The organism is Paenibacillus sp. RC67 (genome assembly GCF_030020805.1).
Taxonomy (GTDB): Bacteria; Bacillota; Bacilli; order Paenibacillales; family NBRC-103111; genus Paenibacillus_S.
In genome coordinates this window covers 1,868,304-2,329,676 of the sequence record NZ_CP125098.1, presented here as the reverse complement: position 1 = coordinate 2,329,676, position 461,373 = coordinate 1,868,304, and the positions used below count along the sequence as shown (strand labels likewise).

Annotated in this window: 392 protein-coding genes, 7 pseudogenes, 2 riboswitches and 4 other annotated features (2 of these 405 running past the window's edge); of the genes and pseudogenes, 83 read left to right on the top strand and 316 right to left on the bottom strand. The window is 46.4% G+C overall.

Features of this window, described 5'->3' with window-relative positions:
* The 6 genes from QMA13_RS10460 to QMA13_RS36390 all read right to left on the bottom strand — a co-directional run.
* On the bottom strand, window positions 1-296 hold the 5' portion of the coding sequence (locus QMA13_RS10460) for an adenine phosphoribosyltransferase (protein WP_282941309.1). It extends 217 nt beyond the left edge of the window; only the first 296 of its 513 coding nucleotides appear in the window; it begins with the start codon at window positions 294-296; its stop codon lies beyond the left edge, outside the window.
* Window positions 293-2,737, bottom strand: a complete 2,445-nt coding sequence (recJ, locus tag QMA13_RS10455; protein WP_282941308.1) for a single-stranded-DNA-specific exonuclease RecJ — start codon at window positions 2,735-2,737, stop codon at window positions 293-295. Before recJ ends, QMA13_RS10460 begins: the two co-directional genes overlap by 4 nt.
* Before the next feature lie 91 nt (window positions 2,738-2,828).
* Complete coding sequence (locus QMA13_RS10450; protein WP_282941307.1) at window positions 2,829-3,779, bottom strand: cation diffusion facilitator family transporter; 951 nt, start codon at window positions 3,777-3,779, stop codon at window positions 2,829-2,831.
* A gap of 66 nt (window positions 3,780-3,845) precedes the next feature.
* On the bottom strand, window positions 3,846-4,760 hold the full coding sequence (gene secF, locus QMA13_RS10445; RefSeq protein ID WP_282941306.1) for a protein translocase subunit SecF: 915 nt from the start codon (window positions 4,758-4,760) through the stop codon (window positions 3,846-3,848).
* Complete coding sequence (gene secD, locus QMA13_RS10440; protein ID WP_481858157.1) at window positions 4,750-5,976, bottom strand: protein translocase subunit SecD; 1,227 nt, start codon at window positions 5,974-5,976, stop codon at window positions 4,750-4,752. Before secD ends, secF begins: the two co-directional genes overlap by 11 nt.
* Window positions 5,977-6,091: 115 nt before the next feature.
* A complete protein-coding gene (locus tag QMA13_RS36390; protein WP_349254208.1) occupies window positions 6,092-6,526 on the bottom strand; it encodes a post-transcriptional regulator in 435 nt (144 codons plus the stop codon).
* A 201-nt stretch (window positions 6,527-6,727) separates the two neighbouring features.
* Between QMA13_RS36390 and spoVB the strand changes: the two genes are divergently transcribed.
* Window positions 6,728-8,296, top strand: coding sequence for a stage V sporulation protein B (gene spoVB, locus QMA13_RS10430; protein ID WP_282941305.1), 1,569 nt, complete (start codon window positions 6,728-6,730; stop codon window positions 8,294-8,296).
* Window position 8,297: 1 nt separating this feature from the next.
* Here the strand turns inward: spoVB and QMA13_RS10425 are convergent, their stop codons facing one another.
* Together QMA13_RS10425 and QMA13_RS10420 are read right to left on the bottom strand one after the other, a co-directional pair.
* Window positions 8,298-8,975 carry a DUF421 domain-containing protein gene (locus QMA13_RS10425; protein ID WP_282941304.1) on the bottom strand — a complete coding sequence of 226 codons (678 nt, stop codon included), beginning with the start codon at window positions 8,973-8,975 and terminating at the stop codon, window positions 8,298-8,300.
* Window positions 8,976-9,108: 133 nt separating this feature from the next.
* The gene (locus tag QMA13_RS10420) at window positions 9,109-10,431 is read right to left on the bottom strand and encodes an ArsB/NhaD family transporter (RefSeq protein WP_282941303.1); all 1,323 of its coding nucleotides are present in this window, start codon (window positions 10,429-10,431) and stop codon (window positions 9,109-9,111) included.
* Between the two features lie 180 nt (window positions 10,432-10,611).
* Here QMA13_RS10420 and QMA13_RS10415 point away from each other — a divergent pair, with 180 nt between their 5' ends.
* Complete coding sequence (locus QMA13_RS10415) at window positions 10,612-10,971, top strand: TIGR04086 family membrane protein (protein WP_282941302.1); 360 nt, start codon at window positions 10,612-10,614, stop codon at window positions 10,969-10,971.
* A gap of 100 nt (window positions 10,972-11,071) precedes the next feature.
* Here QMA13_RS10415 and yajC read toward each other — a convergent pair whose 3' ends face one another.
* From yajC to QMA13_RS10350, 13 genes are all read right to left on the bottom strand, one after another.
* Entirely contained in the window at window positions 11,072-11,392 is a 321-nt protein-coding gene (gene yajC / locus QMA13_RS10410; protein WP_282941301.1) for a preprotein translocase subunit YajC, read from the bottom strand.
* A gap of 31 nt (window positions 11,393-11,423) precedes the next feature.
* Window positions 11,424-12,566 carry a tRNA guanosine(34) transglycosylase Tgt gene (gene tgt, locus QMA13_RS10405; protein WP_282941300.1) on the bottom strand — a complete coding sequence of 381 codons (1,143 nt, stop codon included), beginning with the start codon at window positions 12,564-12,566 and terminating at the stop codon, window positions 11,424-11,426.
* Window positions 12,567-12,589: 23 nt separating this feature from the next.
* Window positions 12,590-13,657, bottom strand: coding sequence for a tRNA preQ1(34) S-adenosylmethionine ribosyltransferase-isomerase QueA (gene queA, locus QMA13_RS10400; protein WP_282943364.1), 1,068 nt, complete (start codon window positions 13,655-13,657; stop codon window positions 12,590-12,592).
* 5 nt (window positions 13,658-13,662) lie between these two features.
* Window positions 13,663-15,822, bottom strand: a complete 2,160-nt coding sequence (locus QMA13_RS10395) for a SpoIID/LytB domain-containing protein (RefSeq protein ID WP_282941299.1) — start codon at window positions 15,820-15,822, stop codon at window positions 13,663-13,665.
* A gap of 60 nt (window positions 15,823-15,882) precedes the next feature.
* Complete coding sequence (gene ruvB, locus QMA13_RS10390) at window positions 15,883-16,887, bottom strand: Holliday junction branch migration DNA helicase RuvB (protein WP_282941298.1); 1,005 nt, start codon at window positions 16,885-16,887, stop codon at window positions 15,883-15,885.
* Between the two features lie 187 nt (window positions 16,888-17,074).
* Window positions 17,075-17,707, bottom strand: coding sequence for a Holliday junction branch migration protein RuvA (ruvA, locus tag QMA13_RS10385; protein ID WP_282941297.1), 633 nt, complete (start codon window positions 17,705-17,707; stop codon window positions 17,075-17,077).
* Window positions 17,704-18,207, bottom strand: a complete 504-nt coding sequence (ruvC, locus tag QMA13_RS10380; RefSeq protein WP_282941296.1) for a crossover junction endodeoxyribonuclease RuvC — start codon at window positions 18,205-18,207, stop codon at window positions 17,704-17,706. The genes ruvA and ruvC overlap by 4 nt, the downstream gene beginning before the upstream one ends.
* Before the next feature lie 233 nt (window positions 18,208-18,440).
* Complete coding sequence (locus tag QMA13_RS10375) at window positions 18,441-19,049, bottom strand: BofC C-terminal domain-containing protein (protein ID WP_282941295.1); 609 nt, start codon at window positions 19,047-19,049, stop codon at window positions 18,441-18,443.
* Between the two features lie 202 nt (window positions 19,050-19,251).
* A complete protein-coding gene (locus tag QMA13_RS10370; RefSeq protein ID WP_282941294.1) occupies window positions 19,252-21,150 on the bottom strand; it encodes a LysM peptidoglycan-binding domain-containing protein in 1,899 nt (632 codons plus the stop codon).
* Window positions 21,151-21,506: 356 nt separating this feature from the next.
* Window positions 21,507-22,376 carry a prephenate dehydratase gene (gene pheA / locus QMA13_RS10365; RefSeq protein WP_282941293.1) on the bottom strand — a complete coding sequence of 290 codons (870 nt, stop codon included), beginning with the start codon at window positions 22,374-22,376 and terminating at the stop codon, window positions 21,507-21,509.
* Complete coding sequence (gene thrB, locus QMA13_RS10360; protein WP_282941292.1) at window positions 22,373-23,347, bottom strand: homoserine kinase; 975 nt, start codon at window positions 23,345-23,347, stop codon at window positions 22,373-22,375. Before thrB ends, pheA begins: the two co-directional genes overlap by 4 nt.
* 61 nt (window positions 23,348-23,408) lie before the next feature.
* Window positions 23,409-24,695 (bottom strand): homoserine dehydrogenase, encoded by a 1,287-nt coding sequence (locus tag QMA13_RS10355; protein ID WP_282941291.1) that lies wholly within the window; start codon window positions 24,693-24,695, stop codon window positions 23,409-23,411.
* 68 nt (window positions 24,696-24,763) lie between these two features.
* Window positions 24,764-25,234, bottom strand: coding sequence for an ACT domain-containing protein (locus QMA13_RS10350; protein WP_282943363.1), 471 nt, complete (start codon window positions 25,232-25,234; stop codon window positions 24,764-24,766).
* A 220-nt stretch (window positions 25,235-25,454) separates the two neighbouring features.
* Here QMA13_RS10350 and QMA13_RS10345 point away from each other — a divergent pair, with 220 nt between their 5' ends.
* Entirely contained in the window at window positions 25,455-25,958 is a 504-nt protein-coding gene (locus QMA13_RS10345) for an NUDIX domain-containing protein (RefSeq protein ID WP_282941290.1), read from the top strand.
* Between the two features lie 122 nt (window positions 25,959-26,080).
* Here QMA13_RS10345 and QMA13_RS10340 read toward each other — a convergent pair whose 3' ends face one another.
* The 20 genes from QMA13_RS10340 to QMA13_RS10245 form a co-directional block, all read right to left on the bottom strand.
* Window positions 26,081-27,130 carry an anthranilate phosphoribosyltransferase gene (locus QMA13_RS10340; RefSeq protein WP_282941289.1) on the bottom strand — a complete coding sequence of 350 codons (1,050 nt, stop codon included), beginning with the start codon at window positions 27,128-27,130 and terminating at the stop codon, window positions 26,081-26,083.
* Window positions 27,131-27,244: 114 nt separating this feature from the next.
* Entirely contained in the window at window positions 27,245-29,380 is a 2,136-nt protein-coding gene (gene nasC, locus QMA13_RS10335) for an assimilatory nitrate reductase catalytic subunit NasC (RefSeq protein WP_282941288.1), read from the bottom strand.
* A 16-nt stretch (window positions 29,381-29,396) separates the two neighbouring features.
* Window positions 29,397-30,629, bottom strand: a complete 1,233-nt coding sequence (locus QMA13_RS10330) for an MFS transporter (RefSeq protein WP_282941287.1) — start codon at window positions 30,627-30,629, stop codon at window positions 29,397-29,399.
* Window positions 30,630-30,937: 308 nt separating this feature from the next.
* Entirely contained in the window at window positions 30,938-32,239 is a 1,302-nt protein-coding gene (gene obgE, locus QMA13_RS10325) for a GTPase ObgE (RefSeq protein ID WP_282941286.1), read from the bottom strand.
* Window positions 32,240-32,251: 12 nt separating this feature from the next.
* Complete coding sequence (locus QMA13_RS10320; RefSeq protein WP_282941285.1) at window positions 32,252-32,896, bottom strand: Spo0B domain-containing protein; 645 nt, start codon at window positions 32,894-32,896, stop codon at window positions 32,252-32,254.
* Window positions 32,897-33,034: 138 nt separating this feature from the next.
* Window positions 33,035-33,346, bottom strand: coding sequence for a 50S ribosomal protein L27 (gene rpmA / locus QMA13_RS10315; protein ID WP_282941284.1), 312 nt, complete (start codon window positions 33,344-33,346; stop codon window positions 33,035-33,037).
* A gap of 22 nt (window positions 33,347-33,368) precedes the next feature.
* Window positions 33,369-33,698: a ribosomal-processing cysteine protease Prp gene (locus tag QMA13_RS10310; RefSeq protein ID WP_282941283.1), complete on the bottom strand. Its 330-nt coding sequence runs from the start codon at window positions 33,696-33,698 to the stop codon at window positions 33,369-33,371.
* 14 nt (window positions 33,699-33,712) lie between these two features.
* Window positions 33,713-34,024: a 50S ribosomal protein L21 gene (gene rplU, locus QMA13_RS10305; protein WP_282941282.1), complete on the bottom strand. Its 312-nt coding sequence runs from the start codon at window positions 34,022-34,024 to the stop codon at window positions 33,713-33,715.
* Between the two features lie 14 nt (window positions 34,025-34,038).
* Window positions 34,039-34,124 (bottom strand) — a sequence feature (ribosomal protein L21 leader region).
* 86 nt (window positions 34,125-34,210) lie between these two features.
* Window positions 34,211-35,452 (bottom strand): Rne/Rng family ribonuclease, encoded by a 1,242-nt coding sequence (locus QMA13_RS10300; protein WP_282941281.1) that lies wholly within the window; start codon window positions 35,450-35,452, stop codon window positions 34,211-34,213.
* Window positions 35,453-35,475: 23 nt separating this feature from the next.
* On the bottom strand, window positions 35,476-36,360 hold the full coding sequence (locus QMA13_RS10295) for a M50 family metallopeptidase (protein ID WP_282941280.1): 885 nt from the start codon (window positions 36,358-36,360) through the stop codon (window positions 35,476-35,478).
* Window positions 36,353-37,249, bottom strand: a complete 897-nt coding sequence (locus tag QMA13_RS10290; RefSeq protein WP_282941279.1) for a M23 family metallopeptidase — start codon at window positions 37,247-37,249, stop codon at window positions 36,353-36,355. Before QMA13_RS10290 ends, QMA13_RS10295 begins: the two co-directional genes overlap by 8 nt.
* Before the next feature lie 245 nt (window positions 37,250-37,494).
* A complete protein-coding gene (locus QMA13_RS10285) occupies window positions 37,495-38,640 on the bottom strand; it encodes an FtsW/RodA/SpoVE family cell cycle protein (protein ID WP_282941278.1) in 1,146 nt (381 codons plus the stop codon).
* Window positions 38,641-38,646: 6 nt separating this feature from the next.
* Complete coding sequence (gene minD / locus QMA13_RS10280) at window positions 38,647-39,441, bottom strand: septum site-determining protein MinD (protein WP_282941277.1); 795 nt, start codon at window positions 39,439-39,441, stop codon at window positions 38,647-38,649.
* Window positions 39,442-39,459: 18 nt separating this feature from the next.
* A complete protein-coding gene (locus QMA13_RS10275; protein WP_282941276.1) occupies window positions 39,460-40,113 on the bottom strand; it encodes a septum site-determining protein MinC in 654 nt (217 codons plus the stop codon).
* 70 nt (window positions 40,114-40,183) lie between these two features.
* Complete coding sequence (mreD, locus tag QMA13_RS10270) at window positions 40,184-40,711, bottom strand: rod shape-determining protein MreD (protein WP_282941275.1); 528 nt, start codon at window positions 40,709-40,711, stop codon at window positions 40,184-40,186.
* Between the two features lie 5 nt (window positions 40,712-40,716).
* Window positions 40,717-41,577 (bottom strand): rod shape-determining protein MreC, encoded by an 861-nt coding sequence (gene mreC, locus QMA13_RS10265; RefSeq protein ID WP_282941274.1) that lies wholly within the window; start codon window positions 41,575-41,577, stop codon window positions 40,717-40,719.
* Window positions 41,578-41,610: 33 nt separating this feature from the next.
* The gene (locus QMA13_RS10260; RefSeq protein WP_282941273.1) at window positions 41,611-42,645 is read right to left on the bottom strand and encodes a rod shape-determining protein; all 1,035 of its coding nucleotides are present in this window, start codon (window positions 42,643-42,645) and stop codon (window positions 41,611-41,613) included.
* A gap of 101 nt (window positions 42,646-42,746) precedes the next feature.
* Window positions 42,747-43,436: a RadC family protein gene (gene radC / locus QMA13_RS10255; RefSeq protein WP_282941272.1), complete on the bottom strand. Its 690-nt coding sequence runs from the start codon at window positions 43,434-43,436 to the stop codon at window positions 42,747-42,749.
* A gap of 57 nt (window positions 43,437-43,493) precedes the next feature.
* Window positions 43,494-44,099, bottom strand: a complete 606-nt coding sequence (locus QMA13_RS10250; RefSeq protein WP_282941271.1) for a Maf family protein — start codon at window positions 44,097-44,099, stop codon at window positions 43,494-43,496.
* 66 nt (window positions 44,100-44,165) lie between these two features.
* Window positions 44,166-44,408: a DUF4321 domain-containing protein gene (locus QMA13_RS10245; RefSeq protein ID WP_282941270.1), complete on the bottom strand. Its 243-nt coding sequence runs from the start codon at window positions 44,406-44,408 to the stop codon at window positions 44,166-44,168.
* Between the two features lie 122 nt (window positions 44,409-44,530).
* On the opposite strand from QMA13_RS10245, the gene QMA13_RS10240 reads away from it, so the two are divergent.
* Window positions 44,531-45,835, top strand: coding sequence for an N-acetylmuramoyl-L-alanine amidase (locus tag QMA13_RS10240; protein WP_282941269.1), 1,305 nt, complete (start codon window positions 44,531-44,533; stop codon window positions 45,833-45,835).
* An 82-nt stretch (window positions 45,836-45,917) separates the two neighbouring features.
* Here the strand turns inward: QMA13_RS10240 and QMA13_RS10235 are convergent, their stop codons facing one another.
* From QMA13_RS10235 to QMA13_RS10200, 8 genes are all read right to left on the bottom strand, one after another.
* Window positions 45,918-47,291 (bottom strand): SPOR domain-containing protein, encoded by a 1,374-nt coding sequence (locus QMA13_RS10235; RefSeq protein WP_282941268.1) that lies wholly within the window; start codon window positions 47,289-47,291, stop codon window positions 45,918-45,920.
* Between the two features lie 144 nt (window positions 47,292-47,435).
* Window positions 47,436-47,978, bottom strand: coding sequence for a ferritin (locus tag QMA13_RS10230; protein ID WP_481858156.1), 543 nt, complete (start codon window positions 47,976-47,978; stop codon window positions 47,436-47,438).
* A gap of 8 nt (window positions 47,979-47,986) precedes the next feature.
* The gene (locus tag QMA13_RS10225; protein WP_282941267.1) at window positions 47,987-48,148 is read right to left on the bottom strand and encodes a hypothetical protein; all 162 of its coding nucleotides are present in this window, start codon (window positions 48,146-48,148) and stop codon (window positions 47,987-47,989) included.
* Between the two features lie 200 nt (window positions 48,149-48,348).
* Entirely contained in the window at window positions 48,349-49,734 is a 1,386-nt protein-coding gene (murC, locus tag QMA13_RS10220; protein WP_282943361.1) for a UDP-N-acetylmuramate--L-alanine ligase, read from the bottom strand.
* Window positions 49,735-49,741: 7 nt separating this feature from the next.
* Window positions 49,742-51,127, bottom strand: coding sequence for a bifunctional folylpolyglutamate synthase/dihydrofolate synthase (locus QMA13_RS10215; protein ID WP_282941266.1), 1,386 nt, complete (start codon window positions 51,125-51,127; stop codon window positions 49,742-49,744).
* Window positions 51,128-51,132: 5 nt separating this feature from the next.
* A complete protein-coding gene (locus QMA13_RS10210; protein WP_282941265.1) occupies window positions 51,133-53,808 on the bottom strand; it encodes a valine--tRNA ligase in 2,676 nt (891 codons plus the stop codon).
* A 101-nt stretch (window positions 53,809-53,909) separates the two neighbouring features.
* Window positions 53,910-54,253, bottom strand: a binding site (T-box leader).
* Between the two features lie 154 nt (window positions 54,254-54,407).
* Entirely contained in the window at window positions 54,408-55,526 is a 1,119-nt protein-coding gene (locus QMA13_RS10205) for a LysM peptidoglycan-binding domain-containing protein (RefSeq protein WP_282941264.1), read from the bottom strand.
* Between the two features lie 59 nt (window positions 55,527-55,585).
* On the bottom strand, window positions 55,586-56,509 hold the full coding sequence (locus tag QMA13_RS10200) for an RluA family pseudouridine synthase (protein ID WP_282941263.1): 924 nt from the start codon (window positions 56,507-56,509) through the stop codon (window positions 55,586-55,588).
* 178 nt (window positions 56,510-56,687) lie between these two features.
* On the opposite strand from QMA13_RS10200, the gene QMA13_RS10195 reads away from it, so the two are divergent.
* Complete coding sequence (locus QMA13_RS10195; RefSeq protein WP_282941262.1) at window positions 56,688-58,445, top strand: phosphodiester glycosidase family protein; 1,758 nt, start codon at window positions 56,688-56,690, stop codon at window positions 58,443-58,445.
* 136 nt (window positions 58,446-58,581) lie between these two features.
* Here the strand turns inward: QMA13_RS10195 and hemL are convergent, their stop codons facing one another.
* From hemL to lonB, 15 genes are all read right to left on the bottom strand, one after another.
* A complete protein-coding gene (hemL, locus tag QMA13_RS10190; RefSeq protein WP_282941261.1) occupies window positions 58,582-59,880 on the bottom strand; it encodes a glutamate-1-semialdehyde 2,1-aminomutase in 1,299 nt (432 codons plus the stop codon).
* Between the two features lie 84 nt (window positions 59,881-59,964).
* A complete protein-coding gene (hemH, locus tag QMA13_RS10185) occupies window positions 59,965-60,903 on the bottom strand; it encodes a ferrochelatase (protein WP_282941260.1) in 939 nt (312 codons plus the stop codon).
* Complete coding sequence (hemE, locus tag QMA13_RS10180; protein WP_282941259.1) at window positions 60,903-61,973, bottom strand: uroporphyrinogen decarboxylase; 1,071 nt, start codon at window positions 61,971-61,973, stop codon at window positions 60,903-60,905. The genes hemH and hemE overlap by 1 nt, the downstream gene beginning before the upstream one ends.
* A 195-nt stretch (window positions 61,974-62,168) precedes the next feature.
* Window positions 62,169-63,164, bottom strand: a complete 996-nt coding sequence (gene hemB / locus QMA13_RS10175) for a porphobilinogen synthase (protein ID WP_282941258.1) — start codon at window positions 63,162-63,164, stop codon at window positions 62,169-62,171.
* Window positions 63,165-63,205: 41 nt separating this feature from the next.
* Entirely contained in the window at window positions 63,206-64,735 is a 1,530-nt protein-coding gene (cobA, locus tag QMA13_RS10170) for a uroporphyrinogen-III C-methyltransferase (RefSeq protein ID WP_282941257.1), read from the bottom strand.
* Window positions 64,736-64,741: 6 nt separating this feature from the next.
* Window positions 64,742-65,680 carry a hydroxymethylbilane synthase gene (gene hemC / locus QMA13_RS10165; RefSeq protein WP_282941256.1) on the bottom strand — a complete coding sequence of 313 codons (939 nt, stop codon included), beginning with the start codon at window positions 65,678-65,680 and terminating at the stop codon, window positions 64,742-64,744.
* Window positions 65,681-65,763: 83 nt separating this feature from the next.
* The gene (locus tag QMA13_RS10160; RefSeq protein WP_282941255.1) at window positions 65,764-66,477 is read right to left on the bottom strand and encodes a precorrin-2 dehydrogenase/sirohydrochlorin ferrochelatase family protein; all 714 of its coding nucleotides are present in this window, start codon (window positions 66,475-66,477) and stop codon (window positions 65,764-65,766) included.
* A 38-nt stretch (window positions 66,478-66,515) separates the two neighbouring features.
* Window positions 66,516-67,340: a cytochrome C assembly family protein gene (locus QMA13_RS10155; RefSeq protein ID WP_282941254.1), complete on the bottom strand. Its 825-nt coding sequence runs from the start codon at window positions 67,338-67,340 to the stop codon at window positions 66,516-66,518.
* Between the two features lie 14 nt (window positions 67,341-67,354).
* The gene (gene hemA, locus QMA13_RS10150; RefSeq protein ID WP_282943360.1) at window positions 67,355-68,749 is read right to left on the bottom strand and encodes a glutamyl-tRNA reductase; all 1,395 of its coding nucleotides are present in this window, start codon (window positions 68,747-68,749) and stop codon (window positions 67,355-67,357) included.
* Between the two features lie 169 nt (window positions 68,750-68,918).
* Entirely contained in the window at window positions 68,919-69,446 is a 528-nt protein-coding gene (locus tag QMA13_RS10145) for an S-adenosylmethionine decarboxylase (protein WP_282941253.1), read from the bottom strand.
* Between the two features lie 137 nt (window positions 69,447-69,583).
* Window positions 69,584-69,985 carry an adenosylmethionine decarboxylase gene (gene speD, locus QMA13_RS10140; protein ID WP_282941252.1) on the bottom strand — a complete coding sequence of 134 codons (402 nt, stop codon included), beginning with the start codon at window positions 69,983-69,985 and terminating at the stop codon, window positions 69,584-69,586.
* Between the two features lie 331 nt (window positions 69,986-70,316).
* Window positions 70,317-70,907, bottom strand: a complete 591-nt coding sequence (locus tag QMA13_RS10135) for a non-ribosomal peptide synthetase module (protein ID WP_282941251.1) — start codon at window positions 70,905-70,907, stop codon at window positions 70,317-70,319.
* 354 nt (window positions 70,908-71,261) lie between these two features.
* Window positions 71,262-71,912 (bottom strand): ribosome biogenesis GTP-binding protein YihA/YsxC, encoded by a 651-nt coding sequence (gene yihA / locus QMA13_RS10130; RefSeq protein ID WP_282941250.1) that lies wholly within the window; start codon window positions 71,910-71,912, stop codon window positions 71,262-71,264.
* A 40-nt stretch (window positions 71,913-71,952) separates the two neighbouring features.
* Complete coding sequence (gene lon, locus QMA13_RS10125) at window positions 71,953-74,286, bottom strand: endopeptidase La (RefSeq protein ID WP_282941249.1); 2,334 nt, start codon at window positions 74,284-74,286, stop codon at window positions 71,953-71,955.
* Between the two features lie 191 nt (window positions 74,287-74,477).
* On the bottom strand, window positions 74,478-76,181 hold the full coding sequence (gene lonB / locus QMA13_RS10120) for an ATP-dependent protease LonB (RefSeq protein WP_282941248.1): 1,704 nt from the start codon (window positions 76,179-76,181) through the stop codon (window positions 74,478-74,480).
* Window positions 76,182-76,387: 206 nt separating this feature from the next.
* On the opposite strand from lonB, the gene QMA13_RS10115 reads away from it, so the two are divergent.
* Window positions 76,388-77,092 (top strand): N-acetylmuramoyl-L-alanine amidase family protein, encoded by a 705-nt coding sequence (locus QMA13_RS10115; RefSeq protein WP_282941247.1) that lies wholly within the window; start codon window positions 76,388-76,390, stop codon window positions 77,090-77,092.
* An 18-nt stretch (window positions 77,093-77,110) separates the two neighbouring features.
* Here QMA13_RS10115 and QMA13_RS10110 read toward each other — a convergent pair whose 3' ends face one another.
* The 6 genes from QMA13_RS10110 to QMA13_RS10085 all read right to left on the bottom strand — a co-directional run bounded on the left by QMA13_RS10110 (window position 77,111) and on the right by QMA13_RS10085 (window position 83,508).
* Complete coding sequence (locus tag QMA13_RS10110; RefSeq protein ID WP_282941246.1) at window positions 77,111-77,878, bottom strand: divergent polysaccharide deacetylase family protein; 768 nt, start codon at window positions 77,876-77,878, stop codon at window positions 77,111-77,113.
* 124 nt (window positions 77,879-78,002) lie between these two features.
* Window positions 78,003-79,115 (bottom strand): flavodoxin-dependent (E)-4-hydroxy-3-methylbut-2-enyl-diphosphate synthase, encoded by a 1,113-nt coding sequence (gene ispG / locus QMA13_RS10105; RefSeq protein WP_282943359.1) that lies wholly within the window; start codon window positions 79,113-79,115, stop codon window positions 78,003-78,005.
* Window positions 79,116-79,211: 96 nt separating this feature from the next.
* Window positions 79,212-80,477 (bottom strand): ATP-dependent protease ATP-binding subunit ClpX, encoded by a 1,266-nt coding sequence (gene clpX / locus QMA13_RS10100; RefSeq protein ID WP_282941245.1) that lies wholly within the window; start codon window positions 80,475-80,477, stop codon window positions 79,212-79,214.
* Window positions 80,478-80,488: 11 nt separating this feature from the next.
* Window positions 80,489-81,082 (bottom strand): ATP-dependent Clp endopeptidase proteolytic subunit ClpP, encoded by a 594-nt coding sequence (gene clpP / locus QMA13_RS10095; protein ID WP_282941244.1) that lies wholly within the window; start codon window positions 81,080-81,082, stop codon window positions 80,489-80,491.
* 321 nt (window positions 81,083-81,403) lie between these two features.
* Entirely contained in the window at window positions 81,404-82,687 is a 1,284-nt protein-coding gene (gene tig / locus QMA13_RS10090) for a trigger factor (RefSeq protein ID WP_282941243.1), read from the bottom strand.
* Between the two features lie 149 nt (window positions 82,688-82,836).
* Window positions 82,837-83,508, bottom strand: a complete 672-nt coding sequence (locus tag QMA13_RS10085; RefSeq protein ID WP_282941242.1) for a hypothetical protein — start codon at window positions 83,506-83,508, stop codon at window positions 82,837-82,839.
* Between the two features lie 62 nt (window positions 83,509-83,570).
* On the opposite strand from QMA13_RS10085, the gene QMA13_RS10080 reads away from it, so the two are divergent.
* Complete coding sequence (locus QMA13_RS10080; protein WP_282941241.1) at window positions 83,571-83,723, top strand: hypothetical protein; 153 nt, start codon at window positions 83,571-83,573, stop codon at window positions 83,721-83,723.
* A gap of 133 nt (window positions 83,724-83,856) precedes the next feature.
* On the opposite strand, the gene QMA13_RS10075 is transcribed toward QMA13_RS10080, so the two are convergent.
* The 4 genes from QMA13_RS10075 to QMA13_RS10060 all read right to left on the bottom strand — a co-directional run bounded on the left by QMA13_RS10075 (window position 83,857) and on the right by QMA13_RS10060 (window position 88,079).
* Entirely contained in the window at window positions 83,857-85,026 is a 1,170-nt protein-coding gene (locus tag QMA13_RS10075) for a Ger(x)C family spore germination protein (RefSeq protein ID WP_282941240.1), read from the bottom strand.
* Window positions 85,023-86,465, bottom strand: a complete 1,443-nt coding sequence (locus tag QMA13_RS10070) for a spore germination protein (RefSeq protein ID WP_282941239.1) — start codon at window positions 86,463-86,465, stop codon at window positions 85,023-85,025. Before QMA13_RS10070 ends, QMA13_RS10075 begins: the two co-directional genes overlap by 4 nt.
* A complete protein-coding gene (locus QMA13_RS10065) occupies window positions 86,465-87,529 on the bottom strand; it encodes a GerAB/ArcD/ProY family transporter (protein ID WP_282943358.1) in 1,065 nt (354 codons plus the stop codon). Before QMA13_RS10065 ends, QMA13_RS10070 begins: the two co-directional genes overlap by 1 nt.
* 205 nt (window positions 87,530-87,734) lie before the next feature.
* Entirely contained in the window at window positions 87,735-88,079 is a 345-nt protein-coding gene (locus QMA13_RS10060; protein ID WP_282941238.1) for a hypothetical protein, read from the bottom strand.
* A 398-nt stretch (window positions 88,080-88,477) separates the two neighbouring features.
* On the opposite strand from QMA13_RS10060, the gene asnB reads away from it, so the two are divergent.
* Window positions 88,478-90,322 carry an asparagine synthase (glutamine-hydrolyzing) gene (gene asnB / locus QMA13_RS10055; protein WP_282941237.1) on the top strand — a complete coding sequence of 615 codons (1,845 nt, stop codon included), beginning with the start codon at window positions 88,478-88,480 and terminating at the stop codon, window positions 90,320-90,322.
* A 102-nt stretch (window positions 90,323-90,424) separates the two neighbouring features.
* Here the strand turns inward: asnB and QMA13_RS10050 are convergent, their stop codons facing one another.
* The 3 genes from QMA13_RS10050 to QMA13_RS10040 form a co-directional block, all read right to left on the bottom strand.
* The gene (locus QMA13_RS10050) at window positions 90,425-91,042 is read right to left on the bottom strand and encodes an XTP/dITP diphosphatase (protein ID WP_282941236.1); all 618 of its coding nucleotides are present in this window, start codon (window positions 91,040-91,042) and stop codon (window positions 90,425-90,427) included.
* Window positions 91,023-91,787, bottom strand: a complete 765-nt coding sequence (rph, locus tag QMA13_RS10045) for a ribonuclease PH (RefSeq protein ID WP_282941235.1) — start codon at window positions 91,785-91,787, stop codon at window positions 91,023-91,025. Before rph ends, QMA13_RS10050 begins: the two co-directional genes overlap by 20 nt.
* A 213-nt stretch (window positions 91,788-92,000) precedes the next feature.
* Complete coding sequence (locus QMA13_RS10040; protein ID WP_282941234.1) at window positions 92,001-93,047, bottom strand: GerMN domain-containing protein; 1,047 nt, start codon at window positions 93,045-93,047, stop codon at window positions 92,001-92,003.
* Window positions 93,048-93,264: 217 nt separating this feature from the next.
* On the opposite strand from QMA13_RS10040, the gene QMA13_RS10035 reads away from it, so the two are divergent.
* Window positions 93,265-94,146, top strand: a complete 882-nt coding sequence (locus QMA13_RS10035; protein ID WP_282941233.1) for a sensor domain-containing diguanylate cyclase — start codon at window positions 93,265-93,267, stop codon at window positions 94,144-94,146.
* A gap of 36 nt (window positions 94,147-94,182) precedes the next feature.
* Window positions 94,183-94,722, top strand: coding sequence for a phosphatidylglycerophosphatase A family protein (locus QMA13_RS10030; RefSeq protein ID WP_282941232.1), 540 nt, complete (start codon window positions 94,183-94,185; stop codon window positions 94,720-94,722).
* A gap of 64 nt (window positions 94,723-94,786) precedes the next feature.
* Here the strand turns inward: QMA13_RS10030 and QMA13_RS10025 are convergent, their stop codons facing one another.
* The 7 genes from QMA13_RS10025 to QMA13_RS09995 all read right to left on the bottom strand — a co-directional run bounded on the left by QMA13_RS10025 (window position 94,787) and on the right by QMA13_RS09995 (window position 101,970).
* Window positions 94,787-95,731 (bottom strand): Ger(x)C family spore germination C-terminal domain-containing protein, encoded by a 945-nt coding sequence (locus QMA13_RS10025; RefSeq protein WP_282941231.1) that lies wholly within the window; start codon window positions 95,729-95,731, stop codon window positions 94,787-94,789.
* A 75-nt stretch (window positions 95,732-95,806) separates the two neighbouring features.
* Window positions 95,807-96,004, bottom strand: coding sequence for a CLC_0170 family protein (locus QMA13_RS10020; RefSeq protein ID WP_282941230.1), 198 nt, complete (start codon window positions 96,002-96,004; stop codon window positions 95,807-95,809).
* A gap of 45 nt (window positions 96,005-96,049) precedes the next feature.
* Window positions 96,050-97,288 carry a Ger(x)C family spore germination protein gene (locus QMA13_RS10015; RefSeq protein WP_282941229.1) on the bottom strand — a complete coding sequence of 413 codons (1,239 nt, stop codon included), beginning with the start codon at window positions 97,286-97,288 and terminating at the stop codon, window positions 96,050-96,052.
* Window positions 97,257-98,375, bottom strand: a complete 1,119-nt coding sequence (locus QMA13_RS10010; protein WP_282941228.1) for a GerAB/ArcD/ProY family transporter — start codon at window positions 98,373-98,375, stop codon at window positions 97,257-97,259. The genes QMA13_RS10015 and QMA13_RS10010 overlap by 32 nt, the downstream gene beginning before the upstream one ends.
* Before the next feature lie 3 nt (window positions 98,376-98,378).
* Entirely contained in the window at window positions 98,379-100,022 is a 1,644-nt protein-coding gene (locus QMA13_RS10005) for a spore germination protein (protein ID WP_282941227.1), read from the bottom strand.
* Window positions 100,023-100,247: 225 nt separating this feature from the next.
* Window positions 100,248-101,219, bottom strand: coding sequence for an MBL fold metallo-hydrolase (locus tag QMA13_RS10000; RefSeq protein ID WP_282941226.1), 972 nt, complete (start codon window positions 101,217-101,219; stop codon window positions 100,248-100,250).
* Between the two features lie 10 nt (window positions 101,220-101,229).
* The gene (locus QMA13_RS09995) at window positions 101,230-101,970 is read right to left on the bottom strand and encodes a class I SAM-dependent methyltransferase (RefSeq protein WP_282941225.1); all 741 of its coding nucleotides are present in this window, start codon (window positions 101,968-101,970) and stop codon (window positions 101,230-101,232) included.
* 239 nt (window positions 101,971-102,209) lie between these two features.
* On the opposite strand from QMA13_RS09995, the gene QMA13_RS09990 reads away from it, so the two are divergent.
* Window positions 102,210-103,421: an ROK family transcriptional regulator gene (locus tag QMA13_RS09990; protein WP_282941224.1), complete on the top strand. Its 1,212-nt coding sequence runs from the start codon at window positions 102,210-102,212 to the stop codon at window positions 103,419-103,421.
* A gap of 153 nt (window positions 103,422-103,574) precedes the next feature.
* On the top strand, window positions 103,575-104,567 hold the full coding sequence (locus tag QMA13_RS09985; RefSeq protein ID WP_282941223.1) for a formylglycine-generating enzyme family protein: 993 nt from the start codon (window positions 103,575-103,577) through the stop codon (window positions 104,565-104,567).
* A 135-nt stretch (window positions 104,568-104,702) separates the two neighbouring features.
* Here the strand turns inward: QMA13_RS09985 and QMA13_RS09980 are convergent, their stop codons facing one another.
* The 4 genes from QMA13_RS09980 to QMA13_RS09965 form a co-directional block, all read right to left on the bottom strand.
* Window positions 104,703-105,881, bottom strand: coding sequence for a DNA sulfur modification protein DndB (locus QMA13_RS09980; RefSeq protein ID WP_282941222.1), 1,179 nt, complete (start codon window positions 105,879-105,881; stop codon window positions 104,703-104,705).
* Window positions 105,881-107,017 (bottom strand): DGQHR domain-containing protein, encoded by a 1,137-nt coding sequence (locus tag QMA13_RS09975; protein ID WP_282941221.1) that lies wholly within the window; start codon window positions 107,015-107,017, stop codon window positions 105,881-105,883. Before QMA13_RS09975 ends, QMA13_RS09980 begins: the two co-directional genes overlap by 1 nt.
* Window positions 107,018-107,259: 242 nt before the next feature.
* Window positions 107,260-108,672: a (Fe-S)-binding protein gene (locus QMA13_RS09970; RefSeq protein WP_282941220.1), complete on the bottom strand. Its 1,413-nt coding sequence runs from the start codon at window positions 108,670-108,672 to the stop codon at window positions 107,260-107,262.
* On the bottom strand, window positions 108,673-110,196 hold the full coding sequence (locus QMA13_RS09965) for an FAD-binding oxidoreductase (RefSeq protein ID WP_282941219.1): 1,524 nt from the start codon (window positions 110,194-110,196) through the stop codon (window positions 108,673-108,675). It abuts the gene before it with no gap.
* 223 nt (window positions 110,197-110,419) lie between these two features.
* Between QMA13_RS09965 and QMA13_RS09960 the strand changes: the two genes are divergently transcribed.
* Both QMA13_RS09960 and QMA13_RS09955 read left to right on the top strand, forming a co-directional pair.
* Window positions 110,420-111,115, top strand: a complete 696-nt coding sequence (locus tag QMA13_RS09960) for a FadR/GntR family transcriptional regulator (protein WP_282941218.1) — start codon at window positions 110,420-110,422, stop codon at window positions 111,113-111,115.
* 152 nt (window positions 111,116-111,267) lie between these two features.
* Complete coding sequence (locus QMA13_RS09955; protein ID WP_282941217.1) at window positions 111,268-111,828, top strand: NADPH-dependent FMN reductase; 561 nt, start codon at window positions 111,268-111,270, stop codon at window positions 111,826-111,828.
* Between the two features lie 102 nt (window positions 111,829-111,930).
* Here the strand turns inward: QMA13_RS09955 and QMA13_RS09950 are convergent, their stop codons facing one another.
* The 3 genes from QMA13_RS09950 to QMA13_RS09940 form a co-directional block, all read right to left on the bottom strand.
* Complete coding sequence (locus tag QMA13_RS09950; RefSeq protein ID WP_282941216.1) at window positions 111,931-112,674, bottom strand: SDR family NAD(P)-dependent oxidoreductase; 744 nt, start codon at window positions 112,672-112,674, stop codon at window positions 111,931-111,933.
* Window positions 112,675-112,700: 26 nt separating this feature from the next.
* Window positions 112,701-113,453 (bottom strand): SDR family NAD(P)-dependent oxidoreductase, encoded by a 753-nt coding sequence (locus tag QMA13_RS09945; protein ID WP_282941215.1) that lies wholly within the window; start codon window positions 113,451-113,453, stop codon window positions 112,701-112,703.
* A gap of 105 nt (window positions 113,454-113,558) precedes the next feature.
* Window positions 113,559-113,786 (bottom strand): hypothetical protein, encoded by a 228-nt coding sequence (locus QMA13_RS09940; RefSeq protein ID WP_282941214.1) that lies wholly within the window; start codon window positions 113,784-113,786, stop codon window positions 113,559-113,561.
* Window positions 113,787-114,096: 310 nt separating this feature from the next.
* On the opposite strand from QMA13_RS09940, the gene QMA13_RS09935 reads away from it, so the two are divergent.
* A complete protein-coding gene (locus tag QMA13_RS09935) occupies window positions 114,097-115,071 on the top strand; it encodes an HD domain-containing phosphohydrolase (protein ID WP_282941213.1) in 975 nt (324 codons plus the stop codon).
* A gap of 79 nt (window positions 115,072-115,150) precedes the next feature.
* On the opposite strand, the gene QMA13_RS09930 is transcribed toward QMA13_RS09935, so the two are convergent.
* Window positions 115,151-116,650 (bottom strand): extracellular solute-binding protein, encoded by a 1,500-nt coding sequence (locus QMA13_RS09930; protein ID WP_282941212.1) that lies wholly within the window; start codon window positions 116,648-116,650, stop codon window positions 115,151-115,153.
* Between the two features lie 268 nt (window positions 116,651-116,918).
* Here QMA13_RS09930 and QMA13_RS09925 point away from each other — a divergent pair, with 268 nt between their 5' ends.
* Together QMA13_RS09925 and QMA13_RS09920 are read left to right on the top strand one after the other, a co-directional pair.
* Window positions 116,919-117,341, top strand: coding sequence for a methyltransferase domain-containing protein (locus QMA13_RS09925; protein WP_282941211.1), 423 nt, complete (start codon window positions 116,919-116,921; stop codon window positions 117,339-117,341).
* The gene (locus QMA13_RS09920) at window positions 117,263-117,715 is read left to right on the top strand and encodes a class I SAM-dependent methyltransferase (RefSeq protein ID WP_282941210.1); all 453 of its coding nucleotides are present in this window, start codon (window positions 117,263-117,265) and stop codon (window positions 117,713-117,715) included. Before QMA13_RS09925 ends, QMA13_RS09920 begins: the two co-directional genes overlap by 79 nt.
* A gap of 82 nt (window positions 117,716-117,797) precedes the next feature.
* On the opposite strand, the gene yhfH is transcribed toward QMA13_RS09920, so the two are convergent.
* The 4 genes from yhfH to QMA13_RS09900 form a co-directional block, all read right to left on the bottom strand.
* Window positions 117,798-118,010: a protein YhfH gene (gene yhfH / locus QMA13_RS36385; protein ID WP_036745315.1), complete on the bottom strand. Its 213-nt coding sequence runs from the start codon at window positions 118,008-118,010 to the stop codon at window positions 117,798-117,800.
* Window positions 118,011-118,179: 169 nt separating this feature from the next.
* A complete protein-coding gene (locus tag QMA13_RS09910; RefSeq protein WP_282941209.1) occupies window positions 118,180-119,151 on the bottom strand; it encodes a phosphotransferase in 972 nt (323 codons plus the stop codon).
* Window positions 119,152-119,311: 160 nt separating this feature from the next.
* Window positions 119,312-120,661, bottom strand: coding sequence for a beta/alpha barrel domain-containing protein (locus QMA13_RS09905; protein ID WP_282941208.1), 1,350 nt, complete (start codon window positions 120,659-120,661; stop codon window positions 119,312-119,314).
* Between the two features lie 171 nt (window positions 120,662-120,832).
* Window positions 120,833-121,306: an SRPBCC family protein gene (locus QMA13_RS09900; RefSeq protein ID WP_282941207.1), complete on the bottom strand. Its 474-nt coding sequence runs from the start codon at window positions 121,304-121,306 to the stop codon at window positions 120,833-120,835.
* A gap of 335 nt (window positions 121,307-121,641) precedes the next feature.
* On the opposite strand from QMA13_RS09900, the gene QMA13_RS09895 reads away from it, so the two are divergent.
* From QMA13_RS09895 to QMA13_RS09885, 3 genes are all read left to right on the top strand, one after another.
* On the top strand, window positions 121,642-122,235 hold the full coding sequence (locus QMA13_RS09895) for a YdeI/OmpD-associated family protein (RefSeq protein ID WP_282941206.1): 594 nt from the start codon (window positions 121,642-121,644) through the stop codon (window positions 122,233-122,235).
* Window positions 122,236-122,425: 190 nt separating this feature from the next.
* Window positions 122,426-122,572: a hypothetical protein gene (locus tag QMA13_RS09890; protein WP_282941205.1), complete on the top strand. Its 147-nt coding sequence runs from the start codon at window positions 122,426-122,428 to the stop codon at window positions 122,570-122,572.
* Between the two features lie 130 nt (window positions 122,573-122,702).
* Complete coding sequence (locus tag QMA13_RS09885) at window positions 122,703-122,909, top strand: hypothetical protein (protein ID WP_282941204.1); 207 nt, start codon at window positions 122,703-122,705, stop codon at window positions 122,907-122,909.
* 164 nt (window positions 122,910-123,073) lie between these two features.
* On the opposite strand, the gene QMA13_RS09880 is transcribed toward QMA13_RS09885, so the two are convergent.
* The 4 genes from QMA13_RS09880 to QMA13_RS09865 all read right to left on the bottom strand — a co-directional run bounded on the left by QMA13_RS09880 (window position 123,074) and on the right by QMA13_RS09865 (window position 126,683).
* Window positions 123,074-123,298, bottom strand: coding sequence for a helix-turn-helix domain-containing protein (locus QMA13_RS09880; RefSeq protein ID WP_028547616.1), 225 nt, complete (start codon window positions 123,296-123,298; stop codon window positions 123,074-123,076).
* Window positions 123,299-123,517: 219 nt separating this feature from the next.
* Complete coding sequence (locus QMA13_RS09875) at window positions 123,518-124,642, bottom strand: alginate lyase family protein (protein ID WP_282941203.1); 1,125 nt, start codon at window positions 124,640-124,642, stop codon at window positions 123,518-123,520.
* 28 nt (window positions 124,643-124,670) lie between these two features.
* Window positions 124,671-125,705, bottom strand: coding sequence for a zinc-dependent alcohol dehydrogenase (locus QMA13_RS09870; RefSeq protein WP_282941202.1), 1,035 nt, complete (start codon window positions 125,703-125,705; stop codon window positions 124,671-124,673).
* A gap of 114 nt (window positions 125,706-125,819) precedes the next feature.
* Window positions 125,820-126,683, bottom strand: a complete 864-nt coding sequence (locus QMA13_RS09865; RefSeq protein WP_282941201.1) for an AraC family transcriptional regulator — start codon at window positions 126,681-126,683, stop codon at window positions 125,820-125,822.
* 165 nt (window positions 126,684-126,848) lie between these two features.
* Between QMA13_RS09865 and QMA13_RS09860 the strand changes: the two genes are divergently transcribed.
* Entirely contained in the window at window positions 126,849-128,708 is a 1,860-nt protein-coding gene (locus QMA13_RS09860; RefSeq protein WP_282941200.1) for a terpene cyclase/mutase family protein, read from the top strand.
* A 50-nt stretch (window positions 128,709-128,758) separates the two neighbouring features.
* Here the strand turns inward: QMA13_RS09860 and mscL are convergent, their stop codons facing one another.
* The 10 genes from mscL to QMA13_RS09810 all read right to left on the bottom strand — a co-directional run bounded on the left by mscL (window position 128,759) and on the right by QMA13_RS09810 (window position 143,199).
* Window positions 128,759-129,235, bottom strand: coding sequence for a large conductance mechanosensitive channel protein MscL (gene mscL, locus QMA13_RS09855; protein WP_282943357.1), 477 nt, complete (start codon window positions 129,233-129,235; stop codon window positions 128,759-128,761).
* Window positions 129,236-129,362: 127 nt separating this feature from the next.
* Window positions 129,363-130,145 (bottom strand): peptidoglycan-binding protein, encoded by a 783-nt coding sequence (locus QMA13_RS09850; RefSeq protein ID WP_282941199.1) that lies wholly within the window; start codon window positions 130,143-130,145, stop codon window positions 129,363-129,365.
* Between the two features lie 78 nt (window positions 130,146-130,223).
* The gene (locus tag QMA13_RS09845; protein ID WP_282941198.1) at window positions 130,224-130,874 is read right to left on the bottom strand and encodes a YcnI family copper-binding membrane protein; all 651 of its coding nucleotides are present in this window, start codon (window positions 130,872-130,874) and stop codon (window positions 130,224-130,226) included.
* A 133-nt stretch (window positions 130,875-131,007) separates the two neighbouring features.
* The gene (locus tag QMA13_RS09840; protein WP_282941197.1) at window positions 131,008-131,679 is read right to left on the bottom strand and encodes a response regulator; all 672 of its coding nucleotides are present in this window, start codon (window positions 131,677-131,679) and stop codon (window positions 131,008-131,010) included.
* Window positions 131,679-132,497 carry a sensor histidine kinase gene (locus tag QMA13_RS09835; RefSeq protein ID WP_282941196.1) on the bottom strand — a complete coding sequence of 273 codons (819 nt, stop codon included), beginning with the start codon at window positions 132,495-132,497 and terminating at the stop codon, window positions 131,679-131,681. Before QMA13_RS09835 ends, QMA13_RS09840 begins: the two co-directional genes overlap by 1 nt.
* A 19-nt stretch (window positions 132,498-132,516) precedes the next feature.
* The gene (locus tag QMA13_RS09830; protein ID WP_282941195.1) at window positions 132,517-134,439 is read right to left on the bottom strand and encodes an adenylate/guanylate cyclase domain-containing protein; all 1,923 of its coding nucleotides are present in this window, start codon (window positions 134,437-134,439) and stop codon (window positions 132,517-132,519) included.
* Between the two features lie 128 nt (window positions 134,440-134,567).
* Complete coding sequence (locus tag QMA13_RS09825; protein WP_282941194.1) at window positions 134,568-138,581, bottom strand: glycoside hydrolase family 78 protein; 4,014 nt, start codon at window positions 138,579-138,581, stop codon at window positions 134,568-134,570.
* A gap of 68 nt (window positions 138,582-138,649) precedes the next feature.
* A complete protein-coding gene (locus tag QMA13_RS09820; protein WP_282941193.1) occupies window positions 138,650-141,316 on the bottom strand; it encodes a CARDB domain-containing protein in 2,667 nt (888 codons plus the stop codon).
* The gene (locus QMA13_RS09815) at window positions 141,317-142,534 is read right to left on the bottom strand and encodes an S-layer homology domain-containing protein (RefSeq protein WP_282941192.1); all 1,218 of its coding nucleotides are present in this window, start codon (window positions 142,532-142,534) and stop codon (window positions 141,317-141,319) included. It abuts the gene before it with no gap.
* A 212-nt stretch (window positions 142,535-142,746) separates the two neighbouring features.
* The gene (locus QMA13_RS09810) at window positions 142,747-143,199 is read right to left on the bottom strand and encodes a ferritin-like domain-containing protein (protein WP_282941191.1); all 453 of its coding nucleotides are present in this window, start codon (window positions 143,197-143,199) and stop codon (window positions 142,747-142,749) included.
* A 221-nt stretch (window positions 143,200-143,420) separates the two neighbouring features.
* Here QMA13_RS09810 and QMA13_RS09805 point away from each other — a divergent pair, with 221 nt between their 5' ends.
* Window positions 143,421-144,578 carry a glycosyltransferase family 4 protein gene (locus QMA13_RS09805; RefSeq protein ID WP_282941190.1) on the top strand — a complete coding sequence of 386 codons (1,158 nt, stop codon included), beginning with the start codon at window positions 143,421-143,423 and terminating at the stop codon, window positions 144,576-144,578.
* 73 nt (window positions 144,579-144,651) lie between these two features.
* Here the strand turns inward: QMA13_RS09805 and QMA13_RS09800 are convergent, their stop codons facing one another.
* From QMA13_RS09800 to QMA13_RS09760, 9 genes are all read right to left on the bottom strand, one after another.
* On the bottom strand, window positions 144,652-145,779 hold the full coding sequence (locus QMA13_RS09800; protein ID WP_282941189.1) for a CgeB family protein: 1,128 nt from the start codon (window positions 145,777-145,779) through the stop codon (window positions 144,652-144,654).
* A 40-nt stretch (window positions 145,780-145,819) separates the two neighbouring features.
* The gene (locus tag QMA13_RS09795) at window positions 145,820-146,977 is read right to left on the bottom strand and encodes a CgeB family protein (protein ID WP_282941188.1); all 1,158 of its coding nucleotides are present in this window, start codon (window positions 146,975-146,977) and stop codon (window positions 145,820-145,822) included.
* Window positions 146,974-148,107, bottom strand: a complete 1,134-nt coding sequence (locus tag QMA13_RS09790) for a CgeB family protein (protein WP_282941187.1) — start codon at window positions 148,105-148,107, stop codon at window positions 146,974-146,976. Before QMA13_RS09790 ends, QMA13_RS09795 begins: the two co-directional genes overlap by 4 nt.
* 77 nt (window positions 148,108-148,184) lie before the next feature.
* Entirely contained in the window at window positions 148,185-148,640 is a 456-nt protein-coding gene (locus QMA13_RS09785; protein ID WP_282941186.1) for a dTDP-4-dehydrorhamnose 3,5-epimerase family protein, read from the bottom strand.
* The gene (gene rfbD / locus QMA13_RS09780) at window positions 148,633-149,499 is read right to left on the bottom strand and encodes a dTDP-4-dehydrorhamnose reductase (protein WP_282941185.1); all 867 of its coding nucleotides are present in this window, start codon (window positions 149,497-149,499) and stop codon (window positions 148,633-148,635) included. The genes QMA13_RS09785 and rfbD overlap by 8 nt, the downstream gene beginning before the upstream one ends.
* Entirely contained in the window at window positions 149,496-150,518 is a 1,023-nt protein-coding gene (gene rfbB / locus QMA13_RS09775; protein WP_282941184.1) for a dTDP-glucose 4,6-dehydratase, read from the bottom strand. The genes rfbD and rfbB overlap by 4 nt, the downstream gene beginning before the upstream one ends.
* Window positions 150,515-151,237: a sugar phosphate nucleotidyltransferase gene (locus QMA13_RS09770; RefSeq protein ID WP_282941183.1), complete on the bottom strand. Its 723-nt coding sequence runs from the start codon at window positions 151,235-151,237 to the stop codon at window positions 150,515-150,517. Before QMA13_RS09770 ends, rfbB begins: the two co-directional genes overlap by 4 nt.
* Window positions 151,238-151,514: 277 nt before the next feature.
* Window positions 151,515-152,099: a hypothetical protein gene (locus tag QMA13_RS09765; RefSeq protein WP_282941182.1), complete on the bottom strand. Its 585-nt coding sequence runs from the start codon at window positions 152,097-152,099 to the stop codon at window positions 151,515-151,517.
* Between the two features lie 215 nt (window positions 152,100-152,314).
* Window positions 152,315-153,490 carry an OsmC family protein gene (locus tag QMA13_RS09760; RefSeq protein WP_282941181.1) on the bottom strand — a complete coding sequence of 392 codons (1,176 nt, stop codon included), beginning with the start codon at window positions 153,488-153,490 and terminating at the stop codon, window positions 152,315-152,317.
* A gap of 290 nt (window positions 153,491-153,780) precedes the next feature.
* Here QMA13_RS09760 and QMA13_RS09755 point away from each other — a divergent pair, with 290 nt between their 5' ends.
* On the top strand, window positions 153,781-154,908 hold the full coding sequence (locus QMA13_RS09755) for a DegT/DnrJ/EryC1/StrS family aminotransferase (RefSeq protein ID WP_282941180.1): 1,128 nt from the start codon (window positions 153,781-153,783) through the stop codon (window positions 154,906-154,908).
* 62 nt (window positions 154,909-154,970) lie between these two features.
* Here the strand turns inward: QMA13_RS09755 and QMA13_RS09750 are convergent, their stop codons facing one another.
* Entirely contained in the window at window positions 154,971-155,603 is a 633-nt protein-coding gene (locus QMA13_RS09750; protein WP_282941179.1) for an acetyltransferase, read from the bottom strand.
* Window positions 155,604-155,802: 199 nt separating this feature from the next.
* Between QMA13_RS09750 and QMA13_RS09745 the strand changes: the two genes are divergently transcribed.
* From QMA13_RS09745 to QMA13_RS09720, 6 genes are all read left to right on the top strand, one after another.
* Window positions 155,803-156,573: a glycosyltransferase family 2 protein gene (locus QMA13_RS09745; RefSeq protein ID WP_282941178.1), complete on the top strand. Its 771-nt coding sequence runs from the start codon at window positions 155,803-155,805 to the stop codon at window positions 156,571-156,573.
* Between the two features lie 16 nt (window positions 156,574-156,589).
* On the top strand, window positions 156,590-157,768 hold the full coding sequence (locus QMA13_RS09740; RefSeq protein ID WP_282941177.1) for a glycosyltransferase family 2 protein: 1,179 nt from the start codon (window positions 156,590-156,592) through the stop codon (window positions 157,766-157,768).
* Complete coding sequence (locus tag QMA13_RS09735) at window positions 157,740-158,468, top strand: glycosyltransferase family 2 protein (RefSeq protein WP_282941176.1); 729 nt, start codon at window positions 157,740-157,742, stop codon at window positions 158,466-158,468. Before QMA13_RS09740 ends, QMA13_RS09735 begins: the two co-directional genes overlap by 29 nt.
* 127 nt (window positions 158,469-158,595) lie before the next feature.
* On the top strand, window positions 158,596-158,883 hold the full coding sequence (locus tag QMA13_RS09730) for a nucleoside-diphosphate sugar epimerase (protein WP_282941175.1): 288 nt from the start codon (window positions 158,596-158,598) through the stop codon (window positions 158,881-158,883).
* A gap of 23 nt (window positions 158,884-158,906) precedes the next feature.
* Window positions 158,907-159,245: an alpha-helical endospore appendage domain-containing protein gene (locus QMA13_RS09725; protein ID WP_282941174.1), complete on the top strand. Its 339-nt coding sequence runs from the start codon at window positions 158,907-158,909 to the stop codon at window positions 159,243-159,245.
* On the top strand, window positions 159,242-159,538 hold the full coding sequence (locus tag QMA13_RS09720) for a hypothetical protein (protein WP_282941173.1): 297 nt from the start codon (window positions 159,242-159,244) through the stop codon (window positions 159,536-159,538). Before QMA13_RS09725 ends, QMA13_RS09720 begins: the two co-directional genes overlap by 4 nt.
* A 94-nt stretch (window positions 159,539-159,632) precedes the next feature.
* Here QMA13_RS09720 and QMA13_RS09715 read toward each other — a convergent pair whose 3' ends face one another.
* From QMA13_RS09715 to QMA13_RS09580, 28 genes are all read right to left on the bottom strand, one after another.
* Window positions 159,633-161,393, bottom strand: coding sequence for a DUF4214 domain-containing protein (locus tag QMA13_RS09715; protein WP_282941172.1), 1,761 nt, complete (start codon window positions 161,391-161,393; stop codon window positions 159,633-159,635).
* A gap of 25 nt (window positions 161,394-161,418) precedes the next feature.
* On the bottom strand, window positions 161,419-162,702 hold the full coding sequence (locus tag QMA13_RS09710; RefSeq protein ID WP_282941171.1) for a glycosyltransferase family 4 protein: 1,284 nt from the start codon (window positions 162,700-162,702) through the stop codon (window positions 161,419-161,421).
* A gap of 132 nt (window positions 162,703-162,834) precedes the next feature.
* Window positions 162,835-163,782: a GDP-mannose 4,6-dehydratase gene (locus tag QMA13_RS09705; protein ID WP_282941170.1), complete on the bottom strand. Its 948-nt coding sequence runs from the start codon at window positions 163,780-163,782 to the stop codon at window positions 162,835-162,837.
* Between the two features lie 17 nt (window positions 163,783-163,799).
* Window positions 163,800-164,810 carry a mannose-1-phosphate guanylyltransferase gene (locus QMA13_RS09700; protein WP_282941169.1) on the bottom strand — a complete coding sequence of 337 codons (1,011 nt, stop codon included), beginning with the start codon at window positions 164,808-164,810 and terminating at the stop codon, window positions 163,800-163,802.
* Between the two features lie 100 nt (window positions 164,811-164,910).
* The gene (locus QMA13_RS09695; protein WP_282941168.1) at window positions 164,911-165,744 is read right to left on the bottom strand and encodes a sugar nucleotide-binding protein; all 834 of its coding nucleotides are present in this window, start codon (window positions 165,742-165,744) and stop codon (window positions 164,911-164,913) included.
* Between the two features lie 192 nt (window positions 165,745-165,936).
* Window positions 165,937-167,037, bottom strand: coding sequence for a glycosyltransferase family 61 protein (locus tag QMA13_RS09690; protein ID WP_282941167.1), 1,101 nt, complete (start codon window positions 167,035-167,037; stop codon window positions 165,937-165,939).
* 26 nt (window positions 167,038-167,063) lie between these two features.
* Window positions 167,064-167,315 carry a FliH/SctL family protein gene (locus QMA13_RS09685; protein ID WP_282941166.1) on the bottom strand — a complete coding sequence of 84 codons (252 nt, stop codon included), beginning with the start codon at window positions 167,313-167,315 and terminating at the stop codon, window positions 167,064-167,066.
* 31 nt (window positions 167,316-167,346) lie between these two features.
* Window positions 167,347-168,513, bottom strand: a complete 1,167-nt coding sequence (locus QMA13_RS09680; RefSeq protein WP_282941165.1) for a glycosyltransferase — start codon at window positions 168,511-168,513, stop codon at window positions 167,347-167,349.
* Window positions 168,514-168,758: 245 nt separating this feature from the next.
* Window positions 168,759-172,220, bottom strand: coding sequence for a response regulator (locus QMA13_RS09675; RefSeq protein ID WP_282941164.1), 3,462 nt, complete (start codon window positions 172,218-172,220; stop codon window positions 168,759-168,761).
* 56 nt (window positions 172,221-172,276) lie between these two features.
* Window positions 172,277-172,996: a response regulator transcription factor gene (locus QMA13_RS09670; protein ID WP_282941163.1), complete on the bottom strand. Its 720-nt coding sequence runs from the start codon at window positions 172,994-172,996 to the stop codon at window positions 172,277-172,279.
* 243 nt (window positions 172,997-173,239) lie between these two features.
* On the bottom strand, window positions 173,240-174,220 hold the full coding sequence (locus tag QMA13_RS09665; RefSeq protein WP_282941162.1) for an ROK family protein: 981 nt from the start codon (window positions 174,218-174,220) through the stop codon (window positions 173,240-173,242).
* 27 nt (window positions 174,221-174,247) lie between these two features.
* Entirely contained in the window at window positions 174,248-175,042 is a 795-nt protein-coding gene (locus tag QMA13_RS09660; RefSeq protein ID WP_282941161.1) for a DeoR/GlpR family DNA-binding transcription regulator, read from the bottom strand.
* 202 nt (window positions 175,043-175,244) lie between these two features.
* Complete coding sequence (locus tag QMA13_RS09655) at window positions 175,245-176,591, bottom strand: hypothetical protein (protein ID WP_282941160.1); 1,347 nt, start codon at window positions 176,589-176,591, stop codon at window positions 175,245-175,247.
* Between the two features lie 129 nt (window positions 176,592-176,720).
* Complete coding sequence (locus tag QMA13_RS09650; protein ID WP_282941159.1) at window positions 176,721-177,152, bottom strand: MarR family winged helix-turn-helix transcriptional regulator; 432 nt, start codon at window positions 177,150-177,152, stop codon at window positions 176,721-176,723.
* A 74-nt stretch (window positions 177,153-177,226) separates the two neighbouring features.
* Window positions 177,227-178,987 (bottom strand): hypothetical protein, encoded by a 1,761-nt coding sequence (locus QMA13_RS09645; protein WP_282941158.1) that lies wholly within the window; start codon window positions 178,985-178,987, stop codon window positions 177,227-177,229.
* 39 nt (window positions 178,988-179,026) lie between these two features.
* Window positions 179,027-180,676 (bottom strand): DHA2 family efflux MFS transporter permease subunit, encoded by a 1,650-nt coding sequence (locus tag QMA13_RS09640; protein WP_481858154.1) that lies wholly within the window; start codon window positions 180,674-180,676, stop codon window positions 179,027-179,029.
* Between the two features lie 11 nt (window positions 180,677-180,687).
* Window positions 180,688-182,007: an efflux RND transporter periplasmic adaptor subunit gene (locus tag QMA13_RS09635; RefSeq protein WP_282941157.1), complete on the bottom strand. Its 1,320-nt coding sequence runs from the start codon at window positions 182,005-182,007 to the stop codon at window positions 180,688-180,690.
* Between the two features lie 12 nt (window positions 182,008-182,019).
* Window positions 182,020-182,676 carry an HlyD family secretion protein gene (locus tag QMA13_RS09630; RefSeq protein WP_282941156.1) on the bottom strand — a complete coding sequence of 219 codons (657 nt, stop codon included), beginning with the start codon at window positions 182,674-182,676 and terminating at the stop codon, window positions 182,020-182,022.
* Complete coding sequence (locus QMA13_RS09625) at window positions 182,673-183,110, bottom strand: MarR family winged helix-turn-helix transcriptional regulator (RefSeq protein ID WP_282941155.1); 438 nt, start codon at window positions 183,108-183,110, stop codon at window positions 182,673-182,675. The genes QMA13_RS09630 and QMA13_RS09625 overlap by 4 nt, the downstream gene beginning before the upstream one ends.
* Before the next feature lie 404 nt (window positions 183,111-183,514).
* The gene (locus tag QMA13_RS09620; RefSeq protein ID WP_282941154.1) at window positions 183,515-186,976 is read right to left on the bottom strand and encodes a WIAG-tail domain; all 3,462 of its coding nucleotides are present in this window, start codon (window positions 186,974-186,976) and stop codon (window positions 183,515-183,517) included.
* Window positions 186,973-188,361, bottom strand: a complete 1,389-nt coding sequence (locus tag QMA13_RS09615) for a hypothetical protein (RefSeq protein ID WP_282941153.1) — start codon at window positions 188,359-188,361, stop codon at window positions 186,973-186,975. Before QMA13_RS09615 ends, QMA13_RS09620 begins: the two co-directional genes overlap by 4 nt.
* 173 nt (window positions 188,362-188,534) lie before the next feature.
* Window positions 188,535-189,917, bottom strand: a complete 1,383-nt coding sequence (locus tag QMA13_RS09610) for a UDP-N-acetylmuramoyl-tripeptide--D-alanyl-D-alanine ligase (RefSeq protein ID WP_282941152.1) — start codon at window positions 189,915-189,917, stop codon at window positions 188,535-188,537.
* Between the two features lie 26 nt (window positions 189,918-189,943).
* Window positions 189,944-191,440 carry a UDP-N-acetylmuramoyl-L-alanyl-D-glutamate--2,6-diaminopimelate ligase gene (locus QMA13_RS09605; RefSeq protein ID WP_282941151.1) on the bottom strand — a complete coding sequence of 499 codons (1,497 nt, stop codon included), beginning with the start codon at window positions 191,438-191,440 and terminating at the stop codon, window positions 189,944-189,946.
* A gap of 150 nt (window positions 191,441-191,590) precedes the next feature.
* The gene (locus QMA13_RS09600; RefSeq protein WP_282941150.1) at window positions 191,591-192,493 is read right to left on the bottom strand and encodes an aminoglycoside phosphotransferase family protein; all 903 of its coding nucleotides are present in this window, start codon (window positions 192,491-192,493) and stop codon (window positions 191,591-191,593) included.
* 15 nt (window positions 192,494-192,508) lie between these two features.
* Window positions 192,509-193,510 (bottom strand): phosphotransferase, encoded by a 1,002-nt coding sequence (locus QMA13_RS09595; RefSeq protein WP_282941149.1) that lies wholly within the window; start codon window positions 193,508-193,510, stop codon window positions 192,509-192,511.
* Window positions 193,511-193,681: 171 nt separating this feature from the next.
* Complete coding sequence (locus tag QMA13_RS09590; protein ID WP_282941148.1) at window positions 193,682-194,224, bottom strand: chromate transporter; 543 nt, start codon at window positions 194,222-194,224, stop codon at window positions 193,682-193,684.
* A 32-nt stretch (window positions 194,225-194,256) separates the two neighbouring features.
* Window positions 194,257-194,907: a chromate transporter gene (locus QMA13_RS09585; RefSeq protein ID WP_282941147.1), complete on the bottom strand. Its 651-nt coding sequence runs from the start codon at window positions 194,905-194,907 to the stop codon at window positions 194,257-194,259.
* Between the two features lie 179 nt (window positions 194,908-195,086).
* Window positions 195,087-196,250: a glycosyltransferase family 4 protein gene (locus QMA13_RS09580; RefSeq protein WP_282941146.1), complete on the bottom strand. Its 1,164-nt coding sequence runs from the start codon at window positions 196,248-196,250 to the stop codon at window positions 195,087-195,089.
* Window positions 196,251-196,492: 242 nt separating this feature from the next.
* Here QMA13_RS09580 and QMA13_RS09575 point away from each other — a divergent pair, with 242 nt between their 5' ends.
* The gene (locus tag QMA13_RS09575) at window positions 196,493-197,608 is read left to right on the top strand and encodes a YheC/YheD family endospore coat-associated protein (protein ID WP_282941145.1); all 1,116 of its coding nucleotides are present in this window, start codon (window positions 196,493-196,495) and stop codon (window positions 197,606-197,608) included.
* Between the two features lie 75 nt (window positions 197,609-197,683).
* On the opposite strand, the gene QMA13_RS09570 is transcribed toward QMA13_RS09575, so the two are convergent.
* The 3 genes from QMA13_RS09570 to QMA13_RS09560 all read right to left on the bottom strand — a co-directional run bounded on the left by QMA13_RS09570 (window position 197,684) and on the right by QMA13_RS09560 (window position 203,756).
* Entirely contained in the window at window positions 197,684-198,250 is a 567-nt protein-coding gene (locus tag QMA13_RS09570; RefSeq protein ID WP_282941144.1) for a DNA-3-methyladenine glycosylase I, read from the bottom strand.
* Window positions 198,251-198,445: 195 nt separating this feature from the next.
* Window positions 198,446-202,738, bottom strand: a complete 4,293-nt coding sequence (locus QMA13_RS09565) for an Ig-like domain-containing protein (RefSeq protein WP_282941143.1) — start codon at window positions 202,736-202,738, stop codon at window positions 198,446-198,448.
* A gap of 232 nt (window positions 202,739-202,970) precedes the next feature.
* Complete coding sequence (locus QMA13_RS09560) at window positions 202,971-203,756, bottom strand: helix-turn-helix domain-containing protein (RefSeq protein ID WP_282941142.1); 786 nt, start codon at window positions 203,754-203,756, stop codon at window positions 202,971-202,973.
* A gap of 180 nt (window positions 203,757-203,936) precedes the next feature.
* Between QMA13_RS09560 and pyk the strand changes: the two genes are divergently transcribed.
* Window positions 203,937-205,352 carry a pyruvate kinase gene (gene pyk / locus QMA13_RS09555; protein WP_282941141.1) on the top strand — a complete coding sequence of 472 codons (1,416 nt, stop codon included), beginning with the start codon at window positions 203,937-203,939 and terminating at the stop codon, window positions 205,350-205,352.
* 60 nt (window positions 205,353-205,412) lie between these two features.
* Here pyk and QMA13_RS09550 read toward each other — a convergent pair whose 3' ends face one another.
* The 5 genes from QMA13_RS09550 to QMA13_RS09530 all read right to left on the bottom strand — a co-directional run bounded on the left by QMA13_RS09550 (window position 205,413) and on the right by QMA13_RS09530 (window position 217,170).
* Window positions 205,413-212,156, bottom strand: a complete 6,744-nt coding sequence (locus QMA13_RS09550; protein WP_282941140.1) for a polysaccharide lyase family 8 super-sandwich domain-containing protein — start codon at window positions 212,154-212,156, stop codon at window positions 205,413-205,415.
* 165 nt (window positions 212,157-212,321) lie between these two features.
* A complete protein-coding gene (locus QMA13_RS09545; RefSeq protein ID WP_282941139.1) occupies window positions 212,322-213,755 on the bottom strand; it encodes a sulfatase family protein in 1,434 nt (477 codons plus the stop codon).
* A gap of 6 nt (window positions 213,756-213,761) precedes the next feature.
* Window positions 213,762-214,640 (bottom strand): carbohydrate ABC transporter permease, encoded by an 879-nt coding sequence (locus QMA13_RS09540; protein ID WP_282941138.1) that lies wholly within the window; start codon window positions 214,638-214,640, stop codon window positions 213,762-213,764.
* Window positions 214,641-214,664: 24 nt separating this feature from the next.
* Window positions 214,665-215,552, bottom strand: coding sequence for a carbohydrate ABC transporter permease (locus QMA13_RS09535; RefSeq protein WP_028547567.1), 888 nt, complete (start codon window positions 215,550-215,552; stop codon window positions 214,665-214,667).
* 301 nt (window positions 215,553-215,853) lie between these two features.
* Window positions 215,854-217,170 (bottom strand): ABC transporter substrate-binding protein, encoded by a 1,317-nt coding sequence (locus QMA13_RS09530; protein WP_282941137.1) that lies wholly within the window; start codon window positions 217,168-217,170, stop codon window positions 215,854-215,856.
* 147 nt (window positions 217,171-217,317) lie between these two features.
* Between QMA13_RS09530 and QMA13_RS09525 the strand changes: the two genes are divergently transcribed.
* Both QMA13_RS09525 and QMA13_RS09520 read left to right on the top strand, forming a co-directional pair.
* The gene (locus tag QMA13_RS09525; RefSeq protein WP_282941136.1) at window positions 217,318-218,820 is read left to right on the top strand and encodes an ATP-binding protein; all 1,503 of its coding nucleotides are present in this window, start codon (window positions 217,318-217,320) and stop codon (window positions 218,818-218,820) included.
* Between the two features lie 114 nt (window positions 218,821-218,934).
* A complete protein-coding gene (locus QMA13_RS09520) occupies window positions 218,935-219,621 on the top strand; it encodes a response regulator transcription factor (RefSeq protein WP_282941135.1) in 687 nt (228 codons plus the stop codon).
* A gap of 97 nt (window positions 219,622-219,718) precedes the next feature.
* Here QMA13_RS09520 and QMA13_RS09515 read toward each other — a convergent pair whose 3' ends face one another.
* From QMA13_RS09515 to QMA13_RS09495, 5 genes are all read right to left on the bottom strand, one after another.
* A complete protein-coding gene (locus QMA13_RS09515; protein WP_282941134.1) occupies window positions 219,719-221,029 on the bottom strand; it encodes an ABC transporter substrate-binding protein in 1,311 nt (436 codons plus the stop codon).
* A gap of 214 nt (window positions 221,030-221,243) precedes the next feature.
* Window positions 221,244-222,101, bottom strand: a complete 858-nt coding sequence (locus tag QMA13_RS09510; RefSeq protein ID WP_282941133.1) for an SMR family transporter — start codon at window positions 222,099-222,101, stop codon at window positions 221,244-221,246.
* A 186-nt stretch (window positions 222,102-222,287) separates the two neighbouring features.
* A complete protein-coding gene (locus tag QMA13_RS09505; RefSeq protein WP_481858212.1) occupies window positions 222,288-223,034 on the bottom strand; it encodes a VanZ family protein in 747 nt (248 codons plus the stop codon).
* A 305-nt stretch (window positions 223,035-223,339) separates the two neighbouring features.
* Entirely contained in the window at window positions 223,340-224,101 is a 762-nt protein-coding gene (locus QMA13_RS09500) for a DeoR/GlpR family DNA-binding transcription regulator (RefSeq protein ID WP_349254223.1), read from the bottom strand.
* A 126-nt stretch (window positions 224,102-224,227) separates the two neighbouring features.
* The gene (locus QMA13_RS09495; protein WP_282941131.1) at window positions 224,228-226,216 is read right to left on the bottom strand and encodes a Na+/H+ antiporter; all 1,989 of its coding nucleotides are present in this window, start codon (window positions 226,214-226,216) and stop codon (window positions 224,228-224,230) included.
* A 188-nt stretch (window positions 226,217-226,404) separates the two neighbouring features.
* On the opposite strand from QMA13_RS09495, the gene QMA13_RS09490 reads away from it, so the two are divergent.
* Genes QMA13_RS09490 through QMA13_RS09480 form a run of 3 tightly spaced genes read left to right on the top strand, consistent with a single transcriptional unit; the run spans window position 226,405 to window position 228,038 of the window.
* Window positions 226,405-227,205, top strand: coding sequence for an EcsC family protein (locus tag QMA13_RS09490; protein ID WP_282941130.1), 801 nt, complete (start codon window positions 226,405-226,407; stop codon window positions 227,203-227,205).
* Window positions 227,195-227,536 carry a cupin domain-containing protein gene (locus tag QMA13_RS09485; RefSeq protein WP_282941129.1) on the top strand — a complete coding sequence of 114 codons (342 nt, stop codon included), beginning with the start codon at window positions 227,195-227,197 and terminating at the stop codon, window positions 227,534-227,536. The genes QMA13_RS09490 and QMA13_RS09485 overlap by 11 nt, the downstream gene beginning before the upstream one ends.
* 19 nt (window positions 227,537-227,555) lie before the next feature.
* Window positions 227,556-228,038, top strand: a complete 483-nt coding sequence (locus QMA13_RS09480) for a peptide ABC transporter substrate-binding protein (RefSeq protein WP_282941128.1) — start codon at window positions 227,556-227,558, stop codon at window positions 228,036-228,038.
* 282 nt (window positions 228,039-228,320) lie between these two features.
* Here QMA13_RS09480 and QMA13_RS09475 read toward each other — a convergent pair whose 3' ends face one another.
* From QMA13_RS09475 to QMA13_RS09385, 19 genes are all read right to left on the bottom strand, one after another.
* Window positions 228,321-229,970: a b(o/a)3-type cytochrome-c oxidase subunit 1 gene (locus QMA13_RS09475; protein ID WP_282941127.1), complete on the bottom strand. Its 1,650-nt coding sequence runs from the start codon at window positions 229,968-229,970 to the stop codon at window positions 228,321-228,323.
* Window positions 229,971-230,061: 91 nt separating this feature from the next.
* Complete coding sequence (locus QMA13_RS09470) at window positions 230,062-230,547, bottom strand: cytochrome c oxidase subunit II (protein ID WP_282941126.1); 486 nt, start codon at window positions 230,545-230,547, stop codon at window positions 230,062-230,064.
* 28 nt (window positions 230,548-230,575) lie between these two features.
* The gene (locus QMA13_RS09465; protein WP_282941125.1) at window positions 230,576-230,707 is read right to left on the bottom strand and encodes a cytochrome c oxidase subunit 2A; all 132 of its coding nucleotides are present in this window, start codon (window positions 230,705-230,707) and stop codon (window positions 230,576-230,578) included.
* Window positions 230,708-230,918: 211 nt separating this feature from the next.
* Window positions 230,919-231,806, bottom strand: coding sequence for an oligopeptide ABC transporter permease (gene opp4C, locus QMA13_RS09460; RefSeq protein WP_282941124.1), 888 nt, complete (start codon window positions 231,804-231,806; stop codon window positions 230,919-230,921).
* A gap of 4 nt (window positions 231,807-231,810) precedes the next feature.
* The gene (locus tag QMA13_RS09455) at window positions 231,811-232,782 is read right to left on the bottom strand and encodes an ABC transporter permease (RefSeq protein ID WP_282941123.1); all 972 of its coding nucleotides are present in this window, start codon (window positions 232,780-232,782) and stop codon (window positions 231,811-231,813) included.
* Between the two features lie 43 nt (window positions 232,783-232,825).
* Window positions 232,826-234,484 carry a peptide-binding protein gene (locus QMA13_RS09450; RefSeq protein ID WP_282941122.1) on the bottom strand — a complete coding sequence of 553 codons (1,659 nt, stop codon included), beginning with the start codon at window positions 234,482-234,484 and terminating at the stop codon, window positions 232,826-232,828.
* A gap of 39 nt (window positions 234,485-234,523) precedes the next feature.
* A complete protein-coding gene (locus QMA13_RS09445; protein ID WP_282941121.1) occupies window positions 234,524-235,480 on the bottom strand; it encodes an ABC transporter ATP-binding protein in 957 nt (318 codons plus the stop codon).
* Window positions 235,481-235,507: 27 nt separating this feature from the next.
* Window positions 235,508-236,509, bottom strand: coding sequence for an ABC transporter ATP-binding protein (locus tag QMA13_RS09440; protein WP_282941120.1), 1,002 nt, complete (start codon window positions 236,507-236,509; stop codon window positions 235,508-235,510).
* A gap of 176 nt (window positions 236,510-236,685) precedes the next feature.
* Window positions 236,686-238,386: a M3 family oligoendopeptidase gene (locus QMA13_RS09435; protein WP_282941119.1), complete on the bottom strand. Its 1,701-nt coding sequence runs from the start codon at window positions 238,384-238,386 to the stop codon at window positions 236,686-236,688.
* A gap of 600 nt (window positions 238,387-238,986) precedes the next feature.
* Entirely contained in the window at window positions 238,987-239,955 is a 969-nt protein-coding gene (locus QMA13_RS09430) for an ABC transporter ATP-binding protein (RefSeq protein ID WP_282941118.1), read from the bottom strand.
* Between the two features lie 2 nt (window positions 239,956-239,957).
* On the bottom strand, window positions 239,958-240,917 hold the full coding sequence (locus tag QMA13_RS09425) for an ABC transporter ATP-binding protein (protein ID WP_282941117.1): 960 nt from the start codon (window positions 240,915-240,917) through the stop codon (window positions 239,958-239,960).
* Window positions 240,918-240,966: 49 nt separating this feature from the next.
* Entirely contained in the window at window positions 240,967-241,800 is an 834-nt protein-coding gene (locus QMA13_RS09420) for an ABC transporter permease (protein WP_282941115.1), read from the bottom strand.
* 15 nt (window positions 241,801-241,815) lie between these two features.
* On the bottom strand, window positions 241,816-242,757 hold the full coding sequence (locus QMA13_RS09415; protein ID WP_282941113.1) for an ABC transporter permease: 942 nt from the start codon (window positions 242,755-242,757) through the stop codon (window positions 241,816-241,818).
* A 64-nt stretch (window positions 242,758-242,821) separates the two neighbouring features.
* The gene (locus QMA13_RS09410; RefSeq protein WP_282941111.1) at window positions 242,822-244,378 is read right to left on the bottom strand and encodes an ABC transporter substrate-binding protein; all 1,557 of its coding nucleotides are present in this window, start codon (window positions 244,376-244,378) and stop codon (window positions 242,822-242,824) included.
* An 18-nt stretch (window positions 244,379-244,396) separates the two neighbouring features.
* Window positions 244,397-245,620, bottom strand: coding sequence for an anhydro-N-acetylmuramic acid kinase (locus QMA13_RS09405; RefSeq protein ID WP_282941109.1), 1,224 nt, complete (start codon window positions 245,618-245,620; stop codon window positions 244,397-244,399).
* A gap of 326 nt (window positions 245,621-245,946) precedes the next feature.
* The gene (locus QMA13_RS09400; RefSeq protein WP_282941108.1) at window positions 245,947-247,194 is read right to left on the bottom strand and encodes a serine hydrolase domain-containing protein; all 1,248 of its coding nucleotides are present in this window, start codon (window positions 247,192-247,194) and stop codon (window positions 245,947-245,949) included.
* Complete coding sequence (murQ, locus tag QMA13_RS09395) at window positions 247,124-248,053, bottom strand: N-acetylmuramic acid 6-phosphate etherase (protein ID WP_282941107.1); 930 nt, start codon at window positions 248,051-248,053, stop codon at window positions 247,124-247,126. Before murQ ends, QMA13_RS09400 begins: the two co-directional genes overlap by 71 nt.
* 55 nt (window positions 248,054-248,108) lie before the next feature.
* The gene (locus QMA13_RS09390; RefSeq protein ID WP_282941106.1) at window positions 248,109-248,960 is read right to left on the bottom strand and encodes a MurR/RpiR family transcriptional regulator; all 852 of its coding nucleotides are present in this window, start codon (window positions 248,958-248,960) and stop codon (window positions 248,109-248,111) included.
* 473 nt (window positions 248,961-249,433) lie between these two features.
* Window positions 249,434-250,873 (bottom strand): serine hydrolase domain-containing protein, encoded by a 1,440-nt coding sequence (locus QMA13_RS09385; protein ID WP_282941105.1) that lies wholly within the window; start codon window positions 250,871-250,873, stop codon window positions 249,434-249,436.
* A gap of 205 nt (window positions 250,874-251,078) precedes the next feature.
* Between QMA13_RS09385 and QMA13_RS09380 the strand changes: the two genes are divergently transcribed.
* Complete coding sequence (locus QMA13_RS09380) at window positions 251,079-251,675, top strand: P-loop nucleotide/nucleoside kinase family protein (protein ID WP_282941103.1); 597 nt, start codon at window positions 251,079-251,081, stop codon at window positions 251,673-251,675.
* A gap of 108 nt (window positions 251,676-251,783) precedes the next feature.
* Here the strand turns inward: QMA13_RS09380 and desA are convergent, their stop codons facing one another.
* From desA to QMA13_RS09360, 4 genes are all read right to left on the bottom strand, one after another.
* Window positions 251,784-252,809 carry a Delta(5) desaturase DesA gene (gene desA / locus QMA13_RS09375; RefSeq protein WP_282941102.1) on the bottom strand — a complete coding sequence of 342 codons (1,026 nt, stop codon included), beginning with the start codon at window positions 252,807-252,809 and terminating at the stop codon, window positions 251,784-251,786.
* A 175-nt stretch (window positions 252,810-252,984) separates the two neighbouring features.
* Window positions 252,985-254,289 carry a stage II sporulation protein P gene (spoIIP, locus tag QMA13_RS09370; RefSeq protein WP_282941100.1) on the bottom strand — a complete coding sequence of 435 codons (1,305 nt, stop codon included), beginning with the start codon at window positions 254,287-254,289 and terminating at the stop codon, window positions 252,985-252,987.
* Window positions 254,290-254,480: 191 nt separating this feature from the next.
* Window positions 254,481-255,014 (bottom strand): MFS transporter, encoded by a 534-nt coding sequence (locus tag QMA13_RS09365; RefSeq protein ID WP_282941098.1) that lies wholly within the window; start codon window positions 255,012-255,014, stop codon window positions 254,481-254,483.
* A 6-nt stretch (window positions 255,015-255,020) separates the two neighbouring features.
* Window positions 255,021-256,454, bottom strand: coding sequence for an FAD-binding oxidoreductase (locus tag QMA13_RS09360; RefSeq protein WP_282941097.1), 1,434 nt, complete (start codon window positions 256,452-256,454; stop codon window positions 255,021-255,023).
* Between the two features lie 165 nt (window positions 256,455-256,619).
* On the opposite strand from QMA13_RS09360, the gene QMA13_RS09355 reads away from it, so the two are divergent.
* Window positions 256,620-256,835, top strand: coding sequence for a hypothetical protein (locus QMA13_RS09355; protein WP_282941096.1), 216 nt, complete (start codon window positions 256,620-256,622; stop codon window positions 256,833-256,835).
* 100 nt (window positions 256,836-256,935) lie between these two features.
* Here QMA13_RS09355 and QMA13_RS09350 read toward each other — a convergent pair whose 3' ends face one another.
* From QMA13_RS09350 to QMA13_RS09325, 6 genes are all read right to left on the bottom strand, one after another.
* A complete protein-coding gene (locus QMA13_RS09350) occupies window positions 256,936-258,465 on the bottom strand; it encodes a solute symporter family protein (protein ID WP_282941094.1) in 1,530 nt (509 codons plus the stop codon).
* 44 nt (window positions 258,466-258,509) lie between these two features.
* The gene (locus tag QMA13_RS09345; protein ID WP_282943353.1) at window positions 258,510-258,812 is read right to left on the bottom strand and encodes a DUF485 domain-containing protein; all 303 of its coding nucleotides are present in this window, start codon (window positions 258,810-258,812) and stop codon (window positions 258,510-258,512) included.
* 212 nt (window positions 258,813-259,024) lie between these two features.
* A complete protein-coding gene (gene tenA, locus QMA13_RS09340) occupies window positions 259,025-259,693 on the bottom strand; it encodes a thiaminase II (RefSeq protein WP_282941093.1) in 669 nt (222 codons plus the stop codon).
* A gap of 42 nt (window positions 259,694-259,735) precedes the next feature.
* A complete protein-coding gene (locus QMA13_RS09335; RefSeq protein WP_282941092.1) occupies window positions 259,736-260,542 on the bottom strand; it encodes an energy-coupling factor transporter transmembrane component T family protein in 807 nt (268 codons plus the stop codon).
* Window positions 260,517-262,007, bottom strand: a complete 1,491-nt coding sequence (locus QMA13_RS09330) for an ABC transporter ATP-binding protein (protein ID WP_282943352.1) — start codon at window positions 262,005-262,007, stop codon at window positions 260,517-260,519. Before QMA13_RS09330 ends, QMA13_RS09335 begins: the two co-directional genes overlap by 26 nt.
* A complete protein-coding gene (locus tag QMA13_RS09325) occupies window positions 262,007-262,594 on the bottom strand; it encodes an ECF transporter S component (protein ID WP_282941090.1) in 588 nt (195 codons plus the stop codon). Before QMA13_RS09325 ends, QMA13_RS09330 begins: the two co-directional genes overlap by 1 nt.
* Before the next feature lie 130 nt (window positions 262,595-262,724).
* Window positions 262,725-262,829, bottom strand: a riboswitch (TPP riboswitch).
* Between the two features lie 258 nt (window positions 262,830-263,087).
* Here QMA13_RS09325 and asd point away from each other — a divergent pair.
* Window positions 263,088-263,876, top strand: coding sequence for an archaetidylserine decarboxylase (gene asd / locus QMA13_RS09320; protein ID WP_282941088.1), 789 nt, complete (start codon window positions 263,088-263,090; stop codon window positions 263,874-263,876).
* Window positions 263,877-263,907: 31 nt separating this feature from the next.
* Window positions 263,908-265,173 carry an MFS transporter gene (locus QMA13_RS09315; protein ID WP_282941087.1) on the top strand — a complete coding sequence of 422 codons (1,266 nt, stop codon included), beginning with the start codon at window positions 263,908-263,910 and terminating at the stop codon, window positions 265,171-265,173.
* A 77-nt stretch (window positions 265,174-265,250) separates the two neighbouring features.
* Here the strand turns inward: QMA13_RS09315 and QMA13_RS09310 are convergent, their stop codons facing one another.
* The 3 genes from QMA13_RS09310 to pdxR form a co-directional block, all read right to left on the bottom strand.
* Complete coding sequence (locus tag QMA13_RS09310) at window positions 265,251-265,985, bottom strand: WecB/TagA/CpsF family glycosyltransferase (RefSeq protein WP_282941086.1); 735 nt, start codon at window positions 265,983-265,985, stop codon at window positions 265,251-265,253.
* A gap of 66 nt (window positions 265,986-266,051) precedes the next feature.
* Window positions 266,052-267,446, bottom strand: coding sequence for a stalk domain-containing protein (locus tag QMA13_RS09305; RefSeq protein ID WP_282941085.1), 1,395 nt, complete (start codon window positions 267,444-267,446; stop codon window positions 266,052-266,054).
* 108 nt (window positions 267,447-267,554) lie between these two features.
* Window positions 267,555-268,985: a MocR-like pyridoxine biosynthesis transcription factor PdxR gene (pdxR, locus tag QMA13_RS09300; protein ID WP_282941084.1), complete on the bottom strand. Its 1,431-nt coding sequence runs from the start codon at window positions 268,983-268,985 to the stop codon at window positions 267,555-267,557.
* 117 nt (window positions 268,986-269,102) lie between these two features.
* On the opposite strand from pdxR, the gene QMA13_RS09295 reads away from it, so the two are divergent.
* Window positions 269,103-269,729 carry a pyridoxamine 5'-phosphate oxidase family protein gene (locus QMA13_RS09295; RefSeq protein WP_282941083.1) on the top strand — a complete coding sequence of 209 codons (627 nt, stop codon included), beginning with the start codon at window positions 269,103-269,105 and terminating at the stop codon, window positions 269,727-269,729.
* A gap of 53 nt (window positions 269,730-269,782) precedes the next feature.
* Here the strand turns inward: QMA13_RS09295 and QMA13_RS09290 are convergent, their stop codons facing one another.
* From QMA13_RS09290 to QMA13_RS09275, 4 genes are all read right to left on the bottom strand, one after another.
* Window positions 269,783-270,073 carry a DUF6509 family protein gene (locus QMA13_RS09290; RefSeq protein ID WP_282941082.1) on the bottom strand — a complete coding sequence of 97 codons (291 nt, stop codon included), beginning with the start codon at window positions 270,071-270,073 and terminating at the stop codon, window positions 269,783-269,785.
* Window positions 270,074-270,236: 163 nt separating this feature from the next.
* Complete coding sequence (locus tag QMA13_RS09285; RefSeq protein WP_282941081.1) at window positions 270,237-270,476, bottom strand: hypothetical protein; 240 nt, start codon at window positions 270,474-270,476, stop codon at window positions 270,237-270,239.
* Between the two features lie 67 nt (window positions 270,477-270,543).
* Window positions 270,544-271,095, bottom strand: coding sequence for an SLOG family protein (locus tag QMA13_RS09280; RefSeq protein WP_282941080.1), 552 nt, complete (start codon window positions 271,093-271,095; stop codon window positions 270,544-270,546).
* Window positions 271,092-272,261: an MFS transporter gene (locus QMA13_RS09275; RefSeq protein ID WP_282941079.1), complete on the bottom strand. Its 1,170-nt coding sequence runs from the start codon at window positions 272,259-272,261 to the stop codon at window positions 271,092-271,094. The genes QMA13_RS09280 and QMA13_RS09275 overlap by 4 nt, the downstream gene beginning before the upstream one ends.
* A gap of 178 nt (window positions 272,262-272,439) precedes the next feature.
* Here QMA13_RS09275 and QMA13_RS09270 point away from each other — a divergent pair, with 178 nt between their 5' ends.
* A complete protein-coding gene (locus tag QMA13_RS09270; RefSeq protein ID WP_282941078.1) occupies window positions 272,440-272,652 on the top strand; it encodes a YrzA family protein in 213 nt (70 codons plus the stop codon).
* Between the two features lie 70 nt (window positions 272,653-272,722).
* Here QMA13_RS09270 and QMA13_RS09265 read toward each other — a convergent pair whose 3' ends face one another.
* Together QMA13_RS09265 and kduI are read right to left on the bottom strand one after the other, a co-directional pair.
* Window positions 272,723-273,310 carry a DUF3238 domain-containing protein gene (locus tag QMA13_RS09265; protein ID WP_282941077.1) on the bottom strand — a complete coding sequence of 196 codons (588 nt, stop codon included), beginning with the start codon at window positions 273,308-273,310 and terminating at the stop codon, window positions 272,723-272,725.
* A 254-nt stretch (window positions 273,311-273,564) separates the two neighbouring features.
* The gene (gene kduI, locus QMA13_RS09260; protein WP_028547535.1) at window positions 273,565-274,398 is read right to left on the bottom strand and encodes a 5-dehydro-4-deoxy-D-glucuronate isomerase; all 834 of its coding nucleotides are present in this window, start codon (window positions 274,396-274,398) and stop codon (window positions 273,565-273,567) included.
* 356 nt (window positions 274,399-274,754) lie between these two features.
* On the opposite strand from kduI, the pseudogene QMA13_RS09255 reads away from it, so the two are divergent.
* Window positions 274,755-276,063 (top strand): annotated as a pseudogene (locus QMA13_RS09255) (aminotransferase class I/II-fold pyridoxal phosphate-dependent enzyme).
* 64 nt (window positions 276,064-276,127) lie between these two features.
* On the opposite strand, the gene QMA13_RS09250 reads toward QMA13_RS09255, so the two are convergent.
* The 3 genes from QMA13_RS09250 to QMA13_RS09240 all read right to left on the bottom strand — a co-directional run bounded on the left by QMA13_RS09250 (window position 276,128) and on the right by QMA13_RS09240 (window position 279,953).
* Window positions 276,128-276,610 carry a GyrI-like domain-containing protein gene (locus QMA13_RS09250; protein WP_282941076.1) on the bottom strand — a complete coding sequence of 161 codons (483 nt, stop codon included), beginning with the start codon at window positions 276,608-276,610 and terminating at the stop codon, window positions 276,128-276,130.
* Between the two features lie 165 nt (window positions 276,611-276,775).
* Window positions 276,776-278,029, bottom strand: a complete 1,254-nt coding sequence (ilvA, locus tag QMA13_RS09245) for a threonine ammonia-lyase IlvA (RefSeq protein WP_282941075.1) — start codon at window positions 278,027-278,029, stop codon at window positions 276,776-276,778.
* 169 nt (window positions 278,030-278,198) lie between these two features.
* On the bottom strand, window positions 278,199-279,953 hold the full coding sequence (locus tag QMA13_RS09240) for an S-layer homology domain-containing protein (RefSeq protein WP_282941074.1): 1,755 nt from the start codon (window positions 279,951-279,953) through the stop codon (window positions 278,199-278,201).
* Between the two features lie 262 nt (window positions 279,954-280,215).
* On the opposite strand from QMA13_RS09240, the gene QMA13_RS09235 reads away from it, so the two are divergent.
* Complete coding sequence (locus tag QMA13_RS09235) at window positions 280,216-281,829, top strand: FAD-dependent oxidoreductase (protein ID WP_282941073.1); 1,614 nt, start codon at window positions 280,216-280,218, stop codon at window positions 281,827-281,829.
* A 50-nt stretch (window positions 281,830-281,879) separates the two neighbouring features.
* Here QMA13_RS09235 and QMA13_RS09230 read toward each other — a convergent pair whose 3' ends face one another.
* The gene (locus QMA13_RS09230) at window positions 281,880-283,640 is read right to left on the bottom strand and encodes an ABC transporter ATP-binding protein (protein WP_282941071.1); all 1,761 of its coding nucleotides are present in this window, start codon (window positions 283,638-283,640) and stop codon (window positions 281,880-281,882) included.
* A 228-nt stretch (window positions 283,641-283,868) separates the two neighbouring features.
* On the opposite strand from QMA13_RS09230, the gene rsgA reads away from it, so the two are divergent.
* A complete protein-coding gene (gene rsgA / locus QMA13_RS09225; RefSeq protein WP_282941069.1) occupies window positions 283,869-285,035 on the top strand; it encodes a ribosome small subunit-dependent GTPase A in 1,167 nt (388 codons plus the stop codon).
* A gap of 231 nt (window positions 285,036-285,266) precedes the next feature.
* Here the strand turns inward: rsgA and QMA13_RS09220 are convergent, their stop codons facing one another.
* The 4 genes from QMA13_RS09220 to QMA13_RS09205 all read right to left on the bottom strand — a co-directional run bounded on the left by QMA13_RS09220 (window position 285,267) and on the right by QMA13_RS09205 (window position 288,874).
* Complete coding sequence (locus tag QMA13_RS09220; protein WP_282941067.1) at window positions 285,267-285,662, bottom strand: group-specific protein; 396 nt, start codon at window positions 285,660-285,662, stop codon at window positions 285,267-285,269.
* Between the two features lie 168 nt (window positions 285,663-285,830).
* Window positions 285,831-286,370, bottom strand: coding sequence for a hypothetical protein (locus tag QMA13_RS09215; RefSeq protein ID WP_282941065.1), 540 nt, complete (start codon window positions 286,368-286,370; stop codon window positions 285,831-285,833).
* 51 nt (window positions 286,371-286,421) lie between these two features.
* Window positions 286,422-287,855 (bottom strand): DEAD/DEAH box helicase, encoded by a 1,434-nt coding sequence (locus QMA13_RS09210; RefSeq protein WP_282941063.1) that lies wholly within the window; start codon window positions 287,853-287,855, stop codon window positions 286,422-286,424.
* A gap of 47 nt (window positions 287,856-287,902) precedes the next feature.
* Window positions 287,903-288,874, bottom strand: coding sequence for an alpha/beta hydrolase family protein (locus QMA13_RS09205; protein WP_282941062.1), 972 nt, complete (start codon window positions 288,872-288,874; stop codon window positions 287,903-287,905).
* Between the two features lie 135 nt (window positions 288,875-289,009).
* Between QMA13_RS09205 and QMA13_RS09200 the strand changes: the two genes are divergently transcribed.
* Window positions 289,010-289,273, top strand: coding sequence for a DUF2573 family protein (locus QMA13_RS09200; protein WP_282941061.1), 264 nt, complete (start codon window positions 289,010-289,012; stop codon window positions 289,271-289,273).
* Window positions 289,274-289,448: 175 nt separating this feature from the next.
* A complete protein-coding gene (locus tag QMA13_RS09195) occupies window positions 289,449-289,967 on the top strand; it encodes a pentapeptide repeat-containing protein (protein ID WP_282941058.1) in 519 nt (172 codons plus the stop codon).
* 76 nt (window positions 289,968-290,043) lie between these two features.
* On the opposite strand, the gene QMA13_RS09190 is transcribed toward QMA13_RS09195, so the two are convergent.
* The 6 genes and pseudogenes from QMA13_RS09190 to QMA13_RS09165 all read right to left on the bottom strand — a co-directional run bounded on the left by QMA13_RS09190 (window position 290,044) and on the right by QMA13_RS09165 (window position 295,098).
* The gene (locus QMA13_RS09190) at window positions 290,044-290,817 is read right to left on the bottom strand and encodes an SDR family NAD(P)-dependent oxidoreductase (protein WP_282941057.1); all 774 of its coding nucleotides are present in this window, start codon (window positions 290,815-290,817) and stop codon (window positions 290,044-290,046) included.
* Window positions 290,818-290,954: 137 nt separating this feature from the next.
* A pseudogene (locus QMA13_RS09185) lies at window positions 290,955-291,414 on the bottom strand (chemotaxis protein CheX).
* Between the two features lie 129 nt (window positions 291,415-291,543).
* A complete protein-coding gene (locus QMA13_RS09180; protein WP_481858151.1) occupies window positions 291,544-292,368 on the bottom strand; it encodes a VanW family protein in 825 nt (274 codons plus the stop codon).
* 20 nt (window positions 292,369-292,388) lie between these two features.
* Window positions 292,389-293,186 (bottom strand): ABC transporter permease, encoded by a 798-nt coding sequence (locus tag QMA13_RS09175; protein ID WP_282941053.1) that lies wholly within the window; start codon window positions 293,184-293,186, stop codon window positions 292,389-292,391.
* A 20-nt stretch (window positions 293,187-293,206) separates the two neighbouring features.
* On the bottom strand, window positions 293,207-294,085 hold the full coding sequence (locus QMA13_RS09170) for an ABC transporter permease (RefSeq protein WP_282941052.1): 879 nt from the start codon (window positions 294,083-294,085) through the stop codon (window positions 293,207-293,209).
* Complete coding sequence (locus tag QMA13_RS09165; protein ID WP_282941051.1) at window positions 294,082-295,098, bottom strand: ABC transporter ATP-binding protein; 1,017 nt, start codon at window positions 295,096-295,098, stop codon at window positions 294,082-294,084. Before QMA13_RS09165 ends, QMA13_RS09170 begins: the two co-directional genes overlap by 4 nt.
* Before the next feature lie 371 nt (window positions 295,099-295,469).
* On the opposite strand from QMA13_RS09165, the gene QMA13_RS09160 reads away from it, so the two are divergent.
* The 5 genes from QMA13_RS09160 to QMA13_RS09140 all read left to right on the top strand — a co-directional run bounded on the left by QMA13_RS09160 (window position 295,470) and on the right by QMA13_RS09140 (window position 299,418).
* Window positions 295,470-296,240 (top strand): gluconate 2-dehydrogenase subunit 3 family protein, encoded by a 771-nt coding sequence (locus QMA13_RS09160; protein ID WP_282941050.1) that lies wholly within the window; start codon window positions 295,470-295,472, stop codon window positions 296,238-296,240.
* Between the two features lie 17 nt (window positions 296,241-296,257).
* A complete protein-coding gene (locus QMA13_RS09155) occupies window positions 296,258-297,979 on the top strand; it encodes a GMC family oxidoreductase (RefSeq protein ID WP_282941048.1) in 1,722 nt (573 codons plus the stop codon).
* Between the two features lie 13 nt (window positions 297,980-297,992).
* A complete protein-coding gene (tatC, locus tag QMA13_RS09150; protein WP_282943351.1) occupies window positions 297,993-298,727 on the top strand; it encodes a twin-arginine translocase subunit TatC in 735 nt (244 codons plus the stop codon).
* 89 nt (window positions 298,728-298,816) lie between these two features.
* Window positions 298,817-299,020, top strand: coding sequence for a twin-arginine translocase TatA/TatE family subunit (tatA, locus tag QMA13_RS09145; protein WP_282941047.1), 204 nt, complete (start codon window positions 298,817-298,819; stop codon window positions 299,018-299,020).
* Complete coding sequence (locus QMA13_RS09140; RefSeq protein WP_282941045.1) at window positions 299,017-299,418, top strand: c-type cytochrome; 402 nt, start codon at window positions 299,017-299,019, stop codon at window positions 299,416-299,418. Before tatA ends, QMA13_RS09140 begins: the two co-directional genes overlap by 4 nt.
* A gap of 43 nt (window positions 299,419-299,461) precedes the next feature.
* Here QMA13_RS09140 and QMA13_RS09135 read toward each other — a convergent pair whose 3' ends face one another.
* Together QMA13_RS09135 and QMA13_RS09130 are read right to left on the bottom strand one after the other, a co-directional pair.
* Complete coding sequence (locus QMA13_RS09135; protein ID WP_282941043.1) at window positions 299,462-299,923, bottom strand: FYVE zinc finger domain-containing protein; 462 nt, start codon at window positions 299,921-299,923, stop codon at window positions 299,462-299,464.
* Between the two features lie 129 nt (window positions 299,924-300,052).
* Window positions 300,053-300,538: a CcdC family protein gene (locus tag QMA13_RS09130; protein WP_282941042.1), complete on the bottom strand. Its 486-nt coding sequence runs from the start codon at window positions 300,536-300,538 to the stop codon at window positions 300,053-300,055.
* A gap of 301 nt (window positions 300,539-300,839) precedes the next feature.
* Between QMA13_RS09130 and QMA13_RS09125 the strand changes: the two are divergent.
* Window positions 300,840-302,101, top strand: a pseudogene (locus QMA13_RS09125) (MFS transporter).
* 290 nt (window positions 302,102-302,391) lie between these two features.
* On the opposite strand, the gene hisG reads toward QMA13_RS09125, so the two are convergent.
* From hisG to QMA13_RS09050, 15 genes are all read right to left on the bottom strand, one after another.
* Window positions 302,392-302,982 carry an ATP phosphoribosyltransferase gene (gene hisG / locus QMA13_RS09120; protein WP_282941041.1) on the bottom strand — a complete coding sequence of 197 codons (591 nt, stop codon included), beginning with the start codon at window positions 302,980-302,982 and terminating at the stop codon, window positions 302,392-302,394.
* Window positions 302,983-303,155: 173 nt separating this feature from the next.
* Window positions 303,156-307,145 carry a X2-like carbohydrate binding domain-containing protein gene (locus QMA13_RS09115; protein WP_282941040.1) on the bottom strand — a complete coding sequence of 1,330 codons (3,990 nt, stop codon included), beginning with the start codon at window positions 307,143-307,145 and terminating at the stop codon, window positions 303,156-303,158.
* Between the two features lie 202 nt (window positions 307,146-307,347).
* Complete coding sequence (locus QMA13_RS09110) at window positions 307,348-308,193, bottom strand: AraC family transcriptional regulator (RefSeq protein ID WP_282941039.1); 846 nt, start codon at window positions 308,191-308,193, stop codon at window positions 307,348-307,350.
* Between the two features lie 170 nt (window positions 308,194-308,363).
* On the bottom strand, window positions 308,364-308,855 hold the full coding sequence (locus tag QMA13_RS09105; protein WP_282941038.1) for a cysteine dioxygenase: 492 nt from the start codon (window positions 308,853-308,855) through the stop codon (window positions 308,364-308,366).
* Between the two features lie 183 nt (window positions 308,856-309,038).
* On the bottom strand, window positions 309,039-310,505 hold the full coding sequence (locus tag QMA13_RS09100) for an arylsulfatase (protein ID WP_282941036.1): 1,467 nt from the start codon (window positions 310,503-310,505) through the stop codon (window positions 309,039-309,041).
* Window positions 310,506-310,518: 13 nt separating this feature from the next.
* A complete protein-coding gene (locus tag QMA13_RS09095; protein WP_282941035.1) occupies window positions 310,519-312,522 on the bottom strand; it encodes a heparinase II/III domain-containing protein in 2,004 nt (667 codons plus the stop codon).
* Window positions 312,452-312,706 (bottom strand): hypothetical protein, encoded by a 255-nt coding sequence (locus tag QMA13_RS09090; RefSeq protein WP_282941033.1) that lies wholly within the window; start codon window positions 312,704-312,706, stop codon window positions 312,452-312,454. Before QMA13_RS09090 ends, QMA13_RS09095 begins: the two co-directional genes overlap by 71 nt.
* A 43-nt stretch (window positions 312,707-312,749) precedes the next feature.
* Entirely contained in the window at window positions 312,750-313,628 is an 879-nt protein-coding gene (locus tag QMA13_RS09085; RefSeq protein WP_282941032.1) for a carbohydrate ABC transporter permease, read from the bottom strand.
* Window positions 313,629-313,675: 47 nt separating this feature from the next.
* Window positions 313,676-314,575, bottom strand: coding sequence for a carbohydrate ABC transporter permease (locus QMA13_RS09080; RefSeq protein ID WP_282941031.1), 900 nt, complete (start codon window positions 314,573-314,575; stop codon window positions 313,676-313,678).
* Between the two features lie 86 nt (window positions 314,576-314,661).
* Complete coding sequence (locus QMA13_RS09075; protein WP_282941029.1) at window positions 314,662-316,035, bottom strand: ABC transporter substrate-binding protein; 1,374 nt, start codon at window positions 316,033-316,035, stop codon at window positions 314,662-314,664.
* Window positions 316,036-316,152: 117 nt separating this feature from the next.
* On the bottom strand, window positions 316,153-317,775 hold the full coding sequence (locus tag QMA13_RS09070) for a response regulator (protein ID WP_282941028.1): 1,623 nt from the start codon (window positions 317,773-317,775) through the stop codon (window positions 316,153-316,155).
* Entirely contained in the window at window positions 317,750-319,534 is a 1,785-nt protein-coding gene (locus QMA13_RS09065; protein ID WP_282941026.1) for a sensor histidine kinase, read from the bottom strand. Before QMA13_RS09065 ends, QMA13_RS09070 begins: the two co-directional genes overlap by 26 nt.
* Window positions 319,535-319,682: 148 nt before the next feature.
* Window positions 319,683-320,165 (bottom strand): SRPBCC family protein, encoded by a 483-nt coding sequence (locus QMA13_RS09060; RefSeq protein ID WP_282941024.1) that lies wholly within the window; start codon window positions 320,163-320,165, stop codon window positions 319,683-319,685.
* A 29-nt stretch (window positions 320,166-320,194) separates the two neighbouring features.
* The gene (locus tag QMA13_RS09055) at window positions 320,195-320,872 is read right to left on the bottom strand and encodes a DNA alkylation repair protein (protein WP_282941022.1); all 678 of its coding nucleotides are present in this window, start codon (window positions 320,870-320,872) and stop codon (window positions 320,195-320,197) included.
* Window positions 320,829-321,023, bottom strand: coding sequence for a hypothetical protein (locus tag QMA13_RS09050; RefSeq protein ID WP_282941020.1), 195 nt, complete (start codon window positions 321,021-321,023; stop codon window positions 320,829-320,831). The genes QMA13_RS09055 and QMA13_RS09050 overlap by 44 nt, the downstream gene beginning before the upstream one ends.
* A gap of 42 nt (window positions 321,024-321,065) precedes the next feature.
* On the opposite strand from QMA13_RS09050, the gene QMA13_RS09045 reads away from it, so the two are divergent.
* Window positions 321,066-321,851 carry a TIGR01457 family HAD-type hydrolase gene (locus QMA13_RS09045; protein WP_282941019.1) on the top strand — a complete coding sequence of 262 codons (786 nt, stop codon included), beginning with the start codon at window positions 321,066-321,068 and terminating at the stop codon, window positions 321,849-321,851.
* Window positions 321,852-322,135: 284 nt separating this feature from the next.
* On the opposite strand, the gene QMA13_RS09040 is transcribed toward QMA13_RS09045, so the two are convergent.
* Complete coding sequence (locus tag QMA13_RS09040; protein ID WP_282941017.1) at window positions 322,136-322,693, bottom strand: PadR family transcriptional regulator; 558 nt, start codon at window positions 322,691-322,693, stop codon at window positions 322,136-322,138.
* A gap of 40 nt (window positions 322,694-322,733) precedes the next feature.
* On the bottom strand, window positions 322,734-324,266 hold the full coding sequence (locus QMA13_RS09035) for an MDR family MFS transporter (protein WP_282941016.1): 1,533 nt from the start codon (window positions 324,264-324,266) through the stop codon (window positions 322,734-322,736).
* A 262-nt stretch (window positions 324,267-324,528) separates the two neighbouring features.
* Between QMA13_RS09035 and QMA13_RS09030 the strand changes: the two genes are divergently transcribed.
* The 3 genes from QMA13_RS09030 (at window position 324,529) to QMA13_RS09020 (ending at window position 326,879) form a co-directional block, all read left to right on the top strand.
* Complete coding sequence (locus QMA13_RS09030) at window positions 324,529-325,431, top strand: LysR family transcriptional regulator (RefSeq protein ID WP_282941015.1); 903 nt, start codon at window positions 324,529-324,531, stop codon at window positions 325,429-325,431.
* A gap of 6 nt (window positions 325,432-325,437) precedes the next feature.
* Window positions 325,438-326,244, top strand: a complete 807-nt coding sequence (locus QMA13_RS09025) for a histidinol-phosphatase (protein ID WP_282941013.1) — start codon at window positions 325,438-325,440, stop codon at window positions 326,242-326,244.
* Window positions 326,245-326,375: 131 nt separating this feature from the next.
* Window positions 326,376-326,879 (top strand): immunoglobulin-like domain-containing protein, encoded by a 504-nt coding sequence (locus QMA13_RS09020; RefSeq protein WP_282941012.1) that lies wholly within the window; start codon window positions 326,376-326,378, stop codon window positions 326,877-326,879.
* Window positions 326,880-326,911: 32 nt separating this feature from the next.
* Here QMA13_RS09020 and glpK read toward each other — a convergent pair whose 3' ends face one another.
* Window positions 326,912-328,396: a glycerol kinase GlpK gene (gene glpK / locus QMA13_RS09015; protein ID WP_282941010.1), complete on the bottom strand. Its 1,485-nt coding sequence runs from the start codon at window positions 328,394-328,396 to the stop codon at window positions 326,912-326,914.
* A 282-nt stretch (window positions 328,397-328,678) separates the two neighbouring features.
* Here glpK and QMA13_RS09010 point away from each other — a divergent pair, with 282 nt between their 5' ends.
* Window positions 328,679-330,352: a glycerol-3-phosphate dehydrogenase/oxidase gene (locus QMA13_RS09010; RefSeq protein ID WP_282941009.1), complete on the top strand. Its 1,674-nt coding sequence runs from the start codon at window positions 328,679-328,681 to the stop codon at window positions 330,350-330,352.
* Between the two features lie 15 nt (window positions 330,353-330,367).
* On the opposite strand, the gene QMA13_RS09005 is transcribed toward QMA13_RS09010, so the two are convergent.
* The 11 genes from QMA13_RS09005 to QMA13_RS08955 form a co-directional block, all read right to left on the bottom strand.
* On the bottom strand, window positions 330,368-330,931 hold the full coding sequence (locus QMA13_RS09005) for a glycerol-3-phosphate responsive antiterminator (RefSeq protein ID WP_282941008.1): 564 nt from the start codon (window positions 330,929-330,931) through the stop codon (window positions 330,368-330,370).
* A 33-nt stretch (window positions 330,932-330,964) separates the two neighbouring features.
* Window positions 330,965-332,338 carry a sensor histidine kinase gene (locus QMA13_RS09000; RefSeq protein WP_282941007.1) on the bottom strand — a complete coding sequence of 458 codons (1,374 nt, stop codon included), beginning with the start codon at window positions 332,336-332,338 and terminating at the stop codon, window positions 330,965-330,967.
* Window positions 332,338-333,051, bottom strand: coding sequence for a response regulator transcription factor (locus QMA13_RS08995; protein WP_282941006.1), 714 nt, complete (start codon window positions 333,049-333,051; stop codon window positions 332,338-332,340). The genes QMA13_RS09000 and QMA13_RS08995 overlap by 1 nt, the downstream gene beginning before the upstream one ends.
* A gap of 259 nt (window positions 333,052-333,310) precedes the next feature.
* On the bottom strand, window positions 333,311-334,279 hold the full coding sequence (locus QMA13_RS08990) for a carbohydrate ABC transporter permease (protein WP_282941005.1): 969 nt from the start codon (window positions 334,277-334,279) through the stop codon (window positions 333,311-333,313).
* A gap of 17 nt (window positions 334,280-334,296) precedes the next feature.
* Window positions 334,297-335,163, bottom strand: a complete 867-nt coding sequence (locus tag QMA13_RS08985) for a carbohydrate ABC transporter permease (RefSeq protein ID WP_282941004.1) — start codon at window positions 335,161-335,163, stop codon at window positions 334,297-334,299.
* Window positions 335,160-337,496, bottom strand: coding sequence for a DUF5696 domain-containing protein (locus QMA13_RS08980; protein WP_282941002.1), 2,337 nt, complete (start codon window positions 337,494-337,496; stop codon window positions 335,160-335,162). Before QMA13_RS08980 ends, QMA13_RS08985 begins: the two co-directional genes overlap by 4 nt.
* On the bottom strand, window positions 337,493-339,640 hold the full coding sequence (locus tag QMA13_RS08975; RefSeq protein ID WP_282941001.1) for an SMP-30/gluconolactonase/LRE family protein: 2,148 nt from the start codon (window positions 339,638-339,640) through the stop codon (window positions 337,493-337,495). The genes QMA13_RS08980 and QMA13_RS08975 overlap by 4 nt, the downstream gene beginning before the upstream one ends.
* A 20-nt stretch (window positions 339,641-339,660) precedes the next feature.
* On the bottom strand, window positions 339,661-340,563 hold the full coding sequence (locus tag QMA13_RS08970) for a carbohydrate ABC transporter permease (RefSeq protein WP_282941000.1): 903 nt from the start codon (window positions 340,561-340,563) through the stop codon (window positions 339,661-339,663).
* Entirely contained in the window at window positions 340,563-341,540 is a 978-nt protein-coding gene (locus tag QMA13_RS08965; protein WP_282940999.1) for a carbohydrate ABC transporter permease, read from the bottom strand. Before QMA13_RS08965 ends, QMA13_RS08970 begins: the two co-directional genes overlap by 1 nt.
* Complete coding sequence (locus QMA13_RS08960) at window positions 341,530-344,532, bottom strand: extracellular solute-binding protein (protein WP_481858149.1); 3,003 nt, start codon at window positions 344,530-344,532, stop codon at window positions 341,530-341,532. Before QMA13_RS08960 ends, QMA13_RS08965 begins: the two co-directional genes overlap by 11 nt.
* Before the next feature lie 21 nt (window positions 344,533-344,553).
* A complete protein-coding gene (locus tag QMA13_RS08955) occupies window positions 344,554-345,675 on the bottom strand; it encodes an ABC transporter ATP-binding protein (protein WP_282940997.1) in 1,122 nt (373 codons plus the stop codon).
* Between the two features lie 254 nt (window positions 345,676-345,929).
* Here QMA13_RS08955 and QMA13_RS08950 point away from each other — a divergent pair, with 254 nt between their 5' ends.
* Window positions 345,930-347,867 (top strand): ABC transporter ATP-binding protein, encoded by a 1,938-nt coding sequence (locus QMA13_RS08950; RefSeq protein ID WP_282940996.1) that lies wholly within the window; start codon window positions 345,930-345,932, stop codon window positions 347,865-347,867.
* Window positions 347,868-347,923: 56 nt separating this feature from the next.
* On the opposite strand, the gene QMA13_RS08945 is transcribed toward QMA13_RS08950, so the two are convergent.
* From QMA13_RS08945 to QMA13_RS08850, 20 genes are all read right to left on the bottom strand, one after another.
* Window positions 347,924-348,151: a DUF5367 family protein gene (locus QMA13_RS08945; RefSeq protein WP_282940994.1), complete on the bottom strand. Its 228-nt coding sequence runs from the start codon at window positions 348,149-348,151 to the stop codon at window positions 347,924-347,926.
* Window positions 348,148-349,338: a Ger(x)C family spore germination protein gene (locus QMA13_RS08940; protein ID WP_282940992.1), complete on the bottom strand. Its 1,191-nt coding sequence runs from the start codon at window positions 349,336-349,338 to the stop codon at window positions 348,148-348,150. Before QMA13_RS08940 ends, QMA13_RS08945 begins: the two co-directional genes overlap by 4 nt.
* Before the next feature lie 65 nt (window positions 349,339-349,403).
* Entirely contained in the window at window positions 349,404-350,933 is a 1,530-nt protein-coding gene (locus tag QMA13_RS08935) for a spore germination protein (protein ID WP_282943348.1), read from the bottom strand.
* A 150-nt stretch (window positions 350,934-351,083) separates the two neighbouring features.
* Window positions 351,084-352,907 carry a hypothetical protein gene (locus QMA13_RS08930; RefSeq protein ID WP_282940990.1) on the bottom strand — a complete coding sequence of 608 codons (1,824 nt, stop codon included), beginning with the start codon at window positions 352,905-352,907 and terminating at the stop codon, window positions 351,084-351,086.
* A gap of 27 nt (window positions 352,908-352,934) precedes the next feature.
* Window positions 352,935-354,251, bottom strand: a complete 1,317-nt coding sequence (locus tag QMA13_RS08925) for an efflux RND transporter periplasmic adaptor subunit (RefSeq protein WP_282940988.1) — start codon at window positions 354,249-354,251, stop codon at window positions 352,935-352,937.
* Between the two features lie 14 nt (window positions 354,252-354,265).
* Window positions 354,266-357,361 (bottom strand): efflux RND transporter permease subunit, encoded by a 3,096-nt coding sequence (locus tag QMA13_RS08920; protein WP_282940986.1) that lies wholly within the window; start codon window positions 357,359-357,361, stop codon window positions 354,266-354,268.
* Between the two features lie 397 nt (window positions 357,362-357,758).
* Window positions 357,759-358,868: a sensor histidine kinase gene (locus QMA13_RS08915; RefSeq protein ID WP_282940984.1), complete on the bottom strand. Its 1,110-nt coding sequence runs from the start codon at window positions 358,866-358,868 to the stop codon at window positions 357,759-357,761.
* Between the two features lie 122 nt (window positions 358,869-358,990).
* A complete protein-coding gene (locus QMA13_RS08910; protein WP_282940983.1) occupies window positions 358,991-359,440 on the bottom strand; it encodes a chemotaxis protein CheX in 450 nt (149 codons plus the stop codon).
* A 101-nt stretch (window positions 359,441-359,541) separates the two neighbouring features.
* Window positions 359,542-359,626: riboswitch (cyclic di-GMP riboswitch) on the bottom strand.
* 160 nt (window positions 359,627-359,786) lie between these two features.
* Window positions 359,787-360,641: a carbohydrate ABC transporter permease gene (locus QMA13_RS08905; RefSeq protein WP_282940981.1), complete on the bottom strand. Its 855-nt coding sequence runs from the start codon at window positions 360,639-360,641 to the stop codon at window positions 359,787-359,789.
* Window positions 360,642-360,660: 19 nt separating this feature from the next.
* Window positions 360,661-361,590 carry a carbohydrate ABC transporter permease gene (locus QMA13_RS08900; RefSeq protein WP_282940980.1) on the bottom strand — a complete coding sequence of 310 codons (930 nt, stop codon included), beginning with the start codon at window positions 361,588-361,590 and terminating at the stop codon, window positions 360,661-360,663.
* 23 nt (window positions 361,591-361,613) lie between these two features.
* Window positions 361,614-362,999 (bottom strand): sugar ABC transporter substrate-binding protein, encoded by a 1,386-nt coding sequence (locus tag QMA13_RS08895; RefSeq protein ID WP_282940979.1) that lies wholly within the window; start codon window positions 362,997-362,999, stop codon window positions 361,614-361,616.
* A gap of 29 nt (window positions 363,000-363,028) precedes the next feature.
* On the bottom strand, window positions 363,029-363,940 hold the full coding sequence (locus tag QMA13_RS08890) for an amidohydrolase family protein (RefSeq protein ID WP_282940978.1): 912 nt from the start codon (window positions 363,938-363,940) through the stop codon (window positions 363,029-363,031).
* A gap of 260 nt (window positions 363,941-364,200) precedes the next feature.
* Window positions 364,201-364,815: a DedA family protein gene (locus QMA13_RS08885; RefSeq protein WP_282940976.1), complete on the bottom strand. Its 615-nt coding sequence runs from the start codon at window positions 364,813-364,815 to the stop codon at window positions 364,201-364,203.
* Window positions 364,805-365,398 (bottom strand): class I SAM-dependent methyltransferase, encoded by a 594-nt coding sequence (locus QMA13_RS08880; RefSeq protein ID WP_282940975.1) that lies wholly within the window; start codon window positions 365,396-365,398, stop codon window positions 364,805-364,807. Before QMA13_RS08880 ends, QMA13_RS08885 begins: the two co-directional genes overlap by 11 nt.
* 333 nt (window positions 365,399-365,731) lie before the next feature.
* Window positions 365,732-367,324: a hypothetical protein gene (locus tag QMA13_RS08875; protein ID WP_282940973.1), complete on the bottom strand. Its 1,593-nt coding sequence runs from the start codon at window positions 367,322-367,324 to the stop codon at window positions 365,732-365,734.
* On the bottom strand, window positions 367,321-367,998 hold the full coding sequence (locus QMA13_RS08870; protein ID WP_282940972.1) for an ABC transporter ATP-binding protein: 678 nt from the start codon (window positions 367,996-367,998) through the stop codon (window positions 367,321-367,323). The genes QMA13_RS08875 and QMA13_RS08870 overlap by 4 nt, the downstream gene beginning before the upstream one ends.
* A 34-nt stretch (window positions 367,999-368,032) precedes the next feature.
* Window positions 368,033-368,425: a GntR family transcriptional regulator gene (locus tag QMA13_RS08865; RefSeq protein WP_282940970.1), complete on the bottom strand. Its 393-nt coding sequence runs from the start codon at window positions 368,423-368,425 to the stop codon at window positions 368,033-368,035.
* Window positions 368,426-368,601: 176 nt separating this feature from the next.
* Window positions 368,602-369,480 (bottom strand): alpha/beta hydrolase family protein, encoded by an 879-nt coding sequence (locus QMA13_RS08860; protein ID WP_282940968.1) that lies wholly within the window; start codon window positions 369,478-369,480, stop codon window positions 368,602-368,604.
* 241 nt (window positions 369,481-369,721) lie between these two features.
* Complete coding sequence (locus tag QMA13_RS08855) at window positions 369,722-370,186, bottom strand: hypothetical protein (RefSeq protein WP_282940966.1); 465 nt, start codon at window positions 370,184-370,186, stop codon at window positions 369,722-369,724.
* 185 nt (window positions 370,187-370,371) lie between these two features.
* Window positions 370,372-372,603: a rhamnogalacturonan lyase gene (locus QMA13_RS08850; RefSeq protein ID WP_349254207.1), complete on the bottom strand. Its 2,232-nt coding sequence runs from the start codon at window positions 372,601-372,603 to the stop codon at window positions 370,372-370,374.
* A 337-nt stretch (window positions 372,604-372,940) separates the two neighbouring features.
* Here QMA13_RS08850 and QMA13_RS08845 point away from each other — a divergent pair, with 337 nt between their 5' ends.
* The 3 genes from QMA13_RS08845 to QMA13_RS08835 all read left to right on the top strand — a co-directional run bounded on the left by QMA13_RS08845 (window position 372,941) and on the right by QMA13_RS08835 (window position 376,732).
* A complete protein-coding gene (locus QMA13_RS08845) occupies window positions 372,941-373,798 on the top strand; it encodes a helix-turn-helix domain-containing protein (RefSeq protein WP_282940964.1) in 858 nt (285 codons plus the stop codon).
* A gap of 88 nt (window positions 373,799-373,886) precedes the next feature.
* Window positions 373,887-375,206, top strand: coding sequence for an ABC transporter substrate-binding protein (locus tag QMA13_RS08840; protein WP_282940962.1), 1,320 nt, complete (start codon window positions 373,887-373,889; stop codon window positions 375,204-375,206).
* Window positions 375,207-375,253: 47 nt separating this feature from the next.
* Window positions 375,254-376,732: a family 43 glycosylhydrolase gene (locus QMA13_RS08835; protein WP_282940960.1), complete on the top strand. Its 1,479-nt coding sequence runs from the start codon at window positions 375,254-375,256 to the stop codon at window positions 376,730-376,732.
* Window positions 376,733-377,016: 284 nt separating this feature from the next.
* Here the strand turns inward: QMA13_RS08835 and QMA13_RS08830 are convergent, their stop codons facing one another.
* Window positions 377,017-378,030: a zinc-binding alcohol dehydrogenase family protein gene (locus tag QMA13_RS08830; RefSeq protein ID WP_282940959.1), complete on the bottom strand. Its 1,014-nt coding sequence runs from the start codon at window positions 378,028-378,030 to the stop codon at window positions 377,017-377,019.
* Window positions 378,031-378,379: 349 nt separating this feature from the next.
* Here QMA13_RS08830 and QMA13_RS08825 point away from each other — a divergent pair, with 349 nt between their 5' ends.
* Complete coding sequence (locus QMA13_RS08825) at window positions 378,380-379,390, top strand: LacI family DNA-binding transcriptional regulator (RefSeq protein ID WP_282940958.1); 1,011 nt, start codon at window positions 378,380-378,382, stop codon at window positions 379,388-379,390.
* Window positions 379,391-379,435: 45 nt separating this feature from the next.
* Here QMA13_RS08825 and QMA13_RS08820 read toward each other — a convergent pair whose 3' ends face one another.
* The 4 genes from QMA13_RS08820 to QMA13_RS08805 all read right to left on the bottom strand — a co-directional run bounded on the left by QMA13_RS08820 (window position 379,436) and on the right by QMA13_RS08805 (window position 383,457).
* The gene (locus tag QMA13_RS08820) at window positions 379,436-380,392 is read right to left on the bottom strand and encodes a 1-phosphofructokinase family hexose kinase (RefSeq protein ID WP_282940957.1); all 957 of its coding nucleotides are present in this window, start codon (window positions 380,390-380,392) and stop codon (window positions 379,436-379,438) included.
* A 99-nt stretch (window positions 380,393-380,491) separates the two neighbouring features.
* The gene (fba, locus tag QMA13_RS08815) at window positions 380,492-381,358 is read right to left on the bottom strand and encodes a class II fructose-1,6-bisphosphate aldolase (RefSeq protein WP_282940956.1); all 867 of its coding nucleotides are present in this window, start codon (window positions 381,356-381,358) and stop codon (window positions 380,492-380,494) included.
* 15 nt (window positions 381,359-381,373) lie between these two features.
* Window positions 381,374-382,429, bottom strand: coding sequence for an SIS domain-containing protein (locus QMA13_RS08810; RefSeq protein ID WP_282940955.1), 1,056 nt, complete (start codon window positions 382,427-382,429; stop codon window positions 381,374-381,376).
* A gap of 149 nt (window positions 382,430-382,578) precedes the next feature.
* Window positions 382,579-383,457 carry a DMT family transporter gene (locus QMA13_RS08805; RefSeq protein WP_282940954.1) on the bottom strand — a complete coding sequence of 293 codons (879 nt, stop codon included), beginning with the start codon at window positions 383,455-383,457 and terminating at the stop codon, window positions 382,579-382,581.
* Window positions 383,458-383,615: 158 nt separating this feature from the next.
* Between QMA13_RS08805 and QMA13_RS08800 the strand changes: the two genes are divergently transcribed.
* The 4 genes from QMA13_RS08800 to QMA13_RS08785 all read left to right on the top strand — a co-directional run bounded on the left by QMA13_RS08800 (window position 383,616) and on the right by QMA13_RS08785 (window position 386,275).
* Entirely contained in the window at window positions 383,616-384,269 is a 654-nt protein-coding gene (locus QMA13_RS08800) for a phosphatase PAP2 family protein (protein WP_282940953.1), read from the top strand.
* Window positions 384,270-384,315: 46 nt separating this feature from the next.
* A complete protein-coding gene (locus QMA13_RS08795; RefSeq protein WP_282940952.1) occupies window positions 384,316-384,615 on the top strand; it encodes a hypothetical protein in 300 nt (99 codons plus the stop codon).
* A gap of 102 nt (window positions 384,616-384,717) precedes the next feature.
* On the top strand, window positions 384,718-385,014 hold the full coding sequence (locus tag QMA13_RS08790) for a polysaccharide lyase family 7 protein (protein WP_282940951.1): 297 nt from the start codon (window positions 384,718-384,720) through the stop codon (window positions 385,012-385,014).
* Window positions 385,015-385,309: 295 nt separating this feature from the next.
* Window positions 385,310-386,275 (top strand): hypothetical protein, encoded by a 966-nt coding sequence (locus tag QMA13_RS08785; RefSeq protein ID WP_282940949.1) that lies wholly within the window; start codon window positions 385,310-385,312, stop codon window positions 386,273-386,275.
* A 119-nt stretch (window positions 386,276-386,394) separates the two neighbouring features.
* Here QMA13_RS08785 and QMA13_RS08780 read toward each other — a convergent pair whose 3' ends face one another.
* The gene (locus QMA13_RS08780; RefSeq protein ID WP_282940947.1) at window positions 386,395-387,600 is read right to left on the bottom strand and encodes an MFS transporter; all 1,206 of its coding nucleotides are present in this window, start codon (window positions 387,598-387,600) and stop codon (window positions 386,395-386,397) included.
* A 217-nt stretch (window positions 387,601-387,817) separates the two neighbouring features.
* Here QMA13_RS08780 and QMA13_RS08775 point away from each other — a divergent pair, with 217 nt between their 5' ends.
* Window positions 387,818-388,138 carry a DUF2087 domain-containing protein gene (locus QMA13_RS08775; RefSeq protein WP_282940945.1) on the top strand — a complete coding sequence of 107 codons (321 nt, stop codon included), beginning with the start codon at window positions 387,818-387,820 and terminating at the stop codon, window positions 388,136-388,138.
* A 164-nt stretch (window positions 388,139-388,302) separates the two neighbouring features.
* On the opposite strand, the gene QMA13_RS08770 is transcribed toward QMA13_RS08775, so the two are convergent.
* The gene (locus tag QMA13_RS08770) at window positions 388,303-388,986 is read right to left on the bottom strand and encodes a hypothetical protein (protein ID WP_282940943.1); all 684 of its coding nucleotides are present in this window, start codon (window positions 388,984-388,986) and stop codon (window positions 388,303-388,305) included.
* A 431-nt stretch (window positions 388,987-389,417) separates the two neighbouring features.
* Here QMA13_RS08770 and QMA13_RS08765 point away from each other — a divergent pair, with 431 nt between their 5' ends.
* The gene (locus QMA13_RS08765) at window positions 389,418-390,269 is read left to right on the top strand and encodes an aldo/keto reductase (protein ID WP_282940941.1); all 852 of its coding nucleotides are present in this window, start codon (window positions 389,418-389,420) and stop codon (window positions 390,267-390,269) included.
* 83 nt (window positions 390,270-390,352) lie between these two features.
* On the opposite strand, the gene QMA13_RS08760 is transcribed toward QMA13_RS08765, so the two are convergent.
* From QMA13_RS08760 to QMA13_RS08750, 3 genes are all read right to left on the bottom strand, one after another.
* Entirely contained in the window at window positions 390,353-391,024 is a 672-nt protein-coding gene (locus QMA13_RS08760) for a CatB-related O-acetyltransferase (protein ID WP_282940939.1), read from the bottom strand.
* Between the two features lie 206 nt (window positions 391,025-391,230).
* Window positions 391,231-392,709, bottom strand: coding sequence for an Lsa family ABC-F type ribosomal protection protein (locus QMA13_RS08755; RefSeq protein WP_282940938.1), 1,479 nt, complete (start codon window positions 392,707-392,709; stop codon window positions 391,231-391,233).
* Window positions 392,710-393,004: 295 nt separating this feature from the next.
* Window positions 393,005-394,378, bottom strand: a complete 1,374-nt coding sequence (locus QMA13_RS08750) for an aminotransferase-like domain-containing protein (RefSeq protein WP_282940937.1) — start codon at window positions 394,376-394,378, stop codon at window positions 393,005-393,007.
* Between the two features lie 196 nt (window positions 394,379-394,574).
* On the opposite strand from QMA13_RS08750, the gene QMA13_RS08745 reads away from it, so the two are divergent.
* From QMA13_RS08745 to QMA13_RS08730, 4 genes and pseudogenes are all read left to right on the top strand, one after another.
* Window positions 394,575-395,453 (top strand): DMT family transporter, encoded by an 879-nt coding sequence (locus QMA13_RS08745; protein ID WP_282940935.1) that lies wholly within the window; start codon window positions 394,575-394,577, stop codon window positions 395,451-395,453.
* A 121-nt stretch (window positions 395,454-395,574) separates the two neighbouring features.
* A pseudogene (locus tag QMA13_RS36565) lies at window positions 395,575-395,726 on the top strand (MerR family DNA-binding transcriptional regulator); the annotation flags it as partial.
* A gap of 54 nt (window positions 395,727-395,780) precedes the next feature.
* On the top strand, window positions 395,781-395,987 hold the full coding sequence (locus QMA13_RS08735; protein ID WP_282940931.1) for a hypothetical protein: 207 nt from the start codon (window positions 395,781-395,783) through the stop codon (window positions 395,985-395,987).
* Window positions 395,987-396,748, top strand: a complete 762-nt coding sequence (locus QMA13_RS08730) for an SDR family oxidoreductase (RefSeq protein WP_282940929.1) — start codon at window positions 395,987-395,989, stop codon at window positions 396,746-396,748. The genes QMA13_RS08735 and QMA13_RS08730 overlap by 1 nt, the downstream gene beginning before the upstream one ends.
* A gap of 237 nt (window positions 396,749-396,985) precedes the next feature.
* On the opposite strand, the gene QMA13_RS08725 is transcribed toward QMA13_RS08730, so the two are convergent.
* The 13 genes from QMA13_RS08725 to gltX form a co-directional block, all read right to left on the bottom strand.
* Complete coding sequence (locus QMA13_RS08725; RefSeq protein WP_282940928.1) at window positions 396,986-398,557, bottom strand: copper amine oxidase N-terminal domain-containing protein; 1,572 nt, start codon at window positions 398,555-398,557, stop codon at window positions 396,986-396,988.
* A gap of 253 nt (window positions 398,558-398,810) precedes the next feature.
* Entirely contained in the window at window positions 398,811-398,966 is a 156-nt protein-coding gene (locus QMA13_RS08720; RefSeq protein ID WP_282943346.1) for a tyrosine-type recombinase/integrase, read from the bottom strand.
* 31 nt (window positions 398,967-398,997) lie between these two features.
* Window positions 398,998-400,584 carry a multicopper oxidase family protein gene (locus QMA13_RS08715; RefSeq protein ID WP_282940927.1) on the bottom strand — a complete coding sequence of 529 codons (1,587 nt, stop codon included), beginning with the start codon at window positions 400,582-400,584 and terminating at the stop codon, window positions 398,998-399,000.
* A gap of 494 nt (window positions 400,585-401,078) precedes the next feature.
* Entirely contained in the window at window positions 401,079-402,386 is a 1,308-nt protein-coding gene (locus QMA13_RS08710) for an ABC transporter substrate-binding protein (protein WP_282940926.1), read from the bottom strand.
* A gap of 115 nt (window positions 402,387-402,501) precedes the next feature.
* The gene (locus QMA13_RS08705; protein ID WP_282940924.1) at window positions 402,502-404,103 is read right to left on the bottom strand and encodes a response regulator transcription factor; all 1,602 of its coding nucleotides are present in this window, start codon (window positions 404,101-404,103) and stop codon (window positions 402,502-402,504) included.
* The gene (locus QMA13_RS08700; RefSeq protein WP_282940922.1) at window positions 404,081-405,880 is read right to left on the bottom strand and encodes a cache domain-containing sensor histidine kinase; all 1,800 of its coding nucleotides are present in this window, start codon (window positions 405,878-405,880) and stop codon (window positions 404,081-404,083) included. The genes QMA13_RS08705 and QMA13_RS08700 overlap by 23 nt, the downstream gene beginning before the upstream one ends.
* A gap of 67 nt (window positions 405,881-405,947) precedes the next feature.
* Entirely contained in the window at window positions 405,948-406,790 is an 843-nt protein-coding gene (locus QMA13_RS08695) for a carbohydrate ABC transporter permease (protein ID WP_282940920.1), read from the bottom strand.
* Window positions 406,790-407,752, bottom strand: coding sequence for a carbohydrate ABC transporter permease (locus QMA13_RS08690; protein ID WP_282940919.1), 963 nt, complete (start codon window positions 407,750-407,752; stop codon window positions 406,790-406,792). Before QMA13_RS08690 ends, QMA13_RS08695 begins: the two co-directional genes overlap by 1 nt.
* 159 nt (window positions 407,753-407,911) lie before the next feature.
* Entirely contained in the window at window positions 407,912-410,110 is a 2,199-nt protein-coding gene (locus QMA13_RS08685) for a sensor histidine kinase (protein ID WP_282940918.1), read from the bottom strand.
* A gap of 165 nt (window positions 410,111-410,275) precedes the next feature.
* Window positions 410,276-410,524 carry a cold-inducible protein YdjO-related protein gene (locus QMA13_RS08680; RefSeq protein WP_282940916.1) on the bottom strand — a complete coding sequence of 83 codons (249 nt, stop codon included), beginning with the start codon at window positions 410,522-410,524 and terminating at the stop codon, window positions 410,276-410,278.
* Window positions 410,525-410,612: 88 nt separating this feature from the next.
* On the bottom strand, window positions 410,613-411,116 hold the full coding sequence (locus QMA13_RS08675) for a CYTH domain-containing protein (RefSeq protein WP_282940914.1): 504 nt from the start codon (window positions 411,114-411,116) through the stop codon (window positions 410,613-410,615).
* Window positions 411,117-411,259: 143 nt separating this feature from the next.
* Window positions 411,260-411,772 carry a hypothetical protein gene (locus tag QMA13_RS08670; RefSeq protein WP_282940912.1) on the bottom strand — a complete coding sequence of 171 codons (513 nt, stop codon included), beginning with the start codon at window positions 411,770-411,772 and terminating at the stop codon, window positions 411,260-411,262.
* 7 nt (window positions 411,773-411,779) lie between these two features.
* On the bottom strand, window positions 411,780-413,453 hold the full coding sequence (gltX, locus tag QMA13_RS08665) for a glutamate--tRNA ligase (protein ID WP_282940910.1): 1,674 nt from the start codon (window positions 413,451-413,453) through the stop codon (window positions 411,780-411,782).
* A 51-nt stretch (window positions 413,454-413,504) separates the two neighbouring features.
* Window positions 413,505-413,739 (bottom strand) — a binding site (T-box leader).
* A gap of 232 nt (window positions 413,740-413,971) precedes the next feature.
* Here gltX and QMA13_RS08660 point away from each other — a divergent pair.
* Window positions 413,972-414,730, top strand: coding sequence for an MBL fold metallo-hydrolase (locus QMA13_RS08660; protein ID WP_282940908.1), 759 nt, complete (start codon window positions 413,972-413,974; stop codon window positions 414,728-414,730).
* A 68-nt stretch (window positions 414,731-414,798) separates the two neighbouring features.
* Window positions 414,799-414,972, top strand: coding sequence for a hypothetical protein (locus tag QMA13_RS08655; RefSeq protein ID WP_282940906.1), 174 nt, complete (start codon window positions 414,799-414,801; stop codon window positions 414,970-414,972).
* Between the two features lie 494 nt (window positions 414,973-415,466).
* On the opposite strand, the gene QMA13_RS08650 is transcribed toward QMA13_RS08655, so the two are convergent.
* On the bottom strand, window positions 415,467-417,326 hold the full coding sequence (locus tag QMA13_RS08650; protein WP_282940905.1) for an arginine--tRNA ligase: 1,860 nt from the start codon (window positions 417,324-417,326) through the stop codon (window positions 415,467-415,469).
* A 70-nt stretch (window positions 417,327-417,396) separates the two neighbouring features.
* Window positions 417,397-417,612 (bottom strand) — a binding site (T-box leader).
* A gap of 69 nt (window positions 417,613-417,681) precedes the next feature.
* On the bottom strand, window positions 417,682-418,230 hold the full coding sequence (locus QMA13_RS08645; RefSeq protein ID WP_282940904.1) for a bifunctional transcriptional activator/DNA repair enzyme AdaA: 549 nt from the start codon (window positions 418,228-418,230) through the stop codon (window positions 417,682-417,684).
* Window positions 418,231-418,373: 143 nt separating this feature from the next.
* Here QMA13_RS08645 and QMA13_RS08640 point away from each other — a divergent pair, with 143 nt between their 5' ends.
* On the top strand, window positions 418,374-419,315 hold the full coding sequence (locus tag QMA13_RS08640) for a DNA-3-methyladenine glycosylase family protein (protein ID WP_282940903.1): 942 nt from the start codon (window positions 418,374-418,376) through the stop codon (window positions 419,313-419,315).
* Window positions 419,316-419,656: 341 nt separating this feature from the next.
* Entirely contained in the window at window positions 419,657-420,598 is a 942-nt protein-coding gene (locus tag QMA13_RS08635) for an aldo/keto reductase family protein (protein ID WP_282940901.1), read from the top strand.
* A 59-nt stretch (window positions 420,599-420,657) separates the two neighbouring features.
* Here the strand turns inward: QMA13_RS08635 and murC (QMA13_RS08630) are convergent, their stop codons facing one another.
* The 6 genes and pseudogenes from murC (QMA13_RS08630) to QMA13_RS36560 form a co-directional block, all read right to left on the bottom strand.
* Window positions 420,658-421,965 carry a UDP-N-acetylmuramate--L-alanine ligase gene (gene murC / locus QMA13_RS08630; protein WP_282940899.1) on the bottom strand — a complete coding sequence of 436 codons (1,308 nt, stop codon included), beginning with the start codon at window positions 421,963-421,965 and terminating at the stop codon, window positions 420,658-420,660.
* A 221-nt stretch (window positions 421,966-422,186) separates the two neighbouring features.
* Window positions 422,187-422,339 carry a hypothetical protein gene (locus QMA13_RS08625; RefSeq protein WP_282940898.1) on the bottom strand — a complete coding sequence of 51 codons (153 nt, stop codon included), beginning with the start codon at window positions 422,337-422,339 and terminating at the stop codon, window positions 422,187-422,189.
* A 396-nt stretch (window positions 422,340-422,735) separates the two neighbouring features.
* Entirely contained in the window at window positions 422,736-424,079 is a 1,344-nt protein-coding gene (locus QMA13_RS08620) for an ArsB/NhaD family transporter (RefSeq protein ID WP_282940897.1), read from the bottom strand.
* Between the two features lie 53 nt (window positions 424,080-424,132).
* On the bottom strand, window positions 424,133-424,339 hold the full coding sequence (locus QMA13_RS08615; RefSeq protein ID WP_282940895.1) for a hypothetical protein: 207 nt from the start codon (window positions 424,337-424,339) through the stop codon (window positions 424,133-424,135).
* 142 nt (window positions 424,340-424,481) lie between these two features.
* Complete coding sequence (locus QMA13_RS36375) at window positions 424,482-424,772, bottom strand: glycoside hydrolase family 95-like protein (RefSeq protein WP_349254206.1); 291 nt, start codon at window positions 424,770-424,772, stop codon at window positions 424,482-424,484.
* A gap of 70 nt (window positions 424,773-424,842) precedes the next feature.
* Window positions 424,843-426,810 (bottom strand): annotated as a pseudogene (locus tag QMA13_RS36560) (glycoside hydrolase family 95 protein); the annotation flags it as partial.
* A 479-nt stretch (window positions 426,811-427,289) separates the two neighbouring features.
* Between QMA13_RS36560 and serS the strand changes: the two are divergent.
* The gene (gene serS / locus QMA13_RS08605) at window positions 427,290-428,600 is read left to right on the top strand and encodes a serine--tRNA ligase (RefSeq protein WP_282940891.1); all 1,311 of its coding nucleotides are present in this window, start codon (window positions 427,290-427,292) and stop codon (window positions 428,598-428,600) included.
* 116 nt (window positions 428,601-428,716) lie between these two features.
* Here the strand turns inward: serS and QMA13_RS08600 are convergent, their stop codons facing one another.
* From QMA13_RS08600 to QMA13_RS08590, 3 genes are all read right to left on the bottom strand, one after another.
* A complete protein-coding gene (locus QMA13_RS08600) occupies window positions 428,717-429,760 on the bottom strand; it encodes a metal ABC transporter substrate-binding protein (protein ID WP_282940889.1) in 1,044 nt (347 codons plus the stop codon).
* An 89-nt stretch (window positions 429,761-429,849) separates the two neighbouring features.
* Entirely contained in the window at window positions 429,850-430,740 is an 891-nt protein-coding gene (locus QMA13_RS08595) for a metal ABC transporter permease (RefSeq protein WP_282940888.1), read from the bottom strand.
* Window positions 430,686-431,393, bottom strand: a complete 708-nt coding sequence (locus tag QMA13_RS08590; protein ID WP_282940887.1) for a metal ABC transporter ATP-binding protein — start codon at window positions 431,391-431,393, stop codon at window positions 430,686-430,688. Before QMA13_RS08590 ends, QMA13_RS08595 begins: the two co-directional genes overlap by 55 nt.
* 302 nt (window positions 431,394-431,695) lie before the next feature.
* Between QMA13_RS08590 and QMA13_RS08585 the strand changes: the two genes are divergently transcribed.
* Both QMA13_RS08585 and QMA13_RS08580 read left to right on the top strand, forming a co-directional pair.
* Window positions 431,696-431,989, top strand: a complete 294-nt coding sequence (locus tag QMA13_RS08585) for a hypothetical protein (RefSeq protein ID WP_282940886.1) — start codon at window positions 431,696-431,698, stop codon at window positions 431,987-431,989.
* Window positions 431,990-432,212: 223 nt separating this feature from the next.
* On the top strand, window positions 432,213-433,466 hold the full coding sequence (locus QMA13_RS08580) for a serine hydrolase domain-containing protein (protein ID WP_282940885.1): 1,254 nt from the start codon (window positions 432,213-432,215) through the stop codon (window positions 433,464-433,466).
* Between the two features lie 48 nt (window positions 433,467-433,514).
* Here the strand turns inward: QMA13_RS08580 and QMA13_RS08575 are convergent, their stop codons facing one another.
* From QMA13_RS08575 to QMA13_RS08565, 3 genes are all read right to left on the bottom strand, one after another.
* A complete protein-coding gene (locus QMA13_RS08575; RefSeq protein ID WP_282940884.1) occupies window positions 433,515-433,718 on the bottom strand; it encodes a hypothetical protein in 204 nt (67 codons plus the stop codon).
* Window positions 433,719-433,822: 104 nt separating this feature from the next.
* Window positions 433,823-435,409 (bottom strand): DUF4179 domain-containing protein, encoded by a 1,587-nt coding sequence (locus QMA13_RS08570; protein ID WP_282940882.1) that lies wholly within the window; start codon window positions 435,407-435,409, stop codon window positions 433,823-433,825.
* Window positions 435,390-435,965 (bottom strand): RNA polymerase sigma factor, encoded by a 576-nt coding sequence (locus QMA13_RS08565; protein ID WP_282940880.1) that lies wholly within the window; start codon window positions 435,963-435,965, stop codon window positions 435,390-435,392. The genes QMA13_RS08570 and QMA13_RS08565 overlap by 20 nt, the downstream gene beginning before the upstream one ends.
* Window positions 435,966-436,550: 585 nt before the next feature.
* Here QMA13_RS08565 and QMA13_RS08555 point away from each other — a divergent pair.
* Window positions 436,551-437,740 (top strand): annotated as a pseudogene (locus tag QMA13_RS08555) (IS3 family transposase).
* Between the two features lie 193 nt (window positions 437,741-437,933).
* Here the strand turns inward: QMA13_RS08555 and QMA13_RS08550 are convergent.
* The 5 genes from QMA13_RS08550 to QMA13_RS08530 form a co-directional block, all read right to left on the bottom strand.
* Window positions 437,934-440,183: a heavy metal translocating P-type ATPase gene (locus QMA13_RS08550; protein ID WP_282940877.1), complete on the bottom strand. Its 2,250-nt coding sequence runs from the start codon at window positions 440,181-440,183 to the stop codon at window positions 437,934-437,936.
* Between the two features lie 246 nt (window positions 440,184-440,429).
* Entirely contained in the window at window positions 440,430-440,870 is a 441-nt protein-coding gene (locus tag QMA13_RS08545; RefSeq protein WP_282940875.1) for a disulfide oxidoreductase, read from the bottom strand.
* 8 nt (window positions 440,871-440,878) lie between these two features.
* Window positions 440,879-441,589, bottom strand: a complete 711-nt coding sequence (locus QMA13_RS08540) for a DsbA family protein (protein WP_282940874.1) — start codon at window positions 441,587-441,589, stop codon at window positions 440,879-440,881.
* 132 nt (window positions 441,590-441,721) lie between these two features.
* Window positions 441,722-442,591 carry a M56 family metallopeptidase gene (locus QMA13_RS08535; protein ID WP_282940872.1) on the bottom strand — a complete coding sequence of 290 codons (870 nt, stop codon included), beginning with the start codon at window positions 442,589-442,591 and terminating at the stop codon, window positions 441,722-441,724.
* 3 nt (window positions 442,592-442,594) lie between these two features.
* The gene (locus QMA13_RS08530; protein ID WP_282940871.1) at window positions 442,595-443,008 is read right to left on the bottom strand and encodes a BlaI/MecI/CopY family transcriptional regulator; all 414 of its coding nucleotides are present in this window, start codon (window positions 443,006-443,008) and stop codon (window positions 442,595-442,597) included.
* A 320-nt stretch (window positions 443,009-443,328) separates the two neighbouring features.
* On the opposite strand from QMA13_RS08530, the gene QMA13_RS08525 reads away from it, so the two are divergent.
* Entirely contained in the window at window positions 443,329-446,352 is a 3,024-nt protein-coding gene (locus QMA13_RS08525) for a fibronectin type III domain-containing protein (protein WP_282940869.1), read from the top strand.
* A 92-nt stretch (window positions 446,353-446,444) separates the two neighbouring features.
* Here QMA13_RS08525 and QMA13_RS08520 read toward each other — a convergent pair whose 3' ends face one another.
* The 9 genes and pseudogenes from QMA13_RS08520 to QMA13_RS08480 all read right to left on the bottom strand — a co-directional run bounded on the left by QMA13_RS08520 (window position 446,445) and on the right by QMA13_RS08480 (window position 458,926).
* Window positions 446,445-447,203: a PIG-L deacetylase family protein gene (locus QMA13_RS08520; protein WP_282940868.1), complete on the bottom strand. Its 759-nt coding sequence runs from the start codon at window positions 447,201-447,203 to the stop codon at window positions 446,445-446,447.
* 30 nt (window positions 447,204-447,233) lie between these two features.
* Window positions 447,234-448,232 (bottom strand): BadF/BadG/BcrA/BcrD ATPase family protein, encoded by a 999-nt coding sequence (locus QMA13_RS08515; RefSeq protein WP_282943342.1) that lies wholly within the window; start codon window positions 448,230-448,232, stop codon window positions 447,234-447,236.
* Window positions 448,232-449,758, bottom strand: coding sequence for an argininosuccinate lyase (gene argH, locus QMA13_RS08510; protein WP_481858147.1), 1,527 nt, complete (start codon window positions 449,756-449,758; stop codon window positions 448,232-448,234). The genes QMA13_RS08515 and argH overlap by 1 nt, the downstream gene beginning before the upstream one ends.
* Complete coding sequence (locus QMA13_RS08505; protein ID WP_282940866.1) at window positions 449,727-450,503, bottom strand: creatininase family protein; 777 nt, start codon at window positions 450,501-450,503, stop codon at window positions 449,727-449,729. Before QMA13_RS08505 ends, argH begins: the two co-directional genes overlap by 32 nt.
* 78 nt (window positions 450,504-450,581) lie before the next feature.
* Window positions 450,582-453,127 (bottom strand): annotated as a pseudogene (locus tag QMA13_RS08500) (NEW3 domain-containing protein).
* Between the two features lie 173 nt (window positions 453,128-453,300).
* A complete protein-coding gene (locus tag QMA13_RS08495) occupies window positions 453,301-455,034 on the bottom strand; it encodes an ABC transporter permease (RefSeq protein ID WP_282940864.1) in 1,734 nt (577 codons plus the stop codon).
* Between the two features lie 12 nt (window positions 455,035-455,046).
* Window positions 455,047-456,129 (bottom strand): ABC transporter ATP-binding protein, encoded by a 1,083-nt coding sequence (locus QMA13_RS08490; protein WP_282940862.1) that lies wholly within the window; start codon window positions 456,127-456,129, stop codon window positions 455,047-455,049.
* Window positions 456,130-456,294: 165 nt separating this feature from the next.
* Window positions 456,295-457,446, bottom strand: a complete 1,152-nt coding sequence (locus QMA13_RS08485; protein ID WP_282940860.1) for an extracellular solute-binding protein — start codon at window positions 457,444-457,446, stop codon at window positions 456,295-456,297.
* Between the two features lie 301 nt (window positions 457,447-457,747).
* Entirely contained in the window at window positions 457,748-458,926 is a 1,179-nt protein-coding gene (locus QMA13_RS08480) for an ROK family transcriptional regulator (protein ID WP_282940858.1), read from the bottom strand.
* Window positions 458,927-459,127: 201 nt separating this feature from the next.
* Here QMA13_RS08480 and QMA13_RS08475 point away from each other — a divergent pair, with 201 nt between their 5' ends.
* The gene (locus QMA13_RS08475) at window positions 459,128-459,991 is read left to right on the top strand and encodes an AraC family transcriptional regulator (RefSeq protein WP_282940857.1); all 864 of its coding nucleotides are present in this window, start codon (window positions 459,128-459,130) and stop codon (window positions 459,989-459,991) included.
* Here QMA13_RS08475 and QMA13_RS08470 read toward each other — a convergent pair.
* A protein-coding gene (locus QMA13_RS08470; protein WP_282940855.1) for a sulfatase family protein crosses the window boundary here: on the bottom strand, window positions 459,988-461,373 show its 3' portion. It continues 126 nt past the right edge of the window; only the last 1,386 of its 1,512 coding nucleotides appear in the window; its start codon lies off the right edge, out of view; it ends in the stop codon at window positions 459,988-459,990. The two genes, QMA13_RS08475 and QMA13_RS08470, sit on opposite strands and share 4 nt — an antisense overlap.

The window sequence follows — 461,373 nt, the reverse complement described above, 5'->3', positions numbered from 1 at the left end:
TCCTTGCCGTACTCTAACGCATAGTCTGCTTCAATGGTTTTACCAGGAAGCTTACCGCTTTTACGAATCGGTACAAAGCCGATTCCTAATTCCACTGCCAAAGGTGCCCCGATGACGAAGCCTCTTGCTTCCGGTCCGGCAATAAGATCGATTTCTTTGCCTTTCAATTGTCTAGCCAGCTCTTGAATGACTTCTTTGTATACAGGGCCGTTGTTCAGTAAAGTAGTAATATCTTTAAAGCTGATGCCCGGCTGAGGGAAATCCTCGATTACGCGAATGTGCTCTTTGAAATTCATATAATTTCCTCCAATGATGGTTTCGTTTGATATTGAACATTGAGCAGCCACTCAACCAATTGCTGAGCAGTTGAATATAGCAAAGTCTCTTCAACTTCCAAGCTTTGCTGCCTCAATTGATACAATTTGGATGTAGTCAATTCTTTTTTGACCGGATTAGGAACCGGCGTGTAGCCTTCAGTAGAGCGTCTAATAAATCCTAATTCAATAAAAACATCCAGCATGAACAGGATAGCATCCTTCGAATGCCCAGATCGTTTAGACAGCACGTCAACAAAGTAATTCCCCTTTACTATGGAATCCCCTTGTTTTTGAACTGCGCCATAAACCGTTTTGAACATATCCCTGTTGGGCAATGCTCCTTGCTGCTGTAGCGAGCCTGAGAACACGGCATACCAGCGCTGTACATGGGACGCAGTTGATACAAGCTGCTCAATAGTTTCAACGGAATCAGGCATATCGTAAAGAATAATATCCGTTATACTTGAGAACTTTTGCTGGCGTGCAAGTTCATTGCAAGGTATGCACGACTCCGAACCAGAGCCATCTAACCCCCATATGGGGTATTGCTTGGAATATTTCATCCTCAGCTGCTTATCTTCAGGACGAAACGTCATAATCGCAGGAAGTGCGCTTCCCTCCTGGACATCATGCAGTTGAGCCAATCGCTCAGCCAAATCGCTAAGATTCCTATCCAGCTTCGAGCCTCCGCGCCAATCGAACAACTGTATGTATGGAATGCATACATCCTGAATCATTAGCTGCGGCTTGCGCACGCCGTTCCATTCATTAATGGATAGTTCCCCTAGCACATCTAGAGAGGCCGTAGAAGAAATCCAGGGAAGCACTGAGGACTTGTTAAAACCAACTGCATCTATGGCTACAGAAGCCTCGTCCTTGCTCTTCAACAGCGTCATTTTTATATGCTGTTGCTCTTTGCCAATGGTCCGCATCTCCTGGCAGATTACATTCGAAAACACGAATTTAGGCATAGGATTTCCCATCCCAAACGGGCCAAGCTGCTCTAGCTGCTGGATCGTTTCTACACCCACTTCATCCAGCGATCCGGTCATATCCGCTTGAATAATCGGAATGAAGTCATCTGAACTTAACCATTCATCGGCTAGCACATTGAGACGACGCTCCAGCTCAGGCAGATTCTCTCTAGAAAGTGTCATACCTGCGGCTGCTTGGTGACCTCCAAAATGCTCCATCAAATCATGGCAGTGCGTCAGAGCTTGATGCAAGTCATATCCAGCAATTGAGCGGGCAGAGCCTTTGGCCATCCCAGTCTCCTTGTCAATCCCAAGAATAATCGTAGGGCGGTAAAACTTGTCCATCAATTTGGACGCGACTATTCCTATGACACCTACGTTCCACTGCTCATGTGCCAGAACGATAACATTTTTTATCCCCGCAGACTTCTGTTCTTCCACCATACTCATTGCCTGCTTGGTCATTTCATCTACGATTCGCTGCCGCTCTTTATTGAGAGAATCGAGTTCATAAGCCAACGTCTCCGCTTCTTGCCGATTATCAGTGGTAAGCAGCTTCACAGCATCATCCGCATTGTTAAGCCTTCCGCTTGCGTTAATTCTCGGAGCAAGGGTAAACCCTATATGAGTGGAGTTAACATCCTTCATTTGGACTCCTGCAACATCGAGAAGGGCTCTTATCCCCCAGTTAGAGGAGCTCCGCATACGCTTGATACCCTGCCTAACAATGACACGGTTCTCACCCAGCAGCTGCATTAAATCGGCAACAGTACCGATAGCTGCAAATTCCAGCAGCTCTTCGGGCCACCGATCCAGCAGTGCTTGAGCCAGCTTAAGCGCAACGCCTACTCCGGCAAGCTGTTTAAACGGATAAGGACAACCCGGCTTCTTCGGATTGATAATAGCGTAAGCTTCGGGTAGTACTTCCGGAGGCTCGTGATGATCCGTAACAATGACATCAATTCCCAGTTCAGCCGCATAAGCAATCTCTGACACCGCACTAATCCCAGTATCCACTGTAACGATAAGCTGAACGCCCTGCTGCTGCGCTAAATCTATAGCCGTTTTATTTAGCCCGTATCCTTCAAGGACGCGGTGAGGAATATAATAATCAAATGAAGCATTGAGCTGCCGCAGCAAATGGACCATTAGCGTCGTGCTGCTCACTCCGTCCGCATCATAGTCTCCATAAACCCGTATTTTTTCTCCGCGCTCCAGAGCCTGCCGAATTCGAAGCACTGCACTCTCCATACCATCTAAAAGGAACGGATCGTGGATATGATCCGTTCCTCCATATAAAAAAGCAGCAGCATGTTCTTTGTCGGTCATCCCACGGCCTACAAGCAGACGGGCTACCAACGGTGAGATCTCCAGTTCTTTTGCAAGAACCTCGGCCTGCCGTTCGTCCGTCTCGCTTATGTTCCATCTTGCTCGTGCTTGAAGCATGCTGTCCCTCCTTAGAGCTTTCCGTAGGAAAGCTTTCCTCGCAAACATTACTGAGCTCTCCAAAGGTAGAAAGCTCATCTAGAAATTATTATTAATGCACTACACTCGGAAATTGCTCCTGGTCTGCATCGATATTCTTATACGGGTATCCCGGATCATACGGATTCACATGAATGTTAACCTCGGATATATGTATAAACCGTTTCATCAACAAGTACTTTACCCTTTTAGCGATATCATGTCCTTCAAATACGGTAATTCTAGGATTTACACAGATTTTCACATCTACGATCACGTAATGTCCATGCTCTTTGGCGCGTAAATCATCGACTGCGATAACACCCTTTACAGTCTGTACAGTTCCGATCAGCTCTGCTGCGTCTTCTTCATGAAGTACCCTTTCAGACGTACTGTCCATAATATCCAGTACTAAACGATAACCCGTCTTAAATACCATACCAGCTATAATCAAGCTTGCAATAGGATCCAAATAATACAAATATTTATTTCCCAGGTAATGACCTAAAATCGCCCCTCCTGCTCCTGCAAATGCTACCAAAGACGAGTATACATCCGGGCGCAGACCCGATACATGGGAAGCTTTACTTCCAGTGGGACGAAGCCTTCCAAAACGATTATTATACTGAATCATTGCTTCTTTGACAACTATGGATGCTGCAATAACAATTAATGCCATTGTCCCAGGCGATGACTCGACACCATAGTATAAGACTTTAGCTGAAGATAAGGCAAGCTCCAGCCCCACTAGAAGCAGCATAACCGAAACAATAATAGCTGTTACCTTCTCGGGTTTGCCTTGTTTATTAGCGGACTCCTTCTCAACAGCAGCGTTTCCTGAATGCAATCCTCTTGATAAGGAAAAGGAACCTGCGGCTTCAGAAGCAGTGTGCACTGCATCTGCAATAAGTGCTTTACTTCCCGAGATGTAGCCTAACACGCCTGTTATAAGTGCCAATGCTATATGACTGACAAAGCTAGGCCATTCGCCATAATGTGCTTTTTGCAACCGCTCATTAGACATGGAGCCACTCCTCAAGTGAATTGTATAGAAAGGCCGCGGAAACATTTCATTTCGCGCGGCCAGCTATTATTCTTTTACTGCGGCAGCCCGCGTTTTAGAACCAAGTGACTTGTTCTTCAACAAATACCACAATGGAGTAGCGATACAAATCGAAGAGTACGCACCAGAGGCTAGTCCAACGATTTTTGCCAAAGCAAATAATTTGATCGATTCACTACCGAAAATAAACAAACAAAGAGCGGCAATCAGCACTGTAATAACGGTGTTGATGTTCCGTGTCATTGTCTGCCAAATACTCGCATTCAGCATGTTAGACAAGTCTTCGCTTGTTTTAATTCGAGAGAAGCGTAAATTTTCTCTCACCCGGTCGAAAATAACGATTTTGTCGTTAATCGAATACCCGATGGTCGTCAAGATGGCAGCCAAGAAAGGCAAATTAACCTCAAGACGGAAAATAGCAAATACCGAGATAACGATAAAAGCATCGTGAAGGATTGCGATAATGGCGGCTACTGCAAACCGCCATTCGAAACGAATGCTAACATAGATGCAAATGGCTAAGCTCGCAATACCGACAGCGATCATCGCTTTAAAGCCTAATTCTCTTGCAATATCTGGCGAGACGGTGTTTACCTCTTGGGAAACCTTGTCTCCGAACGTAGCAACCATCGTCGAATTTACTTTTTTGATCTCATCTTCTGTAAGAATCGTATCAAAACGAGCAGAAACATGGTCATTGTTGCTACCGCTAAGGGTTGTTATAGCAGGCTTAAACCCGGAAGTTTCAAAGGCTTGGTCTACCTTTTCCTTAGTAACGGATTGGCCCATGTTAATGTCAAGTGATGTCCCTGCTTTAAAGTCGACGCCGTAGTTCAGATTCATAGTAACTAACACGATTAAACCAATCAACAGGATCGCAATAGAAGTCATAAAAAACTTATTGCGGTTTTTCATGAAGTCAAAGTGATTTTTATAGTCCACGAATTTCCGACTCCTTTACACCGTAATAAGCAGGTTTATTGAACAGCTTGCTCTTGATGACTAGGTGAATGTACCAGCGAGACAAGAACACGTTGGTTAGAATACTAAGGATAATACTCATAATCGTTGTTAAGGCAAAGCCACGAATAGCACCATTACCAACGTAGTACAGCACGATCGCAGAGATCAGGTTCGTAATATTAGCGTCCATGATCGTACGGAACGAATGCTTGGAACCGGATTTAAGGGAGGAAAGCAAGCTTTTGCCGCTGCGGATCTCTTCTTTAATCCGCTCATACGTAATGATATTCGCATCGACCGCCATCCCGATACCGAGCACAAATGCCGCAATACCCGGAAGGGTTAAGGTCGCTTTCATCAAGTAGAAGGCCCCTAACAGCAGGAACGTATACGTGATTAACGTAATGGCCGCAATAACGCCCGGCAAGCGATAAAACACAAGCATGAAAACAAGAATCAGGATCGCACCGATCAAGCCTGCTTCCACCGTTTGGTGCAAAGACAATTGACCTAGAGATGCTCCTACAACCTGAGTATATTTCTCGGTCAGCTTCAATGGAAGTGCGCCTAAGTTAATTGTGTTGGCTAACTCAGTTGCTTGTTCAAACGTGTAATTACCTGAAATCGTTGCATTGCCGTCTGTAATAACTGCACTAACAATCGGCGCAGACAGCGGGTTCTCATCCAAATAAATCGCTAACGGCTGGTTAAGCAATTTTTCGGTAACCGCCTTGAACTTATCCGGTTCCTTAACTTTAATGCTGATCATCGGACGATTGGATTGGTCAAAGCCCACCTTAGCAGCGCCCTCTACGAAATCACTGCCCAGCATTTCCTTCGTACCATCCGGTGCGCGGAAAGTCAGATCTGCCGGCTTTTTAATAACCTGCCGTACCTCTTCCTCATTCTTCACATCGGCAAGACGCACGCGGATACGATCTTTGCCCTCCGTCGTTACTTCCGGTTCGGCGATACCAAGGCTGTCTGCCCTCTTTGCCAAACTGTTCGCCGTTTGCTTCAAAGACTCCATAGTGACTGGCTTGCCAGCCTCTATTGGTTCTGCTACATACAGTATTTCAAAACCACCCTTTAAGTCTAAGCCGAGCTTAATGTTCTTTACTAGTCCCGGAGTTAGCCAGGCAAACAAGCCAAACGAAAGGACTACCACTAGCAAAAAAGCAACGATCCGTTTCATGTGTATAACGATCTCCTTCCATACTCAATATGCCTATTATACCCACCTGCGAAAAACGAGTCAATTTGACGATTGATGGCAGCTGGAATCAGGTTAAAAACAAACAACCCTTCCGCTATTTGAAAGGGTTGGTTTTATAAATGCTCATTGTCATCCAGTTCATAAACTGTGTCACTTTTAACGATAAAATATCATTGACCACTTTATGCAGAGGAGGGGTGCCCGTCTTTTTATACTTGTCGCTGACACACTCCCATATTTCCATCCCGGTAACATGCTCATACCCAATCATTCTGAACTCTTCGGCTTTACTGTTGCAGATGCTCTCGATTACTTCATTTAATTCCACGTCCGATAAAACTTCCCATTCCGGTTCAGACTCCAACTCAACCTTACACTCCAGAGTATCCCCTTCCTCTTCGGGTTCAGGCTCTAAAGGCGGTTCTCCCGGCTCGGGCATTTCATCCTGCATTGTCGATCCTATGGCTCCCTCCGAATCGTTGGCTGATGCCTCCAACTGTTGCTGTGTATTACGTTCCTCTTGATCCACGACCATCAACCTCCTGCATTACAGCGTCGCTGTTACACATATTCGCTGCTCCCGGGCCATTTCCTTCCTTCTTGTCCAAGAAGTTGCACAAAAAATGTCATGCAGTGGGACAGGTTCAGCATATTCATTAAGTATATCTTATGGTCCATACTGCGAAGTCATTTTTCTAATGAAATCTTAAGGGAGGAAGAAGGCGTTCACGTGACCAAACAATCGTTTATGAAGGGCACGCTCATTTTGCTTGCCGCAGGTATCATTAACCGCATCCTTGGCTTCATCCCTAGAATTACATTACCACGAGTCATCGGCGCTGAAGGAATCGGATTATATCAAATGGGCTATCCATTCCTTATCGTTATTTTAACATTAATTACCGGAGGCATTCCTATCGCGATTGCGAAACTGGTTGCAGAGGCGGAAGCGGAAGGAAATGAACACCGGATAAGTAGAATATTTCGAATCTCATTTCTTTTTACTCTTTCAATCAGCTTTTTATTTGCGATCGCCAGCTTTTTTGCCGCCAAATGGATTTCAACACATCTACTGACCGATTCACGCGTTTACTACACCTTTCTGACCATGACACCCATCATATTGATAGTGGGCATCGGTTCGGTGTACCGCGGCTATTTCCAGGGAAGGCAAAATATGATTCCTACAGCCCTCTCTCAAGTCGTTGAGACGTTAGTGCGAATATTCACTGTACTAGCCTTTGCTTATACCATGCTACCCTACGGGATTGAATTCGCTGCAGCAGGCGCAATGGCAGGCGTTTTGGCAGGTGAAATCGCAGCACTTCTTGTATTGTACTATCAGTATCGGAACAACCGCAGGAGGTCAGCCAGGTCCATCCCTGAAACAGGAATCGGCTCTAGTCCCTTATCAAGTCGCTGGGCTAACCTGCAGCTGCTGTTAAAGCTCGCTGTACCGATTACCGGCAGCAAGCTTGTAGGCTCCTGCTCCTATTTCTTCGAATCCATCATCATTGTCCGCAGCTTGGCAATAGCCGGAGTAGCTACCAAAATAGCCACTGCACAGTACGGGGCGCTGCAAGGAATGGTTATGCCGATACTCATGCTTCCCAGCGCCTTGACTTATTCCTTATCGGTTTCCTTAGTTCCTTCCCTTTCCGAAGCCGCGGCGCAAAATGATTTGAAAACGATCCATTCCAGACTTCATCAGTCCTTGAAGCTAGCACTGGTGACGGGAGCCCCTTTCGCGATGATCATGTTCGTGTTGGCTGAACCGCTCTGTCTCTACTTATACGGTCAAAGCCAAGTAGCCTCAATGCTGAAAATGATGGCACCTGTCGCTTTGTTCATTTACTTTCAAGCGCCACTTCAAGCGACTTTGCAAGCTTTGGAGAAGCCAGGCAGTGCATTAATCAACACATTAGTCGGATCCATTATCAAGCTGACCTTAATTTATGTGCTGGCGAGCAAGCCTGAATTCGGTATCCTGGGGGCACTCATGGCTATTAACGTGAACATCATGCTCGTTACCCTTCTACATTGGCGCAGTGTGGTCAAGCTGTTGAATTTCCGGATGGAAATGACCGATTTTGCCAAGGTCGGTGTGGCGATGGCAATATCCGGATGGGCCAGTCATGTCATTATGTACACAGGCTGGCTGGATAACGAGCTGATTCGTTTTATTGTCTCCTCCATTGCAGGTATTACTCTGTACCTAATCTGCTCTGTGTTCTTAAAGCTCATTAATCGAAACGATCTTCTGAGATTATTGTGGCTGGGACGCAAATTTGTTAAATAGATTATCTTTTCTTATCAATAAACCATTTGCCCTTGTGATCGATCGTACAGAAGAACACGTCTTTAAAATCTTGTACTCCCTTGGATTGCAGCTCGCTTTTTAACCAAAAACGCGTTTTCCCAAGTTTCTCCAGACTGTCATCTTGAACCTTCCCATCCATAATGAGAGGCAAGGGAAGCCCCTCATATCTGATTTTGACCTGCTGCTTGGCGGCAGGCTGACCATCCGCAGGATCCTTTTCAACAACGGTCAGCTTGCCCGATGGCTCCAGTATGGCAAACTCAACATCCGCTACGTCTACGACCTTATTTTGTCGAAGCTGCAGCAGCAAATCATCCAGGTTATACCGATGCCTTCTCATCACATCACGATTCAGCTTGCCATTCTGAATAACTATGGCCGGTCTCCCCTCAAAAATCCGGCGAAGCTTTTCATTCTTCAACGACACGTAAGCTATGAACATTTGAATCACGACCAGGGTGACCATCGGGACGATACCCTCTATAAGCGGTTTTCCCATATCTTCCAGTACGAACACGGCAATTTCCGCAATCATAATGGATATCACCAAATCGAAAAGCGAAAGCTTTCCAATCTCCCTCTTCCCCATAATCCTCAAAGTCAATAACACGATAAAATACACAAGTACGGTTCGCAAAAAAAGAGCCAAAATCTCCATGGTTCCCACTATCCTCCTACAAGCATGGCGTAGCAAAGACAGGACTGTTTCCATGGGTATTTTGACCTTTAACGGATGGTGTCATACGGTTTGGACATATAAGAATTGTTGGCAAATGTGCTCCAAGCGTGAACTAATAATAAATCCACACCACATAAGCCGTCGAAATAAGCAGCAGCAGTAGCGTTAAAGGCAGCGCCGTTTTTAAATATTTTGTAAAAGAAATTTCATGGCCTTCCTTCATCGCCAGCCCTGCAGCAATCAGATTCGCGTGCGATCCGATTAACGTTGCTCCTCCACCTATACTGGCACCGATGGCAAGCGACCACCAGACAGGATTCAGCTCCCATCCATACGCTAAGTCCATATGCACACCGATATTTTTGATCAAAGGAAGCATCGCCGCTACCAGCGGAGCTTGATCTACACCTGCCGATACGAGTCCTGCAACCCATAGAACCAGAATCGAGACGAACACCCCGCTTCCAGAAGTAAGCTCCATCCCTTTTAATGCAACAGCTTCTATAATCCCGCTATTTACCAAGCCGCCTACAATAAAGAACAAGCCAATCAGAAATGCCAGAGTCCCCCATTCCACAGAATGAACAGCTTCCTCCAGTTCGTCTTTTTTTCTAATGGTGAGCAGCAGAAGGACGAATGCACCCGCCAATGCTATTATGGCAACCGAAGTATGCAGCTGCTTGTGGAAAATAAATCCAACCAAAGTCAATCCCCACACTATCAATGCTTTTATCAATAGAGGACGATTCTTAATGTAATCAGAAGCATCCAGGGACTTCCAGTCCTGCGTCTTCGTTTGGAGCTGCTTCCACTCCTTCGCATACATCCTATGAAGCACGAATAGTGTCACCGCAAAAAGAAGAATAGATAAGGGAGCTACATGCAGCAAAAAGCCGTTAAATGTTACACTTGTCAGCTTGGATGAGCCTATCATCATATTCGGAAGTGACCCTATCAGGGTGGCGCTCCCGCCAATATTGCCGCAAAGCATTTCAGTCACAATAAAAGGAACCGGACTCACTTCCATTACTTTAGCGATGCGAATCGTTATGGGTACGAGCAGAAGGATTGTTGTAATCGGATCCAAGAGAGCAGACCCCAATGCCGCAATAACCGCTACAAGTAATAATAGCTTCGTTAGTTGACCTTGCGCCTTCTGTATCGATTTAACGGCGATGTAATGAAACCCTCCCGTCTTTCCTATGACTCCCGACATTAGCATCATACCCAGCAATAGAAAAATGGTTTCCCAAGCGATATGAGTCCGATAAGCTGTCGTAACATCAACCAGTCCCAAAATAAGCGCTAGAATCGCTCCACCCCAAGCGGCGTATGCACGATGAATAATACCGGTTTGAATGCATCCGTAAGCGATAAAGAAAATAAGTGCAGCTGCAACCATCTGCCATAACGAAGTTGATTGAATCGTTTCCAAAAGATATCCCCACCTTTCATATATTCGTTCGTACGGATTGCTCTATTTAATGACATATAAAGGCATGGCGGTTCCCATATTTTACATAACTTCACCTTGATACGTCTAGAACAACCTGTACTATTTTTATGTACGTGCCCATACAATGATGATAAATGGTTTGATTGGGGGGAGTCGGCGATGAAGCAATCACCTTTATTTTCCGGGTTGATCTACTCCATGATTTTTATGCTCTTAGGTACGCTAATGATCTCTTTGCTAATGCTTGCAACAAATTTACAGGAAACGTCCCTATTTGGCTACACGATGTCCATACACGGCGTTTCCATGTTCATAGGGGGCATCGTATCCGGCAAACGCGGCGGAACTAGAGGCTGGTATCACGGTGGCTTGCTAGGCATCTTTTATTGTCTCATTGTAGCTATCATTGGGTTCTTGGCTTATGATACCGGGTTAACGCAGCAAACTTTGTTTCTGCTCGGCTTAACCTTCGGATGTGGTGCTTTAGGTGGTATGCTAGGCGTTAATATGAAGAAATAGCAATTACCAGTTGTCCTCTCTCGAGGTCGTTCAAAGGTGAACATAAAAAAATGCGAGTCCTTCCTTCGCAGGAGGCTCGCATTTATTCATTTTGATGCGCTTACTTCTTGTCCTCGCTTGGACTACTTTGAACCGCATTCACTGCAGAACGTTCGAATGTAAGCTTTGTTACATCGTTGACACGGATAACGACCGTATCATCTCCAATCTCCAGAATTGTTCCGTGAAGACCGCCGATGGTAACAACCTTATCGCCTTTTTTCAAATTGCCCAGCATCATATTACGCGTCTTTTGACGTTTCTGCTGGGGACGAATCAATAAGAAATACAAGACTACAAACATTAATACCAGTGGACCGTATGTATACAAATACCCTTGAAGCCCGCCTTGCGCTGCTGTATCAGCTGCTGCTAACAACATTTGCTTTCCCCCCTTTCCCTATACTATACGTTTAAAATCCTTTTCCGTTTTCACTCATTCCGTATTTTTCGAAAAAATGATCCCGGAAATCAAGCAGCCGATCCTCTTGAATTGCTTGTCTCACTTGACGCATCAGCTCCAGCAAAAAATGCAGGTTATGGTACGTTGTAAGACGAATTCCGAACGTCTCATCCGCTTTGAGCAAGTGTCGAATATACGCACGTGAATAATTCTTGCACGTATAGCAAGAGCATTCCGGATCGAGCGGCCCGAAATCTTCTGCAAACTTGGCATTACGGACAACAAGTCTTCCCTCGCTGGTCATTGTGGTACCATTTCTTGCAATACGCGTCGGAAGGACGCAATCAAACATGTCGACGCCACGGATCGATCCCTCGACCAAAGCATCCGGTGACCCCACTCCCATTAAATAACGGGGTTTGTTGGCCGGCAAAATAGGCACTGTGTAATCCAAAACTTCATACATCAGATGCTTAGGCTCGCCGACGCTTAATCCACCAATAGCATACCCCGGGAAATCCATGGAAGTCAACTCAGCCGCGCTTTGTTTACGCAAATCTTCGTACATACCTCCTTGGACAATAGCGAACAACGCTTGGTCATGTGGACGAGCATGCGCCTGTAGACAGCGTTCCGCCCAACGGGTCGTACGTTCAAGCGATTGCTTAGCATAGCTGTGTTCGGCAGGATAAGGAGGACACTCATCGAAGGCCATCATGATATCGGAGCCGAGCGCATTCTGAATCTCGATCGATTTCTCTGGTGAAATGAACAGCTTGTCCCCGTTCAGATGGGATCTGAATGCGACTCCCTCTTCCGTAATTTTTCTCATTTCGCTTAGGCTGAAAACTTGAAAACCGCCGCTGTCTGTCAAAATCGGACGGTCCCAGTTCATAAATTGATGAAGACCGCCGGCTTTCTTTACTATGTCGTGCCCTGGACGCAAGAACAAATGATACGTATTGCTTAAAATAATATGAGCGTCCATCTGCTTCAATTCTTCCGGACTCATGGTTTTCACCGTTGCTTGTGTACCAACTGGCATAAAAGCCGGCGTTTCGATCACTCCATGTGGAGTATGTACCCGGCCTAGTCTTGCACCGGATTGCTTGCATGTTTTAATATGTTCATACCATACTGCTGCCAATGACATTCACTTCTTTCTTTTCCTGCTGATTAATAAATTAACATGGCATCGCCAAAGCTAAAAAACCGGTATTCCCGTTCAACCGCTTGACGATAAGCTTCCATAACCTTCTCACGATCGGCCAAAGCACTGATTAACATGAGCAGCGTCGACTTGGGTAAATGAAAGTTCGTCACAAGCGCGTCAACGATCTGGAACTCAAAGCCCGGGAAAATAAAAATATCGGTCCAGCCGCTGCAAGCTTGAAGTCTTCCACCCTCAGAGCTTACCTTGGCTGCCGTTTCTAGAGTCCTTGATGATGTCGTTCCGATTGCAATGACCCGCTTTCCCAAAGCTTTAGCTGTATTGATCTTATCGGCCGCTTCGCTGCTTACCTCATAATACTCCTCATGCATCCGATGCGACTCCACATCATCGACCGATACCGGCCGAAACGTGCCAAGTCCTACATGAAGCGTAATATAAGCTAATTGTATACCTTTTTGTTCCAGCCTATTCAAGTATTCCCTTGTAAAATGAAGCCCTGCCGTCGGTGCTGCAGCGGACCCCTCATGCTTCGCATATACCGTCTGGTACCGCTCACGTTCGGGCAGCTGCTCCTTAATATAAGGAGGCAGAGGCATTTGACCAAGTCGGTCCAATAGCTCCGGGAAAATCCCTTCATAGCTAAACCGCAGCACGCGGCCGCCCATATCGCTTTCTTCTTCAATAGTGGCAGTAAGAAGAGCGGTTTTGCTGCCTTCCGAAGCACGAGTATCGTCCTCGCCAAATAGAATAACAGCACCTTTCTTCAATCGCTTGCCAGGCTTAACCAGTGCCTCCCAGCGGTCCCCCTCCAGCTGTTTGAGCAGGAGCACTTCCGCTTTGGCTCCGGTATCCGCCTTGACACCAAAAAGCCGGGCTGGTATTACCCGTGTATCATTCAACACGAGCACATCCCCGGCTTCCACATAATCGATTAAAGCTTCAAACGTTTGATGCTGTATCGCTCCGGTTGTTTTGTTCAGCGTTAATAATCTTGAGGATGTTCGATCCTTCAATGGAGTTTGTGCAATAAGCGACTCCGGTAAATCATAATCAAACCATTCTACCTGCATGTTCGTCATTCCTTGGTTATCGAGACTCCTACATAGTAGGTCTGCAATATTTTTTTATAATCATAGCCAAGCTCGGCATAGCCTCGGGCACCCCATTGGGACATGCCTAGTCCATGACCATACCCTGTACCTCTAAAAACATATTGGGACTGCTTATCGGCAAGCTTCGCTTTATTATCTCCGTTCAATACAAAAATCTGTGGTGCCGTCGCAGCTTGAGGAGCTGCACCGCCTGTAGCGACATAAATAGCTGGGGAAGAGGCGGTTTGATCGCGTACCGTATTGTTTGCTCCCAGTATAGTATACCTTCCCGTTTCTTCAATATCAAACCGGGTGCTCGGCAAACTATTAAATAGGGTGCGAAGCGCATCGGGATAATCAGGCTTCATCACTTGACCGTTGGCTTTCATCTCAACGACCCTGCCCGACTCTCCTCTTTTGGATATTTCAAGTTTCTCCAACGAGCCACTGATAGGCTGACCTAGTACCGTATTTACCTTCTCTTTCAGTTTATCCGCATCATAAGGACCTCGTATCCAAGAGAACGCATTGGATTCCATCGCCTGGTCAAATACGACGAACCTATCTCCGATATCCACCTTAAAGCTGGCGGGATTTGCTGTATTGTCGACGAACGGAGCAGGCCGAACACTGACTCCCGTCCCTGTTGAAACGAAGTAAGGCAGACCGGCAGCATTCTTCTCCCCCGTATCGCGAGCGTAAGAGGAATGAATATATCCTGTTTTTCCATTAGGCAGCACGATACGATACCAGACGACCTTTCCTTTCTCTGCTCCATCATCGGGACTCGGAACGCTTTGCAAATAAGCGACTTTATTTCCCCACACTTCGGTTGATTCTGCAGTCATTCCTCCTGCATTAGAATAAAACAAAGGGGAAATCAAGCCAGCTTTATCTTTAAGCACCTCGCCTTGCGTTGCTTGGACAGCAGTTAAAGCGGTTGGAAATTCGGCGCCCGCTCCCTGATACGCCTGATCCACAGTGGAATCAGACACATGGGCTATCTGATATTTGACACCCTGCTTCTTAACATAGGTTCGTGCGGCAACCGCTTGCGCCTTCAATGCCTCCACCGGCCAATCCTTATTGAGCTCCGAGCTGACCACAGATGCCAGATACTGATCCATAGGCAGTTCGTTGATAACAGCAAGCTTGGAATTGAACCGGGATATCTCGAGGATACCTCTATACGAACGTTCGAATCGCTCCTTAACAGCTACCGTATCGGATAGATTGGGAGATACCGTAAGCTTGGTGGTTGAATTGGCGCCCGTGCCGCCCCCCAGAGTGAAGTAGGGTATCACAGGAAGACCATCGGTTTCCAAATCCGCTTGCGTCCGTTTTACTATGTAGGAAATAGCCGGATCGACTGGCTGCAGCACAAGCGCAGGCATTACGCCATTGATTTGCAATTTGACTGCATTCAGCTCTGCCGATGTCGTTTCTGCACCCACGAAAACCGCATAAGCGGGCGTTCCTGCCGCCGTATCCATAAAAGCGACTCCTGCATCAAATCCAGCTGCACCGATTGCGGCCGCTTGGGCAGCCGCTTCCGCCTCGGTAGCGTAGCTGCCCGCATTCCAATGCAGAGGCCCCCCTACACTCGGCGTATAGCCTTTAATCAATCCGCTGACTGCTGACAAGCCCGAGGCTTTAGTCATTGCTGCTTGCGCCACATCCTTCGTGGCATAGGGTCCCAGTTCAATTTGATAGGATACCGTGCCTCGCTTGGTGCTTGCGACCAGTACAGCATCCTGATTGGCAGCTGTAAGCTTGTCCATGATCGATTTGGCCTGGGTCTTGTCGGTGCCTTCCCACAACACTGCATGAAAGCCATCCAAAGAGGCGGCTGCAGATGTCTTATCTACGATAGCAAATGCCGGCTTATCCGCACCTGCTGAATTGCGGAGTGTAATATCCATCCCCTTGGCCGAAGATAAGGTTACCGAAGATGTATTAACACTGTACTTCCCTGTATCAATAAACAAAGCAACCCTAACCGAATCCAGCTTTTCCGTTTCTGCTGCATAGGCACTAGGCACGGGCGAGTCAAATCCTGTGGAAATCCCGGCACCCGCTGTAACGATACATATACTTATAACCCATTTTTGTATAGAACCAAGTGAAGGCTTAAGCTTCCTCATGTTCAGCGTTCCCCTCTCTGACGTTGATGAGTGCACTCTTTCCTTCCACCTGCTTAATAGCTAGTGGTTGTCCGGCATGGGCAACCCCAAATGGCTGTAAGCCATATGAGTCGCCATCCGACCTCGAGGCGTGCGTTGCAAAAATCCGATTTGAAGCAAATACGGCTCGTACACATCTTCTATCGTTTGACTTTCTTCTCCGATCGTAGCTGCAATCGTATCCAACCCAACAGGGCCGCCTTGGAAGCTCAAAATAATAGCGCGCAGCATTTTATGGTCGATCTCATCAAGTCCTAGATGATCGATTTGGATACCTAGCAGCGCTTTTTGCGCAATATCCAATGTGATGATGCCGTCACCCTTTACTTGAGCATAATCACGTACACGCTTCAATAGACGGTTTGCAATACGCGGTGTTCCGCGCGACCGTTTGCCGATCTCATCCGAAGCTTCACCAACGATTTGCACCTGCAAAATATCCGCTGTCCGGCTCACGATATACGCAAGCTCGTCAACGGTATAGTATTCCAGACGGCTGACCACACCGAAGCGATCGCGCAGCGGAGCGGACAACAAGCCGACACGGGTCGTAGCCCCAACCAGCGTGAAGGCCGGAAGATCAAGCCGGACCGATCGGGCACTAGGACCTTTACCGATAATTATGTCCAGCGCAAAATCCTCCATCGCCGGATACAGCACTTCTTCTACTGTCCGATGAAGACGATGAATCTCGTCGATGAACAGAACGTCGCCTTCCTGCAAATTGGTCAAAATAGCTGCCAAATCACCGGGACGTTCAATCGCAGGTCCGGAAGTAGTACGTACGTTAACGCCCAGCTCATTTGCGATAATATTGGACAGCGTCGTCTTCCCAAGTCCCGGCGGACCGTATAAAAGGACGTGATCCAGTGCTTCTTTGCGCATTTTGGCCGCTTCTATATAGATTTTTAAATTTTCCTTTGCTTGAGCCTGCCCTATATATTCAGCCAAATATCTTGGACGCAGGCTTAATTCCATTCCTGTGTCTTCCATCATCAGGTTAGCTGAAATGATCCTGTCTTCCACGTTTGGTGTTCCTCCTTAGAGTTTCGCGAAGCGAAACTGACTTCGTAAGCATCCGCTGAGTTTCGCGAAGCGAAACTGGCTTCGTAAGCATCTGCTGAGTTTCGCGAAGCGAAACTAACTTCGTACGCGCCCACTTAAGTTTCGCTAAGCGAAACTGACTTCATATGCATCCGTTTCGCACAGCAGCTTATCTCATGGACTGCTGGTACAACGCTTGCAGCGCAAGCTTCATGACCACATCAACCGTTTCGCCGCCCTGCAGCTTGGACTTGATCGCTTGGCCGGCCCTATCGGCCTCTGCCTCTGTGTACCCAAGAGAAATCAACGCAGCTTTGGCCTCACCCCAGGCTCCACTGCCTTGGGATGCGTCCGACACATCCGCTCCGCCGGCAAACACGAGCGAATTACCAACCGAATGCATCCCGCCAAGCTTATCCTTCAAGTCCAATATCATCCGCTGCGCCGTCTTACGGCCGATACCAGGCAGCTTCGTCAGGAAGCTGATATTCTCCTGTTGGATGGCCGCTGCAATGACTTCCGGGCGCCCCCCGGCAAGCACGCCGATAGCAACCTTAGGCCCAATCCCGTTTACATCCAAAAGCGTACGGAACAAAGACTGCTCTTCCCGGCTTGTAAAGCCAAACAACAGATGTGCGTCTTCCCGTACATGATAGTGAATGTACATGGTGATTTCTTCATGCTGGCTCAGTTGAACTGCGAAAGGATTGGAACAAAATACACGATACCCTACACCGCGTACATCCAAGACTACATATTCAGTTTCTCTATGTACAACGTTTCCCCTTAAAAAATCGATCATCGTTTATGTACCTCGTTTATTTTTTGTTGTAGCGTCGAGGAATGGGCATGACAAATCGCCACTGCCAGCGCATCGGCCACATCGTCAGGCTTCGGAACGGCAGACAAGTTCAAAAACATGCGGACCATTTCCTGCACCTGCTTCTTCTCAGCTTTCCCGTAGCCTACAACGGCTTGCTTCACCTGCAGAGGGGTATATTCTCCAATAGGAATTCCCTGTTGCGCTGCCGCAAGCATCATGACTCCCCTTGCTTGAGCAACAGTAAATGCCGTGGTAACGTTTCGGTTAAAAAACAGTTTCTCAATTGCCACCGAATCCGGTTTATACTTTTCTATCAGCTGCACTGTAGCATCATATACCATCTTCAGCCTCAATACCCCGTCCGTATGTGCTTCCGTCTGGATACATCCATATTGTACCGGCACTAGCCGGGAGCCTTGTTTATCAATAAACCCGAAGCCTACAATGGCAATCCCCGGATCAATCCCCATAATGCGCAAAGGCTGCACTCTCCCATTCTCAAAACCGAACATATGTGTTCACATGCCATTATAGCAGATATTATCGAGCATGAATACGCCCTAAAAGGCATAAAATAACCCCACAAAGTGGTGCCTTGGCTTCGAAGCTGATTCAGGTACTTTGCGGTGAGCCCCGAGAATTATAAATTCTAATGTCAAAAAAAAAGACGACCCCGTTGTTCATCCAACGAGATCGTCTTCCATTACTCTTCTCAGTGCAGAGCTCTCTCTGGTTCCTCTACAGCAAAATCAGCAAAGGTTGAGAGTACGCTATTGTACTCCTCTAGATTACTGACAGGAATACCTCGATACAACTGCTTAACCGTCTCTCGAGGTAGGCTGCTCTCCAAAAACTCAATATTTAACTGGAAAAAGGTACGCAGAACCTGATTACTCCCTGGCACTCCCTCAAATAACGAAAGGTTCCCTTTGGTATCCAGACCAAAATACGCATTGGTCTTACACTGTGGCGACAAATCGTCGATTTGTTCGGTAAAATATACGTCCCCGCCTTCTCCAATCTGCACAATCAGCGCTGGATGCTCTTTGTGATATTGCAATATTTGCGCTGCATTCATTCTTCCCAGCATTTGCAGCTCTTCACCGCAAACATATGATTTTTTAGCATAAGCTCCACGCTGTCCTTCTATATGGTTCACCATGGCCTGTACTTCATCCTCCAATTGTTGCGTTGGACGTATCTGTGCTCCAAAAACGGGCTGATCACCAGTTGACCACCCCAAACCATTGGTGTCCGAATTCCCTTTCAGCAAAATTAAGGTAAGCGAGGACATTCCGGCAATGAATAAAACTACCGCCAAAGTCAACCATCGACGCTTCCAACGCAGCTTTTTTTATTTTGTTCAGCAAGCTTAGAAGAATCATCCGAATCCCCTTCTAACATCAAGTATGTTTTACCATTTTTCCCAGTCTTCAGGGCGATTATACGGATGCTTACTATAATAATAGGACAGCAAAAAACCGGAGGCAGTTTGTGCTTCCGGTTTTTCATTCCCATGAGGATTATACGTTAATCCATGGAGTTTTATCGGCTTTGGGTTTCAACAAACTTGTGCGGCTTCTCCGAGGGCTTGAGGAAAGGCGACTGATTGCCGCTTGAGTTGAGCTGCGCTTCTTTTTATTTGCACCTTTTGTTTCTGATTTTTGATTGTTTTTGGAAATAGTAAGCGTTTCGTCCGCCTCTATCTCTTCCGTCTGTTCTCTTCCCACCGATGTATCATTACATCCGCAGTCATTATATCCACCGCTATAGGGAGAGAAGGAAGTCATTGGATTACCATACATTGGGAACATAGGCCCAGTAAAGGCACCAGCTACCTGTGGATAGAATTCTCCAGTCGGATATCCCATGCCCGGAAAAGACGACGTGTTTGCAAAAGGCTGGGCATTAGGTTGAAACATGTATGGACTTTCCATTTGTGGTGCGTTAGGAAATGGCTTTCCTTGCTCGAATGCCGGGGATACTTGCTCTCCTCCACAACCGCAGCCACCGCCTGCTTGAGGCATAAAACCGTACATTTGATAATCAGGCAGCGGAGCAGCAAATGATTGAAATGGCATTTGTTCGGCAGATGGCATTTGCTGCTGTGGCCACATATTTGGCATTTCTTGCTGCGCCCACATATTCGGCATTTCCGGCTGCGCCCACATATTTGGCATTTCCTGCTGCGGCCACATATTCGGCTGTTCCTGTTGCGGCCACATATTTGGCTGTTCCTGCTGCGGCCACATATTTGGCTGTTCCTGCTGCGGCCACATATTCGGCTGTTCCTGCTGCGGCCACATATTTGGCTGTTCCTGCTGCGGCCACATATTTGGCTGTTCCTGCTGCGGCCACATATTTGGCTGTTCCTGCTGCGGCCACATGTTCGCGTTCATCACTTCTGTCGCAGGCATTTGGAACTGTTCGAATAAATTCGAAGAAGGCTGTTGAAATGGCATATTAGGAGTTGCTTCAGTACCCATGACATGAGAATTATCGGAATAAGGAGATATGGCGTTATTTACATTTGGTTCATGATAAGATGGCATTACCGAGGGATACGGTTGGGGAGCATTAGGCTTGAATGAGGTATTGGGTTGTTGAGTAGCGCTCGGTAAAATCGGCATTTCCGGAACAAACGGCTGCTGGTTCACATTAGGCTGAACGAAATTCGGCTGGAAGCTAGGCTGGTTTACGCTCGGTGAAACCATAGGTTGTTGATTCGCATTTGGCATCATCGGCATGATTGATTCAGGTGAGATTTGTTGGTTGACATTTGGCATCATCGGCATGATCGATTCAGGTGAGATATGCTGATTTACATTCGGCATCACCGGCATGATTGATTCAGGCGAAATTTGCTGGTTTGCATTTGGCATGATCGATTCAGGCGAGATATGTTGGTTTACATTCGGCATGATTGGCATTATCGGCATTTCAACATTTGGTTGTACGTTGATGGGCGGCTTAGCTGGAGCAGGCGCCACCTGAATTGGAGAAACCGGAGTCGGTACTGGCTGAATGGGTGCCGTATTTTTTTTGTGATGATGGTGAGGGTAATGCTGCCCTGTTTGTTGATTATGACCATGCGCTTTAGGGATGTACACCACGTCCCCTGTCATTAAAACATTCGGATTCTTTAGCTGCGGATTAGCCTCAATCATTTGATTCAGAGGGATATTCCAGGCCTTGGATAGTTTCCACAGCGTATCCCCTTGAACTACTGTGTGCTTGTAGAGATAATCATTTCCTGGCGCAACGGGCGTCGGACCGTTCGGAATTTTTACCTTCATCCCAACTTCAATAACATTGGGGTCGGTAATTTGCGGGTTCATTTCAATTAACTTATCCAGATCAACGTGATATTTTTGAGCGATTAGGTAGAGGGACTCGCCTTTCTTAACCATATGGATTTTCAATGCATAAACCTCCTTAACATTTTCTTTGAGAAACTCCCTATTACTCTGTGTTCAAATAATTAATGTAGGGCTCCGTTTCTCGCTTTCGCATAGCACGTTAATTTCCTTAGATACTCTCCAGCCGCCTCACAAGGGGTAAAAGCCTAATCATTACGCGTGCCAAAACAAAATGACAATACAGTTTATGCAGGTTGGTAGGCATTTGACCATGGACATTGGAAAAAAATCACACAAAACTATTTACAATTAAAAAAGCAGGATAAAGCCTCCCGTCCCGATCAGTGGAAACGATGGCTTTTTCCTGCTCATTGTATGAAGAAACTGTATATGTTATTCGTTCTGAATGACTTTTCCTGCTAAGCTTGTTGATAAGTAAAAGTAGGATAACAGCCCAAGACGCGCACTTGGCACCCTATCGCTTCAATTTCTTGAAGAGCTGCCGGAAGCAACACCGATTCCATAGAAGCTTCAATATCAATATAAAAGTAATAAGTGCCAAGCTTCTTCTTCGTAGGTCTTGACTCAATCTTGGACAGGTTGATGCGGCGCCATGCAAAAGCTGACAGCAGCTGATGCAAGCCTCCTGGATAGTCGTCTGGCAGCGTCACGGTAATCGTCGTTTTAGTCATTGCGACCGGTTGGTCAGGCAAACTCACAGGCTCTGTTCCTACCAATACAAAACGCGTAAAGTTGTTCTGATGATCCTGAACGCCCTGTGCCCAAGTATGCAGCCCGTAAAGAGAGCCCGCTCCAGAAGGAGCTAGCGCAGCCACATCGGATCGACCAAGCTCTTTGACGAGCCTTGCTGCTTCTCCGTTGCTGCCTACCTGCTCAAGTTCCACATGAGGCAAGTAGGTCTTCAAAAATTCCCGGCATTGAGATAAGGTAACCCCGTGGGAAACTACTTTCTTCAAACCGCTGCAACCCGCCGCAAGCGACTCACCAAATGCTTCGTTGCATAAAAGATTAATAGATATTGGATACACGTATTCCGCTTGGATCGGCAAATCCACCTCATGGACTAACCAGTCCAAGTGAAGGCTCACAGAGCCTTCAAACGTATTCTCGATTGGAATGACGCTATAATCCGATTGTCCGTTGACCGTAGATCTGAATACATCGTCAATTAGCTTGCAATTTACGTAATCGAAAGCCTCTTTACCCAAATAATGAATAGCGGATTCTTCAGTGAAAGTACCCGGACCCAATAGCGCTACACGCTTCATACACGGACATCTCCTTTGATGTTTTCGAATAATGTACAATTTTCATCAAAGTGTGTCAACAATTGAACACCGCCGCGGTCCGGCTTAAGCCACATCAGCGTAGCTTCAATCTGCTCTTCCTTCAACGTTCCGAGCAAGAATTGCTCCAACTCCGCCTTGCGGGAGCTGTCCCGGTCTACGAGCGCGAGCATCGTCGGTCCCGCGCCGCTCAATGCTACACCGAGGGCACCGTGATCCGTTGCCTCGGCCAGAATTTTGGCCAGCCCTGGCACAAGGGCTGCCCGGTAAGGCTGATGCAGCGCGTCCTTCATGGCGCGCGCAATCATATCTAGCCGCCCAGTGCAGAAGGCGGCTACGAGCACGGACGAATGCCCAACGTTGAAAACGGCATTCGACAAGCTCTGTTCGCGCGGGAGTACATGCCGCGCCTTCTCGGTCGACAGCTGGAAGTGGGGAATAGCTACCAGCGCCTCCAGCCTGTCATCAGGCTCGATGCGGATATATTCCGCACGATCGCCATCCCAGAAAGCGGCGACGAGCCCGCCAAAGAGCGCCGCGCCTACATTATCGGGGTGATGCTCCAACCCCGTCGCCATTTGAAAGAGCGTATCGTCGGTCAGCGGACTGCCGATGAGCGCATTAGCTGCCGCCAAACCGCCCACAATTGCCGACGCGCTGCTGCCGAGTCCGCGTGTCAGCGGAATGTCGCTGTACATAGAGATTTCCAGCTCAGGATGCTCTACACCCGCTTTGGCAAAAACCATCTGTGCTACTCCATATATAAGATTCGTCTTGTCCGTTGGAATCCCGTCCATTTGATCGCCGATCAAATGGACCTTCGTTTCTTCCGCAATGCTCATTTCTATCCATGCATAGAGATCCAGCGCCATACCCAGCGAATCGAAGCCGGGTCCAAGGTTAGCCGTGCTTGCCGGCACCTTGACGCGTACTTTATTATGACTTGTGTCCATGAAATCCGTCCCTTACCCTTCGAACTTTTTTATCTCGTTGATTGATCCGTGCTTTGAATTACTATCCTTCTACACGATAGACGCTTTTGATCGAATGAACAACCTTCATCGATTCAAACTGGTGCAGCACTTTTTTCATTGCCGCTTGATTCGCATCGTGAGTAATGATAATGATCTCTGCATTCGGGTTTTGCTTGTTCGGATGCTGGAGAACAGATTCCAGGCTCACTTCATGCTCTGCAAATACTTGAGTAATTTGTGCAAGGACGCCCGCTTTATCTGCAACGTGAAGCAAGATGAAGTTTTTGGATGCGATTTGTTCATCCGTCTTCAGCTTCTTCTCTTTGTAAGGAGCAAATCCACGTTGCCCGTTAATGCCAAGCTTCAGATTGCGCACGACCGCAACCAAATCCGCTACAACTGAAGTTGCTGTCGGCATTTCGCCCGCTCCCGGACCATAGAACATCGTTTCGCCTACTGCTTCACCATATACGTAGACAGCATTGAATACCCCGTTCACAGATGACAACGGATGAGATTGCTTCACCATTGTCGGTTGTACGCTGATGCTGATATAGTCATCTTGACGCTCAGCGATACCGAGCAGCTTCACTTCGTACCCGAGGCGTTTGCCGTATGCGATATCCTCTTTAGTTACCTGACTGATACCACGGACTTGAACATCGCTCAATGCCACATTTACATGGAAGCCCAGCGTTCCGAGAATCGTCATCTTACGGGCCGCGTCAAAGCCTTCTACATCGGATGTTGGGTCCGCTTCAGCGTATCCGAGTTCCTGAGCCTCTTTCAACACGTCGTTGTATGCAGCGCCTTCTTGGCTCATTTTAGTTAAAATATAGTTCGTCGTTCCATTTACTATCCCCATAATTTTCGTAATCCGGTCCGAAGAGAATCCCTCGATCAGTGTACGGATAATCGGAATGCCGCCGGCAACACTCGCTTCGTAAAATACGTCGCAGCCCTTTTCAGAAGCCTTAGCCAAAATTTCCGGTCCGTGCAGCGCCATCAAGTCTTTGTTAGCTGTTACGATATGCTTACCGTTGTCCAGCGCCTGCAGCATATATTTCTTCGCCAGATCTATGCCACCCATCACTTCGACGACAATATCAATTTCCGGATTATCGATGACATCCCATGCATTTTCCGTCAATACATCTGAATTAACCGCAATATTGCGGGATTTACTTTTATCTTGAACGAGAATTTTGGATATTTGAATCGAGGCTCCGGTTTGGCTTAATAAATCCTGTTGATGCCCCTCCACAATACGTACTACACCCGTTCCTACTGTTCCAAGCCCTAATAACCCAACCTTTATCGGTTTCATATCCTAATTCCTCCTCTTCGTCATGTTGCCATTAAATTGTAATTTATTGTAAAATCCGTATTCTCTAATTAACCTTGCCCTACCAGGGTAGCCCTGCTGACGCCTTCCTGTTCGCGAAGCTTTTCCAACAGAACAGCAACCGTCTCTCCCATCACCGACGTCTCAACGGAAATAACGACGTTTGCAACCCCTTGAAGAGGAATCGTCTGGTGGATCGTAAGGACATTACCTTCGAGCCCTGCAATCATAGCAAGAACTCTGGATAAAATACCTGAACGATGCTCCAGATCCATCGAGATCGTTACGATGCGCTCCCTTTCCAGCTTACTAAGCGGAAAGATACCATCCTTGTACTTATAAAATGCGCTGCGACTCAGCTCAACCTGTTCCACTGCATCATGAATCGTCTTCACTTCGCCCCGTGCAAGCAGTTCCTTGGCATGTACCGTTTTCACCAGTGCTTCAGGCAAAATATCTTCCCTAACTAAATAGTAACGTTCGTTACCGCTAGATTTGGTCTCCGTGTCTTGTTTATCCAGCTCAGCCACAGTCCTCTCTAAAAAGACGAATGTTTCTCCTTAGTGGACATTATAACGAAATTGCCGGAATACGGCAATAGGCTATTTTGTTATTCATCCTACTTTCATAAAGTTTCCACATCTGTACGCTATGAAGCGATTCTGATTCATGTTAAGGTGTGAATTGAGCTTGTCTGTTATTCTAAAAGTGGATTAATTTAATAGAAAAAGGGGTGTTTATGTGATTCGCACACGAATGATGGCAACAGCGATGTTGTTTAATAATAACGATCTATTAATGATGAAGCGTTCTCCCACCCGCACCTTGAACCCAGGCATGTGGGCAGCGGTAGGCGGACACATGGAACCGGAAGAAATCAATGACCCGTTGACTACATGCTTACGGGAAATTCAAGAAGAAACTGGTCTTCAACATACCGAGCTTCTAAATATGCAGCTCCAATATATATTGATTCGTTTAAACCAACAGGAAGTTCGTCAGCAATTCATTTATACTGCCGAGGCTACACGTAGAAATGTTGTTCAAACGGATGAAGGAATTCTCCATTGGATTCCTCGTGAACAGGTACTTAACCGGGAAATTCCGTTCATTTTCCACTCATTGCTTGCTCATTATTTTGAAAACGGACCGTCAACTCATGTTTGGGTAGGTACGGCGGGTCACAACGACGATTCCACTCCCACAGTGCGTTGGACAGCTCTGGTCGATCCGATGATGAATTAATTGCTGTGATGTATAAATTAATGAATGATAATAAATGAAAGAGACTGCCCCCCAACAGATAATTTCATCCTGTTAGTCGGACAGCCTCTCTTTGGCTGCTTTCTCCATGCGGTCAAATCCCATCATTTTACCTGCCTTGACTTAAAATAACTTTTATTGCTCGAAGCTCGCCACTTCTCCAACATTTTAAGTGCCTCCTTACGTAATAGCAGCGATCGCGCCAGCTGAAACCCTTCTTCATAGCTGCCTACCTTATCAAACCAATACAGCCGCAGTCCCGCATTGAATATGACATGCTCTCTCTCATTGCGAATATCCTCCGAATCTTCCCCCTGAATGACCTTGGTCAGCAGCTTTAGCTGCTCATCCTTCGTGCATTTTTCCAATGGCTCTCCCCTAAAACCAAACGTTGCAGGGTCAACGCTGTTTGACTCATCCCCCCAAGGTGTTACTTTGCGAATCGAGCTCGTTTTATAGATTGGAAGATCCTCAGAGCCTTCCATTCCTTGGACAATATAGGCCGTCTCGAAGCCGGATTTAGGCAGCAGATGGATTAGATGAGACATCGCCGTTTTGTGATTCACACCAATAATCATATTTTGCGAATGAATCGGATTGATAACTTTCTCCACCGTGTTCAAGAATGTTCTTAAACCCAGCTGCTCACGAACATGCCTTATACAGCCAAAAGGTGGACAGATGAGATCCGTCCATATAAATCCGATATTCAAAGCCATAAAAATGGTCTCCCATTCCTTGGCTTCAAGCTCCACTTGAACACCCAAACCTTCCAACAGCTCCTTTAAGGATACTCCTTCCGTAGAAGGCAGAGAATCGCTGCCATGCATGACCTGAGGGAAACCGACGGAGGCTAGCAAAAGACTGACGGGAATCGTAATGGGAAAGTACAGCCTTCCATCGTAAGATCCCCCACAGTTCAACGAATCTGAGAAGGATCGGAATGGAAGTGAATATTTACGGAAAACATCGATAAAGCCCATCACTTCTTCATCCGCTTCCCCCTTCATTCTCATCCCCATTAGAAAAGCAGCCGTCTGAGCATCTGTAGACTCTCCTCTGGCAATGGAATGCGCGGCCGCAACTGCTTCATCATAAGTGAGATGGCGGGACCCGGTCTTATCGGTTCCAACCGTTTTTATCCATTCCTTCATGATGTCACCTCATTTCTTATCAATGAAACTACATATATCCATGCGTTTTCAAAATTGGTTTCTTCTTTTATCCATGGTCTGAAGGTAACAGCTGTTACAAATTTAAGCTTTCTCTTAAGGCTTTAGGGGTTCAACACGTACAGCACATACTTTAAATTCCGGCATTTTGCATGTAGGATCGAGAGCGGGATTAGTCAATCGATTGATGCTTTGATCATCTCCCCAATGAAATGGAACAAAGACCGTATCTTTTCTAATTTTATTGGAGAGCTTTACTTTGATCCGGATTGAGCCGCGTTTGGACGATATTTGAGCATAACTCCCATTCACAAGCCCGTTTTCAGCTGCAGCTTCAGGATGGATCTCAAGCAGCGGCTCCGGATATTTCAAGTTTAGCTCTGGGGTATTACGTGTCTGCACACCGGATAAATAATGTTGAAGCACGCGGCCTGTCGTTAATAGAAGCGGATACTTTTGCGTTGGAATTTCTCTTGGATTCTGGTGTTCTATCGGAATAAGACGTGCCCGTCCGTCATCATGGGCAAAGCGCTCCTCAAACATGCGAGGTGTTCCGGGATGTCCTTCTTCCGGACAAGGCCAAAACATCCCTTTCAGATGTTCGATATCGGAATACGTCATTCCGTAGTAATCAGCCAACCCGCCTCGGGAAGCAAGCCGCAGCTCATTGAAAATATCTTCCGCGGATTCATATTGGAAGAGACGTCCTTTTCCCAATACAGCGGCAATATCACACAGGATTCTCCAATCCAAGCGCGCTTTGCCAGGCAGCGGCTTCAGGGCTCTTCTCACCATCACGCGACCTTCAAGCTGTGTCATGGTTCCTTCATCTTCTAAATAAGCCGAACCCGGGAGCACCATATGAGCGAGCCGCGAAGTCTCCGTATGAAACAAATCAATAACAACGAGAAATTCGAGCTTCTTTAACGCTCTCTCCACCAAATGACTGTTAGGATTAGATACAACTGGATTGGAAGAGAGTATAATTAAACCTTTGATTTCTCCACGATCAATGGCTTCCATCATTTCATAAGCAGATAGCCCTTTTCTTGGAAGCTCCTCTTCGGGAACTCCCCACACCTCAGCAATATAAGCTCTGTGTTCAGGATTCTCAATTAAGCGATAGCCCGGAAGCTGATCCGCCTTCTGCCCATGCTCCCGGCCGCCTTGCCCATTCGCTTGCCCTGTAATGGCTCCATAGCCGCATCCAGGACGTCCGATTTTACCTGTGAGCAGCACCAGGTTGAGAAAGTTACGTACATTAGCCACTCCGCTTGCGTGCTGCTCCACACCGCGCGCCGTGAACACCATCCCCGTCTCCGCCTGACCGTACATTCTAGCAGCCTCCATAATGAGCTGAGAAGAAACTCCGCTCAATGCGGCTGCCTCAGATAAAGAGACTTGGTTCAGATGCTCCTTCAACTCGGCGTATCCATTGGTCTTTTGTTCTACAAATGCTTGATCCACATAGCCTTCTTCGACTATGACTTTCAGCATGCCGTTTACTAGAGCCGCATCATACCCCGGTTTCACCTTCAGATGAATATCCGCAATCGCGCAAGTAGCCGTTTCACGGGGGTCTATCACGATGATTTTGCAGCCTTCTTGTCTCGCTTTACGAAAATAATGCATAATGGTCGGCTGACATTCAGCAATATTGGTACCAGCTAATATTATGCACTTAGCCAACGGCACATCGGAAAGCGGGTTGGTTAACCCGCGATCGACGCCGAAGGTAAGGTTCGATGCGCCAGCAGCCGCCGACATGCAGAACCTTCCATTATAATCTATATATTTGGTCTGCAAAGCAATCCGAGCAAATTTGCCCAGCAAATAGCTCTCCTCATTCGTCAGTGATCCCCCACCGTATACGCCTATCGAGTCTTTACCGTATGTATGCTGCAAATGCTGTATTTGAAACCTCATCCTCTCCAGTGCATGGTCCCAGGACACATTGAACAGTGTGCCATTCTCCCGTACCATTGGACTTATCAGCCTGCGTTCGTCCACAGCATGAACATGGGCGTTCAACCCTTTGACGCATAATTTCCCCTCGGTAACCGGATCTTCATGGTTCGGTAGTACAGAGTAAAGACTTCCGTTAATTGACTTTTCTTCATACAGATTCATGGTGCACTGTACACTGCAGTAGGGACATTCAGTGACTGTTGTTTGTTCTCTTGACGGAACAGATGACTGCTCCTTCTGAAAATGCTTTAGAGTATCGTTCATCTCTGCTCACCTGCTTCTAGTAATTAACTCCTGAGCCTGACGCCGCCCATGCCTTTCTCCAGCTCCGAGTGACAGCATAAAATATTAACGTCACCACCAGCACGATAGAGGCAACAACAACAAAGCCAGTTACATGCGATCCTGTTGCTTGTTTTAATGGCCCTAAAATATTATTAGGCAGCAGGAATCCCCCTAATCCTCCGAATGCACCGACAATGCCTGTTACAACGCCGATTTCTTTAGGAAAGCGCTGCGGCACTAACTGAAAAATAGACCCGTTGCCCATTCCAAGGCACGCCATCATCACGCTAGTTATTGCCAGCATGACCATAAACGATGTCGGCATTGTCGATACGGCTAAAGCGCATAAAGTAATAATGGAGAATAACAGTGTCATGAAGCGCATACCTCCGATTTTATCGGCAATATACCCTCCAACTGGCCTAAAGAAGCTCCCTGCAATGACCGTAATCGTAACCAGATAACCGATTTGAATCTTGCTTAATCCGCCGTCAACCGCCTTTTCTCCATAAACATCATAGAAAAAGATGCTGAAGTAGTTGGAGAAACCGACGAAGCCACCGAACGTTATCGCATAGAATAAGCTGAACCACCATGTATCGATATTTTTGAAAGCCGTAAAGTAATCCGCCCATTTTTTCGGCTTCGGTTGATTTGGACTATCTTTGGCCATCAGAGTATACGCCAGCAGTACAAGGAGTAGAGGAAGGATAGCTAGACCGAATACCTTATGCCAACCAAGGGTAGTCGCCAGTTGCGGCCCGAAGAAGGTGGCCAGTGCCGTTCCGCTGTTGCCTGCACCCGCAATACCCATAGCCAGACCTTGATATTGAGGCGGGTACCAGCGGCTCGCCAGGGATAAGGATACCGCGAAGCTAGCGCCGGCTATCCCTAGCAGAAATCCTAATGCTTGCACCTGACTCAGACTAGTGCCTCCAAGCCAACCCCACAACAGCGGAATCAATGTCAAGCCCATCCCGATAATACCGGTTTTTCTGGAACCGATACGATCAGCCAAAATTCCCATTGGAATTCGAAATATAGATCCGCCTAGTGTCGGAATCGCCACCATTGTCGCTTTTTGTGCGTCGGTCAAGCCAAAATCTTTAGTAATATACAATGATAAAGCTCCGCAAAGAACCCATATCATAAAACTAACGTCAAAATAGAGAAATGATGACACCAAACTCGGAATATGCCCTGATTTCCGGAAGTTTTTAACATCCACTCCTTATTACCTCCTGATATTTTCTATAATACGTAGATCACAGTTCAATCAATGTCATATTTGATTACATATACTATACATTCGAAAGGCGTATAGTTCAACGCTTTTTTTATCAAAAGTTCACGTTTTACTTTACTATTATTGTCATACTTTCGATTCGTTCTCGTTCATTCATAGTTTCGCGAATATTAAAGGGGAACATAATAGAGAATATTCGTTTTTGTAACGTTTACAGAACATATAAAAAAACACCAACCTCATCAGACAAACATGAGCCTTGGTGTTTTATCACTCGACTTTGCCGCAAGCTATTCCTTCTCGACAAATTCAAATTCAAAATCTCCGATACGAACCGTCTGTCCATCTTTCGCTCCGCGGCTACGCAATGCTTCGTCGATCCCTTTTTTACGCAAAATCCGCGCAAACCTCATAACCGCTTCTTCAGTACTGAAGTTCGTCCGCTTAATCAGCTTCTCAATGCTTGGACTCTCGACTACGAAAGTATCATTTTCCCGAGTGATGGTGAAATCATCAGCTTCTTTGGCTTCGAGACGATACACTTTACGCTCGGCCAAATCAACGAGATCCTCAACAAGAGGCATTTCCGGAATGGTTTCCAACAGATCCGCTATTTTATACAGCAGCTCTTGAACCCCGTTTTTCGTCACTGCAGATATCGGAATAATTTGCGTAGACGGACTGACTTCTGACAACTGTCGCGTGAATTCACTCAACAGCTCCTCAGCATCCGGCATGTCCATTTTATTGGCAACCACAATTTGTGGACGCTCTTCGAGCTTGGAATTGTACAAGTTTAACTCTTCATTGATCTTTTGCCAGTCTTCAAAAGGATCCCGACCTTCAGTCGCAGCCATATCAATAATGTGTACAATAACTCTAGTCCGTTCAATGTGACGCAAAAACTCATGTCCAAGACCAACGCCTTGATGCGCCCCTTCAATCAATCCTGGCAAGTCCGCCATAACGAAGCTGCGTCCGTCGCCTACATCCACCACTCCGAGATTAGGTGTCAGTGTTGTAAAATGATATGCGCCGATCTTAGGCTGAGCCGCGGATACAACCGACAGCAAGGTCGATTTGCCTACGCTTGGGAAACCTACCAAACCAACATCGGCCATCACCTTAAGCTCAAGCACAACCCAACGCTCTTGGCCTTCTTCACCATTCTCTGCTATTTCCGGTGCTGGATTGTTGGGAGTAGCAAAACGAATATTACCCCGACCTCCACGGCCCCCTCTGGCAATAACAACCTGCTGCCCATGACGGGTCAAATCCGCAACAATTTCCTGCGAGTCATCATCAATGACAACCGTGCCTGGAGGTACTTTTACGATCATATCGTCCGCGTTAGCTCCATGCTGGCTTTTGTTCCGGCCTTTTTCACCACGCTCCGCTTTAAAATGCTTCTGATAACGGAAGTCCATCAGTGTACGCAGCCCTTCGTCTACACGAAAAATGACATCGCCGCCATCGCCACCGTCGCCGCCACCTGGTCCTCCCTCAGGAACATACTTCTCTCTTCGGAACGCTACCAGGCCGTCTCCACCGTCACCGCCCTTAACATAAATCTTCGCTTTATCTACAAACATGAATCCACCTCATTATGTATTCAATGACAGCCCAATAGCTACAACTGCCTGATTTTCTTTCACTTGGACAACATCCCAGGTCTCTAACGGCCCCGATACTTGCCGTATCTTCTGCAATGACTGCATCAGCAGCGATTCCTTTACTGACCCTGCATAATGAAACTCCATAACCAGCCGTTCTTCCTCTTGAATGAAATGAAGCTTCAGGACATGCTCCCCGTCCATACCTTGACGCGCATTTTCCTTGAAAGTCTCCATAACAGACCGAACGATTGCATAAATCCGATTCGAGTCTGCTGGCAATTCATTCAGATGAATTTCTTGCTCCATGACGATGGAGAGCGCAATTTCTTTTACTTCGGTTTGATAAGCAAGCAGATATACGATTAGATTCGGTGCCCCCAGCTTGGAGATATAGCTTTCCAATTGGACCTTATGTCTTATTTTCTCCATAAGGCTCTCTAATTTATCATACTTTTTTAATTTCACATAACCAAACAGTACTTGGATCTCATTCATCCAATCATGGCGGTAATGATTTAATAGTCGGATGAACTGAAGATTTTGCTCCGTATCCATACCCTCAACAGAAGGTTCCGTTTGGGAATGTTTACAATCTACAACGACTTGCTCGTTATCAGGCCTCTTCGACATCATTGCGTACCCTCTCCGATCCGCACTTGATCCTAACTCTAACAGTATAGCATGTTGTACTCAAAAGATCACATCATGCTTCCCTAACTACGCAAAAAACCCCAGCGACTCTGGATCGCCGGGGTTATCGTCGATGACGTATTATACTTCCAAAGCCGCAGCCACAGGAGCAGCGTCCACAGGGTAGACGCTAACTTTCTTGCGATCACGACCCAGACGCTCGAATTTCACAACGCCTTCAACCTTTGCAAACAACGTGTCATCGGAACCGATGCCTACGTTATTGCCCGGATGAATTTTCGTTCCGCGTTGGCGAACCAAAATGCTGCCTGCAGTTACTGTCTGACCGTCTGCACGTTTAACGCCAAGACGTTTAGCAATACTGTCACGACCGTTTTTGGTGGAACCTACACCTTTTTTGGAAGCGAACAACTGAAGATTTAATTGTAGCATGGATGTCTACCTCCTTCTTCATTTATTTTGTGTCTTGCAATGCTATATATGCACCATAAGATTGTTCGATCGATTTCAGCATGACGACCATCGATTCCAAGAGCAATTGCACTTTCTCCAAATCAGCCTCATCCAGATGCCCTGGAACCCGCACATCCAGCAAACCATGTTTCACGTTCGCCTTCAATTCGATTCCCAACACGGCTTCAACAGAATTGACAGTGCCTACAGTCACAGCCGATACACCGGCACAAACAATATCTTTGCCCGGATCACCGTACAGCGCATGTCCTTTTACTCGGAACGACTCGATCTGATCGTCTGGTCTCCGCTTGATCGTTACCCGAATCATAGCCTTGTCCCTTATTAAGCTTGGATTTTTTCAATCACAACTTTAGTGTAAGGCTGACGGTGACCTTGCTTACGACGGTAGTTCTTTTTGGCTTTGTATTTGTAAACGATGATTTTCTCACCTTTACCATGCTTCTCCACTTTTGCGGATACAGAAGCGCCGGCTACCACTGGAGCTCCAAGCACCAAACCGCCTTCTTTGGATACTGCCAATACTTTGTCAAAAGTAACAGCGTCACCTTGACCTACGTTCAATTTCTCGATGAAAAGAACATCGCCTTCTTGAACTTTGTATTGTTTACCACCTGTTTCGATAATTGCGTACATTTCGTTGCACCTCCCTCATGTCTCAGACTCGCCTAAGCTAGGTGACTCGTTCCGAAATAGAACGTGTTCTTCAACCCGCTTCGCGCGGTTACAGCATGTTTTGCAACATACCTGAATATATTACCATAGCCCATGCATGATTGCAATGCCTAATTTGTAATTGCGAATTATCGGCTCACACAACAATTATTTGGTCCATAACCATCCGGTGCCCTCACATTCTGTACAACGCCGGATGGTGACCTTGTCCTTACCGTCCCTGACCTTCTTGCGTGTCATTTCTACTAGCCCAAGCCGAGTCCATCCTTCAATGACCGTCTTCGTACGATCTCGCTTTACCTCTGCTTCGAGTGTATCCAGAACAAGCTGCCGATGAGCCATTAAATCCATATCGATAAAGTCGATAATGATTAGTCCACCTATATCTCGCAGCCTCAACAGACGCGATATTTCTTTGGCTGCCAGCAGATTTGTGTCCTTCACCGTCTGCTCCAAATCAACGCTTCCCGTATATCGCCCTGTATTCACGTCAAAAACGGTTAAAGCCTCGGTATGATCAACAACGACATAGCCTCCATTATCCAGCCATATCTTCCGTTTAAAGCCGTTCTCAAGCTGTTCATCCGCCTGATAATTCGCAAATAATGTGCTCCTGCCGCTCTCAAACCGCCGCACTCGCTCACAAAGGCCTGGTGATGCCGCACGAACGAGTGTCAAAATCGTCTCGTAGGCTTCCTTATCATTGACCCACAGCTCCTGTACATCCTCGCGAAATACATCCCGGATCCAGCGCGGCAGCAGTCCAAAATCGGTATACACCTTACGAGGCACGTTACCCTGAAGCATAGAGAGGTCCTCAACAGCCTGCCACCGCTTGCGAAGATCTACAAGGTCTGTGGTGATCAGCTCCTCAGCAACACCCTCAGCAGCCGTTCTCACAATAAAACCCTCGCCTTGCTGCAGCTGCCGTTCTGCGGCATGCTTCAATCGTTCGCGCTCACTCTCATTTTCAATTTTGCGTGAAACGCCAACGTAATCGGCACGCGGCATATAAACGCCCCATCTACCTGGAATCGAATAGTGTGTCGTTACCCTTGCCCCTTTATTGCCAACTGGCTCTTTAACAACCTGCACAAGCAACGATTGCCCTACTTGAACAAGCTCAGTAATTAACGGTTTTTGTTTGGGATGTTTCTCCAAATGTGCCGGTAAAATGTCATCAATATATAAAAAAGCGTTTTTTTCTAAACCGATATCCAAAAACGCCGCCTGCATCCCCTGCAAAACGTTAACAACTCGACCTATGTACATATTGCCAGCCAAGTGCTCCGCTCCGCGAAATTCGTTGTCGTACTCTACCAATCTGTCGTTTTCCATTACCGCTACTTCGATTTGGTCCTGCCCACATTGAACGAGAATACGCTTCATGATTTTCCACCTCGGACTTCATTTTACATGAAAAGCTCGGAAATCGCACTTCCCCGCTTCGATTCATTGAAATACGTCTGTAGAAGCGGCTGCTCGGGAAGAACAACACGTATGGCACCGCGCTCATCCATTACATACACGAGATGGTATTTCTCCCGCATAAACAAGCGAACAATCTCTGTCACTTTACGCCTTCCGTCCACGACAATCGGCTGGGCCAGTGTTCCATGTCGCATGAGTCGATTGAGCGTGTCTCCTCTATGTATGAGAAAACGCATAAAATGATAGGACATGCCTTTGTAAGCATACCAGTTGGAGTAAAACAAGAACAAGCCGATAATAAATAAATTAAGTTGAAAGCCCCCATACAATATATGAAGAACCGCAGCAGCAAGTATAAGTATACTAAAAATGAGGCTTGTCACACAGCTTATCACAATCACCCTCTGGTAGGGCAGCCAAAAGCTCAGTAAAGACTGCATGATCTTGCCTCCATCCAACGGAAGTACGGGAAGCAAGTTGAATAAAGCGACTAATAAATTCGCTTGAATGAAATACACGCTCCACTCTCCGGAGATAATGCCTGTCGCCTGAAGAGCCATAGCCGCTAAGACCATAATACCATTTTGCAGCGGTCCTGACAGCGTTACAATGATTTCCTGCCACGCTGGAACGCTGGCCAGCTCCTCAACTACGACTACACCGCCAAATGGAAGAAGCTGAATTTCCTTGACTCGCCAGCCAAAATTTTTAGCCGCCATAACATGGCCCAGCTCATGGATCAAAACAATACCGAACAAGGTTGCGGTCTCAATGAAATAGCCAGCCAAAATCGAAAGCAGTATAACAATGGAGAATAGAGGATGAAATCGGATTGAAACCCCGAACACGCGATTCCACTTATTCAAATTGTACCACATCCGCCGGATTGACGAATTTATTGTCCTTGGAGACAGCGAAATATAAATAGCCCGCTTGTTTGCTGCTGTTTTTGGATACGGTACCTATCGTCTCACCGCCCTTGATCCAGTCATTCAGCTCCACCTTGCCCTGTTCTATCCATCCATAAACCGATTGCAAACCGTTCGTATGACGAATGATGATCGTATAGCCTGTATCCTCTTTATTACCCACATACACGACCAACCCGGTATCCATGGCTGCTACCGGAGTGTCCGATTTTGTCTCAACCGTGACCCCAAGACGGCTCGTTTCAAAAGGGGCAATAATTTTCCCTTTAACAGGCGTAAAATAATGTTTGGAGACGAGATCCACTTTTTGAGCTTCTTCCTGATAAAGTGTATTTAAGGCCGGAAGCAGTGATGGCGTTCCTCCAAACTGTCGCTCATACCACAGAGCTACAGACTGGAACTGGAACGACTCATTCAGCGCCGAGCTAATGTAGGCTTTTCCCTTGTTGGCCAGCGGGTCATTCCACTGAAACATCCCCCATATAAGTGCAAAGATAAAGCAGCTCACGATAAGCTTAAGCCGCAAACCTCCTTTGCTAGGCATAAAGGGGCTTCTTTCCGAGCCCTCATCATATGCATATTCCCGCTGAGACATATCCTGATTCCATTTTTGTTTCCAAACGTATTCCGGATCATTCCAGCGGCCTGCATCTTGAAGAGGCCCCTCTGTTACTTCTTCCTGTCTACGGTCCGGAAGCCGGTAAGTCTCCAACAGCTCATGCTGCCTCACAGGCTGGTGACTCGGCAGGGGTCGACGCTCTGCGGACGACTGCAGCTCTCTTATTCGCTCCATTCTTCTTTGGCGTATGCTGTTCTTTGTATTCATCTGAGGACTCCTCCCAAGAGCTTTTCACTATGGAAAGCTGCGTATTCCGATAGAATGCCAGGTTCACCGAATCCATACGCTTGTCTTACACAAGCGCAGTCAGCGGGAGCTTGTTTACTTAAATCCTATGAGCCTGTACATCCAAATATGAGAAGTAATTCTACCTGCTTGCGTAAGCAATATCACTAATAAATACAAAAAAAGCATCCTGATAACAGGATGCTTACATTAATCGTTCGATTGTATTAATAAGTGAGTTCCTTTTCCTGATGAACTCGAATACTCATCACTAGTGCGATACTCATCATATTGATCAAAAGAGATGTGCCTCCATAACTAATAAAAGGCAGCGTTATACCAGTAAGCGGCATAATACCTATCAACATCCCGACATTCTCAAAGATTTGGAACACGAACATGGAAACAACACCTACAATGATGTAGGAGCCTCCCTTATCACTGCATTGGATGGATATCAGTATCATCCTGTATATCAGGACAAAATAGAGCAGCAGCAGCACAGAAGAGCCCACAAAACCGAATTCCTCTGCCAGCACCACGAAGATGGAGTCGGAGTAAGCATAGGGTATGAAATGCCTGTGAACGGATGTCCCCTGTAAATACTTCTCACCCGTCAAGCCTCCTGAACCAATCGCTTTGATGGAGTTATCCACCTGAAACTTCTGATCCTTCGTTGCGTTCTCAGGGTCGATAAAGGTATCCATCCGAGCCACCCAGTGGCCTTTACCCCTCTCTGAGAAATACGTCTTGATTGGATCATGATAGTGTGTAAATAAGTACATAAACAGCACCAAGGCTCCGATAGCAATAAGTGCGCCTATTAGGAAATGGAAATACTTCACGTTACCGATCCACAGCATACCGATGAAGACGACTACGAAAATAATCGCATTCCCCAGATCCGGTTGGATAAGAACTAAAATAAACGGAACTAACACAATGACCCCTACAGGAATCACGTCCGTGAAAAACTTCAATGGCTCCCCTTGCTTACGAGCAAGAAACGCTGCCACTCCCATAATCAGCATCAGCTTCATTAGCTCGGCAGGTTGAAACAGAAGTCCTCCAGGCAGTTGAAACCAGCTTTTGGCCCCGTTGATTTCCATCCCGAACTTATATACGGCTGCGAGCAGTCCCAAGCCCACAATATACAAGTACGGCGATATTTTAATAATTGCGCGATAATCGACAAAAGTAAAGCCGATAAACGCCAAGATAGAGATGATGTAAATGATGATCATTTTTTTGAGATCGAAAACAATATTCGGGTCATCAAGCGTCGCGCTATAGACCAGCAGCGTACTGATAACCATGAATGCTAGTAGAATGACAACGATGGGAATATCGATCTTCTTTAATTTATGCAGCAAATCCGATCATCCTATTCCGATAAACTTCTTCAATTTAGAAATGACCCCTGCCTTTTCATCCATTGGCATCAAAGGCACCGTATCGCCCAATATTCGGCGTGCAATATTTCGGTAAGCTATAGCCGCGCGCGAGCTTGGATTCATCACAGTAGGCTCGCCCATATTTGCAGCTTTGATAACATATTCATCGTCAGGAACAATTCCAAGCAGATCAATGGCCAATACAGAGCAAATCTCATCGATGTCGAGCATTTCGCCTTTCTTCACCATATTGGCGCGAATACGGTTAATGACAAGCTTCGGCGATTCGATGCGTTCATTTTCCAATAAGCCGATGATACGGTCCGCATCTCGTACGGCTGCATTTTCCGGCGTCGTGACTACGATAGCTTTGTCGGCTCCAGCAACCGCATTTTTGAATCCTTGCTCAATCCCAGCTGGACAGTCAATGATCACAAATTCAAAGTCGCGCTTTAATTCCAGTACGATATCTCGAACGGCTTCCGGAGAAACCGAGTGCTTGTCCTTCGTTTGAGCAGCAGGAAGCATGTAGAGCTCGTCAAAGCGCTTGTCCTTCACCAATGCTTGAGCCAACCGGCAGCGCCCTTCCGCTACGTCTACCAAATCATAAATGATCCGGTTTTCCAGTCCCATGACGACATCAAGATTGCGCAGGCCGATATCCGTGTCGACCATACACACCTTTTTCCCTTGAAGCGCCAGTGCCGTTCCGATATTAGCCGATGTAGTCGTCTTCCCTACACCGCCTTTTCCCGAAGTAATGACAATTGCTTCTCCCATACGCTCCACTCCTTCTCATTACTGCTTAGCCGCTAATTTATGCATATGATGGATTTTATCTATTTCCATTTTGCCTTCCTTTATGTAGGCAAACTCCATAAAAGCTTCGTTGATTCCCCACTCATCCGGAGGCCTGCTAATTATGCCTGCGATCCTAAGTTGAGTAGGTCTCAGATGGGAAGCAGCTATGACGACCGATTCATCGCCATCCACCCCTGCATGGGCCATGCCTTTTAAGGAACCCATGATGTAGATGCTTCCCGTGCTGACGATAGTGCCTCCCGGATTAATATCTCCCAGGAATAATATATTTCCTTCTTCTGTTAATGTTTGTCCGGAGCGGACGATCCCTTTAAGCAGTCTTACATCCGGCATATTATGAAAAACGGACGCCGAGGGGTCCGCCGTTTGCGATTCTATCGATTGGATCAGCAGGTTTCCCTTTTGTCCTATTATGGAACGGATTTGCTCCTTCTCTTCGTCGGAAGCATTCCTTGTTCCTAGTTTGACATGTACATGAATGATAGGGCCGGTCAATATTTGCTGATGTGTCTTTTCAAGCTTATGCTTAAGCTCCTTGACGACTTCTTCAAATTCGCATGTATCATTAAGCAAAAATACGAGCCCGTCTTTAACTCCTTTAATCGTAACATGATGTTTTACTGCCGTCATACACTCCTCCAACCCCCTAACCTATAACATTCGGTTTTTTTCAGCATATCTCCTTCTTTTTCGCTGAAAATTATTCCTCAGGGGCGGACGACGCGTTGTGCATGCTTTCAAACAGCTTCCTTACAGGTACATAAACGATCAGGGCAAAGAGCAGGTTAATCAAAGTGCTTGGCAGCATCTGATGGAAGAAAGCCCAATGCAAATCCAGATGCGTAGTTTGGAACAATCGATAAAGTCCATAAACAATAGCTTCATAGAACAAATTGCCAAACGCCATGACGAGCATACTGACGACAATATTGGAATAAAGTCTGCGGTGCGTTAATCCGGCCAAGTAGCCGGCAAGCCCCATGGCAAAGGAGATCGGTCCCAGCATGGGAGAATAATAAAGCAAATCCTGCAGGAATCCAAAGATAAGTCCAAACCACAATGCCGTATGCCGATTCACGTAAAGCCCGATATACAGCACGATAACGAGCATGAAGTGAGGGGCTACAAATACCTTGGATTGCCACACGCTTGGTATCATCCACTGCAGCAAAGTCCCTTCCAGTATTAACAGAACGGTAAGGATGATCCACAGCCATTTACGTGCCATTAACATCACCCCTGCTCCGGAACAAATACGACGAACACTTCACGTAAATGAGTAAAGGAGGCGAAAGGCTGCACAACCGCTTCATGAGATATCCCGAAGTTGCCCGGCTTTCTCGAAACTACTTTGCCGACCGGAATCCCTCTCGGGAATACTTGACCTAATCCTGATGTGATAACCTCATCGCCTATTTCGAGCTTGTCGTTCGGATCGATCTTGGTCATAATCAGCTTTTGTTGGGTCGGATCGTAGCTTTCGATAATGCCAAACGATTCATTCTCACGATTTTTGATCGTTACGGCGATCGCCTTGGAATCGTTGGCAGTATCATCCACTCCATTAAGCAATTGAACGTTAGAGTAGAATGAAAAGGTCTGAAGAACACGCCCTACCAAGCCATCAACGGAAACAACGGCCATATTCGGCTTAACCCCATCTTTTTCACCCAAATTAATTCGTACCGTATTGTTCAAGGAATCCGGACTGACAGCAACGACTTCTGCGATTCGGAACGTGTAGTTGTTAGCCTGCTTCTGACGTTCGGTAAAACCAAGGGCATCCTGAAGCCGCTTGTTTTGCTGCTCCAAGTCATTCAGACGTGTCGTATCCCTTGCGTATTTGGTCAAAGTCTGCTTCAATACTTTGTTTTCGATAAAAATCGTACGCATTTGTTTCATATCCTCAAAGAAACCCGCTATATAGCCAGCGGGCTTATAAAACAATCCTTGTGTCCACGATATTGTATCGCCTACAAACTTTTCCGGCCAGGTCGTCTGCCCTCGTTTGCCAAGCGTCAAGCCCATCAGGGCGATGAAACAAATAAGGCCGAGCAGTAATATCAACAGCCTCTTATTCCCCAACAATTTCAAAGCATACACCTTCTAACCTTTACAGCGTAATAATCAGCGTCTCGTTCTGCTTGTAGGACCTGATCTCATTTTGAAAAGATGAATGTTTTCAAGCGCTCTTCCCGTTCCTATTGCGACGCAATCCAAAGGATTCTCAGCAACGAGAACCGGCATTCCGGTTTCACGGGACAACAGCTTGTCCAGATTGCGGAGCAATCCGCCACCGCCTGTAAGTACAATACCACGGTCCATTATGTCGGCAGCTAGTTCAGGCGGGCATTTCTCCAATGTCACTTTTACAGCATCCACAATGCTGTTCACCGTATCTCCCAGCGCATCCGTAATTTCTTCAGACGTTATAGTCATCGTCTTAGGTAAACCACTTACTAGATCGCGTCCGCGAATCTCAAAGTTCACAGGAGCTTCCATTGGCAAAGCCGATCCAATCTCCATCTTAATCGATTCCGCTGTGCGCTCCCCGATCATCAGATTATAAGTCCGCTTAATATATTGAGTGATCGCTTCATCCATTTCGTCTCCAGCTACACGAATGGATCGGCTGGTGACGATGCCCCCCAATGAAATGACCGCTACCTCAGTCGTACCTCCACCGATATCGACAACCATACTGCCTGTCGGCTCCCAAACGGGTAAGTCAGCGCCGATTGCCGCAGCAAACGGTTCTTCGATAGTGAAGGCATCACGAGCTCCCGCTTGGCGAGTTGCATCCTCCACCGCTCTTTTCTCTACTGCAGTAATCCCTGAAGGGACGCAGACCATTACACTCGGGTGACGCTGGAATAGCCAACGGTCCTTCTGAGCTTGACGGATAAAATATTTAATCATGGTCGATGTCGTATCAAAATCGGCAATGACCCCGTCCTTCATAGGACGGACTGCACGAATATTTCCGGGAGTACGGCCAATCATTTTTTTTGCGTCATTTCCTACGGCCTCTATAGATTTGGTATCGGTACGCAGTGCAACAACCGACGGTTCTCTCACTACAATCCCTTTACCTTTTACATAGACCAATGTATTTGCTGTCCCGAGATCGATCCCCAGGTCCTTTGTAAAACCACCAAACATGCTCGGTACTCCCTTCCTAATGGCTAAATGCCCGAAAAAACTGCTACACAATCCAGCTTTTTACACGCTTAACATTTACTTTATTGTATTCCACTATTATATTACATCAAGCCTTGCTCCTTCAAACTTACATACCTCCGGTCACCAATCACGATGTGATCGAGCACGTCGATACCAATGATTTCGCCTGCTTCCGTTAAACGTTCGGTCAGTTGAATATCTTCGGAGCTAGGGGTCGGGTCGCCACTTGGGTGATTATGTACACAAATGATCGAAGCGCTGCTTCGCTTGATCGCAGCCCGAAAAACTTCCCGGGGATGTACGATTGCTGCATTCAAACTACCCATAGATAACGTTTCCTGACCAATGATGTGATTTTTTGTATTTAAAAACAAACAAACAAAATGCTCCTTCTGTAAATAACGCATCTCCTCCATCAATAAACCTGACACATCCTCAGGAGAACGAACCGTCACGGTTTCTTTCATCCCACTTCGTGCCAGTCTTCGACCCAGCTCAATGCCGGCCTGGATTTGCAAGCCTTTGGCCGAGCCAATCCCTTTGATTTCGGTTAACTGCTGCAAGCTCATATCGACAAGGCTCCGCAAACCTCCCGCTTGACTCAACAGTCTTTGTGCCAAGTGTACGGCAGATTCCTGAACCGTCCCGGTACGAATTAGAATAGCTAACAGTTCCGCGTTACTTAATGCTTGAGCCCCATACTCCATCATGCGTTCTCTAGGTCGTTCTTCGTTTGGGACATCGCGCAATGTTAAATTGGGCGATTCCATTCATTCCCCTCTTTCGTCAAAAAGTCGTTGGAACCACCATTATATCATGATGCAGACTCAAAGAACAGCAATGCCCAAACGCTCCAGCAGATCGCTGAGCAGTGAGACAGGAAGCCCAACAACATTGAAATAATCGCCATCAATTCGCTCGATAATCGTAGCGCCCAGGCCTTGAATGCCATAGGAGCCCGCTTTATCCATCGGTTCGCCCGTATCAATATAACGCTCGATCTGGGTCGGCGTCAACGTCTTCATGTAAACAGATGTAACATGATGAGAAACCAATTGCTGACCTGTGCTCAAATCTATGCATGCTACGCCAGTGAACACCTCATGTTTTCGCCCTTGGAGCGAATTCAGCATACGAAACGCATCCTGCTTGTCCTTTGGCTTGCCTAGTACTTCACCATCCACTACGACAATCGTATCCGATCCGATTACAATTCCGTCCGTACGGTGCTCCTTCTTATACATTTCGCAGACAGCTAGCGCTTTGCGACTGGATAATTGTTCCACGATCTCATCTGGTCTTAGCCCAGGCTCTGTATCTTCATTCACGTCACTAACTCTAATTTCATATGGAAGTTGAAGCGATCTGATCAATTCTTGACGCCGAGGGGAAGAAGAAGCCAAGATCAGCTTTTTTTGCACAGTAATCGACATATAGAGACTCCTTAGCTCGAATAGTATGTATGCCTTCAATTCAAAAGTTCCTGAGGGATCTTTGTTTTACAATTTACGGTAAAGCCAAAACGAAGCCGCAAGCCCCGCAATACTGATTAAATTCAACTTAAGCTGGATATGAAGATCGTACTTGAGTACCAACAGATCCGCTTTGGGCTCCCAGGACAGCTCGACTGATTTCGTCAAAAACGACAGGGCTGACACCGGACTCAATAATTGCCCGACAAGAGCCCCCGCCACTAGTCCTATGATAAGCAATAAGATAAAAGTAAATGTATTTTTTTTCACTTCAGTTCCCATTCCTCTATCAGATGATATACACACCACGTATTATAGCATAATTTTGGAGAATGTTACCTGCTTACAACTAGCATGAACAGCTTGTAAAATATAACGAGGAGGGATTCGAATTGAAACGCCGGCCTTATTCTATCATGATCTTACTTATAGCACTTCTGATAGCATTCCCCTCTTCGACGTTTGCTGCAAAAATTGTCGTAGATGCGGGACATGGCGGTTCGGACCCCGGAGCTATCGGAGTTAACGGCTTGTATGAAAAAACAGTAAATTTAGACATCGCACAAAAGTTAAGAGGATTTCTAATTCAACAAGGATATGAAGTCAGCATGACGCGTACAGACGATACGTACATATCCTTAAATGATCGCGTCGATTTCACCAACGCTCAGAAAGCGGATCTGTTCGTTTCGGTTCATGCGAACTCTTATTCCAATCCGGATTCTCGCGGAGCCATGGTACTGTATTATGATAAAAACTTTCCGCAGGTGGATTATCCCGCCAGTTCACAAATGACGGCTCTTACACCGGAAAGCAAGGAATTGGCTCAAAAAGTGTTGGAAAAATTCGTAACGACCGTAGGCGTAAACAACCTCGGTTTGGTGGAGAGCTCCGTCTATGTAGTTCGAATGGGAACGATTCCGAGCATTCTGGTTGAAACGTCGTTCTTATCGAACGCCAAGGATGCAGCCATGCTTAATAATGATGGTGTAAGAACACAAATGGCCAAGGCGATTGCCCTTGGCATCGAAGATTATTTGCCTCTTAATGGACAAGGGAAGAGCAGCGTATTTAACGATATTAGTGGTCATTGGGCACAGGAATCGATTACGCACTTGAACTCGCAGGGGATTATTGAAGGTGTCGGCAAACAGTTTTTGCCGAACAATGAGATGACTCGTGCAGAATGGATCACGCTGCTGGACCGAGTCTTCGACTTGTCGAAGGTCCAGCCAGTTACATCGACGGGAGTCTGTGCGGATACTACCGTCACAGGCGTTGTGTACGGCGCAGGGGTATGCACTCCCCTAGCCGATAAAGCCAAGGACGTGAAGGCCAGTCACTGGGCCTACGCGTCCTTGAGCAAGGCAGTGGCCGCCGGGGTGCTTGACGGGTACGAGGACGGGACGCTTCGTCCCGACCAGCCCGTCACGCGAGCCGAGGTGGCCGCGATGTTCCAGCGGCTGGCACTGCCGCTGGCAAGTTCGACGGCGGCGGTGACGCAGCCGCCGTTCAAGGACGTGCCGACCGATGCATGGTCGGCCAATGCCATCGCCAGCCTGAAGCAAGCAGGCTGGATCGACGGCATTACGGCGGACAGGTTCATGCCTGACCGCCGTATGACCTGGGCGGAAGCGGCCTCGCTGCTCGACCGCTACAAGCAAAGCACACAAAAAACGACGAACCGACAGCCTTAAGGCTGTCTGCGGTTCGTCGTTTTTTGATAGTCATACCCGCAATACTGTCATTACGTGGAATAGTTAAACCAGCTTACGGACTCTACTCCATCGCTACCATTTTGCGCAAATCCTTTTCGGCTACGACATATTGCATCAGAGCCGCTTGGGTTTGCCACATATAAGAGGTTCCTGGATTTTTCTTATACTCGTCCAGGGAAACGATCGCTGTATTCATAGCCGTATTCATTTTTTGCAGTGCTGCTTTAGCATCGTCAGCAAGGCCTTCAGTAGCTGCAGCAGATAGCCCTGTCCAAGCTTGGTGAGATGTTTTTACCGATTGCAGCGCTGTCGCATCCAGCGCAGTTGCCTTTGATTCCGACAAATGAGCCAATGCCAATGGAACGATCGATTGCACCAGCTTAGCACCCTGATTCATGTAATTAGGAATCGAATCGGATTGCTTTCCGTTCCATTTGATTTTATTTAAAGCAGGCAGCTCCACATTTTTCACAATTACATCGATATTTTTTTGCTTGAACTGTTGGGAGAGACCCATGGCTTCGTCACGTGTCATTGACATACCAACGTATACCGGATATTTATCACCTGTATCATGGACAGCGAAAAAGCCTTTTTTCTTCAGATCTGCTTGAGCCGCATCAGCACTCTGGGGAGTACTGAATACGCCGCTTTGCAGAAAGCTGTACGATTTGGCAGGAATGCTGACAGCAATTCCAGTTGCAGCAGATGCAGATGCAGGGACTGCTGGATTCGCCGTACCCGTTTTATCTGCAGTAGTCTTGCTTGTAGCGTTGACCGCTGCAGTACCTTTATCCGCAACCCCTGGATTCGTCGCGTTAACGGAGCTGCTCTGTCCAGTTGGGGGAGTTGCTTTCCCTTGGGTATCCCCCGAAAACATCGATAAGACGAAGAAACCGAAAGCAATCCCTGTCACAATAGCACCCGCAACCGAAGTCGCCACTTTGATCCAGGATGTATTCGGTTTTCTCGGACCGGAAACGTATACCGGCTCCTCTGGAACGTACCACCTGTGATCCTTTAAAGGCTCCACAGGCTCTACATACGGTTCCTGACGCTCCTGGGACCCACGCAGAGGCTCAAGCCTGTCACCTGCTTTGTTCTGCGGTCCATGATTCGATTCACGAATCAGTTGTTCGACTCGATTCGTCTCCGCATCAAAGGAGCTTTGCCAACCGCCATAATCCGTCGTATATAAATTTAAAGGCTGTGCGTCGATAAGAGGTTGCTTTACCTGCGTTGACGGTGGTGTTGACGACTGCTTTCCTTCCTCTTTTGCCTGGAAGAAGCTATCTTCAATCAGAGGCGTCTCTTTCACGTGATACTCTTCCACATGAAGCGGTATCACTTTAGACTCTTCCTTTACTATGCGATGAGTTCCGTTATTCCGCCCCGGGCTATGGTCAAAACGAAAGGTCATTTTATTCTTGTTCATTCTACTTCTCTCCCTTGTCCATTTTCGTATTACTAGACTATGAGAGAGAAAAGTGGATTAGAACAAGCAAGTCCTTATTTATCCTAGGTAATTAACCCCTAAGACGGCCTATTCTTTCCACAGCGTCCTGTTTATGAAGCCTTATTAATTTGCAGGAGGCGTAAATACCCGTTGAGCGAATTCAGCATCAAGCATGTAGAATGCGTTGCTATCCTTATCAATTCGTTTGAGCTTCTGGATGATGCTGTCAAACATCGCTTCCTCTTCCACTTGCTCATCAATAAACCATTTCAAGAAATGGATCGTTGCATGTTCTCTTTCGTTCAACGCCATATCGGACAGATGGTAGATCCGCTTCGTCACGATTTGCTCATGCTCATAGGCGTGCTGAAACACTTGTAAAATGGAGCTGTATTCATTATTCGGATTCTCCATACCATCCAGCGTAGCTCTTCTTCCACGGTCATTTAAAAATTTATAAATTTTCATAGCATGGAATCGTTCCTCTTCCGCCTGCACAATAAAGAAATTGGCGAAGCCATCCAAGCTTTCGCCCGAACAGTAGGCCGCCATTGCCAAATAGACATGGGAGGAAAAAAATTCAAAATTCATTTGCTCATTGAGCGCTTGGCTTAATTCATCGTTTAACAAAATAACACTACCTTCCGTTTTTATAATCTTCTTCAAAAGGGGCCTTATCCAATCAAACCGAGCAGTTCTTCATAAAGCTTATCCGCCGAAACTGCGCATACAACGTTGGTTTTTCCAACCTTAACCACGCATTGCTTGGAGCAAAGCTTGCATTCACCCAAACAGTCCTTCTTCTTCTGCTTAATATCGGGAAATTGCTTTTTCATAGTCTTGTATACGCTCTTGAACCGTGCTTAAAGTTTCTGCAGCAGTATTTGATCTTCATCTTAAGGCTTCCCTTCTTATGTATCATTTCATTCAAATGATAATAGTTATCATTTACACTGTCAATCCATAGATACAATCTAGCAGAACAAAAAAGACCTACACAGGCAAAATCCCCTGCATAGGTCCAATCCAAGAAATGCTATAATATGCTGCCTTTGACTTCCAGCGCTTTAGCCAAACCATCAGCTGCTTTCCAAATGTCTCCCGCTCCCATGGTTAACACCAGATCTCCGCTTTGGACATGGGAGAACAAATATTCCTGCACTTCCTCTTTCGTAGGAATGTACCTCACATTTGCATTGCTGTTATGGCGAATCAGTTCCACCAGCTTGGCCGAAGTGATCCCTTCAATTTGTTTTTCACCGGCTGGAGAGTAAATATCAGTAATAATAACTTCATCTGCTTCCGGAAAAGCTCGGCTAAACTGCTCGAACAAAAAGTAGGTTCGGGTATAGCGCTGTGGCTGAAATACGGCAATGATCCTTTTTCCCGTCGCCTTGGCGGCACTGATAGTTGCTTCTATTTCAGTAGGATGGTGGGCGTAATCATCGATAACTAAGATGTCATCCACTTCGCCCAGTACTTGAAAACGGCGTTTGGCTCCGCGGAAGTCTGTAATTGCTTCTGCCACCTGTTCAAAAGACAAACCTGCTTCCAAGCAAGTAATCAACGTCGCAAGTGCGTTGTACACATTATGCTTGCCAGGGACCGATAGCTTAATCGTTCCAAGCGTTTGACCTTGATGAACGACTTCGAAATGCACTTTCCGATCACCCAATACAATGCTATGCGCTATATAATCGGCCTCATTTTCAATACCGTAAGTTATGACCTCGCTTTGGATCAACGGAATCATGTCACACAAATAACTATCATCCTTGCAAACAACCGCTTTGCCATCCGTCTTAACTTGACTTAAAAATTGAGCGTAAGCCTTCTTCAAATTTTCAAAGTCTCCATTATAGTTTTCCAGATGGTCCGCTTCAATGTTGTTAACCAGAGCAATATAAGGATGGTATTGAAGGAAAGAGCCGTCGCTCTCATCGGCTTCCGCAACAACCCAGTCGCCTTGTCCAGCCTTAGCATTGCTGCCCATATTCATGATCTCTCCGCCAATGATATAAGTCGGATCCTGCTGACAATGCTCAAGAACAAGAGCAATCATCGATGACGTTGTCGTCTTCCCGTGAGCTCCGGCTACAGCTATCCCTTTCTTGGCGTTCATGAGACGCCCAAGCATTTGCGAACGGTGCAGGATCGGTATTTTCAAATGCTCTGCCGCCGCCATTTCTACGTTGTCTTTGGATAAAGCCGTCGAATATACAACGACATCGGCCCCTTTGACATGCTCGGCTTCATGACCGATAAATACTTGGGCTCCTTTTGCAGCCAGCTTCTCCGTAAGCTCCTGCCGCGCCAAATCTGACCCCGAAACTTGGTATCCCATTTCCAGCATGACTTTGGCAATAGCACTCATGCCGTAACCGCCAATGCCGATAAAATGGATATGCTCAGATGGTTTCACGCCGCTCTCACCAGCCTTTTTCAGAATCGGATTGATGTAAGACCCAGGAACGAACATCTCCAATTAAATACAACGTGCCGGAAACAACGGCCAAATCGTCCTGTGCCGTTCTTGCTTTTACCTGCTCCAGCGCCGTTTTCCAATCCGGTTCTACGATCACTTCCACATCCTTACGATCGATCTCCTGTAAAAGGGTTCTGGCCAGCTCGGCTAACTTAACAGCGTTTTCCTTTTTATGCCAATCAGGCTCAGTAAGGATAAGTGTATCCACCAGTGGTAGTATATGCCGTAAATATTCGGAATGATTCTTGGTAGAGAGCATTCCCATTACAAAGTGTAATCTATTGTATGTGTACGTCTCCCGCAGTGCCTGTGCTAATACAGCACCTCCTTCGGGATTATGCGCGCCGTCAATCAGAATTCGCGGAGATTGAGAAATCATCTCCAATCTTCCAGCCCACTTGGTTGCCCGCATGGCCTTCTGCAGCACATCGTCCTCTACGATCAAAGCATAATATTGGCGCATCACCTCAATGGCCATTAAGGCGACAGCTGCATTCTGCAATTGATGCTGACCGTTCAATGTAATTCCTACATTGGGAATATGGCGGAACGGGCTCTGGAACGCTAACATCTGCTCATTTTCCTTGGAAGACATCACCTCGTAGCTGAACTGTTTGTTCAACAAATAGAGCGTGCTGTTCTTCTCTTTAGCCGTTTGTTCCAACACCTGAATCGCTTCCGGCTGGCTTACAGCACTGACGACAGGCATACCTGCCTTGATAATACCCGCTTTTTCCGCAGCTACTTTCTCAATGGAGTCGCCCAATATTTCCATGTGATCATGCCCGATATTCGTAATGACAGAAAGGATGGGGGAGACGACGTTCGTCGAATCCAAGCGTCCTCCAAGCCCTGTTTCCCACACGACAAAATCAGGGTAAGACACATGAGCAAAATATTCTATTGCTACAGCCGTCGACACTTCAAACATGGTTGGCTGCCCCAGCTCGGAGGCAGCAATTTCTTCAACCAGTGGTTTGATTTTATTTACGACGCGCAGCAGATCTTCATCGGCAATGTTCTCACCATTCAAGCGAATTCGATCCGTATACTTTTCAATATACGGGGATGTAAAGGTTCCTACATCATATCCGCTCTGCTTTAAAATTTCGGTTAAATAAGCGCAGACAGAGCCTTTGCCGTTCGTTCCCGCAACATGGATGAACTTCAAACGGCGTTCTGGATTATCCAGTAACTCCATCAACTTTTCCATTCGGTTAAGTCCGGGCTTAATTCCGAAAGGAATCAGATGCACGATCCAATTGATTGCTTCCGAAGCATTTTGAAACACGCTGCTGCTTTGTTCTGTTGGAACGTTTATCTCAGTCATCTAACTCACCCTCTCAGTTCAGCAAGGCGAGCAATCACTTTATCGCGTTTGTCCGCGTAATCAGCCAGCTTCGTTTTTTCTTCTTCGATGACTTTAGCTGGAGCTTTAGCCACGAACCCTTCATTACCCAGCTTTTTCTCGATACGCTCCACTTCACCGTGCAGTGTTTGAAGCTCCTTCTCCAGCCGAGCCAGCTCTTGGGAAATATCAATTAGTCCTGCCAATGGCAGAAATAGCTCAGCACCTGTTACAATTCCTGTCATCGCTTTATCCGGCGTCGTAATATCTTGATGAATTTCAAGCTGCGATGTGTTACAGAAGCGTTGAATATATCCTTCATTCCGCTTTAGATTAACAAGAATTTCATCCGACGCTGGCTTCAACATCAGCTCGATTTTTTTGCTCATTGGAACATTGACCTCGGCACGAATATTACGAACCGAGCGAATGATATCCATCAAAAGTTCCATCTCACGGACAGCTTCTGCTGCCTCGAAACGGGTCTCATATACCGGCCATGAAGCCAATGTGATCGTCTCGCCTTGATGCGGAAGATGCTGCCATATTTCCTCGGAAATAAACGGCATGATTGGATGAATCAGACGCTGTGTTTGATCCAGCACGTAGGCAAGCACGGATTTCGTCGTTTTCTTCGCTTGCTCATCGGTGCCGTACAACGAGATTTTACTGAACTCAATATACCAGTCGCATAGATCATCCCAGATGAAGTTATAAAGAACACGGCCAGTTTCGCCAAATTCGTAGGAATCGATGAGACGAGTCACTTCACGTACGGTTTCATTCAGACGGTGAAGAATCCAGCGATCAGCCGTACTAAGTGAACCGGAAAGATCGATTTCCTCTGCCTTGAAGTCTCCTAGGTTCATCAACGCAAAGCGGGAAGCATTCCAAATCTTGTTGGCAAAATTACGAGCTTGCTCGACCTTTTCCCAACGGAAACGAAGATCCTGTCCTGGAGTAGAGCTTGTGGAAAGCATCCAGCGCATCGCATCGGCGCCATACTTCTCAATAACTTCAATCGGATCAACGCCATTGCCCAGCGATTTGGACATTTTCTGCCCTTCGGAATCCCGCACAAGCCCGTGAATCAGCACATCCTTAAACGGCATTTGATTCGTAAATTCCAGCCCTGTAAAGATCATCCGGGATACCCAGAACGGGATAATATCATAGCCTGTTACAAGCAAGCTTGTAGGGTAGTAACGTTCCATATCTTCCGTTTTTTCCGGCCATCCGAGTGTAGAGAAAGGCCATAATGCAGAACTGAACCAAGTATCCAGTACATCGTTGTCCTGCTTCAAATTCGTGCTGCCGCAGGAGCATTGCGTAATGTCTTCACGGGATACATGTGTTTGTTGGCAATCTTCGCAGTACCAAGCCGGAATCCGGTGACCCCACCACAGCTGGCGGGAAATACACCAATCGCGTACATTCTCAATCCAATGCAAGTATGTTTTTTCAAAACGATCTGGGACAAAGTTAGCTCCTTTGCCGGATTTTTGTGCCTCAATCGCCCGTTCAGCCAAAGGCTTCATTTTTACAAACCATTGAGTGGACAAATACGGCTCGATAACTGCACCGCTGCGCTCGCTATGTCCAACTTGATGTACGTGGTCTTCGATTTTAACCAATACACCTTGCTCTTTCATGTCGGCAACGATTTGCTTACGGCAGTCAAAACGGTCCATGCCGTTATATTTACCGGCGTTTTCGTTCATTTTGCCGCTTTCGTTCATAACGAGAATTTGAGGCAGGTCATGGCGTTTGCCGACCTCGAAGTCGTTAGGATCGTGAGCAGGCGTAATTTTAACAGCGCCGCTTCCGAATTCTTTTTCAACGTACTCATCCGCAACAATCGGAATCTCACGCCCAATAATAGGCAGTACTAACATTTTTCCGATCAAGTGCTGATAACGCTCATCTTCAGGGTGTACCGCAACCGCTGTATCTCCAAGCATCGTCTCTGGACGTGTCGTTGCAACAACAATCGACTCGGTGCTGTCTTTTACAGGATAACGAAGGTGATACAGATGTCCTTGAACCTCTTTATACTCGACCTCAATATCGGACAAAGCTGTACGTGCAGCTGGGTCCCAGTTAATGATGTAATTGCCGCGATAAATTAAGCCTTTCTCGTACAGCTTCACGAACACTTCGCGAACTGCCTTGGATAAGCCTTCGTCCAACGTAAACCGCTCACGAGAATAGTCCAATGAAAAGCCCATTTTCGCCCATTGCTGATGAATGGAATCTGCGTAAATCTCTTTCCACTCCCATACTTTCTCTAGGAATTTCTCGCGTCCCAGGTCGTAACGGGTAACTCCTTGCTCACGCAGCTTTTGTTCAACCTTCGTCTGAGTGGCAATACCTGCATGGTCCGATCCCGGAAGCCATAGCGCATCATAGCCTTGCATTCTTTTCGTACGAGTCATAATATCTTGAAGCGTACAATCCAGAGCATGACCGATATGCAGCATCCCCGTAACATTCGGAGGTGGAATAACAATCGTATACGTTTCAGCGTCCTTGCGCTGACCCGCTTTAAAAAATTGGCCGTTTAGCCAATAATCATACCATTTTTTCTCTGATTCCTTGGGATCATAAGTGGTTGGCATCGACGTCGTCGAAGCTTGGGTTTGAGTAGTTTTGGTTTCTTCCATCGCTATGGACCTCCATTTTTCAAAAAAATCATAAAATAGTCCCGGCATCCCAGGAAATTGCTGCGTATCGTCGCCTAATACAACAAAAAAATCCTTCCGCCGCAAAGGACGAAAGGATCTGCTTCCGTGGTACCACCTTTATTCCGCAACGGCGCTCTTCGAACATATTCCAGCAGCCCATTTAAAGGCGGAAGGATAGTCGCGAAAATCTCGCTATGCGGCACTTAACAGATAACGGCTGTGACCGGCAGTGTCTACTCTCATCAGTTCATTGGCCAGCGTCTTAGTCTGCTACAAAGACCGCTTACCGTATTTCAGTCTGAATTCGTTTGAACACTGCAACTCCAGGGCGACTTCGGCCAGTTACATCCTGCGGAATCTTACAGCGTAGCAATTCCGCTCTCTGAAGGGTTGGCTGCCTACTATTCCCTTTCCACGTTGTTAACATGTATAATCAATCCTATGATAAACAACATTGCACATAGAGTCAATACGATAAGTGTCATAAGTCATCGTTACTATACAATATATCCAAAAAACGCCTCGAGCAAACCCGTATTGGGGAGACTCGAAGCGTTTTTCGTTCATCTTATATGTAATTACTTTGGAATGTAGACGATTTGACCTTCCGTAAGATCGGTATCCCCTAGACGATTGAATAATGCAATCTCTCTGGGATTCAGTTCATATCGTTTGGCTATGCTTTCCAACGTCTCTTCCCTCTGTACTATGCAAAGACGAAGCCGCTTGAACTCTTTCTGATCTCCCTTAGGACTGACCAGCAATCTTTTCCATTCCAGCTTCTCACCCAAAGTCGGGGCAACGGGAACTTCTGGTTCCTCCTGACGCGAATCTGCTTTCACCGCAGCCGCGCTTTGAAGTAAGGTTGTAAATCCTATAGGCTTCACGGCTCCAGCTTCGTCTGCATTTTTACCTGAAAATGCGATCTTCATTTCCTTAGTCTTATCCTCGCTACTGAGAGCTTCAGAGGCTTTAATCAATGAGTCTGACTCAACGACCTCGGGTTGTTCTTCCTGCGGCTCCGAATCGACCAAGGCTGCAAGCGAACCGCTCTCTGCTGCTGACCATTCCTGCCTTGCTTGCTGCTCCTGCTCTGTCTCCTCCTGAACCCGTTCTTCAATAGGATTCGCTGCGGCAAAGGCCAAAGACGGAGATGACCACTGCTCCCCTCCCTTTGGCTCAATCTGTGCGGTAAACGCAGCTTGCTCCTCGCTCTGCCGTTCTTCCTGAACAGGAACAATTACTTCCTCTTCTTCTCGCTGCTGCCCTTGAGCTTCGTGAACGAAGACGACCTCCTCTTCCACCTCACCCCAAATATCTCCGACGGATGGAGACACGACCTCAAGACCATTTAACGACAATACGCCGGTAATGTTTAAGCTCCGCGTGGACAACAGCTCAACATCGAAATTTTCAATTTCAACCGCAATGTCCTCCATCCGCTGTACACGGTTCATAGGAAGCGTAATTTCGACCGGTATAAGATGCTCCAACGTCCGGTTCACCGCATCCTGTTCGTCCAAATAAGTCCCGGATAAGAGCAAATTGCCGCGAAGCAGCGCTTGTTCTCCCTGTGGGAGCACTTGAATATGCGGTACAAGTTCGATGTCCTCCAACTCTTTGATTCCTGCCACGCCTTCCGACAAATGCACTCGCTCGTAAATATCAAATCGCAATCCGCTTTGCTGATCAGCCAATGTTTTGTCCTCCCTCATATAGAACTAGTCTCGCAAACCGCATCGTGAGATAGTCATTTTTACTTATCTATAGATTTATATGGTTTGCGGGGGAAGAGCATGACTATATTTTTTGCAGTATGTTGTAAAAGGTTTTTCATATCCTCAGGCCATGGACATTCAATAAGAAGTTCTTCACCTGTCAATGGATGATGCAGCTCAAGCCTCTCTCCATGCAGCGCCTGTCGGTCCATATTGTGCTTCTTGCCCCCATAAAGCTCATCGCCCCAAATGGGGTGTCCTAGATAGTTCATATGGACCCGAATTTGGTGGGTACGTCCCGTTTCCAATCGGAGCTTCACCAAAGCGGCTTCCGTCCATTGCTTATCCACTTCATAGTGCGTAACGGCGCGTTCACCAGTAGGCGAAACCCTCCTTCGAGCCGGGTGGTGCCTATCTCTTCCTATTGCTGCGTCGATCGTACCCGCTTTTTCCTTTAGCCGTCCTTGCACAATAGCAACGTATTGTCGGCCAATTTGCTTCTCCCGCATGGCTTCATCCAATATCAGATGCGACCATTCATGCTTCGCATACAACACAGGCCCTGTCGTATCTTCATCAAGCCGATGAATATGACGAACCTTGCACTGCTGCCCTGTCGCTTCATAGTAGCTTGCTACCGCATCTGACAATGTAGGAACCTGCTCTGTTTTCGCGGTGTTATCACCATGCACCTTCATTCCTGCCGGCTTTTGGACGACCAGGCAAAAATCATCTTCATACAACACTTCTACCGGAGCCCAGCGATGCATATTCTTAATCGGTTCATTCGGAAAAAGCCGAAGACGAACACGAGGACCTTTTATCGATATCCCTCCGCTCTTGACTAGTTGATTCCAATATTTATCAGGAAGGCGTATATATTCCTTAATACCTTCCTCAGAGTCCAAGAGCTGGGGAAGCCTTAGTTCAAGCCATTCACCTTTTTTCTGCCATGGGATCATTGATTCGTGCTCCTTTCATTGCCTTATTGTAACAAATTACGACTAAATGTTCATGGCATCTCTTTGCAACTTCTCAGCTTATGAATCGTCTATCATATTAGTAAGGGTTATGGTAGAATAATAGAGTTAAAAATCCGTTTTTTGTTCTTCGTTTATTATTAAAACAGGAGTGGACAAAGTGAGCACTGCCATACATTTCTTGGAATCAACCAAGCAGCAGCTTCGCGACTGGAGTTGGCTGAAAAAAACCTTGATGCTTATCGCCATTATTACGTTTATGACGTCGAGCTTTTTGTTTCTAACCAAGCCGGGTACGGATATTCGGATTTGGATGGCTCAAACCGTCATCATTACACAGCATCGCGACTGGGCTTGGATGTTCGTCGGCACCAAAATGCGGGACGATCTGGTTACGCAGCTTCATACCTTTGTTGAAGAAAATGCGGTCGAAAAGCAGCTGCCAGGAATGATTACTACGACTCAAAAAAGAATTCGCTCCATCGACGAGCTGGTTAAAGTCGAAGATATTTCCGGCAAGTTCTGGAAAGGCAAGCGAATGTATGTGTATGACCCCAAATCGATCAAGATCATGACACCTGCAAAAGCTGGTGAAGGTGAGAAGATCAGCTCCATGGTGAAACGTACCGGAGCAGTTGCCGGTGTCAATGCCGGCGGATTTAACGATCCAGAGGGGCTTGGTAATGGGTTTGCAGCACTAGGCGCCATAATTTCCGGTGGCGAGGTCATCTATACGGACCAGGACGGCAGCGTTCCGCAGCATATCGTCGGGTTCACGAAGGACGGAACTCTAGTCATCGGCAAATACAACATTTTCGAGCTTCGAGAGATGGGGGTATCTGAAGCAGCATCCTTCTATCCCCGCGTTATTGCCAACGGCAAACCGCTTCCTATTAATGATGGAAGCCGCGCGCCTCGTACTGCAGTCGGTCAAAAAGCCGATGGTACCGTTATTTTTATCGTTATTGACGGACGCCAAACGCACAGCGTCGGCGCTACATTGAAAGAAGTTCAAGATATGTTCATGGATGACGATGTCATCAATGCAGGCTTTCTGGATGGCGGCGCATCTTCCGAATTGGTCTACAACGGAGAGCTGGTTACCAGTCCTTCCAGCCGCTACGGCGAACGCAGGCTTCCTTCCGCATTTTTGGTCTACGACCATCCGGAGAATGTAGTAGCCAACCGGGTCTGGGACGGAATAGACAAAATCGATCCAGGCGGTTCATACGATCACCCGGACTTTTTGAAAGAACAAGCCGAGCTTAAGGCTAAACAAAAAAATAATCCGACTCCTGCACCAACTCCGACACCAACAACTTCTCCGACGCCTACTCCTTCATCAAGCACAAATAAGGGAGATACGGATAAGACGAAGCCAGGAGAAGCAGGCAATAATTCTGGTAACACTAACAAGAATGGCAGCAGCACCCCAGGTACAACGAAGCCACCTGCGGGGAAAGATACAGATGCTTCTAAGGATGCCAACGGGGGTATTACGACGACACCAGGCAATCCAACCGGGGATAAAGAAACAACCCCACCAAAATCAACACCAACACCGGGTACTTCAAATAATGGTGGTGCGGAACCAACGAATCCGCCAGCCGGCAGTAACAATAACGCTGGAAACGGAGGAGCAGCTACGACTCCGCACCCACAGGTGACACCAACGCCAAGCTCGTCTCCTACGCCTCCAGCAGCAGGCGGGAATACTCCTGCTAATGGTAATCCGGCGCCTGAGCAAAGCGCAAAGCCAAATAACGGCGGAGCTATTTCCAATGGCGGAACAAACGGGAATACCTCCGACTCCGCCGGAAAAGCTGGTTCTAACGTTTCTGCAAATGGCAGTTCCACACCGACACCGTCGGCAACGTCAACCGCATCAGCAACACCTACTCCACTCAAAGCAGAATAGATAGATAAGTCCAAAGACGCCACTTAGCTTTATAGGAGGGGCGTCTTTTTTATGATCGAACTTCCTTTCACTGCTTCTATGAAAAAAAGCCTGTCTGTTGTGTAATAAACAACGGACAAGCTTTAAATAGGTGATTCTACAGCTGCTTAAGCGCTTCGTAATGAGCTGCGATCGTCGCTTCGATATCCTCATCCGAATGTGCTGTGGACACGAACATCCCCTCGAATTGAGAAGGCGCAACGCTAACTCCCAAATCAAGCAGTGCAGCAAAATAACGGTTAAAGCGATCCAGGTCAGAAGTCTTAGCTGTTTCGTAGTTAATAACCTTTTGATCGGTAAAGAATGGACAAATCATCGAGCCCACACGATTGATCGTACTGGCAATGCCAAACTCCTTCGCATTGCTGAGGAAGCCTTCTTCAAGCCTTGCTGCTTTACGCTCCAGCTCCTCGTACACTCCTGGTTGACCCAACAGCTTCAACGTTGTGTAGCCTGCCGCCATGGCAAGCGGGTTACCTGATAGCGTACCGGCTTGATAGATTGGACCGCTTGGAGCAATCTGCTCCATAATGGCGCGTTTACCGCCGTAAGCTCCGACCGGTAATCCTCCACCAATAATTTTACCAAGACAGGTTAGGTCTGGATCAATGCCATACAATCCTTGAGCGCTATGAAGACCCACCCGGAACCCTGTCATCACCTCGTCAAAGATAAGAACGCTGCCGTAACGACGAGTTATTTCGCGCAAGCCTTGCAGAAAGCCCGGAAGCGGTGGAACAACGCCCATATTACCGCCAATCGGCTCTACAATTACTGCAGCGATCTCTTCGCCGAACTTTTCAAAGGCAAGCTGAACCGATTCCAAATCATTATAAGGTACCGTTATCGTGTTAACGGCAACGCCCTCTGGTACACCTGGACTATCAGGCAGCCCTAACGTCGCTACACCAGAGCCTGCTTTGATAAGCAAGGAATCCGCATGACCATGGTAACAACCTTCGAATTTGACAATTTTGGATCTCTTCGTATAGCCTCTAGCAAGTCTCAGCGCACTCATTGTCGCTTCCGTACCGGAGTTCACCATACGCACCATTTCCAATGAAGGAACGCGCTCAATAACAAGCTTGGCCATGACTGTCTCTAATTCGGTAGGAGCACCGAAGCTGGAGCCTTTTTCAGCTGTTTTTTTAATCGCCTCAACGACTTCAGGATGAGAATGACCTACAATTAAAGGCCCCCAGGAGCCGATATAATCGATAAATTCGTTTCCATCAATATCGTAGACGCGAGACCCTTCTCCTCGTTCCACAAACAATGGAGTCAGTCCGACTGATTTGAACGCGCGAACCGGACTGTTCACCCCACCAGGTATGACTTCCTTCGCTTCCGCAAAAGCCTTTGCAGATTTCTCATCCGTACGTTTACGCATGCTCATTTCTTTACCCCATTTCACCGATCTATTGACATCACATGAAAGACGGATGGGAACACAAGCTGTTCAACCATCCGCTTTTAACTGTTAATTCCCTTTGCAATGCTCGTACACAACATCACTGAGCGTCTCCATGTACAATGGATCGGTATTCAGAGACGGTGTGCGCTCCAGATGAATGCCCAGCTCTTTAGCTACCTTCTGAGCTTCGATATCCAGATCGTATAGTACTTCCAAATGATCAGATACAAAGCCAATCGGGCAGACTAGCACGTTCTTTACTTGTTCTTCTTGAGTGACAGTATGCAGCACGTCCAAAATATCTGGACCGAGCCAAGGCATCGCCGTTTGACCCGCACTTTGCCATCCGAACTGCCAATTGCTCACTCCCGTTTGCTCGGCAATCACTTTAGAAGTAGCAAGCAGCTGATCCGGATACGGATCTCTCATCTCCAGTATTTTTTCAGGCAAGCTATGCGCTGTAAAAATAACTCGAACTTCTTCTTTTGGTGTGTCACCAAAGCGTTCCAATGTTGCTGTTACGCGGTTGGACAATGCTTCGATCAGCTTCGGATGAAGATGATAACTCTTAACGAATTCAATGGAGATACCGCCCAGCTCTTCGGCCTTCTCCTGAGCACGTTTGATGTACCCGCCGACGCTCATAATGGAGTAATGCGGGGCTAGCACAACACCAACCGCATGTTGGATGCCGTCTTTAACCATTTTCTCTACGCCGTCCTCAATGAACGGAGCCGCATGCTTAAGACCTTGGTAGCACACAAACGATTTATCAGGATGACGCTCATTCAGCATTTGCTCCAATGCTTGCACTTGCTTGTTCGTATTTTCTCTTAGCGGGAAAAAGCCGCCAACAATAGCGTCATACCGATCCGTGAGTTCCTTAAGCTGCTCGGGACTTGGGGGATTCCCTCTGCGGATATGGGTATAATAAGCCTCGACCTGATCCAAGCTCTCAGGAGTCCCGTACGACATCACAAGTACACCAATTTTTTGTTTGGTCATTAGACACCACTTCCTTGTTTCGATTGAGCGATAGCTTCACGAGAATAAGTATGAACAAACTCTGTTAATTCTCTCAGCTTATCGATAGATGCTTCAGGAAACACACCATGGCCCAGGTTGAAAATGTACCCTGGCTGTTGAATTCCTTGATCAATGATCGCTTTTGCTTGCTCTTGAATCAGTGACATCGGCCCAGTAAGCACAGTAGGATCCAAGTTCCCTTGAATGGCGAATTTAGCTCCGACTCTTTTACGTGCTTCCGAAATAGGCACACGCCAATCAAGCCCAATCACATCAGCTTCAATGTTTACGAGGCTGGAATGCAGCTCACCTGAGCTAACCCCAGGGAAATAGATTTTGGGCTGATCCAAATGCTTGAGCTCGTCAAAAATCCGCGTAATGGTCGGCAGCACATAAGTTTGGAAATCTCTTGGCGACAACGCGCCCACCCAACTATCGAACAATTGAACCGCTTTGGCTCCTGCAGCAATCTGTGCTTTTAAATACGTGATAATCATATCTCCAAGCTTATCCATCAGTTTAAACCAAACCTCAGGCGCCCCATACATAAGAGCCTTCGTATGAAGATAATCTTTGGATTTGGAAGGCCTGCCTTCAATCAAATAACTGGCAATCGTAAATGGTGCACCAGCAAACGTAATGAGAGGTACTTGAAGCTCAGCAACAAGTATTTCAATGGTTTTAATAATATGAGATAAATCCTGTTCAACTTGAATCGGGCGAAGCTTGGCTACGTCCTCCGCGGTACGAATCGGGTTATGTATGACAGGTCCTACATCTTTTACGATGTCAAAATCAATCCCGATCGAAGCAACCGGATTCATAATATCCGAATATAAAATAGCAGCATCGACTCCGAGCTTTTTCACCGGCATCATCGTAACTTCTGCTGCAAGCTCAGGCTGCTTGCAAATTTCAAGAAGGCTGTACTTTTCTTTTATTTTACGGTAATCCGGGTCCGAGCGTCCTGCTTGACGCATATACCAAACAGGAAGCGTATCCACATGTTGTTTTTTGCAGGCTTTAATAAAATTATTGTTATAGCTCATTCTCTTTACCTCTTTCCGCTTACTCCTATAATCTAATAATATTATGCCCTATTTGGCAACCTCTAACAACCGATTGCCCTTCATAGAATCCGACAAAAGTATGACAAGAACCCTGCCAGTACGGAGAAAAAAAGAGCTTTTCCACTAACCGCAGTCAGTATGAAAAGCTCTTCTTTATTCCCTAAGTGCTTATTATTAATCTTCTTTCAACCATTTGGCTACATCTTTAGCAAAATACGTAATGATTAAATCAGCACCTGCGCGTTTGAAGCCAATCATCGTCTCGAGCACGATTGAACGCTCGTCCACCCAGCCTTGGAGGGCTGCTGCTTTAATAAGCGAATATTCTCCACTAACATTGTAGGCCACCAACGGAAGATCGAATTGGTCACGCAAAGTGCGAATAATATCCATGTACGCCATAGCAGGCTTAACCATCAGGAAATCAGCGCCTTCCAAAACATCGGACTCTGCTTCCCGCAGTGCTTCCCGAGCGTTGCCCGGATCCATTTGATACGTTTTGCGGTCGCCGAACTGCGGTGCGGAGTGAGCCGCTTCCCGGAATGGTCCGTAGTAAGCAGAAGCATATTTAACGGAATAGGACATAATCGGTACATTCTCGAAGCCTGCTTCATCCAGCCCTTGGCGAATAGCCGCTACGAAGCCGTCCATCATATTGGAAGGTGCGATAACATCAGCTCCCGCTTTAGCTTGCGAAACAGCTGTACGAACCAGAAGCTCGAGAGACTCATCGTTATCAATGTCCGCACATTGCGTTTTCTCATCAATATGAACAACACCGCAATGGCCATGGTCGGTAAACTGGCAAAGACAATTATCCGCCATTACCAGTAAGTCTGGGTGCAGCTCTTTAATCCGGCGCGTCGCCTGCTGCACAATACCATTCTCATCATAAGCCGAGCTGCCAACAGCGTCTTTATGGTCAGGGACACCGAACAGCATGATCGCTTGTATTCCAAGACCTGTGATCTCTTTCAATTCTTCTTCAAGCACATCAAGTGAAAAGTGATACACGCCTGGCATTGAACTGATTTCTTCTTTGATTTGAGAGCCATGCATAACAAAAATAGGATAGATCAAATCATGAACCGATAGGCTTGTTTCTCTTACCAAATTACGTAATGCTTTAGAACCACGTAGTCTTCTGTTGCGTACAATTGGAAATGCCATGTTGTTTCCTCCTTAGCCTTTTATCCTCTTGGGTCTTTTCTTTATTCGCAATATAAGCTTTGAACAAGGGAAGATACGGTAGCTTCCTTGGCTAAGTAATCGACCTTGAGACCTGATTCCTCGACCGTCTTGGCTGTCATCGGCCCAATACAGGCGATCTTGCATTGTTGGATAAGCTCAAGCGGCTTATCTGCGCCCAATTGCTCCAAAGCGGTAATTAAATTTGTGACTGTCGATGAGCTTGTAAAGGTAATAGTGTGAATCGTATTCTCCTGAAGCAGCTCAATGATTTCAGAGCCTCCGCTCGTGTCCAGAACCGTTTCGTACACATCGACTTCCGTTACATTCAGTCCCATCTGCCTCAGCTCGGCAGGGATGTATTCCTTGGCGATATCAGCCGTAGGCAGCAGCACTTGTTGACCCGGCTTAAGCTCCTCCGCAAATGCCGCGAGCAGCACGTCTCCCTGGAACTGGGAGGGCAGCTCCTCGGCAATAAGTCCGCGCTGCGCTAATGCTTCCGAAGTCTTTGGCCCGACCGCCGCAATCCTTGCTTTGCTCATCGTTCTAACATCAATACGATTGCTTTGCAGTCGCTGAAAGAAATATTCCACACCGTTTACACTCGTAAACAAGATCCAATCAAACACGGACAACCGGCTAAGCGCCTCATCAAGCTTTTGCTGAGCTTCTGGCTTAGTTGGAGCTTGAGTCCGGATAACAGGGAATTCCACCGCTTCGCCGCCCAGCTCCTCGATCTGCTGTACCAATTCACTAGCCTGGCTACGGGCACGTGTGACCAGAATGCGACGACCGAACAAAGGCTTTTTCTCAAACCAAGCGAGCTTGTCACGAAGCTTTACTACTTCCCCGACAATAATAACAGCCGGCGATTGAAAGTTGGCGGAACGAACTTTTTCGACTATATCGGTCAAAGTCCCTGTTATTGTCTTTTGGTCCATCCATGTTCCCCAGCGTATTAGCGCGACTGGAGTGGCAGGCGACTTTCCGCCTTGAACCAGTTGGCTACAGATAAATTCCAGATTGGCTACGCCCATAAGAAAAATAAGCGTACCTGATGCTTGGGATAAGTTCTCCCAATTCAAACTGCTGTATGTTTTGTTCGGATATTCGTGTCCTGTAACAATCGAAAAAGATGAAGTGAAATCTCGATGAGTAACTGGTATACCTGCATACGTTGGTACTGCTATAGCGGAAGTAATGCCCGGTACAATCTCGAACATTATACCGTTATCGGCTAATAGCTCTGCCTCTTCTCCCACACGCCCAAAGACGCTGGGATCTCCGCCTTTTAAGCGAGTTACCGTTTTTCCTTGCATCGCCAGATCAACAAGCAGCTGATTAATTTCCCCTTGCTTCATCATGTGCTTGTCTGGCAGCTTGCCGACAAAAATTTTCTCAGCACCGGGTTTCATATGCTTCAGCAGTCTAGGACTTGCTAACCGGTCGTATACGACGACGTCAGCACGTTGAATCGCCTCTAGTCCCCGTATCGTAATGAGCTTTGGATCTCCAGGACCTGCTCCTACGAGATATACGACACCTTTACTCAACTCGACTCAACTCCTCACCGTCGCCAAAATATCTTCAGCACCTTGGCTGATCAAGGCTTCCGCCACTTTGCGGCCCAGCTTGTCCGGGTCTGTTCCTGTCATTGTTTCTTTCAGAAGCTGCTTGCCATCCGGCGAACCTACCATCCCCGTTAAAGTAATGACAGGATTGCCGCCTTCATCTCCAAGGCTTGCATACGCCCCGATAGGCACCTGACATCCTCCGTTTAGCTTGGCAAGGAAGCTTCTTTCTGCCGCTACCGCCAGAGCTGTCGGCTCATGATTATAATGCTTGAGCAGCCCCAGAACGAACTCATCGTCGCTACGGCACTCAATGCACAGCGCTCCCTGACCGACAGCCGGTAAGCTAAGCTCAGCAGGGATATAAGCACTGATGCGATCCTGCCAGCCGATCCGATGCAATCCAGCAGCAGCTAAGAGGATAGCGTCAAAGCCCTCCGTCTCAAGCTTTTTCAATCTTGAATCGATATTGCCCCGAAGGGACTCAATCTTCAGGTCTGGGCGATAGTTCTGCAGCTGGCACGAACGGCGCAAACTGCTTGTACCCACCTTAGCCCCTTGAGGAAGCTCGTCCAATCCACGGCCATCACTGGAAATCAAGCAATCCCTTGCGTCCTCACGGCGAGGCACTCCCCCGATAATTAATCCTTCTGGCAGCTCCGCCGGCATATCCTTCATGCTATGTACAGCCAGATCAATTTCTCCGTCAAACATGGCCTGCTCAATTTCCTTTACAAAGAGCCCTTTGCCTCCAACTTTGGATAATGTAACATCCAGGATGCGGTCTCCTTTGGTCACGATTTTTTTCACTTCGAATTCGCAATCGATTCCTAACTGTTTGCACAGCTCGCGTAATTGCTCTACGACCTGGCCTGTCTGTGTCAAAGCTAAAGCGCTTTGTCGGGTTCCTACTACGATTTTGCGCATGTATGTCAGCCCTCTCCATAAAGATTATGTAATATTTATTTGATGACTCGCAGCAGCGCTCTATCCAGCGGGCGCCTATGCCGTCATGTAGAGGCCAAGCGATTTTGAATCCATGTCTGTACACGTTCCAGCCCAACGGAAGTCGGTTCTCGCTTAATGATCTCCATCAATTCCTTCTTACCACTCGCTGGAAAACGTCCTGATCGGATTAAAGGCAGCAAATCCCACCCCAGCATACTCCGGAACCAGCGTTGGCGCTCTCCAGTGTCGGTTAGGATCGATTGAATCAAAAAACGCAGGTCATGGAGCAGATCCAGATACACTTCATACTCTTCTCCGAATGTTTGTTCCAGCTCCTGCTTTACTTTTCTCGCAACAGCCGGACTTGCACCCGCAGTCGAGACAGAAATAAGAAGCTTGCCGCGGCGCACTGTCGCAGGGACTATAAAACCGCTTCGTTCCGAGTCGTCTGCCACATTGACCAGCTTGCCTAGCGATTCCGCTTCCCTACGCACAGCCGCGTTTACTTCAGGCTTATCGGTAGCAGCGAATACAAGCAGCGCTCTTATCAGCTGCGGCAGTTCCGCATGATACGACTCATGCACTAACGTGATGATTCCCTCCTGGCCCCACCGCTCCAGCTGAGGTGTACAAGACGGACTTATGACCGTCACTTGAGCTCCCGCTTCAATTAATGCTTCTGCCTTCCGCTCGGCAACCGCCCCTCCGCCGATAATGACGCATGGCTTGTCCTTCGCATTGAGCATCAGCGGATAGAATGCTTGTTTATCCACCATTGAACCTGTTCCGCCCCTCTCATATGGCCCTTTTTCAATCAAGACCATTGATGAAACGAAGAATAAAAGTTAGCGAACACAAAATTTAACGCCATAATAAAAAATGCAGCCAAATTCCATAATGCCAGCTTGTATCCCGGAGTTTTAAGCAGAATCCGTTGGAACAAATAAAAAATATAAGCAAGCAGAACAAACCAGGAGTTAATCACTTTAGGATCAAAAAACAAGGACAAGTCATGCTGTAGCGAAATCCAAACAACCCCGAGTGACATCCCTAACAGTAAAAGCGGAGTCCCGATAACAACGGAAACAAACGAGTAATAGTCCGTCTTATCCAGACTGGGCAATCTTTGCATGAGCTTCGACCATTTTTTCTCTTTCAATTGACGATGCAGGAATAAATACATTCCGGAGAATACGCCGGATACAACAAATGCGACATAGCTTCCTAAAGAGAAGCTGATGTGGATGAACAGCACCTCGTCGCTGACATTCCAATAAGCTAGCGTCGGCGATACTTTAGGATTGCTAAAAAAATTCAAGGCCAACACAGTGAAGCCTATAAGATTAACAATAAATACAAACAGCTCGATACGAAAAAAACGGTTCACTACAAGCGAAACCGTTACAAGCAGCCAGGAAAGCATGAACAGCGTCTCAAACATGGAAAATGCCGTCGAACGATCATGCCATACCAGGTTAAAGACCAGATAGATCGTTTGCAGAACCCAAACAAAAGAAAGCAACCCTGTCCCCATCCGTTTTGCGCTTCGATTCGGACCGACAAAGTCCGAGAAGTAAAACAGCAGGCTCAGGGCGTATATATAAATAATAGCATCGTACAACCAGCTTTTCGCGACCATGGCACCTCTCCAAACTACGTTTTAGCCAAGGCATCGGCAGGCTTCAACGAAACCTTTGTCAAAATCTCTTCCTTCCAGCGATCACGAGACTCGCTCACTTCCTGTTGACGACTAGCGTTCTCCGCATGTTCTTGCTCTGCCAGCTGCTCTTCAAGAGCAAATATTTTGGTGAAGTAGTCCAAGGCCTCTTCTCCATCAGGCTCAGCAGCCATTTCTTTAAGCCGAATGACAGGATCTCTTAGCATTTGATTAACGATACTCTTGGTTAGCTTACGAATAACCTTGAGTTCCCGCTCATCAAGATCAGGAAGCTTCTTCATCAAACTATCCATCGTTTCCTCATGGATAGTGCTGGCTTTTGTTTGCAGTGCCTGAATTAACGGTGTGACACCCAACGTGCGTGTCCATTGCTCAAACACGGCCATCTCCTCCACGATCATATCTTCAATAACAAGTGCCGCTTTGCGACGTTCCTGCAAGTGATTATTCACGATAGACTGCAGATTATCGATATCGTATAAAAATACATTTGGAAGCTCTCCAATGGACGAATCCAAATCCCGCGGAACCGCGATATCGATCATGAACAACGGACGCGAACGACGCTTCTGAAGTACAGCGGCAACCTGATCACGGGTTAGTACCATTTCGGAGGAGCCAGTCGAGCTGATAACAATATCAACTTCCTCCAAATAATAAAGCAGCTTATCCATAGAGCTTGCTACGCCCTGGAATTTCCCCGCCAGCTCTTGAGCACGGCTCAAGGTGCGGTTGACGACAATAACCTTATCGGCACCATTAGCGTAAAGATGCTTAACGGTAAGCTCACTCATCTTGCCCGCACCGATAATCATGACTTTCTTATGATCATAGCTGCCGAAGATTCGTTTGCCGAGCTCAACAGCAGCATAGCTAACGGAAACAGGATTTTCGCCAATTCCAGTCTCTGTATGCGCACGTTTGGCCAGAGTAACAGCCTGTTTAAACAAAGTATTAAACAGGGTACCTGTTGTTTTCAACTGCTGCGACAGCAGAAATGCATTCCGGATTTGTCCCAGAATTTGAGTCTCTCCGATAACCATAGAATCCAGCCCGCTCGTTACACGGAACAAATGATCTATTGCTTTTTCATTTTCATAAACGTACAAATGTTTATTGAATTGCTCACGCGGAACGCCAAACCATTTCTCTATAAATCCGCGAAGGTAATGATCGCACAAGTTTTCCCGATCGACAACTACATACAGCTCCGTACGGTTACAGGTGCCCACAATGACACATTCCATTACGCTTTTCGTTTCTTTGAGCTCCTTCAGTGCCAGTTCCAGATCTGCATCAGAAAATGTAAATTTCTCGCGGATCGATACTGGTGCTGTTCGATAATTCAAGCCCGCCACAACGATATGCATATGTGTCACCTGCCTTCCTCTTCATAATCTAGAACTCATTATAGCACAGTTTGACAAGCCTCTCCGACAAATTTTTTGTATAATATGTGAAAGCAAGATTTATCATCCGGTACTATTTTCTATATTTTCAGCTATTTTGATTCCGTTTATACAAGGAATCCTATTTCACTTACTGAATAAGCTTTTTGCGCAGCAAATCCGTCATCGATTTGTCGTCTTTTTGCAGCCTTTGATTTTGTGACGCAACGATATCGCTCTTGCTGGACAGCAGCTTCCCGTAGGCATCGTACAAGTCATCGAACTGCTTGCGCACCTCCATTAAAGCTTGAATCTCGTCTCCCTTAAGCGGACGCTGGCCCCCTATTTGCAGGCGAAGCACAAACTGCATCAATTGTGACAGGCCTTCGAGCGGTGTCAGCACATCTTCGCCATAAGCTAGCACTAGATGCTGATGCGTGAAGTTGGCCGTATAAACGGCCTGACGAAGCGGATTTAAAGCCTCGGTGTCCTTCACCTTTTCAATGTCATGCAGATAACTGCTCAACAGCTCCATTTGAAACAAAGAAACCTGGTACAGCAGCTTTCCGGCGTCCTGTTTTTCCGAATGCGCACTCACCATGCCTATGATTTGGTATACCGGCCATACAATTAGAAACACGAAGATAACATACATTACCCATTTACGTTTCCGTTTCATACCGAAATCCTCCCTAGCCAAATGAACTCTCCCGAGCTTCGGTTAAAACGCTATACAAGCTCTACTTGTTCATTGTATGGAGCGATATGCAAACAAATAACCACGGATTTCTCCGTGGTTACCATTTAAACGAATTATTATTTTGTCAATTGAACTTGCTTTAATTCCGGTGTTTCCACTTTCAACTCACCCATACCGCGAACAAGCTTTTTCGCATGTGCCGTTTCCGGTTTGAGTACCGAAATCATGTAATCGATAGCCAGTTGAGGATCTACTGTTTCGCCACAGGTATAACAATCTAATGCAGCAAAACCCTTCTCAGGATAAGTATGAATGGAGAGATGACTTTCCGACAATAATACTAGCACTGTTGCACCTTGTGGTTCGAATTGCTTGGATTGAACAGACATTACTGTCGCTCCACATGCCTCCGCAGCCTCCACCATTTGTGCTTGTAACCATTCTGCATTGTTGAGAAGTTCAAAGTCCACTCCCCAAGTATCAACAGCAACGTGTCTTCCGAAAGTTGAGTATTCCATCTTTCGGTCCCCCTTCCTAGGAATAAAATGTTTGAAAAATTTCATCCGCTAGGACCTACGTCATTCACTTCTCGAGGGAATAATCTCTCGCAACATTCAATGTCCTGAGTGAATCCTGGTTCCTATTTTGTTTTCAACGAAAATAAAAATAACATCTATTGCGAATAAAAGCAATACTTTTTTTTACCAATGCCTATTTTTCTTTGCTGCAAGTCTGCACATTGACTAAGATATGTTATAGTCTCGTCTCAGGTGTATGGAAAACATTAGATTTTTAGGAGACAAAAAAAACTTTCCCGGGGCTGCCGGAAAAGTTTTTTACTATTTATAGTTATGCTTCGAGTGCGAATAAACGACGCGTCATTAGTTGAAGACGACCATCAATTTGTTCGCGTACGGCAACGTCTTGAATATCGTTTCTCAGGTCGAGCAAATCGTTAATCTGAGATTTAATGCTCAGGATTTCTTGCTCTACCTCTACTTTGCGGAACATTTGCTCCAGCATGCCGACCGTATCCTTGAATTCATAAATGAGTCGTTCGGAGTCGCCTTTACGTTCCACGATTTTGATTACTGTGCCTTGTTCATATTCGTAGATCATCGTATAGGTTTCATAAATACGGTGAACAACAGCACTTCCTTTAAATGTTGCAACAGCTTTTCGCATCAATTGAACCAAATTTTTGTCCGTTATGCAGCAACTACCACTGCAAACATATGTGTTAAATTTTCTTTCGAACGAAAGGACGATTTCTTGTCCCGCTTCGTTGTCTAGCAGAACCACCTCTTGATTTCCGTTTTCAAGCACTTTGACCTGTAAGGAGGCTTGATGATCGACAAACATCTGAATAAACATGGCCATCTCGGCTTCCGTTAATTGTAGGCAGGTTTTGACGTATTGGGTCGCTAACCTCATTGCCATAAAAATCCCTCGATTCTTTGTTTTCGAAACATGAAGCCAAATTTGTATTCTATTGTTCTATATACATTATACTACATAAATATTTAATATTCCTGCTTTCCGTTCACTGAATTCCGTTGAAATTCTGAAAAATCTGCTTTAATCACGGAATGTTTCTGCTTTTTTATATAAATCCCTCTGTTTCCCTTATTTTGTTACGCAATTCCCTCCGTCCTTTATGATTACGGGCAGCCAGATTAGAGTAAGCTTAACAGACTCCAGGACATGTTTTTCTATAAAAAAAACTATTCCTCTCAAGCGGCTACAGTATGCAAGCCATTGCTCTTGAGGGATAGTTTAGCGTTTGGTATAACTTTATTCCGGTTGGATTTCCACTGATTCTTCATCCAAAGGCATTTCTTCTTTTTCTTCTTCTTCCTCGCGCTGGATCACACCCTGTATGATGCCCCAAAGCTCGTCCTTACCCAAACCAATCTCGGATGAGAATAAAACGAACGGATCGTTTTTATCCATTTGCAGTGTTTCCTTAACGATCTTTACATGCTTCTGCCATTGACCCTTGGAGATTTTATCCGCCTTGGTTGTTACAACGCATAACGGTACTCCATTGTGCTTAAGCCAAGAGTACATCGCTTGATCATCCTTGGATGGCGGATGTCTTAAATCAATAATGAGCAGCACCAGCTTCAAATATTCGCGGTGAAGCAAATATTCTTCAATAAACTTGCCCCATATTTCTCGCTTGGATTTGGACACTTGCGCATAGCCGTAACCTGGTAAATCAACGAAAAATAAGTCCTGATTAATTTTATAATAGTTTAATTGTTGAGTTTTCCCTGGCTTGGAACTCGTTCTAGCCAGATTTTTGCGCTGGATCATCCGATTGATCAGTGATGACTTTCCCACGTTAGAACGCCCTGCCAGAGCAATCTCAGGCAAGGCGTCGGGAGGATACTGACTCGGACCAACCGCGCTGATTATGAACTCAGCTTGATTGACCTTCATGTTCCTTCACTCATTCCTTCATTGAGGCTACAGCCTCATGTTATACCCCTACGGGTTTGACCAAAGCATGCTCAAGCACTCCATCCATATGCGAAACAGGAATAAAAGTCAGCTCTTTGCGCACGCTTTCTGGGATTTCTTCGATGTCTTTTTCGTTATCCTTAGGGATAATAATTTTACGAATTCCGGCACGGTGAGCCGCGAGGCTCTTCTCCTTCAGTCCGCCAATTGGCAGCACGCGACCGCGAAGCGTAATCTCTCCAGTCATCGCTACTTCTCGGGATACTGGGATATTCGTCAGTGCAGAAATAAGTGCTGTCGCCATGGTGATCCCTGCCGAAGGTCCATCCTTTGGTATGGCTCCTTCAGGAATGTGGATATGAATATCCATTTTTTCATGAAAATCTTTGGCAATATCCAGCTGGCCTATACGGGAACGGGTATAGCTGAATGCAGCCTGCGCCGACTCCTTCATGACATCGCCTAATTTGCCTGTTAGGGTCAGTTTGCCGCTGCCTGGCATGACCGTAACCTCGATGACCATCGTCTCTCCGCCCACTTCCGTCCAGGCAAGACCTGTAACGGCACCGATCTGATCAAATTCCTCGGCGACTCCGAAGCGGAATTTCGGTGGTCCGAGATATTCTTTGACATCCTCATAGCCAATGTTGACTTTGATGTCTTGCCCTGAGACGACCTTCTTGGCTGCTTTACGGCAAACTGCGGAAATTTGCTGCTCCAAATTACGCACACCGGCTTCACGGGTATATTCACGGACAATGCGCATCAGTGCCTGCTCTTCGATGACCAGCTGGTCATCCTGCAATCCGTGGTCCTTCAGCTGCTTAGGAAGCAAATAGTTGCGTCCAATATGCAGCTTCTCGATCTCGGTATAGCCCGGGATATAGAGCACTTCCATCCGGTCAAGCAGAGGTCTAGGGATATTGTGTACCGCATTAGCCGTCGTTACGAACATCACATTAGACAGATCGAATGGTACCTCGATGTAATGATCGCTAAACGTGCTGTTCTGCTCCGGATCGAGTACCTCCAACAATGCAGCTGCCGGGTCTCCACGGAAATCCATTGCCATCTTATCAATTTCGTCAAGCAGAAATACAGGGTTGGAGGAACCCGCATTTTTCATACCTTGAATAATACGTCCCGGCATGGCCCCGACATACGTACGACGGTGTCCTCGAATCTCCGCTTCATCCCGAACTCCGCCAAGCGAAATACGGATGAACTGCCGACCCAAAGATCGTGCTATCGAACGGGCAATAGAGGTTTTACCTACACCCGGAGGACCTACAAGGCATAAAATCGGCCCTTTCAGCTTCTTAACGAGCTTCTGTACCGCCAAATACTCCAGTACCCGTTCCTTAGGCTTTTCAAGACCGTAGTGATCTTCATTTAAGATTTCTTCCGCCCGGTTGATATCTAGATCATCTTCTGTCAGCTGAGACCAAGGTAAACCTAACAGCCAATCAATATAGTTACGAATGACTCCACCTTCAGCCGAAGTAGAGGGCATTTTTTCCAGGCGATCGATTTCCTTCTCGATTTTTTCTTTCACTTTCTCCGGAACATCGGTTTCAGCAAGTTGGTTGCGTAGTTCTTCAACTTCTCCCGCTCTGCCTTCTTTATCTCCTAGCTCCTTCTGAATCGCCTTCATCTGCTCGCGGAGGTAGTACTCCTTCTGGGTTTTCTCCATCTGCTTTTTGACACGCTGACTAATTTTGCGCTCAAGCTCCAAAACTTCACGTTCATTGTTAAGTATGCTGAGCAGCTTCTCCAGACGGTCCTTCACGTCGATGGTTTCCAGAATTTCTTGTTTATCCTTGATTTTTAAAGATAAATGACTGCAAATGACATCGGCTAAACGCCCCGGTTCATCAATGTCCGATACGGCAGCTAACGTCTCTGGGGTTACTTTTTTGGACAAATTAATATAATGCTCGAATTGGGTTAGCACCGTGCGCATCAACGCATCGATCTCAGGATCTGATGATTCCTGCTCTGGCAGCTCTTTAACTTGAACCTCATAGTACTCATCATTCGTTAAAAATTCGTTAATCTCCGCACGAACGATCCCTTCGACTAATACCCGAATCGTTCCGTTGGGCAGCTTCAGCATTTGCCGCACTTTAGCAATCGTTCCGATGCGATATATATCTTCCGTAGTAGGTTCTTCAATGTTAACTTCCGATTGCGAGCAAAGAAGAATCATGCTGTCATCCACCATGGATTTCTCCAGTGCTTTTACTGATTTTTCTCTGCCTACGTCCAAATGCAGCACCATGCTAGGATAAACAAGCAACCCCCGCAAAGGAAGCAACGGCAAGCGCCGCACCTTTAATTTGTTTGGTCCCATCCTGGAGCACCTCCTGTGAACTTTGCTTTCAGCAAAGTTGACTTCGCAACAATCAGCCTTCTCAAGCGACCTTGCTTCGCCAGCATTACCATTTGCTGTAGTTAACATTTTAGCAAAATTGATATAAAAACACCAATCGGCCTGTCAACTTATCTCGCACCGGCAAAAAAAGAAACGCTGAAGGCAGAAAATCACTCAAGCCCGTCAGCGTGCAGAACCGTTACCGATGCAGACGGCATCACATCCGGCTGTATGCCGGAAGCCTCTGACAACACGGAAATTTCAATACCTAATGCATGATGCAGCACTTCCTCCACCGATTCCACGGGAATAACCTCAAGTCCGTTCAACCCTCCGAAAATTTCCTGCCAATTCTCCTTTGGAATAATGACTTTGGTTGCTCCCGCCTGGAATGCCGCTTCGACTTTAGCGACGACGCCCCCTACTGGCTTCACTTTACCATGAATCCCGACTTCACCTGTCATGGCGATGTGGTTATCCACCGGAATTTGCTTAACCGCAGACGCTATTGCTGTTGCCATAGACACGCCTGCTGAGGGACCGTCAATTGGAGTACCACCTGGAAAATTAATATGCAGATCGTAATTGTATGGGTTTATGCCCAGTCTGCGAAGTACGGTTAGTACATTTTCAACAGAGCCCCGTGCCATACTCTTTCTGCGGATCGTCCGTGCGCCTCCGCCCATTTCCTCTTCATCCACAACACCTGTAATCGTAAATTTGCCGTTGCCAGCCTGAATGACTGGAATTGCGGTTACTTCGATCTCTAGAAGGGTCCCCAGATTAGGTCCGTACACGGCAAGTCCGTTGACAAAGCCTATTTCCGGCTTCGAACCGATTTTACGCTCCGGCCTAGGAGGAATTTGCGAGCTGTTAATAACCCATTCCACATCCGAAGCCGATACTTCCTTACGTCCATCAGTGAGCGCCATTCCTGCGGCCAACTGAATAATGTTCACCGCTTCTCTACCGTTAGTCGCATGCTTCTTGACAACTTCCATTGCCGCCGGATTTTCTGGCATGCCAATTTTCTTTAACGCATTCAAGGCGATTTTCCCTATCTCATCGGGCGTTAGTGGTCTGAAGTAAATCTCCATGCAGCGCGAGCGAATAGCAGGAGGCAGCTCCTGTGGATTGCGCGTTGTCGCACCTACCAAACGAAAATCGGCCGGCAAGCCATGCTGAAAAATATCATGGATATACCCCGGGATGTTCATATCCTCTGAGTTGTAATATGCACTTTCCAAAAACACTTTACGATCCTCAAGCACCTTTAATAATTTATTCATTTGGTGCGGATGTAATTCGCCAATTTCATCAATAAACAAAATTCCACCGTGCGCCTTGGTAACAGCACCTGCTTTGGGTTGGGGAATACCTGCAACCCCCATAGCGCCTGCTCCCTGATAGATTGGATCATGGACGGAACCAATCAATGGATCGGCAATTCCTCTTTCATCGAAACGTGCCGTTGTAGCATCCACTTCCGTGAATTTGGCTTCCTGTCGAAATGGAGAGTCCGCATTCTTCTTGGCCTCCTCCAGGACAACACGAGCCGCTGCGGTCTTCCCAACACCCGGAGGACCATAAATGATAACGTGCTGTGGGTTAGCCCCGCACAGCGCCGCTTTAAGCGCCCTCAGCCCTTCCTTTTGACCGACGATATCGGCCATTGCGCTGGGTCTAGTTTTCTCCGCCAAAGGCTTATTTAACGAGATTGAACGAAGCTTTCTCAGCTTCTCAAGCTCTTTCTTAGACTCTTTATCCACTGCGGTTCGGTTGGACTGCTGATTCCGTAACAAATTCCAGAAGTACATACCGATGACAACGGCAAAAAATAGTTGGATAATCATCAAAATTACACTGATGTTCATTAAAATACCCCTCCTACGAGATAAAGTTTCGAAGATAATCAACGCTTTTGTTCCCACTATGCAAACTACGTGCAAGTACCATATACCTGGTAGTATTCCCCTCTTAAGGGCGGATTCATACGGTAATGAGAAAGTTTTCTGGTCTGTATGAGAATGAAACAGAAGAGAACCATAAGAGGGAAGTTTTTTCGTAAAGGAGTGTACTTATGCGACGCTTAGGCGCGATCCTTCTTTTATTTTCCGTGACCTTCTTATCTTCTAACCAACCCTTAAACGCCAAATCCGATCTTCACCCGGCTTCCAAAAACCCGATTATCTCTAATGTGGACGTGCTGATCGACGTTGGTCACGGCGGGATCGACAGCGGTACGCTATATGGGGAAATATACGAAAAAGATATTAACCTGGAAATGGCCAGACTTACCTATGATCTTTTGCGGCAAAAGGGCAAGGTTGTTCTTATGAATCGCATGGAGGATTATGCTTTAAGCGGTGAGAACCGGTGGTTTCGCACACGTTCCCGACATCTGAAGGATCTTGCTCAACGGAGCCACCTGGCCAATGAAATTCGTCCTAAGACCGTCGTGAGCCTTCATGTGAACTGGGCCGCAAAGAGCGGCAAGCGTGGTCCTGTCGTGCTGCACCAGAAGTCTGAGTCAAGCAAACGGCTGGCAACCAGCCTTCAAAGCTCTTTAAATCAGCTGTACGACACGTCGGGGGAGATTGTATACGGCAAACCCTTTTACTTACTAAGACATATTCAAGTGCCTACCGTTATCGTAGAAATGGGTTTTATCTCTAACGCACAGGACCGCGCTCAGATGACACAGCCTCAAAAACAGCAAAAATTAGCCGAAGCTATCGCTAATGGCATCCTTAGCTACTTAAATTCACCTCAAAGCGACAGATAACAAAACAAAAGCCGGCCCCTAGAGGGCCAGCTTCGAAATGGTAACAAATTGCGCTTTTTTCTGAATCGACGGAATCGATTGCTTCAAGACGGCTGCGGTATGCTTTCCTGGTGGCCCTACATGGCCTATAACAACGGTTGTATCGTGGTCGTCTACATACTTAAGAACCTTCAATGCCTGCTTCACAATATGATCCCGCGTATAAACGTCATCCATAAAAATGTTGTTTTCCAAAGTTCTTAAGCCTACCTCATTCGCTACGGCTTGGACGACACTCTTATGGGTCGTTTTGCTATCGAGATACAATAAATGCTTTTCTTTACACACTTCCAAAACAATCCTCATGACTCTTTTGTCCGCTGTTACTTTGGAGCCCATGTGATTGTTGATTCCGACAGCAAAAGGAACCTCGTCGATAGCGGCTATTACACGCTGCCTTATTTCTTCATCCGACAAGTCCGTTGTAATCGCCCCAGGTCCAAGCCAGCTCTTCTTCCCCTTGACGGGCTCCATCGGCATATGGACCAGCACATCATGTCCAAGTGAGTGGGCCCATTCGGCATCCCGTTTGGTCGTAGGCAGAAAGGGCATGACAGCTACGGTGAAAGGAATCGTCAGCTCCATCATTTCCCTCGTTCCTTGCATGTCGTTCCCAAGGTCATCGATGACAATCGCTATTTTCTTAGAGTTGGCAGCCTCTCCCTCCGATCGAATTACACCTGTCGGCCCTAACAACAGGCAAATCACGATAAAATACATCAAGACCCATTTAACGGTTTGATTCATAGCGTACCCTCCTGAATAGTTCTAAGCACTCTCCTTGTTATTTGTAACCAGGAGAAAACCTATTCATGGATACAAAAAAAGCAATGCTTCCCATTAGAGAAACACTGCTTCTTATAACCTTTAATTACGCGTGTAGCGAATGGTTCTGTCTGCCCGGAATTTCTCCGGTTCTTTCAAAATGCTCTACAATAATATCGATTTCTTTCTTAAGCTCTCCAAGCAATTCAGCTTCAGGCACTTTACGAATCATTTCCCCGTAACGGAATAACATCCCTTCGCCTCTTGCTCCCGCAATCCCGATATCAGCCTCTCTTGCCTCTCCAGGGCCGTTAACAGCACATCCAAGAACGGATACCTTGATCGGAACTTTAATTCTCGAAATATATTCCTCAACTTCGTTGGCAATCGAGAATAAATCAATGTCCAGACGTCCGCAAGTCGGGCAGGATACCAAAGTCGCTGCGTTCGTGATGAGACCAAAGGTTTTCAATAGATCACGTGCTACCTTGATTTCTTCTACCGGATCCGCACTAAGCGAGATGCGGAGCGTAGAACCAAGTCCCATATTGAGGAGCGCGCCTATACCAGCAGAGCTTTTCACTGTACCTGAGAACAATGTTCCCGCTTCGGTAATCCCCAAATGCAGAGGATATCTGAACGCAGAAGCAGCTTTCGTATAAGCAGCAATAGCCATGGGAACATCGGATGCTTTCAAAGAAACGATAATATCACGGAAATCCAACTCTTCCAGGATACCGATATGGTACAAAGCGCTCTCAACCATCGCTTCCGGAGTAGGATAACCGTACTTCTCCAGAAGATGGTTCTCAAGCGATCCTGCATTTACGCCGATTCGGATAGGAATGCCGCGCTCCTTGCATGCTTTAACAACCGCTTCCACCTTCTCGCGGCGTCCGATATTCCCCGGATTGATCCGAACCTTATCAATACCGTTCTCAATAGCCATTAGAGCAAGACGATGGTCAAAATGAATGTCTGCCACTAACGGAATTTGAATTTGGCGTTTGATGTCTTTTATCGCTTCAGCGGCTTCCTTGTTGTTAACCGTTACACGGACCAACTGGCAGCCTGCATCTTGCAGACGATGAATCTCGGCAACGGTAGCTTTTACATCGGCGGTTTTCGTTGTACACATGCTTTGCATAATGACCTCGTTGCTTCCGCCGATCGTCAAATCCCCTACACGAACTGGGATGGTCTCCGTTCTGTGAAACATGTATTCGATCTCTCCCATGATACCAAACATCCTCCGCTCTGAGACAAAGCCATTAAATGGCTATTGAACAGATTGGAGGCTGTTGTGGTTTAGTTATTAAGCACTTTCTTCTTTTTTCTTAACGGATTTATCGTCTTTATCCGTAATTTCCGGGGTGATTTTGGCCTGGATCGACTCTTTGGTTACAACGCAAGTTGAAACCTCGGTACGAGAAGGTGCTTCATACATGACATCCAGCATGATGCTCTCGATAATAGCTCTTAAGCCGCGGGCGCCTGTATTGCGTTTAATGGCTTCACGAGCAATTTCTTCGAGTGCTTCTTCGTTGAATTCAAGTGAAACATTATCCATCTCCAGCATTTTTTGATACTGCTTGACAAGAGCGTTTTTCGGCTCAGTCAAGATACGTACCAAAGCAGCTTCATCAAGTGGCTCCAATGTCGAGATGACTGGCAAACGGCCGACAAATTCAGGAATCAAACCGAACTTGAGCAAATCTTCCGGTAATACCATGGAGAGGTACTCGCCCGGTTTCAAGTCTGCTCTGTGACCATCGGTACCGAATCCGATCACTTTTTTGCCGATTCTGCGTTTAATGATCTGTTCCAGACCATCGAACGCACCGCCGCAGATGAACAAAATGTTCGTTGTATCGATTTGGATGAACTCTTGATGAGGATGTTTACGTCCGCCTTGTGGAGGAACGGAAGCAACTGTACCCTCCAAAATTTTCAATAGGGCTTGCTGTACACCTTCGCCTGAAACATCACGCGTGATGGAAGGGTTCTCTGATTTACGTGCCACTTTATCGATTTCATCGATATAAATAATTCCGCGTTCAGCCTTCTCAACATCGTAATCTGCAGCCTGGATCAGCTTCAGCAAAATATTTTCAACATCTTCCCCTACATAACCAGCTTCCGTCAAAGACGTAGCATCGGCAATAGCGAAAGGCACATTCAAAATTTTGGCCAGCGTTTGAGCCAGTAACGTTTTACCGCTTCCTGTAGGACCTAACAGAACGATGTTACTTTTTTGGAGCTCTACATCTTCCAATTTGCTTTGCTGCGAGTTAATCCGTTTATAGTGATTGTATACGGCTACGGAGAGCGATTTTTTCGCTTGATCCTGACCGATTACGTATTGATCCAGAATAGCACGGATTTCTTTTGGTTTCGGTACATCCTTAAGATCCAGCTCTTCCTCGTGGCCGAGCTCTTCCTCAACGATTTCCGTACACAGCTCAATGCATTCATCGCATATATAGACGCCTGGTCCAGCAACTAATTTACGGACTTGTTCTTGAGATTTTCCGCAAAACGAGCATTTGAGCTGGCCTTTTTCATCATTAAATTTAAACATGCAATCACTCCTTATCCATTCAGTTCGCTACGAGTGATAACCGCATCGATAAGCCCATATTCCTTGGCTTCTTCAGCGCTCATGAAATTGTCACGGTCCGTGTCCCGCTCAATCTTCTCAAGCGGCTGCCCCGTACGATCCACATAAATTTGATTCAGCTTTTGCTTGGTTTTAATGATCCAGTCTGCATGAATTTTAATATCCGATGCCTGACCTCTCACGCCTCCCAGAGGCTGATGGATCATAACCTCACTGTTCGGCAGCGCAAAACGCTTACCTTTAGCTCCTGCCGTTAACAACAAGGAGCCCATGCTCGCCGCCATACCTACACAAATGGTAGAGACGTCCGGCTTTATGAACTGCATTGTATCATATATACCCATTCCGGCAGTTACTGAACCGCCCGGTGAATTGATGTACAGAGAAATGTCTTTCTCGGCATCCTGCGCGGACAAAAACAGCAACTGCGCAATAACGAGGTTGGCAACATCATCGTCAATGGCACTGCCGATAAAGATAATGCGGTCTTTCAATAGGCGGGAATAAATGTCATACGATCGCTCCCCGCGTCCTTCTTGCTCAACAACCATAGGTATCAGACCCATTGTTCCAACCCCTTTGCTCAAAAATTGACTTGCAAAATACATTGTAGCACGTTTAAAAACATTTCGCGAATTCTCCATGCTCCCTGAGTAAAAACTCGGTTCTGCTTAAGCAAAACCCTCAACAAAAACATGGGTCAACGCATTGCTATGTAATTCGAAACTCTCTTATGTACTTCCGATAAAACGTTGGACGTATGTTGATGATTGAAGCTTAAACATGCATTACACTATGTATTAAACAAAAGGGCCAGGTGGCGAAACCTTGCCTATAGAGAAAGGCACGCATATGGACACGTGCCTTAACCTCCTATGTGAACCTTATTATTTGCTGTTAGCAACCAAGAAACCAACGGTTTTGGTAACTACCAAGTCATGTTTCAGGTCGTTCAAGTTGCCGTTTGCTTCCAAAATAGCGCGAAGCTCTTCAGTCGAGCGTTGGTACATTTGGGACATTTGTTGCAATTGTTCATTAAGTTCTTCCTCAGTAGCTTCCAAGTTCTCAGCCTTAGCAATAGCTTCCAGAACAAGGTTGTTCAGCACACGCTTCTCAGCGTCACCGCGCATTTGCTCTTTCAACACATCGTCGTTTTGGCCTGTGAATTGGTAGTACAGTTCAAGGTTCATACCTTGGCTGGACAAGCGATTCTCGAATTCTTTGAGCATTTGCTCAGTTTCATTCTCGATCATTACTGGCGGAATCTCCACTTTTGCGTTTGCTGCCGCTTTTTCAACTACATCTGCTTCTTTTTTACGAAGAGCTTCTGTTTCTTTACGTTGTTTCAGCTTGCCTTCCAGATCTTGCTTGAATTCTTCCAACGTTTCAAATTCGCTAACGTCTTTAGCAAATTCATCGTCCAAAGCTGGCAAGTTTTTGCGTTTGATGTCATGCAGCTGAATTTTAAATACAGCTTCTTTGCCCTTCAGATCTTCGGAGTGGTAGTCTTCAGGGAAGGATACCGTAATATCTTTTTCTTCGCCTTTTTTCAAGCCAACCACTTGCTCTTCGAACCCAGGGATAAAACTGCCAGTACCAAGCTCAAGAGAATACTTCTCTGCTTTGCCGCCTTCGAAAGCAACGCCGTCAACGAATCCTTCGAAATCGATGGATACTACATCGCCGTTTTCTGCAGCGCCATCTTCTACAGGAACCAGTTCTGCATGGCGTTGTTGCAATTTAACCAACTCTTCGTTTACTTCTTCAGCTGTTACCGCTGCATCTTGAGCTTCAATCTCAAGGCCTTTGTATTCGCCCAGTTCTACTTCAGGCTTAACTACAACTTTAGCTTTGAATTTCAAAACTTGGCCTTTACCGAATTGCTCTACGTCTACTTCAGGACGATCAACAGGAGTAATTCCTGTTTCATTAACTGCTTCAACGTAAGCTTCTGGTACAACGATGTCCAAAGCTTCTTGATACAAGCTTTCGACGCCGAATTTAGATTCAAAGATCGCACGAGGTACTTTACCTTTACGGAAGCCTGGTACGTTTACTTTGGTTACTACTTTTTTAAATGCTTTGTCCAGTGCAACGGCTACTTGGTCCGCTTCCACTTCAATATCAAGAACTCCAACGTTCTTCTCTATTTTTTCCCAGCTTGCTTTCATTTTATGCTTTCCCCTCCAAAAATTATCCATCACAATTTTTCACGTTCTGACGAATAAGGGTGCAGTGCTTGTCCCAGTCGTCAATATAACCATTCTATTATAACATATACCTTCGTCTTTTCAAGTTGCAGTTCGTTGAAAATAATTATTCAATCCCGAAGCCTGCCTGTGAACGTCGCAGAAGCGAACTGCTGCATGATACGATAAGCCTGTTCCCACTGGAAAACCAGCTCGTTCGTAACACCATATAATTCGAATACTTCCTCCCGATCACCACTCTCAAAAACCCGCTCAAGCAGCACGAGATGAAGCGCCGCGGCCCAAGCGTCTATACTTTCACTATCCATCAAAAGCATTTGACGATACATCGAGGTACCGTACACAAAAGCCAGAAACTCATTCCAAGTCTCCTCCGCAAAATAAGCGAGAGCCGGATTATTCGTTTGGCTATTTTCTTGAATGCGTTCCAAAATGTCGTTAATATGCGTCGGAAACTGATCGAAATCGGACGGCGTGTCCTCTACCTCAACCAGAATAGTCTCACCGTTTTTTTTGAACTGAAGCATCCCTGAAACTCCACGAAGCTTAAGCGTTTGCAGAGCCTTGTACTGGATCATGGGATGCTGCTCTCCTGATGTCAACCATTCAGCCAGCTTCCCGTTAATCCTGGAGTCATCCATAAAAGCTAGCTGCCCCAAAGCAAGCAATTGATTCTCCATGGATTGTGAATCTTGCAGCATCTCCAGCAGCTTGTCCGCATAACCGCTGTCCTCACGCGCTTTGACCGCCAGATGCTCCTCAATATATCCTGCTCGGTCCAATCGTCCTGATCCTGCTCTCCGGACTTTGGACCATACTCTTCAGGAAACATAGTCTGAAGCCATTGCAGCAAGGCATGCCATTCTTCTTGTACCCTATCATCCGGACTTTGACAGGCAAGCAGAAACCGAAGCAGCTCTATAGCCTCTCCGTATCGTTCCGTCTCCAGCATCCGGGTGAGTTCAAACTGATAAAAATCAACGGTTTTGGGGAATAATATTACGTTATCATTCGGTTTTTCGGACAATAGCACACCACCTAACTGACTTCTAAGCAAAAGCCTCTATAAAAGGTTTCTTTATGAAGGTCAGTGTACCCGATTCGGAACCGGAAAGCAAAAGCAACTTGATTTAATCCTTATATGTACGGTAGGTATACTTCCCTGCTGTCGTTAACTCCACATCTACTTTCACGTTACGAAGCGATTCCGGCGTGAGCAGGAACATATCCCCCTTCTCTGTATACAGCTTGTATTTTGATGTACTTCGGTCATATAAATGTTTGCCGAGCCCGAGTAAATCTGTTTTTTGTTTAATCCCTGCCGTATAGGTCTCACGAATTTCCTGCTCAATCATGGTCTGCAGCTGCTTGATTAAGAGAGAAGCTGGAACTTGCTCGTTCAGCTCCGATATAGCTCCCTTCACAATAACGTGGATATCAAAGTTCGGTTTCCCGCCTTGCTCACTGATGTCGACTGCGAACCTGGGTTTCGTTAACCTGGCACCTGCGACATTCTTACCGCCTTCTTTGACAATCACAGGCGCACGATTGGTATGCCGGTCCATCCAGCGCAGCCCCTTCACCTTCTCAACTGGAAAGAAGCCTACCTTCTTCTGCTGCCAAAAAGAGTATACGCCGTCATAACGCAAGGAATCGACAGGATCATCATTCTTTCTCCATACTTCGTTGCCCACGGTAATCGAAGGCAGGAGCAGTGATTGAACTGGTTCGTAATATGCCGCCAAAAAATCATTAAGCCGAATAGGTGTTATATAAGAACGCTGCTTATAGTTATCTATTGGAGTGTGCATTAAAAGGCGCAGCCTGGAACGCTCGAAATTCGGCGTTGATTGGAAAATATCCGTGATGGAATCTTTGGTACCAAATACCCACATCGTGTATCTGAGCTCGTAAAATCGGAATAGCGACTGCAATATATTCGTTATCTCCCCCTTTTCGAGCAGTGAGTCACCAATAACAAGCGATGTTACATGACCCCAGAACAGCCTTCTTTGCGATTCGATCGTAATTTTCTCAATGGCCTCGGCGTAGCTTTTTCCTTTACCGGTCGCGATCCATGCTGGAGTCGGATTCAGATCCAGTCCCTTCTCTGACTTGGCCACCTTATCGAAGCTCAGTAACTGTAAATAAACCACAAACTGCTTGTCATCTTTGGAGTAATCAATACCAATAGCATTGATATAATCGACATTGTCAATATCGACAGAATTCCAACAACCACTTAGCAAGAAAACCAATAACATTAAAAGAACACAAACATGTACCCGCTTCGTTCTCATGTCCCTTCTCCTCCGGACCGATCGGGTGAATTCCCCTGTGTGTGCAGCATCTGAGGCGGCTTCTGCCTTTTTCCTCGCGGAAATTGAAACCATACATAACGTAAGTCCTTCCAGTTAAAAGGCGAATACGGTGCCAAATAAGGGACGCCGAACGATTTTAGATTGGACATATAAATCAGCACAGAAAAGGCTGCGGTAAAAAAGCCGAACAATCCGAAAAAAGAGGCGAGAAAAAAGATATACAACCTTAACATGCCTACCGACATACCAAATAGGCCGTTAACGATTGTAAATTGTGCTGTTGCCGAAACGGCGGCTACCACTAGAGTCGCAGGCGAAGTCAAGCCTGCCTTAATAATAGCATCTCCAATAATTAGACCGCCGACGACGGAAACGGAAGGCCCTAATGCGGAGGGAAGCCGACTTCCAGCCTCCAGAAAGAATTGGAAAAGCAGCAGCATCAGCAGGATCTCCATTGGTCCAGAAAGCGGAGTTCCTGCAGTGGAGACCGCGACCGTGGCAAGTAAAGGAAATGGAATTTGATCCTGATGATATGCTGTAAGTGCCACCCAGAACCCGGGAAGCAAAACCGTTAAGGCTAGCCCCACCCCCCGCATCAATCTTTCGATGTATACCAGAAGAAGAGGCGTGTGTGCATCTTCTGCCACTGACATCATATAAGAAATGTTCACTGGCGCTATCATAGCTGTAGGAATGCCGTCCATCAGGATGACGAAACGTCCTCGCATAAGACTGTTGACCACCAGATCCGTCCTAGTTGTTATATTGACAAGCGGAAAGAAACCTAGTCCGGGTTTGATCAGCATATTTTTCAGCTCTTCCATATTGAAGACGGTATCCACGTTCAACCCTTTTAGCTTGCCTCGAATATCCTCTGCAATGGATTCATTAAGAACATCGTTTAAATAAAGAAGGGATATTTCCGTCCTACTGCGGCTGCCTATAGTAAAGTTCTCACAGCTTAACGTGTTGGATCGGATTCGTTTTCGGATTAATGCAACGTTGGTCGTTACTTGCTCGACGAAGCTATCCCTAGGCCCGTAGACTGTAAGTTCTGTTGTCGATTCTTCAGGGCTTCGTTCAGGTCGGTTAGACGTTTCCACATGATACATGCTGCCTTTCTCCGGCTTAAATACGACCAAATTCCCTCTGAACACTTGATCCATAATATCCTGTTCGGATGGATTTTGCGGAAATGGCTGTAACAGCAGTCCTTCAGCCATTTGTTCCTTACTTTGATGATGTTCCGTTGTATGCTCTCCGCCTTCTTCCCCATGAAGCACCAGCTCCTTGAGCATGACATTGCTGCATAGCCCTTCACAAAAGATGAGCAGAAGCTGCTGCTCTTGCGACGCATGAAATTTAACATCATCACAACGATGAAACAGATTGCGAAGCCTCTCCTCGTTCCAGTTCATTATGCAGATGTCCTCCTCTTCTTGGTCATGAAAGCGACGACGCACAATATACAGGTCAACAATAAGTAGCCGATCAAGGAATATGGCAAGTAAATATATTTCAACCAGTCATAGAAAACAATGTCCCCAATAGGCAAGCACGTTATGAACAAGATAAAAACGGACAAGAGCATAAGAAAGATCGATTTATTCGTCTTCCCCTTGAATGGACTGAGTTCTCCCAAGATATACATGGACAACGACACCCGGACAAAAGCTCCGGAGAACCATTGATAAATGGAGAAGAAATCTACCCGCTCTATGTACTGATGAATAACGACCAGTCTCCACTGCTCAAATGCCGGGTACCGGTGCTTGGCCGATTCTACAGGACCAAATTCGGCTATAGAGCCGGTTATAGGGCCTAATGTTAATATGGTGATGATAAGCCCCAATATGACGAGCTGCCACCACTTCATCTTATGTGAAATATGATGTTGAAACATCAGAATGACGAACAGCTCCGAGAAACCGGAGCCTGCATAAATCATTCCTCGAAGAAGAGGATCCAGCCCGTATTCCAAAATAGGTAGAAGCCTTGAATAATCCTTATTTTGAATATTGGCACTCATCACGAAAAACCCCAGAATGACAACAAACGGGAGTAAAATCCCGGCAGTTATCGCAATGGAATTGATTCCGGAGCGCGCGGAGAAGTAACAAAGACATATGAGCAGAAGTCCTAGAAATATTATTGGTGTTTCCGGTAAATAGGATGATGCCGCCCATGTCACCGTATCCTTTACCGTAATTAATACAACAAACATATAACAGATGAACAATGCCAGCCTTAGAATCCATGCAACGGAACGTCCTGCAACTTCCCTCACCCATTCCAACAAGGGCTGCTGGCTGCTCCTCTTCATAATCCAGTATATAATTCCAATCCAAGCCATAAAGGGAATTACGGTTAAGCATGTTGACACCCATGCGTCTCTTCCGGATATGTCCAATATAACCGGGATGAGGATCACATGGTTGAAAAGTCCCACCGATGTCATGATTATCATAATGACTTGTATCATATTGATAGACTTGGTCAAGCTTCTCACCTCTACCTTAATATGGTGACATTGACGCCTGACAAGTATATTGCCCCAAAACTCTTTTCTAAATCCAACCATGGATGGTAAAGAGACGCAGTCGTCTTTGCGCTTTGCTCATGATTCGGTTAAACAAAAAACAGCGAAAGGGATTTAACCCTTCCGCTGTTGTAAAGCTCTTGCTGTATTAATAAATTTTCATAGCCGCTTGAATTAATTTGGCTTTGATGTTTGGATCTTGATCGATGAAAGCATACATCTTGTCCACCGCATCTTTATTTTGCAAATAATCTTTTTCATTCTGGATCGTTTCGTGGGACCATTCAAGCAATTGTTTCTCGGCAGCGCCTAGCGCGTTCAGAGCTGTATGTAGACCTGTCTGCTCGATCAGCTCCTCTACCTTCTCCTGGTTCACAACACCAAGCAGCTGAACGGTAGCAAGCTTATTTTGAAAAGCCTCGTTCACTCTCTCAAAGTGCTCTTTGGCCTCTTTGTATTGGGTTTGTTCTTTGGATAACTTCGTCTTCTTCATAACGTATGACCACCTCTTCTTCTTGATCGGTTCGGTAGGCTTTACAGCTTTCCGGCAACTTTGAGTAAATCATCCTTTAGCCCGATATCCGTCAGCACCGCAAAAGGCCATATTGGCCAAGAAGATAAACAGAAGCGTCGCTTGAAACACCTTCTTCCCTTCCTAACCGCCTTATGGTTAGAGTGGGATAATCGCTCTTGTTCTATTCATCTTGCATCGACTCTTGATTTGGACCGCTAACGCATAGTGTAAACGGAATTTTCGTTTTTGTCTATCTTTTCCTCTATGAAGGACAGACATTTTATGCTACTGCCTAGCATAACCTTTACCATCATACTGTCGCTGTCGAAAAGCTTGTCATTTTGTAGAACAGAAACAACAGGAGAGGATGAAAGGCCATGTGCGGAATAACGGGATGGATTGATTGGCAAAAAGACTTGACGCAGTATCCGTCTGTTCTCGAACAGTTGACGGATACATTGACGAATAGAGGTCCTGACGCCTCCGGTACTTGGATAACGCAGCATTGCGCGCTTGGACATCGACGCCTGAGCGTTATGGACCCGGCCAATGGCGGCCAGCCCATGGTCCGTAAATACGGAGATAATACGTTCTCCATCGTATATAACGGTGAGCTGTACAATGCCCCAGAGCTTAAGAAAGAGCTGGAGCAGCGTGGCCACAAATTTCAAACCACATGCGACACCGAAGTGCTTCTTGTCTCCTACATTGAGTGGGGACGCGCATGCGTCGATCGATTGAACGGCATATTCGCTTTTGGCGTTTGGAACTCCTTAGAGCAATCGCTATACCTTGTACGGGATAGGCTTGGCGTAAAGCCTCTTTTCTATTCTTATTCGAATGGACGCCTTCTGTTTGGGTCCGAACCCAAAGCGATTTTATCACATCCGGACTTTTCCGCTCAAATCAGCGGCGAAGGACTGGCTGAAATATTTGCTGTCGGACCAGCGCGTACACCCGGACACGGTGTGTACTGCAATATGTTTGAATTAAAACCAGGACATTGTATGACGGTAGACCGCAGCGGAATGCAAATCCGCACCTACTGGAAGCTAGAAAGCAAGCCTCATGAGGACGATGTCGACACTACGGCTGAACGGATTCACGACCTTCTCAAGGATACGGTTGAGCGGCAGCTCGCCTCGGACGTCCCCATATGTACCCTGCTTTCAGGCGGTCTTGATTCCAGCGCTTTGACGGCCTTCGCGGCAAACCATTACCGGGAAAACAATACGGGTATTATTCATACTTATTCCATCGATTATGTAGACAACGATAAGCATTTCAAGGCCAACGACTTTCAGCCCAACTCCGATGCTCCGTGGATTCAAAGAATGACCGAATTTCTTGGCAGCGAGCATCACTTCATCGAGTTCGACACGCCCGAGCTGGTAGAAGCTTTAAAGACAGTCGTGTACGCCCGTGATCTTCCCGGTATGGCTGATGTCGACGGCTCTTTGTACTTATTTTGCCGCGAGATCAAAAAGGACGCTACAGTGGCCATTTCTGGTGAGGCAGCCGATGAAATTTTCGGAGGCTATCCGTGGTTTCACCGTCCAGAAGCTTTAAATGCCAACACATTTCCATGGTCTTTGGCGACCAAAGATCGCGTAAGCCTGCTCTCTCCTGATTTGGTCAACTGGGTGAAGCCAGAGCAGTATGTTCAGGAACGATACCGCCAAGCACTGTCCGAGGTGCCGCGGCTCGCAGGCGAAGATCAACAGCAAAACCGGATGAGGGAAATGTCATACCTTAACATCACCCGCTTCATGCCTACCTTGCTCGATCGTAAAGACCGTATGAGCATGGCGGTAGGTCTCGAGGTCCGCGTTCCTTTCTGCGATCACCGGTTGGTGGAATATGTCTGGAACATTCCTTGGGAAATTAAAACGTCCGGCGATAGGGAAAAAGGAATACTGCGGCGAGCGCTCCGCGGAGTACTGCCGGATGACGTTCTGACACGCAAAAAAAGCCCTTACCCTAAAACCCACAATCCAAGCTACTTGGCTGCTGTACAAAAATGGGTGCTGGAAATATTGGATGATTCCAGTTCTCCGCTGCTTCAGTTCATTGACGCTCCCAAAATCCGCGCTTTGGCGGAAGGCGATGCAAGCCAGTTTAATCTCCCTTGGTTCGGTCAATTGATGACAGGCCCTCAATTGTTTGCTTATTTAGCCCAAGTAGATACATGGCTGCGCCATTACAAAGTATCGATAAGATGATCTATTGTTTTCTTTTCAGATCGTACGAAAGCTCGAACGATGGCCAAAAGGATCGGACCGTATACGCATGCTCCAATGCATAACGGCCCGTTCCTTTTTTGACTATCGTTTGTCCAGATCACTCCACAAAGCTTGTATCGCTTTGCCTCTATGACTGATTTCATTTTTTTGTTCAATGGACAGTTCAGCCATCGTTTTATCCAACGTCGTTATGTAAAAGAGCGGATCGTAGCCGAATCCATGCTCGCCTCGTGGGGCCGCGAGAATCTCTCCCTCGCAGTAGCCCTCGACCGCACTGACAACTTGACCGTCCTTATCTACAAGGCAAATCGCCGATATGAACCTTGCTGTACTGAGTGATTGTGTTCCCTCAGCAGGAAGCTTGGACAGCTCTTCAAGCAGTTTAAGGTTGTTTGCTTGGTCATTCGACGGCTCCCCCGCGTATCGGGCCGAATAAACGCCGGGTTCTCCGTTCAACCGATCGACGCATAAGCCTGAATCGTCAGCAATCGCCGGAACTCTTAAACGCAGGGCAACAGCACGTGCCTTTATTAAGGCATTTGCTGCGAAAGTATCTCCGTCCTCGATTATTTCCGGAATGTCCTCGTAGTCCAGCAAGCTTTTTACTGCAATGCCTTTTTGCCGGAACAACGGCTCAAATTCCTTTACTTTCCCTGCATTGCGGGTAGCAACGACAATCTCAGACCCGAGATTCCGCATGTGAAGTTCTCCTTATACGGTCGGAAATTTCCGGGCCGAGCGCTTGTATCTGCTCCTGAATCATGGATTGAATTCCGGTTTCGGCCAATGCCAGAAGCTCATCCAGCTCTTGGCGCGTGAACGGAGCTTCTTCGCCAGTACCTTGAACCTCAACGAACTTGCCTTGACCTGTCATAACCACATTCATGTCTACTTTAGCTTTGGAATCTTCCTCATAATTCAAATCGAGGCAGGGTTGACCATTAACAACCCCAACGCTAACGGAGCCAAGGAAATCGTTAATAGGATATTTCTGCAAATGCTTTTCTCTGGCAATTTTATCAATCGCATAGGCCATCGCAATGAACGAGCCTGTAATGGAGGTCGTACGTGTTCCGCCATCGGCCTGAATCACGTCACAATCCAGTGTAATCGATCTTTCACCCAATGCTTCCAGGTTAACCACGGAACGAAGAGCTCTGCCAATCAGACGCTGAATCTCCATGGTCCGTCCGCCGAGCTTGCCTTTGGCGGCTTCTCTCTGGTTGCGAACTTGAGTTGCACGGGGCAGCATGGAATACTCCGCTGTTACCCAACCTTTACCCTGACCTTTCATAAAAGGCGGTACTCTTTCTTCGACGGTTGCCGTACAAATGACTTTGGTATCTCCGACCTCAATCAACACCGAGCCTTCGGCATGTTTATTATAATGGGTTGTAATGGTAACAGGACGTGTTTGGTTCGTTGGTCTCCCGTCGCTTCTCATACTGATATACTGCCTCCTTCATGCTATTTGCAATTCCCTAAAAGTGATGTCGAACCTGCTGAAAACGTCCAACACAGCAACGTTTATCCGGCAAATGATTAGCTTCCGGGATTTCTGACAACCACCATTGTACCAGAGTGAGTCTTCGACTTCCAATGATACTACCCATTCTTATGGAAAAGAAGAGGGCACTTAAGCCCCCTTCCATGAGTGCTACATTTTTTGCGGATTGATCGTCGTTGGACGAAGTACCGGCTTGCTGTAGCTTTGGTTATCACTTGTGCTTACTTTAGTGTCTCCATTGACGGTAATCTGAACCTTTGTTGCAGCACCTGTATTTTCGGTTAAAGATAAGACGACTGCTTTTAATGCGTCTGCAGGAGCTTTTTTGTCAGGACCCAGTACTTTGTCGGAAAAATCGACGGTTATGACGTCATCCGCCTTCTTAACCTGCTTGAGCTCGGCACCTGGAGTCATAACTCCAGAGAGAGCTTTTTTGCTATCAGGCCCTACAATGAGTTGTTCGACCACGGCCTGTGCGACGTTATCCGTACGTTTTACAAGACGGGTTACCGGGACATAATACTTGTAATTATCCTTATTTTGCCCAAGGAAATAAAGGGTTACCGGTGTCGATTGTCCGTATTCCACATCTTCTGGTTTTTCCAGGTTGATGCCCATTGCACGGGTTAGCGGCTCATCCAGCGGCGTTCCGCCTTCCGGCATTTCCTTCAGTTCTTTGCCTTCTACGCGAATCTGCACCTTCTCAACAGAAGGAAAGCCCGTTAGAGTCCATGTAATCGCTTCTAATATTTTTCGTTCATCCTGTACATTGTAATTTGTGAACGCGTTGGAAAAATCAACGATAGCAAGCTTCTGATCTTTAACGATATCAATGCCTTTAACTTGCGTCCCTTTCGAAATAAGCGGTGTGAATCCGGCAGGCAGCTGGGTTGCGGAGCGTCCTCCATCAACCATAGCCTCTAATGCCTTCTTGGCTACTTCAACCGACTTTTCTACATTTACAGAGATTGGCGCTAACAGTCCGTTGCCATCTTTGGCATACACGGTTACTGGCATAGGGTTTTGAATGACTGGCGCCGTAGCAGGCTTAGCCGTTGTTGCACTGGCATCAGCTCCGGTAGGCGGAGGATCGATCGATTGCGAATGTTCCTTCGTTCCCAACACCGAGCAGCCCGAGGTGAGCAGCACGACGATGCTTCCTACTGCAGCCCATTGCGTCCATTTATACTGTTTCATGGATGATTCCTCCTTGGAAATAAGGGTTGTTTGTCCTTGTCTCTTTAATCCCACTATACGAGGAGGAGACAAGTTTTATGACAACAATTTGTCCTACTTCAAACAGGAATAGCTCTAGTGAAGGATACACTCCTATGTGGTAAAATAGTTCTTATCAACCATGATATAGCTAGCTCTAGTTCGAACAGAGGATCACTCCATTTAAGAGGTGATGTCGGTGGATATCGGCTGCATGGTGAATGAAACCATTTTCAAAGATTTAGCAGAACAAAACAACGAGTGGATTCAGTTGATACGACTCGATGGAACCACAGCCTATATGTCTCCAGCTTTCCTCAAGCTACTCGGAATGAATTCACGACAGGTGCTTCTTCAGTACGATCAATACATAGAAGATACGGACAAGACGGTGTTCAGGCACGCGTTTCTTCGGCTTATAGAGGAGCAAATTCCTTTTTGCATGGAATACCGTTATCTCTTGCCCGATGGAACCCAGCTTTGGGTGGAAGGTAAAGCTTGTATAATTTACGACAAGGGGGATCCGGTTTTCGTAGGACTCATTGTTAGGGATATCCATAAATACAAGGTCATGGAACGAGAACTGACTCAGTTGGCATACTACGATGCATTGACGGGACTCCCTAACCGCCGGTTGTTTCAAGACCGTTACACACAAACTTTATTATCAGCAAGAAGATACCAAAACAGAGTGGCTATCCTCTACATCGATTTGGATGATTTTAAGCAGATCAACGATCAATATGGACATGCGATTGGTGATGAGCTGTTATGTAAGGTAGCCTCCCGGCTAACTCATTGTGTCAGAGATCCCGATACGGTGTGCCGGCTTGGAGGCGACGAATTCGTTATTCTGCTTCAGCAGTGCTCGACCAAGCAAGATATCGCCAATATCGCCAATCGTATCCATCAAGCGATAAGCCAAAGGTTTCACATTAAGCACAATGAAATATCCATTACTTGCAGCATGGGCGCAGCCATGTACCCGCAGGATGGCTTGGAGGGAAATACGCTGCTCCACTGCGCTGATGCGGCGATGTATCAAGCCAAGCAACACGGTAAAAACTACTTTCAATTCTAAGCCTATCCGTTATGAGCCAAAAGGAGGACTCCAAGCATGCCGTACAATCTCGACTCGCAAAAAGTTGCCGCCGCCGCCAAAGAATGGTTAACGAAGCGGGGAGTAAGTTTGAAGGATATCGCGGAATTGACATTTTTCCTGCAAAAGGAGTACTTCCCTTGCTTGACTGTAGAGCAGTGTATAGAGAGCGTAGAGCGAGTTATTGAAAAGCGGGAAGTGCAGAATGCGATTTTGACAGGCATTCAGCTGGATGTACTGGCTGAGGAGGGCAAGCTGTTCCCGCCGCTGCAGGAAATGATAGAGAATGATGAAGGACTCTACGGCTGCGACGAGGTACTTGCTCTATCGATTGTCAATGTGTATGGAAGCATCGGATTCACGAATTTCGGCTACGTTGATAAGCTGAAGCCTGGCATCCTGAAAATGCTTAATGATAAAAACGGACCTCACAAGCATACGTTTCTCGACGACATTGTAGGAGCGATTGCCGCCGCGGCAAGCAGCCGTATCGCCCACCGCAAGCAGGCGGAAAAGGAAGCGCAGCAGTACCGCAACGATTGCGAAGAAGAGCAGTAACAGCACAGGCAGGCTTTAGCGTCGATAACCTATCGTACTAAAGCCTGCCTTATGTATGTCTAATCTATGTTTTCAAGCGCACATTCACATGAATGTCAGCGCGCGAAAAAGCTAAGCGCCATCGATCTGTCGTCCAAACTCCCCTATACTGCGCACGAATCACTTGGCCGACATCCAAAGGATCGACACGCTGCTCCTGCAGCTGCCGAAGCAGTCGAGTGAATTGCTGCTCCATAGCTGCCTCCGCTGCTGATCGGCTCAATGCATCAAAGCTTTGAGTCCTGTCCGAGGAAACAGTAACCACCGCGTTGACCCGGGGCGTCTTCAGATCACCGTTCCCGCTCCATTGCGTATGACAGTGCAGGTTGGCATTTAGACCGCTCATCTCCTCCAAAGACAGGCCAGATATATTTTTGTGCCCATCCAGGCAAGACAGCAGCCGGATGTCTTCCAGATCGTATAATCCTGACGGTTTATCTCCTCGCATTACTGCCGTCTTAATGAGTACTTTAGCCGATGGATAGTCCGAGTCCGAAGACAGCACATACGGGACGAAACGATCACGCGGACCTTTTTCCTGTTGCTGATGAAAGGTGTTCAATTCAAGTTCCGCCCGCCGCAGTTCCGGCAGCCATTGTTCCATTGTAGAAGATTGTCCCAGCAGGGTCTCCGCCGCACCGCTTACTACAGCGATCAGCGGATGATTGTTCGATCTACTTACCTCTTGAGGAAGTCTTCTTGCATCCAACGGCAGTCCGTTCCGAGCGACGAACGCTTCTCCTAGAAGCACAACTTGTCTCTCATCTTCCGTCACAGCAAGTGGCCTCACACCCTGAAGACCGGTTACCTTCATTACTCCCTGGTCCGTCACGTCAATGGCGAGCACTGGTGAATTCATATCCTCTGCCGACATCATGGTGACCTGCTCAGAATGACGATCCGTTGTACAGCCTGACAGCAGCCAGACTACTGCCCCAATGACAAGCCATACTCTATTGATAGCCAACATGTGAGTCCCTCCTTGATCTGCTGTTCCGAAATATCATATGAATATTCCCCACTCCTACTTCCTTTTTCTTAGCCATCAAGCAATCGCCCAATTCACTCCAATTAACAAAACGCCCAGAATGACATTGATCCAACCAAGCACACGAGCCGTCTTCATTTCTTTGATCCAAGATTCCATCTCATACCCTTTTGAGTCAATCAACAAAATGAAGAGCCCTGTGATTAACAACAAAGGGACAGAATAGGTAAGATAGCTTGAATAGGAACCCGGCATGATCTTTACCTCCTCAGCACCCTTACTTTCGTCTTCGCGCTTCGTCTATCTGGCCTTCATACCCACCCGTCGCATTTTCGTTAGAACTTCAACGTCAACAACAACATCTTTATACATTTCCTGCCAATTTTCTTTCGTTTTAATTTGTTCGTTCCAATATTTCGGTTGTTTGGCCCTTACGAACTCACCGAAGCCAAAAATATCGGATCCGGATTTTTGTGTTTTTTTAATTAATCCGTAAATGGCTTTGGAATAAGATTTCTTGTCTTCTTCCTCAATTTCTTTTAGTACAGCCGAGTTATTCGTGAAGATAGTTTCACTCAATTTCTCTTCGAGATTAATTTCGGTAAATACGGATAATTTGAAATGGGGAATGCCATCTTCAATACGGACCTTAAGCCTGGATTTTCGGCTGGTAGCAAATATCGTTACCGTTTTGGAGGGGTTCTGTTCCAGACGTATAAAAGCGCGATAGCCTGCAGGATTCATGCCCCGAACCCCCATATAGGCTGCGATTTCAAAAGGTTCCGTAACTTCTATCATCTTATCGTTTTTGAAATAGGCCATCCCTTTTAGCTCCACATTTTCAGCTTTCATCAGCTCTATATAGGGCAAAAAGGCTTCCTGTCCTTTCTTGGACCCATTACTCCAAAATACCCCAAGAAAGTCTGTCGGAAATTTGCCCTGCTTAACCGCTCCATCCAAGGTAGACAGCAAATACAGAGTAGGAACCCGCTCCAGCTTAGGAGCTGCTCTCATCAACTGCTCTGCGTTCCCTTTGGAGACCATCATCCAGGCTGTCCTTCTCACTTCCGTGTTGCGTCGAAAATAATCGTTCAGATTCTGCAGCCCTTTTCTGGCGAACTTATCTGACACTACGATGACTCGTAAATGTCCAAAGAACAGCTTGGCCGACATCTGCTGCTGCAAATTCATGATGGCATCATCAATAGTATGACCCACCACATCAATGACCCAAACCGTCTCTTCCGCCCCCTTCCCCCCAGTTCCGGATTCACCTGGACCAAGCGGGATTTTGCCGGGTAAAGCAATTTGCGCTGCAACGCGAATCATACCTTTCTCCGGTGCAGGAAACTTGTCGCGAAGGTGGGAAACCTGCTCTTCTTCTTTTGCAGCCCCCGGATCAACTGCATCAACAGAAATACCTAACACAATGGCCCTGTCTTCAATCTCCAAACGATCCCAGCAGCCTGCCAGCACAGGAACGATAAGAAGCACCACAACACCAAGCTTAAGCGTTCTTATCCATTGAATCGTCTCCAACCTGATCCCCTCTCTTCTTGCGGATGAGAGCCACTATCAACAGCAATCCTGGGTACGCAATCGTAACAAAAAGCCCTACTCGGCTAAAATCTTGGATAATTTCGTACATATGCAAAATGTTTTCAGGAAGCATCGCTAAAATAAATACAAAGGGCAATAAAAAGTAGGAAAACACTTTATGGTCGCGCAATCCGATCAAATTGCTCAAGGAGCGTAGAGTAAGATAATAGCTGGAGAATAGGGTAGTAAAGACTGCGGTTACCCATACAGCCAGAAAAGCGGCATCCAAACGTTCCAAAATATTTGCGGGCAGCGAAGTTGTCTTAGCCAGCTCCAAGGTTGGCCAAAGCAGCAGCTTGGTCTCCTCGGCACCGAACACTCCAATCGTCGCCACCACAATCGTGATATACAGTACGCCGGAAATAATCATTGCCCATACGCTCGACTTCATAGCTAAATGAGCGCGACGCATAGAAGGAATGACTATGGTCATTATGAAGGAGCCTTGAAATAATGCGGCTACTGTAAAAACACTAGAAATGATTTTAGGGGAAAAACTCCCGTAAATGGGCTGAAGATTAATTAAATCTGCGTTTTTTAAAGAGAGGGTAACAATTAGAAGAGCTGGAATAAGAAGAATGGGAAAGTAAAAATTATGGATATAGGCAAACGTCTTCATATCCTGTCTTGTCGAAATGGCTGAGAGCAGCAGCATGACAAGAACCGTCACCTCCAACGGCGTTCGTTTCAATACCGCTGTAATGACCACCTCACCGAATTCACGGGCCGTAAGCGAGGTTAATAAGGCAAAGAAGGCAATGATCAATAGACTGCCTACCGCAGCAGGCCACTTGCCAATAATATCCCGGCTGTATTCTACGATAGACTGGTTCGGGAAACGTATTCCCAGAATAGTAATGAGCCATAGCCCAACAAAAGCAAGCAAGGTTCCGAGCAATGTGACCAAAGGAGCCCCAGAATCTGCTTCACGAACGGCGAACAAGGGCAAGGGAAGAATCCCTACCCCAATGATCGTACTCACCAGAATCGTCGTCGCTTGTAACATGGTGATCTGACGATAGAACATAGGTTATCGCTCCTTCTTTTTATCATTCACGGGATCCAATACATTCTCGGAAGTACGCTTAAGTTCATCAATTACACCGGGGGCTGTCCTTGTATCATCAATGGTTTGCAGCATGGCTGGCCTTTTCTTAAACCACCACAAGGGACTGCGGAATAGAAGATCCTTCATACCATTAAAGTTCCCTGGAACAAGCGGACTCAAGTAAGGAACGCCGAATGACTTCAACGACAGAAGATGATTCGCTATCAGAATCAGTCCGATCATAATTCCGTAAAGGCCGAATAAACCACCCATAACGATGAGAGGGAATCGTAGCAACCGCAAAGCTAAAGCTGCGTTATAGGCCGGAGTTGCGAATGAACCTATCGTTGTAAGCGCAATAATAACCACGGTTATGGGACTGGAAAATCCCGCTGACACCGCCGCTTGCCCAATAACAAGCACGCCTACAATGGATAAGGCGCCACCTACCTGTTGAGGCAGCCGGATCGTAGCTTCTCGCAGCACTTCCATAGAAATTTCAATGATTAACACTTCGACGATGGCCGGAAATGGCACTCCTGCACGCCCTCCGGCTACGGCTACAGCAAATTCGGTAGGAATCAGCTCGGGATTAAAAGAAATGACTGCAACATACAAGGATGGGAAAATTAAAGAGAACACAAGAGCAACCAGCCTCGCCATGCGAATCGAGCTCATCAGAAGAAATCGTTCATTATAGTCCTCTACCGTTTGATACAGCTGGCTGAACACTGTGGGAACTACCAACGCCAAGGGGGAGCCGTCCACCAGAATCGCTACCCTGCCTTCTAGCAGGTTCGAGACGACTTTATCCGGCCTTTCCGTATATTGTACTTGCGGGAATGGGGAGAGGTGATTGTCCTCGATATACTGCTCCAATACCCCGGAATCAAGCACCGAGCTCGTATCAATCTTGGACAGCCGTTTCTTCACTTCCTGCACAAGCTCCGGATTCGTGATCCCCTCTACGAAGCATATTGCGACCTTGGATCTCGTTCTTTTCCCGATTTCCATCGTATGCATTCGAAAATCAGGCGATTGCAATCGGTAGCGAATAAGAGCGATATTCGTTCCCAAGAGCTCAATAAACCCTTCGCGAGGTCCGCGAATAACCATTTCTGTCGCCGGCTGATCGATGGATCTTTTGTCAATATTGCGTGTTCCGATAAGCAAGGCTTCGTCCAAGCCGTTGACAATGACGACTGTTTCCCCCCGTACCAATCCATTCACTAGTTTAGATAAATTGCTTTCCAGCTTTCCTTCGCTGTGATACATGGTATCGTTAATCAAAACATCCTTAAGCTGATCCATCTCAATCGATTTATGCTCTAAATGGACCGGCAAGTGCATTAACGGCTTTAAAATATCGGTGTTTACCGTATTTTGATTAATCATATTGGAAAAATATAACATCACTGCTTTATACTGACCGAACACATGAAACCGGCGAACTAAAAAATCGTCATTTTCACCTAATACACGGTTGATATATCGAAGCGCATCCTCCATATTTCCGTTAATAGCTGCGTCCTGCTCCTTTTCCACCGCAGACTCCTGAGCAGCATTCCTATGACTGGCTTGAGGATAGGTAGGCTTATTGGACTTGAACCATTTCAATATGGACATGATAGCCTCCTCACCGTTCTTGATGATCATTCCAGGAAAAATAGGCGACAAAAGAAGTATACAAATAATTATTTCCACTTCAATCAGGGTACAAACATCGACATAATTCGAACTATGAACGAGCCATGTTTTACGCTGTTACGAATCGTCAACAACAAAAAAAGCACCCATGTCTTTTTCAAGACCTGAGTGCTTTGACGATCGATGATTCTTTATTTATGTCATTTAAACAGTTTGAAAATAAATCATTCCATCCTTCTCGATCCGCTGTATCCGGTCCGCTTGTTCCAAATAAATCAAATGCGCCAATGTCTCGGACAAAGCGAATCGAAGCTGATGCAGTGATAGACGATCACCGAATGTCGCTCTGCATACCTGGTATGCTGTGAGCTGGGGTTCCAACTGACTGCGCATCTGCTCCAGACGGTCTTCATGATGCGTTAACAGCTCCTGCGTGCGCTTGCTCCAGGTCTGGAATGGTTCACGGTGACCCGGATAAGCCCAATTCACGTCGAACTGTCGCATCTGCTCCAAACTTTGCAAGAAGCTGGCTAGAGGGTTCTCATCCACGTCGGGCAAATAACTTACGTTCGGAGATATTTGCGGGAGCACATGGTCTCCACAGATCATAACTTTAGTGTCGGCATGATAAAAACAAACATGACCCAAGGCGTGACCAGGGGTGTGTATGGTATCATACATCCGATCACCCAGACGGAAAGGCTCACCGATCGTAATGAAAGTCACTTTAGGTTGAGGCGACACCATCTCGACGAAGCTGTCGAGGTTGTCTTTCATCGGCTCAATCATTTCCTGCGGCATCCCATGCTTGGCAAAGAGGGAGAGCAGGGTTCCGGTCATCGGCTGCTCTTCTCCCCAGAGCAAATGCACTTGGTCATACCCCGCAGAGGATATGTAGACCGGAGCTCCTGAACGCTCCTGAAACCAGCCGGCAACTCCGTAATGATCCGGATGATGGTGAGTAAGAACAATTTGTTCAATATCGCGGTAATTGAGCTTCAATTCCTGCAATACAGCCTCCCAATGCTGAATGGCTGCCTCTGTATGTAACCCCGGATCTATAAGGGTAAAGCCCTCATTTCCGCGAATCAGGTAGCTGTTAACCCAGCGTAAGGGAAATGGAAGCGGAACTTTTACCTGGATGTAGGTATCATTATGTGTCGTATATAAGCTCATATCATCGTCCCTATCCTTTTCTATGCCCAACGAAAATCATTCTCTTCGATTCATTGCGGTCATAATCCGAAGCATTGTAGTCACCATACACATGACTTACCTCCAAGCCGGAACGATCAAGCATCTTCATAAACGATTCAAGCGGGTAAAGCTTAACCTGCTCTAAATACGTTCTTTCCTCCATTTCGGGCTCTTTTACAACAATCGTTTTTCGAACGAAGCCGTCTTCAATTCTACGAGTTTCTTCGATGGTAATGCTGCCTTCTGTCCGGGAAGAAAATGGAACTAAATGCTCTTCCACAAAATCCGGGTTCATAAAATCGATAATAAACTTCCCTTTCCCCTCAGGAGCAAGCAGTCGATACATCTCTCTAAGCACTCTTTCATTTTCTTCATCGTGCTCGAAATATCCAAACGACGTAAATAAATTGACGACCGCATCAAACGTCTCCGTCAACGGCACATCCCTCATGTCGCCTTGCAGAAACCGTACTTCATTATCTACATTCAGCTTATTTGCTTCCATCAATAAAACACCGGATAGATCGACGCCCGTCACCTTGTAGCCGAAATCGCGCAGCGCCATAGAATGCCGACCCATACCACAGCACAAATCAAGTACGCTCGATTGCTGGGGAAGCTGCAGCCATTCAATCATCCGCTTAACCTCGTCGTAGGCTCCTCTCATATCCCGGTGCTTGTATACTAATAAATAATCGTCGCCGAAGCTTTTTCGATACCAATCTGACATGATGTTCTCCTGTCTCCTTCCACTTGCTTAAAGCCATTGCAGTCAATCCCGGATGCACATTTCCGAACCGCATTATTCCTATCTTACCAAACTTGGTACCGAAGTCACAATCCAGTTTGTACTCTGATAAGGAAAAGCGGAGGTCCAATGAGCGTTTCCTATGGTTAAGCCCTTCAAACTGATGTATAATTTATACTTATATAAAATCATGGACTATTTCGGTTTGTTGGAGGTTAGCGATGAGCTTGTTACCTATTCATGAGAGGATCGGCAGCCGCAAGCATAAAGAAATTTACGAACGAATCCGCAAACAGGGCACCGTTTCCAAAATCGAACTTTTGGAGCAAAGCCAAATGACGGGCAGCACGCTAACCCGCACTTTGGAGGAATTGACGGCTCAAGGCTGGCTGATTGAGGCCGGATTCGGAGAATCGACGGGCGGTCGACGGCCGATTCTATACGAAACCAATCCCCAAGCGGCATATGTCTTTGGTCTGGACATATCACGGATGAATTCCAAGCTGATTCTTTGCGATTTGCATATGAACAAGCTAAGCGTTCAAAGCTGGGTGATGGATGAGACAATGACGCCTTCCCGCCTATTGACGGAAATTGCTGATGTGGCAGTGCGAATGATGAATGAGCATCATATCGCAGCCGAGTCTGTTCTAGGTATGGGGATCGGTGCCGTCGGTCCGCTGGATCGGTCATCCGGTATCATTCTCGAGCCCCTGTACTTCTCAGCACCTGGCTGGCGCAACGTGGAGGTGTGTGGCTATTTGCAGCAGAAGTTAGGCTTCCCTGTACTTCTGGATAATGGTGCCAACACGGCGATTATGGGGGAATCTTGGTCAGACCGCAACCGTGACTATCGGCATCTGCTGTACGTCCATGTGGGGGTCGGTATCCGCTCCGCAATGATGTCTAACGGCAAAGTCGTCTATGGGGCAGTCGATATGGAAGGCTCCATCGGTCAAATGATTATCCAAACCGACGGGCCTCGTATCGATGACCACGGCAATTACGGCAGCCTACAATCCTTCGCTTCCATTCACGCATTGGAGCAGCAGGCACAGTCCCGCTTAAAGCAAGGGAGGGAAAGCTCTCTTCGCTACAAGGAAAAAGATCCGGATAAAATTCATTTTCTGCATCTGCTGCATGGACTTAGAGAGCATGATCCGCTGACCGTAGAAATTTTTTCTCAAGCGGCCACTTATTTTGGTATCGGCTTGTCCAACCTGATCAATATATTGCATCCGGAAAAAGTCATCCTGGGTGGTTCCCTGATCAGCAGCGATCCGAGCTTCTTTCAAATAGCAACCCGAGTTGCTATTCGCAACACATACTATTATCCTGCTTATCAAGTGGTGTTCAGCCTAGGCCATCTTGGTGAAGAAGCACTCGTTACCGGTGCAGCCATAATGGTTATTAATCAACTGACGGAACAATAACTTTAAAACTTTTAGCGTATGCTTTCGATGCAAGTTTTGTTTCACAAAACTCTAAGCGTATGCTTTCGATGCAAGTTTTGTTTCACAAAACTCTAAGCGTATGCTTTCGATGCCAGTTTTTGCATACGCAAAAACTTTTAGGAGGACAACCCAATGACCGAAACATCCAAGCCATCCTGCTGCTCCACAAGCCGTTCCGAATTCGAACCATCCCAACAAACGATATCCCTCGATAGCTTTAACAATAAAGCCGTAGCGCAAAACGATCATGCTACTAACGAAGATCCTCGAGAAGGGATGATCTATTTAGAAGGCGGTACGTTCCTAATGGGAACGGATGACCAAGAAGGCTTTCCTCAAGACGGTGAAGGGCCGGTTCGCCCTGTAACCGTAGATCCGTTCTATATCGACCCTTGTGCGGTCAGCAATGCTGAATTCGCCCAGTTTGTTCAAGAAACCGGATACAAGACCGAAGCGGAAACATTCGGGTGGTCGTTCGTGTTCCATTTGTTCGTATCTGAACAAACTGCCGCCCATGTCAAACATGTGGTACAGCGCACTCCATGGTGGTGGAACGTCGAAGGAGCGGATTGGGCTCATCCGGAAGGACCAGATTCGTCTATAGAAGATCGTCAGGATCATCCAGTCATCCACGTTTCGTGGAACGATGCTCAAGCTTATTGCCGTTGGGCAGGCAAAAGACTGCTGACCGAAGCAGAATGGGAATTTGCAGCCAGAGGCGGCCTGGAGCAAAAACGTTATCCGTGGGGAGACCTCCTCAAGCCAGGAACGGAACATATGTGCAACATATGGCAAGGTAAATTCCCGGACAAGAACAACATGAGCGACGGTTATGCCGGCACGGCACCTGTCCGCTCCTTCCAGCCGAACGGATATGGGCTGTACAATGTGGCTGGAAACGTGTGGGAGTGGTGTGCCGATTGGTTCAATCCGACATGGCATATTAACGGAACTCAAATCAATCCACAAGGGCCGGAAAAGGGTACTTCCCGTGTCATGCGCGGCGGCTCCTATTTATGTCATAAATCGTATTGCAATCGTTACCGTGTAGCAGCCCGCAGCTCCAATACGCCCGACAGCTCCGCAGGCAACATGGGCTTCCGCTGTGCTGCAGATGTGAAATAGCCTGCTTGGTAGGGCGACTCGATTCAAGTGAGGATATGGAGCAGACCATTCCTCGCATTCAAGAAAGCACAAAAAAATCCGCGAGAAACATCAACTGTTTCTTCACGGATTTTTTATTTTTAGCGCGTTGAACTATTAAGCAGTAGACGCTTCATCCCCGGCATCGACAGGCTCTCCATGCAGCTCGCGGAACAGCTGTACCAGTTTGCCGTGCTTGCGAAGAGATTTCTCATGAATCAGATTCAGCTTGCCGTTATCCAAGGTACCGAAGCGCTCAATAAGCTGCTCGTTTTCATGGGACCAGTCGAATCCATCAAAAACGCTGAGACAAGACGTCCAGTTTTTCGTATACTTTCCGTCCTTAAACAGGTGCCCATGGGCATATAAAGCAATACTTTCCTGCATCGCGCGGCTAGCCGTGCTGTATTGCGGCAATCCGGGCTGTTCAGGCATTAACGGCAGCAGCGTGCTGAAATATTGATGAAGAATCTCAATATATGCAGACGGGTCCTGACGTATTTTGCGGGCCATTTCGTAAGAAGGCTGCATCTTACCTGTAAACAGCATCGTAGCAGCGGAGTAAAGCCAACTGAACGAAGTGAAATTTTTGTTATAGGAAGTCAAGTTCGCACGGCGTTCAACACCTGCTGCTTTAAGGAACACATTATGGTCAACGACCTGTTGAATGACAAGATTTAACGGATCGATGCTATCAAACGAGTGGCCCAGCTCTTTACTAACCAGCTGAACTTTAGAGTTAATATCGCCGAACAGCTGCTTCTCTTCCTCTTCACTCAAGCCGATATAAATTTGCACAGCCAGCTCGCTTTCCACCAATTCCAAACGGCGGCGTTCAATTTGCTCGACGAGCCCTTCCATTTGCTCAAGCTCCTGTTTCACTTCCTCGCTGTCAGGCAAGCGGCGCTGCTTGATTTTCAAAGCGGCCGCCTTCTTCTCATGGCTGCGCACTTCTTTGAGCAGCTGCTCGTTTACGTAGCCAAGCGCAAGAATCCGGTGCTGACCATCCAAGATGCTCAGCTTGGAACCTGGGCGAAGGAAAAGGCCTTTATCCGTTTTGGCAAGAGAGCTTACTTCGCGCAAGGACAGCGTCACAGGGCCGAAAAATACCCGATCCAATTCGCGTTCCTGCAAGTAATTCGAGATTTTGCGGCGTTGACCCGCACTAAGTTTACGTTGAACCATCGGATCGATCGTCGTGTAATTTAACAAATCCTGTACTTGAATGGCCACAGTGGCCAACCCGAATTTATCGCAAAACGGGTGAATCGTCATTTTAAGACAAAGTCCATCCATTAGCCGACGTCCTCCTTATCGCGAATCAAGAAGATGTGATGTTCTTGATAGAAATCCTTAATGTATTGGTAAGCCTTCATGATACGCGAGCGTCTAGGCAGACGATCCTTCTCATCACCTACGTAGATGGCATTCCAATCGATATGCGGCAATATTTTCATTGTATATTCCAACGCATATTTGTTGAAAGTTCCCGTTTTGGTCACTTCCTCATGGAAGAACAGCGCCATTGCAATTTGCAGATTTTCCGTCCAGCAGAGCTCGCCTTTCTCAGGCTCCGGCAAATAGCGAAGCATGACGTCGAAGTAATACGAAGCAAGCTTGAAATGCTCCTCAATGTCACTGTCCTCAAAGTAATAGCCGTTATTGCGGGCTGCGGATTTCAGACGGCCTTCGAACAAGCCGCAAAGAATTTCTACGAGCAAGTGGTACGAGAATAAAAATTCCGGACCTTTGCCGCGCTCCGTGAACATATCGACGGAAATTTGTTTCATCGACGGTGATTGAGCCGCCAAATGGGTTGCCAATACGTGGTAAAATCTCCGTTGTTCACGCAATACGGCCAGGTTGCCGCCGATTTTGCGCGGAAGCTTGTTAATATCCGAGAATAGCTGGCGTTCTTGACGCGCATTAATATCCAAATAAATCATCGTGGACATCGGGAAGGTATACAGCTTGCTCAGCTTATCTGTAATTTCTTCCATACGATCATATTCTCTGCGGTCTTTGGCGCGAGCCATGTTGCTTTGCAGCGTTTCCATAATTCTCCGGAATGCAGCCAGACGATGCTGTCCGTCTACGACATACAGCTTTTCAATCGCCTGCAGCCGGTACACTTGTTGATCTGCATCGTATTCACCGGCACCTCTAGCCGAGAGAATAATGCCCGGAAAATAAATGCCTTGCTGGTGATCCAAGTACAACATGATGTAATCCATCAGCTTGGATAAGTTTTGCGGAACAATGGCGCGCTGTACTTCCAAATCCACTTCATAAATGGAAAACAGCTTGCTCATTGGCAATGTTGTGGACAATGTCGTTTGCCCAAACGTTCTGGAAACTACGCCGGGAATCTCGATGTAAGATGATGCTTTTTGCTCCGCCAGAAGCTCCGACAGAGATGAAATGGGATCCATTCGTTCTTCCTCCTTCAATAGGCATATTGCTATAGATATATATTACTATAATAGGTTCATATAGTTCCATTATACACCGAAATATCATGAAACATTCAGTATTTAGGTAGAATCTTACTCAATTACTAAAAGTTATTCGCGATTAACGCCCGATATTCTGGTACAAGCCTCTTGACTTTTGGGAAAACAAGAAAAAAAGCTTACCGGATCGGTAAGCTTTAGACTATAAAAGCACTATAAAGCTACTCGTTGCTCTCCTGAGGCCCCAGGTTCTCGGCTAAAAAATCAACCAGATGAATGGCCTTCATGCGATCCCCCACTCCTGCCCGTTCGATGCCCCATTTCATTTGCAGCAGGCAGCCCGGATTGGCCGTAACGATATACTGCGCATTCGTATACTCTACGTGCTCCATCTTGTGATCCAGCACATCCGCAGACATTTGCGGCTGCGTCAGATTATAGATGCCGGCCGAGCCGCAGCAGCGGTCCGCTCCCTGCAGCTCGTTCAAGCGTACGCCCGGTACCGATTGCAGCAGAGTGCGGGGCTGGTGCTGGACCCGCATGACATTGCGCAGGTGGCACGAATCCTGATACGTGACCACTTGCGCCTCCTCGCGCTGCAACGAACGGAGCCGCAGCGGAAGCCCCTCATCGACGAGCAGCTCGGCGATGTCCTTAACCTGGCGGGCAAACTCGCCCGCCGCAAGGGAATACGACTCCTCTGCTGCAAGCAGATGGTCGTATTCCTTCAGGCTCGCGCCGCAGCCGCCGGCGTTGCTCGCCACGTAGTCGACGCCCGCTTCGCGGAAAGCGTCGATGTTCTCGCGGGCGAGTCGGCGAGCCGACGCCGTCTCGCCCGCGTGGGCGTGCAGCGCTCCGCAGCAGGTTTGCGAGGTCGGTATGACGACCTCGAAGCCTGCCTCGCGGAGCAGCTTGATCGTGTTCACGTTCGTCGACGTGAACAGAACATCCATGATGCAGCCGCGGAAAAGACCGACGCGCGCGCGTTTTGTTTCCCCGGCAGGGGGAATGACGAGCATGCGGCTATTGCCGCTGCTTGTCGCTTCCCACGCCGCCGGAAGGCCAAGCTTCTCCCAGGCGCGAATAACGCCGTCGGAGGACCCTTCAGGCAGAATAGACTCCATCTGCCTCATATGCTCCGGAAACAAACGCATAACCCCGCTCTGATGCGTCAGCTTCTGCAAGCCGGAGCGCTGATACAGCTTCAGCATCCCTCCAAGCATACGCATCCGGTTATGGTTAGGAAACAGCCGCTCCATGAAGAGCGTGCGAATCGCTTTGATATGCCAAGGATATTCCGCTTCCGCAGTTATGGATTCTCTGGCCTGTTCAATAAGCTGTCCATATTTCACATCCGATGGACAAGCGGGTTCACAGGCCCGGCAGCCAAGGCATAAGTCCATCTGCTCCTTGAATTGGAGGTCCGGCTTCATAAAGCCATCCGAAACGGCTTTCATTAATGCGATGCGCCCTCGTGGGGAGGCCGCTTCGAGCCCCGTTTCATTAAAGGTCGGACAGGCCGTCTGGCAAAAACCGCAGCGCATACAATTCGTCAGCTGGTCTGTATCCAGCGTAAGCTTCAACCTTTCAGCAAGCTTATGCTGCTGAGCGGCTTGTTGTTCTGTCATAGCCATCTATGCTTCCCCCTGACCGCCCAGCTTCATGGGCTGTTCCTTCAATGGCGCACTGTCCTCGCCCTTCACACAACCTGCCTCCTCGGTACTCTCATCCTTCTCTCCCCCATGGGATGAATCTTTAAATACGATCCGCTTGCGCGTCTCAGCAAACAGCTTACCCGGATTCAGCAGCTGATCCGGATCGAAAGCTTCCTTCAAACGCTTCATGATATCAATTCCAGATGCGCCGACCTTCCATTCAAGGTAAGGAGCCTTTACCATTCCGACTCCATGCTCGCCGGTTATGGTGCCGCCCATTCGAATGGCCGCCTCGAATATTTCCTCGAATGCCTTCTCCACCCGATGAATTTCTTCCTTATCACGCGCGTCCGTCATTGCCGTCGGATGCAAATTACCGTCACCAGCATGACCGAAGGTACATATTTGCACGTCGTATTTCTCGGCGATGCGCTGCACCTCCAGCACCATCTCGGCAATTTTGGATCGCGGTACGGTCGCATCCTCCAGAATGGTTGTGGGACGCAAACGCGATAGCGCAGCCAAAGCGCTTCGCCGCGCCTCCATGACCTTGGCCCCTTCCTCAGCAGTTGCAGCCACTTTCACCTCGATTGCGCCTTCTTGTCGGCAAATCGTCTCTATTAGCCTTAGATCCCGCTCCACCAAGCTCTCATCACCATCCTGCTCGATCGCGAGTATCGCTTCCGCATCGACAGGCAAACCGATACGGGCGAAATCTTCTACGACCCGGATCGTCGCCCGATCCATGAACTCCAAGGTGCAAGGAGTTATCCGATTCGCCACGATTTGCGATACTGAGCGAGCTGCCGATGATAGATCACTATAGATTGCGACCATAGACCGGCGAAAAACCGGTTTAGGCACCAGCTTCACCGTAGCTTCGGTAATAATAGCGAGCGTCCCACCAGAGCCAACTAATAGCCGGGTCAAATCATAACCCGCTACATCCTTAACCAGCTTGCCTCCAGTTCGCAATATGTCGCCATTCGCCAGCACGGCTTCCAAACCGATGACATAGTCCTTCGTCGTCCCGTATTTCAGCCCACGCAATCCACCAGCCCCTAGCGCTATATTGCCGCCCATCGTACAGATAATCATGCTGCTTGGATCTGGAGGATAAAACAAGCCCGTTGCTTCTACCGCCGTATGGAATTGCTTCGTATTAAGACCGGTTTGGAACGTAGCCGTCAAATTGTCCTGATCGATCTCCAGCAGCCGATTCATTCTTGTCATGACCATGACAAGCCCGCCTTGAATAGGCACGACGCCTCCGCAAAGATTGCTTCCCGCTCCTCTTGCAATGACTGGAATTTTGTGTTCTGCGCACACTTTCATGACAGTGGATACTTCTGATGTTGATGACGGAAAAATAACTCCGTCCGGAAGTGATTGATACAAAGGAGTCGCATCATAGCTGTAAGACACAAGGGATTCGTTGTCGTCCTTAAACCAACGTGGCCCGACTATAGCCTGTAATTGCTCTCGAACGGATTGTGCTAGCACTGGGTATAACCTCCCATAACATTGTTTATTATCTATAAATGATTTATAATTTTAATCAGGTCATCTGATGACTTTATTATAGAATTCGCTTTCATCATGTGTCAATAATAATAAGTAAAGGTCCTGCCCGATTTTTTCCCAACTCATGGTATCCTATTAACCTAAACTTATGCCTGGTCGTATAAGCCAGTCCCTTTATTAGCAAACAAAGGATGTGTCCGTTTTGATTATTCGAAAAGCATACGAGGTCGTTGCCGGTGCCATTAAGGACCAGATCATTCAGGGGGATTATCCCGTAGGTTCCCGCCTTCCATCGGTAGAACAGTTAGCCGTCAATTTCAATGTGGGCCGTTCGACGATCCGGGAAGCATTAATGTCGCTCAAAGCACACGGCTGGGTGGATGTCCGGCATGGCGGCGGTACTTTCGTGCTGCAGACCAGCTCCCCCGCTCCCTTATGGCAAGCACCCGAAATTAACGATATACATCAGTTAAAAGCATGGCTCGAGCTTCGATTTATTTTGGAGACGGAGAGCGCCGCACTCGCAGCACATCGCCGCTCTGAGCAGCATGTCACGGAGTTGTTGTCGAATCTACAGGAGATGGACGTTCTTGAGGACGAGGAAGAACTTGAGAAGGCAGATATTCGTTTGCACACCACTCTGGCGGATGCGTCCGGTAATCCTCTACTTAAAGGTACCTTAGCCTCTTTATTTTCGTCGATGGGAACCGTTATGCGGGACAGCCGCCGTCTATGGTTATTCGCTGATCAGAGTGAGACCGGCAGACTCTCGGAGGAACACCATCTTATTGTGGCTGCTGTAGAGGAACGCGACGCGGATAAGGCCAAAGAACGAATGGCTTTGCATCTCCGAAAAGTAGAACAGGTGTTGGAACGCTTCAACAATCTTTCCCACTGATGACTGCCATCCCCGGCTGTTATGACTGGGGATTTTTTTCACCCATATTCTAAACTTTTATGTTGACTAAATATAATAAATAAATAATAATATAAATTGTAGTTTGTTGAGATGCTTTTACATATTATTTTAAAACGATGGAGGTATTCACAATGAAAGTAGTTGCTATTGTCGGAAGTATCCGTAAAGAATCTTATAACCGTAAGCTGGCTCAATATATTCAAAACCGGTATCAAGACAAGTTTGAGCTTGAAATTTTGAGTCTCCGCGATCTGCCTTTCTATGATCAAGATATTGAAAATGAGCCTTCTTCCGCTGTAAAGGAATTTAAAGGCAAAGTGGCAGCAGCAGATGCCGTACTTTGGTTAGTTCCTGAATACAACGGTACCGTACCTGGCGTTATGGTAAATGCTATTGACTGGATGTCCCGCGTGGATAGAGTGTTGAACGGAAAACCGTCATGGATTATGGGCGCATCGATGGGTGTACTTGGAACCGTAAAGGCTCAAATGCATTTGCGTGATATTTTATTCTCGCCTGGCGTAGGTTCCCCTCTTCTTCCTGGCAATGAAGTTTATGTCGGTGTTGTTCATGAGAAAATGGACGCTGCGGGCAATATGACTCATGAGCCAACCGTGAAGTTTTTGGACACTGTCGTTAACAACTTCATTCAATGGTTCAATCAACAAGCAAAAATCGCTGTTTCGAAGTAATTCCTTCAGACCGCACAAGCATATTAATAATGAACAAAGACCGCTCCAAACAAACCTTTTGAGGCTTGATTGGAGCGGTCTTTTGTGTATTTTTCCAATAGGCTATTGGGCTGTATAGCCTCCGTCGATAAGCAGGCTTGTCCCGGTAATAAATGAAGCATCTTCGCTTGCCAAGAACAGCACGGCTTTCGCTACTTCCTCCGGCTTCCCGAGCCGTCCCATGGGATGAAGACTAACCAGATGGTCATTCATCGCTTCATTACGTCCTGATATGAGCGGCGTGTCAATGTATCCCGGACATACCGCATTCACCCGAATGCGTTCTTTGGCATAAGTAACGCCTAACGTTTGGGTTAACAGCTTAACTCCGCCCTTAGCGGAGGAATAGGCGGTTACCCCTGCTTTACCCGCATGACTGTGAATGGACCCACAATTCACTATCGCTCCGCCGTTTCCTTGCGACAGCATTTGTCCAATCACATATTTATCGCACAAAAATACGCCTGTTAAATTGATATCAATCGTTTTTTGCCAAGCTTCCAGACTTAGCTCGTGGGCTGGCGCATCCTTGGCGATGCCTGCGTTGGCAAACAAGATGTCCAGCTTACCGTACTTCTTCACCGTTTGCTCGACCATATTCTTCACTTGCTCTTCATTCGTTACGTCCGTTTTCACAAACAACGTATCATGTCCCTGCTGATTCAATTGATTCGAGAGTTCTTGGCCTCGATCCGCGAAGTCAGCAATGACAACCTTAGCTCCTTCATCAGAGAACAGGCGAACTGTCGTCTCACCGATTCCACTGGCGCCGCCGGTAACTATTGCAACCTTATCTTTAAATCTCATTCCTTACCTAACCTCCTTTTCGTCCTTTACTTGGCTGTGGCTCCACCGTCAATCACAAATTCCGCTCCGGTTACATGAGTAGACTCGTCCGATGCCAGAAATAACACCATATTGGCTACATCCTCTACACTCCCAAGACGTCCGCTAGGAGATATTTGCGCCAATTCCGACTTGGATGCGGACGTCACCGAGGAAGCATATTCAACCATCCCCGTATCAATATAACCAGGGTGAATGGAATTGACTCTGACTTTTTGCGTTGCATACTCGATAGCCGCGTCCTTGGACATGATTCGGACAGCGCCTTTACTAGCTCCGTATAAGGTATGTCCGCTCGCACCATTGATCCCGGCAATAGAAGAAGCGTTAATGACCGAGCCACCCTGCTTGGATGCCATAGCGGGCATGACATGCTTCATCCCTAAGAAGACGCCGGTCACGTTAATCGACATTAAACGATTCCATTCTTCCAGCGTAATATCCGCCAATGGTTTAATAATATAAATGCCGGCGTTATTAAACAAAATGTCTATTTTCCCATAAGCGGACTGCGCTTCAGTCACAACGTGTTTCCACTGCTCTTCGTTACTTACGTCATGAGCCAAAGCCACAGCTTGACCGCCAGCATCACGAATAGCTTGCGCTGTTGCTTCCGCACCACTCTGATTAATATCCGTTACAACTACTTTGGCGCCTTCACGGGAGAAACGGAGTGCAGTCGTTTTGCCAATCCCAGTACCTGCACCGGTAATAATAGCTACTTTTCCATCCAGTCTCATGCACAATCCTCCATGTTATAGATCACTTTCTAAACATGTATTATGTCTTGAAATCTGGATTATATATCCTTCATCATCTTGTAATATTTCACAATAGGTATATGTTCATCCTACCTGCTTTAGCGAATAGCGGATCGAAGCCCTGCGTACAACCTCCAGCTGCTCGATTTCCTGCATGTTGAAAAAGGAATCATCCAACAGCAGCGCTTCGACGCACGCCAAAGCAGCCCGGAGCGCCTTTTCTTCATTTTTCAGTATATAAAAGCATATCTGATAGCATCGTACCTCGTAGCCTTTAACAGCCTTCGCCCGACTTTCCAGCTCTGTGCTCATCAACGGGCACCCCATCATTGTACAGCTTCCCTCTGGCCGTCTGTCCTCAGGATGTTGCTCATGAATTTCCGCTCCTTATTTGCTTTCTATTCAGTACATCTCGTAGGCTTCATTATATATAACACAATTTAAGGTGCTCATAAGGAAAGCTTAAAATTTTCTTAAGTTCCCTTTCCGAAATGGTTCAGGAACATATATTCAACAAATTGTGAACTCTTTCACTCCTGGTTTATGCTAAAATATTGAAGGAAACGAGCTTGAGGTAACTAAACCTCCTGCACTTGCTTTACTATACATAAGGGGGATCACCATGCAGGCGGCTCTTGACTTTTACCTGAAATTAGCCGACGGGGTCATTATTACGGACGAAAACCACCGTATTGTCGAGGTTAATTCAAAATATGAGGAAGTAACAGGCTATACCCGCGAATATATGATAGGTCTTCGAGCCAATTTTTTGCGGTCGCGTCTCACGCCTCAAAAAACATATGAAAACATGCGCCAATCTCTTCAAATGAACTTAGCATGGTCCGGCGTGTTTATTAACCGCAAGAAGAATAAAGACGTATGGCATACGAATATTACGATCACCCCCATGATCTTGAACCAAAAAACGTTTTATGTAGGGGTCGTTCGCGATTTAGACCAAATGCCGGAAGGCAGCTATTTATCTGAAACCCGTAAAATGAAGCTGCAAAGCGAAATATTGAAAGTGCTTGCCATCTCTTGTGAGATCCGTGACCCGCATATCGAGGAGCATCTATCCCGTGTACAGCAGGGCACCGAGAAGCTGCTTACCTTTCACAATGAGCGGTTGAAGCTAGGTCTGCCTGTTGAATATATTCAGCAAATCGTCAATGCAAGCATCCTGCATGATATCGGAAAGTCCGGTATTCCCGAGGGAATCCTATACAAGCCTGGTAAGCTGAACCATTACGAGAGATACATTATGGAGACTCATCCCTTAATTGGACTGGAAATCGTCAACAAAATCTCCCGCGAGCTTGAGGACGAGATCCTCCAGGAAGAGCTGCGCATTGCCGAGCATATCATTCATTATCATCATGAGAAATGGGACGGCAGCGGATATCCGGCCAAGCTTATGGGAGATGAAATTCCATTCGAGGCGCAGGTCGTTTCCGTCGTTGACGTCTATGATGCATTAACGAGCCGTCGGGCTTATAAGGATGCTTGGAGCAAGGAAAATGCGACCGCTTATCTCGTTGAACAAAAAGGAGCTGCGTTCAATCCTGAGCTCATCGATAGTTTTCTGATGATCCTCTAGCTATCCAGCAGCACTTAGCCTTACAAAAAAGACCGCCGGGACTTCTTCTGCAGGAGTACCGGCGGTCGCTTTCTGTTCCTTATTTATCTTCAGCCCATTTCTTTTCTTGCTTATAAATATCATTAATCTCTTTTAATATGGACTCCAGTCCCATCTTTTTGGCTTCCACAATAAAATCGTCATATTGATCAACCGTGTATTGACCTATAATGATTTTTCTAATATATGCCAAAGCAAGCTTTTCAAAATCCATTGCCTTATGACTTGCCCGTTCACTTCTCGATATGTACAAGCTATTCGTATTCATTTCCATCTTAAAGCCTTCTATGGCCTTCAAATTTTGTTCCAGCACAGGAATGGGAACCGGCAGCTTCAGCCGGTGTACACTACACAAGATAGCGCCTGGATCATAAAATTTTTCTTCACCTGGAATAAGCCATTTCATCTGGCTATTGTCTACTCTGTATGTCCGGCCTTCGAAACCGACGTGAGTTTCCATCGTTCCTTCCGGACCCAGCAAATAATCCAACACGCGTTTGGCCTTCACAGGATCCTTAGTTCTGGACAAAATCACGTAATTGCTAGAATATCCAGCACGCACAACATAATTGGAGCCATATGGCCCGATCATCGGGGGAATGGAGGTAATGTCCACTTCAGGAAAGCTGGCTTTCATTTTATCAAAACGAGGCCATATTAAATCCGCCCCCATTACCCAAGCACCGGTTTTCCCTGTAATGAACTTTTCTTCAGCCGTCTTTTGTTTCTCCAATACCCACTCCTTATCCAAAACACCATCTGAATAGCCTTTTCGCAGCCATTGCAGCGCTCTCTTCATATCACCGGAAACGAAGTATGCCGATTTGATCGTATCGTCCTGGTTATCTAGGTATAAAGCAAGCTTACGTGGAGCAGCAGGCAAAAACATTCTCCAAATTGCACCTGTACGACTCAAGTTCCCTTCCATCGTGAACCCCGTCGTATTCGCTTTTCCGTCACCATCCGGATCGTTTTTGGCGAATGCATACAACATCTGATAAAGCTCCTCAGGATTAGTGGGCGGTTTAATATTAAGCTTTCTCGCCCAGTCTGCACGATAATAAATCGATTCCGGAGCTTGAATCTGCTGCGGTAAAGAATAAATTTTTCCATTATACGTCGAATCAGCAAAATAAGCCTTGGGCATTTTACTCCAAACCGAAGAGCTTTTAACCAAGTCATCAAGGGGCAGCAGCGCCCCGCTGTATGCGGCACGCCTTGTCATTTCACTATTCATCCACACAATATCCGGATTATCCCCGTTCATAAAAGCTGCGTTAAGCTGGTCGTCGTAATTATTTTTATCTACGGTCTCTATCCTCAGGTCTACGTTAAACTTCTCCATAATTCTCTTATGTATTAAACGCTGCTTGGCGGGCGATAACACATCGTCCCCGTACCACATCATAAGCATCGAAAGCGGCTTATCCGCATCGGTCGTTACTGTTGAAGCATCCCCGTTTATACCGCTGCAGCTGGTTAGAGCAGCAGCCAATCCAAACATACCGATAATCACGGTTGTTGTCGCTTTCTTTACCATGATTTATTTTCCTCTCCATGCTGACTATCCTCGAACTTTAGGATCTATGTAGATTTCAGAACCAACAGCAATTTTTGTCGAAACATGTCACATTTCATTCCCTCCTTTAATGTAAATGGCAGCAGTCCCATTTTCAACAGCCTTTTGAATCATATTTTTAATTTTTTTATATTTTTTCACATAAAAATCCATATAAGGAAAACATATATCCATTCTTTTCCTGCTTTTCACAAAGTAAGATGGGGGTAAAAAGGAGGCAGGTCCGCATATGGAGCAATCAATTCATGTAACACGCCAGTACGACAATGCAGAACCGTTAAGCATTCGCATTCAGACTCATTCTTTGTATACAGACAGGAAAATCAACTTGAACGAAGAAGCAGTTGCTTTGATGGAGTTGAGCGGTCAGGAAGCCGTTCTGGATGCAGGATGCGGTACGGGCGGCTTTTTGCGGCATTTGTTGAGCATTGAGCATCAAGGTCCATTAGTAGGGGTGGATCAGTCAGCCGGTATGGTTGATCAAACGAAGAGTGAAGGAATAGAGTGCGTTCTGGGTGATGTAAGAGAGCTCCTTTCGATGACGGAAGCTTTCAATGGGTTACTGCCAGACACATGCTGTATCATGTCCCTGATATCCCTCAGGCTTTGCGTCAATTTCAAAGAGTTCTTGTTCCCGAAGGACGTGTACTAGCCATTACGAATGCCAGGGATTCACTACCTTTAATCAAAAGCTTGTACAATGACATGCTGAATGCATTCGGCTATCCTTCAATGGTTTCACCTGTTGGCACGTTCTGTGTGGACAATGCTATGGCTATTCTGGGAAATGTGTTCTCCGAGGTTAAAGAAACCTTACTTACGAATTCACTCGTGTTTCATGAACGCACTCCTATTATCCGTTATATCTCTTCGATGTTTAATTATATGTCTATTCCGAACGATCCACGATTGTATGACGAAATGCTGTCATGGCTTGAAATCGAGGCGGAGCAAAGATTGCAGCAATACGGTGGTGTGTGGACTGATCCAAAGCAGGTAGGCATTTATGTAGCCAGCAGCAAATAATAACCCCACAAAGTGGAGCCTTTAGACAAAATAAAAAAAACCGCAAGCAGCTCGGAAAAGAGCCCCGCGGGGGAATGATTAATTAGCGCCAATAATCATCGATAAGATTGGTTCCTTGCATGAACTTCATGAGCTTGCCCTTCGGCTGCAGCGGTGACAAGGGATAAAAGGTATTCCCCTCACACTCATCACAGGTACTTTTGTAACAATCGGCTTGCTCCTCCAAATCAGTTCCACAGCGACAGCAGCGTTTAACAGCATACAACTCAGAAGGGTTCATCGGTTCTACTCCCATAGTCGACATTACTCCTTTGATCGCTTTATTTACAAGTATACACCAATAGGCATCTCCTTGTTACCGCTTTCATTAATTTGGCAGTTCACTATTTATTTTACAAAAAAACCAAGACGCCGGGCATTGACTCGGTCTCTTGGTGTGTGCACAACGACTGCTGTATCGACATTCAAACTCTTATTTCGTTTTCCTCAAGTAAAATATCCATGATTATCGCCTTCGTTTCCTGCTGCTGCTCCAATAGGCCTGAACGGTCTACTACACCAGCCTGCAAGTCCTTCTCAATAAGCGTCATAATCCATAAGGAGTGTATGAGCGCATATCGATAATAATTTTTTTGAAACGTACAGAATCGACTGCTCCAGCCCAGCTGCAAACGGCGAGCATAATATACTTGGAGCACTTCATTCCTCAAGGAGGCGGTAACTTCCGGTCTTCTGTAGTTAGGACTCGTAATATCCAACAAGTTATATAGATCCCAATATACCGAGTTAAGGTGTACATATTCCCAATCGAGAATCGTAATTTGATCATTCCGTAGAGATAGATTCAACGGATGGTAGTCGCCATGAGAAACCGTCATCTCTGATAATAAACCGTCGTCCAGCTCAAGAACGATGCGTTGTGCCCTTTCAATTAAATAAGCCGGGAATGCTAAACGCTCCAAAGTGGATTTCAAAACACCCATTTTTGCTTTCACTTCGTTAAGAATGTTATCTGTATTGGGAGTGTGTCCTGTAAAATCTTCTGGAACACATTCTAACGGAAGCTGATGCCAAGACGGGATTGCCGCCGCAGCCTTGATCAGAGTATCTCTGTCGAATCGATGTTCAAGCTTGCCCAAATCTTCGTAAATGGCCCAATACCGTTCTGCGTCCCGATGCTTCGCCTGAGCGAGAAGGTTAGGATACCGCGCCGGAATGTGAGGAAGGAGATTCTGGTAAACCCATGATTCGCGGCCTATCGTTTCCAGATTGGTCAACGGCTTGAAGATAAAGCTTCGATTATCGTCAGGATCGACAACAAACCGTTCTACCGCCTTGCCGTTTCGCCCGACATACAGTGTTTCTCTGCTAGCCAGTTTGCTGGAGTCGAGGGTACCGTCATGCAAAACCATCTGATCCAAAAGTACGTTATCCAATAACCGGTCACGTCCTTTCTTACGGTCATCTCCGTCTCCATTCTCTCTGTCTTACGATCAATATATGCTAAAGAGGACATAACATCAATAGGTTATTTACAATATGTCAATAAATTTGATCCCGTCCTCAGCATGGCAATAACGACGATCCTGAAAATCTTTAGAACAAGTCCGGTAAAAAACGTTTTGCCGCCTCAAGCAGTTCCTTATCTGACAAACTCGTAGTACGTCCGTCTTTATACTGTTCCATTACCCACATAGTCATCGATTGAATCGATTCATTTTTCTTATCCAAGCGCTGTTCTCCTTCAAGTCCCAATTGCTTGTTGACCCAAAACGCAACTCCTGCAGCCCCTGCCTTATCCGTCACTTGAACTCCTAGAGGACGATTCAATAGCTTGCCCGTATCGAATATATTGTAAATCTCCTCATTCTTGATAACCCCATCCGCATGAATACCTGCTGCGGTTACATTGAACTGCTTCCCGACAAAAGGCGTCATAGGTGGGATTTGGTAACCGAGCTCACGCTCAAAATATTCCGCTATCTCCGTCACGACAGTCGTATCTATGGAATGATCTCCCGTTAATCCCATATATTCGAACAACAGCCCTTCGATTGGCGTGTTCCCTGTCCGTTCGCCAAAACCGAGCAGTGTACCGTTAATGCCTCCTACACCATACAGCCATGCCGTTGCCGCATTTGTCATCACCTTGTAAAAATCATTGTGTCCGTGCCACTCCAGCTGTTCGCTGCGAATCCCAGTTTCTTCCCTCAAAGTATGAATCAAACGCGGAACGCTTCTCGGAAGCACCGCCCCAGGATATGAAACGCCATAGCCCATCGTATCACATAAGCGTACTTTGACCGGAATACCGCTTTGCTCGGATAACTCCACCAACTGCTTTACAAAAGGGATGACGAAGCCTGGTACATCCGCACGGGTCACATCCTCCAAGTGACAACGTGGCCTAATACCATTAGCAAGCGCAGCTTCAACGATATCCAGATACTGCATCATCGCTTTTTCACGATCCAGGCCCAGCTTCAAATAAATATGATAGTCGGAGATCGAGGTTAAAATTCCTGTTTCTTTGATACCCATGTCTTTGACAAGCGCAAAATCTTTCTTCACAGCGCGAATCCAGGCGGTTACTTCCGGGAACTGATATCCTCGCTCCATACACTTGTAAGCCGCTTCACGATCCTTTTCACTGTACAGGAAAAATTCCGACTGTCTAATCACTCCGTTAGCTCCTGACAGGCGGTGCAAATAATCAAACAAGGCTACGATCTGTTTTACGGTATAAGGCGGTCTTGCCTGCTGCCCATCACGAAACGTCGTATCCGTAATAAAAATATCGTTCGGCATAGCTGTCGGTACATCCACACCATCAAACAGCACACGCGGCGGTGTCGAATAAGGAAACTGTTCACGAAACAAATTGGCTTGATGATTCAAATAATCACAACCTTTCTTATCGTCTTGATTATATTGTATCCCCTCCATTAAAATAAGTATAATTAATCATATTTATTTTAATGATAGATTTTATTAATCTACATAACAAAAATAAAAGCCTCTAGTGCTTTTCCTTCAGAAAACACACCTTACGGCTCTAATTATTCGCTATGAGCTTATTTTGAATAAGGCAGAAAAAATAACTAACTATGGTGGAAATTATTTAAATTCATTCATGGCCGTTTGCCTCTCAGCCGTTGTCTTAATGTATTCATTCCGCTGACGTAAAAAGCGAGTCATGTAATTCTCCAGAAATAACGAATCGGCTACCCGGCCGAGAACACCTAAAGGAGATGTATAATCAAAACGATCCTTCATCAAGGTTCCGTTCTCATAAGGAACAAACTCGTGCCAATGAGTAAAACGCTTGAACGCTCCACTAACCATTTCATCAACAAAGCGATGCGGCGCTTCCATTTCCGTAATGCGAACCGTTAACCTCTGCCGCACCCCTAGATGAATAGCTTCCCACGTTACTGTTTCATTTAGCTCGATCAACCCACTCGTTCTTCCTGCTATGGCTCTCTCCTGCGTTTCGGACGTAGACTCCATGTGGATGTCAATGCTTCTGGACAGATCAAAGCAAAGTTGAACAGGAGCATCTATAAATAAAGACATTTCGATTACAGGCATTGCTTCCGCTCCTCCCTGCTGTTTAAAGCCCATTTTACCCTGATTATGCAAAAATTCATAGCCAATCAAAAAGCCCTCCGGCTTTTCCCTAATCCAAGGAAAAGCACAGAGAGACTAATGAAATAAGCGAGTGAGTTATGTATGAAAATGAATAAGGATACAATCCATATGATGCCGAAGTAGTATAAAGATACGACAAATTAGAACATTAATAATTGCAATATTGCAACGAATAAACTAGAGTCTTTACGGGGGCAAGCTAAGTAAGCACTCAAGTAGATTTTCTGCTTATTTTAAAAACACAATATTACAATGATGAAAAAGGGTGTTCCTTGATGACACAGCGTAAAATGAATCCTAAGGTTGATGAATTTTTAAGTAAGGCAACAAAGTGGAAGGACGAATATGAGAAGTTGAGAGATATCGTTCTTGACTGTGAGCTGACCGAAGAATTTAAGTGGATGCATCCCTGTTACACGTTTCAAAATAAAAACATAGTTTTAATACATGGATTTAAAGAATACTGTGCTCTTCTGTTTCACAAAGGTGCCTTGTTCAAAGATGCCCATGGTATTCTAATCCAACAAACGGAGAATGTACAGGCGGCACGCCAGATTCGGTTCACCAATGTTCAAGAAATAATTGAAATGGAAACCATATTGAAAGCCTATATTTATGAAGCCATTGAAGTTGAAAAATCCGGTTTGGAAGTGAATTTTAAAAAGAATACAGAATACAGAATTCCTGAAGAATTTCAAAATAAACTCGTGGAAAACCCAGCTTTGAAAACTGCTTTTGAAGCATTGACGCCCGGACGGCAAAGAGCATACCTTCTTTATTTTACTGAACCCAAACAATCCAAAACTCGAGAGTCAAGGGTTGAAAAGTATATGCAGCAAATTCTCAATGGAAAGGGATTAAATGATTAGGGCGTAAGGCGAGCCTGTTCGTTCTACCCACAGCATGGCATTCAACATTTGACGATGGTCCTTAGACTCTCTCCCTCCCTGTGGTTTTCTTTCCGCTGGTCATCAAGAATTTAGAATTTGTTTTGTTAACAAAGGAATATGTATTTCTTCATGCTTCATTGCCAATGATAACCACAGAGGTGATATAACGATGGAAAACAAGCATGATGAACCTACAATCGCCCCAGGCATGAATACTCATGATAGTCTGGAAGAAAAGGCTACCGAGGAAGAAACGAATAAGGGAGATTTTACTTCTGTAACGCGCCTATTCCTAGACCGTACACCGGAGGACTAACGTCCTCCCCCTACGTTGGAAATATGGTCGTGCACCATTTTCCAGCTGCGTTGGTAGTTTTCCCCTTTTCCATTTCTTTGCTAAATAAACCATTATAAGATAAGATGATGAAAGAAGGGATGTGCTAAATATGTTGAAGGAATTTATTAATCAACAAGTCACCATTCTTTTCATCGATGGTGGGAGTGTCAGCGGCGGAACATTGATCGAGATGGACGAAAAATTTGTTAAGTATCAATCTCCGCAAAATCTTAATATTATCCCTATCTCGTCTATCAAAACAGTTACTCTTCAGAATGGCGACAACCACAATAGTACCGTCAGAGGTTTCAGATAATTCCTAGAGCCACTTATAGTGGCTCTTTTTAGTGCCATCGGCGTATTGAGCATGTGTGTGTAAATTGTTACAAACCAAAGAGCCTCCCCGCGTACATTCCCTGAGGAAAGTGCATAAGAAGGCTAAGTAGGACTAAACTGTGCAAAGCCGGATAGCCTGACTGATCAGATGGTTAACTCCCCAAGCTTGATCAGCTCGACAACTGCTTGTGAACGACCTTTTACATTCAGTTTTTGCATGACGTTGGAAATATGGTTACGCACCGTTTTCTCGCTGATAAACAGCTGTTGTGCTATATCCTTAGTAGTTTTGTCCTGCACCAACAGTTCGAAAACTTCGCGTTCACGATTGGTTAGTAAAAATTTACTTTTATGGTCGCTGCCCTTCAATGTGTCACCCCTCCTTGCCCGGGTTTTTGTATCATTACAAGGTGTAGGGATACAGTCAAAGTTAGTTTATGAATGGCTCTATCTAATGGTGCAGTAGCTGAAAAAAATGGGCTTTCAGACTGTAAGGGTTCCTTACTGTCAAGCCTTAGCTTTCTTATAAAAAAGAAAAAAAGCAGGAAGCAGCCTCTTACTAAGGACTCTTCCTGCTTTTTCACAACCTTATACCCACAGCACTGGCTGCCGTACCGCAATGTTCCTACGAACCTCCATATCGGTAGGATCCGGGTCAAGCTTCTTCCAAAGCTCAACATATGTCTCTTCTCCCAACGCTAACCCTGCAAATAACAGGCCCGATACCTTCGCCGGCCAGCCTTCGAAGTGCTCCACATCCGGAGCATACGGCCAACTGCTCTTATCTTGCATATAAGGGAATAAATAGTCCAGCCCTTTACGAATGCCACGACCATCCGACAGCTCATAGCTCCACAAGTCATCCTGAGGCGTCGATAAGATATGACACAGCGTCACCATATTATCTAATACGAATATCGCATACCCGTACGGCTTCGTCCGTGCCAATTCGCGCGGGAAGCTGCCGTCATCCGCCATTTGATCAGGGAGCAGCTTTTCTTTATAACGCTGTCTGCAAAACTGCAGCATCTCCTCATTCCCTGTAAACCATGCGAAAGCCGCCGCCTGTACGAACCAACACACCGAATGATTGTTATGCGCGTTCATTTCTTCAATTCCGTTAGGATGTGTACTCATCCAAGTTAAATATTCGGCAAACCATTGCTTTAACTCTAGATAGATCTCCTCCGTCAACGCAGGTGAATCTTTCAAGGCTTCTACTGCGAACGGAATATCGATCAAATGCAATGTGTCGATGATACCGATACCGCGCCCAGCGCATATCCCAGGTAATGCTTGAGCATAAAGCAGATGGGGGTTCATTCTTGTAGCTTCATCCAGAAAAAACTCTTTTAAAAATTGAACGGCTTTCTCAGCGTAAGCTTCATTACCTGTGAGTGAAAAAGCAGCGGCTAAATTGGCGGCATGCGTTCTCATTCTTCGTAAGCCAAGCCGGTGACTATCAAAATTGTTCGGATTGCTTTCCCCATCACGTTGAATATAGGGAAGTCCGTCCTTCGTATCGGGATTCGGCCACCAATAGTCCCCATTGGAGTAAAAATCGTGAATGCCGCCCTCACTCATTTCAGCTATGGAATCCGTTATATGTATCGTATCTGCAGCTAAGGATCCCTCTGCGTGTCGGATTATCCATTCTTTATCGAACAGAGCAAGCCGTTCCTTTTGGCTGCCTACTGCCGTTTGATTGATCATTTTAATTTCCGCTCCTCCTTAGGTAGTGCTAAGCTTTGGTATCGCAATCGATCATCACATGAATCGTATCGCCCTTATGCTCGTTGCGCAGCTTGAACGCTTCGGCTACTTGATCCAGCTTCACAACATGCGTGATCATTTCCTCGGTATTTACCAGCCCATCAAGAACAAGCCTCAAACCCTGGTCAAAATACCGACGGTTGTCGATATCCCGTTTCGGTTCCGTCGATAAGATATCCAATCGTTTCTTATGAATTTTGAAGAAATCTACTGGCTTATGACAAGTACCTATACAGCCGTACATCACAATACGCCCGTTCTGTCCAGTGGCGTTGATGGCATCTACCATCCCATCGCCCTCCAGTAAGCATGGAATGACGACATCGAAGCCATCCGGGAAATCTTTTCCGACAATATCCATTGTGTTCGCATCCGGGGAAGGCATTTTGTAAGTGTGGGTTGCACCATATTTGCGAGCCAGAGCCAGCTTCTCATCGAATAAATCCGTCACGACGAGATTGCGAGGACTGAACAAGCTGACGACCTGCGTCATAACCAATCCGCTGACACCTTGTCCGGTAATTAGCACATTTTTATTTGGAGAAATATCTCCAAGCTCGGCCGCATGAATAACGCCGGGGAGTACTTCAATTAATGAGCCTTCAATAAGAGGAAGCTCTTTGGGCAGCACCTTCACAGAGAAAGGCGTGCAGCATACATACTCGGCAAATGCTCCCCAAATATAGCGAAGAGCAACCGGATCACCAACCTGAAGCCCTATCACGTTAGGGCCTACCTTATCGATAACACCTGCGACTTCATGGCCGAGCCTCGTTGGATAGGAGATAAATTCCGGCTCCCTGGCTCCTCGGAACACTTCCACATCGCTACCGCAAATACCGACCCATTTTACTTTGACTCGAACTTCTCCCTCGGCAGGCTCTGGAATGAGCGATCTTTTCAGCGTAATGCTGCCAACTTCCTCCACAACGGCACATAACTGGGTTCCCTCACCGTCGTAATCTACCAGTTGCATAGGTGGAACAGACATCTTTCTGACCATATGTTTAGCCCCTTATCCTTTCTAGTTCGATCCATTCAAATTATAAAGGATGGGCCTTAGCACCGAACAGGGACAAACTTCATCTGTTTATTGCCATTATTCAGTTTTTGTTTTTCAAGGAACGATCCGCCATACATTGGAGAAGTTTTCTTCTAGAATGATATCCTGCCCGATCGCATTCAACAGCGAGTCTCGATATTGAGATGGTGGAAGCCCTGTTCGTTTTTTTAGTATTTTTGAAAAATAGGCTTGGGTCCAGCCCACCATCTCAGCTACCTCCGATATCGGCAAATCCGTGAATTCAAGATATTCCTTCGCTTTCTCCAATCGAATTTCTTGCAAGTACTGTATTGGCGTCATGCCCGTTTTATCGAAAAATCGTTTGATTAAATAGTTAGGATTAAAGCCAAAGTGCTTCGAGAGCATCCCCAGCGTAATTTTTTCCGCAAAATGCATCTTCATATAATGAACGATTGGATCGTTAGATTCTTTAAAACCCAGTTCCGTATATGGCCCCGATTGTATCGATCCATTGCTCGCAAGAAGCGAGACAAGCGTCCCTTTAAACCCTGCCTCGATGCTCATAGGATGGAATCTTCCAGGCTTTCGTGCCTGAAGAAGCGACATTTTGTACCATTGCTTAAGCTCTGCCAAATGTATGCTTTCACACAAACTAAACGGTTGGATAGAAGAAAAATAGTCCGCCATTTCCGGGTCCGCAAGTCTGAATTTGAAATCCAGTGTTACGCTCTGACCGGTAAATCGAAAGCTGTGTGAAATCCCTTTCATAAATAAATAAGCGTGCCCTTCCTGCATATCGCACTCTTGCTGGCCAAAAGTCACTTTACCGTGGCCAGACAAAACAACCAAGAGCTGATCATAATCGGAGTGCGTGTGAGGCTCAACCTGACTGCCCTTGGAATAATCGATACGCGCTGTCCAGAGCAGCGTGAGCTGAGAGTCTCTCAATAGTTTCATATACAGCCTCCGAATAATAGAAATACATGCTTTCCCCACCTAGTTTATAATAAAACCGCTATGGAAGCTATACAACCATACTACTGAGCATAGGAACGTCCTCGAAGCATACAAATAAGGAAATAGAAGCAAAAATCGAGGTGAACTATGAACCATCAAACTATTATGACTCAAATAAACGAAATGACGGGCAGATTGCAGCAAATGCAGCATAAGGACGGCTCGTGGAGACTCTGCTTTGAAACTGGTCCGGCGACAGACACCTATATGATCCTGCTGCTTCGTTCTCTACAGCGAAATGGGCATGAAGCGGTTATTCGAAAGCTGGCCGAACGAATCATTAACAGTCAGGAAGAGAATGGGGCGTGGAAGCTTTTTTACGATCAGCAGGAAGGTGATCTGGAAGCGACGGTTGAAGCCTATTATGCTCTATTGTACTCAGGCTATTTCACTAAAAGCGATTCCCGCTTGCAAAGGGCCAAGCAGTTCATTCTTGCACGCGGCGGACTTACCCAAGTAAAAACGATGCTCACGCAAGCCTTTCTAGCTATAACCGGTCAGTCGCCTTGGCCCGATATGCTCAAGGTTCCGGTGGAATTCATGCTTGCTCCGTCCTGGTTTTTCTTTAATATTTTTGATTTATCCGGTCATGCGAGAGTTCACTTAGTCCCTATCATGATCATGTCTAATGCAAATTACTCCATTCGCACCGAGGCAACGCCCGATTTATCCGACCTGTATGTTGGGGAAAAGCAGCCCTTCGAGAGCCACGTATCCTGGATAGCAGCTATTCATCGACTTCTAGAAGCCGCTCCTTTCCTCCATGCTCCTCTACATGAAGCCGCACTGGACAAAGCCAAAATGTTCATGCTGGATCGAATCGAACCGGATGGAACTTTACTTACCTACTCTACAGCAACGATACTTATGGTTTTCGCTCTGACGTCTCTAGGATTCGGAAGTGATTCACCCGTTCTATCGAAAGCGATAAGCAGCCTGAATACCTTACTGTGCGTCAACGAACAAAAAGCCCATTTGCAGGTGTCTACATCTACTGTATGGGATACCGCTATGATAAACTGTGCTCTGCAGCAAGCAGGAATTTCCTATCAGCATCCCATGATTCAAAATTCTTCGGAATACCTATTGGCCCGTCAGCAAACACGTTACGGCGATTGGGCCTTGCGCTGTCCGGATACGCCGCCTGGTGGATGGGGATTTTCCAATATCAACACACTGTACCCCGATATTGACGACAGCACTGCTGTCCTGCGAGCTATTACGCCATACACTTCCACATCCCTTCAGTATAAGCAGGCATGGCAGAATGGATTGCGCTGGGTGCTCGCCATGCAAAATGATGACGGTGGCTGGTCCGCATTTGAGAGAGAGTCTCCGGAGAGGCTGACCCATCTCTTTGCGTTTGAGCACGCGGAAGATATTATATTGGATCGTTCAACCCCGGATTTGACGGCTCGAACACTTTTATTTTTGGGTAAAGAAGCAGGCCAGTCGGTAAACCGTCTTCCTGTGCAAAAATCAGCACAATGGATCATACGCCAGCAAGAACAAGATGGAAGCTGGTTCGGCCGTTGGGGGATATGCTACATTCACGGCAGCAGTGCCGCTGTTACAGGATTGCTCGCTGTCGGCATTCCGCAGCATCACCCTGCGATCGAAAAAGCGGCTCGATGGATGTTAAGTATCCAGAACTCCGATGGTGGCTGGGGCGAATCCTGTTACAGCGATATTAGGAGAAGGTATGTCCCGCTGAACAACAGTACTCCTTCACAGACCGCTTGGGCTCTTGACCTGCTCATCGATACGCATGATCGTCCGAGTGTCCCCATCCAAAGAGGCATGCAGAGGCTAATCGACTCTTTACATACTGCGGATTGGCGATTTACTTATCCTACGGGGTCCGGTCTTCCCGGAAGCGTGTATATCAATTACCATAGTGGAAATTTCGCATGGCCTTTATTAACCCTTTCTAAATATTTGCGTAAGTATGGCTCGCTAGCCTAACGCACATGAAAAAAACCGCCTTCTGGGCGGTTTTCTCCTATCCATATATATTAGTTCATTGTACGCGGCGATTCCATTGAAGCTGCCGGCTCAACATAAGCGGTACAAAATTTGCAGCGAATGGCCTGTTTGGGAATATCCGACAAGCATTCAGGACATTCCTTCGTTTCTTTCTTCGGATCGGGCTTGTCCTCTTGTTTTTTACGAAGACGGTTCAATTGTTTGACCGTAATGAAAATAACGAAGGAAACGATCAAGAAATCTAGCAGTGTATTAATGAACAATCCGATGTTGAGCGTAGGCGCTCCGACTTTTTTGGCATCAGCCAGTGAATCGTAGCTAATCCCGTTCAAGCTGAAGAACAGCTCCGAGAAATTGACGCGGCCAAGGAGCAAGCCTATAGGCGGCATAACGATATCATTAACAATGGATGTGACAACTTTACCGAAGGCACCACCGATAATGACACCGATCGCCAAATCGATCATGTTACCTTTCATAGCAAAATCTTTAAACTCTTTTAGTATCTTGGAAGCCATATGTATTGGAGCTCCTTTTCCTTGTTTTCCTCTATCATACCCGATTTCACGTACACGGTCGATGGTTTAAACGGGAAAAAGCCCTCCCTGGAATATAATAGGAGGGCTTGTTGACTTATGGAGCTATAAACTGCTGTGTGAACATTTTGCCGCATGAACCGCTTTTAACAACTCCAACTCCGATTTGAGTGTACTCTTTACTCAAAATGTTGTCACGTTGTCCAGGAGACTCCATGAGCATTCTATGGGCTCCGTCCACCGTATCGCTGCAAACGATATTTTCACCTGCGGTAGAATAGCTGATCCCCTGCTGCTTCAGCATATCGAATGGAGATCCGTACTTAGGGGAATCATGCGAAAAATAGTTATGGTCGACCATATCCTGACTCTTCAGCCGCGCCGTGCGCGTTACATCTACAATGACCTTCAAAGGAGGCAATCCCTCCTGTTTACGCTCTTTATTGATCAAATCCACCATCTGCTGCTCATCGTGTGAAGAATCCGACGGCGAAGGGGTGGTCAAAGGGCTCGGTGGTCTAGGAGACGGTTTACGCGGGACCTTGAGATTGGTATAAGCCCATATAAGCGACTGAAGAGTTCGGTCGTCTACTGCTCCGGTTTCCGAGAGTCCGTTTGCCTTTTGAAACTGCTTCACACCTGCTACAGTCTCATCGCCATAATAACCTGAGATCGAACCAGGGAAGTAACCCAAAGACTTTAGCATCCCCTGTACAGCATAAACATCCGGTCCTTGTGAGTCTTTTCCGAACCCCCATCCCGTTGTGCTAAGAACACCAAACAGCATTAGAGAAATCATCAGGACAACGATAGCTCTCCTTTTCTCATCTTGCCTAACATGACTCCATACCTCCATGTTCATATCAATATTGTTCATCATACCAAGCATCCCCATCTGTACAGATTTTTAACAAAAAAAAATCGGAGACCCGGTTGGGTTCCGATTTATGAATATGTCTTAACGGTTTGCTTTGCGTTTGGACAAGGCTGCGATTAGGGCAACAACACCCAGTACAAGCGCTACAATGGACAAATACAGCGGCGCTTGCGATGCTGCAGGTGCTGCGGAAGCTGGTTGATCATGTCCTGCATTGCCAGCCGATGCTGTTGTATTACCGTGACTGTCTGCTGCTGCTCCAGCTGGCTTAGCGTTTACTTTCGTTACAGATGCCGGTTTATCGGAGCCTGCCGCTCCAACCCATTCAACGACACTGCCGTCTTTGTACGTTTGGTAAGCCTTCCAGTTGATGCTGGTAGCGTTGTCCGCCACTTTGCCTTGCATATTGAAATCACCGAATTCCGTTGCCGATAGTCCATCTCCGGTTGCTGTCCAAGTAACAGCGGTAATCTTCCCTGAAGCGTCTTTTGTCAAATCGTATTTCCAACCTGGCTTAGGTTCGAAACGGCTTATAGATACGCTGTCCAGCTGAAACTTAACCTCAACCTTAACTGTAGGAATATCTTTTTCGTTAGGAACCCGAACCGTAAATTTCTCGTAGGAACCTTGTACCGATTCACTTGGAAGTACCGTTACGTGAGCACTTGCTATCCCTCCGCCAAGCATCGTGAACAGCAGGCAAATCATCAAAATCATATTCATTTTCTTCATGAATCCATCATCCCCCCGGGCATCATTATGTCCTTTATTGCTCTTGTTTAAAAGGTTACTTTTCAACCGAACGCTTCTAAACTACCCTTTAAATTTACTGCAAACCGGACGCAATGAATATGACCCCTTCGGGCTATTTGCGCGATTGTTTTTGACTATACTGTGTCAAGCCATGACGGATTGCATAGGCGGTGAGCTGAACCCGGTTGTCGAGTGAAAGCTTGGCTAAAATATTTTTGATATGATTTTTAACCGTATTTTCGGTGATGATTAGCTGCTCCGCAATTTGCCGGTTACTCTGGCCGCTGGCTACGCACATGAGGATTTCGCCTTCACGCTGTGAGAGGACATTCGGTTTGGTTTCCTCGATGGTTTGTGCATGTGCTGAACGGAATTGAAGAAATAAACGATCGGCGATATGGCGGGAAATTTCATTTTGGTCATCAAGCAATCCGCGCAAGTATACAATCCAATCGTCAGGGTCCATATTTTTAAGCAAATATCCCTGTGCTCCGTTCTGAATAGCTGTAAATAGATCAGCTACATCATCGGATACTGTAAGCATGACGATTTTGATATGCGGATTATACTGTTTGATTCTCCGCGTCGCTTCAAGCCCGGACATACCGGGCATTTGAATATCCATTAATACGAGATCGGGAACCAAATCGTGGCACATCATGACCGCTCTTTCCCCACTATCGGCTTCGCCAACGATCTCAAAGCCCTGTTCTCCTTCGAGCAGAGCGCAGACGGCTTTGCGCGCCAACGGATGGTCATCCGTAATTAGAACACGATAATTCATCAAGGAGCACTCCTTTTCGCAGATCCTGAGACCGTTAGTATAGTCCCGGTTTGGGCTGAAGACTGTAGCGTCAATTGAGCTTCCAGCTCCTCGGCATGCTTGCGCATCAAGGTTAAGCCATATCGCTTGGAGGAAGCCTCGAGTTGGTCTGTATCCATGCCCATTCCGTTATCACGAATACAAAGCTTCCATTCCTCACCGCTACCCGTAGTTCCAAGCTCGATGGAAGCATGATCCGCCTCCGAATGCTTGCGAATATTAGTGAACGCCTCGCGAATGATAGCGAACAGCTTCACCTCAGCCGAAGGCGAAAAGTCTTGCTGAGTCAGTACGATGGATTGCTCCACTGCAATACCGGTAATCCCGCTCCATTCTTCAATCCAAGTTGTCAATCGGGAAGCGAACGTAGCTCCTTCCTCCGGTGTCGTTCGCAAATTAAAAATGGCTTGTCGAAGATGGTGATCTATTTCAGACACAGCCGATCGAGCCTCCTGAAGCTGCCCTTTGCTTAGCTGTACATTCAGAAAAAATAAAATCTGTGCAATATTATCATGAAGTTCTTGAGCCAGCCGCTCCCGCTCCTCGTATACAGCTCTCTTGGATTGCTCCGCCGATAGACGTTCACTAATGCGATTAATGCTCTGAAACATCCAGGTCGCAAACAGATAGGACAAAAACAAAGTCATAATCGTAATATATAAATTCCCTGTCTCCATGGACAACTGATGCAGCAAAAATCCATGGCGAAGATATTCAAACCCTCCGATAATCAGGGGCGGCACAAGGATCGTCAACCATTTTAACGTTCGTAATGACATTAGGATTCACTCGTTTCGTTTATTCATTGCTTGTTACAGCAATCTCTTCCAAAGCATTGCCGTTATGTCGCAGCCTTACACGGATCAGCGGAACCATACCTTCAATCCCTTTGAGCTTCTGCTCGAACGGTTCCACGTGAACAGGATGAGCTTTCAATATGGCTTGTACACCTTCCCGCTCCATACATTCGCTGCCGATTACAATATCTTCGCCCCTACTAAGCCCTTGAGCTCTCGATGCCATATTAACGGTTCTACCGAAATAATCGAGGATATCGTTGGAATTGACGGCTATGGCTGGACCGCTATATAGACCCATTTTGATAACCATTGGAGCCACAGACGGATGCATCCGATTAAATTCATCAACATGAAGTTGAATATCCAGCGCGGCCTTCACAGCATTTTCTTGATCAACAAATACAGCCATGATGGCATCTCCGATTGTTTTTACAATCGTTCCCTGGTTATGGGTCACCCATTCCGTCAAGAAATCAAAATGCTTGCGGACCTGACCGTATGCATGAGCATCGCCCACGGTTTCATAAAATGCGGTGGAGCCCTGCAGATCACTAAATAATAGAGTCACATTCTCTATCCCCACCTGTTGACCTGGAGCCAAAACCTCAGACGAGAAAAGGCTTCTAAATTCATGCATGGCAGTCACCTTGGCCGCCGTAACGGTAATATCCTCCCACTCCGACTTCTCCAACACGACAATAATATGACTTTCGCTCTGATTAGATAGCCGCAGCCTTGTTCCCGGAGCAGCCGCACACGCTTGATTACTCAGCCATTGGCTGCCGTCGTAGTGAAACTCAAGCTCCTCGCTTGAGTCAGGCATTCCAGCCACAAAAGCTTGCTCACTCGACTTTCCTTCTGCAAGCTTCATTACATGATTCGCCCTTAAAACGCGCAGACGCAATCGATCCGTTACATTCGGATAAATAAGCTCTGTATCTCTTCCTGCAGCAATGTCCGTTTGGGCAATAATATGCGGTGTGATCATAGGACCACCGATGCAGTACAATTGCTTGCGCGCTTGACGAATGCTGGAGTGCACTGAAAAGCAAAGCTCAACATATCGGTCGAAGCTTACTGTATAGTCAATCCCGCAAAAATCACAGTGGTACTGTGGCTGCAATTGCGACAAGGAATCGGTTTTGCTCTTGGACACTCGGCAGTTAGGGCAAATTAGATTCCAGGTTAAATTGGTAATCCCTAATTGCGTTGCATACAAAAACATTCGCAGTGTTTGTTCCCGATCACGTACCTTCCAGCTGCTTGCCAATCTATATGGGCGCATGTCAACGACTTCATCATCACCGCTAAAAGTCAAATGCTCCCGAAAGCAGCATATCATGCGTTCATCGGCTATTATTTGACTAAGCTTATCTAGCAAACCGTTTAATGCGTTATGATTCACCTCATACTTCGATTTAGGCTGGGGCAGCATATAATCCTTATTCTGCGTCTTCAGGCTCACACAGTCGTACAGATAGGTAAGCGTCTTTCGCATGGAGCTTACTCCCATCATCGGAATCGCAATAACACCCAAAGCATGTGCAGGTGTGAATTCCGCAAACAAGCGAACCCGAGTAGCCTTGGATCCGTCAGCAAGCACAGTTGCGGCATCTTCCAACACAATACCTCCATAAAATCGCTTTAGCGGGCCGCCCAAATATTCTCTTACTACCGAATACCGTTCGTTTTGTGTCCATTGAAAAGGGTATTCGTGCCAGCTCATTGATACAACCCCTGCGACTTTTGCGGTAAGATCATGGTAAATAGCGTCAGGAAGAATCTGAACCGGTCCTGGTTGCACCGGAAATAATCCTATAACCCGATTCAAATGATCTGTGTTGCTAAGCAGCTCCCATACTTTGTGACGGGGCAAGGCAAATTCTTTTTCATAGGTGTGCTTTTGCGTTTGGAATGGCACGGTTCCGAACTGCCCCCTTCTCTCTATTTCCACTTATTATACACTGAAAAAAAAGGAAAAGCTTCGGACCAACTAAAAAATACCCGAGCACCGCATCACTAAGGACGGCCCGGGTATGAAGGGAACATCTATTCTTTTCTAACGCTGGGTGCGAATTCGGTCCATGGGTTTTTAATAGAAATAATTCGTTCTACATATTCCGTATGACCATTGGGCCAGGTTGCCGTAAATCGGAATATATACGACTTGTCCGGCAGTTTTTCAAAATCATCTCTCATCATTTGCCCATCCCAATCCTTACGGTTAAACGCAGCAGTCAACTGTTCTTCAAGCTCTGTATAGGACATATTCACTTTGACGTTGGAGGCCGGCTCATTAGTCGTTGCAACCAGCACAAAGGCTTCCCCAGACCAGAATAGATCATAAGGACGAGGTCGTTCCGTCTCTCCTGTTTTACGTAAATTGTAAGCCTGCCGATTTTCATTCCACTGAGGCGTATGTCTTACGAAGCCATCAAGCATCAAATCTCCGACGGGTACCACTTTCGTAATGGAGTCAGATGCCCCATGGATATCCGTGGCCTTTAGAGTTACTCGGTAATCGCCAGGATGGTTGTCGGTCGATGATGATGGGATCTCTGCATTCAAGGATGTATATGCTGCGCTATATTCAGGTCCAATAATTTGCCATTCAAAAGTTAATGGATCTCCGTCGGGGTCCGAAGAGCGATTGATCAAATATACGGTATCTCCTTCAAATGCAGGTTTTGGAGTCCAATCAAAATCGGCTATCGGTGGACGGTTAATCATCATCCAAACTTGAGGACTCCATGGAGATTCAGCTCCATATTGATCCCAAACTCGAACCATAACACGCATTTTTTGGCCTGTTGGCAGATCTACTGGCAGAGCAAAGGTACCTTGTGAGGATTGCGTATGCTGCCACATTTTTCCGCTGTCATAAATGACGTAGTTATTGGCTTCATTGATAATTTGAATCTGGAAGTAATCAAGCCATGCATCTGCATCCGGATCGGTCTGCAGCCAAGTAAATGTCGGACGCAGCGTGTTTATGATCGTTGGAGCTGATTGCGTACCATACGGAAAGCTCATGTAAGCAGCTGATGGACTGTTCGTAGCCATCCAACCGATATTACTCCAGCCGGACCAGCTCTCCCCGTCACTCACCCTGACCTGTACCTGATATTTCCTTCCCATTTCAAGTTGATTGTTCATCGTCCAGGCCCAGCTTGTATTTAGCGTTTCCATCACCCTGTTGGTTGTGCATTCCACACAATTTCCCCATTCGTCTTTAATCAGAAGATCAAACGACGTAAAAATGGTATTTGGATCTGGGTCATGTTGATCCCAAGTCATCGTAGGTAATAAAGATACCGGTGATGGACTACCATAGTTTCCGTTAGGGAAAGTTAGCGTCACCGTAGGCGGATGGTTAGGTTGAGCAGGTTGGTCGATCTGAATGGTTTGTTCATACCAATCGCTCCAGGCGTTATACTCATCACCAACAGCCATATATACGGTGTATTCGCCAGATTCTACAGGACGGACTAGCTTACCATCAACCCGATTACCGCTAGGCGTTATGTAATAAAATTTCTTTTTGTAAATACCATGATTAGAGCTATAAGCCGGCTGACAATTCGAAGAATTATAACATCGATCCGGATCGTAGCTGTAATCGGTCCAGGTCACTAGCTTATTGCTATCGATACTCAAAGTAAAGTTGGCTATAGGTCTCCGATGCACGATTAGGTACTGGGAATACCAATCCGAATACTGAGAGTAATTCTGAAAAGTCAGGTCGCCATTGGCTATTCTATGATTTTTATGAGGATCATCCGGTACCTGGTAATCGATCTTATACTTACCTACTTTATCGAAAGTCAGTACAGGAGAGGTTACTGTTCTGCCATTATAAGACGACAATCCAGACTTTCCATCATTCGCATCTAGGAACATGGTAGTATCCACGTGCGCATATTTCCATTCCGTACGAGCCGTAAGCGCCGGATCATTTTCCGGATCATTAAAGGTCGTTTCGTACTTCACATCCGTATCTACAATGGCAGTTCCTGGCGTTGCATACGAATCGTCATTCGCACTCCATTGATAGGTCAAGTTTCGAAAACAACCGTTATCCACGGTACTGAAAGGTCCCGCAGTTCCTTGGGCAAACGTCCCATCCGTAGTATCAATAACCTTGACATTATTCTCATATACCCGTATCGACGTTCCATTCAATTTGATACGATAAGGAATCCATTCCGTTGCCGGTATCACATGCATGACCGAATTTAAAAGCGTTTTTCGACCTCCAACAATCTTATATAGATTGAGGCTGGACTTCGTAGATTCAAGCCGATACATGTTTTGGTTATTTTGCATTCGAAAACCGACCCCAACGGCCATATTCGGATGATCTAGGGCTGCTTTCATACTCCAAGCTAATGTACCATTTTTAATACTTTGAGAAGAAGGCTTGTAGAGCTGGCCAAACGTGAATGGTTCATTCGATGTTGTTGGTTGCTCCGTGTTGGGTATATACTCGTACAAATATCCGCCAGAAACATACTGATTGTCTGAAATAATCTTAGCTGAAGTTCCGTTAGACCCATTAACTGTAGGAACACGAAGAGTGGTTCTATTTACCCGAACATCATTTGACATATCCACTAATCTCTCGAAAGTGTCAAATTCGTCATCAACCCACTTGCCTAGATCAGAATCCCAGTACGGTGGACGATTTTCTCTGAATTTCTTAAATCCGTACCCATTTTGGAATCCTCCATTAAACTTTTCCAAATGTGTTGTAGGCTGACCAACTCTGCCCCCTGTATAAGGATTTAGATAATAAGTTTCCTCCCCTCGGTTTACCCAGTTTCCATTGTCATCGTCATGGCTGTCCCATTCCCGTTTTATTTCAAAAGCACTGCCGTCTTCAGAAACATTCTTAAGACTATACTTAGAGTACTTATCAAAATTAATAGTACTTAAGTCAGTGGGAATTCCAGTGAAAGCATCTACTTTTATTAAGTGTATGTCAATCTCGTAACTATTTTTAGCATACTGTTCAAAACTGTAATAGTTACCTTTAGCATCCATTACAGTTGGTTGGAAAATGTAATCAGGCGGTTCTCCTGGGTAATATGAAAGATTCCCCCCCGTCCCCGTTCCAGCTTTTTTAGGGTAAGGTGGCATCGTATCGAATCCAATTGTTTTGTATGGAGCACCTGTGCCATCTTTCTTGAAGTAAGTTATAGTCCTAGTGGTAAGGTTAATTTCTGCATAATCTCCCCTTAATTCGGTCCTCTCATATCCCCTTACTCGATAACCATCGCCCCAACGAGCGAATTCCCCACTTACCGAATACCCAGGTCCAGTGTTCCAAGTAGCCTTTCTTTCTCCACTAGCAGCTGCTGTTGTTATGCCCTGCCTTAAATCAGATAATTTAAACCTGGACCAAGTTTCTACAAAATAATACGCAGACGACCCTGACTGATTCCAGCGAGGTCCATCAGTATTAAATATCATGAACTCGTCAGTGAGCCAGTTAAAGAGCGTTTGATCGCTAGAATAACCGACCTTGTATGGGAGCAGTTTAGGATCGTGATTTGGCGAAATTAGATAAGTACTTAATATAAATTCATCATTTCCAATAGCTGTTGCACTTTCTAAGCCCCCGAAGACGTCGCTTGGGGTTTTAACTGATCTTCCATTTAACTTGAAATTACCGTCATCCAATGGTAAAGAATAGACGGACGGGCCACTTAAATTATAATTTGTAAATTCAACTCTATCCGGGTACCTTCGACTACTAGTAAGTACCCCGTTAGGACCCACTGACCAGGAATTAAACATGCTTGGCTTATCCAGTGTCGTGTTTGTCCAGCTGCTGCCGGACAATTCGGAAGCACCATAACCGGCTACATTCATCGGATAAGGCTCGGTCGTTTCTCCGGTTACGGTAAATGTGACTTCCGGATTATCATTAATGACTTCTCCAAAAAATTCGCTATAATCCGACTTATATAATGCTTGAGCATCTTCAGCCGGGAGAAGAAAACCTGCTAATAAAACCACACATAGCAGACAAGGAAGGACTGATTTAAGACGAAATCTCAACTGACTATCCCCTCTTATTATGAATGAAAGGGAGACCCGACTTGCAGTTCTCCCTTCACAAATCTCTATTAGTGAACTAAATCAGTAGGCTGCCCAGGGGATTCGATAACCCTCAAACCAAACCTGTACTTTCCTACATTTTGCCCCTTAACTGTGACTATGTGCTCCCCCGTTTTTGTTATGATAAGTTGATCCGATCCGATAGTATAGGGGTACTCCCAACCTTGAACTAGCGCGTCCTCATCAATCTCCGCCGTAACGGGTTCATGGAATACTCCGTCATTATTGGCGTCATACGTTAAAGTCCAATACCTTTTGCTTATGATATCTGCATCCAAACTCGCTCCATAGCCAAGCAAGACAAACGGTGCTAATGTTCTATCTGAAGTCTGCCGAGCAGCTATCTGGTTGCCTGTGATTTTAGCAACTGGAGCGATATCAGGAGCAACGTCTACGATCTCCCACGTATCGTTACTTAAACCAAGCGTGTCTGTTACCACCAAAGTCACTAAATACTTCCCTTTTTTGGTGGTCTTAAAATCCTTCAATTCCCCGATTAATGGGGCAATATATGAAATATCCGCCATAGTACCTTCTGTTTGCCCAGCCATTGGTTCAATCGTCCATTGATAGGTCAATGGCAGTTTCCTTGGACTGTAGCTCCGTGATCCGGATAATTCGATCCTGCGCTCTTCTTTTGGCCATCCCCCAACGGTTATGACTGCTTTTGGTTCTGGCCCTAGGACATCCAGATAGGCGCAAGCACTTGCTGAAGCACCAGACTCGTTTATGGCCGTAACACAAACATTGTGACTGCCTTTTGTTGTGGCCTTGATTCCCGTATAAGATTCTTTATCTAGCGGAGCTTTCCAGCCGTATAAAGACGGAAGGCTGCTCAACCAAGTCGATTTACTGAAATCCCAAGATAAAGTAATTTTTTCGTTCTTAGTATCCGTGGCTTTCGCTTTGACATACACAATGTCGTCCTGAATGGCCTCGTTGATTTTTAAATTATCCTGGGAATACCAAGCGACTTCAATTGTAGGAACTCCGGATATCTTAACAATTTTGAAATCATCCGGACCTATTAGGGAAGTTCTCCCGCAAGTGTCCTCTACATAATAAAGCACCTTAACAGATCCCGGCTGCATGTTCCCTGGATACTGATTGCTCTTGAATCGGAAATAGGTTGTATCGAAATTGGAAGAACTTATAGTTGATGTCCACCCATAAACATACTCGTTATCTCCTTGTATGGCCTTAAACCTACCTTGAGTAGGCTTACAAGAGTTAGGTGGTGTGTCTATGGTAACATCGAACACATTGTCATCCTTCCACTCTATTTCCTTGTCACGAACAGTAAGTTTACCGGTTATTTCACCAGGACATCCAGCACCAAGGGAACAGCCACCGGGGTCAGGGTCACCTCCGCCTGAGCAAGAAGTCTGGACATCGACGGTTAAGGTCTTTGTTCGTTCACTGGCAGGGTCGAGAGTTAAAACGTTATCGCTGTCTGCTAAAAACGTTATGGTCTTTAACCCGGACGAGGGAAACTTATAAGTGAATGTGCCATCTTTGGTTTCTCTTCCGATCCCCGGGAACGTGTGAGTTATGATTTCCCTCCCATCTGTTGAAATTTTCACTTTAAATGCCGTTGTGACTGCTGGACCGCTATTCATAAGTTTGTATGTGTAGGAACTGTCTTCTCCTGCAGCCACACATTTTGGTGCAGTAATAGAAGGGAAAGATAAGTTGGTTTTTTCGGTTGGAGGAGTAGTTACATACACAATTTTCATTTGTGGGTAGCGGTAGACTTCGCCCTTTAATGAAATGGCCCAACTATTGAACCATGTTAAAACCCAACTCGGTTTCGTATCATCGATAATATCAGGTTCCACGTTATACACTGCAGCGTACTCGAAACGATAAGTAAGGGTCTTGGTGTTAATTTTCCCCTGGCTCATCGACTTGATATTTATTCTTTCTAAATTACCTACTTTAACATATTCAAATGTTTGGTTATCAAAATTTAGAGAAACCGCATCAGTTGGAGATATAGTTATTGATTTACCTTGTGTATCTTCTGTGACTTTCATCATGACATTTGATGTGTCTAAAGTGCCCTCTCTGTAATCAGTGGCTTCATTACACTGACCTGTATCTTCGTATCCAGGTGGGTAGGTTGGTAAATTATCCGTAGGCAAACCAATATGAATCCTACATGTGTTAGATGAGGGTCTGTCGTAAACTTTGTCATCACTTTTGTAGTACCTTTGGGTTATCCCGCCTTTAATATCTGGATCATCGTAGTCATACATCCAAACTTTCTTATTTGGATCTCGAAACCATTCGAAGGTTCCTCTATTAATAGACACTTTATCGGTAGAAATCAATGATATGTTATTTGATAACGGAGTAACGGGATTGGGGACTTTATATGTATTTCCAGATGTATTAATCAGAGTTTGTAATACATTGTCCTCAGAATCTCTAAGCTCTACCCTTGAAATGGGGTCAGTACCAGTTGGAGTGATGGTCACATCAGATATAGTTATACTAGATTTGTTAGACCCAAAGTACTTTGACCCCAATTGAAATAAAACTTCATCAAGAGCGTAATACACCGGTAAAGGTGTTTCCGTTGATGGAGCTGCCCTAGCAGGTGCTTCTAAAAGCCCGAATGTGGAAACTAAAATTGAGATTGCCAATGTAAGGTTGAGTAGCTTATTCTTCAATTACCTTTCCCCCAAACCATGGCGAACTTCAGAAGAAAACACCGGAATTTCTGTTGTCCCTTCCCCAAGCTCCGAGCATGCCTGTCTATATAGAGTCCAAGAAGCCCCTTCAAAACCAGACATTTTTGGAACTAATTGCCCGGTAATAATACGAACATCGTGATCTCCCGGCTGTAAATTTGTCATGCCGGACGTCAGAGCACCTCTCTCAGTAAGAGTCCCATAATCTGTAACATCCTTCAAATTACCATTTTCATCCAAAGAATCCCCAGTATTTAAAAAAGGACTTGTGTGTACATAAGCATAACGAAAATATTTTATCGGAGCTTCAGTACTTACTGTAAAGTGATTGTAACTAAGAAATGCATATGTGTTCAAAGGAACCTCTTGTGTTTTTATACGTTCCAAGCCCACACTATTCACCCAATTCATACCTATCGGAATTTCTGTACGTAATGGGTCCTCTGGATCCCCCATATCAACGACGATGAATTTTTCAACTTCAGACATTCCATTTTCATTTTTAAACTTCAAGCGATTTACTTTAAATTCATTGCCTATACTTTTGCCAAAACCAAAATACTCTTGTGCCATAGTAAAAATGTTCGTCCTATGCCAATTGATCTCCGCTCTCGAAGCTGCATACTTCGCGTATTTATCCAAAGCGATTTTTTCTCCGCTTTTAATCTTGAGTATCCGTTCAATAACCGTAATCGCCTGCGCTCTAGTCGTCGGCTGATCCTCACCAAGCGTCCCTTTGTTATCCAGCCCTTGGATGATCCCTTTAGAAGTTGCAAGATACATCCATTTCATAGCATCGTAATTAGCCTCTCCGGTGGCACGAACAGCAATCCTCGCCATTTCTTCTCTTGTAATCGACTTGTTCAATTGATCTGCAGCAAATTCATCGGATTGATGTAATCCGTTCGCTACAGCAGTATTTATGTATGGCTGAAACCATTCTCCAGCAGCGTCCTGCTTTTTGAATTTAAGGGCGTCCACAACCAGTTTTATAAACTCCACTCGGCTTATATTTTGGTCAGGCTTAAAAGTCCCATCAGGATAACCGTCCACAAAGCCTTCTTGTACAGCAACCTCAATTTGTTTTTTTGCCCAATGGCCATTTAAGTCGGTGAAATTAACCGCTGCATTAGCACCACCAACGACCGATAATAACGAGACACCAGCAATAACAGCTGCTATAAACTTTTTCTTCATTATAAATACGCTCCTTCAACAATTGGTTTAATAGTGTCAGCTCATAAAAAAAGCACCTCCAAACATAGGTAAAATCCCTCTGAATGGCGGTGCTTCCGACCCATAAATATGAAATTATACGACATCAATTCCAAAACTTTCCTATGCAGTTCGATTATACTAGATAATTGTCAGATTTTGCAATACTTTTTCATTCCACCCAGCCTTAAGTACTATCTCATCAGAATAAGTCCTACCAGGTGATCCGCGCTATCGCTCATCCCATAGAAAAATAAATCCCGCACCCTTGGACTCGGGGTTAGCAGGTAAGTATCGCGATACTGTCGGATGGCTTCCCGTTCCAGACGAATAACATGCTGCAAGCCTTCCTCATATGTGGCAAACGCAAATCGTTCGGGCTGAACCGTAGGCTCTGCACCTTTTAACTCCAAATACAACGCTTCAAGCAGCTTGTAGTGCCTCTTTTCGTCAGCTAACATTCGATCCAGCTCTGTGATCGCTTCCTCACTAAGAGCTAGCTTGACCAGCGCCGCATAAGCGCAGATCAATGTTGCGGTATGATTGACACTCCACTGAAGCTGAGACATAAACCGGCGAACGTCCCGAAACTGCAGCTTGGCGGATAAGGAAAAAGTTTCATCGGCAGAGGGGGATTTTATCTTCATCCTGCTTCCTCCATTCCAAGACAAGAATAGGCAAATCACTATTAGTAATAGCGTATTCACGACTGCTCGCCCATGACACCATATTTTTTTCAATAAAAGGTTTACCTTAATCTTAGGGGGTCGCTGACCTCAGGCTGAAGTACACGATTGTGGATTGTGTTACATATAGTATGAAAATAAAACATATGCTGAAAATCATTTGGAAACGAGGAGAAAGAACAATGAAGCTCGCCATATACAGCTCCATGCATTCACTTGGAGGCGGCAGCCGGCTGCTGGTCAATCTGGTTACAGCCATTGCCCGCCATCCTGATGTTCAAAGTGTACGCCTCATTGTCGCTTCGCAAACCGGACTTCAAGCAACGCTCAACAGATCCCAGCATCCCAAATTGGAAGTAGTTTATTATGACAATCCCGAGACCTTGCCCGCAGGGCATCCATTTCTCATTGACCGCGATTTGGTGTACGTATTTTGGCCCCATGGCTCGGAGTACCAAATATGGAATAAGCCTACGGTCGTTACCTATCACGATGCGACGATTCTCGATTATGTACCGCCATTTACATCGGGCGCTTACATTCGCAGTTATTGGGAATCTTCCAAACAATGGTTGGAGCATTGCGAAGGTGTTGTTGTCTCTTCTGAGCATGTTAAGTCGAGGCTGATTGCTCATTTTGGGGACCGATGCCGACAAGCCGCTGTCATTCGTCATGCCATATCACCTGCTAAATATTTTGAAAATTCGGAGACAAGCAGCATCCTATCCGCCGCCTTTCCAAGCCGTTACTTTATTTATCCTGCCAATACCTCTCCGCATAAAAATCACTATAATTTGCTCCTAGCCTACACCAAATTTTCCAAACGCAGCGAGCACCCATTAATATTGATCGGTTACAATACAGACCAATACCGCAGCACTCCTCCTGCGTGGCCAGAAATATCGTATTTACCGACGATCGTATCCTTAATAAAAAGGCTCGATTTGAAAATAAATCAAGATTTATTCCCTCTCGGGATGGTTCCAGACGATTATGTATCGCCCCTCATTAAAAATGCTCATGCTCTTATTATGCCAAGCTTGTCTGAGGGTGGAGGCAGCTATCCGGTGGAGGAAGCGTTAAGCATGGGAGTTCCTGTACTTTGCTCTGATATTCCCGTTATGAGGGAGCATCTGGCGAACCGCAGCGCGAAGGTCGTATGGTTCGAGCCAGAATCTCCGGATTCCATAACGAATGCAATGGAGCACCTTGCAGAGCACTACGACGAGTTCAAAGCATCTGTGGTAGCTGGCATGAACGACCCTGCCGCTTCTTGGGATGATATAGCAGCCCAATATGCAGCTGTGTTTCATAATGTATTGAACAATAAACGTGGTTAGCCCCTCTTTCATCCGCAAAGAATCTGTACAATTCGGCTCTTTGCGGATGATATCAGTAAGAAGAAGCTTCTTGTTAACGGCTTTCCGCCAACACACTCAACATCACAGCAACTCTGTGATCGAAGGTATGATCTCGCAGCGTTCTTTGCAGCCCCTTGCGCGCCAGTTCCTCTCTCTCTTCATCATGTTTCAAATAATATTCAATTTTTTGTATCAGCTCCTCAGCAGAGGAGTAGGTAACCAGCTCTTGGCCAAGTCCGTACAGGTTAGCTAAATCTTGTCTGGCATCCGTCAGCTGAAAGGCTCCACTGCCACAAATCTCGAAGGTTCTAGGATTCGTAGACAACGCTTTGACACGGGTGCTGTTTTTATTAAAGGACTCATCGTGGGGAGAACGGTGCAGGTTAATAACAATTTTGGCGCCGTTATAGTATTTAGCCGTTTCTTCAGGCGACAGCCATTCCGTACGAATGAGATGAGACAGCTTCGAGTACTGCTCCAGACGATCCCACCACCATCCAAAAATTTTCACATTTCTCCGTGCCAAATACGGGGCAATACGATCAAAAAAACCGACTCTATGCCAATACGCACTCCCGATAAAGCACACGTCGCTAAAATATCCGGTATGAACTCTTTGTGGACAAAAGACTTTCAAATCAACCGCTAACGGCAAGTGGTACACTTGCTTGCATCCCTGCATCTGGTAAAACTCAACACAGCTCAGCTCATTGGTGAACACATAATCATAATGAATTGACGTTATCCTTGTAATGTCGGAATAATACGGGTCGTCCGAATACCATACTGCTGTTGTACTCCCAAGACTTCGAATCGAATTAACAATCTCAGGAGTGACATTCATCCCAAGCAAGACCAGCACAAGCTGCGGCCTCAATTGAGCCGTCAATAAAACCAGATCATCCTTAGGAGAGCAAACGTGAAGCTCACGAACCTGCTCTCGGAGTGCCCCCTCAACTGCCATATCTATCGGAGAGAATGGAAGCCCCATTCCTGATGTGACACAAAGCACAGAGAGATCTCGCACGGCAGTCACAAGAGGGACCCTGGACCTAACGATCGCCTCATTATGGCCTAAACGTTGACCATAGCTCCACCCCAGCCTATAGCCAGCCCGACCTCCGGATAAACTGCCCCGTCTCTGCTGCGAGGTTAATCTTTGTCTTCGTTCTACAGCCATTTCCGCTCCTCCTGACTTTCCTGACCTAGTATGTTGGTTGTTAACCATACATAACACTGAGCAAACGGGAAACTCTTTTTTTGTACGTGTGCTCGTTCCATGTTCTGTATAAGCCTCGAAGGGCCATCTCTGTGCGCTCTTCCTCATGAGTCAAATAATATTCGCACTTCTCTCTCAGCTCTTCCGGACTTGAATAGGTATCCAGTTCTTGACCAGGCGTATAAAAATAAGTTAAGTCATGACGAACATCCGTCAACTGCAGGGCCCCACAGGCGCATATATCAAAAGTTCTCGGGTTTATGGACAGCGCTCGAATTCCTCTGGAATTATAATTATGCTGATCGTCTTCATGCGACCGATGAAGATTAATAACGATTTTGGAAGCATTATAATAAGCTGCGGTATCCTCAACGCTCATGCATCGCTCCAGACTGACCTTTGAGCCAAGCTTACGGTAGCTTTTCAACCGATCCCACAACAAACCTGAAATGAACGTTTTTTTTTGCGATAAATAAGGAGACATTTTATCTATAAAGCGTACCCGGTTCCAAAATGCGGTGCCGATAAAGCTAATATCCCTGCTGTACGATAAATTCACTTGGCGCGGGCGAAACATGGCCTCGTTCACAGCAAGGGGCAAATAATGAACCTGCTGGCATCCTGCTGTCTGGTAATAAGGAATCGATCCGAGCTCGTGGGTGAAAACATAGTCATAATGAGGAGCTTTTTTCAGCGTAACGTCAATAAAATAAGGATCCTCGGTAATCCAAACGCAAGTTTGAATCCCCATCATACGTATAGCATCGATTTGCTCCATGGATAAATCAAAAATGCCGTTAAGAACGAAGACTAAATCAGGACGAGTCTGCTTCGCCAGCTCTGCCACGTTATCCAATGGAGCAGCTACGGAAACTTGCCGGATCTGAGATTGCAAGCCGCAGATGATGCCTTCGTTAATCGGCTGGTGGAATTTCCCGCCTTCGTAAGCCTCTACAACAAACAGCACATGTAAATCACGGATAGATGCATGTACTTCGGCAGCCTGCAATTTTTGCAGGAGCGCATTGCTTCTTCCGAGATGATACCCTTGGCTCCAACCTGTACGAAAGCCATCCTGCCTGCCTTTAATAGTTCCTCTGCTTGAGGTTGCGGCTGCACCCTTTTTCTTACTAACTGAATGAACAGGTTTATATCTCATTCTGTACCACCTTTTTCACCGAAAATGGTGTGCAGCATTGTAACCAGACGCTGGCTGAACGTATGCTGACTCATCGTTTTATATAGTCCTTCAAGGGCAATATGACTTCGTTCTTCCTCATTACCCAAATAATAGCGTATGCGATCAACAAGCTCCTCCGGACTCGCAAAGGTAACAAGCTCATGATCGGGTGAGTAATATCGAGATAAATCTTGTCTCACATCGGTTAGCTGCAGCGTGCCACAAGCGCCGATCTCAAAGGTTCTCGGGTTAATAGACAAAGCCTGGATTCCCCTGCTGTTCAGGCGTTCCTCCGGGGAGCGGTGTAGATTAATAACGATTTTGGCTCCGATGTAATATCGAATATTGTCATCATACAAGACACCTTCGAGGTTAACATGTTCTTTAATGGCATCGTACGACTTCAACTGGTTCCAGCCATAACCGGCCATGAACAGGTGAACACCTTTCAATGCTGGAATCACTTTATTGAAAAATGAGATCCGGTTCGAAAAACCGGAACCGATAAAGCATACATCTGACCGGTATTGCTTTTCAACAAATCGCGGAGCAATAATGGCAGGATCCACCCCGGAAGGCAAATAATACACATACCTGCAACCTAAGCTTTGATAGAATGGAACCGCATTGAGCTCATGCGTAAAAATATAATCGTAAAAAGGCGCCATATGCGCCGTGATATCTGTAAAATAGGGATCATCCATAATCCAAATGGCCGTCCGGAAGCCAGATTGCCGAAGCTTGACGACCTGTTCATCGGATACACGATAAATTCCATTCATAACAAGGATAAGATCCGGTTTAAATGCCAGAGCTGTTTCCACTAGCACGGATTGAGGCTGTACAACCTTAACCTCTTGGACCAGTTCTACTAACGCACGGGCAATGCCCAAATCCAACGTTCGAAATCCAGGGGTCCCCTCTTTCACATACATCACTTTTAAAGCCCTTTTGACTTCTTGCATCGGGGGTACCCTATCCAGTACCGCTTGACATTGTCCGAGATGGTAACCATGGCTATGTCCCAACCAAAAACCGTCCGTTCGTCCTTTTCTGGCGCCTTGCAGCTTTAAGGCCAAAGCTCGCGATCTCATCGCACGACTAGCCACTTTGTTGACCTCCTCAGAGTTTTCCGAAGGAAAACTTTCTACGTAAGCATGGTCTGAGTTTTCCGAAGGAAAACTTTTTAACGATTCTTGGTCCGCCAATCGAATCCAATAGATTCATCATTCCAATCCATGCGGTATTCATCCGGCTGTTTAGAATCGTAGGCCATATTCGTAAAATATAAAATAGTAGCTGATTGATTCCCCAGCACCCTATAACCGTGAGCAACGCCACGAGGGATGAACAGCAAATACCTGTTATTGTCCCCCATGAAGTACACATCCGTCTGCTTGTATGTCGGGGATTGGGGCCTCATATCGTGAAGCACCACTTGAGCATGACCCGAGGGGAAGAACCATATATCATCCTGCTTCTCATGGTAATGGAACGCCTTGATAACCCCTGGATATGACATGGAGAGGGAAGCCTGCCCAAAGCGTCCGTAAATGGGATCATCCTCTCGCAATATTTCCATGAAGTAACCTCTGTCGTCGCTGTGAAGCACGAGATTTTTTTTCTGAACGCCATCAATCATCGTTCGAGTCCTCCAGTACAAAATCGTTGTGCAAAAAATCATGCAGCGCATCCTTCCAGTTGCGAAGTCGTGGCAGATGGTTCAGCCTGATGGCCGAATCATCAAATACGGAATATTCAGGTCTCTGCGCTGCTGCCGCAAATCCGGCTGAGTTAATCGGAACAAGCCGAATGTGACTCCAATTCAACGCTTGAAATATGGCTTGAGCAAACGCATACCGGGAGCAGTACCCTCTATTGGAGACGTGATATAAGCCATAGTATTCGGTTTGCATTAAATACTCGATAAATCGGGCTAAATCCAGCGTATAGGTCGGTGAACCGAATTGATCTGATACGATCGTCAGCTCTTCTTTTTGTTGACCTTGGGATATCATTTTTGTAACGAAATTACTGCCGTTTTTGCCATAAAGCCACGAGGTGCGCAATATAAAATAGCGTCCGCTGATCAGCTCTACGAACTTCTCTGCATGCAATTTGGAATTACCATACACACCTAGCGGATTTGGCCGATCCGTTTCCGTATAGGGAGTCCGTTTGCTGCCATCAAATACATAGTCCGTACTGATATGAACCAGCTTTGCCCCAAGCTCAGCTGCCGCAAGCGCTACGTTCTTGGTTCCAATCGAATTGATTGTATAGGCATGGTCGCTCTCCTGCTCCGCCTTATCCACGTTCGTATAAGCTGCTGCATGAATCACAATCTGCGGATTTTCATGCCTCATGGTGTTGAATACCGCTGCCTCATTCGTCACATCCAGATCTGCTCTCGTCTTGGCAATCACCTCGTGGTTAACGGATAATACTCGAATTAAGTCATAGCCCAGCTGTCCTCCCGCTCCCGTAATTAGTATTTTCATTTATTCTTCTCACCTCCGTCTCCTTCTCCGTTACTGCGCTTAGGAACGTCTACAATAAGTCGACGCCACCATTCCACATGTTCGACATACCAATCTACGGTTTGAGCCATTCCTTCATGAAACGAATATTTGGGAATCCAACCGAGTTCATCTCTGATTTTGGAAGCATCTATTGCATATCTTCGGTCGTGACCGAGTCTATCGGCGACGAACTGAATCAGTGAATCCGGTTTGCCAAGGTATCGAAGAATCTCACTTACAACCTGCAGATTCGTGCACTCGTTATTTCCGCCAATGTTGTAGACTTGGCCCGGTTGTCCCGAATCTATGACTCGTTCAATAGCAGAGCAATGATCCACAACATGCAGCCAATCTCTGACGTTTTGTCCGTCTCCGTAAACCGGAATCGGTTGGTTCTGTAAAGCATTTGTAATAATTTTGGGGATCATCTTCTCAGGATATTGATGCGGACCATAATTGTTCGAACAGCGGGTTATAATGACAGGTAATCCATAGGTTTCATAGTAGGCACGAGCCATCAAATCCGAGCCGGCTTTGCTAGCCGAGTATGGACTGTTCGGGGAAATTGGAGATAACTCGGTAAAAAAACCTTCCCTCCCTAAGGATCCATACACTTCATCCGTAGATATATGGATAAAACGATTTATTCCGCATTTCATGGCTGCTTCCAATAAGTATTGCGTTCCCAATACATTCGTACGGACAAAGACCGAAGGATCTTTGATGCTTCGATCGACATGAGATTCCGCAGCAAAATGCACAACCGTATCCACCATTTCCTCAAGCATAACCTTTTCAAGAAGCGGGGAATCTGCAATATCACCCAACACATAACGGTATTGTGGCAAATTGTGTACTGAAGAAACATTAGTAGGGTTGCCCGCATACGTAAGCAGGTCATAATTAATAACCCTATCCTGCGGATGATTCTTTACCCAATGCAGGATGAAATTACTCCCGATAAACCCCAACCCTCCGGTCACCAGTACCGTCCTCACTCCGCCTCACACCCTGTTAACTGTGAGCTAGCCTGCTGCAAGGAGAAATGAGTCCCCGCATCCGTCCACCACCCGGATAAGATACTGTACGACAATGCATGCTTTGCGGCATAAGCGTTATTGACATCCGTTATCTCCAGTTCTCCTCTTATTGAAGGCTTAACGCTACGAATAATATCGAAAACCTCTGTATCATACATATAAATACCTGTGACACAGTAATGAGATTGAGGATCAGCTGGCTTTTCTTCTATGGAAGCAATCCGGTCTCCCTCCCACACGGGAACTCCATAACGGGAAGGATCCGACACTGTTTTCAAAAAAACATGCGCACCTTGCGGCTGCTTCTTATATTCCTTCATCGCATGATGCAAATCGTCCTGAAATAAATTGTCCCCAAGAATGACAAGCATATGTTCTTCCGGTGGAATGAAGTCCTCCGCCATGGCCAACGCCTCCGCGATTCCTCCCGCTTGCTCTTGAATTTTGTACGATATGCTGGCCCCCCATTGTTGGCCGCTTCCTATATATTCGGTGAACAAACCGGCGGATTGTTTGCCAATGACTAGAAGAATTTGCTTGATTCCGATTGATACCATCTTGTCTATCGCATAATGAATCATAGGGTATTTTCCCACAGGCAGCAGATGTTTGTTCACAATGTTCGTCAGTGGACGCAATCTTGTACCCGTACCACCGGCCAAAATAACTCCTCTCAATGCACACGACTCCTTTCCATTCGGTTTATAGGTCCAGCTTGCGGCACATACTCTAAGTTAATGATATTCTCATACAGACAAGAGCATATAGACGAATACCGTACAGTAGGAAAAATTGGCTGTTGTCCGGTAGTCATAATAGGAGCAAAGCTTCTGTATCATCCAGCATGCAGCCCACAGTTATTTTCATTTCTGCCATAAAAAAAGTATCCCATGCCCCTAAATAAGAGCATGGGATTGTATTAGTTTGTTATGGGAGGATGGATGAAAAATATGATTAAGAACCTACAACTACATTAAGCGCACGATAGTTTGCAGAAGCAGCTGTGATAAGACCAAGGAAAGCCGAAGGGTTTATTGTAAGTGTATACGTATGCGTGCCGACTAGAGCAGACAAGTCATCATAGTAACTGATGCTTCCTGTTACATTAGCAGGTCCCAAAAGAATGGATACAGCATCTAAAAAGGTGCTTGTTGTTACAGTAGCCAAGAGAGTTTGGTTAACGGTTCCGAAATCTCTGTACAAATGACCGGTTACGTTTGCAGCAAGAGCAACCAACGCCGACATCGACACCGAATAGTTGGCATCGACTTTCACTTGATTCGCAGTAGCCGTCGCAGTAACCCCTGTAAGCGTAATTACTGCTGTTTCTACCCCTGCTGTAAGTGCTGAAGGCCCTGGGGCTTGCGTTCCTGTTGAATCATTTGAAGGTCCTTGGGGTCCAGTTGGTCCTGTCGGTCCTGTTAGTCCTGTTGGTCCTGTTGGTCCTGTTGGTCCTGTTGGTCCTGTTGGTCCCGTCGGTCCTGTCGGTCCGGTCAGACCAGTTAAACCTGTAAGACCAGTAAGTCCCGTTTCTCCCATTGTGATTCACTCCTTTCTTATCAATCTATTTAAATTATATGTCGGCAAGTAAATACAGCCACGGTGGTTGACTCAGATAATTCGCACAGTTTAGTAATACCGAGGAATTACAATAATGCAGAGGGGCGTTCGTCTAAATAACAAACTATTACAATAGTCCATTCCTAATAGAAAAACCGCGAGAAGTTATCCCCTACTGCGGTCATATAGGACAATTATTTATTGGACTTCAAATGGACGAATGCTCCTTCTACTGTTTGAGGGTCCGCCAACAAGTGCAAGCTCGGACATGCTCTCGTAACCGCATTGTGCAGCTTCAATATGGTATCCGTCAAATCTGGCGACAGAATGCTCAGCTTATATGAGATGTTGTGAAGGGAAGGTGTGCTCCACCGATCATCGTTGTTTACCTCGCCCGATACTTCTACTTCAACGTATTGCAACGTTATTCCTCTGTAGGCAGCCATAGCCAAAGTCGTTTGAGTTATACAACTGCCCAACGCGCCGAGCATTAACTCCCCCGGACTTGGACCTTGGTCATAATGGTCGGATTCCGCCAACATGTTGGTATACACTTGAAAACTACGCATATGAATTTCCCGTTTTCCAGTACTGCCTTTAGATACGACTTTGGCCGCTAATTTCTCGGTCTTTGGACTGAATGTGCCGGTCATCGCTACCTTGTCGGTTACTTGAACAGGGGTAAGAGGCTTCGGTTCCTCTGCTTTCTTCTCGGGAGGGCTTGCTTGTTGAGCAATGGAGTCTCCCTCCGTGACCCTAGCCTTTGGAGCAGGATATTGTTCCTTCTCTCGGAACCACAAAGTAGCTATCCATTTCTCCCCTTCTTTTAGCTCCCGAGAACCGTGTAAGGAAAGCGGGTGGGTTTGATTCGTGCCTTTTTTGCAATTTCCAAAAACCAATAAGGTGCCTTCGGTTGGAACAATGTCCAGTTGGAGTTCAGGAAAATACGTCTCCCCTCCAGCCTGAGTAGTATTCAAATAAAGCAATGCCGTGTATAGCCTTTGACCCCCTTCATCATAAAACTTTTTGCCAACAACGGAGGACAAATCATACGTATCGTAATGCGCCCCGAATTTGCCGCCCACCAAGTATCTTGCAACCTGTAAACTCTCCGCATATTGAACAGGGTGCCCTACGATGGAGGCTATTCTATCGCAAACCCGACTTACGATTTCATTAGTATGATGCTCGAACCATGCGAAATCCGATTTTCTAAAATCTGAGGTTACGACCTCCGTTTGTCCGATGACTTTGGCAGGCTGTAGCAAATTTTGGGCCAACTCGATTAATTGTCGGCATTCTTGGGTCGTTACAACCTGCTCGTATCTTGCTATTAAAGGCTCATTTTGATAAACAACTGAAGGTCTCATCCATCGTTCTCCTCCAACTTCATTTTGACAATCCATGACGCCTTAAACGTTATTGATATCATATTGATAAAAAGCAGAATCGTGTGGACGGATGTAACCGAGGATGATTGTCGCTTTACAATGACCAGTTTCTTTTATCTAATTCAAAATGGGCCTTCATTGATCCGCGTTCCTTACCCCGTTTACCGTGGAATTGCATATATTATCGAATAAACTTTTCCATTAATAACGCGCCGTGCTGCTTGTAACGCTTCATCACGCGGCGTCGCCCCTACTAGGAGGGATTCAAATTGGGCAACTTTTATCCTGTTGCGCTCCCCATCTTGAACGGCAATGAAAAAAAATACGTCCTTGACTGCCTTGACTCCACCTGGATTTCCTCAAACGGATCCTATATCAAAAAATTTGAACAAGGCTTCGCAGAGCTGTGCACTACGAAACATGCACTGGCTTGCAGCAATGGCACGACCGCCCTTCATTTGGCGCTGTTAGCTCACGGCGTAGGTCCGGAGGATGAAGTCATTGTTCCTACGTTCACCTTCATCGCCACAGCCAACGCCGTAACCTACTGCAAGGCAAAGCCTGTATTTGTCGATTCCGAACCGGATACTTGGAATATCGATCCCGCTAAAATCGAACAAAAAATAACCCCTCGCACCAAAGGGATTATTGCTGTTCATTTGTACGGTCATTCCGCAGATATGGACCCCATATTAGAGATTGCAAATCGACACGGTTTGTTCGTTATCGAGGATGCTGCGGAGGCTATTGGAGCGCAATATAAAGAGCGTATGGTAGGCTCGCTTGGCCATACTGCTATCTTCAGTCTATTCGGCAATAAAATATTAACTACCGGCGAAGGCGGCATGATCACGACCAACGACGAATCTATAGCCAAGCAAATCGCGCTGTTAAAGGGACAAGGAATGGATCCCAAGCGTCGTTATTGGTATCCTGTGATCGGCTACAATTACAGGATGACCAACATTCAAGCCGCTATAGGTTGTGCGCAGCTGGAACAAGCCGAATGGCATATCGACCGCCGAATTCAAGTGGCCGGCCAATATTATGAAAATCTGAAGGACTGTGAATTCATAACGCTCCCTACCGAGAAGGAATGGGCCAAAAACGTGTACTGGATGTTCAGCGCCGTCTTCCATTCGTTCACAGAGGAACAACGAGATGAAGTAATGCAGCGCCTTTACCAGCTAGGTATTGAGACACGACCTTTTTTTTATCCCATGCATAAGCTGCCCCCTTATCAACATTTGCAGCCTGCTTCGGAATTTCCGGTTTCCAATCGTATTTGCTCTCAAGGGATTAATCTGCCGAGTTACGGCAGCCTGACCTCCGAAGATATTCAATATATATCTGCAAATCTAAAGCAGGTCGTGACACAAGTTCATGAAGCCAAGTGAAAAAGCATGTCAAAGACGCCCTCCTTCCTAACCAGGTCGGAAAGCGTCTTTTTCTCCTGCTGCTATAAATGGCGAACAACTCGCGCCGGCACGCCCATAGCGAGACAACTATCAGGTATATCTTTGACTACAACCGAGCCCGCCCCTAGAATCGTCCAAGCTCCTATCCGAATGCCGTCAATGACCTTCGTTCCGGTTCCTAAGAAGGCTCCGCTGCCTAACGAAACATTACCGGATAATGTAGAACCTGGAGCAATATGGCAATAATCTCCAATGACGCATTCGTGATCAATGGAAGCTTGTGTGTTAATGACGGTATTATCACCGACTCGGGCATCAGCATGGATCACCGCGCCCGCCATTATCGCAATACCAATCCCTAAAGCAGCAGAATCAGCCACATAAGCATAGGGGCTCACCGCATTGACCAATTCGTACCCGATTTCTGTCACCTTTCGGGCAAGCAAGCTGCGAAGGCGGTTATCCCCAATGGCCACAAATGCATGATGAACTCCCTGATCATACAATTCTGCAAGAATGGAGTCATCCCCCAATATCGGAATACCTAATATATCGGTTCCTGAGTTTTTATCCGTGCACCCGACAATGTCTACGGATGGATCTTTTTTCAAAATATCAATAATTACCTTTGCATGGCCCCCGGCACCGATGAGAATGACACGACGAAGTGACAAGGTATTCCCTCCGATCTGTATTCTGATGTATGATTTTATGCTTTATTTAGAAGCACATATGCACCTTTCCCGCGCCCTTTTCATTCCTTATATGCTATAGCCCTCTCTCCCGTGACAAAAGTACATAAGATAACTATTGTACGAATCCATTACTAAGTAAGCTGTACCACTAAACCTGATGAGAGGAGTTGTCATACAAATGCGGCGACAACGCAAGTCCAAGCCAGCAACCAGCTCTCCATCCTCATCCAGAGTGTCGGTTATTATTCCAGTGATGAACGAGAAAAAAACTTTGCATTACGTCTTAAAAGAAGCTCGAAAGCTGAAACCTCTTGAAATTATCGTTGTAGCCAACGGTTCTACCGATGGGTCCAAAGAAATTGCCAAAGCCAGTGGAGCTCGCGTCATCAGCTTCAAGCATCCTCTCGGACATGACGTGGGGCGAAGCGTAGGCGCTATGCAGGCAGTGGGTGATATTTTACTGTTTATGGATGGAGACATCGTCATTCCGGCGGTCCAACTGCTCCCTTTTATTGAAGCGGTTCACAAGGGCGTTGACGTTGCACTGAACCGTTATTCCGGTCCTGTCCAAACGCAGAAAGTGCATCCTGTCGTTCTGGCTAAACATACTTTGAACAGTATGTTGGGACGCGGCGATTTGCGCGGATCTTCCATGACAGCGATCCCACATGCCCTAAGCCGCAGAGCGCTAAATACCATTGGTGCGGAGAATCTGACCGTCCCACCCAAAGCGCAAACCATAGCCCTCGTTAAGCAGCTGAGAGTAGAAGCCATTCGTAATGTTGACGTAAGCACAAACAATCCGAGACGTCGCAGAAGCAAAGGAATCGACCCGCTTCGCGATTTGATTGTCGGCGATCATCTGGAGGCTATGCAATGGTTGATCCAAGCTACCAACGAACGGGCTCATCACTCAGATTTAGCCAGAAATCGCTCTTTGGTGAGGTGAAATGAACATGCAATCTATGAACAAACGACTGTCTAAGAAAGGTAAAGCTCCGACTATCTATCGTGCCCCCCAGGGACGAACCAAGACGGTAATCCCAAGAGGCCTGAAGATTAAAAAAAGGGCTAAACCAGTTAATCAGCGTCCTCATGTTAGAAAAAAGTACAGACTGACCATAACCCCTCATCAGTCATCCCGCTCACATCGTTTAGGCAAACGGGCAGGTAAAACGGACGCTGCGAAGTATTCCATCGAGCACGAGCCTTTCCAGAAAAAGGTGCTAAATGGCTATTGGATGAAGCATCTCCCTTCATTCAATATTAAGCGAGCTCCGTGGAAGCATTATGCGGATGCGGCTAAAGGCTACGTACACGGTTACTTCAAAGCCAAAGGACAGCCTCCCCATGACTGGCTGCTCGTCCCAACGAACAAGTCCATTGCCGCGATCATTACGGTTAAAAATGAAGAAGATACTATCGGAGCTATTCTCCGCCAACTAAACCGTCTTCCCCTCGATGAAGTCTTTGTCATTGTGAATGGCTCCTCGGACCGCAGCTTTGATATTACTAGAAACGTTTCTCACGCCGTAGTCGTTTCCTACCCGCAGGCGGTTGGACACGATGTCGGGCGGGCTATTGGAGCCAATCTAGCGCAATCGGATATTTTGTTATTCCTGGACGGCGATATTCCGATTCAAGCGGAAAAATTAATTCCTTTTATATATGGGATCGAGAACGGTTTGGATGTTGCACTGAATGATGTGACTCCTTATTTATCCTCATTTGCACGCTCGGATTCCGTAACGTACATGAAACAATTTTTGAATGTTGCTCTCAAACGTCCCGACCTCGCTGCAAATTCCATGACAGCGGTTCCTCATGCCTTATCACGTAAAACGGTGAAAACCATTGGTTTTCATCCGCTGATCGTCCCACCGAAAGCTCAAGTGTTAGCGTCGATGAACGGGCTGAAGATTGGTATAGGAGGCTGCATCAACGTCATTAACCGCAACAAGCTTCGTGAAGGAAACGTAGGAATGAAAAACAATACAGCAGACCTCATTATTGGGGACCATATCGAAGCGATCAAGCTGGCGACCGAGCAGTCTGGAGCGCGATTAGACTTTGTGGATACTCAGCGTAAAAGAGCTTATGCAGGAGGACAACGCCATGCAGATGACAAGCATTATCATCCCTAATTATAACGGGCTCCACCTGCTGGAGCCTTGTATCCAGTCAATCCGGGAACATACCAAAACAGCCTATGAGATCATAGTAGTGGATAATGGCTCCCATGACGGCTCCGTTCCTTATTGCATCAACGAAAAAATAAAATTGATCTCCCTTCCCTTCAATCGCGGTTTTCCTTATGCCTGTAATTTAGGGCTTCGTACTGCCGTGGGCGATGCACTGCTTTTATTGAACAACGATACCTTGCTCACTCCGCATTGGCTTGATCATATGCTTAGATGCCTTTACAGCGCCGAAGATATCGGCATCGTCGGTCCTGTTACCAATTACGCCAGCGGTAAGCAGCAAATTACAGAACCTTTTACAACAGTTACCGAGATGGCTGAACAATATAACCATCCGGATCATTCAAAATGGCAGCAGACGGAGCGGGTTATCGGTCTTTGCTTTCTGTTTAAGAGAGAGCTTATGAACAAGATCGGTTTCCTAGACGAAAGATTCTCGCCGGGACACCTGGAGGATGACGATTACTGCTATCGTGCCCGTCAAGCGGGATTTCGTCTAATGATTGCCGGTGATACGTTCATCTTCCACCATGGCAGTGCCAGCTTCCAGAAAGAAGACCAACAATCTCTTAAGCATTTGATTGAACGTAACTACAATAAATTTATAGAGAAGTGGGGCGTCGATCCCCATGCTTTTATTTGAAGAAGCTCCCTCAGCTAACCACTATGAAATTTCGCTCCTAACAGCACATCATAGGCTGATGCCGTGGTTACACGAAAAAAATCCGCATATGTTATGGTGGTAAACTATATGGAGAGGAGGGTAGGTAATGCAACGACAGCTTGATAATATCATTGAGCATATGTCCATATCCCAGCTGGAAATGGCCAAGATTTTAGAAGCCCAACGGCATATCGCTGTACTCGCAGGACAATTTATTCATGATATTCCTCATGAACACCCCTCTTTCGGAGATATTGAAATGTTAACGGACAATTCGCTTAACGTAACGAAAAATATTGCCGCTTATCTCAATAGCCTGGCTGATTTAGCGGATACATTAGCCGAGAATCTCATCATCGTAATGAAGGGAATCGACTCTTCCGATGAAGAATAGAATCAGGAAAGCGAGGGTTAGCTTTGAGCAGAACGAACTCTTACCACAGGCTGCTGCAATCAGCAGCAAGCTTCCAAAAAAACATTTCTTTAATTCTAGAAGCCAAAGCACACGAAGCAACCCGCTCCAGCCGATGGATGTGTACGCATCTGACTTCCTCGCATCTAGGCAATCATAACGATCAAGTAAAGCGTTCTATTGAAATTCACGAGCAGCTGCTCGACGTCATAGACGGCTTAACGAAGATGGAGCAGGCGTTGACCAAGAATTTACAGGCCATCTTAGGAGATAACAATGAAAGCGATAATTCCGGTGAAATATCGGGTAATTATAACGATTTTTTCGGAGGTAGCTCCAGATGAGACCGCAAGAGGAAGAAGTTCAATTGAAACTCAAGCTGCACATTTTAAAATCTTTAGCCCGAAGTCAGCGTGCCTTGACAGTAATGCTGGAGAGTATAGCCGAAGTTGTAGAAGGCTCTCAATATGTTGCTAAGGGGCTTGTTGAGCAGATCGATTCAATTAGTAAATACCAACGGCAAATCGCTGTGAAAATGATCGGGTTAAAAATAAGAAGAAAACGACGCGGCAAACCGGTTAAGCCATGGCTTAACCGGAAGCTTCGCCGATTCCGGCCGACTATTTCCTCTTCGTAATAGTCGGTCTTTTGCAGATTATATACTTTCCGAGCAAATCAAATAAAGCGCGACTCATCCTTTCGACAGGACAAGCCCCGCTTGATTCTCCTCCCTAATACCCCATTTGAATGGCCGAAATCAAGGCATAATATTCATTAGCTACATCCGACCATTTTCGGTTCAGCATACTCTGTAGCGCCCTTTTTTGCCTTGAAATTAATGAATTTCTATTCTGCACCAGTTGCCGAATGCCAGACTCCATTTCTACTACATCATAGGGATTAAACGTGATCAATGCATAATGATCATTAATAACCTCGTTGACTACCTCAAGTCTGCTTGTCGCCACTGGAGTGTCCATCACGAGCGATTCCAATATCGGGAACGGACAGCTTCCCTCAAACAATGTAGGCACTACGGTACCTACCGCATATTTGTACAAGGAAGGAATATCATGAGACGGCAATCTTCCGATAAACTTCACGCTGTCTCTTGCTTCGATATCCTTGCAGCGCTGCATAACAGCCGTCATAGCCGCCTCCAGAGGACGATGCTGCAGCTGGTCCGTTAACACAAGACGAAGCTGGGAGCTCTTCCCCTCCTGGGTTTGTCTGTACCGGAGAAAGGCTTCTAGAAGCCGATCATGATTTTTATGCAGCCTAACGACAGACGGGAACGTGATATATGGACCGTAAAGCTGGTATTTAGCTCTTAATTCATTTTCTGAAGTTAATCCGAAAGCGGTATATTCTTCAACAGGGGCAGCAAGACGAATGACATGCATTTTATGAAAAGGCAGCTGCAAATAATTCAGTCCTTCATGATCTCGAGTAAAGTTAGAATTGAATACGACTTTTCTCGCTTTTTCGGACATTTTATAAACGATATTATCCAGACTTTGGCAGAAGAGAGACTGTTCTCTGTAGTACTCGCTTCTAAAATGCATATATACCAAATCATGTACACAAAGAATAAACGGCTTCTGTAACTCCAGAGCCAGCTCCATACCGACATAAGGGACCACCCAAACATCTACAGGAATATGCTGGTTCAACCAGTCCATTGAACTGAATTTATGAACGAATAATCGGCCCGGATATCGTGCTTTCAGTTTCCGATATGATCTTTCTAGATCTATATAATTGTTCTCTCTTACAGCAACGTGAATGATGGTATCCGGGTGGCTCAACAGTCCTTCAATCAGACGCATATTGAACCGCCCTATCCCTTCCCCATCCAACAGCTTGCCAATCGTTTGGGTGTATCCCATAAAAATCCCTACTTGCTTCATAGGAAGAGCTGTTCTGACATTAGTGTCCGGCTGTATTGAAGCTGTGGGCAAAACGGGACTATGTGTCTCTCCAGGCGCTAGCGGAGCCGTCATCAGCGCTTGAAATTCGGATGAGGATAGAAAGCTCATAATAAAATTCATTCTGGGCACGCCTTGGGTTAAATGATGCAAATGAACCTGAAGTCCATCCTTATCCGGGGTGCGATACAAAAATTCATAATACAAAGCTTCAATAAATTCGGGGTCGCTCGATAAAAAAAATTGATTGATAATGCCTGCCAGCGTGATGTCTTGATGTCCTGTAGGATTGGGAAGGCTGAACAGCTGCTCCGCTTCTCCGTTCTGAATGACCAAAGACAATAATGTCATCTTCTGCGTACCTTGTGTAATTAAATGCATGTAATATCGCAACTCATGCTCATACGGCTCTCGATGAAGCAACTGCGAGTACAATACCCATATAAACGGTTCACTATCCAGCTGAATCAGCGAATGTATGACTCTGACTATACGATAATGATTTCCTTGCTGGAGTGTCCGTTTAAACTGTTCACAGCTTTGTCTTAATCCCATCACATCCATCGAATCGATCTCCCTTACTCGTTTACTATTGAATTAATCCTAAATGTCTCAGTCTTTTCTTCACTAACTGACCAACAACGTAAGGAGAGTACTGAGAGCGGATGGTATGCTGTCCATTCAAGGCAATCATCTGTCTCCACTCCGGTTGCGTTACTAGTCTTTGCATATACTGGACCGCATGATCGATATCCGGCTCAGCCCATTTTTGATACGCTTCATAGGGGCCCCAATATTCACCGACTTCAACTAATTTATAATTGACTGCGCACGAGTTCCCTGGATGCATGAAGTCCGTATTGCCGGACCAATTTGTGCCGATAACCGGCTTGCCAAGATACATCGCTTCTGCGAGGCCCAAGCCGAAGCCTTCTGATCGGTGCAGGGAAACGAAGCAGTCAACATTGTGAAGAAGCGAGTTCACTTCCCCTCTGCTCATCGTACGATCCATAATAAAGATATTGTTATGGCCAGCAGCCTCCTGTCTCAGTACATCGAGCTCGCTTGGCTTCGATTGGGGATTATTGACCTTGATCACCATTCCCACGCTTTCATCCTTGTTAAACGCCCTCTTGAAGGCTTCGATCGCAGCTAACGGATTTTTACGTTTCTGATAACTTTGAGTGTCATACATGGAGCAAAACAAGAAGCGCTCGTGTGGCAGACCGAAGTGATCACGTGTGAGCTCAGGTAAGAAGCCGACTTCAATGCCGTGCGGTATTCTGACAACCGGTACTTTGGATTTCATGGAAACACTATCTAGAACAAAGGTCGATGGAACCCATACCTCTTGAACGACATCGAATCCTTTGCAGTATACTTTTGGATAATCAGGCAGTTCCCAATGCCAATAGCCAATATTGTATTTATTCCTTGTCACTTGGTCTCCAAATTGCTTTGCAGCGAGCTTTATCATATCCCCGTTGATATGAAAAATGTTGACGTTATACACAGCTCTTACCTTTTCTTTGTAGGACCAGGTTGTATCTTCCGTTCTGACATCATGTCTGGCTTTATAGTCGAGTATACCAAAAGGAATATCCGTATTAATGAGAGCCTTTGCTCCAAGGCGAGCAGACTCGCCTATCCCGGTTTCCGCACGAATGAAACCAATTAAGTTCACCCCTTTTATAGAAGCGGTGAACGGTGACTGCTTATAAGGCGGTTTGCCCAACGTTCTTTTCGGCCATTTTTTCAAGCTTAACGCTTTGCGTTTGCTTACCTGACGTTTTCGCAATCGAACCATTTTGTTTGACTTGCTTGATGGCGTTTTTTTGTCCAGGCTCGGTGCATTGCGCTGCTGTACTTTCATTGCTAGCCCTCCTGTTCCAAGCACATTATGGTCCTATCCCAGGCATGTAAAACAAAACTAGGCTCACCTTAGCGGGAACCTGCTTGACTTATATCACAGCGTGCGGTGAACCAAGCTTGACATCACTGCCGATTATGACTGCATTCTCCAGTAATTCAGAAGATCCTCTAGCGTTTGATCGAACGGAATTTCCGGCTTCCAACCCGTTTGCTGATGAAATTTGGAGTAATCGCCAAGCAAAATTTCCACATCCGAAGGACGTAAGCGAGTTTCATCCTCTTTGATCTCGATTTTCACTGTGCTAAGAGACAGCAGCTTATTCAATACCTCTTCAATCGTATAACACGTACCGGAAGCTATATTATAGGTTTCTCCAGGTACCCCTTTATTTACAGCAAGCCAGTAGGCTCGCACAATATCCCGCACATCCGTAAAATCACGTTTCGCCTGAAGGTTGCCTACGTACAGCACAGGCGGTTTTTTCCCTTTTTCAATATCCGCGATTTGCTTGGAAAAATTGGAAGTCACGAAATTTTCCCCGCGACGAGGGCCTGTATGATTAAAGGTGCGGGTGAGTACAACGTTCAAGCCGTAGCTTTTGTTATATTGATAGCCCAAAAATTCCTGTGTCACCTTGCTAACGGCATAAGGGCTTAAGGGGCGAAGCGGGTTGGTTTCCTTAATCGGCACCTCATTCGGCTCGACATGGCCGTATTCCTCACTTGAGCAAGCGATTTGTATTTTGCTGTTCAGATTCAGGCGTCTTACCGCTTCAAAAATGTTGACCTGGCTCGCAACGTTATTATGGATCGTATCCATGGGAGAGTTCCACGAGGTCGGAACAAAGCTCTGAGCCGCAAGATGAAAGATGAGGTCTGGCTTCACATCACGTATCAAGCTTTCTACCGAAAATGGGTCTCTGAGCTCGCATTCCACCAGACGGATATCCTTCAAGTGCTTGATGTGGTCCAGACGGCTTCTTTGCCGGATCGTGCCAGTAACGTCAATTTGATTGGCCAAAAGATATTCAGCCATATGACTGCCGACAAATCCGGATATTCCCGTAACTAACACTCTCATAGAAGTAGGGTCCTCCTTTAATATTCCAGTAGTTTTAGCACATCTTTAATTTGTTGTTCCTGGGATTTGTGGCAAACCAGCAGTCCGTCAGGAGTAGAAACAATGATGACATCTTTAATGCCGATAACCAGGGTTTTATGATCCTCCGTGTAGATGATGCTGTTCTCTGTATAAGTCGTGCTAACATCCCCCATGACGATATTCCCTTTTGAATCCTTTTCGAATATCCGCTCAAGTGAAGTCCATGAGCCGACATCATCCCATTCAAAATGGACGGGAATCGTATAGATGGTCGTCGCCTTCTCCAGGATGGCATAGTCGATAGATATTTTGGGCAGCCGGTGATATATCTTCTCCCACTCTCCGCTGCAGCTTTGAAGATTCACCCACATGTCTCTTTGAAACTTGGTCATATAATAGGCAATCGTCGAAGGCTTCCATATAAAAATACCGCTGTTCCAATACATATTTTTTTGTTGATATAATTGTATCGCTTTGTCCAATGGAGGCTTCTCAATAAAGGCTTTGGCCAGCACAGCTCCTACGCCATCAGGCTCTTCCGTCTCGATATAGCCATAACCGGTTTCCGGCCTTGTGGGTACGATCCCTAATGTGACGATCGAGTAACCCTTCTGGGCAATTTCATCCGCCTGCAGCAGCGCTTCCCACAGCCGTTTATCGTCTGGAATGTATTGATCCGAAGGGGTGGTCACCAACACTTCATTATCCCCTCTGGTCATAAAATGCAGCGCAGATAGCGCTATGCAGGGCCCTGTATCCTTCGGCTCAGGTTCTAATAGAATTTGCGCCGGATCCAAGGAAGGAAGCTGCTCCTTAACCGTAGTACTGTACTCGCGTGTCGTCAAAATGTAGATGGAAGCTGTCGGTACCCATTGGGCGAATCTGCGATACGATTGCTGCAGCATAGTTTCCTCAGAGGTTAATGAGAGAAACTGTTTTGGCTTGTGCTTTACGCTTCGGGGCCAGAAGCGTGTCCCTTGCCCCCCTGCCATAATGACAATTTTCATTGAACTACCCTCCTTAGAGTTTTGCTGAAGGCAAAACTTGCATCGTAAGCATTCGCTTAGAGTTTTGCTGAAGGCAAAACTTGCATCGTAAGCAGATATTTCACAACTCGCTTCGCATCCAATCTTGCAGCTCCGTCAGCATAACCAAATGTGACGGTACTTGATAATCGACGTCTCTGCGTGTACTTTTAAGCGTCCGATCCATTTCAATGGTATCGTTAGGCCGAACCGCAATGTCCTGTCTTTCGAACAAGCGCTGGATCAATAGCAGCAAATCATATTTACTGATTCTTTCAGGAGAAGTAAGATGAATGATTCCACTCAAACGACGGCCATGCTCCAGCACATAATGTATGAATTTCGCGAGCTCCAGTGAGGTCAATCCATTCCAAGGTACATGGGTGAAGCCACGAACTTCTTTTTGCCTAAAAAACCAATCCAGCAAGCCGATTCCTTCTCCACCCTCCGGACCGATGAGCGAAGCACGAATCGTTAAATGAGGAGAGTCTTTAATTTCACCTAATGCCTTTGTCTTGGCGTAAACGGAGGTCCCCTCAGGAACATGCCGTTCCTCATGACAGCCTCTGTTTCCAGAAAATACGCCGTCAGTGCTCATATGAATCAAGCGAATATGACGCTGCTCCGCAAGCTTCGCCAGCTGATGCGGCAGCAGACCGTTGATCCGGTAGGCTTCAATTTCTTGGAGTCGGGCCATATCATTCATTATGCTCGTTCCGTTAACGATCACATCGGGGGTTATGATCTCCACTAGCTTTTCAACCATGACTGCATCTGTAGGATCTAAAAATAATCCTTTGCCCTCGTTTCCTTTTCGCTTCGTTGTGTAGAACACTTCATATCGGGTCTGCTTATACAAATAAGGGACAAGCACGCGGCCAACAATCTCGTCACCACCAATAATCAATATTCTCATAGCCCCGGGCTTCTTTCTTCCGTCAGAGCTACCTTGATATCCGTATTGAAACTCAGCATATTTAAGCCTCTTTCATCTTCAGAATGGATGCATTCCGGTTAAGTACAATATATTAAATAGGCGGGTACAACGTAACGTCTTGTGTACCTGTGTAATCGTACATATTCCAAGACAAGTGTATTGGCCTTTCCATTAAACCCCTGCTTTGTTCAGGACATTATTCATTTTATCAATATCTACGATGATATTATCAACGCCCCCTATCACTTTGGGAGGAAGCTCGATCTCACACTCCATATGGTAATAATCGAGATTAACGTAGCTTGCCAGCTTGCAAAAGAAAGAATCTCGCATCGTTCGGGCTGAGAACTCGATGACCTTAGTTCCGGAATGACAGAATAAAAAATTCGTATTGTTAGCCCCCGTAGGGGCAACGACAACCTTAACGGAAGAAAAGAGGTTAACTTGTTCCTGAATGGTCAAGCTGCCTAACAAAACTTTTTTAAATCCCTTCTTCTCGAGCACGTCCATGACCTCATTTTCGTTTATAACGAAACGGCCTTTTGCATCCTGCCGGCTGACATACAATCTCTCAAATCCTTTGACAGGAGTAACTGTACTCTGTTCCTTAAAACAGCTGCGTATATATTGACAAGCCCACCTCGGAACCCCACCGATCATGCATGGTACTGACGGAACAACCAGTCTGGCGGCCTGCAAGTGAAAACGCTCATCATCCACTATAACGACTTTTTCCAGAGGAATTCCTATTCTTTGCAATGATTCAATTTGAAAAGAGCCCGTAATCTTGCCAATCACATATTTGTCTATAGGAATGCCACTTTGCTCCAGCAAATGATATCTTGAAATGATATCGATCAGCCAGTGACCATAATTGCTTTGGGTATACGCTTGAATAGAGGGCATATTTAGCCCCCAGATCAACGTGGCTACCGTTTCCGGAGTATAGCTCGCTGAAGCAAGCTCCATGTCATAAGGAAATGGAAATTCGGTATCCTGTATCCGTTTATTGTTAGGTGTGACCACATAGGCATTACTCCCAAAAAGACGCCCGTTCGGAATAACGGCTACATAAGCTTCTTTGAAATGACAATCTAAGCTCCAGCGCGGTGGATCAACGCCTTTGGGGGTGGCAAGGTGCAGCGTTTCGGCAGGATAAATGACTTTGTAGTATTCGGAACGGAGAGCGGCATCCGCAAACGTCTCCTGTACCCAGCTCCATGTATCGGGATAATAGTCAACGGGTAATATCCGTTCCTCGTTAGTCGTCACGGCTTCATCCCTCCTAAATGGCGAGTTTATTGCCCCTCTTTTAGCCCCTGAGCAAAACCGGCATTAAAGCCCTCATTATATTTTTGGTCAAATGCTTCGTTATAGGCTTGCTGATATGTTGTCTTCAGAGGTGCTTTCCGCACAACAGGTGCTGTCCGTTTTCTTCTAGTCGGGATAACCAGGCGTTTCCGTTTAGGTTTAACTCTAGGACGGGAGACTACCGACCTCTTAACCCGCTTATTCAGCTTGCTTATTACACGCTTTTTACGTTTTCTCATGCAGTCACCCGCTTTCTATCGTTATGGATTGTTACTGCTGCGGAGTGTAGTACGACTTAAGTGCATCGTAAAATACCGCAACATACTGTTGGGCAATATCGTCCCATGACCCTGACGGATCGTTCATTCCCGAGATAGAGGATTGCTTGTATAGATCATAGCGCTCCAACAAAAGATCGAATGCTTTGGTAATGGAATTCGGCGACTCCGGATCAAACCATACGACATCTGCGCTGCGGTTCGATAGGTGCTCGCGCATAACCGGGATATCCGAACAGAGAACCGGAGTCCCCATACTTAGCGCTTCTTCCACCGGGTAGCTGCCTCCCCCTTCCGAGAGACTAGGCATGATTAAGGCATAAGCATTTTTTATCAATGGCGCCACATAAGGATCAGGTACCAAGCCTAAGGGATACAATTCTGTTAATAGCTTCAGCTCAAGTCTTTTGATTAGGGAAACCAGCGTGGAGTGGTAGGGGGTATCCGGCCAAGAGGGAGGCGTCAATCTGAGCTGTTCCGTTCCATGACCGAACAACACAAGAGGATGTTGATGGCGTTGAGCCCAGTTCGCGTAGCCTAGCAGCAGATTATAATGGTTTTTATGGGGAGAGATGTTGGCTGGGTATACGAGGTACTGGAATGGAAGCATCGTCTTAAGGGAAGCATCCACCGCTGGATTACTGGCATTCTGTACCGGCGAAATGGCATGTCGAACAATAACAGCAGACCTGCAATGTTCTCCGAAATGAGCCACAATTCTTGATTTTACGTGCTCTGAAGGCACGACGATTTTGGTACTCCGATCAAACCAGACTTTATATTGCTCCCAATGGGTTCTAATGACCGAGCCGGATAAGAAAGGAGGCGCAAAATCAAGAATGGTTGCATCATGAAACGTACAGATCATCGGCTTCTTGACGTCTACGAATTGAGGACCGTGAGGCCAGAATGTATAAACCACATGGCAATCTTTCATATAGGGATGATCTGAATTTGTGCGGATATCCTGCTCCTCGTAATGAATTTCAATGTTGTTATATTCGGTCGTATGGATCCGTTCTTTGAACCCCGTCTGAGCAGAGATGACAACACGAACTAATTGAATATTAGGCTGCCTTGCAATCGCAGTAACCAAATTGGCAAGCAACCTGCATCCTCCGCCAACGGAAACCATGGAACTCCAAATCAATATTTTCATATTATTGCTTCCTCTCTTCCGCCATTGCTTATTTCAATGAGCATAATAAGAGCTGCAGTCGGAAATACCCTAGTGATAACATATGCGTTTACGGCTATCACCTAATGGACGCTTATCTTGGATTCCCAAAAAAGGCGTATGTCCTTGAACATTTTTGTTTTGCTGGTCCCCATTCTGCATGAACAAGAACCCTCTACCGTTTTCGATAGAGGGTTTGTTCAATAGAAAGGAGCTCCTATTTATAGTCAAAAAGAGGACTGTACAGAAGCAAGCAATTGATTAAGGCAGTTCTCGACTTCTCCCAAAGCCTTCTTCAAGGCTAACGGGTCGACAGCGCCTGTAGCCAGCAACACGGTTTCAAGCCTTCCCGCAGCCGTCTCCAACTGGCCTGCTGCCAGATTTCCCGCTGCACCTTTCAGCGTATGTACGAGCCGCAGGGCTTCGTTATCTTTTCCTTCCTCCAATGCTTGCTGGAGCTGGTTATTAAAATCGTTATAGTCCCGCTCAAATGTTTTTAACATTTGCATGAAAATAGACACTCTGCCGTTCAATCGGTTTGCTACTTTTCTAATGTCGATCCCATCCAAGCTCGGCATTGAAGCGAATGCTTCGGGTGCGTGAACGTCGGTTGGAACAATGACAGAATGGCTGCCCGAATCTCTAAGCCATTTGCGAAGCGTTGCAAACATAGGTTCAATCTCAAGCGGCTTAGTAATGATATCATTCATTCCCATCTGCATATATTTCTCATGATCACTCCGAATCACGTTGGCAGTCATCGCGATTATCGGAATTTGATCATAACGAGAGAGACGACGTATTACCTGCGTCGTTTCGCAGCCGTCCATCTCAGGCATATGGATATCCATCAGTACGAGGTCCCAATCAGACATCTCCAGCTTCAGCAGCGCTTCCTTCCCATTGCAAGCAACCTCCACCTCATAGCCGTGCTGACGCAGCATTTCAAAGGCTACCTGTTGATTAATTTCATTGTCCTCAACCAGCAAAATCCGTTTGGTTTTTGTAGAGTTCTTTTTCCGTTCCGTGATCATGCGATCTTGTTCATCCTTATGTTCTCTAGGAGCGACGTAACGATCCAGAGCCGCTTCAATAGTACGGTATAGTTCGGGTCGAGTGAACGGCTTCAGTATGATCCCATCTGGACGATTTTCCACCGGCATCCCGAGCATTTCTTCTCGTCCGAATACGGTAGTCATAGCTAAAGTGATGATTCCCGCAGCTCGAGCTGCTTTTTGAAAAGTCATCCATGTCTCGGGTCCGTACATATCCGGCATTTCCATGTCCATCACTGCAATATGGCATCTCTGATTGGACTGAAGCATCGAGGATGCCTCTTTCCATGAACACATTGGGTATGGCTTCAATCCATAAGATTGAAGCATGCTGCAAAGATGCTCTCTCATAACAGAGCTATCCTCGACGATCCATACGAGTGGCTCCTCGGAAGCCGCAGGCAGATTATAGCTGATCATTTCGGATTGTTTGGAGCGTTGGAAGCGTACTGTAAAATGGAACGAGCTCCCTACACCAAACTCACTTTCCACCTCCAGCATGCCTCCCATCTTCTCGATTAAGAAGCTGGAAATAACAAGACCTAGTCCGGTTCCGCCAAATTTGCGGCTCATGGAGCCGTCCGCCTGAGTGAAGGGCTCGAACAAACGATCCAGCTGTTCACCAGAAATGCCGATGCCCGTATCGTTCACACTGAATTTCAGCAATAAGGAATCATGCAGCTCCTCAATAATCTCCAGTCGTACAATCACTTGGCCTTTGGAAGTAAATTTTAGTGCATTACTGCACAAGTTCAGCAAAACCTGTTCCAGACGAAGCGGGTCACCTATAAGTCCTGTTGGCATCCGCTCTGGAGTTTCTATAATAAGCTCGAATTGTTCCTTGCCCCCAAGAAACACGCTAATCGTCTCGGAAAGCTTATGGATGCAGTCATCGGGATGAAAAACAATCTGATCCAGCTCAAACTTGCCAGCCTCCATTTTGGAAAAATCCAAAATATCATTAATAATGCGAAGCAGTGTTTGAGCTGAGCCCGTAATATTCCTCAAATAATCGCTCTGAACCTCATTTAAATCCGTTTTTTGCATCAATTGGGATAAGCCAATAATACCGTTGAGCGGAGTGCGTATTTCATGACTCATCCGTGCCAGAAAAGCACCTTTAGCTGAATCGGCTTCTTCCGCTGCAAGCTTTGCATGAACAAGTTCCTGCTGCATTCTCATTTGCTCAGTAATATCTCTTGAAATGGCTACAACCCCGATGAATCGGCCTTCCCTATCCCTAATCCCGTTAGAATTATGGGACACAGCTACTCGTGATCCATCCTTGCGTACGAAATACCATTCGCGGTCATATGAAAACTGCGCATTTCTTAGCTCCATGAATACCGAGAGGTCCGGAGCCACTGGCCTTCCGAACTGTTCTGTCATCTGCTTTGCCATCTCTTTTATTTGCTCCGGATCGTGAAATAATAATGGCGTCGCTTTGTTAAGAACTTCTTCAGCTGTGTACCCTAGCAGCTTCTCAGCCGATTTACTGAAATAGTTGATCGTATAATTCGAATCCAATGAAATGATGGCAAAATCATTCTGGTTAATAATAGCCTCGAGCCGTTCAAATAGTACTTTGAGCTGAGCCATCATTCCGTTCACCGAACTGGCTAAAGCGGAGATCTCATCCTCATTGTTAATTTCAATCGGAGGAATATCGAATTGTCCTTCGGCTGCTTTCGCCGTTACTAAAGTAATTTCCCGAATTCGGATAATTTCTCTATTGAACAATACAGTAATCAACCACAGCATGATAAACTCCATTACCATGATTGTCAGCACTGTTTTAATAAGCAACTGGCTAAGCGGCTTTTCAAATTCTTGCAAAGGAACTTGAATCACCATATACCAAGGTGTCCCTATAATCGCAGAATAAAAAACCAGCTGCTCCGCATTACCTCTCATCGTGTGAGCAAATCCAAATTCATTGGTAAGAATTTCGTTCATGATGCTCTTTAAAGGCGAATCCGCATGCTTGATATTGGCATAGCCCATCATCCAAGAGTCGGGGTGATAAATAATCGTCCCATCTCTGGCAAACATCATAATCGTATCGGCGCTTCCGACTCTAAAATCGGTATGAAGCTTAAAGGCAGCTTCGACAGAAATTGAGGCGCTGATAATTCCAATCATTTTATCGTTTACTCCATAAACAGGTACTTGAAGTGTAAAGAGCATACCGCTGTTAGGAGCACTCCCCCGGAAGACATCTGTCACGACGCTCATACCCTGAAGTACCTTTGAATAGGTTGAAGAGGTGCTAATATTCATCACTTCCCCTGACGTCAACGTCAAGGAACCGCCCAACTCAGCAAAGCCAAGATCATAAAACATTCCCTTAGACCGCTCTACTTCCTTACGCAAATAAGCCATACGCTCCTCATCCGTACCGAAACGAACTTGACTCGTTCTGCTCATAACCTCGACTTCGGATAGTTTCGTTTCGATCCAGGCAGACAAGTTATAGGACCTTGACAAAACTTTAGCCGTTGCGTTTTCCTGGAGCGCATCCACAATTTGCTGCTTAGCCGTCCGATAGCTGCTGATTCCAATAAATAATAAAGAGAGACTCGTAATTAACGATACTAAAATCATCATTTTATTGCGAATCGATAGTTTTCTCATAAGCGTCCCCCTTTGGATGTGTTGGATTCAAAAACAAAAACTCCTAAGGATGGCCCTTAAGAGTTGCCCATATACTTATATCCGATTCCCCATACGGTCTTAATCAACTTAGGCTCTTTGGGGTCCAGCTCGACTTTCTTGCGCAGATTGGCAATGTGCACGTCAATAGAACGGTCATTCACAAAGGAATCAATGCCTCTCAAAGCATTTATCAACTCATCTCTGCTGAACACCTTTTCCTTATTAGCTACAAAAAGCTTCATGATCTCAAATTCCGAATACGTCGTCTCCACGAAAGCTCCGTTCACATAAATGGCTCTACGCTCGTGGTCCATCGTTACTGGCTCTCCATCCTCCAAAACGGCTCCCGCGGCAATGGCCTGAACGACTTCCATTTCTGGCTGGTGATATTGCATTTGTGAGCGGCGTATTAACGCGGCTACTCTCGCGGTAAGCTCTCTCATACTGAATGGCTTACATAAATAATCATCAGCCCCCGCAACCAAGGCATCAACACGATCCAATACTTCCGTTTTCATCGATACGGCCAAAATCGGTACGGTAGACACTTTGCGCATCTCCATGCACAGCTCTATACCGCTAATATCCGGAAGCATGATGTCTAGAATGACTAAATCAGGAAGAAACCGTTCTAGAATGAGCAGGCCTTCCTTGCCATTCTCAGCTCTTTCCACGGAGTACCCTTCTTCCGATAAATACATCGTCGACATTTCACCGACCATATGATCATCTTCAATTAATAAAACTTTGTACATCCACGGCCCTCCTATTCATTAAAATGTTAGAAAAGTGTTAGAAAAGTCAGCTTTTTTTTAATGTTTACTTTATATTTAATACATTCTTTTTTCGTATGCTTTAGTTTTAATATGTGAATCTATTGTCTTACTACTAATATACTATATTTAGGAAAAATCCGTCTATTATTCTTTACAAATAGTAAAAAAACGCTACACAAAAAGCCGCAGCTATTGCCGCGACTTTATTTTCGTTACGATATATTATTCAATTGTTTTGGCTTCCAAAAGTCGTTGTCCCGCAGCCATGGCACTTCCAACAATACCTGCGTCATCAATCATTTGAGCCTGCGAAATGGTGAGCCGATCCCAATACCCGGCGTATACCGATTTCTTTAATTGCTCACGCATCGGCGTAAACAATCGTTCTCCGGCTAATGCAGCTCCTCCGCCAATGACAATAATATCCGGACTGTATAAAGTAACAGCCGCCGCAAGCCCTTTTCCCAACAGCATTCCAGTATGGTTCATGACCTCAACTGCAAGAGGGTCCTTAGCATCATAAGCTTTTGACACATCTGCAGCAGTTATGCTTGCATTCGGACTGGCTTCCAGCCATTCTCTCATTATACTGTCACGCCCAGCAGCTAGCTGCTCTCTTGCCTGACGAGCGATACCCGTTGCCGAAACAACCGTTTCCAGACACCCCTGCAAGCCGCAGCCACATTCATATTGAATTTCCGGAAAAGGAATATGACCGAGCTCTCCAGCCATATAGCCGCCGCCATAATACAAGTGCCCCCGGTTCACCATCGCCGCGGCCAATCCGGTACCTATGGTAATTCCAAGCACATGATCATACCCTTTAGCTGAACCAACAGCTGCTTCTCCATACACATACATTCTAACATCATTATCGATAAAAGTCGGTATTCCCGTACGTTTACGAATCTCTTCGGCTGTCGGCACCTGAGTCCATCTCAAATTGCTAGCGAATAAGGTGATGCCTTTGTCCGGATCTATAAAACCAGGGGTACCTACTCCAATAGCCTTAACCTCGTGATGCTTCACGCCCGCTGCACGAAGCAGTTCCTCGACCATTCCGCTAATTTTATCAAAGACGTATCCGCTTCCAAGGTGTGCTTCGGTTGGCTGTTTGATTTTATTCAACAGGCTGCCGTTTTCATCAACCAATCCGCATACTATGTTGGTACCGCCAATATCCATTCCTATCATTAAGCCCATCGTTTCTCCCCAATCCTTCCCTGATGCTTAGCTTTGAGAATTCGCAACATACACTTCCACGTTGGCTTCAGCCAAGGCTGTTGACAACTCAGTACTGAACACAGCATCCGTAATGCATCCGTCCAAAGACGAGAGCGGCACTATGCCGAACAATGAGGCTTTACCAACCTTCGAGTGATCGATAACCGCGAACGTTCGGTTGGAGCGCTGAATAAGCAGTCTTGCGATTTGCGCTTCAAGCTCAGAGTACGTCGTTACTCCCTGTTCCAAAGCGAAACCATCTGCCCCCATGAACATTTTACCGATATTCAAGCCTTCAACTATTTTTTCCGCTAACGGCCCGCACAGCTCAAAGCTATTTTTACGCATGACGCCACCTGTCAGCACAACCTGAACCCCATCACTATCAGCGAGCTCCATTGCAATATTAACCGCGTTGGTAACAACGGTAATATTCCTTCTTGCCTTTATTTCCTTGGCTATCAAATAGGTCGTTGTACCGCCGGTTAGACCGACTACATCGCCTTCCTCAATTAACGAAGCGGCTTTTGCTGCAATCGTTTCTTTCTCGACCCACAGCAGCTGTCTTTTCTCATTAAAAGAAGCCTCACGCAAACCGGAAATTCCTTCGAATTGAGCTCCACCAATGGTTCGAATAACAGCCTCCGTTTTAACCAAATAATCAAGGTCACGACGTGCCGTCGCTTCTGAGCAGCGAAACTTGTCCATAATATCTTGGATAGTGATTCTGCCCTGCGTTTTCAAAACCGTCAAAATTTTACTGCGTCTTTCTTCTCCTTTGGACAAATCCTGGTCGCCCATATACACTTCAACTCCAACTGCCGATTCAATTTGAATACCATTCCGATTTTGATGGTTATGTCGATATTATAGGGGTTTATTTTGACAATTTCAATCATTTCCTTGATTTCTTCTTGCAAAACATCCAAATCTAGTCGATAGTGCAAAAAAAACGCGAAGGTCTCACGACCTTCGCGCTTTTTCTTAAACAATAATTAAAAGATTAGTTGTTATAACCAAATTCAACCCAAGTTCTAACTTGATCCGCTGCTTTAGCTTTTGCTGCTGCTACAACATCAGCATCAGGAGATAATCCGTCAATGTACTGGTTGACTGGGCTCATCAAACGTTCAAACAACTCCATACTGGAAATTCCAGTAGCCGTTGCTAAGCTTGCACCTTGGTCAATCATATCTTGGATTTCATAATTTTCTTTATCAGCAATCGTAGCCGCGTCAGAAACGATACCTTTCAATCTTGCATCCAACTGTGAGCTAATATTGTTAGCTTGCTCAGTGACTTTTCCAGTATAACCGGCTGTCGACAAGATTTCGCTGATTTTCAATCCGGCTTCGCTTTTAGCTTTTGCCACTAAGTCAGCATCAATTGCATTTTGATCTGCAGCAGTATTGATTTCCTGTTGTATAGTATCATTTAATTTAGTGGAAAGATCCGCTTGTGTTAATCCAACAGCTTGTGGCAATGTTTTTCCAGACTGAAGGTCTGCTATCACGTCACTATAGTTTTTGTCCGCAATTGTAGCAGCATCACTAATAATAAGTGCCAGACGGTTATTAACGATAGCATCCAGACCTACATTACTTTGTGGTTGTTGACTTGCCTGATGATAGCCACCTGCTGTTGCAATTGCTTCACTGATCAGGCTTGCAGCATCAGCTTTGGCTTTTTGAACTTTCTCTGCATCAATAGGAAGCTGCCCAACCGCATTATCGATGCTTTGGTTCATTAATGTAACCAAAGCTTCGTACAATGTAGCTCTATCAATACCAGATGCATAAACTAAGGAATATCCAGAATCCAATTTTGAAGTAAGGTTTTCATAATCTTCGTTAGCAATAGCTGCAGTATCTGATGCGATAATATTGAGACGTTGTTTAATGACAGCATCAAAATTTACATTTGCATTTTTCAACTCAGGCTGATACCCAGGAACGACGATCGCTTCACTGATTTGACGAGCACCTTCTTCACGCAGCTGTTGAACTTCTTCAGAAGTCAAGTTGCTAGTTGAAGCATTGTCCACATACCAGTTGAAGTTATTAATTAATTGATCTTTCAATTCACCGGCACCTAATCCGGAAGCCTGCACTAAGTTCTTGCCAGAGTAAAGATCCGATCTAACGTATTCTTCATCTTTGTCTGCCACCCAAGATGTGTAAGTAGCCAGGTTGCGAAGGTAGCTCGCAATGATAGAGGAGCTTGCTGCTGTTTGCTGCACTTCAGCCGCATAAGCCGGTTTAGCTTGAGGTGCGTAAGCAAAGCCTCCAAGTAATAATGCTGCTGCAACCCCACCAGTAATAGTTTTTCTTGCTAGACGTTTTGTGTTCATTGATCTCTCTCCATTCCTTCTATTTCTATATATTTCGTATAAGAAATATTTCTATACGAAATATATCACAGTTAAAGTTGTTTGTGAATTACTTTTTACGAACTTTCGTGAATGTTTTATGAACTTCATTTACAATTTTTTAACGTTCTCGCTAATCCGATTTAGCGTCGCGCTAAACTGCTGCATTTCATCCAACGAAAGCCCTGTTAACCAACAGCCGATGACTTCTTTTTCTTTATCCAACAGCTGCTGCAGCATTTCCTTGCCCGACTCTGTAATTACGAGACAAACAACTCTCCGGTCATCCAAGCTTCTTTCTCTTTGAAGATAGCCACTGTGAATCAGTTTATCGCACAGCAAAGTAACCGCACTCGACGACAAAGACAAACTCTCCGCCAATTGCGATACTTTCAATGAGCCGTAAAATTCAACTGTCTGAAGGGCACTCACCTGGGACCCGGAAAATCGGCGATCCACATATTTACTGTAGGAAACCAGTCTTCTCATGATGCGCCTGGACGTTTCCTCCAATTGTTCAAGCACTAAGTGTTCCGTTTCCATCTAATGACTCCTCTTCATACCATCAATTTAAATCCCGCGCCTCCTAGAGCAGGAAACGCGGGACAAGTCTTAGCTTATTTAAATACAGCTACCAAACGTTTGGCTACACCGAATTCCGTTTCAATAGCTTCGTACATCTGGATAGTCAAATTGGTATCTTGATAATCCGCACGAACTTTGTTAAAGTCTACGATCACTTCACCAGACACCAATTTGTTGATACCGCCGCTATCGGTAAAGGCCAAATCATTTTCGGCCAGCGTACGACCTGCGGAATCGACCAGAGCAACCTTCATTTTGGAGAAGTCTTGATCGACTACAACATTATCCGTCTGTTTGATATCCAAGTTCATTTTCAGCTTATAGCCGTAAGTAACTTGAGGGTTCGTTGAACTTACCAAGTTCGTATAAGCTTGAATGCTCCAGTTTTCTACCTTCACTTGGAACGGATAGAAGGAAAGAACATCACCAGGCTGAGCAAGTGGCTGCATCGTGACGTTCAAGGCAGCAATGGCAGATTTATAAGGAGCTGCCGTTTGCGTATCAGAGAGCTTCAGAACCATCGTTTGGCCCTCCTCCGTGTTAGGCACGATGAAGGAGTAGCTCACAATATGAGACAGCTTAGGCATAAGCTGTTTCGGAGGATTGACCTGTCTGCTGCCAGCATAGCTTACGCCTTGCGCAGTATTCAACTCAGCTCCCAATGCTGGAACAGGAATCGGAGAGTCGCTTTTGTTCGTGAGTCTGAATTTGGCAACTGCTGTTTTATAGCCGATACCTTGGTTTTCGTGCATGGTCAGCTCAACCAAAGAAACATCAACATCGGAATTAACCGCTTTGCTTAATGTATCGAACGCAATGTTAGTGTTGTAAGTGTAATCGACTGCTTGCAAGCCGGAAGGAACTTTGGCACCTTCAGGCAGAACGATTTGAATACGTCCAACCGTATAGTTGACTGCTGTGCTTTGTCCTTTAGCATCGGTTTGCACAAAGCTCTCCGGTGTCAGCACATTGACAGTTTTCAATACCGTATCTTGATTGGTTTCAATCGCATAATGAACGTATTTCTTCTCATTAGGCTCCACTGTAACCTTCGCTTGTTCGATCTGCTTGCCTTGGAAGGAAGATGTTCCGTCTTTACCTTCCAAAATTAGATCCGGAACGGTAACGGTGGAAGTTCCTTTATTTTCTACCATCAGCTTAACGACGTAGGCTGTTTTTTGCCCGTTATTTTGCTTATCCATATCGATAGTCGTATAAGTTAAAGGAAGATTGCTGGAAGAAATAGTGAAAGCATCGCCCCAATTCTTGATGGCACTTGGATCCGTAATGACCGCATCGCTGCCAGCCCAGCCCAACCCGGAGATAGGAACTGTCAATACAGGTGTTTCTGTCTTAGGATATACGTTCCAATCCACATCAACCCATTGAAGCTCGGACAAGGCGACTGCATCTTTATTATCGAGCTTAATCATATAGCTGAGCTCATTTTCCGACATAGGAAGTGCTGAGTGAACATTCGTCGAGCTGCCGATTAATGTGTACACAGTACCGTCGTTTGTTTTGACGCGAAGCTCGTAATCCGGTACGCGTTTGGAAACGGCGCTGTCGTTTTTCAGATTGACGACAATACCGATCTTAACTCCATCGGACGTTTTTTCATTGAGTACGCTTTTGACCTGCACGCTGAGCGAGTCGCCCAACTGCTGGTAGACTGGTGCATTCACGACGGAGACTTGACCTGCCTCATCGGCCCATACGGAAGCAATAGGCATCGATGCTGTGGACATGACTAAGGTGAACGCCAATGCTGTTTTTCCCCATACGTTTTTCATTGATTGTTTCCTCCAGATGTTTGCTAAATTTTATAATGATTAAGCTTTGACTGGTTCTACTTGTATTCCTGCGGCTGCCGGCTTCCCTGATGGTGATGCTTCTTCCGGTGCCTTTGCTGGAGCAGGCTGTTCTTTAGGCTTCTTCTTATCTCTTAATAAAAAGATTAATGGAATGCATATAAATGCTGGTATTGCCGAAATATAGAAGGTATCGGCGATCCCGCGAACCAAGGCTTCCTTCTGCATGAAGCCGGCAATATAAGTAGCGGCTGTACCGCTGGCCGTAGCCGAATCGACTCCGCCCTGCATCAACGCACCGGACAATGCCGACATCACACTACTTGCCGCCTCTGAAGTGCTAGGCACATTCTCTGCGATCCGGAAATTATGAAAGTATTGGCGCGAGCTCATAATGGTCGTTAAGATGGCAATCCCCATGGACGCCATAACTTGACGGAACACGTTAGACAATGGAGATGCATCATTGATTTGCTCTTTAGGTACGGCACCCATACCAACAGTTGAAATAGGCATCATACAAAGTCCGATACCAAAACCGCGAATAGTTAGAACGACATTGATCCATAAATGCGACGTATCTCCTGTCAACCTATGCAGCTCATATGTCGTAACGCCCAAGATCAAAAGCCCTACAATACCAAGAGGCAAAATGCCAAGCTTTGTCAACAGCTTACCACTGATAGGCATCATTAATGCCATTGCGATGGATTGCGGCAGCAGCAAAATACCGGAATCCATAGCCGTCATTCCTTGAACATTCTGCAGGTAGATAGGCATGAGGAAGGTACCTCCCATCATGGCCATCATGACAAGACCCGCTGTCAACGTACTCGCTGAAAACTTAAGATTCTTAAATATTCTTATGTTCAACAAAGGCTGTGGTGTTGTCAATTCGACCCATAGCAGCAGCGCCAAGCTAACAACAGCGACATAGAACAAACTAACAATATAGAGTGAAGTCCATCCTTCCGATTGCCCTTTACTGAGCGCCAGCAAAAGGGAACCGAAGAAGGTTACCGAAAAGATAGCCCCCGCAAGATCGAACTTTAGCTTCGGATTCGTCGGACTCTCCTTCAGCAGCATATAACATGCAATTGCTGCAATGACTCCGATAGGCACATTAAGAAAGAAAAGCGTTCTCCAGCTGTAATATTGAACCAGATAGCCCCCAAGAGTTGGCCCAAGCGCCGGGGCAACCATCGCGGCTACCCCCCATATCCCCATTGCAAGGCCGATTTGCTGACGCGGAACTATCGTATACATAACCGTCATCCCGACAGGCATGATGAAACCGCCAGCCAAACCTTGAAATATCCGAAAAGCGATCAAGCTCGAATCGTTCCATGCAATACCGCATAAGAACGAACCGATGGTAAAACCGATTACGGATAAAACAAGCAGCTTCTTACTTCCGAAGCGGGCAGAGAGGAAACCGCTCGCTGGAATAACTACGGCTGAGGCCAGCATAAATCCAGTAACAACCCATTGTATGGTTGCGGTCGGTACCCCGAATACGGTAGAGAGCTTCGGCAGGGCTACGTTGACCAAGCTGCTGCTGAGCACGGACACGAAAGTAGCTAGTATAATAGCGACCAGCGGCAGCCAGAAGCTGGGTTCATGGTTCTCATCAACTTGAGGAGCTTCTGTGTTTTGAGACTTTTCAGCCACGGTAACGCCCCCTATTCCACCTTCACCTTACTGCCGTCCGCCAATTGATCTGTTGGATTGATGATAATTTGTGCATTAGCCTTTAGGTTTGCATTATCTTTTACATAAACCCAATCTGCATTTTTGTCAGTTGTAGTGACTTCAACCAGTTTGGCTGTACCGTCTTGGACAGCGTAGACGAAGGTTTTATTATCTTTTTTAATCAATGCTGATTTCGGTACTTCCAATCCGTTCTTCTGATCGGTATCCTTCATGTGCACCTCAGCAAGCATTCCCGCAAGAAGCATGCCTTCCGTATTATCGATGGTCACTTTGACAGGGAAAGTCGTGCTGTTAGGATTCGAAACAGGGCTTACGAAGTAAATCTTGCCTGCGAATGTTTTGTTAGGCACATTGCTTACTTTAACTTCCACATCAGAACCAGCCTTGATCTTACTGATTTGTGTTTCTGGAACGCTAAGTTCTACTTGAACTGGATTCATCTTGACCACCGTCATTAAAGCAACGCCGGGTTGTGCCATTTCACCTGGTTGAATGCTGCGTTTTACAACTATGCCATCTGTAGGAGACATAATCGTCGCATTTGTCAAAGCGCTGTTCGCAAGCTCCACACCTGCCGTCGTACGGTTCACATCGGCTTGCAAAGCTTCAATCGTGTTACCGGTAGCACCGCTCTTCGTGAGTTCCAGCTTCGATTGCGCTGCAGAAACTTGAGCTTGTGCGGCTGTCTGTTGAGCTTGTGTCTGATCAAATGCCGCTTTAGCTTTTTCGTACTCGAACGTGCCTTTATCCAAATCCTCTTTAGTAACAGTATTAGTGCTGTCATACATGTTTCTTAGACGGTTATATGTTTTTTGCGATAGATCAAAACCCGATTTAGCTTGATCAACTGCCGCAGTCACTTGATCTAACGAAGCTTGCGCCGCTTTTACTGCACTTTCCAATCCTTGAATCTCCTGACTTCTTGCTCCAGCCTGTGTATCGGCAAGCTTGGCTTGGGAAGCAACTAATGCTGCTTCAGCCTGCTTCACCTGCTGGGTTAAATCGTCGGTCTCCAGTTGGACGAGCAGATCGCCTTTTTTCACGACAGCTCCCTCATCCACTGCTACATTCGATACTTTGCCGCCTAATTTGGCTACTACCTTGACTTCTTGATCAGGAATAATTTTTCCGCTTAATCCGGAATCCACGCTTTGCCCTAATTTAATGGCTTTGACCGATATTTCCTGTGCTGCATTAGCTTTGCTGTTAACATCGCCGCATCCAGGCAGAGCAAACGCAACGGCTAATGAAAGGATCGCCGGGATCCATGTCATCTGTTTTTTTCTCATGGTTGTTTTCCCTTACCCTTTCAAATGAATTTTAATAGTAGTACTCATACCTGGAGCGATCGCAAGTCCATTCTGACTATCGATGGAAATTTTAATCGGTATGCGTTGTGTGACTTTGGTAAAGTTACCGCTCGTGTTCGTAGCAGGAAGCAGAGAAAAAGTCGCTGCTGTCGCTTCACCGATTTCTTTTACTTTTCCCGTTAACGTAGCTCCAGGGAATGTATCCACCGAGAACTCAACCGTTTGTCCGACCTTCACTCGGTTAATATCTCCCTCTTCAATGTTCGCCGAAATGTACAAGTCTTTTTTGTTGACGATCATAGCGACCGTCTGTCCAGGAGAGACAACTTCGCCTACCTTCGACATCGTTTTGATGACCGTTCCCTCAATCGGAGAGCGCAGTGCTGCTTGATCCAGATTGCTCGTAGCCAAATTCGTATTATCCTGCTGCCCTACAATCTGGTCAGATAACACCGTGTCTCCTTCATTAATAGGAAGAGCTGTTAACTTACCGGATATCCGGGGCATAACGCGATAAATATCGCCTGTAATCCTTGAATCTTCCGATTTAATAAAATAATGCCCTTGATACCAGTAGGTGTACCCTATACCCCCAGCAGCGATAACAGCAACCGCAAGGATGATGGACAAGACTTGTTTCTTCTTCATGTTTTCTCCTCAACCTTCTTCTCTAAATAAGTAGTCAGCAGATCTAACGATCGGACAATCGTATCCAATTCTTCCTGATTTAAATCCGCCAACAAATTCTCATAGAAGCTCTCTTGAAAAAAATGGAGCTTTTCTTTCTCTGCTTCGATCTTGCTTGTTCGTCTAATCCAGACGATGCGCCGATCCGTTTCGTCCCGAACCCGTTCAAGCCATCCGTCACGCTCCAGTCGGTCAATAATCCCGGATACCGTGCTGTAAGAAAGCTGGGTGCATTCCGAAATTTGCCCGATGGTTTTACGTTCAAAATACACTTGCCCGATCGTAGCGATTTGAGGAGTTGTTAACCCGATTTCCTTAAGGTCCTTCCCCATCGTTGCATTAAAAATTTTCGTCAGCTTTCGTATAGAATGGCCGATTTGCATAGCTCTGCTCAATTTGATCAACCCTCCGATTTATTTCGTAGGCGAAATATTCATACACAAAAATATACCACACCGAAAGAGGTTGAACAAGGTAGGTTTGTTAACATTACCCGGCGAAAAACCCGATCTTGTCGGTTTATTTTTCGATGAGATAGCTAGCTTAGTTTGTGTTTTATGATGATGCCGAAATCGGCTGTTCTACACGCTATGTAAGCCCCCTTCCGACTAAAAAAAATGATTCTAGTCCGAAACTATTTCGTACAAGAAATATTTCTATACGAAATAATACCATGATCGAACTATTTTGAAAAGAATTATTTCTGTGAACTTCATTAATACTTTTATATAAAAAAGACAAAGAAGCCGCTCCTAAGAACGGCTTCCTTACCTTCATTATATCTTTTATCACCAAATCATCAAGCTTTTGTTCCGATTGCAATCCAGTTGACAACCCCTTGCAGCTCAGGCGCATACTTGCTTCGAACAATCTGCAAGATCGCGCTGTCTCTCCATTTTTCTTGAATGATCGCGTAGCAGGACGGATTCGTCGTCGTTGCAACCAAGACATAGTTCTCATCGTCAAAAGGCTCATCGAACTCAACAACAACATCCACAAGCTCCTCCTCAACACGTATTCCGAATGAAGAAAGACCGAAATGCTGGACAGTCGTTGTTTGCTTAACGGATTGAGCAGGCTGGAGTGACAGCAGCCGCGGGGTTACTTCCTCCGATATCTGCCTTGGTTCAATCGAAGAGAACTGCAGCTGCTCACTGTCTGCGGAATTTGAAGTCAATGGGTCTGAAGCAGCATCTGGCGCTAGCAGAGTTTCACTAGCTAGGGATTCGTCTGCCGATTGGAATGGAACGTTATCTATAAACGGAGAAGTCAAAGCAGACAATCGAGCAATCAACCCCGGCTCCAAATGAATAGCCGAAATGCTGCCGGGCATTAAATGATAGCCGGAGATGGACTCCTGCTTAATGTGCAGCCCGTCAATAGAATCGTTGCTCAGATGCTCTGTGGTTACGGCACCCGAGGCTATTTTGTCCCCGGTTATAGAACCGTTCTGCAGCTTCGCTCTGGTTACCGAATCAACCGCAAGGTGACGGTTCTCTACGGCATTTGGCGCCAGCTTCGAGCCCGTTACCGATTGCTCCTGCAGCTTCGCCGTTCCTATAGCCTCCACAGCCAGATGTCGGCTCTCTACTGAACCCGTCCCCAGCTTCGCGCTGGTCACGGACTGATCCTGCAAGTTCTGGGTGCTAATTGCACCCAAAGCTACTTGTTCACTGCCTACGGAGCCTACGGAAAGATGCTCTACGTTGACCGAGGATGAGGCTAGCTTCGAAGATGTCACGGAGCCTTCCTGCAGCTGTTCGGTTCCAATCGATTCAGCGGCTATATGCTCGCTGCCGATGGCACCTCCGGTCACATGCTCCGCAAACACAGTACCAACAGCCAGCTTGGAAGCTGTTACCGCGCTATCACGCAATTGATCGGCGCCTACGGCCCCAACAGCAAGATGCTCCGACTCCACTGAGCCAAGCGACAGCTTCGAGCCCGTGACGGCGGCATCTTGCAACTGCTCGCTGCCAACGGCTCCCTCACCTAGCTCGACGCTCCCTACGGCTCCAGCCGCAATGTGCACCGTTTCTACTGCGCCTATTGCCAGCTTCAGCCCCGTGATGGAACCATCCTGCAGCTGCTCTGTTCCCACTGCCCCTTCGCTCAGCTCTTCACTGCCAACAGCACCTGACGCGATATGCGCCATTTCAACCGCACCTGCCGCCAGCTTCGAGCCCGTCACCGCACCATCCTGCAATTGCTCTGTTCCCACGGCCGCTTCACTCAGCTCTTCACTGCCAACAGCACCGAACGCTATGTGCAAGGATTCTACTGCGCCTGTCGCGAGCTTCCGCCCTGTGATGGCTCCATCTTGCAGATGTATCGTTCCGACAGCTCCCTCACTCAGCTCTTCAGTCCCGATTGCTCCAAGAGCGATGTGCTGGGATTCCACAACGCCCAGCGCAAGCTTCGAACCCGTTACTGCTCCTTCCTGCAGCTGATCTGTACCGACAGCTTTATCGCTAAGCTCGCTGCTCCCTACAGCTCCAGCTGTGATGTGCACCGACTCCACTGCACCCTCGGCCAGCTTCGAACCTGTGACGGCTCCTTCCTGCAGTTGCTCTCTGCCGACCGCTCCTTCGCTAAGCTCCTCGCTCCCTACAGCCCCAGCTGTGATGTGCACCGAGTTCACTGCGTCCACAGCCAGCTTCGAGCCCGTGACGGCACCCTCCTGCAGCTGCTCCGTTCCCACGGCTCCTTCACTTAATTCTTCGCTCCCGATTGCTCCTGTAGCGATGTGCACCGAACCGATCGCACCGGGAGCCAATTTGGACCCCGTCACCGAGCTATCCAGCAGCTGCACATTTCCTACTGAACCTTCGCTTAATTGTTTGCTGCCAATAGCGCCATCCCTTAGGTGAGCTGAGTCGACCATGCCTAATTCCAGCTTGGATGCCGTTACCGACCGTTCCTGCAGCTGATTCGTGCCTACTGCTCCCGCTAGCAGATGGTTTGAGCTGATAGCATTAAAAGCCAGCTTCGAACCCGTTACTGCTCCTTCCTGCAAATGCTCCGTACCGACAGCTTCTTCACGAAGTTCACCACTACCTACGGCTCCCTCGGCCAGATGAGCCGATTTCACCGCTCCAAGAGCAAGCTTTGAGCCCGTAACCGATTGCTCCTGCATCTGTTTCGTTCCCACTACGCCTTCGACCAAATGCGTCGACTCGACTGAGCCTGAAGCCAACTTCGAGCCTGTGACGGAGTGGTCCTGCAATTGCTCGGTTCCTACTGTTCCTACGGATAAATGAACTGCCTCTACTGCGCCTGTTGCGAGCTTGGAGCTCGTTACTGACTGATCCTGCAGCTGCTGAGTCCCTACCGTTCCCTCGGATAGATGTCTGGCTTCTACCGCACCAGAAGCTAGTTTGGTGCTGGTTACCGACAGCTCCTGCAGTTGATCCGTACCTACCGTTCCTTCCGATAAATGCTCCGCTTCTACTGCGCCTCTTGCAAGCTTAGCTGCGGTAATGGATCGTTCCTGCAGCTGGTCGCTGCCGACGGCTCCTTCAGCAAGATGGAAGGTTTGAATCACCCCTCCTCCAAGCTTGGATGCTGTGACAGCTTGCTCCTGTAGCTGGTCCGTGCCTACGGATTCTTTTCCCAGTTGATCATTCCCTACAGCTTCAGCGCTAATATGCCTTGTTTCAACAGCCCCCAGCTCAAGTTTAGAACTTGTTACCGATTGATCCTGAAGGTGAACCGTTCCAATAATTCCCGGAACGAGGTGGGAAGATTTCACAGCTCCTGAAGCCAAATGCTCGCTCAGTACAGCACTATCAGCAAGCTTCTCCGAAGTTACGGCGCGGTCTGATAACTTTTCTCTAGTAATGGCTTCTGTTGCAATATGTGAAGCTTTGATAGCGGCTTTCGCTACATTCGCGGATTGGACGGAACCTACTCCCAAATGCTCGCCAAGCACTGCCTCGCGCCCGATTTTCTCACTAGTGACGCTCGAGTGGGCCAGCTTAGCCGTAGTTACGGATAAATTCGTCAACTTGTCAGTCGATACGGATTCACTGGCTAGCTTGGAGGTCGTCACACTTTGGTTAGCCATCTGACCTGAAGATACCGCACCATCTTGAATATGCTGATGCTGAATAGAGCCGAAAGCCAGCTTATCGGAAGTCACTGCTTTATCCTGAAGCTTGGATGTAACGACAGATTGATCCTGAAGATGGTCCTTACCGATAGCTTGAGCTTCAATATGGCTTGATTGAACCGCCTTTTCAGCCAAATGAGAGCTTCTCACTGCCCCCCTGACAAATGCTCGGAGGCTACCGATCTTTTGGCGATCTTTGTGGATGTGACTGCCGCATCAATCAGCTTTAAAGTATGGATCGAACCGTCGCAAAGCTGCTGCGTCCCTACGCTATGTTCCGCCAGCTTGGCAGCCGTTACCGAACCGTCCAGCAAATGGCGGGACTCTATGCTTTTTGACTGCAAATGCCTTCCTTCAATCGTTATATCTTGAACATGTGCACCTGCAATCACCTGTTTACCCAACTTCTCTGAGCTGACGGCACCGTCCTGCAGATGTTCGTTGAATACAGACTCCGGAGCTAAATGCTCTGACGTCACTTGTTTAGCGGCAATATTGCCGCTGTGAACAATTTCGCTAGACAAGTGCTCATGCAAGATGACAGAGGATTGCAAATGTTCTCTTGTTATACTCCAAGGAGCGATCTTCTCCTCCGTTACTGATTGATTTCCAAGCTTCAGCGAACCGATCTCGCCATCGGCTATTTTGCCAGCAGTGACGGATTGATCGCGAAGCTTCTCCGTTGTGACGGATAAATCTGCAAGTTTGGCCGTATTTACGATATAATTGGCCAAATTCGTCGTCTGAATCGCTCCGCTTTTGATCTTTTCGGAGGTGATGGATTGATTGAGAATCAATTCCCCCGTAATCGCTTCCTCAGCCAAATGTTTGGTATGAATAGACCTTTCAGCTATTTTTATTGCATCGATCGTTTTATCAGCCAACTTGTCGGAGGTAATGCTGTTATCCTGCAGCTTCTCGCCGCTAATTGCTCTTTCTTGGATTTTATCTCCCGAAATGGCGAATGGAGCAATGTGCTCCTCTGTAACGGATCTCACACCAAGCTTTTGTTGTGTCACGCTGCGATCTCCAAGCTTTGATGCACTCACAGCATAGTCTGCAAGCTGTTCTTGCGTTATTGCACCGCGCTTGATTTTGCTGCTATCAACCGCGTTGCGGGCAATTTTCTCCTGTGTGACGGCTTCATCAGCAAGATCGTCTGTATAAACGACAGGACTGCTGGGAGATGCTTGTTTTCTCTGCTGCAGCATAGGTTGGACCATGATGTTTTTAAGAACCGTTGACGGTTTCACCACTGCTTCTTTAGGCTTCTGCTCGCCTCTCACAACAATTTCAGGAGGGATATCCCCAGACTCCGTCTCCTTCTCTAGCTTCTCTGAATGAGCGTCAGTCTCATCTTTCTCCTGTAATGTTAAATGACTAATAGTCACATCTCCGGTTTCATCCCGGTTGGGTTTAACTACCTTATCTCTAGTTTGAACCTCGTCCAGCCATTTCAGTTCATTAAACTGATCGCTCCGCCTGCCGCCTAGCGGGGTGATTTTGGCGACATTACGGCCGCTGCGTTTCTTCATTTTGCACTTCCTCCCCGTGATGGTTCACCTGTGAATTGCTTTTACAATAGACTGTGGACCATATTGTAGTCTTTTGTAACATATGCATTCACCTAGAAGGAAGTCATTACCTTATGTAAAAATAGGCTCTAACCCAATCACTTTTTTCTATAAATTAGGCTAATCTAGCCATATTATCCGCCTACCATCGGAATTAATTGTTCCATCATCATGCCGCGAGAACCTTTAATGAATACCACATCCCCAGGTCCAGCTAATGAGCGGATATCTTTCGCCAATTCCTCCTTATGCTCATAAGCTCTGACATGGCCCAATGGAAATGTTCTGGAGGCGACCTGCGCAATCTCCGCCGATAATCGCCCTAAAGTAAGCACGTAATCCACAGCTTCAGCATTCAGCAGCTCTCCAATCTGACGATGGTATTCTATCTCCTTGTCACCCAGATTCAGCATATCGCCAAGAACCAATAGTTTGTTCCTATACCCTTCCAGCTCTTGAAAAAAAGCTAATGCCGCCTTAACGGAAGTGGGACTGGCATTGAACGAATCGTTAATCCAAGTGAATCCGCTACCACTGCTTGACACTTCCATGCGCATTCCGGATAAAATCGCTTCTCGCAAGCCTTTCTCCGTTTTCTCAGCTGGGACACCGAAATAATCGGCAACAGCAAGAGCTGCAAGCGCATTGGATACGTAATGCTTTCCCGATAATCCAAGCGAATAATGGATTTCAGGGCGCGGATGACAAGTAAAATGCGTCTCTTGTGATCCTAGCGACACCGAGAGCGGATAATAATCGTTCTGAGCAGCTGTGCCGAACCGAATGGTTCTAATCGTTTGGTTTAACAATTTATGCTTAACAGCATCCTCAAGCATGGGATCATCCCCATTGATAATCAGCGTACCCGCAGCTTCCATTCCATTACATATTTCCAGCTTAGCCTGAATGATAGCTTCTCTCGAACCTAGCTCCGCTAAGTGCGACTCACCTATTAACGTAATGACGGCAACCTCCGGGCGGCCAAGCCGGGATAGCTGATCGATTTCACCCAGCCCGCTCATCCCCATTTCAAGTACGGCAATTTCCGTATCTTCCTTCAGGTCCAGCAGAGTAAGCGGAACTCCGAAATGATTATTCATATTTCCTTCCGAGTATTGGACTTTATAAGTAGTAGCTAGGAGCGAGGACGTCCAATCCTTCGTTGTCGTTTTGCCATTGCTGCCTGTTATCCCTACTGTTCTCACCTTAAGCTGACGGCGGTACTCTCCAGCCAGTCGATGCAAAGCATCGAACGTATTTTCAACATAAATGACAGGAATACCCACTGGCGGATTCCCATGGTCGTTTTGCCACAGGCAAGCCGCAGCTCCATTGACTATTGCATTGTGAATATAATGGTGGCCATCCTTCTCTCTTATAATTGGGGTAAACAAGCTGCCGGGCCGCAAGGTACGGGAATCGATTGATACACCATAGATCTCCAGATCCCAGTGCTCCTCCAATAATCCCCATCCCTGCGTCATCCTTTCTATCTCATTTAACTTTCGATGAATCATGCCCTGACCTCCTTAACGTTCAATATTTACACGCCTTTCTCAGCCAGCGCTTCCAAAACCACTTGGCGGTCATCAAATGGATAACTGACACCACCGATTATTTGATAGGTTTCATGTCCTTTTCCTGCAATGACGACGACGTCATCGGAAGCAGCACATTGAATAGCTCGGCGAATTCCATCTTTCCTGTCTGAAATCATCTCGCAGCGGTCCTCAGCGTATCCGACTTGCTGCATTCCCTTCCGAATATCCAGCATAATGGTATCCGGATTCTCATGCCTCGGATTATCTGAAGTTAAGAAGACTCTGTCACAATACTGTGCAGCAATAGATCCCATGACAGGACGTTTGGTTCGGTCTCTATCGCCTCCGCAGCCGAATACAACAATCAATCTGCCGCGAGTAAACTCTTTAATGGTTTTCAACGCTTCCTCCAACCCATCTGGCGTATGCGCATAGTCGATCAATACGGAGAAATCTTGCCCCGCGTTAACCGCCTCCATCCGTCCTCTTACAGACTTCATATTCTCAATACCTTCAGCCAACGATTGAAGAGGGATTCTTTCTACTAATAGAGAAGCAAACGCGGCCAGCATATTATATAAATTAAATAGTCCGACTAAAGGTAGTAGAACCTTCTCTCTTTGCCCGCGAAAAGAAACTACACATTCCGTCCCTTTGGCCGTCAACCGTATATGGCTTGCCGTCACATCAGCTTCCTGCTTTATTCCGTATGTAATCACCTGAGCGGCAGTCTGTCTGCGAAAATACTCTGAAGCCTCGTCATCCGCATTAAGCACCGCGAACGCCGCTTCAGTGTCAGAAGCGTTACCAAGCCTAGCGAATAACCTTCCTTTGACCTCCCTATAAGCATCCATCGTAAGATGGTAATCCAAGTGATCCTGGGTCAAATTTGTAAAAACAGCTGTACGGAAACGTGTCCCAATCACTCTGCCCATATCCAGCCCTTGAGAGCTCACTTCCATCACGCAATAATCCGTAAGCAGGTCGGCCATCTTACGAAAGTTACGCTGCAAATCGGGAGGATCCTGAGTATTGATTGCGAAAGACAAATCTTCATTCCCGATTCGAGTCACTATACTTCCCATTAAACCTGTTGTTAAGCCTTGATGTCGGAGCAAGTGATCGATCAGATAGCTAGTCGTTGTCTTGCCGTTCGTTCCCGTAATTCCTATTACTTTCATGCGGCTGCTTGGGTAGCCATAATAACGCGCCGATAAGGTAGCCAAAGCATATCGCGCATCTTTCACATACACTCGGGGGATGGCTTCATCTGCTTCCACCTCCCTCTCCACAACAAGCGCCGCCGCTCCTTTGGATACAGCATCCTGGGCATACGGGTGGCGGTCCTCCAAAATACCATCGATTCCAGGAATGCAAACGAAGATTTCTCCCGGACTAACTCGTCTTGAATCCATTTGGATACCGGAAATCCAGACCGTGCTATCTCCTTCAATATGAAGGACGTCAAGTAAATGATCCGTTAACTCTTTTAACTGCATCTTCTATGCCTCCCATAGATGGAATACCACATTGTATTACCATCTTAATCCAAATATTTATGAACATGCGGAAAATGATGCAGCCGTTATTCAAACGTCAGAATGATGTGCTCACAAGCCAAAAAACGCTCGAACTAACATCGAGCGTCCCTACAGCAAGTCTTTTAAATCATGAACGTATTGTCTGAATTGCTCAGCCGACGGCAACGGCGGATCCAATCGGTTTAAATGTTTATTTCGACGCAGTGACCTTACAACAGGATAAGGAACGAGCAGCAACAGTCGAAGCAGCAGCTTTTCTCCCTTCGATAATGTCCGTTTACTGTCATAATACTCGACCCACCGGATCATCGTTTCCCCCTGCCAAGGAAAATTTCTATGCAATAAATGCGCCAAATCCTGCACCCGAATATGCAGTGAGGTATTTTCAAAATCGATCATTTGAATTTTACCCGCACTATTTTTCACCAAATTAGGGTAGTTGTAATCTCCGTGAACGAACGTTCGCAGCGACTGCTCCTTCTCAATTCCTTTAACAATCCCAGGCTGCTGCAAATCAGATAATACAATGTCACAAATCGACGTCAACCGTTCCAACCCTTTGTAAGGAAGTAGTACCTCTTTATACTCTGCAATTTGTTCACCCATTTTGCTATATCGGACTCTTGCTTCTGGCACTTCTCCCTCCGGAAATCCTATCGAAACCCTGTGAAACTTTGCTAAAGTACGTACCGTCTTTTTGAAATCGGATCTGGATGTTAAATCAGGCTGTCTGCCAACAGCCCAATTGGTTATCATACCATAAGCAGAACCCCTTGCTATCCAAAATGCTTGATCTAGTGTTGAAAGCAATGTAGGGCTTTTTTCGAATCCCGCCGCTGATAATTGGAGGAAAACCTGACTAATAAAACGCAGCTCGTCTTCAGGAATCTCATAAAATTTTAAACAAAGATGTCCATGAGACATCGTTTTTAAATGGTACACGTCGCGGATTTTGTACTTTTTCACAATTTGGATTCCGTACCTTGCCTCCAGCTCCCGCCAAAAGGACATGCCGTTTTCTTCCTTTCACCTGTTTTTGTCAGCCACCCATTGGTCGATCCAGCGAATCGCTTCCAGTCGTTCCTTCCAGGTTTCCTTTAATATTTTGAAGGAACCTGATGATTTACCTTTTGTAATTCTTTGGACAACGTACAGAGCCTCACGAGGCACCCTGTATAACGCGCCAATCAATATGCGTTCAATCGGCTGCAGCGGTTTAATGAATTCATAACCACTAAGAACAGCTTTCATCTTATCCTGTTGATAATTCGTCGTATTCAGCAGCAGCTTGACTAGTTCCTCGTAAGTCGATCCCCAGCCCGAGCGATCCCAATCCACCAAGTACAATCCATCCGGGCAAATAATAACATTCGGCACTGTTATATCTCCATGCACTATAGACGGAGCAGCACGCTCCTCTCGCCATAAAGGCTTCATATCATGCTTACGAATGCGGTACCACGCTTCTTCGGCTAATTCCGCACACTGTTCCCCGTGCCTCCTAAACCATCTGCCAATAGGATCTGGTCTCTGCTGACACGGCTTCAATTGCTGCTGAAAATGTTGGTAGTGTAACTTCAAAAGTCTAATACGCGCACGTGTGCTGCTGAGAGTAAGGTCTCCACCGGGTAATCCTTTGGTCAGCGAATGAAGATGGGCTACTGAATTGCCCAATTCCTCGTAATCCCGCTCGCTTTGCAATTCTCTTCCTTGCACCCATTGCGTTACATAATACCTTTTGCCTTTATAAATCTTCCATATTTTGCCTCTTTTAGTTAACCTCCACTTAGGCATTTGCGGGTAGCCAAGAGCCATCAAATGCTCTATGCTTTTCGTCAGCTGCCTCAAATGCCGAGTAGGCTCAAGAAAAGGCTTTACGTAAGGTTTAATCAAGTAATCTCCCTGATCCGTTTCCGCTCGAAAAGCAACGTTCTTCTTGTAAACCGAATCATAAGATTCGATGTTCTTCAACTGTAAATCATAGCTTCGTGCCAGCTTTCTAAACGTTTTCCCCATACGTATCATCATGTTGTTCGTGTTCACTCCAAATCTATACAGGCATTTATACGTTATTTTATTCCGGTATAAATAGACAGCAACGGGCAGCAGACTATAATGAAACGAATGTCACGGAAATATTGTGAATAAAAAAAAGAGCTTGCACGGTTTTAACCATGCAAAGCTCTTCTTTCAATCTATTTATTGGTAAAAAAAGGCCGTTCCCATCAGTGCCGAGACGGATAGCACCACCAGAGGATGAAGCCGGTATTTCACGATACCTATAACCGCTAACGCAAAAATAATGATTTGAGCCAGCGTGTGGCCGTTAAGGCCAAGCAGCGTTTGTCCGTTCACCCCTACGCGGTAAGCTGCAAATACAACCATAGCTGCGACCATCGGCTTCAAGCCGTAAAAAATCGTCTGCATAAAGCTGTTATTTCCTTTTTTATAAAAGAACAAGGCCAGTACAATAATAATAAGGAAAGAAGGAAGAATCATTCCGATAACGGATATGATAGCCCCGGGCAGCCCTGCCGTATTGAACCCTACAAGCACTGCGCTGTTCGTAGCGATTGGACCTGGTGACATGCCCGCCAACGAAACCGCATCGGCAAAGCGCTCCGGAGTCATCCAGCTATGACTCAATACAACCTCATGCTCTATGACAGAAAGAATGGCATAACCGCCGCCGAAGGAAACCAGTCCTATTTTGAAAAATGTAAAAAATAATGCAAGAAGCATGTGTTATTGCCCCCTTTCCGCAATCCGTCCAATCATATTCCGTCACCCCAAATATATTGACCGGCTGCCGGTGCGGGAGTCGGGATTTCCTGTTTTTTAGCATCTGCTGCCACGACGGCTCCAAGTTTTTCCTTCCATTTAAACGCAATGACCCCTACCAGCGTTCCAATCAACAGCAATATGGCCGGATGAACGCCTGAGAACATCAATGCAGCCAACGCACCCAAAATAATGAGGAGTGTCGTCTTATCATGAACGGCAGATCTCCACATCCGCCATCCGGCTACTGCAATGAACGCCACCACCGCTGCATGAATTCCTTCAAATGCAGCCGCTACCTTCTTCGAATCTTGTACTGCAGAATATCCTATAGTTAAAATGAGCATAATGACAAACGTAGGCAATGATATTCCCATAACGGCTGCAATGGCGCCTTTAATCCCAGCCAATCGATATCCGATGAGTGTTGCCGCATTCACACCAATTCCGCCAGGTGCGGAACCTGCAATAGATAATGCCCCGCTAATTTCGTCAGCGTCCATCCATTGGCGCTGTTCTACGATCTCTTTCTCTATGGCTGGAATCATCGCATAGCCGCCGCCGAACGTAATCGGACTGATTTTACAAAAGGACCAAAACAATTCCCACAGTAAAGACGCCTTTCCTTTTTCTCCCCTTTTCATGATGAAGCATCCCCCTGTCCGAACCTTTATAACTTCATTATAAACTACTTATTATCTTTTTGGAATAAACTTTAGCATAAAAGTTATTTATTCTTCTAGATAAGTTCATTTATAAAGAAAAAAGGCCGAATAAGCCTCTTTATTCAGCGGAATACTATGAATTAATTTCTAACTTAAATTCATTTTAGTTTTTTTGTTTTTCGATATACATCCAGCCACCTAAGAGCCGTATGATCCCATGTAAACCTTTCTTTCACCCTGTTAATACTAGCGCCGCCCATCTTTTGAGACAAATCATCATCGGTCAAAAGTGTGCAAATCCATAACGAAAGCTCCTTGCTTAATAAAGGAACGTCGATTAAATATCCAGTCTCCCCATGCTCAATGATTTCCTTCATCCCCCCAGCCCTCGTTGCCACTACCGGCACACCTGCAGCCATTGCCTCTACATTGACAAGACCAAAGGCTTCTTTGTTATCCGACGGTACGACCAATACGTCAGCCAAGCGATACCAGGATGAAATTTCGGTATGAGGAACATAGGGTATGAAGCGAACGTGCTGAGGCATCGCATTACCCAATTGGTACAAGTCTTGAACATACTCAGTCACTCGATCGGAACCATAATGAGCACTCCCAATAACCAGCAGCATGGCATCAGGCACTTGTGCGGCAATTTGCGGCATCGCTTGCAGCAAATGATGGACTCCTTTGATTTCAATCAGCCTTCCTACGTATAAAATGATTTTTTTGCCGGTCAGCCCTAGCCTCTGAAGCATTTCCTCACGTTCGGATAGTCCCTCATACGACCAACGCGATACAAAGCTATCCATGTCCACCCCAAGATGATTTACTATTAGCTTTCGCCTCGTTTTAGGAACCATGAGAATCATCTGTTCCTTAATAAATTCGCTGTTCACGATGATTCTATCTGCCGCAGCCAAACAAGCCCGCAGCTCCGCTTTGCCGATATGTGGCTTCGATACGAATGTAAGAGAATGAAGCACAAGCCATAACCTGGCCTTAGGAAACATTCGACGGAGATGCCGAACGAATCTTGGCCGGTTTTCAACCTGAATCACTTGAGGACGGTAATGAACCAGCTTTCGTGCCACTTGTCGGATATAGGATTGCTGAGAAGTGGCTCCAACCCTAACATAGCGAACCCCGTCGATAACCTCTTTTCGGGGATATCCTTTGGTTATTTTGCCAAAAACAACCGGACCTACTTCTTGCGTCAATCGCTTGGCGACCTGTTCGATCACAAGCTCCACTGAGCTGCTCTCCGCTGAAGGAATAACAAACGAACCCGGTGACACGATAGCGATTACAGGACGATCCATGCTGCCGCCTCCTCCGAATAAACTGCTTATCCTGCAATATATTCAAACAGGTAAGGGTGCGGAACAACCCAGGTACAGATCATCCCTTTTTTGCCAATAGAAAGAGAGGAGGAAGGGACAGGCGCCCCAAGGTTCAATCAATGCCCACCGCACCTGTCCATACTGAATAGATCGCTACAGCATATGCTGTACCATGACTCCGTTGGGGCAAGGCCAGTTTGTGAGGGAAAAGGAGTGAGTTCATGCAGCCATCCTATGTAGGTATTCTTATTAACGATAAATTGTACAGTCGTCTCTCAACTGGAGGAACAAAATACGAAGCTGTAGGTTTTTATGTGGAAGCAGGCGCGAAATACGGTCTAACCCCCTGCTTTTTCCGCATACAGGATGTCCGATCCGGTAATCCGTGCATCAAAGCGTTTGTGAAGGAAAACGGCCGTTTTATCCGAAAAACCATTCCGATGCCGCTTGTCATCCATAATCGTGCGATTTATCCAGGACAGCGAGAGCACAACGAATTATCCTCTTGGGTTTACAGCGGAACCCAATTATTCAACCAATGGAATCGCTACGGTAAGCTGGAAACTCATCAGCTTCTCATGAATGATGAATCTCTAAGACCTCATCTTCCAGGAACATTCGAAGCAACAGAGGCTAATATAAATATTATGATGGAGCAGTATGATAAGATGATTATTAAGCCTGACCGCAGCAGCGTCGGGCGTGGTGTCATGTTGCTGCAGCGAGCAGGCGATGGCTGGAAGCTTACTTATCCGGCAAGTTTGGGCGTTCATAATAAAAAGTGGCTGAACCTGAAGTTCAAAGGTCCACGACTCCCCTCTTTTCTAAAGCAAAGATTCCGTAAGATGAAATATATCGTCCAGCAGCACCTACCGTTGGCCACCTATCAAGGTAAGCCCTTCGACATGCGCGTCTCCGTCCAGCGAGATGGAACGGGCGAGTGGCAGGTAACCGGCCTAGTAGTCAAGGTTGCTGCGGCAAACCGATTTTTAACGAATGTGGCGCAAGGCGGATCTGTGCACCAGCTTCAACCGATATTAGCTGAAGAATACTCCTACCTCCCGCATGATGGGATTATCGAATCGATCCACAGCTTCTCTCTTCGGATCGCCAAACAGTTAGGCACCTGTCTGCCTCACATGGCCGATCTGGGACTGGATATTGGGATAACGACGGAAGGATTTCCTCTTTTTATTGAATGCAACGGAAAAGATCAGCGCTACAGTTTACGGGAAGCCGGCTTGTTAGAAGAGTGGAGAGCCTCTTTTTATAACCCGATCGCCTATTCGAAATACTTGCTCGATAACTGCATAATGACAGTAGAGAGCGGCCCTTAGTTTCAGGCCGCTCTCCGATACACTTCTTAACAAATCTCATTTCCTTAATGACTAAATGACTGCCACACCACCGGATTATGCTTGGTGATACGAAATGCAATCCACGATATGATCATTCACCATTCCCGTCGCCTGCATAAAAGCGTAGCATATAGTCGTTCCGACAAACTTAAAGCCTCGCTTCTTCAGGTCCTTGCTCATGGCATCGGATTGTGGGGTGCTGGCAGGCACTTCACTTAATGTTGTCCAATGATTTTGTATTGGGCTGCCGCCAACAAACTGCCAAATATACGCATCGAAGCTCCCGAACTGCTCCTGAACCTTCAAAAAAGCTTGCGCATTCGCTATAGCTGCCTGCACCTTTAACCTATTGCGAATGATCCCTTCGTTAGACAACAGCTCTGCCACTTTAGCTTCATCATAACGAGCGACCTTTACCGGATCGAATCCATCGAACGCAAGACGGTAATTATCCCGTTTCTTCAGCACTGTATACCAGCTTAGTCCGGCTTGCGCTCCTTCGAGTACAAGCATCTCAAACAGCTTCTGTTCTTCATGAACAGGGATGCCCCATTCTTTATCATGATAATCTTTATATAGTGGATCTTGATTTACCCATCCACATCGCCTAATTTCCTCCATGTCAGCCTCCAGTTCATATGTTACTTCCATCATACCACAAAAAACCGGACAAGTGTTCGCCCCATTATAATATAACATTTAAAGGGTGAGCTTGGTTATTTAGCTCCCATTTGGATCAAACCGATCAAGATATTTTTTGCTTCTTACATGAACGCAAAAAAGGGGGCTGCCTGCACAGCCCCCTTTTATTAGTTCTTAGTTACGCCCGTTGGAATGTCCATCATCTTTGGGGTCGTGATTGCCATTACCCCCGTGGTTTCCATTTTCATTGCCACCATGATCTCCACTGTCATTATCACCGTGGTTTCCGTTACCATCTCCACCATGGTTTCCATCATCATGCCCGTTATTGTTACCCTTTTTATTAGCAACAACCTCCCAAGTGATTGGATCCGAGCGGTTGCCAGCCAAATCGATAGCCTCCACGACAATTCGATTTCTTCCTTGTTTCAAAGGCACGACTACGGAGTAAGTCAGGTTTGCATTCACTTTAGCCACATATCCGTTAGCCGTGACGGTTCCCGGTTCACTAATTTTACCCGTGATGGTGTAGTTTCCTACCTCAACCTGATCATCCTTGCCGTTGCCATGACTGCCTTGAGGATTGTCGATAGTCACGACAGGTTTCACCGTATCATACGTAATTGTCACTTTCTTAGGCTCGGCATTGTTACCTAAAGTATCTACGGCTGTTACTATAAATTCGTTTATACCTTTGACCAGATTCACCATTTGGTTAAATGTTAAATTTGAATTGACCGCAGCTTCTTTTCCGTTAATGTATACTCTCCCCGGCTCACTGATCGTCCCCGAGATCGAATACACAGCAGTAGAAACAGAGACATTGGACTGATTGAGTCTTAGCTCCGGTACGATCGAGTCTACAAACAACATTAGGGAAACGGGTTCTGCCGGCGTTCCTGTCGAATCGACCGCTTCTACCTTTATTGAATTGCTGCCTTGATTCAGATTTACGGTTGTCGAAAACTTCAAATCAGCACCTAAAGGCACCGCATTTCCATTCACCTTTACAGAAGCCGCACGACTTACGCTGCCAGAGATTCCATAAGTCGCTTGAGTTACGGAACCGCTTTGTTGATCCAGATGAATGACCAATGGGCCTGAAGGGGTTACTGATACGGGAGCAGCATAATCGCCCTCTATCTTATTGTTCACTGCTGCCACAGCGTACTTATACGTAGTGTCATACGTTAAGCCTTTATCCATATAGCTTAAATCCGCTTGGGTGGATGCGATCCACTTAAACCTGCCGTTATCCCCTTCGCTGCGGTACAAATTATAGGAGGTTGCTCCCGGTAAAGCCGACCAACTAATCTGTGCTGAATTTCCATATACGGCTGCCGTTACTCCAGTTGGTGCTCCCATCGCCGGAACGCCAATTCGAACGTTATCGATATATTCGTTTACTTTGTCTTTGGCAGAGGACAAGAAATCAATCGCGCTTAGCTTCGCGGCATCCGGCCAGCCTTTGTCCTTATGGAATGGGATCGTTCCCGTTGTAACTCCGTTAATGAATACCTCGGCCATTTGCGTCTTGATATCCGCTACGACCTTAACGTGATACCATGTATTTGGTTTAAATTCATTGTTGGTAGGCAGTGGAACCGCCTTACCATTGCTAGTGTCCGTGTTGCGGTAATAGAAGCAATAAGAAGTTGGACAACCCGCTCCATAACCCGAGAAAATCTCGACGTATTGCTTACCGAAGGCCGTATCGAGCAATCGCAGTACCCTTGGATAATCAGCCCCTGCCGTTTGCATCACGTCCACTTCCGCAATAACAGTTCCTTGCTGTGCAGGGAATGCTTTGGAAGCCCGCGTTTGACTCGCGCTGTCGTCGTACAAATTAAGCAGCTTGCCCGAATCATTGCCTGCTGGCGAGCTTGGCACTTCATCTACCAAAATATGATTTTCGTCGGTTCCCGGAATCGGCCGACTATCGTACCCTTCCGGTTGGGAGCCTACCGTCAAACTTTCAAAATCGTCGTGGATGAGAATAACCTCAGCCGGTGTCCCAAGCAGAGCCCCGTTACGTTCCTCAGAATATTCGAGACTTTCCCCCGCAGCATTCGCCGCTTTGATCACATAAAAATAATTCACACCCGCTTCAACCTGAGTATCCAAATATTCATTGGATGAAACCGTTGCTACTGTCGTATAAGGCCCTCCTGGTGTCAGGCTTCGTTTGACCTGGTAGCTCGTTGCTCTCTCTGCCGGTGACCAGGATACAAGCAAATCCGAGGTTCCGCGTGATACCGCTACTCCGGTAGGACGATAAGGCACAGGAGCAATAGTTTCGAATTTCACTTGAGAAAAGAGTGATTTATTGTAGTTTTCAATTAAATTGTTTTCCTTGGCCGCATCAGCCATCAAACCAATGTACACTTCATTGGCATCAAAAGGCATCGAACCGATAGACGACCAATTCGTTCCCTCTTGAGAAATGTAACCCGTAACGGTTCCACCGAACTTGACGATCTTCATGTAATACGGTGGATTAATGGAAGGCAGCGGCGGAGTTTCAAGAGTGTCAGCTCCCTCGGTTTCCCTGCTGTAAAATTCAGCAACGTGTCCGTCTCCCCTTACCGCCAATCCCATTAAGCCCATTCGCGCCCCTGGTGTCAGGTTTTCACGGATCATGACTCCTGCTTTAGCCAATGGAGTCGTATGGGTTATTTTATCTATTCGGGCGACCAGTTGTCCGTCGCCATTCAGCTTTTGATAGGCGAATTGAAACGATTCCGGATTTCGCGAAACGTTGCCTGAGCTTTTAACAGTGAACACGCCGTCATTCAGATTTGAATGTCCAGGCAGCCCCGGATTCCCGATATCTACCGCGGTCCAAGGAGCGATATCCCCCGATGCATTGATATGTACCGGAACAGCATCTGAATCCGTCGAGGTGCCAGAATTATCTATCGCTTTTGCCACCAGGAAGTATGTTCCCTCCGGAACATTTGACCATGTAAATTGGTACGGGGCCGTATCATCTTCACCCAGCTTGATATTGTTGCGGTAAAACTCCACTTTACTGATGGAGCCATCAGGATCTGCTGCTTGGGCGTTGATGGTGATCGTGGTCCCCATGTCAGTAATCGTATTGATCGATGGTGTCGTAATTTGAACGGTCGGATTTTGTGATCCGCTGCCAACTATGGAGTTGAGGTATTTTTCCAGATTCGTATACCCGTCTCCGTCAACATCACCGTTTCGATCCTCAGGATCATTAGGATTTAGTCCATGAGCGAGCTCCCAATCATCGGGCATTCCGTCATGATCCGTATCCAATGGAGCCGGAGTGCTGTTCAAAATAGGCCAACCGCCGACTTCAGCAGGTGAGTTGATTTGTCTGCCAGTACGGTTGCGAACGTCATTAATGATACGGGAGTCGACAGAATCGCGTTTAGGCAAGATAGCTCCTGCCTGAGCAAGCACAAGCTCATACGTCTCCTCAGGCGTATGAGTCGTTACAGGGAATGCCGGTACCGGCTCGTATAGCCTCGTATTGGTAGGAGTAAAATCATGCACACCAAGCCAGTTATCCGTCGTTACGCTTGGCGAACCATCGATGTAATTGCCATCAATGTACCATTGGCCATTCAAGCCTAGCTCATCTAACACCAAATCTCTTTTCGTCAGATCTGTGTCTGGACCGTATTTATTGTAATTGTTAATCATGTTCACATTGGCGCTGCCGCCGCCGTATGCGGTTTTGTAGTTCCAGTTGTAGACGACATTGTTACGATAATCCAGACTTCTTTTATCCTCTTCCGTTCTGCCTTTAAATCTTGGATTACGACTGCTGTTATGAACCAGTAAATTATGATGATAGGATGTATTCCCAGCTCCCCACAAGCCACCGAAGCCATGGCGACCCTTTTCATGCTTGGACATGTGCAAGGCTTCACCAATGATGGACCATTGTACAGATAGATTGTCGGTCGTCTGCGGCGACAGTACTTCATCGATGGCCCATTCGAACGAGCAGTGGTCGATGATAATATTTTTGCGACCATCTATCGACATCGAATCCCCCTCTGCCGGAGATTCATCTCCCATACGAAAACGTAAATAACGCATAATGATATTATCCGCTTTCACATAGACCGAATAATTGTTAATGCTAATCCCGTCACCAGGCGCAGTTTGCCCGGCTATCGTCAGATTGGAGCCAGTAATGTTGAGCGACGATGCGAGTTGAATATTTCCCGATACCCTGAACACGATCATCCGGTTGCTTTGACTTACCGCATCCCTCAGAGAGCCAGGACCGGAGTCGTTCAAATTCGTGACCTCGTACACCGTTCCCCCGCGGCCGCCTGTCGTGTACATGCCTCCCCCTTCGGCTCCCGGAAATGCAGGCAGCGCCGAGCTGGAGTTCTGTGCATCAGCAGCATAGGCCGGAATGGATGAAGCAAGGATTACGACAGATAACAAGGATGAGCAGAGCAGCTTTCTTATTTTCAATAAAGTTACCTCCCTACGGTCAATTAGTCATCGTTTTGTATAGAAGAGAATCATGGTAGCGTTTACAATATTGACCTCCTTTCTTCGAGCACACCTGCAGCGGAACCCACAGTAAGCATCGTTTCTGGATGGAAAGAATAGGCTGCAATTTCAGCTTAAACACATTATTCCAAGTAACCTATAGGGCTTTTTTTTCATTGAATAGGGGGATCACACTAATCTAGAGTATATTTTACTGAGGCGGAATTTCTCTCTCTTTCGTATAAGCGGCGGGGGACTTCCCAGTCTCTCTTTTGAATACTTTATGAAAATAGGATGGATCGCAATATCCCAAGTAATCGGAAATATCCCCTATCGTGCGCTGAGAATGAGTCAGCAAATAAATAGCGGTTTTCATCCGTAAGCCATGTACATATTCACCTATCGTCTGCCCGGTCACTCCACTGAATAAAGCGGCGGCATAATTAGGACTTTTGTCGATCACTTCTCCCAAGTGTTCCTTCGTCACTTTCTCTCGATAATGATTTTGAACATACGACTTCATCCGTTCGACATGCTGCTCTTTAGCCGATGAAGGCTTGCCCTCATCCAACTCCCGATTCCAGTGCGTTAATACTTCCAACGCCAACGATTGGCACATGGCCTCCCTGTAAGGAAGCTGCTCCCTCCACTCCTCATTCATCATCCGGAAGCGCTGAAAAAGCAATTCATACTTACCGGTCTTCCATTTGCAGCTTTCAGCTGAAGTCAGCAAAGGCAGCAGAGGCGACGCGGAATCGTTCCAGAAGGTAACAACGTACTTCTCATGGGTTACCGTTGGTATACTTTTCCCGTAAAAGGGAACGCCACGCGGGATAAGCAGCAAATCTCCCTTCTCCAGCATGATTTTTTCATGGTTGATCCAATACAGACATTTACCGTAGCTTACGAGAACCAACACATACCACGGAGCCCCTTCCTCATACTCTTCAAACCAATGAACCCCTGTATCCTGGTGTACGTTTTCGATGTAGATCATGCTGGATCACCTCTTAAAAAATTTGTAGCGCAGCATTAACTTGCCATGCATCTGTTGTCCGTTTTACATACTAAACCATCATACTATTATACATTTAGCATACTATGTTTCATAGTATTCTTCGACAAATTTCCCTACAATGAGTTCCAACAGCACATATACAGAGGAGTGGAACTGACTATGACACGCAAAACAAAAATTTTATGTACTATGGGACCTGCCTGTGATTCTGTCGAAACTTTGAAAGAATTGATCCGTTCTGGAATGAACGGCGCACGTATTAACATGGCTCACGGAGAACTGTCCGATCATGCCGGAAGAATCGCCAGAGTTCGCCAGGCTGCAGAAGAACTCGGAGCAACAATATCAATTCTAATCGATATTAAAGGACCCGAAATTCGTACAGGCTTGCTGGAGGAAGCATCCTACGAGCTTCGTACAGATGAGACGATTACATTGACAACCGAGCAAATCAAAGGAACGGCAAAACGGATTTCCGTATCTTACCCGCAGTTAACCCAGGATGTCACGGTGGGTTCACGCGTGTTGATTGACGACGGTTTGATTGAGTTAAAGGTCGAATCGATCGAAGGAACAGAGATTGAGTGCCGTATTTTGAACGGCGGTATTATCAAGTCGCGTAAAGGCGTCAACTTGCCAGGTGTGCGCACCTCGCTGCCAGGCGTAACGGAAAGAGACGTTCTCCACATTCAATTCGCGGTTGAGCAAAATGCCGACTTTATCGCTGCTTCTTTCGTCCGTAAAGCAAGTGACATTTTGGAGATCCGACGCATTCTCGAAGAAAAAAACGCCTCCCACATTCACATCATTTCGAAAATTGAAAATGAGGAAGGCGTAGTCAACCTGGATGAAATATTGGAAGCATCCGACGGTCTTATGGTCGCTCGGGGTGACCTCGGGGTAGAAATTCCGGTAGAGGATGTGCCGATCATCCAAAAGCAAATGATTCAAAAGAGCAATGCGGTCGGCAAAACCGTCATTACCGCAACGCATATGCTCGATTCGATGCAATCGAATCCTCGTCCTACACGGGCTGAAGCCAGTGACGTAGCCAATGCCGTATACGACGGCACGGATGTGCTTATGCTATCAGGTGAAACGGCTGCTGGGAAATATCCTGTCGAATCCGTTCGTACGATGGCTGCTATCGCTACAAATATTGAAGAAGTGCTGCCTTACGAAGAGATGCTGACCAACAAATCGGAGCTTCGAAAAACGATCACTGAAGTCATCAGTCGTGCTGCCGTAAGCTCGTCGCTCGACTTGAACGCTAAAGCAATTATCACACCGACCGAAAGCGGATTTAGTGCGAGAATGGTATCCAAATACCGTCCTAAATCACCTATTATCGCCGTTACCGCAAACGATTGGGTACAGCGCAGACTGACATTGTGCTGGGGAGTAACTCCGGTTCAAGGTCCAAAAGTGGAATCCACCGACGCTATGTTTGAATCCGCGATGAAAGCCGGCGTACAGTCCGGAATTATTGAATCCGGTGATCTTGTTGTCGTATCGGCGGGAGTGCCTGTAGGTCAATCCGGTTCGACCAACTTGATCAAAATTCAACACGTATAAAAAAACAATAACAAGCAGCAGGTCCTGTTTCAGGCTCCGCTGCTTGTTTTATTAATTTAATTATTTATTAGAAAATAGTCGGTACAGCACCATTGCCGCTTCAGCTCTGGTTAGAGCCCCTGTTGGGTTCAATCGTAATTGATTATCGCCTTGTACTAGGTCGCGCTGCAGCAAGACAGCCATTGCTTCCCTTGCATACCCAGAAACAAGTGCTCCATCCTTAAAGTCGGATAACCGTTTCACAGAAGAAGCCGTCGGCATTTCCCCACTATACATTGCTTTAGCAATCATCACTGCTGCATCTTGGCGTTTAACCGTCTTTGCTGGCTCAAAACAATCGTCATTCGTGCCTTCAATCCATCCTGCTTTGTAGCCCGCTTGTATCCACCTGTATTCCCAAGAGTCCGAGACAACATCACTGAACGGCAGCATATATTCCGCCTTAGATTCGGTTAATCCTCCATCAGCTGTACTTACAAGCAGCTTGACAAACTCCGCTCTTGTAATAAAATCGTCAGGACGGAATATAAATGGACCTTGTCCTTCTACAATACCTTTGGCAGCCATAGAGGAAACAGCTCTGGAGGCCCAGTGGGAAGCCGGAAGATCATCAAATGCAACCGGATTCGGCAATACCGCATACGTACTGAAATGATCCGTACTGAAGCTCATGCTGCCTGTCGACGCGTCGTATCTTCCCGCTCTGTTCTCTTTTTCACCTGTATCAGAAATATAAAAAACGGTAAGCAAATCCGTAGCTTCATTGAGGGCAGCTTGATAAGGAAGCTGAACCTGCACAGGTGTAAAGAAATTTGTTATGGATTTCTCTCTTCCTTCCTTCGATATTGCTTGCAGCTTTAGTTCAAACTCCGGATATCGAGCAGATAAGCTATTGCGTACTTCAAGTTGCAGCAACTCAGCATCCTGTAACGGTAAAGCATTCGCTAGCCATTGAATTGATACTTCGTTGACTTGTGTGAGCACTGTCCATCCCGATGCGAATAGGGATGCTGGCAATCTAAGCAAAACAGGCAAGTCCTGCGATGATGATTTTATATGCAGGGTTACGGTCTTTTGATCAAAAGATATGCCTCTTTTAAATAAATGCTCATTCGCTGCAAGCCTGAAAGTATTGGCAGCTTTAAGCTTTCTGTCCAGTTCTTCTAAGGTTAACGCTGCAATGAATCGATCTGGTGATGGCGTAGCCAGGATATCAAAAGTGTATGCAGAATTTAACAGGCCTGCCGCTGCTTGCGTCAATTCGCTGTCGGTTTTGCTAACCTGCAAAAGATGGTCCAGCTTCACCAACATTGAAGCTACTGTGGATCCACCACTCGTGCCTCCGTCACTTCCGCCTCCACTCGTGCCTCCGTCGCTTCCGCCTCCGCTCGTGCCTCCGTCGCTTCCACCTCCGCTCGTACCTCCGTCGCTTCCGCCTCCACTCGTGCCTCCGTCGCTTCCGCCTCCTCCGGTGTTTCCACCACTTCCGCCTCCTCCGGTGTTTCCGCCACTTCCGCCTCCTCCGGTGCTTCCGTCGCTTCCGCCTCCGCTTCCGTCACTTCCGCCTCCGCTAGTACCGGGCTGGGCGGCAACGCTGACCTCGCTGAAGGCTCGTTCTGTTCCGTCAGCTGTACGCACCGTAACGGTCGCTGCTCCGGGAGCTATCGCGGTAACATGCCCGTATACGTCAACCGTTACGGATTGTGCATTCGACGTTTCATAGACAAGAGTGCCGTTCACGGCACCGATCGGAGCAACTGAGCCAAGCAGCGAAGCCGTTTCACCGACCTTCAAAGACAATGCTTCCGGTGTCACCGTTACCCGCTCGGCCATTGGAACGAACGAATACACCTTAACATCGTCGATATAAACTGGCGCGTCGACTGCTCCATAGCTGGTGCTGAAGCGGATGCCATCGATAGGGCCGCCTTGATTCCAGAATGGCGCATCCACAGCTGCCTGCTGCCCATCCAAGTACACTTGAAACTGTTGTTTACTAATATCTACATCGAGCTTCACCGTATGCCAGTTTAATACAGGAACCTTAACCAAATCGGTCGTTACATTCCCAGGACCGGTTAACTTCAAGGTGCCATTCGAGCTGAGCTTGGCTACCGAGGTATTGCCGCTCATCAGCTCAAAGGCTGAGAACTTGCCGGTATTTTTCTCATAAAAGCGCCACTCCACTCCAAGCTTCCCGGACTGGGGAACAAAAGTTTTTAACGCCGAATCAGAAAACTTGGCATCGTTATCGTTTAGCAGCAAGCTTTTGTTCACAGCAGACGGCATATCCTGAACGGATACTTCCGCAGTTGCCGCTTTATCGGCTATCGTCCATCCTGCGGGCTTGGAGCCTGTCGCAGCATCGTTGAACGTTTCATTCACCAGAGGTACGGCGCCAAATTTGTAGATAATGAAATTGTCGAGATAGAGAACTGATGAAGCGTCCTGCATGCCGGTTTGAATTTGCAGGGAGTCAACCCCGCTGCCAGGATGGCTGAATTCCGCCCTCCATGCCACCAATTTACCGTTCAAGTACAGATCATATTGGTTAGCCGCCGGATCAATCCGCAGCTTGAGCAAGTTCCACTGATTAGCGGAAACATCGGCTATGGGCACCTTCATCCCGTCAGACTTGATTCGGCTCAGCTTGTCGCCTGCTTGTAGTGTTATGACCGGAGTTGTACCGTCCATCAGCTCGAAGGTATGAGTGGCTCCGGCCAATGTGGAAGCAAAGCTCCATTCCATGTCTACCTTGCCTGTTTGCTTCAGAAACGGCCGTTTGGCGGTCACTATCCCCGCGCTGTTCCGGTCTATCAATCGCAGCGCTAACCCGTCTGTATTGGACAAGGGTACCAAAGCAGCAGATGTATTTCTGTCCGTAGATATGCTCCACTCCAACGGCTGATTCCCCTGAATTTGATCGTCAAAGACGTCATAAACATGGGTGATCGGTTCGACCTCAGGCAGCGGAGCCGGGAGATTAACCGGTTCGTGAATAGGCGTTTCCGGCTCTGGTCTTGGCTTGAGCGGGTCCGTATCGAACACTACATTCAGCGAATTTCCTAGGGTGCCTCCAGTATTGATCGTTATTTTAATGGTAGGTGCAAGCTGGGTAACGAACACTTGAGGATCTGAAGACAGCACTGCCGCTGCCGACCGGTTCAACTCCAGCTCAATAGTTCCCGTATTTTCAAGCGTCGGATCGGATACCGCCAGCTCCAACCGGTTAGATCCTGCCTGTTCACGAACCATAACGGATGCCTGTCTATTGCTCGTTATGAAATCCACTTTTTTCAAGGCGTCCTTCCAGAAATGAACACCCGTAATCTGGAGATTCTTTTCGTACACTGCTTGAGCATCCGGCGAGTTCTCCAGTATCGTAACACTTGGATTAGCCGAGTATGCGCCTGTCCCCGCAGCCGAACGATTCGGCAGCAAGATGTAGCTGTACGTCTCGTTGTGCGGATTGCTTCCATGATTCAGCCACATCGTCATAAAACGGTTCGTTCTCGGATCGGTCGAAATCGATGGATTATCATTAATGTCCTTCCAGGCTCCAGTACGCTGTTCTCTCAGCATATTAAGGTTTGCAGTACCCGGGAACACATACCCAATGTCCGATCCTGGGACGTTGCCTGATAAATGCGCCCAATGCACCCCATTCTTGACTTCAGACCAGCCCAGAGCAGAAGACATCCGCACGCCGTCCATAATAAAATCGTTATTACCTGCTGCATTCAGCTTCCGCTGCTCAATCGTCGTTTCAATGGGACGGTTATCACTACTGCTGATCCCAGAGCCGAGCGCAACAATCTCGTTGTCAAACATGAACCAGGATTTATTCGCCGTGAGCGTAGTCCCGATTTGCTGCAGGTTCATTCCTGACGACCCATAAGCGCCAAGTGTTACTCCGCCTGCCCAAGCATTGCTAGGCGTGCCCTCTCCGTCCCCGTATTGATAATTGGGCACTGTTCTTTCCCTCGTATCTACTGTAGTTCCGGGCAGCCGGTACAAATTGACGGTAGGCCAGAAATCGCCCATGTACTGGCTTGCATCCCCGTTGTACAAATACGTCATTCCGTCACCGGTATACCAGCCCTTGCCGTTCTCTCCATTGGTCAGCTCATAGGTTTGAATCCGTTTTGAACTCTTGCTGACGCCGAAAGCGTAATCCTGCCCGCGGTGGACCGACCGTGCCATGGCATTCAATTCAAAATGCGAAGGATCGTCCCCTTTAGCGGCAATAGAAGGATCAGCCATCCACTGCTTCACCGTCTGCATCGTCTCGATATCCGTTATTTGCTTGTAATAGTTATAAGTCGGATTCGCCAGCAAGTAATGCTTAATCAAGCTCTTGATCGCCTCTGCATCCTGCTGCGGAGCGAATTGGGCCAGTCGGGCCACCGCTCCGATGATGCCGCCGGCTGCTGTGTTGCCGGTGTTGTTTTCCCTCGCGATTGCGCGGCCGCGCACCATATCCATCACTTGCCCGTTGTAAATGACCGGAGCAAAAGCATCCTTAACCCATCGGTACACATTGGCTGCTTGAGGATCCGTCACGCTCCAAGTCGTCCCCTGCAGCATAAAGAGCAAATTGCCCACTCCGCGAATCAACACTTCACCGTAGCTTCCCGTATAAGCAACTGTGGAGTGCTGGACGAACGATCCATCCTCATAAAACCCGTCACCTGCGATCACATACGGGAACAATGGGCTCATTTGATCACGGACATTGCCAAGCCGTACCGTGTCTTTTTGGACGATTCCCATAAGCAGCTCCGCCGTCAAAATATCCGTCCGGTTGGCGCCGGTCTGCGTAAAAGTCGGGAGAGAAATATCGCCGATATAATGATCCATCGTTCGGATATACCGCTCAATTTGATCCTTTGTCAAATCATCGTACAGCAGCACCATAAGATCCGCGAGCTTAAGCGGAACGCCAATCTGCCAATTCCACCAGTTACCATACTGATTCCCGGATTCGTTATATTGATCGCGGTAAAGAAACTCCATGGCTTCCACAATATCGTCTCTCAGACCATAATGATGATACAACGCTCCGCCTTTCATGGAATAAGCAAGTGCCATCGTCTTCAATCTCGTATAATTGCTGGTCACAAAATCAGATGTATCTGAAGATGAAAGAATGTCATCCCACAACAAAGTACGGTCCGCGTTCGTATGGAGCGTACTCCAATACTGGGCTGCATTGCTGTTGGTCGAATAGACAATAGCTGTGATATCGGAATCATTCCTATCGAATGAAGTGCCTCCGTCAAGCGTCTTTTTCCATTTGAGCCGCAGCCGGTCGTACTCGTTTCCTTCGTTCGCGTCACGCTGCCTTACGGTGACCAGAGAGACAGCTGTCTTACCGCCATCCTGAGAGGTTACCGTAATGGATGCGGTTCCGGGCTTCCAGGATTGAATCCTGCCTGCTGCATCCACGGATGCAACATCCGGTTGGCTCGATGACCAAGTCACATTCCGATTCGTCGCATCGGACGGCGTGAAACGTGGCCTTAAAGTGACTTCATCCTTCACATCCATGTCAATGTTCGATGGCAGTGCTATGGACTGCACGGGGACGGAAGCGATGCTTACCGTTACGACGGTAGAGGCCGTCTTCCCTCCGTCTACCGCTCTAGCGGTAATGATCGCTTGACCTGTCGATACTCCGGTCACGACACCGGATGCATCCACGGTTGCAACCTCAGGCTTGTCAGTGGACCACTCGGGACGAGGATCGCTGGCATTCGCCGGCTCAATCACAGCCTGAAGCGGGACCTTGGAGCCCACAGCTGCCTGTGCCGTTGGAGGAAGCACGACACTTTGTACCGGGACATACGTCTTAACCGACACCTCCGTCGAAGCGGTCTGGCTTCCATCTAACGCACGAGCCGTTATGATCGAAGTCCCATTGCTGATACCGCTTACAATTCCCCGATCATCCACCATCGCCACCGCCGGATTGCTTGAGGACCATTGAATCCGCTGGTCGGAAGGATCAGCCGGTGTCCAAAGTAGAGAAGCAGTAGCGGAAATCGAGCTTCCCGAAGCAACAGACATGCTGGCTGGAAGTGCAATGCCATCTACCGGAGCAAACTCTGATATCTTTACATCATCGACGACCATACTACCTACGGAGCCGTCAGCTCCCGTCTGGGAGAATTTAATGGAAGAAATTTTATCCCACTGTGCAGGAAGAGCTGCGCCAAGGAGTACAGGCTGATCATCCAAGAACACATCCATCAAGCGGTTCGTATTGTCTACGAAGGCCCGCAGCTTATACCACGTATTCGCCTTATAAGCCCCGATATCCTTAGTGTTAGCTTTCATTTTCCCTGCTGCATCCACAGATAGAGGTGTTACATAAATGCCGCTGGAGCTTTTTAATTCAAACGCACTGCGGGGATGGGTTGTATCGGAAAACATAGTACTGGACTCCAATACAACTTTACCGCCTATCGGCGTGGATAGCGTTCTTGCCGTATTGACCACCTTAGCGGGGGTCGTAGCCACGAGTCTCAAGCTTCGATCAGTGCGGCCGTAAACAACTTCCCCTACCGCATAATCGCCTGTCGCGACATTTACATTGTACATTCCCCAGTTGCCTCCGGTTTCCGCTGTCGGTCCTGCCGTAGAAGGCGTTGTAGGATAAGAATCAAAAGTAACTTTCACATAAACCGTGCCCGCCGCTTTTACTTCCTCATACCATGCCCATACAGAAAACGATGAGAATAGAAGCGTAAAAATAAGAAATCTGGATACAAAAGCCGTAAACCCCTTCCATTGCTTCAACATGCTTTACCCTCCTTCAATTTTGCTTTGAAACGTCAACCTTATGTATGCGCTATCAATTCCTTTCAAAAAAATAGGAGTGTATAGGGAAAATAACCTGCACGCACTATGGCGTGATCAGGTTATTTCTGCTACCGTCTTGCCAACTGACATAATAGAATGAACCAGCTACACTTCAAATGGATCACCCATTCTAATGAGCCACTCTTGAAGCTCTGTATTCAACTCCTGTGCTGCCGGATGCTGGGAGGCTCTCTGCATCAATAACGGATTCAGCTGATAAGGATCCTCCTCCAGATCATAGAGCAATCTCAAGCAAAAATCCGGATCTACCGCCGAATAGCCCCGATGCACGACATAGGTGTATTTCCGGTCGCGGACTCCCCGCCATCCATAAAGCTTGTTATCAAGCCCTTGGGCTGCAAATTGTTCCATTACATCTTTACGCCCAGGAAAGGCACACAGGAAGGCGGGATGATCCGGGACCGGCTCTAATCCAAGCACCGTGCCCGAATAGTCTCCGCCTTCCACTGTGGATGGAACCTCCAATCCTGCAAGCCCCAGCAGCGTTGGCATAATATCTACGCTGTTGAACAATAAATCCGTTCTTCCTGCTTCTATCTTCTCCGGCCATTTCATGAGGCAAGGAATGCCGATGGATTCCTCATGCCACGAGTGCTTGGCCATTAATCCGTGAGCTCCCATCAGCTCTCCATGATCCGAGGACAGCACGACCAGCGTATTTTGTTCCAAGCCAAGCTCTTTAAGCGTGTGTACGATTCTTCCGAATTGCTCGTCGATTCCTGTAACTGCTGCGCAGTAATCTCTCATATACCGTTCCAGATTGTCCATTCCATCCTCAATGGGTTCTCCTGTATGAGCGACTAGCCCTTCCGCTTTCACATTGGGACGCCACTTCAACGGAACGTCCTTATACTGCTCTTTATACTTTTCCGGCACTTGATCAAACGGACTATGCGGAGGGTTCCAAGACACGAACAAGGCAAATGGGGCTTCTTGATCGCTTTGCTGACGCAAATAGCTTATCGCCACATCCGTCTCATGCTCAACGGACCATTGGTTGACCTGAATCATATCAGGCGTGTCTTTCCAATAATGGGGTGTCAAATGCTCGTCATAAGTTCCGTAAGAATACCAGAAATCAAAGCCGTGCCTTTTCGGCCCCGGGGGCGTGTAAGCATCCCAGCCTTCAGCACCGGACACGGGATGCTCCGTTACATTTTGCTCAGGAAGATCCAGATGCCATTTGCCAATATAACCTGTACAGTACCCAGCTTTCTTGAGGACGTCACCCACTCCGATTGCATCTTCTCCAAGAGCGATATCTGCACCGATCTTGCAATTCGTATAAACTCCGTTCGTCTGCGGATACGTTCCCGTCATTAAAGCTGCCCGATGCGGCGAGCACAATGGAGTACAGCTAACAGCATGATCAAAGACGAGACTATCTTCTGCGAATGCATCGATATTAGGTGTCCACACCGTATCCTCCTGCCGATAGCCGACAGCCTGCCTGCGCCATTGGTCTGCGAAGATATAGACGATATTCGGCCTTCTCCCCTTTTGCCCATCACTCGTCACTGCCCATCACCCTTTCACGGCTCCGGCAGAAATGCCTTCAACGAAGTGATCCTGAGCGATAAAGTAAATAATGATGGTCGGAATAATGGCACATACCGCTGCAGCCATAAGCGGAGCGTATTCGGTCGCGTGCTCCGTCTGAAAATGCTGCATTCCAAGCTGAAGCGTAAAGAGCGCATCGTCGTTCAAATAAATTAATGGACCCAGGAAATCATTCCACGAATGCATGAAGGTGAAGATCGTAAGACTTGCGATAGCCGGACGTGTCAGAGGCATAATGATTCGGGCAAAAATGCCGAACTCGCTTAATCCATCGATACGTGCCGCTTCCGACAGCTCCTCGGGAATCGACATATAAAACTGACGGAACAAGAAGACGCCGAACGGACTGAATGCTCCAAGCAAAATCAGCGCCCAATGGGAGTTTAACAGCCCAAAATGCTTCATCAGCAAAAATTGCGGAATCATCATGACCTGAAACGGAATCATCATCGTCGTGATATATAGGAAAAACACTTTGTCCCGTTCAGGAAACCGTACCTTGGCAAAAGCGTACGCGGCCATAGAGCACGTAATGATCTGCAGCAGCGTAGTACTGACAGCAATTTTAATCGTATTAAAATAGTAAGTAAAAAACGGAAGGTCGCTCCATACCTTCGAATAATTCGAGAAGTAGAACTTGCTTGGAATCCATTGAATCGGAAAACCGAACACCTCCGCCTCCGATTTGAAAGAAGCCGATATCATCCATAGGAATGGCAGAATCATTGATCCTGCCACAGCTATTAGCACCAAGTACAATAGCCCTTTGCCAACCCACGCTCCAGACGAGCGGGACAGCTTCAAGGAATGCGGCTGTTTAGAAGTTTGTGTGACTGAATTCATTCTCTTGTCATCCCCGTTCGTCTGTTAGTAGTTGACCCATTTTTTCTGTCCGCGGAATTGAATGATCGTAATCAGGACAATAATAGCAAACATCACATAGGCCATAGCTGATGCATAGCCATATTCGTATCTTTGGAAAGCCGTGTAATAAATATCGTAAACGAGCACATGCGTTGAGCGGCCAGGTCCACCCTTGGTCAGAAGGAATATTAAATCAAATACTTTAAAGGAGTTGATAATGCCCATAATGACCGTGAAAAAAATAACCGGAGAAAGCATCGGCACCGTAATTTTAATGAGCTGCGACAGCTTACCCGCTCCATCGATCTCCGCTGCTTCGTACAAATCCCTCGGAATCCCCTGAAGTCCAGCGAGATACAGAACCATATAGTAGCCGACATTTTGCCAAATCGTTACTATGATGACTGAGAACAACGCCCATTGAGTAGAGGCCAGCCATGCAGGAGGATGGTCTACGCCAATACTTCTTAGCATCCCGTTAATTGGCCCCATCGTCGGATTGAACAACAGCTGCCACACAACCGCAACCGCTATCGTAGCCGTAATATGGGGAAGGAATATCGCTGTACGGAAGATTTTCAGACCTTTGATTCCTTTGTTCAGTGCTACAGCGGCCAAAATAGCCAACAACAGCGTTAGCGGAACCGAAACGACCATCATCACGATACTGTTCAACAGCGAGATGCGGAACGATTCGTCCCCAATCAATCGTTTATAATTATCCAAGCCTGCGAATGTAATAGCTCCGAAGCCGTTCCAATCGGTAAAGCTCATCACAAATGAAGCAATAACCGGAAAGCAGATGAACGTCAGGAAGCCGAGTATATTAGGGAGCAAAAAAGCATACCCTACCAGCCGGTTTCTTCTAGTTAGTGCTCTGGATGCCTGCACGCGGTCCAACTCCCTCCTGTAATCAAACTTTGCCTTACGATGTGAAACACAGATGTTTGTAAGAAACTTTTCAATGATATTTGCCAAAAGGGTACCGGTAGAATATCCCCCTCCAGCCGCTGTTGAAACCCATGAAACACGAACTATTTTTATAGGTATTTTCATGAATTTCAAAGGCGGACATAAACTCTTCCAGGGGAATATCCTACCTAACTAGTTGGGAAATATCGCAAGTCTCTCGAACCGTCAGAACCCTTTTCACAAGCTCAAGCAAAGTTTGATTCATTTTTTTATCTAATAATTATTTTTTGCCTGCTTTGTAATCCTTGGCGTATTTATCCGCCCATTCTTTCTGAACGCGCTCGCCGATCTTTTGGATCGCCTGATCAACCGTTTGGCCACCGGATAACGCCAGCTCGCCTTCCTGCAAATAGATATTGCCGACGACGATGTTTTTCACACCTGGTAGCAGCGGATACTCTGGATATTCCTTTTGTTCTACAAAGTAATGAATGTTCTTCGGCTTCATGCTGCCGTCGCCAACATACGCTTTGCGGATATCATCGTTCGTAAAACCGGTCAGGAAGCCTTTAGATGCAAATACTTTTGCGCCTTTGGCACCCGTCATAAATTGCAGCAGCTTGAACGCCGCTTCTTTGTTCTTCGAATCCTTGTTAATCATGATCGATACCGGAGTCGCCAAGCTTGTATTAGCTGCTACACCTGGAGGATGAGGAATCGGCACGACATCCCAATCAAAGCTGATTTTTTTATCCGCTTCCGCTTGACGAAGCTGCGCTACGTGCCAGTCACCGATTAGATTCATCGCTACGTTGCCCTTTTGGAACGCCGAATTGTAATGTGCAGAAGTCGTCACTTGCTCGGACCATGGCATAATCGAGCCATCCTTCTCCATATCCTTACGGAATTGGAGCGCTTTTTTGAATGGAGTCAGATCCTTATCAATAATGGATGCTCCGGTTTGAACGGTCTGCATGTACCAGGTTTGCGCCCATTGCTGCAAGTAAGCACCGTAAATTTTGTTGGCACCCTCGCCTTTGGTCATTTTCTTAGCCAAGTCTCTGAACTCGTCCCAGGTCATGTCCGCTTTCGGATAAGGCACGTTCATTTGATCGAACAGCGTTTTGTTGTAATACAGCATGTAATTGGATTTGCGGTAAGGTAATCCGTACATTTTGTCGTTCACCTTCATGCCGTCGTACAACGGACCGAAGCCGGACACGTCCACATTGTCTTTTTTAATGTAATCATCCAAAGGCTCCAAAATTCCTGTATCCAGGAATACGTCCATATTGCCGCCGAACAGATCAATCTTTTCCCCACCGGATAATTGCAGACGCAGCTTCTCATAATATTGCGCTTGAGGAATCGTCTCGAACTGAACGTTGATATTCGGGTTTTCTTTCTTGAATTCTTCATACGCCAGCTTGGTCGTTTCCAAGTCATCAGGAAGTATCGTCATGCGAAGATTAATCGTTTTCGAATCCGATGAAGACCCATTATCCGCCGCTTTATTCTCGGCCTGTTTATCACCACAGCCTGCTGCAAGCCCTACCAATAAGGTCCCCGCTAAGGCAACACTTATCATTTTTTTCATTTTACATCCATCCCTTGTTTTGTTATCATAATGATTACGCTTTCGTCGCTGTCTATAGTATAGGGGAATTCGAGCCGGTCGCAGAAGGTGAAAGTTTTATTCCCCCTCTTCCATTCACCCGTAATCTGACATCTGGAGTCGTTCAACATGATCTATTTCACGCTATTGTTTATCGTCTGTTCGATTCTTCTCACTTATCGTAAGCTCAACAGCCTGTCCACCCGATTCATGTTCGGCATTATCCTCGGATGGGTCATTTCGTTCGTTTCCTTTACTTTGTATTTGAGTAAATTCAATTATTACTACAATATCATTCATACGTTCTTTAACTTCAGTCCAGGAACATGGAACTACTTGGTGCTGACCAAATTCAACGTCAACATGCTGATTCGTTTACTGAATGGCGGCATCATTTTGTTTAACGGGTCACTTTTATGCTTTGCCGTTTCCTTTACACGTACTTCCCGAAAACGTACAAACGCCAATATTTATACGGCTATTGCCATGTTTTCTATCATTTCATTTGTATTTTACGATCCGGGTATTCAAATATGGCTACAAGACATTGCCGTGAATAGTGCCAGTACGGAAGGGCTATCTTTAAGCTCTGTGATTCATTTTCTTGAATACGGTTTCCGTTATGCGGGAGATGCGCTTATCCTAATCGCCTTCTGGATGCTGCTCAATTATTATATGAATTATCCAAAGATTCGCTTTCTGAAAAACTATGCTCTATATCATATATTGAGCCTGATTCCTGTTGTCCTGATTCATTTCCTGCTGTTCTCATGGGCTCCTAAAAACCTGGTCATCGCAACCTACCTGCAAGGCTACTACAACTACCTTCAGCCCCCTATCGGCTCTTACCCACTAACGTTGTACGTATTTCCTTATGTTGTGTTTGCGGCGCTGGCCTTTTTGCTATTTATCGTGTTTAAATATAATTCTATAGAGGCTTATCACAAAAATCAGGACGTTCAAATCAACAAAAGCATCGATACGGCATCCTTGGGAGCCAGGGCCTTTACTCACGCTTTGAAAAATCATCTGCTCGCCGTCCGTTCCGAAGCGGAATATTTGAAGGAGAAGCATGCAGACGATGAAGATACATCGTACAGCCTGGACCTGATGCTGAAGTCGTGCTCTGCCGCGATGGAAAGTATAAGCGATGCGGTTCACAAGCTCAAATCGATCGAGCTGAACCTGCAGCCATGCCGCCTCAACCTTCCCGTTAAGGAAGCATTGTCACTGGTCAAGCAAGGCCCCCATCAGGCAGATATCAAATTTGTAGCCAGTGCTGAAATCCCTTCAGCTTATATTGATCAGCAGCATATGGCTGAAGCGATTTATAACATTATTGAAAACGCTCTCGAATCGATAGCCGGTTCGGCGGATGGAGCTATCACGATTCAACTGGGACGTCAGGACAGCTGGGGAATGATCTCCATTACCGACAATGGGCCGGGTATGCCGAAGGAGCATTTGGATATGATCTTCTCCCCATTTTTCTCGACCAAACCATCGATTCATAATTGGGGGATCGGCCTTTCGTACTGTCACAAAATTGTATCCGGCCACGATGGTAAGATCAGTGTCGACAGCAAGCTAGGAGAGGGTACAACGTTCCGTATTTATCTACCTGTCATTTAGGATCAGCCCGATCAAAGCTGTTCTTTAGGAATTACAAAAATAAGGTAGGGGAATGAAATATACCCCCATTCGCCGAGGTTCAGACAAGAGAGTTAAAAAGGGGAGGCACTTGAAATGAACGGGGATCATATAAAAATACTTATCGTGGACGATATGGAGGCCCATCGCAGAAGGCTTGAACGCATCATCGCCGCTTGCGAGGATATGGAGAGTGTAGCGTCAGCAAGCTCGGGTTACGAAGCAGTGATGTACGCAGCCATGCATCAACCGGACATTGTACTCATGGATATCGAAATGGAGGATCCGTTAGCAGGTATTCATGCAGCCAAGCAAATTAACGAGAAGCTCCCACATATTAAAATTATTGTACTGACGGTCCACAAGGACGACAATATTATATTTGCCGCTTTTCAAACCGGTATTATGGATTATATTCTTAAAACCGCGGAAAAGGAAGAAATTGTGGAAGCCATTCGCTCCGCTTTTCATAACCGCTCCCCTATCCGTCCAATGATCGCTGAGAAAATACGCGAAGAATTCGTTCGCATCAAAAAAACCGAAACAAGTCTGCTCTATGTCATTCAAATTATTTCGGAGCTGACTCCAAGTGAGCTTCAAGTGCTCAAGCTTCTATGCGAAAATAAAACGCGCAAGCAAATTTCCGAGGAACGAACCGTCGAATATGAAACGATTAAGAAACAGGCTGGCAGCATCCTGAAAAAATTCAAAATGCAGAGCACCGCTGAAGTTGTAGCAACGGTCAATGAATTAAAAATATTCGAGGTGTTGAGGAAGCTATGATCGACACACAGAAACGGCAGCGTTCGAAAGTCCCGAAGCTGCCGTTTTTATAATTATTTAACCTGAGCTTGCAACTATGTCCGCTCTAACTGCGGCTTTATTTCTTTGCCGCCGCCTCGATATCCTTGGTCGCTTGCTCCGCCGCCTTGCGGAAAGCTGTGTTCGCATCGCTTATATCTTGGGCAACCTCTCTGAACGCAGTTGTCGTTGGTTTTTCCACAATATCGTCATAGACGGTTTTAGGCGAAATCGGTGCCGGCTTAGTCGGATAGAATGCCTTGATGTTTTTTCCTTTGAGCGTCGGGATATCTCTACCGAATGATTCGATCAGCTTCGAATTGTTTACAACAGGCATACCGGTACCGTCAGCCGCGAACTTCTCCTGCATCTCATCCGAAGTCAAGTAAGCCAATATATCGAAAGCAACATCTTTATGCTTGCTTGTGCTGGCTATACTAGCTAATGTAGGATACATTTGAGATCCGACTCCTGGTGCTTCTTTAAACGAAGGAAGCGGAACGGCATCCAGGTTCATATCAGCAGGAGCACCTACCATGGTGCTGTTAAAGTAAGCGTACATCGCAAGCGTCCTGTCCTTGAGGAATAGATCGGCCTCTTTCCCTTGTCTTTCTTTTGGCACAATGGCTCCCGGTATTTTATAAAATCTAGCAAAGTTCTCAGCAAACATTTTGAATTTTTCCGAATCTACCACAGGCTTCATTGTCTTAGGATCGACGAACGGAAGCGATAGCTGGTTTACCCTCTCCATATGTGAAACAGAAGTCATTAAACCGTAATACTGGGTACCTCCCTCATTACGGGACATCTTTTTGGAAAGCTCATACACATCGTCCCAGGTCATGCCCTCCTTCGGATAAGAAACACCGAATTTATCGAACAAGTCCTTGTTGTACATTAGAACTTCAGCCGTTGTAAAGATGGGTAGTGAAAATACGCTTCCCTTGCCATAGTCCTTAATAAAATCAAACGTTGATTTTTCCAGACGGTTTGTATCGTAATTTGTTTTCTTAATAAATTCGTTCAAATCCGTCTGCAGGTTGTAGTTTTGGAATTGTGCAACAAAACCGATGGAAAGAATGACGATATCGAGTTCTTGTCCAGATGCAATCACCTCATTGATGCTCGTTCCTGTACCGAAGGGTATAAATTTGGGGGTCACGTATGGGAATTTCTCTTTAATTTTTTTGCCCATCAAGTCCATAAATTGTTCATCCGTTGTTCCTGTATTGGGACGGTAGAACGTAATTTCTACAGGGTCTCGTTTGACATCACTAGCGACCTTAGCCGGTTGGCTTTCTTTGGACCCTCCACTGTCACCACCACACGCAGACATAAGAAGCAGACCACTTAAGGTTGAAGCAAGCATCACTTGATTTCTTTTTTTCATTTCTGTGACCCCCTAAATTAAATGAAATAATCATAAAACAATAATAGGTGCCGTGATGACTTCTTTTATACTGAATATAAATAAACTCTTTTTTAAAACGCTTACATAAAGCGCTTTCATTTATTATATAACAAATGAACATTGCAGCAGAGACCACAATATTCATCTATTTTTGCACTATATTCACATTTTCCAGGTAATGTTCACGCTTTGCTCATGATGCGCCGAACGCTGCCACCAGCATAATGCCCAGCGCAACGATGGCAGATGAGATGATTCGTTGAGTCGCTTGTTTTTCCTTCAGAAGCCATACCCCCAGAATCGTTCCAAACACAATGCCTATCTCGCGTATTGGGGATATGTGCGACAACGGAGAAATGCTCATAGCATAGAGGAATAACAAGTAAGAGCCCGGATTCAAAATCGCTCCAACAGCAATTCCTTTCCAATTCATGATTAGCTGCTTTTTCAAGCTAGGAACGCCAAGAACAGATTTAGAAATCCCCAATACAAATCCGATATTTGCAATCTCCAGTAAGGTGAAGGGCGATAAATTATGTAGATTAAGTTTGTCTACTAGTACATAAAATGTCGTACATAACCCAACCGATAACGCCAGCAGCAGCGGCTTCCGCTGTGCCCCTCCGATATTTCGGCCAAAAGTCCGCCCACTCATAATAAAAATCCCCGCTAGGATGCAGCCTAAGCCAAGCCAACCCAATAGGGACAGTGACTCTCCCAGAAAAATAACCCCTATCGTCGGAATGAGCAAGGTAGAAGTCCCTCTCATTACAGGGTAAACCTGTGATAAATCACCGTGCTTATACGTTTCGGTAAGTAATAAACCATAGGCGGCCTGCAGCCCTAAGGAAAGGACAACTAATACGTACCCTGATGCCGATAAGTCCGCGTGAATGAGTTCCATCACTGAAGATGGAAGCAAAATCACAATAGAGGGAATTAGGATCGCCCAGAGGAACAAGCCCTTCTCCTCACTTTTTTTCGCAAACAAATTCCAGACCGCATGAGTCAGGCCTGAACAAATAACAAGTAACAACGAAACAATAATCACACCAAGCCATCCCCTCTCACCTGCTAGTTCACACATAATAACACACAAACACACACAATTTCAATAACACAATTACAACTACATAGAAAAAGATGTTCACCAATCCCTATGTAACATGCCTAAACAACAAAATGCATACTTCTGTCCCTGACGGACAAAAATATGCATCATGATGGCACTAGATTGCTACTCCCACCAATGCTTCATCTCAGTGAAGCCAACATCCCAAAGCTTAGCGTTCCCGGCTATTATAAACGTAACTTCGTTTATCCTGTCCACTGGGAAGTCTAGAACTACTGCATCCTCATCATATTGTTCATTTAGCTGTGCCCTCAATTCTCCATCCACCAATAACGTGACCTCGCCTTGGAAATCCTCATTGTCGAGAATACCATAATAGCCATAGAACATGACATCTTTTTTGTTTCCTAAGATATAAGTGTATTTTGTGCTTTTTCCATCTTCACTGCTGTACACGTTCATTTTGGGCTCTACCTTCTCACCTGCAACGGTGAAGCTTGGAAGCTTTCTAGTCATAGGCATACTTTCATTCATTTCTTTCAGATCACTTAATGCTTGAATAGGCCCTTCTCTTTTTGCCATAGCATAATGGATAGTTTCAGAGATCGTCATAATTCCAACTAAAAGTACACCTATAGATAATGCCGAAGCCGCGAGCTTTTTAAATGAAATTTTCGAAGAAAAACCAACCTTATAAGCAACGAATCCGATCCCTGCACCTAATGTATTGGATATCACATCATCTATATCAAAGCTGCCAAGATAGGTTAAAGCTTGCAGCGTCTCCAGCACAAGAATCGCTAGGATAAAGAAGAGGATGAACTTCCCAAAGCGTATACGATACAACAAGGGAATGAATATTCCAAAAGGGATAAAAGCAGCAACATTTCCAAAATCATATAACCATGAAATATAAAATTAGAATGGTGTATACAAAGATTCCTACAAAGATGAGTTTCCGTAAATTCACTTCCATACTCTCTCCCTAATGTCTCCTTAAGTTAAAATATATTATTGTTGTTCCTCATGTAAGGAAGACAAGGGAAGGAAAGCATTTGTATCATGGAAAAAGATTTTTTGAGCCTAAGGAGGCGAGCAGCATCCCCATAGTACGGTAGCCACACCAAGTAAAAAGTTTTGTTTGCATGGGTTTACTTGATAAAACAAAAGCACGGACTCCACCCCAATGGAATCCGTGCTCTATATTTTTATTGACATTACTCATACACGATTGGAATACCGTGACTCGCATACTTATCCACAATCTCACGGTCGATTAAAGAATCCGTTATGAACCTCTCCACTTCGTCGATAGCGCACACTTTGATCAAGGAAACGACATCGAACTTACTGCTGTCAGCGAGAGCGATGGTTCTCTTGGCATTTTTATGCATAATCTTCTTCAGCTGGATTTCAGCGATTCCGTAATCGGTAACGCCCTCCTCCAGCGAAATGCCGCTCACGCTCATGAAGAATAGATCTGCGTGAAACTGGGATACGAAGGCTTCCGCCAAATCACCGACAACTCCCCGCTCCTGGTTGCGGATGACCCCACCTGTCAAAATGATCGTATAATCAGGCATATCTACGAGCTCATTGGCAATAGGAAGAGAATTGGTAATAATAGTAAGCCGATCGAACTTCCGCTTTAATGCTCTAGCGAACTCCGTATTCGTCGTGCTCACGTCCAGCGCGATGGATTGCCCTTCCTCCACGTACTTCGTTGCCAGCTCGACGAGCTGCTTCTTTTCCTCCACGAATTTCGTTTCGCGAAAAGTTAACGGCTGCTCCTTCTTATAGTCAATGTCAGCTAGAATGGCTCCTCCGTGAACCCGTCTCAGGAAACCTTCCTTCTCCAGAAACTCCAAATCCCTGCGCACGGTTTCGAATGAAACGCCGAACATCTCGATTAAATCGGAAACAACGACGGATTTTTCCTTATTGATTTTATGAATGATGGCTTGATGCCTTTGCTGCACGAACAAGTCATTTCCATCCTCTCTGCCCTCAAGCTGGCTCGTGGAAACACAAGCTATCGCAATTGTAGCACAATCCTATCTAATTTCATAATAATACACACACAAACACAACAATCCGCACGACACTTAAATAGGCTCTTCTTCCAGGCTGGTCGATTCCATATAGTTGATGAACTTTCGCAATGAACCCGCCAACTCCCGGCTAATATCCCCTTGCTCAAACATCAGCTGTACTTCATTACGCTCCACCTGCAGCGCTTTGAACATGATCTCTCGCTTCTGCTTATGGAACAGTTCCAGTTTATGAGGCTGTATTTGATTTCTACACAACCGGTCGATAATAGCTTGATAATGTGCAATAACCGTCTCCGCAGCCGTTCGATTCTTATCTGTTATGCGCTGTTGAATAGCATCTATAGCCGCACGTGAAGTTTGAACTTTTGCCTTACGAAGCATCTCTGCACTGGAGCCTGATTTCGTCTTCTGATTTTTCACCCACTTTGCCCATATTCGTTTCATCAATGCTATAGGAACAGGCAAACGTAAACGAACCCGGTTCGTAATCGCGAGCTCCATCTCGTTCAGCATCTGCTGCGCCTGAAATTCAGCTTCTGGTGATATTTCACCCTTAGCCAACAATTGAGCCAATGCTTCACGCTCCGCCTGAAGACCTATCATGCGAGCTTCGTTCTCCATTTCCCTATAGTCCGGACCAAACCAGGAGTCATTGTAACCAAGCGCAGCTCCCAGCTTCATCAGCTTCTTATAATCGGAAATCACAGAATGAGCTGCCGCTCTGTTCTCATCGGTCATTTCTTCCTTAACCGAGCTGATCGCCGCCTTAATAAGCTGAATTTTCGCCTCATGCTCCTGCAGTTGAATGTTCTCCTCCCCAACACCATCATCGCGCTTCGCTAATAACGGCAGCAAAAGACTTGCCGTCAAGAGAGTGAATAATATAACCCCTGCTGCTATGAAAATGATCAAAGAACGCTGCGGGAAGGGGCTTCCGTCTAGCAGCATATAGGGGATAGAAAACGCGCCTGCCAAAGTAACCGCCCCTCGAACCCCAGACAATGCGGTCAGCAAAGAGGAAGTGAAGTCGGTCTTTTTCAAGAACAAATAAACCCATACAAACCTAAGGAAGACCAGCATAAGCGAGACAGCAACGATATAGCCGAACACGAGTATGTTGCTAAAAGCCGTATCCACGTAGATGACATGAATTACATCCGGAATTTGTAGACCCAAGAGCAAGAACACAAGACCGTTCAAAATAAACAAAATAAACGACCAAGTGCTTGCTGCGACGACCTTCATTTTTGCAGTTGAGAACTCCATATAATCTCGCTCTATCGCATGAATGATGCCTGCAGCAACAACCGCCAAAATGCCGGACACTTTCAACTCCTCAGCAATAAAATAAGTAACGAAAGGGGTTAAAATTTGAAGCAGCATATGGAAGGTTGCATCCTCCATCCCCCACCGACGGATAAACAACCGCATTCGAATGATGAGAAAAGCAACGACAGCTCCGCAAACCAAGCCTCCGACAGCCACAAGGAAAAAATTCACAATGGCATGTCCCAGCGAAAACACGCCAGTAACCATGGCTGCTATGGCGAACTTAAATGCAACCAAGCCGGAAGCATCGTTCATCAAGGCTTCTCCCTCGAGGAGGCGCATAATTTTTTTGGGCAAATGAATCCGTCCAGCCAAGGAGCCAACAGCAACCGCATCCGTTGGGGACAAAATGGCCGCTAACGCGAAGGCAGCTGGCAGCGGAATAGAAGGAATCATCCAGTGAATGAAATAACCTACGATAAATACAGTCACGAACACTAAGCCTAACGCTAACAGAAGGATGGGAACCCGCAATTTCCATAGCTCGTCTCTCGGCGTCATTTTACCATCATTGAACAATAGCGGGGCGATAAACAAAATAAAGAACAATTCCGGCTCCAATCGTAAATGAAGACCCAGCGGAAATATAGCCGCCATCATACCCAAGCCTATTTGAATTAGCGGGATGGGAACGAGCGGAACAAACCGGTTTAGCAGATTGGAGATGATGATCATGACCAAGAGTGCTATAACTGCTAAAAATACTTCCATCCTAACAAGTCTCCTCCGCATCATTATTATATCCCCTAGTCCTTGTATAACCGAATTCACCTCCACATAAACGACTGAAATAGGTTTAGCTGCAGAGTCATTTTGTCGTTTCTCCTTTTTTCCGTGTATAATAAAGCTACCTGTGCCGTACGGCCGATTCAACCTTATCAAAAAGGGGTTTTTCGTCAATGGACACCAAGCAAAGCTTATATGAACAGCAAACGGCGAAAGCCCTTAAGCTGTGGGAGAAAGATCTGTTAAAGCCACCTGGATTTTTAGAGAAAGCTTCCAGGTCCGTATCGACGAAAATCAATCAGGTCATCCCGGAAAAGGTACATCAAACGATAACGGCTACGGTGAAAGGTATTTTTCAGACAGCACTGTTCAGCATGGAGTACATGCCCAAAAATCCGCCTATCGTTGGAGTAACACTTGCGATGAGAGATCATAGAGCCGAGGAATTGCTCGGATTTTATAAAAAGCTGGCGGCAGCCGAAGGCGCGGGTGCAGGCGCAGGAGGTATACTGCTGGGTCTTGCGGACTTCCCTATTCTTATAGGGATTAAAATGAAATTCCTTTTCGAGCTGGCTCATGCATATGGACATTCGACTCACGATTACCGTGAGCGGCTGTTCATCCTTCAAGTTTTCCAGCTTGCCTTTTCCAGTCAGGAAAAGAAGGAAGCGTTGTATAAAACGATCGTCCGTTGGCCTCTAAATGAACGTTCACTCCCCCCTGCCGATTCGTACGCCCAGCATATTAACTGGCTGCAGCTGCAGCAGGAATATAGGGATACGATCGATTTTCGCAAAATGCTCCAGCTTATACCGGGTATCGGCGCTGTAGTCGGGGCATGGGCCAATTACGGACTGCTCGATGAGCTCGGACGAGTCGCTATGAACTGTTATAGGACGCGCTGGCTGGAGGAAGCCGCCTACCTTGAACAAGAAGAATCGAAGCCAAAGGAGACTACTACAGATGAAAATTAGCAAACAAACGGCAGAGCACTATATTTGGGGCACGGTATGCGACGGTTGGCATTTGGTCAAGCAAGAGGAGTTAAGCGTCATCCATGAACGGATGCCTGCGGGAACTTCTGAAGTGCGGCATTATCATATGCGCTCAAGGCAGTTTTTTTTCGTGCTGAGCGGAACGGCAGAGCTGGAGCTTCATGGTGAAACGGTTCAGCTGCATCCCCACGAAGGCGTAGAAGTACCTCCGGAAATCCCTCATCAAATGAAGAATACTTCCGATAAAGACGTGGAGTTTCTAGTTATCTCCCACCCTCAGACTCGGGGGGATCGTATTGCAGTTGAGTAGTTACAAGGGGGGGATGTAATTGAAGCTAATACATGTTTCGATTCTTATTATTTTATTATTCTTTCTTGCTGCTTGTGATAAGGAAGTTAATTTCAAAGAGCACCTAGCGAAAATATACAGCACTGCCTTCGGTTCCATGATAGATGAGAATAATGCAGCCAATAGCAATACTAATTATATCGCTGTGGACATGAGTCATTTTAGCGACCTGAAAGAACAAGATAAGCAAGAGATATTAAAATATTTCGAAGATAAGTATAAGATTAAGGTCATGGATGCTTCGTATGAGAAGTTATTACAGATGGACTTATATAATCCCGATACGATGGTCCTAGATGGCGTTCTTCTCAGAATAGAGAAAGTCGATTTTGTAGCTAATGACTTCCTCTTTGAAGGTTCTAAATATAGAGCAGGAACCCATGCGTATGGCTATAAAGGCATTGTTCATTTCAAGAATGGGACATGGCAAATAAAAGAATCGAAACAGACTTGGGAAAGCTAGTCAAAAACTATAATAAAAAAGCTACCTGGTTAGGGAGCTTGAGTCTGTCGATAAACCCATTTATTCAGAAGATGACGGATGACGGGAGGTGGGGTATCCCCTGGAGGAACGAAAGCGTCCACCTTTGTTATCGGGAAATGACCGCTGTAAAGCGAATGAATTGAAAATTTCCCGATAACAACAGTGGCCGGAAGGGGGTACCCCACCGGAGTACCACGTACACATCTGAAGCTTCATGGGTTTCTCGACTCTCTGAAGCTCCCTGCTTAAGGGAGCTTTTTATTACCACGTAACGAATCCCTTCGACCCAACACCAGGGTTGTTCAGCAGCTCCATCACCGGTACAGTATACGCCACCAGGATGAGGACTGCGATCACTCCAACCCATACGCCCCAACGCTCGAAGATCGCCGGTGTTTTCTCAGCCGTATCCCGTACTTCGGCTACCGGATACTCCGTGTGGCCTTTCGGCGCGTTCAGCAGCATTATTACGTTCACAATGATCATTATCACGCCAATGAACAAGATCGTGCCGCCTAGAGCCATCACTACATTATAGGGCATCCAAAGAATCGCATCCGGATGATTCTCATAGGTGGTATACGCAGTACGGCGTGGCGAACCCAACAGACCTGAAATATGCATGGCTCCTGACATGAAGAACATCCCTACCAGCCAAACGATCGTCTGGGCAATCCCCAATTTATGCATGAGCGGCGTGAGCACCCGTCCGGTCAGAGCGGGTATGAGCCAATAAGTGACTCCGAAGAACGTGAGTGCAACACTCGTGGCAACGGTGAGATGAAAGTGCCCTGTCACCCACATTGTATTATGAACAACCATGTTCATTTGGTTACTTGCATTAATTAATCCGCCTGCGCCTGCCGGAATAAATATCAGCATCCCCATAAATGGAGCAAAAAATCGTACGTCTTTCCAAGGGAGCTTTTTCAGCCATCCGAACAACCCGGTTGCTCCTACAGAGCGTCCATGCAGCTCGAACGTAGCAAATAGGGAGAATGCCGTCATCAAGGAAGGTACTACAACCATGAAGGTAAGCACGACTTGCACATACTTCCATACCGAAGAAATACCCGGCTCCATCAGCTGATGGTGAAAGCCGACCGGAATCGAGAACAACAGCAGCATAATAAAAGCTAACCGCGCAAGCGCGTCGCTGAACATTTTGCCGCCGATAATTTTTGGGATCACTACATACCAGCAAATATAAGCAGGCAGCAGCCAGAAATAAACGAGCGGATGCCCGAAATACCAGAATAAGGTCCGACTAAGCTCTACATTGACCGTTTCCACCCAACCGAACGACCAAGGTATGAGCATGAACAGCACTTCGATGGCAACGCCAATCGTAGCAATTAGCCACATCAGCATCGTGACAACAGCCATGAAGCCGAATAGCGGAGACATTTGACCGTTATGCGTTTTTTTCCAATAACGATATTGGATGAATATTCCAATTCCACTCATCCAGCTTCCGACCACTACAAGAACCAAAGCGACATAAAACCATGGGGAAGCTTTCATCGGTGCATAGAATGTGTACAGCACAGTTGCTTTATTCAATAGAATCATTATTGTTGCAATCACGGTTCCAGATGTCATCAGACCATACCCAAGCCATCCAAGTGATCGGGCTATCGGCAGCAAATGGCCGCCCATCGTCTTAGCTACTCCAGAATATAAGAAACCTATAATAAAGTATGTAGTAAATATAAGCGCCATCAGTACACCATGTGCCGTTAGCAGCTGGTAATACCCGATTTCGTATGGAAGCTTAATCGCGCCTCCACGTACAAGCCCCTGCAGCACACCTGCAACTCCGCCTAGCAGCAGTGCGAAGAACGCGAACAAAATATGAGCGAGTACTAACGCCGAATCACGGCGATCGAATTGTTTTCCCTCGTTACTCATCCTGACAACACTCCTTGAAAAATAAACTGCCGCACATTGTGATGTTTTTCACATATTAACTCTGGATGAAGCGCTGCTTGCTCAGCCATGCCTATTTTACAATAATTCTTGTCTGCATCATTTCGTGCGCTGCTCCACAATATTCGTTGCATAGCACCAAATACTCTCCCGGCTTGGCAAATTTGTATGTCAAATGGTTCACCTCCCCTGACACGACCATCATGTTCACATTCGTTCTGGGAATTTGAAAGCCGTGTACAACGTCCTTGCTTGTAATATGAAAATGTACCGTGGCTCCGGCCGGAATCTCCATTTTATCGGGTCCATATCCAAAAGCAAAAGCCAGCATGTATGCATCGTATTCGTTTTCTCCTATTTTTTTCAAGCCCAGATCATTGAACGGCGCTGTTTGCTCCACGGTCTCCGGATCGAAGACTTCTCGGTGATGTCCGGATGCATGATCCCCCGGAGGCTGCGCTCCTAAAGCAAATGCTCCTACTCCTAACACGATCAAAAATACGCCCAGCATTGTGATGCCGACAGTTAACCAAATTTTCTCCAGCTTGTGCATGTGCATTGTACTCCAACCCCTTCAACTAATTGGTTTACCCTCGGACAGCAAACAAGACGAATACGCCAACCCAGGTCAAAATCAGAAAAGCCGCCAGCAGCATGACCGAAACGAACGTCCCTTTCAGTTTGGTATCGTCTCCTGTTTTTGCTTCCTTAAGTTCCATAATGCTTCCTCCCCCTTCGGGTGTTGACTTCTGTGTTCATTGTAAAATTAAGGCTGTGGCGTCACTATGAACAAAGTCACATCGATTCTTAAGGAATCGTGAACGTTTTATGTACATCATTAATTAGCTCCTGCAACAATTTGGTTTTCATTTGTAACAAAAAAAAGACATTTGGAGTATTAATCCAAATGTCTCTCGTATAGCCTTCCGCCTATCGTGAATCAAACGCGCTGCGCAGTCCATCTCCAATGAAGTTGAAGCACATAATGGTAAGGAAGATCATACATCCCGGAATAACCGGATACCATGGCGCTTTGGTCATAATCGTCAAGCTTTGCGCGCTTTGCAGCAGGTTCCCCCAACTGGCTGTAGGAGGCTGAATACCTAAACCGAGGAAGCTCAAGCTTGACTCCGTCAAAATCATCGAGCCCATCTGCAGCGTTGCAGAAATGATAACTGGCGCAATTGCGTTCGGTAAAATATGGACGAAGATGATCCGAAAATCCGACATCCCGATCGTCCGTGCTGCATCGACGAATTCACGGTTTTTGATCGACATGAACTGACCTCGCAGGAGTCTTGCTTTTCCCATCCAGCCGAAGGCGACGAATACGGCAATAATATTGAAAAGACTAGGCTTAAGAATCGTCACTACAGTAATCAGGACAAAAAATTGCGGGAACGCCAGCAGCACATCGACAAGTCGCATCAGGATGCTATCCACTCGCCCTCCGTAATATCCCGCCAAAGAGCCAACGACGACTCCAATGATGACGTTAAATACAACGGAGAAGATGCCGACGGAAAGTGACACCCTTGCCCCATACAGAACACGGCTCAATAGATCGCGACCCAAGTCGTCTGTACCGAACCAATGCTCCTTGCTAGGAGGCTTTAATCGGTTCATCAGCTCCTGATCCGCAGGATCATACGGAGCAATGAGAGGGGCAAGCAGCGCCAGAAGGATAAGAGCTGCCATAATAAACAAGCTGATTAATGCGAGCCTGTTGCTCTTGAATCGTTCCCAGGCACGGTTTTTCGGTTTTGCCAATACGTTCACGGATTGGTTATTTGTTGTTGTGGTAACAGCTGCATTCATCGGATTACACCTTCGCTTCGTTTTTACTGTAGCTAACCCGAGGATCCAGGATAGCGTAAGATAAGTCGGCCAATATGCTGCCGAGGACGTACAAAAAGGCAACCAGCGTCGTTACAGCAAAGATAACCGGATAATCCCGTTGGAAGGCCGCCTCCGTGAAAAGACGACCCATGCCTGGAATGCTGAAGATAGTTTCCACAATAACCGAGCCCGCAAAAAAATGGGGCAGCGACAAACCAAACAACGTAACGAGCGGAATCAGTGCATTACGCAAACCATGGAACGATAGAATCCGGCCGTCCCGAAGACCTTTCGCTTTAGCGGTTCGCATATAATCCTGGTTAATAACTTCAAGCATGCTGGAGCGTACATAGCGAATCCAGACGGCAACCTCCGAGCAAGCAATAGTGAACACCGGTAAGATCAAATGGAGAACCCTGTCCGACATACTGAAAGGAGCGTTAATCGTTTGTAAGCCGCCCGATGGAACCCATCCGAGTCTTACTGCGAAAAACATGATGAGCAGCAGGCCCAGCCAGAAACCCGGTATTGAAATACCGATGAAAGTCACCGCAGAGACGATCTGATCAAAACGGGAGTTAACTTTAACCGCACAAGTGATGCCTAATGGAATCGCTATGGCTATCGCCAGTATAAAGCTGGTTACCGTCAAGAGCAGCGTATTCGGCAGCCGATCCCACAGAAGCTCGGATACAGGTTGGTTTTTCAGGAAAGAAGTCCCGAAGTCGCCCACTACCAGGCCGCTAATCCATTTCCAATACTGAATGTAGAGAGGCTGATCCAACCCGTAGGATTTAATCATGTTCTCCTTATCAACGGCTTTTATTGTCGGATCATCAATGTATTGAGAAAGAGGGCTGCCCGGAGCCATATGAATAATTGCAAACGAGATGATCGTAATACCGATCAGAATGGGAATGGCGTTCAGCAAACGCCTTAGGGCAAAACGGACCACCGGTTGTCACTTCTTTCTTTATAAATTCAGTGTGAAGCTCTTATTATTTCGTGAAGTACCACTTTTGAATCTCTCTCAAATTATCACGAGCTGGATTGAAGCCCTCCAGATTGCTTGGATATGCCATGGTCACTGTAGGGGAGTACAAGAAAGTATAAGGCTGATCTTCCGCAATCAAGGAATCAATTTTGCCCAGAAGCTCTTTACGCTTGTTCAAATCGAATGTTCTCAAGTCTTCGTCGATCAGCTTGTCTACCTCAGGATTGTTATAGGAGACATAGTTGGAGCCGCCTTCTACCATGGTGGAATGCCAGATGCTTTTCGGGTTCGGATCTCCGGAGATACTCCAACCGTGGAACAGTGCCGTGAAGTTTTTGCCGGACCAGTTTTTCGTGAAAGCAGAGCCTTCCACTACGCGAGGCTGTACGCTAACGCCAACTTTTTTCAACTGCTGCTGAATAACCGTTACCGCTTTCTCACGGACTTTATTTCCTTGAATCGTTTGCATTTCAAATTCGAACTTCTGACCGTTTTTATCTAAAATTCCGTCGCCGTCGCTATCCTTCCAGCCCGCTTCAGCCAACAGCTTCTTCGCTTTCTCTACATCATATGGGAACTTAGGCACATTGTCCGTGTAATTCCAATACGAAGGAGACGTTTGGCTGTTCACAAGCTTGCCTTGGCCTTCAGCTACATTATCTACGATGCCTTGACGATCAATCGCCATCGTTAGGGCTTGACGTACTTTTTTATCCTGGAATAACGGATTCGTCAGGTTCCAAGCTACGAACTGGTATTGGCCTGTTCCGATGCCTTTTTGCAGCTTAATCTTGCCGGATGTCTTAGCGAATTGCTCAATTGCTTGCAGGTTGTCGGCAGGAACAGCGATCACGTTGATTTCACCTGTTTGCAGCTGAGCCATCATAGCATTCGCGTCCGGAACAATCTTAGCCGTTACTTTCTCGATGGCCGGCTTGCCGCCGTAATAGTTCTCATTGCGTACGAAGCGCAAGTATTGTCCTTGCTTCCATTCTTCCAGCTTATAAGCCCCGGAGCCCACTGGCTGTTTGAAGAATGTCGATTTCTCCATGTCCTTGATAGCAACATCCTTCAGCAGGTGCTGAGGCAGAATGTTATAGATCATCATATCGATATAACCAGCGTTAGGCTCGCTGAATGTGAATTTAATGGTCGTATCGTCCACTTTCTCGACTTTGGTCACCTTGGTAAATGGAGCTTTACGAGGTCCCTTGTATTCCGGATTAATCGGAATGTTATAAGTGAATACAACATCATCGGCCGTTACCGGCTTGCCGTCCGTAAATTTAGCATCATTGCGGATTTTGACTGTCATTTCCAGCTTGTTGTCGGAAAATTGAGGCTGTCCTACAGCCAAATCAGGAACAATATTTTGCTTCTCATCGAAACGGTACAGCGTACTGAATACCATCTCAATCATTTCGCTCGATGTCGTTGTTGTAGCCCAGAATCGGATGAAGCCTTGCGGTTCAGACAAATAAGCTGTATTGATTTCGCCGCCGTCGATTTTCTCTTTCTTGGATGCGGATGCCGCCTGATCGGCTGGCTTGTCTGTTGCTGCAGTACCGGCTCCACCTGAGGAACAGGCCGACAAAAATAATGTTGCGGTCATGACCGTAGCAAGAGCGAGGCTGCCGGCTCTGCCAAATGTATTCTTAAACATGTGATTACCCCTTTCTTTTCATAACAAAATACGATTGGTTTATATGAGATGGCACGAGGCAAAATGGCCCGGCTCCAATTCCCTGAAGACTGGCTTCTCGATGCTGCATCGTTCGGTGGCATGAGGACAGCGAGGATGGAAAGAGCAGCCTGACGGCGGATTCGCCGCATTCGGCACCTCGCCTTTTAGTATAATTCGCTCCCGCTTCGCATCCATTTCCGGTTCTGGAACCGAAGATAATAAGGCTTGGGTATACGGATGCTGCGGATTGCCAAACAACTGATCCCGACTTGCCAGCTCTACAATTTGACCCAAATACATAACGGCGACCCTATCTGAGATGTGGCGAACCACACTTAGATTATGAGAAATAAATAAATACGACACCTTGGTCTTGGTTTGCATCTCTTCAAGCAAATTGACAATTTGCGCCTGAATGGATACGTCGAGTGCCGATACAGGCTCGTCCGCCACAATCAGCTTCGGGTTTAAGGAAACGGCCCGAGCGATCGCAATACGCTGACGCTGTCCGCCGGAAAATTCATGCGGATATAATCTGGCGGTTTGGGAGCTCAGCCCGACCATATCAAGCAGTTGTTCCGCTCTTTTCGCTGCTTCCTTCCAGCTAAGTCCCCCTTGAACCACTAAAGGCTCGGCGATTGCCTTCCCTACCGATATTCTGGGGTTCAGCGATGCGTAAGGATCTTGGAAAACGCACTGCATATCTTTTCGGATCGCTTTCAGTTGACGCTGGTTCCATTTTCCGATGGATGCTCCTTGGAATAAAATTTCACCATCGGTCAAATCCATCAAGCGCAAAGCAAGCCTGCCTACTGTCGATTTACCGCAGCCGGATTCCCCTACAATACCCAGGGTTTCGCCTTCATGAACGGTAAAGCTGACACCGTCTACCGCTTTCACTGCGCCTTTTTTCAAATTTCCGCCGATCCCAAAATATTTCTTTAATCCTTTTATTTCTAAAAGCGGAGCGCTCACGTTCCGTAATCCCCCTTTGAAGATAGGCTAAACCAGTATGCAGCGGACTTTATGGCCTGCACCGAGATCTTTAAGCTCTGGCTGCTTCTCACGGCATTCCGCTTTAACCATCGGACATCGGTCCGCAAACCTGCAGCCTGTCGGAAAGGAGCCCGCAGGCGGCACATTGCCGGGAATTGGAACCAGCTTATCGATCGTTCCCTGCATACGGGGCGTAGACTGGAGCAGACCGTTCGTATACGGATGCTTCGCCCCCGTAAATATCGTTCTGACATCCGCCGTCTCTACAATTTGACCCGCATACATGACGATAACGCGGTCTGCCATTTCGGCTACGACGCCTAGATCATGCGTGATGAAAAGCACGGACATATCACTTTCTTGCAGCAGCTGCCGGATCAAATCCAATACTTGAGCCTGGATTGTGACATCCAATGCTGTTGTAGGCTCGTCCGCAATTAGCAAATTCGGCTTACACGCCATAGCGATGGCGAGCATCACCCGCTGCCGCATACCTCCGGACAGCCTGTGCGGATATTCCTTACGAATTCGGCTCGGCTCCGGGAAGCCTACTCGACGCAGCCAGTCCTCTGCTGTTGCGATAGCCTCTTCCTTGGAAATCCCGAGATGTCTGTTAATAGCTTCAACCAGTTGAGTTCCGATCGTAAGAACCGGATTCAACGAGGTCATCGGTTCCTGGAAGATCATGGCCATTTGTCTTCCCCGTACTTGGGACATTTCACGCTTGTTCAAGCCGACTAGATTACGGCCCCCGAATCGAACTTCGCCTTCAGCAATTTCTCCGACTCGTGGAAGAAGCTGCATAATGGACAGAGAGGTCATGCTTTTACCGCATCCGGACTCTCCGACTAAGGCAACGACTTCATTTTTCCCGATCTCGAAATCAATGCCATCGACAACGGTCACTTCCCGTTTCTTGTCTTTTATTACTGTCTTAAGAGATTTCACTTCCAAGATAGCCTCGGACAGGGGGATCACCCTCACTTCAAATTCAGTATCATTTTTCATATAAAGGTAAATTTTTCATAATCCACATTGTCTTCTATTCTATGATTAATTGACCCACTTGTCATTATAAATCTTTATAAAATATTTATATTTTTCTATAAATGCTTATTATAAAAGGAAAATGGATGACTCATCATTAGTTTTTTTATATCCTCTTTCATTTTTTACCAAAAAATTTATAACGAATGAATATCAACTTGATCCAGCCAACCCCCAATGTCTCCAATGACGGATTGAACGGTTCCCTCTGTAAATGGCGAACGAAGTGCTGCCACCTCTACCAGCTCGCTGAAAGACCGGCTTCCGCCTTCTTTACATAGATGCAAGTAATCCCCCCACGCCTGCTTGCTGTCCGCTTGGTTCCTTACCCAAAATTGCAGCGCGCAAATTTGCGCTAAAGTATAGTCAATGTAATAAAACGGGGAACGGAAAATATGACGTTGCTGGAACCAGTACCCTCCACGGTTCAACAAATCATTCTCCTCCAAGTCCAGATCTGGGCGGTATACACGTTCCAACTCACGCCATTTCGCTTTGCGCTCCGCAGGTGTCGCTTCCGGATGCTCATACACGAAATGTTGAAACTCATCTACAGCAGTACCATAAGGAATGAACAGGATAGCAGAGCTTAAATGCTCATACTTATATTTTTGCGTATCCTCTTGAAAGAATAGCTCCATCCACGGCCATACCAGAAATTCCATACTCATAGAGTGAATCTCACAAGCATCCAGCGTAGGGTGCAAATACTCCGATACTTGATGATGTCGGCTCATATACTTTTGAAAGGCGTGTCCTGCTTCATGAGTCAATACATCGATGTCTCCGCTCGTTCCGTTAAAATTCGAAAAAATAAATGGAACCTGATGCGTTTTAATATAAGAGCAATAGCCTCCGACCGCTTTACCCGGTTTGCTGAGCAAATCCATGAGACCCTGTTCCGTCATCATCCGGAAGAAGGCGTCCGTCTCTGGAGACAGCTCGGCGTACATCTGCTTGCCGTTCTCGATGATCCATTCCGCATTTCCTTTGGGTACAGGATTGCCCGTTGGAAAACGGTACTTGTCATCATAATATGTTAGCTGATCGACATTCAGCATTTGTTTCTGCTGCTCACGAATACGGGAGGCAAGAGGTACCAGATGCGTCCGCACCTGCTCTCTGAATACTGCTACCTTCGCAGCATCGTAATCCGAACGCTTCATTCGTGCGTAACCCAACTCTACGAAATTAGCATAGCCCAGCTTGTGCGCAATCTCGGTTCTTACCTTCACCAGTTGATCATAAATGTTATCCAGCTGTGCTTCATGCTCCGCAAAGAAAGCATATTTGGCGTCTTGGGCGCGCTTGCGAATTTCCCTATCGGTAGATAGCGTGTAAGGAGTCAGCTGCGACAAATTAAGCTCCTTCCCATCGAAGCTGATTTGGGCCGATGCCGTCAGCTTCACATATTCCGAAGCCAGCTTGTTCTCACGACGCAGGTATTCAATGATATCCGGCGAGAACGTCTTCACCGTCAATTCAGCTATTCGAAACAGCTGCTTACCCCATTGCTCCTCCAGAAAAGGACGGAAAGGAGATTCAAGCAATGCTGTGTAATAACGGGAAACAAGGCCTTGATAGATAGGAGTACTCTGATCGAAAAATTCTTGTTCCTGCTTATAAAAGGAATCCTCAGTATTAATCGTATGACGAATTCTGGCAATAGCTGCCATCGATTCGAATTCGTTACGGAGCTCTTGGATGCTCTCCAATACAGACAGCTGGTTCTCTGGGCGATCTGCTTCCGCAAACGCTTTCAACAAATGCTCCATTTGCTCGGTTATCTGCTCGATCTCTGGTCTAGCGTAATTAAATTCTTCAAACTTTATTGTCATTATAGTCATGCCATCCCTTCATAAAAGGTCTGTAAAAATTAATTGACCCACGTTAGAACTTAATCATATTATGAAATTTTTGTCAATGAAAACATTATCCTGAATCCGTTAAGAATCGCCAAGCGTCTCATAACATACAGGTTGCCAGGTGTTCATCATAAGACCATAACGCCATCCGGCAACCCTTGCTTGGAGAAATATTTGAGCATTATGTTTTGCAGGATAACTGATCTTGAGAACAAAATTTTCCAAATCTAACTGGAATAGCTCCTCAGCAGGCAGCAACTACAACACTTCCTTTCGCATATCCATCATCCTTTTTGGAGCCTAATACTCATTGCAGCATCGTCTAATCTTCAGGTCATGGAAAGTTCTTGTTTAACGGAACGATGCCAACAGTACAATGCCAACGAAAAAAGGCCGCAACCTAGGCGACCAGTTCGTCTGTCTATGGATGCGGAACGGCTCATGACTCCCTGCCGTCTCTCGCATAATGCCTTAAAGAAGGACGAAGGAGGACTATGTTGAAGCAAGGAAACTCTCTCTTCATCGCCTTGGATGGGTGAGTTGATAGAAAGCTTTACATTCCCCGCGCTCATATTAGTTTTTTGCCAACAGATGGCAAGAAACGGAATGTGTTCCGTCCAACTGATCCATTTGAGGAGCTTGGGTCCGGCAAATGTCCATACAGGATGGACAGCGCGGATGGAACGCGCAGCCAGGTGGTGGATTGGACGCGCTTGGCAGGTCGCCTTCCAGCAATATCGGTTCCTTCTTCGCTGACGGATTGGGGACGGGTACGGACGAGAGCAAAGCTTTGGTGTACGGATGCTGCGGATTTTTGTAAAGCGTCTCTTTATCTGCGATCTCCACAATTTTCCCCAAATACATCACAGCCACCCGATCTGATATGTGTTTCACTACGCTGAGGTCATGTGAAATAAACATGTAGGTTAGTTTAAATTCCTCTTGAAGATCCTGCAGCAAATTCAATATCTGGGCTTGAATCGATACGTCAAGTGCAGATACGGGCTCATCCGCAATGATCAGCTTCGGCTGCAAAATAAGCGCGCGCGCAATGCCTATCCGCTGCCGTTGTCCTCCGGAAAATTCATGCGGGAAACGGTCGAGCTGTTCCACCGACAAACCTACCTTCTCTATAATCCACTCGACTTTTTGCCTGCGCTCCTGATTCGACCCGATATTGTGTACAATTAACGGCTCCATCAAAATTTGCTTGACGGTTTTGCGTGGATTCAGTGAAGCGTACGGATCCTGAAAGATGAGCTGCATATCTCTGCGGGATTCCCGCAGCTTCACCGAATTTAAAGCCATCAAGTCACGGCCCTGAAACCAAATTTGTCCTGCGGTAGGCTCTACAAGCCTTAACAAGCAGCGTCCCATCGTCGACTTGCCGCAGCCGGATTCTCCTACAATACTAAGGGTTTCCCCTTCATAAACCGTAAGGTCGATTCCATCCACAGCCTTGACGACAGAGTTATGTTTGGACAAAAAAGCTTTTCGATTGTAATATTTGGACAGCTCTTTGATTTCCAATAAAGCATCCATCCTTACACCTCCGCATGCAGCCAACATTTGCTGTAGTGATTGTCTTGCCATTTAGCGGGCGGTTCCTTCTTGCAAATATCGCTCGCTTTATCACACCGCGGAGCAAACCGGCATCCTTCAGGCATCTGCCTCACGGAAGGAACATTGCCCGGAATCGGCTGGAGGCGCACCCGGCTTGAATCCATATCTGGAATGGAATTCATGAGCCCTATCGTATACGGATGCTTCGGCGCCTCGAACAGCGTCTTCACGTCGGCTTGCTCCACAATTTCACCTGCATACATAACGATGACCCGGTCGCATATTTCGGCCACAACCCCCAGATCATGAGTAATAAATAAGATAGAGGATTGATGCCTCTCGCTAATCGTCTTCATTAATTTCAGTATCTGGGCTTGTATAGTAACATCAAGAGCCGTTGTCGGCTCATCTGCGATGATTAATCGGGGATTGCACGCCATAGCCATCGCAATCATCACTCTTTGCCGCATTCCTCCGGACAATTGATGCGGGAATTCGTCTACAATTTCTTCGGCTCGAGGAATTCCGACTTCCTTCAGCAGTTGAATGCTTTGCTTCCTCGCTCCAGACGCGGACAATCTCTTGTGCTTTTTAAGCGGTTCCGCTAATTGATAACCTATCGATTGAAGCGGATTAAGGGAGGTCATCGGCTCCTGAAAAATCATCGATATGTCATTTCCCCGGATGGCTCTCATTTCTTTCTCCGATAACTTCAGGAGATCTTTTCCTTGAAAAACGATCTTCCCTTCTATCCTTGCCTGCTTCCCTAATAACCGAAGGACGGACATGCTGGTCACACTTTTACCGCAGCCGGATTCACCGACTATGCCGACAATTTCGCCGGGAAGGATCTGAAAGTTAATGCGATTAACGACCCGAACCTGGTTCTCCTGCTTACCGAAGCTGATTTGCAGGTCGTCTATTTTCAGTAATGCTTCCATGCATATGCTCCTTTTGAGGGCCTCCGCGCCCGTTTTCTCTGCCTGCGTCCTATCTGGAACGATGTCTTGGATCGAGCAAGTCTCTTAACGCATCTCCAAACAAATTAAATAATATAATAGTCACCGTCATCGCGAGGCACGGCCATACAATCATACCTGGTACGATCTCCATATATTTTCGGGATTCCGCAATCATCGCGCCCCATGACGGATTCGGGGGCTGCACACCGAGACCGAGGAAGCTGAGTGCAGACTCCGTTAAGATCGCTCCCGAGATCGCAATGGATGATTGAACTAGCAGCGGTGCCGTAATGTTCGGGAATATTTCCTTGAACAGTATTCTGGACGTCGTGGAGCCGATCGCTCGGGCACTCTCCACATATTCCAAATTTTTCACCGATAAAACAGCCCCTCTGACCGTACGTGTGAAAACGGGAATATTAACGATGCCGATGGCCAGAATCGTCTTGTCCGTTCCCGGTCCCAAAGCAGCCATGATCGCCAGCGCCAACAAAATTTCCGGAAAGGCAAAGAATATATCCATAATACGCATAATAATGGTATCGATCCATCTGCCGAAATATCCGGCGACAAGTCCAAGCACAGCTCCTACGATGGTGCTGATTAACACGGAAGAAATACCGACCATCAAGGAAACCCTGGCTCCATAAATAATCCTGCTAAGAAGGTCGCGGCCGAATTGGTCTGTTCCAAGCAGAAAACTGTCGGACATACCTTCAAGCCGGTGGCCCTCCGCCATTTGTGTAGGATCATAGGGAGCCATGACCGGTGACAGAATGGCGCATAAACAAATAAGGAGTAAACCGGCTCCGCAAACAACTGCTGTTTTATTGCGCAATAAGTGCTTAGTAAATGTTCGCATGGTTGATCCCCTTTATTAATACTTGATCCTTGGGTCAATAATGGAATAGATCAGATCTACAAGAAGGTTGACCAAGACAAATACGATAGCTACGAATAGCACGCCGCCTTGAACTACCGGATAGTCGCGCAGATGAATGCCGTCCAGAATGTATTGCCCGATGCCCGGGATCGAGAACAATGCTTCTACAATAACCGAGCCTCCAAGCAAATAACCAAGCTGCATACCGGCAATCGTAACGATCGGAATGGCCGAATTTCTTAACGCATGCTTGAACAGAACCGTCCATTCGTCATTCCCTTTAGCTCTGGCCGTACGAATAAAGTCTTTACCCAATGTTTCCATAAAAGCCGAGCGCGTCATTCGCATAACCCCAGCCGACATTACAATACCCATCGTGATTGCAGGAAGCACCAGCTTTTGAAGCGACACAACCGGATCATCCCATAAATTACTGAAATCCATCGGAGGAAACCAATGAAAATATAAAGAACATATCAATAGCAGTACGGTACCAATCGCAAAATTGGGAACCGAAATTCCGAGCAAAGCGACAATTCTCCCCACCCCATCCACAAAAGAACCGGATTTCACGGCCGTAAGCATTCCAATCGGAATTGCAATAATCCAACCAATAGCGGAAGCCAGTACGGTCAATTGGAGTGTAATGCTAAACCGTTTGATGATTTCGGGTAATATTTCTGCGCCCGTTTGTACCGATTTGCCGAAATCGCCTTGCAGCAGGCCGCCGACCCAATGCAGGTATTGCATCACAAGCGATTGATTTAAGCCCAGTTGTTCCCTGAGCACTTTTACATTTTCATCCGTCGCACTCGTGCCCAGCATGACAAGCACCGGATCTCCAGGTACAAGATGCAAAATAATAAAGACCAGAATGGATATTCCAATGACGATCGGCACTAACGTTAAGAGGCGTTTTAAGATATAGACGGCCACTTTTGCACCCCCGGAAATTTAGGAGGACGATAGCTAACTACCGCCCCCACGTTTTGTCCTTTTACTATTTCATACTGGCTTGCATGATAGCGTAAGCCTCGCTAGCCGCATTGGGAACAAATCCCTCCACATGATTGTTAATCAAATAAAAATATTGCGGTGAAGCCAGGAAGATATTCGGAGCATCGTTCATCAAAATATTTTGCGCGTCTGTATACATTTTCTTTCTTGTCTCCAGGTCGTTTGTTTCCAGACCTTTTTGCGTCAAGGCATCGAAGTCTTTATTCGAATAGTTCCAAACGTTAGTGCCGCCCTTAGTAGAGAAATAAGCCCCTAAGGAAGCGTCCGGATCTGCAGGCGCCGTGTTGCGGCCGACCAGCAAGGTCATATCCTTCGATTTCCACGTGTCCAAATATTTGGCCCATTCCAGTTGCTCGATCTTGGCGTTAATCCCGATTTCCTTCAACTGTTGTTGAATAACCTGTGCCGATTGCACCATATCCGGATAGGTGGAAGCGGTTTGAAGCACCGTATCGAAGCCATTCGGATAACCTGCTTCTTTCAATAATTCCTTGGCTTTATTGACGTCTTTCTTATATTGCGGCAATTCGGCAACATTCAAGGCGAATGCTTTCTGAATAGGCGTGATCGGACCGGTGAGCTGTGCTTTGCCGTTCCATACCGTGTTAACAATGGCATTGCGATCGATCGAGTAGCTGATCGCTTGGCGCACACGAACATCATCAAACGGCTTTTTATTCACATTAATCCCTAAATATCCGTACTCACGGGATTGATAGCTTTTAATCGTAAGATCTTTATTGTCTTCCAAAATCTTTGCATAATCAACCGAAACAGTCGTCAAATCTACCTTCTCGGCACGAGCTGCAGCCATGCGCTCCGCCTCGTCTTTCATGATGCGGAATTCGAGGGTATCGATCTTAGGCATTCCTTTCACAAAGTAATCCGGATTTTTCGTCAAAGTAATGGATTGTCCTGCGACTACGGCGCCTAACTTATATGGACCTGTGCCGACTGCTTCTTTGTTTAGATCAGAAACTTCTTTGGGAACGATAGCCGTATACGGGCTCCCTACGTTAGAAATCAGCGCAGCGTTCGGTTTTTTCAGCTTGAATACAACCGTGTTCGGATCGGGAGCTTCTATCGATTCAACATCAGCCAGGTTCGATCTCGCAAGCGCTCCGGTATTCGGATCCAAAATTCGTTCGAAGCTGTATTTCACATCAGCTGAAGTCATTTCTCTGCCGTTGTGGAACTTCACGCCTTTTTGCAGCTCAAAAGTAACGCTCATTCCATCGGGAGCCACAGTCCACTTTTGTGCCAGGCTCGGAATAATGTTCATGTTAAAATCAAATCGGGTGAGTGTATCGTACACTAAATTGTAAATGCGTTGGCTCGAAGCGGCAGGTGACTTCTGCGGATCCAATCCGACAGGGTCCTGATCGGACGCAATAACTAATTTCGATGGTTTGGCTTGTCCGGCAGGAGCCTCCGTTTTCTTAGCAGGCTCCTTCTTGGTGCTGGAAGACGAACAGGCGGACAATAAGGAAGAAGATAGTAATAAAGCGGATAAAATAACAGCCCATTTTTTTGTTCTCATTTCGACTCTCCCTCTCTACTATAAAGTGATATGTCCAAGAATTACGGAACGGGAAGCTCCTGTAACCGATGGCATGTTGCTTGGCCGTCCCATGATGGACTCATGACCCATGATAGCAAAGGCAATGGCCTCCCTCGCATCGTCAGGAATACCGTATTGCTCGCTGCTAGAAAGCTTGCAGCTTTCCGGCAGCAGCTTTTGGATCATCGTCATTAGCGTCCGGTTATGGGCGCCGCCGCCAGCAACGATGATATCCTGAATGGAATGATCCGGAAAAACAAATCTTTCATAGGAATCGACAATGGTGCGTGCGGTCAAGGCCGTCGCCGTAGCTACGATGTCAACAAAGCTCAAACCGCGCTTTAATCCTTCAAAATGAAAGTCCTTTGCGTAGGAAGATCCATACACTTCCCTGCCAGTGCTTTTGGGCGGGCGCCTTGTAAAGAACGTATCCTGCTTCAAGAAATGATCTAAGAGCTCCTCATTCACGGTTCCCATGGCTGCAATATTGCCGCCTTCGTCATACTGCATGACACCGCCGGTTTCTTCTCTGACCAGCGTATCGATCACCATATTTCCCGGTCCTGTATCGTAGGCATAGGTCTGCTCTGCCTTCGCTCCGGCGGGAAGCACTGTCGCATTGCCGATACCGCCGATATTTTGAATAATTCTACCCGACTCACGGCTTCCAAACACTATCGCGTCCATGAAAGGGGCAAGCGGGGCTCCTTCGCCTCCGGCAGCCATATCACCGGCTCTGAAATTCCCTACCGTAGGAATGCCGGTCAGTTCTCTAACGACGGCGGTCTCCCCGATTTGCAGCGTAGCTTTTACCGGAATGGTACCTACGGGTCCTGGAAACAAAACCGGATCAGGCTGATGCCATATGGTTTGTCCATGCATGCAAATGGCGTCAACCTCGGAGGAAGCTATTCCTGCCCGTAGTAACAAAAGCTTTACGGCATGCGCGTACCAATGGGAAATCCCGTAATGAGCTGTAACCCATTCATTTAATTTGGCTTGCTCAACGGAACATAACGAAATCATGATGTTCTTTAATTCAGGAGTGTAGGGAACATACTCGAACTCTCTCATCTCTACCTTTTCGATTTCACCTGAAGAGTTAGTAGTGATATCGACTAAAGCGGCATCTACCCCATCCAGCGATGTCCCCGACATAATCCCAATAAGTGTATGGCGGCTTTTTCTACGGTAAGACTCTAAAGCGGTTAAACTGCTCATCCCCAACGTTCCCCCATTTCCAGAAGTGATAACAATATGCTGCCTGCTGAAACATGAATCCCCTTGTTTGAGAAATAAAATTTCATCACTTATTATTCAATTTGAAACTTTATTCCAAATAAAGCTTACATTATCACTCAACATGTGTCAACAATTTATGTTATGTTATATAACTAATGATGTTATGATCATGTTGCCGTTTCGTTTCTTCTATTTCTCTATCCCCAGCACAGCATCTAATGATTTCGGAAAGCGCTTACTTTTATTCGATCCATACCGGATCATTCCCTTAAATAACTGTTGCTCCGAAAGGACAGTTACTTGTATCAACAGGTTGAGAAAAGAGCGTTTCGCAGATTGCTGCGCCAACTGTTCATTCCTTCCTTAACAACGGGATGAATGCGATTGGTCAGGACGATGACCGTAACATCCATTCCAGTGTGATGCCACACCGTCGTACCGGTGAAACCTGTGTGCCCGTAAATATCCTTATCGTACACTTCCCATCCTAATCCCCGCTTCAAGGTTCCGGATTCGGCATGGACCGTTGCCGCTTTGCGGCATAGTTCGGCTGAAATGAGTGAAGGCCTTCTCCAGATGGATAGGTATTTTCTCATGTCGGCTATAGTAGAGAACAAACCAGCATGTCCGCTAATCCCCCCAAGTCCGTAATGACAGTTAGCATCGTGCACTTCTGCAACAATAAATCCGCTTCTCCAGGCTAGCTCATCGAGCTGATCTCGTTCCAGCCGGAACGAATTTGCCGCAAGGCTACCCGTTTCTCGCTTCTCTATATAGGCTAGCGACATCCCACGTTCAAATTCATTCCCGCGTTCCGTAGGTGCGATGAGAGCTTGCCCGAAGGGTTCATATTGATGAGGCTTGTACGATGTAGCACTCATCCCAAGAGGCTCGAACAGAAGTCTCTGCGCAATGCGGTCCAACTGATCATTCCATATGCGCTCTAATAGCCAGCCGAGCAGCATGAAGCCAAGATCGCTATAAATAATCTCATTCCCGGGATCTCTTTCAAGCGGCTCGGATGCTATAGCCTCAAGGTACTCCTGCTTGCTGTGCAGCAGGACGAAATACGGCCTCCAAGCTGGCAGGCCCGACGTATGGGTGAGCAGCTGTTCAATCGTGATATGCTGTTTTCTGACAGAATCGCTGCCGGCAAGCAGTTCAGGCAAATATCGCCCAATCGTGTCGCTAAGTTGAAGCTTGCCATACTGAACAGATAGGAGCACGCATGGCAGCGTCACTGCCACCTTGGTTATCGAAGCCATATCGAGTACCGTATCGTTTCGATAAGCGGTCTCCTCCCCTCCCATCGTCCCGGTTGGACATAACGAACCGCAAGTCAGCGTATTGCTTCGCTCTCCATCGATAATACAGGCGACACCCCCAGGGAATATTCCCCCAGAAACGCCGGATTGCATATAGCTTGCCATAATAAGCTCACGTTCAGTAGCCGGTTCTGTTTCCCAAATCACCATAAGCTCATCACTTCCCCGTTGCCGTGGCTCGTACAGCTTGAATTCGCATCGCTTCTCTAATATTTCCGTCAGCATCATGCAGCAGAGCTTCCGCCTCTTGAGCGGGTATCCCCGTCATTTGCATCAAGATGGCTAAACGAGCATCTCCATTCGCCGCTTCGGAAACTCGCTCGGCTTCTTCATAATTAACACCTGTCGCTTCCATTACGATTCGTTTGACGCGCTCTTTTAATTTATAGTTGGTGGACTGCACATTAATCATTAAATTTTCATAGACTTTGCCGAGCCCAATCATAGCCGCCGTAGTCAGCATGTTCAGCACCATTTTCTGCGCGGTTCCGGCCTTCAATCTCGTAGAACCCGTCACTACCTCCGGTCCGACGACGACATTAATCGCCACATCCGCAAGCTCGTTAATCTCCGACTCATTGTTACATGATACGAGGACCGTAGATGCTCCTATCGCTTTCGCCCGTTCCAATACCCCCTTTACATAAGGCGTTCTGCCGCTGGCGGCAATCCCAACGACGACATCCTGAATCGTGACGCCAACATGATTCACAGCTTCGACCCCTGCGGAAGTACTGTCTTCCGCACCTTCAATAGCTTCCGTTAAAGCCCGGCGGCCGCCGGCTATAATTCCCTGGATCATCGCAGGGTTCGTTCCAAACGTAGGCGGACATTCCGATGCATCCAATACCCCTAGGCGTCCGCTTGTTCCTGCGCCGAAATAGAACAATCTCCCTCCCTGCTTCAAGCCTGCGACGATGATTTCAACCGCTGTAGCTATCGGTTTCAGCTGCTCTTCCACGGCAAACGCCACTTTCTTATCTTCGGCATTCATAAGCCTCAGTACGTCGATGACCGAAAGCTGATCCAAATTGGCGGTGGCCGTGTTTCTCATTTCTGTAGTTAAGCCTTCCAGTTTAACTCCCATCTCCTATAGTTCCTCCGTTTCCCCATGATGTGTGTCTTGCTACAGATCATTGGCATTAAAATCGTTTGGTTCTTCGAATCGCAATTCGGGATTTTTCCAGCAGATTAATCACTTTTTCGTGCTGCTGGCTTGCTAATGTAATAAATAAAATATCAATGACATTCAGCATAGCAATCCTTGAAGCCATAGCACCGCTGCGGATGCTTTGTTCCACCGAGCTGACAAAAAGCTTCACATCCCCCAAATCGGCAATAGGCGAGGATCCGAATTTGGTTAGCGTAATGATCGTCGCCCCGTGTTTTTTTGCTTCGTCCAAAGATTGTATGACGTCTTCCGTCTGACCAGAGTACGAAATACCGAATGCCACATCTCCGGGTGTCAAATTAACAGCGGAAGTAAGCTGAGCATGGAGGTCAGAATAAGCATTGCACCACATCTTGATTCGGGTCAATTTTTGCAGCAGATCCTGCGCAATGACACCGGAAGCCCCCACGCCGTATATATCGACCTTTTTGGCATGGATCAGAATTTGAGCGGCTTTCATCATCTCTCCCGGGGACATTACCGACACGGTGTCGTCGATAGATTGTTTATTATTGACCGTTACAGCTTGGATAATAGACTCTACCGTTCCATCCATTACGATTTCCTGATAGCTTCCGGATGCTGCGTCATTGTTTATGTCTCCGGCAATTCTGAGCTTCAGCTCCTGAAAGCCGGACATGTTGAGTGTCTTGGTCAACCGGATAACGGTTGATTCCGATGCTCCGCAAAGCTCTGCCAGCTTTTGAACGGATAGCCTGACGGCTGTCTCCGGTTGAGATAAAATATACTCTGCCACTTTACGCTCGGAAGGCTTTAACCGATCGAGCATGGTTTTTAAAGCTACTAACCCGCCATTGATCATTTCAGCTAGCCCTCTCTTCTTCTATATGGCTTGCGCTTCTAATGCGCCTAATCATAAGCAATTTTCGACATTGTTCTCTATGACCTCATTCTATGAAACTTTATTCCTCGTGTCAACAAATTATATGTAATTTTATTTCATAATCTGACGTTATACGAAAACAAAACCGTTCTTTCACTACATGTATTCTTACGATTTGGTACTATGTGCTTGGTTGTTCGCTTACAATCTGTTACGAGCCATCGGTCAGATGTCTCTGCAAGCGCCGGACGCTCCAGTAAAGACAAAGGTTACAAGACGGCGGGTCCGTATGGTGATTGAAAACCTGATCTGGCTAGCCTCCCGAGGCTGCCTTCAACATTCTTCCGCGGATTCAGAATTTTTTTTGATCCTCCGAGCGCACGTCCGTGGAACTGGGTAAGAAGTACAAAAAAAAGAGCCACGTACCCACAGCTCTTCTCCCTTATTTTCTCTTACATTTTAACCGCCGTAATCCGTTTTCCCGCAGTATCACGATGTATAAGCTTAACCTTTCCCTCAGGCTCTACATAGAACTCTACGCATTCATCAACATACATCGTCACGCCTGTTGTCTGATTAGTTTGATGAGAAATAGGAAAGAGACCATATTTATACCAAGCTCTCTTCTTCGGCATAAATAAATGCAAACCACCTTGCTCATAGGTAACAAACAAAGTGCGGTTCGTCTCTACACCATAACGTTGAAACAGTTTATGAAACAATCCTACCTCTATGGAAGGAACATCCATCACCGTAATAGCTTCCAAAACCTGGTTCAGCTCATCTGCACGATGCGCTGAAATGTCAGGATTATTCCCATAATCATATGCGCCTGCATACTTCAGTATCTCTTGCTCACTGATTTGGACAGGGATAATCGACTCAAGCACAGCAGGATCATACCCTAATACAATATCGGCCAGCTGCTGACATATAACTTCAACGGGGGTCATCTCTACATTGCTTAATACAATGACCACGATATCCTCATCCACATAACGAATCATTTCCGAACGAAAGCCGTTCATACTGCCATAATGGCTGAACCGCCTGCTTTTCCGGTTATTGATTTGTTGTTCCGTGATGACCCACCCATGGCTTCCGCAAGGAGGTGTAGGAGCACCGAACATGCTATCTAATGATGTCTGGCCAACCAATTGCTCTGTATATAACGAACGATCCCATTTATACATATCCTCTACGGTAGAGAACATTCCTCCAGCTCCGAGATGGATAGACATATCGACATGTTCACACGGGATGATATCTTTATTCACCGAATATCCGGATGCCATACGTTTGATCACTCTCCTACCGTCCTCGCAGCCCGTATCGTTCATTTGGAGCGGTCGACATATCGTTTCGTCAATAAGCTCGGAAAAAGTTTGCCCGGTAACCTTCTCAATGATTGCACTTAACAGAATAAAGGAGGAGCTGCCGTATACCTGGCGTTCTCCCGGAGGATGATTCAGCTTTTTATTTTTAAAAGAATCGATCGTACTCTCGATAGGTGAATACATTCTCATGGTCGTCTCCCAATAGCCCTGAAAACCTGGATAGTCTGGGATACCCGAAGAATGCTCCAATAAATGGCGTATCTTTATACTCTCTCCATTTGGATAATCTGGTATGTATCGGTCAATGGTATCGTCTACTCTAAGCTTGCCTTGCTCCTGCAGCTGCATAATAGCCATGGCCGTAAACCCTTTGGTCAGTGAACCGATTCGGAATTTGGTCTTGGAGGTGTTAGGGACTTCGTGCTCAAAGCTCGCCATTCCATAGCCTTCACTCAGTAATATTTGCCCCTTATGCGCAGCCAACACCGCTCCGTTAAAATATCCTCTATTCACCATTCCATCCATAACTGCTTTTAGCTTGGATGCGATATCCACTCTATCCACCCGCCTTATTTTTCAATAGCGCCATTGTACTCTATCCAAATAATCCCATACAGATAAAAAATTCTTATATTTCATTTTTCCGTGCCTTCTTCAAAAAGCTGTTACACAGAACCTTCGCTTCTTCCTTAAAGCGAGCTTATGCTACAATGTAGGTAAAGTTTGTCATTTCATATTGAGTACCGTTACGGAGGAGTTTATGCCTAATCTTGTATTTTTTATCGGTCCTGCCGGAGCAGGCAAGACAACGTTAGCCAAAGCTTTGGCCAAGCGGCATCGCCCTGCTTTTTTCGATATGGACACACTGCTGCGTCCAACTGCTGAGACGATTATGACCCTGTCCGGACTCGATCCAAGTGATCGGGATTCCCCCGTGTATAAGAAGCATTGCCGCGATCTTGGCTACCGTATTACGATGGATGCTGCACTGGAAAACTTGGAGCTCGGAATCGATGCTTATGTTATTGGCCCTTTCACCAAAGAGATCGAAAATCCGTCTTGGTTGGAGCAGGAGCTCTCAAAAATCGACGCCTCATCCCATGAGGTAGAGGTGAAAGCCATCTACGTCTATTTGCGTGACGACTCCGTCTATCGGCAGCGGATCATGGCACGGGGATCTGAGCTGGATGCCTGGAAGCTGGACAATTGGAGTGACTTCAGACAAGCGTTGACCCGCAAAACCATCCAGTGGGACTCTCCCGCTTGTTCGATAAGCAATTGGGACAATTCAGAGACGTTATCCGAGGAGCGGCTTTTACTTTTAGAGCGGTTTATTTATGGAGAAAGGGATGCCTGATCAGTGTGAGAAAAACGTCTATCGACGTCCTTTCATAGATGTGCGACCGCGTCTTTGCAGGGAACCCCGAACACAAAAAAGGCATTCGATCACGAATGCCTTCTCATCTCAACCAGATACGTCATTTACTTTCGGTTTAACCACAAGTCTTTTAATATCTTTGAAGCCGATAAACTGTTTACTTTCCTCATCCCAAATTCTGAATTTCAACGATCGCAAGCTGGTCTGCAGCGTAATCGTATTGACATCCCGCAATATAGGATTTGCGTTATGCGCCTCTTCAAGGTAATAATTGGGCACTCGAGGACTCAAATGGTGAATATGGTGAAAACCTATATTTCCCGTAATCCAGTGCAAAATTTTCGGCAGCTTGTAGAAAGAACTTCCCTTCAAGGCCGCTTGCACATAATCCCAATTTTCTTCATTCTCGTAATATGTGTCCTCAAACTGGTGCTGTACATAAAATAACCAAATACCTGCGGCACCCGAGATAAAGAATATGGGACCTTGCACCATCAGAAAGGCCTGCCAGCCTATAGCCCAGCAAAGCAAAGCAGACAACCCGACGATACTTAGGTTGGTGATGTACGTATTCATTCTTTCTTTGAAACCGGCATTTTTCCGGTTGAAGCGATAGTCGAAAAGAAAAATGTAAATAGGACCGATAACGAACATAATGAGTGGATTGCGGTACAGCCTATACACTAGTCGTTTAATAAAGGAAGACGCTAAATACTCCTCTACCGTCAAAGTCCAAATATCCCCTGTACCCCGCTTGTTCAAATTACCGCTTGTAGCATGGTGAACCGAGTGGCTGTGTCGCCATTGGTTGTAAGGGCAGCAGGTCATAATACCGGTTATCGTTCCTACGATCTCATTCGCTACTTTATTTCTGAAAAACGATTTGTGGCAGCAATCATGAAAAATAATAAAAATCCGAACTAGAAACCCGCCGGCAGGAACTGCCAATAGTAAGGTCAGCCAAAAAGAAACCGATAAACTCATATAGGCTAAATACCAAAGCAGGAAAAACGGCACCATAGTGTTAATAATTTGCCATACGCTGTTCTTGATGCGTGGTCTTTCGTATGGCGCGATGTCCTTACGCCAGCCGTCTTGTTCCTTATGAAGCATTCTGATTAAATCTTCCTCTCCAAGGTACCGTATAGTAGGTTTAGTCTACAACCTTGATTATACGACGGAATTGAAGGAAGGTTGCACTTCATTTGTGAAATATTTTTTCCAGCGAAATATTAGTGTGCTAAAATATCAAAATTCCATTCGTTTTTACAGCTTTGAACGCAACTCATTATGGAGATCGCTTACCCGCGAGGTAATAATCTGCAAATACATCTGCTAAAACATCCGCTGACAGCAAGCTTTCTTGAAGCGTGTTATTTGCTCCCCCAATTTCTAGCAGTAAACTTCCTGAGGAAATAGACTGATTATATTCCCCATTCCCTTGATGAGCGCTTTTAGTAAGAACGCCGCGCGATAATCCGGGATATTTCTCATTTAACAGCTTATCGAGCTTTTCGGCAAACGCTTTATTTTCCTTGTATCCAGAATGGGCAGTGCCGATAACAAACAGAATACGAGCATACGATTTCCCTTCGATGGTTACTGTCGTCTTTTCTCGTGGAACATCAGCATCTCGGTGAATGTCGAAGAAATACGAGAGGGTTGGATAATTCTCCATCACCTGATCAACGACTTTACGGGATACATCATACGCGAAGGAGTAGCCCAGCTTTTGCTGCATCAGCTTTTCGGTAATATTTTCATTCCCCGCCAATGATGGAATTCCTTTCTCCTGAAGCTGCTGCTCTAGCCGTTTACCAACTAATGTAATATTTACTTTTGGATCATCGACAGAAGCCCCTTTAGTTATGCTGGCGACATGATTCCATGATTCTTGATTATGCGTATGATAAATATACAATATAGGTGCCGATTCCACATTAGCGGCCGGTAGCTGATTAGTATTTTGTTTAATCAAATCTGTATTTACGACCCAGCTTGCTACATAAGCCGTTTTTTTATCCGGAAGAGAAACAACATACCAATCTCCTTTGGTGTCCAGAACAGGATAGGTCTCCCCAGGTTTTGCCTTGCCAGTGATATCATAATCCGTTCCGGGACCGCTGCGCAAATTCGTAACGTCCACTATATTGACGACCGCTGCTTGGTTCAAGCTTTCAGCAGTATCCTCCTCGGTTCGTACGGCTTCAGCTTTCGCAGGTTCTTCATTAGCCGTCTCAGAAGCTTCAAATTCAATAAATTCGTGGAATACCCAACCGACTTTTTCGTCCGATAGCCGGATCTGCAGCCAGTCGCCCCGTTCCTCCAATATTTCGTATCGGTTCATTTGTCCGATTAGCTGGATTATCGAAGCTTTCAAATCAGGGTCAGTGCGAACGTTCAACCGGTCTACCGTGCTTCTGGCAAATTTCCTTTCAGCTCCCTTGTCTTCAATCTTTACTTGAGCCTTATTTATTGGAAGGTTGACCGTTGTTCCCTGAGACGCCTCCTGACCGAAAGCATCTGCAGCATTAAGCGAGCCGATAAGCAGAAAAGAGCCAACGGCTGCGCAAATCACTTTATAACGTAACAATTGTTCTCCAACTCCCTATGCCGATAATGTCATATGAATTCGACACAGGTTCACCAAATCCCTCCTTCACACCCAAAAAACGACAGGTTTCAAAGGCAAGAAATTGGCATAAAACGACAAGATGGTCTACTTTGTCCAATGGCTATTCTGCTGATCTTACGGATGCCCATTCAGTTTCGTTTGGCCCTCTATTAGCTATTTCGACGCTTCCATACGATCCATGCGCTGACACCATACAACAAAGCGCTGCCATAAAACAAGGCGTTCATCGTTAGCCAATCTATCAAGAACCCTCCGGCCAGAACGGCAAAACCGGAAGCAATCGATGTCCAAAAATGATAGGATCCGACCGTCCTCCCTCTGGCTCCCTTTTCGGTAAAATCGGCCAACAGTACCTTCTCACTTGTTTTTTGCAAAGCGTTGCAGCTTCCCATCACCCACTGCAGCAAGAGCACCCATACATAAGAGGTAACCCATGGAAATAACAGCATCACAGCCATCATTCCTATGGAGCTGACCATAAGGATCGCAAGCGCATGACGGTCCAACCTCGGGGCAATCCATTGGGATACTAAGGCTGAGCTTATAGTGAAGACCGCGAAAGCAAGTCCATACTTGGAATAGCTGTTGCCCAAATTTTTCAGAAATAGCAAATAGTAAGGATAGATCATTCCAGCCGCCAGCGTTACAATGCTTTGCGAACGGATAAGCCAGCGAATATTCATGACGTGCTATTCCTCCTTGTATTGTTCGTAGAAGTAGTTCATAAACAGCCCGTTAGGATCATACTCCATCAACTTATCCCAAAATTCACGATAACGCGGATACGCCGCTTCAAACTGCTGCCGTTCTGGGTATGCCGCATAAGGCAAATAGTACGTACCATGATGTGCCAAAACCTGATCAATGATTTTCTGAACGCTTCGTTTAAATTTCATCTGCCCTTGATCTGACAAGGGAACATTGAACAAGCAGACAAGAGCAAACATATCCTCCTTGGCATAAGAGAGAACCGCTTCCTGATCCTGATTGACATGTCGAACCGTAATGTTCAGAAGATTCAACTCGTCTTCCACCAGCACTTCCCGCAAGCTTTGTACAAATGAAGAAAACGCGGCTACGGGGATAAAATACTCCTGCAATAGGTCGTTCTTTCCAGCTTCTCGATAATCCATAAACTGTGATTCGGAGCGCATGGCGTTGTTACGGCTGATCACCGTCTGCTGCTGTTGATTAAAATACCATTGCTGCAGCTTCCAAAACGTATTTTTACCCCAGTCTGAAGCTCGGTTCAAATGAAAAAGCAGCTTGGTCGGAATTACCCAATCCTCCGTTGTCTTCAATTCATTGTACTGCTGAAGAGGTAAATCCTTGTCACTCTTATAATTGATTGCGTACATGTCCGTGAGGAAAGAATCAGGTGCAACCGAAATTCGGGCGATGTGCATATGAATGTCCGGATCGGCTTGTACTTGGCCAGTGAAGTATCGACTGTACTCCTCGACAGTAACTTTCTCTGTCGATACTTTGTACACCTCGTCCTCCGTTAACGTTAAGGTGACATCAAGTATAATACCGAACAAGCCATAGCCTCCAAGAACGAGAGGAAATAAATCAGCGTTTTCCGATCGGCTCACCTGCTTCACTTGACCGTCAGCCGTCAGCAGACGAAACGATTCCACGCTTTTAATTAAAGATCCATTACGAATATCTCTCCCATGAGCGTTAATGCTGATAGAGCCGCCAACGGTAAAAATATTTTGCGACTGCATCGTTTTGACAGACAATCCATATGGATTAACGGCATCCTGAATATCCTTCCAGGTTGCCCCTGCTTGGACACGAATTTGATGCGCGATTGGGTCCAACGAAATAATCCGATTGAAGCTAGTCATGTCGATGACAATACCGTCCTTATAGTACGTATGCCCTCCCTGACTATGGCGCTGACCGGCAATAGAGACGGTTAGATGGTTAGTCCGCGCTTCTTGCAAAAGGTGAGTCAGCTGCTCCTCCTCACGCCCCTGTACGACACGCTCCACCTTGACCGGGTGCAGACGGCTGTAATCCGTCACCAAATACGGGTCCTGGTCGGGTGTATTCAAGCTGAAATATTGATATAAGCATAGAGAGGCCAGCAGCAGTAATGCGATCGACTTTTTCATCTACATAATCCCCTTATGAATAGTGCAAAATCTCTGCAAATCCAACATACCATATCATGGAATTCGGGTCACCCCTTTACTAGCTAAAGCCTGCATGTCCTTGCTTCTTTCTGATATAATAGTTATCAGTCTAATTAAAATATTTGTATAACAGGAGATTCAGCTATGGCCATTAACCGTCGACTCGTTACCGATGACGATTTTCAGGAAGCGATGGACCGCCAGGTAGGCGTGCGCGTTTTCGAGAACGATCATATTGTAGATACCGGAGTCGTGATTACTCGTTTTACGGATTCGTTCATTGTGACCCAATCAGGAGTCAGTGATGTAACCTACCATTCAAGAAGCTCCTGCGAGTTTTTTGAAATTAGAAAACGGTAAGTCAGAACTTCGCATCCATATGAAGAAAAAGACCGAACGCATGAGATCATGCCGCTCGGTCTTTCGTTTTAATTCCCCCAACATCAGCTCAGACTTGATTCTAAAGCTTCAGTCCAGTATGGGCCTTAACCAATATCTCCTCGTACTTTGCCGCATCCGATGGACGTGACAGCCATGTACCGATCAAAGCACCGATGAAGCCAAGTGGGATCGAAATAATCCCCGGATTCGCGTACGGGAACAGCGCTTGCCCGACCAGGATCGCCTTGCCTGGCTCCGGATTCCATACACTAGGACTTAATATAACGAGAATTAAGGCGCTGATCAGCCCTGTCAGCATCCCGACAACAGCGCCAGTTGTATTAAATCGTTTCCAGAAAATAGTGAACAAGATAACGGGAAGATTGGCACTCGCCGCAATGGCAAAGGCTACGGAAACGAGGAATGCCACATTCAGCTTTTGCGCGAACAGTGAGAGCACGATGGAGACGATAGCTACCCCTACGGAAGCCCATCGAGCGACATTCATCTGCTCCTTCTCGGTCGCACTTCCGCGGCGGAGAATGTGAGTGTAGAAGTCACGTGCAAACGCGGAGGCTGCAGCTAGCACCAGCCCGGTCACCACCGCAAGTATCGTGGCGAACGCCACCGCCGAGATAAAGGCGAAGAACAAATCGCCACCTAGCGCTTTGGCCAGCAGCGGAGCCGCCATATTGCCCCCTTTATCCGCTGCGACAATGTTGTCATAACCAACGAAGGCCGCTGCGCCGAAGCCAAGAAAGATCGTCATAATATAGAAAATACCGATCAACCAAGTCGCGTGAACGACAGAGCTTCTAGCAGTAGGAGCATCCTTTACCGTGAAGAAACGTGTTAAAATATGCGGCAATCCCGCTGTCCCCAGGACGAGCGCCAAGTTCAAAGACAAAGTATCGAGCGGTACTTTGTACTTGTTACCAGGGTTCAGGAAGCTGTCCTTGAGCGGTGTCGCCGTCCTCATTTGCTCGAACATTTCTGTAATGCTGAAGTGAAATTTAGCGAGAACGATTAATGAAACAATAAAGGTGCCTCCCATCAAAAGCACCGCTTTTGTAATCTGCACCCACGAAGTGGCCCGCATCCCGCCGAAAACGACGTAAACGGTCATCAGAGCGCCTACAATCAGTACGGAGGTCATGTAGTCCAGGCCTAGCAGTAGTTTAATGAGAGAGCCCGCTCCGACCAGCTGGGCAATCATATAAAAGATCGAAATCGTGATCGTGTTCAAGGCTGCAATGCCACGAATTTTTTTATCGTTAAACCGAGCTGCAATCATATCCGCCATAGTGTATTTACCGAGATTGCGCAGAGGTTCGGCTACCAAATAAAGAACGACGAGGTAGGCTACAAGAAAACCAATACTGTAGAAGAAGCCGTCAAAGCCTGATAACGCAATCGTCCCTGCAATACCGAGAAACGATGCCGCTGACATATAATCCCCGGCTATGGCCCAACCGTTCTGCCATCCGGTTAATCCTCCGCCTGCTGTATAAAACTCGCTCGTCGAGTTGGTTTTTTTAGCCGCATAATAGGTAATGATTAAGGTGAGGGCTACAATCGCTAGAAACAATATGAATGCTGACGTATTCATCTTTTTTCCTCCTCCTATTTGGACCCGCGCGGTATACCCGAGAATTACACGTTGCTTCTCTTAATGTCCTCGATCATGGAATCGAATTCGTTTGATTTACGTGAGTAAAGTATGCAGAGCACCCAAGTCATAATAAATTGGGAAAACGCGAATATCCACGCCCACGAGACGGATCCGAAAGCAGGGGCATTTAGAACCGTAGAGTAGGAGGTCAAGAGCGGTAAGGTAAAGTAGTAAGCAAAGAAGAAGAGGGACATGGGCACAAGAAATCGTTTTTTCTTAGCCATTAAAGCTTTAAATTGAGGAGAATTGGCAATTCGACTGTAATCCACCGCTTTGGCATTCATACGCTCAGCCTCCATATCGTTATTTGCGCCGCTGCCGCCATTGAAGCTGCTGTTCACTTGGGAGAGGCACTAGGCTGTGGGCACGCTTTCATTTTCAATTTATTATGATGCTATCAGCAATATTACGTTAGCTATAAACTATTTTTTATTAAAAGATATTGCTAGAAATGAAAAAAAGCCGCCCGATACCTAAGTATCGCGACGGCGCTTGATTATTTATAGGCAGGCCACGATTCAAGCGTGTAGGCCATTTCCCAAAATAAATATTCATAATGACTGCTAAGGATAAAATGCTGCTTCATGCGATCACGGTCAGCCTGAGATACCTGCTCAGCAATCGAGTCCAACCGGTCGATCTGCTCCTGCACCAGCTCCCGGAACCATTCGCCGCCGTAAGCTTGAATCCACTCCCGGTAAATCGGCTCCTCCGGAGCTGCCCCCTGCAGCTTCTCACCGATTTCATAATACAACCAATAGCACGGCAAAATAACTGCGATGATATCCCCTAAGTAACCGTTGTAGGCTACACGCTGCATATGCGAAGTATAAGCGTATGCCGTAGGTGCGGGCTGAAACGCCGCACGCTCTTCAGCCGTAATGCCCATCTGCTTGCAAAACGTTTCATGCAGCGAAAGCTCTGCGTTATAGGTTCCTTGAGCGTGTACAGTCATCCGATTAGAAACTGCCAGATCGGTTGCTTTCGCCGCTCCTAAGGATTGCACACGAGCAAATTGAGACAAATAGTAAGCATCATTTAACACATAATAGCGGAAACGGTCCAACGGCAAGGTGCCTTTGGCGATGCCCTGAACGAACGGATGGTGAAAGCTTGCATTCCAACTGTCTTCTACTGCCTGACGCAGCTCTTGTGAAAATTTCAATGAATTCTCCCCCTCTTTGATTAGCCTACGGCTTCAACAAGCTTAAATAACTTTATACCGGACGTCTCCTACATGAAAATAAGGAAAATGCTGGCCTACATAAAGCGCTGCGCTCAATGTAACAACCAAGTAAAGCAATAAGTACGCATCGCGCTGAGAAAATCCGATACGGTAATAATAAGTCCGGTTACGCGCTGACGAGAACCGCTTCGCCTCCATCGCTACCGCGATGCGCTGCGCCCTGCGAATGCTTTGCGCTAACAGCGGGATCGCATAGAGCCTAAGCGTCTCGTATACACCACTGAGACCTGCGCGCCGCTTCACGCCGCGAACCTTCAACGCCATGCCGAGCGTCTGAAATTCGCCGACCATAATCGGCAGCAGCCTGAGAGCTGCCATGAAGCTGTAAGCATACTTAGGAGGCAGCTTGCACTGTTGCATCAGTGAGTAGAACAAGGCAACCGGCCTAGTCGTCAATGCAAACGTGAGCCCTGCCAATGCCATATTGACAGTCTTCAGACCGATATGAAGCCCGCGGTAAAAGCTCTCCTCCGTAATGCGAATCAGCCCCCAGTGAAGCCATGTCGTATCCCCTTTACCAAACAGCATCATCGACATGGATGACGAAACAAAGAGAAGTACAAAAGGCAGGAACATCAGCAGCAGACGCGACAGAGGCTGACCGGAAAAGCAGAGCAGCAATAACAGCTGCGCTATCGTCATGTTGAGCAAGACGTTAATGTTGTTCGTGAACAGAAGAACAAAGAACAACGCCAGCGACAGCAGCAGCTTGAAGCTAGGATTTACACGATGCAGCCATGTTTCATCGTAAGCCAATAAGTTGTCCACTGCTGTTCACTTCCTTCTGCAAATATAGATCAGGTGTCGTGTCTGATTCCAGCCGGCCTTGCTCTACAACCCAAACTCGGGTTGCAAACCAGCGGACGATGTCCAGATCATGTGTAACCATCATAATAGTCGTTCCTTGACGTCTCCATGCCTCAAGCTTCTCCAGAATCGCGAACGTATTCGCGGCATCCTGACCGAAGGTAGGCTCATCCAGCAGAACAAGCTGCTGTTCTTTCACCATAGCCGTTGCGACACTTAGTCGGCGCTTCTGCCCAAGCGAGAGCTGATACGGGTGTTGGCTTCGCTGTCCTTCGAGCCCAAATTCCTTCAGCAGCTCCAGCGCAAGACGTTCAGCCTCGGGATGACGATCGCGCCGAAAGCCGAATGCTGCCTCGTCGAATACCGAATGTGTTACAAACTGCATTTCGGGATTTTGGAACACATAGGCTGCCGTGTCAGCCACATCCTTGAAGCTGTTCACGCCACGTCCGTTTAGCTCGTAGATCCCTGCCGAGGTTGGAATCAGCTGCATCAGTGCCTGAAGCAGCGTGCTTTTGCCTGCACCATTCTCGCCGACCACCGTGATCCATTCCCCTTCGCCTGCTGAAGCGCTCTCGACGTACATCTTGGGCTCGCGTGCCCGATATGCATGGAAATCAGTCAGCTTTAGGAGTGTTTCTCCAGCCGTCTTCGGCTCCGCAGCTTGTTCACGGAGCGATTTGTAGGAAGGACTGGACGTGTAATCGTCCCATACGCCGGGATACCAAATGCCGTATTCCTTCAATCGTTCCTCATGCTGATCAAACACGATCGCAGGTGGACCGTCTGCGATCATTTCTCCATCATGGGAGAAAAGCACAACCCGATCCACGAATCCGATAATTTCGTCGATTTTATGCTCAACGATAATAATCGTCTTATCCCTGCCGACTTCCTTGATCGTATCCCACACCTGCCGGGTACCTTCCGGGTCCAGCAGCGCCGTAGGTTCATCGAAGAACATAACTTCCGGCTCCAGCGCCAGCACAGAGGCTATCGCCAGCCTCTGCTTCATCCCTTGCGACATCGATTGAATAGGCGTATGCAGCTCTGGCAGATCGAGCCCTACCGTCCGTAATCCATCGACTATGTTCCTGCTCATTTCTTCTCTTGGGACACCCAGATTTTCAAGCACAAACGCCATTTCTTCATCTACATAGGGCATGCAAAATTGGGTATCCGGATCTTGAAACACATACCCCCATGAGGAAGGGATCGATATGTTGTCGAATTTGACAGGAACCTCGATAACCGAAGGGATTAATCCTGTCAATACCTGCAGAAGCGTTGACTTGCCGCATCCGCTCGGTCCGAGCAGCAGAACCTTTTGACCTGATGTAACATGAAAAGAAATATCGTCGAACAGCAGCGACGGACTTCCGGCGAATTTCAGGCGCAATCCATGAACAGAAGTGCTCTCCTGCATCATTTTCTACGCTCCAGAGCTTGATAATCGGCGCTGCTTGCAGGACGGACCAGTTGAGTTACTCCTGTAACCTCCAACGCCTTGACTAACCAATAAGCGCACATTCCGGTAAAGAATATCGAACCGATAATTCGGAATACAAAGTACAGCGTTAAATTCCATGTTTGCAGATCAACCAAATAGCCTTTGAACGCGTCGAAGATAAGCGATGCGATTGCCGAACCGATACCCGCGAGAGAAACCGTAGTCAGCGAGAAGCTGCGATAACGGAATAACGCGAACACCAGCTCAGCTAAGAGACCTTGGGCGATCCCGTACGTTAAAGATTCTATTCCGTATTGCGAGCCTGTAATCAGCTCCCCTGATGCTGCCGCTATTTCCGCGAGTAAAGCAACCCCTGGCTTGCGGATTATCAGCGCAGCGACCGTAGCGGCCATAAACCATACTCCATAGACAAGCTGATCAAGCTGCAGACCTGCCAGCTTCACTACATTTGAGACGTCCCCCCATAACCGATAAATAATGGCGAACACAATGGCGATGACAATCGTAACCAAGATGTCGGTTAACTTCAAACCTTTGGACATTCCTTCCCACTCCTTTTCAATATGATGCTTCTCAGGGCTTCACCCCAGACCATGGACTGACAGGACAACGCGAAAAGACCACTTTCCTTCGAATAAAGGAAAGTGGTCTGCATGTACGTAGTTAACACGCTGCTAACGTTCTCCACTTCCCTACGCTGGTACAATCCAGATCAGGTTCAGAGGGTCTAGGATCTATTGATCCAGTCTCAGCCTAAAGGCTCCCCTAGTGACAAATATCATATTAACACGATTAGCATAAATGTCAACGGCTAATCTATTGTATTGATGTTTTTAATGAGACCTATTCGAGCGCTTCAGCTGTTAAAAGACGCCACTAAGCACCATAAAATCTACGGAATGCCTCTAATCTCCATGGCTTCTTTTCTTATTAAATAGGATTAGAGTGCGTATTCTTTTTTCTTGCGTTGGAACATGTTATGTGTCAAGATATTCGGTAGACCCAGACTATGAAGAAATAGGTGAATGAACAGTTATGATGAAACCTTTTTTCCGCTTGCTTACGGAGCTTTCCTCCCGCAAGTCGATCTCCCGGTTAACCGGATCCTTTGCAAAATCAAGAGCAAGCCGCGGGCTGATTCCGCGTTTTGCCAAAATATATGGCATTCCGGTTCAAGACGCTGAGAAGCAGCTTTCAGAGTATGCTTCACTCAACGACTTTTTCACAAGACGCCTAAGAAACGGACTTCGTCCGATCGATGTGGCTGAACACACTTTAGTGAGCCCGGTCGATGCCGCGATTACCGGTATGGGACCGATTGAAGAAGGTTTGATTGTCAATGTAAAGGGGCAGGATTACACGGTCGAGGAGCTGCTTAACTTTTCTCCGCGCACGGTGAACTACAAGAACGGTTTTTATTTTGTTCTCTATTTGAGCCCGACAGATTATCACAGGATTCATACGCCGGTGGACGGCAGCATCATTGAGAAAGAACACGTTCCCGGTAAAGTCTACCCAGTTAATGAGTTCGGTCTTCGACAAATGCGCAGGGTATTAAGCCGTAACGAACGATTGATCACCTACATGCAGCATGAAGGCGGTGAGGTAGCTGTCGTGAAGGTCGGCGCGATGAATGTGAGCAGCATCCAGTATGTCAAACCGCTGCCCAACACATTAGGTCGCGGTGATGAGCTTGCCTACTTCGAGTTCGGCTCCACGGTAGTTCTTCTGATGGAGAGTGATACCTTCCTAAGCCGCAGCGACCTTCATGTCGGAAGCAAAGTCAAAATGGGTGAAGCGCTAGGACTTATTCAACCATCCTGACATCATTGTATTAGCAGAGGAGAAACCGTTTATGCAAGCAGCACGATCCGGAACGGAAGCCGCCGGCACAAAATTGCAATCGGCCCCACAGCAGAATATCAAGCCTACTGTGATGCGTATTTTGTTAGCGATCAGTATCGTCCATTTGTTTAACGATTCAATTCAATCTATCATTCCGGCGATATTGCCAATTCTTAAAGACACGATGCATCTGAACTATATGCAGTCCGGGATTATTGTTTTTTCCCTTAACATGACCGCTTCCCTCATGCAGCCGGCCATAGGACTATATTCAGACCGTAAGCCTTCCCCCTACATGCTCCCACTCGGAATGGGACTAACATGTTTAGGGGTGTTAGGTCTTGCCTTCTCACCTAACTATCTGTTCATTCTCTTATCCGTTATTTTTGTCGGACTCGGCTCAGCCATCTTCCACCCGGAAGGCTCGCGAGTCGCTCATATGGCCGCAGGCTCCCGCAGGGGTCTGGCACAATCGATCTTTCAGGTAGGCGGAAATGCAGGACAATCCCTCGCCTCCATCATGACGGCGCTGATCTTTGTACCGCTCGGTCAACGAGGCGCCATCTGGTTCGTTGTTGTAGCAGGACTAGCCATCGTCGTTCAAATGTATATCGCACGCTGGTACAGCGGATATATAGCAGCCAACCCGCGCCCAGCCAAAAAGGCCGCTGCCCGTTCTATCTCACCTGCACGCAAGAAGCAAATTGCTTTTGCTTTTATTATGCTGATTTTTCTTGTATTCGCCAGATCCTGGTATCATTCCGGGGTATCGATTTATTATCCATTCTATCTAATGGAAAAATTCAATCTAACTTTAGAGCACGCGCAAATTTACATTTTCTTGTTTGCCGCAGCAGGTGCAGTCGGTACCTTCATCGGCGGGCCATTGGCAGACCGTTTTGGCCGTCGGAATATGATTTTCTTCTCCATGCTTGGTTCCGCACCGTTAGCGTTGGTGCTGCCATATGCTAATGCTTTTTGGGCTTATGTCATTTTACTGATCAATGGATTGATTATTTTATCCAGCTTCTCGGTTACCGTTGTGTACGCTCAGGAGCTTATTCCAGGCAAAGTAGGAACGGTCTCCGGTTTAATCACCGGTATGGCCTTCGGATTAGGAGCGCTCGGAGCTGTTGCATTGGGCGGACTGATCGATAAGTTCCACCTGCCTGTCGTCATGCAGATGGTCAGTTTCCTGCCTCTGCTCGGGCTATTGACGTTCTTCCTCCCATCGGACAAGAAGCTAAGAGAATGGGACCAAGAAGCATCCGCTTAATAGAAACAAAAATAAAAGCCTTCTACACCGCTCAGAAGCGGATAGGAGGCTTTATTATTAGTACTGTACCAAGGGTATTAACCTCTGCCTGTAACCACTCTCCAGGCGAACTTGGGCAGCAAGAGCTGCCTTCTCCATCTTAATGACGGCTTGGACAGTAATCGATGCAGCCATTCCAAGTGAAGGTTTTGCCAAAAAACAGGTGCCCGCTTCACTGTACCGGCTATAATATCCAAACTTCCGCCAACTCCAAAGGCAACCTTCGATTGAAGCTCGGCTTTGTGCTTTGTAATCCATTTCTCGGAATAGGGCGCTCCCATCGCAACGATCAAAAAATCAGGATTGGCCGATTGAATGCTCCGAACGATATCTTCCTCCTGGTCCTTGCCAAAAAAGCCATGCTGCCTACCGACTATCTGCACACCAGGGTATCGGATCGCAATGTTCTCCGATGCTTTACGGCTTGTTTCTTCATCCGCTCCAAGGAAATAGAACGAGTATCCTCTTTCATTGCCTATTTCAAGCAATCCTATCAAAATATCATATCCTGTAACCCGTTCTCTAAGCGGGGTTCCCTTCCACTTGGACGCCATGACAATGCCAATCCCGTCAGGAGTAATGAGATGGGCTGCATCCATAATTTGCTTGAACTCCCGATCCTGAAGTGCTGTCATTACAAATTCAGGATTGGCGGTGATTAGATGAAAAAGGCTGTCTACAGGCTTATCCGCTTGGTCTGCAAGATGCTGAATCGTCTCTGCCAGATTGAGTGTAGAGAACGGAATCCCCATAATATTTACAGTGCTTTGCACAGAGTCACCTTCCTTAAGCTATGTACTTATGTCTTAAATATCTCATTATTGTACCCGCTTCATCCTTCAAGTTGCAAACATAACTACCTGATAGCTGACTGATACGGGGTCGCCTTGTCTATCCTTCAATCCCGATACTTTGACAACAAATCGGTCACCGTCGTTATACTGCATGTCAGTGTCCGGTCTGAAAATAATACAGTACGGGACTCCATACGCTGCCGTATCAACATTGAAATACGCTTTGCCACTGGTTCTCTCCAGATCGTCCCGATCCATTGTCCAAATCATATCATCGTTCAAGCGGGTAATCGATACGGACACATCTTGGAGAGACGGCTTCACAAACTGCTCCGGATTGAGCGATATGGACCAAGGATCATTTCCTTGGAAATATTTTGTCGGGAAATAGCCTTTGCCCGGCCATGCTATCACATCATAATCAAATTTGTCTTTACGGCTTTTATCGAATACCTGCAACGGTGAGAAATAAGTTCTATAGTCGTTGGACCGACGTCCTTCCGCCAAACCGAAGCCGATTTTTTGCAATGGCGGGTACAAAATCCATCTACGATGACCTACAGTCTCCCTATTCGTTTCATCATGATCACTCATATAAGAAACGACCGTCCGGGTTAACAGCCCATTCAATTTAATGGCACTATTGGCGGCATATATGCTGTAAATGTTGCTGGTGCTCGTCGATAAGTAACCTTTTTTATAAAAAGGCTCCTCCATCCCTAGCGTCTTGCTTGGGGTGTGAGAGAGCTTGCCGAAATCAGCCAACAGCACCGCACCATACTGGGCTTGCTCATTTAAAGCCGAATCCTGTACCAGATCGTCTGGCAAACCAGCCAAATAACGCATCAGGTTGACCGTCTTGACACCGTCTTCAACAAAGTCGGTATTCAGCTTGCCTGGTTTATGGGGTGCGGTAATACGCGGTTTCTCCTCAAAAACATCACCCGAGAAGACCGGTGCAGAGGCCCTTATACGAGCATCAATCTGACGCCTCGTTCTTCCGTTCAGATCATCGTCCGTCTCCATCTTGATCGTCCTTGTCTCGTCATCCCAATAAACATACATTCCTAAAGCATTGCTAACGAAGCGTACAGGAACTAACGGCACTTCACCGACCATCCTGGCGGGAACCTCCATCTCCTTCGTTTCACCATCTACTTCCGCTTTCTTCAAGCCCATGCTCAAAAGGAGCTTGGTATCGTTCTTAGAGGCAATAATCGTTTGTGTTCTATCTTCCCACTGGAAGCTTGCCCCTAAGCGCTGAAATAGACCTTGCATAGGAACCAGCGCAGTACCGTCTACAATGACAGGCGGCTGCTCGAACAAGGCAGGGGCTCCATCCACCATGATACGAACTTCAACGCCCTCCGCGTATACTGAGGATACAATCGGACTTGCTGCAGTCATCGCTAACAAGAAGCTAATTGCCCATCGTTTCAAGCGCCTCATCCCCTCGACCTAATGAAAACGGTAACCATTAGACGTTACTTTCGACAGAGGATCATACATTTCCTTCCATTAAAGGAGATAGCTCTCGAGCTATTTCGTTCATTTTTTTACACCGAGCTCCATAGCCTCCTGCGTGACATGAGCAATGTGAAAATAGGCGCCATAACGGGGCTTATCCACTTCTCCGATCACCGTTTCCGACCAGCGGATTCCTGCTGCCCTACAACGGTCGCGGAAGGTTATATATTGAGCAGAAGTCCCTCTCCACCATCCGAATATATGCAGGCCTGCGTCGCTTTCCACCCATTTGAACTGCGCACTCAAATGCTCATGGAGCCGTTTGAGCAAAAATTCGAATTTACGGCTGTACACTCGCTTCATTCTGCGCAAATGCCTCTCGTATTGACCGTTTTGCATAAACGATGCCAATGTTTTTTGCTCCAACAGTCCAGTAGGCAGCGGCTCGTACAACGACTTAGCCTTAACGAAAGGCTGGATTAATGATGACGGTAAAACCGCATAACCGATTCGAATACTAGGCAGAAGTGTTTTCGTAAAGCTGCCAATGTAAATGACCCTTTCTTCATGGTCCAATACCTTTAACGGCTCCAGCGCTTTACCACGATGCCGAAATTCACTGTCATAATCGTCCTCAACAATAATGGCCTCCTTCTCATGAGCCCATTGCAGCAGCTGCTGCCTTCTGTCCAAGCTTAATACCGCTCCGGTAGGGAACTGCCTGCTCGGTGTAACAAACAGCAGCCTAGCATCCCACTCATGTGGTACAATGCCCTGTTCATCCACTTCAATGGCTTGGACCTCCCCTTTCACAGCGTTCACAGCTCTCATAATTCCCGAGAATCCTGGTTTTTCCATAATAACCCGATCCCCTGCTTGAATGAGCAGCTGGACTGTAAGCGCAATGGCCTGCATCGAGCCGTTCACAATGACAACTTGCTCTTTACTGACAGCGATCCCTCTCGCTCTGCGCAAATATTGAGCAATGCTTTCTCTCAGTTCGGGATCACCTTGGGAAGATGCAGGCTCCGCTCCTGGATCCCCCATCATTGTTCTGGCTTCCGCATATAAGCAGCGATTCCATTCCTCTCCCGGGAATGCATCATAATCAGGCTTGAACGTATGAAAATCAGCGATGATCCCGTCATCATCCCATGTGGATCGGTGCATAACCTCTGGCTGAGGCTGATCAGATACTCGCTGTCCCCATTCCGAGAGCCTATATTCCTTCTTCCCCGCATCTTTCTCCTTAGGTTCTTCCCCTCTGAAGGATATAAAGGTGCCTCGACCCACTTCGCAGACCAAATACCCTTCGGAAGCGAGCATATCGTACACCTGGTTCACGGTTCCTCTGGATATGCCATACAGCCCGGCCAATTCCCGACTTGAAGGGAGCTTGGTTCCACAAGAAAGCACACCATCAACAATCGTGTCTCGAAGGGCATGGTACAACGCAAGCATTTTGGTCGGCTGTTTAAGCACATAACCGTGATAGGGAATTTGAAAATGCATTGACATCTTTCCTTTCCAGCTTACATTGGTACATTAAAAATAATGTAAATTGGAGCTTTCCGTTTGTCAATTGGTACGTTAAGCTAAATTTTAACAAAACGGATGGAGGATGAGACTATGAGAAGAAGTGAGTTTGAAGTCATGGACGCAGAAGAAACGAAGCAATTTTTGCAAGAGGAAAGCTACGGTTTTCTTGGGACTATCGGGGAGGACGGTTGGCCGGAGCTGACTCCGCTCAACTTTGTCTATCATGAGGGCTGCATTTATTTTCACGGCAGCAAAATCGGGCAAAAGATGAGAAATATTAAGCGCTTGGATCGGGTTACATTCGCTGTTGCCAAAGAATACTCCATTATCCCCTCGTACATCCTCGATCCGAAGCTAGCCTGTCCTGCAACCGCTTATTTCAAATCGGTTTTGATCAAAGGCACTGCGGAAATCGTAGAGGATGCTGCTGACAAAGCCGATGCACTTCAAGCTTTCATGCGCAAGCTGCAGCCAGAAGGAGGCTATGAAGCTATTGACCCGGCAGACCCTGACTATGCGCCGCAGCTCAAAGGGACCGGTGTTGTCCGTATCCGAATCAGTGAAATGAGCTCTAAGTACAAATTCGGGCAAAACTTGAAGGAGCCACGTTTTAACCTAGTGATAGACGGACTGCAGCAGCGCGGGAGCACTGTGGATGCCGAAACTATAGCTCTAATGAAAGCCTACTGTCCTCATCATGCAAAGAAGCAAGAATAAGAGCAGGCGGTTTCCCTGCCTTGCTCTCTTGTTCACGCTCTAGTTTAATATCACTATTCCGCTTCGTGGTAATGCTCTTTGCAAAAGGCTTCAACCAAAGCGATTTCATCGTCTTCCATATCAAATTCGAGATACTGCTCTGAGCCTCTCTCGAAAATCTCATATCTTACGATACGCGTCGCGGACTCTTCCACGCTGTAGATGACTCTGATGTACAACCCTTTATCAGAATACAGCTCGTCCTCTTCATCTACCTCAATATCGAGAACAAACTCGTATCGTTTGCCTGACAAAATGCCAAACGGGTCTTTAATAAATTCCACACTGTAGTCGGTTATGTTCATGAATTGAATTCATCCTTTCCTTACTGACTCAGTCCCTATTATACATACAAACGAACAAATTATAAAAGCCCTGACTATGAGAAGTTCCAGACAATAAAAAACCTGTTCATCACTGAACAGGTTGAATGTGTTATTTCATGGAGAAGGGATTTGGAGTCTTACGCTATTCGTTAACCTCGGCACTCGCCTCTTCTGACTCATCGGATGAATCTACTGCCTCTTCCTCGGCTTCTGCTTCTTCCTCAGCATCTTCCTCTTCTCCAGCTTCTGCTTCTTCGACCGCTTCATCCTCAGCTGCGTCTTCCACTGCCTCTTCCTCCGCTTCTTCTGAAGCGCTTACAACTTCTTCTGCTTCGACTGCCTCTTCAACTAACAATTCATCCTTTTGAACTTCTTCTCCCATATGAATCCCTCCAATGTGCACTTAGTTTCCCTAAGTGTGATTCTATTCTATGATGGGAGAAACGATTTTAGTATTGCTCCATTTGTTCTTCTTCCACAATATTTTGCAGGTCGTTCGCCGTAATGCTGAAGATACGGTAATCCTGCGTTTTGGCAATCGCCAGAGCTTGCTCCTTAATAAATTTAGGCGATCCTTCCTTCTCCTCATCGTATAATAAAATGATGCCGTCGGAGTTGCGAAGCAAAAATTTGTTTTTCTCTTTAAACTGCCAAGGACCATCGTACTTGCTTTTAGTCACGCTGTTCACATAATTAGCCCTCTGAAGCACGCTAGCATACAAGCTCTTCTTCTCGTCACTCCATTTCTCTTCCTGCTCAAGGAATGGCGTGATCACAGCCAGCTGCAGCTGCTCATAGGTTTCCTGCAATTCCAAGACCGCCTCGGCAGCCCATAGCTCGACTCCCCATTGCCCACTAACAATAATCCATTCCAAGCCTTCATCTATTAAAGCAGTGACTTGCTTTTTGATCGCTTTCTTAATAATGGGGATTCCCGGATGCTTGAGTGAATAGATCCCGAGCTCTGCTGCCTTATAGCCTGTCACCAAAATCCGATTCACCGATTCAGCACTCCTTTGTTTTCGTTGATGTGAGATTCCGCTTTCTTCTCCCTGATGGTCACCCATATGATACAGGCACTACAGGCTAAAGCAATCCAAGCATTGAAAAGAAATACGCTGCGCATCCCATAAGCCTCGCTAGCAAATCCTCCAAAAAAACTTCCAATAATTCTAGCTACTCCAAGGCTGAGAAGACCGTTTAGCGTCTGCCCGCTGGCCTTGAGCTCCTTCGGCACTTCCCGATTGATATACATCGCCATCGTAACCGTCAAAACGATAAAAATTAAGCCATGGAGCGCTTGCGCCGGAAGAACCCAATATGGATTCTCTGTAAACGAAAAGCAAATCCAGCGCAGCGCTGCCGCAAAGCTCGAAATGAGCAAAATATGGGTAAGCCGCACACGCTCCATTAAGCGGTTGGCAAATAGTAAGAACGGAATCTCGCTTAGCGAGGAAATGACCATAGACCAACCGATCATCACATTGTCCGCCCCAAGCTCCCGAAAATAAATAGGAAAGAACGAATAATAGTAACCTAATGTAATTTGCAATACAAGATTAATGCCCAAATAAATCATCAATTTGCGATTTTTGAACAGTACCCATACTTGCATTTTGCTTCCCGCCGATTGATAGCCGGATATTTTGGGGAAACGGGTCAGCAGCAGTAGCGAAACGAGCATGACTGCAGCAAAAACAGGAAACAAGTAATTGATGTTCATCTTCGCCAAATATCCGAATGCGAAGGACATGATAGCAAAACCGAACGTTCCGCCCAACCGGATTCCCCCGAAGGACCAGCGTTTTTGTTTGTCCAGTTCCTCTAACGTAATAGCATCGCTAATAGCGAAAATGGACGTTTGAAAAAAAGTAAACAAGCATACCATGAGCAGCATATAATAAAATGCAGAGGATATCGGGAATAACAGAACACTCACACCGCTGCCGATTAGCAGTAGAGCTAATACGGAGTTTTTGGTTTTAGACCGATCTCCGATCGTCCCCCAAAGCGGCTGGGCAAGTACGGCCACTAGCGGTCCCAAGCTCAACAAGCTACCAATCTGCGCGGGTGAAGCGCCGACAGATTGAAAGTACACGGGGATATAAGTTCCGTATACGGCATTTCCCATATAGACGATCATATAAAATAACAGGAAATAGGTCATGAGAGTTTACTCTCTTTTCATATATAGTGTAAATACGAGACCTATTATCTCACTGGCTGCACGGATTGACAATGTGTTTTTAAAAAACTAAAAGGGCGAGTCATGGTCAATAAAAGTGTTGTTCCGAGACATATATTTGGTACAATATACTGAAAACGTAATTAGGAGAGTTCTCACAATGAATTTCAGTTTAGACAGAATGGATAATAAGATTGAGTTTTTTGAGGCATATGACATGAAAACGCTGGAGCGAAAAATTTCGGAGCAAATTGACAATAACAAGGCGCTGCTGCTCGATGTTCACGCGATCGATCATCACGTCGTGTTTGACCCCAATATCGGTAAAATGCTATACAGCGCGGTCGTTCACTTCAAGGCTAAATCTTTCTAAATCATAGCAGCATGATACATTAAAAACCCCCTCCGCAACCACTAAGCATGGTTTCAGAGGGGGTTCGTCATTAAACGGTCTTCTCAAAATGATATTCCATATCCCCTGCCATAGCCGCAGGCGTGTCGCCGGTATCGAGAAAATGATGAGATTGAATAAGCTGGTGCTCGCCAAAATCGACCTGTTTATAAAACTCATAGCATGGAAAGCCGTCATGCGAGCCTTTGATATGCGCGATTCCGTCTTTATGTATGGTAACATCTAATTGGTAATCCACTGTAGGAGCATCAAGCCTTAACGGATTTCGGACACTGGCCTTCATCACAAAAGCAACCTCGTGCTCTCCCCAGCTTTCATTCTCTACCGTAATGTCATCCGTAGGCGCTTTTCCTTCCTTATACTGCACCGTTCCGTCTGGAGTCGTAATACGTAGGATCGTAGCTCCGGTATTTGCATATGCTACAAGCCTTTGCTTCGCAAAATCGACGGTTACCTCCTGCTCCACGCGCGAGCGCCCTGTATTCACCGCTTGGGGAGTAAAGCCTCGAATATCTGCTGCATACTCTAACTTGCTTCCGGTCTCCGGATCGTGAATCGCTGGCAGCCAGCTCATGCCTCCGATAAATATGCTGGCCCTTATTTTGATGATACTTGCCATGTACATCAACCCCTCATTCATATTTAGGGGAAACTGGCATTTGCGCACACCGTGAGCCGTTATTTAACGTTATGACACTCTAGCTGCTGATTCACGATACTAAGATGTAATCAGACCGTTTCCTCCGTTTTATCAAATCCATGTTTGTAAGGCCATTATCTCACCCGCGATTATCCGTTGACAACAAAAAAAAGACTGCCCGCGACAGAACTTCTGCCGAACGGGACAATCTTTATGTTGCTCAACGAACAGGATTAGCGAAGATCCTTAGGATCTACTTTGTCCATATCGTGGAACACTTGGTTTTCACCAGCCATTGCCCAAATGAACGTGTAGTTGTTAGTACCAACGCCGGAGTGAATCGACCAGCTTGGGGAAATAACCGCTTGCTCGTTGCGAACAACCAGATGACGGGTTTCTTTAGGCTCGCCCATGAAGTGGAACACTAGGCCATCTTCTGGCATATCAAAGTAGAAGTATACTTCAGAACGACGGTTGTGTGTGTGGCAAGGCATAGTATTCCACATGTTGCCTGGTTTCAGCAAAGTCATACCCATAACCAATTGGCAGCTTTGAACGCCGTTCAAATGGATATATCTATGAATTACGCGCTCGTTAGAGGAGTTGATGGAACCCAGGTGCTCGGTTTCAGCCTCTTCAAGACCTACTTTTACAGTTGGGTATTGTTTGTGAGCTGGTGTGGAGTTGAAGTAGAAGCGTGCAGGGTTCGAAGCGTCAGCGCTTTTGAACGTTACTTCTTTATTACCAAGACCCACATACAGGCAGTCTCTAGTGTTCAACTCATATTCAGTACCTTCAACGATAACGGAACCTTTAGGTCCAACGTTGATGATCCCGATTTCACGACGCTCCAGGAAGAAGTCAGCACCCATTTCATGCTTATCAGCTTCAAGTTTGATCGGTTCGGAAGTAGGAATAACGCCACCTGTAATAAAACGGTCAACGTGGCTGTATACCATAGTCAATTTACCAGGTACAAACAACCCTTCGATCAAATATTCGTTTCTTAGCTTGTCCGTATCGTACGATTTCGTTTCCGTCGGATTTGTCGCGTAGCGGATTTCCATAACAATAATTGCCTCCTCAGTAATAATTGGCTGCGATTTTGATGGTCCAATTAACCATAAAACGTTTCAATTCGCAAAAAAACACGAATCACGTTCCATCCGCGCCCCTGTATATGGTAACATAAAACCGAGTACATCGCTACCGATACAGAGGAACTTCAAACTTTGTCAACAATTGTCCCGCCCTATCCTTATCGTTTTTTGAACAAATCACGTACATCGTTCGAATATGTATCGAATAAGGTTCGGTATTTTTCCGAAAGAAGCCGTGACTCCCTCGATTGAAAATGGTATAATATTGGCTAATGTTAAGCTATTACTAATGCCAAGCTAGATGAATGGAAGGATGGAGCGAGATGAACCCTCTTGCACAACAGCTCAACGATACAATTGCTAAAGAAAATTCCCATGTTTATGAAATGCTGTCCGATTTGGGCAAGCAAATCTACTTCCCTAAGGTTGGTATCCTAAGCCAATCGGCTGAAGCAAAGCAAAAAGCGAAGAAATTCAATGCCACCATCGGAACTGCATTAGAAAATGGCAAGCCTATGCATCTGAAGGTGATTCAAGATACATTGTCCGCATACGATCCTAAAGATATTTACGAATATGCTCCACCTGCTGGTAAGCCTGAGCTGCGTACCGCTTGGCGCGCTAAAATGATCGAGGAAAATCCTTCTCTGCAAGGAAAGAGCCTGGGTAATCCGATCGTAACGAATGCATTGACGCATGGCTTAAGCATTGTTGCCGACTTGTACGCAGGTCCTGGCGATGCCGTTATTATCCCTGACAAAAACTGGGAAAACTATGAACTGACCTTCGGTATCCGCCGCGGTGCTGAAATGGTCTACTACCCGCTGTATAACAGCGAGCGCAAGTTCAATGCCGAAGGACTTCGTGAAGCGCTGCTCGCACAAAAAGGCAAAGGTAAAGCGATTGTCGTCCTGAACTTCCCTAACAACCCTACAGGCTACACGCCTGGCGCTGAAGAAGGTAAGCAAATCGTTGCTGCTATCAAGGATGCTGCAGAAGCAGGGATCAATGTTATTGCAGTAACAGATGATGCCTACTTCGGCTTGTTCTTCGAGGATTCGATGGTCGAGTCTCTTGCAGGCCAATTGACAGATCTTCACCCTCGCGTGTTGTCTATAAAAATTGACGGTGCGACCAAAGAAGAGTATGTATGGGGCTTCCGCGTAGGCTTCATCACTTATGCTGGTCAAAGCGATGCTATGCTTGCTGCTTTGGAGCAAAAAACAATGGGGATCATCCGCGCTACGATTTCCAGCGGACCGCATCCTTCGCAAACGTTTGTCCTGCACGCATTGAACTCACCGGATTTCAAAGTGCAGAAACATGAAAAAATCCGAAATTATGAAAGGCCGCGCGAACAAAGTCAAAAGCATCTTGGACAGCGGTAAATTCAACGAAGTTTGGGAGTATTACCCGTTCAACTCCGGGTACTTTATGTGCTTGAAGCTGAAAACGGTCGATGCAGAGACGCTTCGCGTTCACCTGCTTGACCAGTACGGAATCGGCACTATCGCTTTAGGCGAAACGGACCTGCGTGTTGCCTTCTCCTGCATTGAAGAAGTCAATCTAGAAGAATTGTTCGAGACGATCTTCCAAGGCGTTCAAGACTTGCAGCAAGTTGCTGCTAAGTAATAAGCAATATCGATAAACCTAGCGGTCTATGACAGCTAGGTTTTTTGTTGCTTCAAGCTGCATGTTATAGTTTGATAGGCGCATAAATATCAAAATCAAAAAAATCGATTACATCAGCGGCAATATGAAATGGATTAATGGGTTTCAAGCGATTGGCTTCAAAGCCGAATGCCCCGTCTGACATGTCTCGCTCGTACTTTTCTGTCTGAAACCACTCATTAAGGAAACGGTACGCAGCGTCCATTTGTTTACGATCGCCCTTGATCGTAAGGGTCGCGAAAGTTCTAGCCGGAATGATCAATCTCTCGAGCTCCTCTGGCATGTCATCATAGGATGGCACTTCCACCCCTACCCATAGCGTCTTTACGCCCGTCGGCCACTGCCACTCAGGAATAAATACGTGCCCGTAGTCTTCATTCAGCCTTGCCGATTTACCTTCCATCAATCCTTCCAACTGCCTCCAAGCTTGACGGACTTGGCTTCCGTCGCATTCTACTTTTAGTACTGCTGCTCTTAATTCCGGGCGTTCGACAATGGATACGTTCAATGCAGTTCCCTCCCCATCTAATCAAACCAATAATAAAACGAACATATGATCTATTGTAAAATAATTCCTGATGGAGATCAATACTGATTTAGACAAAAAATAAAACACCGCCAGGTCATTGAAAATCCCTAACGGTGTTGTCTTTACACTATTCTGTATAGCTCATCAAATCAATAAATTGAACAAATGAGGGTTCTTATTAATCTCCACGAACTTGAACCCTTTAAGGCTCATGCGCTCAACCAGAGGCTCATAGTCCTCCTTATTCTTAAGCTCCACTCCGACCAGAGCCGGTCCGTTCTCCTTGCTCGTTTTCTTCGTGTATTCAAACCGTGTAATATCATCGTTCGGTCCGAGCACTTCATCCAGAAACTCGCGCAAAGCTCCGGCACGCTGCGGAAACTCTACTGTAAAATAATGCTTAAGCCCTTCGTAAATCAGCGAACGTTCTTTAATTTCCTGCATCCGGTCAATATCGTTGTTGCCGCCGCTGATGATACAGACGACATTTTTGCCTGCGATTTGGTCGCGGTAAAAATCAAGCGCCGTAATAGTCAACGCTCCAGCCGGTTCAGCTACGATCGCATTTTCGTTATACAACTCCAAGATGGTGGTGCAAACTTTGCCTTCGGGTACAACGACGATGTCATCAACGACTTTTTGGCAAATGTCATACGTTAACTCCCCAACACGTCTGACCGCCGTGCCGTCAACGAATTTATCAATATCGGTCAGTGTGACGATCTCGCCTTGATCGATAGCTTGGCGCATGGATGAAGCTCCTGTCGCCTCTACGCCGATAAAACGGGTTGAAGGACTTATGCTTTTAATATACGTTCCAACACCGGCTGCCAAGCCTCCTCCACCAATTCCAGCGAATACGAAATCGACTGGCTCCCGCATATCGTTCATCAGCTCAAGGCCTACGGTCCCTTGACCCGCAATAATTTTCTGATTATCAAATGGATGAATGAATTGCATATCTTCCTTTTCACAATAAAGAACCGCTTCATTCAAGGAATCATCGAACGTATCGCCTATCAGAATGACCTCCACGAACGAACCGCCAAACAGCTTCACTTGGGAAATTTTTTGCCGCGGTGTGGTTGTAGGCATGAAGATTTTTCCATGAATTTGCAGCGCCTTGCACGAAAAGGCCATCCCCTGGGCATGATTACCCGCACTGGCACACACAACTCCTTTAGCCAGCTTTTCTTCCGGCAGACTGCGAATCAGGTTATACGCTCCGCGAATTTTGAACGAACGGACGACCTGCAGATCCTCCCGCTTTAGGTATACATTGCAGTTATATTTATCGGATAAAATAAAGTTTTTTTGCAGTGGGGTATGATGCACGACATCCTTCAACAAATGGCTTGCCACGATGATATCTTCTAGCTTGACTGATTGATTGTCCATAAGATTCCTCCGGGTTGACTTCACTAATTTTATTAATTATACACCTATGACGCCGCCTGTCCAGAGAGTTCACAAAAAAAGAACAGTCCTCCCGATAACCCGTAGGTTCGTGGGAAGACTGCTCCGGTCGTAATCTAACCTTTTTCAGTATCTATATCAATAAAAGGGATTAGCGGATAACAATCGTATGAACGAGTTGGTCTTTACCTCTTAGTTCAATTGAACGGTCCGTAGTCAATTGGGACAGATCGCCTTGAATCGTAAGGTTTGAGGACGTGTTGTATACCGCTGTTTGTACTGTACCGTTGCTAAGTGTTTGGTTAATGGAAATCGTAGCAATCGTTCCAGCAGAGTTCAGCGTGTAGGAGTTCAAGTTACCCACAACCGTGAAATCGGTTTGCTCCTCAACCATTTTGGTTACTTCTACGAAAATGATTTTGCCGCTGTAAGTACGTACGTTGATTTGATCGCCTGCTCTCAACTCGGAAGCTGATACTGTACGGCCGTTGCGAACGATAGTCGCATTCGAGGCAATCTCTACGCTGTAGGATACGCTATCTTTAGTCAACGTCAATGTGTTATTGCTTACTGCTGCATTAACCGATGCCGCGAAGGTTGTGTTATCTGGCAATTGGCTGCCGTCAGCAAGTTTCGTGACTTCTACGAAAATGATTTTGCCATTGTAAGTACGGATGTTAACTTGGTCTCCTGCTCTCAGCTCGGAAGCGGCTACGGTGCGGCCGTTACGAATGATAGTAGCATTCGATGCAAACTCAGTGCTGTAGGTTTGGTTATCTTTAGTATAAGAAAGCTTATTATTGCTCACTGTAGCGTTGATAGAAGCTGAGAAAGTTGTGTTATCAGGTGTCGAGTTGTCGTTAGCAGCCTTCGTGACTTCTACGAAAATCGCTTTACCGCCGTAGGAACGAACGGTTACTTTGTCGCCTGCTCTCAGCTCGGAAGCCGCTACTTTAGCGCCGTTTCTGAAAATGAAAGCGTTAGAATCAAGCTCAATGCTGTACGATTGCCCGTCTTTAGTCAACGTCAATACATTGTTGCTTACTGCCGCATTCAGCGTTCCGTTTACGGAAGTATTATCGGGAAGCTGGTTGCCTGTGCGATCCAGCAATGCCGCCAACTCAGCGCGCGTTACGGAACGGTCAGGACGGAAAGTGTTATCCTCGTAACCGTCTACCAGGTGCTTTTCAATAGCTTCTTCTACATAGCCTACGGAACCGGCAGGAATTTTATTGGCATCCTTGAAAGACAGCTTCGTGCTCATTTTTGCCTTAGCTTCTTCTTGGAGCTTCAATGCTTTAATTAGAAGTGTCGTTGCCCATAAGCGATCCGCTTCTTTTTCCGGTTGTACGGAATCATCGGATTCCTGGAACAGGTCATTTTGAAGCGCTACCGCAACATAGCCGACAGCCCATGGATATTTTTGTTTAATTTTATCCGCATCTTTAAAGTTCAGGTTGGAATTCATCGCTTCTGTCGATTCGGCTTGGTCACGCAATCCCATCAAGCGAACAGCTGCGGTGATAGCTTCGATACGAGTGATCGTTTTGCGAGGCTGGAATGTTCCATCCTCATAGCCTTCAAATACTCTTTTGGAGGCTAAGCTTGCAATGTAGCGTGCAGCCCACTCCACGTCAGCACCCTTCACATCGTCGAAGGACAATTTAATCGTCATATTTTTAACATTCAGATTGTTGATATAAATGTCACTGCCATTGTTCTTATTATTATTGTTATTATTAGATTTGGTTTGAACCGCATCGCGGCCATGGTCTTTATCGTTGCCCTTACTTTTGCTGTTATCGGCAAAAGCTGCAGTGGAGCCACCCAGCACCATTGCCATTGTCAAACCGGTTACCATAACCTTCTTGAAAGAATTGTTCATCATCATATCTCCCTTATTCATAAATAATAGTTGTGTTTGGCGCCAATATTGCTGCAGGCAACCGTAGGCACCGGTCGATGGATATTCATGATCTAGTGAATCAGAACCTTCGCGAAGAGTTCCTGGATTTACTACAATGTTTCGCCTACCCCAAAATGTTTGTGGGGGTCTTTTGAACAGGCATCAGAAAAATGGTAGACTATTTTTGTATTGCTTTTTTTTAGGGAAAAAGAAATCCTTAAAGGAGCAAGTCAGGTAAGGATTGGGGGAGGAACAGCAAGTTATGAAATGGAATGGAAAAAGATTATCCGTCAGTCTGTCCGTTTTGGCTTTGGTAGCTGCAGGTGCAGTCTACTCGGTTATGCACTTTGGGGGCGGCGGAGCACAGCAAAATCCGGGAGCCTCCGCAACGGCAGAGTCTGGAAATAAGCCACAGGCCATTGCTCCTACACCGACGCCGGAGCCGCCGATTCCATCAGAAAAGGTCGATGTTGTGGTACTAGGAAGCGAGTTAGAGGGGATGTACCTTGCTCGAGCAGCAGCAGATGAAGGGCTGAAGGTGAAGGTGCTGGACCCTAGAGAGGCATTTGGCGGACAAGTACTTCAAGGAGAAATGCTGTTCTTGGACGAAACAAGGGACGATCAATATCACTCCTTAGTTCAAGGACGGGCGAAGGAGCTGTTTGACGGCTTCCGCAACGCCAAAATCCGCAAGCTGCCTGAATTCACGCAGTACTTTGATAAGCTCAAAAAAGATATTCCCGTCGAATCGGGAATTAAAATTCAAGACGTTAAGCAGATCCCCGGCAAGTTCGGACCGCATGCCATTGAATCAATCACTTACGCCGGAAAAGATGGCGCCAAGAAAAATATTAAAGCGGATTACTTCGTAGATAATACCGACTACGCAGCTCTGCTCAGCAAGCTCGACGCTACTCGTATGCCAGGTCTTGAAGCCTTCTACGGACAAAATAACATCGAATATATGAGCTCGGGCATGATGATGAAATTTAAAAATGTCGATTGGAACAAATTCAAAACCAGCTTCAACAACATGACGCCAGAGCAGCGTAAAGCCAAGTATGGAGGCGGGTCGGTCGACGATAGCTTTGCTATCGGACTGAGCGGCATGACAAACGCGTACAAGCCAAGCAACGACAGAGTGTTCCTGCGGGGGCTGAACGCTGTAAACCAGCGGGATGGGGAAGTTATCATTAACGCATTCCTGATCTATACCGTTGATCCTAGCAACGACAAATCGATTGCTGATGCGATGGAGCTTGGGAAGAAGGAAATCCCGCTTATCCTGAATCACTTCCGCAAAAACATTGTAGGCTGGGAAAACGCCGAGCTGAATGGCTTTCCTAATTATTTATACATTCGCGAATACAATCATTACGAATCGGATTACGTGTTGAAGCCATCGGACATGCTCGGGGCCAAAATGTTCTGGGATAATGTCAGCATAGCCGGTTACCCGCTTGATCTTCAAGGAACGAGTGCCAATAAATGGGGCATCGAGATGGGACGTCCCGATAAATACGGCATGCCGCTACGGAGCTTTCTACTGAAAAATTACGATAATGTCATTATGGCAGGGAAAAACGTCGGTGCATCCGCCATCGCATTCGGGAGCGCAAGGATTCAACCGAATACAAGTACGGCAGCCGAAACGATCGGTATTTTAATGGGACAGCTGAATGGCAAGAAGAAGCTTAGAGAGCTCACCGAAGCAGATATGCCTGAACTCGACAGCTACCTGGAAACGAAATACAAAATTAAGCTTACTGGAGTCAAAGGCAACAATAAAATTGCCGGTTGGACCAATGACGAAATTGCAAAGCTGGATACAGGCGAAATTGTCTATGCCTCCTATGTGAATAAACGAAAAAAATAAGCAATCAATAAAAAGCAGAGGGAACTTTCATTCTCCTCTGCTTTTTGCATTTAGCTTTGCTGGTGTACAGGCTCTTGAATCCGCAGCTGCTGCGTTGCAAATTCTTTATATAAGTCGTGAGACTGCAGCAGCTCCTCATGAGTCCCTTTCCCCGTAATCGTTCCTTTTTCAATAAACAAGATTTGGTTAGCATCCACAACCGTGGACAGCCTATGGGCAATAACGAGTGTCGTTCTGCCTTTCATCAAGTTTTTCAATGCCTCCTGCACGACAATTTCAGACTTGCTGTCCAAGCTGGAGGTCGCCTCATCAAGCATCAATATTTTAGGGTCTCTGAGAAGAGCCCGGGCTATCGCTATCCTTTGACGCTGGCCTCCTGATAGCTTAACTCCCCTCTCTCCGACTTCCGTATCGTAGCCATTAGCCAACTCGTTAATAAACATGTCAGCATAAGCCATTTCGGCAGCTTGCTGAAGCTCTGAATCTGTAACCTTGCGATCCAACCCGTAAGTAATATTTTCACGGATTGTACCCGATAGGAGCGGACTTTCCTGGGAAACATAGCCGATCTTGCTTCTCCATGATTGCAGCGAATATTCCTCAATATCATCCCCTCCTATCCGGATCGTTCCGCTTTGTGGATGATAATAGCGCTCCAGCAAGGAAAACAGCGTCGTCTTGCCGCCACCGCTTGGCCCGACAATAGCCGTCACTTTTCCTGACTCTAATGTAAAATGAATGTCCTTTAGAACAGCATCCCCACCATCGTAGCCGAATGTTAAATGATCTACCGTAATCGTCTGATTCGCATCGTTAAGCTGCCGTCCACGAGCGATATCTTCTTCTTCTGAGTCCAGTGTAGCGATAATGCGTTCCGTCGCTCCTACTGCTTTTTGCAGCTGGGTGAAAAATTGAGTTATCTGGGTCATCGGCATGATGATTTGAATAAGGTACAAAATAAACGCGACCAGCTCACCAGCAGTCAGTATACCGGACGATACTCGCATTCCACCGTAACCGATTATCACGACCAGCAGTGCCATGAGAACGAATGAAATTAACGGAGAGATCAACGCTTGAACCTTGCCCTCTCTCACGCCGAATTGAAACAGCTTCATAATACCGGATTTGCCCGCTTCATATTCCAGCGGCTCTGCATTAGACGACTTCACAAGACGAATTTCGGATAAAACCTGCGTCAAAATCCCCGTAAACTTGGCCGTTTCATCCTGCAGCCCCTTGGAGATAAGGAACATTTGGCGTCCTACCGGAAGCAGGATTGCGACGGCCAGCGGAACAGCCAGCAGCATAATCAGTGTCATCTTCCAATCCAGGAACAGCAATATCGTAATAGAACCGATAATGGAAATGACTCCGTTAAAAAAGTTTGTAAGATGCTCCGAAATGAGCCCTTTCACGACTCCGGTGTCGTTCGTCATCCGGCTGATCGTCTCTCCAGTCCGATTATTATCGTAATAAGGAATCGTTAAAGCCAATAGCTTCTTCCACAGCCGATCCCGCAAATTAGCGACAATTTGTTGACCTACATGGTTCAATAAATATATCCCTAGTCCACCAGCTATGGCTTGTGCTGTAAATGTCAAAACAAGCAGAACAATTTGTTTGGGTTCTATCGATGTCAGCGAGAAGCTGTCCACGAGGTTTCTTGTAAATAAAGGTACTATCAGCCCTACGACTGTAGATATTACACTTAGCCCTATCGCTATGCCAAGCTTCCACTTGGAAGGCTTCGTTTGCTTGATTAATTGTATAAATAACCGCCACTTCCCCGGTTGCTGCTCCTTACTCATACATATCCATCTCCTATCCAATCTTTTTAATTAGATCCGTTCCTTAAAGGAATTTCCCTGCCAGTAAAGATTACGATACTTATTTAAACGGAATATAAACGAAAAGAGTTCGATTCGGCACAAGCCCGATGATGTAAAGTCTTTTTATATTCATTCTTCCCCTGTTGATTTGACACCGTCTTGTCTATACTGAGGCTATCTTCTGTGAACGGGAGTGATGATCTATGAGTGTCAGTGAATACGGTGAATTCCATGTATACGCTAGTACGGCGCAAGCTGAGAGAAATAAACACATTGAACAGAAAGCATGGTGGGAGCATTATTAATAAGCAAGAACAGTTACCTTTAGAGGCTTTTGGCTATCAACCTTTTTTTGCAAATCAGCGAAAAGAAAATTATGATATCGGACGCGTTGCGTTGGAACACACGCACCTGTACCGCATTTATTCCGAAGACGGTGAATGGTTGGGAGAGCTATCTGGTAAATACCGTTATGAGGCGTCCGTTCGTGATGACTACCCTGCCGTTGGCGATTGGGTATGGATGAAGAAGCTCCCTGATGAACGTAAAGCTATCATCCATGGAGTCTATGCAAGAAAAAGCAAGTTTTCTAGAAAAGTGGCGGGGCAAACAACGGAAGAACAGATCGTGGCAACCAATGTAGACCGCGTCTTTCTTGTTATGGCTTTAAACCGAGATTTTAATGTGCGGCGGCTTGAACGCTATCTGCTAACTGCATACGAAAGCGGCTCAACGCCCGAAATTGTCCTTACCAAAAAGGATTTGTGCGAGGATAGCGATGCCGAAGCCAAACGAAGTGAGGTCGAATCGATTGCCTTTGGGGTTCCGATTTACTGCGTAAATAGCTTGGCGGATGGGGGTACCGAGGATATAGTCCGAACACTAAAGCAAGGTGAAACGATAGCTCTTCTAGGCTCATCAGGTGCAGGCAAATCAACCCTGCTGAACAGCCTTTACGGTGAGCAGCGACAAAAAACAGGCGACATACGTGAAGGCGATGATCGCGGCAAGCATACGACAACCCATCGCGAGCTGGTAGTCTTGCCGAACGGCGCACTCATTATTGATACACCCGGAATGCGGGAGCTGCACCTTTGGGAAGGTAGCGCATCTATGGATATGGCGTTCCAGGACGTTGAAGCTCTTGCGGCGAGCTGCCGTTTTGCCGATTGCGGTCATCATAATGAGCCTGGCTGCGCTATTCAAGCTGCATTAGCCGACGGACAGCTCGATCCGGAGCGGTTCGCAAGCTTCCGTAAGCTTCAAAAGGAACTTGCCTACATGGAGCGAAAGGCGGATGCTGCCGCAGCGCGGGCAGAGAAAGACCGCTGGAAAAAGATTCATAAAGAAATGCGCGGTAAAGGTCACAGGTAACCCTGATATCTCGCATAGTAAGCTGGGCAACTACTGAAACAATGGATTATATGGGTAACCGGTTTGACAACGGATACCAATCATTGGTTCCGATAGCTTGTACCAGCTTTTCCTTTGTTTTCTCGTCAATTGTTTCGAAGTTATAATCGGGGCACATTTTAAGTAGCTGATGAACATCCGAACATAATTACCAGCGCAGCAATGATTACAAATTTTTTCACTTTAACGCTCCTATCTCGTGGACCTCGTACAAACATATTCAATCAATTCTTCAACCGTTCCAGTAAAAGTATCCACCTCATCTAAATGATAAAAGCTGCTTGTGGTAGCCAGATCATGAACTTCATCTTTCGGTGAATAAAGATAAATCTTTTTGGCTTGTCCGATCGCCATGCCTAATTCTATATGACTTCCTTTTCCTGCAGGCAATATAACAATAATAAAATCTGCTTCGTAGACTGCGTTTTTTTCACATTGGGCTATTTCCTTCAATTGTTCAATGGTTGAAATTTCCGCTTCATATCGTGTCCAATCAAGCGTCTGGATAAATCCTTTATTGATAAGCTGATTAGCTACATACCTAACAATATCTACATTGCGGAAACTAGATGCTACATAGAACTTCATCGCTGTCCTCCAATTTCTTTCAATTAAGTTGCCATAATACGAAATACATTCACCTCGCTGTTTACCAATTCCTTCTAACCAACAAAAAAATACCGGATATAACCTTCCGAGTTATGAATCCCCGTTAGTTTTATCCGGTACTTGTATAAATGATTACAGCCACTTTCGTTATCTTAGCTTCAATCCGACACGCAGGCCATGATCCTCAAATGCAATATCCCGCACTCCAGCAGGCTTAGGTACGTAATCATTCAATTGAATTTGCAGAGGATTCAAATGGAACCATTCAATGGGAACTGAAGCCTCCTTGATTTTAGTCGCTGTGTGAGTTGCCTTCAAATAAGGTTCTTTCCATGACATAGCGAAATAAAGCTTCGCGCCAAATGTCCACTGGCCCTTGTACAACAAATTGACATCAGCAACCCACTCGCTGCCTTCTAGAAAAAACTGAGCTCCAGTGATCTCAAGGTCGGAACTGACCTGGGTGTGGGAAGCGAGCGCTTTTTTGAGCAAGCTGTTCACCTCAGGCTCGGTCAGTTGGACTTCAAGCTTACGGCTTGTGAGCATATTCGCCACTTTTTCCCGAACCGGCAATTCCGAATAATTCAAATCCAACTTCTGCTCAGGCTGAACATACCAGTAGGCTGCGCCAAGCAGCAGTGCACAAACTATAGCTAGCGACACTATTCCTCGCAGCAGCTTCCCCATAACCTCTTAAGCGGCTCCTCTCCGAACTCCCTCCAACATGAATAACAACGTTTATAATTTCGGTTTGTTCTGCTTCTCTTTAAGCCAGCGAGGCGCTCCTTTATTTTTGCGATCCTTCAAGCGTTCCCGTTCAGCTTTACGTTTATCAGCAATGGTGGCTGGCTTGGCAGCTGCTGCCTTTGCTTTAAGCTTTGGCGCGAGCGAGGATGTTCTAGCTTTAGGAGCTTCCGTCCTAGCATTATTCTCTCTCAAGGAGCCTGCTGGAGCTTCTCCACCTGCTTCCCCGTTCACACTTCTTACCGGTTCCACTCGGGTGCGATTTGCCGCCCTTGGGCCGCCGCCTCTGCGCTCTCCCGGATTGATTACTTTACCGAACTCCATCTCTTTCTCCTCAATTATAATGCCGAGAGATTTGGAGAATTTGTTGATAATAAACCGTTCCTTCGGCGTAATGATGGAAATGGCCGTCCCTTTTTTGCCCATCCTGCCTGTACGTCCGACCCTATGAACATAATGATCGGCATCAATTGGGGGATCAAGATTAATGACATGCGTCACATGAGGGATGTCGAGACCTCTGGCCGCAATATCTGTAGCTAGAAGCAGTTGGAATTTGCCACTGCGAAATGACTGCATCACCTTCGCACGATCTTGTTTCCCAGCATCTCCGTATAAGGCTTCGATGGATAGGCCTGCAAACTGAAGCTTGCTGATAACCTCCGCCACATCATCCGTTTCGTTAATAAAAACGATAGCCGCAGTAGGATTGTACAATCGGATGATCCGTCTAAGCGTATCAATTTTATCCCGTTCTTCACTGACAAAAAACAGATGCTCCAACGTCTGGGACGTTCGCTGCTCCGGATTCACCTGTACGAATACAGGCTCGTTCATCCAGCGATCGATGACAGCCTGAACCGGTTCCGGCAGCGTAGCAGAGAAGAATAGCGCTTGCCGTTCCCGCTGCATGCCTTTGAATATCGCTTCCACCTCATGCATAGAGCCTAATTCAAACACTTGATCGACCTCGTCGACCACCATATAGCGAACGTAATGCATGCTCAACTTGCGCAGCTTCAGCAGCTCCAGCACCCGTCCCGGAGTTCCCACCACGACTTGAGGACGCAGCTTGAGACGATCGATCTGTCTGCTAATAGCCGCTCCACCTATTAACGACTGGACACGGATACTGCTTCCTTCCGTCAACTGCTCCAGCGTCTGTACGATCTGCACGCCCAATTCACGCGTAGGCACGAGAACCACAGCTTGAACCTCTTTGGAATTCTTGTCTATTTTATGCAGCAGCGGCAGTGTGTAAGCTAATGTTTTGCCTGATCCCGTTTGAGACTGTGCAACTACATCCTTGCCCTCCAGAATGACAGGAATAGCCTCGGTCTGTATCGGTGATGGCGTTACAATCTCCATTTCCTGCAACCGCCGTACGTAACTATCCTCAATTTGTAAAGAAGCAAAACCGTTATTCATCGAACTCCCCCTTCATAAAAGCATCATACCAATGGAGAGGAGGAACATCAAGCTTCCCTCGATATCTCCAGCTTGCCGGATATCCAATTAAACACCGAGTCCAACGCCTTTTCGTCCGCTTCTCGCGGAAAACGGTGCTCCAGCCCCTCATACAACTCCATGGCGTAATTCTTACCTGCCCGCTCCAATCCTTCGGCCAGCTTACGTGCTTGAGCTACACTTACCTGGGTATCTGCCGTTCCATGCACGATTAATATCGGAACGTTCAGCTCGTCAAGCCAATACACGGGTGAACGGTCTTGGTACGCTTCGCTCTGCTTGCGCGGGTGTCCAACGACCCTCTTCAACATACGGCGCAAGTCTACCCTTTCCTCGTAGGTATCGAACAGATCACTAACACCACCCCAAACCACAATGGGACCTGCTTGGTTACAGTGTCTTGCCGCAAGCATAGCCATCAAGGCTCCACGGGAAAATCCAATTAACGGGATCTTCCCCGGTTTTACTTCCGGTAAAGATTGTACAAGCGTAATCGCATGAAACACATCGAAGCGGTCTTCCCCGCCAAAATCCTCGCGCCCCTCGCCCCCTTCATTCCCACGGTAGAAAGGCGCAAACACGGCATATCCTCGCTTCGCCATGGACATAATTCGCCGTTTGCGCACCATACCTACTTTGCGAATACCGCCTCGGCAGTAGATGAGCCCAGGGTAGGAAGTTGTTGTAGAATTGCCCTCTGGGACAGCCAAGTATCCTTTAACCTGTAAACCTTCACTGATATACGTGAGCCGATAAAGCAAAATCCCTTTGTACCGGCTTCTCAGCGATTCTCTCTCTAACAGAGAGCCATTCTGCCTGTCCTCATTTATCAGTAAATGGGGCTGAGCGGGAATTCCTCCGTCTGCTTCTCTGGCTGCGTTTTCCTGCTCCCTAGTCCATACTATGCTTGTTTGTGTAAGTAAAGAAGCATCCTCCATTATTCGTTGATCCTGCTCCTCCAGTGATCTCTGATGGATCATAGCTGCTGTACACTCCTTTCTCGTTTTCATGGTTTATCTGAAGACGACCCTTATTTTGACAGAAATCCTTTCGTACGCTAGACTAACTATGGTTACGATAAGTCATTTTATTATGTTCTGAAAGGTGGAGCTTCTATGAATCCCCAATTTCAAAGCGATCTCGATGCATTGATCGATAAATTTGCAGAGCTTGTGACAGGTGATTCGTCTCCTGAAATGGTAGAAAAAATAAAGGCGTGGTCTATTTACAATCATATCCACAGATCGATGCCTGCCCTGACAAGCCACTGGAACCAATCTCACCCCGAAGGAAAAGCAGCGGTTCGTGCTTTATTCGAAGAAATTCGCGACTTAAACCTGCAATTGAAGGAACGAAATAAAAGTACGGAGCAGGAGTAAGACTAACACAAAACTCATAACATCTTGCATCGTGTTAAGACCGGAAGCTTATGTTTTCCTGTCTTTTTTCTTATTTTCAAACAGTAATTTGTCAGAAATCTACCTTTTCAAGAGTCTATAATGCAGGTGGACTTAATTCCACTCCTCCATTCATTCTAACGAAAGCGGTGATCGTATGCCATTATTCAACGGGCGTGAAAGCGAACAAATCGAAATCAAGGACAAAGCCGAGCTCATCCAACAAATTCGTCTGCACCAATCCAATTTCTCGGGATCGGAGTTTATCAACGGCCGCGGAGAACAAGTAAGCTTCCGGAACATATCCATGCCGGATTCCTCTTTTCAATGCGGTGATTTAAGAAAACTAAGTTTTACAGACGTCAATTTGACCGGTGCACGTATTAACGACGCTAACTTAAGTGACCTGGAGATTGACGGTGCACAGCTTGGCGGAGCCTACATTCATAACATCGGTCTGCCTCCCGAAGGCCATCCTGCCTATAAGGAGGGTGAGAAGCAGCGTCCGCTTCGCTTTGAGAACTGCGATCTTCACGGTAGCAGCATAACCGATTGTAACCTATTTGGAGTGAACATCACCTGCTGCTCTATGGAAGGGATGACGATAGACGGCATCCCTGTCCTGAAGCTGATCGAGGCCTACCATAAGCTGAATGAGAGCCCGTCTCAATCCTAATATGCAAAAGAGCCTGGGACACACGTCTCAGGCTTCTTTATACGTTAGAAGAGGTTCTTGATTGTGCACAGACACCCTACTTCTTATTAAGCATCTTGTAGGCTACTTTATCGAATGCTCGAGGGAACAACTGAAACAGCTTAACGCCCATTCCAGCCATAAATGGCATGTCGATCTCCGGAATTTGCTTTTCAATAGCGCGAACCACTTTGTTGGCCACTTGTTCCGGCTTCAGCATGAACCACTTTACATTTTTTACATAATTCCCTGTCGGATCAGCTCTATCGAAGAATGGGGTATCTATCGGGCCTGGGTTCATTGCCGTTACATAGACTCCTGTATCAACCAGCTCCTGCCGCAAGCAGTTCGTAAATCCAAGCACTGCATGCTTGGTTGCCGAGTAACCGGATGATTTCGCCGAACCGATCTTGCCGGCCATAGAAGCAATATTAACAATATGCCCGCTGCTCGCTTTCAGCATGTAAGGCAGTACAGCCTTCGTACAGCGAACCGTCCCCATATAATTGACGTCCATCATGCTTTCGAATTCTTCTATCGGAGCATCAACAAATTTCTCAAATACCCCGTATCCTGCATTATTAATTAATATATCGATTCTGCCATATTGTTTGATGACTTCCTGGATTGTCTCGTTAACCTGCTCCGTTGAGGTCACATCGAGTTGAAATACTCCGCAGGGCACTTTCAAGGAAGCCGCGACTTGCTCCAGCTTTTCTACGGACCGAGCCATGAGCACCGGAGTAACCCCTTTCTCCGCGAGCTTTTGCACCATAATAGCGCCAATACCGCTTGAAGCTCCCGTAATAACAGCAACTTTTCCAAAAAACATATGCTTTTTCCTCCCATACTTCAATTAGACGGGCGTGGATCTATCATTCAAAGACCGATGCGCTCTCTATTGTTCAATTAAAAAAAGTGGATTGCATCCCAGAGGGTGCTTCCACTTTGTATTGTAATCCATTTTAATTATACGATCAAAACCTGGATATCCAGCTCACCAATTCCATCCATGATTAGAGGTATCGTTAACGCCTTCTTCGGCAAAAATCCAGCAGAATTGGCTGAATGCATCAGCTTAGGCGGAGTAATATCGACTTTAACTCCTTGATTAAACAGCATGGTGCTGGCGTTCCCACTGATCATATTGCCAAGCTCCGAGATCGCACTCCGGCTCATTTCATCCATTTCCGTCACATTAAAGCCGCCCATCATGGCTGAGACCATTTTCAAAGCGACCGCTTCATGCAGTCCGAACACGATATCACCTTGCATTTGTCCGGTCATCCCTATTTGAATCCATATGTAGTTCTCTACGAACTTTACGTCTTTTATCCCAAGATTCCCGGTTGAAGGGCGGATATTGGCAACTTGTTCGATGACAATCCTTGCAGACTCCAAAAAAAGGATTAATATATTCTGCCTTCATTTTATTAAAGGTCCCCTTTACGACAAAATCACGTAAAATGCCATAGGTCTATTTTCCCTTTCATTATACCTAATTTCACCAAATAAGTATACTCTTTTTGAAAACAGGATTGAAAATAGGGCTGAGTGCTCAGCTGCCAGACGGCAGACAAGGCTCATACATCATCAGCGCATGGTTCTCAGCAACCTCTTCCTCGCCTATCCACTCGCCTTCCGCATTATACTGATGTCGAAAAATGATGTTATGACGCACATATCCGCCCCATAGCTCCTGCGTAAACCAGTGCTTTTTTTCTACAATTTCATACTGGTAGCGTCCAGGCTGATCCGATCTCCATTCTCCGACAAGCTCATCCTCCGTCAAATAAATGCGCAGCTGATAAACCTCTTCCGTTGGATTATACAGCTGCAAATCCAAATAATTATAAAAGCATGTAGCCCCTGTACCAAACGGCTGTGTTCTACCTGCATCTGGAAATACATCATAACCATGCCGATAACGCTCTGTGACTTGCAGCGGAGTATGCAAAGCAAGCCAGTAGATCAGGTTTGATAGCTGGCACAGCCCGCCTCCTACTCCTGTGGTTACCCTCCCTTTATGAAGGATCATTCCATCCAAATAGCCCTTTCGCCTCGTTGGCTTCCCAATGACTTTCCAATAAGAAAATGTTTCTCCCGGCTTCAGCACGATTCCGTTCAATTGTTCTCCGGCGATTCTCAAATTGACAACCTTGTTGTGCTGCAGCCTCATATCCACATCCTTCAGTTGACGAAGCAATGGGGTACGGTGAGTGAATAGGACGTATGGCAGCTCTACAACGCTTTGGGCTGTTGCATACCGTGTGCTGCTGAGCATCCACTCCAATCGGCGGCGCATTCGAAAATAAGCAATCCCAAGCCATGTTCGCCAACGCGACCGGTCTTTAGGTTTCGGAATGGTTCCTGGTATCGACAACGACATCTCCTCCTAACAAACTACATCCTCATACCCATCATATTTCCGGAGCTGTATCGTTTTAACCCATAATAAAAAAATGCCGAGCCCCCAATGGTCAAAATGAATGCGATGCCCAGCGCTTGTGCCAGAAACACCGGCTCTATCGAACGAAGCAGTCCAATCGGCATGTAGCTGATAAAGCCCGCTGGTATGACCGTAAATAAGATCAGCTTGCCCGCACCACTGAAAATGCCTGTAGGGTAGGTGGAAAAGGCAAGCAAGCCGTTAAACGCCTGTTGGCCTATCCCCTCAGCATTGCCGATAAAGAAAGCAAGAGATTGGATACTAACGACGAAAAACATAAATATCAACATCGCCACAAGCAGCGCTAAAACAAATTTGCCGATTCCGAGCAGAGACAAATCACCAAAAAAAGCATAGATCAAAAGTGCAAAAAGCACATCTCCTATAGCCGATATCGACATTCGACTGATCAAAATATGCAGCAGCACCGGTTTGGGCTGTGATAAATAAATATCCAGCTGCCCTGCAGCTACCAGAGATGCGATACGATAGGCATTCCCGAACAAAACAGCCGACAAGCCGAATCCTCCAGAGCTCACTGCCCACATCATCATCACGTCCTGCAGCGTCCAGCCGTTGACGACTTGAAACCGTTGGAAGTATATACCCCAGAACAAAATCCAGACAGCGTTATTTACCATCATCATGCCAGCCGTCAGCAGAAAGCTTAAGCGAAACTCCATCGCTCCTGCCAAGTTCAGCTTCCAGCAGCTCCACACAAATAAAACGATTCCTTTCATCTTGTTGATCATTGCGTTCCGTTTCCTCCTTTCTATCCTCCATTTACATTGACCTTGCGAACACCGTGACGATATATAAGAGCAACTCCCACACCAAGCAGCACAATCCATACACCTTGTATCATAAGCATTGGCAATATTGAGGTGTCCGCCCAACGAACAGCAGTCCTTGCCGGGAAATACAACACGGTCTGGAACGGCAGCCAGCGACAGACGCTCTGCAGTGCTTGCGGAAACAGCTCGAGAGGCATTAGCATCCCCCCTATAGTGAATAGGAGCTTATGGTAAACGAACTCCAATCCCCGCGTCTCCTCAACCCAGAAAGCGCACAACGCAAGCGCCATATTGAGTAAAAAGTTAATGGTAATGGCTCCAACCGACATCAGGATGAACCCCAACAATCCCCAGCCGAAGGATGGCCATCCGAATAAGACGAACCCAAGCAAGCCTCCTACGCACAGGTTGACGAACAATCGTATGGCCACCTCACTTATATACCCGACGTAATGGTACCCGATGTAGCTTAACGGACGCGTCAGCTTATACCCCACATCCCCATTCTTAACTTCCTCCTCAATACGAGTAGCCAAGCTTGGAAAAGCCGTTGTCAGCGCCTCTGCGAACAAGATGTACCAAATAATTTGCTGGTAGCTGTAGCCCTCGATCAGGCTGCTCCCCTCTCCCTGATAAGTCACTCTCCATAGCTGCACGAAGATGTACATAATAATAATGAGGAAGATGGAGCGAATGAGAAAATCATATACATAAGCAAAATGATTGCGGAGCGTTACACGTCCTATTGCACCATATTTTATTAGCTTGCCGAGCACGGTTGATAGAGGGGATAGCACGGCGGTTCTCTCACGATTTGAATGCACAAGCTCGCTCAGGTTGAGTCGATCTTCACTCATCCAGCTTCCCCTCCATCCGCGTTCCTTCCATATCCGCTTTCACGAGCGTATATATGAGTAATAATTTGTTCCATTGGCGGATCTTCAATCGTCACATCGACTACTCGGTATTTGGCAACGATATGGGAAAGCACCTGCTCCATGCTTGCCGCCATTGTATCTACAGATAGCTTGATTTCCAAAGCTCCCTGACTGAGCAGTTCTACACCTGGAAAGGCAAATGGAATTCCTGCTTCCTGCAGCTTCAAGTGAATCGTTTTCTCCGTCAGAAGCTCCCTTTTCATCCGATCCACGTTATCGTCCAATATGACCTGACCATGGTTAATTACGATGGCACGCTTGCATAGCTGCTCGATATCTCCTGCATCATGGGAAGTTAAAAAAATGGTCGTGCCTTCCTCCCGATTCATCTCCAAAATAAGCTCTCTAATCTTCTGCTTCACAATAACATCCAGTCCAATAGTCGGTTCGTCTAGAAAGACGATCTTCGGTCGATGCAGCATCGCTGCCGCGATTTCACAGCGCATACGCTCTCCGAGGGACAGCTTGCGCACCGGAGTATGCAAATACGGTTCCAGCTCAAATCGGCGAACTAGATCGTCCCGTCGGTTCTTATAGTCCGCTCTCTTCAGTTCATAGATCCGGCTCATCAGCTCGAAGGAATCTATAGGCGGGAGATGATACCATAGCTGCGACTTCTGACCGAAGACGGAACCGATATGATAGGCCAATCTGCTTCGTTCTCTCCAGGGACATAGACCCAGTACTTCAGCTGTTCCGCCGGATGGATGCAAAATACCGGTCAGCATCTTAATCGTAGTCGATTTGCCCGCTCCATTCGGACCCAGGAAAGCTAGTGTCTCCCCTTCCTCCACCGTCAAATCAATACCGTAAACCGCCGCTTTCTCACTAAATCTCGGCTTGATTAGCGATCGAATACTACCGCCAAGCCCTTTTTCCTTTTGCTTGATGGCGAACGATTTGGATAAACCAGCCACTTGTATTGCTTTCATCTCCTAATGCTCCTTTCTTCTGTTAAAGCAGAAAAGACCTCGCACAATTTCGCCTGGTAAGGCGGAATTTGCACGAGGTCTTTTATCCCTACGGTGTAACGCAGCTATGCGCGCGCTCGGCTTCGCTTGGTTCGAACCGGCAGCTTGCCGTCGGATCCCTAGAAGCCCTCCCACTTAATTGTTATATATTACCATGAGTTATTGCACAGTGGCAATTGCTTTTTTACCGCATAGGTGGATTGATAAAGTTTTTCTTATGTTGAATAAATTTTTGGCTTATTCGCATAAAAAGGAAAATTCCAGAGAAACTAACGGCATTACAGGTAATTTACCCATATTCAAACATTGAAGACTGAAGGAGGGTTCTTACTTTGCCGGACAACAGACCGAATCAGCCGCAAAGTGACTCAAGGCGTAAGTTTCTGAAATATTCTGGTGCAGCCATTGGCGGGGTTGTCGTTGGTGGTGTTGTTGGTGGCGTCATAGGTCGAGGTCTTGGTCCAAAAACAACGGAACCGGCCAAACAGCCCGAAACAGCACAGCCAGGCGCAGCCGCAGATTACAATCAAGCGTTGATGTTTTTTTCCCAGGAGCAGTTTCGTTTGACTGAGGCGGCAACCGAGCGGATCTATCCAAAAGATGATTTAGGCCCTGGCGCCAAGGAATTGGGTGTTGCTTACTTTATTGACCACCAATTGGCCGGACAATGGGGGATTAACGCTAGAGAATACATGATGGGGCCTTTTGTGGCAGGAGAAGCAACCCAAGGCAATTTTCCGAACGTTAGGCGGCATGAGCTTTTCACCATGGGACTGCAGGCTATCCAGAACTTAAGCCAAACCAAATACCAGAAATCGTTTTTGGACTTGGGAGAAGCCGAGCAGGATGAAGTACTGAAGGCCTTGGAAGCAGGCAATGACATTAAGCTCTACGGCTCTACAGGACCCGTCTTCTTTAAATTGTTAACGAATTTCACCATGGAAGGCGTCTATTCCGATCCATTGTACGGGGGCAATAAAAATATGCTCGGCTGGAAAATGAAAAACTACCCAGGCAACCAAATGAGCTATTTAGATATTATCGACAAAAAAGAATTTGTGAAAATGGAACCGCAAAGCTTGCGCGACCATTTGAGCCATTAGAAGGAGTCTGGAACAGCATGGCTACAACGTTACCAAAAGTGTCGGCTGTTGTCGTTGGTATGGGTTGGACGGGCGGCGTTATTGCCTGTGAGCTCGCTAAAGCTGGAGTTAAGGTGGTAGGCCTCGAGCGCGGCAAAGGCAGAAAAACCGAAGATTACTATATGGTTCACGATGAGCTTCGGTATGCCCAACAGTACGGCTTAGCACAAGACCTATCCAAAGAAACCGTCACCTTCCGCAACAATGAGAAGGGAACTGCAATTCCGATGCGCTCCTACGGTTCGTTCATCTTGGGAGAAGGCTTGGGCGGCGCCGGCGTACACTGGAACGGGCAGTATTTCCGATTCCTCCCGTATGACTTTGAGATTAAAACCAAAACGATTGAGCGGTACGGAGCTAAAAAAATCCCTGACGGAATGACAATTCAGGATTGGGGCGTCACCTATGACGAGTTGGAGCCCTATTTCGATAAGTTTGAAAAAATGGCTGGTATTTCAGGGGAACCCGAGCAGAATCCAATGGTCGGCAAGCGTTCTAATCCCTTCCCGACACCAGCGATGAAAAAGACGCCGATTATGCAAATGTTTGAAGATGCATCCAAAAAACTCGGCTTCCATCCTTACACCTATCCGTCCGCCAACCTGTCCACTCAATATACAAACCCGGATGGAATTGAGCGCGCTGCTTGTCAATACTGCGCATTTTGTGAGCGCTTCGGCTGCGAATATGGGGCTAAAGCCGATCCGGTCGTTACCGTTATTCCAGTGGCTCAGAAGACCGGAAATTTTGAGCTAAGAACCGAGTCTAATGTAACTAGAGTGTTGAATGACGGAAAGAAAGCTACCGGGGTCGCCTATATTAACACCATAACCGGCGAGGAGTTTGAACAGCCTGCTGATGTCGTTATTTTGACGAGCTTTGTATTCAATAACGTCCGTCTGCTGCTTAATTCCAAGCTGGGCAAGCCTTATGACCCCAAAACAGGCACGGGCGTTATCGGCCGCAATTACGCGTATCAGGTCAACGGGGCTAACTCCATAGGATTTTATGATGATCAGGAATTTAACCTCTATGCAGGAGCCGGTGCTCTTGGGTCTGAAATTGATGATTTCAATGGCGACAATTTCGACCATTCCAATTTGAATTTCATTCATGGAGCAGGTATCCGGATCGCTCAAGCTGGTCTTCGACCGATAGCCAACAACTCCACTCCGAAGGGGACTCCAGCGTGGGGCAAGGAGTACAAGGCGGCTTCCCTTAAATATACGAATCGAGTGCTCTCGATTGCCGGACAAGGCTCCAATATGCCATGGAGACACCATTATTTGGATCTTGACCCTACATACAAGGACGTCTACGGAAATCCTTTAGTCCGTGTTACTTACGACTTTGAAGATCAAGACCGAGAAATGGTCAAATTCATTGCAAGTAAGGCTGAAGCCATAATGAAGGAAATGAAGCCTACCACGGTTCAGACCAATGCGGAGCTCAAAAATTACAACATCGTCCCTTACCAGTCCACTCATAACACCGGCGGAGTTGTGATGGGAGCGGATCCGAATACATCGGCTGTAAACAGCTACCTTCAAATGTGGGACGCTGAAAATATATTCGTCGTCGGTGCATCCGCCTTCCCACATAATAGTGGCTACAACCCTACCGCCGTAGTAGGAGCACTAGCGTATCGTGCTTCCGAGGGGATAGTTAAATATTTGAAAACACCGGGGTCTTTAGTATAGCGGGGTGAAACCATTGGAAGCCAATGAGGAGCTTATAGCGCACCTAGCCGAGATCAGAAAACGGCTGATCATCGTCATTGCATGGTTTGTACTTTCATTAGGTGGGGGATTCTACTTATCCCCCGGTATCTTGAAGTACATCCGGTCCCAACCGGCTGCCGTGCATATCGAATGGAACGTTTTTTCTTTTACGGACGGGCTATTCATTTATATGAAATGCGCATTTGTTTTTGCCATATTTTTGACTCTGCCCATATTGCTGTATCACATATGGGCGTTTGTCAGACCCGGCTTAACCGATGCGGAGGCGAAGGAAACATTTGCTTATATCCCAGCGGCGTTCATCCTTTTCTTATCTGGAGTTGCCTTCAGCTACTCCGTGGTATTTCCGATGATGGTGCGATTTATGAAAAATATGAATCAAAGTATAGGCGCTGTGGAAACATACGGGATAGACAGGTATTTCTCCTTTATGTTCAACGTGATCTTTCCGTTAGCCGTCGCGTTTGAGATGCCTGTGGTCGTCTTGTTCTTGACCCGCATTGGAGTTTTAACGCCGGAAAGGCTGAAAAAAGCAAGGAAATATGCTTACCTTGGTCTGGCTATCACCGGTTCATGCATATCTCCACCGGATTTTGTATCGCACTTGTCCGTCACGATTCCGCTGATCTTACTGTTTGAGCTGAGCGTAATCGTCTCCGGCCAGTACTACCGACGTAAAATTTCGACCATGCCAAGCAACAGTTAGTGGGGCGAAGTTCGTTTTGCCAAAGGCAAAACTCTGTATCGCTTTCGAAGTTAGTTTTGCCAAAGGCAAAACTCTAAGGAGGAATAACCATGTTCAACAACATCGGGGTTTCAGGGTTGGTCATCATATTGATCATAGCCCTAATCGTTTTCGGTCCCGCCAAGCTCCCCCAATTAGGTAGAGCCTTCGGCGATACGCTGCGGGAATTTCGCAATTCCACCAGAGGGATGGTAGAAGACGTAACCGTAGAGAAAAAGGACGACACCAAGCAAATAATGGAGGAACTAAGATGAAACACAAATGGACCGTCATTCTGTTAGCTGCTGCTCTAACCTTAAGCTTATCTGCATGCGGAACGAAGAATCAAGCCACTCCTTCGCCATCGCCTACAACATCGCCTTCCACAGGCGGTACGACTGGCGGGACAACGGGTGGAACTACAGGTGGAGCTGCAGGAGGTACTACTCAAGTTAATGCTGAAGCGATTTATAAGCAAAGCTGCGTGGCCTGTCACGGCGGTAATCTCGAAGGTAAAACCGGGCCTAACCTGACTAAAGTAGGCAGTAAGCTCTCCAAAGATCAAGTTGCAGCAAAAATCTCAGCAGGCGGCGGCGGAATGCCAGCCTTTAAAACACAATTAAAGGACGAAGAAATACAAGGATTAGCCGATTGGCTCGCAGCAAAAAAATAGGTATAAAAAAAGAAGAGAAGCCCCGTCTTCTCTTCTTTCATGTCTAGATGACCGTTCCGCAATGCGCGCAAAACTTGGCTCCCACTTCATTGTAGTTGCGGCAAGAGCGACACATAACTTGAATGGCTTCATCCGTCTCTTCAGCCCGCTGCAAATCTTCAAACTGAAATCCGCATACCGGACAAAATTTGACGTCGATGGTAACGACTTTTCCGCAGCGGCACTCCTTTTCGTTTTTGGCTTGTTTGATCTTTTGCTCGATCGCTTGGATGCCTTGGCGAAGTTGATTAATATGATCACAGTATGCCAAGACCTCCCGCTCCGATTTTTTCCAACTTCCAGAGGCGTGTGCTTGATATACGCATTCTCCGATCAAAAGAAACGCTTTTTCCACTTCACGTTCTTTGGATGAAATTTGTGTTCTAAGCCGCGTTGTTTCCACCGTTTGCTGCGCTTTTTTGGCGGCATCGGATGCTCCCTGCTTCATTTTTTCAAAAAAAGACATCGGACAAGCCCCCTCGTTCACATCCTTGTTAATCTATTTGTATGTCGGGTACTACCGTCCACATTCCTCTATTAAGAACACAAAAAAGCTTCCCTACCTTAAGCGGCAAAAGAAGCTTTTTCAATAACCTTATCCTTGTAAATTCTTAACGGGCTGAAGCTTGCGAAATTGGACGTACATCGCCAATCTCCAAGGCAGCAGCATCCCAAATGCCAGTAAAAAGAAGATCGCTCCTGTTTGGGGCAGCGTCACATATTGCTCAATAAATTGACGCAGCAGGATGCGAATAACCAGCAGTCCTACGAGAATAAAAATAAATACCTTGGATCGCTTCAAATAGATACCTCCGTTACGCACCTCCATTTGTGAGGAACGAATTAACGGATAGGCAAAGAGGGTAGCTCCAACTAAAAAAATGACAATCCCCCATGATAGCGGAATTCGGGTCATTGGAACCACAAACATAAGAAAACCTGTACTCATCGCAAAAGGCGGGATTAACAGTTTCTTCGGATTTACTGCTTTATTGGATGCCCGCATCCTAAACAGCATGGCCATACCTGCCGCCATGGCTGCACCAATGGTTACTGTCATTTGTGGATTAACGAAATGCATGGCTTTCACCATCCTATACAATATGTCGGCGTACTATGCAGAAGCTTTACTACTATTATAGCGAAATTATTAAAGCTATGTAAGTACACGAATCGTTCTTTTGGCTGGATAGTGCTGCCGCACTTGTAACCTGTAAGTAAAGAAAACGCGTTATTATGCAGCAGCTCCACTCATTTCCTACCCACGGAAAAGTATGTATTTACATTTGAGGAATGAGGTGTATAATTCGTTTAGTAAACATTTTTATTTACTATGTATAATAAAAACAATGTAATGATGGAAGCTTAAAGGAGGAAGATGTATGAGTCAGACCGTGGCGGATCGCGAGAAGACGCTAGAACAGCCGCTCAATCAACAAAAGCTGGGGAAGGAACCGTTATGGACCCGGACCTTTATTTTGCTCGCACTCGCCAATCTATTGCTGTTCTTCGGGTTTCAGATGCTACTGCCTACAATCCCGGCATATGTTACGCAGCTTGGGGGAGACAATTCAGCAGTAGGAATGGTCATTTTTATTTTGACAATCTCCGCATTAATCATTCGGCCATTCTCGGGGGCCGCTCTTGATATGCTATCCGGCAAATTGATTCTAATCATAGGATCCATCATTACTTTGATTGCTATTGGAAGCTACATAGCAGCGGCTAGTGTTGGCATTATTTATTTACTTCGTGTCGTTCATGGGATTGGCTGGGGTATTTCAACTACCACGTACGGTACAATGGCATCGAACATTATTCCTGCGTCCCGCAGAGGCGAAGGCATGGGATATTTCGGTTTGGCATCCACGCTTGCTATGGCGATAGGTCCAATGAGCGGAATTGCCATTATTAATTCATTCAGTTTTACCGTACTATTTACTGTATCGTTTGTCCTTACGCTCTTGTCGATGCTGGTCTCTATGTTAGTAGGCAAGAATGATACTTCTTCAGGAGGTCATTCAAACCCATCCTCACGAAATGGAAAAATCAGCGCTCCGCAAGGGGGCTGCTGTCTCGGCTCGTAGATAAGCAAGCTTTGTTCCCTTCCCTGCTTGTCCTTCTCCTCTCCTTGACCTATGGAGGGATTGTCAGCTTCATCACCTTGTTCGGCAAGGAGCAAGGGATCGCCAACGTCGGATGGTTTTTCTCAGTTAATGCCATTATGCTGTTCCTAGTACGACCGATATCCGGTAAAATCTTCGATACTCGCGGGCATGTCTGGGTGCTGCTCCCCGGGGCCTTGTTCAGTTTGGTCGGGATGATCCTTCTATCCTATACCACAGGCACAGGCGGCCTGATGGCCGCAGCAGCCTTCTACGGCGTGGGCTTCGGTGCGATCCAACCTTCGCTGCAAGCTTGGATTATCCAACGTGCGGCTCCTGAACGCCGCGGGGCCGCTAATGCGACCTTCTTCTCCGCTTTTGACCTTGGTATCGGGCTCGGTGCCCTTATCCTGGGACCTATCGCGGCAGCAACGAATTATGCGATGATGTACCGCGTATCCAGCCTCATGTTCGTGGTTTATTTGATTGTTTATATAAGCTACGTTGTAAGAACGAGAAAAAAGCCTCTGCAGACGTAAGTGCAAGGGGCTAGAGTAGGCGTCTGATAGAGCCGCCTTAAATTGTGGAAAAGCCTATGAATCTTAGTAAGCGTACGTGGTACTCCGGTGGGGTATCCCCCTCCAGCCGCTGTTGTTATCGGGAAATATTCAATTTATTGGCTTTACAGCGGTATTTTCCCGATAACAAAGGCGGGCGCTTTCGCTCCTCCAGGGGATACCCCACCTACCGCCAGCAGCTACATTCAAAAAAAATGGGTTTCTCCACAGACTCAGACGGCTGATACAGCCGCCTTTTTGTTATTTCCAAACTAAACAACCCGCATTAAAGCAGTACAAAACTCATCAATATGCCGCTGCTTAACGACATAGCTGCTCCGGTTGGCAATGAGCCGGTCCGTTACGGAGACTACTGTATCGAGTACCTTCCGCCCCATTGGATTTACATACTCATGGATATCTGCTACTACCGCATCGGACATTGCAGACGATTCATGAAGGACGGGCATCGTTCTGACATGCGTCCCTCTATCCCTAAAATAGCTCGAAGTAATATTAGGATATTTCGTTGCTATTGTCAGGTCCGACCTGCTCAGCAGCTCGGTATCGCCGAATAAGAACAGCTCAACGCGATCCGTCCCGAGATCCAACAGCTCCACGACCTCTTTATTCTGCTCTGTTAATACATGCTTACCCGTGATCCCCAAATCGGCTGCCCCTTGCTCAACGAGCAGAGGTACATCGACTTGCCTGACAATCATCCATTCTATGGATTGAAATGGAATCAAGTAAGCTCTTGTGTTCAAAATTTGTTCAGGAGTAGGAATACCTGCTTTCCCAAGCAATTCAACAACAACCTCCAGATTATCCTTCGGCAGTGCCACCCTTAAATCCGTTCTCATTTTTTCCCCCTTATTTTGTCAGAAATCGAAAGTTCATCATAAATTACACCCTATATTACCACTAACTTCCATTTTGTAAAGAACCTATACGCCTAAAATAAACAAAAAGACGCCTCACGGCGTCAAAAATCATATTAATATCCCAGCATACAAAATCCCTTCTATTTTATCCATCAATGAATAACCCTCATCGTATCGCTGCCTGCGAAGCTTTTTCCATCAATCAGACTTCCGCTGATGCTTAAAGTAATGTTCCCGTTGGCATGACCTAGAGCCTCTATCACCTTTTGTCTATCAAACTTCACCGTCACACTTTTGCCGCCTCGTTCATCATCCCTATCCTGAGATTTAGCTTGGGCAGGGACAACCGTTCCGTTGACAGTCAATTGAACGGTACTTTTATTAATCTGTGATGCCGCATATCCTGAAGGCAGTTCAATGCTCGCAGTTATCGAATCGGCACCGCCCTGACTCTTTAGATTCAGTGTCTTAGGACTGATATCGACATCGGCTTCAATGTCAACCTGAAACGATGCCGTTTGCACTGTTGTATTGCCAGCTTTATCGGATGCTGTTACGGTCAACGTGTTATTTCCCGCCAACGCAGCTAGTTTCACTTTTTGACCGCTTTCTACCGGTTTTCCGTTTAATAGAGCAGCGGCTTTCTCCACTCCAGACAACGAATCGTAGACCGAATAGGTCACTGTCATTGTTTGTGATGTCGTATAAGATGGAACTACCCGGATATCGACCGTCGGCTTAACCGTATCGATATGAATGCCATAAACAGCTGCCGTTGCCGTATTCCCAGCTTTATCCACTGCCGTTCCGGTTACCGTCTGATTTTTCCCGTTTGTTGAGACCACGGTGTCCGGAGTTAGGCTTGCAATCCCCGAACCGCTGTCAGTCGCTGTAAAATGAACCGTCACATCCGTATTGTACCATCCGTTATTACTGGGCTTTGTTGTCACCTCACCCGTAATTACAGGAGGCTTCGTATCCACCACAGTCACCTTTTGGGCTGCCGTCTGAGTACGTCCTTGGGCATCCTTCACGGTCCAAGTGACAATCGTCACACCTAGCGGAAAATCAATTGGAGCATCATTAGTGATGACGACTCCTTCTGTCGAAGTGGCCTTCCCTAACTCTACAGGTGTTCTTTCTCCTGTCGCTTCTACTGTCTGATCTGCGGGAATCGCAAGCTCAATTGGAGTGGAAGGCGGTATGTAGTATACCTCCACCTCATTTATCGTCGGTTCTTTGCTAGCCCCGGATTCCAGCTTGGTCGAGTACATCATGAGTCGCAAATACTGAGCGCTAATCGGATCAAAGTCTATTGTTTTGATAGCCCCTATGGAAGTACCTTCCGTCCCAGGTATATCGATAAAGTTAACGCCGTCCTCCGAGTACTGCAGTACATAATGATTTACTCTTTGGTAAGAGCTTTCCCGTAGAATCGCCTGATTGAACGTAATGCTGTCTCCAAAATCGACTGTTAAGTATTGGTCCGTCGTCTTCCCCTTCTCAGCTGACCAACGGGTCGTATTATTGCCGTCAAAAGCTTTAGCCGCGCTATAATCATCACTCCATTTAGAGGAAGCTGAGTAGGATTTGTTCAGTGTAAAGCTATCATGGACGACATTCAACAATAGATTCGCATCGCTTCCTGCGTTAAATGTAAACCGAAGGTTGTATTGTCCAAGGTTCAGCTTGGAGAGATAAGCGCTCTTAAGCGTCACGGATGTGCTGTTATTGATGTAGTCCGTCCCCTCTTTCAGAACCCCGCTACCGTCTTGAATCGAGACAAGTGAATTTCCATTCAAGCTCATACTGACGGTGCTGTCACCTGAGTTTTGCGAATATTTAAGGGTTGATAAGCCTAACTGCGCACTTGCAGGAGGCAGCACGTTGACGTTTAAAAATGCATTATTACCGGCACTGAATGAGAACGAAAGAGCATGATAGCCTAGTGTCAGCGAAGTCAGATAGGCTTTTTTCAAAATCACCCTTGAGCCTTCTATAACAAAATCCGTTCCTAAGATCAATTGACGGGATTCATCCTTAATAGCGGTAAGCGAGTTTTCGTTTAAGCTCATGCTGACGGCGATATCGCCTCCGTTCTGTGGGTAATCTACCGATTTATCGGATAAGCCCGACTGGGCTGGAGGCAGTCCCGCTGCCTTGACTCCCATCTCGCCGAACGGAATCGGCTGGAATTCCGGTATGCTTGAGAAAATAACGGAATCATTCTTCAACTGGAAATTTCCATTAGCCGCATCCACAAAGCCGATGTCATTTTTGTTAGCAAAAGAAAGGTTGTTCTCGAAAGTACCCAGCTTCATGTTCTGACTATCCCCGGTAATAGGGCCACTGTTTATAAAAGCGTTGTTGCGAACTACGTTGCGCTTTGGCAGCAGCGGATCGTCATTTAGAATATTCGGCAGCGTCGGGTAGCGCTGACTCCAAATTTCACTTTGATACGGTACCTGATCAAACTTGCTCATCAATGATTCATAGTTCTTCTCACCGGGCTTATAGCCACGGGTCATGAATGCGATAGAAGAACCGGTATCGATGACAATATTATTCTCAACGACATTCTCACGACCGTTAGCAAGCTTGAATGCCTGCTTGCCAATGTTATTAAATATGTTGCCCCTCATCTCCACACCGCTCATATAATCATCCAAATAAATAGCTGCTGTGGATACCCGCAGATCACTCGCTACAATATCGTGAAAATAATTATTATTAATCATATTCCCACGCCAAACAAAGCTTCTCCCCGAATATATCGCAGATGCATCCGCCGTCTCTTTGACCACATCATAGATTTCATTGTATTCCATGACATGATCGTTCCCTCTAAACTGGATCGCGAGATGCGGCGCGTTATGCATTTTATTATGCGTTGCGCGGTTGCCCACCCCGTTCAGCTCCACAGCTGACGTATACGTAAGCTTGATTCTGGCATAGTTGTAAATATCGTTGTTGTCGGCATAGTTCCCGGCAGGAGTCAAAGTCGTAGAGTCACCTCCATTTAAAGAAACTCCCCCGTTGCCCATGCTATAGATGCTTGAGCCATATACTCCGTTGTTATGTCCTCCGTTGATTTTGACTGCATATCCGCCCATCTTGCTAATTTCACAGTATTGGATCCGATTGTTTTCCCCACCCGTAATATCGATGGCATTCCCCCTGTGAACCTCCATCGCGAGACCGCTGAATATGACATTGGACGTATTGTTAATGGTGATAAGATTTTTATTGAATAAAGACAGCTGAACCTTGCTATCTTGGAGCGGTGCCGGAGGATAGAGGTAGAGCATGCCCGTATTGCGATCCATGTACCATTCGCCTGGTGCGTCCAGTTCCTCAAGAATATTGTAGAAATAAAACCGTTGTCCGGCTTTCATCGCATAGCTGGTTCCTTTGTAGGTCTCAATGCTTTTAAGTTCTGTATCTATCGATTTGATCTCCAGATCGTTGGTAGCCCAATCATTCCCCCAATAGCCCAGCATCCAGGTGTAATCATTGCTTTGCCACTTATACAGCCCGCTATCCTTGTAGGTGAACGCATATCCCGTGCCTGCCGTTGAGTCAGGCGTTTTCACAACCTGATCCACCGTCGTAAAACCGTTGTTAGGCCAGCGTGCAAGAGTCATCACGTTTCCATTGACGAACAGCTCCGGCGGGACAGCGGATGTGTTACCGAGAACACCATAATCTGTAATTCCGAGTGCTTTCAAATCCAGCTGCATCACTTTACTGCCAGCTTCCTTGGGGATTCTCGCTAATACAGCAGGATCCGTCACCGGATGAAACATGGATGCGTTCAGCGTATCTCCACCGACGAAAGATACTTTTTCCCCATTGTAAGCTTCATACTTGATCGGTGCATCTACCGTTCCGGAGTCCCTTTCATCCAATTGAAACGTATCGGTGAACCGATATTCTCCGCCTCTTATGGATACTTTGGCTCCACCGGATGGAAGCGTCCCGTTGTTTTTCATTACGCGAAGCGTATCCCGTGCTTTTTCCAGAGTGGCAAAAGGACGGCTAATCGTACCCTCGAACGTATCGCTGCCGTTTTTGGCAACAAACAGCTGTGTTGGAGCACTCTCCTGAGCATGCAAAACATTACCGTTTGTTCCAATAGGCATGCCATTGCATAAAACAATACAGAAAGCCACCAGCACTCTAAACCCAGACTTTATCCTCATCATTTCCCACCTCGCCGTATATTGTGCCGCTTAAAAATAAGCCCACACTCACCATAATACAGCGCTTTCAATACCGGCCGTAAGCTGTTAACCTAACCATTATTATTGTAAAATTAACCTCTTTGAGCCAAGCGGCTCCATACTAGTTCATTCCTTCGCTCCCTGAGAACAAATTTCTAAATTCTGAAGGGGTTACTCCAGCGCTTTTCTTGAAGGCAGCAGAAAAATAAGATATATCCTTAAACCCGCTCCTATAAGCAACCTCCCCCACCGTGAGATCCGTTGAGCCAAGCAGCTGCTTCGCCTTTTCCAGCCTGCGCTCATGAATGTAACGCATCGGCGGCATACCTAAATGCCTTTTGAAAATGCGAATAAAATAATTGGGATGAAAATGAGCGTTTTGCGAAAGCTCCTCAATGCTTAGCTCCCTCAATAAGTTCATGTCTATATAATGAATCGTATCCGTCAACTTAAGGATAGCATCGTTGGGAGTATCCTGGCCTTTGTCCAAGATTGCATGATCGATGAAATAGGAAATAATCGAGAGCAAGGCAGATTGGATTTTGAGCGAGGTTGCCGGTCCTTTATCGCTGCGGTGCTCCTCAAGCTCGTTGAAGCGCTGCTGCAGCTCCCGGTTTTCTCCTGCTCTAACCACCTTGGCTATGCCGAATAATTGGAACAATCGCATGAAATTGATGTTCGATTTGAAATGGCACCACTGCATCGTATAGGGAGTCCCCGCAGTCACTGAATAGGACTGTTCTAATCCTCCTGGAATAAAAACGAGCTCCCCGGGCTTAGGCCGGAGCTGTTCCTTGCCGATCTGGAGCCACCCTTCCCCTTCGCGAATGAGATATATTTTATTATAGGAAGGGGTGAAATGATGTTTCATCCAACCCGGACCGCATACCGAAAGCTTGGCAAAAAGCAGCTGAACCCGCAAATACGAAAGCTGATGATTCAACAATTGCTTCTTTGCGTCATCCAATGTTAATCCCCCTTTCGTAGAACGTCAACCCTTGCTAAAATTGACCAATTCCCATTCATAATTCTATTCGTCATTGCTAAACCCCTTCTGTCCCAGGAGCCTTTGGTTGTTGGGCAAAAAGAAAAACGCCTTGCGGCGTTGTAATACTGGCTTAACCCATAAACGGCATCCTAAATAACGTAATCCAGCACTTGCTCGTATTGGTAATACACCTTCGTATCCTTCATGGCAGGAGTATAGGCGTGCAGAGTAATAACTCTTTGTGTGCCGTAGTTGCACATTTGATGGATCTGACCTTTCGGAGCAAACAGAAATTGAGACGGGCCAAGCACAGCCTCTCCGCATTCGTAGGCGTAGCCTTCCTTATCTAACCAATACTGCTTATTCGTCAACTCCCCCTCAAGCACGAACGCGCAGCCGATGGACTCTCCGTGGTCATGAATATAGGTTTCATGTCCTGAAGGCAGATGGATCAGGATCACCTCAACATGCGCCGACTGGAACAGTACTCTTCTTCCATAGGGTAATAGAGCAGGCTCCGTCACATACGATGCCACCTCTTGAGGATCTAGTTTCAATTGCTCGATGGATCTTCTCAATTCATGACCTGATGGTGCCACTACATGCTGAAACGCTTGCTTGACGGATTCAAGTAGTTTCATGCTGCCTAACCTCCATTAATCAACTTTTCTTTGGAAATGCATAAGTAAAACTTATAATGTTTACCGATTTTATACTTGTATTCCGCTCTTGCCCTGTTCGTGCTTTTCCACAAGTAAAAAGGAGTCTGCCTTTTTAACGAACAAAAGCACCGGATCTGCATCCAGTGCTTTTGTTAATTATTTTTATGTAGCTTCTGCAAATGACCTCTTCAATACCGTCTGCGCTGGACGGCCGACCATGAGCTGCTTTCCGTCGCTGTAGCCTTCCTCACGATCCGCCAACTCCACTGCCAGACGCTCTCTCCAACTTTCCAGGCTCGTTCTGTACCTAGGATCATCGACCCTATTATTCATTTCCTGAGGGTCCTGTTGTAGATCAAACAGCTGTTCACGACCGGTTTGCGAGAACCATATATACTTCTGTTTCCCGTCCGTTATGTAATGATTCGACATGTCCTTACCCTCATGCTCCCCGTGAATGAACTCGCGCCATGGAGCCTGTTCTCCTCTTGCCAAAGGAAGCAAACTCAAGCCGTCAACGCTCTGCGGAATAGAAGCGCCTGCGACGTCCAGCAATGTCGGCATGATATCTCTAATTTCTATAACCTGCTCGTTCGTCGTATTATGCTTCAAATTCAGCATGTTCCCCGGATCGGACAATAGGAATGGAACCTTGGCACTTCCTTCATAGGGGAGCGCTTTGCGGAATAAATGATGATCTCCAAGAAGCTCGCCGTGATCCGATGTGAATAGAATGATCGTATTGTTATGAACACCGTATTCGACCATGGCTTGTAAGAAGCGGCCGATCTGATGATCGATATGAGTAATAAGAGCATAATAGGCAGCCTGAGCCCTTCTAAGTCTGTTCTTCGGAACGATTCCTTTGTTAGTAATCGGATTTAAACCGAATCTCTCCGTGTCTTCGGCTTCCGCCCAATCACCTACAACCGGCTCCGGAATATCTGCATCCAGATACATATCCAAGAATGCTTGAGGGGGATCGAACGGCGGATGAGGCCGTACGAAGGACATACTTAAGAAATACGGCTTGCGCGGATCACGTCTGCGCAAAAAGTCGATCGACTGCGTCACCACCCAATTGGTTGGGTGCAGCGCCTCCGGCAAATGCCATGGACAGGCTACGGTCGACGCATTACAGTCAAGCCCAAGGTCCAACAAATCGCAGCTGGCCCCCGCCCGCTCGCGAAGCCAGGGCAAGTAATCATCGCAGCTGTCGAAGGACTCCGCAATGGTATTCTTTGTTTTATACCGATTATGATGTAAATAGCCGTCGTGCATCACCACATTGTGAAAGCCGCATAGATTGCGTGCAGGATAAACATGCATTTTGCCCACACATTGTGTATGATAGCCATTTTGCGCCAGCACAGCAGGAAGCGTATCCGTGTAATTCCACGGCACCTGATCCTGATAACCTACCCTCCCGTGGTTATGCTGGCTCATTCCTGTCAGCATGGCTGCTCGAGCTGGAATACAGCTGGGCGTTGCCGAGTAGGCATTGCGAAACAGCACGCCTTGCCTAGCCAACTGATCCAGATTCGGTGTATCCACTACTGGATGATCCAGAATGCTCAAGCAATCTCCCCGCATCTGATCTACCGATATGAGCAAAATATTCGGCTGCATCTCAACAGCTCCTTTAAGAAGAAGATTCGATAAACTTGGCTTTACCTTCCGTCCAATCCAAGCTCCAGTCATACTGGGCAGCTTCCGTTTCTACACCAATCCGTAACCTACCTTCATCACCGTACTGTACATTTAACTGCAGATCGAACTCTGCTGCCGACTCACTTGCTTTTCCCCCATTGTAATTGGCGCAATAAGCAAACGCGTGAACGAACACAACGTCTCTTTCTTTTGGTCCACGAATTCGTTGAATGAGAGACTGTCTTAATTGGTTCGGAGGATTATCAGGTGTTGCTGCCGTGATAAGCAAAGATGGCTCCGAACACCAGCCCGCTTGCAGGAGTCTTCCTGTTCTCATTTGCCACATCAAGACTTCCTCAGGATCGAATGGTTTATACTTTGGGTTTTGAAACCACTGCTGATCCAAAGCGCTCACAGGGGATGCGAATGGCTGCCATGCCTCAACCTCATCCATACGTCCATGGATGTGATACAGCAAATCGATGTCCCGTATGTCGGGGACGAATACCTTGACGATATCTAGCAGCACATGATCGGTCAATACGTTGATTCTTCGAATCGTAGAGCCACGATAAGCCTCATCGTCCCACGGGCACATTTCTGCAGGCAAAAGGATGGAGTCCTTCATACGATATTGCTCATGATCCCACTCCACAGCACTTTCCACCCATGAACCCCACGTCTCCCTGCCGTACTCCAAACGTTGACCGTCGGCAGGAGGCTGATCCTTCCCGTTCAGGCTTACCGTGTTGTGGGAGTACGTATGCTTGAACCAGCCATAGTGCGCCGGCACTCCATAAGCTGTAGTCCCTGGGTCGGCAAAAAGCGGCTCATTTCCGGCTCCGAACGAAAGGCCGAGACGATCCATGTGATCATGCTCGCCCCCGAATGTACTGTGTTTAACAAGCAGATGCCACCCTTTGGCGTTCACAAGCTTCGTCAACCCGCTAATATCCGAGGAGCTGTCGGCAGCCATGAGCTGCTTGAGAGAGACGCTCTCTGTCATTGACTTACTGGATAGCTGTTCCCCACACGAATCCACATCGTTCAATTCCATTCCAAACCATAAGGCTTCCATGGAGGATCGCTCTGCTGGAGCGGCAGTATATGAAGGTACGACCTTTTCTTCTGAGATCAGACTGGCCTGCTCCGACTTCATTCCATAAGCCAGCCTTAACAGATCTCGATATCGTGAGTCTCCATACCAATCGTAAGCCAATTCATAATACGGAGCTAGCGTTGGGATACTCATCTTGGAGCTTGCGTCATTCATGCTCGGTAAAGAGCCATCTGGTAATATATAGTGAAGCGGAAAATCGAACATTTTTTTGAGTGCCGGGTGAGCTCTCAAGTCCCACGATGTGCCCTCCACCAAAATACAGTACTGGAGGAGTGAATGATAGCCGTAAAAATGATAGTGAAAATTCCCTTCATACCACATACCGTCTTTAAGAACGCCTCGATCGATTTGATCCAGCAGACCGTAAGGGCCCGCCAGACCCGCCAGATGAATCCGTTCATCGCCTAACAGAAACCCAAGCATCCCTATCGCTGAAGTAATAAGCACGGCATGATTATGCAGCTGCTGTTCTTTATGATCGATAAGAAACTCGGCACAAGGGATAAGGAGCCCCCGATCGATCTGCTGCTTCTCTTGCTTGGTCAATTTGCCCTTTACGAAACTGTAGGCGTAGCATAAATCAATGATCCAATGAGCTTCATCCAACGTTTGGGCAAACAGCTTGCCCGGACCGTTATAAGGAATATCGCCGTGAACCTCATACCCTGCATACCAGTGAGCATAATCAAGCAAAACCTGCTTGACCTTATTCACATCCTCCGTGGTATCCTCGATGAAGCTGAGAACGGAGAGATGCTTCATTCCAAGTCCAAGCTTGGAATGAGCCAGCGTAACCCAAGCGGCGTCAAAAAGCTCCCCCGTTCCATTCCTTGAAGCACACTGGACAAATATGCTGCCTAGGACGGGTCCAATCAAACTTGAGCGGTGTCCCGTCTTGGTGGCAATAATAATTATGGGACCAATTGCCATATTCATGCTCCGTGATCATATAATCAATTTCCCTTGCCGTTTGAGCCCATGCTCTCAGCTTATCGGTCGCTTTCAGAAACGAAGGATCGGCAGCGTTGCGCAGCAGCTTTTCCAATCGGTAAGCATTCATGACTTCGTCCTTCTTTCACTGAAGTAATGGGTAAGCGCTTGAATCAGCCCTTGATGGAGCCGGAGGTTACCTGCATAAATGACTTGTTCGCCAACACATACACAATTAATAAAGGCAGTATCGATAAGCACGCTCCAGCCATCATATAATGTGTCTGCGCCGCCGATGCAATGCCGTAGCGAAGACCAGCCAGACCGACCGTTAATGTCTGAAGCTTCGGCTGGCTCATCGTGAACACAAGCGGCAATATGTACTCATTCCAAGCATGACGAAAGGTGAACAAGGCTGCAACACCAAGTCCCGGCTTCAGTAAAGGAAATATAATACGGGTGTATATCCACATTTTAGAGCAGCCGTCTATCATTGCCGCTTCGTCAAGCTCCTTCGGGATCGCTTTAACGAAGCTGAGCAGAATGAAAAAAATATAGGCATGACCGCTTACCATAATAAGTATAACGCCCCATAGAGAAGTATGCATCTGCAGCTTGACCATCAGCTCGAACTGCGGGCGCAGCACCACCGCACCAATAGAGACAAACATAGTTGAAGCCTGAATGGCTACATAGAGGCTCTTGCCTGCAAAACTCAGCCGATCCACAGCATAGGCGGCCATCGAAGCTACGATTAACGTTCCGACAGTAGTTACAATACTAATAAACAGGCTGTTCCAAGTATACGTAGAGAAATGTGCTTGCTCCCATACCTCGGCATAGTTACTGAAATGCCATACTTCAGGGAAAATCGTGGCTCCTCCCGTTAGCTCCGCATTGGACTTAAAGGAGCCTAGAAAAGCCATCACTATAGGAAATAAAGTTAACCCAGCAATCAAAATAAGAAAGATCCACAGCAATGCATTTCGTACAGTTGATCCGATCGACCAAGCCGGGAACGTCGGTTTAAGCTTTGCGGTTTCCGTTGTCATTCCTTTCATCTACCCCCTGTAAGTTTCGGCTTATCGCAAGCATCAAGCTAAAACACCCTATTGATCCGTTTGGATGCATAGAAATAGATAAGCGTAATAAAACCAACGATGATAGCCGTAACAAAGCCGACGGCACTGCCGTAGCCGATCTGCTGCTCCATGGACGAGCCTGAAGTCGCCAGCGGGAAAAACAGCTTATACACGTACAGATACATGACTTCCGTCTTGGCTATAGGCCCGCCTTCGGTTAATACCATAATACTCTCGTAGCCTTTTAATGAATTAATAATAGCCAGCATAATGACCATTTGAAGCACTGGACCCAGCATAGGAATCGTGATGTACCAAAACTTTTGCACGGCGTTAGCTCCATCCAATGATGCGCTCTCATACACATCGTCCGGAATGTTTTGCAAGCCAGCGATAAACAGCAGCATATAATTGCCCACAGCGCCCCACACCGCAATGATGACAACACTTAGCATCGCGTGCTCGGGTCCCAGCCAATCAATGCTTTTAGAAACCATATGAAACCGGAGCAAAAATTGATTCAATATTCCGTTATAGGAATTGAAAATGATGAAAAACACGATCGAGATGACAGAGGTGCTTACAATAGTGGGCATAAAATAAATCGCTCTAAGCCAATGCTTCCCTCGCAGACCTTTATTCAAAATGACAGCCAGGATCAAGGAGAGCGGCAGTGTAATAATCAGCTTTCCGCCTGCGTAGACAAAGGTGTTCACCACCGAATCCCAATAAGCATGATCGTTCAAGAGCTGAGTGAAATTGTCCAGACCGACGAACCGTTCCTTCCCGTAGCCTTTATAATCGTAGAACATATAGCGCATGGCCCAAGCGATCGGGTATACGCCGAACACAATCGTTAGGATCAAGCTGGGCAAAGTAAACCCATAGCCTGGCAGCTGCAGACGCCACTTTTTCATCCGTTTCAAGCCCTCCTCCACAACCTTCTTGTTGATGAAACAGAGCCTGCAGCAGCAGACAACTGACAGGCTCCGAGACTTGCAATTTATTTGGCGAACGATCCCTGCATCTTCGCAGGATCAAAGCTTGGATCCGGTGTAACCTTCACATCCCCAGAGGAGATCGCTTTGTCCAACGCGTCGTTGTAGCGTTTATTAATATCGGCAATGACTTTATCCAAGTCTCCGCCCTCCAAAATATATCTCCACAACGCATCCTCCGCTTTTGCTCCCTGAACGTTCACATTCGGCGGAGTAGGCCAGACGCCGTCATATTTGTTAGGCAAAAACCCTTCGATGCCGTTGATTTCAGGCTTTTTCGCCTTAGATATAATGGTTGGAACCATGGAAATGCCGTAGCCTTTCTCATGATATGGCTGTAAAATGTCATCACCGTACATGTAGCTAATGAATTTCCATGCGGCATCCTTCTTCTTCGAATCTTTACTGATCGCGAGCCATTGCCCGCCTAGGAAGCCGGATGCGCCCTTAATATTGCCGTCAATCGTCGGAGCTGGAGCAGAGGACCAATTGATCTTGGCCGGGAACTGGCTTTTATAAACCCCAGGCTCGGATGAGTAGGACAAGTACATCCCAATCTTGCCCTCGGCAAACTGTGCCCTTAGCGGATCAATATCAAGCGCTTCCATGCCTGGCAGTGTGCTGCCGTCGTCGCGCATTTGCTTGAAGGCCTTCGTTATTTCTTTAAACCCGCTCATATCATAGCGCGCTGTTTTGAAATCATATCCGAAGCCGCCGTAACCGCTTAGCTCCGCAATAACACGAGCTGACCGGTTCCATGCGCCTGCCGGGTTTTTGAACGGCAGCGCAAAGCCGTATGCACCTGTCGCTTTACCGACAGCAGTCAGCTTCTTAGCCGTGTCCACCATTTCCGCCAATGTAGTCGGCGGCTTGGTTATGCCCGCTTTATCGAACAAATCTTTATTATATACGAGCCTCATCGTGCTTCCGTAGTTAGGAAGGCTGTACATTTTACCGTCAAACTGGTTTTGATCAGGCATCGCCGGGAATTTCTTCTTCTGCTCATCCGTTAAGTAACCGTCAATTGGCGCCATGTAGCCCTTTTTATAAAATGTTTGGATCGCCGAGCCTTCCTTCACCCGGAACACGTCAGGCGCTTGTGCGGCGGCAAACGCTAAATCCAGCGCCTGCGCGTAATCGTCCGCTTTCACGACCAGCTCGACTTCGATATTGTCTTTGTTCGTCGAGTTAAATTTCTCGATCATTTCTTTAATGTAATCTGCGTCGTGGCGATCGAGGGTCCAATAAGTAATTTTCGTTTTCTCTCCTGGCTTAGTACCAGAGGCAGCGCTATTCTTAGTATCCGTCGCTCCCCCTCCGCATGCCGCTAAGCTCATCGATAGCACTAATCCCATTGCTGTTACTGCTGTCTTTTTCATTTACGCAGCCTCCCCTACTGTCTCGTCGATAAAATGATGTATTGCTCTTGGTCTTATTGTAGTGGAAACAAGAAAGCCGCATAATGTGGCAAAACAAAGAATAAGGGCAGAAATCCATCATTTCTGCCCTAGATACATATCCTTAAATTCCGAGGGTGTTTGGCCCGTATGCTTTTTGAATACCTCGCTAAAGTACCGTCGATGCTCATAGCCCAGAGAGAGCGCAATCTCCTGTACCTGATAATTATCGATCAGCATGCTTTTGGCTCGATCGATCCGCTCATTCGTTACAAATTGATTAAAGGTGCTTCCCATTACTTTCTTAAACAGGTTGGCAAAATGTCCACCACTAATGTTCATGTATCTTGCACAGTGATCGACGGTTAAATCCAGATGAAGATGAGTCCGAATATAGTCCACTGCCCGATAGATCAGCTGAGCCGAATCGCTTACCCGTTCTTTCTCAATCCAGGTACAACCTGCCTCACACAGCTCTCTAAGCAGCTGCTGGAATTTGTAATTGGTATCCGGCTCCTGACTGCCGCGATCTCTTATCGTACGGTCATAAGTCTGAAGCACAGTGAAAGGAACTTTCTCATATAGTACTCGCAGCATGACAAAGGCCAGCTCGTAATACAGGCTGCGCACATAATGAGGGTCAGGCAGGGGCCTTAAGCCATTCACGGAATCAAAATATCGCTCAAGCTCCTGCAGCGATTTCTCTATATGACCTGCTCGGAGCGAATGAAGCAGTTCCTGCTCCAACGCTGGTGTTAGCGGCAGTGGAGCCTCTCCTTGTGGCACCTCCGCAATGCTAAAGGCACCATTGCCTCCTGTATAGAAATGATACGCTAATGCGGATAACGCCGATTTATAAGAGCTTGGAAGTTTATGAATGACGCTGACCATCTTCCCAATACCAATTGAAATCGTAAACCGGGTATTGCCGGCAATATTGTGGCAGCACGCCTCAGCAAGCCTTTTAGCCTCTTCTGGGCTGCTGCAATTTACAATACACGCATAATGGCTCGGTCCATCCCGAAAAACAACTCCCCTGGTAACACTATGAATCGTTTCCTCGATAATATTATGCAGCGCGAATCGGACAAGCTCGATTTCATGAATCGGCTGAGTGGCATACTTGTCCATGAAATGGTCGATTTCCATGATAAGAACCGCAAAGCCTTCCGGATCCATGTTGACGTCGAGCTCTTCCCAATAGCGCTGAACGTCATCGCTCCGGGTCTCGTACTGCAGCAATTTGCTGAAATATTCCTGCCTCAATAGCGGTAGGCTTTCCTGCACCTGCTTCTCCATGCTCTGTATTCGCTGATGCTTGTCGTACTCACTCTCCAATGCTTGCTTCGCTTCTAGGACGACCTTGGTAATTTCCTGGATTGAAAAAGGTTTTTTCACGAAATCGAACGCTCCGAGCCGGATCGCTTTCTTCGCATATTCGAAATCCGTATAGGCACTTAAAATAATGATTTTACAATCAGGAAGAAGATCGATGATCTGACGCGTCATCTCCAATCCGTCCATTCGCGGCATACGGATATCAGTGAGAATAATATCAGGACGCACATCTTGAATAAGAGCTAAGCCCTCCTCCCCGTTTCTGGCTGTACCTGCTACCTTTATCCCGTAAGTATTCCAAGCAATTTTGGTCGCAATCATTTCCACCGTGCTTTTGATGTCGTCGATTACACATATTTTAAACAAGCTGCTCACTGAGCTCATAAACCTTATTCTCCTCCCGCAGCGTAATAATCAGTTGAACTTTGGAGCCTGTCCCCGGCTCGCTGTCATAATGCATTGTGGCATCCTCTCCATAGAACAGCCGCAGTCGGTGAGCAATATTCCTTAACGCATACCCCTTATGGGACACAAGCGTTTGATCCATTGACCTGAGCAAGCCGTCCACATCCATCCCCACTCCGTTATCTTCAACGGACACGTACAGCATTTGCTTCGTCCTTCTCAGCACAATTCGTATACTCCCGCCTTCCTCCCGGTCCTTAAATCCATGAAGGATGGAATTTTCAACCAAAGGCTGGAGGATCAGCTTGGGAATCCGTAGCTGTAGAATGGATTCGTCCTCGACCTCCACTTGAAAGTCGAAGCGATCCTCATAGCATTTTTGCTGCAGCGTCATATAATGCCTGACATGCATCAGCTCATCTTCTATACGGATAATATCTTTCCCTTGGCTTAAACCTAGCTGAAACATCGTGGATAACGATAAAATCATCTCGTTAACATCCTCCGTATCCCCCAATACAGATTTACAATAAATGGTATTTAATGTATTGTATAAAAAATGAGGCTCCATTTGCGCGGATAATGCCTTAATTTCCGTCTTGCGCTTCTCTTCCTCACCCCGTTTGACCGTCATAATCAGCTTCTTGATCTCTTCAAGCATCGAGTTGAACCTCGTACCAACCTGTGAAACCTCGTCTTGAAAAGGGCTTTCGAAACGGACATCCAGATCATTATGCTCTACCCGTTTCATTAGCCTATGCAATCGGAACAACGGTCTTAACAGCAGATCCGTCAAAACATTAGACAACAGAAGCGTCAGAAGCACGAAACCGATGATAGCGAGCAGTGTGGTCCATTTTATCGCATCCACCTGTTTCAATACGGCTTGCTTCGATTGCATTCCGTACAAAATCCAGTTTTCACCAACTTCGAGTCTTGAATAGTTAACCAAAAAATCCTCGCCGTCCAGCAGCGTATTGAAATAGCCGTTCTTCTCCTCTTTAAACTTGCCTAAAAATGCTGTATCCTGCCTCCAAATCTCGTACTCCTCATCCTCGTGGCCGATCACAGGCTTACCTTCTTTATTGACAAGCGAATAGCCGGATGACGTGCTGATTTGATCGAAGATCATCCTTTGCAAATCCTTCTCTTTAATGTTAACAACGATATAGACATCTTCTACATACTTGGTTGCGCTTCCGTCAACAACAAATGATAACACCCGATCTTTTCCGTAAAAAAAAGTATCCTCATGGCTTTCGATCCAGACGCCGCGCTGCATGCTTTTAATTTTCTGATACATTTCGGACTTCATGAAGGAATTTTCACTTAAACGCGTGTAATTAGTGGGGTAAAAATCGCCTATCGGCGTGGAAATTAATATAGACTGAATAAAATCATCGTTAAATTTCAGAAGAGCCAGCATCGATTGCAGCGCAGACAAATGATAATAGTACCGGCTTACATCCATCAGCGACACATCATCCAGCATGTTTCGATACGAATCACTGATCTTGAGAGACATGATCGATAGCACAATCTTTTTTAGCTTTTCATCAAGCATTTGCGACGATTTGTTGATCGTGTCCTGACTTAGCCTCAGCGCATTTTGCTCGACTATGTTGGCCGAGATCGTATAAGAGCTCCAGCCAGAAGCGGCAATCGCTAATGTCATCAACAAAACGAAGGAAACCCAAATTCTTTTTTTGAAGGAGAGACGGTAAAGGAATTGTTTCATAAGAGGACCCCCTGTGCGATCCTGTAGATCAGCAATGATATGTAAACGAATTCAACACAGGGGGAGGGAATCCTTCCAAGGGGTATGCGGTAGAGGAATAAAATGTTGAAATTTGTATATTTCCGTCGATTAAGACCTGATCTACGTATTACGGATTGACAGCAACCTTTTCCACTGCTTGGATGTATTGTCCATACATTCGTTCCCACTCAGCGCGTCTGTCTATCGTTGTACCGTCAAGCAATGCTTCAATAACATCCAAGCATACATGCCAGCCGGCAAGATCTTTTGGGGTATGGCTCGTTATAACCGTGATGTCTTCTCTAAGAAACAGCTGACAGCCTGTTGGCTCGGATGACAGCTCAAAGCGAACTTGATCTTTCCCCCATGTGTACGCCATAACGGCATAAGGTTCTAAATCGGTAATCGTTATATCCAGATGCGTTCCATCCGGCATGTTGAACTTAATGTGCCCATGTTTACGAAGATCTTTAACCTCAAGCTCGGTAAACCATTGTCCCAGCTTCTCATTCTCGGTCAAATAAGCCCAAACCTCTTCCGTCGAATGCTTAAAGTGACGTTCAAATAATGCGATATAGCCGTTTTCAGCCTTTTGTAAGTCAGCTAACATGGTTACTCCTCGCCCTCATTAGATTGGGATCATTCCCGCTTGTCCAACTGCTTTAAACCCTCTCGTCGACTAAGCGGCTTAAGCTCGTGACTTTCAATAAATAGCCTCACAGCCTGCGGATTTGTTTTGGAATATTCCCGCAGCGCCCATCCAATGGCCTTTTGAATGAAAAATTGTTCGGAATCCGCCCGACGGAGCAAATAATTAAACAACAATCGCTCATTCGTTTTTCCTTTATATTTTAATTGAAAAAGAATCGCAGATCTCTGAAGCCACATATTATCGGAACCGATCCATTGTTCAGCATAGCTTGTTATCAAGTCCGGGTGCTTTTGAAACAAATAGCCTACGGCATTCGGGGCAATACCATCCACGGTATCCCACCATGACTTATTGATAATAAGCCACTCCAGCAAATCGATATGCTCTTTATCCAGTTTCTTTTGCATTTTGGCCAAAAGCTCCAGAGCCGTATACTGATACTCCCGCTCTGGCATATCCCATAATGAGGTAAGCGCGTCTGGAAGCTGTTCCTTTGACGGAAGACCGTTCTGCTTCAACCAAGCTTTGAGCAGCTCATCACGCTTCGGTCGTCTTATGCCCAGAAATTCGAACTGATTGCGCATATACTGCTTCATGGGAACTGCTTCCTCTGTATTGCGGTTACTGCTCAATAACTCGATCAAATCTTTCGTATAAGTATTCATCAGGACCTCCGGACAAGCTTAGTACATGACCTAATTTCTTCGTCTTGTGGCGATGAATAAAGTATACCACAATGATGGCAACCGATCCGATAGCCAAAGTTTTGTTCTTCCAAATGTGGCGCATTGCCACCGATTTTGCTACAATGTTCACTATTATCTTATATCCACGATTCGGAAAAAGGAGGACCCTAGAGTGCCCGGATTTTTACTAGATTTGGACGGTACGCTTTACCACGGAGATAAGCCCATCCCTGGAGCCGCTTCTTTCATACAATGGCTTAGAGAGCAAGGCTATCCTTATTTGTACGTGACCAATAATTCATCGAGGACCCCCGAGCAAGTCGCTGCTCATTTAGGACAAGTCGGCATTGACGCCAAACCTGAAGAGGTGCTCACCTCTTCCCAGGCTGCCGCCATGTACATGAAGGAGCAAAACAAAGGCAATAAAGTTTATCTTATCGGTGAAGCCGGATTGGAAAAAGCGATGCAAGACGCCGGTTTCGAGTCGGTAACCGATGGTCCAGCAGATTTCGTTGTTCAAGGGATCGATCGAAGCTTTAATTACGAGAAATTGGCAGCCGCGGTTAGCCTTATTCGATCAGGCGCAGGCTTCGTAATGACCAACCCTGACCACCTGCTTCCGTGGAACAATGAACTTCGTCCCGGCGCAGGTTCTATCGGTGCCTCAATCGAAAGAGCAAGCCAGACCGAGCCTGTCGTGATCGGCAAGCCTTCTCCTATCATCATGAACTATGCCATACGCAAGCTGAATTTGTCACCGGACCAGATATGGGTTGTTGGGGACAACCTGTTAACCGACATTCGTGGTGGTATTGCGGCTCAGTGCCGAACTGCTTTGGTCCTCACCGGTCTCATTAACCGGGATACGCTGCAAGAGCAGCTTGCACTAACCGGAGTTCAACCGGAGTTGGTTTGCGATACTTTGATGGATTTATCAGACACATTAAGTAAAGCCTAGAAAAACCTATAATTCAAAGAAAAAGAGCTTAGCGTTAGCTAAGCTCTGAGTCTGTCGAGAAACCCATTTATTCGGAAGGTAACTACTTGCGGGAGGTGGGGTATCCCCTGGAGGAGCGAAAGCGACCGCATTTGTTATCGGGAAATCACCGCTGTAAAGATTAAATTGGAAATTTCCCGATAACAACAGCGGCTGGAGGGGGATACCCCACCGGAGTACCACGCACACTTCCGAAGTTACATGGTTTATCGACAGCCCAAGCTTAGCGTCAGCTAAGCTCTTTTTTAATCCAAAGGCAATCCCCGTTCACCCAATCGTCCGTCCTTCGCATCCTTCAGAATACGTTCCAAATAGCGCAATTGGGTCAATCCATGCTCATAAGCATTCATCATCATATGAAGCACGCCACGCGGAACAATAGGAATATGCTCCTCGTACAGCTCCCACATTTGCTGGACCTTACGCTGCTGCTCCGCCTGCTTCCCAAGCAAAATACGATAGATTTCCTCCTGATCTCCATCCTTGGCAAACATCATGGCTGTCCCCATCGGATCGTAGATTTCCTTCGGCTCCTTAAACTGCTGAAGAAGAAGCTCCCTGAAGAGCTCCTTCCCGCTGTCGGTTATGCGATAGATGGTTTTATCGGGACGGCTGCTGTCCTTTACTACCTCAATCGCTTCAATGAACCCGTCCTTGCGCAGCTGATCGATGGCATAATAAAGGGAGCCGTCCCGCATTTTGATGTAATGGTGCATTTCCCTTTCTTTCATCGTGTGCCGGATTTCATACGGATGGGTATCCCCTTCCATCAGCAATCCGAGTATGACCAGCTTCATCGACATGGATACATTTCACCTTCCATACAATTATAAAATGGATGAATTAAGACTCCGTCTTCGCCTCTGTGGTCTTCACGGGTCCACGTTGTGGTATCTCCATCTTTGCCTTGCCCATCAAGAGAATGAAAATAAAGCCTGCCACAGCCATGAATATCGTGCAAGTAAACACGAAAGCGATCGAATCGGCCAAGCCCATAATCATTTTTTGCAAATCGGCCGCGCTAATTCCCGCTCTCACTGCCGGCTGCAGAAGCGCCTGAGGATCGATAGGCTTATCCGTTAATCCGGAGTTTGGCATCAGTTCAGTCAATCGCGACTTTAGCGCCCCAGCTTGAACTGCCCCTAATACGGTAACCCCCATCGCAGATCCGATCGATCGGAAAAAGCTGACTAATGAATTGACGGTTCCGCGATACTGCGGGCTGATGTTATGAAGCGCAGACATAGAAGTGACCGGGAATGACATCCCAACGCCTAGTCCCATCACGACCATATACGTCGTCACAAGCCATCTTGGGCTTACTACGGACACCGTACTCAGAAGCGAAGTCGCTATAATGAGTAGTACGGCGGATACGAGCATAATGTTTCGGTAACTTGTTTTGCCAACGAATCGGCCGCCTAACGTACTGCTTACCACAACTCCCAGCATCATCGGGGTCATAACCTGTCCCGCGCTAGTTGCCGAGCCTTCGAATACACCCTGAATGAACAGTGGAATATAGGAAGCTGCTGCAATCATCATAGCGCCGTACAGCAGACTGACAGCCATACTGGAGCTGAATAGCTTGTTGCGGAACAAGTGAAGCGGAACGATAGGAGCAGCTACTTTGCTCTCCACCACTAAGAAAATAGCAAAGAGCACAACAAAACCGGCGAACAGGCTGTAGCTTTCTACGGAATTCCAAGCAAATTCCTTACCACCTAGCTCCAAACCAAACATAAGGAGTAAAATCGCAGCGGTGAACGTAAGGGTTCCCCACCAGTCGATCTTTTGATTCCGGTTTGTCGGAAGCGCAGGGTGGTAGAACAAGGCGATTAGCGCAAACGAAACAACGCCTAGCGGAAGATTGATATAGAAAATCCAGGTCCAATCTACATTATCGGTAAAATAAGCTCCTGCCAGCGGTCCAAGAACACTCGAAATACCGAATACAGCACCGAACAACCCTTGCATTTTTCCTCGTTTTTCCGGGGGGAACAAATCGAACACGATCGTAAAGACGATCGGCATCAGTGCACCACCGCCGATTCCCTGGATAGCGCGGTAGACGATAAGCTCGAACATGGTCGTTGACATGCCGCACAGCGCGGAGCCAAGCATAAATACGCCAAGCCCAAGCAAGAAAAACAGCTTTCTTCCATACATGTCGGATAATTTACCGAAAATCGGCATGGACACGACGTTCGCGATCAAATACGCGGAGAACACCCAGACAAACTTATCCAAGCCTCCAAGCTTCCCTACAATGGTAGGCATAGCTGTAGATACAATAGTTTGATCCAGCGCTGCTAGTAACAGCCCCAGCATCAAACCGGCAATCGTCCAACGGACGTTTGATTTCTTAGGTTGCATTGTATTCCCTCTTCCATTTGGTATAATTACATTAATTATTATATTCAAATTTGAGTAATACACAAGGGATTTAATAATTTATATAATAAACTATTCGAGGTTCAAAGTACTTTTTGTTTGCTCACTAGGTTTAAGTGTCATATAATGAAAATAGATCTCAACAAACGGTTTTTATATTTTTTGTAAAGTTGATAAATTTTATCTATTTTGAGGAAGCTAATTTGGAAGTACTTAGCCCCTTTTTGGAGAGGAGGTTCCGGTATTGAACTTAAACCAACTAGAGACATTACTTACCATTTCCAAAACGATGAGCTTTCGTAAAGCGGGAGAAGTATTAAACTTGACTCAACCGGCTGTCTCCGCTCAGATTAAAAGCCTAGAGGATGAGTTTAAAACCGTACTGATTGACCGTAATCAACCCGTAACGCTCACTGATAGCGGGCGGGTATTTTTGGAGCATGCTGAAGTTATTTTGCACACGGTAGAGGATTTGAAGCAAAGGTTAGCCGATTTGAATTTAACCCCGCAGGGTCATATTCATTTGGGTACGACAACCTCGATTGCGATTCAAATACTGCCGCGAGTGCTATCTTATTTCCAGGATCAGTTTCCGCTGATCAAAACAACGATTCACTCCACGACCTCGTCGCAAATTATGCAAAGCGTGGAGAACGGAAATATCGATATCGGTATTACTTATTTATTTGAAAAGCATCCAGCCCTGGAAAGCTCCGTGCTGTATTATGACACGTTCGAGCTGGTCGTCTCCCCCGCCCATCCGTTAAGCCGGTTCCAGCATGTACCGATCGAAAAGCTAAGAGACGTCCCATTAATCATGCTGTCTCCGGAAACCGCAGGCCGCCGATTCGTCGATCAAATTTTCAAGCAGCTGAATATTACCCCGCAAATCGTAATGGAGCTGTCAAGCAGTGAGGAAGTTAAGCGGATGGTGGAGCTTAATCTCGGCGCCGCTATTATTTCTAAGCTATCCATTGCCACTGAGCTGCGTCTTGGAACGTTGAAAATGGTAAAAGTAAATGAGCTTGAAATTAGCCACCCCGTCGGAGTCGTGTACAAATCCGGCCGCTATTTAAGCTCTGCTCTACATCAATTTTTGCTGGATTTGAAAGGGATGCAGGAAACTCAATTTATTGGATCGGAGTGACTTGATATGAAATTTGATTTGCACACGCATCATGAACGATGCGGTCATGCCATAGGAACTATACGCGATTATGTTGAGGCAGGCATTCGGCATGGCCTTTCGGTGATTGGCATTTCGGACCACTCGCCCTATTTCGCAAGCGACGTGGAGCAAGAGCAGCCAGGCATCGCCATGGCCAAGAGCGAATTCAGCCGTTATATTGAGGAAGTATTGAAGCTCAAGCAGGAATACGCCGGTAAAATTGACGTTCTGCTAGGTGTAGAATCAGACTTTTTCCCGGAGCATGCAGATATTTATCGCCGTATTTACGAACAATATCCGTTTGACTACATAATCGGCTCCGTCCACTTGTCCGGAGGGGTCAGCATATTCAACAAAAAACGTTGGAACGGCTTGACGGACCCGCAAAAAGTCGAGCAAAAAGAGCTCTATTACGATTTGATCCAACAATCTGCAAGGAGCGGTATGTTCCAAATTCTCGGTCATATTGATGCGATGCGCGGCTTCTACCCTGCTTTCTCCGATATCCCTACGGATGCTGTCGACAAAACGCTGCAAATTATTGCGGAGCAAGATATCGCGATTGAAATCAACACGTCTGGCAAAACCAAAGACTGCGGCGGCTGGTACCCTATCGATGCCGTATTGGAGCGCGCCAACCATTATGGCGTACGGGTTACTTTCGGCTCGGATGCTCATAAACCTGAGCGCGTCGGTGACGATTGGGAATTGGTAAGCAAACGCCTCAAAGAGATCGGCTTCAAAGAATGGGTATACTACAAGCAAAAAGAGAGACAAATTGTTGCCCTGTAACAGATTTCTCTTATTCGCCTGATTAACTGTAAAAGAGACCCGCCTCTATGTGAGAGCGGGTCTTATTAATTATTGGGTATGGAAACATTATGATTCCAATCATCGTTATATAAGGAAAAAGGAGGATGTGTATGAGAAAGAAAACATTCATCATGACCTCAGCTGCCGCTTTATTCCTTATTGCCGTCACCGGAACCGTTTGGGGAATGACTGTATCGATAACATCCAGCTCAAAATGTCGCGCAAGTATACAAGATAGCGAAATCCCTTATGTTGCTTATTCCTCGCATATGCCTGAATCCCCTAAATCAGCCCCTACCGCCAAGCTGTATGCGGACAAGACACAATTTCAAAGCAAGGAAACCATGGTGCTTCATTTGAAAAACGAAAGCTCTTCGCCGCTCATGTTCGGCGAGCCGTACACGATTGAAGTTCAGCAGGACGGAAAATGGGCTCCCTATCCTCTGACCCTGGCTTTTGTGAGTATAGGGATTGTTATGGACTCTGGTGGCGTTCACGATCAAACTATTCCTCTGCACAAGCTGAAAAATGGGCATTACCGGATTTCCAAAGAAGTGAATGCTAAAGACTCGGATATTCAAACCGTACCATTTGAATTCGATATCATCAATTAAAGATTATGAGGGCATTACTATCTTCAGTGATTTTATTTAATCTGATACGATACGGCTTTCTTCCAGCCTTCCATCTTTTGGTCTCTAAATTCTTCCCCGGATTCACGCGGGATAAAGGTTCGATCAAAGCCGTTCAACTGCTCAAGCTCGGTTACATCCTGCCAAAAGCCTACGGCAAGTCCGGCTAAGCATGCAGCGCCCAGCGCCGTCGTTTCAATCACCTTAGGGCGAGCTACAGGGACGCCTAGTAAATCAGCCTGAAACTGCATCAGGAAGTTATTCTTGACCGCACCGCCATCAACACGAAGCTCAGTCAAGTGAATGCCGGATTCCTCCTCCATCACCTGTAGAACTTCAGTGCTTTGGTAAGCAATGGATTCTAGAGCAGCTCTCACCAGATGAGCTTTGCCGGCACCGCGAGTTAATCCTGTAATCATCCCCCGAGCGTCAGGCTCCCAATAAGGAGTTCCAAGACCCGTAAAAGCAGGGACGAAATAAACGCCCTCCGTATGGTTTACGGATAAAGCCAATCCCTCGGTTTCTCCAGCGTCCTGGATAAGTCCCAGTCCATCGCGCAGCCATTGAATGACAGTACCTGCATTAAACACACTGCCTTCCAGCGCGTAGCACACCTCACCATTTATTTTCCAAGCGATCGTCGTGATGAGGCCATTCCGGGATATAACAGGTCTTGAACCGGTTTGCTTCAGGACAAAGCATCCAGTGCCATACGTATTTTTGGCCATGCCTTCCTTGAAGCACCCTTGCCCGAACAAGGCAGCCTGCTGATCACCTGCGGCGCCAGCTATCGGGACGCTTACTCCTTCTGACAGCAAGGATGTATGTCCATATACTTCACTGGAGGCTCGAACTTCCGGCAGCATAGCGGCAGGGATATCAAATTCCTGTAATATTTCCTCATCCCACTGCACTGTATGAATGTTAAGCAGCATCGTTCTAGAGGCATTCGATACATCCGTAACATGCTGGCGTCCTTCCGTCAGCTTCCAAATGAGCCAAGAATCGATGGTTCCGAACAAAACTTCTCCTCTAATCGCTTTTTCACGAATACCTGGATTGGAGTCAAGAATCCACTTCAGCTTCGTACCTGAGAAGTAGGCATCCAGCACGAGTCCTGTTTTTTCACGGATCTTGTCTTCCCATCCCTTGTGTTTAAGCTCGTCGCACAAGGCGCTGGTTCTGCGGCACTGCCACACAATGGCTCGATGCAGCGGTTCCCCCGTCTGCTTATCCCATACCACCGTTGTTTCTCGTTGATTCGTAATCCCAATAGCAGCAATCTCTTCCGCAGGAATCGATTGTACGGCTTGCTTGAGCACCTCCAGCTGAGTGTCCCATATTTCATTGGCATCATGCTCAACCCACCCGGATTTGGGAAAAAATTGCGTAAATTCTTTTTGTGCTGTATGTACTATCGTCCCCTGACGGTCAAAAACGATGGCTCTGCAGCTCGTAGTTCCTTGATCTATTGCAACGACATAACGGGACTTGTTCATCGATTCTCCTCCTTGTCGTACATGTGGCTTAAATATAAACCGTTTTCATGTTGAAATCTAACACAAACCCAATTTCTCTGTCAATAAGTATTGATTCGTCATCATTCTCATGATATGATACGGTTAATTGAGCAACACCCTAACAAGTTAATAATCTGGTCAGAGAATAAGAGTAGACCGTAACATACCTTGCCGAAGCTGATTTTGGCTTTTGCAGGGACGTGTTATCGGTCTTTTTTGCGTATTTACACACATAATCAAGATGAAAAGGGTGGATTTCACATGACGTTGAATTTTTCTGGAGCGCACCGTGCTGATCATATAGAACAGCTCTCTAATCAGACACTAGACCTGCTAGTCATAGGGGGCGGCATTACAGGGGCAGGTATTGCACTCGATGCTCAAACAAGGGGAATGTCAACCGGGCTCATTGAAATGCAAGATTTCGGAGCTGGTACCTCCAGCCGTTCCACAAAGCTGATTCACGGAGGGCTGCGTTACCTTAAGCAGCTCGAATTCAAAATAGTTGCTGAGGTAGGTAAAGAGCGCGCCATTGTATACGAAAATGCGCCTCATGTCACGACCCCGGAATGGATGCTGCTCCCCATCATCGAAGGCGGTACTTACGGCAAGCTGGCTACTTCCGTCGGATTACTTCTTTACGATTTCTTGGCAGGTGTTCGCAAGCAGGAGCGACGCATCATGCTGAACAAAGATAAAACATTGAACATGGAGCCGCTGCTTCGCACGGATAAACTCAAGGGCGGAGGCTACTACGTTGAGTACAGAACGGACGATGCAAGACTTACCATCGAGACGATGAAAGAAGCCGTTCGTCGCGGAGTTAAAGCGATTAATTATGTTAAAGCCGATAATCTGCTTTATGATCAAGGAACCATTGTCGGAGTTCATGCTGTCGATCAATTGACAGGGGAAGCCTTCGAAATTCGCGCCAAAAAAATTGTTAACGCCGCAGGTCCGTGGGTGGATACGATTCGTGAAATCGACGGCTCGAAGCAAGGCAAGCGACTCCACCTTACTAAGGGTGTCCATCTCGTTATCGACGGGAAGCGATTCCCTCTGAAGCAAGCCATCTACTTTGACACCCCGGATGGCCGTATGGTGTTCGCAATTCCACGTGACGGCAAAACCTATATCGGGACAACCGATACGAATTACACTGGCGACATTACTCGCCCGCGTATGACGGTGGAAGATCGAGATTATATTGTGCGGGCTGCGAATTTCATGTTCCCGACCCTAAGGCTAGAAACTAAGGATGTAGAGTCGAGCTGGTCAGGCTTGCGTCCACTTATTCACGAGGATGGCAAATCTCCATCAGAGCTGTCTCGTAAAGATGAAATCTTCATTGCACCTTCAGGATTAATTACAATTGCCGGCGGCAAGCTGACGGGATATCGCAAAATGGCCGAGCGTATCGTCAATCTGGTTGCTAACCAGCTCGAGCAGCAAGGACATTCTCTCTTCCCTAGCTGTACGACGGACAAGGTTCAGCTCTCTGGTGGAGATGTTGGCGGATCACGAGGATATGCGGCCTTTGTCAAAAGTAAAGTGCAGCAGGCGGCAAAATTCGGTTTGAACGAGAAGGAAGCGAGTGCGCTAGTTACTCGCTACGGTTCCAATGTAGACCGTCTACTCGAGCTTTACCATCAGCATCAGGAGGAAGCCAAGCAGTATGGAATGCCTGGGATATGGCTTGCCATGCTGCTCTACGGAATTGAAGCGGAGATGGTATGTACGCCGTCAGACTTCTTTATTCGTCGAACTGGCGCCATGTACTTCGATATTCAATCTGTTAACCAATGGAAGCAGCCAATTATTGCTTATATGGCCCATATGTTCGGTTGGAGTGAAGCAGAGATCGAGCAGCATAGTGCAGACCTGGAACACCGTAGAGAAGATGCTGTCGATCCTCTTGCCGTTGAACAGAAATAATTAATTCATAATAATTTATAGAAGTCCTTCATATTGGCTCCATATTTCTTTGCGGGAGGTCGTTACGGCGACCGCCCCCGCTTTTATGGCCATTTCCACATCGTCCACGGTACGAATCAAGCCTCCCGCTAAGATAGGAATACCCAGCTGCTCTTTCATTTCCGCTATAATATGGGGCATAATGCCTGGCAGCACTTCAATATAATCCGGCTGTACCTTCTCCGTAATTTTATAAGTCATCTCTAACGCCGTCGTATCTAGTAAAAAATGCCGTTGTATCGCCAACACCTTATTCTTTTTCGCGGTTGCAATAGCTGCACTTTTCGTTGAAATGATTCCGGCCGGTTTTATCGATTGGCATAAAAATTCCACCGCGTATTCATCATTTTTCAAGCCTTGAATCAAATCCGCATGGATCAGCATCTTCTTTTGATGCGATCTGGCAAGCTGTACGATACTGGTTAGCTGGGAAATGTGAATATCAAGCAGCACCAAATAAGTGAACCGGCTTTTTAGCAGCAGCTCCAAATCTCTCATTTTGCGAACTGCGGGAAGTACATTTTGACCGTAAAAGTTCAAAGACGTTGCCTCCTTCGAGCATGGCCTTATGGACTATAATAACTGCTGCTCCAAAGACTTATATACATTCGGTATCGTAACCATAAATTTGGAGCCCCGCCCTAGCGTACTCGTCACCTCGATTTTCCCTTCATGTGCCTCAACCAATGCTTTGACTATACTTAAGCCAAGTCCAACCCCACCGCTGAAACGGGATCTCGATTTATCTACGCGATACAAGCGATTGAACACATAAGGCAGGTCAGCGTTACTGATGCCTATGCCCGTATCCTGACAATAAATGATCGTAGAATCCGTGGTCCAATCGACGCCAAGCGTCACTTTACCGCCTTCATCCGTATATTTAATCGCATTGGATACAATATTGGAAATGATCTGGATCATTTTATCACGGTCAATCTCTGCATAGCATGGAGCATTAGTCGGTACAAACTGCAGCTTAACCCCTTTACTCTTAGCCATCTGCTGAAAATTACGATACACATTTTGGGTCAATTGAACGATGTTAATTCTTTTAATATGTATCGTAAATCGGGCCGCCTCTGCTTCAGACAAACGTTCCATATCATTCATCAGTCGCGTAAGCCGGATCAGCTCGTCATAGATTTGCTGCAGCCATTCCATATCGACTTCATATATACCGTCAATCATAGCCTCCAGCTGCGACAGCATCGACGTAAGAGGCGTTCGAAGCTCATGCGTTAAATCCTCCATGAGATGATGGCGCCAGTCCTCCTGTTTCTTCAGCTCTCTGGAGAGCTCGTTTAACGTTAAGGCGAGCCTTCTAACCTCCTCAGGGCCCTTTATCGCTGCTTGTACCTCCCAGTTGCCAAGTCGAATTTTATTCGCGGTTTCCTGAAGCCTCTGCAGATGGGCGGACAATAGTCGGGCAACCACAAAGCTGACCAGAACGGAAATCAAAATGATAACGCCGTAAAGCAGTCCGGAACGGGTTTGCATCATTTTTTGGTAGGCAATGACATTCGGATCTATTTGATCTAATGTCTTCAAATATCCCACTTGGAGAATGCCTCGCGTCTCCCCCTTAGCTACTACGGGATATTCCTGTATGATAAGGTCTTTCTGATCCTGAACACGCGTAAACATGTCGAACCAGGTATTCCTCTTATCTTCTCCGTAACGGACGAGAATACCGTATAAGGTCGCTCTGCGGTTCAACCAGGACTTCTGCTCCTCGTTATATGGGCCGACTGACAAGTTGTCGTTACGCATATCATCGATTAATTTGAAAGCGTTTACCTTCAATTGATCTTCTTGATAATGGGTAAATACATCCTGCCAATTAAAATTATACCCGTAAGCAACAATCGAAATAATTAAAATGAAGCAGCTTTGGAGCGTTATAAATAAAATAAATTCCATTTTGCGAAATACTCTAATCATCATCAAGTCGTTTCCTTCGTATCCGATTCTGCAGCAAACTTATAACCCGAGCCTACCATAGTTAGGATATATCGCGGCTCTTTGGTATCTTCCTCAATTTTTTTGCGCAAATTTTTCACATGAGTATCTATAGAGCGACTGTCCCCTTGGAAGCGATAGCCAAGCACGTGGAAGGACAAATCACTGCGCGACCATATTTTGCCGGGCTTGCTCGTAAACACTGTTAATAGCTTGAATTCCGTTGTCGTTAAATTCGCATGGATACCGCGCACAAGCAGTGTGCTGGCTTCCAAATCAACGACCAGCTGACCTTTATCAAAGGTAAGTACATGCTGCTTGACCGTATCCGCTTTATAAGCATGGATTCTCCGTCTAAGAGCGTGTATTCGCGCGATAACTTCTTTCACTCGGAAAGGTTTAGCGATATAGTCATCAGCACCCAGATTTAATCCTGCAATCGTATCGCTTTCTCTTGATTTGGAAGTAAGCATGATGATAGGTACGACGGATTTCGTCCTTATTTGTTGGCACACTTCTTCTCCCGAAATGCCTTCCAGCATGAGATCCAAAATAACTAAATCATAAGAGCCGTTCTCGAATAATTGGACGGCTTCCAAGCCGTTAGCAGTACAATCGACTTCCCAGCCTTCATTTTTCAAATAAGCGGAGACTACTTCGCGGATTTTAGGTTCATCTTCCACAAGTAATATATGCATCAAAATACCCCCTATTTCTACATATTACTTGTCAAAATGGAATTATACAAGAAAAAAAGCCTGAATTTCTCAGGCTTTTTACAGTCTGCAGGAATCGATAATGGTTGGATTTTGTCGAGGAATATCCGCAGCTCTATCAGAAAATCCGACCCAATCCTTCTTTTCCCGGGAAATAACGCTGATGGACATCTCCATAATCGAAATACCCAACACGCTATTATAATAGAAAAAAAGCCTGAACTCGTCAGGCTTTTCCCTTCTACTCTACGAGACCCGTACGTTCTACGCCTTCTACGAACCAACGCTGAGTAAACGTGTAGACAACCAAAACCGGCATAATGATCAAGAACGATGCAGCCATTTTGATTGGTTCTGCAAAAATACTTGGACCCGCTTGTTCCGCTTCAGCGGTTAGTGATGCTGCCAAACGAGACAAACTGATGGAAAGCGGGACCTCTTTAGCCCCGAACATATACATCGTAGGGTAATAGAAATCATTCCAGTTCCATACGAAGGAGAACAAGAATACGACGACTATAGCCGAAGTCGAAATAGGAAGCATGACTCGGAAAAACACTCTGAACACGTTCGCTCCGTCTATTTTGGCAGCCTCTTCAAGCTCCTTAGGAAGCGTACTGAAGAACTGTCGGTAAATGATGACGAACAGTGCGCCCTTCAATCCATGCCCGAAAATGGCAGGCACGATTAGAGGCAGGTACGTATTGATCCAACCAAAGTCTTTAAACAACAAGATGGATGGCAAAATCGTTACCTGAGGTGGCATAACGAATGTAAAGATAAGACATACGAACCAGAACTTTTTGAGTGGAAAATCCAGTCTTGCAAAAGCATATCCCGCTATAGCGCAGGAAATAACTTGCAGCACCGCAACACTCAGCGACACCGTCATACTTATGAAGAAAGCGTTGGAATACTTCAACAGTCGGAACGCTTCTTGAAGATGCCCTGTGAAAATGGAACGCGGTACCCAAATAACAGCTGGATCAAGCAAGTTGGACGAGTCTTTTACCATGGTTGTAATCATGTATATGATTGGCTTCACATAAATAAAAGCAACGTCGATCAGAATCAGGTACATAAACAATCTGAAGATTAAACCTTTATCGGCTTCCTTACCAATCAGTAACCGCTTGGTCGCTAAAAGCCACGATCTTAACGTATGAGTATCGAAGCGTACGTTCTTAATATCTCTCAACACTTTTTGCATTCCGTTTCGCCTCCTTTCTATTTAGCTCCGCTTGAGGATTTGGTTACCCTGGAGAAGATCAGCAGGACAATACCCAGGAAGAGCAGTACGATCATAAGATATATCCACGCCAATGCACTAGATAAGCCGTAGTTGGTCGTGTTAACCTTCGAAATGATCGGGTTGGACGGGAAGGTGAACAAGTCGACAACCGTATAGATCAAGTTCAGCAAAATAAACGGTGTCAAACCTGGCAATGTGATCTTCCAGAACGTTTCCCAAGGGTCCGCTCCATCAATCCGCGCTGCTTCATAAACGGAAGCCGAAATGGTTTGACGTCCGGCCAAGAAAATCAGAATTTGTACACCGGAATACCACAAGATAAGCACGAACGAATTAATAATGGAGTTTAAAGGCGCCGCCCAGGCTTTGGGCAAATACGTATTGATATAGCTGCCTAGCTCAAACTCCTGCACGAACGACAACGTGCCCTCGCCCTGAGTAATAAACTCCTGGATAATTTGTCCGGTGGAGAAAATGACGGGCAGGAAGAAAATGACCCTAAAGAACGAACGTCCGACAAATTTCTGGTTGAGCAGGATCGCGACTAGCAGCGAGAATACTACGATGACCGGAATCATCATCAGCGCTTGCCGTAAAAACGGCAGCAAGTCGTTGTACAGCAGCCCGCCATCCGCAAACAAAATTTCGCGGTAGTACTGGAACCCGACCGGCGAATATTCCACGCCGCCGGCCGTAATTTTAACTCGATTAAAGCTCATATAGAACGAATACACTAGCGGAAATGCGATGAATCCAAGAAATCCGAGAACCCAGGGTGCGATGAATAAAGAACCTTCCACTTTACGGAGAGTAGCGGAGCTCAATTTTAATTTGCGATTCATTGGCCTGCCCCTCCTTGCACTACGATAAAGTCTTGAGCTGGTATACTAACTTTGCCATCGCTATATGGCGTTGTGTTGTAGTTAATAACTACTTTCTTGCCTCCGTCGTAAGTAACTTCCTTCACGTTCGGAGCAATCGTTTTGTGCCCTACAATAAACTTGGTCTGTACATCGCCCAAAGCTTTATTGTAGCGTTGATATTCTTCAACAGCTGTCGATTCCCAATCATGCACATTCATACTGTAGTAATAAACGGAATAAGCACCCTTCATTTCCTCAGAAAGCGCATTGGTGAAGATGAATGAAGGACTTGCACCGTACTCGATACTGCGAAGCATCTCTGTCTTGTATTGATCGCGTAAGTTCGACCAGCCCGAAGAATAAGTGACTAGACCGTGCAGCGCAATTTGTAAAAACGGTACCGATTCATCAATAAACAAGTCATACGAATAATCGTCAGCGATGCGGTGAATATGTGTAATGTCCTTCAGTGTGTACAAATTGGCTCTTTCCACACTTGCTCCGCCTAACGTTTCTTTCGTTTCCTTCAGCATATCTTGCTGTGTATGCATCGTTTCCGTTCTGGTAGAAGGTGCACGAGTATTGAAGTCACTGTTCAAGTAACGGCCAATACCATCTTCAAAATAAATCCCGTCCGCACCCAAAGATTTAAATTCGTTCATATCTTTGGATAGTGCATTTGCTGAGAACTTCGGACTCATCTGAGTAATCGTGTCACGGCTTGCAAACATTTCAAAATCCATCAGCTTGCCTGCAAGGTTACGCATCCCATCATATCTCGGATTGAATCCATCTCTTAGATTATTGTTATACGTGTAGTTAGCTGTCAGATACACAGGTACCTTTAAGGAATGGGCGAATTGGATGAATTGCTTCATGCCTTCATTGCCACCCAATCGCTTATCGACTGGGAACAGGCCTCCGAAGGAGCTGTATCCGCCCTTCTGCCAGCCCAAGTATTGGATGGACATATTTTCGATGCCAAGACCGTATAGTCTCTTCACCATTTCCATCGCTTGAGAGGTAGAAGTTCCTAGCAAATATTTATCCCACAGCATCCCTTTTTTCACGTCTGCCCCAACGATATCTACGAACATCGGAATTTTATTGGATGTAGCCTGAAGCGGCTTCACACCTTGTTCCTTCATTAGATACTCACGGTATTTGGATGCCATACCGGCATAGTCCGCATTCGTTTTATCCAGTAAGTAGTAGCGAGTACTGCGCTGATCCGAAGTAAACCGTTGTTTACTGTAGGTGAAGAACCCGGCATTCCCTTTCTTACTCGTGTTCTGGAAAAACTTAATCCGATATTGCCACTCCGCCGTAATCCAGTTGGATTGGCCGAATGCACCGGATGGGGATCCGAATACTTTGGAATATTCTTCTCCACCTGTCATTACGGCTACAAATGCCTTGTCTCCGGATTTCATGCCGTACACTGGCATTTTAGCTTGCTGACGTGCCGTTCTTTCTGCATAGAACGAGATATCGCTACCGTACATATTCTCGCGATAAATCGATTTGTCATTGATTTGCTTTTGCTTGAAGCGGATCAATGCGCCGGAGCCGTCTGGAACCAGCATGTAGCCATCTTGCCCAATGGAAGGCTCAGCGCCAAACATCGGGTACAGCTTCAAGTTCAACAGACTGAGCTTTCCTTCCTCAATCCCGCTATCAATGATTTTCGTTTCAACGAAATCATCTTTTACGTTTACTTCAACCGGAATTTTAAACCCGGAGGTTTTAAAGTTAAACGTCACTTTAAAGCCTGTTGCTGTCGTCTGGAACCCTTCAAGCACGCCCTTATCTTCAATCAAGCTTGTCATTTTGGGCTGTGACTTAAAGTTCGCAGCATCGATATATTCGACCATGATCGGGGAGCGTAGATTGTTTCTCCAGGTTCCCGTAATCGTCTCTTGAGGCCATAAATCCACATTTGGATATGAACGCCATATTTCACCGTTCCGCTTGTCTTCCACCTGGAAGTGACCAGTTGTGCTGTCTACCAATAGCTTAAGCTTGTCGCTTTGAGCAGCGAGCTTAAAGTTCGCGTCGCTCGGCAGCTCTGCCTTCACTTTGTTGACATCCACAGGAGCTGCAGGCGCTGCTGCTTGAGCCGGTGCAGCCGTATTGGCTGCAGGAGCTTGTGCAGCAGCATCAGGCTTAGCAGCATCCGCCGCATTTCCCGATCCGGCAGCGGGTGGATCCGCCGCATTAATCGTCTGTACCGCCTGCGTTGCAAAGAGAGATAAGCTAAGCGCAGCGGCCAGTGTCGCGGAGAGGACTATTTTTGTACGTTTACGTCTCATCGGATCGTCACCTCCTGATAGATCGAATAGAAGAAGTCTTTCATCTCACTGCTTAATCCGAATGTAATGAATATGAGAACACCCAGAAGCGTCATCGTTACAAGCGATAAGAAAATATTCATGATCGTTTCGCCGACGCTATAGTTTTGCATGGATTGTACTTTCCAGAACATCAGTGCCCCGACCCATATCATCATGGCCACTTGCAAGAAAGAGTAAATCGCGCTTTCACTTAACGTCATCGCGTTGGAAATCAATGTTAACGGCAATCCTACCAGTGCAATCGGGAACAAAGCATACGTGCTGCCGAAAGCAACATCTCTGAATCGGCCCTCACCGCGATAAATCGTACTTATCAAGTAGTTGGAAACGATCCAGCCTACCCATAACACCATAAACTGGAAGAACACCGTAATCAGATTAACATCCAGAACAACTGCCGGGTTAAAGGTGAAGTTGGTGAAGGCTCGGTAGATACAAAATGAAACCAACGCCAGCAGCAGCATGATTGTACTGCTTGCAAATCCGCCTTTTCCTTCGTAACGAATGGCACTGAATCCGTCGATCGGATGCTTCAAAATGTAGAATGCATGCTTCAGTTGAACAACCAAAGGTATTTTCGATCTTTGGCGGTTACGCCATTTTTTACGGAATTCACGTTTGCGCGTGAGTCGTTCAAATAAGAAGTAAGCGAGACCGACAAAAATGAGAATGTTCATTAACAAACCGAAATTTTTCTGGAACCACAGCAATCGGATTTGCCAGAAGGAATCCGAATAGCCTTGGATTTGCCCTGCATCATAGAACAATTTCTCAGCTAATTCGTAGTCACCCTTCTTGTAAGCTGCTTTGGCTAGACCCAGCATTGCCGGCGTGTAGTAAGCATTTAAACGAAGTACTTCCTGCCAAGGCTTCTCGCTCTCTTCATAGCGGCCTTCCTGTGTCAGCTGGTTCGCTTTATGAACCAACTCGCCGAATTCGGATAAGCGGAACACTTGCACTACGTTGTTTTCTTCATCCAAAATAAACAAATGGTTCTGAGAGTTGGATGCAATCGCCGATGGCGTCTTGACTACCCCTAGCTTGGAGGAAGAAGCGCTTGTGTCCCCCGACCAGAAAAACAACAAATTGCCGTTAGCATCGTACTGATTCACATATTTTAAAGTGGAATCAATAGCCGTAATGTTGCCGTTACGGTCAACTGTAAGATCATTCAGCTTAGGAGTCAGCTTATCCCTGCTCGGAAAACGGACTTCCCCGAACGTTTTGACTGCATCCCCCGTTGCTGAGGTATCATTCTTGGTTGCCAGCAAGTCTTTGCCTGCAATATTAAGCTTCTTAATCTGGCCATTGGGCACTTCTTTAGTCACGGTATAAATAAAGCCGTTTTGATCAATCGTAACGCTGCTTACAGAGCCCGGCAGCTTACTGATTTCTCTCAAATACATTTCACGGGTGTACAGCATCCGTTTTAGAGCGTCCATTACGGAAAAATCCGTTTTATTGGCACCAAAGAAGCTTTGGAAGTTACCTTCCGGATCCAATTGGAGCAAGCCTTGGTAACCGCCTAATGTAGCAATATAAAGGAAGCCGCGTTTATCTACTGCAACCTTGATCGGATCATACTTAAAGGATTCAGGCAAGAACTTCGTATCCGGCCGTTCGAACTTGCGAATCATCTTGCCGTTACTGTCCAACCGCAGTACACGCTTATTACCTGTGTCGGCTACATAAATATCGCCGTTCTTATCAATGAACACGCCCTCAGGCTTTTTCAATGGACTTTCTTTTACATCAATAATCCGTATGAAATTCCCCTTCTCATCCAAATGAACGATTCGGTTATTTCCTGTATCGGCAATGTAAATGTTGTCCTTCGTATCGATAAATATGCCTTTAGGCTGTACGAGCGGTGAGAACACCTGCTTAGTGGGATCCTTAGGATCCGGTACATAAATCTCCCGTCCCAAGACCTCGACCGGCGTATAGGCAGATTGTGTCCAGACGAGCTGACCAAATCCGTCCTTATAGTTCGTATCGTAAGGCACCCAGGCAAAAGCCGTTAAAGGCATCATGACCGAGGCAAACATGGTGATTGCCAGGAGAAGAAGTAACGGCCGGCGCCATCGTTTTTTGACTAACATGGTTCTTCCTCCTTTCTCTATTATTTGATCCCGGAATGGGCCATCGTAGCGATAACTTTATTTTGGAATATCAGGAAGATAATCAAGTTCGGCACGAACATAACCATAGCTGCCGCCGCTGCCGCACCTTGTCTTGCAACGTTGTTCGCCAGGTTATTGGTTAAAGTTGATAGGAAGAACGGGAAGTTCTTCATTTCGTCATCCTGCATAAAGAGCGTCGATGTCTCCGTATTGCCCCAGGAGCTTTGGAACGTCAGAATGGCTACCGTCGCTACCGCAGGCATACAAATCGGAATAACGATTTTCAAGAAAATGTGAATTTCGGTAGCTCCATCGATTCTGGCAGCTTCGAGCAATTCATTCGGCATCTGATCAATAAACTGCTTTAGTAGAAAGACCCCGACCGGCATCGCCAAAATGGGAAGAATGTGACCAAAATAGGTATTCATTATGCCCAAATTACTAGCCACAAGGTACCGCGGAATTTGCACGGCCTCCGGAGCGAACATCAGCGTCAAGATGATCGTTGCGAACACCGCTTTATGTCCTGGAAACTTGTGTTTCGATATTGGATAAGCGCACAGTGCGCTTACAATAGTTACAAATACAACCGCGCCGCCCGAAATGACAAAGCTGTTGAACAGATAGCGCGTGACCGGTACTGTGGAGCTTGATGCTACCAGAAACAGCTCGACAAAGTTTTGAAAAGACGGTTCTCGAACAAAAATATTCGGCGGATAAATAAATAGCTCCTGATACGGCTTCAACGCATGGTTAAAAATGTAGATCAACGGAAGCAGCATGAATATCGAGAATACTATAAGCAAGAAGACAAGTATTTTTTGAAATGTATCCATGGAATTCAGCTTGGATTTTTTACTCCATGGCACTACTTTCTTCCACCAAACGGCTGTGTTTTGCATTATTCATCCTCCTTGGAGCCGAACAATCCCATGCTAAGCTTATTCGACAAATACATCAGGACCAGCAAGAATACGGAAATCGCAGCGGCATAACCCATTTCAAATCGAATAAATCCATAGTCATCGATATGATTAATGATCAGATGCCCAGCATACTGCGGAGTCGGTGTTTGTCCTGACAGCTCCACACCAATCGCTCCGGCCTTAAAGGTCGACACGATAGCCATGACCGCTCCGAACAGCATTTGCGGCTTCATGGAAGGGATCGTGATGTACCAGATCTCCTGGAGCCTGCTGCTCATTCCATCGATACGACCGGCTTCATATAATTCCGGATTGACGTTCAAAATACCGGCCATCATGGCCAAGAATCCAACCCCCATACTCGACCACAGCGTAACTACGATCATGGAGTTCATCAGGTAAGCTTTATCTGTTACCCACAACAGTGGTTCATCGATAAAACCGATTTGCAGCAAAATACTGTTCAAGTAACCTAGACGGTCACCAGAAAGGAGTGGCAGCCACACGATCGACATTGCGATCCCCATCGTTAACGACGGGGTGTACATCGCAAGTGCGAACCATTTGCGTAATCCGGCCGGCAGCTGCGTAATGAGCCATGCAAGCAAGAACGCCAGAATGTAGCCACCAGGACCTACGATTATTGCAAACTTAAACGTATTAGGTAAAGCATATTTCAAGAAGGTCAAATCCTGCGAAATTAAGTTTTGAAAATTCGTCCAACCAATAAAACGTGGTGGTTCGATGGCATTAAAGTATGTAAAGCTTAATGCAATCGCCGCTAAAACGGGTACCACGATAAAGGCGAGAAAGCACAACATAAATGGTGCAATAAACAAATAGGATAAACGGAACGACCACATTTCGGACAGAAGAGTCTTCGCCTTATCCGTCCATGTCAGCTTGACCGGAGCGGCCGCTTTCGTTGATAGGCTTGCTTGGTTACTTAACATACGGATTCACCCCATCCCAAGGCTTATCGACTACTGGAAGGTCCATCGTTTTGATGACATTCCCATTTTCATCGATAAAACCGAATTCCTGCTGCTTACGCCTTAACTCCCTGTTAATATCCATAACGGTTGTCTCCAAGGAGCTTCGGTAATTCATTCCGTCTACGACGGCTCGGTTCCATGCATTATTGATTTCACGACCTACGAAATATCCGCCTGGCAGGTTCGGCATATCCTTATACCATTTCCACTGATCCAGAATGACGTTGGCATCTTCTCTTTTCCAAGGAAGCTTGGAGAAGGCTTCGACATTGGCTGTATTCCACCGGAAGGCGACTCCGTTAAAGGCTTCCAAATCGGAGCCGTAACGTTCTTGCGTATCTGCAGACGCCCACCATTTCATAAATTTCCATGCTTGATCTTTCTTATTCGATTTATTGAATATGACTCCTGATGTTTGACCGCCACCTGACCAACGAGAAATCGATCCGTCCGGCTGCATCGTACCCGGAATTTGAGCGATACCCCAAGCTCCGTTTAACTCCGGAGCAGCTGCCGACAATTGAATGTACATATTGTAATCTGCAAAACCGATCGGCATATCGCCTTTACGGAAATGCTGCAGGAAGCTGGTTACAGAACGGTCCATGGCATAAATATTGAACAAATCGGTCCACTCTTTGAAAGCTTTAAAGCCTTCCGGTCTGTCCAGAGCGGTTTTGGCACCGTCTTTATCAAAAAAGTCTGCATTGTTCTGATACACGAAAGTCATATATTCCGTCGGTGGCATATAGAAGTTCATGTAATTTTGCTGCAGCGTCGGCAGCATATCGTATACATCGTTCCATGTATTCGGAATCGCTAAGCCCAGACGGCTTAAGATATCTTTACGATAGTACAGCACGTGGAAGGATTGCGTTTCCGGTACTGCGTAGTAGCCTTTATTGTAATAGAAAGGAAGCCATGAGCCCGGGCTGTAGTTTTTATAAAGATCCTTAAAATCCGGGAATTTCGAAATATCATAAATACTGTTCCGAATCGCGTAATCGACCGGCAAATCTTGAGATAAACCAAGCGCAATATCCGGCTGGATGCCTGCTGCATTAGCCAATACAAGCAGCTGAGCATTAGGCAGCAAGTTGACTTTTACTTGAATGCCGGTTTCCGGTGTGAAGGTCTCATCCGTAAGCTCCTGCAATTGAGTAACGTAGTCACGACCGCGCTGAACCCATACGTTCAGAACATTATCGTCCATGTCACTCAATTTATTTTTCGTTTGGAATGAGTAGAAGAAATTGACAACCATACCTTTCATCTTCGAGAAGAAGGATGCTTCCATGTCAGGGAAGCTTTTTTCTACAGGAGCATAGTAAACTTCATCGAACTGAAGCGGCTGTTGAACCAATGTCTCAATGAATTTGCTTACTTTCTCATTCGTCGTTGTAATTGTATCTTTGCGGTACGGAATATCATCGACTTTGCTCAGCAGCTCCTCAATATCTTTAATAGAGGTGTTCATGCTTTCGCTGACATTATCTTTGCGGCCGTTCACTTGCTGAACCTGTGCGGACAGCTTCTTGAGCAAATCGGAAACAACGGTCAGACGCTTCGGCAAGTCTGGCATGTCCTGAGCAATTTTCCAGGTCCGGTTTTTGTCATCCTGACCGCCCGTAAGCGATTTCAGATCCTGATCGATCCCTTGAAGAATATCCGTAATTTCCTCGATTCCGATAATGATCGGTTTAAAAGGAGCATGCGTTACGGACATGGTCAAAGTATGAGTTCCTTTTTCCAAGTAAAACTCATAGGGCTTGCCTTGATCATCAGACAATGTAATCCCTTTCCAGCCTGTATCATAGGAGAACCGATAAGCAAGCATTTCCTCAAAAGGAACCTTGCCGTCAATGGCAATGCGTCTAAAGGAAGCTTTTTGCGAAATCGTGTTTTGAAGCGCACGCACGCCAAGCTTGTATTTGCCTGATTCAGGTACATCGATGGACCAAGTAATTTCTTGGTTCTGGTCATACCATTTTTTACCACCTATGCTGTTGAACGTAATTTTACCTTTAGCCAAAGGTACTGATCTTTGATCCGTGTCGGATACCATTTGAATGGCCGAATCGTTCTTCGACTTCACTTCTTCGGCTTGCAGAGTTACAGCTTCTGCTTGAACAGGCTTGGATTGCGGATAAGAAGCGTTGACATCTTTGTATGATTTCAGCTTCGTTTGCGGAACCAGCTTAATGGATTCCAGCGCAATCGGCTCAAAGCCTTGTAGGCGAATCGTATGTGTTCCCTTGCTGAAATACCATTGCAGTGGCTCGGAGTAAGCGCCTCCAGCATCTCTTAACGGTTTCACCGACCAACTGGAAATATCCTCCGATTTCGGGCGAATGTCATTCCCGTCGATATCTTTCTTAATTGGTCGAGCATCTTTCCATTCGCGATACAATGTAATGGAAGAAGCTTCACGGAACGGGTGTGCACCGTCCAGCTTCACATCCCAGCTAATCGGACGACGAAGCCCGTTGCCTGTGTATGGACGGTAAGAAACATGCATCTCGTACAAACCGTCATTCGGCACATCGACCTGATATTCGACCCAGCTTTCTTTAGGGCTGTTCCACAAGAGAACGTTGCTTTTTCCTTCGTAGCTTCCTACCTTTGCCACGGATTCATCCGATTTCTTGGATGTTTTGGTCGCGCTGATCTCAATTGGAGCCGCGCCATCCTTGATCCCTTTATCTTTCCAGCCCTTCAATACATTGGCATAGTAAGGCTCAAATTCGTTGGCTTTGACCGTTTGCCGTTGTTGATTCCCCGGTTGGGCTGCTTTAGCCGCATCCGCTGTGGCAGGCGTATCAGCCGCTCGCGCCGTTTGCTGAGGCAGGATTGGCATCTCTGTGCACGTTAAACCTAAGGCCCCAATCAGCAGCACAGCGAGAAAACGATTACGTATGCGTTTCCATTTTACAGCTTGCAATTCAGTCACTCCTTTCCCTTACGCCGTATATTAATCCATAATCCGTTCGCCGGTTTCACTGAAGAAGAACAATGCTTTCGACATGTCGACGGCAACCTGAACTTTATCTTCCTCATCGTAGTGATAGCGCGGGTTTACCCTTACCGTCAACATACGTTCTTGTCCGATATCCAAATGGAGGAACCTGTCCGCACCCATCAATTCACTCAGCTTGTGAATCCCCGGAATGATCGCATTCGGATACGCTTGAAATACCATTTCTTCAAGACTGATGTTCTCCGGTCTGACTCCCAACGTAACCACTTTATTGACCTGTTTGTTCTTGATTAGGGAATGGGCTTTGCCTTCCGGAATAGCCAATGAGAAGCGTTGGGTGTGAAACTCGAGTTTACCTTGGGCATTCTCTGTAATACGGCCGTCAATAAAGTTCATTGGAGGTGAGCCGATAAAGCTGGCAACGAAAGTATTGGCAGGATTCGTATATATAACCTCAGGCGTATCGACCTGCTGGATGATTCCAGCTTTCATTACAACGATACGATCTCCCATTGTCATCGCTTCAATCTGATCATGCGTTACGTAAATCATCGTTACACCAAGTGTCTTGTGAAGCTTAATAATTTCAGTTCTCATCTGTACACGAAGCTTCGCATCCAAGTTGGAGAGCGGCTCATCCATTAAGAATACTTGAGGATTACGCACGATCGCGCGCCCCAGAGCAACCCTTTGTCTTTGGCCCCCGGACAGGTTTCTTGGCTTGCGGTTCAAATACTGCTCGATTTCGAGTACACGAGCGGCACGTTTTACAGCCAAATCGATTTCATGCTTAGGCAGCTTGCGAAGACGAAGACCGAAAGCGATGTTTTCATAAACGCTCATATTCGGATACAACGCATAGTTCTGGAACACCATTGCAATGTCCCGATCCTTCGGAGGCAAATCGTTAACTAATGTATCGCCAATGTAGATTTCGCCTTCGGAAATATCCTCCAAACCGGCAATCATCCTTAGTGTCGTTGATTTCCCACAGCCGGATGGTCCTACAAAGACCAGAAACTCTTTATCCTTGATTTCCAAATGGAAATCCTTTACGACCGGTTGTTTGTCCTTGCCGTATCGTTTATAGAGATGATTGATAAGAATTCTCGCCATATTTCCCGCCTCCACGTACAAATTTACTTAATCTTAGAAACTATTGTAATGAATTCCGTGTGAAGATGGTGTGAATAATTGGTTGAGGTAGTAACTATTTACCTCCTGGCGCCCCCATTATTAATAGAAGAAAGAGCTTTGCAATGAAGCAAAATAGTCCATGTTTATTGAAGGAATCATTCATTTTTATTTATGCGCTACTATGTTAATGTCTAACTTGTTGGAAATTTACGACAATCGCAGGGAGGAATTGCATGAATGCATCCGCTCAGAACCCGGATCAGACAACAGATAAAAAGAAGCTTGTTCATAGGTACTTAACTTTCTTGAAGCCCTACCGATTGACCCTTTTGCTCATATTGATATTGGGTATTTTTCAATTCGCTGTGCCGCTAATTGGCCCCTGGATGACCAAAATACTAATCGACGACGTGCTACCCAAGAAAGAAGGCTACTGGAATTTATGGAATGCAGTCAGCTTCTTGGCTATCGTCTACGCGTTTGGCATATGGATCAATTTTTTACGCAATACGATTACATTCCGGCTTGGAAACCGGATGGTCTATGATATTCGCCATCAGCTCTATGAGCATATGCAAAAGCTGTCGCAGCGCTTTTACGATAACAGGCAGGTCGGCAGCATCGTCTCGAGAATTATGAACGATGTCAATGGAGCGCAAAATCTTGTTAACGGCGGTGTTATTAATTTAGTTATCGATATGTTTCTCGTCCTTTTTGCCGGATTCCTGCTCTTCAATCTTCATTGGCAGCTTGCCTTATTGTCGTTGTGGCTTTTGCCGCTCTATTACTTGACCTTCACCAATCTTAACGTGCGTATCCGGCTATCTTGGCGTTCTGTCCATAGACAAATGGAGCGCATCAACGGAGTGCTTGTCGAGAAAATATCGGGCATGAAGGTCGTTCAATCGTTTAATCAGGAACAAGCAGAAATGGAGCGATTTGAAAAGCAGGCCAAAAATCATATATCCCACTCCAACAAAGCTCAGCTCTTGGGCAATTCTTTAGGTAGACTAAGCCAAACGTTTACCCAAACAGGCGGAATTATTATTTGGTTTACCGGAGGCTTGCTGGTGTTAAAAGGACAATTGTCCATCGGCTCGCTTATCGCATTCCAAGCTTATTTGAGCCAGCTATACGGGCCAATCCAACGTTTTGCCGAAGCCAATGTAACGATTCAAAACTCAATGAGCAATATTGAACGAATTTTTGAGGTATTCGATATTGAACCAGAAATTACGGTCAAGGAAAATCCAGTACCTCTTAAGCATTGCAAGGGCGGCATCGTGTTCAACAAAGTTTCCTTCACCTACGTTTCCGAACGTCCTGAGGTGAAGAAAGAACCCGGCAAGACATTTGATCCGGACTTGGTAGAAATGGCTGAGCCCGCCAAAAAATTTTATATTATTCCACCAAAAACTAAACTCGACCCGCCACCTATGGTAACGGAAAAGCGTATTGCATTGAAAAACATTAGCTTTAAGGTTCGTCCAGGCGATGTTGTCGCACTTGTTGGACCAAGCGGTGCGGGGAAATCTACTTTGATTAACCTTATTCCACGCTTCTACGATCCCGATGAGGGCAGCGTCTATTTGGACGGTGTCGATCTGAGGGATTATGACGTATACGATGTGCGCAAGCAAATTGCCATCGTGCTGCAGGACAATATGCTGTTCTCAGGCACTATCTTCGATAACATTGCCTACGGCAACCCGAAAGCAGACAAGAAACAGGTTATCCAAGCGGCTCGAGCGGCAAATGCTCACGGTTTTATCAGCGATATGGAACTGGGCTATGATACGGTCGTCGGCGAACGGGGCGTTCGTTTGTCAGGGGGACAAAAGCAGCGCATTGCTATTGCGCGGGCGCTGCTCAAAAATCCGCGCATTCTAATTCTGGATGAAGCAACCTCCGCTCTGGATGCGGAATCCGAGGCGCTCGTAACCGAAGCATTAGAGCTTTTAATGAAGGATCGAACGACCTTCATTATTGCCCATCGATTGGCTACCGTCGTACGGGCCGATCAAATTCTCGTCTTCGACCAAGGGGAGATTGTAGAGCATGGTACACACCAAGATCTGCTGCAGCAAGGTGGACTTTATCGAGATCTGTATCAAAAGCAATTGAAAGCGATGCGGCCGGAAGAGATGAAAAATCTCAGCTTCGGAACATAGTCCATGAAATAGATAAGAAGGGGCCTATAAAAGGCCCCTTCTTTCACTTGCAAATATTATTGTTCAAGCAGCGCTCCGAGTGGCTTATACAATGCATCCACCCATTGAGTCGGCCCCTTCATGTTCGGGAATATGACGAGCAAGACAGCCAGTATCCATCCCATCGCCGTTATAACGATAAAAACCGTCTTCTCCTTCTTCGTGTGCTGCTTCATTTTTGGCCATTCATATAAAACCATTAGCACTACAAAGACCGTAGCTACGAGAATCGTTCCCCATCTCATTTTTTCTCCACCTCATTTTTCTGACGAGTCGATTTAACTGTCGCCATTCCGGTACGAAGTATTTTGGCAGATGCTTGTATGTTAACTTCTACCGTTGGAAAAACTTCGTCCCATCGGTCCTTGACCTCGTGCCATTCCTTCGGATATTTACGGCGAAACGCATCGGCAAAGTTAAAAATGTCTGCATTCAGCTGTTTTTGTGGTCGTACCAGAGCGGCCTTAATCCTCTGTTCGATATCCTCTGCAAGCTCTTTCTCCAGTTTTTTGGTCAACTTGGGATTGCTCAGGTCCAACTGCGTCGTATTTTGAATGACATCGTCCTCCGTATTGATCTTTACCGTTACGCTCCATTTATCTCCATCAATATGAGGAACTAGATTGGTATCGCTACGGAGCAGCTTCATGGATACATGCCCCTTGGACTCCTTCGGTTCTATCGTCACGATGGACGATTCGACCTCATTTCTTAACCAAAGAAGACCTCGAGTCAGCTTGTCATTCAGCCGCCCAACCATTTTATCTCCCTTTATAATAGCCGTACCGTTTATAAAGCCTACCGTTTGATTGGGCTGCTGGTATTGTTCGGGTGGCAGGACTTCAACCCAGGGCAATGCCGCCGCGCGTGCTTCTCCGTTGAGCATTTCTGCAAAATCCTTTACCGTAACCTTCATTCCCGTTTGCAGCTTAGCCATCTCACGCAGTACTTCCGCCGAGCTTCTTTCTATCGGAGGTATCAATTTCAGAATATCTTTGGCCTCACCTTTACTGACGAATACATCTGCTCTCTCCCGGGGACCGGACTCCCTCATGATAAAGTCAATGTTCTCCCTCATTCCTTCTCTAGCCAGCTTCTCTCCAAAGATGAATATCTCGCAATGTCCCCAAAAAATACGGCGAGGAAACTCCTCCTGCAGCTTGGAAATAGCATCGGCAAGTGTAACCCCTTCTGCCGACCTGACTAACGTCTGGGCGGTTGCACTGCTCGTACCTTTACCTGAATTCCCAGATTCTCCCCCTCCTCCACCGCCGCCTGAAGGCTGAGGCACAAAGACTTCAATGGAAAGCGATAATTTATCATCCTTCTTATCCAAACCTGCCGCCATAATGAGTGTTAAATCGTTTACCTCTACCCTGTCCCAGCAGCCAGCTAGCAGCAGGACCATAAGACAAATGCTTATTGATGTCATACAGCGAAGAAGAATGCCCAATGGTATCCTGCCCTTTCTCATCTGATATACCAATCTGAATTGCCTTAGGACTTGGGAGGCTTTGGTTTCAAATCCGGCGACTGCCGTCGCTCATTATAAAACTCATTAAGATGCGGCCGCGTCTCTCGAGCCCAAAGCGGAGTTCTAAACAATACGTCTTTAAGCGCTCTGTTTTTCATAGGGGCTAAAGATGACAAGTATGGAACACCGAAGGAACGCAGCGAGCACAAATGAATGACAATCATAATAATGCCGAGCATTAAGCCGAGCAGACCAAGAAAACCAGCGAGAAACATGAGCGGAAACCGCAAAAGCCTGACCGTAACCCCCAGCGTATAACGGGGGAACGTGAAGGAAGCGACCCCAGTAAAAGCAACGACCATAACCATAGGGGAGGAAACAAGCCCGGCAGATATGGCCGCCTGGCCGATAACTAAAGCTCCTACGATACTTACCGCGGCACCGACCTGCTTAGGTAAACGCAGTCCCGCTTCGCGCAGCGCCTCAAAGGTAACTTCCATCAGCAGCGCTTCAACAAGCGCGGGAAAAGGAATTTCCTCGCGCGATTTGGCAACGCTGAGCAGGAGCGTGGTTGGAATCATCTCTTGATGGTATGTCAGAATGGCAACATAAGCGGATGGAATCGTAAGGGCCACTAAAAAAAAGAAATAACGAAGCCATCGAATGAGCGATCCTGCCCAGTAATTTTGATAATAATCTTCCGGTGATTGAATCATGGAAAACATGGTGACGGGAGCCAACAGTACAAATGGAGAACCGTCAACAATAATGCCCGCTCTTCCCTCCAGCAAGTTGGCGCTGACCACATCCGGCCGTTCGGTTGAGAGCAGGGTAGGAAAAGGCGTATACGGATTATCCGTGATCAACTCTTCAATATAAGCACTATCCAATATTCCATCGATATCAATTCGCTGCAATCGTTCGCATACTTCATTAATCAAATCGGGATCGGCGATTCCTTTAATATAGGTTACTACTACTTCAGTCCTTGTGTAGCGCCCAATAGTAAGAGATTTCATTTTGAGCGCAGGGCTACGTATGCTTCTTCGAAGCATAGAAGTATTAACACCCAACGTTTCCGTAAAACCAAGACGGGGACCTCTTACAACCGACTCCGCAATCGGCTCCTCGATAGAGCGTTTCTCCCATTTAGATACGCCTAACGAAATGCCACAGTTCATTTGATCAATAAACAAGACCGGATTCCCCTTGGAGATTTGATCCACTACTTCATCGTAGGTGCTAACCTCTTGGGAATCCGATACACGAATTCGATGCTTCAATTCCATTCTCGTCAAACCGGAAGGCATCGGCTCCATTAAAGGGGTCATAACCTGCTGGTCGATCAGTTCTGTATCCGACAGATCGTCTATGTAAGCGATCCAAGCATCGGTCTCTCCACCTATTTTGAACGGATGAAATATAAGGTCCGAGCATTCCTCGTACAAAGAAGTAACCACATCAATATTAACGGTTAAATCCGGCGAAATAGGACGCTGCTCCTGATTCGGCTGCTCGTCCGTCTGCTGTCTGCTTCTACTTGATTTGAGCATTTTCCTGGACAACAATTTAAACAGGTCCACTGAGTATCCTCTTTCGTTGTTTTTTATCCATTTTCGCCTAAGTTGCCCTTTTTTAACCTTGCTTTCTTCCCCCAAAAAAAAGACCATTGAACATTGTCCAATGGTCTTGTATGAATGATATTATGGCGTCTGCGTCAACGTTTTAACCAATCGAGTTGCTTCTCCGTTAGGCGTATCAATGGATTCGTAAATATTAACGGTAAGCGGGTAACTGAATTGGTCTGTTTTAATATTGCTTAATTGAATGGTTTGTTCGCCACTGATCAGTTTATTTTCTCCTGTCAGTGGAGCCGTTTGTGATCCAAGGATACGACCAGCACTATCTACGACTTCGAACTTCATTTTGGAGAAGTTCTTATCGACAACTACATCTTCCAGATGATCGATCGTCAGCCACAGCTTCAGATTATAAGAATATGTCTGGCCTAGACCGTTGGCTCCAGGATTCGTATATGCCGCTATCGTCCAATCATCGAGCTTCACATTAAACGGATATAGGGACATAACAGCATCGTCCGCTTCTTTCTGTACCGGAGCGCTGAAATTCGCTATTGTACTGCTATATGGCGCCGCCGTTTGGTTATCCTGCAGCTTCATAATCAGGTTGTCCCCGTTTTCGGAGGCAGGGATCATAAAGGAATAGCTGACCACATAGCCCAAATTCGGCATGATCTCAGCAGCCGTTGCTGATTGTCTAGTCCCTGCATAGCTTGCTCCATCTCCTCCGACAAGCTGCGCTTGGAAGGCAGGGAAGGCTACCGTCATATCACTTTTATTCGAAACCTTGAATTTAGCGACAACCGATTTGAAGCCTTCTCCGTCATTGTCATGCAAATGCAGCTCGACCAAGGATACTTCTGTTTTGGCATCAACAAGATGATTCAACGGATCGAATGCAATGGGAGTGCCCATCGTATAGTTGGCTGCGGTATTCATCTCCGCTGGAGTCGGTGCTGCAATAACGAGACGTCCTACATCAAATCCGGACCCTGTCGCAGAACTTGTTACTGCACCCGCGCCTGCACCTGCATTCGCTCCTGTGCCTGTTCCAGCGCCCGCACCGCTAGTGCCCGTGCCTTGTGCAGCTTGTCCGCCCACAGGAACGAATCCCTCTGTGGTCATCAGCATCAAGCCAATCAGATTGATGTCCTTATCCGACGTTACGACGTAATGCACATATTTCTTTTCACCGGGTGCTAGAGTAACTGGCTCTTGCTCGACTTTTTTTCCGGCATATAGCTTATCCGGCGTCTTGCCATCCATACGGAAATTCGAGACGGTCTCATTACCTGTACCCGGATTTTCAGCCATCATCGTAACTAAATAGGAGAAGCCGTTCGCATCGTTTTGCTTGGTCAATTCTACCGGTGTGTAACGAATCGGAGAGCTTGAACCCGGAATTTGAAACGGCTGTCCCCAGGCCATATTAGCATAAGGATCTGTCAACTGCCCCTTCGTTCCATACCAGACATTCAAAGCTACAGGGACCGACAGCAACACCTTTTCCGTCTTAGGATAGGTATATTCATCTACATCAACAAAGGAGAGGTCGGTGATTTCTATATCATCAGGACGGTCCACGGTTACCATGTAGGATAGCTCCGTGCTTTCCTTTGCCATAATCGATTTCATGTTGGCTGCGCTAGGCTGGAGCTTGTATTCGACTCCTTCCTTCGTCTTCACGCGAATTTCATAATCGGGTACACGTATCATACTATTCCCGTTATTCGTCAATCCGACTACTGCGCCAATTTGCAAGCCACCCGTCGTTCGATTGACGGCAACACGCTTTACAGATGCGGCTAGCGAATCATTCAAAGCATAAGAGAGGGTGCTTATCGAAGCACCCGGCACCGCATCGTTGGCCATCACTGGAATCGCTGTAGCTACAATCGATATCGACAGCACAGCGGCTGCCATAGCCGATTTCCAATTTGTCTTCATTATTAGAAAAACCTCCTCTAAAACTCCTTAAGGAGTTGTTGTTTTTGCCGGTTCCTGCGCCGTATCCTTTTTCATATCTTTTGTCTGTTCTTTTACGGCAGTCACCTTCTGACCGTCTTTGAGCTGATGCTGTCCGGAAACAATCAATTCATCGCCGACCTTTACACCTTCCAACACTTCCTGGTACGTATCGTTAATCCGCCCAAGCTTCACAGGGGTCTTAACCGCCTGCTCCCCTTTGAGCAAAAATACGAAAGCATTGCTTCCCTCTCGTACAATGCTCAGGCTCGGAACTGCAACCACCTGCTGCTCTTCCTGACTGGTCAGCTGAACCTGAACTCGGGTGCCCGGCTTGAGATATGCGTCCGCATTAGCTACTTCCAATTCCAATGGAAAAGACTTGGTCTGCGAGTTCATAACATCCGCCAAATAAGTAACGCGGCCCTTTAGAATTCGGGTTGGATTATCTGCACTATAGAAGCTCAGCTCCTGCTTGCCTCTCGCAAGCTGTGCAGCAGATTCACTTAACTCCGCTTTTATTTTAATAGGATCGATTTGCTGTACTTGGCCGGCCTTGCTGCCGCGGGCTAAGGTTTGCCCAACTTCTATGCTCAAATCCGTCAACACTCCGTTGATAGGAGACTTCACTTCATAGTTCTCCATCGTATTATTAATGTCTTGAACACCGATTCTTGCCGAATCCACTTGTGACTGCGCGCTAGCTAATCCATTCGTCTTATTCATCGCATCCAGCTTGTTTTGCTGGTTCTGTAGATCCAACTGCGCGTTGTTCACCTGCAATTCGCTCTGCTCTAGCTGACGCTTCGTAACAAGGCCGGCATCAAAATCGTTATGCATTTTATTGTAATCCTTCGTCACATTATCCAACTGCTGCTGCGCCTTCACAATCGAGTTTTTAAGCTCGGTTTTGCTGTTGTTCAAATCCTCTGAAGTTTTTTGCAGAGCATCCTCCGCACTTTTCAGAGCCACCTCGCTTTTTTGCTGTTGAAGTACGGCATCCTTTGTATCTATCTTAAAAATCACCTCTCCTTGCTGAACCACATCGCCTCGTTTTTTCAACACTTGCAGCACCTGTCCGTCAACCTTGGGGCTAACATCCACTTGAGAAGCTGCAACGACATCGGCTACCTGCTCCTTGGGATCCCCCATGCTTTGCTTGCCAACAGCTGCCACCTTGACGGATTTAGTATCCGATTGGGCTGACGCTATGGGATCCGTCGTCTTAGGTGATGCGCAGCCTGCAGCCAAAGCCGCGACGACAAGGAGAGTACCTGCTGTCATCGTCAACTGCCGGTACTGACTTTTCCTTTTCCGCTGATTCATCCTATCCTCTCCCCTTACATTTCTATAGTTTGATTCGGTTTTTGTTTACGGTGGAACCATTGTCCGACTTTATTTTTAATAGCTTCAATCAGTTCGTATACTACCGGCACGACAACCAATGTCAATATCGTTGAAGTTGTCAGACCTCCAATTACCACGACAGCTAAGCCTTTGGATATCAAGGTTCCTTTGGTCAAGCCAAGCGCCAATGGCACCAGGGCAACAATCGTCGCACCTGCGGTCATTATTATCGGTCTTAAGCGCACCATCCCTGCCTCTACCAAAGCGTGACGAACCGTATAGCCTTCATGTCTTAACTGCTGCGCCCGGTCTATGAGCACAATCGCATTGGTGACTACGATACCGATAAGCATCATAAAGCCGATCAAGGATGTAATATTCAACGACTCTCCCGTTAACAATAGAGCTATTAATCCTCCAATAGCGGCAAAAGGAAGGGAGAACAGGATGGCAAATGGCGCACCCGCGTTTCCGAAGGCCAGTACCATAACCAGATAGACAATACAGATGGCAGCCCCCATTGCTACGAACAATTGAGAGAAGCTTTCCTGGATATCGGCTGTAACCCCTTTGACCTCACGTGATACACCGTCAGGAAGCTCCGTTGCGTTCAGCGCGGCAGAAACCTTATTGCTCACGCCGGATTTGTTCACATCATTAATTTTGGCGGTAATCGTTACGACCTGCACGCGGCTATCACGCTGTAGTGAAGCCGGTGATTGCTTTTCAGTGATTTTAGCGACTTCATTCAAATAGACGGTATTTCCGTTGGAAGCTTTTAAAGGAATTCTTCCGATTTTTTCAAGAGAATTTTTATCATCCTTGGCCACCTCTACCGTTGTTTTGTACAGCAGATTGTCAAAATGAAGATCGCCCAGCTGATCTTTTTGAATCCAGCTTCGAGCCGAATCGCGTATCGTCGATGCACTCAGGCCAAATAGACGAGCTTTCTGCTGATCGACATTGATTTCGACTTCTGTCTTCGAATCACTCAAGCTATCCTCTACTTCGGTTAGCTCAGGAAACTCCTTCATTTTCTCTTTTACTATGGCGGCAGCTTCTTCAAGCTGCTTTTGATCGTCGCCTTTCAGTGCATAGGAGAAGTCGGTGGATGAGACACCCCCACCTCCGCCTGCCAAGGTCTTAGGCGTTACCTCCGATCCGTTTGGCAGCTCGTTCAAGATTAACGTTTTATACTGATCCTTCACTTTGTCCGGATCGGCTTTTTCATTAACCTCGGTGTACACTTCGGATTCATAGGCAACCTGATCGGTTTTACCTCCATAGCCAACCAGGGATTCTACATAGGTGAAGAGCGGTTCGCCAGAGTTATCCTTGGCGTCTCGCAGCATCGCCTCGATCTGCTTCGTCTGCTGGTCGTTGCTTTCAAAGGAAGTCTCATAAGGCAGTTTGATTTGAAAATACATTTGACGTTCGGACTGACTGTTCGGCATAAAGCTAACCGCCAAATTAGGCACTACTGTCGCCAACGTGACGACCAGCAAAATGCCGGAAATCACAAGCGTTTTAATACGGTGGGTAAGACTCCATTTCAGCACTTTTTCATAAAAAGCTTGAACCGGTCCACGTTGGTTCTCATCATGATGTTTGATTTTTCCACCGCGAAGCACCAATAGCTTGGCCATCATCGGGATGACCGTTAAGGCAACCAGAAGGGATGCTAGAAGGGCACAAGCTAGCGTAATCGCAAACGGTCTGAAGAATTCGCCGGCAATACCGCTCACCATCCCAATTGGAGCAAATACCCCTACTGTTGCCAAGGTAGACGATGTAATAGCCATGGATACTTGCTTCGTAGCAAGCTTAATGACCGATTCGTTGCGTTCCTGCGCTTTTTGCAAAGCTGCGTAAATATTCTCGATGACGACAATACTATCGTCGACAACACGTCCTACCGCTATGAACATGCCTCCCAGGGTCATAATGTTAAGCGAAATGTTAAGCTGGGACATCATAAGCAGCGTGATCAATATCGATAATGGGATCGATACTAGAACAATCAGTGTCATTCGTACATTGCGCAAAAATAATAAAATCATAAGAGATGCAAGCAGCGCCCCGGAGATGCCTTCCTTCAACATTCCGGTTACGGATTCTTTTACTTCATCCGCGCTGTTATAAACTGATTTGAACGTGACTTCTGGCATGGATTGCTGCCATTGCTCGATCAGCTTGTCCGTATCGTTGGAAAAATCAACTGCATTAGCACCCTTCGTTTTGTAAAGGTGAACACCTATTGCCGGTTTACCATCAAGACGAGCATTAAAGGTAGAGTCCGTTACCGCCTTGATTTTAGCTATTTCCTTCAACGTAATCGTGCTTCCGCTGCCTGTAGTCAGTTCCATTTGTTCCAAGTTGTACAGGCTATCGAGATCGCCGGTTACACGCGCCATCTTCGTATTCCCATCAAACTCAACGGAACCGATCGGGCCATTGGACAAAGCGCTGCGAAGCGATCCCGTAACTTGCGCAGGCGTCAATCCATAGCTGTTCAAAGCATCGGCATCCAGCTGAATATCCATAGTCGTTTCTCTCGAACCAACGGAGTCCAAATGGTCAATCCCAGGCATAGATTCAAAGCCAGGCTTGATTTTATCCTCATAAAGCTGATCCAGCTCAGTCTGACTCATGCCATTGTCGGCATAGATCGCTAAGTAATAGGCTGGAATCGAAGCAAACCCGAAGGTAGATACTTTAGGTCTATCCGCCGTCGCAGGCAGCTTCACTTCCTGGACCAGACTTTCTAAATCCTGCTTCTTTTTGTCCGTGTCTACATTTTGCTTAAACTGGACGATGATGGTGGATACGTTATCGCTTGAAGTGGATGATAACGAATCAATATCCTCAATATTGGCCACCTTATCCTCTATGGGCTTCGTGACCTCCTCCATCACGTCCTTTGGGGGACCTTGATAGGTCGTTGAAATTAATACTACCGGAAACGATACATCCGGCATGTTCTCCACTTTTAATGTAGATGCTGAGTACAAGCCTCCGCCCATCAATATAGCTATAATGATGAACACCGCAGCTACATTTTTCATGGAGAAGCTGGTCAGTTTGTTCATTTGGTTCCCTCCTAAGAGCTTTGCGTAGCAAAGCTTGCATCGTAAGCATCGACTGAGTTTTGTAGTACTCCGGTGGGGTATCCCCTTCCGGCCACTGTTGTTATCAGGAAATTATCAATTTACTCGCTTTTTAGCGGTGATTTCCCGATAACAAAGGCGGACACTCTCGTTCCTCCAGGGAATACCCCCCTCCGACTTGTAGCGCCAAGCAAGAGTATCAGAACGCAATATGATTTACTTCGATATAAAGTACAATACGAATATGAACGGAGCATGAACAAAAGAGCTGCAGCCCCGTTTTAGCTCCTGGTAAGTTGTTGAAAGCATTCCAGCAATAATACAAAAAAAAACTGCAAGCGCGAGCGCCTGCAGTTCGTTGATTTCATATTCATTTATTTTACGATGCTGATTTTGGAAAAGATAGCTTAAACACCGTTTCTTTAGCTGAACTGGAAAACGAAATATCCCCATCGTTTTTGGACATGATTTGCTTGCAAATGGTAAGTCCTAGACCCGTGCCGTTTGTTTTATTGGTAACAAAAGGCGCGAACAATGACTTGGCGAGGTTCGCCGGAATCTCCGGTCCATTATTAGTAATATGAATATAAGCCTTTTGATGATCCTCAAAAGCAGAAATCATCATTTTTTTATCATATTTCGTATCGGCCAAAGCATCGATTCCATTGTTTATCAAATTGTTCAGTACTTGCTGAATGGCTAGCTTTTGGACGCGGAGCGTCATATCATCAGCAATTTTAACGCTTAAATTGACGTTCTCATTGATTAGGCGAGGACGCAGCAAAGACAGATTGTAATCCAGCATCTGCTTTACGGATATCGGTGCCATTTCTTCTTCAACCATAGGTCTTTTGGAAAAGCTTAAAAAGCCTGTTACCTGCATATGCATATTGTTGCATTCATTCTCTATGAACTCCAAATATGCATCCGCTTTCTCAACCGGCAATGTCCGGATATTCGAACGCAGCAGCTTAATAAACCCTTTAATGGAAGTTAAGGGGTTACGAATCTCATGCGCCATACTGGCAGCCATTTTGCCGATCAAGTTCATTCGGTCATCATGCAGTTCATGGATCGCCATATCTTTTTCTTTGATGGAAGCTACTGTGATTTGCCAGTAGTTCTCGCACAAGGTCGCCTCAAAATCATCAATTCGTAAGCAAATGTTCTGATAAAGATTAATAGGCAGCGAATCCCCGCAAACTTCCAGTAACGAGCGGCGCCATAAATGCGAGCATTGAATGATATCAATAATTTGAAGCCCCAATTCTTCAAACCTTTCACACCATTGGGCAACGGATTGTTGAATCGGATGCCGGTCGGTCGGAATATGAAGATCGGTAAGATAATCAAAATAAATGTCGCCTCTATACTTCATATTGGATAGATTATAGCCGCGCGATATCTGCTCTGACATTAGCTCCAGCCACTGTTCGATAACCTGTGGCTTCTTATCCCGTAAATGCTTTAACAAAGGCTCTGCATCCATAAAGAAAACCCGCCTATATAGAGAAATGTGATATTATATAACATAACATAAAGACAACTGAAGTCCAATGCTTTAAACTACAGGATTTTATATACATTTTGTCTCATAGGATAGTTACCTATTTAAGCTGAAATATAAATATTAAACTCACCGATCGTCTCTAAGCTAAGCGGAATGCTGAACACTTCGCCTCCCCAATGATGAGCCGTCCCATTCACGAGACTAGGCGGCGTAATATCCACTTCAATCCCCTGCTGATACAGCATCGTGCTGGCGTTACCGCTGATCATATTTCCTAATTCCCCAACTGCGCTCTGGCAAAGCTCATCAAAATGCGTTACGGTAAATCCTCCCATCATGCCAGATACCATTCTTAAAGCTACGGTTTCGGGAAATCCGAAAATAATATCTTTTTGCAGTTGACCCAATATGCCGATTTTAAGCCAGATATAATCCTCCGTGTAATGAATCGTTCTCTTACTTAGCTGCCCTACAACCGGTTTAATTTGGATCAACGTTTCAATGACATGAAGGGATGAAGTTAAGAACGGGTTCACGAAGTTTGCTTGCACATGATACAGCCCCTTTGCGAATGGAAATTTGAAATAAAATAGAAAAAACTGCCCGAAATTGGGCAGTCTTGTTTTACAAAACTTAGAACCTATGCGCCGTTTTCGGTAACCCAGCCGCCATTAGATTGCTCCTTTAGGCCTGTGGCTTTGCGTCCTTGCCTTTCGGCAAGTTTGCCATTATCGATTTGTCATGGTGATTATGTAGTTAAACTAAAACTATTGTAGCATACAACCTGCCAAAATAGTACTTGTTTTCCTATTTCTCTTATAGGGTACCACGACTTTACTACTATGCCCAACAAAAGAAAGTATTCGACTTCATGAAAAATGTCCTAGCATAGGAGCTTTATTTCAAACCCGTTAACGCAATGCCGCGAATAATGTGCTTTTGGAACAACAGAAATACAATGATTAACGGCAGGACAGACACGGTAGCCCCCGTCATAATCAGCGCCCAACCGCTGCTGTCCTTTTGTTCGCTGGAGAAGAAAGAAATGCCGACCGGGATCGTCAAATGCTCTGGAGACTGAGTAACGATAAGCGGCCAAATAAAAGCGTTCCAGCTGGATAAAAAAGTAAGTATGCTCAGTGTGGCTAATGCAGGGCGAACAAGCGGAACGGCAATACGCAGCATAATGCTCCACTCATTCATCCCGTCGACCCTGGCCGCGTCCAGCAATTCTTGAGGTACCTGCTCCATGAACTGCTTCATCAGGAATATGCCGAACGCAGACATTAAACCGGGAAACAAGATGCCTGTGTAAGTGTCCACCCATTCTAATTGAACGGAGGCCATATACCAAGGAATGATCAGCATTTCCGTCGGCACCATCATGGTGCTTAAGATAGCTATAAAAATGAGCTTCTTGCCGTGAAATGTAAACCGCGCCAAAATATATCCTGCTACCGTATCGAATAAGGCCACACTAACCGTAGTAATACAGGCAACGATGATACTGTTCAATATCCAATCTGCGAACGGGGATTTCGCGAATAATATAGCATAATTGCCAAGCGTAGCTGTTGGAGGGACCAGCTGTAATGAGAATACGTCCTTCGGCAGCTTCAAAGAGGTCGCCACCATCCACACGAAAGGAAATACCATCCCGACAGCTCCCAAGCCAAGTACAACATAAAGAAGAATAGAACTAATAGAAGGCCTTCGGAGCCTGCTGCTTCCCTCTGCTGCCGATATGCTCATAGATATCACCTCAACGTTTCTAATAGTCCGTTTTTTTGTTCAATACCTTCAGCTGAAGAATCGACAGCAACAAAATGATAATGAAAAGCACCACCGTTGCAGCGGCTGCCTCTCCCATCTTGAAATGCTTAAAGGCCAGATCATAAATATATAGAACCATCGATAGAGTCGAATTGAGCGGCCCGCCAAGCGTCATATTCAGTACCTGAGTGAATGATTGCAGGTAGCTAATGCTCCCAATGATAACGGAGAATACGAGAACGGGATTGAGCAAAGGCAGCGTAATGTAACGGAGCTTTTGCCACCGATTTGCACCGTCCATTGCGGCAGCATCGTAGTATAACGTTGGAATATGCTCTAGCCCACTGAGAAAAATGATCATCTGAAATCCAATCCCCTGCCAAATCATGGTTGCTATAACCAAATAGATCGCTTGCGATGGAGAGCCAAGAAACAACTGCGGAGCTAAGCCCAGCTTGATCAGCACTGCATTGATAACGCCATTCTTCATTAGCATCCAGCGAAATATCCAGCTTACAGCGACTACGCTGGTAATGTGCGGTATAAAGTACAGCGTACGGAACAAGCCTCTGGCTTTGTTCAATCGATGAAGAAGCAGCGCTACCACAAGACCAGTAATCAGCTGACCCGGGACTCCAATCAGTACGTATACCAACGTATTGCGAAGAGAAGCAATAAACTTGGTGTCATGCAGCAGTGCTATGTAGTTGTCTATACCTACAAAAGGCTTTTCATTAGACAGCAGATCCCACTCTCGAAACCCAATATTGAAGGAATAAGCAATCGGAAGTATGCGAACGACTGTAAAAAACAGAAGGGGCAGCAGCAGGCAGCTGTAAATAAACAGAACCCGCTGCTTTTTATAGCTAAGTCCTCTTTTGAAAAAGAGATGTCTTTTACGGATAGAGAGTTTATCCACTTGTTCCATCTTCACTCCCCCTGCGGTTCAGCTTACTTCTTATCCTGCTTCGCCCAATATTCGTCGTACAGCTTCTGGGTCTTAGATACAAGCTCCTCGAACGCTTTCTCATAAGGAACCTTGTTCAGCACTACCTGATCAACAGCCTCTGTAAAATAATCCCGCTCCAACTTCTCATCGACGAAGAAATGGGCATGTGCAACACCCAACTGCTGGATGAACGGACCCAGCTTCTCGTCCTTTGCATATTTATCCTGCAGCGCAACTTCCTTCTTCGCAGGAAGCTCCCCGACCTTCTCTACCCATTGCTCCTGTACTTCCTTGCTCGTCAAATATTTCAGGAACTCGGCTGCAGCCTCAAGCTTCTTACCCTGCACGTTTTTTGTAATAGCATTCGCCCAAAAGGATACCTGCGTCGCCTTCTCCTTATAAGCCGGCAGCGGTGCGATGGCGTAGTTTAAGTCAGGCACATCCTTCTTCAAGCCTCCGAGCTGGAACGACCCATCAATATTCATGGCAGCGTAACCGCCTTTAAAAGCCGTAATGTCATCATTGTAAAAATTGTTCGTACCCACTTTATGTACAAGGGACAAGTCTATTAAATACTTGAAAGCCTCAAGGCCTGCTGGAGATTGATTCCACAAAATTTTGCGCCTATCGTCGCTAATATCTTTGCCTCCCGCCTGGTATACCAGCGCATCGCGATACCAATGGTGGAGCTGGGCGTTCGGCTGCCAAGCCAGCCCTTCAATGATGTATTGATCATTTTTATCCTTTTGAGTCAGCTTCTTGGCATAAGCAACCAGCTCATCCCAAGTGGCTGGTGGTTTGGCCGGGTCGAGTCCCGCTTTGACATACAAATCCTTGTTATAAAAAAGCGCCAGCGTTCGAACAGCCGTAGGAATAGCATAATATTTGCCGTTCAGCTTGGCGGTGTCAACAAAGGGGAAGAACTCCTGCTTAATGGTAGCCTCGGAAAATGCGCTGTCAGGCAGAGGCTGCAAATAGCCTGAAGAAACATATTTGGGCAGCCAGCCGTAGTACAGGTTGATTACATCGGGTCCTTTACCCGCTGGAACAAGCGCTGCGACCTTCTCGTTATACTGATCATAGGGAAAGTTGGTCTGCTTTACAGTAATATTAGGATGCTTCTTCTGAAAATCTTCGATCAACGAGCTGATTAAATCGACCTTGGCGGGATATTGATACTGCCAATATTCGATGGTCACTTTCTCGTCCTTGCCTGCCGCTGAATCTGCTGAGGATTTGGAAGCATCATTGCCTTTTGCAGCGGCTGGAGTGTCGGAAGACGAATGGGCGGCTCCCCCCGAGCAGCCCGACAGAGTAATAAGTAAGCCCGACAGCAGCAGGGCGGCTCTCATGCGGTACGCAGAATAGCTATTCCTTTTTCTTTTCATAATCCCATTCCTCTCCTTGTCTGGTGTAGTTATAACTGGAAGTTCAGCAAACGCCTCGCATTGTTGCCGAACACATTCTCAATCTCGGCTTCGGTCCACCTTAATTCCCGGCAAACTCTCACTTGATCTTGCAAATAACGGTACACATAGCCTCGAGGAAAGCCGCTCGAATCCGATCCGTAGATGATTCGTTCCGGACCGATCAGCTCATAGGCTTTGCGGAACAATGACTCCAATGTCAGCTCGTAAGGTGTCCACCGCATCCACTGGTTAGAACCCGATGTATCGATATAAATGTTGGGGCAGCTCCAGCATAGATGGAGCAGCTCCTGAAAATAGCCCGCTCCGAAATGCGGTATGATGAATGGAATGTCCGGATATTCTCGAGCTACATTAAAGATCGATAACGGACTGATATTCTGATGCTGCACAATCCCGCCTGTATGGCCCAATATACCGAAATGAATGAGCACAGGCAGCCTTCTCTCTGCAGCGAAAGCCCATACCGGAGCAAGCGAAGGCGCATCAAACGCGATTTGTACCAGCGGGCCAAACAGCTTATAGCCTTTGAGCCCAAGCACATCGACGGCTCTCTTAAGCTCCTCAGCGGCATCCGGCTGCTCGATGGAATGATGTGCGAAGCCTGTAAATTGTTCGGGACTAACTCGAATCTGTTCCGCTAGATTATCGTTGTTCCAGGCCGTCAAAAAGTTGATGCCTCCGATACCATACCGCTTCAGCTCATCCTTCCAGCGTTCGATCACTGGCTTTTCAGTATCCTCCTGCTTCTCCTGATCCTTGCGGGGAAAATCCCACGCCAGGCGCATCCGCTCAGACCGTTTTGCATTATGCTCATCGATGAACTCGTTTCGCTTAAGAAACGGAAGCGGATAAGGCAGATGCGCGTGAATGTCAAACACCTTGAAACCGTTGTTGAACATGCTCCTTCCTCCTTTGCGCAAATAAAAAAGGAGATGCTGTGACCCTCCCATTATTGGAAGAGCACCTCATCTCCGGCCGACCGGCGAATGATATAATAATTATTCCTATATACTTAGTTGGTATTAATTGTTATTTGTATACTATACCCGAACATCAGGGATGTCAACCTTTTTTTACAAGAAAAGGGAGCTACTGCGACAAATCCGCAACTTCGCTCCCTTTGTCCAAACGCTATTGGACTATCCTCATACATTTGAATCTAGTTCCCGGAATTCAGATTGGAGTGCTTGCCCCGGGCCATTTTATACAAAACCCAAATCCCGGCCACTGCAAACGGAACCCATAACAGCTTGAGCCCGTAGCTATGAATCAACAAGCCTACTTGCTCAACATGATCCCCCGTCATACGACCTGCCGTGAAAAATATCAACGTCCACACAAAGCCTGTAGAGTAGGAAAGGAGCGCATACTTACGAAAGCTCATTTTATTAATACCAACAATATATGGCGTAACGTGCCTTACAACCGGGAAGAAGTAGCTTACTACGAGGGCATATTGACCGTATTTCTCTACCAGCTTCTCGGACATCAGCAAGTACTTCTCCATCTTCTTCTTCCGCTTCCATTTCTCTATGACTCGCGTTCCCATGAATCTGCCCAAGAAATAGCCGAGGGATAATCCAGAAATAACGCCCAGATACGTCAATGCGAACGCCGGGATCTCGTGCAGCAATCCGTTCGCGGTTGCCGCTCCACCGGTCATCACAATGACCTCATCAGGAATAGGCATTCCAACAATCCCAAGCCACAGGGCAAAAAATAAAGCCGCATAGCCATAGTCACCAATCATACTTACTAACGTATCATAGCTCATCTTCCCCATCACCTCTCTTGCGGCAAATATATACAAAAGCCGGCGGAAGGTTAAAGGGGACGAATTGAATGGCTTCAATATCGAAATAATGGCTAAGCTGCTGCTTCATTTGCAAGGAATACTGGAATGCCACAAACCACCCGCCAGGCTTCAAAGATAGTAAAATTTCATTCATGATAGCATCGCGGATCGGCTGAGGAAAATTAAAGAAAGGAAGTCCGCTCAATATAAGGTCCAAATGACCGATTCCTTCCGCGCTCATCGCTTTTCGAATTTGGCAAGCGTCGGAGTAACAAGCCATTCCGGTGTATTTCTCCGATAATTGGCTTCTTAATACCGGATCTTTTTCAAATAGAAGGATTCTAGTAGGCTCCTCCGCTGCATTCTTAATATATTCGGTTATCGCTCCTGTACCCGCTCCCAATTCAGCGGCAGCTTGTATTCCATGCCAAGGAACACTTCGCGTCATCGCCCTAGCCAAATATTTGGAGCTGGGGGTAATACTGCCGACTTCCTTAGGGGATTGTATAAATTTATTAAGAAACAGGAATTTCTCCTGCACCAATGTGCTAATATTTATCATTTCATGAGCATCTCCCTGCGTCTTCATCTCGTCACCTATTATCTATAGATTACAGATAATGGTTTTTCTTCTCAATAGTCCGCAGGCTGGGAATTCACTGGACCTAAGACTAGGATGTCCAACAATCGCTTCATCTCATGTAGATTATTGGCAGCTAATGTAACTTTATAGTATTTGTCAGATTATCTCACGTTTATACTCTTCTGATGACTTATTCTTTCAAAGATTTAACAATAAAAAAATACTCCACAGCCTTAAGGCTGCAGAGCATTGAACTCTCTAGGCATTTGGATGCTAATGACGGCTTAACCCAATTGGTGGATGGTGTTCAACTTATTTATTCAACTTCCCAAGCAAGATCGTATCTCGCGCAAGCGAGTAACGGTTCATATATTTGCAGCCCAGCCAGAAACAAAATAGAGCGTAAGGTATCACCGTACCATAAATTAACAATAGATGATATCCGAAATCAGGTGCTGGACCTGAGCGAAACGACAAACTGTCAAGCCGACGCGGCGTAATAATAACATTTGCCAGCTGAAATCCTAATACATACCCGCCATACAGCGGTGCAGCAAAAATCATCAGCCAAGATCGTTTCAGAAAAGCGGGTAACCCTTGCAATGCAATAATATATAAAATGATAAGCGGAATAAACACTAGAGCATAGTGGGAGAAGTACTGTAGGGCAACGCGCAGTTCCTCCATTGGCATTGGATCAATCCATTGACGCACAGCGGCACCTATCCCCGCAGATATAAGTAGGCTTGCTAAATAAGGCAGGATAACGGATAAATAAGCAACAACACGGCTTCCGAGCAGCAACCGCCGCGAATGCGGCATCATAATCCACCATGGAGCAGGACCCTTCATAAATTCAATTTGTCTATTCAAATAATAGATGACTGAGACCATATAAGCTCCGATCATAATCATAGAAAAGAACGAGACCAGATCAAATACTTCCGATGCACTCTGATAAGCTATAACAGCAATAGCCGTCATCAATACAACAGCAAGGATGCTGCCAAGACGATTATTTTGCAGCCCGAACCAGCGGTATCTTCGCCTCTCCATGGCAACTAGTGACCAAAAAGGAGTGCGCCACCTACTGCTCTGTTCCGCCTTCTTTTCTAACAGAGGAGACTGTCGAGCATCCATTACTTGCATCGCAAAGCTGCTGTTAGAAGAGCTTGCTTTCCCCATTTGCCTCATCCCGACTGCTGCCGTAAACCATACGCATAATACGGAAAACGGCCATCCAATTAACAAGAGCTTGACGGCAAATCCAGACACGACCGTCGGTGTAAGAGTACTTAAAGCGACATCGGTATACCCAGCCATAAAGGTAAAAATAAGACTAGGCATAAATAAATACATCATCACCAAAATAATGAGACTCCGCACCCACCACACTTGAAATACCGTTACCAGCAGCCCTAGACTAACAATGACAGGCAGAACTGCAATCAAGAGGAGCGCCTCAGCTCCGAGGATATATAACACTTCATTCCACGCAACAGCTTGCATCTGATGCAGCACCCCAACCGATAGAGCGTACTGCACCATTCGAATGATGGCAAAATACAAAAACAGCTGAACGCCAACTCGCAACAATCCTAACGCCCTGCCCAATACGAGAGACAGACGGGGATGGGGGAACAGCAGCCACCATTCCCTCTCCTGTTTGGTGGATAATTGAATACCATCCATGATAACAAAAAGAATCATCGCCGTGAATACATTCAAAACTCCTGTTATTAACAGGCCGTTAGCGGTCGTAAAGCCGCTCATCATAATCATGCTCACAACAAGCAGTACAAGTACTCCTAGGCAAATCCATTTATAATTGCTTTTGCGGTTTCCAAGCATGAAGGGGCTGTACCGGCTTGTTTCCATATCGGCTAGTAAAGCGATAGTTCTCATGAAAACACATCCCTGTACCGCGATTCGACTGACAGCCCTTGCTCTCTCAAAGTATCAACATCGTCCGTTGCCTTGATCTTGCCGTTGTCGATTAAAATGAGCGTATCAAACAAATGCTCCATCTCACGAATATCATGCGTAGCAATAAGAAACGTTCGTTCTCCGTCGGCCAAATCACCGACTACGGTAGAAGCGATCTGTTCACGGGAAATCATATCCACTCCGGTAAATGGCTCGTCAAGGATAATTAATGGAGACTTGCGGGCCAAACAGCTTAACAGCTGCAGCCTTGCTTCCTCTCCTCTCGACAAGGAAGATATCCGCAAAGCGAGATTCAGCTTAAGCATTTCTGTAAGCTGCTCGGCGTAAAGGGAATCCCAGTCCGGATAGATTGCTCCGGCATAATGCAGCCACTCCCCGGACGTCAGCCAACCTGGAAGCTTGCCGCGATCAGGCAGTACAGCCATTTTTCCTAGCGTCGCGACACCAGCCTCTTCGCCGAATATTTTGACCGTGCCTTTAGAGGGCTCCAACAATCCTGAGCAAACCTTCAACAAGGTGGATTTCCCCGCACCGTTAGGTCCAAGCAGACCTGCAATACGGCCTTTGCCCAAGGTGAACGTAATATCCTGCAAAATGGACTTTTTCTTATGCTTACACTCATTTGCTTGCATTCAATGGCCTGTAAATCTCCGTTAAATGAATTGGTCACTTGCCTTTTCCCCCTTTGTAGCCTGCTAATTCCAGCAGTTCCTCCACCGTCATATCGAGCGATTCAGCCACTTCACGAAGCTTCTGCAAGGCATGAACAGCAAGCGTATGCTTGCTTTGTTGGATGATTGCTTCGTCTTTCGTAACAAAAGTACCTTGGCCGCGGTAAGTGACAATCAATTCATTCCGCTCCAATTCCTGATACGTCTTCATCACAGTAGTCGGATTGACCCGAATGGCTGCGGCTAATTCCCTGACAGACGGCAAGCGAGCACCTGGAGCCAACACGCCTCGGGCGATATCGGCACGCAGCTGCTCAACAAACTGTTCATACAGCGGACGCGACGGGTCAATGCGCATTTGATCCGGCTTCCATTTAAAATCGTCCAATTCGATCCACCTCGATGTTATCAGTGTATGGCTACACACCATACAATATATGTGCATTGTATCACACACCACCACACACTTCAATATATCCGTTTACCCAAAAAGGCCTCCATGACTACGTATCGATTACGCAGCGTCAAAGAGACCTTCGGTTGCTTCCGTATGATGTGATAAGCTTACCTATGATTCACATTAGTCAAAAACTGCTGTGTTACTCGGATCGCTTCCTCCAGGTGAGGTGTGGTCGAGCGGTACGGATGAATGGAACCGAACGTATGGTTACCGCCTTCTATAATGACCGGCTTATGCTGGGGCGCTCCTGTTCGCAGTGCCTCGAACCCCGCAAGAAGGCGAGGAGAATCCTGATCGCCCTGCACCTGGAGTACCGGGATAGTCAGTTCCGCCAATCGCTGAACAATATCAAAGCGATTGCCATTAGTCTCCAAATCGGAATAGAACTCCGCGCGAATCGGCATCTCCTGTTTTGTGCGTGCATTGGTCACAAAACCGACTCCATGCTCGAGCACCTGAGCCTTGAAGGCTGAATCGAACAAATCAGCATAGGCGCTGCCGTTCCATGTTACAAGAGCTTTAACCTCTGGGTGCTCAGCCGCAAAAATAATTCCGCCACCGCCTCCCCGGCTGTGACCGAGCAAATAGATGCGCTCCGTGTCCGCTTCTTCTGCAAGAGGCAGTTTTTGAGCCAGTAGTGACTTCAAAACTAGATCCAAATCCTGCTGCTCTCGCGAAGTGGTATTAAAGCCGAATTTTTCCAGCTCGTCGAAGTCGGATTCATGGACCCCGTTGCATGAAAAGTTATACGTAGCAACATAATATCCCGCTTCAGCGAATCTCGCTGCAATATAAGGGAAAAACCCCCAATCCTTAAAACCCTTAAACCCATGACTGATCAGAAGTACCGGCTTGCGGTCCTTCGCGTACGTACCCTCACTCCGTAATACTCTTATGTCTCCACGAATCTGAAGCGGCTCTCCTGAAGCTAAATGCCCTGCTTCCAAATGAAAGGCTTCATAAGTAATAAAAGGCTGATTCAACCGAGATCACTCCTTCTTTGGTATGTAAAATAATAACGCATCGGCCAATCACAAGTAAATTTATGGGAATGATTTCATTGTATCATATTGACCTAGGCCATTAAAATGATACCGTACGTTTCAATTCTCTAGTTTTTCAGCACTGATGACAGCGATTATTCTGAATATAAAAAAGATTGCCTCCTACCTAGCCCGGAGGGCCTTATAGGAAGCAATCTTTTTTCATTTATGCTTTATACAGCTAGCGCTTGCCGAAGAAGGTACCTAAGCCTCCAAAGCCTTTCATTAACGGCACGATGAATTTCATCATGCCGAAACCGAATCTCATAACCCCTCCCAGGGAGCCCCATCCACCACCACCCGTTCCATTTCCACCCAAACCGCCAAAGGATCCGAGCCCGCCGCCTAAAAGACCGCCCAAACGCCCCGAATTGCCCAGTAGGCTGCCCAAACCGGAAAAGCTTGAAATACCGGCCTTCGTTTTGGCAGAACGCTTCGAAGGAGCGTTCTCCCCTTTTATCCCTTGAAAAATTAATTCTTGGTCTTCCACACCGCGCACCATCCCGTAATAATAAGTGCCGTCCTTCAAAACCATTAGGACAGGCACCTTATTGGTGACATTCTTAATTTGAACGGCCATCGACTGAGCAAGCTTCCTGTCCTTCCTGCGTTTCTCCGTGTTCTTCATTCTTGGCTTTTTTATCATCCCAAATCCACCTTCCCTTCCATCGACTTACCTTACTCCTTGTCTTCTAGTATATGTAACTCAATCCGTTTCGACTGAGCGCATATGCAGAAGGAGGCACTTTTTTCAAAAGAAAGGGAATGTATAAACAAACAAGAGAGAACAAGTACTGTGCTCAGACTTGTTCTCCCTTTACTCTAGCAATATTATTGGGTGACCTTCAATGTATCAGTACCTCTGAACGTATTTCCATTTCTCAAAGTACCAGTTACGGTTACCTCGACATTGCCATTTTGCCCTTTCAAAGCTTCAATCAGCTGCTGCCGGTCAAATTTGACGGTAACTGCTTTATTGCCAGAATGCCCCTTTGAGCCCTGAGCACGGATTGGCTTGCTTCCGTAGACGCTCATCTGCACGGTTGAAGTATCTATCGTGGAAGCATCGTAGCCCGCTGGAAGCTCAATATCCACAGTGACAGAATTGCTCCCGCCATGGCTTTTCAAATTCAAGGTTTGCGGTTGTATTTGAACTTCAGCTGGAACTACAACATACATGTTCGGCGTCGGAGGCGCATCCATCCCTTCACCCAAATAGAAGCCTGTATGTGGAGGCTGATTATAAGCAACATTTTGCCATGCAATGCCTAAGCGATAAACCGGATCGTGCATCAACGTATAGATACGATGATCCGTTACGGCTGTTGTTGTGTAGATATGCAGAGCTGTACTATCCTCCGTTCTCCATACTGCCTCTTCCCTCCAGTCCCCGAACAAATCCGCCTGCAAGGTAGGATTCGCTTTGGTACCATTGTTGGAAGCGGCTTCTGAGGCTGTCAGCAAATTAATGGTTTTAAAATTCGTATAATCCCACTTGTCGATGTGGTTATTGTCCAGCAGCTCGCGAAGCAGATCCCCATCCCACCAGATGCCAAAATTAATGGAAGGCGTTGTACTGCTGATTTTTTCCCCTTTGTTGGAATACAAACCGACTCCGGTTGAAGCCCATACCTCTTCTCCTTTATAATTGGGATCAATATCCGCCGACATGCCTCGGCCCGTGTCTTTGCCTGTGTACACGCCCCACAGCACTTCCCCTGTAGCTGCATCCCACATGGCGGCACCATATGGAGAGTTTTTGTCCTCATCTACTTTGAATACTTCCAGTCCCGGTCTATCCGGATCCAGATCACCGACATGCAGCGCGTCACCATGGCCCAGTTTAGTATTGTACAAGCCTTTGCCATTGTCATCTATTGTCATGGCGCCATAAATAATTTCGTCCTTACCGTCGCCATCTACATCAGCCACACTTAAATTGTGATTTCCTTGCCCTGCATAGGTTTCATTGCCTGCATCGTTGCTGTCAAAGGTCCACAGCTTCGTCAGCTGACCATCTCTCCAGTTATACGCTGCAAGCACGGTTCTAGTATAATATCCGCGCGCCATAACCAGGCTTGGTCTTTTGCCGTCCAGATAAGCGATACATGCTAGGAAACGGTCCACACGGTTACCGTAATTGTCTCCCCAATCCGTCACGTTGCCTCTCGGCGGATCATAAGGCGTAGTGACAAGCTCTTTGCCGGTCATACCTTCAAATATAGTCAAATACTCTGGTCCTGACAGTACTCGTCCGGGACGACTTCCTGTTAAATCACGGTAGTCCGCATTCGCGTCACCAATGACTTTACCGGTACCATCCTTCGTTCCATCCGCTGTTTTGAAAGCAACCTCCGCCTTGCCGTCCCCGTCCAGATCGTACACCATAAATTGCGTGTAATGTGCGCCCGCCCGAATATTTTTACCAAGTGAAATACGCCACAATAGTGTCCCGTCTAATTTGTAAGCGTCGATAAAGACTTCCCCCGTAACGCCGTCCTGCGAATTATCTTTGGAATTAGAGGGGTCCCACTTCAGTATTATTTCGTATTGACCGTCCCCGTCCAGATCACCGACGCTTGCGTCATTCGCGCTGTATGTGAAGGTGGAACCGTCTGGATTCGTCCCGTCGGCAGGCTTCTGCAGCGGAACAGAGAGATAGTTCGTGTCCCATACGTTAGCCTTCTCTGAAGCTGGCTGTTCTTTGCCGTTCAGAATGGCTCTAACCGTATACTTGGAATCCTTCGTTCCGGAATTATCCTGATAATTCGTACTGTTCGTAATCGGAGCCGAATTAATCTTAACCCCATTACGATATAAATTAAAAGCAATGCTATCCGGCTCGTTACCTAGCAGCCGCCAGCTGACAAATACACCGGAATCTACTTTCACAGCCACGAGACCCCGATCCAAATATTCCATTTGCCTTTGAGTAGAAGAAGTACCTGCCGTACTTGGAGAAGCCGCCCCCGCATGGAGCGGTGCAGCTAATGCCCCCAATAATATTGCGCTTACAAGTGCATGTCCTGCTTTTTTGAATCGCTTATTCCTTTGCATAACCATCTGTTTATTCAGCCTCCTTGTGTGCTTTAATTTTGTTCCTTATGCTTCATGCCGTCGCTCCCTTGCTGCTGATTCCGAGTTAACTTGTATACGGTTACAAAATGTCATTTCACCCCCTATCCTTGATTTCATTCCTTCCTACGGCTCGTAAGTACCCCCTTACCATAAGGGATCCGTCCGTAGGCAACAATTGTATATTTTTGATGAGCTTGTATTTTTTTGTATTCAGGCCATCATTCGCTTTGTACTTTTTTGCAATTCAAGGAACATTTACCCATTTGGTACGTTGTGATACTCTGAATTTAAACGCATTTCTTGGAGAAGGACGGTGCAAAAGATGAAGGATCATTTTTACTCCCCTGGTTTTTTCACTTCATTTCATGTTTGGAGCATTTTATACAAAAATGCAGAAAAAGGCTCCGTCTATCCGAACCATAAGCACCCGATGTTTGAAATTTTATATATTGAATCCGGCTTCATGAGCGAATGGATTAACGGAGTGGAGTATGAGCTGCGCGCAGGCGATTTTATTCTGGTCAATTCCGGAGATCTGCACTACCCCCAGGCCCATGAGGAAAGTCGTTTTTTTAATTTTCATTTTGATGTAGAGCCTCGTGAGGTGCACTCTTTATTTCACAGAATGCGGCAGCCGATTGTCAGCACCCATCAGACGCCGGAAATTCAAAGCGAAATTCAAAGCTCCATGAACCGATTGATCCAAATGTTCAAAATGGATGATGAATTGGCATTCACCCAAAAAATGATGGTGCAATCGATCATGATGCAGTTCCTCGCTTTCTTAATCGAAAAAATAGTGATCCCCGATATCCCGGATGATACGGCGGCCTCCAAATCGAAGCATACTATTGCTGCCGAAGTCGCATATATGCTGGAAACGTACGGAGGATCGGAAAGCGTGAAAATATCAGAAATATCGAACCGGCTGCACGTGCACCGGAATTATGTTACAAATTGCTTCAAGCAGGTGTACGGCATGTCACCAAAGCACTACTTGAATAAGGTGAGGACCGAGAAGGCCAAAAAACTGCTGCAAGAAACCACTTTGTCTGTGGAGGAAATCGCTCTGGAGCTGACTTTTTCGTCTGCGGCTTATTTTTGCAAATTTTTTCGGGCCCAAGTAGGAACGACCCCTTTTCAATATCGCTCAGGCGCTTGTGCAAAAGTGTTATTTTAGCATTCTTTTGTGAATTGCTGTTCCCCGAAAAACAGTGATAGGATAGCAATAAATCGCTTTCATTTCATATAACAAGGGGGATTGCAAAATGATAATGCGTTCTTATGCGGCTGCGTTAGCAGCTTTCATCGCTTTCGGCTCTATAATCGGCTGCAGTAACGGCGGAACCCAGCAAGCAGCAACAAGCACGGAACCAAACCAAGCTTCTCCGGCACCAGCTAAGCAAGAGGAGCCTGTAAAGCTGCTGATGGCACAAAAATGGTCGGAAATTAATGACGCCGACTTCCAGTCTCTCATTGTCGAGCCCCTCCGGCAAAAATATCCCCATATTGAAATCGAAATGCTCAAAGGCGAAAACATTAAAGAAATGATCGCTGCAGGCACCGTGCCTGATCTCGTCGCATCCTGGGTGAATCTGATTCCAGACTATCAGGAGCTTGGGTTAGTAGAAGATATGACGCCTCTTATCAAAAAGCACAAACTCGATTTGAACCGTTTTGAAGCTACTTATTTGGATACGATTCGGGGTTACGATAAAGGCGGATTGGTCGCTCTGCCTTATGACTCGAATTTCAACGCCATTTATTACAATAAAGATATTTTTGATAAATTCGGTGTCGATTATCCAAAAGACGGTATGACTTGGGAAGAAACCATTCAGCTCGCTAAACAAGTGAGCCGTGAGGAGCAGGGTGTTCGCTACCGCGGTTTGGAGGCAGAAGGTTACGGCAAGCTGGCGCTGCAGATTGCTTTGCCATCGGTGAAAGACGGCAAATCCAATTTCAACAATGAACCATGGAAACAAATTCTTGAGCTGTCCAAGACGATTAATTCAATCCCTTCAAACGAAGCGGTTCCCAATGTACATCCCCGCAATCAATTCATGAAAGACCGCAACTTGGCCATGTTCGCAACTGGAAACAATTTCAACCTGCTTCAATCAGACGCAGCCAAAGGCTTGAACTGGGATATTGCTCAGTACCCGAGCTATCCAGATAAGCCGAATGTGGCCGGTATGGTGGATGAGCATGTAGCCTTCGTATCCAAAACGAGCAAGCATAAGGACGAAGCTTTCAAGGTAATCGAGATATTGACCTCCGATGCTGTTCAGAAGAAATTGACGAGAGCATCTGGCAAATTATCCGTGCTGAAGGATAACAGCATCCGACGCGAGCTGGGTGCCGATATGCCTGTACTGCAAGGGAAGCACCTCGATGCGATATTTAAAGGCAGCTATATCCCAGCCTATACTGCAACTAGCAAATACCCCGACGCAGGCAAAATTGTTAGCGAGCAGGTGACCAAATACTTAAATGACGAGCAAGATGTGAACACGACGCTGCGGGCCACCGATGAAGGGCTTCAGAACCATATACGCCAAGTCGATGCAGGTTCAGCCAAGCAGTAACCAGACTAGGCCAATGGTTTATCACCAAGAAACAGGAGGAACAACAGATGCTAATTAACGGCTCGCAATGGACGGACACATCCGGCCAACCGATTCACGCCCATGGAGGCGGATTGCTTCAATCTGGAAATTACGTATATTGGTTCGGCGAAAACAGACGAGGACACAAGCGCGTTTCATGCTATCGCTCTTCTAATCTTATGGACTGGGAATTTCGGGGTGATGTGCTGACACTCGATTCTCCATTTCGTGCGATCGATGTTCGCTCGGATCCCGAGATTATCACCGATACCGAAACGAACCGAGGCGCCAATATTGAAAGACCGAAGGTCATCTATCACGCGCCCACTAAGCGATATGTCATGTGGATGCACTGGGAGAACGGAGCCAATTACGCAGCAGCCCGCTGTGCTGTCGCCACTTGCGATACAATTGACGGGAACTATACTTATCACGGCAGCTTCAATCCCGAAGGGTTCATGTCTCGGGACTGCACACTCTTCGTGGATGATGACGGCACCGGTTACTTTATTTCGGCTGCAAGAGAAAATGCGGACTTGCACATTTATCGTTTAAGTGAAGACTACATGTCGATCGACGAGCATGTAAGAACATTATGGCCTGGACAGTATCGTGAGGCCCCGGCGGTCATGAAACGAAACGGCGTTTACTTTATGGTCACCTCGGGCTGCACGGGGTGGGAGCCCAATCAAGGAAAATACGCTTATTCAGATAGCTTGACAGGGAATTGGTCGATGCTTCACGATTTCGGCGGACCGACCACGTTCGATACACAGCCGACCTATATCCTCCCTATTACAGGGAGCATGACGACCAGCTATATGTACGTCGGTGACCGTTGGGACCCATCGGATTACTATCGTTCCTCCTATGTAATCCTGCCAATCCAGTTTCCCCACGACAAGTCGATGAAGCTCAACTGGGCCGATAAGGTGAGCATTGCTCTTGAAGAAGGTACGGTTCATACTAGTCAGGAAAGCAGCAGCTTCTCGCGCATAATGAACCGGTCGTACCGTTACTTGGCGTCATCAGCCTTCTCTGCATCTGAAGATTCTGCTGATGTGAAGGCATCAGCGAAAAAGGAACCCCCTGCGGCATGCATCACGGCACAGAAGCTATCCTATGACTCGGTCGATCAGCATTGGATCATTGAGGAAATTGAGGACGGTTATGTCCGAATAAGAGATAAAATTGGAGCCAAATGCTTAGAAGCCAAATCTTCAAATACCGCTGACTCGGACTCGGATGCCAGTGTGCACCTTATGGTTCAGCTTCAAGAGGCAGCTGACCACTCTACTCAGCATTGGAACATCGTTAAGGACGACGAGCATGCAGGATGGTTTAATATCCTGCATCGTGCGACAGGACTTGCGCTAACATTAAATCGCGACCACGAGGGTGTGCTGCACCTACGACCTATAGATTCGAATGAAATCCGACGCTGTCAGGCATTCGTGATTACTCCACACTATGGCGTGGATACCTCGCAGCCAACGAATGAATAACATACACCTCACAGCAAAAGGCATCCTCTTTAGACGGAGGATGCCTTTCTGACGAGAAACCTGGTTTTGCGAGAAATTTGCTATATAGGTAGGTGGGGTATGCTTCGGAGGAGTTTACGTCCGCCTTTGAAATCTGTGAATATACCACTAAATTCTAATAAGATTCATGGATTTCAACAGCGGCTGGAGAGGCATACCCCACTGGAGTATACTAGCAATATTTCAAGCTTTACAGGTTCCTCCACAATCTGAGCATCCTCTATTACAGAAGATACCTTTTGCTTCTACAGCTCGACTACCGCCTTAATGACACCCGTCTCAGGCTTCAGCCATGCCTCATAGGCACCGATCATCTCATCAAAGGAGGCACGATGCGTAATGAATGAATCCGTATCGATCTGACCGCTGCGAATGCTCTCAATGACATGCTCGAAATCAACTCGGTTGGCATTGCGGCTGCTAATAATGGACATTTCCCGTTTATGAAACTCAGGATCGCTGAATGCAATATCGCTTTTGACCAAGCCGACATAGATCAGCCTGCCACCGTGAGATACATACTGCAGCGCCCCCTCCATCGATTTGGCATTGCCCGTTGCATCAAGGACAACCGTCGGAAAATCGCCTCCGGTTATGGCTTCGATCTCTTTTACAGGGTCATTCTTAGCGTTCACAATGTAATCAGCCGGCGCCCACTCCTTGCAGTAGGTTAAGCGCTCCTCGTTAATATCCAGAGCGATAACCTTAGCCCCCGCCAGCTTGGCAAATTTCATGACACCAAGACCAATCGGGCCCGCTCCGATGACAAGTGCAAACTCTCCAGGCGTAATAGCTGCTCTTCGCACGGCATGAGCACCAATGCTGAAGCATTCCACGATTGCCGTTTGATCGAAGCTCAATCCATCGGTGTTAAGTAAATGATCGACGGGGACCGTCATATATTCCCGCATTCCACCATCCTCATGAACGCCCAGCACACTCATTTTCGTACAGCAGTTCGTTTTGCCGCTGCGGCAGGCAATACATGCACCGCACTCCATGTAAGGAATGATCGTAACACGATCTCCTGTTTTCAACCCTTGGCTATTTTCACCGATATCCATAATTTCTGCTGCCAGTTCATGACCTAGAATACGAGGGTACACGAAATACGGCTGATTCCCTCTGTACGCGTGCAAATCTGTTCCGCATATACCAACCCGGCGAATACGAAGCAATGCTTCTCCCTCACCTGCTGCTGGAATATCGAACTCCTTCATTTCAAAACGATTCGGTTCTTCGCAAACAATAGCTTTCATAGGGGATACGCCTCTTTTCGCTAAATGATTTTTTGAAGTCTTGCGAAACATGCCAGACGTGATCGATCGGCTCTTTGCCGCTCAGCAGCCTCACCGATCAGGTTGACGCCTTGTCCAAGGCTTTATGTACTGTTCGAATCCCTTTCTGCACATCGACATCTCTGAAAACGCTCTCGAGCGAGGATGCACCCATCCTATTCCTCCCTGCTCTATTGAATGCAATCTATAAATATGATATTTTTATGTTACCGATAACAATAAAATAACAGCTTGTTTTTCTTTCGTCAATCCATTTGTCGTTCTTGTCTCTCCTTTTTATGTAACTTGTTTTTGAAAGGATTTAAACCTGATGGTAACCATTTACGATATTGCAAAAAAAGCAAACGTATCCCCCATGACCGTATCGCGGGTTATTAACAATTCACCTTCGATCAGTGAAAAAACCCGCAAAAAAGTCGAGGAGATTATTCAAGAGCTGGACTATATCCCCAATAAGCAGGCACGGAGCCTAATATCGAAGGAAACGAAACTCGTCTCCCTTGTTATTTCAGATATATCCAACCCATTCTTCACTAATTTGGCTCGAGGAGCTGAGGACAAAGCACTTCAAGCAGGCTACCAGCTGCTGCTCGGTAATACGGATGAGCAGACAGACAAAGAGTCACGTTATATCGATCTGCTGCTCTCGACCAAAGTAGACGGCGTTCTGATCGCTCCGACTGGCGATCCATCGCTGGCCAATCTTCGCAAGCTCGCTAAGCGGAGAGTTCCATTCGTGTTCGTCGACAGGTATGTAGATGGCATAGCAGCCGACCTCGTTATGGGGGATAATGCAGAAACGACTCGTAAGCTCGTTGCACATCTTGTGGAGCAGGGGCATCGTCGGATTACGCTTATCAACGGCCCCGACACGGTATCCAATGCGCGTGAGAGACGACTTGCATTTACTGATGCGCTCACCTTGAACGGACTAGAGATGAGCCCTGAGCTGTTGATTGAAACTCATTTTCGCCAAGACAATTTCTCGGATATCGTTCGAACCTTGATAAACCTATCCCCTTCAGGGCGTCCCACCGCTATACTGGCCGCCAATAATTTCATCGGTGTCAATACGCTGCGTGCATTGCGGGAAATGAATCTGCGAGTTCCTGAGGATATCGCCGTAGCTTGCTTTGACGACCCGGAGCCGATTCCGGACTATAATCCTTTCTTGACTGTTGCGGCACAGCCCGCTTATGACATGGGCTATATGGGTATGCAAATGCTTATTGAACGGATTGAAGGTACAGCCCCTTCATCGAACCGCAAGGTGGTTCTTCCCTCACAGCTTATTGTTCGCAAATCGACTATGCGGAGCTAGCGGAAATGCCAAAAAAACGGTGCGAAGGATCGCACCGTTTTTCTATTAAATCCGTTCCACCGCAACGTTGGCAATAAGCCGCTCCACATCCGGATTGTTCACATAACCGGCTTTTTCCGTTAGCGCATTGGCCGAACCAACGGCAGTCGCATAAGCGATCCGCTTCTCAGCGGGCAGTTCCCGCGCCGTAGCGATAGCCATCCCTGCAACATAAGCATCGCCGCAGCCGACCGTGTTCACAACTTCGATAAGTGGGGCTTTGGCCCGAAACACAGCACCCTCAACGGAGGTCAATGAGCCCTGGGATCCAAGCGATACGGTAACTGTAGGAATCCCTTTGTTGTTCAGCGAGATTAGCTGTTCCTTCAAAGCTTGCTGAACATCAGCTATATCTTTGCTCATATCCAGCTCCGTTTGCGTTCCGAGCAGCTGAACGATTTCATCTTCATTTGGTTTTGTGAAATACGGAATGGCTTCTATACCGCTTCGAAGCGATGCGCCGCTTGTGTCTAGGAAAGCTAATGCACCGGCTTCCTTGACAATCGCGATCAACTCGGCATAAAAGCCATTGGGTACACCGCCAGGAAGGCTGCCGCTGAAACAAACAATCTTGGATTGCGCAGCCAACCGTTTCACAGTAACGACTAGCTGCTCCATAGCCTCTAGGGGGATCTCCGCTCCGCCTTCCAACACTTCTGTGGAGACGCCTGTTTCTTCATCAAGCATGTTCAGGCATAATCGGGATTCACCCTCGATCTGCACAAAATCATTGGAAATGCCCTGCTTTACCAAAGCATTGCGAATCCATTCTCCGTTGTAGCCGCCCAAAAAACCGGTAGCCGTCACAGGATAACCCAGTTGATGAATGACGCGTGCCACATTGATTCCTTTGCCACCCGGTTCCGCAAACATCCGACGTACTCTGGATACCCGTCCCAAAGGAAATGAAGACAAATAATAGGTTTTGTCAATCGCTGCATTCAGTGTGACCGTTGTTATCATAATGTTCCTCTCCTAGAAGTCCGACAGGCGAATGCCCGCTCAGCGGGTGAAATCCCTCCGGACCCCACTTACAAAGTTATCACATCAGGCTGGCTTCGATTAACGCCAATCCTGCGCTTTACCGATGCAGCCTACCATTCTCATCTTTTCAATCGCAGCGGCTTTCACTGCTTTTTTAGCAGGAATCATATATTTACGAGGATCGTTTTCGTCCGGATTTTGAGCGAACACGCTCTTGATCGCATCAGAGAACACAATACGAATCTCTGTGGCAATATTCATTTTGGCCATGCCGAGCGAAACGCTGCGCTTCACTTGCTCTTCAGGAATTCCGGAGCCTCCGTGAAGAACCAATGGCACAGGGACCTTTTGCGCAATGCGATGAATGCGGTCAAAATCGATCTTCGGCTCCCCTTTGTAAATACCATGTGCCGTACCGATCGCTGGTGCCAACGTTTGAACGCCTGTCAGCTCAACGAATCGAACGCACTCATCCGGGTCTGCCATCAAAGCCTCATGCTCCGCAACAACGATATCGTCTTCGACGCCACCGACTTTCCCTAGTTCCGCTTCAACGTTAATGCCAACCGCTTTGGCGATTTCCACAACGCGCAGTGTTTGTCTTACATTCTCTTCAAAAGGATGCATGGAAGCATCAATCATGACCGAGGTATAACCCGCGCGGATACATTGTACGAGCACTTCGAACTCCGTGCAGTGATCCAAATGCAGCGCGATTGGTACGCTGGATCGGTCAGCGGCCGCCTTGGCAGCAGCTGCAATGTAATCGGCCCCCAAGTGTTTCACGGTGCCAACAGTCGATTGCAAAATTAATGGAGACTGTGTCTCCTCAGCAGCTTCAACTACAGCCTGAAGCATTTCCAATGTATGAACGTTAAAGGCTCCCACAGCATAACCGTTTGCTCTGGCTGCTTCCAACAGCGGTGTAGACGATACTAATGGCATAAGATTGCCCTCCTATTAAATAATAACGACCTGCGTCAGGTTGCGCGGCTCATCTGGATTCACGTTGCGTTTCATAGCGGTGTAGAAGCCCAAATATTGAAGAGTTGGCAAGTATAGTACACTGCGCGCGTCATCGGAGATAGCCTCACCGCCGATTTCCACCACAGCATCCGCAAATGCCGTATCCTCACCCTGCTTAGCAGTCAACAGAAGGACGAATGCGCCGTAGGCTTTCATTTCTTCAGCTACCTTAAGCTCGTAAGAACGGGCTTTCTCTGAGACCATAACAACTACAAGCGTGCCCGGCTCCACAACGGACTTTGGACCATGGCGGAATTCCAGCGTGCCGTAAGCTTCTGTCCACACATAAGACATTTCTTTAATCTTCAAGCAAGCTTCCAATGCGATACCGTAGCTGGTTCCCATGCCAAGATATATAAATTTATCAAAAGAGTTCTCATTCAGCAGCTTTTGTACAAATGGATCCGCTTTTTGGACCAGAGCTGCATCCAGACCGATGACTTGCTCCATCTCACGGATCAGATTTTCCTTGCCGGATGCTTTAGCAATAGCCGCTTGCATCATGAACGTCATACTCATGAAGGATTTCGTCATAACGGTGCTAATTTCTTTCCCCAAAGGAGATAAGAGGCATTCTGCAATTTGTGCCATCTTGCTGTTCTCGTAGCACGTAATCCCCGCTACCGTAATGAATGAAAGGTCTTTGACCGACTCCAAAGCAAGAATCACTTCCGTCGATTCCCCTGAGCGGGATACGCCGATAACCAAATAATTGCGATGTGCCGGTGCCGTTTGTTCACGGAATAAGAACAGTTCGGAAGACGGGTAAGCCGTCGCGCTTTTGCCAAGCCAAGAACGGCAGGTAGAAGCCATTGATAAAGCTTGATAATAGGAAGAACCTGAACCGATAAAAATGATTTCATCAAACTTTGGATTAAGCAAATACTTATCGATCCAGTCCTGCTGCTTGCCCAGTTGATCCCACGCTGCTTGCAATGCTTCCGCTTGAGCACCTATTTCCGGATACGTATATTGACCGAAAGTTGTCATTTTATTACCCCTCTCATCTTAATAATGAAATATTAAATCATTTTTTTGATTTTTTCAATCATTTTATTTGTTTTATTTTTAAAACGCAAAAAAAATCACAACCTTATTCGTTGTGACTTTCAATCTCTGCAAGGAATGCAGCCATCGTATTAAGCGGCTTTGTTTATCTCTTTGTTGCTTTGAAAATCCTTATAGTTGCTCAAAAATATCCCTGTAAACACACAAAGACCTCCTACGAGCTTGTTTCCCCCCAATGGCTCGTGCAACCACAGAGCTCCCGTAAGAACACCAAAAACTGGCGCCAAAAATAAATAAGAGGAGGCCTTCCATGGCTCCATTTTTGAAAGCAAACTATACCATAGGCTGAATTGAATCAAGGAACCCGGGATAGCCAGCCATATAACGATACCGAAGCTCTCCCAACTCCAAACCGCCGTTATCGATTCGAAGCTCACGGATAGAATCAATAAAATCAGCCCACCGAATGACATTTGCAGCGCCGATAGCATCCACATATTCAGACCCACGGCCCATCGCTTTACAAGTAGAGTGGCACAAGCCCAGAAAACAGCCGAGCCAAATCCGATCCATGTTCCAGCATTATAGTGGTACTCTCCACTTAGCACTATGACAACGCCGATCAGCCCGATAAATACGCCAAGCCACTGCCGAGGCATATACCGTTCCTTTAACAAGAGGCTGGAAAATATAAGGACCAACAGCGGATTCGTAAAGGTAAGAATCGAGCTCTCTCCTGCGCTTATAAACTGCATGGAAATGAAAATGCACGCCATCACCCCAGCTGTTTGGAATGCTCCAATCACCACCGATTTCCATAGCATCTCCCGAGAAGGCCATTGTCTCATCTTTAATATGACAAGCAGAAACAATAAGAAGCCACCCAGCATAAAGCGAATGGAAGTTAAAAACAAAGGTGAGAAATAAGTTAGACCCATTTTTCCGATGACAAATGAGGAACCCATTAAAAATGTAGATGCGATAAGAAGCACAACCGGAACAATTCTCAAATGAAGCCACCCCCTCAAATAACCAGATTATGTATGATTACCAATTATTTTCACATAAAATGAATACACTAACAACAAAAAAGAGGCAGAGATTGGCTAAAAACTTGCTAGTCATGCATAATAGAAGAACAATTGACCCTTAGCAGGAGGCATTAATCTTGAGACTACTCCAATGGCTGCTGGCGCGCGCCCTTCTCATCTGTCTGTTATGCGCTGTGGGGTTCGGCTTGGTTGCTATGCTCATAAGCGAGCAAAGCATCTCGGCATTTGACCGAACCATCATATCGTTCATTCAAGGACTCGAATCACCGGTTCATACATCCATCATGAAAACGTTCAGCTTCATCGGAGCCGGAACTCCGGCGGCCATTCTAACCATCGTCATCTCTGTTTTTTTATACAAAGTGCTGGGACATCGCAGAGAATTATTCTTTTTCCTTGGCATCCTGCTAAGCTCCTGGCTGCTAAACGAACTACTGAAGCTGATGTTTCATCGAGCACGCCCTACGATCCATCGTATCGCGGAAGCGACAGGTTACAGCTTTCCGAGCGGTCACTCCATGGCTGCATTCACTCTCTACGGCGCGCTCTCCTTTCTCATCTGGCGGCATATTCCTACTAGATGGGGGAGGGTCCTATTACTGTTCTGCAGCGTTGTCATGATCGGAATGATAGGGATAAGCCGAATCTATTTGGGCGTACACTATCCTAGCGACGTTATAGGAGGCTATTTGGCTAGCGGATCGCTCCTTACCCTTTTTATCTGGTTGTTTCAACGGATTCAAGAACGCTCCGGCAAACGAACCCGTTAGATACCCAACATACAAATGAACATCTTGCCAGCGAGGTGGATAAGCCATGGCTTTTGGTATTGCACGACACGAATTAAACGAATGGAAGAAACAAGTGGCTCAAGGCCACATCGCATTTTTAACCCATTATTGGTACGAGCCCCGCTTCCCCGGAATCAAGACAGTGACGAAAGTTGGCTGCTCTAATTTGTCGCTTTTGCGGGATTGGTGCATAAAGAACGGGCTCAATCCGGATTATATTCATCATCGTGCCGAATATCCCCACTATGATTTAATTGGGAGCAAGCAAAAGGACATATTGGTTCAAGAACAGCTCTGGGAACACATCCGCCGTTTTGGAATATGAGTCCAAATCCTCAAATCTACAGCGGCAGCCTTCGGCCAAAAACAGCCTGAGCTGCCGCGTTTTATTCACCGATAACTCTTCCTCTATCCACTGCCATTTGTAATGGGAATAATCCCCTTTGTATTATTATATGAAGAAGCAAAAGGAGCCGGTACCTACACAGATTTAAGTACTAAAGCTGCTCTGGGTAAAAAATTCACTTATGAGATGTCTCTTTCAGGTGGCGTAGCGACCGTTAAAATCAATGGCTCGCAGGTATTTTCAAAACAACCAAGCTTTTCCGGAAAAACATTCTACTTCAAGACAGGCAATTACGATCAAACTGCAACATCTGGTTCAGTGAGCACTACACTCTATACCATTGTTGAGCTTTATTCCGTCAGCGTAGTACACAAGTAAACTATATAATGAACACATAACAACCAAAACCTCACGTGAAAACGTGGGGTTTTGGTTGTTAATGCTCCTCGATTACCTCAAATAGCCGCAGGAGCAATCCTACTCCAACTTGTTTAAGAACCCAGGTATTTCTAAGCCGAATTCGCACAGTGATTTTCTTGAGAAGTTATCCGAGTGATCCAAGTTATACAAAATGACAAGACCCTATGATGACTTTTAGGTCTGAATTTATTGAATGATCACGGATTCAGGTTAATATATATTGTTACAAAATAATGTTATGGAGGTATAGTGTATGAAGAGTATGTTTACAAGAGGTATGGGAACGATGAAACATTTTACCCTATTTGTGGTCTTTCTCCTCTGCATAGCGATGTTGATGCCCCTCACAGCCAGCGCAGCATATTACAACACCTACTCCGACGTCGCAACGCTCAACAATGCAAATGATTCTTACGCAGCACAGGGATTTGCCGTGGGATCTACCTATGTCTACTCTGTAAAAATTAACAGTGACAATACTAAGGCAGTCATTTACCGTACCAAAATGAGCGACGGAACGACTACGCTTATGACCAACGGGGATAATGGAACAACCTACGCTACCTACCTCGGCCATGCCAACGATGTGGTGCTCAGCACAATCGACGGAGATTATTATATGTTCGTCGTCACCATGAACGCCGGCAATATGAGTCTCGTTAAACTGAAATATGTAGGAACGACGTATTACAAAGTGGGTAGCTATACAATCAAATACGAGGGTGTAGACAAGTCAATGTCGGGTGTGAAAATTACAAGCAAAGACGCTAACAACCTATACTTTCTCTTCAAATCCGGACGAACCTTATACAAGGGTTCACTGCCGTTGGCCGCCAACAGCGGTACAATTAATGTAACTAATGGATTTTCCCTAAATATTGAAGATGCACTGGTCAACGGAAGTACCGTACCTAACATCACCTCTTATGCATTCCAAGGTTTCGGTTATTATAACGATACCCTATATGTTCCCCTGACATATAAAAACATCAGCATTGTACTTGTTTATCGTAATATATCTGCTGCCTCGGGTACAATAAATGCAGATGCTAATCTGTCATTCCGCATTACGTCCTCTGCATACCCTGACCTTTTTGAGATAGAGGGCGTTGGAATCGCCAACGGGGATAAACTCTGGTTCAACACCAATCGACGAACAGAACCGGGTGATACCGCTCACGACGGAGTGCACTATTTCAACAATTACAGCGCCTCCTGAATAATAAATAGCCTCTCGCTGATGGGGCAATGATTTCCACATCTATCAAACAATCGATAAGCAAGGTAAAAAAAAGCGTAACTACAGGTCGGGACTGCTCCTGTAGTTACGCTCTTTGATCATTTCGTCAGTGTACCAGGCGTGCGGTGAGGTGCAGACGTTCCGGCCCCCACCCTGCTCAACAGTAGGTAAGCCAGTACGGAAGTGACGCAGCCGAGAACGCCGACCATCAGGAAGCCATCCTCCAAGGATAGCCAATCTCCAGCAACTCCCATGAATAAGGGGCCTCCGAACATCCCGAAGCCGTAAATCGCCTGATAGAAGCCCATCGCCGTCGCCCGTTTTCCGGTATCCATATGCTTAATGCTCAAGGACATCAGCACAGGAGAAGTAAAGCCTCTTCCGAATCCGGCCAAAGCTTGCGTCAGCATAAGCACCCAGAGCGACGGAGTGAAAGGGATGGCCACAGTAAAAACCCCGCTGATGATAAAACCGACAATGATTGTGTTCCTCTCTCCCAGTTTTTGCGCCAGATGCCTTCCCCCGAACCAGGCGGCTAACGCGGTAGGGAACGTGGAACAGAAGGTCAGCAACCCCATATCCAGCTTAGTGGCTCCTAGCGACTGGGCGAACACTGGCGTGAAGCCGAACACAGTGGCGAAGGTCAGCACCTGAAAAAGAATGGATAAGAATGAAACGGTAAGTAGGGTCCGGTCCTTTGCAACCTCTAGAACACCCTCGAACGTAATTTTTTGTGCGTGCTTATCCACCTTTTCAACCAGATACAATGCGCCAATGAGCCCTACCGCCCCTACCGCCGCACCGATGAGAAACGAGGACTCCCACCCAAACCGGTCCGCGAACCATCCGCCGAGAAGAATGCCGAGCATCTGTCCTAACGAATTGTAAAAGGACAGTGTTCCCAGCGCTTGGGTAGTTTCTTCTTTCTTGTAGTAGCTTACGAACAAAATAGTGAAATCGACCCAGGTGGCTGCCGCCGCGCCCGCAAGCGCCCTCAGGATCAGAATCCAGGTGATCTCCTGCGTGATCAAAATGCCTAGTCCGGCCAATACGGAGAACAGCAGGCCGAACACGATAAACAATTTGCGCTTGTGATAGCGGTCGGAAAGCACACCTACGGGAATCCGCAACAGCATCTGGCTAAGCCCGTACATGCCAACAATAAAGCCTGCCATTTGGTGGGAAGCGCCTAGATATTCCACATACGAGGCCAAAATCGGAACGCACGTATACATGGAAAACCAGAATAGCAGGGTCACGGCGCAAAAAAGCGGGATTCGATAATTTGCCTTATCGTTAGCCAAAGTGATCACTCCGCCCTATGTTAATGATATATCCTACATCATATTAAATAATTGGGTAGAATTACAATAAGTGTCGTTAACTGCATTTAGTAACCCGGAGGTAAGTAATAAAACGTTCTTGAAAGCATTTCACTACAGTACAGGTAGATTTATTGACACTAAAATATAATTAGACTATTATCTAATTAGATTATAATCTAATTATAAGGAGGGCATTATGACGGAACAAATTACACTATCCAAAAACGAAAAGCTGAGGAAATCTGTGCTTCGAAATTTTTTCACCGAGCAAGGTAGCATAAAGCATCTTCCGTCACAATTGAAAAAAAGGTTAATAGTACTCGAGCATCTTGTAAACCTGCTTGATGCCCAAAAAAAGTACACAGAAAAAGAAATAAATGAATTCATTAAGCCACTGAATGAAGACTACGCTACAATACGTAGGGAACTTTTTATTCACAAATTTGTAAACCGAAGTAACGATATATACGAAGTGAATGAACCTAGAGATTGGCGAGATTGGAAAACTCTCAATTAGGAGCAAATTCGGTTTCTTATGTGAAGCATTGTTCCGCAGTTTTTAAAGCTGTGGTAAAGCGTGCAGATTTTGGGGGATGCAGCAAAAATGGCTGACTAAACAAGCTTGGCAACCTGATTAATAGCGATTTTAGACTTTACAGGATCTGCACGGCTGTGCTCTAATCAATGCTTCTCTTTAATCCATACACGGAGTGGTCCAACCGATGTCCATCCAGATAAGAGGGCTGCTGTGAGATCATAGCTTTGTTCATATCCTACCATCGGTAACCCAGGAAATTCAGTCGAAACTATTTTTGTAATATCTATCCACAGGCTTTCTATCGCATTATCTGCTGAAAAGACATTGGATATTCCGACTGCGTTGGCACCCAAGTTAGCAATAAATCCGGATATTTCACCATTGTGCTCGCGTATAAACATTTTTACATTTTTTTGTTGTAATAGATTTGATTTAATCACATTTTCCGTGCCATTGGCGAACGTCCATTGTAACAAATCTTTTTCCGTTGTTATCACACGCCACGAGGTATGAATAAGTTCTACATCAGTAACAGGCGCATGATAGATCCATTCAGCCTCCAATAGTATCTTGAATCCAAAAGATGACATGTCAAGATTTGCGTAACTGTCTTTTATACTAGTAATTTCTCTGGTTCCTATGAAGTCCTTTACATCTTCAATAGTGACATTTCTGTTTAACGTAATGATATCGGGGTAAAAAATTGGCGCTTTAGACAGCAAACCCCATACATGTCCTTTTGACGTTTGAGCAATTTCGTGTGTATCACATACAATTCCACACCAAATTATATTATTTAATACAGCAACGTCTACTTGCGATTTCAAAATGACTACCTCCTTTATTTTCCAGGTTGCTTTCCATCTGTTCTGCTCCCTGTCCATTGTTATTCGAAAATGAAAGATGCCGTTTTGACCCCACGATGCCTCAAAATTTCGTAGCATGCCACATATGTTTCTTTGGCTTTGTCGAATCCCACAGCGAGATGCGAGGTTAATTTATCGTTCATACTCTTAGGCGCTTTATATCTTGTCTAGGCGGAAAATCCCTCGTTCCGTCATTTTTAATAATTTGATTGTAATGCATATTAGTCTGATACATAAGTGGTAGTGAGAGGATTAGGCAAACATTTGGCACGAATGGGATAACGGTCGCTCTGTCATCTGGTGCATAATAAGGATGTGAAAGGGGGGATCAATACAATATATACTAACTCGTGCCGCTACACATATTATTGAAATACTGGAGGATCTTATATATGCAAAAAGCAATTTTGAACAATGGTGTTGAAATGCCTTTACTCGGTTTTGGTGTTTATCAGATTACAGATGCAAATGAATGTGAACAAAGCGTTTATGACTCTATTATGGCAGGATATCGGCTGATTGATACCGCTGCCTCTTATCTAAATGAAGAAGCCGTTGGCAGAGCGATCAAACGGAGCGGCGTGGCAAGAAAGGAATTATTTATCACTACGAAGCTTTGGGTTCAGGATACTGGTTACGAGAGCACAAAAAGAGCATTTGAAAAATCACTGGAAAGATTGCAATTGGAGTATTTGGATTTGTATTTAATTCATCAGCCCTTTGGCGATGTGTATGGCTCTTGGCGAGCTATGGAGGAATTGTATCGTGAAGGAAAGGTCCGTGCAATTGGTGTAAGTAACTTCCAGATGGATCGTCTCGTCGATTTGATTATTCATAATGAAGTAGTTCCTGCCGTAAACCAGGTTGAAACGCACCCTTTCAATCAGCAAATCGAAAGTGCAAAATTCATGAAAGAGAACAAAGTTCAGATTGAGTCCTGGGCCCCTTTTGCTGAAGGAAAAAATAACTTATTCCAGAATGAGGTATTGGTATCCATAGCTGAAAAGTATAAGAAATCCGTTGCTCAGGTGGTTTTACGTTGGTTAACCCAAAGAGAAGTCGTTGTGATTCCAAAGTCTGTTCGTAAAGAAAGAATTATCGAAAACTTCAATATCTTTGACTTTGAATTAAGCCAAGAGGATATGAATTCGATCACTACGTTAGATACGAAACAGAGCCTTTTCTTTTCACATCAAGATCCTGAAATGGTGAAATGGATCAGTAACCGTAAACTTGATATCTAACAATCGCTATTTAACCATTTGATGTTAAAAATAAGGAGCAGATGCACTTAAGCAATCTGCTCCTTTCATTCGACTCGTTATTATTAAATGAGGTGATCCAATAGTCTTATTTCCCTCTGATAAAAGTCATATAATTGATTAATAGAAGAACTTGATAAGATGTGACTGGCTCGTTCAATTTGCTCACGTTCCCAATCGAACCAACGCATCTCCTTTAACATTTCGATTTCTTTGTCTGAAAAGCGTTTCTTTATCTCTTTAGCAGGATTGCCGCCTACTATCGTATAGGGTGGGACATCTTTTGCAACAACCGATCCTGCCGCAACAATGGCGCCTTCACCTATTTTCACACCGGGCATAATCATTGCGTTCATACCAATCCAGGCATCACTTTCGATGATTGTATCCCCTTTTGGTTCGTAAGAGGTTTCAATCTGCTCCACAAACGGATACACAGTAATCCATTCAGGATGATGATTGTGGTTTCCACCCATTAATATAATGACACCACTTGCAATGCATACGTAATTTCCTATAATCAATTTATCTAAATGCCAACCATAGTCTTTGATGGGGTCAAATAACTTTTTTGATTTTTCATCTCCCCAAAGGTATCTAACGCATCCATCTTCAAAATCATGATTATCGTAATAACCAGAGTAGTAGGAGTAATCCCCTACCTCAATCATGGGGTTGGTGACAATATCCTTAAGATACTTAATTTCAGACCAGTGGTTAAACCGATGTTGTTTCATTCTTTTCCCTCGCTTCTAAGTAATATAATTTTCACTTAGAAGCTTAATGCAATAGCAACATTCTTAAACCGTTTCAAACGACGAACCATCGCCCTCATCCTTATCCAATTTGATGGGGACATTGTAACAAACGAATCATTTATTCGTCAAATGCTCAAAAAAGGACAAGCCGCCAATGTATGGCAGCTTTCATGTTAGAAGCAACATCAGAGCTCAATGATCTTTGTTGCAACATGTTCACAGAATTCCCTATCATGCTCGACAAAAAGAATGGTTGGTGAGTATTCTAGCAGCAACTCTTCAATTTGCATGCGAGAAATAATATCAATAAAATTAAGCGGCTCATCCCAAATATGCAAATGAGCAATCTCACTAAGACTTTTAGCAATCAATACCTTTTTCTTTTGTCCTGCACTAAACGATGAAATATCCTTCTCAAATTGACTTCTGGAAACATCAAGTTTTATTAATATCGATTTAAAAAGGCTTTCATCCAACCCACTGTTTGCAGCATAGTCTGATAAATTACCTTGAAGATGGGATGTATCCTGTGAGACATAGGATATTTTCAACTGGCTGTCCTTCCCGAAGGTACCTGTATAGTTAATATCCTCACCACAAATCAGTTTGATGATACTTGATTTTCCTGAACCGTTTTTACCGGAAAGAGCAATTCGCTCACCATGCTCTATCGTAAAAGTTACATCTTCACAAATGATTTTCTCACCGTAATAAATGGAAATCTGATCAAGTTCAGCAAGTTGATTTTTATGAAAATCAAGCTGTGAAATCTCTAAGTTGTCTGAGCTTTCGATATTTTTTAGGAGTTTAGACTTTTCATTAATAGCCGATTGCTGTCTTTGTTCAATAGCTTTAGAACGTTTCATCATTTTAGCAGCTTTGTGGCCAATATATCCTTTATCTACCTTAGAACCGGAATTTCTTGTTCCGTTTTTTGTTTTTTCCACTTCGTGTGACCAGTTGCCCGTCCTTTTAGCGGAATCTGACAAACGTTTAATGTCTTTTCTAAGTTTTTCGTTCTCTGCAAGCTCAAAGTGATCTTGCCTCAATTTATTTTCCCACCAACTTGAAAAATTACCTTTTTGTATTTCGATGTTGGTCTTATTAATTGAAAGTACGTGATCTACACAGTTATCAAGAAAAGATCTGTCGTGAGACACCAATATAAATCCGCTTTTAGACTTGAGATAATCACTGACCAGTTTTCTTGCATGTATGTCAAGATGATTGGTTGGTTCATCAATTAACAGGAAACTATTTTCTTTAATAAATAAAGTAGCCAGTAAAACTTTCGTTTGCTCTCCGTTAGACAATGAATCAAATGGCCGATATAAAACATCCTCAGAAACCTTTAATAATGAAAGCTCACGCACTAATTGCCAGTGAACATAGTCTGGAAATATGTCGTTGATGACATCAAGCGTATTTTTTTCTTTATTGTCTACAGGGAAAGGGAAATATTCAAAACCCACATGGGCAGAAATATTTCCACTGTATTCATATTTACCAAGCAACAAATTGAGAAATGTTGTCTTACCTCTACCGTTCCTTCCTGTAAATCCCAATTTCCAATCGGAATCGATTTGGAAATTTACATTTTCAAAAATGTTATCGTAACTTCCTTCATAGGCAAACGTCAGGTTTGTAACATTTATTAATGACATAAAATGATCCTCCTGTATGGAAAAAAATAAAAGCTACAAGAAAGTTACATTCTTGTAGCTCAAATAAATACAGTTAATCAACCCCGGTATGGAGTTAAATAAGGATATATTGTTTGAGTGAAGATAATGTAACTTTCTTGCATACAAAATAAAACACGCGAAAAATATCGCTTTACTGTTTTATCGTTAGCAAGAAATACTACATTATTCTTTCAACTCCAGTCATTAATTTATGAGAATTATATCATTCTGAGTATTAATTTTCAATAAATGGGTTTCTATTTGTATTTTCTACTCATAATCGAAAGAATGGCTTAGGGGAACTCCTTGTATGTTGGACACGCTCTAATTCTTCGGCAACGATGCGGATACCCTCTTCAATATCATGCTCATTGGCCCGAATGATGCTAAGACGCAGCAAGTTAAGCTTGGGGAAAGAGGAAAGGAATTGCTGACCAGTTGACAGTACATCAACTCCACGATTCTCCAATCGCTTGACCAAATTTTCGGTATGGGATTCCGGAATGCGTATTGCAGAGAAGAGCCCACCGCTAGATTGGATTGTATATAGGCATTCTTTGGGCAATAATCGCTGTGAAATTTCCCTTAGATGTTTCATTCGGTGATTGTACAAGGATTTCATTTGCTTCGCATGATGAGCATACATACCAGACTTCATATAAATCTCCAGGACACCTTGAGAAAGCACGGAGGTGCTAAGATCCGCCGTATGTTTATGCAATTGGAGTAAAGGAATCAATGAATCTGGTACTGCTGCCGCGGCAAGTCTTAATCCGGGAAGCATTACCTTGGAAAAGCTTCTGAGATAAATGACATGACTGGATCCATTATAAGCGCGAATAGGATCTGCTTTCCTGTTTATTTCCAGATCAGCAAGATAATCATCCTCAACCATGTAAACGTCATAAGCTTTGGCAAGTTCTGCTAGTCGCTGTTTGTCTTCCGGCGTGTAAGAAGTGCCTAGCGGATTATGGAAGCGCGGGATCGTATAAAAAAACTTTATCATATTACTTTGAAAATGACGCTCCAAAGCTATCCAGTCAATCCCGTTTGGAGTTCTTTCGATACCGATTACGGTTTGTTTTTGCGTCTTAAGCGCAGCAAGCATTCCCCAATAGGTTGGTTGCTCGACCAGAATGTTAGTTTTTCCGTTTGGAAAAGGCATCCCGGCTAGAAGATGAAGAGCTTGCTGAGCTCCTGAAAATATAAAAACTTGCTGTGCCGAAGCGAAGACTTGTTGCTGATGAAAAAGCTTCACGATCTCCTGGCGAAGGGAAAGCAACCCCTGTGGATCGGGATATGTGAAAATGGAAGCCTCAAATAATTCCATTGCTTTATTCAAGCATTGGCGAAAGTCGATTTGTGGTATGGATGCGGGATCGGGGGCTGCTGATGCAAAATCGATCCGTTTTGCTTGCAGCAAGGGATGGAGCGCTTCTTTGGCTACGACAAAATAACCACTCTTCGGGCGTGAATAAATCAGATATTCATTTTCGAGTTCCAGATAAACACTAATAATTGTGTTGAGGCTGCAATTAAATTTTTGGCTCTGCTTTCGGATGGAAGGTAGCTTTTGACTAGGCTTAATGAGACCATTGACTATGTCTGAGCGAATGATTTGCTTAATTGATTCCTTTTTATTTGTCATACAATACGCCTCCAACTAGAAGTAGGCCTTCTATTTCTGTACCCTTACAGATAGAGAAAAGGTCGATATACATAAAATTTTGTACCTATTATAATACAACACAACATACAAAAGTGTATTTATAAATTTCTCCGCACATTTGTTATCTCCATGTGTCGTCCATTTTTGTATAAAAGACACATTTGAGGTGATTGTATTGAACACAACAACAAGAGGCTGGATCAATGGTTTTCTAGGCGTGCTCATCTTCAGTGGCTCGCTACCAGCAACACGAATGGCTGTGATGGATTTGGATCCATTGTTTCTCACCGTATGCCGTGCCGCAATTGCTGGGGTTTTAGCAGGAGTGCTGCTCCTCATCTTCAAGCAACAACGGCCTGTCCGGAGCGACATCGTGCCGCTATTATTAATAGCATTCTGCGTGGTAGTCGGATTCCCGCTGCTGACAGCCTTGGCGCTTCAGTATGTCACATCTGCCCACGCAATTATCTACATAGGGCTTCTGCCGCTTTCTACTGCGATCTTCGGCGTTCTACGGGGGAGTGAACGCCCGCGGCCAACCTTTTGGATCTTATCAGCTCTAGGCAGCTCTCTTGTAGCAGGATTCGCCCTAACACAAGGGGCTGCATCTTCGCCAATAGGTGAAGGGTTAATGCTAGCTTCTATTATAGTGTGCGGTTACGGTTATGCAGAAGGGGCACGACTCTCACGGAGGCTAGGGGGCTGGCAAGTAATCTCTTGGGCGCTCGTTATGTCTCTTCCCGTTATGTCACTGCTCTCGTTATATTACATGCCAGTTTCGTGGGCTAGTATCAGTGGCTCGGCACTCTTGAGCCTTGCTTACGTCTCCCTGTTCAGCATGCTCATCGGCTTTGTGTTCTGGTATCGTGGCCTTGCCCAGGGAGGTATAGCAGCGGTCGGGCAGTTACAACTCCTCCAGCCTTTCTTTGGCCTGTTACTTTCAGCTCTTGTTCTGCACGAGTCCATTTGTTGGCCTATCTTTATTGTAAATATTGGTGTCATACTGTGTGTGGCGATCGCACGGCGATTTGCAGTTCCAGCGGCTTCATCATAATCGTGGATTCAAGTTTTTTCATTCCATCGACAGACTATAAATATTTTTTATTGACTTAAACCATGGTTTAAGTCGTATCATAATCCTGTCGACATGAAAATTGAGATTCGGAGGCCTCCAGATGAAGTATTGTTCAATTAGCGAAGCTTCAGCCAAATTCAATATTCCAGAATCAACGTTACGTTACTATGAAAAAAAGGACTACTACCACTAATTGAGCGTGACGAAGCTGGCAGACGGTTATTTTCAGAAGATCAAATTGCGCTCCTTGAAACGGTTATTTGTTTAAAAAACACGCACATGCCAATAAGTAGCATCAAGCAATATATGGATTGGATAGTAGAAGGAGATAGCACCGTCCCACTCCGACTTGAAATGATGAAGAATCACAAGCAGGCTGTGCTATCTGAAATTTCGTTGATGACAGAAGCTTTAAAAGGAATAGACGTAAAAATTACACGTTATATCAAACGTATTCAGGAAAGAAAAGAGGAAAGACAAGATAATAAAAATTATGGAGAAGAGGAACTATAATGAAACTTTCAGGAAATACAATACTTATTACGGGCGGAAGTTCTGGAATAGGATTAGCTTTTGCAGAGCGCTTTATCAAAGCTGGGAATCAAGTCATTATTATTGGACGACGTGAAAATGTACTTCAAAATGCGAAAGAAAAATTCCCTAGCCTTATTACTCGTGTAAGTGATTTGGATATTGAATCCGAGCGCGCAGCATTGTTTGATTGGGTAACAGCGAACTATCCCGATGTGAATGTGTTAGTTAATAATGCAGGAATCCAACAACGCTTTAATGTATTAAAAGCAGATGCGAAGAACAATTGGAGTTATTTCAATAAAGAAATCACAACCAACATAGAAGCACCTTTTCATCTCTCTATGCTGTTCGCTCCATTTTTTGCGACAAAAGAAGAGGCGACTATCATTAACGTGACATCGGGGTTAGCTTTTACACCATTTGCGATTGCTCCGATTTATTCAGCAACCAAAGCGGCGCTTCATTCCTTTACAATGAGTCTAAGATACCAACTCTCTGAAACATCTGTAGAAGTCGTTGAAGTTGCTCCTCCGGCAGTGAATACGGATTTAGGCGGAGCAGGGTTGCATATTCAGGGAGAACCATTAGATGCTTTCGCAGATGGCATTTTCAGAGGATTAGAAGAGGGTGACAAGGAAATTGGATATGGCACTTCTGTGAATCGTTTACGCATGTCACGAGATGATATCGACAAATACGCGGAAAATATGTATAAGGCCACGAAAAACACTATTGAATAACTACCCTTACGAAAAAGGTGCATATAAAAATGCAAAAACTCGCCATCATGTTGGCGAGTTTTCTTTATTGAAGTCTTTAACCTGTAGTTTTTTCCGTTAGTTGAAGAAGTCCATTCTTGCTCTCGAATAACTTATTTTCAGATATGTATCAGCAATGTCCAATTCTACATACCTCAGATAGTGCATTTCTCGCTCCTCAAGCCGCTGTTTATCTTTTCGAAGCCGTTTGGCAACCGATTAATTTTTGATCACTGTCAGCATGTAAGGCATATCCGGATTCCAGCGAATTTCTCCACCCAATTGCTCGACAAGGAAACGAACCGGTACAAAATAGGCACCATGGATAAGCTGTGCCTCATGCCCCATCTCGACCTGTTGGTTGTTGACAAGAGCCGTCGAACTATCCTGCGTAAAGCGGATTTCCTTCTTGCCTGTTTTGACCACGACGCTATTGCTCGCGCTGTCCCATTCCGATTGATAGCCAAGCTGCTCACTTATTTCACGCACCTGTCCATAAGTTACATCGCCAGAGGTAAAGCCGTAGCTCGGGAAATAATCGGAATCTTCCATTGCTGTTACCATATCATCGAACTCGGTCTTAGTCATCAACCACAGGTCGAATTGCTTGCGCGTCACTTTCAAATCACGCTTCAAAAACGTATACAAAGCGGAGCTTTCATCCACCTGCTCCATGACCGCTTCCGGAGTATCGAGCTGCGCAATATCTACTGCATCCTTTGAAGCTAGCGGCACAGGCTGAACCGAGCCATTCATATTCCAACGCTCCATCTGGAACTGCATTTTACCGCCTTTAAGCCCGCCGATCTCATCTTTGAATTGAATGTTCAAGCTGGTTTTTCTTACAAATTGCTGCGGGTCGACGAACAAATCGAAATGAACTTGCGTATTCGGAGAAAAATGAATCTCTTGCTGCTTTGTTGTTACGATAGAAGACAGCGTTGCGAGCAGAAACTTCTCCACTCCGTAAATGCCTTCGACTGACACTTCTTTATCGGTAAACCATTCCTGGTACCTGCCCCCGACCCATTCCTCATTCTTGAGGTATTCGAACAAGCTGTCCGCCATCTCCCGCAGCCCTTTGTCATCCAATGTTAACGAGCGTAAGTATTTCTTCAGCAGCTCCGGCATCTGAGCACTCGTCACATTGAAAGCCAAGGTTGTCCCTGTCGCTTGATTGCCATGAACGTCGACCACCTGGTTGCGCTGTATAGACAAGGTATCTGTATTCGGCAGGTTGCGGACCAGCAGTTGGAGCCCCTTCTTCGTCAAATCACGTTCCCGCTCGCTGCCCGCATCGGACAACGCCGTCGAAGCCCTGCCCAGTTGCAGCCATTCATTCGAGCGATAGGGCAGCTCATCGGACAGCGCTCCAAGCTTCAGTGTAATTGGATGTCGGGCACCCTCCACTTGAACTACCACCTTATCCCCTTCCACCGAATATTCGAAAGGGATTTGAAGCTTTGCCTTGGTCAGCAAGCCTTTACCAGAAACGACTCCTGACTTCTTATTAGCCTTAAACTCGTTAATGTGAAGCTCCAGACCGTTCAGCAGCTCGTAGGCTTCCAAATAGGGCCTCGGATAGCGAATCCCGAGCTCATCCGTTGTGCTAAACTTATCAGAGTCGATATCAAATTCAAACTTCAGCGATGTTGACCCTTCATAAGAAGCAAGCTCCGCTTCCTGCTCAAACAACTTCACCGGGTCTAATCCGTCGACCGGCTGACAGCCTGCCAGCACGAGCAGCGCGATCAACAACGCTACTATTCCCCTCTTGTTCCAACCATACATCAATGTTATCCCCCTTTTCATCTATGATCTCTCTTACTATAAATGGAAGATATTGCTTCTAGCAAGTAGTTTATGAGATTCATAGAGTTCCAAACAAAAGCCCTCCCCGTTCGATGAGCAAGGCGCTGTCCACCGTCTCCGTTCTCCTAACATCATCTTCTGAGCCTTGCTGAACCAGTATCTGAACATTGTCATTAATCCGTTAATCTCACATCAAGCCAAGAAGAGCAATGATGAGTATAAAGTCAACCTCTCACTGTTTTGAACCCTTGCCATTTACAATTACGGAACACTTCTCCCAGTTCAGGTCTTCGATGTTTAATTTCTCCGCCTCTCCAACCCGGCAGCCGGTACGGTAGAGAAACTCTAGAAAAGCCCTTCCCCTCAGGGACTGGCAATCTCCCTCGATTACCAGTACATCTCGTTAGCTTAATAAACAGTTAATTTTTTGTATACCGAGAAGGGTAAATTATTCTCATTAATATATTTTTAAGTCTATTTTTTTTCTTCAGAATTTCAAATGGTCGCATCATCTCGTAATCTTCATGTTCGAGCATGTGACAATGCCATACAAAAAGTCCGGTGAAAGGATCGAAACTACCGATAAAAGAGGTAACGTAACCAGCGGGAGCACGAATCGTATCTTTAAATCCTCTTTCGTTAGGTTCTGGAGGAGCTGCAGGCCCTGTAAATATAACTTTTCCTGTAGTTTGGAAATGAGCAACGTCAAAAGGCTGGCGCTCTAGGATTTGCATGTCAACAACATGTAGATGAATGGGGTGGTCATCAGCTGAAAGATTGATTAGCCGCCATATTTCAACAGTTCCTAAGTCCATTTTCTCAGATATACGATCATTCCACATTTTACCGTCAAGTAAATTCAACGATCTTCCATATTCATCCTCCACCCTGACGAGTGTGAGATCTCTTGTCCTTATTGCCATCTCTCTAGAAAGAAAATTAATTTTCGTTAATTGATCCGGTAGGGAACTGGTATCTTTGCCTTTTATCGGAGTGGTTACTCTAAATTCCATCACATCAGTTGTTTCTGGGGAGGCACCCTTGAAGGCATTTTTAAGAATGATCGTCTTACCATAGGATCGAGAAAAATCGACGATAACATCCGCACGCTCAGTCGTTAAAAGGAGGATCTCTTTCATTTTCACTGGTTTCTCTAATAATCCTCGATCGATTCCAATTTGATAAAATGGCTGTCCAGAGTCCAGTTTGAGTGTAATTGCTCGACTATTACAGTAATTTAATATGCGAAATCTGTATTTTCTCGGTTCTACTTCGAGATAAGGGGATACTTTGCCATTTACCAAAATATAATCTGCGTCAAAAGGTGTGACAATCGAGGGATAAGGAAGACGAGGATTCTTTTTATCCGGTGTATCGGGGTAAAAGAGCGAACCATCTGGGTTAAATGAACGATCCTGAATCATAAGAGGGATTTCATATGTTCCCGTCGGTAGGTTCAGGGATTGTTCATGCCGATCACGAATAATATAAAAACCTCCAAGTCCCGCATAATTGTTTAATCTCGTAATCCCCATTGTATGGTCATGATAAAATAACGTAGTGGCCTCAAGGTTTGGGTACTCAGATACTTTTCTTTTAAACGCAGGTCCTGTTTGTTCAAAATTTCTCGTAAACCAAGCTTCAGGGTAACCATCACTATGGTCAAGCTGCTTTCCTCCGTGTAAATGAACCACAGTTCTAACCTGTGGAAATGTTTTTTCTGCACCATGAATGGTCGTATCAATGGGAAGAAAATGCTTGTTGGGCAGATCATTCATCCATTTGACATATGCCGTTTCATCCTTCATCACGTCAAAAGTCGGGCCCGGGTACAATCCGTTGTAACCCCACAAGCGGGTAGGCCCTAAATCGCGATGTAGCTTTTGGGTAAATTCCCTCATGGTCACTTCATAATACGAGCCTTTCTTGTCTCGCTTGGTCGGGGAAATGGTTTTGGGAATCGGCAGTTTATCGACGAATTTTTGAAGTTTTGCTTTTGGGGGCATATGAGTGGAGACCTCCTTACGGATAATACCTTAAAAAAGCATATGAAAGAAAAATGTCCCATTATGCTTATTTGTGGATTTTTTCTTAATCTATTCGGTGAGTAAGACAAGACAATATGCCGCTCCTCCCGATCAACCCTAGTCTTGTCCGCTGAGGTCGGGGTAGATTGAACTAGTTATTTTTCTCATATAACCATTTTGAATTACCTAGATACGGTATATTTAACTACTAGGAGGTGTTTTTTGATGCATCCCTTTTTATATGTACCACCTTTTGTAACTGTACCAGTTGCTTTTTTTGTCCTCATGGTAATTATTTCAATATCTTGGATAATATCTATGATTATCTTCTTGTTTTTGGTTAGAATAAGACAGCACTTGGGACAAAGAGTTTATGGATTTACCTTCCTATGTAAAATTAGGAGTAGAGCATTACAAACAGCAAAAAAGCGAAGCCCTTTCTGCTAATATCAGCAATCAGGACTCCGCTTATGTTATTGATAATCCTTCGCTTTCTTCACCAGCTCATCATATGCAGCCTCCGGTGTTGCCTTGCCGAACATGATCTTCTCGCCGATATCCTTGAAATCTTTGGCCGTATAGCTGCTCCAACCTTTAGCACCTGGATTGAACGGCTGTGCATCAGGCGATACGCTCTTGATAAGGTCGATTTGCAATTTGTCTGAAGGGGTTAATTTGGGAGTCAAATAATCCAAAATCTTTTTGGATACAGGCACTCCTCTTGTCGTAGTTAGAATATCCGCAGCTTCCTTATCGTTGATGAACCAATCGATGAATTTTTTGGACTCTTCTACATTTTTGGAATCTGCACTGATAGACCAGAACATCGAAGGCTTCAGCCAACCGCTGGACTGTGGTCCTTTGGGCTGCGTCACTAACGTGTAAGCACCCGGCTTCACACCGTCATAGCCTGGGAATAAGGCAGCAAAGCTGCGCTTCATCAGCACCGTGTCATTGTTCATCAAGTCCAGCTTCGCATCGGATTCTTTATCCGTACTTGCAATTTCAGCTGGAGGTACTACTCCTTCTTTTCTCAGCTCCGTATACTTATTGACGTAAGACAAATAGGTTTCTTTATCAATGTTGAATTTCCCGTCTACCGTAATCGGATACCCTTTGCCTTGGCTGATCTGATAAGCCGAATACATCGTGTAGTCGGAGGTGTAGTCCATCAGCACATATTTATCTTTATCAAGCTTCGCCTTGGCATCCTTGCCGAATTGGAAATATTGATCCCATGTCCAGCCGTTAGCAGGCGGCTTGATGCCCAGCTTATCGACCGTATTTTTGTTAAATACCATGCCAGTCGCATTGTTGCCGAGTGGAACCGCATACAATTTATCTTTATATTTGCCCGAGTCTACCAATGATTTATCGACATCCCCGGTCTCAATTCCTTTGGAAAGATCGGCTAACTGATTTCTCGCCGCATATTCGGCCAGCCAGGCAGGGTCCATTTGAATAATATCAGGGGCGTTCTTGGCAGCAGCCTGTGTTGCCAATTTATCCGCATAACCGTCAAATCCGGAAAACTCCGGCTCAAATGTGATGTTGGGATGTTTTTTTGTATAGGCGTCCAGCGCTTTTAACGTAGCATCATGTCGAGCCTGCGAACCCCACCAAACAATGCGCAGCTTGATCGGCTTGCTATCCGTGCTTGCAGGAGCTGCTCCTGTACCGCCGCTCGGTTTGCTGTCCGTAGTCGCTCCACAGCCCGCGACACTCACCGCAACCAATGCTGCCAATGACAATAAACCCCAAGATTGCATCTGCTTTTTCATATACCATGTCCCCTTCCCATCTTAAGCAGTTATCTCTCACAAGTATCATTATATAAATGACAGGAAGTTAGAAAAATAAGAGTAATGAACACATTTATATCACTTTTCATCACATCTATTTTTTGCCGAGCTCGCTCGGGCTCATTCCGTAATATTTTTTGAAGATCGAGCTGAAATAAGGGACGTTTTTATAGCCCACCTTCTCCGATATCTCATAGATCATCGATTTCCCCTCAATCAGCAGCGCCTTGGCCTTCTCCATCCGTACCCGAATTAAATAGTTAGTGAACGTCTCCCCGGTCGCCTTTTTAAATATTTGATTCAAATAGTTCCGGGACAAATAAAGCTGCTTGGACAAGTCCTCCAAATTGATTTCCTCGGCATAGTGGATGTGAGCATAATGGATCATAAAATCGACGGCATCCTTATGCCGAGAGTTTTCCGACCAACCGCGGCTGGATACGATAATTTTGATCTTGCTCTTCAACCACAACTCCAGCTCTTCAGCCGTTCCGATTCTCGCTATTTCTTGTGTCACTGGACTGCCTTGAAACAATTCATCCAGCACGATGCCCGTATTGTACAAGGAATACGCGAATATCGTCCACAACTCCTTGCACAAATACTGGACGTAGGCGGAGCTCAGGCTCGGCATTTCCTTCAGCTGATGCACATAGCCTTCAATAATCTGATCCGTCGTCTCCTCCTTGGAGTATACGATGGCTTCGGCCAGCTCCTGATAAAACTTGACCGGACGAATCCCGATCTCTTTGCCGTTTGACACGGCATCTATAGGCTGCTCTGATGCAATCGACTGCTGCAGCAGGTCCAGGAAGGCTTCCTCGGTAGAATTGGATATTTCCTTCCAATTCGTTTTCATCGTCCCGAAACCTATCCGAATTTCCAGCTTGAGATATTCGCGAACGCATTCCGTGATCCGTTCACCAATGAGATGCAGCTTGTGAAGCACTACTTCCTTGGACATTTCTGGCTTGATGTGATACACGACGGCGGCATGATGGCTATGGAGCTCGACATATTCAGCCTCCGGCCAATCCTCAACGAGCAGCTCTCTAATAATGTTCGCCACCGCGAAGCGGAACAAATTCCAGTCCGTGAGCGATAAATTCGATAGCCGAAGAGTACTCATCAGCTCCATTCCCATGACCTGATGGTTTCTTAGAGCCCAGTAAGCTTTATCCGAGAGAGTCAGGCTTTCGTCGGCTATCTTGCGGTCGAAAGTGCCCGTAGCGACTGATTTGAGCCATTCCTTCTGCACAAACGGCTCATAGAGCATGAGCCTTCGGCGCACTTCTTCCTGCTCCATTTTCTTCCACTCTTTGGCTTCAAGCTCTTTGATAACTCTCTCCATAACCGACCTTAGCTCTGCGACGGTAATCGGCTTGGATAAATAGTCGGTAACCTGCAGTCTTAACGCTTGGCGGGCGTACTGAAAATCGGAATAGCCGCTTAAGATAAGAATTTCCCCGGGAAACTGCTCATTTCGCAGCTGCTCAATCATTTCCAAGCCGTTCATGACCGGCATATAAATATCCGTAATGACAATGTCGGGCTGAGTATCCCTAATAATGGACAAGCCCTCCTCGCCGTCCATTGCCTCTCCCACCCATTCCGCATCCAGCTCTTCCCACGGAATCGATTTGCGCATCCCTTCCAGCACTTGAAAATCATCATCAATAATGAGGACTCTCCACATCGTGTCTCGCCTCCGCTTCCGGATTGTTAGTCATTTTAGGCAGAACAATCGTTACCCTTGTTCCTTCTCCATCTCTATTTTGCAGCTCGACCCCATAAGGCGCTCCCCAAAAAGCATCGATTCGATCCTTCACGTTTCGTATCCCATAGCCGCCTGTTTTCCTTTTCTTCCGCGCATTCCAATCGCTCCGCAAGCCCACTCCATTATCGTCTATCCGGAACTCAACTTCCTTCTCGCGCATTTCGGCATGAACGGCAATATGGCCGGAACGCTTTCCATGAAAGCCATGAATAATGGCATTTTCTATAAAAGGCTGTAATGTCAGCCGGGGGATGAGCAAGGACTTGATCTCCTCGTCGACTTCGATGGTATAGGATAAACGGTCGCCCCATCGAACTTTCTGGATTTGCAAATAACAATCAATATGCATGATTTCATCGGCAACAGGAATCATCGTTTCACCGTTGGACAGGCCGATACGGAACATTTTACCCATCAGGGACAATATTTCGCTTATTTTCTCCTGTCCGGATTCAATCGCGAGCCAGTTCAATTGATCCAGCGTATTGTACAGAAAATGCGGATTAATCATCGCCTGCAGCGCATGAATTTCCGCCTCCCTCTGCCGCTTATGCTGCGCTTTTAATGATTCAAGCAGCTCCTCAATCCGTTCCATCTGCCGCCTGTAGCCGTTGAACAAATTCCCGAATTCATTCGTATAATCCGTAGGAAGATTCGGAATTCCTGTGCTTGCAGGAACTCTTCCCATAATGCCTAACAGAAGACGGATCGGCTTCGTGAACTGGCGTGATAAAAATAAAGTAAAGAAGGACGCGATAAAAATAGCCGATAACCCGACCGTTATTAAGATAAAAGCCAACCGGACACTTCCGTTCACAATGCTTCTCCACGGCGTTGCTTCAACAAGCATCCAATCGGAACGGGTTTTGTTCCATACGAGCAGCGCATCCTCTCTCCCCTCAGAGGCTGGCAGGTGCATGCTGCCTGATCTGTTGTTCTCAGCCCTGATCTTATTCAGCTCCGATTCATTCAGAACAGGATTGCCGATCGACGAGATCGTCTTGCCTCCTGCGTCAAGCAATATCCTGTTACGACCTTCCGTCTCCCCACGAACCAGCTGCTCAATGGCCGACGACTTGACGTTAAGGACAAGCAAGCCGTAATATTTGCCGGAGTTGTTATACACTTTTCGTGCAAAACCGATGAAGTGCTGGGGTCCTGTGTTCGTCTGCAGCGTATGATCGGCAATCCACGTAAAATCATTATTCTGGATCTCAGGATACCAGCTCTCGTCCTTGACCTCGCGGATATCGAGAAACCGGACAGGGGCTTGAGAATCCGTCAGCTCCGGTGTGTCCGTATATAAATAAATCGACTGCACCATCGTCGTACTGTAAGTGATGTTGGCCAGCATATTAAGCAAATCCTTTTTGCGCCTCTGCCTCTCGAATAAATCCTTCTCCAAAGGATCAAAGCCAATCGTATCAATATTACGTGAAGCGGCAAGTGACATTTGCTCAATCGATCTCAGTTGAATATCAATCTGCTTGTTCAGCTCTCCCAACAGATCCTGTTGATAGAATGACGTGTTATCCGCCAGTTCTCGAGACGTGATACTATAGCTGATCCAAGTAAAAACAAGCAGCAAAGCAGTAATAAATACGGCAAAGCTGCTAAAAAACAAACGATCTATTCGTACTTTTTTGAATATTTTCAGCGCGTTCCTCTCCTCATGGCTGAAATAAAACATCCCCATGCGTAAGCAAAAAAGCTGCCGATAACCGCAGCTTTTTTCGTCCTATGAATGATTTGGTAGACTTATTTTACCCTTTCACCGCACCGGACGCAATGCCTTCCACAAAGTGCTTTTGGGCTAGGAAAAAAAGAATAATCGAAGGAATAATAGATACTAGAGACATGGCGAGCAGTTGCCCCCAAGGCAGTGCAGATTGGCTGTCCACGAACAACTTCAGCGCAAGGCCCACCGTATATTTATCCAACGAATTAATATAGAGCAGATGACCGAAGAAATCATCCCAATTCCATAGGAAGCAATAAATCATTACCGTCACAAGAGCCGGCTTGGTGAGCGGCATAATAATGCGCCAATAAATTCCGAACCAGCTGCAGCCATCCATTTTGGCCGACTCGTCAAGATCTTTGGGGAGTGCACGAATGAACTGGACGAGCAGGAATATAAAGAACGGACCACCAATACCTCCCGCTAGAGCGTGCGGTACATAGAACGGCAAGTACGAGTTTACCCAACCCCACGCATTGAACATGATGTACTGAGGAACAAGAGTCACCTGAGTAGGGAGCATTAAAGTTACCATAAGGATGCTGAACCAGAAGTTTTTAAGCGGAAAGTCAAGACGTGCAAAGCCGAATGCAACCAAGCTGCACGACAATACAGAGGTAATTAGCACTCCGATAATTAATTCAAATGTATTCACATAAAACTGTGTGAAGGTGAATTTAGGTATCGCCGTCCAGCCTTCTGTAAAGTTGCTCCATAACCATTCCTTTGGAAATAAGGAAGGCGAGCTCATTTCCGCATTGGATTTGAATGCAGCCCCTACCCACCATAGAATGGGATAAACCATGATCAGACTGAACACAATTAACAGGATATGGGATTGGAGAGATCGACGTGTGCTGTTCATTATTTTTTCCCCGCTTCCGTCTCGTAGAATACCCAGTATTTGGATGAAGCAAAGATGAGTGCTGTAGCAATAGCGATAATGACTAGCAAGATCCACGCCAGCGCAGAAGCATATCCCATATCATATCTCGCAAATGCCCGATCATATAAATACAGCGCATACATATATGTGGAGTTCACTGGGCCGCCTTTAGTAATGATAAAAGCCTGAGTGAACATCTGAAACGATCCGATTGTCTGCAGTACCAGGTTGAACAGCAGCACGGGAGACAGCATGGGCAGCGTAATCCGGAAAAATTGCCTCACCTTCGAAGCACCGTCAACCGAGGAAGCCTCATATAATTCCACAGGCACTTGCTTTAAGCCCGCAAGGAAAATAACCATCGAGGAACCGAACTGCCATACCACAAGCAAGATTAATGTCCACAATGCCGTACCCGGAGTGCTGATCCAACTGATTCCTTTTATTCCAAACACGTTTAACAGCTTATTGATAAATCCGTCGATGCCCCAAATATTTTTCCATAAGACGGCTACAGCAATACTGCTGCCGATTAGCGAGGGCAAATAAATAAATGTTCTGTATATCGATATTCCTTTGATCTTCTTGTTAAGGAGAATAGCTACCATAAGCGCAGTGAACAGCTTAATAGGTACAGACAGCACTACGAACATCAGCGTCACCTTGAGCGATACACGGAACGTATCGTCATCGGCAAATATGCGCTCATAATTTCTTACACCTACCCATTCCGGAACATCCAGAAGCGTGAATTTGGTGAAGGAGTAGTATACGGATTGAACCATCGGCCACAAGGTAAGCAGCAGGAAGCCCAGCAGCCACGGGGAAATGAATAAATATCCTGCCAGCGGTGATTCCCATTTGCCTTTGAGCTGGAAAATGGATTTCCGCTTACTGGGAATATGCTTCCCGGAAGAACGTGTCGTCATTTGAGTACTCATAGCAGCCCACCCTTTATGCAAATGAATAAAGCAATACCTTACTACTCAGTATAAAAGAGCAGGCTATTCCCTAAAATGAGAGGAATGAACACTTCTTTTTCAAAATTGAACAATGACCGTTAAATATAAATAAAGCCTCCCGAAGGAGGCCGACATCATCTATTGCTCGATAAACTTCACGGGAAGCGTGAAATAAAAGGTACTGCCCATTCCCTGGACGCTTTGAACTCCAATCTTCCCCTGATGATGCGCTACAATTTCTTTGGAAATAGCTAGCCCTAGACCCATTCCAACTGAGGACAAGCCCTCATTGCGCTCGCTGTCGGCGCCTTGGAAATACCGCTTGAACACATGAGGCACATCCTCTGGTCTAACTCCTGAGCCTGTATCGCTGACTTGAAATAGCACTGCTGCCTGTGAGTCTGGTCTGTCCGTGTCTATCAAGCAATGGATTTCCAGACGAATGGCTCCTCCGGACGGCGTATGTTTGCGTGAATTGAACAACAAGTTCATAAACACCTGCTCCAACCGAACGGGATCAGCATTTATAACCGCTAACTTGTTGGAGAAGCCCTCCTTGTCCACAACGACCTCGAATCGCTGTCCGCCGGAACGCATATCCATCTCATACTTGTCGTAGATGTCATACAGAAATGCAACTGGATCCAGCTTCATGAAACTGAAATTCACTTGCCCTGCCTCGAGCTTCGACAACTCGGACAAATCCCCTATGATTCGGCCCATTAATTGTGATTTATCGAGAACCAGCTTTAAAGTCTTCGAATCTCCGGGAGCGATAACCCCATCTATCATTGCGGAGACATAGCCTTGAATTAGTGTCAACGGTGTGCCAAGCTCATGGGATATATCAGACAAAAGCCTGCGGCGTGACTGCTCCATCCGAACCAAGTCCTCCGAGGCCATCTGTAGTTCGGTGTTGGACTGTTCCAACTGCTGTGTTCGCTCTCGAATTTTATCCTCCTGCATTTCGGTGAATGCTGTCAATTGGGCCGATAAGCTCTCGACCTGCACAAAAGACCTGGAGAACTTCACTGAAAGCAAATAAGCCTGCACAAATAAATAAAGGAGCATTCCAAAGGGGAACAAATCCCCGGTGTTAATCTTCTGCGAGTAATACAACGAATCGTTCAGAATTAGCACAATCCCCACAATAAAAACCGAAAGGTTGAGCAGAGCACCCTCCTTTTTTTGCCTGAGCGCCGTGGTGTATACATAAACGATGTAGCCGCACACAACCACAATAAAGGCTATATTGGCTTGCATCGTAAGCGTATATACTCTAGCAGGGGTCATGATAACGAACAACGCATTGATGTAAGATATCCAGGTGACGATCTTGAGCAGCCTTGTACTAGTTTCCCTTGAATACTGAGAACTGGCGTAGGCCAGTAACAGAGGCAATGCTGCAATAAAGCCGAGATACTCCAGCTTAACCGCAAATTCCCAAGGAATCCATGGAAAAAGACTGACTGCTAAAGTCTCTCCTACGACCATGGTTCTTATTCCGATCGCAATGCACAGCCCGCCGAAATACAACGTTGATCTATCTTTGCGACGTTGGACAAACAAGACCATATGATACAGTCCCATAATCAGCAAGGTTCCAGCAAGCAGCGTCTGGAGCATCATATTTTTATCTCGATTATGGGAGATTTGCTCCTTAGTACCCAGCTTGAGCTCATCCCACAAGCCTCCCTTTCGCTGGACAAAATTTGACACTTGGATGACAAGCTCAACCTTGGAATCCACAGGACGAAAATAGTGGGTTCTTGATACATTTTTAGCTACCATTTGTTCTCTGCTAACTCCTACAGCGCCATTGCCTTCATACGGCTGTCCGTCGATCCACAGCTTGTAGGCGGTGGCTGCATTAGGAATATAGAGGCCAAGTACAGGATACGTCTCCGCTGTTGGAAGTATGATAGTCAAACGATACGTAGCGTAGCCTTGATTAGAGATCCGCTCCTCAACATTCCGGTAAAGTCCCCATGTGCTGGGAACAGAAGCATAGACGGTCTCTCTCATTCCCTCCAAGCGGTCCTTGAAATCATTCGGCTCCAATAACTTTTTCCAATAAAATTCCCATTCGCCATTTAGATGAACCATACCCTGACTTGAATCCCAGCCCGATAAATCTAACACCCCTTGCTTCGCTTCTACGCCCGCTTGTTCTACAGCTGCATAAGCAGCCGATTTATCGGTCATAAGAGTTACCATCAGCAAAAAAAGCCAGCATAAGCACAACAAGATACGCAATGAATGCTTCCCAGCCATCATGATCCGTATTATTTCACCCGATTCCTTTTCTTCCATAATGATGCTTACACCTTTCGTCATCCATCGTGGAAATTCCTCTCGAACTTGGAAAAATCGACGAAATACGCTAACAACTTTTTTCTCGGAACAAGCTTCATGTAACAACAAAAAAGCTGCCGGAATCACCCAGCAGCCCGCTATGTCATAAATCATACTTTTGATGTATGAGCGCATTTTTTGTTATTTCTAGAGTCTTCGTTTACCAACGATGAATTTTTTGTTGCCTTTCTTCTTCACTACCGGTACATGCTTGTAGCTGCGGACCATGCTGCCTTTGCATAATGGACAAGATGGCTGCGCTTCTGTAACGAATTCTTTTCGAATCCACGCTTTACATGCCGCTTCTTTACATTTCCAAATTTCTACTTGCTGTAGTTCTGGCTGAAGTTCTGTGTCTTGAGTTTGTTCGTCTGTAGTTGATGATGTCGTTGGCATTTTGAATCCTTTTCTCCCTGTATCTATCGATTTATAGCCTATTTATTATTATACAGAAAGAGAAGTTTATCAACCCCATACGGGAAATTTAAACCCGAACATTTTGTGTCTGTAGTCCTATCCATAGTGACTTATTCCGAAACTCTTCCTCTTGTCCCAGTTCTCTTCCAAACCATGCGGGAGGCTGGAATGAATGAGCGGCGCTTTCATCGGTAAATTCTACCTCAACAACCAGCAGATCGATCTGTTTGTACTCATCAATCTCGTAGTGAAATCCCTGATGTTCTACGGTTGTACGGATTTTCTTCAAAGGTACCAGCTGCGTATTGGCTAAAAGCTGTCGATACACTTCCTCGGAAATGTTATATTCGATCTCCTGCCTAACCAACCCATGACCGGATTTGAACGTATGAGTGAACGTCGAATTCCCTTCATAATCGATTAATTGGCGTACCCTAATCTCTTCCTTATCAGAAAAAGCCAAGTAGGTTTGATAAATATGTTTCTTTGAGATGAGTGTAAGCTCTTGAGTTTGTAACAAAGCTTCAGGAAACGCAGGTAATAAATATTTCTTTTCGATTTCAGTACCCATGACAATTCTCCTTCTGATAGTAGCTTATTAATCTATTGACGCCACTGGGGGCTATGCCTTCCGTACAAAGGTCTCCGCCGATACTTATCTTATCATACTTGTACGGTTAAATCGCACTGTCCTATAGCTGAATCCATTGCATGTCAATAAACCTTGCTTTTCCGATCCGAGTCTTCGAGACCTATTCTAATCCTTCGAATGGTCTTCGCCTCGTCCTCATCATAATCAACTTGAAGATACACGTTTCCATGAACAAAATGATGGGTGTCACCATGGTTTTTCTTAAAGGAGTGCTCCTTTAACCGCTGCTGCAGATTTTGAGCGGAGTCGCCTACGCGAATCCCAAGAATGCTATGATTTATATTTTTCGTTTCAATGGATACAGCCATGTCTTTATATCGCCCGCCGTCCAGAAAATCAACCCTCACATTTTCTTCCGGATATCTCAAACCGTGCCCCCCAAAGCCTTGCTCAAAAGAAGCAGATCCTGTCATTCCGCTCTCCACCTCTGCTCGGGTCATCAGCAGCTTCAAACCATTCACCTCGAGTTCCCTGTTTACTCTTTCGACAACAGAAGGGAGCATTGCATAATAAACCATTAGGGCGATACAGATCAGTATGACAGAGCTTCCTATCCATATCCATTTTTTCGCCACGTCTCCGCTAGCCATTCCGAACCATGTGGGTAAAAAGGCTCAACCGGCTGCGGACCCTGCTTTCACCCATAACCTGCATCATATCGTACAAATCGGGAGTATGGGCTCGTTTGGATAAGGCAAGCCTCAGTACCATGGCCACATCACCCACATGCCCTTTATAGTGCTCCGGCTGCTTCTTGTAAGCTTTCGTGTCCTTGGCAAAACCGAATTGGTCAGCAACCTGCTTCATTTTGTCGAACCAGATTTCTCGGTCATCCGGAGTGTTGTAGATTTCTAAGTAAGCTTGAACGATTTGCTGGGCTATGGGCAATGGAGCCGCCGCTGGCAGCGATTCCGAGACGTCACAGGCATCAGCCTCGTACGCCTCATCAAAGAAATAAGCGATAGCAGCCGGGATATCCGACCATTTGGCAAAATCCTTTCTCGGCTTAACAGTATCCTTACCGATTCCCAATATGCGAACGGTATATTCCCGTTGGTTGATTATCTGCTGGTACAGTTCCGAATGATACATTTGAGCCCATTTTGCGACCTGCTCAAACACTTCAGCCTCATTCATCTGGGCAATAACATTTTTGCTGATGTCATGAAGCTTATCCATATCAAACAGCGGCCCGCTAACATTCATTTTGCTCGTATCGATAGAAAAGGAGCTGAACGGCTCGGTAGGATGCTGCATTCTCCACTCTTCATAATTGGAGTTCACAAGCGTCATGAAATACTCCGTTATCGCTTCTCTCGGATACCCTTCCTGTTGATAATAATGTACCGCGGCGTCAGGATCTTTGCGCTTGCTGAATTTACGTTTGGATTGACCGTCCATCTTCATAATAGGTGCCAGATGGCCGTATTCTGGCCTTTTAAATCCGAGCATTTCGAACAGCTGCACATGAATCGGTATGGAAGATAACCACTCATCACCTCGTATCACGTGTGTAGTTCCCATCAGAAAATCATCGACCGCATGCGCAAAATGATACGTCGGAATGCCATCGGCCTTCATAATGACGATATCCTGATCATTCTCAGGCAGCTCTATGTCGCCTTTGACCAAATCGGTATACCGGATTTTATGCTCGAGGGAATCAGGCGATTTCAAACGGACGACAAACGGCTTCCCTTTTGCCAGCTCCTCCTGCACCTGTTCAAGTGTAAAGCTGCGATGAATCGCCCATTTCCCGTAGTATCCGGTCATTTCATTATGGGACTGTTGAGCGTTCCTAATGTCCTGCAAGGTTTCAGTGTCACAAAAGCAAGGATACGCAAGGTTCTGTTCTACAAGATGTTTTATGAACACCCGATAGATTTCGGCTCTATCACTCTGCTTGTAGGGTCCGTAATCCCCCGTCTCTCCTGCGGAAGTAACCCCTTCATCGTAGTGGATTCCGAAATAGTCCAGCGCCTGAACGATTCCTTCGATGCTTCCTTCAACTTCTCGTTTTTTGTCCGTATCCTCTATTCGAAGGTAAAAGACGCCGCCGCTCTGATGGGCCAGCCTTTCGGAAATAAAGGTAGCGTACAGTCCCCCAATCGTCAAAAAGCCGGTAGGACTTGGAGCAAATCGGGTCACCTTGGCCGCTCCGTTTAGCTGCCTTGCCGGATACTTGGCGATGATATCTTTACGGGAAAGATGGACATCAGGAAACAAAAGATTAGCAAGCCCCGTGTTCTTCATCATTCATTCTTCCTTTCCGTTGATTACTAGGATATGACAAAAAGCCCCTCATCCTCTAAGGACGAAAGGCTAGAGCTTCCGCGGTACCACCTGCATTGGTTGATTGCAACCCTCTCACAGCGCTTAGATTAAGCGCCTCTCCTATAACGGGAAGACCCGCCGGACTTACTCCTACTTTTCGGTCCGATACTCCAAGGCTTCTTTCGCTAGGCTCGAATACCCAATTTCCACCGTCATGGGCTCTCTGACATTCAAGTTATCAGCTACTGTTCCTCTTCATCGTTATTACAATATTCAGAAAATAATTATCAAATTATCATACTCCAATAAGAGAGTCAAGATTTTATTTAAAGTACATCGTACATTCATCGCCATAAAAACAATTATCGTGCAGGAGAAAATCGATAAAAACATTATTATTGACTTTTATATAAAAATGTGTTATAATAATTGTTTTTTATTGACTTACATCCCACTTTCTCTTATCATACTAATTGATCATTGAGCTGGGAGGGATACAAATGCAAGCAGTCAATAAGGTACACATGTTGCAATTATCCGCTGAGGTTATGGGAAAAACGGATTCTGTTTACCCTACTCTCTTGTGGGATGGACAATCCGCCGTCCTGGTTGATACAGGATACCCTCGGCAAATAGCAGCATTACTTGAGGCGATGGCCCATTTTGGAGTTACTCCAGACAAGCTGACTACAATCCTAATGACCCACCAAGACCTGGATCATATCGGCAATTTACCTGATTTGGTTCATGAATCATCTCCCTCTGTCCAAGTATTGGCGCATGAGCTGGAGAAACCTTATATTCAAGGAGACCGTAGGTTGATCAAAATTACTCCTGAAGCCATTGCCCAGATTGATAGCTTACCAAAGGAGATTCCTTTGGAATGGCGTCAAGGCTTGAAGGCCGTATTGGAAAATCCCCCAAAAGCACAAGTAGACCGTACCGTCACTGACGGTGAAGAACTGTCCTACTGCGGAGGAATTATTGTCATAGGGACTCCAGGACACACACCGGGTCATATCAGCTTTTATCATGTGCCAAGCTGTACTTTGATTGCGGGTGACGCACTGGTTGTTGAAGAAGGCCAGTTACAGGGACCTTCGCCCGACCAGACTCTGGATATGGAGCAAGCTCTTCAATCTTTGAAAAAGCTAAATCAATACGATATTCAAACCGTGATCTGCTATCATGGCGGACAGTATACAGGGGATGTAAATCAGCGCATTGCTGAGATTGCAATCTCTAGCTCGAATAGTTAAGAAATTTGCACTTCCACCCACCCATTATGGTATAATGCGCTGATATCGTTATGGTTGGAGGGAACACGATGAAAATATATGTAGTTATCGCTATGCGCGATGAGCAGATGGATAACGTCTTCGTCAGTACGGAGGAAGAGCAAGTGTTAGCTCTGACGACTGCTGATTTTGACGATTGTGACGCTTTGTTCCTGGAAATTTGGGAGGACGGCGGCAAGATTGACGATTATCGTCTTCAATAAGCGGAATCACTTGAATCTGTTCAAACGGCTACCGTCCGCTAACATTTGAATAACTGGCATCTCAAGAGCCATACTGCTGAGCAGTATGGCTCTTTTCATTTTATGCGTGAATTCAAACTTCCATATTCAATCATCATATAGAACAAAGCAAATCAAACATATAAAACAAAAAAACAATATCTTAATGTGTATTTAACACAGTTTTTATAAACCTCCTCTATATAAAAAATGTAATGGGAGCCTTCTTGGGCTCCTGAGTCTGTCGTTAAACCTGTTTCTTCGAGAAATTTGCTATATGGGTAGGTGGGGTATGCCTCGGAGGAGCGAAAGCGTCCGCCTTTGTTCTTGGGAAATCCCCGCTGTAAAGCGAATAAAATTGAAAATTTCCCAAGAACAACAAGCGGCCGGAGAGGCATACCCCACCGGAGCATACTAGCAATATTTCAAGTTTTACAGGTTTCTCGACAATCTAAGGAGCCCTCAAGGGCTCCTCCTTACATTCGGCTCGGAGTCGGCAATCCCAGCACCCTCAGCGCATCGCCGAGCACCTCTTTATAACGGGATACAAGCCAAATTCGGAATTGTCTACTCTCCTCTCCCGACTTCAGAATGGCGCACACCGCATAGAAATGATTGAACAACGTAGCCATTTCATGCGCATAATTACAAATGATATTCGGAGTCAGCTCTTTGCTTGCCGTGTACAAGGTTTCTTCCCAATGCGACAGATGTCTTATCAAAGCGTACTCTTGATTTTCCATAGCAGGAAATTGTTCAGGTATGGTCGGAGCTATACCCAATTCCTGTACGGCTTTATCCAACACGCGGACAGCACGAGCGTAGGAATACAATAAATACACACCCGTATTTCCAGATATTTCGGTGGCCTGCTGCAAATCGAACACCACTTCCGTCTGAAGGTTGAAACGGAGCAAATAATACCTGATGGCAGCCGCTGCTATATCTTTACTGGACAGCCCCTCTTTATCGGATCTTTTGTTATCGATCACTTCCTCCATTAGACTCAGCAGATCGCTTATTTTAATCCCTATGCCCTGACGTCCTGACATAGCATAAGATGCTTTTCCGTCCGATGTATCGATTTGCAGCTCCGCTGCAGCATTCGGACTAAGCGATACGACACCATAACTTACATGCCGCAGCTTATCGGCCTGCTCGTTGAATCCCAAGGCCTCCAGCGCCTGCTTTACCATCGCTTGTGGGTACTGCTGCCTATGGTCGATGACATTGATCACCATCCCCGCCTGGCCGAACGGCTCTACCTTTCCGGTAGTATGGGTCGTCCACAACTTATCTCCGAACGGCTTGTATAGGAAGCTTTTGTCGAGCAGTCCAAATTTCCAAAGGTGATATGCAATATCCTTAGCGGTATAAGTTAAGATGCCGTTAGAGCGAACCAACACTTTATCGATCTGATGCTCTGACTCCTGATCCTCTGTACCCATAGGCTGTTTCAATACCCAACATCCTGCCAGCTTCCCTTCCGTTTCCTTGTAGAAAAGCGGTGTTTGCTTCAACAGCTCAAAAGCGGAAGCCCAGAAGCCTTCCCTGACGATACTGCTTTCCCAAACGAGCAGGTCGTATTCGATGCCGAACTGTTTCATTTCTTCTACATGCTCGCGTGCTATTCGCTCCGCGACCAAGAGTCCTATCCAGGCAATATTCGAGTCCCCTTCCTCCAAAGCATGCAGCACATGAGTACGCTGCTCGAGCAGTTGAGGATTTTTCGCATATTCCTTATTGATTTGAGAATAAACATCCCAGCAAAAATCACCGAACCGGGCATGACTTTTGTGCAGCTGCGTATGCTGAAGTCCGACGACGGTATCTGCCAACTGATTGCCGAGATCGTCAATATAATTATGAACCTCTACCTCATATCCCACTCTCCTAAGCAGCTTTACCAGTGCATCGCCGATACAAGAATTTCTTAAATGCCCGATATGGGCGGATTTGTTAGGATTAATCGAGGTATGCTCGATAACAACCTTTTCCCCTTTTAACGCCGGCATTGCAAATGACTTAACAGCCCACTGCTTCCAATCCAAAAACAGATTGATGAACCCGGGCGAGGCAGCTTCTATTTTATAAACTAGACGCTCCATAGAGCCGTCCTGCTCCAGCCTCTTGATCAACAAATCTGCGATTTGCATCGGCGGTTTACGCAGCACCTTAGCCAGCTGCATCGCGATGTTAGTCGAATAATCGCCATGCTCCAATTGGGCAGGCTGTTCCAGCGTAATTTTAATTCCTTCGTTCCAAGCTGCTCCCAGCTCCTCCAACAGCCCTTTTAACGATCTTTCCAGATTACCTATCATAAATTGACTTAGCATCCTTGCTATCCCTCCTCAAAATAAGCTCCTGCATTCCAACGAAATACAACAAAAAAAGTCCACATCTCTGTTAAGAGACGAGGACTTTGTGCTCGCGGTACCACTCTTGTTGTTAAACCACAGGTTTAACCACCTTATAAGATAACGGTCTTCAGCCGGGCCTTCCTACTTTGGTTCAAAAGGCCATCTCGCGGGTCCGCTTCACTAATGACTTCGTACCGGCTTTCACCCTCCCGGCTCGCTGCGACTGAAATCAATTAACTACTGTCCCGATCATTGAAATTCGGATTTGAATTTTTTATTATTATACTCTAATTATTGTTAATTGCAATATGTGCTTATACCTGTTTATGCTTTATGAGGATATGGAATACGTTTGCCGGTAATCGGACGGCGATAGACCCGTCTTTTTCTGAAATACTGTGGCAAAATATGCCGCATTCGAAAAACCCGCCTTCAGACCAACTTCCGTTATAGGGATACGGGATTCGATCAGCAGCTTTTTTGCAGCTTCCAACCGCATCTGCTGGATATATTCGGCAGGTGTCACACCACGGATTCGTTTGAACGTCCGATGCAGATGATAAGGACTCCCGTGAAGCATATCAGCCAAACGCTCTAGAGAAAGCGGCTCCGCATAATGCTGCTCTATCGTTTGAACGATGTGCTGTACCCACTCCTCGTCAGGGAGTCTCTTCCCATCCGGCTTACACCGCTTGCATGGACGGAAATGCTCCGACAAGGCCTGCTCTGCACTTTGAAATATTTTCACATGCTCCTTATTAGGATTCCTCGACTTACAGGAGGGCCTGCAAAAAATACCGGTCGTTGCCACTCCATAAAAAAACTTCCCGTCATAAGAAGCATCATTACTAATGATCGCTTGCCATAGCTCATTGTTCACGGACGCTCACCTCCAAGCCCAGTATACCCGTGTTGTAACGAAAACGTAACCGATGCAGAATAGAAAAGCAAGATTTCAAAAGCCAATCGCAGCTTGTTATGATAAAAAGAAGGTAGCGACATATTCAAAATAAGGAGGGCGCTATGAAAGCCGATCACATACTTGTTCCCGACGGACATTGGACCGATCATGAGGACCACATTCTATTAACTCCCCCATCCGTGTTCAGCTTTGAACATACTCTGGGATATCTCGAACGTTCCTCCAACGAATGTATGTTTCATGTGGAGAATAAGGCGATTTACAAACTAATCCCTATCGAAGACTCTCAAGTACTCGTACAAATAACCAAAGCAGAAGACAATCTCCTTAAGATTCGCTTCTTGGGTGATGTTCCTCCAGAGGCATTGGAGCGTGCAGCAGCTATCCATTATGTGTGGGAGTGGTTTGATCTAGGTACGAATCTCGAACCGTTCTATCAAATCGCCGAACACGATTCGCTGCTCGGAAGTGTTGTACAGCAGTTTCGTGGTCTTCGGATCGTAGGAATCCCCGACTTATTCGAGGCTTTGTGCTGGGGAATTCTAGGTCAGCAGATTAATCTTGCGTTCGCTTATACGTTGAAAAGAAGAGTCGTTGAGACTTTCGGTCAATCTGCTAATTGGAATGGACAGCCTTACTGGATATTTCCGACTCCTGAGGCGATAGCCAAGCTAACAGTTGCCGACTTGACTCCTCTACAGCTGACAAGCAAAAAAGCCGAATATCTCATAGGGGTTGCCAAGCTGATATCGGAGGGGCAGCTCTCCAAAGAAATGCTGCTTCAATTGAAAGATCCGAAAGCTATCGAAAAGCAGCTTGTGCAAATTCGCGGCATCGGCCCTTGGACCGCCAATTATGTATTAATGCGTTGTTTAAAAGCACCTTCCGCCTTTCCAATTGAAGACGTCGGTCTGCATAATGCGGTGAAGCAGTTAATGGGACTGCCCAATAAACCTTCTCTTGAGAAACTAAAACAGCTTTCCGCCCCTTGGGGAGATTGGAAAGCTTATGCGACCTTTTATCTGTGGAGAACAATCTATTAAGATATAATTAAAGGACCGTTATCCGATACGGTTATTTGAACCTCCGACATCGTTACACCTCCTTCATTCGATATGTTGTTACAATTTCTTTTATAGTCATTTGAAGACGGTTTAAATCATGATTTACGAAACACAATAGCGAAAGCTCAGTTATTCTTATCCAAAATTCATCCATATGCTTCATTTCTTTGATTTTTCTTTATATAGCAACTTACTATAACGTAAGTGTCATACCTTTGGGTAAGTTAATGAACTCTTTTTCAGCTCTTACCAAAAGCAATGAATGTTTTTATAATGTTTAGGTAGGAAAGAAAAAGACCATGCTGGGAGGCGTTTTTACAATGCAATACAGAAGATTAGGCAACAGCGGACTGAAGGTCAGCGAAATCAGCTTAGGAAGCTGGTTAACCTACGGAGGATATGTTGCTGACGATAATGCGGTTCGTTCCATAGAGCAGGCTTATGATCTAGGCGTCAATTTCTTCGACACTGCGAACATGTATGAGCGCGGCGAAGCCGAGAAAGTAATGGGCAAAGCGTTGTCCCAATATCCTAGAGAATCCTATGTCTTAGCTACAAAAGTATTTAACAAGATGGGTGAAGGTCCGAACGACCGCGGCCTGTCCCGCAAACATATTATGGAGCAATGCGATGCAAGCTTGAAGCGTCTCGGAGCTGATTACATCGATATTTACTACTGCCACCGTTATGACAAAGAGGCTCCTCTGGAAGAAACGCTTCGCGCATTGGACGACCTCGTTTCCCAAGGAAAAGTTCTCTACATCGGCGTAAGCGAATGGACTCCGGCTCAAATCGTGGAAGCATATGCGATCGCGGACAAGCTGCTGCTGGACAAAATCATTGTGAACCAACCGGTTTACAACATGTTCAACCGCTACATCGAGAAAGAAATCATTCCTATCGGTCAAGAAAAAGGCTACGGTCAAGTCGTCTTCTCGCCACTGGCTCAAGGATTATTGACAGGCAAATACCGCCTCGGTCAACCGGTACCTGAAGACAGCCGCGCTGCCAGCAAAAACTGGGGAGAAAAGCAGCTGAACGAAACGAACCTGATTCGTGTTGAGAAAATTTCCAAAATCGCCGATGAGCTCGGCATCAAGGTTTCCCAGCTTGCGATTGCCTGGATTCTTCGTCAAAGCAACGTTGCAAGCGCTCTTGTAGGCGCAAGTCGTCCTGAGCAAGTCGTTGAGAACTGTGCTGCAAGCGGAATTACATTATCCCAAGATGTGCTGAGTGCCATCGAAGATATTTTGAAAGCCTAGTAACGCAAAAGGGTGCTCCAGTCATTACCATGACTTGGAACACCCTTTTTATGATGCCATTAATGCGAGGCTGTCATTTTCTCCAACAGCACCTGATACTTCTGGATATCTCCTGCGCCCATGAAAACCAGCACACTGTTTTCATAGGAGGTTAAATCACCTACCGTATGCTCCGATATGAGCTGAGCGTTAGGAATTTGCTCGCGCAGCTGCTCAATGGATACGCTGCCAGCCGCTTCTCTTGCCGAACCGAAGATAGGACATAAGAATACGTCATCCGCCCCCCTCAAGGAAACGGCAAAATCATCCATCAGCTTCTCAACGCGGCTGAACGTATGCGGTTGAAACACTCCGACTACTTTTTTCTCCGGGTACTTGCTTCTCACTGCTTCAAGCGTAGCTGTAATTTCAGAAGGATGATGCGCATAATCGTCTATCAGCACATTCCCTCTCCATTGTTTCTCTGTAAAACGTCGTTTCACTCCGGCAAAGCCTCTCATGTGATGACGGATCTGCTCCAAATCAAGATCTAAGCTCACTCCCGTCCCGATGACTGCCAGGGCGTTAAGAACATTGTGCTTGCCGAAAGACGGAATCCAGAAGCGGCCAAGCTGCGTATGACGCCAATGGACGTTAAAAGCGACCCCTCCGTTTTCAACAGCAAGTTCCGACGCTCTCAACTCATTATGCTCACCTAAGCCATAAAGCAGAGTCTTCTTTCCCGTTTGCAACAAACGAACCTGAGCATCGTCGCCACAAGCGACAAGATGGCTGCCTACCAAAGAGGCCATTTCTTCAAATGCAGATCTGACATCATCAATATCGGCAAAATAATCCGGGTGGTCGAAATCAATATTTGTAATTACAGCGATTTCTGGCCGATATGCCAGGAAATGCCTTCTATACTCACAGCTTTCAAATACAAAAAGATTGGCTTTCGGGCTTCCTTTGCCTGTACCGTCTCCAATTAAGCTGCACGTCGGCCGAACAGCACCCAGTGCATGGGACATCATTCCAGTCGTCGTTGTTTTGCCGTGTGAGCCGGTTATCGCAATACTCGTGTAGCTTTTCATCCATTCTCCAAGAAAATGATGGTACCGACGAATCGGATAGCCAGCCCGCTTGCAGCGGACAACCGCAGGATGATCATCCTGGAATGCATTGGATACAATTACGGTCATCTCTGAAGCCGGCAGTGGCGCAGCCCCAAAAGCATACATCGGAATACGCCGGGATTCCAAAGCGGCCTGTGTAAAAATATATTCCTCGATATCTTCGCCTTGAATACGGTGCCCAAGATCATGCAGCATCTGCGCCAACGCGCTCATACCGCTGCCCTTAATTCCGATAAAATGATAGTTCGCCATTGTTACCCCTCCGCAACAACTTAGTCACATGCCTACAGTATATGTAATATTATTCATTGTGCGTTCGCCTAGATCATAATTATTTATGACGCAGTAGGCGTCCACTTCTTTTCTTCTTGCTTCATTACGAGTTTGCGGTACAAAAAACGATCTGAGTCCCTGCAGCAGTCACAGATTTCCGCTGTGCAGCAAATCGTTTACCCAGTATAACATACGCCGTACTAAGCGCAATAACTGCAAAGAGCCTTACCTAGCCAATCGTACCGATACTCCAAATGAGGATCACGGCATCCCGTCAGTTGTTGAAGCATTCTCGTAATACCACCGACGATCCCATCTGCCGTCTGACCCATATCATTCGTAGCGTAATGCAAGTTTTTGCCCGTACCTAATAGAGAACTCTGGCCGAAGCAGCAAGTACGTCACCGTTTTGAACGCTATTTAATCCCAGTATGCCCATAAAACAATAGAAACGATCTATTTGAGGTGCTAAAGGGTACAGCAAATATCGAAAAAATAGCAAATACGAGACTCATTCCATTTCATCACTCCTAAAAATGATATATCCAATATACCATTTAATTCCTATAGATAGGACTGATGTTACTCTGATTCATTCATGAGAACCTTCACGTTAGTTTTAAGCACTCCGATAAAACTCGACCCTCAATATGGAAAAATATGCTAGGAAAAGATTCTAATGGAGCAAAATAAAAGCCCGGAATCATACCAAAAATGGATATGTTCCAGGCTTTACAATACCATTGCTTTTAAAAAATCCAATTGACCCAATAGGCTAGCACGATCAGCGTAAACATCGTTGTTACGGGGATAACGATAGATGTCACTTTCAAATATTGTCCCCAGGTGATAACAACCTTGCCTTTTTTCAAAATATGCATCCACATTAAGGTTGCCAGCGTTCCGATCGGAAGCAGTAAGGACCCAATATCGCTGCCAATAACACTAGCCAAATAAGATATTTTCAAAGTTAAAGGATCGAGTCCCATGTTAGTCAACGTTAATGTTCCAACCATTAATGCGGGATGATTATTGAACAGATTGGATAGAACCGATACCAACACCCCCATCATGATACTGGCTTGAAGGATACTGCCCGAAACGAACGGCTGTAGGAAATGAATAAGCCACTGGGTCAACCCGATGTTATTCAAGCCATAAATGATGACGTACATACCAAAGGCGAAGATGAATATATACCAAGGCGTTTTTTTCAGCATATCGGCAGGCGAAATATTCAGTCGATACCAACGCCAACCAAGCAGTATCAGGGAACCAAGAATAGCCGCCAACGAAACGGGAACATGAAAGTAGGACGCTGCAAAAAGGCTGACCCTGACGCAAAAAACGAAGATTAAAATATTTCTCATAAATTTGTTGCGCTTCTCCACAGACATAGATGGTTCATCCCCCTGGAGTGGATGACTTCCTTTGGCGAGAGCAAATTTCCGTGTACCTCCAGGCAAGGTGCGTGGCAGTACTTTATGGAACTCGAGGTAAAGCATGACAACGAGAAGAACAAGACCCAGAGTAGCAGGAACAAACATCATGGCTGTGTGCATATACAAGTCCATATGGACGATTTTTAATGCTATTAAATTGACAATGTTACTCACTCCAATAGGAGCGCTTGATGCCGTTGCTACCAAAGCACCGGACAATAAATAAGGTATTTTTTGATGATTTTTCAAGCCGAGATGCTGCAGCAGAAGGAGTAGGATCGGGGTTGTAATAAGAATACTGCCGTCATTATTGACAAATAAAGTCATAAGGAAGCAGAGCAGGTTAATATACCAAAATAGGCGCACACCCGAGCCCCTAGCCTTGTCCACCAGTTTTTCCGCTGCCCATTGAAAGAAACCGAAGCTTTCCAAAACAATCGCCATCACAATCGTTGCAATAATTGTAATTGCCGCTCCACTTATCGTATCAAATATTTTTCCCAAGTCGGCTAATGTAACACTGCCGCTCAATAAGACCAAAGCGGCTCCTATGGATGCGGGTATCGCTTCATTGACTTGAGGTCTCCAAAATATAAACATAACCGTGCAGAGAAAGGCAAGAATTGTGATCGGGACCATTAGCTCAACCATACGTTTCACTCTCCTTTATGATGTTGCCACTTCTATCAGCGGTAACAAATCTACTATTCTCGGTCCGCGATTTCTACTGTCGACTCTAGCAATACAGACAAATAGTCTTCATAGTTATTCATCCCTCCGTTCCAAATAGCTTTAATAATCCGTTGATACTGTATTAATACGTTTCCTATAAATAACTTGAACCGCGCTCTAGCCTGTATTTCTATTAATTCCATTTCTATCAATCGTTGATGTATGTCTTCTAATGGCACTTATAGAGTCGTGTAAAGAAGGCTCCTCCTCGAGTAGAAGAGGTACTATTTTGAGAAACTAGAATGGTTGTAAAGGATAAGAGAACGCAAAAAAGGATGGCACTATACCATCCTTTTTGTCTAACTATTTTGTTAACACCTGCTAGGAGAGTACACGAATATCGTAGGCTGCGCCTTCTTGAGTCGGGAATTCAATGAGTCCGTAACCCCCTGCAGTTATGACTACCGGCTGTCCTCCATGATCAATTTCAAGGGGCAGCTCGGATTGAATCCTGCATATCCCGCCGTTCAGCGATACGATCTGGGCTTGCTCCAGAAGCGAATGCTTCCAGGCCATCGAGACTTCGAAACCACCCCGAGCACGAAGACCACCGACAGAGCCTTGAGACCATGCGCCAGGCAGTGCAAGGGAGCAAGCGAATGGTTCCTTCATGCGACTGCAGCAGCATTTCGGCTATACCTGCTACAGCTCCCAAGTTTCCGTCAATCTGGAAAATAAGCGGAGGATGCAAATCGAGCATATTGTCTGCCGTGCTGACACGGAGAAGCTTGGTAATCATCTCATTGGCTTTATTCCCTTCGGAGAAGCGCGCCCATAGGCTAATAATCCATGCAAGGCTCCAGCCCGTACCTCCTCCGCCATACTCCAAGCGACGCTCCAAAGCAACACGCGCCGCCTGCGACCATTGTTCGTCACGCAGCAGCTGATGATCCGGGAATATACCGAATAGATGGGAAAGATGTCGATGCCCAGGATCAACTTCTTCATAATCCTCTTCCCACTCCTGCAGCTGCCCGAATCGCCCGACCTTGGGTTCAGGTAACAGCTCGCACGATTCCTTCCACTCCTGTCGCAATTCTTCATCTACCTGAAGAATCTCGGCTGCTTCAATGCACCGTTCGAACAACCCCTTGGCGATCTGAATGTCCATAGCCGGGTCCATGCATATTCTTCCTACCTCGCCGTTAGGCAGCCTGAATATATTTTCAGGTGATACAGTAGGTCCTATATGCAGCTTCCCGTCCGTATCCTTCACGATGAAGTCCAGAATGAACAAGGCGGCTTCTTTCATCAACGGATAACCCCTCTCCGCCAAAAAGGACCTATCCAAGCTGAACGTATAATGCTCCCACAAGTGGAAGCATAACCATGCCGCCCCCATCTGCCACAAACCTGCTCGAGCAAAATCGGTCGGCGCCGTATCCCCCCACAAATCCGTATTGTGATGGCACATAAATCCGCGAGCGCCATACTGAATACGAGCCGTCTCCTGGCCTTTCGGCAGCATTCTATCCAAATGGTCAAATAAGGGAAAATGAAGCTCCGCCATGTTGCATACTTCTGCTGGCCAATAATTCATCTGAATATTAATGTTAATCGTATATTTGGAATCCCAGGAGGGAACGTAGCTGTCGTTCCATATTCCCTGCAAATTAGCAGGGATCGTACCGGGACGGCTGCTAGCAATTAATAAGTAACGTCCATAATGAAAGTAGAGCTCCGAAAGTCCTGTATCTTCTTCCCCATTTTTCATGCGAGCTAGCCGTTCATCCGTTGGAAGCTTGGTTAGCTCTTCACGTGCCTCGTTAGCAAGTGAAAGCTTCATCCGATCGAACCATGGTCGATATTCCGCAAGGTGCCGCTCAAGCAGTAATACGTAGGGAGTTGATGCCGTATGCTGAAGCTCCTCCTTGCACCGTTCCCGATACTGCTCATACCGGAAGTCAGTAGACACGGTCAGCACCAATGTGACGGCATCCGCACCTTCTACATAAATATGATCGCCTAATATGCGGCTGCTCCCGCCTTCTAATACAGCTTTCAATCGAACGTGAAATTTCGTTCCCCAGGCGCCACACTGCCCGTCCAAACAGACCGTGTCCGCATCTGCCACTTCCGTAATCGCATCAAACTTGCGGAACAGATTGGCGCCAAAGCGAAGTCGTTTCGGACCCTCTGCTGTCAATCGAACAATTAATGCCTGGTCTGGAGAGCTGGCAAAAATTTCTCTTGTATAAACCGTATCCTCCATTCGATAGCTCACCTTAGCCATCCCGGTTTCCAAATCAAGCTCTCTGCGGTATTCCTCGGTTTTGCTTTCCTTATGCCCCGGAAAAAATAAATTAAGCTCACCTAATGTCTGGTAGGGAGGCTGGCGGCGAGATACACCCATCATGCCCATATCGGCAATATCATGAGCCTCTTCCACCTTGCCTGCAGCAAGCAGCCTGCGTATTTCATCGATCGTTTGCAGCGAGTCCGGATTGTTACGATCAACAGGCCCTCTTGTCCACACCGTATCCTCGTTAAGCTGGATCACTTCACGGTTGATTTCTCCATGTACCATTGCGCCAATTCGGCCGCTACCTATAGGGAGCGCCTGCAGCCACTTTTTGGCCGGCTTACGATACCACAGCTTCGTTTCCTGTATTTGTTCATTGAATTGCACAATGGATCCCTCCCGAATCATTCATGTATTCATGCATGCACGACTTATCTTATTGTAATAGGGCTGACAGTCTCGAACCATGAACAAAACACAGATGAATTTAGACAATATTCACGTTTTCTCTCTATTTGCAAGAATAACTTATACTTTGGACCCTAATTGCTCATACAAAGGTAGGGCAATTTGAAGGCGCTAACTTATCAGCCATAGAACACAGCTGTTAAAAGCCGGCACTTGCATAACCAAAGCCGAATACGTTATACTAGGAAAAATTAAATCGTGTCTATTATGCCTATGAAGAGAATCCAACTCGGAGGCGTTTTCGTCAAGGGGCTTCATGCTCCCTAAGCTAACCGGACCCGCCCGTTACCGCGGAACCAAAGAGGATCGAACAACCTTGTTTGTTCGGTCAAGTTGGGTGGCACCGCGAGCTAAGCGCTCCTCGTCCCATACGGATGAGGGCGCTTTTTGTATTTTTTTACGAAAAGGAGCGCGGTACCATGTTAGACATCAAATGGATTCGAGAGAACGGAGAACGGCTTCAAGCGATAGCCGATCAAAAAGGAATGGAGGTATCCATCAAGGAGCTGCTGGAGCAAGATGAGCACAAACGAGCTCTGCTGCTGCAGATTGAGCCCCTTCGTCAAGCCAGGAATAAGCTGTCTCAGGACATTAATCTTCTCATGCAAACTGGGAAACTCGAAGAAGCTGAGCAAGGTAAACAGACCGTCAAGGAATGGAACGGAGAGCTTGCAGGGCTTGAGAAGAAGCTTGCTGCGGCCGAGCAAGCATGTAAGAGGCTGCTGCATCAGGCACCCAATATCGTATCGCCTGATACACCCGTAGGCCGTTCCGATGCGGATAACGTGGAGATCCGACGTGTCGGTTATCCCGTCCGCTTGGATTTCAAGCTCAGAGACCACGTCGCACTGGGCGAGCTTCATGATATGATCGATATTCCCCGGGGCGTGAAAACAGCAGGAAGCCGAAATTATTACTTGAAGGGTGCAGGTGTCCTGCTTCATCGCGCAGTTCAACAACTGGCGCTGGATTTGCTTATACGCAAAGGCTTCCAGCCATTGGAGGTTCCGCTTATGGCACGAGCCGAAGCTTTGACCGGAACCGGGTTCTTCCCTCTCGGAGAGGATCAGGTATATGCGATTCCCGATGAAGAAAGATGGCTCGTCGGAACATCCGAGGTACCGCTTGTGTCGTACTACAGCAATGAAATCGTAGATGTAGCAGAGCCGATTAAGCTTGCCGCTGCCTCCACCTGCTTTCGCAGCGAGGTCGGCTCAGCCGGCAAGGATGTGCACGGCTTATACCGAGTACATCAATTCTCCAAGGTCGAGCAGGTCATCCTTTGCGAAGCGAGCCTCGAGCGTTCGGAGGAACTGCTCCAGGAGATCACCGGCAATGCGGAAGAGCTGCTGCAGCTGTTGAAGCTGCCGTATCGGGTTATGTCGGTCTGCACAGGGGATATGTCGCAGAAAACCTACAAGCAATATGACATCGAGAGCTGGATGCCGAGCCGAGACAGCTACGGAGAGACACATTCTTCATCGAGCTTACTCGACTTCCAGACCCGGCGCTCGAATATAAGATACCGCGATGCTCAAGGAAAGCCGCGTTACTGCTATACCTTGAACAATACGGCAGTAGCATCGCCGCGGATTTTGATTCCGCTGCTTGAGAATCATCAAGAGGAGGACGGCTCGATTTGGCTTCCTCCTGCTCTGCGGCCTTATATGAACGGTGTTGAGCGGCTTGTCCCGCCAGGAGGCCCAGTTCATAACGAAGCCTCTGTGTAAGCTAGACTGCAGCAGTCAACTTGTTGTCTGCTGTCTGTTATGATCGGCAGTAAATAGAAAAGATCGATGTTCCCCGCTCGTCTATGAGTGGAGAAGCATCGATCTTTTTACATTAACTATTCATTCAACGCGGCCTTTAACGCAGCCAGATTATTGTTCATAATACCGATGTAATCCAGATTTTTGGCTTTATCTTCATCCGTTAGTCCTTCGATCGGGTTCAGCACAGCCGTCTTGGCTCCCAACTCCTTGGCTACTGCCTCAGCTACTTTCGGATTGACCAGCGTCTCGAAGAAGATTGTCTTCACCTGCTTCTCCTTGGCGAATTTGATTATATCCCCCATCTTGCTTGGGGTTGGCTCCTGCTCCGGAGATAAGCCTGCAATAGGTATCTGCGTCAAGCCATATCGTTTAGCCATATAGCCGAAGGCTGCGTGCTGCGTAACGAACTCCTTACGTTTGACGGAGGCAAGTCCGTCCTTGAACGACTTGTCCAGCTCCTGCAGCTTGGCAATGTAAGCATCAGCGTTCTTCTTGTACGCCTCTTTATTGGCCGGATCAGCCTGCTCCAGTGCAGCCTGGATAGACAGAACCTCTTTTTGGGCTAACACAGGATCGAGCCATACATGCGGATCGGCCGGAGCTTGCTCTTGTCCTCCGCTTTGCTTAGCATCAGCCTCCTTGCCATGATCATGGTCATGATCGTCATCCTCATCGAGCTCTACACCCTCTAGTAATTCCATATTTTTGCTGGCTTCGACTACAGCAGCTTTATTCTTGTTAAAGCTGCTTAACACTTTATCCGCCCAGCTCTCCAATCCTGCACCATTATATACAAACACACCGGCCTCTTGTATCAGCTTCATATCCTGTGCCGTCGGCTCCCAATCATGAGGCTCCACGCCGCTCGGAATTAAGTTAACGACCTCTGCCTTGTCACCTGCGACATGACGTGAAAACTCATACAACGGGTAAAAGCTCGTCACTACTTTCAGCTTAGATTGCTGCGAAGGGGATTCTTTCCCGGACACGTTAGACTCCGTATTCGTCTTTAAGTTCGATTTAGGAGCCGATGCTTGCTCGGCTGCGCCGCACCCCGCTGTTATCATACCGGTCACAAGCACCAAGCTTAATAATTTAGTAAGAAATAATGATTTCATCTTCATCCTCCGTTATCTTTCATTGTTTGTTTAAAATCTTAAGGACTCCTGTACAAGTCCTGTATTTTTCCTCTTGGTCCATGGATTCCTCACGGTGTCCCCTGAGAAATCATCACCACATCTTCCCCCGATTGTTGCTCCACTCTTTGCGGATGTCTCTTATTGCGAAGCTTCCCTATGTACAGCCAGCCTCTTTTCAACAACAGTCCGCTTATTAAGAACAGCAGCAGCGCGAGCGCTATCGTCCCTCCCGGTGGCGTGCTCAACTGATAAGACGCAGCAAGCCCCGTACACACACCTGTGAGCCCGATGAGAATCGATAGCCAGATCGAAGCCACAAAACCCGGTGCAATCCGAATCGCCAGTGCAGCAGGCAAAATAACTAACGAAGATACCAGCAGTACGCCCACAATCGGCATCGCTACAGCTACCGCCATACCGGTCACTACACTGAATGAAAAAGAGAGCAGCCTTACGTGCACCCCGCTCGTTTCCGCTGTATCCTCATTGAAGGTCAGCACATACAAAGATCTGCGCATGAAGTAAAAATATAAGCCTCCGGCTGCAGCTACCCCTAACATCAACCAAAGCTCTACCGTGTTCACAGCCAGAATGGAGCCGAACAAATAGGAGCTCATGCTTTTACTGAGACCTTGGTTCATATTCATGGTAACAACCGCAAAGCCCAAGCCGCCTATCATGATGATCGCGATAGATATTTCGCTGAAAGCTTTGAACGATCTTCTAACGTACTCAACACCGCACGCACCGATCACTGCCGCAGCAAAGGCTGTTACTACTGGATTCCAATGGAGAAGCCCACCTATCGCGACACCTGCCAAGGAAACGTGGGATAACGTATCAGCCATTAAAGCCTGTCGGCGAAGCATTAAATAGACCCCGAGCACTGAGGCAAGAATAGACACTATCCCCCCGGCCAAAAATGCCCGCTGCATGAACTCGTAGTGCAGCATTTCCAATCCCCTCCCTCCTTTCGCTTCAATTCGATAACACGGTCGATTTTGGGAAGCACTTCCTCCAAACCGTGAGTTACCATAACGATGGATCTTCCACAATCCTTCACCTGCCTATGCATCAGCTCGTAAAATTGTTGTCGGCTTTCCACGTCCATGCCCGTTGTCGGTTCATCCAGAACGAACAGATCAGGTTCCTGTGCCAATGCCCTCGCCACGCCGATGCGCTGCTTTTGACCTCCAGACAGCTCGCCGATTCTCGTATTTCGTTGATTCCACATCCCTACCTCTCTAAGCGCCTGCTCTACAATCCGGTGATCTTCTTCATTCAATCGCTCATACCAGCGCTTTCGGTTCCACCTACCCGATCGGACCCATTCGATCACTTTACTGGGAAAGCCGCTGTTAAAAGAAGCCATCTGCTGCGGTACATAGCCTGTAATCAGCTTTCCACCTTGAGCACCAAGACCGCTGCGCTGGACTTGACCGCTCCAAGGCTTAAGCAGGCCGAGCATAAGCTTCAACAGTGTTGTCTTCGCTGCCCCATTAGGGCCAGTAACAGCCACGAACTCCCCTGAGGTTATCGTAAGATTAACGTCGTCCAGACAAGGATACTCCGAGTAACCAAAGACAACTTTGTTCATAGACGCTAGTTCCATCCTAAGAAGACACTCCTTTCAGCTCTGAAACACTAACTAGTGTTATATTCGTAATAATTACTAATAATATGGTTTTATATTATATGATGCCTGCCCAAATGTAAATAGTATTTATTACGTTTAACAAAAAAAGACTTCTTTTCTCATTCAGATAAAATTGGGAGCAGACATTTGACATTCGCATACTGACGAGATGTTTCAGTTTTGGAGTGGTTAAGCATGTAATTTTAAGGGTAATACATGACAACTTCGTTAGTTGTATTTGAAGGACGAAGTAATAACAGTATGAGAGGATGATTAGTATGCTGACCAAAGACTTACATCAGACCAATGAAAGTGTTGCTGAAACAGGAAAATATGTATGTGCATCAGGGGAGACTCGAACTCTTGAAAAAGGAGATCAATTTCCCAATTGTCCTGTAACCAACAAAACGACTACTTGGAGACATGCTGATCATCAGCATAGAACAGGTGATAAAGTAACTGAGGCCGGTAGTTACACAGATAATGACGGGCAAAGGATCGAATTAAAGCAAGGCGATGTATTCCCGAATTGTCCAAAATCCCATCAACCAACTACTTGGAAACACGCCTAGGAAATTCAAATCTATATATAGATAGATGTGTGTAAGAATTATTGTTGAACGCCACCATTTTATCGCATGTATAATACGGAGAAGAAAAGCTTGAGAAATGGCTTTTCTTTTTTGTGTGTCTTATAAAATAAGGACAATATGTAATATTGTGTAATATAATTGATAGAGCGTTATTGTATACAGAACGAATATTGGCACTCTAAATAAGGTGGAGGTCATTCTAATGGACGCAATCGTTGATGCTTTAGAGGATTATTTAGTAGAATACGAGAGGAAATGGACGTTAAGCGGGACGGTGTTAATAGCTCATGAGGGAAATATTATTTTTCAAAAAGCCTACGGTTATGCCAACATCGAACACCAAGTACTCAACACCATTGAAACTAAATTTCGAATATGGTCACTAAGCAAAAGCTTTACTGCTTTAGCGATTATGATGCTATATGAACGAAACCTTCTTAAGCTTGAAGATGATATTGGTGCTTACTTACCCGAATTTGCGAATAAAGGTATTGCTATCATTCATTTATTGAATCATACTGCTGGACTTGTTAACTATACTAGCTTACCTGGATACCATTTCCGACTTAACAAGTTAGAGCTTACGCACCAGGACGTCATTAAACAATTAATGGATAAACCGCTTCAGTTTAAGCCAGGAGCTTCCTTCTCTTACACCAATTCAGCGTATTATTTACTTGGGATGATTATAGAGATTACCACTGGTTTGAGTTTTGAGGAATTTTTAATTCGTAATATACTCCAGCCTTTAGGAATGGACAACACGGGTATCTTCCACCAAAGAAAAGTAATTCCCCATATGTCTTCAGGATATCATTCTTCATGGGAACAATTTATTCAATGTGAATACTTGAACATGAGCGGTATGTTTGGGGCAGGGGCCATGTATTCAACTGTTGAAGACCTGTTTAAATGGGACCAAGCTTTGTATACCGAAAAGCTCGTCTCACAGGCTGCTTTGGACCAAGTGTTTAAACCCACCTTTAACTATGGATTCGGTTGGTTTATTGATGAACGTTATAATCGTAAAAGAATCCATCATTCAGGAGCTTATCGCGGCCATCGAAGTGATATGCAGCGTTATCCTAACGAGAAAGTTACGATCATTATGTTGACCAACTATGATTTCGTCCCCATATTAAAGCTGACTGACAGGCTAGCAAGCTTGGTTTTTGGGGAGAAGGCAACGGTTCCTAACAAACCTAATAGGTACCCTCTCCGAGATGACTTATATGCCAGATATATAGGGAATTACGAAGGAAAAGGATATGATTGTAAAGCCGTAGTGGATAGAAACGAGGATCAATTGTTCTTCATCTTTAACGATGAGGCGTATCTCCCATTCTATCCGGTGTCGGAAACCAAATTTCATCATACTTGGTACGAATGGGATTGTGAATTTACAATTGACGATAACGGAGATACTTCATTTCTGGGAATGAAAAAAACAAAATAAATGCATCTTACCAAATCAAATAAAAAACCGGCAACTCTCAAGAAGAGTTTACCGGCCGACGAGCTCGTTAACTTGCTTTAAGGAGAGTCCCATTTCTCTTGCAAGATCCATCGCGGAGGCGCGTGGGTTTGCTTGAAGGAACATCTTGACCTGATGACTTTGTTCGAGATGAAGCTTGAAGCAATCGGCGCACAGCACCTTCTCGCTTTGCATGTGAAGCTTGCCGCAGCCGCGGCAGTTCGATAGATTCATGAAAAAGCCCCCGTCGTTCGATACATAGCACTGTCCGATATCTGTACATTCTGATGCTACACACCTTCGTAAGTGATCTAGCGTTTAAAGGGGGTCGAGCCGCATTAATTGGGATTTAAGAGGATAGGCACTTCCCAATCGACATCCACGTTCTTTTTGTTAAGCTGGTGGAAGCCAATGGTCAAGCGATTCGGTTCCTCCACCATATCAGGAATCGATAGCAGACCGCGGATGTGAACTAAACCTTCTGAATCCTTCCATCTTTCATGAATGGAGAACCCTGACGGCAGCATGCCCCCTTTGTCATCCGTAACCCTAATATCGCCTATCGCAATAACATGCTGGGCTAAGGTTCCTTCAAACTCCATCATAGCGCCATTTTTCGGTACAGGTTGTCCAAGAAACATCTCTTCAGCCTTATCTTGTTTGATCCGGAAATGGCTTAATGTAATCCGGTTTCCTTTGCTTTCAAGAGCCACTGGTTGTTCCTTGAGCTGCTTTGGTGTGATTTCCTTACTCGCATTCACCTTTTCTTGGACATAGATAGCATCGAGCTTGAACGTAAGCTTGCTCGTAGAATTTTCTTTTAACGGAGCGAACAAATCACTCCATACTTTCCATCCGGGAGCACTGCCAGGTTGAGTAACGGGCCCCATTAACGTAAGCTGTTCCGATTTATACCCTTCCTCTTCAATGAACTCTTCATGAACCCGAAGGGTTCGGCCTTGATCATCCAACAACCGGTAGGCAAAATTGTACATAGGAGGCTCGCCCTGCAACACATTTTCCTCGTTCGTCTCCAATACGACGCCAACACCGCTTGGCGCAAGCTCAACCCGCTGAAGTCCGATCACATAGCCCTGCGGTGACGTATAGCGCTGTTCAATCTTAACTGTCTTCGACGCAGCTTTGGCTTTGGTGAGATGAACAGGAATTTGCTTCTTCCAATTGCCCTTGATTCCTCCCAGTTCGGTATAGTTAATATCTATAACGACTTCATCAGGCAACTTTCCCTGAAACAGCAAATTGCCTATCTCGCTTTCCAGAAGCGCACGCTCCTGAATCATTTTGTACGTCCAAGATCCGATCTCGGTTTGCCCTGTTACATCCGTCAGCTTGATTCCTTTAATCAGATCAACATCATCCCTGCCAACAAGCGATTGACCGTTTGCATCCAGCACGTCGCACACTACAGCCACCCGTTCCGTATCGGCAAGCACTTCTTGAATATGGAGAGTAATTCCTTGGTCTACAATCCTCACATCATGTGGAGTTGACATTCCCATCTCAGCGGCATGCTTAAGTCCCTGATCTCCCCGGGTTGTCATGAAAAAGCTTTTCACATAATTAGCTAAAGTCGGAGATAAGAAAGCGCTCAAGGATAACACCAATAGGAAGCCTATGAATGAAACAGCAACCGCTTTCCATACGGTGCCCCACCTTATTTTTCTTGTCGCCCTCATTCGCCGTTTATCATTCAATTGATGCAAAATCCCCTTCGTAAAAGCTTCAGAGAGCAGAGGGGCTTCCTCCAATTGAATGTCCAGCACCGGTAAGGTTTCGTATATGCCTGCAAGTTGATTTTGACAATAAACGCACTGCTCCACATGCTTTTCGAACTTCTGGCTTTCCAGTGGCGAAAGTCGATCCTGGATATAGGAATCCAGTTGTTCAGATATTGTGCATTTCATAGGAGGCACCTCCTTTACGGATCAAGTTCATGCAAAGTTCTCGCAGACGGTTGTGCGCACGATATAACCGCATCTGTACCGTAGTAACGGGAAGCGATAAAACCTCACCGATTTCCTTATAGCTGAGTCCTTCTACATAACGCAGGAGGACAACCATCCGGTAATCCTCATCCAACGCCATAATCTGATCCTGCAGCACCGTAATCCGTTCTTTTTCTAAATATATGGATTCGGGCGTCTTGGATTCAATCATACGGACCTCTTCTGAAGTGATTTGTGGAGCTCGTTTGCGCCTTCGCAATTCATCCAAGCAGTGATTGCTTGCGATTCGAAATAACCAGGATGAGAAATGGGTGTTGTCTTGAAAACTATCTATACGACTATAAGCTTTAATAAAAGCTTCCTGAGCCAAATCCTGGGCATCCTGCGCGTGACCGACCATCCGATACATGAGACCGTATATTCTGCCTTTATACTTTTCTATTAGAGGCGAATAAGCTTCTAAATTTCCACGACGCAGCTGCTCTATGAGCTCTTGCTCAGATCTTTCATGCATGAAAGTACGTGCTCCTTTCTTTGCTATGTGCGGCCGCTTACACAGCTTTATATTCTCTCATATAGTCATAACGAAGTATTGTGAAATATCTTTCATATTTATAGAATTTTTTTTCGAAACAGGCTCCATTTGAGCCCATACCAGATCATAGCGACTATCCAGATGTAATCCGAGCTCCAGCTTTTCCGTTCGTCCTTTCCTTCTATTAATACCGTGAATATACCCGATCTGATGAGGCTTGAGATGCTAAGCTGGGAAGGGTCTGCCTATTCCAAAGCTTATTACGAGCATTGTATCCCTCATGTTCGGCACAGCAGCCTTTACTTTATGCCAATTAAGACTGATTTGAGGACTTATTTGGAAGGTATATTTAATTCAGTGTGGAGTAGCCACTTCATCTGGTCGCTCATGTGCTTATTGTGCTGCTTGGACGGGGTTGTTGGGACTTAACGTTGTTTTGCAGCGTTAAGATGAGCTGCCTTGCTCTATGGGGGAGGATAACGCGGTTTTTGCAACTAGAATAAAAAGTGGACACAACGTTAAGAAAGGTCTCATAATGACTTTAACGAGAAAGAGGTGTCCGAAATGGGAGAAAAACGACAACGGTATAATGAAGAGTTTAAAAGAGAAACTGTAAAATTCATTCAAGAGCAGACGAAAAGTGTGGCGGATATAGCCTTGGAATTGAATATACCAACTAATACGCTACATCAATGGATCTCACAATACCGGAAATTCGAAAATGAGACCCTAGCTAGCCCAGAGAAAGTACGTCAACTGGAGCAGCAGCTCAAAGATCAGGAACGAGAGAACAAACAAAAGGAACGGGAAATAGCAGACCTGCAGGAAGAATTAGCGATCTTAAAAAAGGCTCTGCACATCTTCAGCAAGGAAAAAAACTGAGATTTCAGTTCATTGAGGCTCATCGTTCCGAGTTTCAGGTAGAGAAGATGTGCGAAGTTTTAGAGGTGTCTCGTAGCGGTTTCTATAAATGGTTGAAAGCAGAACCAAGCAACCAAACCAAGCGTAAAGCCGCTATTCTTGAGCGGATACAATATCATTATGATGATTCAGAAAAGCGATATGGAAGCCCAAAGCTGACTCAGATGCTCTTGAATGAGAAAGTTCAGGTCACCGAACGAACGGTGAGCAATTACATGAAGGAGTTAGGCTTACGCTCCTGCGTATCACGCCGCTTTAAGGTTCCAACTACTGACTCGAAACACGATCTACCTATCGCCCGCAATATTTTGAATCAACGCTTTAAAGTCAATCAACCGAATAAGGTATGGGTAGCTGACATCACCTACATCCCTTGTAGAGAAGGACGGCTTTATCTAGCCAGTATTCTGGATCTCTGTACCCGTGAAATCGTGGGTTGGCGTCTGGGCGACCGCATGACTACTGAACTCGTTATAGGCGCGTTAGAGGATGCCTATGTGGCTAAGAAGCCCCAAAAGGGACTCCTGCATCACTCTGATCGTGGCTCCCAGTACGCCTCAGAAGATTACAGAAACAAACTTAGTGAGTACAAAATGATAGCAAGCATGAGCCGAAAAGGGAACTGCTATGACAACGCCTGCATCGAGTCGTTTCACAGCCTATTGAAGAAAGAACTCATTTACTGCACGAGGTTCAAAACAAAGAAAGAGGCCCACCAAGCGATCTTCAGATACATTGAATTCTTTTACAATCGCAAAAGAATTCATAGTGCGCTGGGTTATTTGTCGCCGGTTCAGTATGCAGCCCTCTTACAAAAGAAGAAGGTTTCATAATTTCGAATAACGACTGTGTCCACTTTCTTGACAGAGGTCCATTTTCAGCGTTATCGGGCTTTTTTCGCTGCCAGCACGTGAACTTCCGCACTTTTTTAAGAGTGCTCTGCTAAACCGAATACGTTTATTTGAATAAAATGGACAAAAAGAGCCTTCCGCCATGAGAAGGCTCTCTTTCTTTTATTAAACAATTTCAGGCCTTCTGCAGGCGAAGAGAATTGCAAATGACGGTGACCGAACTGAATGCCATAGCAGTACAGGCAACCCATGGTGCCAAATAACCTGTAACCGCAAAAGGTATCGCAAGTGCATTATAAAATAACGAGAACACGAGATTTTGCCGAATGATCTGCATCGTCCGGCGGCTGATCCCGATAGCACGGACCATGCCTTTCAAATCGCCCTTCAGCAGCACAATATCAGCAGCTGCTTTGGCAATGTCCGTTCCTCTCGATACGGAGATGCCGGTATCCGCTGCCGCCAATGCTGGAGCATCGTTGATGCCATCGCCGACCATAGCCACCTTTTTCCCCTGCCGCTTCAGCTCATTCACTAGAGCCGCCTTATGCTCCGGCAGCATCTCCGAGTAAACCTCCCGTATTCCTACTTGCTTAGCTATTGCCCGTGCCGTTTGCGGATGATCGCCGGTTACCATAACGACACTTGTCCCCATTGCTTTTAGCTGCTGGATCGCATGTCGCGAGGAAGGCTTAATTTGATCGCTTAAAGCTACGGCTCCGGCCCATTCCCCGTTAACCGCCACATAGACGACATTGCTTCCCTGCTGTTCCCAGCGCTCAATACGGGTGGATGGCGGAATCGGAGCGATTCCATGCTCCTGTAGCCAATGCCGGTTACCGGCTATTATCGTCTGTCCTTCCACCACCGCGCGAATGCCGCTTCCCGCCGAAGCTTCGAACCGCTCACATAGCGGAAGCTTCTCCGCATTTTGACCTTGGCCTGCGTGTGATTGTACAACAGCCTCCACAATGGCCCGAGCCAATGGATGCTCAGAATTTTGCTCAGCGCCTGCAAGCAGACGCATTAGCGATTCACTGGACCTTTTTACAGCCATCACATCATGTACTTGCGGCTTGCCTATCGTAATCGTACCTGTTTTGTCCATCAGAATGACCTGCGTGCCGGGGAGCATCTCCAGATGCTTGCCTTCTTTAAACAAGATGCCGAGCTGCGCAGCTCTTCCCGAGCCTACCAGAATAGAAGTCGGTGTTGCCAAGCCTAATGCGCATGGGCATGCTATCAGCAAAACCGCGATGGCTTTCTCCAACGCGCCTCCCATCGCTCCTGGCTCAACAATGAGATACCATGAGGCAAACGTCATCGCGGCTAGAGCGATAATAATCGGGACAAAAACTCCCGAGATTTTATCCGCCATCCGCTGAATAGGCGCTTTGGAATTTTGTGCCTCTTCCATCAGCTGAATCATCTTGGCAAGCGTCGTCTCGCTGCCCACCTCTGTCGCTTTTATTTTCAACATCCCGTTATGATTCAGCGTCCCGCTAATGACGCGGTCCCCAACCTGCTTGTCAACCGGTATGCTTTCTCCACTGATCATAGATTCATTGATGGAAGCATAGCCTTCCAGAATAATGCCGTCAACTGCAATCTTCTCACCCGGCCGGACAATGATGGTCTCACCCTCCGACACATCCTGCAAATCAACGCGCATCTCCTTATTCTCCCTCAACACCTGAGCCGTTTCCGGCCGAAGCTGATGAAGCTGGTGCAAGCTTTTCAGCGTGCGACGCTTGGATAAGGCTTCTAGCCATTTACCGAACCAGACGATAGTCATAATCATGACACTGGCATCGAAATACAGGGAGCCGTGATGAGCGGAGCCTACGGTATGGCCCATTACGGAATGAAACATCAAATAGTGGCTGTAAAAATACGCCGCCGACGTTCCCATCACAATGAGCACATCCATGTTGGCTCCGCCATTTTTGATTGCTTGGAAAGCCCGTATGTAAAAAGGCAGTCCAATTCCAAATTGAACCGGTGTCGCTAGAGCCAGCTGGAACCATGGATTAAGTAGGAGCTCGGGCACCCACAAGGAGGAAGTCAACGTGTGATGGCTGGCCATCGCCCACAGAAACGGAACCATAAATATAAAAGATATAAGAAGAATCGTCCCGGTCCTTGTGATTTCAAATGGATCAGTACGGCTCCGGTTCTCCTCAGACGCATTATGCTCCCTGGAAGAGTAACCAAGCTGTTTGATCTTGTCCTCAATGTGACGAAGTGTAATCCTGCCCGGAGCAAACGACATCGACGCCCTCTGAAGTGCCAAATTCACCTGAATTTGCTCGACTCCATCCATTTTACCTATTACTTTCTCGATGCGTACGGCGCAAGCCGCGCACGTCATTCCCGATATATTCAACACAACCTGCCGGACTGCCGTAGGAGAGGTCACACTCATTCGATTCACTCCACCTTTATAAGGATGCTCGCTTGTACAGTACCAATATATGGACTGGCTGAAGCAATCATGCCTCCACGCAAAAAAGAGACCGCATTAACGGTCCCAGATTGTTGAGAAACCTATGAAACAGCAGATGTCACACGCTACTCCGGTAGGATATCCCCTTCCGCCATCAGTCACTTTCTGATAAAACAGGATTCTCGTCAGACTTGGACCTCGTAACAGTCTCTTTTCTTCCGACAATTAGTCTAGCTCTTCCTCAGACTCCTCACCTTTCGTTCTGCCCATCCACAATAAGCAAGTGATCAGGATAAACGCTATCAAAGCAAGCAGAGGAATCGTAATGAAGCCGAGCCAATTAATATAATCTTCGTTACAAGGAACGCCAACCGTGCAGGGCAGCAGCTTGGCTAGTCCCGGAATTTTTTGCTCCGAATAATGATATAACGATATCATGCCCCCAATGATGCTCAGCGGCAAAATATAAGGAATCAGTCGGCGGTCGTTTTTATAGCATGCCATACCCAGCAAGAGGACGAGAGGGTACATGAAAATACGCTGAAACCAGCACAGCTTGCACGGCTCATAACGCATCACCTCGCTAAAAAAGAGGCTCCCTCCTACCGCAACCAACGACACGGCCCACGCCATATAAAGTCCGTATAATTTACTGAAAGATCGCATAGCGGCTGTTATTCACCCTTTTGAGCCTTTTCAATAGCGGCCTTAAGTTTATTGTAGTCAAACACGTCTTCGAATTTTTTGCCGTTAATGAATAACGTTGGCGTGCTGAATACTTGATTATTACGGGCAAAGGCGTTATGTGCGTCGACTTCCTTCTTGTACGTTTTATTGGCGATATCCTGCTGGAGCTTATCATAATCGATTTGAAGATTTTCCTTTCGCGCCAGATTCGTAATAAAATCGGATGTCGCCCATATTTTCTTTTCATCGCCTTGGTTCTTGTACATTGCATCGTAGTACTTCCAATAGGCTTCGTTATTTTGGTGGAAGATGGCTTGTCCAGCCAAAGCAGACGTCAAGGAATCCGCTTCTGGACTAATGATCGTGTAGTTCATAAAATGAAGCGATGCGATGCCCGTATCGATGTAATCTTTTTTAAGCAGAGGCTCCACCTTTTGACTGAAGACTTGGCAGGACGGGCATTTGTAATCGCCCAGCTCGACGATTTTGACAGGTGCATCCGAGCTTCCGAGTGCTGGCATCGTCTCATAAGGCATTTGTACAGGAGCCGGCTTAGGCAGAGCTGCGATAATAATGGCAATGATAGCAACGACACATATGCCCGTAATCCACATGATCATACGCATCCGCTTTTTCTCTTGTATTTTCTCCTGCTTGCGCTGTTCCTTATAAACGGATTTTTTCGTTGTAGGCTTCAATGAGATCTCTTCTTTCTTTCCGTAGTCGGCGGCTGATAACAGCCTAAGTATTCCCAAAATGTTTCCATTCGTTGCAGCAATGATACTACAGAACGTAGTGTTCTGCCTTAAAAGACGCCTTTCGGCGGCCATCTAATGCATAACTAAAACAAACATCGAACATAGAGCAAAAAGCACCTGCAGTGAAATTAGCGCTGGAGTAAACGGCCAATTTAAAGGAAAGTCGGCTTGCGGCTCAAGCAGTTGTCGAATCCGCATATTAATGGAAGTGTCGGAGAACGAGACATGCGAGATCGGCATAGGTGCCGGCGCTTTTCCTTTGAGGAGCTTTAACAAAGCACTGCCCAGAGGGATAGAGCTGCCGGATTTCTCAATCGAATAGCTATCGGCCAGCACTTCTCTCACAATCTTATAGTTGTGATGGAATGATTTGAGAATCGGAATATACCACATAACAGAGGCTAAGAGTGACATCAGGAATGTTTTCAAAGGGTCGCCATGCTTGCGATGAAACATCTCATGATGGACAACGGCTTCCAGCTCGTCCGAATCAAGCAGATCCATCAGTCCGGTAGATAACACGATCCGCGGCTTGATGAAACCCATGGCAAACGCCAATGGGGCGGCATTCTCTATAACGATGATCTTCTGTTCCTCTACACTCGCTCCGCGAAACCTCTGGTTGATCTCTCTTGTTAGCAGCTCATGACGACGGGCCAGCAGCTTTTTATTAAATAATCTCGACAAATACAGCTGCTTCGCCGCTATCCAGATGGACATCGAAAATGTATAAAATACGACCGTGTTCAAAACATACCCTATCCATTGAATACCAAGAGACTTCATGACACTGTGGCATAATTGGATAAGGTTATACCTGATCTCCCAGCCGGCCAAAAGATGCAATATGTACATGCCCATTTGGACAAGCATCAAGCCCGCCACCAGCATTCCCGATATAAAAATCAACCTGGATCGATACTCCCACCGATTATCCCGCATGGATTACATTTCCTTTTTCAGCTGCTTTATTTTTTGTTCCAACTTCTCCATTAATACCGGATCCGCTTCATCTAAAGCATCCAGCATATGATTGACGACCAGCGGCCCAAATTCTTCGATAAGCTCATGCGTAAGCTCTTTGGACTGGGTGTCGATGAACTGCTCTTTGGATAGTACCGGACAGTACAAGAACGATCTGCCTTCCATCCGTTTCTGCAAAATCCCTTTCTCCACTAGCCGGTTCATCACCGTCATTACGGTATTGAAGTTAACCGCCTTCTCCTGCTCAAGCCTTTGCTGAACTTCTTTAATGGCCTTCTCAGGTCCCTCCCACAAAACTTCCATAATCTTCGCTTCGAGGGTTCCGAAGAAACGGTTCAAACCGCTTTCGTTCGTCTTAAAATGATGAATTTTCAATTGCCACACCTCTCACTACAAATTGTAGTGACAATATTTTTAAATGTCAAGCAATCCCCAGGTTTAGGCTGCTGTATTAACAATTTGTAAATGGCTGTGATGAGCCTTATGATGTATATACTTGGAACTGTGCTTATGCTATACTGTGGTCGAATCACGAACAATATGAGGAATACGGGTGGAGACGATGAGAATACCCTGATCCTACAACTTTTCCCTTCCTAGCCGAAGGAGATGAATTGTATGGGGGGTGGCTATCGTCTTTTTTGTGCTGCAATAACTGCAACAATGAAAGCTATTAAATCCTAAGGAGAGTTCTAATGAATGCAAAAAAACGAAAGATAAGCAGCATTGGATTGGCACTATCCCTTCTTGCAGCACCACTCAGCGGCTTACTCGGACAGTCGGCGGCATGGGCTGCAGCGGACTCACTCTTCATCCCTCCTTTATCCATTACCGAGCTGGTTCAGGACACAAGCAACGTAACCAATTCCTCCGGCACCTCCGTTGACGGATATGAGTACATAGAGCTTTACAATAACAGCAGCGCTCCAATTCCACTCAAAGGGTACAAAATCATCTACAACACAACATCAACGTGGAATTTGGACAAGGATATGACCATCCAGCCTCATGATGCGATGGTACTTTGGGTTCAATCACCAGGGCTGTCCGGAAGCGTTGAAACTTTCAACGCGAACTACGGTTCAAACATTCGACCAGACCAATTTTATCCTATCTCTGGACAAGGCTTGTCCAACAGCGGCTCTCGCACGCTCATTTTAGCTAACAGCGAAGGCTTTAAGCTGAGCAGCGTATCGTACAGCGACGGCACAGGGGCCGACGACGACGTAGTTCTCAACAAAAGCGTCATTTACAGCTATCCGACGGACGGTACGATCGTCATGCGCAAAACCGCCAACCAGCAGACTCCTACACCGGGACGTATCGTTGCCGGACAAGCGCCTGATGAGTCTGCTCCGATACCTCCGAAAGGGCTATTTGCCATACCCGGCGACCGTTCTTCACAGCTGTTCTGGACTGCCAGTGAAAATCCGAATGTAGTTGGTTATCAAGTTATCGTAAATGGCGTGCTTGATGGCACGGTCATCCAAGAAACATCCTATAAGGTAACCGGACTTACCAACTTTACGGAGAATAAATTTGCAGTCGTTGCAGTTACAGGTACACAAATGTCCATTCCTTCTGAAGTGGTCAAAAGCACACCACGCCCTGAAATCATCGACTCCATTCCTCCTGACGCACCGACGGGAACGGCTGCAGCTATTAACGGTATTGCCTCCGTTCATTTGAGCTGGTCTCCGAATACCGAGTCCGATGTAGCTTCTTATAAAGTGTATAAAAACGGAGCCTACGTAACCACCGTTTCCTCATCGACGTATTCGGCCGATCTGGGTTCCTTGTCGGGCGGCTTCGAATACAAGCTCCAAGTATCGGCTGTAGATTCATCTGCCAATGAATCAGCTAAATCGCAGCCAGTCACTATCACGCTGCCGCATCAACCTTTGACTCAGGAAGAAACTGGAGCGCCGATTGTCGGTGATACGTCAGCTTACCAACGGTTTCTTAACGTCAGCGAGCCAGGACCTATTGTTCCTGGACTGTTACAGGGTCTTGTCCCTCAAGGGATGCATTATATTAAAGAAAAGAATTGGGCCATCATCTCCAGCTACCGAGACGACCGCAGAGCAAGCACGTTAACGATCGTCGATCTTCAAAGCGGATCTCTTGTCAAAACGATACACCTTTATAAAAACGGCCAGCCTTTTACTGGACATGCCGGAGGCGTTGCGGTGAGCGACCAAAATGTATGGATCGCATATGGAAAAGAGCTGCTTCGCTTATCCCTACAGGACGTGATTGATAGCCCGGACAATGCGAACCTGTCCTTTATCGACAGCTTTAAGTCGAATACACGAGCCTCCTTCGCATCCTACTCAGACGGAGTCCTATGGGTGGGCGATTACTACAGCTCCCCGAATTATTTGACGACTCCGATTCAAAAAATGACGACGCGCGACAACAAGGTTTACAACGCATGGATAGTAGGCTATAAGCTGGATGAAGCAACGGACCTCCTTCCTGCCGATAGCAAGCTCACAAGTGATGGACTTGTCATTCCAGATTATATTTATTCCGTAACGGATCGTATTCAAGGCGTGACTGTCACAGATGATGAAGTCATGCTCAGCCAGACGAACGGAAATCCGAAGAGTAATATTTTAAAATATAAGGCATCGGTAAAAGAAGCTCCCCATACTACAGTGACGATTGAAAATACTACCGTTCCCGTATGGTTTCTGGATGGACTGAATATGGAAGATTCCTTGGATATGCCGCCTTCCGCAGAAGGGAACTTTATCAATGACAATAAGCTGTACATCTTGTATGAATCCGGCGCTAACATTTACCGCCCAGACATCAATTATCCGCTAGATCGTGTGCAAATCGTCGAGTTGAAAGCTTGGGAGCAGTATGATCATATTGCCATTGAAGGTCCTTCAGTACCTTTGATTGAACAGCAAACCGGCACACTGAAGGTACAGCATTTTCTGGGTGAAAAGGGTACGTTCGACGTTACTTCCGCATCCTTGCTTTCCAGCAGCGACCCTTCTGTAGCCACGATCACTAATGCGGGCGAAATAGCAGCACTCCGAGCCGGAGATACTGTCATTAGCGCGAATTATAACGGAAAAACGGCATCGTACATTATCAAGGTCGTTCCTGAGAATGTCGCTTTATTGAGCCGCCTATCTGTGAACAATGAGCCTGTTACCGGGTTCGACCCGCAAAAGCAGAGCTATACGAAAGAAGTGGCTCACTCCACCGACAGTATTCGTTTACAGACTGCTCTCGTGAGCTCCAAATCCAAGCTCAGCGGGATAACAGTTCAACGCAACGGAACCGTTACTGACGTCACTTATACCGTTAGCGGGGCCGTATATCAGAGCGGTTCTGTCAACCTGACGGAAGGTGCCAATGTATTCTCGATTCGCGTTACGGCAGCTGACGGCACAACCGTCAGTACGTATACCCTCACCGTAAACCGCCATCCTCTTCCTGCACCGCCTTCTGGCTTGGAAGCCGAGAAGGGGCATCGTGAAGCGATATTGCATTGGAATGCAAGTAAGCAAAGCGATGTCATTGGCTATAGCGTATATCAGGACGGCAAGAAGTTGACCCGCCAGCCGATCAAGCAAACGAAATATAAAATCACAGGGTTGCCTAACGGGAAAAAACATCATTTCAGTGTAACAACAGTCAACCAGTTCAATGAAGAATCTGCTCCGACGACCATTGAAGTGAAACTGAAAGGGAACTAGAACGTAAAAGGGAAGTCATTCTCCTACGGTTTTGGAGGACGACTTCCCTTTTTAATTACTTGCAGCGATGCATTATTCCATGCCTATCGCAATCATAATTTGTATCCAAGCTCCATGGTCGGTAAATGCTCCAAATCCTTTGCCGTTGACGGCTCTATGGTCTGACCATTGGCACGCGCCAATGTGTAATATTCGAAGTTTCCAATGACGGAGTAATCTCCCTGCATGACACCGGGATAAGCCCGGTTCACGGAATACACCTGACTTTGATAAGCCTGAAGCGCCTGGCCTTTCATCGTTCGATAAGGGCTGATATCGATCTTGCTTGTAATGCAGCAGCGGTTCTTTGGTCCGGAATCCGGACAGTGATCGTAATAATTAGGAATCGAATTATAGTAGAACTGGGGGCAAGCCCCCGGGGGATACTGAGCTTCCGCCAGGATGACGGCTTTCTCTGTAGCCCTCGAAATGGCGATATGATCCGGATGTCCCGTAACTCCGTCCGGCGGAAATGAAATGATGACCTGCGGCTTTAGCTCCAGTAGGGTCTCGCAAATTTGGCGCGCAAGCTGATCGCTGTCCAGATCCATCAAGAAGCCGTCCTTATGACGGTATAGTATCAGGTTGTGTACACCTAGAAAGGAGCATGCTTTCCTCAACTCCTCTTCGCGGTGCTTCGCTAACTCTTCACGGCAGCTGAATTGGAACGTGCCGGATTTTCCCTTGCATCCCGAAGTAGCACAAATCAAGGATACCTCATAACCATGATGATGTGCCTTGGCAATGGTTCCTCCGGCTGCGAAGGATTCATCGTCAGGATGGGCGTAGACGAATAACCATTGTTGCTTCATTCTTATCCAACTCCCCGCCATCAATAATAGCTAGCCTTCCGCCTCCCTGCGTGAAGCGGAATTCAATAGAGACAAGCCCATTGCCGTAACCCCATCAATCGGTTCCCCCCTCGCATCGTCAAGTCTAGCATAGGGTGCCAGGTTTTCAAATTTGCGAGTCAGCATTTGACGGACAAGGCTGTCATTTTGCAGCACGCCGCCCTGCAAAATAAGCAGAAACGGTTTGTGCTTCATGCCAAGGCGATCTACAACGGCCCGAATGCCTTGAAAAAGCTCTTCTGCTGCCAGAGCCAAAATATGCTTAGCCTGCTCATCTCCAGCTGCTGCAGCCTGGCTGACCAACCGGGAAAGCTCGCCCACTTTTTCCACCGAATAATCCGGTCCATAGGTCCAGTTAAAGAGCTCCTCCTCATCGAGCAAGCCTAGGTACGGTACGATCCAACCGCCTAATTGGGTAGTTTCGCCCCTGCCATCATATGCTCTTAACGCTGCCATGATAGCCTGCTTGCCAATCCAATATCCGCTGCCTTCATCCCCAACACGATGCCCCCACCCACCGGCCCTTGCCGTCAAGCCTTCCTCATTGATCCCGAACACAATGGACCCGGTTCCGGCAATAGCGAGAACGCCCGGACTTCCATCCGTCGCCCCTGCCAGCGCAGCAAATCCGTCATTCTCCACAATCAGCTTCCGGATATGAATAGGCAGCGGTTCGAGCGCCTGGTGTACCAGCTCTACGATGATGCTTCTATCATATGCCGTGTCCAATCCGGCAATGCCCATAACTGCACTCTCAATATCGATTTCTGCCGGCTCCTCATGGGGACCGTTTCGCTCCATGAAATCCGAGATCGCTCCTTGAATACCTAATCTTAGCTCTTTAATCGCTGCAGCCTTACCCACACCTTGATAGTTGCAAGAGCCTGCTCTTCCTTGTCCAAGCAACGTCCCCTTGGTATCCATTAGCACAGCAAGACACTTGGTTCCACCTCCGTCGACGGCCAGCAGAGGAATGTGTAGGCGCGCCATCAGGTCTCGCTCCATCTTTGTATAGTTTCATCCAAATATTGTTGAGCACGCTGCCTTGAGTCATTGACCTGCTGCACCCACTGGAGATCGGAAGCACGCTGCTGCTTGCGAAGCTCGATCATCCGTTTCACTTCCTTAGGGCTTGGTCCGCCCGGCAAATCTCGGATCGCAATGAAATGAACGGGATCCAACGCTTGAAGCAGTGTCTTCTCATCCATCGAGACCTTACGCCCGATGACATCCATCGCTACTTCATTAACCAGCGATAAAGTAATTTGATTAGCTGCCAAGCCGGCTGCCAGCGCTTTATGCACAACATCGCTTACGATGTGATGCGCTTTGCGGAAGGTTAAGCCGTCCGTTCTAACTAGCGTATCGGCAAGCTCCGTAACCGTTGCAAAACTTCCTTCAGTTCGCTTCCGAAGCACTTCCTTATTCACATCCATCGTTCCGATGACGGCTGCCAGCAGACGATATATACGGTCCATCATGTCCAAGCTCTTCCATGCATAAGGCTGCATATCATCCTCCGTATCGACGATATCTCCGAACGGAGTGTTATGGATCATGGTGAGCACGGTACCCGCATTACCGGCACAGCTGGACAACAGTGCGCGCATATGCTCGAGTGATACCGGGTTCCGTTTTTGCGGCATGATGGAGCTTATTTGAACATAAGGAGCCCCGACCTTTAATACGGCAAATTCCTGGGTGCACCATAGCAACAAATCCTGGACGACTCGTCCTAAATTAATAGCCGCCATCTGTACCGCTGATGCCACTTCCCCCAAATAATCCGCTCCGCCGATAGCGTCGTAGGAATTATCGATCAGTTCGTCGAAGGCCAGTAATTCCTTCATCCGTTCCCGGCTGATAGCAAAGCCAGAGGTAGTAAGCGCAGCCGATCCCATGCTGCTGCGATTGCAGTTCGTATATGCGGCCGTTAGCCTGCGAATGTCCCTGCCTAAGGAATCGACTACAGCCATCATATAATGCGCCATCGTAGTGGGCTGGGCTTGCTGCGTATGGGTATAGCCTATCATGACCGTTTCTGCATGCTCTTCCGCAAAGGCGAGTAGATGCTCCATCAAATGAAGTGCCGAGCTTAGCGTCACCGATAGCTTCTCTCTCAGCACCATACGGTAAATCGCGATGCCCATATCATTGCGGCTTCGGGCCAAATGCAGATTGCCAGCAATATCGCCTGCATGTTCAAGCAGCTGATGCTCCACCTGAAAGAATAAATCCTCAAACTGTCCGGTGTAGCTCGAGCTTCTGAGCGCCTCCAAATCCAAAGCGCTGATTGCCTTCGCAATCTGTTGCGCTTGTTCTTCCTTTACAAGCCCTCTTTCCTTCAACATGATCAAATGAGCTTTATTTATAGCCATCATAGGATCCAGCAGCTGATTCTTCGCTTCGTTAAATGCAGGCTCCAAAACAACCTCCGCATAGGTCTTGCCGGGAAATGAAGCTCCTTCTACTCTCAACAACTCTTCACGAAATCCCACGCTGCTCACCCTCTCCATTCCCTTTTATCGTGCCCAACCAGTTCTTCAGCAGCTCATTCATGTTGTTAGCCGCTTCCTCTACAATCCACTGCCCCGCTTCCAACGAGGTTTGTTGAATATCTCCCGTATATCCGTCCCATCCATCAGGTGATCCTTCCACCAGTACATAAGGTAGAGATGATAGGGGCTGGCTTGCATATAGAGACAAGTCCGATTCCTTCACATGAACCAAATCAGGTCGAAACGCTTTTACGGCGGACATTTCATATGGACCTCCATGACCTCTCCCAGCGGTCCCATGAAAAATCCCCTTGCGTTCCGCGCTTTCCAACGATACCATCTGCCACCAGTTAATAAGCAGAAAACGAGCGTCAGCATATTTACCAGTAACGGCCTCCGCAACGGTTCGAGACGGTCCCATATTGGCATCATGAGCATTCAGCAGCACAATATTCCTTATCCCTAATTCACATATGCCTTCAACGACATCCATCATATAATCGATAAACACAGACGGTCTTATGGAGATCGTCCCAGGATAGTGACGGGTTTTCCCTGGGCAGGCCGTGTAAGGAATAACGGGATACAGCAAGGGCTCTAGCGTCTCCTCGATCCTTTCGGCAAAGCCGTTTGCCAAGATGATATCCGTACTCAAAGGCGAATGAGGTCCGTGATATTCTATCGATCCTAGAGGCAGCACGGCAAATTGCACCTTTTTCTTTACCTGCTCGATATCCCGACCATGAACATGGATTGCGTGCATAAGGCACATTCAACTCCCGTATCGGTTATTCAAATCCCGGAGAACGCTGCGAAAGCGTTCCCCGGCTGTGATACCAGCTTACTGCTTTTGACTGATCATATTAACGAACATCCGGATGGAACCAGGAACCAGACTTGGAATTTCGCGATACCAGACAATTGAGCTATAAGTATAAACGCCTTTTCCGTATGGCGCTGTTAGGAACGTGCCTGTGAATGGTTTTTCCCCTGGATCACCATTAGAGATCAATTCGGTGTACTCCTTACCCCATTGGGACGGATTGTAAGCCGAACGGTCTTGTATCCAGTGATCCCAGTCTGCATCGGTAATTTTGTTCGGATAATTGAACATCGGGTGATCCGGTGCAAGCGTCGTAACTTTGGAATCCTCATCGGTTACCCGCCATTGAATTAACGGAGAACCAATAGTAATCGGGTAAGGAGCTAGATCTGGTGTCCACTTATCTTCCGGCTTGTGATACTGCACTACAAGATTGCCTCCATTCTGAACATAGCTGAGCAGGCGCTGATTGCTCGGGATCAGTTCTGGACGGAAAGCATAGGCGCGAATACCAAGTACAATGGTGTCATATTTCGATAAATCGCCGTATTGAATATCTTTCGCTTCCAGCTTTTCGACATGAACACCGACCTGACTCAAATATTGATCGATATTATCAAAACCACTGGATACATAACCGACCTTCAGATTTTCCGGCACAGCCAGATCAAAGGCCTGAATTTGCAGCTCTGCTGGTTGAACCATATACGTTCTGCCAATATGCGGGTACTCAATGACCTGAGCTCCCTCTTTGCTTACCACACTGCCATTCTGTGCAACAGCCGATACCGTGTAGCTGCCAGGCGTAACGGTCGAAGACCCTTTGACCGAGAACGCTACGGACTTCGTTTCTCCCTTGGATGCGAAGGTCAGCTCCTCTACTGCTGGCTCTACCGTCCAGCCTTTCGGCACATTCAACGAAATCGAAGCTTTAGACGCTCCAGGGGTATAATTGCGAACCGTGACTTTTACAGGGATGGCTTCATCGGTTTTTAACGTGTTCAACACGGTTGCACTTGGGTTAAGAGACATGGAGTATGGCGGTAACACGGCAACGGTGTTTTGAGGCGTAACCTTCAGCTTTGTGACCGTATCGTATGCCTGATACTCGACATTGGCACTAAGTACGGATGGCGCATAAGGTTTAAATTTAGCTGCATTTGCAGGAAGCGTTACATCGTATGTCGCCGATACCGTCTGATTGTTCCCTAGACGATCGAAGCTTGTGCTGCCTGCTGCTTTGGCTGTCCAGCCATCAGGAACGTTCAGAGCCAGATTAATTTTTTCAATTCCACGTTACCGCCATTAAAGGCCGTGACTGTGACCTTCGTCGTTTGCCCTGCCACCAGCTCGCCTGTAGCCGGCTTCACCTTAGCTACAACGGAAGTTGCTTCCATACTGGCTTTATTCAGCTGCTCATCCTTCACCTTCAAGCGATACATCAGATCTGTTTTGGTTGCTTTATCGAGACTTGAAGCATTCAGATCCGCAATCGCTGTCTGCAGATCCGCCTTCATTCCATGAACCTCTTTCGTTACGGCAGCAAATTTCGGATAGGCCGCAATCACCTGTTCGGAATCCTTTTGCAGAACACGCAGATCCTTCGCTATTTTCTGATCTTTGGCCTTGGCGTCCACTTCTTTGGCCAAGTCTTCATACGTATAAGCGATACCGTCGAAAAATCCGGATTCTTTATCTGGCATTTTCACTGTAGTCGATAGAAGCTTGTAATAATTGCCGAACAGGTCTGGGGTTGCAGCGCCTTCATCATACACGCGTCCCATGCCTTGGCTTTTGTGCATAAACCGCGACTCTTCCCCAAGCTGCAAATAGGATGCCCCGTAAATCTCATTGTACTCGCTGACAGGCACGACTACATTGTAATCCTTAGCAGTTCCCGGTACGTAAAGCTTCTTCACCTGCCATGGCTGAAGACCTTTTTGCAAATGCTCAGGGAACACGTTAGGATCTGCAGCATCCTTGAATGCTTTGACCGTAATGACATTGATCGCTCGATGATGTCCATGGGTCGAATCCTCATTCAGGAAGGATGGATAGACGATATCCGGACGGTCCTCGCGAATTTTGCGGATCAGGCGTTCATAGGCTATGGATTCGCCCCATTTTTGCAAAGTCTCATCCGGGCTCTTGGAGAATCCGAAGTCATAGATCGGGTCGTTAATGTCCTCACTCAGCATGCTTAAGGTAATATTCGTTACCTTGGAGGCTTCCTGAAGCTCGCGGGTACGAATAATGCCAAGTGCGTTACCAAGCTCGCTGCCGATCTCGTTCTGTCCGCCTTCGCCTCGGTTAGCGATAATACTGAACGTATTCACGCCTTGACCCAGTGACAAATAAGCAAGTGTCGCACTGTGCTCGTCATCGGGGTGAGCCCCCGTATTCATGGCGCTTGCAATCGTCGTTAAAGGCTTGATCGATTTCCATAGATCCACCACACCTCGATCTGCTTGAGCAGGTTGTGCCGCCGGAAACAGCAGACCTCCCGCTACGGCAACGCTTGTTAGCGTCGCCAACCATTTCGATGTTGACTTCCCTCGTTTCAAGCTAACTCCTCCTTTTGTCTTCAACTGTTCTTACCGCAGGAATTGGCCAAGTTCCCGCTGTATATGTCACGTGGGTTTCCCACGAAATGACCGAACACCAAGCTCTTCAGAAGTAACGCGCATCCACGATCTTTGGTAGGTGCAAGCAGCGTATCCTAAAGCTATCCGTTGAGTTATACTGCTGTGGTCGTCGTATCACCTGAAATTTTTCTGGAAATGAACAGCACGATCACGATCAATAAAATTTGCAAGACTCCATAAGCGCAAGCAGTGCCAAACTCAAAAGAATACATCCGCTGGAAAATTTCAACCGATATCGGTGCTGTTCTCGTCGTGAACAAGAGGATGGAAGAAACGAATTCACCGATCCCTTGAACAAATGCAAGCAGCGTCCCTACAAGCACTCCGCTTAAAGCCATAGGAAACACCACCCTACGAAAGCTGTACCACCAGGATGCTCCAAGATTACGTGCGGCTTCTTCCACTGAGCCGTCCATCTGCATCAAGGTAGCCGACGTCGAACGAAACACCAAGGGCAGGTGCCGGACAAAATAAGCAAGCGGCAAAATCCAGAAGCTGCCGATCAGCACCTGATTGAAGCTGAATACGGACGGCTGGCTGAAGGCTGCGATCAAGTTCACCCCTACGACCGTACCAGGCAATGCCCAAGGAAGCATAATGAGCACGTCGAGCAGTGTCTTCCCTCTAAACTTCATCCTTACCATCGCATAGGCCGCCGCCACACCGAAGATGACATTGCCGATGGTGGCGATGAAGCTCATCTTGAAGCTGTTGCCGATAGGTCTCCATGTCTTGCTGTCCGTAAACAGCTTCACATAATGATTCGCCGTATATTCAGGAGGCAGGATTTGCGTCGTCCAGGTTGCGTCTTTAGAGAATGAAATCAGCACCAGAACCAGAATAGGAAGCAGCAAAATAACGACTCCGATGAACGAGAGGATCATAGAAACGTATTTACCGGCAGCGCTCTTTACCTCTGTTCGGTGAACGCTGACGCCCTTGCTCATATTTTGATAGTTGCGTAGATTTTGATACCACCTCATGATCATGAGAAACAGGATCGAGACGATCGTTAATATGGTGGACTGCGTCGCCGCCATATCCAAATTCCCATTGGTTCGAGATAAATAAATTTGCATGGTCATTGTTCGCTCGATACCGAATATTAGCGGTGCCGTGTAGGATGCCATCGAGATCATAAAGACGAGCAGCGAAGAAGCGACCATCGCCGGCGTAAGCATAGGCAGTATGACGCGCCTCCATACGTACAGCCGCCCTGCCCCAAGGCTGGATGCAGCTTCCTCCAGTGAGGGGTCGAGCCCTTTGATTGCCGCAGAAGCTGTCATATAAAAGTATGTGTACATCGTGAACGTATGGACCATCAGAACGCCCCAGATGCCTTTTAACGAAAAGGGAACATGATCCATTTGAAGCAGCAGCTTCAATGATCGGGGAATAATTCCGCTCTCTCCATACAAAAAGGTAAAGGACAGAACCCCAACCAGTGGCGGCAGCGCCATAGGAACCATCGCTAATACCGTCAGTATTTTACGTCCTGGAAATTCGTAACGCTCGAGCAGGAAAGCCATAGCCACTCCCACAATGGCGCAAGTAATGACGCTTAGCACCGAAATGTAAATACTGGTCCACAGCGCTTCCAAATTGGATGTGTGCTCCAAGCTGAAAAATTTGGCATAGTTTTTTAACGAGAACTGGTCCTTCACTTCAATGCTTTGAACAAAGGTCTGGAACAACGGGTACACCACATAAGCCAGCAGCACGAGAAACAAGGGAGCTACCAGGACATATATGAAATATCGCGACGACGTTATAGAGGTCCATGGGCGTATGGACGGGGATTCGGATGGTCTAGCATTGTTCATCATTCGTCCCCCTATCTAACCTAAGAAATAAATACTGGATTGTGGAATATGAAAGAAGATTTCTTCACCACGTTGACGAACTCGATGCCCGATGTTCACAAACATAGCCTTCAGAGAGGCTTCACCAATTTGCGTTAAATAGTTGACGCTGACTCCTGTAAATTCAGAAATCGTCACCGTCCCTCGAACCACATTGTTCTCGCTAGGTTCAGAGGGCTGCGCCTCCATGACGGATTCAGGTCGTATCGACACGGTAATCCTGGAACCAATCTCCAGCTTGCATTCAGGAGAGGCGTTGTGTATAAAGCCGCTAAGTACTATATCTGGACCGAAGCGTGCGAAAGCCACATCCCCTTCGATCCGCTCGATCGTACCTTCCCATAAATTCGATTCGCCAATGAACGAAGCGACGAACCTGTTCAAGGGACGATTATATATTTCCTCAGGACTTCCGATCTGCTGGACTACACCACCCTGCATAACCATAATCCGATCCGACATCGCCATAGCCTCCGCCTGATCGTGTGTGACATATATGGTGGTAATACCAAGCTCCAACTGGAGTCTCTTGATTTCCAAACGCGTCTCTTCCCTAAGCTTCGCATCCAAATTGGATAACGGTTCATCCAGCAGTAAGATTTGCGGTTCAATCACAAGCGCTCTTGCCAAGGCAACCCGCTGTTGCTGACCGCCTGAGAGTTGGTCGATCCGGCGCTGACCGTATCCTTCTAGATGTACCATCCGCTGCGCGCGCTCTACTCTTTGCACCAATTCAGGCTTCGGTACTTTTCTCACTTGAAGGCCGAAAGCAATATTTTCAAATACCGTCATATGGGGAAATAAAGCATAATTTTGAAACACCATGCCGGTATTTCGTTTGTTCGGAGGCAAGTTCGTCACATTATGCTGTCCAAACACGATACGGCCTGCGCTCGGATAATAAAATCCGGCGATCATTCGGAGCGTCGTCGTTTTGCCGCATCCGCTCGGACCGAGAAACGTGAAAAACTCCCCAGGCTTAATATGAATATGAATATCTTCAACGCCTTTAACTTGACCAAATTGCTTACTGACATGATCCAATGTGACATCTATCAAGCGGGGTTCCCCTCCCTTATTGATCAGGCGGAGCTGAGCTGCGTGTGCCTGAGACGCAATAGTTTTTTGGTTAGGACATCCGTGGCGAGGGATCATTGAATCCCCCGCCGGCAGATGGATTATACATAATGTCCGTCAATATCTGTTACTAATAAGCAGTTCTTATTACTTAGCGCCTTTACCTTTGATGTTCTCATCCCAGTACTGCATCCAATCCATTTCTTTGTTCGCCATTATAGTCCAATCCAGATTCATCGGCTTCAGCTCAATGCCCTTCAGCCACGCTGGTAGCGTATCTTTGCTAATGTCCGTACGAGTAGGAATTTGGTATAGCTTCTCCGCCAGCTCGACGCGCAGCTTGGAGTCGAAGAGGAATTCATAGAATTTCTTCGCCGCATCCATATTTTTGGCGCCTTTGACGACACCGACACCGTCTACGAGTACCGGAGCTCCGCTCGCCGGATAGATGAAATCGAACGGCTGCTTTTGAAGCTCTTTCTGAATCATGATGTCCTGAAGGTTCCATAGTGACAGCGTACCTTCTTCCCTCGCCAGCTTCAGGTACAGGTTCGTAGGGTCCTGAGCGTATTCCTTTGTATTCACATCAAGCTTTTTCAGCCAGTCGTAGCCTTTTTTCGGATCTGCGGCATCCTGACGGAATATCATGGCCGAATATATCGTTCTCATCGTTCCGGAAGCTAACACGCCGCGAATGATGATTTTTCCTTTATATTTGGCATCCAGCAGATCGTCCCAATCTTTGGGCGCATCTTCTTTTTTCAGCGCTTTGGAATTGTACATGATGACCTCAGGAAGCAGCATTTCCCCATACCAACGGTCTTGAGCGTCTTTATACAAGGCTGGCACATTATCCGCAAAGCTCGGTTTGACACTTTCCAGCAGCCCTTCGTTCGCTGCGGTCATCAAGGCCGATTGCGTGCCGCCCCACCAGAAATCGGCTTGTGAGTTCGCTTTCTCCGCACGTACCCGCTCCAATATTTGTTGAGCTCCCATGGTGAGAACCTCTACATCGATGTTCGGATTTTTCTCTTTGAATTTAGGGATAATTTCGTCAACGACATTTTTATCTCTCGCAGTATAAATGACGAGCTTTTGTTTCTCTGGTGGCTTCGGCGTGGCGCTAGGCTTAGGTGCCTCTGTCGCCTTCGGCGCTTCCGCCGTAGGCTTCTGAGTAGCCGTAGGCTTCTGAGTAGCCGTCGGCGCTGCCCCGCCGCTGCAAGCTGTGGTTCCCAGCATTACGATGCTGAGAGCCAGGCTGGTAAACCATGAACCCCTTTTGCCTAACCATTGTTTCATTGGATAATTCCTCCTTAGAGTTTTTCTGTAGGAAAAACTTGCTTCGTAAGCGAGAGGCTATTGAGAAAAACTAATTTCAAAAATGTAGGACATGGTACTCCGGTGGGGTATCCCCTTCCAGCCGCTGTTGTTATCGGGAAACTTTGAATTAATCTGCTTATAGCAGTAGCTTCCCGATAACAAAGGCGGACGCTATCGCTCCTCCAGGGGACACCCCACCTACTTCCAATCCTATTTTTTGGGGCGTTATTTTCTCACCAGCTGAACAAACCTTCACAAGTTTTTCTTACATTACTATTTTCTATTTTCCTTTCAATCGCGATGGAAAGGCTTCCAAAGCGCAATGAACGGCACCGATGATACCCGCTTGATCACCCAAAGAAGCCATTTTGATTCGAGGCACAAAAGGCACCCATTCCGCGAGCAGACGAAGCATCGATTGAACACCATCTTCTCCGATATGGACCATTTCGCCGCTTAAAATGAGCAGCTGCGGGTCCATCACACTGGCAATATTGGCAATTCCATATGCCCAGTGCCGGTACACATCATCGAGCAGTCCTTTCGCAGCTGCCTGGCCTTGACGCGCATGCTCGATAAGCTGCGTCATGATGCTCTTGCTGCTATCGTCTGCTTCTGGGAGGAATGATCTGGCTTTTTTTCGTATCGCAGGCTCTGAGTAATTGTTCTCGAATACACCGAACTCCCCTCGCCCCCGCTTTCCAATGGGTCCGATCATCATGTAGCCGATCTCGCCGCTTGCCTCCATCGCTCCTCGATAGCTTTGCCCGTCAATCATAATGCCAGCACCGATTCCCGTGCCCACATACATGAAAACCAAGTTGGAGCAGCCCACACCTGCACCCTTGTAAAACTCCCCTAGGGTCATTAAATTAACATCATTGTCGATAACGACCGGAAGGCCGAGCCGTTCCTCAATTTCCTTTTGAACCGGCAGCCCCATCCACCCCGTACTCGGGGCATAGCTTACCGTACCTTCCCTTCGCTGGGTAATGCCCGGCAAGCCTAAACCAATACCGAGCAGCCTGCTCTTATCAAAGCCGCTTTGCTTGAGCAGCACAGCAAGCCCTCGTTCTACACCTTCAATCGCCATTACCCCATCCAGTGGCTGTGTAAACCGCGTTTTGTATTGGAACTGCACCTCGCCTTTCAAATCAGCAATAGCCAGCTGTATGGAGCTTCCTTCAAATACTGCCCCTACTACGCCAAAGGCTTGAGAATTGTATTCCAGCAAAATCGGCTTGCGCCCGCCCTTGGACTGCCCGACCCCAACCTCATGAACCAATCCCTCGCGAATCATCTCATCCACTAACGCAGAAACGCACGGTCGGCTCAATTCTGTCAGTTTGGCCAAATCGGCTCTCGATAACGGCGCTTTTTCTTTCAGTTGATGAAGGATGCCTTCCCGATTGAGCTGTTTGACCAGCTTGGTATTTCCTGTCTGTCCCCGACCGAACAATGGTAACGTTCACCCCCTTCATTAGTTAAAATAATTAACAAAGGCTGACTTTGATCCTAATCTATGCGCCCGAATCAAGCCTTATGACCGAAAAAAAACGCCCGATTGAAGTCGGACGTTCGCGCTGCTACACAGTCTTGGTTGATTGTCATTTTGTCTGGTAGTATGCTAAATGAAAGAAGATTAACGGAGGGTCCTTCAATGCAGGAATATGCAAACGAATTCGCTGATATATGGCTGAAGCTTCCTTCCTCCCTGCAGCAAAAAGGCGGAATATGGATTGTCCGTGCCGGACGAAATGAGGCCAAGCCCAACTACCGGATAGGACCCAAAATCATTGAATGCCACAGCCTCCATTTCATTCTAGAGGGAGAACTAACGCTGGAATACGACGAGAAGCAAGTCTTCTTGAAGAAAGGCGACCTCTTCTGTCTGTTTCCTTACACCTCATACATGTACAGCAGGCGTTCCAACTCAGTTCCTCTTCGAATGGTATGGCTCGCCTTAGAAGGCGATCAAGTATCGGAGGCTATTCACCGGCTATCTATCACCAAAGCTGCACCCTACTTGGAAAAAATCGTTGATGCGAAGGTCAAAGGAATCCTGCATCGCATCCTTAGCCTGCAAACTCAGTCTTCTACCAAAGAACTCACAGAGCTAACCGAGCTGTACCGACTGTTAGACAGACTTACGCAGCTCAATGCCGTTCCAATCGTTCAGACAGATCAAGAGTGGTTTGACAAAAGCATCGAATATTTACAGCTTCACTACACCGAGCATTTGAAGATCGAAGAGCTAGCGCGATTCGCGGGAGTGAACCGGACCTACTACTCCACTCAATTCACCAAGAGAATCGGCATCTCCCCCATGCAGTATTTACAAAAGCTGCGAATGGACAAAGGGGCCCAGCTGCTTCGTGTTACGTCGCTAGCCGTTACGGAAATTGCGCTTACGCTTGGCTACCCGGACCTGTATTCGTTTACGAGAGCTTTTAAAAATTACTACGGTATATCCCCAAGCGTTTATCGGGAGAGCCCTATCGGTACGCCGACAGCTCAATCTTAAGCTTGGGCAATACGCGGCATTGGAAGCGATTCTTTGCCAAGCTCTGCCCAAGCGTACTGAAGCAGCAGCTCGCTCTTCAGCTGTGCAAACCGCGGATCGTCCCACCGGTTGTACAGCTCCTGCGGGTCTTCAATCAAATCAAAAATTTCTCCGTAGGTTTGGTTATAATAGATCGTGATTTTGTATCTCTCCGTCACCAAAGTTTTCTGGTGAATAGTGGTCGGCTCATGATGAAATTCGCACAGCACGTGATCTCGCGCGGCACTTAATTCTCCAAGCCAGACGGCGCTTTGATCGACTCCGGTCATTGCATGAGGAACTGGAATGCCACAGAAGGCAAGGAAAGTCGGCGCCAAATCGACCAAGGACTGCATAGCCGACGATGTGTGTCCTGCTGGCACCTTCCCAGGGTAACGAACGATGAACGGCAGCTTAATCAAATCCTCGTAATGGAAGCCACCCTTGAAGTGCATGCCGTGATGACCGAACATATGGCCGTGATCGGTCGTGAACACGACGATCGTATTGTCCGCCAGCCCCAGCACTTCAAGCTTATCGAGAATACTTCCAATATACTTGTCCATTAAGGAGACCATTCCGTAATATGTCGCCATGTTGCGCCGCTGCTCCTGCTCGTTGTACCGTTGATGCGAGTGGTAGCCGTGAATGTCGAAACCTGACTCCTTCCACGCAGAGAAATCTGCTTGCGCCTCCTGTGTCAGCTTAAAATGTGGAGGATTGTTGTCATGCTCTCCAGGCACCGCTTGAGGCAGCGTAAGCTTCTCCGGATCGTACATCTTATCCCACGGCTCCGGAACCAAATAATCCGGGTGAGGATCGAAGAAGCTCGCCCACAGGAAGAAGCTTTCGTCGCCCTCCTTATATTGCTCCAACAGGTTGTTCGTTCTGTCGGCTATCCATTTATCGTAATGATACTTCTCAGGAATGGGCCATGTATGCTGTATCGAGCGGTCCATATTGCCAGTCGGAGGCAGGAAATAATCGCGCCATTCCATACATCCCTGCTCTTCCATCCACAATGCATAATGCTGTCCCACATGTGCTTCATTCGTATGGTTACGTGCAAGCTCCACATGATCGAATCCGTAGAAGGTCTCTTTATATTCCCGCCAGTAATCGAGGTCCTGCAGGATAGGATACGCTTCTAAAGACGGAAATTCCTCCGTTCCCTTCAATGGTTGAAAGTGCGCCTTTCCCACCAAAGCCGTTCTGTACCCATGGGCCATTAAATCTTCCCCTACCGTGTGGCGATCCTCCAGCAGCTTAGTGCCGAGCGTCCACGCTCCATGCTGACTCGGATACATCCCCGTAACGATAGAGGCCCTTGTAGGCGTACAAGTGGGATTAGGGCAATACGCCCT

What these genes read in the sequence shown, in the direction of transcription:
- argH (WP_481858147.1), bottom strand. Translation starts at nt 449,758, where the DNA reads ATGGAGAGGGTGAGCAGCGTGGGATTTCGTGAAGAGTTGTTGAGAGTA.
- QMA13_RS09660 (WP_282941161.1), bottom strand. Translation starts at nt 175,042, where the DNA reads ATGGGCGACCAGGATTTGTCCAAAGGAGAAGAAAGACGCAGTAAAATT.
- QMA13_RS09705 (WP_282941170.1), bottom strand. Translation starts at nt 163,782, where the DNA reads ATGAGAGTGTTAGTTACGGGAATATCCGGATTTGTCGGCAGTCATATG.
- yajC (WP_282941301.1), bottom strand. Translation starts at nt 11,392, where the DNA reads ATGTTGTTAGCAGCAGCTGATACAGCAGCGCAAGGCGGGCTTCAAGGG.
- QMA13_RS09420 (WP_282941115.1), bottom strand. Translation starts at nt 241,800, where the DNA reads ATGCGAACATTTACTAAGCACTTATTGCGCAATAAAACAGCAGTTGTT.
- QMA13_RS09450 (WP_282941122.1), bottom strand. Translation starts at nt 234,484, where the DNA reads ATGTTTAAGAATACATTTGGCAGAGCCGGCAGCCTCGCTCTTGCTACG.
- QMA13_RS09165 (WP_282941051.1), bottom strand. Translation starts at nt 295,098, where the DNA reads ATGAAAGCAATACAAGTGGCTGGTTTATCCAAATCGTTCGCCATCAAG.
- QMA13_RS09380 (WP_282941103.1), top strand. Translation starts at nt 251,079, where the DNA reads ATGCCTAATCTTGTATTTTTTATCGGTCCTGCCGGAGCAGGCAAGACA.
- QMA13_RS09020 (WP_282941012.1), top strand. Translation starts at nt 326,376, where the DNA reads ATGAGAAAGAAAACATTCATCATGACCTCAGCTGCCGCTTTATTCCTT.
- QMA13_RS09495 (WP_282941131.1), bottom strand. Translation starts at nt 226,216, where the DNA reads ATGGAAGTATTTTTAGCAGTTATAGCACTCTTGGTCATGATCATCATC.
- QMA13_RS10065 (WP_282943358.1), bottom strand. Translation starts at nt 87,529, where the DNA reads ATGATACAAGTCATTATGATAATCATGACATCGGTGGGACTTTTCAAC.
- rfbD (WP_282941185.1), bottom strand. Translation starts at nt 149,499, where the DNA reads ATGAAAATACTAATTACGGGAGCGGGAGGACAGCTGGGCTATGACTTA.
- QMA13_RS10215 (WP_282941266.1), bottom strand. Translation starts at nt 51,127, where the DNA reads ATGACTGAGATAAACGTTCCAACAGAACAAAGCAGCAGCGTGTTTCAA.
- QMA13_RS09870 (WP_282941202.1), bottom strand. Translation starts at nt 125,705, where the DNA reads ATGGTCAGAAAGATGTCTGTTCCACCTATGCAACTGGTAGATTACGAC.
- QMA13_RS09760 (WP_282941181.1), bottom strand. Translation starts at nt 153,490, where the DNA reads ATGAGACCTTCAGTTGTTTATCAAAATGAGCCTTTAATAGCAAGATAC.
- QMA13_RS10155 (WP_282941254.1), bottom strand. Translation starts at nt 67,340, where the DNA reads ATGGTCGCGAAAAGCTGGTTGTACGATGCTATTATTTATATATACGCC.
- QMA13_RS08620 (WP_282940897.1), bottom strand. Translation starts at nt 424,079, where the DNA reads ATGGTTGAGCTAATGGTCCCGATCACAATTCTTGCCTTTCTCTGCACG.
- QMA13_RS10450 (WP_282941307.1), bottom strand. Translation starts at nt 3,779, where the DNA reads ATGTCTAATGAGCGGTTGCAAAAAGCACATTATGGCGAATGGCCTAGC.
- QMA13_RS09605 (WP_282941151.1), bottom strand. Translation starts at nt 191,440, where the DNA reads ATGCAGTTAAAAGAGTTAACGGATCATTTACTTGACGTCCTTCATATT.
- QMA13_RS08995 (WP_282941006.1), bottom strand. Translation starts at nt 333,051, where the DNA reads ATGCATATATTACTTGTGGAAGATGAACCTAAAATCCGCGAAGTAGTC.
- QMA13_RS09800 (WP_282941189.1), bottom strand. Translation starts at nt 145,779, where the DNA reads ATGGCTGTAGAACGAAGACAAAGATTAACCTCGCAGCAGAGACGGGGC.
- QMA13_RS09570 (WP_282941144.1), bottom strand. Translation starts at nt 198,250, where the DNA reads ATGGAGGAAATTAGGCGATGTGGATGGGTAAATCAAGATCCACTATAT.
- QMA13_RS09785 (WP_282941186.1), bottom strand. Translation starts at nt 148,640, where the DNA reads ATGATTGATGGCGTTCAGAAAAAAAATCTCGTGCTTCACAGCGACGAC.
- QMA13_RS09220 (WP_282941067.1), bottom strand. Translation starts at nt 285,662, where the DNA reads ATGAAGTTCTATGTAGCATCTAGTTTCCGCAATGTAGATATTGTTAGG.
- QMA13_RS09945 (WP_282941215.1), bottom strand. Translation starts at nt 113,453, where the DNA reads ATGAGACTGGATGGAAAAGTAGCTATTATTACCGGTGCAGGTACTGGG.
- QMA13_RS08580 (WP_282940885.1), top strand. Translation starts at nt 432,213, where the DNA reads ATGGACGCAATCGTTGATGCTTTAGAGGATTATTTAGTAGAATACGAG.
- QMA13_RS08660 (WP_282940908.1), top strand. Translation starts at nt 413,972, where the DNA reads ATGCAAGCAGTCAATAAGGTACACATGTTGCAATTATCCGCTGAGGTT.
- QMA13_RS08520 (WP_282940868.1), bottom strand. Translation starts at nt 447,203, where the DNA reads ATGAAGCAACAATGGTTATTCGTCTACGCCCATCCTGACGATGAATCC.
- QMA13_RS09950 (WP_282941216.1), bottom strand. Translation starts at nt 112,674, where the DNA reads ATGAGATTTAAAGATAAGGTTGCAATAGTTACCGGCGGCGCCAGTGGA.
- QMA13_RS10030 (WP_282941232.1), top strand. Translation starts at nt 94,183, where the DNA reads ATGCCGTACAATCTCGACTCGCAAAAAGTTGCCGCCGCCGCCAAAGAA.
- QMA13_RS08570 (WP_282940882.1), bottom strand. Translation starts at nt 435,409, where the DNA reads ATGAAATGCACAATATCTGAACAACTGGATTCCTATATCCAGGATCGA.
- QMA13_RS10145 (WP_282941253.1), bottom strand. Translation starts at nt 69,446, where the DNA reads ATGAAACGGAAACGTAAATGGGTAATGTATGTTATCTTCGTGTTTCTA.
- QMA13_RS08895 (WP_282940979.1), bottom strand. Translation starts at nt 362,999, where the DNA reads ATGAAAAGAAAAAGGAATAGCTATTCTGCGTACCGCATGAGAGCCGCC.
- QMA13_RS09635 (WP_282941157.1), bottom strand. Translation starts at nt 182,007, where the DNA reads ATGAGAAAAAAACAGATGACATGGATCCCGGCGATCCTTTCATTAGCC.
- QMA13_RS10310 (WP_282941283.1), bottom strand. Translation starts at nt 33,698, where the DNA reads ATGATTCGGGTAACGATCAAGCGGAGACCAGACGATCAGATCGAGTCG.
- QMA13_RS09610 (WP_282941152.1), bottom strand. Translation starts at nt 189,917, where the DNA reads ATGATTCATCGAAAGTTAAATGAGATAGAAAGGATGACGCAGGGATGG.
- QMA13_RS09675 (WP_282941164.1), bottom strand. Translation starts at nt 172,220, where the DNA reads ATGAGAAAACTATCGATTCGCAATAAAATGATGATTTTAGTATCGTTA.
- desA (WP_282941102.1), bottom strand. Translation starts at nt 252,809, where the DNA reads ATGCTTCATAAGGAACAAGACGGCTGGCGTAAGGACATCGCGCCATAC.
- QMA13_RS09615 (WP_282941153.1), bottom strand. Translation starts at nt 188,361, where the DNA reads ATGAAGAAACGCAGCGGCCGTAATGTCGCCAAAATCACCCCGCTAGGC.
- QMA13_RS10160 (WP_282941255.1), bottom strand. Translation starts at nt 66,477, where the DNA reads ATGGTGGATAAACAAGCATTCTATCCGCTGATGCTCAATGCGAAGGAC.
- QMA13_RS09665 (WP_282941162.1), bottom strand. Translation starts at nt 174,220, where the DNA reads ATGGGCTTAATGATAGGAATGGATATTGGCGGTACCAACATAGTATGC.
- QMA13_RS09560 (WP_282941142.1), bottom strand. Translation starts at nt 203,756, where the DNA reads ATGATCTACATCGAAAACGTACACCAGGATACAGGGGTTCATTGGTTT.
- QMA13_RS08735 (WP_282940931.1), top strand. Translation starts at nt 395,781, where the DNA reads ATGGATTGGATAGTAGAAGGAGATAGCACCGTCCCACTCCGACTTGAA.
- recJ (WP_282941308.1), bottom strand. Translation starts at nt 2,737, where the DNA reads ATGCTTCAAGCACGAGCAAGATGGAACATAAGCGAGACGGACGAACGG.
- QMA13_RS09430 (WP_282941118.1), bottom strand. Translation starts at nt 239,955, where the DNA reads ATGGATGCTTTATTGGAAATCAAAGAGCTGTCCAAATATTACAATCGA.
- QMA13_RS09265 (WP_282941077.1), bottom strand. Translation starts at nt 273,310, where the DNA reads ATGGCAAGTATCATCAAAATAAGGGCCAGCATATTTATCGGAGGCATG.
- QMA13_RS08750 (WP_282940937.1), bottom strand. Translation starts at nt 394,378, where the DNA reads ATGACAAATAAAAAGGAATCAATTAAGCAAATCATTCGCTCAGACATA.
- QMA13_RS09935 (WP_282941213.1), top strand. Translation starts at nt 114,097, where the DNA reads ATGCAGGCGGCTCTTGACTTTTACCTGAAATTAGCCGACGGGGTCATT.
- asd (WP_282941088.1), top strand. Translation starts at nt 263,088, where the DNA reads ATGATGAAACCTTTTTTCCGCTTGCTTACGGAGCTTTCCTCCCGCAAG.
- hemL (WP_282941261.1), bottom strand. Translation starts at nt 59,880, where the DNA reads ATGAGCATGCGTAAACGTACGGATGAGAAATCTGCAAAGGCTTTTGCG.
- QMA13_RS10020 (WP_282941230.1), bottom strand. Translation starts at nt 96,004, where the DNA reads ATGCCGGGTTCCTATTCAAGCTATCTTACCTATTCTGTCCCTTTGTTG.
- QMA13_RS10075 (WP_282941240.1), bottom strand. Translation starts at nt 85,026, where the DNA reads ATGAGAACGAAGCGGGTACATGTTTGTGTTCTTTTAATGTTATTGGTT.
- QMA13_RS09465 (WP_282941125.1), bottom strand. Translation starts at nt 230,707, where the DNA reads ATGGAACTTAAGGAAGCAAAAACAGGAGACGATACCAAACTGAAAGGG.
- QMA13_RS09900 (WP_282941207.1), bottom strand. Translation starts at nt 121,306, where the DNA reads ATGCCTGTAATCGAAATGTCTTTATTTATAGATGCTCCTGTTCAACTT.
- QMA13_RS09710 (WP_282941171.1), bottom strand. Translation starts at nt 162,702, where the DNA reads ATGAAAGTACAGCAGCGCAATGCACCGAGCCTGGACAAAAAAACGCCA.
- QMA13_RS09985 (WP_282941223.1), top strand. Translation starts at nt 103,575, where the DNA reads ATGACCGAAACATCCAAGCCATCCTGCTGCTCCACAAGCCGTTCCGAA.
- QMA13_RS09865 (WP_282941201.1), bottom strand. Translation starts at nt 126,683, where the DNA reads ATGAAACTATTGAGAGACTCTCAGCTCACGCTGCTCTGGACAGCGCGT.
- QMA13_RS08845 (WP_282940964.1), top strand. Translation starts at nt 372,941, where the DNA reads ATGAAGGATCATTTTTACTCCCCTGGTTTTTTCACTTCATTTCATGTT.
- QMA13_RS10235 (WP_282941268.1), bottom strand. Translation starts at nt 47,291, where the DNA reads ATGAACAAGAATAAAATGACCTTTCGTTTTGACCATAGCCCGGGGCGG.
- hemC (WP_282941256.1), bottom strand. Translation starts at nt 65,680, where the DNA reads ATGCGCAAAATCGTAGTAGGAACCCGACAAAGCGCTTTAGCTTTGACA.
- QMA13_RS09765 (WP_282941182.1), bottom strand. Translation starts at nt 152,099, where the DNA reads ATGGGAGAAACGGGACTTACTGGTCTTACAGGTTTAACTGGTCTGACC.
- QMA13_RS08935 (WP_282943348.1), bottom strand. Translation starts at nt 350,933, where the DNA reads ATGCTCAAATCAAGTAGAAGCAGACAGCAGACGGACGAGCAGCCGAAT.
- QMA13_RS09040 (WP_282941017.1), bottom strand. Translation starts at nt 322,693, where the DNA reads ATGTCGATGAAGCTGGTCATACTCGGATTGCTGATGGAAGGGGATACC.
- QMA13_RS10355 (WP_282941291.1), bottom strand. Translation starts at nt 24,695, where the DNA reads ATGAAACCGATAAAGGTTGGGTTATTAGGGCTTGGAACAGTAGGAACG.
- QMA13_RS09580 (WP_282941146.1), bottom strand. Translation starts at nt 196,250, where the DNA reads ATGGATCGTCCTGTAATCGCTATCGTGTCACCGGGTTCGTTTGTTATT.
- QMA13_RS09435 (WP_282941119.1), bottom strand. Translation starts at nt 238,386, where the DNA reads ATGACAATAAAGTTTGAAGAATTTAATTACGCTAGACCAGAGATCGAG.
- QMA13_RS09065 (WP_282941026.1), bottom strand. Translation starts at nt 319,534, where the DNA reads ATGAAACAATTCCTTTACCGTCTCTCCTTCAAAAAAAGAATTTGGGTT.
- QMA13_RS10005 (WP_282941227.1), bottom strand. Translation starts at nt 100,022, where the DNA reads ATGTCCATATTGAAATGGTTCAAGTCCAATAAGCCTACCTATCCTCAA.
- QMA13_RS08930 (WP_282940990.1), bottom strand. Translation starts at nt 352,907, where the DNA reads ATGAAGACAAATTGGAAATCGGCTATGGCAGCCGCTGTGCTGTCGATA.
- QMA13_RS09795 (WP_282941188.1), bottom strand. Translation starts at nt 146,977, where the DNA reads ATGAGATATAAACCTGTTCATTCAGTTAGTAAGAAAAAGGGTGCAGCC.
- QMA13_RS08755 (WP_282940938.1), bottom strand. Translation starts at nt 392,709, where the DNA reads ATGTCATTAATAAATGTTACAAACCTGACGTTTGCCTATGAAGGAAGT.
- QMA13_RS10135 (WP_282941251.1), bottom strand. Translation starts at nt 70,907, where the DNA reads ATGGCAATGAGGTTAGCGACCCAATACGTCAAAACCTGCCTACAATTA.
- QMA13_RS09550 (WP_282941140.1), bottom strand. Translation starts at nt 212,156, where the DNA reads ATGTTGAAGCAATGGAAGGGGTTTACGGCTTTTGTATCCAGATTTCTT.
- QMA13_RS09575 (WP_282941145.1), top strand. Translation starts at nt 196,493, where the DNA reads ATGCAGCCATCCTATGTAGGTATTCTTATTAACGATAAATTGTACAGT.
- serS (WP_282940891.1), top strand. Translation starts at nt 427,290, where the DNA reads ATGTTAGACATCAAATGGATTCGAGAGAACGGAGAACGGCTTCAAGCG.
- QMA13_RS08975 (WP_282941001.1), bottom strand. Translation starts at nt 339,640, where the DNA reads ATGTTAGTCAAAAAACGATGGCGCCGGCCGTTACTTCTTCTCCTGGCA.
- QMA13_RS09695 (WP_282941168.1), bottom strand. Translation starts at nt 165,744, where the DNA reads ATGAGAATATTGATTATTGGTGGTGACGAGATTGTTGGCCGCGTGCTT.
- QMA13_RS08900 (WP_282940980.1), bottom strand. Translation starts at nt 361,590, where the DNA reads ATGGAACAAGTGGATAAACTCTCTATCCGTAAAAGACATCTCTTTTTC.
- QMA13_RS09035 (WP_282941016.1), bottom strand. Translation starts at nt 324,266, where the DNA reads ATGCAACCTAAGAAATCAAACGTCCGTTGGACGATTGCCGGTTTGATG.
- QMA13_RS09360 (WP_282941097.1), bottom strand. Translation starts at nt 256,454, where the DNA reads ATGAAAAAGTCGATCGCATTACTGCTGCTGGCCTCTCTATGCTTATAT.
- QMA13_RS09195 (WP_282941058.1), top strand. Translation starts at nt 289,449, where the DNA reads ATGCCATTATTCAACGGGCGTGAAAGCGAACAAATCGAAATCAAGGAC.
- QMA13_RS10275 (WP_282941276.1), bottom strand. Translation starts at nt 40,113, where the DNA reads ATGACGGCAGTAAAACATCATGTTACGATTAAAGGAGTTAAAGACGGG.
- QMA13_RS08760 (WP_282940939.1), bottom strand. Translation starts at nt 391,024, where the DNA reads ATGAAACAACATCGGTTTAACCACTGGTCTGAAATTAAGTATCTTAAG.
- QMA13_RS09410 (WP_282941111.1), bottom strand. Translation starts at nt 244,378, where the DNA reads ATGAGAACAAAAAAATGGGCTGTTATTTTATCCGCTTTATTACTATCT.
- QMA13_RS08710 (WP_282940926.1), bottom strand. Translation starts at nt 402,386, where the DNA reads ATGAAAAAGCAGATGCAATCTTGGGGTTTATTGTCATTGGCAGCATTG.
- QMA13_RS08505 (WP_282940866.1), bottom strand. Translation starts at nt 450,503, where the DNA reads ATGCACGCAATCCATGTTCATGGTCGGGATATCGAGCAGGTAAAGAAA.
- QMA13_RS10225 (WP_282941267.1), bottom strand. Translation starts at nt 48,148, where the DNA reads ATGAAAAAGCAATTTCCCGATATTAAGCAGAAGAAGAAGGACTGTTTG.
- QMA13_RS09210 (WP_282941063.1), bottom strand. Translation starts at nt 287,855, where the DNA reads ATGAATAACGGTTTTGCTTCTTTACAAATTGAGGATAGTTACGTACGG.
- hemH (WP_282941260.1), bottom strand. Translation starts at nt 60,903, where the DNA reads ATGACCAAACAAAAAATTGGTGTACTTGTGATGTCGTACGGGACTCCT.
- yhfH (WP_036745315.1), bottom strand. Translation starts at nt 118,010, where the DNA reads ATGGGAGTAGAACCGATGAACCCTTCTGAGTTGTATGCTGTTAAACGC.
- QMA13_RS08685 (WP_282940918.1), bottom strand. Translation starts at nt 410,110, where the DNA reads ATGACGAAAGGTGTAAGCATCATTATGGAAGAAAAGGAATCGGGTGAA.
- secD (WP_481858157.1), bottom strand. Translation starts at nt 5,976, where the DNA reads ATGAAACGGATCGTTGCTTTTTTGCTAGTGGTAGTCCTTTCGTTTGGC.
- QMA13_RS09995 (WP_282941225.1), bottom strand. Translation starts at nt 101,970, where the DNA reads ATGTCAGATTGGTATCGAAAAAGCTTCGGCGACGATTATTTATTAGTA.
- QMA13_RS09680 (WP_282941165.1), bottom strand. Translation starts at nt 168,513, where the DNA reads ATGAAAATATTGATTTGGAGTTCCATGGTTTCCGTTGGCGGAGGATGC.
- QMA13_RS08890 (WP_282940978.1), bottom strand. Translation starts at nt 363,940, where the DNA reads ATGTTCAACAACGGTTTCAAGGTGTTTGACATTCACGCGCATCTGCCT.
- QMA13_RS09175 (WP_282941053.1), bottom strand. Translation starts at nt 293,186, where the DNA reads ATGATCAACAAGATGAAAGGAATCGTTTTATTTGTGTGGAGCTGCTGG.
- QMA13_RS09895 (WP_282941206.1), top strand. Translation starts at nt 121,642, where the DNA reads ATGACACAGCGTAAAATGAATCCTAAGGTTGATGAATTTTTAAGTAAG.
- QMA13_RS09670 (WP_282941163.1), bottom strand. Translation starts at nt 172,996, where the DNA reads ATGTACAAAGTTTTATTAATTGAAGATGATCATATGGTCGGTGAAATG.
- QMA13_RS09085 (WP_282941032.1), bottom strand. Translation starts at nt 313,628, where the DNA reads ATGACAACGGAAACCGCAAAGCTTAAACCGACGTTCCCGGCTTGGTCG.
- QMA13_RS09920 (WP_282941210.1), top strand. Translation starts at nt 117,263, where the DNA reads ATGCTGTATCATGTCCCTGATATCCCTCAGGCTTTGCGTCAATTTCAA.
- QMA13_RS10010 (WP_282941228.1), bottom strand. Translation starts at nt 98,375, where the DNA reads ATGTTCTATCGTCAGATCACCATGTTACAAGCGACGACGATTCTGGTG.
- QMA13_RS09630 (WP_282941156.1), bottom strand. Translation starts at nt 182,676, where the DNA reads ATGAAGAAGAAACAAGTCTTGTCCATCATCCTTGCGGTTGCTGTTATC.
- hisG (WP_282941041.1), bottom strand. Translation starts at nt 302,982, where the DNA reads ATGAGAACGGATTTAAGGGTGGCACTGCCGAAGGATAATCTGGAGGTT.
- QMA13_RS09980 (WP_282941222.1), bottom strand. Translation starts at nt 105,881, where the DNA reads ATGGATGGACTTTGTCTTAAAATGACGATTCACCCGTTTTGCGATAAA.
- QMA13_RS09650 (WP_282941159.1), bottom strand. Translation starts at nt 177,152, where the DNA reads ATGGAAACGGAACACTTAGTGCTTGAACAATTGGAGGAAACGTCCAGG.
- radC (WP_282941272.1), bottom strand. Translation starts at nt 43,436, where the DNA reads ATGGAATCGCCCAATTTAACATTGCGCGATGTCCCAAACGAAGAACGA.
- QMA13_RS08810 (WP_282940955.1), bottom strand. Translation starts at nt 382,429, where the DNA reads ATGACAACTTTCGGTCAATATACGTATCCGGAAATAGGTGCTCAAGCG.
- QMA13_RS08970 (WP_282941000.1), bottom strand. Translation starts at nt 340,563, where the DNA reads ATGCAAAACACAGCCGTTTGGTGGAAGAAAGTAGTGCCATGGAGTAAA.
- queA (WP_282943364.1), bottom strand. Translation starts at nt 13,657, where the DNA reads ATGCAGGTAGAATGGTTTGATTATGATTTACCGGAGTCGCTTATTGCA.
- QMA13_RS09700 (WP_282941169.1), bottom strand. Translation starts at nt 164,810, where the DNA reads ATGAAAATTGTCATTATGGCAGGGGGGCAAGGGACACGCTTCTGGCCC.
- QMA13_RS09955 (WP_282941217.1), top strand. Translation starts at nt 111,268, where the DNA reads ATGAAAGTAGTTGCTATTGTCGGAAGTATCCGTAAAGAATCTTATAAC.
- QMA13_RS08835 (WP_282940960.1), top strand. Translation starts at nt 375,254, where the DNA reads ATGCTAATTAACGGCTCGCAATGGACGGACACATCCGGCCAACCGATT.
- QMA13_RS08675 (WP_282940914.1), bottom strand. Translation starts at nt 411,116, where the DNA reads ATGGGTACTGAAATCGAAAAGAAATATTTATTACCTGCGTTTCCTGAA.
- QMA13_RS10050 (WP_282941236.1), bottom strand. Translation starts at nt 91,042, where the DNA reads ATGCGGAATCTCGGGTCTGAGATTGTCGTTGCTACCCGCAATGCAGGG.
- QMA13_RS09600 (WP_282941150.1), bottom strand. Translation starts at nt 192,493, where the DNA reads ATGTCCTTTTGGCGGGAGCTGGAGGCAAGGTACGGAATCCAAATTGTG.
- QMA13_RS08870 (WP_282940972.1), bottom strand. Translation starts at nt 367,998, where the DNA reads ATGCAAGCAAATGAGTGTAAGCATAAGAAAAAGTCCATTTTGCAGGAT.
- obgE (WP_282941286.1), bottom strand. Translation starts at nt 32,239, where the DNA reads ATGTTTGTAGATAAAGCGAAGATTTATGTTAAGGGCGGTGACGGTGGA.
- glpK (WP_282941010.1), bottom strand. Translation starts at nt 328,396, where the DNA reads ATGAACAAGTCCCGTTATGTCGTTGCAATAGATCAAGGAACTACGAGC.
- QMA13_RS09840 (WP_282941197.1), bottom strand. Translation starts at nt 131,679, where the DNA reads ATGAATTATCGTGTTCTAATTACGGATGACCATCCGTTGGCGCGCAAA.
- tgt (WP_282941300.1), bottom strand. Translation starts at nt 12,566, where the DNA reads ATGTCATTGGCAGCAGTATGGTATGAACATATTAAAACATGCAAGCAA.
- QMA13_RS09170 (WP_282941052.1), bottom strand. Translation starts at nt 294,085, where the DNA reads ATGAGTGAAGATCGACTCAACCTGAGCGAGCTTGTGCATTCAAATCGT.
- QMA13_RS10110 (WP_282941246.1), bottom strand. Translation starts at nt 77,878, where the DNA reads ATGAATCAAACCGTTAAATGGGTCTTGATGTATTTTATCGTGATTTGC.
- QMA13_RS09515 (WP_282941134.1), bottom strand. Translation starts at nt 221,029, where the DNA reads ATGAAAAAAAGAAATCAAGTGATGCTTGCTTCAACCTTAAGTGGTCTG.
- thrB (WP_282941292.1), bottom strand. Translation starts at nt 23,347, where the DNA reads ATGGACACAAGTCATAATAAAGTACGCGTCAAGGTGCCGGCAAGCACG.
- QMA13_RS09885 (WP_282941204.1), top strand. Translation starts at nt 122,703, where the DNA reads ATGTTGAAGGAATTTATTAATCAACAAGTCACCATTCTTTTCATCGAT.
- QMA13_RS08725 (WP_282940928.1), bottom strand. Translation starts at nt 398,557, where the DNA reads ATGTATGGTTGGAACAAGAGGGGAATAGTAGCGTTGTTGATCGCGCTG.
- murC (WP_282940899.1), bottom strand. Translation starts at nt 421,965, where the DNA reads ATGGCGAACTATCATTTTATCGGAATTAAGGGCAGCGGTATGAGCGCG.
- QMA13_RS09940 (WP_282941214.1), bottom strand. Translation starts at nt 113,786, where the DNA reads ATGAGCACAGAGCTGGAAAGTCGGGCGAAGGCTGTTAAAGGCTACGAG.
- QMA13_RS09525 (WP_282941136.1), top strand. Translation starts at nt 217,318, where the DNA reads ATGATCTATTTCACGCTATTGTTTATCGTCTGTTCGATTCTTCTCACT.
- QMA13_RS08535 (WP_282940872.1), bottom strand. Translation starts at nt 442,591, where the DNA reads ATGCGGGATAATCGGTGGGAGTATCGATCCAGGTTGATTTTTATATCG.
- QMA13_RS09010 (WP_282941009.1), top strand. Translation starts at nt 328,679, where the DNA reads ATGACGTTGAATTTTTCTGGAGCGCACCGTGCTGATCATATAGAACAG.
- QMA13_RS08850 (WP_349254207.1), bottom strand. Translation starts at nt 372,603, where the DNA reads ATGGTTATGCAAAGGAATAAGCGATTCAAAAAAGCAGGACATGCACTT.
- QMA13_RS08920 (WP_282940986.1), bottom strand. Translation starts at nt 357,361, where the DNA reads ATGAACAAACTGACCAGCTTCTCCATGAAAAATGTAGCTGCGGTGTTC.
- QMA13_RS08785 (WP_282940949.1), top strand. Translation starts at nt 385,310, where the DNA reads ATGAAGAGTATGTTTACAAGAGGTATGGGAACGATGAAACATTTTACC.
- fba (WP_282940956.1), bottom strand. Translation starts at nt 381,358, where the DNA reads ATGCCATTAGTATCGTCTACACCGCTGTTGGAAGCAGCCAGAGCAAAC.
- QMA13_RS09130 (WP_282941042.1), bottom strand. Translation starts at nt 300,538, where the DNA reads ATGCATTTCGTTAATCCACAAATGACAGTAACCATTGGTGCAGCCATG.
- QMA13_RS09405 (WP_282941109.1), bottom strand. Translation starts at nt 245,620, where the DNA reads ATGAGCAGTTTAACCGCTTTAGAGTCTTACCGTAGAAAAAGCCGCCAT.
- QMA13_RS10210 (WP_282941265.1), bottom strand. Translation starts at nt 53,808, where the DNA reads ATGGAAGAAACCAAAACTACTCAAACCCAAGCTTCGACGACGTCGATG.
- QMA13_RS10320 (WP_282941285.1), bottom strand. Translation starts at nt 32,896, where the DNA reads ATGATGTCGAAGAGGCCTGATAACGAGCAAGTCGTTGTAGATTGTAAA.
- QMA13_RS09200 (WP_282941061.1), top strand. Translation starts at nt 289,010, where the DNA reads ATGAATCCCCAATTTCAAAGCGATCTCGATGCATTGATCGATAAATTT.
- QMA13_RS09975 (WP_282941221.1), bottom strand. Translation starts at nt 107,017, where the DNA reads ATGGATCCCATTTCATCTCTGTCGGAGCTTCTGGCGGAGCAAAAAGCA.
- QMA13_RS10025 (WP_282941231.1), bottom strand. Translation starts at nt 95,731, where the DNA reads ATGTTGGCTATCAATAGAGTATGGCTTGTCATTGGGGCAGTAGTCTGG.
- QMA13_RS10260 (WP_282941273.1), bottom strand. Translation starts at nt 42,645, where the DNA reads ATGTTTGGTGGTTTTACAAAGGACCTGGGGATCGATCTCGGGACAGCA.
- QMA13_RS08730 (WP_282940929.1), top strand. Translation starts at nt 395,987, where the DNA reads ATGAAACTTTCAGGAAATACAATACTTATTACGGGCGGAAGTTCTGGA.
- tatA (WP_282941047.1), top strand. Translation starts at nt 298,817, where the DNA reads ATGTTCAACAACATCGGGGTTTCAGGGTTGGTCATCATATTGATCATA.
- QMA13_RS10070 (WP_282941239.1), bottom strand. Translation starts at nt 86,465, where the DNA reads ATGAACTGGAACGAGGAGAGGCTTCGCAATCTGTTTCATCGTTGTGAT.
- QMA13_RS09475 (WP_282941127.1), bottom strand. Translation starts at nt 229,970, where the DNA reads ATGAGTAACGAGGGAAAACAATTCGATCGCCGTGATTCGGCGTTAGTA.
- QMA13_RS09590 (WP_282941148.1), bottom strand. Translation starts at nt 194,224, where the DNA reads ATGCTTCTTGCATTATTTTTTACATTTTTCAAAATAGGACTGGTTTCC.
- QMA13_RS08945 (WP_282940994.1), bottom strand. Translation starts at nt 348,151, where the DNA reads ATGAGATGGGGAACGATTCTCGTAGCTACGGTCTTTGTAGTGCTAATG.
- opp4C (WP_282941124.1), bottom strand. Translation starts at nt 231,806, where the DNA reads ATGAATGCAGCTGTTACCACAACAACAAATAACCAATCCGTGAACGTA.
- QMA13_RS08700 (WP_282940922.1), bottom strand. Translation starts at nt 405,880, where the DNA reads ATGGGGATGTTTTATTTCAGCCATGAGGAGAGGAACGCGCTGAAAATA.
- QMA13_RS09285 (WP_282941081.1), bottom strand. Translation starts at nt 270,476, where the DNA reads ATGGGAGAAGAAGTTCAAAAGGATGAATTGTTAGTTGAAGAGGCAGTC.
- hemE (WP_282941259.1), bottom strand. Translation starts at nt 61,973, where the DNA reads ATGAGCTATAACAATAATTTTATTAAAGCCTGCAAAAAACAACATGTG.
- QMA13_RS08575 (WP_282940884.1), bottom strand. Translation starts at nt 433,718, where the DNA reads ATGAATCTATCGAACTGCCGCGGCTGCGGCAAGCTTCACATGCAAAGC.
- rph (WP_282941235.1), bottom strand. Translation starts at nt 91,787, where the DNA reads ATGAGAAGCGACGGGAGACCAACGAACCAAACACGTCCTGTTACCATT.
- ispG (WP_282943359.1), bottom strand. Translation starts at nt 79,115, where the DNA reads ATGTTTCACAGAACGGAGACCATCCCAGTTCGTGTAGGGGATTTGACG.
- rpmA (WP_282941284.1), bottom strand. Translation starts at nt 33,346, where the DNA reads ATGCTACAATTAAATCTTCAGTTGTTCGCTTCCAAAAAAGGTGTAGGT.
- QMA13_RS09685 (WP_282941166.1), bottom strand. Translation starts at nt 167,315, where the DNA reads ATGAGAAAACGTAAAAAGCGTGTAATAAGCAAGCTGAATAAGCGGGTT.
- QMA13_RS08820 (WP_282940957.1), bottom strand. Translation starts at nt 380,392, where the DNA reads ATGATAACAACGGTCACACTGAATGCAGCGATTGACAAAACCTATTAT.
- QMA13_RS08775 (WP_282940945.1), top strand. Translation starts at nt 387,818, where the DNA reads ATGACGGAACAAATTACACTATCCAAAAACGAAAAGCTGAGGAAATCT.
- QMA13_RS09235 (WP_282941073.1), top strand. Translation starts at nt 280,216, where the DNA reads ATGAAATGGAATGGAAAAAGATTATCCGTCAGTCTGTCCGTTTTGGCT.
- rplU (WP_282941282.1), bottom strand. Translation starts at nt 34,024, where the DNA reads ATGTACGCAATTATCGAAACAGGTGGTAAACAATACAAAGTTCAAGAA.
- QMA13_RS09930 (WP_282941212.1), bottom strand. Translation starts at nt 116,650, where the DNA reads ATGGTAAAGAAAGCGACAACAACCGTGATTATCGGTATGTTTGGATTG.
- QMA13_RS08880 (WP_282940975.1), bottom strand. Translation starts at nt 365,398, where the DNA reads ATGATAAATATTAGCACATTGGTGCAGGAGAAATTCCTGTTTCTTAAT.
- QMA13_RS09530 (WP_282941137.1), bottom strand. Translation starts at nt 217,170, where the DNA reads ATGAAAAAAATGATAAGTGTTGCCTTAGCGGGGACCTTATTGGTAGGG.
- pyk (WP_282941141.1), top strand. Translation starts at nt 203,937, where the DNA reads ATGACACGCAAAACAAAAATTTTATGTACTATGGGACCTGCCTGTGAT.
- QMA13_RS08840 (WP_282940962.1), top strand. Translation starts at nt 373,887, where the DNA reads ATGATAATGCGTTCTTATGCGGCTGCGTTAGCAGCTTTCATCGCTTTC.
- QMA13_RS09295 (WP_282941083.1), top strand. Translation starts at nt 269,103, where the DNA reads ATGAGAAGAAGTGAGTTTGAAGTCATGGACGCAGAAGAAACGAAGCAA.
- QMA13_RS09190 (WP_282941057.1), bottom strand. Translation starts at nt 290,817, where the DNA reads ATGTTTTTTGGAAAAGTTGCTGTTATTACGGGAGCTTCAAGCGGTATT.
- QMA13_RS09860 (WP_282941200.1), top strand. Translation starts at nt 126,849, where the DNA reads ATGACTCAAATAAACGAAATGACGGGCAGATTGCAGCAAATGCAGCAT.
- pheA (WP_282941293.1), bottom strand. Translation starts at nt 22,376, where the DNA reads ATGAAGCGTGTAGCGCTATTGGGTCCGGGTACTTTCACTGAAGAATCC.
- QMA13_RS08640 (WP_282940903.1), top strand. Translation starts at nt 418,374, where the DNA reads ATGAAAGCCGATCACATACTTGTTCCCGACGGACATTGGACCGATCAT.
- QMA13_RS09060 (WP_282941024.1), bottom strand. Translation starts at nt 320,165, where the DNA reads ATGTTAGCTGACTTACAAAAGGCTGAAAACGGCTATATCGCATTATTT.
- QMA13_RS09875 (WP_282941203.1), bottom strand. Translation starts at nt 124,642, where the DNA reads ATGATCAATCAAACGGCAGTAGGCAGCCAAAAGGAACGGCTTGCTCTG.
- hemB (WP_282941258.1), bottom strand. Translation starts at nt 63,164, where the DNA reads ATGGCATTTCCAATTGTACGCAACAGAAGACTACGTGGTTCTAAAGCA.
- QMA13_RS10040 (WP_282941234.1), bottom strand. Translation starts at nt 93,047, where the DNA reads ATGAAACAGTATAAATGGACGCAATGGGCTGCAGTAGGAAGCATCGTC.
- QMA13_RS08635 (WP_282940901.1), top strand. Translation starts at nt 419,657, where the DNA reads ATGCAATACAGAAGATTAGGCAACAGCGGACTGAAGGTCAGCGAAATC.
- QMA13_RS09365 (WP_282941098.1), bottom strand. Translation starts at nt 255,014, where the DNA reads ATGAATATTCGCTGGCTTATCCGTTCGCAAAGCATTGTAACGCTGGCG.
- QMA13_RS08650 (WP_282940905.1), bottom strand. Translation starts at nt 417,326, where the DNA reads ATGCTAAGTCAATTTATGATAGGTAATCTGGAAAGATCGTTAAAAGGG.
- QMA13_RS10395 (WP_282941299.1), bottom strand. Translation starts at nt 15,822, where the DNA reads ATGAGGAAGCTTAAGCCTTCACTTGGTTCTATACAAAAATGGGTTATA.
- QMA13_RS09140 (WP_282941045.1), top strand. Translation starts at nt 299,017, where the DNA reads ATGAAACACAAATGGACCGTCATTCTGTTAGCTGCTGCTCTAACCTTA.
- QMA13_RS08765 (WP_282940941.1), top strand. Translation starts at nt 389,418, where the DNA reads ATGCAAAAAGCAATTTTGAACAATGGTGTTGAAATGCCTTTACTCGGT.
- QMA13_RS09205 (WP_282941062.1), bottom strand. Translation starts at nt 288,874, where the DNA reads ATGATCCATCAGAGATCACTGGAGGAGCAGGATCAACGAATAATGGAG.
- QMA13_RS09025 (WP_282941013.1), top strand. Translation starts at nt 325,438, where the DNA reads ATGAAATTTGATTTGCACACGCATCATGAACGATGCGGTCATGCCATA.
- QMA13_RS09325 (WP_282941090.1), bottom strand. Translation starts at nt 262,594, where the DNA reads ATGTCCAAAGGTTTGAAGTTAACCGACATCTTGGTTACGATTGTCATC.
- QMA13_RS08485 (WP_282940860.1), bottom strand. Translation starts at nt 457,446, where the DNA reads ATGAAACAATGGTTAGGCAAAAGGGGTTCATGGTTTACCAGCCTGGCT.
- QMA13_RS09990 (WP_282941224.1), top strand. Translation starts at nt 102,210, where the DNA reads ATGAGCTTGTTACCTATTCATGAGAGGATCGGCAGCCGCAAGCATAAA.
- QMA13_RS10060 (WP_282941238.1), bottom strand. Translation starts at nt 88,079, where the DNA reads ATGAAGAAGACGAAGTTATCCAAAGAACAAACCCAATACAAAGAGGCC.
- QMA13_RS10290 (WP_282941279.1), bottom strand. Translation starts at nt 37,249, where the DNA reads ATGAATACAAAGAACAGCATACGCCAAAGAAGAATGGAGCGAATAAGA.
- QMA13_RS08855 (WP_282940966.1), bottom strand. Translation starts at nt 370,186, where the DNA reads ATGATAAAAAAGCCAAGAATGAAGAACACGGAGAAACGCAGGAAGGAC.
- QMA13_RS10340 (WP_282941289.1), bottom strand. Translation starts at nt 27,130, where the DNA reads ATGAAGGAATGGATAAAAACGGTTGGAACCGATAAGACCGGGTCCCGC.
- QMA13_RS08565 (WP_282940880.1), bottom strand. Translation starts at nt 435,965, where the DNA reads ATGCATGAAAGATCTGAGCAAGAGCTCATAGAGCAGCTGCGTCGTGGA.
- QMA13_RS09290 (WP_282941082.1), bottom strand. Translation starts at nt 270,073, where the DNA reads ATGAACATAACCGACTACAGTGTGGAATTTATTAAAGACCCGTTTGGC.
- QMA13_RS08715 (WP_282940927.1), bottom strand. Translation starts at nt 400,584, where the DNA reads ATGCCCCCAAAAGCAAAACTTCAAAAATTCGTCGATAAACTGCCGATT.
- QMA13_RS09810 (WP_282941191.1), bottom strand. Translation starts at nt 143,199, where the DNA reads ATGAAGATAAAATCCCCCTCTGCCGATGAAACTTTTTCCTTATCCGCC.
- QMA13_RS09485 (WP_282941129.1), top strand. Translation starts at nt 227,195, where the DNA reads ATGAAAATTAGCAAACAAACGGCAGAGCACTATATTTGGGGCACGGTA.
- hemA (WP_282943360.1), bottom strand. Translation starts at nt 68,749, where the DNA reads ATGCATATCGTTGTGGCGGGCTTGAATTATCGAACAGCACCAGTATCG.
- QMA13_RS08525 (WP_282940869.1), top strand. Translation starts at nt 443,329, where the DNA reads ATGAATGCAAAAAAACGAAAGATAAGCAGCATTGGATTGGCACTATCC.
- QMA13_RS10115 (WP_282941247.1), top strand. Translation starts at nt 76,388, where the DNA reads ATGCGACGCTTAGGCGCGATCCTTCTTTTATTTTCCGTGACCTTCTTA.
- QMA13_RS09745 (WP_282941178.1), top strand. Translation starts at nt 155,803, where the DNA reads ATGCGGCGACAACGCAAGTCCAAGCCAGCAACCAGCTCTCCATCCTCA.
- QMA13_RS10250 (WP_282941271.1), bottom strand. Translation starts at nt 44,099, where the DNA reads ATGTCGATTACTGTGCAAAAAAAGCTGATCTTGGCTTCTTCTTCCCCT.
- QMA13_RS08600 (WP_282940889.1), bottom strand. Translation starts at nt 429,760, where the DNA reads ATGAAATCATTATTTCTTACTAAATTATTAAGCTTGGTGCTTGTGACC.
- QMA13_RS09055 (WP_282941022.1), bottom strand. Translation starts at nt 320,872, where the DNA reads ATGAATACTTATACGAAAGATTTGATCGAGTTATTGAGCAGTAACCGC.
- lonB (WP_282941248.1), bottom strand. Translation starts at nt 76,181, where the DNA reads ATGAACATCAGTGTAATTTTGATGATTATCCAACTATTTTTTGCCGTT.
- QMA13_RS09135 (WP_282941043.1), bottom strand. Translation starts at nt 299,923, where the DNA reads ATGTCTTTTTTTGAAAAAATGAAGCAGGGAGCATCCGATGCCGCCAAA.
- QMA13_RS08940 (WP_282940992.1), bottom strand. Translation starts at nt 349,338, where the DNA reads ATGACATCAATAAGCATTTGTCTTATGGTCCTGCTGCTAGCTGGCTGC.
- QMA13_RS09470 (WP_282941126.1), bottom strand. Translation starts at nt 230,547, where the DNA reads ATGCACATGCACAAGCTGGAGAAAATTTGGTTAACTGTCGGCATCACA.
- QMA13_RS08905 (WP_282940981.1), bottom strand. Translation starts at nt 360,641, where the DNA reads ATGAGCATATCGGCAGCAGAGGGAAGCAGCAGGCTCCGAAGGCCTTCT.
- QMA13_RS09155 (WP_282941048.1), top strand. Translation starts at nt 296,258, where the DNA reads ATGGCTACAACGTTACCAAAAGTGTCGGCTGTTGTCGTTGGTATGGGT.
- asnB (WP_282941237.1), top strand. Translation starts at nt 88,478, where the DNA reads ATGTGCGGAATAACGGGATGGATTGATTGGCAAAAAGACTTGACGCAG.
- QMA13_RS08875 (WP_282940973.1), bottom strand. Translation starts at nt 367,324, where the DNA reads ATGAGAACTATCGCTTTACTAGCCGATATGGAAACAAGCCGGTACAGC.
- QMA13_RS09425 (WP_282941117.1), bottom strand. Translation starts at nt 240,917, where the DNA reads ATGGAAGCATTACTGAAAATAGACGACCTGCAAATCAGCTTCGGTAAG.
- pdxR (WP_282941084.1), bottom strand. Translation starts at nt 268,985, where the DNA reads ATGCATTTTCAAATTCCCTATCACGGTTATGTGCTTAAACAGCCGACC.
- QMA13_RS08690 (WP_282940919.1), bottom strand. Translation starts at nt 407,752, where the DNA reads ATGAGTACTCAAATGACGACACGTTCTTCCGGGAAGCATATTCCCAGT.
- QMA13_RS08985 (WP_282941004.1), bottom strand. Translation starts at nt 335,163, where the DNA reads ATGAATCGCAAATTAAAATTGAGCTCCGCTACTCTCCGTAAAGTGGAA.
- QMA13_RS10425 (WP_282941304.1), bottom strand. Translation starts at nt 8,975, where the DNA reads ATGGAGATTTTGGCTCTTTTTTTGCGAACCGTACTTGTGTATTTTATC.
- QMA13_RS08885 (WP_282940976.1), bottom strand. Translation starts at nt 364,815, where the DNA reads ATGAGCTATGATACGTTAGTAAGTATGATTGGTGACTATGGCTATGCG.
- QMA13_RS09100 (WP_282941036.1), bottom strand. Translation starts at nt 310,505, where the DNA reads ATGCAGCCGAATATTTTGCTCATATCGGTAGATCAGATGCGGGGAGAT.
- QMA13_RS09090 (WP_282941033.1), bottom strand. Translation starts at nt 312,706, where the DNA reads ATGAATGCTTACCGATTGGAAAAGCTGCTGCGCAACGCTGCCGATCCT.
- QMA13_RS08680 (WP_282940916.1), bottom strand. Translation starts at nt 410,524, where the DNA reads ATGCCAACGACATCATCAACTACAGACGAACAAACTCAAGACACAGAA.
- QMA13_RS09595 (WP_282941149.1), bottom strand. Translation starts at nt 193,510, where the DNA reads ATGATGATACGTATGGGGAAAACGTTTAGAAAGCTGGCACGAAGCTAT.
- QMA13_RS08655 (WP_282940906.1), top strand. Translation starts at nt 414,799, where the DNA reads ATGAAAATATATGTAGTTATCGCTATGCGCGATGAGCAGATGGATAAC.
- QMA13_RS09080 (WP_282941031.1), bottom strand. Translation starts at nt 314,575, where the DNA reads ATGAAAAAGTGGCGTCTGCAGCTGCCAGGCTATGGGTTTACTTTGCCC.
- QMA13_RS08795 (WP_282940952.1), top strand. Translation starts at nt 384,316, where the DNA reads ATGGCTTTTGGTATTGCACGACACGAATTAAACGAATGGAAGAAACAA.
- clpX (WP_282941245.1), bottom strand. Translation starts at nt 80,477, where the DNA reads ATGTTTAAATTTAATGATGAAAAAGGCCAGCTCAAATGCTCGTTTTGC.
- QMA13_RS08915 (WP_282940984.1), bottom strand. Translation starts at nt 358,868, where the DNA reads ATGGATGCAGAGCCTTTGTTAAAGCATTTACGGGATAAGAAGCCACAG.
- QMA13_RS09720 (WP_282941173.1), top strand. Translation starts at nt 159,242, where the DNA reads ATGAGACCGCAAGAGGAAGAAGTTCAATTGAAACTCAAGCTGCACATT.
- QMA13_RS08585 (WP_282940886.1), top strand. Translation starts at nt 431,696, where the DNA reads ATGCTGACCAAAGACTTACATCAGACCAATGAAAGTGTTGCTGAAACA.
- QMA13_RS09645 (WP_282941158.1), bottom strand. Translation starts at nt 178,987, where the DNA reads ATGAAAAACGTATGGGGAAAAACAGCATTGGCGTTCACCTTAGTCATG.
- QMA13_RS09355 (WP_282941096.1), top strand. Translation starts at nt 256,620, where the DNA reads ATGGCCATTAACCGTCGACTCGTTACCGATGACGATTTTCAGGAAGCG.
- QMA13_RS09230 (WP_282941071.1), bottom strand. Translation starts at nt 283,640, where the DNA reads ATGAGTAAGGAGCAGCAACCGGGGAAGTGGCGGTTATTTATACAATTA.
- QMA13_RS09730 (WP_282941175.1), top strand. Translation starts at nt 158,596, where the DNA reads ATGCAACGACAGCTTGATAATATCATTGAGCATATGTCCATATCCCAG.
- QMA13_RS08825 (WP_282940958.1), top strand. Translation starts at nt 378,380, where the DNA reads ATGGTAACCATTTACGATATTGCAAAAAAAGCAAACGTATCCCCCATG.
- QMA13_RS08980 (WP_282941002.1), bottom strand. Translation starts at nt 337,496, where the DNA reads ATGAGACGTAAACGTACAAAAATAGTCCTCTCCGCGACACTGGCCGCT.
- QMA13_RS08475 (WP_282940857.1), top strand. Translation starts at nt 459,128, where the DNA reads ATGCAGGAATATGCAAACGAATTCGCTGATATATGGCTGAAGCTTCCT.
- QMA13_RS10415 (WP_282941302.1), top strand. Translation starts at nt 10,612, where the DNA reads ATGAAGCAATCACCTTTATTTTCCGGGTTGATCTACTCCATGATTTTT.
- QMA13_RS08545 (WP_282940875.1), bottom strand. Translation starts at nt 440,870, where the DNA reads ATGCGATCTTTCAGTAAATTATACGGACTTTATATGGCGTGGGCCGTG.
- QMA13_RS09105 (WP_282941038.1), bottom strand. Translation starts at nt 308,855, where the DNA reads ATGAAACTACTTGAATCCGTCAAGCAAGCGTTTCAGCATGTAGTGGCA.
- QMA13_RS09970 (WP_282941220.1), bottom strand. Translation starts at nt 108,672, where the DNA reads ATGGCTATGACAGAACAACAAGCCGCTCAGCAGCATAAGCTTGCTGAA.
- mreD (WP_282941275.1), bottom strand. Translation starts at nt 40,711, where the DNA reads ATGGCACGTAAATGGCTGTGGATCATCCTTACCGTTCTGTTAATACTG.
- lon (WP_282941249.1), bottom strand. Translation starts at nt 74,286, where the DNA reads ATGGGACCAAACAAATTAAAGGTGCGGCGCTTGCCGTTGCTTCCTTTG.
- QMA13_RS09845 (WP_282941198.1), bottom strand. Translation starts at nt 130,874, where the DNA reads ATGAAGAAAATGAATATGATTTTGATGATTTGCCTGCTGTTCACGATG.
- ruvA (WP_282941297.1), bottom strand. Translation starts at nt 17,707, where the DNA reads ATGATCGATTTTTTAAGGGGAAACGTTGTACATAGAGAAACTGAATAT.
- QMA13_RS09655 (WP_282941160.1), bottom strand. Translation starts at nt 176,591, where the DNA reads ATGAACACAAAACGTCTAGCAAGAAAAACTATTACTGGTGGGGTTGCA.
- QMA13_RS09315 (WP_282941087.1), top strand. Translation starts at nt 263,908, where the DNA reads ATGCAAGCAGCACGATCCGGAACGGAAGCCGCCGGCACAAAATTGCAA.
- QMA13_RS09330 (WP_282943352.1), bottom strand. Translation starts at nt 262,007, where the DNA reads ATGCAGGAGAGCACTTCTGTTCATGGATTGCGCCTGAAATTCGCCGGA.
- QMA13_RS08495 (WP_282940864.1), bottom strand. Translation starts at nt 455,034, where the DNA reads ATGATGAACAATGCTAGACCATCCGAATCCCCGTCCATACGCCCATGG.
- QMA13_RS09540 (WP_282941138.1), bottom strand. Translation starts at nt 214,640, where the DNA reads ATGAATTCAGTCACACAAACTTCTAAACAGCCGCATTCCTTGAAGCTG.
- QMA13_RS08705 (WP_282940924.1), bottom strand. Translation starts at nt 404,103, where the DNA reads ATGTGGAGAGTCCTCATTATTGATGATGATTTTCAAGTGCTGGAAGGG.
- speD (WP_282941252.1), bottom strand. Translation starts at nt 69,985, where the DNA reads ATGGAATACTCAACTTTCGGAAGACACGTTGCTGTTGATACTTGGGGA.
- QMA13_RS09835 (WP_282941196.1), bottom strand. Translation starts at nt 132,497, where the DNA reads ATGTCATTACGAACGTTAAAATGGTTGACGATCCTTGTGCCGCCCCTG.
- QMA13_RS09490 (WP_282941130.1), top strand. Translation starts at nt 226,405, where the DNA reads ATGGACACCAAGCAAAGCTTATATGAACAGCAAACGGCGAAAGCCCTT.
- QMA13_RS09715 (WP_282941172.1), bottom strand. Translation starts at nt 161,393, where the DNA reads ATGGATGTGATGGGATTAAGACAAAGCTGTGAACAGTTTAAACGGACA.
- QMA13_RS09890 (WP_282941205.1), top strand. Translation starts at nt 122,426, where the DNA reads ATGGAAAACAAGCATGATGAACCTACAATCGCCCCAGGCATGAATACT.
- QMA13_RS08925 (WP_282940988.1), bottom strand. Translation starts at nt 354,251, where the DNA reads ATGAATCAGCGGAAAAGGAAAAGTCAGTACCGGCAGTTGACGATGACA.
- QMA13_RS09850 (WP_282941199.1), bottom strand. Translation starts at nt 130,145, where the DNA reads ATGATGAACAATATTGATATGAACATGGAGGTATGGAGTCATGTTAGG.
- QMA13_RS08990 (WP_282941005.1), bottom strand. Translation starts at nt 334,279, where the DNA reads ATGCAAAAAGTGTTGAGAGATATTAAGAACGTACGCTTCGATACTCAT.
- QMA13_RS08515 (WP_282943342.1), bottom strand. Translation starts at nt 448,232, where the DNA reads ATGGCGCGCCTACACATTCCTCTGCTGGCCGTCGACGGAGGTGGAACC.
- QMA13_RS09075 (WP_282941029.1), bottom strand. Translation starts at nt 316,035, where the DNA reads ATGAAAAAGACAGCAGTAACAGCAATGGGATTAGTGCTATCGATGAGC.
- QMA13_RS09400 (WP_282941108.1), bottom strand. Translation starts at nt 247,194, where the DNA reads ATGATGCTGACGGAAATATTAGAGAAGCGATGCGAATTCAAGCTGTAC.
- QMA13_RS09390 (WP_282941106.1), bottom strand. Translation starts at nt 248,960, where the DNA reads ATGATCAATGGCGGGTTAGTAGCTTTAAAAACCATGCTCGATCGGTTA.
- QMA13_RS08790 (WP_282940951.1), top strand. Translation starts at nt 384,718, where the DNA reads ATGGGAATAATCCCCTTTGTATTATTATATGAAGAAGCAAAAGGAGCC.
- QMA13_RS08965 (WP_282940999.1), bottom strand. Translation starts at nt 341,540, where the DNA reads ATGTTAAGTAACCAAGCAAGCCTATCAACGAAAGCGGCCGCTCCGGTC.
- QMA13_RS09000 (WP_282941007.1), bottom strand. Translation starts at nt 332,338, where the DNA reads ATGATGATTAGAGTATTTCGCAAAATGGAATTTATTTTATTTATAACG.
- QMA13_RS08830 (WP_282940959.1), bottom strand. Translation starts at nt 378,030, where the DNA reads ATGAAAGCTATTGTTTGCGAAGAACCGAATCGTTTTGAAATGAAGGAG.
- minD (WP_282941277.1), bottom strand. Translation starts at nt 39,441, where the DNA reads ATGGGAGAAGCAATTGTCATTACTTCGGGAAAAGGCGGTGTAGGGAAG.
- QMA13_RS09925 (WP_282941211.1), top strand. Translation starts at nt 116,919, where the DNA reads ATGGAGCAATCAATTCATGTAACACGCCAGTACGACAATGCAGAACCG.
- yihA (WP_282941250.1), bottom strand. Translation starts at nt 71,912, where the DNA reads ATGAAGGTCAATCAAGCTGAGTTCATAATCAGCGCGGTTGGTCCGAGT.
- QMA13_RS08955 (WP_282940997.1), bottom strand. Translation starts at nt 345,675, where the DNA reads ATGGCGAGAATTCTTATCAATCATCTCTATAAACGATACGGCAAGGAC.
- gltX (WP_282940910.1), bottom strand. Translation starts at nt 413,453, where the DNA reads ATGATGAAGAACACGGGGCTTGCTAATCTTTTGTTTCCTGATGTCCAT.
- QMA13_RS09070 (WP_282941028.1), bottom strand. Translation starts at nt 317,775, where the DNA reads ATGAGCTCAGTGAGCAGCTTGTTTAAAATATGTGTAATCGACGACATC.
- QMA13_RS09240 (WP_282941074.1), bottom strand. Translation starts at nt 279,953, where the DNA reads ATGAATAAGGGAGATATGATGATGAACAATTCTTTCAAGAAGGTTATG.
- QMA13_RS09350 (WP_282941094.1), bottom strand. Translation starts at nt 258,465, where the DNA reads ATGAATACGTCAGCATTCATATTGTTTCTAGCGATTGTAGCCCTCACC.
- QMA13_RS08695 (WP_282940920.1), bottom strand. Translation starts at nt 406,790, where the DNA reads ATGAACAGCACACGTCGATCTCTCCAATCCCATATCCTGTTAATTGTG.
- QMA13_RS09735 (WP_282941176.1), top strand. Translation starts at nt 157,740, where the DNA reads ATGCAGATGACAAGCATTATCATCCCTAATTATAACGGGCTCCACCTG.
- QMA13_RS09815 (WP_282941192.1), bottom strand. Translation starts at nt 142,534, where the DNA reads ATGAAGAAAAAGTTTATAGCAGCTGTTATTGCTGGTGTCTCGTTATTA.
- QMA13_RS09520 (WP_282941135.1), top strand. Translation starts at nt 218,935, where the DNA reads ATGAACGGGGATCATATAAAAATACTTATCGTGGACGATATGGAGGCC.
- QMA13_RS36375 (WP_349254206.1), bottom strand. Translation starts at nt 424,772, where the DNA reads ATGAAGGAACCATTCGCTTGCTCCCTTGCACTGCCTGGCGCATGGTCT.
- QMA13_RS09585 (WP_282941147.1), bottom strand. Translation starts at nt 194,907, where the DNA reads ATGAAAAGGGGAGAAAAAGGAAAGGCGTCTTTACTGTGGGAATTGTTT.
- tig (WP_282941243.1), bottom strand. Translation starts at nt 82,687, where the DNA reads ATGAAAGCAAGCTGGGAAAAAATAGAGAAGAACGTTGGAGTTCTTGAT.
- QMA13_RS09345 (WP_282943353.1), bottom strand. Translation starts at nt 258,812, where the DNA reads ATGAATGCCAAAGCGGTGGATTACAGTCGAATTGCCAATTCTCCTCAA.
- clpP (WP_282941244.1), bottom strand. Translation starts at nt 81,082, where the DNA reads ATGGGTCTGATACCTATGGTTGTTGAGCAAGAAGGACGCGGGGAGCGA.
- ilvA (WP_282941075.1), bottom strand. Translation starts at nt 278,029, where the DNA reads ATGGACAATCAATCAGTCAAGCTAGAAGATATCATCGTGGCAAGCCAT.
- murQ (WP_282941107.1), bottom strand. Translation starts at nt 248,053, where the DNA reads ATGGGAGTTAAACTGGAAGGCTTAACTACAGAAATGAGAAACACGGCC.
- QMA13_RS09805 (WP_282941190.1), top strand. Translation starts at nt 143,421, where the DNA reads ATGAAGCTCGCCATATACAGCTCCATGCATTCACTTGGAGGCGGCAGC.
- QMA13_RS09740 (WP_282941177.1), top strand. Translation starts at nt 156,590, where the DNA reads ATGAACAAACGACTGTCTAAGAAAGGTAAAGCTCCGACTATCTATCGT.
- QMA13_RS10300 (WP_282941281.1), bottom strand. Translation starts at nt 35,452, where the DNA reads ATGAAGCGTATTCTCGTTCAATGTGGGCAGGACCAAATCGAAGTAGCG.
- QMA13_RS09275 (WP_282941079.1), bottom strand. Translation starts at nt 272,261, where the DNA reads ATGACCTATTTCCTGTTATTTTATATGATCGTCTATATGGGAAATGCC.
- QMA13_RS10200 (WP_282941263.1), bottom strand. Translation starts at nt 56,509, where the DNA reads ATGATCCCATGGCAGAAAAAAGGTGAATGGCTTGAACTAAGGCTTCCC.
- QMA13_RS08550 (WP_282940877.1), bottom strand. Translation starts at nt 440,183, where the DNA reads ATGAGTGTGACCTCTCCTACGGCAGTCCGGCAGGTTGTGTTGAATATA.
- QMA13_RS09215 (WP_282941065.1), bottom strand. Translation starts at nt 286,370, where the DNA reads ATGGGGAAGCTGCTGCGAGGAATAGTGTCGCTAGCTATAGTTTGTGCA.
- QMA13_RS09440 (WP_282941120.1), bottom strand. Translation starts at nt 236,509, where the DNA reads ATGAAAAATGATACTGAATTTGAAGTGAGGGTGATCCCCCTGTCCGAG.
- QMA13_RS08590 (WP_282940887.1), bottom strand. Translation starts at nt 431,393, where the DNA reads ATGGAACTAGCGTCTATGAACAAAGTTGTCTTTGGTTACTCGGAGTAT.
- kduI (WP_028547535.1), bottom strand. Translation starts at nt 274,398, where the DNA reads ATGGAAATCCGCTACGCGACAAATCCGACGGAAACGAAATCGTACGAT.
- nasC (WP_282941288.1), bottom strand. Translation starts at nt 29,380, where the DNA reads ATGAACGATACTCTAAAGCATTTTCAGAAGGAGCAGTCATCTGTTCCG.
- QMA13_RS09115 (WP_282941040.1), bottom strand. Translation starts at nt 307,145, where the DNA reads ATGCCTATTGGAACAAACGGTAATGTTTTGCATGCTCAGGAGAGTGCT.
- QMA13_RS09270 (WP_282941078.1), top strand. Translation starts at nt 272,440, where the DNA reads ATGAATTTCAGTTTAGACAGAATGGATAATAAGATTGAGTTTTTTGAG.
- QMA13_RS08950 (WP_282940996.1), top strand. Translation starts at nt 345,930, where the DNA reads ATGAATGCATCCGCTCAGAACCCGGATCAGACAACAGATAAAAAGAAG.
- QMA13_RS10000 (WP_282941226.1), bottom strand. Translation starts at nt 101,219, where the DNA reads ATGAGCTTATATACGACACATAATGATACCTACATCCAGGTAAAAGTT.
- QMA13_RS09905 (WP_282941208.1), bottom strand. Translation starts at nt 120,661, where the DNA reads ATGGAGGGGATACAATATAATCAAGACGATAAGAAAGGTTGTGATTAT.